Below are 444766 nucleotides of genomic sequence, written 5' to 3'. Positions count from 1 at the left end.
GTTGTAGGTGATCTTCTTGTCGTCGTAGGGGTTGTCGCCCTCCCAGATGATGGCGGTCTGGTTGCCGCGCTTCTTGAGGTGGCGGTCGATGCAATTGTAGGAGACGTTGGTCAGCCCGTCCTCGAACCACTTTATCGAAACCTTGCCGTCGAAGGAGGTGTTCTTGACCTTGGTGTAGGGCTTGAACCAGTCGATGCGCTTGCCGTGCTTGCCCCAGAACTTGTCGGGGTTCTTGATGCTGTCACCATACCATTTCAGGTAAGTGTCATTGTCGATGAGCGCATTGTTCTTCCACGCCGGCTGGACACGGTGGACACGGACTTCGGACATTTCTTTCCCTTCCTCCCGGAAACGATCCGGCGGCTCCTGATGGCCGGCGGACGGCGACTCTGGGCCGCACGTTGGCGCGCATTATTATCAATTTGCAGTGCGCCACAATATTAGACATTGGATTTGCCTCGCATCCTTGCATAGCGGCACATCGCTGCCGCTGTAAGACGATTAGCAATGATGGCAAGCGGCTGCTAAAGTGCTGATATCTTGGAACTTTCGCATTCGGATTTCGTTGTTTTTAGCAGACGGTTAACCATCGCGGCGCAGACTCATGCCCGAGGGACCGTTCGACACGGAAGGCTTGCGATGCGCGACGCTTCTGAACTGGAACTGATGCTCAAGGGCTATGGCCTGACCACAGCCGAGATCTTCTACCATATGCCCGACCACCCTCATGTGCTGCAGACTTTCATCTGGCAGGACTACGATCTGGCGCCCAAATTCCCGATCCTGTTTGGCTTTATCGAATTCTGGCGGGCCAAGCTCGATGGCCCGCTGCATTCGGTGCACTACACCCACCGCAAGCTGATCGCGCCGAACGAATGGCGCAAGGTCGACGGCGAGTTCGTTCTGCATTAGCTCGACCGATAGCTCTTCTTACCATCGATGACGCACAAACAAGGATGCGTGTTGGGCAGTCCATGTTAGTATAATCCGACAAAATGGCTCTTCTCAGCGAGAATTGACATGCCTGAGTCAGGGGATGCTTGGGTTCTGATCTTTTCCGATGGAACCGGTCAACGCGGCGTCCGCGCCGATCAGGTCGAAGAAGTCGAGGGCCAGCGGATCAAGAACACCAATGTGTTTCAGATGTACTCGGCCGTCGATGGCCGGCCAGGCTTCCGCGCCTTCTACGATGCCGGGCTGGGCGCGCCGGAACAAGGCACGTGGGATTGGACGCGTACGCTGCGCAATCTCTGGAGCAAGGCGACCGGCTGGGGCATCACGGCGAACATCGTCGATTGCTACGAAGCACTGATGATCGCATGGGAACCGGGCATGAAGGTCGGATTCTTCGGCTTCAGCCGTGGCGCCTACACCGTTCGCTGCCTAGGTGGCGTGCTGGCAACCTGCGGCATAGCTCGGGCGGACAAGGGTGTTCCTATCTCCAGGGACAAGGAGGGGGCTGGCGCCAAAAGGCGCCGTGCCATCGCCCAAGAGGCGGTCGCAGCCTACAAGATCAAGGAACAGGCCGAGCGGCGAAAGGCGGGCGCCTATTTCAGCATCAAATATGCTGCTGCGCCGGTGATGCCGACGGTAATAGGCGTGTTCGACACTGTGCGTGCGCTCGGCCTGCCGGGCATCATGAATGTGGTCAACCCCTACAAGCAGGAGTTCCACGACACCGAGTTGTCAATACGGGTGCCGGTCGGCCTGCACGCGCTTTCGATTGACGAGAACCGCAAGACATTTGCTCCGGTGCGATGGGACGACGTCGATGCCCGGGGCAAGGCAGCGGGCCAGGTGGTCGAAGAATGCTGGTTTCCAGGCGTGCATTCTGACATTGGCGGCGGATATGACGACGACGACAATCTCGCCGCGCTCAGCCTGGGCTGGATGCTGGACAGGCTGCGCAATCTGGCGGGTCTCGACTTTCCGATGACGGTCGACCTCGACGGAAAGGTGCTCGGTCTGGTGCATGACGAACGCACAGGCCTAGGGATATTCTGGTTGCCGGGGGAGCGTTCGATACGGGCAAAGGCGGTCGATGTCGACCTGCTTTGCCCCGACATCGAGGCGCGCTTCGACAATTACAGGCCTCTTTATCGGCCGCCACCCCTCAGTGAGCATCCGCGCGTGAAACGCTATTATTGACGCCCGACTGCGTGTCGCGAGATGCGCTGGCACAACCAAATGCGGGCTCCAAGAAGGCTGGGCCGATTGCAGGTCGGGTTCAGGACGGGTATTCCGCAATCAGAACTTTCCGCCAACCCCTTCACGATTGGCGAGTTAGAGGGAGAGAAAAATGAACATGAAAACCTTTGCGGGCGCGCTTGCCGCATCGCTTGCGTTTGCTTCCGTGGCGCATGCCGACATCACCATCGGCCTTGTCGCACCGCTGACCGGCCCGGTCGCTGCCTATGGCGACCAGGTCAAGAACGGCGCCCAGGCTGCCGTCGATGCCATCAACGAAAAAGGCGGCATCCTCGGCGAAAAGATCGTGCTGAAGCTTGCTGACGACGCCGGCGATCCAAAGCAGGGCGTTTCGGCTGCCAACCTGCTGGTTGGCGAAGGCGTGAAGTATGTCGTGGGCCCGGTCACTTCGGGTGTCGCGATCCCGGCTTCCGACGTCTTTGCCGAAAACGGCATCCTGATGGTGACGCCGACGGCGACCGCCCCTGACCTCACTGCACGCGGCCTGACCAATGTCCTCAGGACCTGCGGCCGCGACGACCAGCAGGCTGAAGTCGCTGCTGCCTATGTCCTCAAGACCATGAAGGACAAGCGCGTTGCCGTGATCCACGACAAGGGCACCTATGGCAAAGGCCTGGCCGATGCCTTCAAGGCGGCCATCAATGCAGGCGGCCTGCAGGAAGTGCAGTACAATTCGCTGACGCCTGGCGAAAAGGACCTGTCCGCGCTCGTCACTCGCATCAAGGCTGACAATGTCGACGTCATCTATTTCGGCGGCTACCACCCGGAAGGCGGCCTTTTGGCGCGCCAGCTCCATGACGGCGGCGTCAAGGCGCTGATCATCGGCGGCGAGGGCCTGTCCAACACCGAATTCTGGGCGATCGCCAATGATGCCGGTGCGGGCACGCTGTTTACCAATGCTTCGGATGCGCTGAAGAATCCGGCCTCGGCCGATGCCGTCAAGGTTCTGAAGGACAAGGGCATCCCGCCGGAAGCCTTCACGCTGAACGCCTATGCCGCGGTCGAAGTGCTCAAGGCTGGCATCGAAAAGGCCGGCAAGGCCGACGATACCGCAGCCGTCACCGCAGCCCTGAAGTCGGGCGAGCCGATCGCGACTGCCATCGGCAACCTGACCTATGGCGAAAACGGCGACCTGACCTCGCCGAGCTTCTCGCTGTTCAAGTGGGACGGCGGCAAGATCGTCGCCGCGGAATAGGGCAACGCGGTTTTTTTGAAAGGGCCGGGGCGAAAGCTCCGGCCCTTCTTCTTTGCGCGAGCTTCCAGCGAACGGTCAGTGAGCGGCGGAGCCGGCCAGTTGGGCTATAGCTTCCAGGGGTTCAGCAGCGGAATGCCTATATCTTCGAAATCGGCGACGTTGCGCGTCACGAGAACCAGATCGTGAACGAGCGATGTGGCGGCGATGAGCGTGTCGGCGCTGCCTCTCGTTCTGCCGGCCGTCAGCCGGCCCCAAGCCAGCGCGATCTCTTCGGTTATGGGAAGAATTCGATCCGCGTTCTCGTGGCGCAGCTCGCGTAGCCAAAACTCCAGTCGCTTAGCCCGCTCGGCGTCCTCACGCCGCAGTTTGATGATGCCGCGTTCAATCTCGCCTATGGTGATCACGCTCAAGCTGACCGAAAACGGATCGATCGAGGCAAGCCAAGCCGTGGGCTTGGGCAGGCGTCGCTGTATGTCGGAGACGACATTCGTATCGAGCAGGTACATTTCAAAGCTCGATATCGCGGATCATCGTGTCCGAGCGACGCTCAACCTCTGCTGCAAACTCTTCATCCCAAGCCGGGCCCGAGAGCAGGTACTCTGCGATTGATTTCCGCTTGCCAACCAGCTTCTCGTACTCTTCAGTCGAAAGCACCACCACTGCCGGCTCGCCGCGCACGGTGACGGTCTGCGGCCCTTCGCTGCGGGCGCGCTGGACGAGCTTCGAAAAATTGTTCTTTGCGTCTTGGAGATGCCAGTTCATTTTAGCACCTAGCTAGCTTGGCTAGGTTGAATGTAGGGCGGCACGCCCCGCAACTCAAGTGACGGGTGGATCGACGGCCATCCTGATCTGTTTTCAGCGCGTCCCGAAGATCGCCGAGCCGACACGAACGCTGGTGGCGCCGAAGGCGACCGCAAGTTCATAGTCGCTCGACATGCCCATCGATAGTTTTTCGACGCCGGCCTCACGCGCCAGCTTTTCCAGCAGGGCGAAATGGGGGCCGGGGTTTTCATCGGCCGGCGGGATGCACATCAGGCCTTCGATGGCGAGGCCGTGGATATCGCGGCAGCGCTTGACGAAGTCGACAGCCTCGCGCGGCTCGATGCCGGCCTTCTGCGGCTCTAAGCCGGTATTGACCTGGACGTAGAGTTTTGGCGCACGGCCCTGGCGTTCGATTTCCTTGGCGAGTTCGGCTGCGATCTTTTGGCGGTCGACCGTCTCGATGACGTCGAACAGCGCCACCGCCTCCTTGGCCTTGTTGGACTGCAGCGGCCCGATGAGATGCAGTTCGATGTCGGGGAATTCGGCCTTCAGCTCGGGCCATTTGCCCTGCGCTTCCTGGACGCGGTTTTCGCCGAAGATACGCTGGCCGGCCTCGATGACCGGGCGGATATGCTCGGCATCGAAGGTCTTGGACACGGCAACGAGCGTTGCGGCGCCTGCGGGACGGTTGGCCTCGCGCTCGGCCGTACCTATCTTATGCTTCACCAGCGCGAGCTGTTCGACCGAGCTTTCCATACTTTGGCCCTGCTGCTTTTTGCCCGCCCCTGGCCTGCCGGAGTTGACGGGTCCGGGAATCCATGGTGAACACCCGTAACGATTTCCTGAACCGCGGGTTTTCGCCCCGGTCCATGCACGCTTTTAAGTGAAAAACATCCTATGGCAACCGAACGATACAATCCGCGCGCGTCCGAACCCAAATGGCAGAAAGCCTGGGGCGAGGCAAAGCTCTTCGAGACGCAGAACGAAGATCCCCGGCCGAAATACTACGTGCTGGAGATGTTCCCCTATCCATCGGGGCGCATCCATGTCGGCCATGTCCGCAACTACGCGATGGGCGATGTGGTTGCCCGGTTCCGCCGGGCCATGGGCTACAATGTCCTGCATCCGATGGGCTGGGACGCGTTTGGCATGCCGGCGGAAAACGCCGCGATGAAAAACAAGGTCCATCCCAAGGACTGGACCTATCAGAACATCGCCACCATGCGCACGCAGCTCAAGTCGATGGGCCTGTCGCTCGACTGGAGCCGCGAGTTCGCGACCTGCGACGTCGACTATTATCATCGCCAGCAGATGCTGTTCATCGACTTCGTCGAAAAGGGCCTGGTGACGCGCAAGTCCTCCAAGGTTAACTGGGACCCGGAGGACATGACCGTGCTCGCCAACGAGCAGGTCATCGACGGGCGCGGCTGGCGCTCGGGCGCGCTGGTCGAACAGCGCGAGCTGACGCAGTGGTTCTTCAAGATCACCGATTTCGCGCAGGACCTGTCGGATGCGCTGGAAGGCCTCGACGAGTGGCCCGAAAAGGTCAAGCTGATGCAGCGCAACTGGATCGGCCGCTCGGAAGGGCTGCTGATCCGTTGGCCGCTGGCAGCCGGCACCGCACCTGCGGGCGAGAACGAGCTCGAAGTCTACACGACACGGCCCGACACGATCTTCGGCGCCTCGTTCATGGCGATTTCGGCCGATCATCCGCTGGCCAGGAAGGCCGCCGAAAACAAGCCCGAGCTCGCCGCCTTCATGGACGACGTGCGTCGCATGGGCACGTCGGTGGCAGCGCTTGAGACCGCCGAAAAGAAGGGCATGGACACCGGCATCCGCGTCGTTCATCCGTTCGATCCGAGCTGGACGCTGCCGGTCTATGTCGCGAATTTCGTGCTGATGGACTACGGCACCGGCGCCATCTTCGGCTGCCCGTCGGGCGACCAGCGCGACCTCGATTTCGCCAACAAATATGGCCTGCCGGTCGTGCCGGTGGTGATGCCGGAAGGTGGCGACGCCAAGACCTTCCAGGTCACCGAAGAGGCCTATACCGACGACGGCGTGATGATCAATTCGCGCTTCCTCGACGGCATGAAACCGGATGAGGCGTTCAACGACGTCGCCAACCGCCTCGAGCAGATCTCGATCGGCAACCGGCCCATGGGCGAACGCAAGGTGCAGTTCCGCCTGCGCGACTGGGGCATTTCGCGCCAGCGCTACTGGGGCTGCCCGATCCCGATGATCCACTGCGACGATTGCGGCGTGGTGGCGGTGCATAAGGCCGACCTGCCGGTCAAGCTGCCCGACGATGTCGAGTTCGACCGTCCGGGCAATCCGCTCGACCGTCACCCGACCTGGCGTCACGTCAATTGCCCGCAATGCGGCAAGGCGGCGCGTCGCGAAACCGACACGATGGACACGTTCGTCGATTCGTCGTGGTATTTCGCGCGCTTCACCGCACCTTGGGAAAACGAGCCGACCGATCCGAAGGCCGCGAACTCGTGGCTGCCCGTCGACCAGTATATCGGCGGCATCGAGCATGCGATCCTGCACCTGCTCTATTCGCGCTTCTTCACCCGCGCGATGAGCAAGGCAGGGCACCTCGACCTGTCCGAGCCGTTCAAGGGCTTGTTCACGCAAGGCATGGTCGTGCACGAGACCTATCGTCTCGGCAGCGGCGCTTCGGCCGAATGGGTTTCGCCGAACGAGGTGAAGATCGAAGACATCGACGGCAAACGCCGCGCCACGTTGCTGTCGTCCGGCGCACCCGTCGAGATCGGCTCGATCGAAAAGATGTCGAAGTCGAAGAAGAACGTGGTCGACCCCGACGATATCATCGCCAGCTACGGCGCCGACACCGCGCGCTGGTTCGTGCTCAGCGATTCGCCACCCGAGCGCGATGTCGTGTGGACCGAGGCCGGCGTCGAAGGCGCGCACCGTTTCGTGCAGCGCGTGTGGCGGCTGATCTCCGAATCGGCCGAGGCGCTGGCGAAGGCCGAAGGCAAGCCAGCAGCCGAAGGCGATGCCGCTTTGGTGTCGAAGGCGGCGCACAAGGCGTTGAAGGCGGTTGGCGAAGATATCGGCAAGTTGGCCTTCAACAAGGCTGTCGCGCGCATCTACGAGTTGACCAATGCGTTGCAGGCCCCGCTCGCCGATGCGGCCGCTGGCAAGGCATCAGGAGAGATGATTTCGGCATTGCGCGAGGCGGTCGATATCCTGCTCGTCATGATCGCGCCGATGATGCCGCATCTGGCCGAGGAGTGCTGGGCAGCACTCAATGGCGAAGGCATGGTGGCCGATCGAGCGTGGCCGAAATTCGATCCGGCACTCATCGTCGACAACGAAATCACCTACCCGGTACAGGTCAACGGCAAGAAGCGAGGGGATTTGACAATCGCCCGCGACGCAGATCAATTGACCGTCGAAAAAGCGGCGCTGGCGCTTGAAACAGTGCAGAAGGCGCTGGATGGAAAGCCCCCGCGCAAGGTCATCGTTGTGCCGCAGAGGATCGTCAATGTCGTTGCCTGAGGCGCGGAAATCTCCCAGTTCGTGGCGTGTTGCTGCACGTTTGGCGCTGTTTGCTTCACTTGCACTGGCTTCGGCCTGCACGGTGCGTCCGCTCTACTCGGACGCACCGGTGACGTCCGGTGCCACGACAGGCACGACGACACAGCTTGCATCGATCAATATCAAGCCGGTCAACACCCGTTACGGCCAGGAAGTCCGCAACCATCTGATCTTCATGTTCAATGGCGGGACCGGCCAGCAGGCCTCGGCACCCTACACCATGGATCTTGCGGTCGGGGCATTGAATGAATCGGCACTTCTTGCCCAGGTCACCAGCAAGGACGATGAGCCGACGGCCGGCACGATGACGCTGACAGGCAGCTATGTGATCACCGACATCAAGACCGGCAAGCGGGTCGCCGGCGGCAAACGTAGCGTGTCGGCATCCTACGATCGTCCACGCCAGGAGTTTGCCAACGTGCGGGCGGAACGCGACGCGCAAAACCGTGCGGCGCGCGAGCTGGCCGAATTGCTCAGGTTGGCCATCGCACAGGACATGTCCAAGAGCTAAGTGACGAGGGGCTCGATCGCTCGATGCGGCTGATATCCTTTTCTGCCGCAGGCTACCGATCCCTAAGGTCGATCAGGCTGGACATCGGCCAGGCCTCGGTCTTTGTCGGCGAAAACGGCGCCGGCAAGTCCAACCTCTATCGTGCGCTGCAACTGATCAAGGCTTCGGCCGAAGGCTCGCTCGCCCGCGAAATCGCTGGCGAAGGCGGCATGAGTTCGGCGCTGTGGTCGGGCAAGCGCCGTGCTGGCCAGCCTGTGCGCGTGATCATCGATGCCGAGTTCGTGGACGACGAAACTGCGGCCAAATACACTTACAAGGTCGAGATCGGCCTGCCACCGCCGGCAGCGGCAGGCTTTGCCTTCGAGCCGCATGTCAAGGAAGAGACGCTTGTTGTCGAGGCCGGGCTGCGCCCGGTCGAGATGATGACCCGCAAGGGACCTGCGGTGTTCGCTCGCGACGGCGAGGGCCGCCGGGTCGAGCATCCCGAGCGCATCCTCAATTCCGAAACCGCGTTGGCGCTTCTGGGTGCTGCAGGGCGTTATCCGGAAGTCGGCGATCTGCGCGCTGCCGTTGCCGGCTGGCGCTTCTATCACGGCTTTCGCACCGATACCGATTCGCCGGTGCGCAAGCCCGCCTTGGCGACGACGTCGCCGATGCTCGATGAGGACGGCGCCAACCTGGCCGCCGTGTTTGCCACGCTGCGGCATATCAGGGGCGATACCGCCGACCTCGATGCCAGCATCGCCGAAGCCATGGGCGGCGCGCAGCTCGACGTGCCAGTGCCGGGCGAGAGAGCGACCTTTGGCTTGATGCTGCCGGAGTTTCCGCAGCGACTGTTTCGCCCGCAAGAGCTGTCCGACGGACAGATCCGATTCCTGGCGCTGGCAGGCGCGCTGATGTCGTATCGCCTGCCGCGGCTGATCGCGCTCAACGAGCCGGAGGCGAGCCTGCATCCGCGCATGCTGCCGTCGCTTGCCGACATGATCGCGCGTGCCGCCGAACGAACGCAACTGTGGGTGGTGACCCATTCGCGCGAGCTTGCCGATCTTGTACGCGACCGGACAGGGTCAAGGGCGCTGACCGTTGTGCGCCTCGAAGGCGCGACGATGATCGAAGGCATGCGCGCGACCGGGCTGATGCCGGACGACGATTGACGTTTCAGGCGCGGACGGCGCGTGGTTTCATGAGGGACCAGCCGAGCGTCATGCCGGCGGCGGCAATCAAGATGGCGGCAGCACCGACAAGCTGCAATGGCTGGAGACGATGGCCGAAGGCCAGGAAGTCGGCCAGGATCGCGACAACCGGATAGATGAAGGACAGTGCGCCGACGAGGTTGGTCGGCAGCTTCTGGATCGCGCCGTAGAGCAGGATGTACATGACACCGGTATGAATGACGCCCACGGCGACGAGCAGTGACCAGGTGTATGCGTCCGTGGGAAGCTGCGCGAAGTTGGCGAAGGGCGCGAGCATCGCGATGCCAACCGTAACTTGTATCAGCGCGATCAGGTGCGGCGGCACGCCCTTGAGCTTCTTGGTGATGATCGCGGCAATCGCGTAGAAGAACGCGGCGCCGAGCGCCAAAAGAATGCCGCCGAGATAGTCGGTTCCGACAGAACCGGTGTCGGGCTTGGCCTGGACGATCATCAGCATGCCGCCGAAGGCGATGCCGAGCCATGTCAGCTTGTTCAGCGTCAGGCGCTCGCCAAAAAATAGCGCGCCCAGCGCCACGAGCATGAAGGGTTGCGTGTTGTAGACGGCGGTTGCGATCGAGATCGAAGCGCGCGGGAAGGCGGCAAACAGCAGGATCCAGTTGGAGACGATGGCGATCCCGCCGATGGCGGCATAGACGATCTGGCGGCGCGACATGATGTCGGCCCGAAACAGGCCCAACGCAGCGCAGACGATCAGCAAGGTGATGGCACCAAAGGCGCAGCGCCAGAACACGACATCCATCACCGGCTGGCCCGACAGGACGACAAACAGCCCGATCGTTCCCGAGATCACCATTGCAGCGGTCATTTCGACCGTGCCGCGCAGCTTGTCCGACATTTTTCAGGCCCTTTGTTCAGGGCCGCATTGTTACGCGCGTGGCTGGCAGGAATATATGAGTTTGCAAAGGCGTTTGTGATGTTGATCCTAATTCTGTAAGGTCACAGGCCGAAAATGCCTAAGAGGCCCATATGCTGGACGATCTGGACAGGCGCATTGTTGAAATCCTTGTCGACGATGCCCGGATTTCGCTCAAGGAGCTGGCGCAGCGGGTGAACCTGTCGTCGCCCAGCACGTCGGAGCGGCTGCGGCGGCTGGAGGAACGCGGCGTCATTCGCGCCTTCACCGTCGACATCGACCCTCACGCGCTCGGCTACACCCTGCAGGCCATCGTGCGCATCCGGCCGCTGCCCGGCAAGCTGCATGCGGTCCAAAAACTGATCGAGGACATTCCGCAGTTCTCGGAATGCGACAAGGTGACCGGCGACGATTGTTTCATCGCCCGTCTGCATATCCGCTCGATCGACGAGCTCGACAAGATCCTCGACCAGATCACCGACAAGGCCGAGACCAACAGCTCGATCGTCAAGGCACAGCCGGTGAAGCGGCGCTTGCCGCCGCTGGCTTGAGGTGCTGTGAGGCACAAAAAAGCCGGCGCATGGGCTGCGCCGGCTTTGATGTTCGAATGAAAGAAATCAGCCGATCTTCTGGCCGGTCTTGGCCCAGTCGGCCAAAAACATCTCGAGGCCCTTGTCGGTCAGCGGGTGCTTGACCAGTGCCTTGAGCGTTGCCGGCGGGATGGTGGCGACATCGGCGCCGATCATTGCGGCACGCTTGACGTGATCGACGGTGCGGATCGAGGCGGCGAGGATTTCGGTGTCGAAGCCGTAATTGTCATAGATGTGGCGGATCTCGGCGATCAGCTCCATGCCGTCGACGCCCATGTCGTCGAGACGGCCGATGAACGGCGAAATGAAGGTGGCACCGGCCTTTGCGGCGAGCAGGGCCTGGTTGGCGGAGAAGCACAAAGTGACATTGACCATGCGGCCTTCCGAGGTCAGCGCGCGGCAGGCGCGGAGACCGTCGAGGGTGAGCGGCACCTTGATGCAGATGTTGTCAGCGATCTTCGACAGAACCGCTGCTTCCTTCATCATCTCGGAAAATTCGGTCGCAGCGACTTCCGCCGAGACCGGGCCTTCGACGATGTCGCAGATTTCCTTGGTCACTTCGGCGATGTTGCGGCCGGACTTGAGGATCAGCGAGGGGTTGGTGGTGACGCCGTCGAGAAGGCCGAGCTCGTTGAGCTCACGGATGTCCTTCACGTCGGCCGTGTCGACGAAAAACTTCATAACTGTCTCCTTGGCAATGGAAGGGTGCCTCTGGGGCACCGCACGTGTCGGCCTTTGCTCTAAACCAAGTTCGGGGCAAGGTCACGCGTCATGACCGCCGATTCGCCAAGAACAAGAGCCGCACCCGTGCTGGTGCCGATGCCGGCCGAGCGCGCCTATTCCTATGCAGTGCCCGACGGCATGCAGGTGGTGCCCGGCTCGATCGTGCGTGTGCCGCTGGGGCCGCGCGAGGTGGCGGGCATCGTCTGGGACGGGCCGGTCGAAGCTGTCGACCCCAAGAAGCTCCGCCCCATAGCCCATGTCTTCGATTGTCCGCCTGTTACCGAGCACATGCGGCGGCTGGTCGACTGGATTGCGCAGTACACCTTGTCGCCGCCCGGCATGGTGGCGCGGATGATCTTGCGCGCGCCCGAAGCCTTCGACCCGGAGCCGTGGACGGAAGGCATCAAGCGCAGTGACGGCGAGCCCGACCGGATGACGGCGGCGCGCGCGCGGGTGCTCGAAATGGCCAATGACGGCATGGCCTGGACGCGCTCGGGACTGGCGCATGCCGCCGGCGTCTCCTCGACCGTCATCGACGGGCTGAGGGCGCAGGGCGTGTTCGAGACGGTGATGATCCCGCCGCGTCCGGTGGTGGCCCCGCCCGACACGTCTTATGGCAACGCCGGGTTGACGGTCGACCAGGAAGCGGTGGCCGTTGGCCTTCGGGCCCAGGTCGAGGCCGACCGATTCGGCGTCACCCTGATCGATGGCGTCACCGGCTCGGGCAAGACGGAGGTCTATTTCGAGGCCGTGGCGGCCGCACTCGACAAGGGCAAGCAGGTGCTGATCCTGTTGCCTGAAATTGCCTTGACCCAAGCCTTTCTCGAACGCTTCCAGAACCGTTTTGGCGCCAAGCCGGCCGAGTGGCATTCGGACCTGCCACCCCGGATGCGCGAGCGCGTCTGGCGCCAGGTGGCGGAGGGCGGCGTGCGTGTGGTCGCAGGCGCCCGCTCGGCGCTTTTTCTGCCGTTCAACAATCTTGGCCTGATCGTTGTCGACGAGGAGCACGACCCAGCCTACAAGCAGGAGGACCGCGTCTTCTACAATGCCCGCGATATGGCCGTGGTGCGTGCCCATATCGGCGGCTTTCCGGTGGTGCTGGCTTCCGCCACGCCTTCTGTCGAAAGCCGGGTCAATGCCGAGCAGGGCAAATACGCGCGGGCCGTCTTGTCGGCCCGATTCGCGGAAGCCGCACTGCCCAAGCTTGCCACCATCGACATGCGGCGCTCGCCGCCGGCGCGCGGCGGCTTCCTGTCGCCGGTGCTGCTCGGCAAGATGCGCGAGACGCTTGGCCGCCAGGAGCAGTCGCTGCTGTTTCTCAACCGTCGCGGCTACGCGCCACTGACGCTGTGCCGGGTGTGCGGCCACCGCTTCGGTTGCCCTGTCTGCTCGGCCTGGCTGGTCGAGCATCGCTTTCGCGGCCAGCTCGTCTGCCACCATTGCGGCCACAACGAAAAGCGCCCCGAGGCGTGCCCGGAATGCGGTACCTTCGATCATCTCGTTGCCTGCGGGCCAGGCGTCGAGCGCATCGCCGAGGAGGTCGTTTCGCATTTCCCGGACGCGCGAACCATCGTGCTGTCGTCGGATATGCTGGGTGGGGTGAAACGGCTCAGGCTTGAGCTGGAGGCGATCGCCAATGGCGACGCCGACATCGTCATTGGCACCCAGCTTGTCGCCAAGGGCCACAACTTTCCCAACATGACATTGGTTGGCGTGGTCGACGCCGATTTGGGCCTCGCAAATGGCGATCCGCGCGCCGCCGAGCGCACCTATCAATTGCTGTCGCAGGTAACGGGTCGGGCAGGGCGCACCGGCAAGAAGAGCCTTGGCCTGCTTCAGACCTTCCAACCCGACCATCCTGTCATGCGGGCGATCGTCTCAGGCGATTCGGAGGCGTTCTACGACCGCGAGATTTCCGAACGCGAAAAGGCAGCATTGCCGCCTTTCGGCAGGCTCGCCGGCATCATCGTGAGTGCTGCGACGCGCCCCGAAGCGGAGAGCCATGCGCGCGGACTGCGGCGTGCGGCGCAAGTGGCGCAAGATGTCCACGTGCTTGGCCCTGCCGAAGCGCCGCTGGCCTTGATCGGCGGGCGCCACCGCTTCCGGCTCCTGGTTCAAGCCGACCGCAAGGCGGACATCCAGGGCTACATCCGCGCGCTGCTGGCTGCTGGGCCGAAGGTGCGCGGTTCGGTGCGCGTGCAGGTGGACATCGACCCGCAGAGCTTCTTGTAACCTACGTCGAGGGACTTGCGACGATGCCGAGCAGCGGCGGTTGCAGGCTTGGGCCGTTCAGGGTCTTCTCCAGCGTATAACCTGCTGCAGCCAGGCGCACTGCAACAGCATGTTCGATGGTCGGAAGCTGGTCAGCATTTGGCGGTTCGAAAAACAGGAACAGCCGGCCCTCTGATGCCAGCAGGGAGTGGATCAGCTTGAGTTCGCGCGCGGCTTCCAGCCAGAACAGATTGACGTTGATGGCGAAGATCTTGTCGAACGGGGCGCCCACACCCTTCCAGTCCGCGAGAGCGCCTTGGACGACGGCCGCCTTGCCTGATGTAATCGCGGCGCGGTTCCTGTCTTCAGCCGAACTCACCGCGCTGTCGGATCGGTCAAGACCGGTGATGTGGCCGTCGATCAGCAGCGGCGTGATCTCGGCCATGGCGACGCCGCGGCCGCAGCCGATCTCAAGCAGCCGGTCGCTTGGCCTGATGCCGAGGTGGCCGATCGCCCAGGCAATTCGTTCCGGTATCGCCATGGTCCTCTCCAGCGGGTCTGACGGCGCAACATAACTGTTTGAGTCGGTCCCGCCAGCTGCGCTCTGGCGCTCGGCCGGGCGTCGGCTATGATCACCGCGGATTCGCAGTGTAAGGGCGTCCTTTGCGCCTGCGAATCGACGCGCGGCGCTCTGATCGGAGGGGGATAGATGGAGTTCGCATTTCCGTGGCCGATGAGCCAGGGCGAGTGGTTGGCGTGGAGCTCGGCGGCGGTGACGCTGCTGTTCGGCGTCATCTTGTTTTTCGCCCCGAGAATCGCCTTTCGCCTGCTCAGGTTGCAGCCTCGTCCCGACAATCCCGAAGCCATCGCGCAAGGGCGCGCCACCATGGCTGGTTTTTTCCTTGGCGTCGGCTTGTGTGCGATTCTGCTCGCCCAGCCGTGGCTGTACATGGCTCTGGGCGTTTCCTGGCTGTTCACGGCCTTCGGCCGGATCGTTGCCATGATGTCGGACGCTGCCAACACGCCCTACAACTGGGTCGCCATCATTATCGAACTGACCCTGGCCGCGCTTCCGTTGGGGTTTGTTTTCGGCTTCTGGCCGTGAATCGGCAGCAAGCCCCTGCTCCAAGGCGCAAGATGCGACAATAGTGCCTCAAATGGCTGTTAGAGGACGTGTTGCGGTCCTCAAAAGCCTGTGCTAGACGGCAATCGACTTTCGGCCGGGGGGATGCGGCTGACGCGAGCTCCGGGGTCAAAAAACGCAGTAAGGTCAAAGATTTAGCTAGAGTCTAACGCTCGCGCCAACAATCTTGCGGCCTGTCAGACAAGAGAAAAGACGGTCCGTGGCCCAATCTTCCTCGCCAATCTCCGGTGTCGCTGAGCGCTATGCGGGGTCGTTGTTCGATCTCGCGCTCGAAGCAGGCGCTGTTGCAAAGGTAGAAGCCGACCTTGGTCGATTCGCTGTGCTGCTCGACGGCAATGCCGATCTCGACCGCCTGATCAAAAGCCCGGTCTTCTCCGGCGAAGAGCAGGAAAAGGCCATTGCGGCGATCGCCGACAAGGCCAAGATCACTGGTCTGGCCGGCAATTTCCTTCGCCTCGTGGCGCGCAATCGCCGCCTGTTTGCCCTTCCCGGTATGATCAAGGCGTTCCGCCAGATCGCTGCCGAGCATCGGGGCGAGACTTCAGCCGAAGTGACTTCGGCGCATGCGCTGACGGCGGCTCAGGAATCGGAACTCAAGACGGCGCTGAAGAGCGTTGCTGGCAAGGACGTGGCGATTGCTGTCGCCGTTGATCCTTCGCTGCTCGGCGGCCTGATCGTGAAGATGGGCTCGCGCCAGGTCGATACGTCGCTCAAAACCAAACTCAATTCGCTCAAGCTTGCACTGAAAGAGGTCGGCTGATGGACATCCGTGCCGCGGAAATTTCCGCAATTCTGAAAGACCAGATCAAGAATTTCGGCAAGGAAGCCGAAGTCTCCGAAGTCGGCCAGGTTCTGTCGGTGGGTGACGGTATCGCCCGCGTGTACGGTCTCGACAACGTCCAGGCGGGCGAAATGGTCGAGTTCCCGGGCGGCATTCGCGGCATGGCGCTGAACCTTGAAAGCGACAACGTCGGCGTCGTCATCTTCGGTGCCGACCGCGACATCAAGGAAGGCGACACCGTCAAGCGTACCGGTTCGATCGTCGACGTTCCCGTCGGTCCCGGCCTGCTCGGCCGCGTCGTAGACGCGCTCGGCAATCCGATCGACGGCAAGGGCCCGATCAAGGCAGTCGAACGCCGCCGCGTCGACGTCAAGGCACCCGGCATCATCCCCCGCAAGTCGGTCAACGAGCCGATGTCGACCGGCCTCAAGGCCATCGACGCTCTGATCCCGGTCGGCCGCGGCCAGCGCGAGCTGGTCATCGGTGACCGTCAGACCGGCAAGACCGCCATCATTCTCGACACCATCCTGAACCAGAAGGCGATCCACCAGTCCGGTCCGGAGAAGGAAAAGCTTTTCTGCGTCTACGTCGCCGTCGGCCAGAAGCGCTCGACCGTCGCGCAGTTTGTGAAGGTGCTCGAAGAGCGCGGCGCGCTCGAATACTCGATCATCATTGCTGCCACGGCTTCCGATCCGGCTCCGATGCAGTTCCTGGCGCCGTTCGCCGGCTGTGCCATGGGCGAATATTTCCGCGACAACGGCATGCATGCGCTGATCTCGTATGACGATCTGTCCAAGCAGGCCGTCGCATATCGCCAGATGTCGCTGCTGTTGCGCCGTCCGCCCGGCCGTGAAGCCTATCCGGGCGACGTGTTCTACCTGCACTCGCGTCTTCTCGAGCGCGCTGCAAAGCTCAACGACGACAATGGCAGCGGCTCGCTGACGGCTCTACCGGTCATCGAAACCCAGGCCAACGACGTGTCGGCCTACATCCCGACCAACGTGATCTCGATCACCGACGGCCAGATCTTCCTCGAAACCAACCTGTTCTTCCAGGGCATCCGTCCTGCGGTGAACGTCGGTCTGTCAGTTTCGCGCGTCGGTTCGTCGGCGCAGATCAAGGCGATGAAGCAGGTCGCCGGCTCGATCAAGGGTGAGCTCGCTCAGTACCGCGAAATGGCGGCCTTTGCGCAGTTCGGCTCCGATCTCGACGCCGCCACGCAGCGCCTGCTCAACCGCGGCGCACGCCTGACTGAGCTTCTGAAGCAGCCGCAGTTCTCGCCGCTGAAGACTGAAGAGCAGGTTGCGGTGATCTTCGCTGGCGTCAACGGCTACCTCGACAAGCTGGCGATCAACCAGGTCGGCCGCTTCGAGCAGGGTCTGCTTGCGCATATGCGTTCGGACGGCAAGGACGTTCTCGACGCGATCCGTATCGAAAAGGCGCTGAGCGACGACGTTCGCGGCAAGCTCAAGGCCCATATCGACGCGTTCGCGAAAAACTTCGCCTGACACTGACGGGTAAGGCATGGCTTCGTTAAAAGACCTCCGCAACCGTATCGCCTCGGTCAAGGCGACGCAGAAGATCACCAAGGCGATGCAGATGGTCGCCGCGGCGAAGCTGCGCCGTGCGCAGGAAGCTGCGGAAGCCGCGCGTCCCTATTCGCAGCGCATGGGCGCCGTTCTGGCCAACATCGCTGGAGCAGTGGCCGGTGGCAGCGATGCCCCGGCGCTGATGACCGGCACCGGCAAGGACGACGTGCATCTGCTCGTCGTCTGCACGGCCGAGCGTGGCCTGTGCGGCGGCTTCAATTCGCAGATCGCGCGTTTTGCGCGCGATCACGTCCGCAAGCTTCTGGCTTCGGGCAAGACGGTGAAAATCATCTGCGTCGGCAAGAAGGGTTTCGACATCCTGCGCCGCGACTACGCGTCGTTGATCATCGAGCGTGTCGATCTGCGCGAAGCCAAGCAAGTCGGCTTCGTTCATGCCGATGGCATCGCCAAGAAGGTGACGTCGCTGTTCAACGACGGCGCGTTCGACGTCTGCACGCTGTTTTATTCGGAATTCAAGTCGGTGATCGCACAAATCCCGACGATGCAGCAGATCATCCCCGCCGCTGCCCCGACCGATGGCGCTGATGCGGATGCCGCGGGCGGTGCTGTCTATGAATACGAGCCCGAGCCGGGCGAGATCCTGAGCGACCTCATTCCGCGCAACATCTCCGTGCAGGTTTTCCGGGCGTTGCTCGAAAACGCGGCCGGCGAGATGGGCGCCAAGATGAGCGCGATGGACAATGCGACGCGCAATGCCGGCGACATGATCAACAAGCTGACGATGTCCTACAACCGCCAGCGTCAGGCTCAGATCACCAAAGAACTGATCGAAATCATTTCGGGCGCGGAAGCGCTCTAATCGACCAAAGAGGTTAACACCATGGCTAAAGCAGCTACTCCGAAAGCGGCTCCGGCGGCGGCAAAAGCCCCGGCAGCAAAGAAGGCGGCGCCCGCCAAGGCAGCAGCCGTGAAGGCTTCGGCTCCTGTATTGTCGGCCAAGGGCGTGGCTGGCCGCGTCTCCCAGGTCATCGGCGCCGTTGTCGACGTTTCCTTCGACGGCGGTAACCTGCCCAAGATCCTGAACGCACTCGAGACGATGAACGGCTCCAACCGCCTCATTCTCGAAGTGGCGCAGCATCTCGGCGAAAACACCGTTCGCTGCATCGCCATGGACATTTCGGAAGGTCTCGTTCGCGGCCAGGCCGTGTATGACACGGGCGAGCCGATCACGGTTCCGGTTGGCGACGAAACGCTCGGCCGCATCATGAACGTCATCGGCGAGCCGGTCGACGAAGCTGGTCCGGTCAAGACCAAGCTGAAGCGCGCCATCCACCAGGAAGCGCCGGCTTATGTCGACCAGTCGACGGAAGCGCAGATCCTCGTCACCGGCATCAAGGTCGTCGACCTGCTGGCACCTTATGCCCGCGGCGGCAAGATCGGCCTGTTCGGCGGCGCTGGCGTTGGCAAGACCGTTCTGATCCAGGAGCTGATCAACAACGTCGCCAAGGCGCACGGTGGTTATTCGGTGTTCGCCGGTGTTGGCGAGCGCACCCGCGAAGGCAACGATCTCTATCACGAAATGATCGAGTCGGGCGTTAACAAGGACCCGCACGAGAACAACGGCTCGACCGAAGGTTCCAAGTGCGCCCTGGTGTTCGGCCAGATGAACGAGCCGCCAGGTGCGCGCGCTCGCGTCGCCCTGTCGGGCCTGACCATCGCCGAGCATTTCCGCGACCAGGGCCAGGACGTGCTGTTCTTCGTCGACAACATCTTCCGCTTCACCCAGGCGGGTTCGGAAGTGTCGGCTCTGCTTGGCCGTATTCCTTCGGCCGTGGGCTATCAGCCGACGCTGTCGACCGACATGGGCCAGATGCAGGAACGCATCACCACCACCCACAAGGGCTCGATCACCTCGGTGCAGGCGATTTACGTCCCCGCCGACGACTTGACCGATCCGGCGCCGGCAACCTCGTTCGCGCATCTTGACGCGACGACCGTTCTCAACCGCGCGATCTCGGAAAAGGGTATCTACCCGGCCGTGGATCCGCTCGACTCGACCTCGCGCATGCTCGATCCGCTGATCGTCGGCGAAGAGCACTACTCGGTCGCCCGTCGCGTTCAGGAAATCCTCCAGCGCTACAAGTCGCTGCAGGACATCATCGCCATCCTGGGCATGGACGAACTGTCGGAAGAGGACAAGGTCACCGTCGCCCGCGCCCGCAAGATCGAGCGCTTCTTGTCGCAGCCGTTCTTCGTCGCTGAAGTGTTCACCGGTTCGCCCGGCCAGCTGGTTCCGCTCGAAGACACGATCAAGAGCTTCAAGGGCCTGGTCAACGGCGAATACGATCATCTTCCGGAAGCTGCCTTCTACATGGTCGGCGGCATCGACATGGCGATCGAAAAGGCCCAGCGCCTGGCTGCGGAAGCGGCATAATCATACTAGCCGCAGCGCGGGCCTCGTGGTCCGCGCTGTCGCCCGATCACTGTCCTGTTACGGGCAGGTCTGCTCGGAACTCCGACCAAGCATTTGTGAGACACCATGGCTGAAGCTTTCAAATTCGAACTGGTCTCGCCCGAGCGTCTGCTCGTTTCGGAGCAGGTCGAGTCCGTCGTCATTCCCGGTGCGGAAGGCGAAATGACTGTCATGGCCAACCACGCGCCGGTCATGACCACGATCAAGCCTGGTGTTGTGACGGTGAAGACCGTTGCTGGCAAGGAAGAGCGCTACGTCGTATTCGGCGGTTTCGCCGACATCGTTCCGGCTGGCTGCACGCTGCTCGCCGAATCGGCGACGTCGGTTAAGGATATCGACCGCGCCGAATTGCTGCGCCGTATCCAGGAAGCGCGCGAGGATCTCTCCGACGCCAAGGAAGATCAGGCCCGCACCAAGGCGGAAGCCTATCTGAACCATCTTTCGACGCTGGAAGCCGCGATCTAAGGCTTTATGCCGGCTGCGGCCCACCAGAATAGCTTCGAGCCGTCGGTCATTCCGGCGGCTTTTTGCTTTTCTGGAATTGCGGGCTCGGCGGTTAGGAACGTGGGTCCAAGCGTAACGGACGGGTGGAGTTGTCCAGTCCGACTGGATAAGGCAGCGGGCAGCGGCGGCCGGTAAGTCCCAGCAACATTATCGCGCTCCGGCGGCCACCAGGATCTTCTCTATCTCGGAGAAGCCGAGCTTGCGCGCATTCTGTAGCGGCGTCACCCCATCGCCGTCGGCAAGATTGATGTCGGCGCCTGCGTCTACCAGCAGCTTGACGATCGCGACATGGCGCGGGCCGCCATCAGCCAGCACAATCGCCTCCAGCAGGGCCGTCCAGTTGAGCTTGTTGACATGGTCGACATCGACGCCGGCCTCGATCAGCGTGCGCACGGTGTCGACATGGCCGCGTTCGGCTGCCGGGATGAGGGCCGTGCCGCCATAACGGTTGGTGCTCTTGAGGTCAGCGCCGTGCGTGAGCGTCATGCGCAGGATTTCCAGATGCCCGCGCGCGCCGGCATAGAGATAGGGGCTGTCGCTGATGGCGTCCTTGGCGTTGACGTCGGCACCGGCCTCGATCAGCACTTTCGCCGCCTCTACCTGATTGGCATGCGTGGCGATCAGAAGCGCTGTGCGTCCGCTTTGGTCGCGGGCGTCGATACTGGCGCCTTTGGCCAAGAGTCCCCGGATAGCGGGCGCGTCGCCCTTCGCCGCCATAGCGTGCAATTCGTGTTCGAACATGTCGTCTCCTGCAGCAGGTGAAATCCACGCCACGGCGGCGAGGAATAGAGCATAAGCAATGGCCGGCAAAGCCTGGGTCATTTTGGTACCTTTCAATGCGTGGGGCCAGTCCAGGGTCGGAAGCGGACCAATGCGCCCCAAGTATTACTTCATGAACCGCAATCTGCACGTGATTGTGGCTGGGCTACGTGGTGTCTTGTTTGCGGTGGCTATACGGTCTATTGCGAAAGTCAGCCGGACGGGGGTCGAGGCAACGATATCGGGAATCCACTGTGAAGGGCATCATACTAGCCGGTGGTAGCGGCACGCGACTCTACCCAGCCACGCTAGCGGTTTCGAAGCAGATCTTGCCGATCTATGACAAGCCGATGATCTATTATCCGCTAGGCGTTCTGATGCTGGCGGGGATCCGCGACATCCTGATCATTTCGACGCCGCGCGACCTGCCGCAGTTCCAGCAGTTGCTCGGCGACGGATCGGCTTTTGGCGTGTCGTTTTCTTATGCCGAGCAGCCCTCGCCCAACGGGCTGGCCGAGGCCTTCATCATCGGGCGCGAGTTCGTCGGCACAAGCCCGGTGGCGCTGATCCTCGGCGACAACATCTTCTACGGCGATGGGCTTTCCGAGCGCTGCCGCACGGCGGTGGGCCGCGAAAGCGGTGCATCGGTGTTTGCCTATCAGGTCGAGGATCCGCAGCGCTACGGTGTGGTGAGTTTCGACAAGGCGACCCAGCAGGCGTTGACGATCGAGGAAAAGCCGGTTGAGCCGAAGTCGAACTGGGCGGTCACCGGGCTTTATTTCTACGACAATTCGGTCGTCGACATCGCCGCGTCGATCAAGCCGTCGCCGCGTGGCGAGCTTGAGATCACCGACGTCAACCGCACCTATCTCGACCAGGGCAAGCTGCACGTCGTTCGATTGGGCCGCGGTTATGCCTGGCTCGACACCGGCACCCATGACAGCCTGCACGACGCCTCGTCCTTCGTGCGCACGATCGAACATCGCCAGGGCATCAAGATCATGTGTCCCGAAGAGATCGGCTTTGAACTGGGCTGGCTGACCGACGAAGAGGTGCTGCGCCGCGCCGCCTCGCTCGGCAAGACCGAGTATGCGCGTTATCTCGAACGGCGGGTCAGGGAAATCAGCCATGGTTGAAGTGCGCAAACTTGGCCTGGACGGTGTCTTGGAGATCCGGCCAGCCAAATTCGAAGACGAACGCGGCTTCTTTTCCGAGACATGGAACGCCGAGAAACTGGCGTCGGCTGGCATCCATGTCGATTTCGTGCAGGACAACCAGTCGTTTTCACGCGCGCGCGGGGTGATGCGCGGGCTGCATTTCCAGACGCCGCCCTTCGCCCAGGACAAGCTGGTGCGGGTGCTGCGCGGCGCGATCTTCGATGTCGCCGTCGATATCCGCAAAGGCTCGCCCAGCTATGGCGAATGGGTCGGGCTGACGCTGTCCGACAAGCTGTGGAACCAGATCCTGGTGCCCAAGGGCTTCGCGCATGGCTTCGTTACGCTCGAGCCCGACACCGAGGTGGTCTACAAGGTATCAGCACCTTATTCGCAGCCGCATGACCGGTCGATCCGCTTCGATGATCCCGACATCGCCATTGACTGGCCGGTGCCAACAGCTGAAATGATCCTGTCGGCGAAGGATGCTGCGGCGCCCTTCTTGTCTGAAGTCGAAACCGGATTTGTCCATTCGTGAAGCAAGCTCTCCAAACTGTTCTGGTCACCGGCGGTGCCGGTTTCATCGGCTCGGCCGTCTGCCGCCATCTGGTTGGCACCGGCAACTACCGCGTCGTCAATCTCGACAAGCTGACCTATGCCGGCAACCTGACGTCGCTGCGCGATCTTGAAGGCAATCCCAATTACGCCTTTTACCACGCCGACATCTGCGACACCGACACGGTGCGCCAGATCCTGGCCGACGAGAAGGTCGATCTGGTGATGCATCTGGCGGCCGAAAGCCATGTCGACCGCTCGATTGACGGACCGATGGCGTTTGTCACCACCAATGTCGTTGGCACCGCAAGCCTGCTGTCGGCCGTACTCGACCATTGGCGCGGCCTTGGTGAGGAGGCGCGCACGCGCTTCCGCTTCCACCATGTTTCGACAGACGAGGTTTTTGGCGACCTGCCTTTCGATTCCGGCGTCTTCACCGAGGAATCGCCCTACAAGCCGTCATCGCCCTATTCGGCGTCGAAGGCGGCTTCCGATCATTTCGTTCGCGCCTGGCATGAGACCTACGGGCTGCCGGTGGTGCTGTCCAACTGCTCCAACAATTACGGGCCCTATCATTTCCCCGAAAAGCTGATCCCGCTGGTCATTGCCAATGCGCTCGATGAGCAGCCGCTGCCGGTCTACGGCAAGGGCGCCAATGTGCGCGACTGGCTGTTTGTCGAAGACCACGCCAGGGCGCTGGAAGCGGTGATGACCAGGGGCCGGGTCGGCGAGAGCTACAATATCGGCGGCCGCGCCGAGCGCACCAATCTCGAAGTGGTGCAGACCATCTGCGCCTTGCTCGACGCCCGCCGGCCAAGGGCGGGCGGTCAGTCGCATCTCGACCTCATCGCTTACGTCACCGACCGCCCGGGCCACGACCGGCGCTATGCCATCGACCCGACCAAGAGCGAGCACGAGCTCGGCTGGACGCCTGAGGAAACATTCGAGACCGGGCTTGCCCGGACCATCGATTGGTATCTCGCCAATGGCTGGTGGTGGCGGCCGATACGCGAACAGCGTTTCGACGGCTCCCGCCAGGGACTGGTCGGCGCCAAGTGAAGATCCTGGTCACAGGCACGTCGGGCCAGCTGGCCCGCTCGCTTGCGGAGCAGGCAAAGGGCCAGGCTGAGATCGTACTTGTCGGACGGCCCGATCTCGACCTCGAGAACCCGGCGACCTTCGCTCCGGTGCTGAACGCGGTCGCACCCGACATGGTGATCAATGCCGCGGCACATACCGGCGTCGACCAGCAGGAAGACGAGCCCGAGCGCGCCTTTCGCATCAACGCCGAGGCCCCTGCCGAACTGGCACGGCTGACCAGGCTCGCCGGCATTCCGATCGTCCATGTTTCCACCGACTACGTCTTTGACGGCCGCTCTCCGCGCCCCTATGTCGAGACCGACAGACCCAATCCGCAGACGGTCTATGGCCGCAGCAAGCTCGCAGGCGAAGACGCGGTGCGTGCCGGCAATCCGGATCACCTGGTTGTCCGCACCGCCTGGGTGGTCAGCCGCTATGGCCGCAATTTCGTCAAGACGATGTTGTCATTGGCCACGACGCGCGATCACCTTAAGGTCGTGGCCGACCAGTTCGGCAACCCGACCGAAGCCCATGACCTTGCCGATGGCCTGTTGGCCGCAGCTGGTGTCCGGCGCCGCGAAGGCGGCTTTCCCAGCGGCCTTTACCATCTCGCTGGCCAAGGCCGGGCGAGCTGGTACGACCTGGCGAGCCATGTCTTTGCGGTGAGTGCTTCGCTTGGCGGGCGTTCGGCTGCGGTCGAGCCGGTCGGCAGTGACCAGTGGCCGGCCAAGGCGGCGCGTCCGGCAAATTCGGAACTCAACTCGGACGCCTTCGCCAGCGACTTCGGCTATCGCGCCGGTGAGTGGAAGGACAGGGTTCGGGCATTGGTGGGAGAGCTGGCGGCAGGCACCAAAGATTGACAATGTTGGTTTCCCGGACAATTTGGGAGTGACCTCGCCTGAGGCATTGGTCTATCGGTCGTCGACCTCGGTGCATGTGGAGCGAAGCTGAACATCATATGAAGATAGATGTCGATCTGGTTGTCGTCACCCACAACAGCGGGCGTGTCATGGAGGCTTTTACAAAAAGCGTTCCAGACTGCGTGAATGTTATTGTTGCCGACAACGCCAGTTCTGACAATTCAACTGCAATCGCGTCCGCCAGTGGGGCGACGGTGGTCGAAATCGGCAACAATGTTGGTTACGGCGGCGCCTGTAATGTTGGGGCTTCTGCCGGGACCGCGACGTTCCTGCTCTTTGTCAATCCCGACCTCAGGATCGAGGCCGGTGCTGTCGAAGCGCTTGTCGCCGCTGCCAACGCCTATCCCAATGCGGCGTTCAATCCGCGGTTTTTTTCAGGCGCGCGGCGAAGGTTCAAGCGCTGGTCGAGGCTGCTGCCGCAATCGGAGTCCTGGCGCGGCGCGCCACCTGAAGACGATTGCATCATTCCGGTCTTGCACGGCGCCTGTATTTTCGTCCGCCGCAAGCATTTCGAACAGATCGGCGGGTTCGACCGAGAAATCTTCCTGTTTCATGAGGACGATGACCTCAGTCTGCGGCTGCGGCAGGCAGGCATCGAATTGCGACTTGCTGCGAAAGCCGTCGTCGATCATGCGGAGGGGAACTCCAGCGCGCGGTCGATCGAGTCGGGCCGCATCAAGGGCGAGGCCATGGGGCGCTCGCTGGTCTATGTCATGAACAAGCACAAACGGCCGCTGGATTTGCCGGCAGAGCGCTACCGCACCCGGCTGAAATTGCTGTTGCCACATGTGCTGTTCAACAGCGCGCGTCGTGCCAAACTCTTGGGCTTTGTGCGGGGATTGGACGGCGGCCCGGTCGACAATGTCGGAAAACACTTATGAATGCCCAGTCCGGCGCGCCATGGCGCGAAAATCCCTCAGCGCTACGCAGGCTGTGGACGGCACTTCGCCGCGCTGTGAAGTCCGTGACCGCTAGCCGGCCGGCTGCAAGCAATCTCTACGACTGTTATGTCGGTAACGCGCAAGCGAACTACCCATCATCGGATTACGTGCCGATTGCCACCAAGGGGCCGTCGCCTGTCGATATCAGGCTGATCGCCTATTACCTGCCCCAGTTCCATCCAATCCCGGAAAACGACGATTGGTGGGGCAAGGGATTTACCGAGTGGCGCAATGTCGCGCGCGCGTTTCCAGTTTTTGAAGGACACTATCAGCCGCGTTTGCCGGGCGAACTAGGTTATTATGACCTTCGTGTGCCTGAGATCATGCAGCGACAGGTAGAGCTTGCCAAGCTGTATGGGATCTCGGCATTCTGCTTCCATTTCTATTGGTTCGGCGGCAAGCGCCTGCTTGAAGGCCCGCTCGATCACTACCTGAAAACGGCTGATCTTGATCTGCCATTTAGCCTGTGCTGGGCCAACGAGCCCTGGTCGCGGCGCTGGTCAGGCCGCGAGCAGGACGTACTTCTGGCCCAGACACATTCGGCGGAGGACGATCTCGCGGTCATTCGCGGCCTCGACAAATATTTCCGCGATCCGCGTTATCTGAAGATCGACGGCAAGCCGGTCCTCACAATCTATCGCGCGAGCCTTTTTCCCGACCTCAAGGCGACGGTCGCGCGCTGGCGCGGCGAGATGGAGCGGCTGGGCTATCCTGGGATCTATCTCATCGCGACCAACGCCTTCGACTTCGCTGATCATGCGGAATACGGCTTCGATGCCTTGTCGGAGTTCCCCCCGCACGGTGTTCGCACCCCGAATATCGAAAGCAGCCTGGCGGTTTCGCCAGTCAAGAAAGGCGGGCGAATCCGTCGCTATCCGGACGTCGTGGCGGCTGACAAGGCCAAGCCATCCACTGCAGGGGTGGTTCACCCCGGTGTCATGCCAACCTGGGACAACAGCGCCCGTCGGCCAACCTCCGCGCAAATCTACCATGGATCGACGCCAGCATTATTTCAGGACTGGCTTGGAAATGCGATGCAACGAGCCAGAGCCAACCCCGCATCCGAGCGGATGGTCTTCATCAACGCCTGGAATGAGTGGGGTGAAGGTGCCTATCTCGAGCCCGATCTGAGATACGGCTATGCTTATCTCGAAGCCTGTGCGTCCGCAGTCCGAGGGCATGCTGCTCAAATGGACGACGACACAAAATCCAGCTGAGCTTCGCCCACAATGATGTGCGCTGCACAACATTTGGAGTTGCACCTTAGCTGTCGCGAAAATAGGCTCAGCCGTCCCTCAGCGTGCCCCTTTGGCGCCAGGGCGTCAAACAACAGAGGCTTTCCATGACACGACTTCACATCCTTCTCGCGGCTGGCGTTGCTGGCCTCGCGACGACGCTCGTCGCCGCACCGGCATTTGCCCAGGGCAAGACGCTGACCATCTCCTGGTGGGGCTTCAACGGCGACAAGCTCGACGAGTACATCATCAAGCCGTTCAAGGAAAAATGCGGCTGCGAGATCGTGTTCGAGACCGGTAACAACGCCGACCGGCTCAACAAGATCAAGATCCGCAACGGCGAAGGCGTCGACGTGGCCTACTTCACCGACGCCTACTCGCAGATCGGCATCAAGGAAGGCCTGTTCCAGCCGATCGACAAGTCCAAGGTGCCGAACCTCGAAGGCCTCTACGATCTCGCCAAGGCACCGCAGGGCGAATTCGGTCCGGCCTACACCATCGGCCGCGTCGGCGTGATCTACGACACAGCCAAGGTCAAGGCGCCGATCACCTCCTGGAACGACCTCTGGAAGGAAGATTTCAAGGCTTCGCTGTCGCTGCCGGGCATCACCACCACCGCCGGCCCGATGGCCGTGATGATCGCTGCTGCGCATGCCGGCGTTGATCCGTTTGCCGATACCGACGGCGCGTTCAAGGCCATCGAGTCGCTCAAGCCCAACGTCGTCAAGAACTACAACACCGGCTCCGAACTGGTGAACCTGTTCTCGACCGGCGAGATCAGCGCTGCCGTTGCCCAGGACTTCACGCTCGCCCAGATCCAGGCCGCCGTTCCGACCGCTGCCTGGGCCGACCTCTCCGACGGCGCGATCGCCACGCTCAACACCATCAACATCCCCAAGGGCGCTGCGAACGTCGAACTGGCGCACGAGTTCATCAACTTCGTGCTGTCCAAGGAAGTGCAGCAGAAGACCGGCGAGAACGGCGTTGATGCGCCTGTCGTCAAGGCAGTCGAACTGACGCCCGAACAGGCCAAGCTCTGGACCTACGGCGCCGACATGATCGCGTCGCTGAAGCAGGTCGACTACGAGAAGCTCAATACGGCCAAGACCGACTGGGTCGACCGCTGGAACGAAGTGTTCGGCATGTAAAACCAACAGATGAGGAAGGGCGTCAGCCCTTCCTCATTCTTGTGTACATCGCACAAGAATCTACCCTTTTTGCCCGCTGCACCGCCCTTTGCGGCATTCTGCGCCTTTCGCTATCGCGCAATGAAGGTTAGCAAGCCTCGCAAGCGAGGCTCCCCAGGCGGAGCGCGCCAGGGTAAACTGGAAGAGATCGGGACTTCATGCTGAAACGCTTTGCCGGATGGTGGCTCGCCGGGCCTGCGACGCTGGCGGTTCTGGTCTTCCTTGTGCTGCCGGTCGCCGCCACCATCGCCACGACCTTTGGCGAAGATGGCGGCATCTTCGCGCCCTACGTCGCCTTTTTCAGCAGCGGCTTCCGTCGCACAGTTTTGTGGCGCACCATCGAGATATCGCTGGCAACGACCGCCATCTCGCTGGTCGTCGGTTTCCTGACTGCCTATGTGGTGTCGAAGTCCCCGGGCAAGCTGAAGAGCCTTTTGATCATCGCTGCCGTTTTCCCGCTGCTGACCGGTGTCGTCGTGCGTTCCTTCGCCTGGCTGATCATCCTCGGCAAGAACGGCATCCTCAACAATTTCCTTGTCGGCATCGGCATCACCTCGGAGCCGCTGTCGATGCTCTACACCCAAGGATCGGTCATCGTTGCGATGGTCTATCTGTTCGTGCCGCTGATGATCCTGACGCTGGTTGGCGTGCTTGAAAACATCCCCGACGACGTCGTCCAGGCGTCGGCTTCGCTGGGCGCCACGCCCGCCGGGACGTTCCGCCAGGTGATCCTGCCACTGGCGGTACCTGGCCTGATCGTTGGCGCTGTGCTCGTCTTTACCGGTTCGTTCACCGCCTATGCCACGCCGCAGTTGCTTGGCGGCGAGCGCCAGATGGTGATGGGAACGCTGATGTACCAGCGCGCCATGGTGTCGTTCGACTGGGTCGGCGCGTCCACAATCGCAGCAATCATGGTGGTGATCACAGTCGCCGTCGTACTTGCCATGAGCCGCGTTGCGCGGCGCCTCAACCCGATGGCGACATGATGACCAGCCGTATCAATCCCCTGCTGATCCTGTTCACCGTCCTGGTCTACATCTTCTTGATGGGGCCGCTGATCATCGTGCTCGGCGCCTCGGTCAGCGACACCACCTACCTGACCTTTCCGCCCCAAGGCCTGACGCTGCGCTGGTTCGAAAACATCTTCGCCATCAGCGCCTTCAAGCGCACCATCGTGACCTCCCTTGAGCTTGCCTTCCTCGCGACAGGTCTGGCGCTGCTGATCGGCATTCCCGCGGCCTATGCGCTCAATCGCTACCGCATCAAGCTGCCGTCCTGGCTGTCGACTGTTTTCGTGCTGCCGATCCTGGTGCCCGAGATCGTGCTTGGCTTTTCGCTGCTGAAATCGGTGGCGGTGGGCATGGACACGCCGATCTTCCTGACGCTGCTAGTCGGCCACATGCTGCTGGTGCTGCCCTATTGCGTGCGGGTCGTTTCGGCGAGCCTTGCCTCGTTCGACTTCTCGATCGAAGAGGCGGCCGTCAGCCTTGGCAGCCCGCCGGTGAAGACCTTCTTCACCATCGTGCTGCCCAACGTCCGCTCCGGCGTGATTGCGGCCTTCATCCTGGCCTTCATCACCTCGATCAACGACGTGTCGACGTCGCTGTTCTTGACCGGTCCCGGCATCTCGACGCTGCCGATCCAGATCCTCGCCCATGTCGAGCAGTTCTTCGACCCGACGATTGCGTCGGTGTCGGTGCTGCTGATGCTGCTGACAGTCGCAGTCATGGCCATCGTCGAGCGCACGCTCGGCCTCACCTTCCTTGCGAAGTAGACCCATATGACCCAGGCACTAACAGTCCAGAATCTCACCGCCCACTACGGCGCCACCAAGGTGCTGGAGGACCTGTCGCTGTCGGTCGGCAAGGGCGAGCTCGTCTCGTTGCTCGGCGCCTCGGGCTGCGGCAAGACAACCACCTTGCGCCTTATCGCGGGCTTCCTCGAGCCGACCTCCGGCTCGATCCGCCTCGGCGACAAGGACCTCACTCGCCTGCCGGCCTACAAGCGTGACATCGGCCTGGTGTTCCAGAACTACGCGCTGTTTCCGCATCTCTCCGTGCTCGACAATGTCGGCTTCGGCCTCAAGCAGCGCGGCGTATCTGCCGCCGAGCGCGAGAAGCGCGCCAAGGCGATGCTGGAGCGTGTCGGGCTGTCGCAGCTCGCCGACCGCCTGCCGGGCGCCTTGTCGGGCGGCCAGAAGCAGCGCGTGGCGCTTGCCCGCGCACTCGTCATCGAGCCGCCGCTCTTGATGTTCGACGAGCCGCTATCCAACCTCGATGCCAAGCTGCGCGTCGACATGCGCGTCGAAATCCGCCAGCTGCAGCGCGCCAACGGCACGACCTCGGTCTATGTCACTCACGATCAGGAGGAGGCGTTCTCGATCTCCGACCGCGTGGCCATCATGAATGCCGGCCGCATCATGCAGTTCGACACGCCCGAGACGCTGTACCAGCGCCCGGCCAACGCATTTGTTGCGCGTTTCGTCGGCTTCGAGAACCTGGTGCCGATGAAGGTTTCGGCGCGCGACGGTGCAACCGTGACCGCAACGACGCCCGACGGCTCACAGCTCAAGCTGTCGCAGGACCGCTTTGGCGCGATCCCTGATGCATTCGTGCTTGCCGCCCGTGCCGACGGCCTGGCCGTTTCCACCGATCCCAAGGCCGAGGGCATTCCGGCGACGCTGGGGCTCAGGACCTATCTCGGCCGCGCCTATCAATACCAGAGCGATACGGCGGCGGGCATGTTGATCGCCAATGGCGCGTTGTCGACCCCGCTTGAGCTCGGCAGCAAGGCCAAGCTCGTGCCTGTTGCCGATCAGTGCTGCGTGCTGAAGCCGGAATAGAACGTGCTTCCTTGGCTGGTCACCCCCACCCCTAACCCCTCCCCACAAGGGGGAGGGGGATTCTGTGGCGCTTTCGCCCAGATCCGACCTTCAACAGTTTTGGTGGCAACGGCGGTGACGTCGTTCCCCTCCCCCTTGTGGGGAGGGGTTAGGGGTGGGGGTGTTGTCTCTCCAAGCCCGCAATTGGAGGCTGGCAGATGTCGGTAATCATCACCAATGCCACTGTTCTTCCCTGCACCGTGGACATGCCGGTCATCGCCAATGGCTATGTCCATATCGATGGGGACACGATCAAGGCGGTGGGTGCCGGGCCTGCGCCCGAGATATCAGGCGCTGACGCGATCGACGCCGGCGGCGATCTGGTCATGCCGGGAATGGTCAATCCGCATTGCCACATGGCGATGACTTTGTTCCGTGGCTTGGGCGAAGACGTCGACGATCGGCTCTATCGTTACATCCTGCCGCTTGAACGCAAGTTCGTGCGGCCCGAGGCGGTGCGTGCCGGCACGGCATTGGCCGCACTCGAACTGATCGAGGGCGGCGTTACCACGGTCGCCGATATGTATTATTTCGAGACCGAGGTTGCCCGCGTCGTCGCCCAAGCGGGCCTTCGCGGCGTGCTTGGCCAGACCATCGCCGACTTCGATCCGCCTGATCACAAGAACGTCGACGAGGGTTTCGCGCTGACCGAACAGCTGGTGGCGGAATTCTCGGGGCACGACCGGGTCATCCCGTCGATCGCGCCGCATGCGCCATACTCGACCGGCATGGCCGTCATGGAGCGCATCGCGCGCTGGTCCCAAGATCATCCTGACGTGCCTGTGCAGATGCATCTCGCCGAAAGCGATGCCGAGATGGCGTGGGCTGAAAAGACTCACGGCATGCGCCCTGTCGAGGTTGTCGAAAAGGCCGGCCTGCTACGCAAGGGGTTGATCTGCGCCCATTGCCTGCATGTCGATGAAACCGACATCGAGCGGATGGCCCATGCTCAGGTTTGCGTCGCCCACAATGCCCGTTCCAACGGCAAGGCGGGCAGGGGCATTGCGCCTGTCGAAGCTATGCGCGCGGCGGGCATTCCTGTCGGTATCTCCACCGATGGCGCGATGAGCGGCAACACGCTCGATCTGTTTTCGCAGTTCGCGCCGGTGTCGATGTTCCAGAAGCTTTTGGGCCGCAGCCGCAAGCCGATGCCGTCGATGGAAGTCGTGCGCATGGCGACCATCGAAGGTGCGCGCGTGCTGGGGCTGGACCGCAAGGTCGGCTCGCTGGAGCCGGGCAAGAAGGCCGACCTGATCCGCGTAGACCTGTCGTCGCCGCGGCAGCAGCCGATCTACGACATCTATTCGACGCTGGTGTTCGCCACCATGCCGAGCGACGTGCGCGACGTGATGGTGGCGGGCCAATGGCTGATGCGCGGCCGCGAGGTTTTGAGCCTCGAACGCAAGAAGGTGCTGCGCGACGCGCTGCAGGTGGCACAGAGCTTTAAGGCCGAGATGGCCCGCATCGACGCCGCCAGCTGAAGAGGGAAGAAGGACGATACCTATGAACCGGACCGAAGCCTCGGAACACCTCGACAAGGTGCTGCAAAATGTCGACGCCAACATCGACGCCAGCCTTGAGCGGCTTTTCGACCTGATCCGCATTCCCTCTGTTTCGACCGATCCGGCCCATGCCGCCGATTGCCGCCGCGCCGCCGACTGGCTGACCAAGGAGCTTTCAGCGCTTGGCTTTGACGCTTCTGTGCGTCCGACCGCGCGTCATCCGATGGTCGTCGGTCACGATCGTTCGGGCGAGGGGCCGCATGTCCTGTTTTACGGTCACTACGACGTCCAGCCGGTCGACCCGCTGGCGCTGTGGCACTCTGATCCGTTCGAGCCCAAGCTTGTGCCGCAACCCGATGGCGATACCCATATCGTCGCGCGCGGCGCCTCCGACGACAAAGGCCAGTTGCTGACCTTCGTTGAAGCCTGCCGCGCCTGGAAAGCTGTGACCGGCAGCCTGCCGATCCAGGTTTCGGTGCTGTTTGAGGGCGAAGAAGAGATTTCGAGCCCGAGCCTTGCACCCTTCCTCGAAAAGACCGGCGCAGAACTCAAGGCAGACGTCGTGCTGGTCTGCGACACCGACATGTGGGACGCCGAGACGCCTGCGGTCACCACCATGCTGCGCGGCGTGCTGAAAGAAGAGATCGAAATCTCCTGCGCCGACCGCGACCTGCATTCAGGCATTTACGGCAATGCGGCGCGCAACCCGCTGCAGGTGATGTCGGACGTGCTGTCGAGCCTGCGGACGCCGGATGGCGGCGTGGCTGTCGAAGGCTTTTATGATGGTGTCCAGGAGCTGCCCGAAGCGGTGAAGGCTCAGTGGCAGCGCCTGCCTTTCAATGAAAAGGGTTTTCTCGGCGACATCGGTCTCAGCATCCCCGCCGGCGAAGCGGGGCGCTCGGTGCTGGAGCAGGTCTGGGCGCGGCCGAGCTGCGAAATCCACGGCGTCATTGGCGGTTACACTGACGACGGCTTCAAGACCGTCATCCCGGCCAAGGCAAAGGCGAAAGTCTCGTTCCGCCTTGTCGCTGGCCAGGACCCCGAGACGATCCGCGCCGCGTTCCGCGCCCATGTCCGGGCGCGTGTGCCGGCGGATTCTTCAGTCGAATTCATCGACCATGGCGCCAGTGCCGCAACGGTCATGCCGGTCGATGGCGTGTTCCTGCAGAAGGCTCTCGGCGCGCTGACCGAGGAATGGCAGCGCGAGGCGGCCGTCGCCGGCACAGGCGGATCGATCCCGATCCTCAGCGCGTTCAAGGACAAGCTCGGCATGGACTCGCTGCTTGTCGGCTTCGCCCGTTTCGACAACCGCATCCACAGCCCGAACGAGAAATACGACCTCAGTAGCTTCCGCAAGGGCATCAGGTCGTGGGCGCGGATTCTGGCGGCGTTTGCCAAAGACAAGGGCTGAGGGGCGCCCACTTCGTCACCCCGGAAGTCGGAGCGAAGCGAAGGCTATCCGGGGTCCATGGCCCGAACAGCGTCGAGCACGGCCGGGTCCTCGTCCGGCTGTAATTTTCAGCACTTCCTGACTGTATTGCCTGGATGAGAGCCCGGCCGCGCTGATCAATAGGTTCCGGGTCTCGCTGCGCTCGCCCGGGATGACGGCAACCGCATTGCCCTCACCACACTACCGGATGGCTCTCGCCCGTCTGCACATTCACGAAACCCTGCGGCACCGCATCGGTCGGTGCCACCAGCACCCAGCGCCACGGCGCGCAGGTCAGTGTTGCGAATTGCAGCCGCTCAGGAAAGCCGGGGAACCAACGCGGCGAAAACGTCGGCTCATACAGCCATTCGATCTTGTTGGCCTCGGCGTAGAGCTTGTCCATCTCGGCATCAAGCGCTTCGGCCGGCCGATTGGTCATCAGGCCGCCGACCTCGTAATGCACGTCGGCGACCACCTTGCCATCCGTCACCAGCGCCCAGCCGCCCTGGTTGTCCACGATGCGGTTGACCACTTCGGCCATGGCCGCGTCGGACGAGCCGACGACCCAGATGTTGTGCTTGTCATGCGCCACTGTGCAGCCGACGGCCGTGTCAGGCGTTTTCGGCCCGCAACCGAGCCAGAACATCTTCGCCACCTTGCCTTTGCCCGAGAAGCGGTCGACGACGGCGAATTTGGTGATGTTGCGTTCTGTGTCGCGCTGGACCTGGCCGTCTACCACCGGCAATTCCGTGGTGATGAAATTGTCGTCCCAATGGAAGGGGCGAAGCAACGCTGCCTGCATCGTTTCGCGGGTCCCTTCCGCCGGAATGGCGAAATCGTCGGCGCTGAGCTTGCGCCCGATGTTCACGGTCTTGGTCGCCCAGTCGGGCCAGTCGATGCGCGGCAGATGGCCGGTGAAGGTCTTGTGCTCCGACACCTGCTCGCCGTCGGCCCAGACCTCGGCGATCGAAACGGTCGCCGCCTTGTCGAGCATCACCAGATCGGCGAAACGGCCAGGCGCGATGGAGCCGACAAACGGCGTCAGCCGCATGTGCCGCGCCGGGTTGATCGACACGCACTGATAAGCGATCTCGGGGGCAAGCCCGCTTTCGATGGCGAGGCGGACATTGTAGTCGGTCGCCCCCATCTTGAGGGTATCCGAAGCGCTGCGGTCGTCGGTGGCGAAGGCCACCTGGCTCCAGTCGCGCAGGCCGCGTTCAAGCAGGCCCTTGATGATGTCGGGCATCGAATGCGGGCGGATCTCGATGAAGATGCCGCGCCTGAGCTTGTCCCAAGCTTCTTCAGGCGTCCAGGCTTCGTGATCGGACGACAGGCCGGCTGCGGCAAAGGCGTTGATCGAAGCCATGTCGCGCAGTCCTGAACCATGGCCCTCGACGACGCCACGCTTTTCGAAGGTCGCCTGGATCATGCCCCACAGCCGCCCGTAGGAAGGGTTTTCGGGGTTCCACACGGCCGGCCAGTCCATCACCTCGTCGAGACCGGCGACCATCGCGCTTTCGGCAAGGAAGGCCGCCTGCTCGTCATAGCCGAAATGGCCACCGCCCCATTCATAGGCGGTGGGCGGCACGGCCGAGCCGGGCAATGGAAAAATCTTCATCGGCGAGCCGGCGCGCCGCGCGGTCAGCCAGAATTGCAGATTGTGCGGGCCGTTGACGTTGGAGAATTCGTGACTCGCCTCGCAGGTCCAGGTGTTGCCGCGCGGCATGACCAGCGCTGCCTCGTGCTCGGGCGTCAGGTGCGAGCTTTCGATATGCTTGTGCACCTCGCCGAAGCCGGGCACCGCCGACAGATGCGTGCGATCGATGGTCTCACGGGCTGTGCCGGGATACGTACCGGCAGGGCCCACATAGGCGATGCGCCGGCCGCTTGTCGCGACTTCGCAATCATCCATCCAGGTGCCGGTGTGCACGTCGAGCACCCGGCCGAGCTGCACGAGGCGGTCGGCATCACGCTTGCCCAGCGCTACAAGGACGAGGTGCTGGCGGATGCGGATTTCGTCAGCGGCGTCGATCAGCAGGTCGTCGGGCAAGGTGTCAGTCAATTCAGTTACTCGTGTCGATGTCTGGGACAAGCATTTCAGCTTGATTCACCTGACCTGAAAATGGGAAGCGAAGCCAGACTTGATTTGAGGCTGAAACGAAAGGTCGCGCGATGCAGCAGAACCCCACCCGCACGGTTGTCATCGACACCGATCCCGGCATCGACGACGCGGTGGCGATCCTGCTCGCATTGAAGTCGGCCGAGTTCGACGTCAAGGGCATCACGACGGTTGCCGGCAACATCGGCATCGCCACCACGACGCGCAATGCCGGCCGCATCCTGGCGCTCGAAGGACGTATCGACGTGCCTGTTGTCGCGGGTGCTGCAGGGCCGCTGTCGCGAAAAGGTTTCGACACCGCCGACATCCACGGCAATGACGGGCTGGGCGGCGTGGCCTTCCCCGACCCGCTGGCATCTCCCATCGGCAACGATGCCGTTGCCTGGTTGCGCGACACACTGGACGCGGCTGATGCTGGCGCCATCGACATACTGGCCCTTGGCCCGCTCACCAATATCGCCCGGCTCGTCCAGGACCATCCCGCATCGGCCAAGCGCATCGGCCGGGTCATCGCCATGGGTGGTGCGGTCTATGAGCCTGGGAACATCGGGCCACGCGCGGAGTTCAACATCGCCGCCGACCCGGAAGCCGCCGAGATCGTCTTCGGTGCGGGGCTGAAAGTGACGCTCATTCCGCTCGATGTGACCAGAAAAGTCCGTGCCACGCGCGACGATACTGCGATGCTGCAGCAGACCGGCGTGCCGGCAGCGGTAGCATCGGGTGCGCTGATCGACGCTTATTTCCAGTCGACAACGGGCGGCGAGAGCCGGCCGCTGCACGACCCATGCGTCATGCTTCTGGCGCTCGACGAAGCCCTGTTCGGTTGCGAGACGCTGAAGCTCACGGTCGACACCGGCACAACGCGTGACGCGGGCGCTTTGACAGTTTCGGAAGACGGCGCGCCGGTTTCGGTGGCCCTCAAGGTTGAAAGTGCTGCGGTGCTGAAGCTGCTCTATGACAGGCTTTCGGCGGAGTGAGTGGCTCGTCATCCCGGAAGCCGAAGCAAAGCGTAGGCTATCCGGGACCTATTGATCGGCGCGGCCGGGATCTGGGTTCGCGAGAACATTCACGACTTGCGACAAGGCGAGTACCCGGCCGCGCTGCACGATGTCCTGACCAATGGGTCCCGGGTCTCGCTACGCTCGCCCGGGATGACGGTCTCTTCAGGCCAAGGCCAGTTCCTGCTCGACCAAAGTCGTCCAGAACTTCACGCCAGTTGCGATTGCCGCGTCGTTGAAATCGTAGCGGCTGTTGTGGTGCAGTGCGCCGTCGACGGCGGGGCCGTTGCCGAGCCAGACATAGGCGCCGGGCACCTCCTGGCTGAACATGGCGAAATCGTCGCCGGCGGTCGACGGCGGGAACTCGGTCATCACCTTGTCTGTGCCCAATGCCGCCTGGGCCGCTGCCAGCGCTCGCCGGGTCGCGTCGCGGTCGTTGACCACTGGGGGCATCTGCCTGAAATAGCGGTACTCCGCCTCGATGCCGTAGAGCCGTGCCGAACCCTCGGCCAATGCGCCGATTTCTTCTTCCAACTGGTCGCGCACGGCGGCTGAATAGGCGCGCGACGTGCCGCCGATCTTGACGAGGTCGGGGATGACGTTGAGTGCCTCGAAGCTGCCGGCCTCCATGGCGCAGGCGCTGACGACGGCCGGCTGGAGAGGGTCGACCCGACGCGCGACGATGGTGTGGAGTGCTGTCAGGAATTGGCCGGCTGCCGTCATCGCGTCGCGGCCGAGATGCGGCTTGGCGCCATGGGTGCCGATGCCCTTGAAGGTGACGGTCCAGCGGTCGGAGGAGGCGAGTTGCGGGCCGGCAACGACCGCCATGCTGTCGGGCGCGATGCCCGGCATGTTGTGCAGGCCATAGACCGCATCGACGGAGAATTGCTTGAAGAAGCCGTCGGCGATCATCGCCTTGGCGCCGCCACGGCCCTCTTCGGCGGGCTGGAAGATGAAATGCACAGTGCCGGAGAAATTGCGGCTGCGCGCCAGCTCGCGGGCAGCACCCAGCAGCATTACCGTGTGGCCGTCATGGCCGCAGGCGTGCATCTTGCCTTCGACGGTTGACTTGTAGGCGCGGTCTTCGGCCATTTCGGGCATGGCGAGCGCGTCCATGTCGGCGCGCAGGGCGATGCGGCGCGAGCCGTCGCCAAGCCTGAGCGTGCCGACAACGCCGGTCTTGCCCAGGCCCGCATGGATCTCGATGCCGGCATCCGCCAGCATCTTCTGGACGATGCCACCGGTGCGGATTTCTTCGAAACCGAGCTCGGGATGGGCGTGGATGTCGCGGCGCAAGGCCGCCAGCATCTCGATTTCCGCCTTGTCGTTGCCGCTGCTCGATGTCATCACGCTAAACTCCGTCCGGCCTGTCTCGTTAGTCGCACAGCGCAGGGTCGTCCGCGCCGCGCCTCCTTTTGCAACAGAAAGCTCCGTAGTGCCACTCGCTCCGCATGAATTCTGGCAGACCGTCTATCCCGCAGGCACGTTCGATGCTGCACCGGCCGACGGGTTCACCGAGCTCTATCCGGCGGCGCTCGCCGACGGACGCCAGATCGCCTTGCCGATCCGCATCCTGCCCGGTGGCGACGATAAGGCCGTGGCGTCGCTGATCGTCAACCAGGCGAGCTTTGCCGTCGAGGATGCACTGACGGATGCCATGACGGCACTCGCTTCGGCTCATGATCCCGAAGTCGTCATCGGCGTGCCGACGCTTGGGCTGCCGCTCGCCAACGGCGTAGCGCGGCGGATCGGCCATTCCAGGATGGTGGCGCTCGGGACGTCGCGAAAGTTCTGGTACAGCGAGGAGCTGTCGCAGCCTATGAGTTCGATCACCAGCCCGACGCATGCCAAGCGCCTCTATCTCGATCCGCGCATGTTGCCGCTGCTTCAGGGCAAGCGGGTGGTCGTGGTCGATGACGTCATCAGTTCAGGCACCTCGATGCTGGCTGTGCTTCGGCTTTTGCGCAGCGCAGGCATCGAGCCAGTGGCGGCTATTTTCGCCATGCTGCAGGGCGACAACTGGGGCGCGGCCATCGGCGAATACGACGCGTCGTTCGTTTCGCGTATCCACGGTGCGATCCAGTCGCCGCGCTTAAGGCGCACCGCCGATGGCAGGTGGCAGGAAACAGTCTCGACATATTGACATAAAGATGTCTTTATGTGACCTGACGGCTTTGTCGCCGAAAGGATGAAAAGTGTCGCAAAACGCCACCTCGCTCGACGCCCTGTTTGGGTCGGTTGCCGCCAAGCCTGATGGCTCGGAGGTGCTTGGCGCGCTGAAAGCCGCGGCGCGCGAGCGCATCCTGATCCTCGACGGTGCGATGGGCACCCAGATCCAGGGCCTCGGCTTCAACGAGGACCATTTTCGCGGCGACAAGTTCACCGGCTGCGCCTGCCACCAGCAAGGCAATAACGATCTGCTGATCCTGTCGCAGCCCAAGGCGATCGAGGAGATCCACTACAAATACGCCATCGCCGGCGCCGACATCATCGAGACCAATACGTTTTCGTCGACCTCCATCGCCCAGGCCGACTACGGCATGGAAGACATGGTCTATGAGCTCAATCGCGATGGCGCGCGGCTGGTTCGTCGCGCCGCGATCCGCGCGCAGCAGGAAGACGGCAAGCGCCGTTTCGTTGCTGGCGCGCTTGGGCCGACCAACCGCACCGCATCGATCTCGCCCGACGTCAACAATCCCGGCTATCGCGCCGTCACCTTCGACGATTTGCGCATCGCTTATGGCGAACAGCTGCGCGGCCTGATCGACGGCGGTGCCGACATCATCCTGATCGAGACCATCTTCGATACGCTCAACGCCAAGGCGGCGATCTTTGCCTGCGACGAGATCTTCATCGAAAAGGGCGTGCGCCTGCCGGTGATGATTTCGGGCACCATCACCGACCTGTCCGGCCGCACGCTTTCCGGCCAGACGCCGACTGCCTTCTGGAATTCGATCCGCCATGCCGACCCGTTCACGGTCGGGCTCAACTGCGCGCTCGGTGCCGCCGCAATGCGCCCGCATCTGGCCGAGCTGTCCGATGTCGCCGAGACCTTCATCTGCGCCTATCCCAATGCCGGCCTGCCCAACGCTTTCGGCCAGTATGACGAAAGCCCCGAATTCATGGCCGCCCAGGTCGAGGAGTTTGCGCGCGAAGGCTTCATCAACATCGTCGGCGGCTGCTGCGGCTCGACGCCGGAGCACATCCGCGCCATATCGGAAGCCGTGGCAAAGCATCCGCCGCGCCAAATTCCGGAACTCAAGCCGCAGATGCGTTTGTCGGGTCTTGAGCCGTTCACGCTCACCGACGAGATTCCCTTCGTCAATGTCGGCGAACGCACCAACGTCACCGGCTCGGCCAAGTTCCGCAAACTGGTGACCGCTGGCGACTACGCCGCCGCCCTTGAGGTCGCCCGCGACCAGGTCGCCAATGGCGCGCAGATCATCGACATCAATATGGATGAGGGCCTGATCGACTCGAAAAGGGCGATGGTCGAGTATCTCAACCTGATCGCCGCCGAGCCCGACATCGCGCGCGTGCCGGTCATGATCGACAGCTCCAAATGGGAGGTGATCGAAGCCGGGCTGAAATGCGTCCAGGGCAAGCCGATCGTCAATTCGATCTCGATGAAGGAAGGCGAAGAGGCTTTCCTGCATCATGCCAGGCTTTGCCGTGCCTATGGTGCTGCCGTCGTCGTCATGGCTTTCGACGAGCAGGGCCAGGCCGATACCAAGGCACGCAAGGTCGAGATCTGCACCCGCGCCTATAAGCTTTTGACCGAGCAGGCCGGCTTCGCGCCGGAAGACATCATCTTCGATCCCAACATCTTCGCGGTCGCCACCGGCATCGAGGAGCACGACAATTATGGCGTCGACTTCATCGAGGCGACGCGGGAAATCACGGCGACCCTGCCGCATGTTCATATCTCGGGCGGCGTGTCGAACCTGTCCTTCTCCTTCCGTGGCAACGAGCCGGTGCGCGAGGCCATGCACGCCGTGTTCCTCTACCACTGCATCCAGGTTGGCATGGACATGGGCATCGTCAATGCCGGACAGCTTGCCGTCTATGAATCGATCGACCCGGAGCTGCGCGAAGCCTGCGAGGACGTCGTGCTCAACCGCGCGCCCAAGGCAGGCGGCACGGCGACTGAGCGGCTGCTGGAACTGGCGGAACGCTACAAGGGCACGGCTGGCAAGGAGGCCAAGGAGCGCGATCTCGCCTGGCGCGACTGGCCGGTAGAGCAGCGTATTTCGCATGCGCTGGTCAATGGCATCACCGAGTTCATCGATGCCGACACCGACGAGGCGCGGCTGAAGGCGGAGCGGCCGCTGCATGTCATCGAAGGCCCGCTGATGGCTGGCATGAATGTGGTTGGCGACCTGTTCGGCGCCGGCAAGATGTTCCTGCCGCAGGTGGTCAAGTCGGCTCGCGTCATGAAGCAGGCGGTGGCCGGCCTCCTGCCGCACATGGAGGCGGAAAAGGCAGCTAACGCTGCCAAGGGCATCGACAATGGCGAGCGCCAGACTGCTGGCAAGATCCTGATGGCGACGGTCAAGGGCGACGTCCACGACATCGGCAAGAACATCGTCGGCGTCGTGCTCGCCTGCAACAATTACGAGATCATCGACCTTGGCGTCATGGTGCCGGCAACCAAGATCCTGCAGGTAGCAAAAGACGAGAAGGTCGATATCATCGGGCTGTCCGGCCTGATCACGCCGTCGCTCGACGAGATGGCGCATGTCGCCGCCGAAATGGAGCGCGAAGGCTTCGACATTCCGCTCCTGATCGGTGGTGCCACCACCAGCCGCGTTCATACGGCGGTGAAGATCCACCCGCGCTACGTCAGCGGCCAGACGGTCTACGTCAACGACGCCAGCCGCGCGGTCGGCGTCGTGTCCAACCTGTTGTCCATGGATGCCAAGAGCGGCTACGTCGAGACCATTCAGGCCGAATACAAGAAGGTCGCCGACGCCCATGCCCGCTCGGAGGCCGACAAGCAGCGCCTGCCGCTGGCCAAGGCGCGGGCCAATGCGCACAAGGTCGACTGGACGTCCTACGATCCGCCGAAGCCGTCCTTCCTCGGCACCAGGGTGTTCGAGAACTGGGATCTTGCCGAACTCGCTCGCTACATCGACTGGACGCCGTTCTTCCAGACCTGGGAGATGAAAGGGCGCTATCCGAAGATCCTCGAGGATGAGGCGCAAGGGCCTGCGGCGCGCCAGCTGTTCGAGGACGCGCAGGCGATGCTGAAGAAGATCATCGACGAGAAATGGTTCGCGCCCAAGGCCGTCATCGGCTTTTGGCCGGCCAATGCGGTCGGCGACGATGTCAGGCTGTTCAACGACGAGGCGCGCTCCGATGCGTTGGCAACCTTCTTCACCCTGCGCCAGCAACTGACCAAGCGCGACGGCAAGGCCAATATGGCGCTGTCCGACTTCATTGCCCCGCTCGACAGCGGCAAGGCAGACTATCTCGGCGGCTTCGTTGTCACGGCCGGCATCGAGGAAGTAGCGATCGCCCAGCGCTTCGAGCGCGCCAATGACGACTACTCCTCGATCATGGTCAAGGCGCTGGCCGACCGTTTCGCCGAGGCCTTCGCTGAGCGCATGCACGAAAAGGTACGCAAGGAGTTCTGGGGTTACGCGCCGGACGAAAACCTGGCGCCGGATGATCTGATCGGCGAGCCATATCGCGGCATCCGGCCCGCACCCGGCTATCCCGCACAGCCCGACCATACCGAGAAGGTGACTCTATTCCGCCTGCTCGACGCGGAGAAGAATTCCGGCGTCAGTCTCACCGAAAGCATGGCGATGTGGCCTGGCTCGTCGGTCTCCGGCATCTACCTCGCACACCCCGAGAGCTATTATTTCGGTGTCGCCAAGGTCGAGCGCGACCAGGTCGAGGACTATGCGCAGCGCAAGGGCATGACCATTGCCGAGGTCGAGCGCTGGCTGGGGCCGATCCTCAACTACGTGCCCGCGTCCTACGCGCAAGCGGCGGAATGAGGCGCCCGCTCCTGACGATGCGGTGATCGACGCTTGCGTTTTCGGGAACCCTGATAGGGCGTGCCAGTCCTGCGTTCATTGAGAACGTTTCGGAGTGGCACGCCCATGGCGCGCGGCCTGAGTTGCCGGCGGCGTGGACCGTCCACGTCACCTCTTGCGAGCCACGATGTAAGGAAGGTTGTCGTTGCCCTTCGTTGCGTGACTTTCAGCGGCAAGAATGTCGAAGCCTGCGGCTCTGATTTGCTGGCTCAACTCCACCACCCGAAAGACGCCTGCATAGGGGGCTTTGCCGATCGCGCGGAGGCGAAGGCGTGCCCGCTCAAGCCTTGCTGAAGCTCGCATGCTATCGGCGCTGATTGGGCAGTTGTCTCGCAGAATACCGCGTTATCGGCGGCAAGTGGCGGAGAGGGAGGGATTCGAACCCCCGATGGGCTTGCACCCATGCCGCATTTCGAGTGCGGTGCATTCGACCACTCTGCCACCTCTCCGCGGTCGTGATCGGCCGTTGCCGGCGCGGCGCAGTAAATAACGGCTCATGGCCTATCGCACAAGGCCAAATGTGGTCGAGACCAGGTATCTTTTCAGCCGGCGCGGAAATAGGCGCAAGACGCTGCGTCAGCTGTGCTGCCGCCATGTCCTTTTCGCTCCCTTTTGGCTCGAATGCTTCGGACCTTGCAGGTGCGGAGTGCCCGCAGGGCGTTTCCGGTCGGTGGGCTGCGGCCAACAGAGGCGGCGGGCTGCGAGCGACCGCACGGGCGGTCTTTGCTCGTGATAAGGCTCATTGGGGTGAGGCCGGGTCTGCGCGATTGCCGGTTCTGGCGCAGCCGTGTATCCGATGGCTCCCCTCCATGACCTGATGGCAGGAGGGAAGGCCGGGCGCCTGCGAAACCGCGGTTTGCCGGCGTGTTCGCCTTGACTCGATGGCAACCTTCGGTTACGGGACCCCTGCATTCGGCGTGGAGGGTTCTCTGCGCCGTTTGTCATGAACCCGTACGACTGACAAAAAGACGACCCGGACCGCTCAGGTGGTTCAACAAGGTCGACCGAACAGCGAAAGGCATAAAATGTTCGCAGTCATCAAAACGGGCGGCAAGCAGTATCGCGTTGCCGCCAATGATGTGATCAAGATCGAAAAGCTCGTCGGCGCAGCCGGCGACACCGTTGAATTCGTTGAAGTGCTCGCCGTTGGCGAAGGCGACAACGCCGAGATCGGCGCGCCCTTCGTGGTCGGTGCTGTGGTGACGGCGGAAGTCGTCCAGCACGGCCGCGCCAAGACCGTCATCGCCTTCAAGAAGCGTCGTCGCCAGAATTCGCGTCGTGCGCGCGGTCACCGCCAGCACCACACCACTGTCCGGATCTCCGAGATCCTGACCGGCGGTGCGAAGCCTTCGAAGAAGGCGGCAGTGCAGGCCGAAGCCGCAGCTGACGTGGCTGCAGAAAAGCCCGCGAAGAAGGCCGCGCCGAAAAAGGCTGCAGCCGTCGCGGAATCAGAGTAATCAGAGCGACTGAAGGAGAACATCCATGGCACATAAAAAAGCTGGCGGTTCGTCGCGCAACGGTCGCGATTCAGAGTCCAAGCGCCTTGGCGTCAAGAAGTTCGGCAGCGAATCCGTGATTCCTGGCAACATTATCGTTCGTCAACGCGGCACCACCTGGCATCCCGGCGTCAACGTCGGCATGGGCAAGGATCATACGCTTTTTGCGCTCGAAGCAGGCGCCGTGACCTTCAATAAAAAAGCCAATGGCCGAACCTACGTATCGGTTAATCCGATTCTCAAGGCCGCGGAGTAGCCGGTTCCGCACTACAACACCGGCGCCCCATCTCGGGAACCGGTGTCTGGCCAAGCCAGGAAAAGGATCAGGGGAGATGGGTTTCCATCTCCCCTTTTTCATTTTCCTGGAGGATTTTTAACATGGTTGCCGAGAAGGAAGACAGCGAAGACGAAAGGCTGTCCGTTGATTGCCCGATATTGCTGACCGAGCGGCTGGTCCTGCGTCCGCCGCATGAAGACGACATTGCCGAGCTGGTGGAGCTCGCCGACAACCGCCACATCGCCGAGATGCTATCGCGCATGCCGCACCCCTACGGCGAGGGCGAGGCGCGGGCCTTTCTTTCGATGGCGCGGGCCCAGCGCGGCGGCGTGGTCTACGCGATCACCGTTGCAGACACCGGTGCCTTTGTCGGCTCGGCCGGGCTCAACGTCACCGATCGTGGGCTTGAGCTCGGCTACTGGATCGGCGAGCCCTATTGGAAGTCCGGTTATGCCACCGAAGCCGCGCACGCATTGGTCGATCTCGCCTTCCGCGCGACCAACGTCAATGTGCTCAACGTCTCGTGCCGGGTCATCAACCCGGCGTCGCGGCGGGTGATCCACAAGTGCGGCTTCCAGTATGCCGGACAGGGCATGCTGAACTCGATCGTTGCCGGTCAGGTGCCGGTCGAGCGCTATCGGCTCGACCGCAAGACCTGGGCGAGCCTGAGGTCGTGGGCGCGCAGCTAAGGCGGCTCAGGCCAGCTCAAGCCAGACCGGCTGGTGGTCGGAGCCGTTCGCTTCGCTATCGATGCGGACGGATTTGACCTTGGCAGCAAGGCTGGCCTGGACGAATGCGTAGTCGATGAGGCGGGTCTTTTCCGGATGGGTAGTGTCAGTCCAGGTGACCGATCCGCTGGCAATGCCCCCGAGCGCATAGGCGTCCACCGGGTGGTGGGCGACGATCTGGGGGCCTTCGAAAGGGTCGGGCGCGCCGGTCATCTCAAGATGTTCGGGTGAGCCAGGTACCATGTTGAAGTCGCCCAAAAGCACGAATTCTTCGGGGCAGGGGAGCTCGGGGAATCCGTATTCGGCAGCGCCTGATATGGCGCCGCCTTCCATCGGATAGGCGTAGACCCGTTGCTTGAGATGACGGATCTGCGCCATCCTTTCTTCTGGATTGACGTGATCGAGATGCACCGAATACACGCGCAGCGGACCGGATGGCGCCATGATCAGCGCCTCGAGTGCAGCGCGTTGCAAATTGCCGCGATTGAGGCGCCGTGTGCGCGGCAAGAGCATGCAGCGCGACGCAACGATCGGCCAGCGCGACAGCACCATGTTGCCGAATTGCAGGCGCTTGTTGGCCGGTTTCCCGTCTTCGAGCAGTCCGAAGTCGATATCCATGGCGACGCCGTAGACGTGGAAGTAGTCGGGCATCAGTTCGGCAAGTCCAGCGACCATGTCTGCGCCGTTGTTGCGCATGAAATTGCGGGTCACCTCCTGCAGGGCGATGATGTCGGCACCTTCGACGCTAGCTGCGATACGCTGAAGGTCGTAGCGGCCGTCACGGCCGATGCCGTACTGGGTGTTGTAGGTGACCAGCTTCACTGTCGAAATCTCCCGTCATCTCAGGCGGCTTTCAATCCGCGCTCGCCCTTCGCCGCGCCTTGCGCTATGGCAGGTTCGCTGAAACAACCAAATAACAGCAAGAGACGAACAGTCCGATGAAATTTCTCGATCAAGCCAAGGTATACATCCGCTCCGGCAATGGCGGTGCGGGCGCGGTGTCGTTCCGGCGCGAAAAGTTCATCGAGTTCGGCGGGCCGGACGGCGGCGATGGCGGGCGTGGCGGCGACGTCTGGCTGGAAGTCGTCGACGGGCTCAACACGCTGATCGATTATCGCTACCAGCAGCATTTCAAGGCGCAGACCGGCGTGCACGGCATGGGCCGCAACATGACCGGTGCCAAGGGCTCCGACATCATCCTGAAAGTGCCTGTAGGCACGCAGGTCTATGAAGAAGACAACGAAACGCTGATCTGCGACCTGACCCAGGTCGGCCAACGCTTCCTGCTCGCCAAGGGCGGCAATGGCGGCTTTGGCAACCAGCATTTCAAGACCTCGACCAACCAGGCGCCGCGCCGTGCCAACCCTGGCCTGGACGGCCAGGAGATGTGGGTCTGGCTCAGGCTCAAGCTCATCGCCGACGCGGGGCTCGTTGGCCTGCCCAATGCCGGCAAGTCGACCTTCCTTGCCTCCGTCACGGCGGCCAAGCCGAAGATCGCAGACTATCCCTTCACCACGCTGCATCCGGGCCTCGGCGTCGCACGCATCGACGCGCGCGAGTTCGTCATCGCCGACATTCCCGGCCTGATCGAAGGCGCCCATGAGGGCGTTGGCATCGGCGACCGTTTCCTTGGCCACGTCGAGCGCACCCGCGTGCTTCTGCATCTCGTTTCGGCTCAGGAAGAAAACCCCGGCAAGGCTTACAAGATCGTGCGAGGCGAGCTTGAGGCCTATGGCCACGGGCTGACCGACAAGATCGAGATCGTGGCACTTTCCCAGGTCGATACGCTCGACCCGGACGAGCGCAAGAAGAAGGTGGCTTCGCTGAAGCGCGCTGCCGGGCGTGCGCCGATCCTGCTTTCTGCTGTCACCCGCGAGGGCGTCGAAGAGACGTTGCGCGCGCTGATGAGCGTGGTCGAGGAAGCACGGCAGGCAAGCGGCGAAGTGGCACCCTCCGACGCACGCTGGACGAAGTAGGCAACCTGCCATGACGATCCCTTCGCTCAGGACCTACAAGCGCATTACCGTCAAGATCGGCTCGGCGCTGCTGGTCGATAGGACAACCGGGCTGAAGCGGGAATGGCTCGCCTCGATGGCCGACGACATCGCGACGCTGGCGGAGGCTGGCGCCGATGTGCTGGTCGTCTCATCAGGGGCAATTGCGCTCGGCCGCACCATCCTTGGCCTCGGCAAGCGCGCGCTGAAGCTCGAAGAAAGCCAGGCGGCGGCCGCCGTCGGCCAGATCGCGCTTTCGGGCGCATGGGCGGAAGAACTCGGCCGCAAGGGGCTGAAGTCGGGCCAGATCCTGGTGACGCTCGGCGACACCGAGGAACGCAGGCGTTATCTCAATGCGCGCGCCACCATCTCGACGCTGCTCAAGATGAACGCCGTGCCCGTCATCAACGAAAACGACACGGTGGCGACGAGCGAAATCCGCTACGGCGACAATGATCGCCTGGCGGCGCGTGTTGCAACAATGATGGGCTCGGACCTGCTGGTGCTGTTGTCCGACATCGACGGGCTCTACACTGCGCCACCGGCACGCGACCCCGACGCGAAGTTCATCCCCGTCGTCGACCGCATCACGCCTGACATCGAAGCAATGGCTGGAGACGCAGCCTCCGAACTGTCGCGCGGCGGCATGCGCACCAAGCTCGACGCCGGCAAGATCGCCACCGCCGCCGGCACTGCGATGATCATCACCGCCGGCACGCGGTTGTCGCCGCTGATGGCCATCGAGCGCGGCGAGCGCTCAACCTATTTCCGCCCGAGCGGCAATCCGGTGAAGGGCTACAAGACCTGGATCGCCGGCCAGTTGGAGCCTGCGGGCCGGTTGACTGTCGATGCGGGTGCTGTTGGTGCGCTACTTTCTGGCAAGTCGCTGCTGCCGGCCGGTGTGAAGCTGGTCAGCGGCAATTTCTCGCGCGGTGACACGGTGGCGATCCTGTCGCCCGAGGGTCGCGAGATCGCGCGCGGACTGGTTGCCTATGACGCTGCGGATGCCGTAAGGATCGCTGGGCTGAAGACGACGGAAATCGAGACCGTTCTCGGCTATGAGGCGCGCTCGGCGATGATCCATCGCGACGACCTCGTGGTCAGCCACACGGACAAGGTTGCGGTGCAAGCGGAAGGGTAGGACATGCTGAAGGCGCATGAGAAGTCCCACGAGGATACAGCGTCCCTGATGGCCGAGATCGGCCGCAAGGCTCGTGCCGCCGCCCGTCCACTCGCCATCGCTTCCGCCGAACGCAAGCATGCCGCGCTGATCGGCATGGCCGAAGCCATCCTGCGCCGCGAGGATGAAATCCTCGACGCCAACGCCATCGACGTGAAGAACGGCGAGGAAGCCGGCTTGAGCGGTTCGTTCATGGATCGGCTCAAGCTGACGACGGGCCGCATCCGCGACATGGCCAACGGTATCAGGGCGATTGCCGAACTGAGGGATCCCGTCGGCGAAGTGATTGCCGAATGGGAACGGCCCAACGGCCTGCATATCGAGCGCGTGCGCACGCCGCTTGGCGTCATTGGCGTGATTTATGAAAGCCGCCCGAACGTGACGGCGGATGCGGGAGCGCTTTGCCTCAAGGCCGGCAATCCGGTGATCCTGCGCGGCGGCTCGGATTCGCTCAATTCGTCGCTGGCGATCCATGCCTGCCTGGTCGAGGGGCTGAAGTCGGCGAAGCTGCCCGAGGATGCGATCCAGCTTGTTCCGGTGGCTGACCGCGCTGCCGTTGGCGAGATGCTCAAAGGGCTGTCCGGCAATCTCGACGTCATCATTCCGCGCGGCGGCCGCAGCCTGGTCGAGCGTGTGCAAAACGATGCGCGCGTGCCGGTCTTCGCCCATCTCGAGGGCATCTGCCATCTCTATATCGACAAGTCGGCCAAGCTCGACATGGCGGTTGGCATCGCCGTCAACGCCAAGATGCGCCGCACCGGCATCTGCGGTGCTGCCGAAACTCTGCTGGTCGACCGCGCCGTGGCTTCCACCCATCTGGTGCCGGTGCTTGAGGCACTGCGCAAGGCGGGTTGCGAGATCCATGCCGACGAAGACGTGCTCGCCGCCTTCACGGATGCCAAGCCCGCGACCGACGCCGACTGGGTGACCGAATATCTCGACGCCATCATCTCGGTGAAGTTGGTCGACGACGTTTCAGGCGCCATCGAGCATATCGAGACGTTTTCCTCGCACCACACCGAGGCGATCGTCGCCGAGGATGCCAAGGCCGTCGAACGCTTCTTCAACGAGATAGACTCGGCCATCCTGCTGCACAACGCCTCGACGCAGTTCGCCGATGGCGGCGAGTTCGGCATGGGTGCCGAGATCGGCATTGCCACCGGCAAGATGCATGCGCGCGGGCCCGTCGGCGTCGAGCAGCTGACGTCGTTCAAGTACCGCGTGCGCGGCAACGGCCAGCTCAGGCCGTGACGGGAAGCATAGGCCTGATGTGACGGCTGAGGGGGCCTAAAGTTGCTGTTGCCGTCAGAGCCGCCAGTTTCCCAGAAGTACCTGCGCATGCCGCATGCGATGAAGGGCATGCAGATCGGGCTGTTTGGCGGGTCGTTCAATCCACCGCATGCCGGCCATGGCCTTGTCGCCGAAATCGCCATGCGCAGGCTCCAGCTCGATCAGCTGTGGTGGATCGTCACCCCGGGAAATCCGTTGAAAAGCACGCGCGAGCTGGCCCCGCTTGCCAAGCGCATCGAGCTGTCGGAGGCAATCGCCGAGGACCCGCGTATCAAGGTGACCGCCTTCGAAGCGACCCACAATGTGCGCTACACCGCCGACACGCTGGCCTTGATCAAGGCGCGAAACCCCGGCGTTGATTTCGTCTGGATCATGGGTGCCGACAATCTGCGCGACTTCCACCACTGGCAGCGCTGGCGGCAGATCGTCATGACCTTCCCCATCGCCGTCATCGACCGTCCGGGGGCGACGCTGTCGTTCTTGTCGTCGGTGGTCGCCAAGACCTTCGACTACGCACGCGTCGATGAGGGCGATGCGTCGCGCCTGGCGCGGATGAAGGCCCCGGCATGGACCTTCATCCACGGACCGCGCTCGCTGCTGTCGTCGACGGCATTGCGCAACGGCACCGCCAAGTAGACGCAGCCGAAGTTCGCCGCGTGACAGCTGCGTGTAGAGCGGAAAATTGGCGCCGAAGCGGTGCTCCCAGCCGTTCGTCAGGCAAACAACTGAGCAATTTCCCCGGTTCAAACCAGAACAAAACAGAGACGCTTCTGGCCTTTCTGCCCCGAATCACTACATTCGGGGCAAATGTCAGACTTTCCGGACGACATGCCCTTTTTTGACGAGCCCGGCGCAATGCCGTCCCGGCCCGCTGGCACGCCTGCGCCCAGCGGTATAGCGGCGCGTGCCATGGCTGCACGCCAGGCGCCTGCCGCGCCCGACTATCTCAAGGGCCTGAACCCCGAGCAGCGCCTCGCCGTCGAAACCACCGAAGGACCGGTTCTGGTGCTTGCCGGTGCCGGCACCGGCAAGACGCGCGTGCTCACCACCCGCATCGCCCATATCCTGAGCCAGGGCCGCGCCTACCCCAGCCAGATCCTCGCCGTGACCTTCACCAACAAGGCCGCGCGCGAGATGAAGCAGCGTATCGGCCTGCTTGTCGGCGAAGCCGTCGAGGGCATGCCTTGGCTCGGCACCTTCCACTCCATCGGCGTCAAGATGCTGCGCCGCCATGCCGAGCTTGCCGGCCTGCGCTCCGACTTCACCATTTTGGACACCGACGACGTCATCCGTCTGATCAAGCAGCTGATCCAGGCCGAGGGCCTCGACGACAAGCGCTGGCCGGCGCGCCAGTTCGCGATGATGATCGACGGCTGGAAGAACAAGGGCCTGGGCCCCGCCGAGATCCCCGAGGGCGACGCCCGCGCCTTTGCCAATGGCAAGGGCCGCGAGCTCTACAAGGCCTATCAGGACCGGCTGAAGACGCTGAACGCCTGCGACTTCGGCGACCTCTTGTGCCACCCGATCCGCATCTTCCGCGCCTATCCGGACGTGCTCAAGGAATACCACAAGCGCTTCAAATACATCCTCGTCGACGAGTACCAGGACACCAACACCGCCCAGTACATGTGGCTGCGGCTGCTCGCCCAGGAAACCGGCGCGCCGGGCCAGAAGAATGTCTGCTGCGTCGGCGACGACGACCAGTCGATCTATGGCTGGCGCGGGGCCGAGGTTGACAACATCCTGCGCTTCGACAAGGATTTTCCCGGCGCCGTCGTCATCCGGCTGGAGCGCAACTACCGCTCCACCGCCCATATCCTGGGTGCCGCCTCCCATCTCATCGCCCACAATGAGGGCCGCTTCGGCAAGACGCTGTTCACCGATCGCAACGACCCCGAGGACGGCAAGGTCAATGTGCATGCGGCCTGGGATTCGGAAGAAGAAGCCCGCGCCGTCGGCGAGACCATCGAGCAGCTGCAGCGCCAGCAGCACAATCTCAACGACATGGCGATCCTGGTCCGTGCCTCGTTCCAGATGCGCGAGTTCGAAGACCGCTTCGTCACCCTTGGCCTCAATTACCGCGTCGTCGGCGGCCCGCGCTTTTACGAGCGCCAGGAAATCCGCGATGCCATGGCCTATTTCCGGGTTGTCGCCCAAGGTGCCGACGACCTTGCCTTCGAGCGCATCGTCAACATCCCCAAGCGCGGCCTTGGCGAAGCCGCCATCCGCCAGGTCCACGACACATCCCGCGCGCTCGGCGTGCCGATGCTTGAAGCGGCCCGCAACCTCGCCGAAAGCGACGAGCTGAAGCCCAAGCCGCGCGCCGCACTGCGCGAGGTCGCCGCCAATTTCGAGCGCTGGCAAAAGGCGCTCGACAACACACCGCACACCGAACTCGCCGAGACCATTCTCGAAGAGAGCGGCTACACCGACATGTGGAAGAACGACCGCTCGGCCGAAGCGCCGGGCCGGCTCGAGAACCTGAAAGAACTCATACGCTCGATGGAGGAGTACGAGTCGCTGCGCTCGTTCCTCGAGCATGTCGCGCTCGTCATGGACGCCGACAAGAACGAGGATCTCGACGCGGTCAACATCATGACGCTGCACTCGGCCAAGGGCCTGGAATTCGAGACCGTCTTCTTGCCCGGCTGGGAGGAAGGCCTGTTCCCGCACCAGCGCGCGCTCGACGAGGGCGGCCGCTCGGGCCTGGAGGAAGAGCGCCGCCTCGCTTATGTCGGCCTCACCCGCGCCAAGAAGAACCTGCATCTGTGGTTCGTATCCAACCGCCGCATCCACGGCTTGTGGCAGTCGACCATCCCTTCGCGCTTCCTCGACGAATTGCCCGAGGCCCATGTCGAGGTCGCCGACGCCGGCAATTCCTATGGCGGCTACGGCTCGGGCGGCGGCCGCCAGAACCCCTATGGCGCCTCGCGCTTCGACAGTGTCGGCGAAAAGTCCTTCTCCAACACCTACGCCACGCCGGGCTGGCAGCGCGCGCAGCAAAACCGCACCGAGGCTACCGACCGCAACTGGGGCTCGCGCTCCGGCCATTCGGTCGAGCGCATCGGCTATGGCGAGACCGATTCAGGCTTTGGTGCCGGCCGCGGCTCGGTCAAGGGCCGCATGATCGAGGGCGAGCTGGTGGCGAAGTCCGTCGCGACCGAACCCTCGCGCTTCAATGTCGGTGACCGCGTCTTCCACCAGAAATTCGGCAACGGCAACGTTTCGGTCGTCGACGGCAACAAGCTGACCATCGACTTCGACAAGGCCGGCCAGAAGAAGGTGCTGGACGGGTTTGTGAACGCGGTGTGATGCAATCGCATTGCGCTGGCGCGCCCTATCTCCCATCGCTCTTATGAGTTGCCGCTGCCCGCTTGCGGGATTAATATTAGCGGTTTCTCATATAAAGTCGCTGGGAGGCGAAGACGATGCGCCAATATATCGATTGCCGTGAGTTCCCGAGCGAAATGAAGTGCACCGTGGCTATCGCGGCCGACACCGAAAAAGAACTCATTGATGCGGCCGTCCAGCACGCTGTGTCAGTTCATGGCGAAAAGGACTCGCCGTCTTTCCGTGCGGAGATCAAGAAGGTCATCCATTCCGGCACGCCGCCGGCCTGACCGTATCACGGGCGCCGGTATCCAGACGGTGCCCGTCATCGCCACATGCGGCGTCAACCGCGCGGCAAAACCGTGATCGCGGAAGCGAAGCTGCGAGCTTGGACCAAATCGAGTTCTATTGCCGGCGCGCGTTGCCGCTGCTGCGCATAGCCTTCAGCCGTTCCGCAGCAGAAGCCGCCAAGTCGGCATAGCGATCTTCCAGCTTCTCGGCGGCGACCAGCACTTCGGGCTCGAAGTCGTTGGCCTCCAGCACCTGGCGCAGTTTTTCGACGAATTCGGCTTGCTGTTCGAGCGCGGCAAACAGCTTTTTCACCTGATCCCGGCTGATGTCGGGATTGGCGAGCGTGACAGGCACCTCGCGCGCCATGACCGCGCCGGTTTCGGCCTGCTCCTTGAGTATGTCCAACCAATCAGTCACGCCACGCCATACCCATCCCGCAACGACTTTGTGCCCGACACCGCAAATCGTCAACCTTTGCGGAAGCCGAACTTCGGCTACCCCTTTGCTTTTGCCTTCGCCCAGCCTAGCTCTTGATCGGCATCCAGATCTCATAGCCGCCATTGCCCGTCACCGGGTCGAAGCTTTCGGGATAAAGCTCGAAATGCGGGGCATCGGCGGCCTCGTGGCCAGAGCTTGGAAACCACTTGCTCCACACGGTGTTGGTGATGCGCCGGATCGCCGAGATGTGCTCGGTGGTGGCGAACACGACATAACGCTGCGGCGAGATACGCAGGCGGCTGAACTCCGATGTCAGGCCGGAGAAGTCGGTGACCTCGACGCCGGAGATGTATTCGAAGGTGTCGTCATCGAAATTGCAGCAGACGCCATAGCCGACCATGCCCTTTTGGCCCGGAACGCTGCCGAAATGCGGCCCGAAGCGCTGCCATAGCGACGGGATGGCGATGCTGGTCTCGCAGGTGTAGCGCTCGCCGAAGCCGGCGATGAGCAGTGGGCCGCCATCGACAAAACGCGGCGGGGCCAGGTTTTCGACAAAGGTTTCGTCCATCTTGAGGTGCTCCACACAATCGGGTTGGAAAACAGCGCCCTTCGCACGCACCGCCTCGGGCGTGAGCCCGAAGCGGTCGCGAAAGGCCCTGGTGAATGCCTCATGCGAGCCGTAGCCGGCGTCGAGCGCGACCTCCAGGATGTCGGGCGCGCCTTTGGCCAGCGAGAACGCCGCGTCGGTGAGGCGGCGGGCTCTGATATAACCCATGAGCGAATGGCCGGTGGCGGCACCAAAAGCGCGGGACATGTGGAAACGCGAGACACCGCCAATGGCGGCGATCTCGTCTAGTCCGATATCCCTGGAATAGTGGCTTTCGATGAACCAGATGGCTTTTTGAACCGGGGTCATTGGTCTTTCCTGCATGAGAACGCACCCGGTATGCCCCTTGTCGGCGCGGCTCGTTTGATTGTGGTTGCTGCCACGACGTTTTTTGCACGAAATGTCGATGGGCCAAAACGCGCGCCCTTTCACTTTGATCCAGGATGGGCAATTGGCGGAGCCAGCGTGCCGATGTCGCTTTTGCAACTACGCACGCAGCAACGGCAGGCGAAATTGGCGGCATGGAACAAAAGCACGCGACAGGCCAGGACGATGAACCGCCCGCACCGGTGATTGCGGTTGCCGGCGTCATCGTGGCGATGGCGCTGGTGGCGGTCGGCAACGGCCTGATGTTTGGCTACATCCCGGTCAGCCTGGGTGCTGCCGGCTATGCACCGACCTGGGCCGGCACTATTCTCACCGGCCTTTCCGCCGGCGGCCTTGCCGGTTGCCTGCTCACCGGTGCGCTGGTGCGCCGGGTCGGCCATGCACGCGCCTATATGGTGTTTTCAGCCCTGGTCGTGCTGTCCAACGTGGCCATAGGCGCCGGAACCTTCCCTGTTGTGTGGATCGCCGCGCGGGTGCTCTACGGCTTTGCCATATGCGGGCTTTTCATCGTCGCCCAGAGCTGGCTCAACGATGCCGTCGGCAATGAAATCCGTGGCCGCGTCATGGCGATCTTCTATGTCTCATATGTCGTCGGCCTGGGCGTCGGCTCGTTCCTGCTCGGCTTCGTCGATATCGCGACCGCGCAGGCGCCGCTCATTGGCATCGCCTTCAATGCCGTCTCGATCCTGCCGGTGGGGCTCACCCGCCTGCGTCAGCCGCCACCGCCAAAGGCTGCTTCGGTGGCGTTGGCACGCGCCTGGCGTATCTCGCCGGTCGGGGTCGCTGGCATGTTGGCCGTCGGCGGCGTGTCGATGCTGGCACCGGCTTCGCGCCGATCCACGCCACGGCCAGCGGCTTCAGCCAGCAACAGGTGGCGACGCTGTTGTTTGCCATGCCGCTCGGCACGCTGTTGTTCCAGATCCCGTTCGGCTGGATTTCCGACCGTACCGATCGGCGCTACGTGCTCGTTGCCGCCGGCCTTCTGGTGGTGATCGCCGGGCTTGCCGCCAGCCGCTTCGACGGCAGCGCGTTGCCGATCATGGTTGCGATCTATGTCGTGTGGAGCGGGGCAAGCGAGTCGATCTATTCGCTGTCCAGCGCGCATGCCTCCGACCGCGCCAGCAAGGACGACCTGGTTGCCCTGTCGAGCAGCATGCTGTTTGCCTGGTCGCTGTCGGGTTTCATCGTGCCGGGCCTTGGCACCGTGCTGACCGCTGTCTACGGCACCTATGCCTTCATGTATGTGGCGATTGCCATCGGCGCGATCTTCACGGCCTTTGTCTTGTGGCGGCTGTGCATGACGGGTGCGGTTCCGGCAAATGAAGCCGGCAGTTTCTCGCCGATGTCGGCGCAATTGCCGCCGCCGGTCGATCCGTAGCATGTCAAGAAAGATGGGTGCTAACGGCTTGTTGTCAGGTGTTTGCACGGGCTTGTCTTGAAACTGTAGCCCAACTCTGCCTATCTAAATGGTGTCGCCCACGTTCAGGGTGATTTGGTTGTTCCTGTCGGAAAGGAAAGACACTGAGAACAGCACTTCGGAAGAGGGCGGAAATCCTGCCTTCGCCGGCCGGGATAGGCGAATACGACGCTGTTGCCCGCGCCATCAAGACAGTCCTTGCCAGTCTGGAAGACTCCAAGGCCGAAAACATTGTCTCCATCGACATCCAGGGGAAATCGAGCCTAGGCGACTATATGGTCATCGCCTCGGGTCGGTCGCACCGTCACGTCGCGGCACTTGCCGATCATCTCCTCAAAGCGCTGAAGGATGCCGATCTCGGCACTGCCCGCGTCGAGGGGTTGTCGGGTGCCGACTGGGTGCTCATCGATTCAGGCGATATCATCGTCCATATCTTCCGGCCCGAGATCCGCGAATTCTACAATCTCGAAAAGATGTGGCAGGCGCCGGATCTAGAGGAAGAAACGGTTCACTGAACCGTTAGACAGGGATGAAGGTAGCGATACATGCCGTGGGCCGGATGAAAGCCGGCCCCGAGAAGGAACTTGCCGACCGCTATCTCGACAGGTTCTCGAAAAGCGGTGGGCCGCTCGGCTTCGACTTTTCCGGGGTCACCGAGATCGCCGAAAGCCGCGCACAAAATGTCGACGAACGGCGCCGCGAGGAAGCCGACAGGCTACGTGCCCAGATGGCGCCCGGAGCCGCGCTGATCCTGCTCGACGAGCGTGGCAAGAATCTCTCTTCACAACAGTTTGCCGACAAGATCGCCTCGCTGCGCGATGGCGGCCAGCGTGGGTTGATGATCGCCATTGGCGGCCCTGACGGCCATGACGAAGCACTTCGCAACGAAGCACAGCTGCTGATTTCCTTCGGTGCCGCGACCTGGCCGCACCAGATGGTGCGCATCATGCTCGGCGAGCAGCTCTACCGGGCGGCGACCATTTTGTCGGGACATCCCTATCATCGCGCGTGAACGCCCGGAATTCGACAAAATGGCCGGGCAAATGTTCGCTCGCGGTCGTGCCCGGCAAACATGGTTGATGGTTCGTTAACGATGCCGCCACTAAGGTCGCAGACATACAACCGGATCATCGCATGGCGCGGAACTCTCCTCTGAAGGCGTGGCTATCGCCGTGCCGCGGCATTGTCGCGGCGGGCCTGATGACGCTTGCCTGCGGAGCAGCTTCCTCTCAGGTGGGACCGCCGCTGCCAAACCCCGACCAGACGCGGTCCGTATACGAAAGTGTCGCGCGCGACATCGAGCTGTCGGCCGAGCGCCGCGAAAAGCTGGCGGCCGAAATCGCGCAGGTGAAGAAGGACCACGCCTCGATCACCGCGGCCCTGATCCAGTCGGCCAAGACCGAACGCAAGCTCGGCCAAGACATCGAAGACATTGCCGGCAAGCTCGAAGGGCTCAAGGAGCAGGAAGCGGGCATCCGCACCTCGCTCAACATGCGCCGCGGCGTGCTGGCCGAAGTGCTGGGCGCGCTGCAGCGCATGGGTCTCAATCCGCCGCCGGCTATCCTGGTCAAGCCGGAGGATGCGCTGTCGTCGATCCGCAGCGCGATCCTGTTGGGTGCGGTGGTGCCCGAGTTGCGCTCGGAGACCGACATATTGATGGCCGATCTCAAGGAGCTGTCGCGGGTGGTTGCCTCGATCGAGGCCGAGCGCGACCGCTTGACCACGGCGATGACGGCCCAGGCGGGCGAGAAGGCGCGACTCGATCTGCTGCTCGAAGCCAAGAGCCGTCTACGCGGCGAATCCGAGACGGCTTTGGCCGAAGAAACAAAAAAATCTGCCGAACTGGCGGCGCGGGCCGACAGTCTCAAAGAATTGATCGCAGCGCTCGACGCACAGGCGGCGAAGAAGACAGCCGATGCGGAGGCCGCGCGAGTGGCTGCAGAGGCGGCCGCCAAGGCGGCAAACGAACCTGTCGTTCCGGTGGTGCCGGAAGCCAACCAACTTATTGCTTCCGCACCGTTTTCCCTGCTGCAGGGGCAGGTGGCGCTGCCGGTCACCGGGCGCATTAAACGCCACTTTGGCGCTGCTGACGGCATAGGCGGAACCATGCTTGGGGACATGGTTGCGACACAATCGGGCGCCATCGTCACCGCTCCGGCGGATGGAAGTGTTCTTTATGCGGGGCCTTTCCGCTCCTATGGTCAACTCTTGATCCTCAATGCCGGCGACGGCTATCATGTCGTCTTGGCGGGGATGAGCAGAATCAGCGTCGCGCCGGGTCAGTCCGTACTAGCAGGCGAGCCGATCGGTGCGATGGGTGAGGCGAGGGTGGCGAGCACCTCAGCTTCGGAAAATGCGAATGCGACGCCGGAACTCTATGTCGAGTTCCGCAAGGATGGAAAACCCGTCGATCCGACCCCATGGTGGGCGGACCGCACCTCTGGAAGGACATAAATGATGCGTAAACTGTCGCTTCTGCTTGCCGGGGCGTTGATGGGAGCCTCAGCGATGAGCCTGGTGTATGGTGCACCCGGCTCAACAGCGAACGCGGCGGGCTCAGAGACCTACCGCCAGCTTGCTATCTTCGGCGATATCTTCGAACGCGTGCGGGGCCAGTATGTGACCCCGCCGGACGAGAAGTCGCTGATCGAAAACGCCATCAACGGCATGCTGACCTCGCTCGATCCGCATTCGTCATATCTCAACGCTGAAGCCGCCAAGGACATGCGCGTCCAGACCAAGGGCGAATTCGGCGGCCTCGGCATCGAGGTGACGATGGAAAACGAACTGGTCAAGGTCATCACCCCGATTGATGACACGCCCGCCGCCAAGGCCGGCGTTCTGGCCGGCGACTACATCTCCAAGATCGACGGCGAGGAAGTTCGCGGCCTGACGCTGAACGACGCGGTCGAAAAGATGCGCGGCCTGATCAACACGCCGATCAAGCTGACGATCCTGCGCCAGGGCGCCGACAAGCCGATCGAGCTTTCGATCATGCGCGACGTCATCAAGGTCAAGGCGGTCAAGTTCCGCGTCGACAACGATGTCGGCTACATGAAGATCACCTCGTTCACCGAGAAGACCTTCGATGACCTGCAAAATGCGATCGCCGAGATCAAGAAGCAGATCCCCGAAGACAAGCTCAAGGGCTACGTGCTCGACCTGCGCCTGAACCCGGGTGGCTTGCTCGACCAGGCGGTCAGTGTCTCCGACACCTTCCTTGACCGTGGCGAGATCGTTTCGACGCGTGGCCGCGACCCCAAGGACATCACCCGCTTCGACGCCCGTCCAGGCGACGACATCGACGGCAAGCCGCTGGTCGTGTTGATCAATGGCGGCTCGGCGAGTGCGTCGGAAATCGTCGCCGGTGCGCTGCAGGATCTGCGCCGCGCAACGGTGGTGGGTACGCAGTCCTTCGGCAAGGGCTCGGTGCAGACCATCATCCCGCTGGCCGAGAACGGTGCGCTCAGGCTGACGACGGCGCTCTATTACACGCCGTCGGGCAAATCGATCCAGGGCAAGGGCATCACGCCGGACATCAAGGTCGACCAGCCGCTGCCGGCCGACCTGCAGGGCCGCGACGTCACGCGTGGCGAATCCGAGCTCAAGGGCCACATCAAGGGCGTGGAAGAGAGCGACAAGGGTTCGGGTTCTGCGGCTTATGTGCCGCCGGAGCCGAAGGACGACCTGCAGCTCAACTATGCGCTTGAGCTGCTGCGCGGGCAGAAGACCGACCCGTCGTTCCCGCCCAATCCTGACAAGGCTGTGATGAACCAGCAGTAAAACCGTTCGGCGCCGGCCCATGGGGCTGGTTGCTTGATCGAGGCAATGCAAAGCTGCCGGGGCCGCAAGGTTTCGGCAGTTTGATTCGGGGTGCTGGCTGAGAGCGCGGAGTGGTGCAGATCGAAAAAGAAATCGACCGTCCGCTTGGGCAGGCTGCACGCCGCCCCGCTGGCAAGCGGTTTGCCCAGCTGCGCAAGGGACCATTGATCGCTGGCCTGTGCGCTGCGGCGGTTGTCGCTGTGTCGGCGTCGATTGCGCTTCGCCAAAAGCCGTTTCGTACGCCCGAAATCGTTGCGGTTGCAACGCCGGAGACCGTTGCTGCGCCCACTCAGCCTGCGGACAAGCCAAAGCCTGCGACAGCACCAACCGCAGGTGGCCCCGCGATCATTCGTGTCAATCCGCCGGTGGGCGAGGACGGGGTCGTTGTCATCCGCGATCCGTCCGCTGTCGGACAAAATGTGCGCATCGCCCATCTTCCTGAAAAAACGCTGATCGAAGACAGCGCGAGCGGGCCGTTGCCGATACGGTCGGCCGACGGGCGACGTCCGTTCGACGTCTATGCTCGGGCCTGGTCGGGTGCGCGGGGCGCGCGGGTGGCGATCGTCATCGGCGGGCTCGGCCTGTCGCAGACGGGAACGCAACAGGCGATCGGCAAGCTGCCGCCGGAGATCACGCTTGGCTTCGCCCCCCAGGGCAACAGCCTTGGCCGCTGGATGCAGGCCGCACGGCGCGAGGGCCATGAGATCGTCATGCAGGTGCCGCTCGAGCCGTTCGATTTTCCCAACGTCAATCCCGGGCGCAATACGCTGACGGTCGAGGCAAGTGCTGACGAAAACCTCAAGAACCTGCGCTGGACGCTGTCGCGGACGACCAACTACACCGCCGTCATGAACTATATGGGCGCGCGGTTTTCGACGAGCCCGGAGGCAATGGGCGCGATGATGGCCGAACTGGGCAAGCGCGGCATCGGCTATGTGGATGACGGTTCGTCGGCGCGCAGCCTGGCGCCCGAGCAGGCGCTGAAGAACGGCGTGCCGTTCGCCGCTGGTGATACCATCATCGATGCGGTCCAGGATCGCGGCGCGATCCTCAACAAGCTCGACGAACTGGAGCGGACCGCGCGCGCCAAGGGTTTTGCCATCGGCACCGGCAACGCATTCGACGTCACGGTGGATGCCGTGACCTCATGGGCAAGCGAGGCGCGCAAGCGCGGCATCGAGATCGTGCCGATCTCGGCTGTCGCGAGCGACCCCGAACGAGGATAGTGACTGATGTCGAAGACCAAGATTGCGCCCCAAGACCTGCCTTACCGGCCTTGCGTCGGCATCATGGTGCTGAACACCAAAGGGCTGGTCTGGGCAGGGCGGCGGATCGCGGAACCGGACAGCGAATTGTCTGATACCGACCAGCTGTGGCAGATGCCGCAAGGCGGCATCGACAAGGGCGAGGAGCCCTATCCGGCTGCCATGCGCGAGCTCTACGAGGAAACCGGCATGCGCAGCGTCACGCTGCTGGCCGAGGCGCCTGCCTGGATCAACTACGACCTGCCGCCGCATCTCTTGGGCGTCGCCTTCAAGGGCAAATATCGGGGCCAGACGCAAAAATGGTTCGCATTCCGCTTCGAGGGCGAGGAGAACGAGATCGCCATCGACCCGCCTCCCGGCGGCCATTCTGCCGAGTTCGACCGCTGGGCCTGGAAGCCGATGGTCGAGTTGCCCGAGCTGATCGTGCCGTTCAAACGCCGGGTCTATGACGAGGTCGTCGCTGCGTTCAGGCACCTGGCCGGCTAGCGCATGACCCCGGCAATCGGAACCGATTGTCGGAAAGGATCATGCGCCAATTCAAGTGTTGCAGCGTCCTTTGCGCGTCCAAGAGGAGGCGCGGCGCTGTAGCCTTGCGGCTGCTGCCCTTGACAAGCAAGGCAGGGTCGGCGACTCTTCGGCCATGTGCACCATCGCTCATATCGGCAGCTTTGCCCTATTTCGGGTCTGCCCCATCGCGGGATACTAGCCCCGGCTCGGTCGCTATGCGACTTCCGAGCCCTTGGGGCCGATTTTTTTCAACGCATGAAATCATGAGCACCGGAGCCGCGTAGCGGTTCGGGCTGAGCATTTGGGCACGTCCGTTCCACGGACGGACCGGTCGCGCGCCTTTTTGATGCGCCGGCCGGACGACAATCTATGAGGCTTCCATTGCGCCAGAACATCAAGCAGCGCCGCGAACACGAGATCGTGGTGAGCGAAAACGACTATGCCAGGCTGACCGGCTTGGCCGAATCCAGTCTCGAACGCCTGCCGGGCATTGCCGAGGAACTGCTTTCCGAAATGGAGCGGGCCAAGATCAAGCCGCTCAGCCGCATCCCGGCCAACGTGATCCGCATGGGCTCGACCGTGACGTTCCGCAGCGGCGACGGCGAGGTCAAGACGGTGACGCTTGTCTATCCAGGCAAGGCCGACATCGCCGAAGGCAAGGTCTCGATCCTGACGCCGGTGGGCGCTGCACTGATCGGCCTTCGTGAAGGCCAGTCGGTCGCCTGGACCTCGCGTGACGGCCGTCGTCTCGAACTCGAGATCATCACGGTCGAAGTGCCGCGCGAAGACGCCAATTGACGAGCGCGAGCTTCAACAGCAGCCCGATTTTCGAACCATGCCAGTGCCGGGCAAAGCCCAGCACTTGTGGAGCTATGCCATGTCCAAATGTCAGCTGACGACCAAGGATTTCGCCATCGTCAAGACGATGCTTGACCGCCTGGCCTGGTCGGGTGGCCCCCTTGTCGCCCTTTTGCGCCGCAAGCTCGCTTCGGCGCATGTCGTGTTTTCAAACGAAGCCGATGCCGACGTGGTCACGCTGAACAGCCGCGTGACTTTCAGCGTCGATGATGGTGCACCCCATACCCGGATTGTCTCGCATGGTCCGATGGACGGCATGGTCGGCCAGATCATCCCGATCACCGTGCCACGCGGCCTGGCTTTGCTCGGCCTGCGCAAAGGCCAGTCGATCGTGGTCGACTGCGGTCGAGGCTCCACCGAAACCATTTGTGTCCAAGAGATCCACTATCAGCCCGAGGCGGCGCGTCCCGGAATCACCACGCCGGCAAGCGATACCGAGACAACCGGCCGCCGCTTCCCGGTACTGGTATTCAGTTCCGATGAGCCACAATCCCTTGGCGTGCCAAGAAAAATCCGGCACACCTCCAGAAACGGCGATGACCCTGGCCCTTCGGCGGCCTGACGGGCGCCGCCTATGAGTTTGTGCGTGCCCCCTTTCGGGGTCGCGCACTTGGGGGCGCAATGAAGGTCATAGTCGTCGGCGGCGGCGTTATCGGAGTGACGACCGCCTATTATCTTGCCGAAGCAGGTCATGAGGTGGTCGTCTACGACCGCCAGAAGGGGCCGTCCCAAGAGACCAGCTATGCCAATTCGGGCGAGATTTCGTCAGGCTATGCCTCGCCAATGGCGGCACCTGGCATGCCGCTCAAGGCGCTGAAATGGCTCGCGATGAAGGATGGGCCACTTTCCTTCCGGCCGAAATTCGATCCCAAGATGTGGATGTGGCTGGCCAGAATGCTGCGCAACTGCACGGCAGAACGTTATCAGGCGAACAAGGCGCTGATGATGGCGCTCGCTGAATACAGTCGCGATATGTTGCGCGTGCTACGCGAAGGCACCGACATTTCCTACGACGAACTCAGCCATGGCACGCTGCAGCTGTTTCGCACCCAGGAGCAACTCGACGGCATCGGTTCCGACGCCTCCGTGCTCGACAAGTTCGAGGTACCCTACGAGATCCTCGATGCTTCTGGCTGTATCGCGGCCGAGCCAGGCCTTGCCGGTGCACGCCAGGACATAGTTGGCGGCCTGCGAATGCCGGATGACGAAACCGGCGACTGCCGGCTCTTCACCGAACGTCTGGTCGAACTGTGCAGCGAACGCGGCGTGATCTTCCGGTTCGGCAAGCGTGTCTACTCGCTGGAGCATTCAGGCGGGCGCCTTCATCAGGTCGTTTCGGACGATGGCATTGCCAATGCCGACGCCTTTGTGCTCGCGGCCGGCAGCTATTCCGAACGCTTCATGCGCAAGCTGCACCAGCGCGTGCCGGTGTATCCGCTCAAGGGCTATTCGCTGACCATGCCGATCGCCGATGCCGACCGCGCGCCGGTTTCCACTGTCATCGACGAAACCTACAAGGTCGCCATCACTCGGCTAGGCGACCGTATCCGGGTCGGCGGCACGATGGAGATGTCGGGTTTCGATCTGACCTTGGATGAATCGCGCCGTGCGCCGCTCGAACGGTCGCTGCGAGAGCTGTTTGCCGGTGCGGGCAACTTGCGCGACGCGCATTTCTGGTGCGGCCTGCAGCCGATGACACCTGACGGTCCGCCGATCTTGGGCAGGACGAAGTTGTCGAACCTGTTCATCAACACCGGCCACGGCATGCTCGGCTGGACCATGGCCTGCGGCTCGGGGAAAATCCTCGCCGACATGATCTCCGGCCGCGAGCCGGAGATCGACGCCAGCGGGCTTGGCCCCGATCGCTATTGGGCATGACCCGTTTAGGCAGCCTTCAGCGACCGCGGCGCTTCGGCCGACTGGTACATTGAAATCGTGTGGCCGTCAGGATCGGCGAATTCGGACGACCAGCCGCCTGGCGCATGACTCACCGGAGTGACGATGGTCACGCCCTTGCCGGCGAGTGACGAGACGACGTCGTCGATGCCACCGTCGGCGATCTCGAACACGATGATGGGGGAGTTGCCGGGCCGCGATTCCATCTCGAAGAAGATCAGGTCGACGCCGTTTGCGGTGCTTGCGATCAGCCAATCGCCTTCACCCTCGCCGCCGCCGTCCATGCGCTGGACATCCAGTCCCATGACATCGCGGTAGAAGGTCTCGGTCTTGTCGATATCCGAGACGTAGTAGCAGATGTTGCCGAGTTTGCATTTGCCGAACATTTGGTCACTCCGTGATTTCAGTTGCACGTCTGTTGAGTTGCCGTGCGACAGGGTTTTGTGAGGTGCCGATCACAAAAAGATGCCCGTCGGGGTCGTGGCTTGCGAGCAGGGCGCCAGGCTGCCTTGTCATGGCGAGCAAGGAGCGCCTGATGCTGCCGAAGGCGAGCGCGCCGGTGAGGCCAGGAATTTCCGCTACCGGATCGCCGCCAAAGGCCAGCCAGCGCTTGCGGATTTCGGCGATGCGCTGGCGAAGCGCCGGGTCGGCAAGGCGTTGCAGCCAGGCGATCTCCTGTCGCGTGTGACCAGTCAGGGCGAGAAGCGTCGTCGTACGCAGACGGGGCGGCAAGGTCGCGACAAAGCGGACAGGCACGATTTCGCGTTCAGTTGGCTCGCAACTGCCGACAGCGAATGGCGCCTCGCGCTTCCTGCGCCGTACGGCCGAACGCGCGTCGAAAGCGGCGCGCCGCCGCAGCGCGCCTTCCAGCCAACGCCGGTTCTCGATCTTCGACAGGTCGGTGCGCCCGGCTTCGACCGCCGCGACGAGGACAGTTTGCAGCAGATCCTCGGCTTCGTCGGCGCGTCGTGTCGCGCGCCGGGCCTTGCGCAACAATTCCGCGTAGGGGCGGGGCAGCAAATCGGTTTCCTCGCTTGAAACGCGTGCATGACCCCGAAAATCGGAATCGATTTTCGGAAAGGATCATGCACATTTCAAAGTGCTACAGCGTCCTTTGCGCGTCCAATTGGACGCGCGGCGCTGTAGTGTTAGCGGATGCGTGAGATTGTCGGAAGGGGTCAGATAAACAGGGCCCGTTCGCGCTCCACCGACTTGGTGATGAAGCCGGCTACCGTCTGGATGCGGCGCAGCGGGCGGACGGACTCGTGATAGACCAGCCAGTAGGCGCGGCGGATCGGCGCGATCGCGGTCACCGGCACGATTTCTGAAATGGTGCGGGCGATGAAGGTGTGCAGGATGCCGATGCCGGCGCCCGAACGCACGGCCTCTACTTGTCCGAGTGCGGATGAAATCGAAAAGGCGGATTCCCACGAAGGGCTGAACTCGGCGGCATAGTCGAGCGATGGGCTGACGACGAGATCGGGCACGTAACCAATCAGGCGATGGGCTGAAAGTTCGCTGCGCGAAGAGGGCAGGCCATGTTCTTCGGCATAGGCGCGCGAGGCGAACAGGCCGAGCGAATAATCGACGAGTTTTGCCGCCACCAGCCGGCCTTCGCTCGGCCGCTCGGTGGTGATGGCGATGTCGGCCTCGCGCCGCGACAATGAAAACGTCCTCGGAACCGGGACCAGCTGAATGCGCAGGTCGGCATGCTGTGCGGTCAGCGTGCCCAGGCGCTGCGCCAGGAAGGCAACGCCAAAGCCGTCGGGCGCCCCGATGCGTACCGTGCCCGACACCTCATCGCCTTCGCCGGAGATTTCGGCGCGGGCGGTCAGCATGTCGGCTTCCATGCGCTCGGCGACTTCGAGGAAGCGCTCGCCTGTCGGCGTTAGCTCGCTGCCGGTGGTCAGCCGCCGGAAAAGTTTGGTCTTCAACGCCTCTTCCAGTGCCGCCACGCGCCGCGAAACCGTTGCGTGATTGAGCTCAAGGCGGCGCGCCGCGCCGAGAATCTGTCCGGTGCGCGCGACAGCGAGGAAGATGCGGACGTCATCCCAGTTCATTGGCGGTTCTATCCTTTGTAAGCGCGGCGGCTCGTGCACCCTACTATGCATGAAATCGCATTCAAGCTCTCGTCGGTCGTTATTTTACGCACAACGGTTGCGTTCACGCTCGCGTTGCAAAGGCGCGCGTTAGGCGGGACAATGGGCCATCAACAAAGAATTGGGAGTGAAGCAATGGTCGACTACGGTCATTTCATCGGCGGCAAGCATGTCGCCGGCACCAGCGGACGCAAGCAGGACGTTCTGCAGCCGATGGACGGCTCGGTGCGCGCCACCGTGGCACTTGCCTCGGCGCAGGAACTGCGCGCCGCCGTCGAAAACGCCAAGGCAGCGCAGATCGGCTGGGCCGCCACCAATCCGCAGCGCCGCGTGCGCGTGCTGATGCGCTTCCTCGAACTGGTCAACAAGGAATACGACTCGCTGGCCGAGCTTCTGGCGCGCGAACACGGCAAGACCATCGCCGACGCCAAGGGCGACATCCAGCGCGGCCTTGAAGTCGTCGAAGTCTGCATCGGTGCTCCGCACATGATGAAGGGCGAGTTCACCGACGGCGCAGGTCCCGGCATCGACGTCTATTCGATGCGCCAGGCGCTTGGCGTGGTCGCTGGCATCACCCCGTTCAATTTCCCCGCGATGATCCCGCTGTGGAAGATCGCCCCTGCGATCGCTTGCGGCAACGCCTTCATCCTGAAGCCATCCGAGCGCGATCCGGGCGTGCCGATGCGTATCGCCGAACTGTTCCTCGAAGCGGGTCTGCCCGCAGGCATCCTCAACGTCGTCAATGGCGACAAGACGGTGGTCGACGCGATCCTCGACGATCCTGACATCAAGGCTGTCGGCTTCGTCGGCTCGACGCCGATCGCGCAGTACATCTACAGCCGTGGTTGCGCCAACGGTAAGCGCGTGCAGTGCTTCGGCGGTGCCAAGAACCACATGATCATCATGCCCGACGCCGACATGGATCAGACCGTCGACGCGCTGATCGGCGCCGGCTACGGCTCGGCCGGTGAGCGCTGCATGGCGATCTCGGTTGCCGTTCCCGTCGGCCACGACACGGCCGAGCGGCTGATGGAAAAGCTCATCCCGCGCGTCGAAAGCCTGAAGGTAGGCCCATCGACCGACTCCTCGGCCGATTTCGGTCCGGTTGTCACGCGTGAGGCGCTCGAGCGCATCAAGGGTTACGTCGACATCGGCGTCAAGGAAGGCGCCAAGCTCGTCGTCGACGGCCGCGGCTTCAAGATGCAGGGCTATGAAAACGGCTTCTACATGGGCGGCTGCCTGTTCGACAATGTCACCGCCGACATGCGCATCTACAAGGAAGAGATTTTTGGGCCGGTCCTGTCGGTGGTGCGTGCACCGACCTATGAGAACGCCATCAAGCTCGCCAACGACCACGAGATGGGCAATGGCGTCGCCATCTTCACCCGTGACGGCGATGCGGCTCGCGACTTCGCATCCCGCGTCCAGGTCGGCATGGTCGGTATCAACGTGCCGATCCCGGTGCCGATTGCCTACTACACCTTCGGCGGCTGGAAGGCTTCGTCCTTCGGCGACTTGAACCAGCATGGTCCGGATGCATTCCGCTTCTACACCAAGACCAAGACGGTGACCTCGCGCTGGCCGTCGGGCGTCAAGGATGGTGCCGAGTTCGTCATCCCGACGATGAACTGATCCATCTTCCGAGATTGAAAATCAGACGGGCGCCCTTGGGCGCCCGTTTTGCGTTTTTGGCACGGCCAAGCCGAACTACTTGGCGTCGAAACGCGATCTCCCCTTTGGAAGAAGCTGGGGCAGGTGGCGCCTGTTCTCCTGGGCCACACATAGCGTTTCGTGCTAAAATGGGACGTTACCTTTCCGCTCAGATGCGGCGGCAAGGAGGTGCCGAATGGCGCTGCTCGCACATCGCAGATATGGGCTGGGAGCGCTCAGCCTTACGATGCTGCTGTCGGCCACTCCAGCCTTCGCGCAGCTGTTTTGCAGCGACCATGATGCAATCATCGCAGGCCTGATGGACAATTTTCAGGAGCAACGTCTTGGTTATGGCGTCGCCAGCGATGATGCCATCATTGAAATCTACACCTCGGACAATGGCACCTGGACGGTCCTCATGACCGATGTCAGAGGGCGCAGTTGCGTGCTTGCGGCCGGCGACGGCTGGGAAGCCTCGATAGATGTCGTTCGCAAATTCGAACCCAGGCATTGATCGCCAGCATGCCGCCTAACGTGTCGCTGCTGCCTCGGCCTGGCTGCGCAGCATTGTTATCAATCGCTCCGCCTCTTGGGCAGCGCCATCCTCGTCGTGTTCGAGGATCGAGCGGATCAGCGCGACGTGATGTTCGGCTGATGCTGCAAGCCCGGTGTCGCGCTGATAGCGGAACCAGAAGCGGCGGCTGTGGGTCTGCAGTGGCGCTGCGAGACGGGCGGCGAAGTCGTTGTCGGCGGCGAGTGCGAGGGCTTCATTGACCGCCTTGTCGGCTTCGAGAAAGCCAAGCACGTCGGTAGCGATCACTGCTTTTTGCATTGCAAGAGCTGCGGCATGAAACCGGTTGGCCGCGTCGCGGGTGACGAAGCGGGCCGCCGACCGTGCCAGCACGACCTCGATGCCACGGCGCGCGTCGAGCACGCGCAGCCAATCGCCGGGATGCAGCGGCGCGATTGCCAGGCCGGCGCGCGGCCTGATCTCGATGAGCCCTTCCCATGCCAGACGCTGGATCGCCTCGCGCACCGGGGTGCGGCCGAGACCGAGCAGATCGATCAGTCCGCCTTCGGTAGCGACGCTTCCAGGGGCGAGTTCGAGGGTCACGATCAGCCGTTCAAGCTCAAGATAGGCCCGTATCGCAGCCGGTTCCAGTTTCTCAGCTTGCATGACCGAATCTCTTGAAAGCGCAATGATATATATTTGATATATCAGGCGCGACGGCGAATCGGCAACTTGATTGCTTCGTCATATATGGTTGATATATCAGTGGAGGGGTGCAGCATGTGGCCGGAGGTCGCCACCGCAATGCTCGATCTCGACGTCTCGACCTGCCTGGTCCGCAAACATCATGCTTGCGGAGGTTTTTGAAATCGGCACCAATGATCGGGTGGGGATGCGGCGCCAGTCTCTGTCGGGAGCGCGCTGCAACGCGGTCGGGGAGGGGCGTCCTGGGGAGGAGCAAGGCATGAGCGCGGCGGTCGAGGAGATCGACATCGCCATCATTGGTGCCGGCATCGTCGGCATCGCGGCGGCTGCCTATCTCGTCGATGCCGGCCGCAAGGTGACGGTCTTGGACCGTACAGGCGTCTGCGAGGAAACGAGTTCCGGCAATGCGGGTGCTTTCGCCTTCTCCGACGTGCTGCCGCTTGCTCACAAGGGCATGATGCGCAACGTGCCGAAGTGGCTGGCCGACCCGCTTGGCCCGCTCAGCATTCCGCCCGCCTATTTGCCCCAGCTCGCGCCGTGGCTCTATCGCTTCTGGCAGGCCGGGTCACCTGCCAACTACGAGGCGAGCCTCACAGCGCAAGCCGGGCTGATGAAACTCGCCGAGCAGGAATGGGCGTCGCTGATGGCACGCTCCAGTACCGGCTCGATGCTGGGCGAAGATGGGTCGCTGGAGCTCTATGAGAGCGAGGCAGAATTCAAGACCGCACTACCGAGTTGGGCGGCGCGCGACCGTTTCGGCATAGCCTACAGACATCTCGAAAAGAGCGAGCTTGCCGGCTACCAGCCCGGGCTCGCCGACCGCTTCACGCGCGGTACCTTCGTGCCCGGCTGGAAGACGGTGTCCGACCCGAAAGATCTCGGCAAGGCGATCTGGCGCTATGCCGAAACCAAAGGTGCGGTCTTCATCAAGGGCGATGTCGGTCTTGTCAGGCAGGCTGGCGACCGCATCCTGATCCAGCTCAAGCAGGGCCGCACGCTGTTTGCCCGCCAGGTGCTGATCGCAGCCGGGGCCTGGTCACATCTGCTGGCGCGCCAGCTCGGCGATGTCATCCCGCTCGAAACCGAGCGCGGCTACAACACCACGCTTCCGACCGGCGCCTTCGACGTGAAGCGTCAGCTGATCTTTTCCGGTCATGGCTTTGTCATCACTCCGCTTGCCACCGGCCTGCGTGTTGGCGGGGCGGTCGAGCTCGGCGGTCTTGCGCGTCCACCGAACTACGCCCGGTCAAAGGCGATGCTCGAAAAGGCAAGACGATACCTGCCCGGGCTCGACCCCTCGGGTGGGCGCGAATGGATGGGTTTCCGTCCGTCTCTACCCGACTCGCTGCCGGTCATCGGCGGCTCGCGCAGCCATCCCAACGTGCACTACGCCTTCGGCCACGGCCATCTCGGGCTGACCCAGGCGGCGGCGACCGGCCGGCTGGTTCGCGACCGCATGCTCGGCCAAAAGCCGGCGCTTGATCTCAGACCCTTTTCGGCCCAACGTTTCTGACGCAAGGTATCACCCATCATGGCGCGCCATTCCTCCTTCAGTATCGACGGCCACAGCTGCCGCAGCGGCACATCGGCTCCGGCAAAAAAAAGCCACCATTCCCTCAATCGGCGGGCGGGCGCGGATGATCGGATTGAACACGATCATCATCGACGACCGTGATCCGTTCGCACATGGGTTCGTAGTCAAATAGTCGTATGGCAGGGAGGTGGAACAGCCAATATGTCTAGACAATCTTAGAAGGGAGATCAGCGGTAAGACGCAAGAAACTGTTGCCGTGGGCTTATAGAGCGCTACATTCTTCGATCTTGGCGCGCAAAATCACCGGAATCGGCAAAGACATTGCGTTGAGCCAATGATAGGTTTCGCAATGGTCCAGGGCCTGGACAACATAAAAACAGAGACGGCTTCAAATGCCGTCCGGCAGGCGGCAACGGGTGTAAGAATCACGTTGCAATCCAGGCTCGAAACATTAGGACTAGGGGAAATATCAAAAAGGAATGCGCGCATTGCGCGACATTCCAGGGGAGCCGCATACATATGCAGTACTTCGTCCAGCAGATGGTCAACGGGCTGACTCTGGGGTCCATCTATGGCCTCATCGCAATCGGCTATACGATGGTCTACGGCATCATCGGCATGATCAATTTCGCCCATGGCGACATTTTCATGCTCGGGGCTTTTGTCGCGCTGATCGTGTTCCTGATCCTGAGCAGCATCTTCGTCTCGGTCAATGTCGTGCTGTTCCTGCTCGTCATGATGGTCGTGGCGATGCTGATGACCAGCCTGTACAACTGGACGATCGAAAAGGTTGCCTACCGGCCGCTGCGCGGCTCGTTCAGGCTCGCGCCGCTGATCACGGCAATCGGCATGTCGATTGCGCTGTCGAACTTCGTCCAGGTGACGCAAGGTCCGCGCAACAAGCCGATCCCGCCGATGGTCTCGACGGTCTACAATGTCGGTGGCATCTCGATCTCGCTGAAGCAGATCATCATCGTCGTCGTCACGGTGCTGCTGCTGGCGCTGTTCTGGTACCTGGTCAACAAGACCTCGCTTGGCCGCGCCCAAAGGGCGTGCGAGCAGGATCGCAAGATGGCCGCACTGCTCGGCATCGACGTCGACCGTACCATCTCCATCACCTTCATCATGGGCGCGGCCCTTGCTGCCGTCGCTGGCACGCTGTTTTTGATGTATTACGGTGTCGTTGCCTTCTCCGACGGCTTTGTTCCAGGCGTCAAAGCCTTCACCGCAGCCGTGCTTGGCGGCATCGGCTCGCTGCCGGGCGCCATGCTGGGCGGCCTGATGATCGGCTTTATCGAGAGCATGTGGTCGGCTTACTTCTCGATCGACTACAAGGATGTCGCGGCGTTCTCGATCCTCGCCATCGTGCTCATCTTCCTGCCCTCCGGCATCCTCGGCCGGCCCGAAGTCGAGAAGGTCTGAGACAATGGCCAATATCGCACAAGCTCTCCGCGAAGAGACCGCAACGCCGTTTCAACGCGGCATCAAGGAGGCGCTCTATGCGGGCGCCATCTCCTTCGGCCTGTTTTTCCTGTTCATCGGCCTCAGGACCGACCAGAACATCCGCAACGAGCTGATCCTCGTCCCGCGCTGGGGCCTGCTCGCCATCATTGTCGGCCTGGTGATGGTCGGACGCTTTGTCTATGTCGCCTACGGTCAGCCGTTCCTGGCGCGGCAGAAGATCGTCAACGTTGCCAGCGGCCTGCTGCCGGACAGTGTGGCGACGCGGTTCTTCCGGCTGCCTTTTTTCATCGCGGCCCTCGTGATCGCCGCGCTGCTGTTGGTCTTCGCTGGTTCGCTTGACGGGATATTCGGGCCAACACTCGCCGGTTATGTGCGTTTCTTGCGTGCGCTGACCATCATCTACGCCTTGGCGTCGGTGCTGTTTTATTTCCGTACCTTCATCCATGCGCATTTCTCGGCGCTGGGTATCGGCGTTCTGGTGATCTACCCGATCTTTGTCGTGGTAACGCTGACGCTGATCTCGGGGTCGATGGCGTCCGGTTTCCAGGGCTCGCTCAAATGGGTCGACAATTTCGGCATCCAGATCCTGATCTATGTCATGCTCGCCTGGGGCCTGAACATCGTGGTCGGTCTCGCTGGCCTGCTCGACCTTGGTTATGTCGCCTTCTACGCCGTCGGCGCCTATGCCTATGCACTGCTGGCGACGCATCTCGGCTGGTCGTTCTGGATCCTGCTGCCGGTGGCTGGCTGCATGGCCGCCTTCTGGGGCGTCATGCTTGGTTTCCCGGTACTGCGGCTGCGAGGGGATTATCTGGCGATCGTGACACTGGCCTTCGGTGAGATCATTCGCCTGGTGCTGATCAACTGGCGCGAAGTGACCAATGGCGCGGCCGGCATCTCCGGCATTCCCAAAGTCAGCTTCTTTGGACTGATGTCGTTTAACGTTTCCGACCCCAACTACATCGCCAAGGTGCTCAACATCGCCCAATCCGGTGCCTACTACAAAATCTTCCTTTACTACCTCATCCTGGCCCTGGCGCTGCTGACCGCTTTCGTCACCATCCGGCTTCGCCGCATGCCGGTCGGACGGGCCTGGGAAGCGCTGCGCGAGGATGAAATCGCCTGCCGCTCGCTCGGCATCAATACGACGACGACCAAGCTGACGGCCTTTGCCACAGGTGCCATGTTCGGCGGTTTCGCCGGCTCGTTCTTCGCTGCCCGCCAGGGCTTTGTTTCGCCCGAATCCTTCGTGTTCCTGGAATCGGCGATCATCCTTGCCATCGTTGTGCTCGGCGGCATGGGCTCGCTGGTCGGCATCGCGGTTGCGGCCGCGGTGATGATCGGCGGCACCGAAATCCTGCGCGAAATGGAGTTCCTGAAGGTCGTCTTCGGGTCCGATTTCACGCCGGAGCTCTACCGCATGCTGCTGTTCGGCATGGCCATGGTCATCGTGATGCTGTGGAAGCCGCGAGGTTTCGTCGGCAGTCGAGAACCCACTGCCTTCCTGCATGAGCGAAAAGCCATCTCCAGTTCCTTCACCAAGGAAGGACACGGCTGATGAACGTTTCAATGAACAAGCCGATCTTGCAGGTCGAGCATCTGTCGATGAAGTTCGGCGGCCTGGTTGCCATCGGCGACCTGTCGTTTGAAGCCAAGCGCGGCGAAATCACCGCGCTGATCGGCCCGAACGGCGCTGGCAAAACCACGGTCTTCAACTGCATCACCGGCTTCTACAAGCCGACCGAGGGCATGATCCGCTTCACCGGACGTGAGGGCGGAGAATTCCTGCTCGAGCGCATGCCCGACTTCCAGATCACGGCCAAGGCCAAGGTGGCGCGTACCTTCCAGAACATCCGGCTGTTTTCGGGCATGACGCTGCTCGAAAATCTGCTGGTGGCGCAGCACAACAAGTTGATGAAGGCTTCTGGCTATACGGTCATGGGCCTGCTCGGGCTCGGCGGCTATCGCAAGGCTTCGGCCGAATCTGTCGATATCGCCAAGCACTGGCTCGAAAAATGCGAGTTGATCGACCGCGCCGACGATCCGGCGGGCGATCTGCCTTATGGTGCGCAGCGGCGGCTCGAGATCGCGCGTGCCATGTGTACCGAGCCGGAACTGCTGTGCCTCGACGAGCCGGCCGCAGGTCTCAATCCGAAGGAATCGTTGGCGCTCAACACGCTGCTCATCGACATCAAGGAAAATACCGGCACGTCGATCCTGCTCATCGAGCACGATATGTCGGTGGTCATGCAGATCTCCGACCACGTGGTGGTGCTCGAATACGGCCGCAAGATTTCCGACGGCGACCCGACGTCGGTCAGGACCGATCCGAAGGTCATCGCCGCCTATCTCGGCGTCGACGACGAGGAAGTCACCACCGTCCTGGTCGAGGTCGGCGACGAGCAGGTGATCGAGGAACTCGAGGGCGTGCCCGATCCGGCGCATGGTCCAAGCGCGTCATCGTCAATGATGGCCGGTCCGGTCAGCGACACGATCAGCCACAGCGATGGCGACGGTGAGATCGTGACTGTCTCCAAGGGCGCGTCGAAGGCGGCGCAGGTCGAAGCCCGGGATGCCAGGATTGCTGCCGAGCCAGCTACCAAGGCTGCTGCGGCCAAGGCGAAGGCGCCGAAGGCAAAGTCAGCCGCCGCACCTGCCGCCGGACTGATGGCTTCGCCCAAGCCGGTAAAGGCTGCGCCTGCAGCAAAGGCACCGAGAGCACCGGCCAAAACTGCTGCTTCGGCCGCACCGGTTGCCAAAGTTCCTGTAACGGTCAAGCCGGCCGTGGCGAAGGCCGACTCATCGAAAGCGGTTGCAAAGCCGGCCAAGGCTCCGGCTGCGAAACCAGCAGCCAAGGCGGCGGCAAAACCTGCTACGGCTGCACCGAAGGCAGCGACCACAAAGGCTGCGTCGGCGAAAGCCACCAAGGCAGCGCCGGCTCCAAAAGCAGCGTCAAAACCTGCGGCGCCAAAAGCTGACAAGCCGGTGCTGAAAGCGGCGGTGGTCAAAGCCCCGGTGAAGGTAGTGTCCGCGCCCAAGGCTCCAGCAAAATCGGCCAAGCCGGCTGCCGCACCAAAGGTCGCGGCGTCTGCCAAGCCTGGAACCAAGGTATCGGCCAAGCCGGCCAAGGCACCAACGGCCAAGGCTACCGTCACCAAAGCCCCCACTGCCAAAGCGCCTGTCGCCACGGCTGCGCCGGCCAAGGCACCGGTCGCCAAGACCATTGCCAATGTGCTTGCCGCACCGCGTGGCGGTGTGGCGGACCGGCTGATCCTGATCAAGGGCATTGGACCGGTCAACGAGAAGAAGCTCAACGACCACGGCATCTTTCATTTCGACCAGGTGGCGGGGTGGAAGAAGTCCGATATCGCGGCGGCGGAAGCCTACCTCGCCTTCGACGGACGGATTGAGCGCGAAGATTGGGTAGGGCAGGCCAAGGCGCTGGCGCGTGAAGCGGCCAAGCCGGCGAAAGCCAAGCGCGGAGGTGGCAAGTGACGGCTAAGACCTTGCTCGACATCAGGGGTGTCGAGACCTATTACGGCAACATCCGCGCGCTCAGCGGCGTCGATGTCTCGGTCAACGAAGGCGAGATCGTCGCCCTTATCGGCGCCAACGGTGCCGGCAAGTCGACGCTGATGATGACAATCTTCGGCACGCCCAGGGCGCGCCGCGGCACCATCACCTTCGCTGGTACCGACATCACCGACCTGCCGACGCATGAGATCGCCAGGCTGCGCATCGCGCAGTCGCCGGAGGGGCGGCGCATCTTCCCGCGCATGACGGTGATGGAAAACCTGCAGATGGGCGCAAGCCTCGACAACCTCAAATATTACGATGAGGACGTCGAGAAGGTGTTCACCCTGTTTCCCAGGCTCAAGGAGCGTATCGCCCAGCGCGGCGGCACGCTTTCAGGCGGCGAGCAGCAGATGCTGTCCATCGGCCGTGCGCTGATGGCGCGGCCCAAGCTGCTTTTGCTCGATGAGCCGTCGCTTGGTCTCGCACCGCTGATCGTCAAGCAGATCTTCGACGCCATCCGCGAGCTTAATCGGACCCAGGGCCTGACCGTGTTCCTTGTCGAGCAGAACGCCTTTGGCGCGCTGAAACTCGCCACGCGCGGCTATGTCATGGTCAATGGGCTGGTCACGATGAGTGGCTCGGGCAAGGACCTTCTCGCCAATCCAGAGGTTCGCGCGGCCTATCTCGAAGGCGGCCGCCACTAGGAGGATCCATCATGCACGGCATTCTCTACGAGGAAGCCTCGATCTGGCAGTTCTTTTTCGTCACCTGCGTCTTGGGTGGATGGGCGGCCTGGATGACCGGTCGCGCCTGCGCGCAGACATGGCGAAGCTACGCCAAACTGGTGCTCTACATACTAGGGCTAGGTATCGCTATACGCTTCATCCATCATGCGTTGTTCGACGGCACGATGTTTACGCTGCAATTCTATATCGTCGACACTATCGTGCTTATGGCGTTTGCACTGACTGGTTATAAATACACACGAACAAACCAGATGGTCACGCAATACAATTGGCTTTATGAAAAGGTTTCGCCTCTTTCTTGGAGATCGAAGTCCTGAGGGGCAAAGGCCAAATATCGGCGCCGATTCGCCAATGAATCGGCGTGACAACTGCCGGAAAATCGGCAAACTCACCTTTCTGCGATATGGGTGGGCATCGCAAGAAAGAAACTCCACGCCCACTCAATTAATGGGAGTGTTTCAATGAAAAAGTCACTTTTGTCGGCTGTTGCACTGACCGCGCTCGTAGCGTTCAGCGGCAGCGCATGGGCCGATGTCATCGTCGGCGTCGCCGGCCCGATCACCGGCCCCAATGCTGCCTTCGGCGCGCAGCTTCAAAAGGGCGCCGAGCAGGCTGTTGCTGACATCAACGCAGCCGGCGGCATCAATGGCGAGCAGATCAAGCTTGTGGTCGGCGACGACGTCTCCGATCCTAAGCAGGGCATTTCGGTCGCCAACAAGTTCGTCGCTGACGGCGTCAAGTTTGTTGTCGGTCACTTCAACTCGGGCGTCTCGATCCCGGCGTCGGAAGTCTATGCCGAAAACGGCATCCTCGAAGTCACCCCGGCTGCGACCAATCCGAAGTTCACCGAGCGCGGCCTGTGGAACGTGTTCCGCACTTGCGGTCGTGACGATGCGCAGGGCGGTATTGCCGGTGCTTATCTCGCGTCGAAGTTCAAGGACGCCAAGATCGCCGTCATCCACGACAAGACGCCTTACGGCCAGGGCCTTGCCGACGAAACCAAGAAGGCGATGAACGCCGCCGGCGTGACGGAAGTCATGTATGAAGGCGTCAACATCGGCGACAAGGATTTCTCGGCACTCATCGCCAAGATGAAGGAAGCCGGCGTTTCGATCGTCTATTGGGGCGGTCTTCACACCGAAGCCGGCCTGATCATCCGCCAGTCGGCTGACCAGGGCCTCAAGGCAACGCTCGTTTCGGGCGACGGCATCGTCTCCAACGAACTCGCCTCGATCGCCGGCGACGCCGTTGCCGGTACGCTCAACACCTTCGGTCCGGACCCGCGCCTGATCCCCGAGAACAAGGGCCTGGTCGAGAAGTTCCGTGCCGCCGGCTTCGAGCCGGAAGCCTACACGCTCTACTCATATGCCGCGATGCAGGCGATCGCTGAAGCTGCCAAGGCTGCCGGCTCGACCGACACCCAGGCTGTAGCCAAGGCACTCAAGGAGAAGGGCCCGTTCAAGACGGCGCTCGGCGACATCTCCTTTGACGAAAAGGGCGATCCGAAGCTGCCAGGCTACGTCATGTATGAGTGGCAGAAGGGCGCCGACGGCAAGTACACCTACGTGCAGCAGAAGTAATTCTGCGAGCACCATCGACCAAGAAATGCCCGGCGCTCCGCGCCGGGCATTTTTTTGTGCCGCGGAAAATATAGCATTCTGACGCTACGGAAATTAAATCGATTTAAGGAGCCGGGTTTTCGGTTGCACCGCAGCATTTTCCCGCTAATCATTCGCCGCCTCTTAAATATCCAGCGTCTGGAGCGTTTTCGTGCCGATCAGCAAGATCCTCGTCGCCAACCGATCCGAAATCGCCATCCGCGTCTTCCGCGCGGCCAATGAGCTGGGGCTCAAAACCGTGGCGATATGGGCGGAAGAGGACAAATATTCGCTCCATCGCTTCAAGGCCGACGAATCCTACCAGGTCGGCCGTGGTCCCTGGCTCGCCAAGGACATGGGGCCGATCGAGAGCTATCTTTCGATCGAAGAGATCATTCGCGTCGCCAAGCTGTCCGGCGCTGACGCGATCCATCCCGGCTACGGCCTGTTGTCGGAGAGCCCGGAATTCGCCGAGGCCTGTGTCGAGAGCGGCATCATCTTCATCGGCCCCAGGCCTGACACGATGCGCCGGCTCGGCAACAAGGTTGCGGCACGCAACCTCGCCATCGAAGTCGGTGTGCCGGTGATCCCGGCGACCGACCCGTTGCCCGACGACATGGACGAGGTGAAGAAACTCGCCGCCAAGATCGGCTATCCGGTCATGCTCAAGGCCTCATGGGGCGGCGGCGGTCGTGGCATGCGCGCCATCCGCAGCGAAGCCGATCTCGCCCGCGAGGTGGTGGAAGGCAAGCGCGAGGCCAAGGCGGCGTTCGGCAAGGACGAAGTCTATCTCGAAAAACTGATCGAGCGCGCCCGCCACGTCGAAGTGCAGGTGCTGGGCGATACCCACGGCAACGCCGTGCATCTGTTCGAACGCGACTGCTCGATCCAGCGCCGTAACCAGAAGGTCGTCGAACGCGCGCCAGCACCCTATCTCGGAATGGCCGAGCGCAACGAGTTGTGCGAGCACGCCCTCAAGCTTGCCCGCGAAACCGCCTATGTCGGCGCGGGCACCGTCGAATTCCTGCAAGACGCCAACAGCGGCAAATTCTACTTCATCGAAGTCAATCCGCGCATCCAGGTCGAGCACACGGTCACCGAGCAGGTGACCGGCATCGACATCGTCAAGGCGCAGATCCACATTCTCGATGGCTTCGCCATCGGCACGCCGGAATCGGGTGTGCCCGATCAGGCCGACATCCGCCTCAACGGTCACGCTCTGCAGTGCCGTATCACGACTGAAGATCCCGAGCAGAACTTCATTCCCGACTATGGCCGCATCACCGCCTATCGTGGGGCCACCGGCTTCGGCATCCGCCTCGATGGCGGCACCGCCTATTCGGGCGCGGTCATCACGCGTTTCTACGACCCGCTGCTCGAGAAGGTGACCGCCTGGGCGCCGACGCCCGACGAGGCGATTGCGCGCATGCACCGCGCGCTGCGCGAGTTCCGTATTCGCGGTGTGGCGACAAACCTGACCTTCCTTGAAGCGATCATCACGCACCCGGCCTTCCACGACAACTCCTACACCACCAAGTTCATCGACTCGACGCCGGAGCTGTTTGCCCAGGTCAAGCGCCAGGACCGCGCTACCAAGCTGCTCAACTATCTGGCCGATGTCACCGTCAACGGCCATCCCGAGACACGCAGCCGTGCCGCGCCCAACCCGGAAGCTGCCGCACCGGTCGTGCCATGGTTCACCGGCCCGATCCCCGATGGCACCAGGCAGAAGCTCGACCAACTGGGCCCGGAGAAATTCGCTGCCTGGATGCGGGCGCAGAAGCAGGTGCTGATCACTGACACGACAATGCGCGACGGTCACCAGTCGCTGCTGGCAACCCGCGTCCGCACCCATGACATCGCCAAGATCGCCGGCACCTACGCGCGCGCTCTGCCGCAGCTTCTGTCGCTTGAATGCTGGGGCGGGGCGACCTTCGATGTCGCCATGCGCTTCCTGACCGAGGACCCTTGGGAGCGCCTCGACAAGGTGCGCCAGGCTGCACCCAACATCTTGTTGCAGATGCTTCTGCGCGGCGCCAACGGCGTCGGCTACACCAATTATCCCGACAATGTCGTCCAGCATTTCGTACGCCAGGCTGCTGCCGGCGGCGTCGATCTGTTCCGCGTCTTCGACTGCCTCAACTGGGTCGAGAACATGCGCGTGTCGATGGACGCGGTGGGGGCAGAGGGCAAGCTCTGCGAGGCGGCGATCTGTTACACCGGCGATCTGCTCGACCCGAACCGCGCCAAATACGACCTGAAATATTATGTCGGGCTGGCCAAGGAGCTGGAAGCTGCCGGCGCCCACATCATTGCCGTCAAGGACATGGCCGGCCTGCTCAAGCCAGGTGCTGCGCGGGCTCTGTTCAAGGCGCTGCGCGATGCGACCGACCTGCCGATCCATTTCCACACGCATGACACGTCGGGTCTTTCGGCGGCAACGGTGCTGGCGGCGGTCGAAAGTGGCGTCGATGCCATCGATGCGGCGATGGATGCGTTTTCCGGCAACACTTCGCAGCCTTGCCTGGGCTCGATCGTCGAGGCCCTGCGCGGTTCGGATCGCGATCCGGGGCTTGCGCCCGAATGGATCCGCCGCATCTCGTTCTACTGGGAGGCGGTGCGCAACCAGTATGCCGCCTTCGAAAGCGACCTGAAGGGGCCGGCCTCGGAGGTCTATCTGCATGAGATGCCTGGCGGCCAGTTCACCAACCTCAAGGAGCAGGCGCGCTCGCTCGGGCTTGAAACCCGCTGGCACGAGGTGGCGCAGGCCTATCACGACGTCAATCTGATGTTCGGCGACATCGTCAAGGTGACGCCGTCGTCGAAGGTGGTGGGCGACATGGCGCTGATGATGGTGAGCCAGGAACTGACCGTCGCAGATGTCGAAAACCCGGCCAAGGACATCGCTTTCCCGGATTCGGTCGTGTCGATGCTGCGCGGCGATCTCGGCCAGTCGCCGGGCGGTTGGCCGGCAGCGTTGCAGAAGAAGGTACTGAAGGGCGAAAAGCCGATCACCGCGCGCCCCGGCTCGCTGCTCAAGGCAGCCGACCTCACGGCGAACCGCAAGGACGTCGAGACCAAGCTTGGCCGCAAGCTTTCGGAAAACGAGTTCGCTTCGTCGCTGATGTATCCGAAGGTGTTTTCGGACTTCGTCCACGCGCAGGAGACCTACGGGCCGGTCAGCGTCTTGCCGACGCCGGTTTATTTCTACGGCATGGAGCCTGAGGACGAAGTCTTCGTCGACATCGAGAAGGGCAAGACGCTGGTCATCCGCTGCCTTGCCGTCGGCGACGTCGATGACAAGGGCATGGTGACGGTGTTCTTCGAGCTCAACGGCCAGCCGCGCCGCGTCAAGGTGCCGGACCGCGCGCATGGCGCATTGGCTTCCAAGGTCCGGCGCAAGGCCGAAGCCGGCAACGAGGCCCATGTCGGCGCGCCGATGCCGGGCGTGGTCTCGACGCTTGCCGTCTCGGCCGGCCAGCCGGTCAAGGCGGGCGACGTGCTGCTGTCGATCGAAGCCATGAAGATGGAGACTGCCCTTCACGCCGAGCGCGACGGAACGATCGCCGAAGTGCTGGTGCGCACCGGCGACCAGATCGATGCCAAAGACCTGTTGGTCGTCTATGGCTGATCCTTGTCCGGCCAGTGGTTTAGAACAGCCCTTGGCCCGCCTTTGCTTCTTCCGCCGCGCTGCGGCGGATGAGGCTTTTGAACATGTAGCCGCGCTGGCCTTTGTAGACGACCGTGCACCAGTTGCAGTCGGTTTCGGCGTCGATGGCGGCGTTTGCCGGCACGACCAGGATCACCTTGGACTCGTCGGCGGGACCATCGCGCAAATTGCCCCATTTGGCGGCCTTTGCCGGGCGCAGGTCGGGCAGGGGGCCGTCGAGCAGGCTGGTGCTGGCCTGGGTGGCGCTTGCATCGACCATGCCGGTTGACGCTTCCAGCATCGCTACCTCGGCGTCGGTCTCGGCGACCTGTACATCCAGCGAGCCGCGCAGGCCGTGGGGGGCAATCGATGCCGTGTCGGAGTTATCCCTGATCTCGCCTATTGGTACGGCGGGCGCCTGTCCTGAAGCGCTTGCTTGGCGTTCGTCCGGCCCCGCCGCGTTGGCCTGTACCTTACTCGCACCGGCCTGCGATGCACTGGCCTGGCCCCAGCGCGAATTGTCGGCGGCTGGCGGAGAGCGTTCCAGCGTTGGCGTGGCAGGCTGCCGCGCTTGCTTGGCTGCTGGGTCTCCTTGCGAAGCCGCGGACAAGCCTCCGAGACCGGTAGTCTGAGGCTGCGTCACCTGCGGCGGCACCGCGGCCGTCTGCGTCGGGTCGGGTGCTGACGCGCTTGCAATCAGCACGACAGCCAAGGCGACCACCGCTGCACAGGAACCAAGCAGGGCAATGCTCGATGGCGACAGCTTGCGCGACCTGAGATCTTGGCCGGCTTGTTGCAGATGCGCGTTTACCTGGCTCGAAATTCCGGCGAGCCGGAACGGTGGGTTATTCATGGTACAAGACTCCACAACGGTGCGACGCGGCAAACAGCCGGCATCGACCCCCAACCCGTATTGGCATGCAAAAGGCGGAAATGATCTGCAAGCGGTTGGTGTTGCCTGTTCCGCTGCAGTCTTCACCATCCGGCTACATCCGCTATTGGACGGAAATCGGGCGAAGCCGTGTCAGGACGGCGGTTCTGGCCCAATGACTGCTCGGAATAGGGGCTTGATCGCAATCTAAATCGATTTAGTCTATGTTGACGCGGGCGCTGCGCTGCGCGTGTTTGCCAAGTGCACTGGTGCGGTAACTTTTTGAATCTGCCGATCACGGCTGCCTGAAATCGATTTCAGCTGTCAGGCTCATATGCTAGGAGTCGCGTTCGATGAACGCCACAAACACAACTGATCTCGCTGCAAAGGCTATTGCAGCACGCGCCCGCTGGGCCGTGGCCGCTGCCTTTTTCATCAATGGTTTTGTCACCGGGAGCTGGGCGACGCAGATCCCGCTGCTTTTGACTCGCTTGCATATCAGTGAGTTTGTGCTCGGCCTGCTGATCCTGGTGTTTGGCCTTGGCGCGCTTACGGCGATGCCGTTTTCCGGCTACCTGATGACCAAGCGCGGCTCGCGGCCCGTGGTGATCGGCTTTGCCTGGATCGTGGTCTTTGCGCTGCTGTTGGTCGCCCTTGCACCCAATGTCTGGCTTGCTGCGGTGACGATGTTCATCTTCGGCGGCTCGATCGGCGCGATGGATGTCGCCATGAACGCCAATGCCGTCGCCGTGGAAAAACGGCTGTCGCGGGCGATCATGTCGTCGTCGCATGGCTTCTGGAGCCTTGGTGGCTTTGCCGGCGGTGCACTAGGCGGCATCATCATCCAGAATTTCGGCCACCTGCCGCATGCGATTTTTGTAACCGTGGTAGCCGCTGCCATGACGGCCTTTGCGTTGCGACATCTGATCGGCGAGGACAGGCCGGTGACGCATGAGCACCGGCATTTCCGCCTGCCGCGCCTCCCCACCATCTATCTGGTCGGCATCATGGCGCTGTTTTCGATGATCCCGGAAGGCGCGGTGCTTGATTGGGCGGCACTTTACCTCAAGCAGGAACTCGGCGCCGACATCGCCACCGCTGGCTTTGCCTTCGCTGCCTTCTCCGGCATCATGGCGCTGATGCGCTTCCTTGGCGATGGCGTGCGCAACCGCTTCGGCGCGGTCAACACGCTGCGCTGTTCGGCACTGCTTGCGGCGGGCGGCATGCTCGCTGCCGGTCTCGCACCCAATCCATGGATTGCGATCGCCGCCTTTGCCATGTGCGGCCTTGGCGTCGCCAACATGGTGCCGATCGCCTTTTCCGCCGCCGGAAACCAGCCGGGCGTCGTGCCGAATATCGGCATGAGCGTCGTCACCACCATGGGCTATTCAGGCATCCTGGTGGCACCCTCGGCCATCGGCTTCGTTGCCGGGCATACCGGCTTCGCGCCGATCTTTGTCGCCCTGTCCGGCTTCCTGGTGGTTGTCAGCCTGATGGCTGGCCTTGCCCGCCATGCCGACTTCAGGGCCGTGCCTCAGGCGACGCCTGCCGAATAACGCTTCAGCTCCTCGTGCAGGAAATCAGCGACACGGCGGATACGCACGCTTGCGCGCACGTCGCGGTGCATGGCGAGCCATACCGGCAGCATTGGCAGTGTCAGTTCAGGCAGGACGATTTCGAGGTGCGGCTCGCGCCGAACGAGCTGCTCTTGCGCGATGCCGATGCCGTTGCCAGCCCGTACCGCTTCCCAGAGAACAATGTGATTGTCGCTGCGCAGCCGAAAGTCTTGCCGGGTGATGCCCGGCAAGAAGTGTTCGAAGCCGCGGATCATCTCGTCGCTGCGGTCGAAGCCGATCAGGTCGTGGTCGCGCAAATCGTCCGGCGCAGACGGGCGGCCACGCCGGTCGAGATAGGCTGACGTAGCGCACATGCTAAGCGCAATGTCGGTGACCTTGTGCGCCACCAGCTCGTTCTGGGCGGGGCGCACCATGCGGATGGCAATGTCGGCGTCGCGCCGAAGCAGGTTCTCGACCTGGTTGGAGGCGACGATCTCGACCTCGATGCCAGGTTCTTCGAGGCCGAGCCGGGCGAGCATGGCCGGCAGCACATGGGCTGCCACCATCTCGCTTGCGGCGATGCGAACGGTGCCTGCGATCGCCTCGACAGATCCCAGCGCGAGCCTGGCGAAGGCTGTGGCCTCCTCGCTGACCGCCCGGCCTCGTTCGAACAGCAGGCTTCCGGCCTCGGTCAGCACATAGCCATTGCGGCCGCGCCGGAACAGCGTGACGTCAAGCGCTTGTTCGAGTTCGGCGATGTGGCGCCCAAGCGTCGGCTGGCTCGATGCCAGGCTGCGCGCGGCGGCCGACAGGCTGCCGGTCTCGGCAACCGCGACAAAACTCCGGATCAGGTTCCAGTCTATCTCAGGCATTTATTCAAAATTGAATATCAAGTCGCCATTTTGAGTCAATTCATTTCCGTCTGTGAATGAACGAAAACGGGTCACCACAAACGCAGGAGTGACCGACATGACCAAGATCGCAATTCTGGGTGCCCGTGGCCGGCTCGGCCGCGCCGTTGCCAAGGCCTTCCTCGACGCCGGATATGAGGTGCGGGCCATCACCCGCGACGGCAAGCTGCCAGCGGAGCTGGCAGGGGCCGAAGCCATAGCCGCCGACGCGCTCGACCGGCAGTCGCTGATTGATGCCACCAGAGGCGTCGACATCATCTTCAACGGCCTGAGCCCGGTCTATTCCGACTGGAGCACGGTCCTGCCGATGGCCGAAAATGTCATGGCGGCGTGCCATTCCAATGGGGCGCTGCACATGGTTGCGGGTACCGTCTACAATTTCGGCTCGCCGATGCCCGCCGTCATCACCGAAGATACCCCGCAGCACCCAACGACCGAGAAGGGCCGTATCAGGGCCGCCACCGAAGAGCTGTTTCGCCGCGAAGCCGAGGCCCGTCGCGTTCGTACCGTTTTGCTGAGGGCGGGCGATTTCTTCGGCGGCAAGGGTACCGGTTCGTGGTTCGATCTGGTGGTCACCTCGAAGCTCGCCAAGGGCATCTACACTGCACCGGGGCCAGCCGACCTCATGCATGAATGGGCATATCTGCCCGATTTCGCCGCGGCCTTCGTGGCCCTTGCCGACAACCACGACAAGCTCGGTGTTTACGAAAACCTCAATCTGCCGGGCCATGCGGTTACCGACCTGGAGATCAAGGCGTCGATCGAGCGCGCGCTTGGCCGCAAGCTCAAGCTATCATCGATGCCCTGGTGGGTGTTGCGCGCTGGGGCCCCGTTCGTGCCGATGTGGAAGGCGATCGTGTCGATGTCGTACCTGCGTTTCGAGCAGCATCGGCTGGTGTCGCAGCGCCTCGAGCCCATCATCGGCCACATTCCCCATACGCCGCTCGACGAGGCGGTAGCAGGCGCACTCGCCGATCTCAGCTTGCTGCCTCAGGCAAAGGCCGCCTGATCTAGTGCAAAAGAAAACGCCCGGACTCTTCCGGGCGTTTTGCCGTTCAGCTGGCTTCAGGCAGTCAGACGCGGCCCATCAGCATCAGCACGAGAAGGATGACAAGGAGCACGCCGACGATGCCGGAAGGTCCGTAGCCCCATCCGCGCGAATGCGGCCAGGCTGGCACCGCTCCAAGCAGGATCAGGATCAGGATGATGATAAGCAGCGTCGAAATTGTCATTGTTCATGCCTCGTAATCTTACGCTTTGTCGAGGCAGGAACGCAAAAGGCCGCCCGGTTGTTCCGGGCGGCCTTTTGCGTGCGCGCAGTGTGTTGGTCTATTCCGCGGCCTTGGGGAAGGCGATAGCGGGTTCGTCGTCCACGGGCGGAGGCGGCGTCGGGGTGGCAGAGCCCTTGCCGAAACGCGCCTTGAACCACTGAACCAGCCTGCCAAACCAGCCGCGCTGGCCTGGCTTGCGCTTGTCGCGGGTGAACACCATCAGCATCGCCGGCGTCACCACCAAGGTGAGGACGGTGGCGAAAGACAGGCCGAAGACGATGGCGCTCGACAAGGCGATCCACCACTGGGTCGACGGCGCGTTGATGGTCGTCTCATGATGGAAGATCTCGAGGCCGAGACCAAACGCGATCGGCGCCACGCCCAAGATGGCTGACAAGGCGGTCAGCACCACTGGGCGGGCACGCTCGCGGCAGGTCTGCAGCACCGCGTCCATCTTGTTCCAGCCTTCTTCGCGCAGCCGGTCATAGGTGTCGATCAACACGATGTTGTTGTTCACCACAACGCCCGCCAGCGCGATCATGCCGATGCCGGACATGACGATGACAAAGGCTTGGCCGGTCAACAGCATGCCGAGCAGGGCGCCGACCGTCGCCATGACCACGCAGGACAGCACCAGAACCACGCTGGTGAACTTGTTGAACTGCGCCAGAAGCACGATGAAGATCAGGAAGATCGCAGCCCCGAAGGCATTGCCCAGGAACGCGCTTGCTTCGGCGCTGTCTTCGTTGGAGCCGGCGAGTTTCCAGTCGATGCCTGGCTGCGCCATCTCGCCGACGACCTTGCTCACTTCAGCCTGGACCGACGCGACCTGGTAGCCGGATGCGACGTTGCCCTGGATGGTGATCGTGCGCTTGCTGTCGATACGGTTCAAAATGCCGACGGTCAGCTCTGGCTTGCGCGCAACGAAGTTCGAGATCGGCACCGAGCCTTGCGGGGTCTCGATGCGCAACTGGTCGAGCGCTGCGAGCGTCCGGCGGTCCTCCGGCAGACGCAGCCTTATGTCGACAGCATCATCGGCACCGGCAGGACGATAGTCGGTGAGCTTCAAGCCTGTCGTCACCAGCTGGACGACGGTGCCGACCGCGGTCGGGCTGACGCCGTACTGGGCAGCCTTGGAGCGGTCGACGTCGAGCGCCCAGTCGATACCGGGAGGCGGCAAGCCGTCGGAGATGTCGATGACACCGGGCACCTTGGCGACCGCTGCCGCGACCTTCTTGGCATATTCGTTCAGCCCTGCCGGATCGACGGCGGACAGCTGCACCTGGATAGCCTTGCCGCTCGGCGGACCTGCGTCCGGCACGCGCACTTCGACATCGACGCCGGGAATGCCGGCCATCGTGGCCCGCAATTCGTCAAGGATGACATGCGCCGACTTGCGCTCACGCCAGTCGACGAACTCATACTGGATCACGCCGACGACATCTTCGGGGATGTCCTGGCCGCCGCGGGTCTTGCCGGAGCGCGTGTATACCGACTTGATGCCTGGCCAGCCGAGAATCCGGTTTTCGGCCTCGCGGGTTGCGGCATCCATTTCTTCAAGCGAGAGGTTGCCGCGTGCATGGACGTAGAGCAGGCCGTAATCGGGCTCGACGGTCGGGAAGAATTCCACGCCATTGCCAAACTTGACATAGGAGTAGAACCCGCCGGCAAGTAGCGCGAGCGTCAGTACCAGGGCCGTGATCGGATAGTGGACTGCCTTCTTGACGACCGCCATGTAGACGCCGTCCTTGTGCTCCTCTTCCGCATGGGCGGGCGCCTTGGCGAAGAGGGCCCCGAGCGTCGGCGCAAATATGAGCGCGTAGGCCATCGACGCCGCAAGCGTGACGATCAGCGTGATCGGCAGATACTTCATGAAGTCGCCGATGATGCCGGGCCAGAACAGCAGCGGAGAGAAGGCCGCGATGCGCGTCATGGTCGCGGCAATCACCGGGCCGGCCATGCGCTTGGCGGCCAGCTCGAAGGCTTGTTCCTTGGGCATGCCTTCCGACATGCGCCGCTCGGCAAATTCGGTCACGATAATGGCGTCGTCGACAAGCATGCCGACCGCCAGGATCAAGCTGAACAGCACGATCATGTTGATCGTGTAGCCCATCAGCGCGAGCGCCAGGATACCCATCAGGAACGATGACGGGATGGCGAGACCGATGAGCAGCGAGGCTCGGCCTGACAGCGCGTACAAGATGACGATGAACACCAGGATCACGGCGATGAGCACGTGGTTCTGGAGGTCGTTCAGCAACTGGTTGACGAAGACCGACTTGTCCTGGGTGTAGGTGACCTCCATGCCTTCCGGCGCGGTCTTGACGAAAGCATCGGCGACTTTCTTGGCGCCATCGATCGTCTCGACGATGTTGGCACCGATGCGCTTCTTGACCTCGATCGCGATCGCCGGCTTGCCGTCCAGGCGTGTGATCGTCTCGGCGTCCTTGAAGGTCGCCCGCACCGTGGCGATGTCTTGTACGCGCACAACCGCGTCGGGCGTCGCCACCACAGGCAGGCGCGCCACATCCTCAGGCGTTTCGATCAGCGCCGGCACCTTGACGGCATATTTGCCTTCCGAACCCTCGATGGTGCCGGCGGCGACAAGGCTGTTGGACTGGCCGATACCCTGGATCAGCTGGTTGAGCTGCAGCCCGTAGGACGACAGCTTGACCGGATCGATGATCGCCTCAACCAGCTCGTCGCGCGAGCCTTGAAGCGTGCCTTCCAGCACGCCGGGCACTTCTTCGATCTGGTCGCGCAGCTTCTTGGCAGCGGCTGTCAGCGCCCGTTCGGGCACATCGCCCGACAGCGTGACGACCAGGACCGGAAACTCCGACAGGTTGACTTCGTTGACGGTCGGTTCCTCGACGCCGGCAGGCAGGTCGCGCTTGGCGTCCTGCACCTTGTTGCGGGTGTCGATCAGCGCGTCGCCGAGGTTTGTGGAGGGGTCGAATTCAACGATGACATTGGCGCCGCCCTGAAAGGCGTTGGAGCGCATCTCTTTCAAACCCTTGAGGTTCTTGAGCTGCGATTCAACAGGCCTCAGAAGCAGCCGCTCGGCGTCCTCCGGCGAGATGCCTTGATAGACAAGGCTGACATACATGATCGGGATGGCGACGTCCGGTTCGGCTTCCTTCGGCACGGCGCGGTACGAAAGCGTACCCGCTATGACGAGGAAAAGCAGAATCGATAGGGTCAGCCGCGCATTGCGGATCGCAAGCTTGACGATGTCCATTGTTTACTGCGTCCCGGTCGCATCTTCGATGAGCTTCTTGACCATCGCCTCGTCGGCGAGCTGGGCCTTGACCTCGTCGCCATCTTTGACCAGGTCCTGGCCACGGATGATGATCTTGGCGTCGGCGGGAATGCCGCCGAGCACGAGGCCGTTCTGGGTGTCGTCGACAAGGTCGATCGGGTAAAATACCACCTTGGACGAGGCATCGACGGCGCGAATGCCGAGATCGCCATTCTCGTTCAGCGTCACCACCGAGCGCGGCAGCATCACGGCGTCGACAGGCTTGGCGCGCACGGTGATCTCAGCCGTCATGCCGGCGGGAATGGCGCCGTCAGCGTTGGGAATGGCGATTTCGACCGGGAAGGTGCGGGTCTGGGACGTCGCGTCGCGGCTGATGTAACGCAGCTTTCCCATCACCACCTCGCCATTGACCAGCTTCACCTCGGCTTCATCGCCGATCTTGATGTAGCGCAGGTCGCGTTCGCTGATCTCGCCTTTGCCAAGGATCGGATCGAGGTTGAGGATGGTGGCGATTTCCGCGCCCTGCAGCACCGAGCTGCCGATCTCGACGCTGACCTTGTCAACGAGTCCGTCGAAAGGCGCCTTGACCTGGTTGCGCGAAAGTTCGGCTTCGGCGGCCTGGATGAGAGAAAGTGCGGTCGCATAGGCGGACCAGGCACTGTCGGCCTGAAGCTTGGTCCTGGTACCAGCGACCACGAGCTTCTGCGCCGCTTCCCACTCGGCCTTGCGCTGGGCAAGCACAGCCTTCGCCGTATCGAGGGCGGCGGTCTTTTCCTCGGCATCGAGCATCATCACCAGGTCACCCTGCTTGACGCGATCCCCTTGCTTGACGGGAAGCTGCAAGATGACACCGTTAACCCGGCTGGCGAGCGTGGCCCGCTTGTCGGCCTCGGTTTTGCCTGACACGCGGATAGCGCGGGCGTGATCGAAGCGCGGCGGCACGACAACCATCACGGTGCGCAGCGGTGCCTTGGGTTGTTCGGCCTGGGCAGGTTTTGCTTCGGGGTCGGGCTGGGCGCTGCCCACAGAAGAGAATTCGCCTGTGCCCATCCACGCCGCAAATCCGACGAGCACGACCAAGGCTGCAAGCTTGTGGAACCTAATCTTCGACATTGTCGTTATCCGTTGAGGACGGTTGCGGCCACCGCCGTCTTGCCTGGCGCGTCGCCCCGATATGGTGGCGCGCAATACCGCATTCAAATCCGCCAAGGGGGCAATGTGGCGGGGAGGGCGTCTTCTACATCAAATACAGATCGCAAAATAGTGATAAAAAATAATGGAAACATCATCCTGACAAAACTGGCAGGAGGTGTCAGCACGCTGCGGTTGCCGAGCCAAAATGGCGGCTTTTCGCGGCTTAGTTGTGCTGGCGAGCGGCAGCCGGCTTGCTTCTTGTGGCCAAAAACTCGCGCACGCGCGGCCCTGCGGCGGGTCCGTGCAACGGCCTGAAGCCATCGTCCAGTTGCCCGGATAGGTCGAGCGTGGCCTGCTTGCCTACCGAATCAAAGTTGTCTTCGAGCCAGTCGCTGGCCGCCGTGCGGCCAAGGTCGCGCAAGTATTCGAGGAACGCCCATTCTGCGTTGACCTTGGACGATGCCGAAAGATCCTTGAAGGCTTCATCGGCGTCGATGCGATGCATGCGGATGTCGTGGAACTCGCCATGCGGCAACCGGCCTGCGGCGATCAGTTCCTTGATGAAGGCGATCGCGCGGAATTCGCGCAGCAGCCCGGCGTTGAAGGTGATCTCGTCGATGCGGTTCTGGATTTCGTTGGCGGTCTTTGGCGTCTGTTCGCGGATCACCGGGTTGATCTGGACGAGCAGGACGTCGTCAGTGTCGTTGGCCTTGAAGAACGGGTAGATCGCCGGATTGCCGCCGTAACCGCCGTCCCAATAGGGCACGCCCTTGATATCGACGGCCTGGAAGATCTGCGGCAGGCAGGCCGAGGCCATCACCGTGTCGAGGTCGATCTCGCCGTCGCTGAAGACGCGCAGCTGGCCGGTCTCGACATTGGTCGCCGAGATGAACAGGTCGATGTCCTTGCAGGCGCGAACATTGGCGAAGTCGATCTCTTCGGCGACCACGTCGCGTAGCGGGTTGAGGTTCAAGGGGTTGGCGACATAGGGCGAAAACACGCGCGACATCGTGTCGAACCAGATGTAGCCGGGCGTGTTTTCGATGGACCAGTTGCCCCACAACATGTCCCAGGGCGAACGCTGCACCGGGCTGAAGCGGCCTTTGCGCGCCACCGCGCGCCAAAAATCCTCAAGCTTGGCGCGTGCGCCTTCCGCACCGCCACGCATCCAGCCGTCGGCCAGCGCCACGGCGTTCATCGCGCCGGCACTGGTGCCCGATACCGCCTTGATGTCGAGCCGGCCATCTTCCAGCAGGCGATCAAGCACGCCCCAGGAAAAGGCTCCGTGCGAGCCTCCGCCCTGAAGTGCGATGTTGATGGGCTTCTTCTCTTCCGCCTTGCCGTTTCCAGCCATGGCGATTTTTTCCTTTGAGACCGTCACTGAGCGGTCCAGCCGCCGTCCACCGAAACATGCGTGCCGTTGATCTGGGCCGCAGCCGGGGAGGCGAGAAACACAGCCGTTGCCGCAACCTGTTCGACGGTGACGAATTCCTTGGTCGGCTGGCGGTCGAGCATGACCTCGCGAATGACGGTATCGCGGTCCATGTTGTGCGCCTTCATCTGGTCGGGGATCTGCGCTTCAACCAGCGGGGTCAGCACATAGCCGGGGCAGATGGCGTTGCAGGTGATCTTGTCGAGGGCGACTTCCAGCGCCACCGTCTTGGTCAGGCCCAAAATGCCATGCTTGGCCGCGACATAGGCCGACTTGTAGGCCGAGGCGACGAGGCCGTGCGCCGAGGCGATGTTGACGATGCGGCCGCCGCCGGCCTTCTTCATCAATGGGATCGCGGCAGCAGTGGTGTGAAACGCCGAGGTCAGGTTGATGGCGATGATGGCATCCCACTTCTCGACCGGGAAGTCCTCGACGGGAGCGACATACTGGATGCCGGCATTGTTGACGAGGATGTCGACCGAACCGAATCTTGCGGCGGCCTTGGCAACCAGCGCGCGGCAGTCCGCTGCCTTCGACATGTCCGCCTGGATATAGACGGCGGCAACCTTGTATTGCCCGGAGATCTTCTCGGCGATGGCGTGATCGGCCGGTGTGTCGGAGAACGAATTGACGACGATATTGCAGCGCTCGGCCGCGAATGCCTCAGCAATGGCGAGGCCGATACCGGAAGTCGAGCCGGTAACGATGGCGGTTCTTGTCGCGGTCATGGCAGGAAAATCCTTCGGGAATGCCTATGTTGCAATGCAGCATATACGCGCTGTGTGGCGCAATAGAAGCACGACTGGCGCACAGTTTCGTGAAATTATGGTGGAAACGGCCTGTCTGGCTGGGATGCGCCCCACTCTTGGCGGGCGCGTCCACCTGCGATATTGACATGGCGCGCCGCGCGCGCCACCTCAGACGCGGATACCTCGAGCTTAAAAAGGCCGTCCGATGACCGGCTACTTCTCCTCCCCATTTCCTCGCCGCAAGTCGGTCGGCGTTAGCGTCGGCGGCGTGATCGTCGGCGGTGAAGCGCCAGTCGTGGTGCAGTCGATGACCAACACCGACACGGCCGACATCGACAAGACTGTGGCCCAGGTTGCAGCACTCCATCGTGCCGGTTCGGAAATCGTGCGCATCACCGTCGACCGCGACGAGAGTGCCGCTGCGGTTCCTCATATCCGCGACCGGCTTGCCCGGCTCGGCGTCAACGTGCCGCTGGTCGGCGACTTCCACTATATCGGCCACAAGCTTTTGGCAGACCATCCGGCCTGTGCCGAGGCACTGGCGAAATATCGCATCAATCCGGGCAATGTCGGCTTCAAGGAAAAGAAGGACAAACAGTTCGCCGACATCGTCGAGATGGCGATCCGCCACGACAAGCCGGTGCGCATCGGCGTCAACTGGGGTTCGCTCGACCAGGACCTGTTGACCCGGCTGATGGACGAGAACCAGAAAAACGGTTCGCCGCTCACCGCCAACCAGGTGATGCACGAGGCGATCGTGCAGTCGGCGCTGATTTCGGCCGACCTTGCCGAAGAGATTGGCCTGCCGCGCGAAAAGATCATCCTGTCGGCCAAGGTCAGCGGCGTGCAGGACCTGATCGCCGTCTACACCATGCTTGCCACCCGCTCCAACCATGCGCTGCATCTCGGCCTGACCGAGGCTGGCATGGGCTCGAAGGGCATCGTTGCTTCGTCCGCCGCCATGGGCATCCTGCTGCAGCAGGGCATCGGCGACACCATCCGCATCTCGCTGACGCCGGAGCCCAATGGCGACCGCACTCGCGAAGTCCAGGTGTCGCAGGAATTGCTGCAGACCATGGGCTTCCGCCAGTTCGTGCCGATCGTGGCGGCTTGCCCCGGCTGCGGCCGCACGACCTCGACGGTGTTCCAGGAGCTGGCCCAGAATATCCAGGACGATCTTCGCAAGAACATGCCGGTTTGGCGCGAGAAATATCCCGGCGTCGAAGTGCTGAAGGTCGCGGTGATGGGTTGCATCGTCAACGGCCCAGGCGAATCCAAGCATGCCGATATCGGCATCTCCTTGCCCGGCACTGGCGAGACGCCCACGGCCCCCGTCTTCATCGACGGCAAGAAGGCAGCCACGCTGCGCGGACCGGCCATCGCTGCGGATTTTGAGAAAATGGTCGCCGACTATATCGAGCAGCGCTTCGGTCAAGGCGGCAGGGCGGCAGCCGAATAGCGATGCGGAACCTGGCGAGGACAGCGCTGGCTTTCCTCGTTTCTCTGGTCTTTTGCGTATCGGCGCTCGCCGATCCGCCTCGCTCGGCTGAGAAAATCCATGTCGCGCGTGTCTGCGACCTGATCGACACCCATGCCCGCCGCCATGGCCTGCCGAGCGAGTTCTTTGCCCGCCTGATCTGGAAGGAAAGCCGCTTCGATCCGAACGCGGTAAGCCCCGCGGGTGCCGAAGGCATCGCCCAGTTTATGCCGGGAACGGCTGCCATGCGCGGCCTTGCCGATCCCTTCGACATGGAACAGGCGATCCCGGCTTCGGCGCGCTATCTCGGCGAACTCAAGACCGGTTTCGGCAATCTGGGCCTGGCAGCCGCTGCCTACAATGCTGGCGAAAACCGCGTCTCGCGCTGGCTGTCGTCGGGCGGTTTCCTGCCACTCGAAACCGAGGACTACGTGCTCGACATCATGGGGGAGCCGGCCGACAATTTTTCCGACAAGGCCTATGCCGGCACCAATCGGCCGCTCGATCCGAAGCTGTCTTTTGCGGTTGCCTGTCAAAACCTGCGGGTCATCATGTCGGCGACGGTCGCCATGGCCAGCATCAATATCAAGCCTTGGGGCATTCAGGTCGCCGGCAATTTCCGCCGCTCGGCGGCGATCAAGCAGTGGCAGCGCCTCGAGGGGCGTTTTCCCAAATTGCTTTCATCGCATGAACCGGTCGTCAGCCGTGTTCGCACGCCGATGGGGCGGCGCGGCATCTATGCCGTGCGTATCGGCGCTGACGACCGCAGCGAGGCCGGTCTCATCTGCCAGAGCCTGCACAGCGTCGGCGGCTCCTGTATCGTGGTCAGGAATCGCTGAAGCCTAAGTTTGTTCAGGCTACGGCCGTCTTGGCGGCTGATGGATGGTCGAAGCTGAGCATGCGATGGAAGCTCTTTGCGTCCTCGGCCTTGCGCAGCCGCGCGACGGTGCCAGGGTCGCGCAGGAAACGGGCGATCTTGGCCAGCACGTTGAGGTGTTTCAGCGGCGAGATCTCGGGCAACAGCAGCAGCACGACAAGATCGACATCCTGATCGTCGACGGCTTCAAACGGGCAAGGTGTCTTGAGCCGCACAAACGCGCCAAACGGCTCTTGCAGCCCGCGCAGCTTGGCATGTGGGATCGCCACCCCCTGGCCAAGGCCGGTCGAACCAAGCTTCTCCCGCGCCGAAAGCACCGAGACGATCTCGGCAGCCGGGCAGCCCGTGCGCCTGGCTACGTGCAACGCGAGCTCCTTGAGCAGCCGCGTCTTGCCATCAGGCTTGAGGTCGAGGATCACGTCCTCGACCGAGATCACCTCGCGGATATCCATCTTCAGCTTGAAAGCATCGTGGCAAGTGCCAAGCCACCCAGCAGCAGGCCGGTGACGAAAAACAGGCGCGTGAACATGAAGGGCTCGGTCTGGCCTTTGACCGGGCGGTGGTCGTTTGCGGGCACGCGTTTCGCGGTCTCGACGGTTTGCGCGCTGACGAACCTGTCGGGCATCTGAGTGCGAAGCATCGAAGTCTTCCTTTTTTGTTCGCGCCGGAGCGGCAAAAATTGCCGTTATCCAGTCGCGGTCAGGAAGGTAAAAGCTCCAACATCAGTATTCGAGAGAGGCAAACGCACCAAGAAATAAGAAAGTCATAGGTATCATCAAAGGTATCTTGGGCAGCTTTACGCCGACTGAACCAGCTCGGCGCTCTCGCTCAACCACGTGCCTATCTTGGCGCCAAGCTTGTCTGGCGACACCGGCTTGGGCAGATAGTCGTCCATGCCCGAATCTATGCACTTCTCGCGGTCTCCCTTGAGCGCATGCGCGGTGACGCCGATGATCGGCGTGCGGCTGCCATTGGCTGCTTCTTCAGCGCGTATGGCGCGGGTCGCCTCGTAGCCGTTCATCTCCGGCATCGAAACGTCCATCAAGATCAGCTTGGGCTTGAAGGTGCGATACATCTCCACCGCCGTCCGGCCATTGCCGGCGATACGATGGCTGAGGCCGAGCCCAGACAGGATCTGGCCGAAGACGAGCTGGTTGACCTCGTTGTCCTCGGCCACCAGCACGTCGAGCCCACCGCCATGCAAGGGCGTTGGCTCGGGGTGGGCAAGCGGGGCTTGAACCGGGCCGCGGATGACGGTGAAGGCAGGTGGCGAATGATGGATCGGCTCTCGGACGAATTCCATCCGGCCAGCCTGCGAACGGGCTTTTTGCACCGAGGCGATCACCGTGCCGAGCAACACCGCCGAACGTGCCGGCTTGGTCAGATGCGCGGAGATACCGAAATCGAGCACCATGCGAGAGAAATCGACCTGGTCGACCGAGGTCAGGAGCACGACCGGGATCGACGAGATGCGGCTGTCGGCGGCAATCGCCTTGGCGACATCAGCACCGTTCATGCCCGGCATCTGGTAATCGAGGATGACGCAGTCGACACTGGCGCCGAGCTGGGCTGCGCGGTCGAGGAAGGCGAGGCCGATGGCGCCGCTTTCGGCAGCGGCACAGTCGAAGCCCCAGCTTTTCAGCTGCTCGAGCAGGATCTCGCGGTTGACCGGGTTGTCGTCGATGACCAGCACGCGCGCGCCGGTGACGTCGACCGGCACAATGCCGCTTGTCTGCTGCGCTTCATACTTGGGCAGCATGGCGGTGAACCAAAACACCGAGCCCTTGCCGAGTTCGCTTTCGACGCCGATATGGCCGTTCATCAAGTCGACGAGGCGGGCAGCGATGGCAAGCCCAAGGCCTGTGCCCTCGTGGCGGCGGGTCGAACTGCCGTCGACCTGGGCGAATTTTTCGAACACGCTCTGCAGCTTGTCTGCGGGGATGCCAATGCCAGTGTCTTCGACGCGGACCTTGAGGGCCACGGTGTCGTCGATCATTTCTCCCGTCACGTCGACCAGCACATGGCCGCGTTCGGTGAACTTCACCGCATTGCCGAGCATGTTGGTGATGATCTGGCGGAAGCGGCCGACATCGCCAACGACATGGCTCGGCAGGCGCGGATCGATGCGGACGATGAGCTCCAGGTTCTTTTCGGCAACACGTGCTGAGATCAGGGTCGCGACATCTTCGACCGCCTCGCCGAGATGGAAAGGAGCAGGATCGAGCGTCAGCTGGCCGGCATTGATCTTGGAGAAATCGAGAACGTCGTTGATGATGGTCAAAAGCGCGTTGCCCGACTTCACGATGACGTCGGTAAACGTCTTCTGGCGCGGCGTGAGGTCAGTTCGCGCCAAAAGCTCCGCCATGCCGAGCACGCCGTTCATCGGCGTGCGGATTTCATGGCTCATATTGGCGAGAAATTCCGACTTGGCGCGGTCGGCGGCCTCGGCCTTGGACAGCGACTCTGCACTTTCGGCAAAGGCGCGGCGGATGGCATGTTCCATCGGGCGGAACACCCACACGGCGACCCCCCCGATCACCAGCATGAGCAAGGCGCTTGCCATCATCAGCAGCCGGTCGCTGCGCGCCTCGGCGTATCGGCGCTCGCTCGCCATGGCGCTGCTTGCGCGGAGCAGCATCGGCTGGGCGAACAGGTCGTTCTGGTTGCGGATTTCGCGAGAACTCCATTCGTCGGGCGATTGAGCCGTGGCGAGCGCACCCAGGTTGCGGGCGATGTCACGCGCCGACCAGAACAAGTCGCCATTGACGGACGCGCTGTCGAGTTCGCGCAACGACTTTTCCGACAGCTGCGGGCGCACCGAATTGATCGTGTCGGTCAGGGCCTCGATGCCGGCCTCTAGCCGTGCCGCGTGGTTGCGGCCCGCAATCGCGAGTGCCTCCCGCGTTTCAGGACGCCAGGCAGTGGGCGTGGTTTCGGCGAAGTTGGTGGCGTTGCGCAGGTCGCGAGCAAAGGACGAAAGCTCGGACGCGATGGTGTCGACATTGCGCCGGTAGGAATTGCCCTGGCTGAAGGCAACCATCACCGCCATGGAAGAAAGCGCGAAGATCAACAGACCCGACAGGTATCTGATCCGTATCGAGCCGATGAAGGACGAGTGCTCCGGCATGCGCAACCCCAAACACATACGCACAATTTTACAGAGCCGGAATAGACACCATTAACATTAAGAGTTTCTGACGCCGCTAAACTGCCTGCTACAGCAGCGTCGGCCGACCCGTCGCCGGATCAGCTATTGCGTTCGGCGACGAAACTTGCGGCCGCCTTGAGCATGATTGCGCGCTCACCGAAGGGTTCGAGCAGGTCGTGGGCTTGGGCGACCAGACCGGTGAGCTGGGTGCGGGCCCAGTCGGCGCCATGCAGCGAAACCAGCGTTGCCTTGCCGGCGGCGGCGTCCTTGCCTGTCGCCTTGCCCATCGTTTCGGCGTCGGCGGTGAGGTCGAGAAGGTCGTCGGCTAGCTGGAATGCAAGGCCGATCGCCGAGCCGAATTCGGCAAGCCGCTCGCGGTGGTCTGCGGAAGCGCCTGCGAGCATCGCCCCGGCCTCGCAGGCGAAGCGGATCAGCGCGCCGGTCTTCATCGCCTGCAGGCGGATGATGCCGGCTTCGTCAGGCTTGTTGCGTTCGGCGTCGAGGTCGAGCGCCTGGCCACCGACCATGCCGCCGGGTCCGGCCGCGCGTGCCAGCGCCAGCACCAGGGCCACCCTGCGCTCCGCCGGCAACGGTGTCGCCTCGTCCGCGATGATGTCGAAGGCGTGGGTCAAAAGTCCGTCACCGGCCAGGATCGCTGTCGCCTCGTCGAATGCCTTGTGCACGGTCGGCTGGCCACGACGCAGGTCATCGTCGTCCATCGCCGGCAAGTCGTCATGGATCAGCGAATAGCAGTGCACGCATTCGAGGGCCGTGGCGACGCGAAGCGCTGCTTCGCTGTCGGCGTCGAACAATGCCGCGCTCTCCAGCACCAGAAATGGCCTGAGTCGCTTGCCGCCATTGAGCGCGCCATGGCGCATCGCCGCCATCAGATGCTCGGGGCGGGCGATTTCGCCCGGCAGGATGCGCTCGCCGAGCAATTGCCTGAGCTCGGCCTCAACGGCATCCGCGCGCATGCGAAGGGCGGTTTCGAACATGATATCGCTGTCGATCGTCATGGCGGCGAGCGGTAGCCGACAGTCAGACGTTGCGCAAGAAGCCAAGCGCCTTTATGCCGAAAGGCTGACAGACAAGGGCGGACGGGTTGGCCGAACCGATCATAGAGCCGGAAACCGAAGGGCTGGAGATGGCAGCAGCACGGCGCGGGAGCTTCTCGCGTGGCGGCCTGCGCCGCTGGGTGCGGCTCGGTGCGCTGATTGTCGCGGCCATGGCAGCGCTGCCGGTCGTGCTGACCATCTTGTACCTGCCGCCCTTTGTTCGTCCGATCTCGACGCTGATGATCAAGGACCTCGTCACCCTGCAGGGCTATGACCGGCAATGGGTGCCGCTCGACGATATCGCACCCGTCATGGCGCATTCCGTCATCATGTCCGAAGACGGGCAGTTCTGCTTCCACAAGGGAGTTGACCTCGGCGAGTTGAGGGGCGTCATCAGTGACGCGCTGGAAGGCGAGCCGACCCGCGGCGCCTCCACCATTCCGATGCAGACGGTAAAGAACCTTTATCTGTGGAATGGCCGTTCTTTCCTGCGCAAGGTGGTCGAGCTGCCGCTGGCGGTCTATTTCGATGCGCTGATGCCCAAGCGGCGGATTATGGAGATCTACCTCAACATCGCCGAATGGGGCCCCAACATCTATGGCATCGAGGCGGCCTCCCAGCACTATTTCGGCAAGCCGGCGAGCCAGCTTTCGGGGCGCCAGGCAGCACTTCTCGCCGTCTCCTTGCCCAACCCGGCGGCGCGCAATCCGGCAAAGCCTGGGCCCGGGCTCAAGCGGCTCGCCTCGGTCATCGAACGCCGTGCCGGCAAGGCCGGTGCCTATGTGCAGTGCCTGGACTAATTTGACTCCCCTGCGACCGAAAAAAGAGTCGCTTCGGGCTGGTCAAGCTACCTCTCGCCGTGTATAGGCTCGCCAACTTTCTCAGTTTCCGGCCCTGAATGCGGCCCTTTCACGAGGGCGGTCAGGGTCATTTGACCGATTGGTGGAGTATATCCATGGCTGTTCCTAAACGAAAAACCTCCCCGTCCAAGCGCGGTATGCGCCGCTCGGCCGACGCGCTCAAGGCCCCGACCTATGTCGAGGACAAGAATTCCGGCGAAATGCGCCGCCCGCACCACATCGACCTGAAGACCGGCATGTACCGCGGTCGCCAGGTTCTGACGCCGAAGGAAAGCTAAGCAGCTTTTCCAAGGGAAGCTACATAGCTTCTCCTCAGCGAGCGTATCGAGAAAGGACCGGCCTGCCGGTCCTTTCTTTTTGCGTGTCTGGGGGCGCCTGGTCGTTGGACTTTTGATTCCGGGGCGGAGCGCATCCAACGGACGCGCCAGCGATGCTGTCATTCAGCGCATGGCGGCCTTGCGAAAATCGATTCCGATCCTGGGATCGATGCGTTAGAAGACGCCGGCGCAACACGGAGACCAATCCATGCTCGCGGGCATTCCCCTACTGATCATCCCCTTCATCCTGTTCAACATCGGCCTGGCAGGATTGTTCGGCAGCGGACCTGCGGGCGACGTGTGGGTGACCGAAATCCTGTCGCTCAACATGATGTCGGGCGGCGTTTTCGCGCTGACGCTTGGCGACCTGTTGATCGTCGTCGCCTTGCTGCTGCTGTTTGTCGAGATCGTGAAGTCGACGCGCACCAGCAACGCGTCCGTGGTCGATCATCTGTTGTCGACCTTCGTCTTCGTCGCTTTCATGGTCGAATTCCTGTTGGTGCGCGGGGCCGTGCACTCGGTTTTCTTCACGCTGATGGTCGTGGCTTTGATCGACGTTCTGGCTGGCTTTTCGGTTTCGCTCCGCTCCGCCAGCCGCGACGTCATGTTCGACCGCGAATAGCTTTGCGCATCCATTGGATGCGCAAAAGCTTAGACTTTCGCGACGAAACCGGCGGCTTCGATGCCGGCCATGGCGGCCAGCTCGTCATTGTCTGACGTATCGCCCGAAATGCCGACCGCGCCCAGCACGTCGCCATTCTTGTTGCGGATCAGCACGCCGCCCGGCACCGGCACGATCTTGCCGCCCGATACAGCCGAAAGCCCCTGGAAGAAATGCGGACGCTCGACGGCGGCAACGCCAAGTGCGCGCGAGCTCGAGCCGACGGCAAGTGCGCCATAGGCCTTGCCGGAGGCGACTTCGGCGCGGATGAAGGGCGAGCCGTCCTGGCGCTGGAAAGCGAGCAGATGGCCGCCCGCGTCAAGTACCGCCACGCCGAGCGGCTTGAAGGTCTTTTCGGCACCCAGCGCAAGTGCGGTGGCGATGATGGTGTTGGCCTTGGCCAAAGTCAGTTCGCTCATGGTTGGTTCTCCTGTTGTCGCGCGCATAGCAAACACGCTTGGGATGCCGGGCAAAACCCTGCATCCGGTTGAAACTGCCTTACCTGAATGGGTGGGAGAGGGGCTGTTACGACAGCCCTAGATATTGAAGCCTCGCTTCATTTCAGGATTGGGACGGTTCTCCGGCCCTTCGCTGTCGCTCCGGGCGTTCGACGCTCGGAAAGCCAAGCAGTTGGCTTCCCGTCGGCCTTTGGCCGACTGCGTCTCACCCCATGGAATCAATCTTCCGCTGCATCGCAGCGAGCTGTTCCTTGAGCTCCTTGAGCTCGTTTGGCTTCTCCGAAGCGTCGCTTTTGGCCGGCTCGGCGGGTGCAGCGCCCGCGCCGGGCATCGGGAAGGGGGTGAACATGCGCATCGCGTTCTGGAACATTTCCATGTTGCGGCGTGTCTGTTCCTCCAGCGCCTTGATCGGGGTTGTGCCCTTCATCATGTCCATCGGCGCCTTGCCGAAGGCCGACTTCATCTGCTCGCGGAAACGCTCGTGCTCCTTGGAGAAGGCGAGCATCGACTGCTCGAGGAAGCTCGGCACGACCATCTGCATCTGATCGCCGTAATACGATATCAACTGTCTGAGGAACGGGATCGGCAGCATGTTCTGGCCGTCCTTGTTCTCCAGCTCGAAGATGATCTGGGTCAGCACCGGATGGGTGATGTCTTCGCCGGTCTTGGCATCCTGCACGGTAAACTCTTCGCCCTTCTTGACCATCTCGGCCAGGTCCTCGAGCGTGACGTAAGTACTCGTGCCGGTATTGTAGAGTCGGCGGTTGGCGTATTTCTTGATTACGATCGGCGTGTCTTTAGCAGCCATCAGCATCCTCCCCCGGAAGACCGGAATGCCATGTAAGCAGCCGGTAACATTTCGCCGGTCCAGAGGATAAGCGCAAAGCAATCGCAAATCCAAGCGGTTTGTGCACTGCAAGAACGCAAGCCAGGGCGATGCCGGCAAAAAAATGCTGCGCAGCATTGCTGCACTGCGGCTGCAGCATCGGACATCAGGCGATTTTCCGGTTTGACTCGGGTCCTGGAACGGGCAAGAAAAGTCATGAGCGCCAACGTCTTCGACGCGCAACAAACATTCGTCTCACGAAGTCTGGAGAGAAACATGCCCGCCTCGTCCTCCATCGTCGTCGCCAGCGCCGCCCGCACGCCGGTCGGCTCTTTCAATGGCGCCTTCGCCAACACGCCGGCACATGAACTGGGCGCCATCGCCGTCCGGGAGGTGCTGGCACGCGCTGGCGTCGATCCCAAGGAAGTCGATGAGGTCATCCTCGGCCAGATCCTCACCGCTGGTGCCGGACAGAACCCCGCCCGGCAGGCTGCGATGGCCGCAGGTGTTCCGCAGGAGGCAACGGCATGGGGCCTCAACCAGCTTTGCGGCTCGGGCCTGCGCACCATTGCCATCGGCATGCAGCAGATCGCTACGGGCGACGCCAAGATCATCGTCGCCGGTGGCCAGGAATCGATGTCGATGGCCCCGCACTGCCAGCATCTGCGCGGCGGCGTGAAGATGGGCGACTTCAAGATGATCGATACGATGATCAAGGACGGCCTGACCGATGCCTTTTACGGCTACCACATGGGCAACACCGCCGAAAACGTCGCCCGCCAGTGGCAGCTTACCCGCGACGAGCAGGACCAGTTCGCGGTTGCTTCGCAAAACAAGGCCGAAGCCGCGCAAAAGGCCGGCCGCTTCGCTGACGAAATCGTCTCCGTCACCATCAAGGGGCGCAAGGGCGACACCATCGTCGACCAGGACGAATATATCCGCCACGGCGCAACGCTCGACTCGCTTGCCAAGCTGAAGCCCGCCTTCGACAAGGAAGGCACTGTCACCGCCGGCAACGCTTCGGGCATCAATGATGGCGCTGCCGCTGTCGTTTTGATGAGCGAAGCCGAAGCTGTGCGTCGCGGCCTCACCCCGCTCGTCCGCATCGTTTCGTGGGCAACGGCAGGCGTCGACCCGCAGATCATGGGCACCGGCCCGATCCCGGCTTCGCGCAAGGCGCTCGAAAAGGCTGGCTGGTCGGTCAACGACCTCGATCTCGTCGAGGCCAACGAGGCTTTTGCCGCGCAGGCCTGCGCGGTCAACAAGGACATGGGCTGGGATCCGGCGATCGTCAACGTCAATGGCGGGGCGATTGCCATCGGTCATCCGGTCGGCGCTTCGGGCGCGCGCGTCTTCAACACGCTGGTCTACGAGATGCGGCGCCGCAGTGCGAAAAAGGGTCTAGCGACCCTGTGCATCGGCGGCGGCATGGGCGTCGCAATGTGTGTCGAGGCGATGTGACCGGAATACCCACCGGTGCATATTATCGCTTGGCAGGCCCCGGATTACTAAAGATATTCGGGGCCGCACTTCTGCTTGCTCCATTGCCATTTCAACATTTTATCCTGCCAAGAACTGTAGAGCTAAGGAAAAGCATCGAGCGCTTCGACGCTGATATTAAGAGCACTGTGGAGCGTGGCTTGCGAACTAAATTGGAATGGCAAAGCAACACCCATAAGCTTCGCGAGGTTGTTGGAGATGGAAAAAACTCTCGATCTCCTGATTACGATGTTGGGCAGATAAACTCTCTATTTTTAGAACTTAGTAAAACTGGGAAAGAGATACTTGATATCGAGGGTGGCATATCCGAAGCTTACGATGGCAACATAGAGGCGAAGGCTGAACTGTCCAAGATAGAGAACGCTGTTGCCAGGATGCTGTTTTGGGTGTCACTCTCTGGGGGTGTTTTGGCGCTTGTCGGTCTATTGTGGGAGACCCACCGCAAGGCCATCAAGGATTTTGGGGAGGAAACTTGAATGCCAAAAGTTGCACTCGTCACCGGCGGATCGCGCGGCATTGGTGCTGCGATTTCGATCGCGCTGAAGAACGCAGGCTATTCGGTCGCCGCCAACTATGCCGGCAATGACGAAGCGGCGCAGAAGTTCAAGGCCGAGACGGGCATCCCGGTCTACAAATGGTCGGTCGCCGACTATGACGCCTGCGAAGCCGGCATCAAGCAGGTCGAGGCCGACCTCGGCCCGGTTGCGGTGCTGGTCAACAATGCCGGCATCACGCGCGACTCGATGTTTCACAAGATGACGCGCGAACAATGGAAGGAGGTCATCGACACCAATCTGCACGGTGTCTTCAACATGACCCATCCGCTGTGGAGCGGCATGCGCGACCGCAAGTTCGGCCGCGTCGTCACCATCTCCTCGATCAACGGCCAGAAAGGCCAGGCCGGCCAGGCCAACTACTCGGCGTCCAAGGCCGGCGACATCGGCTTCACCAAGGCGCTTGCTCAAGAGGGCGCGCGCGCGGGCATCACCGTCAATGTCATTTGCCCGGGCTATATCGGGACCGACATGGTCATGGCGGTCCCGGAAAAGGTGCGCGAGGCGATCATCGCCCAGATCCCCGTCGGCCGCCTCGGCGAGCCGGAGGAGATCGCGCGCTGCGTGGTGTTCTTGGCCTCCGAAGAGTCAGGCTTCATCACCGGTGCCACGCTGACCGCCAATGGCGGGCAGTATTTCGCCGGATAAGCTGCAAGCTGCTGGACAAAAAACGGCGCCGCAAGGCGCCGTTTTCGTATCTACCGTTGGAAATCTCAGTCTCTTTCGAACATCGTCTTGTGAACGATGCCGGCGAGCGCCGCACCGATGATCGGGGCGACCCAGAATAGCCACAGCTGCTGCAAGGCGACACCGCCGACAAACAGCGCCGGGCCGGTCGAGCGGGCCGGATTGACCGAGGTATTGGTCACCGGGATCGAGATCAGATGGATCAGCGTCAGTGCGAGGCCGATGGCCAGGGGCGCAAAACCTGCCGGCACGCGGCCATGGGTCGAGCCCAGGATGATCATCAGGAACAGGAAGGTAAGCACGATCTCGATGATCAGTGCCGAAGTCAGGCCGAACTTGCCCGGCGAAGCATCGCCGTAGCCATTGGTTGCGAAGCCGCCGATGCCGGCAAAGTCGGCCTTGCCACTGACGATGAGGTAAAGCAGCGTCGATGCGAGGATGGCGCCGACCAACTGGGCGATGACATAAGGCATCAGGTTCTTTGCTTCAAAGCGCCCGGCCACCAACAGGCCGACCGAGACCGCCGGGTTGAAGTGACCACCGGAAATGCCGCCCACCGCATAGGCCATGGTCAGAACGGTGAGGCCGAACGCCAACGCAACACCGGCAAAACCGATGCCGAGTTCGGGAAATGCGGCCGCAAGCACGGCACTGCCGCAGCCGCCGAAGACGAGCCAGAATGTGCCGAGAAATTCGGCGAATAGACGTTTGGTCATGATATTCCCTCCGTGCCAGCGTGGTGCGCCGCATTTTCCAGAGGCCCCCGCCTGGGCAACCCCCGCCGCGCAGACTCAACGTTAGGATGGAGGCATGGCTCGATCTCGCGCGCAACGGGTGTAGTTGCCTTATGGGAATGCAATCACAGATATTTTGGCTGAGCTGCCGCTGTGCCGGGATGGCACGCAAAGGTTAATGCGCCGGCAGCGACGCAATGCATATCCCTGTGCATGACCAGTGGATAATCGGTGGAGATGAGGGCTTGGACACAACATCTAGCGGTGAACAAATCAGGAAACTTATCCTATCAGTGATTCGTAGCCTGTTCGTTCCGCATTTGGTTCAAATCTTAACTAATTGTCCGCAGGAGCCACCCATCCGGTTAACTTGCCGATAGGAAACATCAACAAAATCATTATTTTGCACTGAGGCGGCCGAGGCATTCCACTGCCTGGCCGGCAAAGGTTAACGGCAGTGCACTAACGCATGAAACGGGCCACTTTAGAGAATCTGCATGTGGTGCGGCTTGCCAGCCCAAAATCTACATGTTGGGGTGAACAAAACCTGAATCATCCGGAGTCAGTGATTCGTCGCTGATTCGTTCTAGACTCGTTCCAACACTTAAATCTGGAACATTCCGCTTTCGCTTCGCCGCGCAAATCCCTATGTGTCCAGTCGTCGCGACAGGCGACGCAACGCCGGTTTGGCCCGGCGCCGAGGGCGGTTCCTGAGAATGAATGTCCACTCCACGCAGAACGACCCCCTGATCCTGTCAGGCCGCGATGTCACTGCGGTTCTGGGTCCGACCAATACCGGCAAGACCCATCTCGCCATCGAGCGCATGGTGGCCCACGAAAGTGGCATCATCGGCCTGCCGCTCAGGCTGCTTGCGCGCGAGGTCTATGGCCGGGTTTGCGAAAAGGTCGGCGCCCACAAGGTGGCCCTGGTCACCGGCGAGGAGAAGATCCTGCCGGCGGGCGCGAAATATTCAGTCTGCACCGTCGAAGCAATGCCACGCCAGACCGACGCCGCCTTTGTCGCCATCGACGAGGTTCAGCTCGCGGGCGATCTCGAGCGCGGCCATATCTTCACCGACCGCATCCTGCATTTGCGCGGCAAGCAAGAGACGCTGCTGCTCGGCGCTGCCACCATGCACGGCATCCTGCAGCGCCTGTTGAAGGGCGTTTCTGTGGTCACCCGGCCGCGCCTGTCGCATCTCGCTTATGCCGGCTCAAAGAAGCTGACGCGTCTGCCGCGCCGTTCGGCCATCGTCGCTTTTTCGGCCGACGAGGTTTATGGCATCGCCGAGTTGATCCGGCGCCAGCAAGGCGGTGCTGCCGTAGTGCTTGGCGCGCTCAGCCCGCGCACCCGCAACGCCCAGGTCGCGCTCTACCAGTCCGGCGATGTCGACTATCTGATTGCCACCGACGCCATCGGCATGGGGCTCAACCTCGATGTCGACCATGTTGCCTTTGCCCAGAACCGCAAGTTCGACGGCTACCAGTATCGCCAGCTGACCGCCGCCGAGCTCGGCCAGATCGCCGGCCGCGCCGGCCGCCACCTGCGCGACGGCACTTTTGGCGTCACCGGCCAGGTCGACCCGTTCGACGAGGAGCTGATCGAAAAGATCGAGGGCCATGATTTCGATCCGGTGAAGGTTTTGCAGTGGCGCACGGCTGCATTCGATTTCGCCAGCCTCGACGCACTCAAGCGCTCGATCGACACGGTGGCGCCCGTCGAGGGCCTGACGCGTGCGCTACCGGCGGTCGACGCCCAGGCGCTCGAACATCTGTCGCGCGACGAAAACATCCGTTCGCTTGCCACCAACCGCGAGCGCGTTGCCCTGTTGTGGGAAACCTGCGCGCTGCCGGATTATCGCCGTATCGCGCCCGCCCAGCACGCTGACCTTATCGCCTCGATGTATGATGATCTCGCCCGGCGCGGCCACGTCGACGAGAATTACATGGCCGAGCAGGTGCGCCGCGCCGATTCCACCGAAGGCGACATTGACACGCTTTCACACCGGATCGCACAGATCAGAACTTGGACTTTTGTCTCAAATCGCCCTGGCTGGCTTGCCGATCAGGCACACTGGCAAGAAAAAACGCGCGACATCGAAGACAGATTGTCGGATGCGCTGCATGAGCGGTTGACGAAACGCTTTGTAGACCGCAGGACTTCCGTCCTCATGCGCCGCCTTAGAGAAAACACCATGCTTGAAGCCGAAATCAGCCCGTCCGGAACCGTCCTCGTCGAGGGCCACCATGTCGGTGAACTGCAAGGGTTCCGTTTCACCGCCGACCAGAGCGCGGGCGGAGAAGACGCCAAGGCAGTGCGAACGGCGGCCCAAAAGGCGCTCGCCACCGAATTCGAATCGCGCGCCGAGCGTTTTTCGGCGGCGCCCAATGGCGACATCGCGCTTGGCTCCGACGGCGTGCTGCGCTGGATTGGCGCGCCGATCGGCACGCTGGTCGAAGGCGAAGACTCGCTCAAGCCGCGCGTTATCCTGCTTGCCGACGAGCAGCTGACGGGTCCGGCCCGCGACAAGGTTGCCGCGCGCGCCGAACGTTTTGTCAATTTCCAGGTCGAGTCGCTGCTCAAGCCGCTCGTCGATCTCAAGGCCGCCGAACAGCTTTCCGGCATCGGCCGTGGCATCGCTTTCCAGCTGGTCGAGAATTTCGGCCTGATCAATCGCCGCGACATCGCCGAAGAGGTGAAGTCGCTCGACCAGGAAGGTCGCGCGGCACTGCGCAGGCTCGGCGTGCGCTTCGGCGCCTATCATGTCTTCGTGCCCGCGCTGATCAAGCCTGCTCCGTCGGGCCTGGTCACGCTGCTGTGGGCGCTGAAGAATGACGGCAAGGACAAGCCAGGCTTTGGCGATGTCGTGCACGCGCTCGCCGCTGGCCGCACCTCGGTCGTTATCGATCCGACCTTCGACAAGACCTTCTACAAGCTCGCCGGCTTCCGCAATCTCGGCCGTCGCGCCGTGCGTGTCGACATTCTGGAGCGTCTTGCCGACCTCATTCGTCCCGCGCTTGCCTGGAAGCAGGGCACGGGCGCGCGTCCGGATGGCGCTTATGACGGCAGCTCTTTCATCGTCACGCCACAGATGATGTCGATCCTCGGCGCCACCGGCGACGACATGGAAGAGATACTCAAGGGCCTTGGCTATCGCGCCGAGCCTAAGCCGGCCGTCGAAGTCAAGGAAAAGCTCGAAACGATCGACACGGTTGCCCGCGAGGCTGTCGCTCGGGCACTTGCTGCAAAGGCGGCTGCTGCCGCTGCCAGCAGCGAAGAGGTCTCCGCCGAACCCTCCGGCGAGACGGCCGAAACCCCTGAGCAGGCTGTTGCCGACAACAGCGAACAGGCGTCCGAGATCGAACAGGTCGAGCCGGCATCCGAGGTGGCCGTCGAGCAGGTCGAGGCAATTGGCGAAGCTGCGGCTGAAGTCGCAGCCGAGCCTGAAGCTGCGTCCGAGCCAGAAGTGGCCGCGGTTGTCGCTGAAGCTCCCGCTGCTGAAGCAGCTCCGGCGGAAGCTGCAGTAGCAGAAGCCTCCGAGGCTGCAGAAGAGCCCAAGCCCATCTTGCTGTGGCGCCAAGGGCGTTTCGAACAGCGTCCGCGTCATCGCCAGGACAACCGTCCGCGTGGCGGCCAGCGTGAGCCGCGTGCTGCTGGTGCCGCAGGCGCTCCCGCCGCTCGTCAGGGCGAAGCCAATCGCAGCCGTGAAGGCGGCGAAGGCGGTCGTGACAACGGCCGTCCGCGCTTTGATCGCAAGCCCGGCGGCAAGCCGCAGGGCGAGGGCGGTCGTCCCGAAAACCGTGGCCGTGGCGAACGGCCGCAAGGCGAGAAGCATGGCGGTGATCGCGGTGGCTTCAAGGGCAAGCCAGCCTTCCAGCCGAAGCCGCGCGAAGAGCGTCCGGTGCGCATCGATCCCGATTCGCCCTTCGCCAAGCTCGCCGCGCTGCGCGACCAGCTCAAGAAGTAAACGCCTTGGCCGGCGAGGGAAGACAGCGCATCGACAAGTGGCTGTTCTTCTCGCGCGCGGTCAAGTCGCGCTCGCTTGGCGCCAAGCTTGCCCAGTCAGGCGGTGTCAGGAGCAACGGCCAGAAGCTCGGCCAGGCCTCCGACATCATCAAGACAGGCGATGTCCTGACCATCACGCTCGACCGCCGCATCCTGGTCTACAAGGTGTTGCTGCCGGGCGAGCGGCGCGGGCCGGCCGAAGAAGCGCGCAAGCTCTACGAAGATATATCGCCTGTTCCGACGCCCAAGGACCAGGCACCGCCCGACGCCAGGCCACCGCTGCGCGAGGCTGGAAGCGGCCGTCCGACAAAAAAGGAAAGGCGCGCCACCGACCGCCTGCGCAATGAGTGACGCAAAGGCTTTGGAGTCGTCGCACTCAAGTTGAGAAATCCGTTCCGCCAACTGCCTTCTGCGCGCAATGGCCGCCCTTGCAACGGGTCTTTAAAGGGGCTACCTCACCGACAAAGATACAAAATTACGGGAAGTCCCGGAGCCTGCCATGACCTATGTCGTCACCGACAACTGCATCAAATGCAAATACATGGATTGCATCGAGGTTTGTCCGGTCGACTGCTTCTATGAAGGCGAAAATATGCTCGTCATTCATCCCGACGAGTGCATCGACTGCGGCGTGTGCGAACCGGAATGCCCGGCAGATGCGATCAAGCCCGACACCGAGCCGAGCCTCGACAAATGGCTGCAGATCAACACCGAATATGCCGACAAATGGCCCAACATCACGGCCAAGAAAGAGCCGCCTGCCGACGCCAAGGCGTTTGATGGCATCGAAGGCAAGTTCGAGAAGTACTTTTCGCCGGAGCCTGGCGAAGGCAACTGAGAGCTGTACCGCCCTAAAAGGCGGTAGATCGTTGGATTGAGCGCCACCGCCGACTCTTGACGCGGCAGATTTTCGCGTATCCACCAAAATCTTGATTCTTCCGACTTTTTGTGTTAGAGCTACGCCAACATGCCGATGACACAACGTCGATCTATGGCGCGAAGCCTTAATCACTGAAAGGTGACAACCCCAATTCGGACCAGAGTAATCTGGACCCGGAGGCCGCTGCTTTAGCGGTTTACCGGTCCAAGCTCTCCGGTTGGGGGTCGATTGTCGTGCGGCACAAGGTCACGTGAGTGACATCCTCGTTCAGCCGGCCTCGGCGGGCCGGTGTTACAAGAAGGAGTTCAGGGCGTATGGCAACTTCCATCCCGCAGAAGAAATCCGCAGCACGTCACGGTTTCAAGACCGGCGAGTATATCGTCTACCCGGCGCATGGCGTTGGCCAGATCGTTTCCATCGACGAGCAGGAAGTGGCGGGACACAAGCTCGAGCTTTTCGTGATCGATTTCCAGAAAGACAAGATGCGCCTCAAGGTGCCGGTCGCCAAGGCGACCACCATTGGCATGCGCAAGCTTTCCGAGACCGACTATGTCGAGCGTGCCTTGAAGGTCGTGCAGGGCCGCGCCCGCGTCAAGCGCACCATGTGGTCGCGCCGCGCGCAGGAATATGATGCGAAGATCAATTCCGGCGACCTGATCTCGATTGCTGAAGTTGTGCGCGACCTCTACCGCGCCGACAATCAGCCGGAGCAGTCCTATTCCGAGCGCCAGCTTTATGAAGCAGCGCTCGACCGCATGGCGCGCGAACTCGCAGCCGTCAACCGTCTGTCGGAAACCGAGGCTGTCCGTCTTATCGAGACCAACCTCAACAAGGGTCCGAAGCGCGGCACCAAGGCCGACAATGAAGAAGCCGACGCAGAACAGGAAGTTGCTGCCTGATTTGGCTATTCGCTGAAATTACGAACAACCCGGCCAATGGCCGGGTTTTTTGTTTGTGGCGTGAGGGGCTGTGTGGCGCAACTGAAGTGCTGTGCGTCGGTGGGTGCGCCTGGGGTGCGTAGAACGTTCTGCTACGCGCGTGGGCACTTGGTCTGTTGCACGCCGCAGCGTTCGTTGGGTGCCACAGCCTCCGTTGGAGCGATGCCGGCATGTCCGGATCGTCGCCACAATGGAGTCCGATCACGGCATGGATCCCCGGGTCTGCGCAGTTCGCTGCGCTCCTGCTTGCCCGAGGATGACGAAGGCATAACGGGCTCGCGGCCAATCGCGGACGTCGGAGATTGGCAACCAGCGTCGATGGTCCTTGCTCGGTTGCCAGTTTGACCGCCGGTCGTCTTGCGCCGGTGGTTATGCCCGCCCGTCGTCCTACCGACCGTCATCTTGCCCGGCTATCGCCAGAAGTTTCTGCTAAGCGCCAATCTTGGAGATTAGCTGAAGGTCAAAGTGTCTTCGTCATCCTCGGGCAAGCAGGAGCGCAGCGAACTGCGCAGACCCGGGGATCCATGCCGTGACCGGGCCACAGTGACGACGGTCCAGAAGGTGAGCCATGCCGTGACGTTGCAACCGTGGCGACGGGTCCAGAAGGTGAGCTTCGCCCACCGGGCGGTTTGTTGCGGATGCCTCTACTGAGCCGAGCCGTTTTGCTGTATCCGAGGCTAAACATGGCCGCTTCGGGACAGACAGCAGATGAGTGCAGCGCTTCTTATCATCGACGTGCAGAATGCGATCCTGAGGGGCAAGGGCACCCTGGATCGGCAGCCGCTGCTGGAGGCTGTGCTCGACGATACGATAGGCAGATTGCGCGACCTCCAGGACAAGGCGCGTTCGGCAGGCGTGCCGGTTGTCGTCATCCAGCATGACGGTCCCGCCGGGCACCGGCTGGCCGTCGGCACAGAAGGTTGGGCAGTCCGGCCGGAGCTGGCCCCTAGGGACGGTGACGTTCTCGTTCACAAGGCGAGCTCGGACTCGTTTCACGAGACGGACCTCGGTGCCCGCCTCGACGAACTGGGTATCTCGCACCTCGTCGTCGGCGGCTGCATGACCCAGTTCTGCGTCGACACGACGGTGCGTCGCGCCGTTTCGCTCGGCTACGATGTCACGCTTGTTGCTGACGGTCACACGACCGCCGACACGGCAAATCTTGCCCATGCCGACATCATCGCCCACCACAATGAAACGCTCGACGGTTTTGGCGCCGGCGATGCCGTGGTGGATGTCCGCCTGGCGGCGGAGATCTCGTTCTGACCATCGCCTGGCGCGGCGAGTCCTAGCCTTCGCCGCCTTTGCCGTGCTCGTGTTGATGCGTGATGGTCGCGATGAAGCGCTTGGTGCGCTCGTGCTTGGGGTTGCCGAAGACCTCGCTCGCCGGGCCTTTTTCAACGACCATGCCTGCCTCGAGGAAAACCACCTCATGAGCGATCTTGGACGCCAGGCGCAGATCGTGCGTGGCGATCACCATGGTCGTGCCCTCCCGCGCGAGCTGGCCGAGCACATCGACCACCTCCTGGGCGAGTTCGGGGTCGAGTGCTGACGTCGGCTCGTCGCACAAAAGCACCTTCGGTTGCGGCGCCAGCGCACGTGCGATTGCCACGCGCTGCTGTTGGCCGCCTGACAGCGTCGCTGGCCACGCATCGACCTTGTGGGCCATGCCGACCTTTTCGAGCAGAGCCAGTGCACGTTCCCGCGCCTTCGCTTCCGGCCATTTCAGTACGGTCACCAGGCCTTCCATGACGTTTTCGATCGCCGTGCGATGGGGGAACAGCTGGAAGTTCTGGAACACCATGCCGGTCTGGCGGCGAAGCTGCTGGATCGCCTTGGTCGCAACCTTGATATCGGGGCGGAACTCAATCGTGTCGTCGCCGATGCGCACAGTACCTGATGTCGGGATCTCCAACAGGTTGATGCAACGCAAAAGCGTGCTCTTGCCACCGCCCGAGGGGCCGACAAGGGCAGTCACGCTGCCTTCCCTGATGTCGACCGAAACGTCCTTCAGGACCTCATTGTCACCGAAGCGTTTGACGATGTGGGACAGGCCAATCATGTCCGCGCCTCCAGGAAGCCACCATAGCGGTTGAGGCGCTTTTCGAGCCTGACCTGCAGCGACGACAGCACCGAGCTCATCGCCAGATACAGTATGGCGGCTTCGACATACAGGATCAGCGGCTCATAGGTCGTGGCGACGATGCGCTGCGCTGCCTGAAACATTTCCGGCACGGTGATGGCGGCGGCAAGCGACGTGTCCTTGACCAGCGAGATGAAGGTGTTGGACAGCGGCGGCACTGCCACGCGTGCCGCTTGCGGCAGGATCGTCCGGCGCATCGCCTGGGACCAGGTCATGCCGATCGAATAGGCCGCCTCCCATTGCCCCTTGGCCACCGAGCTTATGGCGGCGCGGATGATTTCAGAGGAATAAGCGCCGACGTTGAGGGTGAAGCCGATCAGGGCGGCCGGGAAGGCGTCGAGCACGATGCCGACGCTCGGCAGGCCGTAGAAGATCAAAAATAGCTGCACCAGAAGCGGCGTGCCGCGGATGATCCAGACATAAAAGCGCACAATCGCCGACAGCCACCACGGGCCAAACAGGCGCGCAAGTGCTGCACCTAGCCCGACAGTCAGGCCGAAGGCGAAGGAGAGAAGTGTCAGGGGTGCTGTGAAGACGAGTGCTGCCCACAACAGGGGGCCAAGCGACTCCAGCATCAATTGCAGCCAATGTGGCAAGATGAATGCTCCCTCCCCATAACAAACTTGCCCGGAAAATCGCAGATTTTCCGGGCAAGTTCATGGGAAAAATGAGAGGTGGAAAAATGAGCGCCTTTCAGGCGGGTTGGCGCCGTCTGGTCAGCGTCGGCTACTGCGAGACATCCGTGCCGAAATAGGCTTCGGAAATCTTCTTGTAGGTGCCGTCGGCCTTGATCTCGGCCAGCGCCTTGTTGATCGCCTCGACGAGCTCGGGCTCACCCTTGCGCACGATCACGCCGGAGTAATCGGCCTTGGCCTCTTCGGCGACGATCTTCACGTCGGCATCGGGCTTGTGCTTCTTGAAGTCGAAGAACGACAGGGAGTCGTTGATGGTCGCGTCAGCACGGCCGTTGAGCACCAGCTGGATCGACTGGTCGAAGCCGTCGGTGCCGACCAGCGTAGCGCCATTGGCCTCGGCGATCTTGCCGAAATTGCTGGTCAGCGACTGGGCCGACTTCTTGCCCTTGAGATCGGCGAAACCCTTGATGTCCGCGTTCTTGCCGCTGACGATCAGCACAGCTTTCGAAGCGATGTAGGGCTCGGAGAAGTCGTACTTTGCCTTGCGAGCCTCGGTGATGCCGACCTGGTTGATCACAGCGTCGTAGCGCTTGGCGTCGATGCCGGCGATCAGGCCGTCCCACTTGCCTTCGAGGAACTCGGCCTTGACGCCGAGGCGCTTGGCGATCTCGCGGCCGATCTCGACGTCGAAGCCGACCAGCGCGCCCGAGGCGTCGTGATAGGTGAAGGGCGCATAGGTGCCTTCGGTGCCGATCTTGAACACGCCGGCGGCCTTGATCTCATTGAGGTTTTCACCGGCATGGCCAGCACCTACAGCGGCGATCTGGAGCGTTGCGGCAACGGCCAGCGATTTCAACCAGTTCATTTTACATGATCCCGAATTTGAGCCGGCCAAAGGCCGGGTGCGTTGTGATTGGATGCAATCTCGCAGAAGCGGACGTTGAAGATAAGGAATGAGATTTCAAGTATATGGCAATCGTAGAATTTGAATCTACAGGTAAGGCCTCGACCTGAGCCCCGGGAACATTCGCCAGAATTCCGCGTTGATAGCCTTGCGGGGCAGCGCCGCTAAACGCCGCCCGGCTGCTGCTCACGAGACAAGGGGCGAAGCATGTATATGGACCGGGCGGGTTTGGCCGGCGAGCAGATGATGCTGAGGGCAGCATCGCGTGCACCTTATCTGGAGCGCGGGGAAGAACTCGAACTGGCGATCCGCTGGAAAGAACAGCACGACCAGGACGCACTCAACCGCATCACCACGGCCCATATGCGCCTGGTCATCGCCATGGCTGTCAAATTCAGGCGCTATGGCCTGCCGATGGGCGACCTCATCCAGGAAGGGCATGTCGGCCTGCTGGAGGCTGCCGCGCGTTTCGATCCCCAGCGCGAAGTGCGCTTTTCAACCTATGCCACCTGGTGGATCAGGGCATCGATGCAGGACTACATCCTGCGCAACTGGTCGATCGTCAGGGGCGGCACCAGTTCGGCCCAGAAGTCGCTGTTCTTCAACCTGCGACGCATGCGCGCCCGCCTTGCCCAGGGTGGCGGCCCGCTCGGCAATACGTCTGCCTATCAGGAAATCTCGGTAGCGCTTGGCGTATCGGAAGCCGATGTCGCGATGATGGACATGCGCCTGTCGGTGCCCGATAGCTCGCTCAACGCGCCGCTCAACGATGACGGCGATTCTGGCGAGCGGATGGACTTGCTGGTGTCGGACGATCCCTTGCCCGACGAACTCGTCGGCGAAGCAATCGACATCGAGCGGCGTTCGGGCTGGCTGCATGACGCGCTTGGCGTTCTCAACGCCCGCGAGCTGCAGATCATCGAGGAGCGCCGGCTGACGGAAGAAGGTGCTACGCTCGAACAGCTCGGCACCTCGCTTGGCATCTCCAAGGAGCGGGTGCGCCAGATCGAGACCCGCGCGATGGAGAAATTGAAATCGGCCCTGGTCCGGCAGAACTCGGCGTTCCTGCCGGCCTGAATCCGTTACCGGTCGGTGACGATCTTGACCTTGTCGCCGGCCGACACCGTAGCGCCCGGCGCCATCGCGTTCAGCACCCTGAACAGATCGAGCTTGCGGTCGACGCCGATCATGCTGGCGGCGAGCGATCCCATCGTCTGGCCCGGCTGGACGGTGACGACGCGGATGCGCAGCGGCTTGAGCGCGGCTTTTTCCGCAGCGGTCATCACGTGGAAGCTGGAGCTGACCGAACGGGCGACCGTTTCGAGCGTGGTGCTGGCGGTCGGCGCTGCCGTCAGCAGGCGGTAGACCTGCGCGCCGTTGCGGATCACCACGATGTCGAACTTCCAGCCTTCAGCGCTGGCGCGCGCGAACGCGGCCTCATTGCCGTTGATGTTTTCGGCGCGCACGCTTGCCGGATCGAGCCCCGCCACCCAGCCGCTCTTGATATAGTCGGACAGTGACAGCTTGGCGTCGATGGTCACACCGTCGAAACGGATGGCGGTGTTATCAGGGCCTGTCGCGGTGACGGCGGCTGCGGTGTTGTCGATGATGAATCCCTGCGGCACCGAAAACGAGATGCCGAGCTTCGGATGCAGGAAGGTCGTGCCGCGGACGTAGCCTTCGTCAGGCGTGTCGCCGAACAACAGCCCATCTATTCCCGCCAGGAAAGAATCGCGGTCGCGGGTGCCAATGCCTGGCGCGCCGAACTGGCGGGCGTGGCGCTGGGCGAGGTCGATGCGCTGCGGCGCGTTGGGATGGCTTGCCAGGAAGTCGAGGCTGGCGTCAGTGGCGCCACTGACCGCGCGCAGGTCGGCGTAGGCGGCCATCGACTGCAGGAACCGGCCGGCGGCAAATGGGTCGTAGCCGGCCTGGCCGCTCATCTTGATGCCGATGCCGTCGGCTTCCAGTTCCTGGTTGCGCGAGAACTGTGCGAGCCTGAGCTTGCCGCGGATCAGCGCCGCCTTGGCGGTCGGGCTTTCGCCGAGCACGTCGGTGACGACCTTGGTCGCCAGCACTTCCTCGGCTTCCTTCTGCTGGCGCTGGATGCCGTGATTGGCGGTGACGTGGCCCATCTCATGCGCGATGACCGCTGCCAGTTCGGCCGAATCATTGGCCAGTGCCAGTAGCCCGCGCGTTACGTAGAGATAGCCGCCGGGCAGGGCGAAGGCGTTGACGTTGGGCGAATTGAGGATGGTGATGCGATAGGTCTGGTTCGGGTTGCTGGAAACCGTCGTCAGGGAGCCGACCACCTTGGCGACCATGCGCTCCAGCTTGGGATCGGAATACTCGCCGCCATAGGTCGCCAGGATGCGCGGATGCTGGGCCTTGGCGATCTCGGCGAGCTTGTCGTTGCGGGTGACGTTGTCGACCGTCACCGGATTGTTGGACGGCTGGAACCCGGATTCGCGAATGTCGGAGGTGTTGAGCATCTGGCAGCCGGAGACAAACGCCGACAGCGCCACAGCGATGGCTAGTCGCGTGTAGCGGGGCATTTTCGTCTCGATCAGTCCGTCGCGGCAGATGGGCAGAGCTCGCGTCCTTTCAGTTTCCTTCGGCGGCAGGCGAAGCAGATGCCGGCCCGCGTCCCAAGGACGTAGCCAGACTCAGCGAACCAACACAATAAGGCCATTACCGCCAATATGGCGATTTGGCTGTAAATTATGTCCGCTTCCGGGCAACTCGGCGTGATCGTGTCATCGCCGTTCACTACCGATATAGTGTCGGAACGCCTCAGGTCCAGAATTGGCAAAGAAATCCGCAGTCTTTCCCGTCGCAGCCACCGTCCCAAACTCCACGAAAACCATGTTTTCGGCGAGTTTCCGCGCATCTTCGGGCTGGTGTGTCACGAAAAGCACGGTCATGCTGCGTTCTGATTGGACGCTTGCCACAAGGTCGAGCATATCGTCGCGCAACGCTGGTCCAAGCGAGGCAAAGGGTTCATCCAGCAGGAGAATCGGGCGATCGCGCACCAGGACACGGGCAAGCGCAACACGTTGGCGTTCGCCGCCGGACAGCTCTCGCGGCAGGCGGTTTTCCATGCCGGCAAGGCCGACGCGCGCGAGCGCTGTCACAATATCCTGCCTGTCAGTGGCGCTCAGCCGAAGCGCCGGCGAACGCCCCAGGCCGACATTCTTGGCAACGTCGAGATGGGCGAACAGATTGTTTTCCTGAAACACCATCGACACCGGCCGCTCGGCTGGCGGCGCCGGGGTCAGATCCGCACCGCCAATCAGCACGCGGCCCTCACGCGGGGTCTCGAAGCCAGCAACGAGATTGAGCAGTGTCGATTTGCCGGCACCGCTCGGTCCCATGATCGCGGTGATCTCGCCGGGCGCGAAGTCGACGTCAAAGCGCACCATGGTGTCGCTGTAGCTGAACACCACCTGGTCGAGGCGCACCGCCGCACGTGTCGAGGTCATTTCGAAGTCTCCCTGCCGAGGCGGTCGGCGAGCATCATCAAGGCAAGGCACAACAGCCCAAGCATCAGCGCCAGCCCAGCCGCATCGTCGGTGCGGTAGCTGCCCATGCGGGCGAGCAGAAGATAGGGCAAGGTCTGCACCGCGTCGCTGCCGAACAGGGCAATGACGCCGAGATCGCCGAGCGACAGTGCCATGGCAAAAGCGAAGGCGGTGGCTAGCGGGCGACGCAGCACGGGCCAGTCGATCAGCCGCAGCCTGCTCCAGCCTGATATGCCGAGTTGGGCGCATAGCCGTTCGTGGCGTTCGCTCGCCGCGTCGTAAGCGGGGCGGATAGCGCGGACTGCAAAAGGCATCGCCATCACCGCGTTGACGGTGACGACCATGAACGGCGCCAGCGCAAACACATCGACCGACTGCCGCACGAGCACGAACCAGCCGGCACCGATGACGATCGGCGGCACCACCAGCACGAAACCAGCGCCGGTGTCGGTGAACCGTTCGAGCAGCGTTTTCTTGTCGCTCAACCGGCCGCCGGCCAGTGCCCGGCGCGCCATGACCAGCGACAGCGCAAGTACGGCGGCAAGTGTCGCCGACAGCGTGGCCAGCACGATGCTGGTCAGCGTCGCGCGCTGGACCGAGGCCTCGCCGGCGAGACGGCCAAGATCGGCCTTGAGCCCGGAAGCGACGGTCGCCAGCATGGGGCCACCGACGAAGACGAGGGCCATGAGGATCACCGCGACGTTGAGCGCTTTTTCGCCCGCCTTGGCCTGGATGTAGTTGCGCCGTGCGACGGGAAGGTTGGTGTCGCCGGTGGTGTTGGCGCCGAGCCGCATCAGTGCGATGACCACGACGGCAGTCAGCGCGATCTGCAGCAAGGTGAGGGCTACCGCACGTGCGGGATCGAAGTCGAAGCGCAGCGCTTGGTAGATCGCCACCTCCAGCGTCGTTGCGGCTGGTCCGCCGCCCAGCGTGAGCACGATGGTGAAGGATGTGATGCACAGCATGAAGACTAGCCCGGCGATGCCGGGCAGGGCCGCGCGTATTGCCGGCCATTCGATCAGGCGGAAGCTTGCGCGCGAGCCCATGCCGAGCTGGCTCGCCAGCCGCCACTGGTCGGTCGGCACCGTGTGCAGCGCTTCGAGGATCAGCCGTGTCGCAAGCGGCAGGTTGAAGAAGACATGGGCAACGAGGATGCCTGACAAACCGTAGATGCCGGGCCATGTCGCGCCGGTCAGCGCCGCGAGCGGTTCGGCGAAATAGCCGGCGCGGCCATAGAGCGACAGGATGCCGAGAGCTGCAACGATCGCCGGCAGTGCCAGCGGCACGGCGAACAGGCGCAGGATCAGTCCACGGCCGGGAAATTGCGGGTGCCGTGACAAAGCGCGTGCGACGAGGATCGCAGGCACGACCGAAAGCAGCGTCGACAACAGCGCTTGCCACAGCGTGAAGCGGGCGACACGGAATAGATAACCGTCGAACGCGGCCGCGGCACCTTCAGGGTTGCGCACGGCTTCGATGCCAAGACCGGCAAACGCCCCGCCGATCAGCACGCCGATAGCGACGAGCGCTGCGATGCCGGCGATGATGCGGGGGTCGGAGGTGGATCTGGTCAAGGCCGCGCTGCCCCTCACCCTTACCCTCTCCCCGTAAACGGGGCGAGGGGGGCGCGGGCGTTGCCGCTTGTGCCTTCTCCCCGTTCACGGGGAGAAGGTGCCGGCAGGCGGATGAGGGGCGGCATAGCCATCTCGGACGACCGTCTTACTTGCTCATCACGCCGAGCCATTCATCAACCCAGGCCTTGCGGTTGGCAGCGACTTCGTCGGCGCTGAACAGCAGCGTCTTGGCCGGCTTCACCAGCCTGTCGAAGGCCGGGTCGAGCGGCTTTTCGGTCTTGCCGGCCGGCAGCATCCAGTTGGTCTCGGGCACCACGTCCTGGAAACCTGGGCTCGTCATGAAGGCCATGAACTTTTCCGACAGCGGGTTCTTGGCGCCTGTCGTGGTGATGCCGGCGACTTCGATCTGGAGATAGTGGCCTTCCTCGAAGGATGCCGCCTGGTAGCGCTCGGACTTGTCCGCGACCATGTGGTAGGCCGGCGAGGTCGTGTAGGACAGCACCATCGGCGCCTCGCCCTTGGTGAACAGGCCGTAGGCCTCGCTCCAGCCCGGCGTCACGGTCAACACGCGGCCCTTGAGCTTGGCCCAGGCTTCCGGTGCCTTGTCGCCATAGACCGACTTGACCCACAACAGCAGGCCGAGGCCCGGCGTCGAGGTGCGCGGGTCCTGGATGGCGATCTTCTGTTCGGGATCGCCCTCGACCAGTTCCTTCAGGCTCTTGGGTGGGTTCTTCAGCTTCTCGGTGTCGTAGACCACGGCGAAGTAGCCATAGTCGTAGGGCACGAAAGTGTCGTCCTTCCAGTCGCCAGGAACCTTGACGTTTTCGCCGACAGCGCCGTGCGGGGTAAACAGGCCGGTCGCCTTGGCTTCGGCGGTAAGGTTGGTGTCGAGGCCGAGAACGATGTCGGCCTTGGTCGAAGCGCCTTCGAGTTTCACGCGGTTGAGCAGTGCGACGCCATCGGCCACCGAGACGAAGTCGACCTCGCAGCCGCATTCGGCCTCGAAGGCCTTCTTGACCTGCGGGCCGGGACCCCACTCCGACGTGAAGCTTTCATAGGTGTAGACGGTGAGCTTGCCTTCGGCGCTTGCGGGAAGGGCAGCGGCGGCAAGCGCCAGGGCCGAGGTCAAGGACAGCAAGATCGTGCGCATCGGCGCCTCCTTCATTGGTGTTGAAAGGGAATTTGAAGCGCCGGGCGTCCGAAGCATCTAATCCCTCCGCCGGTACAAACCGGATCAGGTTCAGCGGGTTGGCTGGATTTCCCCATGCCTCTCAGCCAGCGCGTGTGAACGCGTCGGGCACCCCGTTAGAGCGGTTCCACAAATAGGGCCGTGCCGCAGGCCACGCAAGCGGTAGTTTGCCGGCCCAGCACCATGTCTCGGCCTTCCGTTTCCGTTGCTGGACTGGTAATGCGCTTGCCATGACCCGGTTCACCATACTCCTTGGCGGCGAGCTTTTCCGCACCCCGCTCGTCGACCGTCAGGTCGCGGGCAGCCGTGTCATCGCGGCCGATGCCGGAATTCGCCACGCCGCCACCTTGGAACTGATGCCGGAGCTGTGGCTTGGCGACTTCGATTCCGTGCCTAGCGAGGTCGATCCGCGCTTTGTCGACCTGCCCCGCGAGACCTTTCCTCAAGACAAAGACAAGACCGACGGCGAGCTTGCTATCGCGGCGGCGCTCAAGCGTGGTGCGACGTCGCTGGTGCTGGTCGGTGCCTTTGGCGGCCCGCGTGCCGACCATGCTTTCCTCCATCTGGCTCTCGCGCTGAGGCTTGCCGAGGCAGGCACCGAAGTGATCCTGACCAGCGGGCGCCAGGAGGCGCATCCGCTTTTGCCGGGAACGATGAGCTTCGACTATGCCAGCGGCACGCTGTTTTCCCTGCTCGCCTTCTCCGCGCTGTCCGGCCTCTCCGAAGAGGGCGCCAAATGGCCGCTCGACCGTGTTGATGTGCCGTTCGGCTCGTCGCTGACGCTATCCAACGAAGTGCGGGGCACCTTGCGTGTCTCGCTCGGCAGCGGCCGCGCGCTGCTTTTCGCCCATCCCTTTCCTGCTTCGGAATTCTGAACATGGCGCCACCGCTTCTCAATCTTGACGGCATCCGTCTGACTTTCGGTGGCACGCCGCTGCTTGACGGTGCATCGCTGTCGGCAGCTTCGGGCGACAAGATCGCTCTGGTCGGGCGCAACGGGTCGGGCAAGTCGACGCTGCTCAAGATCGCTGCCGGGCTGGTCGAACCGCAGGATGGCGAGGTGTTCCGCCAGCCGTCGGCGACGATCCGCTACCTGCCGCAGATGCCCGACATGGACGGCTTCGCCTCGGTGCGCGCCTATGTCGAGGCCGGTCTAGGGCCCGCGGATGATCCGCACCGCGCCACCTATCTGCTCGACCATCTTGGCCTCACCGGCGAAGAGTCTCCGGCCGACCTGTCGGGTGGCGAGGCGCGGCGTGCCGCCCTTGCCCGCGTCATGGCGCCTGAACCCGACATCATGCTGCTCGACGAGCCGACCAACCATCTCGACCTTGCCGTCATCGAATGGCTGGAAGAGGAGTTGATCCGCACCTCGTCTGCGCTGATCGTCATTTCGCACGACAGGCGTTTCCTCGAACGCGTCAGCCGCAATACGGTATGGCTCGATCGCGGTCAGACGCGCCGGCTTGACCGTGGCTTTGCCCATTTCGAGGAATGGCGCGACCAGATCCTGGAGGAAGAAGAGCGCGAGCAGCACAAGCTCGGCCGCCAGATCGTGCGCGAAGAGCACTGGCTGCGCTATGGCGTGACCGCGCGGCGCAAGCGCAACATGCGCCGGCTCGGCGAATTGCAGACGATGCGCCAGAGTTTCCGCGGCCATCGGGGGGCTGAGGGCGTGGCGACGATGCTGGCGAGTGAGGCGGCCGAATCCGGCAAGCTGATCATCGAGGCCAAGAACATCGACAAGGCTTTCGGCGACCTCGTCGTCGTCAAGGACTTCTCCACCCGAATCCAGCGCGGCGACCGTGTCGGCCTGGTTGGGCCAAATGGTGCCGGCAAGACGACGCTGCTCAAGATGCTGACCGGCGAGCTTGAGCCCGACGCCGGCACGATCCGGCTTGGCGTCAATCTTGAGATTGCGACCCTCGACCAAAAGCGCGAGGCTGTCGATCCGCACGAGACGCTGTCGAGCTACCTGACCGACGGGCGTGGCGAAAACCTTGTCATCAATGGCGAGCAGCGCCACGTCGTTTCCTACATGAAGGACTTCCTGTTCAAGCCCGAGCAGGCGCGCACGCCGGTGCGCGAGCTCTCCGGGGGCGAACGCGCCCGGCTGATCCTGGCGCGCGTGCTGGCACGCCCGGCCAATCTACTTGTGCTCGACGAGCCGACCAACGATCTCGACATGGAGACGCTGGAACTTTTGCAGGAGCTGGTAGCTGGTTTTGCCGGCACCGTCATCCTTGTCAGCCACGACCGCGACTTCCTCGACCGCACCGTGACCAGCATCATCGCGCCCGACGGCGAAGGCCGCTGGATCGAATATGCCGGTGGTTATGCCGACATGCTGGCCCAGCGCGGCGGCACCAAGCTCGACGACCGAAAATCGCGCAAGGCCGCCAACGGCCAGGCGTCGGGCGGTCGCGGCGACCCCGAGACGCCTAAGGCGGCGCCGAAAAAGCTGTCGTTCAAGCAGAAATTCGCGCTCGAAAACCTGCCCAAGAAGATGGAAGCGGTGACCGCGTCGATCTCGCGTCTGGAAAACCAGATCGCCGACCCGGCCTTTTACGAGCGTGACCCGCATGGCTTCCAAAAGACCATCGCTGCCCTCGACAAGGAGCGCGAGACGCTGACCGCGCTCGAGGAAGAATGGTTCGAGCTGGAGATGCTGCGCGAGGAACTCGAGGGGTAGCGTCAGTTGCCTTCATAAAGATCATGCGCATACTATATGTGCATGATCGAAGGAGGGCTTCATGCTGCAGAAAGCACCCAAACCTACGCGTAAGCCCACGAATGTGTCCCTCGATTCCAGGTTGGTCGAGGAGGCCAAGGCGTTGGGTTTGAACATGTCTCAGCTCGCCGAAGAGGCCCTTGCGAAGGCTATCTCCGAAGAGAAATCGCGGCGCTGGAAGTTGGAAAACCAGGCAGCCTTGGATGCCTGGAACGACTATGTCGACAAGAATGGGCTGCCTTTGGCTAAATATCGGCTGTTTTGATGGCCAGATATGATGTGTTTGCCGGCCCGTTTGAAGGCAGTTATCTGCTGGATGTGCAGTCAGATCTGCTGGATCATCTGAAATCTCGGGTGGTCATCCCTCTTCTGCCAGCAGAAGAGGTGCCGCCGCCCGTGCGGAAGCTCAATCCGCTATTCGAAGTCGATGACCGTAAAGTCGTGATGGCTACGCACCTCATAAGCGCCGTTGCCGTAGCCGACTTGGGAAACCGTCGAACCAACCTGGGCAACCATCACGATCAGATTGTCTCCGCCCTGGACATACTGTTCCAGGGTTCCTGACGCGAACAGTGGTCCGCGTCAGTCAGATTGCATTCGCGAGCAAGCGAGAGACTTATCCCGCAGCCTTGGCCTGCCAGGCCTTCATCGCTTCTTCGAACACCTTGTCGCCCGGAATACCCTTTTCCAGGGTGAACAGCGCGCGGCGACCGGATTTGTAGACCACCGGAACGTCGATCCAGCCTTGGCGACGCAAAAGATTCAGGTTGGCGTCGACTTCGGCCTTGTTGTCGTTGAGCGCGACGAGGAAGAAGCCGTCGGCGATCTTGGCCGGAATGCCAAGCAACGAATTGCCGGCGTCCTGCTCAGAGCTCTTCATCGCCACCCGCAGGATGTTTTCGATGCCGCCGCCCTCGAAGCCGTCAGGCGTCAGGAAGATCATCTCGAGGATATGGCTCGCCGGCAGCGTCTTGTCGGCGTTGCGGCGGATCGTCATGCGCAGCTGGATGTCCTTGCCGGGAATGGTCGCCTCGGCACGGATCGCTGGTTCCGGCGGCAGGTCGCCGCCTGGCGATTCCTGCACCACTGTCCAGACCACGGAGCCCGATTCAGCCGAGCCTTGCGCCACATTGGTGCGCTCTTCGTAGAAGATCGCTTTCTGGCCGACGGCTACCTGTGCGTTTGCAGCAGGCGGTGTCGTCGGCGCCGTACCACCCTCGGCAGATGCTGCCGGGGTCGTCGCTGGTGCGGGTTCGGGCGTGGCCGGCGGTGTCGCGGGGGGCGGCTGGGTCAGGGCGGCGACGGAGGTGCCTTCGCCGACACCGTTGGTGCCGCTTGCCGGACCTGGATCGACTTCCTTGCCATCGGCCGTCATGCGCTGGGTGAACTTGCCCGGCTCGCCATTGGCCGGCGCCTGGGCTGCCTGGCCGCCATTGGCGGGCGGCGGCGTTGCAGCTTCATTTGCTGGCGGTGCAGTCTCGGCAGGCTTGTCGGCGCTGGAACCCGAAAAGGCGGCGCGGTTCACCCACAGGCCATAGCCGCCGGCACCGACAACCGCAACCGCAAGGGCAGCGGCGATGAGGCCACCGCTGATGCGCTTGCGTGGGCGCTGCCGGGTGTTCTGGAACGGATCGACATCATCGCCGGCAGTGTCTGCCGCACGGTCGTCGTCGCCAGCTACCGGTACGTCTTCGTCCTGGTCATGGCTTGTTGCCGAGAAGTCAGGCAGCGGCTCACGCGCTTGTGGTACGTAGGCCGGCGCAGAGGCGGCCGCAGGCGGTGGCGCGACAGGGGTCACCGGCGAGCGGCGCACTTCCGGCTCGGGTGCGGGCCGGCTATAGGTCGGCTGGTCCTTGTTGCGGGCGATCGACGTAAAGACGTTTTCCAGCTCGGCCAGCGGATCGTCTTCCACCGGCTTTGCGTTGTATTCCGCCTCGACGGTCGCGATGGCGTCCTCGAGCGATTTCGTCTGGCGTTCGGCGACAGCTGCGGGCGGCTGCGGATTTAGGGCGGCGAGCTTGGCCGCGATGGTGCTGCGGGCCTTGTCGTAAACCCGCGCGCGCATCGCCGGCGTGGTGTCGCCCATGCCATCCAGCGTCTTCTTCAGAACCGCTACGAAGTCTGCCATTCTCTCGTCGACCTATCTCTTCTTCTGGGCCGCGCCGCGTCCGGCGGCAAATCAGCCGCCGGGAAGGAGCCAAAACTAGTCTTCAAACGGGTCGGTCACAAGTATGGTGTCGTCCCGCTCGGGGCTGGTGGAAAGCATGGCCACCGGCGCACCGATCAGTTCTTCGATGTAGCGCACATACTTGACTGCCTGGGCAGGCAAATCATTCCAGCTGCGGGCGCCGGCTGTGGTGCCCTTCCAGCCTTCGAGCGTCACGTAGATCGGCTCGACACGGGCCTGTGCGCCCTGGCTCGCCGGCAAATAGTCGATCAGCTCGCCGTCGAGCATATAGCCGGTGCAGACCTTGATCTCGTCGAGGCCGTCGAGCACGTCGAGCTTGGTCAGCGCAATGCCCTTGATGCCGTTGACGGCAACAGCCTGGCGCACCAGCACGGCGTCAAACCAGCCGCAGCGGCGCTTGCGCCCGGTCACCACGCCGAACTCATGGCCGCGGTTTCCGAGGAACTCGCCGACTTCATTCTGCTGCTCGGTCGGGAACGGACCTTCGCCGACGCGGGTCGTGTAGGCCTTGGTGATGCCGAGCACGTAGTTGATTGCGCCCGGACCGACGCCCGAACCGGCGGCAGCCTGGCCGGCAACCGTGTTGGACGAGGTCACGAAGGGATAGGTGCCGTGGTCGATGTCGAGCAACGTGCCCTGCGCGCCTTCAAACAGGATGCGTTCGCCGGCACGGCGCTTGTCGTCCAGTACCTTCCAGACGCGGTCCATGTAAGGCAGGATCTCGCCGGCAACCGATGTCAGCTCGGTCATGATGGCTTCGTGCGTCACCTCAGGGTGGCCGAGCCCGCGACGCATCGCGTTGTGATGCGTCAGCAACCGGTCGACCTTCTGGGGCAGGGTATCCAAATCCGCCAAATCCATCACCCGAACCGCACGGCGGCCCACCTTGTCTTCATAGGCGGGGCCGATGCCGCGACGAGTCGTGCCAATCTTCGTCCCCGAATTGGAGGCGGCGTCCTCGCGGAAACCATCCAGCTCACGGTGCAGCGACAGGATAAGCGCTGTGTTTTCGGCTATTTTCAGGCGATCCGGGCCGATTTCGACGCCCTGGGCGCGGATTTTGGCCAGTTCAGCGACAAAGGCATGCGGGTCGAAGACCACGCCATTGCCGATGATCGACAGCTTGCCTTCGCGCACAACGCCGGAGGGCAGCAGCGACAGCTTGTAGACCACACCGTCGACCACCAGCGTGTGACCGGCATTGTGCCCGCCCTGGAACCGCACCACCACATCGGCGCGCTCCGACAGCCAGTCGACGATCTTGCCCTTGCCTTCATCGCCCCACTGGGAACCGACGACCACCACATTGGCCATGATATTTTCCTTCCGACATCGCGGGCCGGGCCGCGAACAGTGCAAAATGACAGGCCTCTATAACGCCAAGCAATTGGATGTGCGACCTTTCTTTGCCGTCCGAGGCACAACAAATTCCACCTTTCGGCGCATTTACTTGTCTGGACCCAGCACCTAGGCCGGCATGTCACCTGTCGCCAGCGAAAGTCCGGTCGTATGAATCGAAAAGCCTATGTCCTGCTGTTGCTGACCACCCTGTTTTGGGGCGGCAACGCGGTGGCGGGCAAGCTTGCTGTCGGCCATGCTTCGCCGATGTTGCTGACGTCGTTGCGCTGGGCGATCGCCGCCGCGATCCTCGGCGCTATCGGCTGGCCTCGGTTGCGGAATGACTGGCCGGTCGTGCGCAAGCATATCTGGTTGCTGGTCGCTTTGGGCGGCTTCGGCTTCACGGCGTTCAACGCGGCACTTTATTCGGCGCTGAACTTCACCTCGGCGATCAACGCCAGCATCGAGCAGGCGGGCATGCCGATGGTCATCTTCGCAGCCAATTTCCTCCTCTTTCGCATGCGGGTCACTTTTGGCCAGATCATCGGCTTCTTGCTGTCGCTCACCGGTATCGCGCTTACGGCCAGCCATGGCGACCTGAGGACGCTGGTGGCGCTCGACATGAATTTCGGCGACGCGCTGATGCTGATCGCGGTGCTGGTCTATAGCGCCTACACGGTGGCGCTGCGCTTCAAACCCGACATCCATTGGCTGAGCCTGATGATCGTGATGACTTCAGCCGCCTTCGTCACCTCGATCCCGTTTGTCGTTTGGGAAATCGGCACAGGCCGCGTGATCGTGCCCGACGCCCTGGGTTGGGCGATCACCGTCTACATGGTGTTGTTTCCGTCGATCCTGGCGCAGGTCTTCTACATCAGGGGCGTCGAGCTGATCGGTGCAAACCGCGCGGGCCTGTTCATCAACATGGTGCCGATCTTCGGCACGCTGCTGTCGGTGATGATTATCGGCGAGGCGTTCCAGGCCTATCATGCAGTGGCCATCGTCCTTGTGCTCGGCGGCATCTGGCTTGCCGAACACAGTGGGCGCAAGATGGCGCAACCTTGACGGGAACGCGAGGCAGGCACCAAACGTTTTAATAGGCCGCCGCTGCAAGGGCGTTGGCGGCGGGTGCGAATATGGGCGAGGCGCACATGCGAGGTTTGCGAACGGGGCTGTTGCATGCAAGGCCGCGTGTTCTCTTCGGCGCCTTGCAGGGCTGGAGCCGAGCAGATCTTGGCGGCGACATGGCCGCGGGATTGACGCTCGCCGCCATCGCCATACCCGAGCAGATGGCGACCGCGCGACTTGGCGAATTCTCGCCCGAGATCGGCTTTTTCGCCTTCATCACCGGCGCTGTGGCATTCGCCGCTTTCGGTGCCAGCCGCTACCTCTCGGCGGGCGCGGACTCCACCATCACGCCGATCTTCGCCGGCGGACTGGCGCTGGTCGCAACGTCAGGCTCGCCGCAATATGCCAGCCTTGCCGCCATGCTGGCGCTGATGGTTGGGGCGATTGTCATTGCCGGCGGATTGCTGCGGCTCGGCTGGATAGCCGACCTGTTGTCCGTGCCGGTCACCGCCGGCTTCCTGGCCGGCATCTCGATCCACATCATCATTTCGCAACTGCCCGAATTGCTCGGCCTGCCAGCGGGCAGCGGCGATGTCTTTCACAGGCTGGCAGCGGTCTACGCCGATCTCGGCCAAGTCAATCTGCTCAGCCTGGCGCTTGGTGTCGGTGTGTTCCTTGTGGTGTTTGTCGGCGAGCGCGTCAGTCCCCGCATCCCGGGCGCGCTGATCGCGCTGGCACTGGCGACTATGGCCGTGACCGTGTTTGGCCTTCAGCAACATGGTGTTGCCGTTTTGGGCGTTTTGCCCGACGCCCTGCCCAAGCTTGTGATACCTAGCGTGGCACTTGAGGATATGCGCACTCTGGTGCCGATGGCTCTGCTGATCTCACTGGTCGTCATGGTGCAGACGGCCGCCACCACGCGTTCATTCGCCGGCAGGGAGGGTGTGGGGCCTGATGTGAACCGCGATTTCGTCGGCATCGGCGCCGGCAGTCTGGTGGCCGGCCTGTTTGGTGCTTTTCCTGTCAATTCCAGCCCCCCACGTACCGCCATCGTTGCCGAAACCGGCGGACGCTCGCAACTGGCCGGTCTGTTTGCCGCTGCCATCGTCTTGCTGTTGCTGTTGTTTGGCACAAAATTGCTCGCCAACGTGCCCCAGGCGGCACTGGCCGGTATCCTGATGTTCATCGCGCTGCGCATCCTGCGGTGGCCAACCTTCATCTCGACCTTCCGCCAGGCGCCGGTGGAATTCGCGCTCATCGTCATCACCGCTCTCGCTATCGTTGCCTTGCCCATCGAGATTGGCGTTGCCACCGGCATCGGCCTGTCGCTGCTCCACGGCCTATGGGGCATGACCCAGGCTCGGGCGATCGAATTCGAGCGTGTGCCCGGTACTTCGATCTGGTGGCCGCCGGCGGATGGCAGCGAGGGCGAGCGCATCGACGGCGTGCTGGTCGTTGCCTTCCAGGCGCCGCTGTCCTTCGTCAATGCCGAACGTTTCAAACGTGGCATCGAGGCGATGGTCTCGACGCGACCCGGGTCGCTGGAGCATGTCGTGCTGGAAGCAAACAACGTTACCGACATCGATTACACTGCGGCAGCCGCACTGTCCGACGTGATCGCTTTTTGCCACGATGCCGGCCTGACTTTCTCCATCGCTCGGCTGGAATCAGTGCGGGCGCAATCCGCGCTCGCGCGTTTCGGCATAACCGCAGCTTTGGGTCCGAACCGGATTTTCCGTAGCGTCGACAATGCGATTGCAGCACTCGGCACGGAGGCCGCACCGGACAAAGGGAGCAACTGACATGGCAAACGAAACCAAACCGACGCTACAACCGGTTCTGGTCGAGGATCTGCGCCCCACCCAGATGACGGTCGGTCTGCGCGAAGTGGCGGTGAAGCGAGCCGCATTGCGCGCGCTGCCAGCAGCCAAGGCTGGTGCCTTCCTCGGCCATCACTTCATTCCCGTCGTTTTCGGACCGAAAGGTCGCTACCACATCGTCGACCACCATCATCTTGCGCGTGCCTTGTACGAGGAGGGACTGCGGGAGGTTTTCGTCAACGTCATCAGCGACCTCTCGCGACTCGACAAGGAGGCGTTTCTGGTCGTGCTCGACAACCGCGCCTGGATGCATCCCTTCGATGCATCGGGCAAAAGGCGGGCTTATGCCGATATCCCGAAGTCCGTCGACAAGCTCATCGACGACCCTTATCGCAGCCTCGCCGGCGAGGTCAGGCGGCTCGGCGGCTACGCCAAGGACACCACGCCTTTCGCAGAGTTCCTGTGGGCCGACTTCTTCCGCCGCCGGGTTCCAGTGGCGCTTCTCAACGACAATTTCGACAAGGCATCGCGGCAGGCCCTGCAACTGGGCAGGCAAACGGAGGCAAGCTACCTGCCGGGCTGGAGCGGACCGGACGACTGAAAGAGTGTTCTCCAAAAGAAAAAGGCGCGGAACAAGTCCGCGCCTTTCAGCCTTGGGAGGCGGTTCTTAGAACCCGTTGATGTCGAACTGCAGGCGCCTGGCCGAGTCGATGGACTTGTGACCGCGTACCTTGGCGAGCACGTCTTCGGGGAAGGGCGCGTCGAGATAAAGCAGTGCGATGGCATCGCCGCCCGGCCGGTCGCGACCGAGCTGGAAGTTGGCGATGTTGACGCCGTTTTCGCCGCACACCGTGCCGAGCAGGCCGATGATGCCCGGCGCGTCGGCATTGGTTGTGTAGAGCATGTGCTGGCCGACCTCGGCGTCGAGATTGATGCCCTTGATCTGGATGAAGCGCGGCTTGCCGTCGGAGAAGCAGGTACCGGCGATCGAGCGCGTCATGTGCTCGGTCTTGACCGTCAACTTGATGTAGCCGTCAAAGACACCCGACTTGTCGCGCTTGACTTCGGCGACAATGATGCCGCGCTCCTTCACCATGATCGGCGCCGACACCATGTTGACGTCGGAGACCTGCGGCCGGATCAGGCCGGCAAGGGCAGCACTGATCAGCGCCCTGGTGTTCATCTGCGCGATCTGGCCGTCGAACAGGATCTCGACCTCGGTGATCGGGTCTTCCGTCACCTGGCCGACAAAGGCGCCGAGCACTTCGGCGAGTTTGACGAACGGCTTGAGCCGCGGCGCTTCCTCGGCTGTGATCGAGGGCATGTTGATGGCGTTGGAAACAGCGCCCTTGACCAGATAGTCGGCCATCTGCTCGGCGACCTGAAGGGCGACGTTTTCTTGCGCTTCCGAAGTAGAAGCACCGAGATGCGGCGTGCACACGACGTTGTCCATCCCGAACAGCTCGTTGTTTTCGGCCGGCTCGACCTCGAACACGTCGATGCCGGCACCGGCCACCTTACCGCTCTTCAAGCCGGCGATGAGGTCCTTCTCGACGATGAGACCGCCTCGGGCGCAGTTGATGATGCGCACGCCTGATTTCATCTTGGCGATGGCCTCGGCGTTGATGATGTTGCGGGTCTTGTCGGTCAGCGGCGTGTGCAGGGTGATGAAGTCGGCACGCGCGAACAGCTCGTCGAGCTCGACCTTCTCGACGCCCAGTTCCTCGGCGCGATGCTCGGAGAGGAACGGATCGAAAGCAACGACATGCATCTTGAGGCCGACCGCGCGGGTGGCGACGATCGAACCGATGTTGCCGCAGCCGATCAGGCCAAGCGTCTTGCCGGTGATCTCTACACCCATGAAGCGGTTCTTTTCCCACTTGCCGGCATGCGTCGAGGCGTTGGCCTCGGGAAGCTGGCGGGCAACGGCGAACATCAGCGCAATCGCGTGCTCGGCAGTAGTGATCGAATTGCCGAAGGGCGTGTTCATGACGATGATACCGCGCCGCGAGGCGGCGGGGATATCGACATTGTCGACGCCGATGCCGGCGCGGCCGATGACCTTGAGGTTGGTCGCCGCAGCGATCAGCTTTTCGGTGACCTTGGTCGCCGAGCGGATGGCAAGGCCGTCATACTGGCCGATGACTTCGAGCAGCTTTTCCTTGTCCTTGCCGAGGTCGGGCAGATAGTCGACTTCGACGCCACGATCCTTGAAGATCTGGACGGCGGTGGTGGAGAGTTTGTCGGATACGAGAACGCGGGGCGCCATAGCTGCCTCCTTGAAGAGTGATCAAACTGTTCGGGGAAAGGGCGGCCCGGAGGCCGCCGCAGGTCTGGTCAGGCCGCAGCCTTGAGCGCTGCCTTCTGATTGGCGAAGGCCCAGTCGAGCCATGGCATCAGAGCAACGAGGTCGGAGGTCTCGACCGTGGCACCGGCCCAGATGCGCAGACCGGGAGGCGCGTCGCGGTAAGCGCCGATGTCGAAGGCAACGCCTTCTTTTTCGAGTGCTGAAACCATGCCCTTTGCGAATGCCGCCTGACCGTCCTTGTCGAGGCCAACGACATCAGGATCGACGATCGACAGGCAGACCGAGGTGTTGGAGCGCGTTTCCGGCACGACGGCCAGATGGCCGAGCCAGTCGGACTTCTGCACGAAACCGTCGATGGCGGCGAAATTGGCGTCCGCGCGGGCAACCAGCGCGTCGAGCCCGCCGAGGCCCTTGGCCCATTTCAGCGCATCGAGATAATCCTCGACGCACAGCATCGACGGCGTGTTGATGGTCTCGCCCTTGAAGATGCCTTCGATCAGCTTGCCGCCCGAGGTCATGCGGAAGATCTTTGGCAGCGGCCAGGCCGGCTTGTAGGTCTCGAGGCGCTCGACAGCGCGGGGGCTGAGGATCAGCATGCCGTGCGCGCCTTCACCGCCAAGCACCTTCTGCCAGGAGAAGGTGACGACATCGAGCTTGGCATAGTCCATGCGCTGGGCGAAGGCCGAGGACGTGGCGTCGCAGATGGTCAGGCCCTTGCGGTCGGCCGGAATGAAATCGCCGTTTGCAACACGCACGCCCGAGGTCGTGCCATTCCAGGTGAAGACCACGTCGCGGTCGAAATCGACTTTTGTCAGGTCAGGCAGCTCGCCATAGGCGGCTTCGAATTTGCGCACGTCTTCGAGCTTGAGCTGCTTGACCACGTCGGTGATCCAGCCTGCGCCGAAGCTTTCCCAGGCGACCATGTCGACGCCGCGCTCGCCGAGAAGCGACCACAGCGCCATCTCGACAGCGCCCGTGTCGGAAGCCGGAACAATGCCGATGCGGTAATCGGCGGGAACCTGGAGAATCTCACGCGTCAGCTCGATCGCCTGTTCGAGCTTGGTCTTGCCGATCTTGGCGCGGTGCGAGCGGCCAAGCGGCGCGTCGGCGAGACCCTGGAGCGACCAGCCGGGACGTTTTGCGCAGGGACCTGAGGAGAAATTGGGGTTTGCCGGACGGAGTCCGGGCTTGGTGACGATCGTCATCGTGGTTCTATCCTTCCAGATAGTTGGCCCCTCGTTGGGGAGGGGTGGCCCACGGGCGGAAATATAGAAATGCGGGGGAAACCGCAAGAGGGAACAGCATGGACGTTTTAGGATCTCGCAAGACTGCGCCAGGCCGCCTCGAGGTCTCACCCCTGATTGAACTCGGCTCTTGTCTAGCGCATTCTGGCCGGAAGCGTCGTCCTGACTCCAGCCTTCATGGGGATGAGAGACTTGGCGTCCGCGCTGCGGGTTGATCCCCCCGGTATCCGTCTGTAGGACGGCACCCAGGCATCGACGGAGCGGAAATTTGGCTATCAGCAGGCGTTCAGGCTTGTCTTTCTGGAAGACTTCATCAGAGGCAACCAGGGAGGCCGCGCGCGGCAGGCTTTCTGCGATCGTGCGCCAGAATATCGACGGGCTGGTGGCCAGGTTCTACGAGAACTTCCTCCGCGACGAGGAGGCATCGGCCTTCTTGAGCCATTCGGTCGTGCATGAGCGCCTAAGCCATTCGTTGCGCAAATGGCTGCTCGACCTCATCGAAGCGGACCCTCATTTAGGCCTCGATGCCTTTGACGCGCGCCAGATCAAGATCGGCGAGATCCACGCCCGGCTGAAAATCCCCAACCACCTGGTCATGGAGGGCATGGGCCTTCTCAAGACGGAGATCGCTTGCAAGGTCGCCGAACTCGATCTGGAGTCGACATCGACCGCCCACACCTTGATCCTGCTGGACGAGATCATCGACTACGCCATGAGGTTGATGAGTGCCGCCTATGTGTCCGACACCAAGCGTCGGGTACAGACCGACGAGGCTTTTCGCCTGCTCTCCTTGGGACAGGACATCAATCTCGAGCGTGAAACCCAGCGCGCCACGCTCATGGAATGGAGCCAGTCCGTTCTCTTCAACCTGCTTGGTCACGGCAGCAATTCAGCGCCGGGCTACCTCGCAGCGTCTCCATTCGGTCTTTGGGTTCGGCATCGGGGAGCACTTCTTTTCCAGGGCTCGCTCATCCTCGAGAGCATCGAGAAGCTGATCAGTGAAATCGATGGCGAAGCCTTGCGCTCGATCGATGGCAATCAGCCGGCATCGGTAGCCGAGTTCCAGCGCCGTATCGAGGAGATCAAGTTCCTCCTCAACGATCTCTTTCAAGCTGCGGCCAGTGTCGAGAATGGTCGGGATCCCCTGACGCGGGCACTCAATCGACGCTTTCTTCCCTCGGTCCTGGGGCGTGAAATCACCCTCGCCAAGAACGCGAAGACCCCACTCAGCGTTCTCATGCTGGACGTCGATCACTTCAAGGCGATCAACGACAGATATGGTCACGCCGTCGGCGATATTGTTCTAAGACATACCGCAGAGCTTCTTTTGAACGCCGTCAGGCCCAGCGATTTCGTCTTCCGCTACGGCGGCGAGGAGTTCCTGATCGTTTTGGTGGAAACCGATCGGACCGAGGCTTGCGCGATTGCAGAGCGCATCCGCCAACAGCTGGCAGATCAAGAAGTCTCGGTGCGGGATCGGGACGTATTGTCGGTCACTGCGTCCATTGGCGTTGCGACCTATGAAGGCCATCCAGACTACGAGTATCTCGTCGATGCCGCCGACAAGGCTCTTTATCGCGCCAAGAAGGAAGGCCGCAACCGCGTGGTCATGGGTGTGGCCAGCTGATACGTCAGGAGCGGCTGGGCCGCTTCTTTCCCCCGGCCGGGACCTCGCTCGGTGGCCGTGGTTGACAATGCCGGCGTGGTGGCCGACATAACCGCCATGCTTACAGTTTCCTTTGCCCACATTGTCATCTGCAAAGGCAGCCTCCTCATAGGCTGATTGCCTGGTGCCACTACCTGCGAGAGCAAGAGCGGCACCAGGATAGCGAGATCCATCACCCAATAATTGCATATGCGCCGGCTACGCGAGTTGCTGCGCTCGTAATTGCGCGCGCTCGCTAACGCCCGGACGCCATCATTTGGACTGATCCGAAATGACCTTCAAATACAGCTTCACGTTCCCCATCAGTGGCGGGAACAAATTGCCTCGCTTCAAGAATTGGGCTGCCGTTCACGCACCGGAAATCGAGGTCAGCCTCCCGCCCCAGGTTCCGGTCAAGAGCGAGGCCTTGACGATCCGCCTCAAGTCCGCCGATGACCGGCAAAAGCTCCTGACCAAACTGGCTGGTGTGGAGTTGTAGTCTCAAATGGCGGTGGCGGGCTACGCTCGCCACCGCCGGGCATCGCCCTGCGAGCCGCCCCCTGATGAGCGGGCTCCGACCACATCTTTGGTGAAGAAACGAAAACGGCGGGCCTTCGCCCGCCGTCATTTTATACTGTCGGATCAAGTATTTACCAAAGGTCGTAGCGCAGGCCGACCTTGACCTGATGGAAATCGACGCCCTTCTTGGCTTCCACTGCCGGCACGTCGGCATATTCAAGATCTGGTGCGGCGAGATACTGGTAACCGACGTCGATCGACGTGTTCTGGCTGACCTTGTAGCTGACGCCGGCGTTGAGCGAATAGGCCAGTGCGTATTGCGTGTCGCGAAGGTGCCAGTCCGGCGTCAGTGAGGTGTCGTCCACCCGTTGACTGGAGTAGATGAGACCGATGCCGGCGCCGAGATAAGGCGTAAAGCCGGCAACAGTGCCGAGGTCGACATAGGCGTTGGCCATGCCGGTCCACATGTTGTTTTCAGCTTCGATGGTGACAAAGCCATCGGTCGCAGCGTAGCGGTCGCGTGCCAGGAACCCCAGGTTGAGATCGCCACGGAAGTAGTCGGTGAAGTGATAGCCGGCGCCGATGCTGCCCGTGACGCGGGTGCTGCTCGATTCGACGTCGAACAAGGTGAAGTCATAGGGTGACTTGTTGAAATTGTAGCCGATATCCCCGCGCAGGTACCAGCCGGAGCCGACTTCCACCGGCACATATTCCGGCGCCTCCTCAACGACAACAGGCGGTTCATAGTCGGCAGCGATTGCTGCCAGCGGCCAAAGCATGGTCGCAGCCAGCGCCAGCGCCATGCGAGACGTCAATGTCATGATCGCATTCTCCCGAGATGGCGCCGGGGTGTTGCCTGAGAATCCAGCCGCCTTTCATGTCATCATTAACCATAGAGGTTAAGTCGCAGTTAAGGATAACAGATGGTTAGGCGGGCGTTTGTGCGAGCAGGCCGGGCAAAGAAAAACCGCCCGGTGAACCGGGCGGTTTGATGTATTGGCAGGGCCGAACTGGTCGCTTAGTTCAGCGAATAGCGCACGCCGAGCTTGAGATCGTGCGAGGTGATGTTGTTGAACTTGAAGCCTTCGGCCCCTGCTACAGCGGGGTCGTCGTTGTAGAATGTGCCAGTGCGCGCATCGCCCAGATTGACGAAGCTATAGCCAAGGTCGATCGTCATGCGTTCGGTGGCCTTGACGCCGAGACCGGCATGAAGCGCCCATGCAAAGTTCCACTGGGAAGCGTCGCCGGCGTAGCCAGCGCCGCTGCGCTCGACATTGACGTCCCGGAAGCCTGAAATCGTGTTGCGCGACGCGCCGATGCCCGCGCCTACATAGGGCGTAATGCCGTAGAAGGTGCCGACATCCGCGTAGGCATTGGCCAACATCAGCCATTCCGTCTTCTTGGCGCTATAGTCGTTGGTGTAGAAATTGTTGGGACCGCCATACCTGACGAAGTCGGTCGCATTGAAGTCCGATGCGCCGCGATATTCCACGGAGATGTCACCACGCAGGAAGTCGTTGAACTGATAGCCGATGCCGCCACCGAAGATCGGCGCAGACGCGAATTTCCCCTCGTGAGGCCACGAGTGTTCCAAAATGGCGGGGTTTTCGAACAATACCGAATTCAGATCGCCGAGCTGCTGGTTGCTCATGCCGATATGGCCGCGCAGATACCAGCCGCCATAGACCACAGGTATCGGGTCTACGATCACCGGATCCGGCAAATCTGCTGCGAATGCCGGCGCGGTAACGCCGGCGAGCAGCGCGGCGATAAACGCTTTCCTTCCAAAATCAAACATGCTGAAAAATCCCATACGTGCGGACCCGCTACGCGCCCGATCTGACTAACCCGCGTGGATAATGCTTGGTATAGGTTAAGGTGTACTTAACCGTGTCGGTTAACTACGAATGCTTGCGACAACTGTTTTTCGCCAAGATGAACTGGCTTTCGTGCGCACAAAAAAGCCCGCTTGAAGCGGGCTTTTCCGATCTGTGAAGTAATCCGATGTCAGGCGGCCGTACGGGTTTCCGAAATGACGCCGACAATGTCGTTGACCACTGTCTCGACCAGCTGCGGGTCGTCGCCTTCGGCCATGACGCGGATCAAAGGCTCGGTACCCGAGGGGCGGATCACCAGGCGGCCGGTCTTGCCAAGCCGGTTGCGGCCGTCTTCGATCGCAGCTTTGACCAGGGCTTCCTCAAGCGGCTTGCCGCCGGAAAAGCGCACATTCTTGAGAAGCTGTGGCACCGGTTCGAAGGTACGGCTCAGCTCGCTCATCGGCTTGTTGGAGCGCTTGATGCAGGCCAGCACTTGCAATGCCGCCACCAGGCCATCGCCGGTGGTCGAATAGTCAGTCAAAACGATGTGCCCCGACTGCTCGCCGCCGATGTTGAGGCCATGCGCGCGCATGTGCTCGACGACGTAACGGTCGCCGACCTTGGTGCGGTGCAGCTCGAGATTGATGTCGCCCAGGAAGCGTTCGAGGCCGAGGTTCGACATGACCGTCGCCACCACGCCGCCGCCGGCAAGGCGGCCGCTTTGCTGCCAGGATTGGGCGATCAGCGCCATGATCTGGTCGCCGTCGACGACGGTGCCGTTCTCGTCGACGATAACGACGCGGTCGGCGTCGCCGTCGAGTGCGATACCGATGTCGGCGCGCACTTCATGCACCTTCTTCTGCAGGCCGGCAGGATGGGTCGAGCCGCACTCGTCGTTGATGTTGAAGCCGTTGGGCTCGACATTGATGGCGATAACCTCGGCGCCGAGTTCCCACAGCGCGGCAGGGGCCACCTTGTAGGCCGCGCCATTGGCGCAGTCGACCACGATGCGCAGGCCCGACAGCGACATCGAACGGGGCAGGGTGCGCTTGGCGAATTCGATGTAGCGGTCATGCACGCCATCGACGCGCTTGGCCCGGCCAAGTCCGTCGGAATCGGCAAGCATCGCTTCGACATCCTGGTCGAGCATCGCTTCGATGCGTTCCTCGATCTCGTCCGACAGCTTGTAGCCGTCGGGTCCGAACAGCTTGATGCCGTTGTCGTGGTATGGGTTGTGCGAGGCCGAGATCATCACGCCGATGTCGGCGCGCAGCGAGCGCACCAGCATTGCGACCGCGGGCGTCGGGATCGGGCCGAGCAGGAACACGTCCATGCCGGCGGCGCACAGGCCCGCCACAAGCGCGTTCTCGATCATGTAGCCCGACAGGCGCGTGTCCTTGCCGAGCACGACGCGGTGACGATGGCTACCGCGCTGGAACGACAGGCCAGCGGCCATGCCGACCTTCATCGCGATCTCAGCCGTCATCGGAAATTTGTTGGCCCGTCCGCGAATGCCGTCGGTGCCGAAATAGCGTCCAGCCATGTTTAGCCTGTCCCCGTGGAGTCCACCCGCGATTGCTTTGCCACAACCTGAGGCGACCAACGCATCACATTTGGTGAGTTTATGTCACAAAACCTTAGAAAAGGGTTGGGTTTTTGGGGGTGCATGCGCCAAAGGTCAAGACGGCATATTGACTATAGGAATTATTTCCTGCAACGTATGGGTGTAGTATCGAGTTGTCGAGCTTGGGGAAAGTCTAGATGCTAGTGTCTGAAATTTCCGAACAAGACTTAGGTAGATTGGCAAGAAGCATCACAGTTCTACAAGCCGAGATAAAGCTGCTCGCGCTGCATCTGCGATTGAAGGCGGGATTTCGACCCGATCAACCACGTGTGCCTGCCGGCAATCCAGATGGCGGGCAGTGGGCTGATGGGGGTGGCGCCGTATCTCGTATTTCCGGTCGGCGTGGCACGGGCGCAAGCGGCACTCGTGGTAGTGTGCGCTGGCCGAACGCATCTCCTGGGCAAGTGACTAGGCTTGAGATTAGTCATTCACAAATGCAGGCGTTGCGTCAGCAATTAGGTCGTCTTGATCCCAAATGGCGACCGAGCCCTCAAGCGTATGAGACGGTCGAAGGGCAAATTTCAGCAAATTTGGCAACGGCGCGCGAGGCGCAAGGTCGGCTCGACCAATTGCGAGGATACGGACTTGGCGTAGGGCCTTTTGCTGGCGAATCCATTGTGGCGCGCAATAGCGGTCGAAACTTTACGCGAGCGGAAAGGGCAGAGATCAATCGAATTGGACGCACGACTGGTTGCCATACTTGTGGCACTAAGAATCCGGGAACGCCCCTCGGCAATTTTGTGCTTGATCACCAGCTGCCAAGCGCTCTGAGTAGGTCTCCTGCAAGACAGAGCTTGTACCCACATTGCCTACAATGCAGCCAGATTCAGGGTGGTTGGACCCTGTATCTTCTGAGGAGAAGATAGGGATGTACCTTTCGAAAAAGCAGGCCCCTGTGAACTCTCTCGTGTTCATCTCAGATGTCGAGGGTGGAGAGCCACCACTGCCGGTTCGCGGTAGCAACATCTTGTCGACGTCCTCTTGCATCTCGGTAGTCACCTATCCCGAAAATGAAGGAGCAACCGAGTTCATTCTGGGGCCGATTGCGGATGTCGACCCTGCAACCGCTCCGGATTTCTCAGGGTCAATCGAGACGCCCACAAGGCATTTGCGAATATCGACGGTTGAAGACCAACCGATCCTAAAAATCCCGGTGCCCAATACCTTGACGCAGGTTTGTGTTTGGCTCAGCCACTCGACGTGGCCCGATAAGATTATCGTTGGTTGGAGCTGAATACAAAAACGCCGCTGAGTTTCCTCAGCGGCGTTTTTCATTCGTTCAGCGTTCGCGGGCCTCAGCTTGACGGCTGGGGTTCCATGCCGCCTTCGGGCTCCGAGCCCTTCTTCTTGCCGCGGGTCGAGCCGGCCTTGGGCACGGCCGAGCCGCGCGAGGGCGGGGTGTCGTCGCCCATGTCGCGGGAGGGCTTGTTGCCGGCGATCAGCTGCTTGATCTCTTCGCCAGACAGGGTCTCGTATTCGAGCAGGCCTTCGGCCAGCGCGATCCAGTCCTTTTTCTTCTTGGTCAGGATCGTCTTGGCGGTCGAATAGGCCTCGTCGATCAGGCGGCGCACTTCGGCGTCGATGATCTGCGCGGTCTCTTCCGAGACGTTCTGCGTCCGTGCGACCGAATGGCCAAGGAACACCTCTTCCTGGTTGTCGCCATATGCGACATGGCCAAGCTTGTCGGAGAAGCCCCAGCGCGTGACCATGGCGCGCGCCAGCTTGGTCGCCTGCTCGATGTCGGAAGACGCACCCGATGTGATGTTTTCCTTGCCGAACTTGAACTCTTCGGCAACGCGGCCACCCATCATGATCGCCAGACGCGAGATCATGTATTTGTAGCTCATCGAGTAGCGGTCGCCTTCAGGCAGCTGCATGACCATGCCGAGCGCACGGCCGCGCGGGATGATCGTCGCCTTGTGCAGCGGATCGGCCGACGGCACGTTGAGCGCGAGGATGGCGTGGCCGGCCTCGTGATAGGCAGTCAGCGCCTTTTCGGCCTGGGTCATGGCCGAGGAGCGGCGCTCTGCGCCCATCATGATCTTGTCCTTGGCGTCTTCGAATTCCTGCATGGTGACGAGGCGCTTGTTGCGGCGCGCCGCCATCAGTGCGGATTCGTTGACGAGGTTCATCAGGTCAGCACCCGAGAAGCCCGGCGTGCCGCGTGCGATGACCTTGAGGTCGACATTTGGCGCCAGCGGAACGTTGCGGACATGGACCTTGAGGATCTTTTCGCGGCCGACGATGTCGGGGTTCGGCACGACGACCTGACGGTCGAAACGGCCCGGACGCAGCAGCGCGGGATCAAGAACGTCGGGACGGTTGGTCGCCGCGATCAGGATGACGCTCTCATTGGCCTCGAAGCCGTCCATCTCGACCAGCAGCTGGTTCAGCGTCTGCTCGCGTTCGTCATTGCCACCACCGAGGCCAGCGCCGCGATGGCGGCCGACGGCGTCGATTTCGTCGATGAAGATGATGCAGGGTGCGTTCTTCTTAGCCTGCTCGAACATGTCGCGGACGCGGCTTGCACCGACGCCGACGAACATTTCGACGAAGTCCGAACCGGAGATGGTGAAGAAGGGCACATTGGCTTCGCCGGCGACCGAACGGGCAAGCAAGGTCTTGCCGGTGCCGGGAGGGCCGACAAGCAGCACGCCGCGCGGGATCTTGCCGCCCAGGCGCTGGAATTTCTGCGGCTCGCGCAGGAATTCGACGATCTCTTCGAGGTCCGCCTTGGCTTCGTCGACGCCGGCGACATCACCAAAGGTGACGCGGCCATGCGCTTCGGTGAGAAGCTTGGCCTTGGACTTGCCGAAGCCCATGGCGCGGCCGGAACCGGACTGCATCTGGCGCATGAAGAAGATCCACACGCCAAGGATCAGGATCATCGGCAGCCAGGACAGCAGCACGGAGAAGATCGAGCCGGAACCGTCATTTTCAGGACGGGCGTTGATGGTGACGTTCTTCTGCTCAAGCCGCGACACCAGCGTCGGGTCGCCGGGCGAGTAGGTCTGGAAGCCGGTCGAGTTGTCGATATAGGTGCCGCTGATGCGGTCACCGGCAATCGTCACCGTCTTGACGCGACCGGAGTTCAGATCCTGCAGGAACTGCGAATAGGCCACTTCGCTCGACGCGCCGCGGGTCTGCGGGGTCTGGAACAGATTGAACAGGGCGATGAGCAGAACGGCTATGATCGCCCACAGCGCGAAGTTGCGATAGTTCGGATTCATCGAATATCCCGTTGGCGTTCGTGGGGAACGCGGATGGTGAGAGTAAGCTTGTCCCTAACATAGGCACCGGCTCCCACATTGCCAAGCACGTCCCTAAGTCTGGGTTAAGGTCAAACACCAATGTGACTATGGCATGGCGAGACCGGGATTGGGTCGGAACCGATCAACTTTTGGAGAGACGCAGCTACGGCGAGATCGAAAGCCGGCAAGAAGCGCGCCCAAGGCGCGGCGAGTGCGACTGCATTTGTTAGAACTGCCAAGCCGACCAATGTTTCCTGGCGCCAAAGTGCTGGCTCGGCCGCAAGTGCCGCCCTGACAAGACTTTGCGGTGCATTAGCTTGCGATGACGTTGCCTTCGCGGCGGAAAAACCTAGCGGCGCCACGGTCAATTCTGTTGTGTCTTCGGTTGGCGAAAGCCTGTAGCGGCCGTCCCAGATGCCAGCCGCCAGCGGCATTGTCTGGGGCAATCCGCGTCCTTCGCGCAGCAGGAAAATTCCACTGCCGCGCGCATCGATGAGTGCGCGCGACAATGTGGCGCGGGCCGGTTTTGCTTGCTTCGAATTGCTGGCCAGGCGCACCAGAAGGTTCTGCACCCGCGCCTCGTCGGGCAAATGCGCCATGCCCCCGGCCACGGAAATGAGGATGCGCAGCGCGTAAGCCGCCGCATCGTTATCGGGCGCTTGCGTAAGTGCCGGGTCGAGGCGCAGCAGGCCTGGTGCCGCGCGGCTCGCGTGTTCGGCGATCAGGCTTGCTGCGCGCGCGCCAAGGTCGGTTCGCGCGGCACCCGACCTCCGTGCCTCGATCAGCGTGTTTTCAATACGCTGATCGCTGCTCTCGCTCAGCGACAGCCGCATGCGCGGCCGCTCATAAGCCTCGTTGGTGTTGGTCGGGTCGTCGAGCCAGCCTGTGCCGCGTGCCCTGAGCACCTCACGCAGTCTTTCTCGGCGCTGACCAAGTAGGGGGCGGACGATCCAGACGTCGCCGCAAAACAAAGTCGCGGGTGCCATGCCGGCACTGCCACGACCGGTCCCGCGCGCGCCGCGCATCAGTACTGTTTCGGCCTGGTCGTCGGCGGTGTGGCCGGTGACGACGATTGATGCACCCGCCTCGCGGGCGGCCTGAGCCAGCAGATCGTAGCGCGCGTCTCGCGCCGCAGCCGGGATGCCGGTCGACGGCTTGTCGCCGGTCCAGCGCATCGTCCGGTGGCTGACACCGTGGCGTGCGCAGAGCTGCGCCACCTGATCGGCCTCGGCGTCCGAACCGGGCCGCAGCGCGTGGTCGACGGTCACCGCCAAAAGCCGCGTCGAGGGCGCGTGCCGCTCGAGATGGGATTTGAGAAGAAGAAGGAGGGCTGTCGAGTCGCTACCGCCGGAAACCGCTGCGACGACTATTTTGTGCGAGGCAAAATCGAACTCGGAAAAGTCTTGAAAAAAATCGGCGTCGATCGGCTGCGTCAGCACGCGGCGAGAGCCCGTTCCTGCTTGACCCGCTCCTTGATCGCTCCGGAGGCGTCGGGATAACGCTTGCCGATCTCGCTGAAGGTGGCGCAAGCGACGTCGCGCTGCTTCAGGCCGGCCAGGGAAACGCCGAGCTTGAGCATCATTTCAGGGGCCTTCTTGGACTTTGGATATGCCTTGCTGGCGGCGAGGAAGATTTCGGCCGCATCGCGATACTTCTTTTGTCCAAGCAGCGACTCGCCGAGCCAGAAACGGGCGTCGGCCGTCTTGGGATCGTTGGGGAAGCGCGAGATATGGTCGCGAAAACCCTGCTCGGCGGTGGTGTAGTCGCCCGAAAGCACGAACTGGTAGGAGTTGCGGTAAAGCTCGTTGGGGTCGTTGGTGTCAGGCAATGCGGCAACGGCGGTGCCATTGGCCTTTGGCTGTGCCGGCTGTGCTGCGACAGGTGCCTTCGGCTGCGCTGATGCTGCGGCCTGAGGGTTGGAGGAGTCAGACACCACGTTGCCATTGGCATCGACCGTGATGGTGCCGAAGGTCGTCGGTGGCGTGCCCGTGCCACCGGCACCTGGCTCGCCGGTACCGGATTCAACGATCACGTCTTCGACGGAGTGCCCGCCGGCGGCAGGCGCTGAGGCCGTGGCAGCCTGCGTCCCGCCGGGTTGAGGCGCCGTGGGCGCCTCAACGATCGAGCTGTTGGTCTTGCCGGAAGCGTCGGACTTCTTTTGTCCGCCACCTTCGAGCTCCTGGAAGCGGAACTCGTTGTCTTCCTGCATTTTCCGCAGCTGCTCCTGCATCTGCAGGATCTGGAAGTTCAGTTCCTCGATGCTGCCATTGAGCTTGCGGATTTGCTCTTCGAGTGCCGCGACGCGCGGGTCGCCGGCCTGGGCAAGCTGGATCGTGCCCTCATTGCTCTGGGTCTTGCTGCCGAATACGCCCGGCAGGCCGATCTTTGGGAAGTCGATGCCGAAACCGTCACGCGCATGCGCTGTGGCCCCGGACAAAAGGAAGATGGCAAGCGTGCCACTCAGGATTGATCGAAAATGCATTAGCCTCTCGCCGTGGAAGAGAATGGGTTGCTTTGCGCCGATGCGCTCTCGTCATTTATCAGGACGCGAGACTTCGGCCAAATTTTGTTTCGAGCTTGCAGATAAGCAAAAGGCGGCCCGAAGACCGCCTTTCGTTCAACTCTGTGGCTTTTAAGCTACTTAGCTGCCGGCGCCGGAGAGCGTCGTCACAGCACGACGGTTCTGCGACCAGCAGGAAATGTCGTCGCAAACGGCGACCGGACGTTCCTTGCCGTAGGAGATCGTCTTGAGGCGCTTGGCGGGAACGCCCTGCGAGATCAGGTAGTCGCGGGCAGCTGCGGCACGACGAGCGCCGAGTGCAAGGTTGTATTCGCGGGTGCCGCGTTCGTCGGCATGGCCTTCGACAACGACAGCGTACTGGCTGTACTTGGCGAGCCACTGGGCCTGACGGGCGAGAATGCCCTGCGCGTCGGCGCGAACCGACGAGGAGTCGGTATCGAAGAAGATGCGGTCGCCGACATTGACGGTGAAGTCCTGCGCCGAACCCGGGGTCGCCGCGCCGGCGCCACCGAGGCCGAGATCGGCCGCGCTGTTAGGGGTTTTCTTCGAGGCGCAGCCAGCAATCGCCAGCGAGGCTATCAGGGCCACGACCACGGGGTTGGTTGCAAATTTCGCGATCTGGCGCATCCCGCCTCTCCTTCGCATTCGAGTGATTTCGTTGAACATCCAGTAACCACGTTGCGGTTAACCGGCATTCAAGAAACGTGGTTAAAATTTCGTTGCCACTTGCCTGTCGCGTCCCCGCAATATGGCAATCGTCCAACATGTACTTCGCCGCGCACCGTAGGCGGAAATACGGCGGAAAGGCGGCATCATTGGGCAAATGACGCCGCCTGGCCGATTGGTCGCGCCTTTCGGGGGAAGGTTAATGGCCATGGTTGCAAAAACGCCGCGCGTCGTTTCCGACGCGCGGCGTTTCATCCAGTTCCCGAAAGCCGATCTGGGTTTTTAGGCCGATGCGTTAATCCAGCAGCGGCGACCAGGCCGGGTCCGAGGCGAAGCCCGCAGTCGGGATTGCCTGCTCGTTGCGGCCGGTGAGATCCACCGAATAGAGCTTGGGACCACCACCGCCGGGCTGATCGCGGAAGAACATGACGACACGGCCGTTGGGCGCCCAGGTCGGGCCTTCCTGCTGGTAGCCGGTCGACAGAATGCGCTCGCCCGAGCCGTCGGTCTTCATCACGCCGATCTGGAACTGGCCGCCGGACTGCTTGGTGAAGGCGATCAGGTCGCCGCGCGGCGACCACACGGGGGTCGAATAGGTACCGTCACCGAAGGAGACGCGGGTCTGGCCCGAGCCGTCCGCACCCATGACGTAGATCTGGGCACGACCGCCGCGGTCGGAGGTGAACACCACCTTGGAACCGTCAGGCGAATAGGAGGGCGAGGTGTCGATGGCGCTTGAGTTGGTCAGGCGCGTGGTGGTGCGGCTGCGCAGGTCCATCGAGAAGATGTTGGAATTGCCGTCATCGCGCAGCAGGCTCATGATCACCTTCTGGCCATCGGGCGAGAAGCGCGGGGCGAAGGTCATGCCGGGGAAGTTGCCGACGAGTTCGCGCTGGCCGGTCTCGATCTGCAGGAGATAGACCTGCGGCTGGCCGCTCTCATAGGACATGTAGGTGATTTCCTGACGCGTCGGCGAGAAGCGCGGCGTCATCGCCATCGAGCGGCCGTCGGAGAGGTAACGCACATTGGCGCCGTCCTGGTCCATGATGGCGAGGCGCTTCTTGCGCGCCGTCTTGGCGCCCGACTCGTCGATGAACACGACGCGGGTGTCGAAATAGCCCTTTTCGCCGGTCAGACGCTCATAGATGGCGTCGGCGATGATGTGGGCGATACGGCGGGAATTGGTCTTGTTGGCGAAGAACTGCTCGCCAGCGAGCTGCTGGCCGGCAAAGGTGTCCCACAGCCGGAACTCGGCCTTGAGCCTGCCGTCTGCTTCCTGGCTGACGCGGCCGGTCACCAGCGCCTGGGCGTTGATGACCTTCCAGTCCTCGAAGCGCGGCGCGACATCGGGGTTGGAAATCTTTTCGATGAAGGCGCCCTTGTTGATCGGCGCAAACAGGCCCGAGCGCTGCAGGTCAGCGGCAACGATGCCGGCGATCTCGGCGCCCATCGCATCGCCCGACAGGAAGTCGGTGATGGCGATCGGCAGCGGCTCGACATTGCCCTTGTTGACGTCGATCTCGACCAGCGCGCGTGCGGGCAAGGTTGCAAAGGCGGTCATGCCGCTCGCCATGGCGCTGATCAAAAAGATCGCTCTGATTACATGCTTCATTAGATAGGCCTCTTAGTTCCGGATGAGCGGGGGCGCTCAGAACATCTCGCTCGGGTCGAAATTGACGATGACTTGATCCCAGCCGCCCGCATATTTGTCAGCGGGCAGGTTGTAGGGCGCGCATTGAAGCACGGCGCGGCGCGCCGATTCAGCAGCTGCGCGCTCGATACCGGCCGAACCGCCGCCGGAAATAATCTCCGGCCGTCCCTCGATCTCGCCGGTGGGGGTCAGTTTGAACTGTACGGAAACCTTGAGGCCGCCGCCATCCATGGCGCCCGCCGGCACGTTCCAGCAGCGCTGGACCTGGCCGCGAAGCGCGTCCATTTCGCTCTGGCTCAGCTTGTTGCCGCCGGTGTCCTTCTTGCCGCCCAGCGCGGCCTGATCGGTCGAGCGCTTGGCGCCGCCACCCGAAGGCTTCTGCTTGTTGAGCAAGGCTGCGACCTCGTCGGCGTTGAATTCCTTCTCTTCCGACTTGGGCTTGGACGACGCCTGCTGGGTTTGCTTGTCGTCCTGCTTGCGGTCTGGGGTCTTGGCCGTCTGCGCCTGGGGCGGCTGCGGCTTTGCCTCGGGCGAGGGTGCGTTTTCGGGCAGCTTGACGGCTTCGGCCTCGGCCTGGTCGGAGACGATCGTCTCGGCCACCGGGTCGGGCTTGACCTCCTGCTTGGGCTGCGGCTGCGGCGTCACCTCGGTTGCCGGAACGGGCACAGGCTTGGGCTCGGCCTGCTTGGCGGGCTCTGGCTTGGGCTGCTCGACCGGCGTCGGTTTCGGCTCAGGCTTGGGCGAGGGCGGCGGGGCCGCCGCAACGTCGATTTCCTTCTGCGTCGGTTCGGGCGTCGGCGGCTTGTCGCTGTCGGTCTTGTTGTCGCCGACGTTCTGGGCGTTGGGCACGATGTCGGGTCGGCTCGTCGGCTTCGGCGCCGGCTTTTCACTCGCCGGGGCCTTCTTGTCGCCCTTCTGGATCTGGGTGATCGATTCCACCGGCACGATGTCGACCGGGAACGCCTCGACGTCGGCGACTTCGAGGGCGCTCGGCGCCGACAGGGTGAACAGGCCAAAGCCCAGCACCGCTGCATGCAAAACCACAGATGTCGTGAGGCCGGCCTTCATCTTCATTTGGGGACTACTGGCTCTGTTCCTGAAGGGTGACGAGGCCGATCTTGTTGTAACCGGCAGCCTGGATGCGGGCCATGACCTTCATCACCGTGCCGTAGTCGGCGGTCTTGTCGCCGCGCACATAGATGCGTTCCTCGTAGCCGGCCTTGGCAATGGCGCCGAGCTTGGCAACCACTTCCTCAAGCGGGATTTCGGTTTCCTGGATATGGATCTGGCCGGCCTCGTTGATGGAAATGGTGATCGGCTGCGTTTCCGAATTCAGCGCCTTGGCCTGGGTTTCGGGCAGATCGATGGGCACGCCCACCGTCATCAGCGGGGCCGCCACCATGAAGATGATGAGCAGCACCAGCATGACGTCGACGAAGGGCGTGACGTTGATTTCGGACATCAGGCCGTGATGGCGGCCGCGCCGCCGGTGGCCGCGTGAACCGCGGCCGGAGCCGCCCGCGCTGACTGACATACCCATGGTCTACTCCTCAGGCCCGCTGCGCGACTTTTTCATCGATTTGGCGCGACAGTATGGCGGAGAACTCGTCGGCGAATCCTTCCATCCGGACGGCGATCTTGCCGGCGTCGGATGACAGCTTGTTGTAGGCGATGACGGCCGGGATGGCGGCGAGCAGGCCGATGGCCGTTGCCAGAAGCGCCTCGGCGATGCCGGGGGCGACGACCGCGAGGTTGGTCGACTTCGAGCCGGCGATGGCCTGGAACGAGGTCATGATGCCGACGACGGTGCCGAACAGGCCGATGAAGGGTGCTGCCGAACCGATGGTGGCGAGGAAGCCGAGCCGGCCTTCCAGCCGCTCCATTTCGCGCGTCAGCGCCAGGTCCATTGCCTTGTCGATGCGGGTCTGCAGCGCCAGAGGCGACTTGGCGCCCTTCTCGAAGCTCTTTTTCCATTCCTTCATGGCGGCGACGAAGATCGCGCTCATGCCGGTGGTCTTTCGGTCGGAAAGGTTGCGGTAGAGTTCTTCCAGCGACTGGCCCGACCAGAAAATCTGTTCAAAGCGCGTCAGGGCTGCGCGCATGCGGTTGTAGGCAACCAGCTTGTCGACGATGATCGCCCAGGTCCACACTGAAGCGCCGAGCAGGCCTAGCATCACCAGCTTGACCACCCAGCCTGCCTGCCAGAACAGCGCCCAAATCGACAATTCCGCGCCGGCATGGGCGAGAGGTAGAGTTTCCATCTTGTAACAGTCCTTAAGATTTCCGGGCCTGGCTTGTGGCTAGCCCTTGCGCATCATCCCATCGTGGTCCGTTCGCGCGATGCTTCCGGAAGTGCCCCAAAATGCGCCTTTTCGGCCTTTTCGGGGCGAAATTTGGTGAAAGGAAGGCCGCTCGGAATCCTTACGACTTTCACTGCTCCCTTAATGGGCCGTTATGGTTAAGGATGGGTTAGGAAGTGAGGCACCGCGCGTTGCCGCAACGTTGGGTTTGCTCGCTTGAGGGATCTGGTAACGCGACTGTGTTCACGCTTTCGGCATGAAGGCGTCGATCCACTCCTTGGGAAAGCGCCTCGGGCGCCCGTTCTCGCCGATGATCGCGGCTTCCACGCGCGCTTCCACCAGCACGTCTTCGCCGCGCTTGAGCTGCTGCGCCATGGTGATCCGGGCGCCTGATATCTCGACCGTGCGGGTTTCGATGGTTAGCACATCGTCGATCTTGGCCGAGCCGCGGAAATCGATCTCCATGCGGCGCACAATCCAGACGATCTTTTCGCCATGCTTGCCGTCGGCGAGTTCGGTGTGATGGACACCGGCGAGCCTAAGGAAGTCCGAGCGGCCGCGCTCGAAGAATTCGAGATAACGCGCATGGTAGACGACGCCGGAAAAATCGGTGTCTGCATAATAGACCCGCGCCATCAGCCGGTGGCCGAACGGCGTCAATGCGCCGGCAAGGCCGGCAGCCAGCGCGTCGAATTCACCATGATCGGCCATGGGGCTTTCCTTTTTCCGGGCTTTTGGGCACCAGTCTTGTCCGTAGCGAACCGGATGGCAGCAATAATGGCGATGATCAAGACCTGTCTGACGGCGCTGCTGATGCTGGTCCTGCCGGTTGCCTCAGTCAGTGCCGCCAGCTTTTCGATGAAACGCGGCATCAATCTCGACATCTGGGAGACCTGGCCCGGCCAAGACAAGTGGGGCAACCCAGACGTGATCCTGCCATTTCCCGAATGGCGCAAGCGGCTCGGCGAAAGCGACCTGAAGGCGCTCAAGGACACAGGCTTCGACGTCGTGCGCATTCCCGTCGACCCCTCGGTGTTCCTGTCCGACAAGACCACGGCGCTGCGCGGCCAGTTGCTGGAAAGCGTTCTTCAGTCGGCCCGGCTCGTCAATGCCGCCGGGCTCAAGGCGGTTGTCGACCTTCATCTCATTTCGGCTGCTGGCAACGGCCAGATCGGCATGGCGGAGGTGATGGACGATCCGGCAAATTTTGATCGCTATGTCGAACTGGTCCGCCAGATGGCGCTCACTTTGTCGAAGGAAGACCCGACCCAGGTGGCGTTCGAATTGATGAACGAGCCGGTGGTCGATTGCGAGCCGACCGAGCCAAAACTCTGGTCGGAGCATCTCAAGCGCCTTTATGCCGCCGCGCGCGCCTCGGCGACCCGGCTGACCTTGATCCTCTCAGGCAGTTGCTGGGGCAGCTCCGAGGGACTCGCCGCGCTCGACCCCAGGGATATTCCGGACGACAATGTCATCTGGACCTTCCATTCCTACCAGCCTTTCCTGCTCACCCATCAGGGCGCCACCTGGGCCGGCGATTTCATTCCCTACGTCACTGGGCTGCCTTATCCGCCTTATGCCGTGCCGCGCGCCGAACTCGACGCGGCCCTCGACAAGGTGAGGGCGAAGATCAAGGCCGAAGCGCCTCTGCTGCGCCGTCCCGGCATGCTCGCTTATCTCGACGAGCAGGTGGCGCTCATCGACAGCAAGGAAAAACTCGAAGCCGAGCTCGACGCGCCGTTCAGGCGGGTCGCCGACTGGGCCAGGAAAAACGGTATTTCGCCCGAAAACATCTATCTCGGCGAGTTCGGCATGATCCGGCAGGAATACAACAACCCCAAGATCATGCCGGGTGCCTGGCGTGCGGCCTATGTCGCCGACATGATCGGACGCGCGGAAGCGCACGGCTTTGCCTGGTCGATCTGGGGCTATGGCGGCGCCTTCGGCATCGTCGACGAATTCGAGGGGCGCAAGGCCGAGCCAGATGTGCTGGAGGTGGTCAGGGGGCTGAGGTAACCGACCACAATTAGGCTAGCTCAGCCTCCAGCCACAACCGCAGAGTTGCCCAAAACGATGCATTTTGGGAAACGAGTGCAGATCGTTTCGAAAACGAAAACAGAACAAAGTCCTGTGAATAACGGGGGTGAGGCGATGGAAGGGTTGCATTTCACGCGGTGGTTGCAGTCCAATGTTAACGGCGGCGAATCGCAAGTTCGCCGCCGCTACCGCAACCTAGCCACAGGACGGCTCGGCGCATGAAGAACATGATCACCCTAATTCGATGGCTGGTCCCGTCAAGCGTGCTGTGGGCTTGAATACAGGAACTTTCTTAGATGGCAGCTACTCATCAAATTAAGTGCATAAACAAATGGGACCGCGACAACGCTTGGGAACGAATAACCGACGTTGGCGGCGCAAATGCAGACGGAACACGTTGGAAGCTTACGCAAGTAGATGCAATCAACGGTATCGAAAACGGTACGTGGCGCTTCTACGTCAGTCGTCCGGCAGGTGATACTGTGTGGGTAATCGTCGCCACTAGTCGCTTTGGCAACAAGTATCTTAAGACTGAAGCGGATGGAGATCAGCCAAACAATCTCCTGAGCTTGCCTGAGTGTCCATGAACATCGCCTAGGATCACTCAATGCCGCTCGGCCTATCGTCATTCCACGGCTTGCTGAGCGGCATGTTGCTCGCATCGCCCGCCAGCTCGCCACGTGGGAAGCGATGCGCATAGCCAAGCTGCCGAAGGGTTTTGCCAAGATCTGGCAGCCGACGCCATTTCCTGTGGAGACAGGCCCCTAGGGTGCCGCATGATCCTGAGGCGCCGTTGGTGCGTCGGGGATCTTCCTGCGATTGATCTACAAGGTTTGGGCAGCGAGGTGAGGCCATACGAATGACCGCGTCCGAGTTGATCAAGCGTCATCTGCAGCCGCTGCTCGCGCGCCACTCCGACATGGAGGTGATCGGCCGCTGGCTGGTGATGAAGCCGATACGCCACGTGCTGCGCGGTATCGTCATACTGAGCCGCAACCACGATACCTACTTCGTTCCCCAATGGGCCGTGACCCATTTTTGCGAGCCTGTTGGGCACTTCCCCCTCAACTGGGGCGATCGTATCTTTAGCGACAGCCCCGGCCTGTGGCGGTGGGACGACCCAGCCATGCCGGAATACTTCATTGAGCAGATCGAGCGTGACATCCTCCCGCTTTTTCGCAGCATCGTAACGCTCGACGATATGGTTGCCTATCTCGCCACCAAGCCCATTCCCCATCGTGATTTCGAGATCGACGAGTTGCGCGGTGTGTCATTGCATGCTGCGCGCGGCGATCTCGAAACCGCCCGCGCCAAGCTTGACGATCTCAGGCATGGCCGTTCGTTGTGGTGCATTCCGGGTTTCGCCGAGGCTGAAGTCGCCTCGGTGGTGGAGCCGCTGGGGCCACTACTGGATAGAGGCGACCGTGCCGGCATCGCCCGCCAGCTCGCCGCCTGGGAGGCAATGCGGATCGCCATGCTGCCCAAGGGATTTGCCAAGATCTGGCAGCCGACGCCGTTTCCAGTGGAGCAAGCGCCGTAGGTTCTCGTCGGTCCTGTGCTAAGAGGCTGGACGTCAGCTTATCGAGCCCTGTGGCGCTCGAAACGTTGCTCGCGGACGCCGCCGGACCACTGGTCGCGTTCTTCTTCCGCGACGAGCGCGAATCCGAAAGACTCATAGAGGTGGCGGGCGGGTTTCAGCCCGTCGAATGTCGTGAGATAGACGCCCGGAAAGCCTTTTGCATCGGCATGCTCGATCGCCGCACCCGTCAGCCGGCGGCCAAGCCCCGTGCCGCGCGCTTTGTCGCTGGTGATGAACCAGCGCAGATGTGCAAGCGGCTCTGCCGGGGTCGGCGCCTCCAGGCTGATCGTGCCCAAAAGTGCACCGCTTGCGTCGTCCTGGGCAGCGAAGAAGTCGAGACCGGGCCTGAAAGCGGCCATGAAGGCTGACAATTCGCCAGCGACCTTTGCCTCGAAAGGCAGGCCGAAACCCCACTCGCGTGCATAATAGTCGGCGTGCAGCCGAATGATGTCGGCGATCAGTCCGGGTCGATAGCCAGGTGGGCTCATTCTTCTTCCTGGAACAGGTTGATCTGCTGAACGGCGAGGTCGCGGGGGATTTCGAGCCCGAGATGTTTCCAGGCGTTCGCCGTCAACACGCGGCCGCGCGGGGTGCGCTGGATGAACCCTTGCTGGATCAGATAGGGCTCGATGATGTCTTCGATGGCATCGCGCGGTTCGGACAGGCCAGCGGCGATGGTTTCGATGCCGACCGGGCCGCCGCCGAAATTCATCGCGATCATCGAGAGATAGCGCCGGTCGAGCGAATCGAGGCCGAGCGAATCGACCTCCAGCCGCGACAGCGCCTCGTCGGCGATGCGTCGTGTCACCGGGCCGGAATCGGCCACCGATGCGAAGTCGCGCACGCGCCTGAGCAAACGGCCGGCGATGCGCGGGGTGCCGCGGGCGCGCCGCGCGATCTCGATGGCGCCGTCGTCGGCCAGTGGCATGCCCAAGATGCGGGCACCACGGCGCACGATCAGCTCCAGTTCTTCGACGGTGTAGAAATTGAGCCTGACCGGGATGCCGAAGCGGTCGCGCAGCGGGTTGGTCAAAAGGCCAAGCCGAGTGGTCGCGGCCACAAGCGTGAATTTCGCCAAGTCGATCTTCACCGAGCGCGCCGCTGGGCCTTCGCCGATGATCAGGTCGAGCTGATAGTCCTCCATCGCCGGATAGAGAATTTCTTCGACCGCCGGGCTCAGCCGGTGGATCTCGTCGATGAACAGCACGTCGCGCTCTTCGAGATTGGTGAGCAGAGCGGCGAGGTCGCCCGCCTTGGCGATGACCGGGCCTGAGGTCGAGCGGAAATTGACACCGAGTTCGCGCGCCATGATCTGGGCAAGCGTGGTCTTGCCCAAGCCGGGCGGGCCGACGAACAGCACATGGTCGAGTGCTTCGCCACGGCCCTTGGCCGCCTCGATGAAGATCTTGAGATTGGCCCGCGCCGCCGCCTGGCCAACGAAGTCGTCGAGCGTCTGCGGGCGCAGGCTGGTATCGGCGTCCTCGCCGCGCTTGTCGGGGGAAATGATGCGGTCGGGCGAGTTCACGTAAGCAGTTCCATGGATGGAATGGATTTGGCGGCGCGTTGGTCGAAGGTAACGGTATGCGAGCAGCCTAGCTGGAGATTGTGTTCGGCAATCAACGCGTCGGAGAAATCAACCTGTGCGGAGTTAGAGCGCTCAATAGCACGTACTATGGCATCGAAATCTTCAAACATCAGGGATTTGACGTTGAGCAGTCTTTGGATCGTAACCAGCACCTGCTGCTTCGACTGCTGGTAGCGCGAACTCAACGACCATGCGAACTCGATGAGGACGATCAGGCTGACACATCCGGGGTTTTGTTCGCTGAGGCCGGTACCGAAAGCCAGAGCTTTCGCGCGCTGATCCGCATCGTCGTTCAGTACCATGCGCAGCAATATATTGGTGTCGATGCCGATCTGCGTCACGCCGCATCCTCACGACCATCGTGGCCGTTGTGATCGCTGGTCACATGGCGACCGACCGCGCTTCTGACGGCGGCGTCGATTTCTTCGAGTGTTGCTGGTCCGCCGGGCGGGTTGCCCAGGAACCCTGCGAGATCGGCAAACTCGATATTGCGCGGCGTGCCTATCAGATGGCCGTCAACGACGGTCCAGGCAATCGTATCGCCCGGCTTCAACGTCAACGCGTCCCGCACATCCTTTGGAATGGTGAGCTGACCTTTCGAGGTCAGGGTGGCGTATCCGCCCATTTTCCTACTCCTCGGTAAAATTCTTACAATTCTAATGTAGTAAGAATACGTACCCCGAGCAAGGCGCTCACCGCGCCAGCTCCTTCAGGCCGAAGCGGATCAGCTTGGAGGAGTCGGCGTCGTCGCCGACGCTCTTCATGGCAGCGGCAATGGCATTGGCGGCGATGTCGCGGGAATAGCCGAGATTGACCAGTGCGGAGACCGCGTCGGCGATCGGGGCAGGCGCTACGCCCTCGCCAAGTTCCTGCTTGAGCCCGATGGTGCCCGAGGCCTCGCCGGCAAAGGCCGGGGCCTTGTTCTTGAGCTCGGTGACGATGCGCTCGGCGACCTTCTTGCCGACGCCCGGCGCCCTGGAGACCATGGCGATGTCGCGCAGCGCGATCGCATTGGCGAGATCGGAGGGCGCAAGCGTTGACAGGATCGCCAGCGCCACCTTGGCGCCGACGCCCTGGACATTGGCCAGCAGCAACTTGAACCATTCGCGCTCCAGCTCCGACTTGAAGCCGTAGAGCCGGATCATGTCCTCGCGGACATAGGTCTCGATGAACAGGACCGCCGCTTCGCCAGCGCCGGGCAGGGCGGCCAGCGTGCGCGCAGAACAAAAAGCGACGTAGCCGACGCCATGCACGTCGAGCACGCAGAAATCCTCGCCGACCTCATCGACGGTGCCCTTCAACTTGCCAATCATGTTTTTAGCCTCGTCATGGATGAGTATCGGGAGCGATGATTTCGAGGTTGGGAAAATAGGTGCGGTAGCGTGAGGCGTCGCGGGTCAGCAAGCGGTGTCCGGAGACCATGGCGTGTGCACCGATCAGGAAGTCCGGCAAGGTGCGCTCTCGTCGACCGCCGCGCAGCCGGTATTCGCGGTGCGCCCAACCGGCAGCCAGCGCCGCCTTGAAAGGTATGTCCTCGAAGGTCCACAGCGCGGAGACGAAAACGCCTTGATAGCGCTCGGCCGAAACGAACTCATGCGAGACTTCGGCTGCGACGACGACATTGAATATCAGGTCGCCATAACGCCGGGCTTCTCGAATCTGCTGCCTGGACCACGTGGCCCACTGCGAGTCAGGCTCGACGACATCAATGATGATGTTGGAATCAATGATCGTCGCGGACATCACGATCCCTGGTCATGGCCATGATGTCATCGGCAGTCAGATTGCTATCGCCCGTGCCTTCGATGCGCCGGAACCAATCCTCCAGACTGCGGTCAAGCGCCTTTGCCCGCATATCTGGCTCTGGACCACGCACCAGCTCGACCGCGCCATCGGCGCGTTCAACAAAATCCACCTCCGAGCCCGCCTCGATGCCGAGCCGGTCGCGAATTTCTTTCGGGATGGTCACTTGGCCTTTGGTGGTGACGCGCATGGTAATACCTCTGCGGTATTACCTACTGCTCCGATGAGAACAAGTCAAGAACATCAGGCGTGAGCGGCTGCCATCGCCGCCAGCCGGTATGCCGGGCTCTGGCGGTGGTGGGCGTGGCAGATGGCAATCGCCAGTGCGTCGGCGGCGTCGGCGGTGTCGAACACGGCCTTCGGCATCAGCACCTTGACCATCATGGCGATCTGCTTCTTGTCGCCATGGCCAACGCCAATCACCGCTTTCTTGACGGCGTTGGGCGAATATTCGGCGACCACCAGCCCGGCGCGGGCGGGCACCAGCATGGCGATGCCGCGCGCCTGGCCGAGCTTCAGCGTGGCCGTGGCATCCTTGTTGACGAAGGTCGCTTCGACAGCAGCCTCATGCGGCATCTCGCGGTGCAGCACGTCGGCAAGGCCGTCATGCAATTGGCACAGGCGGCTGGCGAGAGCTGCCTTGTTGTCGGAACGGACTGTGCCGGCGGCGACGAAACGCAGTGAATTGCCAAGGCTCTCGATGATGCCCCAGCCAGTGCGTTGAAGCCCGGGGTCGATGCCAATGATACGAATCATCTCTCTCATTCCGCGAACTCTATCTCCACGGAAGCAAGACGCCAGAAAAATGTGAACAAAACAGAAACAATCCCTGCTTCGGCGCAGGGATCATCTCGCCGTTAGTTGCGGGCGAAGGCCGTGTTGAGCAGGGAAATCTGGTCGGACACCGGATTGCTGCGGCGCATCGCCTGTACCGGAACCACGGTCGTGCCGTTGCCGTAGATCTCCTCGTCCATGCGGCGCACATGCGCCTGCAGGCGGAGCGAACGGCGCACGAGGTCGACAAAATCGCCCGGCAGTTCGTTCCAGCCGGCGGCATCGTCATGGGCGGAAGCGGTATCGAGCCGCACCTTGGATTTTTCCGACGCGACCTGATCGCGTGTCATCTCGCCGGAATTTGCGGCGCGCTGCAAAAGCAGCCACGAGGCGATCTGCATCAGGCGCGTGGTCAGCCGCATCGATTCGGCGGCGTAAAGCGTGGCGGCGAGCCGCGACAGCTTCTTGGCCTCGACACGTCCGGCGCCGTCGAGATATTCGGCCGCCTGTTCGACCAGCCCCATGCCCTCATTGTAGAGGGGTTTGAAGGACGGCGAAAACACCCGCCTTTCGGCGAGCTTGATCGTTTTTCCGCTTTCCCTCGAAGGCTCGTTCATCATCACTACCCTGAAAACCCTATCCGCGTTCTGCCCGTCTTTGGCGACGGATTCTGCGCGGCCCGCTCCTATACGCTAAGCCCGATGAAAATGCGCTTCCGTCGATCTGAACGCAAGCGCATGTTTAACAAAGGGTTAACGCACCGGATTGGACCGCTTTTGGAGGGCGTTCCAGGGCTTAGCGCGCGAAAAAAAAGAGCCGCGGAAAAGCGCGGCTCTCAAGAGTTTAACAGGGAGGCGTCAAACAAAGTGGCTCCAACCACTCGGTAAGAATCCAGATGACTGGATATGCACAGTAAACAACGGGAATGCTTAATGGGCGCTTAAGGACGCTGCCGATTTCGCTATTCGTCAGTTTCGACTGTGCCGTCACGGCACAGCGATGAAGCTTGAAACGCCCCGCTGATGTTGTGCCGACTCACGACTTCCAGACCACCGGAAGTGCGATGAGGGCGAACAGAAATATCGCCGCGTAAAAGCCCATCGACGAAATTGCCACCACCGGTTCGATCGCCGCATTGCCGCCGAGCAGGAAGAACAGGCCGACCAGAAGGCCGATGCCGCTCACCGCCGTCAGCCAGAAATGGATCTTGGCCAGCATCTTGTCTCGGGCGACCGGAAACAGATGGTAGAAGAAGGCGAACACCGCCGACATCAGCCAGCCCGCAACCATCGTGTGGGCGTGGACCGGCATCTGGTCGTGGTTCTGGCTGATCGACATGTGCAGCCCAAGTGCCATGCCGGCCAGCGCGTAGACGATGGCGAGCGTGAAGAAATTCCGTGCTACCCCTTGCATAGTTCTCTCCGAATGCCTTTTCCCCGCAGGGAATGGGTTGATCTCAGACCATCAAGCCTTGGTGCCAGCGCGGTTCGCATCCGCGTGCCAAAATCACTGCCGATCTCAAGGCAGGGGCACTAGCACCAGCAGTGTTTCCACCGCATGCCGCGCGGCCAGGCCGCGCGCGTGCAGGGCAGTTACATTGGAAGTTCACCAGGAAGCCGTGCCGGCCGTTCGCCTCCCCCGAGACCGGTCGTCGACATGCGCCGTCCCCACGGCGTGTGCGAAAATTATCATATGTCAGCCCATGCTGATATGCCCGCCGAAACATCCGCCTCTTCTCGCCGACACAATGCCGAAACAGCGCCGATGCTATTTGCCGGCGCTGAAAATCAGCGGCGGCTAAATCAGCTGAAGCATTTTCGGAAAACCGGATTGGAAAGGGTTCGGAGATGGATTGGTACTCTCTCGTCAAGTTTCTGCACGTCATAGCCGCCGTCATCTGGGTCGGTGGCGGTTTCGCGCTCATGCTGCTTGCCGTTCGCGCCGACCGTGCCGGCGATACCGGGGGGATGCTGCAGGCGATGCGTTCGGTTGGCGAACTCGGCAACAGGCTGTTTGCACCGGCGTCGCTGGTAACTTTGGCACTTGGCCTTGTCATGTGCTGGTTCTGGGTCGGCTTCGGCGATCTCTGGATCATGATCGGTCTGGCCGGATATGTGACGACCTTCCTGATCGGCACGCTGGTGTTCAAGCCCACGGCCGACCGCATGGCCGCAATGATCGCCCGCGATGGTGTAACGCCAGCCGCCCTCGATCAGGGCCGGCGCATCCTCAAGGTCGCGCGCTTCGACTATGCCATGATGCTGATCATCGTTGCCGACATGGTGCTGAAGCCGATGCCTTCGGACCTGCCCATTCTGTTGGCGATGGCAGCCGTCTTCGTCGTCGGTCTCTGGGCCGCCTTCGACGGCTTGCGTCCCTCGATGGCCGCCGCTGTCTAACGATCCAAGGCGGCGTTCAACAGGGTGCCGCCCTCGACCCTCTAGCCTTTGGCCATGTCGCGCAGGCGGAATTTCTGGATCTTGCCGGTCGAGGTCTTGGGGATCTCGGCGAAGATCACCGCCTTCGGCACCTTGAAGCGGGCAAGCAGGCCGCGGCAGTGCTCGATGATCTCGGCTTCGGTCGCCATCTTGCCGGGCTTGAGCTCGACATAAGCGACAGGCACCTCGCCCCATTTGTCGTCGGACTTCGCCACGACCCCGCACGAGGCAACGGCAGGGTGCTTGTAGAGCGCGTCCTCGACCTCGATCGACGAGATGTTTTCGCCGCCAGAAATGATGATGTCCTTGGAGCGGTCCTTGATCTGGATGTAGCCGTCGGGATGCATCACGCCGAGATCGCCCGAGTGGAACCAGCCGCCGGCGAAGGCTTCGTCGGTGGCCTTCTTGTTCTTGAGGTAACCCTTCATGACGATGTTGCCGCGGAACATCACCTCGCCAATGGTCTCGCCATCTTCAGGTGTCTTTTCCATCGTTTCCGGGTCCATCACGGTCAAGTCTTCAAGCGCTGCATAGCGCACGCCCTGCCTGGCCTTCTTTGCCGTACGCGGCCCCCTTTCCAGTCCGTCCCATTCGCCGTGCCATTCGTTGACGACGGCAGGTCCATAGGTTTCGGTCAGGCCATATAGATGGGTGACGGCAAAGCCGGCATCGGCCATGCCCGCGAGCACCGCCTCGGGCGGTGGGGCAGCGGCGGTGTTGAAGGTGACCAGCTGCGGAAACTCCCGTTTCTCCTCGTCGCGGGCGTTGATCAGCACCGACATCACGATCGGCGCGCCGCACAGATGCGTGACGCCAAGGTCGGCGATGGCATCGTAAATCGGCTTGGCGCGCACCCAGCGCAGGCAGACATGGGTGCCGGCCTGCACGGCCAGAGTCCACGGAAAGCACCAGCCATTGCAGTGGAACATCGGCAGCGTCCACAAATAGACCGCGTGCTTGGCCATGCCGGCATGGATGGTGTTGGTGTAGGCCATCAGCGCGGCACCGCGATGATGGTAGACCACACCTTTGGGATTGCCCGTCGTTCCCGAGGTATAGTTGAGCGAGATCGCGTCCCATTCGTCGTCGGGCATCGACCAGGCGAAGCTCTCGTCACCCGATGCGACGAAGTCCTCATAGTCGATGGCGCCGATGCGTTCGCCCTTGGGGTAGGGGGCGTCCTCGGGATAACAGGGGTCGTCATAGTCGATGACCAGCGGCTTCACCGTGGCCAGCGCCAGCGCCTGCTTGACCACGGAGGAGAATTCGCGATCGACGATCAGAAGCCTGGTTTCGGCATGGTCGAGCTGGAAGGCGATGATCGCCGCGTCGAGCCGCGTGTTGAGGCAGTGAAGCACGCCCTTGGTCATTGGCACGCCGAAATGCGCTTCCAACATCGGCGGCGTGTTGGACAGCATCACCGTCACCGTGTCGCCCTTGCCGATGCCGTTTTTTGCCAATGCGGAGGCAAGCTTCAGCGAACGCTGCCACCATTGCAGATAGCTTGTGCGCTGGTCGCCGTGGATGATGGCCAATTGCTCGGGAAAGGTCTTGGCCGCGCGTTCGAGAAAGCTCAGCGGCGTCAGCGGCTGGTGATTGGCGAGGTTCTTGTCGAGGTTTTCCGCGTATTTTCCCATGACGTTTTCTCCCTTGTCGCCGCAAAGCTAATTTAGCGATTGGGCCGGGTCATCCTCACATAAAGTCGACCACACCATCGTACAGCAATTTCAGCGCCACGATCGCCACCGTGGCGTAGGTGAAGGGGTAGAAGATCTCCGGCCGCATCCGCCTGACGAGCCAGGCTCCGGCGAGTGTCGCCAAGGGCGCGAGCGGCATCAGCGCCAGCGAGGCGGCGAGGTTGGCTGTGCCGAACTGTCCAAGCGCGAAGTAGGGAACCAGCTTGATGGCGTTTGTCACAGCAAAGAAGATGACGCTTGTGCCGGTGAGCACCTTTGGGTCCATCCGCAGCGGCAGCGTGTAGACCTGGAAGGGTGGGCCGCCAACATGCGCGACGAAGCTGGTGAAGCCGGCGATCGAGCCCCAGAAGGCGGCAGCGATGCGGTTCGGCTCGGCCTTGTGGTCGGCGCCGTGGCGGATGCTGGTGTAGAGCCAGCGCGCCACGAACGCGAATGCAATGGCGCCGACGATGAAACGTACATTGTCGGCTGTCACTACCGATGCCGTTAGCCAGCCGATGCCGATGCCGATGATCGACCCCGGCAACATCTGCCAGAGAATCGTACGGTCAAAGACGCCGCGCCAGGTCCACAGCGACACCGCGTCCATCAAGATGAGAATCGGCAGCAGGATGGCGGCCGCCTGCACCGGCGAGATCACCAGCGCCATCAGCGGTACGCCGACAAACCCGACCGCACCGCCAAAGCCGCCCTTCGACAGGCCGACGAGAATCACCGCCGGCACGGCGGCGGCGTAAAACCATGGATCAAGCAGAAGCGAAGTCATGGGCGGCCTTTCTCCCCGGAGATAGCTGGATCGCTGGATGTTGGCGAGTGCCGCGCCAATCTTTTGATATGCTTGAGCAGTGCCGCGCGTCCTGTTCAACGGCGGCACTTTGTTCTATGCCCCAATGCAAACATGATCGCCTTGCATAGGCGTCAAGCACCCGGATCGAAGAACATGAACGCAAACAAGCCGCCCAAACGCTGCCGCATCGTGCTGATCGCGCCGCCTACGGTTTCGCCAGGGGATGTCGAGGCGGCTTTGTCCGGCGGCGACGTCGCTTCACTCATCCTTCCGGGCGAGGGCGTCGATGAAGGCTCGTTCCAGAGCTTTGCCGAAAAGGTTGCGGCCGCCGCACGCGCGGCCGGCGTGGCTGTGGTTGTTGCCGGTGACACCCGCGTTGCCGGGCGTGTCCAGGCCGACGGCATTCACATCGAAGGCAAGAAGGCGGAGCTGGCCGAAGCCGTCGAAAATTACCAGGAGCGCATGATGGTCGGCGTCGGCGGTGCCAAGACGCGCGACGATGCGCTCGAACTCGGCGAGGAGCGGCCCGACTACATCTTCTTTGGTCGCTTCGGTTACGACAACAAGCCCGAGCCGCATTCGCGCAACCTTTCGCTTGGCCAGTGGTGGGCCGAGATGATCGAGATCCCCTGCATCGTCATGGCCGGCTCCGACATCGCCTCAGTGCAGGCGGTTGCGGAAACAGGCGTCGAGTTTGTCGCCCTATCGTCGGCGGTGTTCGGCGAAGGCATCGACCCGCGCGAGGCGGTGGCCCGCGCCAATGCGCTGCTCGACGAAACCGCGCCGCGCTTCGAGGAGTAGCCATCAATGAATCGTTCGCGCTTTCTCGCCGCTTTGCTGTGCCTGGGCTTTGGGCTCGAGCCCGCGATGGCTGTCGAGAGCGCACCGATTCCGCCGTCCGACCATGGTGCGGTTCCTTCGCTCGGCAAGGTGATCGACCCCATCGATCCCAACCGCTTCGGCCCAGCACCCATGCCGTTGGACAGGACGCCCGCGCCGCTGCCAGCGCCTGTTGCAGCTCCGGCGCCGGCGGGGGCACCCGATCTCGGTGCCAATCCGGCAGTCAAGGCGCCTGATGGCATCGACCCCAATCGTTTTGGCGGCAAGCCTTCCGATGAGGCATATGGCGCGTTCCAGCGTGGCCTCTACATGACGGCCTACAATCTGGCGCTGCCGCGCGCCGAGGCTGGCGATGCTGCCGCGCAGACGCTGGTGGCCGAAATCCTGTCGCGGGGCCTGGGCGTGGCGCGCAATGATGGCGAAGCGGCCAAATGGTACCAGCGCGCCGCCGAGCAAGGCGTTGCCGAAGCGCAATTCCAGTATGCGTTGCTGCTGCTCGACGGGCGTTATGTCACCCGTGATGACAAGGCTGCCAGCGCCCTGATGCAGTCGGCGGCCGAAGCCGGCAACCGCCTCGCCCAGTTCAACTACGCCCAGATGCTGGTGCAGCGCGAGCCGGGGGGCAAGGGCCTGGAAAAAGCAGTTCCCTATTATGAGCGGGCGGCGGCGACAGGGCTTGCGGATGCGCAATATGCCATGGCCGAGATCTATGCCAACGGCGTTGGCGGCAAGCGCCGCGACGACAAGCAGGCGCGCATGCTGCTCGTGCGCGCCGCAAGGCAGAACTATGACTCGGCCCAGTTCGATCTCGGGCTTTGGATGGCCGACGGGCGCGGCGGCGATCGTGATCTGAAGTCGGCTTTCGGCTGGATGAAGCTTGCGGCCGATGGCGGCAACGTCGCTGCCCAGAACCGTCTCGCCAAATTTTACATGGGCGGCATCGGCGTCGATCCCGATTCCATTCTCGCTGCGGCCTGGTACATCAATGCCCGCCGCGCCGGGCTCAATGATCCGGAGATGGACGACTTCTTGCGCGGCCTGACCGATGTCGAGATGAAACAGGCGCTGGAGCGCGCAAACCGCATTCGCTGATATCGCGAAAATCGCGACTTCTCTTGCCTAAAAAGCCGTTTTGTGGTCTTGGAGGCGCCGATAGCGCCCCTTCTGGCGCAAACCTCTCTTCCGGAACCCAACCATGGCCAAGATCAACGGCAACGAAATCCGTCCCGGCAACGTCATCGAGCATGACGGCGGCCTCTGGGTGGCGGTCAGGACCAATCACGTCAAGCCCGGCAAGGGCGGTGCATACAATCAGGTCGAACTGAAGAACCTCATCAACGGCACCAAGCTCAACGAGCGTTTCCGCTCGGCCGAGACGGTCGAAAAGGTCCGCCTCGAGCAGAAGGACTTCTCGTTCCTCTACGAGCAGGGCGATGCGCTGGTGTTCATGGACACCGCCAGCTACGAACAGCTCGAGCTGCTCAAGGATTTCGTCGGCGACCGCGCCGCGTTCCTTCAAGATGGCATGATGGTCACGGTTGAGCTTTATGACGAGCGCCCGATCGGCATCGCGCTGCCCGACCAGGTGACGCTGACGATCAGCGAAGCCGACCCGGTGGTGAAGGGCCAGACGGCTGCTTCGTCCTACAAGCCGGCAGTTTTGGAAAACGGCGTCCGCGTGCTTGTGCCGCCCTTTATTTCTTCGGGCGAGCGCATCATTGTCGACACCAACGAGCTCACCTACGTCCGCCGCGCGGACTGAGCACGGCAACGGAAAGTTCTAGATCATGGCGCGTTCAGCGATCCTAAATGTTATGGTGCAGGCCGCAATGAAGGCCGGCCGCTCGCTGTCTCGCGACTTCGGCGAAGTGCAAAACCTGCAAGTCTCGCTGAAGGGCCCGGGCGACTATGTCAGCCAGGCCGACCGCAAGGCCGAGGACATTTTGTTTGCCGAGCTGTCAAAGGGGCGCGCCGGCTACGGCTTCCTGATGGAAGAGCGCGGCGTTGTCCCGGGCGAAGACGACCAGCACCGCTGGATCGTCGATCCGCTCGACGGCACCACCAACTTCCTGCACGGCATTCCGGTGTTTTCAATCTCGATCGCGCTGGAACGTCAGGGCCAGATCGTCGCCGCGGTCATCTACAACCCGGCGATGGACGAGCTCTACACCGCCGAGCGCGGTGGTGGCGCCTTCCTCAATGATCGCCGCCTGCGCGTTTCCGGCCGCACCAAGCTGTCGGATGCGGTGATAGGTTGCGGCGTGCCGCATCTCGGCCGCGGCCACCACGGCAACTTCCTGCTCGAACTGCGCAACGTCATGGGCGAAGTGGCGGGCGTGCGCCGTCTCGGCTCGGCCGCACTCGATCTTGCTTACGTCGCTGCCGGACGCATGGACGGTTTCTGGGAAACCGCGCTGTCGCCTTGGGACGTTGCTGCCGGCATCCTTCTTGTGCGTGAAGCCGGCGGCTTTGTCTCCGACGACAAGGGCGGCCAGGACATGCTCGATGGCGGTTCGATCGTCGCGGGCAACGAAACCATCCACCGCGCGCTCATCAAGACGCTGAAGCGGCCGGTTACGCCGCGCTAATCCGCCGCGTCGCAGCCTTCTTGCGTTCATTCCCTGCTGCTGCCCATATTAAGGGCCGCGCAGGGACGGATCATGACGGACAATCACCGCAAGCCTGAGATTGCTGTGCCCTTTGTCGGGCGCTTCACCCATTCGCGCGCCGAACTCATTGCCGACGGCATCGTCCATGCAATCGGCATCGTGCTTGCTGTTGCTGCCGGTTCAGTGCTGCTGGCGATCTCCGCCTCCCACACCGCCACCGGTGAATATCTCGCCGCCGTGGTCTTCGTGGTGGCGCTGCTCACTGTGCTGTCGGTGTCGTGCGTCTACAATCTCTGGCCGATCTCGCCGGCAAAATGGGTGCTGCGCCGCTTCGACCATGCCGGCATCTACCTGCTGATCGCCGCCACCTACACGCCATTCCTCGTCCAGCTCGACGATCGTGTCACGGCAAGCTTGATGGCCGGTATCGTCTGGTCGGCGGCGATCGCCGGCATGGCGATCAAGCTCTTTTTGCCCGGACGGCTCGACCGGCTGGCGATCGCCTTTTATCTCGCCATGGGCTGGAGCGGGGTCGTCATCCTGCGCCCGCTGATCGCTACCTTGCCCTCCGCCACGCTATGGCTGCTGTTTTCCGGCGGCATAGTCTATTCCTGCGGCGTCATCTTCTACACCTGGCAGCGGCTGCGCTTCCAAAGTGCTGTCTGGCATAGCTTCGTCATCACCGGCGCTGGGTTGCATGTGGCGGCGATGATCGACCTTCTTGTGGTGGCGCGGCTCTGATTGCAACGCGACCCGAGGGACGGGCGCGCAAGCGTCTTTCATTTTCGTCACATTTCCGCTTACAGTCGTAGTCCACTAACGCATCGCGCCGAAACTTCCCAAAAGTGCGGTGCGTAGACTTCAAAGCGATGGAACCACCCAAGCGCGTCCGAACGGATACGCGGACTCCAATCGCAGGGAACTAGAACCGGGGCGCCGATGGCATTGTTGAAATCTCTCGGGGTGGGCAAAGGCTCCGATGTGCTGAACTACGATCCGCACCGCCTGTCCTCTCCGCAGGTGTTCCTGCTGACGATGATCATCTTTCTGGCGATCGTTGCCTTTATCGTGGCGATCCTGACGCGCCAGATTTCGCATGCGTTCGTCACCAATCCCGGGCTCAATGGTCTGATCATCGGCGTGCTGGTGGTCGGTATCGGCCTTGCCTTTGTCCAGGTCGGCCGCTTGTTCCGCGAAGTGCGCTGGGTCAACTCGTTCCGCGCCGGCTCCGAAGCCACGCACCCGGTGCTGCTCGCGCCGATGAAGGCGATGCTTGGCCGTTCTTCGGCGATGGCGTTGTCGACCAACTCGATGCGGACGATGCTCGATTCCATCGCCACCCGTCTCGACGAAAGTCGCGATGTCTCGCGTTACCTTGTTGGCCTGCTGGTCTTCCTTGGCCTGCTTGGCACCTTCTGGGGCCTGCTGGGCACCATCGGTTCGATCGGCGAAACCATCCAGTCGCTCGATCCCGGCACGGGCGACGCCTCAGCCGTGCTCGAATCGCTGAAGGCTGGCCTTGCAGCACCATTGCAAGGCATGGGCACAGCGTTCTCGTCGTCGCTGTTTGGCCTCTCCGGCTCGCTTGTGCTCGGCTTCCTTGACCTCCAGGCCGGGCGCGCCCAGACGCGTTTTTACACCGAACTGGAAAACTGGCTCTCCAGCGTCACCGACCTATCCTCCGACATGGTCGTCGCCGATGCCAAGAACGACTCTTCCGACGAAATCCGCGTGCTGTCCGAGCGCCTGCGCAACATGCAGGAGCACGGCGGGTCGAACCCGCGCGTTGCCGCTGCCATGGCCAATCTCGCTGATGGCATCTCTGGCCTGGTCAAGAACATGCGCAGCGAGCAGCAGATCATGCGCGACTGGGTCGAGGCGCAGTCGGACGAACAAAAGGCGATGCGCATTACGCTCGAAAAAATCGCCGACGCCCTGAAGAAGGAAGGGGTGCACTAAGGTGGCATTGGCGCGCGGGCGGCGCGGCGACCGCCGCATCGACTATTGGCCGGGCTTCGTCGACGCTTTGTCGACGCTGCTTTTGGCCATCATGTTCCTTCTCTCGGTCTTCGTGCTGGCACAGTTTCTGCTCAGCCGCGAAATCTCGGGCAAGGACCAGGTGTTGACCCGGCTCAATTCGCAGATCAACGAGTTGACCCAGCTTTTGGCGCTCGAACGCTCCAACACCCAGGACACCGAGGATGCGCTCGCCAATCTGCAGGCGTCCCTGTCGGCTGCTGAGAGCGAGAAGAGCCGGCTTGAGCAATTGCTCTCCCAAGGCTCTGGCGCCGGTGCCGAGGCCAACGCGCGCATCGGCTCGCTGACTGGAGAACTTGAAGGCGAGCGCCAGATCAGCCAGCGCGCACTCAGTCAGGTCGAGTTGCTCAACCAGCAGATCTCGGCCCTGCGCCGGCAGATCGGTGCGCTCGAAGACGCACTCAACGCTTCAGAGACTCGCGACAAGGAATCCAATACCAAGATCGCCGATCTCGGGCGCCGCCTGAACGTCGCGCTGGCCCAGCGCGTGCAGGAACTCAACCGCTATCGTTCCGACTTCTTCGGCCGCTTGCGCGAGATCCTGTCCGACCGCGAAAACATCCGCATCGTCGGCGATCGTTTCGTGTTTCAGTCCGAGGTGCTGTTTCCGACCGGCTCCGAGCAGATCAACGAGGCCGGCAAGGGCGAGATGAAGAAGCTCGCCGACGCCATCCTCGAACTGCAGAAGGAAATCCCCCCGGAGATCAACTGGGTGCTGCGTGTCGATGGTCACACCGATAACATCCCGCTGTCCGGCACCGGCCGCTATCGCGACAATTGGGAGCTGTCTTCGGCGCGCTCGACCTCGGTGGTCAAGTTCCTGATCGAAAACGGCGTGCCGGCCAACCGCCTGGTCGCTGCTGGCTTTGGCGAGTTCCAGCCGCTTGACGAAAGCGACACCGCCGAGGCACGTTCCAAGAACCGCCGCATCGAACTCAAGCTCACGGAACGGTGAATCAAGATTTCGTGAACGAATTGGCCATTTGTACATAGGGCATCGGCTTGATGTTTCCAGCCCTGACTGGGGCGGATTGAGTAAACTCCAAAATTACTTTTTCTTAATTTTGCTCTGGCCTCGGCCAGATCTATAGTCCCGGTTCAAGTCCGGGAAACGCCGATGACGGCCTCCCACCACGACTCGACGCTTCTTGACGGACAGCTAGCGCTGTGGCGGTTCGCCGCCCGGCATTTTCAGGAGTCGCAACAATGCGCTCTATGGCATTTACAGCGATTTTAGCTGCAGTCCTCGTTTCCGCTCCTATGGCCGCCGCATTCGCGCGCGGTGGACACGATCACGGCGGTGGTGGTCACGAACGGTCGCATTCGCGTGAAGCATCACAGAGCCTGGGCGAAAACGACAATTCGGGGTCGCAACTGCCGATCTCCGGCCAGCCGCGCTCGGCTTGCATGCCGGGGCATGCTGCCTGGTATTGTGCGCCGACGTCGCGTTGATCTTCCGGGTTTCGGCCTGCGCCGAAACCCGCAACAACAAGGTGCTGATCAACAGCTGTATCTGAACCAATTGGAGGGGGCTGCCATCGTGGCAGTCTCCTCTTTGTCGTTCAGGTACTTGATGTCGTTGCCTGGAGGTTTCCAGGGCAGCACTGGTCACTCGCGCCAACAACCGCCGCATCGAAATCAAGCTCACTTCACGCCAGATCAAGATTTCGTGTGAAACGCGCCTGCCCCATATGTGGCTAGTTTGTGGCCAGTGTGCCGCAATCGTGGTCCTTGCGGCGGATCCAATAATTATTTTTTCTTAATTATGCTTCGCTGGGAGCGTGACCTAGACTCCAGATGCAGTCCGAGAAGCGCCGGCGATGGCCTCCCACCGTGACTCGACGTTTCTAGACGGATCGCAATGCTGGGGCGAAAGCCGCCCCACAGTTCTAGGAGACGCAAGACATGCGCTCTATGATGTTCAAGGCGGCGCTTGCCGCACTCCTCATCTCCGCTCCGATGGCCTCCGCCCTTGCAAGGGACCATCACGAAAACCATGAGATGGGCCCCCAGACTCAAGGTTCCCCTAGTGGCGGTGATGTCACGGGATCGCAATTGCCAATTTCCGGACAGCCACAGGTCCACCCGGTTGGCGTTATCCTCACCGAACTGCGCAATGACGACGCCCGCATTGCCAATGATCGGCACATGAAGCGGATCAGCACAGCCGAGGCGCGCCAACTCAGGGGCGAGGACGCAGCAATACGCCGAACTGCCGTGAGCGATGCCGGCTATGGCGGCATGTTGTCGGCAGGTACCTACAGCCAGCTTCAGTCGGAGGTCTCCAGCCTCGATGGCCAGATCACCCACGACGCCGGCCGCTGACGATCAGTGAATTTCCAAGCCTTGCGCCCTCGGAGCAATCCGGGGGCGTTCTTTTTTGCGTCGGCTACCAGCCAGGCCAAAGTGCGCGACACGCGGTTTGCCGTCCCAGCAAGGGCTGGTCCATTCGAACGGTCTTGCGATTGTGACCGGTTTGGTATCCTCTCGCCGCGATTTTGAGACAGAGGAGTCACCATGTCCTTCGCAAAGCTCGACGAACTCGGCCGCAAGCTCGAAGCGCTGGAACACGCGCTAGCCATTTTGGGTGCCGACGAGGCGACGCACATGGCCGTTGGAGGTGGCGCCAAGCGCGCGGAGGCGCTTTCGGCACTCGCCGGCATGCACCACCGCCAGGCCACCGCACCCCAGATCGCCGACTGGATCGCTGCCGCCGAGACGGAGGCACTGAACGAAGAACAGGTTTTCGCCCTGCGCGAATTTCGCCGCCAATACACCAACATGACCTGCCTGCCGTCGGAGTTCGTCGAACGCCAGACCTCAGCCCGGCTTCGCTCGGAACAGCTGTGGCGCGACCTGCGCGCCAAGAACGACTGGGCTGGTTTCCAGCCGGCACTCGAAGGCATCGTGGCGCTTGTCCGCGAGGAGGCGGCCCTGCGTTCCGAAGCGCTTGGCCTCGCCCCTTACGACGCGCTGATGGAGCAATATGATCCGGGCAACCGCACTGCGGATATCACGCCTGTTTTTACCGACCTCAAGGCCTTCCTGAAGGACTTCGTGCCCGAAGCATTGGCCGTCCAGGCTGAGCGTCAGGCGAAAACCCCAGTGCGCGCCTTGTCGGGCATCTACGCTATCGAGCGTCAGCGCGAGCTTGGGCTCGCCATGATGGGTGCTGTGGGTTTCGACCTGACGCGCGGCAGCCTGTCGGTGTCGCACCACCCGTTCTGCGGCGGCGTGCCGTCCGACGTGCGCATCACCACGCGCTACAAGACATCCGATTTCTTGTCCGCGCTGATGGGGGTGCTGCACGAGACCGGCCATGCGCTTTACGAGCAGAACCTGCCGGAGGCCTGGTCGCACTGGCCGCTTGGCAAGGCGCGCGGCATGGCCGTGCATGAGAGCCAGAGCCTGTTCGTCGAAAAGCAGCTCGGCCGCAATCCGTCCTTCTGGCGCTGGGCGCTGCCCCTGGTCGAGCAGCACCTTGGCGAGCGCTGGTCGATGGACGAAATCCTGCCGCATGTTCACCATGTCGAGCGCGGCCTGATCCGCGTCGACGCCGACGAGGTCACCTATCCGCTGCATGTCATCCTGCGCTACGAACTGGAGCAGGAGCTTGTCTCGGGCCGCCTGTCGGTGTCGGACCTGCCCGAGGCATGGGATGCCAAGATGCGCGAATATCTTGGCCTGTCGACCATCGCCAATCCGGCCGACGGCCCGATGCAGGACGTGCACTGGCCAAGTGCCGCCTTTGGCTATTTCCCGTCCTATACGCTGGGCGCGATGATGGCTGCACAGCAATGGGCAACACTGAGCAAGGCGCATCCTTCGGTCGACGATGAGATCGCGCGCGGCCACTTCGAGACGGTCAACAACTGGCGCCGCGACAACATCTGGTCGCAGGCCTCGCTGTGGTCGACGCCCGAACTGCTCGAACGCGCCACCGGCGAAAAGCTCAATGCGGTGCATTTCACCAGCCACCTCAAGAAGCGCTACGGGGCGTAAACCCTCGGCCTCAACTTCGCCACCTCTCCCGCCTGGGAGAGGCTCTCCACGCGGCGCTCGCCTCGGCCGCAGCCGTCCCTTGGCGAACCGACGTTTGGATTGCCGCCATGTCGAAATACGTCATCTGCCGTATTTTTCCTGCTCCAGGGACGCGGTACCCCTGCTGACTGGCTGGGCAGTCGCGGAGTGTGGCTGCTTGTGTCGTTGTCCCCCGCGGGCGATGGCTGCAACCGGACGCTTGGCGGCGAAGCAAGTGTCCGGTCCTGGTGATGCAGAATTCCGCCTGATGGGACCGACATGCCGACAAGACATCATGCAAGACACGCCTTTTCCGGCGTGTCCCTGATTGCCCTTTCGGCTTTCGCGCCGCCGGCACTTGCCGCCACCTTCACCGTCACCAACGAAACTGAGCTTGCTGCTGCGATCAGCACCGCAAACAGCAATGGCGATGCGTCGAACACCATCAATGTCAGTGCCAACATTACCCTGACCGCACCGCTGCCGCCGCTCGGCCTGCGCGATGCCGCCGGCGCGCCGCAGGCCACCAAGCCACTCACCGTCAACGGCAACGGCAACACTATCAGCGGTGGCAACACCCAGCGCATCTTCTTCGCCAATTCAGGCGAGATCGCCATCAACGACGTCACCCTCGCCGATGGCCGTGCCAAGGGCGGCGATGGCGGCACTGGTAACGTCGGCGAGTCCGGCGGCGGTGGCCTCGGGGCGGGCGGCGCGCTGTTTGTGCGCGGCGCCGACGCTGGCGCCGGCACCGGCGCTTCTGTCACACTTTCCGGCGTTTCTTTTGACGGCAACCGGGCGGTTGGCGGCAATGGTGGAGCAGACAACGTGCAGGGCATAGCCAGCGGCATAACGGGCGGCGGCGGCGGTCTGGGGGGGAGTGGTGGCAGTACATCTGCCTTCTCACCAGGCAGTGGCGGCGGCGGCGGCGCGTTCGCGGATCAGCACGGCAATTCAGCTGGTGTTGGTGGCGGCATCAATGGTGGTTCTTCGGGAACGCCGGGCAGTCTCCCGGGCACGCCGGGGGGCGATTTGTCGGGCGGCGGCGGCGGCGGAAATGACGGCGCTAGTGGCGGCTATCGCGGCGGTAGTGGCGGCGGTGGCGGCTATGGCGGCGGTGGCGGCGGGAGCGGCGGTCGCGCTGATGGTGGCGGCTTCGGCGGCTTCGGCGGTGGCGGCGGCGGCGGCTTTGGCGACAGCGACAGCGGCGGCAGCGGCGGCTATGGCGGCGGCGGCGGCGCGGGCCTAACCAGTGGCGGCAACGGAGGCTTCGCTGCTGGCAATGGCGGTTCTGGCCACGGTCGCTCGGCAGGCGGCGGCGGCGGCGCGCTTGGCGGCGGGCTGTTCGTTGCCGACGGTGCTTCGCTGACAATCGTCAGCGGTGCGATTTCAGGTGGAGGTGTCACCGCCGGTGTTGCCGGTGCCGTGAGTGGTTCCGACGGTGCCTTGCCGACCTCCGGCCAGGCGGCCGGTTCCGGCATGTTCCTGAAAGGTAGCGGTACGGTCACTTTTTCGCCCACAGCCGGTAAAGCGGTGACTATTTCGGACGTGATCTCTGACGAACAGGGCTTCCTCGCCGCAAATTCCGGCTATGCCGCGCCGTCGGGGTTCACCGCCGGGGCATGGGGCATGAAGAAGACCGGCGCCGGCACACTCACGCTTTCGGGCGCCAGCACCTACAGCGGTGGCACCACCTTGTCCCAGGGCACGCTCAGTCTTGGCCACAACAAGGCACTGGGCAGCGGCGCAGTTGTCGCCGCCAACGGCACGATCACCGACATCCAGAATGGCGTCGACATCTCGAATGCGCTGACCATCGACCGGAATCACGCCATCAACGTGGGTACCGGCGCCGGCACCTATTCGGGGGTGATCTCCGAAGCCAGCTCGGCCTCCGTGTTGCGCAAGATTGGCGCCGGCACGCTCACGCTGTCGGGCACCAACACCTACACCGGCGGCACCTGGATCGAAGCCGGCACGCTTGCCATTGCCAATGCCTCGGCTCTGGGGTCGGGAAGTGTCGGCATCGACGGCGGCAAGCTGTTGGGCACTGTCGATATGGTGCTTACCGGCATCTCCATTGGCAAGACCGGCACGATCGCCGCCGCTGCCGGCACGACATTGACCCTGGCGGACGGCTTCGCTTTCTACGATGCGACCGTGACATTTGGCAGCCCTACCGATAGCGGCACCATCTTGTATGGGGGTCCCCATATGGTATCGACCGGCATCAAATCGGTTGTGGTTGCCGGCGGCACCCTCAAGGCCGAGGGCAACAGCAACCTTGGTGCTCTGACCCTGTCCGCGGCCTCGACGACGGTGCAGTCTGGTGCCACCCTCGACTTCAACGGGGTCAGATTGGGCGGCAATCCAATCAACAATCTGCTAGGCGCAGGCATCGTTACTGACAGCGCCGATATCAGCATCTTCAGCGGCGATTTCGGCGGTGCGATCACCGGTGCGGCGGGCCTGGTCAAGAAGACCTCGGGCACCCTCACCCTGTCAGGCACCAGCACCTACACCGGCGGTACCAGCGTCGACGCCGGAACGCTGATCGTCGGCGTTGGCGGTGTCGGCTCGATCCTCGGCCCGGTCGAGGTCATGTCGGGCGCGCGGCTTGGCGGCAGCGGCACGATCGGCGGCAATGTCACGGTGCTGGCCGGCGCCACCCACGGCGCCGGCAATTCGGTCGGCACCCAGACCATCAACGGCAACTACGCCAACCATGGCATCCTCGAGGTCGAGGCGACGCCGACCGGTGCCGACAAGCTGATCGTCAATGGCACCGTGGACATCTCGGGTGCGACGCTCAACCTTTTGCTGTCGCCGCCGGCCAATGCAGCCTGGGGTCCCCTCAATGGGCCTTTCACTCTCATCGCCAATGACGGTGGCGATGCGGTGACCGGCACTTTTGCCTCCGTCGGCGACCTCAACAGGCTGATCTTTCTCCGTCATCTCATCGGTTATACCGGCGGCGACGGCAACGACGTGACGCTGACGCTCACGCGCAACGATTTGACGCTTGCCAATGTCGGGCAAACCCGCAACCAGATTGCGACCGGCGCCGCTGTCGATGGCATGGCCGCCGACGCTCCGGTAGCGACAGCTTTGCTTATGTCGACCAATGAAGACGGGGTACGCGGGGCTCTCGATCAGCTTTCCGGCGAGGTTCATGCCTCGCTTTCAGGCGGCTTCACCGAAGCCAGCGGCCAGTTGCGCGACGCAGCCTCCAACCGCATCCGCTCGGCCTTCGGCGATGTCGCTGCACCCGACCTGCCGGTCATGTCCTATGGCGAAGGTGGGCTTGAACTGGTCGCGGCGGACAGCGACCGCTTCGTCGTCTGGGGCCAGGCGCTGGGCAATTGGGGCTCGGTTGACGGCGACAGCAATGCCGGCGGCTTCGACCATTCGAGCGGCGGTCTGGTTGCTGGCGGCGATACCATCGTCGGCCGCGACTGGCGGCTTGGCCTGCTTGCCGGCTACAGCAGCACCAGCTTTGATACCGACGATGGGGCTTCCTCCGGCAACAGCGACAATTTCCATGTCGGTGTCTATGGCGGCCGCCATTTCGGCGCCGTTGGCCTGCGCGCCGGTGCTGCCTATACCAGGCATTCGATCGACACGACCCGTACAGTGTCGTTCCCCGGCCTGAATGAAACGCTGAAGGCCGACTACGACGCGGGCACCGCACAGGTCTTCGTCGAGGCCGGCTACCGGACCGACAAGGGCCGCGTTGCCTTCGAGCCTTTCGCTGGCCTCGCCTATGTCTCGACCTCGACCGACGGCTTCACCGAAACCGGCGGTTCGGCCGCACTGACCAGTGCTGACCAGAGCTTCGACAGCACGACGACAACGCTTGGCCTGCGCGCCGCAACCGACTTCAACCTCGGCGACGCCAAGGCGACGGCGCGCGCTGGCCTGGGCTGGCGGCATGCCTTCGGCGATGTCACGCCCGCTTCCGCGGTGGCCTTTGCCGGTGGCGACAGCTTCACCGTCTATGGCGCGCCGATCGCCCGCGACGCGATGTTGGTCGAAGCCGGCCTCGACTTCGCCATCGCGCCCAAGGCCAATCTCGGCCTAAGCTACACCGGCCAGATCGCCAACGGCGCCCGTGACCACGGCGTCAAGGCAAGCCTCGGCGTCAAGTTCTAAGACAGGGGGAGGCGGAAGCGCCCGTTCCGCCTCCGTCGCCTTCGCCGGCGCAATTTCATGCCATCGCGTTTGTCATCGAGTTGCAATGGCGAGTCTATCCGGCGGTTGCATCAGTTGTCCCAGGTTGAGTTTTCCACCGCTAATATTTTGTATTGCTGCATAAGCTTGGCTGTTCTAATGAAAAGCTATTGTTAAGTTTTGGGTAGGGATTGGGGTCCCTGCGCAGTGCTTTTGCCCGTTAGGGTGCGCGTATCAGTGGTGGGGACATAATGCATTTTTTTGGCCGCAGCTTTGCTGCGCGGACTCGTTTTGACGTTTCTCTGGCAACCAATCCATCTTCTACCTTGAACCGACCAATCGCCCGTCTCACAGCCTTGCGAGCTGGCACAGCGCTGGTGACGCTCGGCGCTCTGGCGGTGGTCCTGAGCGCCGCGTCGCCTTCGCTTGCGGCCGATCAGTACTGGGATGGAGGGCAGGCTGGTTCTGCCAACAACCAGGTGGATGGCGGCGCTGGCACTTGGGGCGGCAGCCGCTCCAACTGGACCAACGTGACCGGCACCAATAGTCAGACGTGGGTTTCCGGAAATACGGCAAACTTCGGCGGCGTGGGGGGACACGTCGGAGTCGAAGGGCACCAGAATTTCGACACCCTTCGTTTCACAGCCAACGGTTATAGGCTTACGGCTACAGCTTCCGACTCGCTCACTCTGGCGCCGGCAGGCGGGACGGCGACGATCAATGTGGGCACTGGCGTTGCCACCGAGATCGGAATGATCGTGAAAGGCTCGGCTGGACTCAACATCGGCGGCGGCGGCACGTTGAAGTTCAGCGATTGGACAAACACATATACGGGTGCGACCACGATCGGTGCTAACACCACTCTCCAGTTGGTCCGCAACAGCACCATCAGCGCCTCAAGCGGCCTGACTGTCCATGGTATTTTCGACATTTCGACGACAGCTGGCGGCGCGAGCATCAAGGCTCTGGGCGGAGCCGGTGAGGTTGTGCTTGGGGGCAAGCCTTTGTCGATCACGGCGGCCAATGGGATCTTCTCGGGAGGGATCTCAGGCAGCGGCGGTATCAACGTCGCTGGTGGGACACAGATTTTCACCGGGAACAACACCTTCACCGGAAACACCGGCATCTTCAGCGGCGCGACGCTGCAGCTGGGAGCTGGTGCCACGACAGGTTCGGTTGGCGGCGCGATCAACAACTACGGCACAGTGATCTTCGATCGGTCCGATGACGTTACCTTTGCTGGCCAAATCAACAGTGCTGGCTCGTTCCAGCATGTCGGCGGCGGCAAGTTGACCCTTATCGGCGCTGGCAATAGCGGCAGCGGCACGGCCACTGTGCTGATCTCTAACGGCGGTACGCTCCAGTTTGGCGACGGCGGGGCAAGCGGTTGGCTGGGTGGGGGTGATGGCAAGATCACCATCGAAGCTGGTAGCAAGCTGATTTCCAACATGTCCAATGGCCTGGGCAACCTGCCGCAGAAGGTTAAGCTCGCCGGTGCGGGTCAGTTCTTCAAGCAGGGATCGGGCACAATCACTCTGAGGGGCGACAGCTCCGCATTTGCCGGCGAAACCTTCGTGAATGCCGGCATGCTGAATGTCGGTTACAAGGGCATCGGCACGCTGGCTGGGCCAGTCTCTGTTGACTCTGGCGCGAAGTTTGGCGGCAGCGGCACGGTTGTTGGCAATGTGACAATTGCTGCTGGTGCGACGCATCGTGTTGGTGACACGGTGCCTGTTACTCCGGTGGCGGGGCTTGTCCAGACCCAGACCATCAACGGCAACTACGTCAATCACGGCACTCTCGAAATTGAGGCAACGCCTGGCGGTGCCGACAAGCTCACGGTCAATGGCACGGTCAACATATCGGGCGCCAAGCTCAACCTGCTGATGTCGCCGCCGACCAACACGAGCTGGAACCCGACAAGCGGTCCGTTCACACTGATCCAGAATGACGGTTCGGATGCGGTAACGGGCACTTTCGCCTCGGTCGGCAATCTCAACAACCTTCTCTTCCTCGATCATTCCATCAGCTACGCTGGCGGCGATGGCGGCAACGATGTGACGCTGACGCTGACGCGCAACGACGCGTCGCTTGGCAGCGTCGCGCAGTCGCCCAACCAGGGTTCCGTCGCCGCTGCTATCGGCAGCCTGCCGGAGAACAATCCCGTCCGCGCCGCCTTCACCATGTCGACCAATGAAGACGAAGCCCGCGACGCGCTCAACCAGCTCTCTGGCGATGTGCATGCCTCGGCCAGCGGCGGTTCGACGCAAACGAGCCAGTTCCTCGGCGAGTTCGCCAATGACCGGGTGCGCTCGGCCTTCGGCGATGTCGCCGCACCCGACCTGCCGGTCATGGCCTATGGCGATGGTGGGCCCGAATTCGTCGCCGCCGATAGCGACCGCTTCGTCGTCTGGGGTCAGGCGCTCGGCAATTGGGGCTCGGTCGACGGCAACAGCAATGCCGCCGGTTTCGACCATTCGAGCGGTGGTCTGGTTGCCGGCGGCGATACCATCGTCGGCGGCGACTGGCGACTTGGCCTGCTTGCCGGCTACAGCCGCACCAGCTTTGATACCGACGATGGGGCTTCCTCCGGCAACAGCGACAATTTCCATGTCGGTGTCTATGGCGGCCGCCACTTCGGCGCCGTTGGCCTGCGCGCCGGTGCTGCCTATACCAGGCACTCGATCGACACGACCCGCACAGTGTCGTTCCCCGGCCTGAATGAAACGCTGAAAGCCGACTACGACGCAGGCACCGCACAGGTCTTCGTCGAGGCCGGCTACCGGACCGACAAGGGCCGCGTTGCCTTCGAGCCTTTCGCCGGCCTCGCCTATGTCTCGACCTCGACCGATGGCTTCACCGAAACCGGCGGTTCGGCCGCACTTACCAGTGCCGACCAGAGCTTCGACAGCACGACAACAACGCTTGGCCTGCGCGCCGCAACCGACTTCAACCTCGGCGACGCCAAGGCGACGGCGCGCGCTGGCCTTGGCTGGCGGCATGCCTTCGGCGACGTCACGCCTGCTTCCGCGGTGGCCTTTGCCGGCGGCGACAGCTTCACCGTCTACGGCGCGCCGATCGCCCGCGACGCGATGTTGGTCGAAGCCGGCCTCGACTTCGCCATCGCGCCCAAGGCCAATCTCGGCCTAAGCTACACCGGCCAGATCGCCAACGGCGCCCGCGACCACGGCGTCAAGGCAAGCCTCGGCGTGAAGTTCTAAGCTCGTCGGCGGCTTTATCTTTTCTGGGCGGCAGGCAGGCATGTGGCGAGCTAGTCAGCCCGACCGCTCTGATGTCGAGCGACGGCCTCGCGGACGTTGCCCTGCCAAAGTAATTGTTTTTGATTAGCACCCAATAATAGCGCGGGCCTCGACCTTCACAGTCAAGCAGTTGTCGTTTAGGTGTCGTTTATTCATTTCATGTGCTTGCGTCAGGGGTTGACGGCGGCGGGGAGCAGATAGTGCCTACCATTTTGTCCACGACGCGCGCCCTGTCGGGCGTGTCGCTCCTTGTCTTGTGCGTTTTTCTGCAGCCTGCATGGGCCGATCCGGTGGTTCTCCTGGACGGCCAAAATATCACCACTGACCTTCCCTTCGATCCGTTTCAGGAATTCGTCGTCGGCGCCGGTGCCACCGGCACCTATTCGGGCAAGATCTACGAATCTGGCGAAACCGGCTACATCCGAAAGACCGGCGCTGGCACGCTCGTCGTCACCGAGAACAGCAATAGCTTCAGCTCCGGTGCCACCATCAGTGCCGGCACCATCCGCGTGACTGGCAATTCGGTTCTCGGCATGGGAACCATCACGCTCGACGGCGGCACGCTGCAGGCCGGTGCCGCTGGGCTTAGCCTCGTCAATCACACCATCCAGTTCACATCGGCAGGCGGGGCGATCGATACCGGCGCCTTCGATCTGACGACCCACGCCCAGATGATCGACGGCGATGTCCCGATGGGTACCTTCACCAAGCTTGGCAGCGGCGCGCTGATCCTCACTAACGAGTACGGCTTCAGCAATTACGCCACCGCGACGAACATCGCGCAGGGTAAGATCGTCGCCGGCAAGACGAACGTCTTCAGCGCCAACAGCGGCTACACCGTGGCGAACGGCGCCTCCTTGGTGCTGAGCAACTACAACCAGGCGATCGGCTCTCTGGCCGGTGCGGGTACGGTTGAGCTTGGCAGTGCGACGTTGACAACCGGCGCCGACAACAAGACCACCGCCTTTTCCGGCGAAATCTCGGGAACCGGCAAGCTGGTCAAGACTGGCAGCGGAACCCAGACGCTGACCGGAACGAACACCTATAGCGGTGGCACCACGATCAATGGTGGCACGATCGCCATCGGCAATGGCTCGGCCTTGGGGGCAGGATTGGTCAGGCTCAGCGGCGGCGCTCTTCTGAGTACAGCCGATATGTCATTGAACAACGCCGTCAGCATCGAAATTGGCCAGACCGGCACTGTCGCCGCTGCTGGCGGTACTACGTTGACCCTGACGGCCACTCTGGTTGCGAATTCCAACGCAAATTTGGTCTTCGGCAGCCCAACCGATACCGGCACTATCTTGATGTCAGTTTCTCCGGGTTTTGCGCCCGCCGCTCCGGGCGCGATGCTGGTCGCGGGGGGCACGCTCAAGGCGAGCAACACTAGTCTTGGTGTGCTGACCGGAAACATGACTTCAACGACTGTGGCATCAGGCGCCACACTCGACTTCAACGGTCAAACCGGTCTTGGCGCCACCATCCGAAATCTGCAGGGCAGCGGAATCGTCACAAACAGCTCTGAGCTTACGGTGTCCCGCGGCAACTTCGGCGGCATGATCACCGGTGCAGCCGGCTTGATCAAGAACACTGCTGACACGCTCACGCTGACCGGGACCAACACCTACACTGGCGGCACGGCGATCGCCGGCGGTACACTCTCGGTGTCGGCCGATAGAAATCTCGGCAATGCCGCCGGCGCATTGAGCTTCAACGGCGGCATATTGCAGGTGACCGGCACTGGCTTTGCCGGCACGAGCCGCGCCATCAGCTTGGGTGCTGATGGCGGCAGCTTTGATATCGTTGATGCGGCCAACACGTTCGCTGTGAGCCAGGCGATCAGCGGCCCCAGCGGAAAGCTGGTCAAGGCCGGCGCCGGTACGTTGAAGCTGACCGGTGCCAACACTTACACTGGCGGCACGACAGTTGATGCCGGTACGCTGATCGTCGGTGTCGGCGGTTCGGGCTCGATCCTGGGCCCGGTCGAGGTGAAGTCAGGCGCGCGGCTTGGTGGCACCGGTACGATCGGCGGCAATGTCACCGTGCTGGCCGGCGGCGTCCATGGCGCCGGCAACTCGATTGGCACCCAGACGATCAACGGCAACTACGTCAACCACGGAACTTTGGAGGTCGAGGCGACGCCGGCTGGTGCCGACAAGCTGGTTGTCAATGGCACCGTTGATATTGCGGGCGCCAAGCTCAACCTGCTTATGTCGCCGCCGACCAACACGAGCTGGAACCCGACAAGCGGTCCGTTCACACTGATCCAGAATGACGGTGCGGATGCGGTCACGGGCACTTTCGCCTCGGTCGGCAATCTCAACAACCTTCTCTTCCTCGATCATTCTATCAGCTATGCTGGCGGCGATGGTGGCAACGATGTGACGCTGACGCTGACGCGCAACGACGCGTCGCTTGGCAGCGTCGCGCAGTCGCCCAACCAGGGTTCCGTCGCCGCAGCTATCGGCAGCCTGCCGGAGAACAATGCCGTCCGCGCCGCCTTCACGATGTCGACCAATGAAGACGAAGCCCGCGACGCTCTCGACCAGCTCTCTGGCGATGTGCATGCCTCAGCCAGCGGCGGTTCGACGCAAACGAGCCAGTTCCTCGGCGAGTTCGCCAATGACCGGGTGCGCTCGGCCTTCGGCGATGTCGCCGCACCCGCTTTGCCAGTCATGGCCTATGGCGATGGTGGGCCCGAATTCGTCGCCGCCGATAGCGACCGCTTCGTTGTCTGGGGCCAGGCGCTCGGCAATTGGGGCTCAGTCGACGGCGATAGCAATGCCGCCGGCTTCGACCATTCGAGCGGCGGTCTGGTTGCCGGCGGCGACACGATCGTCGGCGGCGACTGGCGGCTTGGCCTGCTTGCCGGCTACAGCCGCACCAGCTTTGATACCGACGATGGGGCTTCCTCCGGCAACAGCGACAATTTCCATGTCGGTGTCTATGGCGGCCGCCACTTCGGCGCCGTTGGCCTGCGCGCCGGTGCCGCCTATACCAGGCATTCGATCGACACGAGCCGCACAGTGTCGTTCCCCGGACTGAATGAAACGCTGAAAGCCGACTACGACGCGGGCACCGCACAGGTCTTCGTCGAGGCCGGCTACCGGCTCGACAAGGGTCGCGTTGCCTTCGAGCCTTTCGCTGGCCTCGCCTACGTCTCGACCTCGACCGACGGCTTCACTGAAACCGGCGGTTCGGCCGCACTGACCAGTGCCGACCAGAGCTTCGACAGCACGACAACAACGCTTGGCCTGCGCGCCGCAACCGACTTCAACCTCGGCGACGCCATGGCGACGGCGCGCGCTGGCCTGGGCTGGCGCCATGCCTTCGGCGAGGTCACGCCCGCTTCCGCGGTGGCCTTTGCCGGCGGCGACAGCTTCACCGTCTACGGCGCACCGATCGCCCGCGACGCGCTGTTGGTCGAAGCCGGTCTCGACTTCGCCATCGCGCCCAAGGCCAATCTCGGCCTGAGCTACACCGGCCAGATCGCCAACGGCGCCCGTGACCACGGCGTCAAGGCAAGCCTCGGCGTGAAGTTCTAGGACATGAATCGCCAGGCGGGCACTCAAAGCCCGCCTGGCGTTCAATTCATCTAGAGGTCTTCTGGTTTTCAGCACTCGCGTCGGTGATTGACGGTGCCGGCTATTTTGTCGAATGTCGGCGCTTGCTGCCTTTAGTCACTCTCGCTGCGAGTTGCTTCGATGAATGCTCCCGTTGCTCAATACCGCACCGTTCCGCTGCCCGATTACAAGGAAATACCGGTCGAGGAGATGCGGGCCGGGGCTCAGTCGTTCTACGACGAGATCAGGACGCGCCATACGGTGCGCGATTTCTCGACACGGCCGGTGCCGCGCGACATCATCGAGACCTGCATTCTCGCGGCTGGCACCGCACCCAACGGCGCAAACCACCAGCCCTGGCATTTCGCCGTCATCGGCAACGCCGACATCAAGCGCCAGATCCGCGAGGCGGCGGAGATCGAAGAGCGTGCCTTCTACGAGGGTCGCGCCGGCGAGGAGTGGCTCAAAGCCCTGGCGCCGCTCGGCACCGATGCTTCAAAACCGTTCCTGGAAGAGGCGCCGTGGCTGATCTGCGTCTTCGGCGAGCGCAAGAGCCGCTCGGCCGATGGTGTGACGCGCAAGAACTATTACGTGCCCGAATCGGTCAGCATCGCCACCGGTTTCCTGATCGCGGCACTGCATCGCGCTGGCCTGGCGACGCTCACGCACACGCCCAACCCGATGAGCTTCCTCAACGAGATCTGCGGCCGCGACCCGCACGACAAGCCCTACATCCTGATGGTCGTGGGCTATCCCAAGGAAGACGCCACGATCCCCGTGCACGCCATGGCAAAGCGCCCGCTGTCGGAGATCGCAACGTTCCTGTGAGTCTGGTTAGCCAGCCTATTCGGCAGCGCCCTTGAAGGCGTCGGCGCCGGTGTCGAACTGCAGCTTGGCCAGGCGCGCATAGATCCCGCCCTTGGCGACAAGGCTTGCGTGCGTGCCTTCCTCGACGATCGCGCCGCCATCCATGACCAGGATGCGGTCGGCCTTGAGAACCGTCGCCAGACGGTGCGCGATGACGATGGTGGTGCGGCCCTGCATCAGGTGCTCGAGCGCGATCTGCACCTGTCTTTCGCTGTCGGCGTCGAGCGCCGAGGTCGCTTCGTCGAGCAGCAGGATCGGTGAGTCGCGCAGAATGGCGCGCGCGATGGCCACGCGCTGGCGCTGGCCGCCGGACAGCGTCACGCCGCGTTCGCCGACTTGCGTCTCATAGCCGTCCTGCAGTTTTTCGATGAAGCCATCGGCAAGGGCAGCCTTGGCTGCGGCCTCGATCTTGGCGCGTGATGCGCCGGGCCGGCCAAAGCCGATGTTTTCCGCCGCCGTGCTGGCGAATATGGTGACGTCTTGCGGCACGATCGCGATGCGGTCGCGCACGGCTTGCGGATCGGCCTTCTGGAGGTCGACGCCGTCGATCAGTACCGCGCCAGCCTCGGGATCGTAAAACCGCAGCAGCAGCGAAAAGACGGTGCTCTTGCCCGCGCCTGACGGCCCGACGATGGCGACCGTCTCGCCAGGCTTAACCGTGAAGCTCAGACCGTGCACCGCGGCCCGGTCGGGCCGGACAGGGTAGGAGAAGGTCACGTCGCGGAATTCGATCGCGCCGCTGCTCTTGGCGGGCAGGGCGACCGGCGAGGCGGGGGCTGCGACGGTCGGCTTTTCAGCCAGGATCTCGGTGATGCGCTCGGCGGCACCGGCAGCGGAACTCAAATCGCCCCAGACCTCCGACAGGCTGCCCATGGCACCGGCTGCAAACACCGAATAGAGCAGGAACTGGCCGAGCGTGCCTGGCGACAATGTGCCATCGAGCACGTCGCGCGAGCCGAACCACAGCACCGCCACGACCGAAGCGAAAATGATGAAGATCGCAAAAAAGGTCAGCACCGCGCGCGCCAGCACCGAGGAGCGGGCAGCGGCGAAGGCCGTCTCGACAGCGGCGGCAAACTTGCCCGTGACCAGTCTTTCATTGGTGAAGGCCTGAAGCGTGCGGATCGCTCCGATCTGCTCGCTGGCGAAGGCTGTGGCGTCGGCAAGCGTATCCTGCGCTGCGCGCGACTTGCGCCGCACCGAGCGCCCGAAGGCGACCAGGGGCACCACGACCAGCGGGATGGCCGCAATGACAAGGCTGGACAGTTTGGGGCTCGTTACCACCATCATGGTCAGCGCGCCCAGGCACAATATGAGGTTGCGCAGCGCAACTGATGCCGTGGCACCTACGGCCGACTTGATCTGGGTGGTGTCGGCGGTGAGCCGCGAGACGATCTCGCCCGACATCGCCGTGTCGAAGAAGGCGGGAGACAGCGAGGTGACATGGGAAAAGACGTCGCGGCGGATGTCGGAGACGACGCGCTCGCCCAGCGTGATGACGAAATAGTAGCGGCAGGCCGAGGCGAGTGCGAGCAAGGCTGCAATCCCCACCAGCATGGCGAAATATTTGGCGATGAAGTTCGAATCGGCGCTGGAGAAGCCGTGGTCGATCATACGGCGCACGGCGATCGGCAGCGTCAGCGTGGTGACGGCGGCTGCCACCAGCGAAATGATGGCGCCAATCACCAGCCTGGGATAGCGGTAGACATAGGGCGAGAGCCGGCTCAGCGGGCGCAACGAACGCCGGCGCTCTTCGTTTGCGGCCGTTGTGGTGTTCGCCATCGTGTTTCCTTCTCGGTCGCGGCCCATTTGCCGGCTGCGCGGCCTTGTGATTCGAAATCGGCTGATGTATAGGCACGCCGACCGTTTCTGAAGCCGTGGCCTATCTAGCCGTGGCTTCGAATTTTCGAAAGAGGCGCATCGCCGCAGGATACCTGCGCAAGCCGCGCCATGACAGCAGGAACAGAGCGATGAAAGCCGATATCCATCCCGACTACCACGCCATCAAGATCGTCATGACCGATGGCACCGACTACATGACCCGCTCCACCTGGGGCAAGGAAGGCGATACGATGAACCTCGATATCGATCCGTCCACGCACCCGGCCTGGACCGGCGGTCACCACAACCTGCTCGATCGCGGCGGCCGTCTGTCGAAGTTCAAGAAGCGCTACGAAGGCCTCGGCATCTAAGCCGACCCGTTTCGCTCGTTATCGAAAACCCGCCCTTGTGGCGGGTTTTTTGTTGCTGGCGGAGCCGAACAACTCGCGTCGGTTTATGCTGCCCCTCACCCTTACCCTCTCCCCGCGCGCGGGGCGAGGGAGGCGTCGACGTTGCGGCCAGCCTCCTTCTCCCCGTCCTTACGGGGAGAAGGTCCGGCAGGGGATGAGGGGCGGTGCAAAGCTGACCGGAAAGCGCGCCCTAAGCGAGCGCCTCGATCTCCCGCAGCGCCATCGCCTTGTAATCGGCCACGAGCAGATCGCCTTCGGCGCGCTCGACTGAAATGGCCAGCCGCATGGTCGCTTCGCCCAGCGACATGATCAGGAAGGCTTTGCGCTCAACCTCCGTCGCATCCGCCTCTGGTTCTACGCGTAGCCATGCCTCGGCCAACAGCGCACCGTTGGCGCGGCTGTCGCGGAGGTCGATGTCGCGCAGTGCCTTGTCGGCCTGGGTGCCCGACCAGATGTCGCGCATGACAGGCTCGGCGAGGAAGATGCCGTAATAGGTATCGATCAGTTCGCCGAAGGCGGCGATGAGCCCCAGCGTGTCGTGGATGCCAGCAAGGCCGTCGGCGATGCAGGCGCGGCCTTCGGCATTGTAGCGCTCGGCCAAGGTGCGGATGATCGCGCCCTTGTCGGGAAAATACTGGTAGAGCGAGCCGATCGACACGCCGGCGCGTTCGGCCACTTCCCCCATCCGCATCGCATCGCTGCCGCCCTGCGAGATCAGCGCGCGCGCCGCGTCGAGCATGCGTTCGACGCGTTCCTGGCTGCGCTTCTGGCTCGGCGCGCGGCGCAGGGCTTTGTTCTCTTCCACAATTTCCACGGCATCCGGCCCGAAACGATTCTGCTTGACGGTCATAATATGAGGGTTTATCACATTTGCAAATGTGAGGAATACTCACGTTTATGAAGGAGGCCAAAGTGAACGTTACCGAACACACCACGAAGCCCATTCTCATCCTTGGCGGAACCGGCAAGACCGGCCGCCGCATAGCCGAGCGCCTCGCGGCACGGGGGCACCCCGTCCGTATCGGCTCGCGTGGCAACACCCCCTCCTTCGACTGGGAAGACCGCGCCACCTGGGCGCCGGCGCTCGATGGCGTCAACGCCGCCTATATCTCCTACTTTCCAGATCTCGCTGCACCGGGTGCCGCCGAGGTCGTAGGCGCATTCGCCGATCTTGCGGTCGACATGGGTGCGAGCCGTCTCGTTCTGCTGTCAGGTCGTGGCGAGGCCGAGGCCCAGCAGGCGGAGGAGATGGTGAAACAATCCGGCGCCGACTGGACCATCCTGCGCTGCAGCTGGTTCGTCCAGAATTTCAGCGAGGGTTTCCTGCTCGACGCAGTGCTGGCAGGCGAAGTGGCGTTGCCGGTGGGCGCTGTCGGCGAGCCCTTCATCGATGCCGACGACATCGCCGATGTCGCGGTGGCAGCATTCACCAACGATCGCCACATCGGCCAGCTCTACGAGCTCACCGGCCCGCGCCTGCTGACCTTCGCGGAGGCGACCACCGAAATCGCCAAGGCGAGTGGCCGCGACATCCGCTTTATCAAGGTGACGCCTGAGCAGTTCGCGGCAAACCTTGCCGACCAGCAGCTGCCGCCTGATCTCATCGCCTTGCTGATGATGCTGTTTATTGAGGTGTTGGACGGCCGCAACGCGCATCTGTCTGAGGGTGTTCAGCAGGCACTGGGGCGGCCCGCGCGCGACTTCAGCGACTATGCCAAGGCAGTCGCCGCGTCAGGCGTGTGGGGAGGCGCACAATGATCGCGCTGTTGTTCACCGCACTCGTCTTTGTCGCAGCACTTGGCAGTGGCATCGCGGCTGGCCTGTTTTTCATCTTCTCCAACACCATCATGGCGTCCTTTGCCCGGCTGCCCGCCGCCCAAGGCATCGCCGCCATGCAGCAGATCAACGTCACCATCATCAACCCGCTGTTCATGGCGGTGTTCATGGGTATGGCGGTCCTGTCGCTGGTGCTTGCCGCCAAGGCGATCTTCGGCTGGAGCGAGGCGGGTGCGGCCTGGCTGCTCGCCGGCAGCGTCGCCTATCTCCTGAGCTGCTTCCTGGTGACGGTGGTGTTCAACGTGCCGCTCAACGATGCGCTCGCCGCGGTCGATCCCGCAAGCGCCGAAGGTGCTGCGATGTGGGCGCGCTATCTCAAGGAGTGGCTGCCGTGGAACCATGTCCGTGCGGTCGCCTGCCTCGTGTCGCTGGCGTCGTTCGTCATGGCCTTCCGCGCCGTATAGACAAAAGGCCGGGATGACCCGGCCTTTCCTGTCTCAAGCCTGGCGCTTCCAGCGCGCCACGGCATGTTCGATCAGCTTCCCGACGAGATCGGGATAGGACACGCCGGAGGCCGCCATCGTCTTTGGATACATGCTGATGTTGGTGAAGCCGGGGATGGTGTTGACCTCGTTGACCAGTGCGGCGCCATCCGCCTTCACGAAGAAGTCGACGCGCGCCATGCTCTCGCAGCCGAGCGCCAGGAAAGCAGCGCGGGCGACCTCCTGCAGCTTGGCCGTGGCCGCCTCGGGTAGTTCCGCCGGGATGCGCAGGGCAGCTCCATCGGCATCGATGTACTTGGCCTCGTAGGTGTAGAAGCCGTGGCTCGCCGCCGGCGCGATCTCGCCCGGTACGGAAACGGAGAGCTGGCCGTCGGGCGCCTCGAGCACGGCGAACTCGACCTCGCGGCCGGCAACGAACTCCTCGATCAGCACCTTGCGGTCATACTTGAAGGCCTCGGCCAGCGCCTTGTCCAGCTGCTCCGCAGTCTCCGCCTTGCTGACGCCGACAGATGAGCCTTGCCGCGCAGGCTTGACGAAAACCGGTAGCCCGAGCTCGGCCTTGATGACGTCGAAAGAGGGGAGGTCGCCGAAATGCACGGTCACGCCACGCGCCACCGGCACCCCGGCTTGGTTCATCAGCCGCTTGGCCACGTCCTTGTCCATGGCGTTGGCCGAGCCGAGCACGCCGGAGCCGACATAAGGAATGTCGGCCACCTCGGCGAGACCTTGCACCGCGCCATCCTCGCCGAACGGGCCATGCAGCACCGGAAACAGCACATCGACCTTTGGCAGTTCGAACGGCGTTTTGCCGGCGGGCAGGGCGACCAGCCGTCCCTTGCCGCCCGGCACCAGCGCCACCTCGGAGCCATCGGTGGGCACGGCCCTGGGTAGCGCGCCGTCGTTGTCGAGTTCGGCCAGGAACCAGCGCCCGTCGCGGGATATGCCGATGGGCACCACCTCGTATCTGGAGGCGTCGATCGCCTTGACGACGTTGCTTGCCGACATGAGCGAGACGTCGTGCTCGGAGGAGCGTCCGCCGAAAAGAACTGCGATGCGTGGTCTTGTTGTCATGGATGCTTTCCGCTCTGTGCCCCCTGCGACCGAGCCGTCCCACGGCGCGAGTCAATGTCCTGATTGCGCAGCAAATCGATCTTATCTGTGGCGCGGTTTTGCGACTCAGCCCGGGTCCTTGGACTTGTGGCCCTTGCGGTCGGAATGGCCGAGATCGCGCTCGGGGTCGATCACATCGCGCACCAGCTGCTTGAGTTGGGCGGCGTCTGGAAAGCCGCCATCGCGCTTGCGGTCCCAGATCAGCTTGTCGTTGCAGGTCACCGTGAAGATGCCGCCGGTGCCGGGCACAAGCGCCACCTCGCCAAGCTCGGTCCCGAAGGTCGACAACAGCTCCTGCGCCATCCAGCCGGCGCGCAGAAGCCACTTGCACTGGGTGCAGTAGGTGATGCGGATCTGGGGGAGGGTCATCCTGTCCTCAATACGCTCGTTCCAGCGATGCGGTCATAGATCGGATCGCGCTTCTTGGAAACCGAAACGATGATCCAGATGAACCATGCGATCTCGATCAGCAAGGCAACGGCGAATGCAAGCCAGAAGCCGCTGCCTGACATCGCGTTGAGCGGATCGTCGCTGAGAAACAGGACCTTGATCATCACGAGGAATGCCGGGATCGTGCCAATCCACATCGCCAATTGCCTGGTGATGGCCTTGCGCAACGGGATGCCAATTTGAGAGGGCGCGGCGGTGTCGACCGTTCTCATCCCAAGGAGACGTTTGCCGACCGTTGCGCCGCGCCGCCATTCCATCGAAATCACGTAGACCAGCAGCGCCAGCATGGCCACCCAGGTCATATCGAACGGGGACGTTGGATTGCCATCCGCATCAAGCGCGTAGGTCAGGAACCGGCCGGTCGTCGTATTGCCCTGTTCGACAACCGTGCCGACCGACAGCGTGCGCGACGTCTCGAAGCCGAAAAGGCTGCCGCGGCATTCGGTGATCGAATTGATGCTTGCCGGGGGCGGCGGCTGCAAGCCCTCGGGCAGATGGTCGATCGTCGCGCAGATCCTCGTGGTGATGCCGAAGTTGCTCTGGACCGCGCCATTGGTCTGCGCGAACAAGATCGCCACCAGGATTTGCAAGGGGAGCAATATGATGATCGAGTCGATCAGCAACGCGCCGACGCGCCGCCAAAAACCCGCCCGCACTGGAGCGCTCTCGGTACTTGTCATCTGGATAGTCCCCCTCACCGAAAATGAGGCTTAACCATCCATTTTGGAAATGCAATTGGCGCCCCTCGGCAATCTCCGAAAGGCGCCAATCAGATTACGAACAAGATGTTGGTTACGCCGCGCTGAGCTTGGCCAGCGTTGCTTCGTCGACTTCGAAGTTGGCATAGACGTTCTGCACGTCGTCGTCGTCTTCGAGCGTGCCGACCAGCTTCATCAGCGACTGGGCGCGCTCTTCGTCGACTGGGATGTTGTTCTGCGGCTTCCAGATGATCTTCACCGACTCGGCATCGCCGAGCGAGCTTTCCAGCGCCTTGGAGACTTCGCCGAGGTTTTCGAAAGCGCAGGTGATGGTGTGGCCGTCTTCGTCCGACTGTACGTCATCGGCACCGGCTTCGATGGCGGCGTCCATGACCTTGTCGGCGTTTCCGGCCTTGGCGGCATAGACGATCTCGCCGACGCGGTCCCACATGAACGATACCGAGCCGGTTTCGCCCATCGCACCGCCGGCCTTGGTGAAGGCGGCGCGCACGTTGGAGGCGGTGCGGTTGCGGTTGTCGGTCAGTGCTTCGACGATCAGGGCGACACCACCGGGGCCATAACCTTCGTAGCGCACTTCTTCATAATTCTCGGCGTCGCCCATCGAGGCCTTGGAGATGGCGCGCGCGATGTTGTCCTTGGGCATCGACACGGCCTTGGCGTTCTGGACGGCCAGGCGCAAGCGCGGGTTCATCGTCGGGTCGGGCACGCCGGTCTTTGCGGCAACGGTGATTTCGCGCGCGAGCTTTGAGAACATCTTGGACCGCACCGCGTCCTGGCGGCCCTTGCGGTGCATGATGTTCTTGAACTGTGAATGGCCGGCCATGGGACCCCTGTTTGTCGCTTCGGCAGTGTTGGAATGGGCCGCGTTATAGATAAATCGGCTCAATACGTCCAGCGTTTGGCCTTTGCCGAATGCGCGAAAACGTGACTCTACCCTGCTGCGCCCATCAAGAACCCTCCCGCAACGACCGCTGCGGGAGGGCAAGACGTTATGCGGCGATGCGCGGCGTAAGCTCGTCGATGCTCGCATGCCCATGAAAGCCACCAGTCGAGGTCGCCGGCGTCTCGTCTTCGATGGCGTGGGCGAAGATCACAGCCGGGTCGGCTTCGAGCTTAGCCATATGCTGGTGCAGGCGTGGATACTCCTTGGCGAGATCGAACAGGCCAAGGTCCTCGCCCCAGCGCGCGATGCCGATGAAATAGGCGTCGGCTACGGTCTTGTGGTCGCCGACCAGCCATTCGCGACCTTCGAGCACGGATTGCAGATAGGCATAGTCGCTGGCGGCCTTTTCACGCGCCATCTTGCGCAGCAGTTCGCGGCCGGCCTCGTCGTTCTTGTCGAGCTTGAAGGCATTCCAGGCATAGCCGAGATCGGAGTGGAACGAGGTGTGCAAGTAAGCCAGCATCCAGTTCAGCTCGTCGAACTCCTTGCTGCCCTGGGCGAAGCCAAGCCCCTTGTCGAGGCCGCGGGCGGCGATGTTGTGCAGGATCGCCAGGCTTTCAGTCAGAGGCCTGCCGTCTGTCGTGATCATTGCCGGCGTCTGGCCGAGCGGGCTGATCTTCTCGAAGCCGGGCGAGTCTTCCAGCATGTCGATGCGGTGCAGGCGGTAGGGCTGGCCGAGCCATTCGAGCGCCACGATAGAGCCGAACGAGCAGCCATGCGGCACGCCGTAAAAGAGTACAGGTTCCATGTCTTGTCCTTTTGATATCGGACCGCGAAATATTCGCGGCATGGCACGAAACCTATGCATTGCATTCGCGCTAACAAGTACATACAATTTTGTAAGGTACTGACTTCAAAGTAAGAATTGAGGATTTTATGGCGAAGACGCAGCCAGAAAGTTGCGGCCTCGGTCCGGCCTTCCAGGTCATTGGTGGCAAATGGAAGGCGCTGATCCTGTGGTTGGTCCACACTGAGCCGCGCCGCTTCGGCGAGCTGAAGCGGCTTGTGCCCGACATCAGCGAAAAGATGCTGATCCAGCAGCTGCGCGAGATGGAGGCCGACGGGCTGGTTCATCGCGAGGTGTTCCCCCAGGTGCCGCCGCGGGTCGAATATTCGGCCACCGAACTCGGCATCTCGCTCGACAATGCGCTCGGCCCGCTCGCCAATTGGGGCAAGGAGCACGGCGCTGCCATCGAGGCACGCAAGGCGAGTGCTGCCTGACTTAGCGCGCCCCTGGTGGCGCGCCAGCGTCGTCAGCCCTCGAGTTCGCGCTTCAGCCGGTCGAGAATGCTCATCGCATGAGTGGCGTATTCGCTGATCCAGCGGTCGTGGACCTGCTTGATCGGCAGTGAATTGAGATGGTTCCAGCGTTCGCGGCCTTCGCGCCTGGCGACCACCAGATCGGCTTCCTCCAGAACCTTCAAATGCTGCATCACCGTGCAGCGGTCCATGTCGGGAAATGCGTCGCACAGCATGCCTGTGGTCTGCGGCGCGTCTTTCATGCGGTCGAGCAATTCGCGCCTGCGCTGGTGGGCGAGGGCCTTGAAAACACGGTCGTCTTTCGCTTCGCTTGACATGTTATAAAAATATAACATATGTTTCGATCATGCAAGCAGGAGGATCAAAAATGTCTGTTGGATTCAGGGTTTCCGGCCGCATCGGCAAGCCGGTGGCCGAGGTTTTCGACGCGGTGGTCAATCCCACCAAGCTCAGCGGCTATTTCACCACGTTGGGCGGGGCCAGCGCGCCATTGGTCGCTGGTACGACCGTCACCTGGTGGGGCTCGGTGCCGGTCGAAGTCGACGAGGTCGTGCCCGAGCGTCGCATCGTCTTGCGCTGGGACGGCAGCGGCCCGACCGTCAAGCCGGCCTACAAGACCCGCATCGAAATGAATTTCGAGCCGCTCGACGACGGCGGCACCTTCGTCACCATCGCCGAGGAGGGCTGGCGCGAGGACGTTGCCGGGCGAAAGTCGTCCTATGGCAATTGTGAGGGCTGGTCGCAGATGCTGTCGGCCATGAAGGCCTATGTCGAATACGGCATCAATCTTCGCGAAGGTTTTTATCCCAGCGAAATGCGCGGCGAACTGCCGACGTCGGACTGCAAGTGAATTCGGGACTTTTCAGGAGGAAGATATGACAGTGCAGATCAAGGGCGGCATCAACATCGCGATGAAAGTGCCCAGCCATCAATATGAGGCAACTATCGCCTTCTATCGCGACACGGTCGGCTTGACGCCCATCACTGAAAAGGCGCCGGCGGTCGGCTTCAAGCTCGGTCCCAACCAGCTCTGGATCGATGAGGCACCAACCATGAGCCAGGCCGAGGTCTGGCTGGAGCTGTTCACGCCTGATTTCGCCGGCACACTCAAGCAGCTCGGCGATGCCGGGGCGGTGCGGTGCGACCCGATCGAGCCGCTCGGCGACGACTTCCGTGGCGGCTGGATCATGAACCCGGCCAACATCGTCCACATGGTGCGCGAACCCGACGCCTGGTGAGCAGGGGCGTCTCTAGAAATTGCATCCGGCGGCGAGATGATGCGCTGCCGGATTTCTTCGAAGATCAGTCCTTTTGGCCTCCTGCTGCCTGCGCCGCTTGTGCTGCGGCATGTTCAGGCCTTCGACGACGGCGGAAAAGCCCATCGCCGCGTGGAGGTAGCTCCTTCGGTCACCTGTCGGATGTTCGCAATGTGGCGTAGCATCCGACGTGGTCACCCGAGGGATTGGGGGGCATTCATGGGCGTGGAGCGGTTTCGTACCACGACAGGGGGCGGCCCAGCAGTGCTGGCGACGGCTCGCCCGCTGGCCATGCTCGCCGCCTTGACACCGCTTTGGGCTTCACCGTCACGCGCCGCCGAAGTTGACACCGCGATCGTGTTCGCGGTCGATGTCTCCGCATCCATCGATCCCGCCACCGCCGACCTGCAACGCGAGGGCCATGCCGCGGCAATCTCCGCACCCGAGGTCATCGCAGCCATCGCCCGCACCTCTACCGGCTGCATAGCGGTCACCTATGTCGAATGGTCGAGCCGCGGACAAATGCGCTCAGTGGTGCCGTGGACTAGCATATGCGGATCCGATGATGCCCAGGCGGTGGCATTTGTCATCCGCAAGGAGGGCGATAGGGGCTACGGATGTAATTCCTACTGCGCGACTTCCATTTCCTTTGCCATCGACTTGGGCGACCTGCTGTTCGACAGATACGGTGGAAATGCCTCCAGCAAGATCATCGACATCTCGGCCAATGGCACCAACAATGACGGCTTGCCCGTTGAAGTGAGCCGACTGAGGGCAATCGCCAAAGGATGCACGATCAACGCTATCGCTCTGCCGGAATTGGTTCGTGGCATTCCGCATGATCTCACGTAATATTTCGCCGACAACGTGATTGGTGGTCCAAACGCGTTCGTCACTCCCCTCACGACCTCCAACGACTACACCGTGGCGCTTCGGTGGAAGCTGGTGAAGGAGATAAGCCTGTCCACCAAGCTGTCAGGCAAGGACATGCTCGCCCATCGTTGATCTCGGCCGTGAGTGGGATGCGTGGTGATCGAGCAAGGTCGCAAAGTGCCGGCGACGGACGCAATGCCCGCCGCCGGCCATTCAAGCCTAGTGCTTGTCGGCGTCCAGCTGCCTGCGGCGGTTGCGCTGCAGCATGTTGAGGCCTTCGACCAGGGCCGAGAAGCCCATGGCCGCGTAGATGTAGCCCTTGGGCACATGGTAGCCGAAGCCGTCGGCGATCAGCGTCATGCCGATCATCAAGAGGAAGCCCAGCGCCAGCATGACGATGGTCGGGTTCTTCTCGATGAATTTGGCAAGCGGAGCGGCTGCCAGCATCATCACGGTCACTGCGACGATGACGGCGATGTACATGATGCCGATCTCGTCGGTCATGCCAACGGCGGTGATGATCGAGTCGACCGAGAACACCAGGTCGAGCAGCAGGATCTGGAAGATCGCCGCGCCCATGGAAAGCTGCAGCGTGCGCGACACGATCTCGTCCTTGTGGTCCTCGGGATCGACCGAGTGGTGGATTTCCTTGGTCGCCTTCCACACCAGGAACAGGCCGCCGGCGATCAGGATCAGGTCGCGCCAGGAAAAGCCGTGGCCGAAAGCGGTGAAGATCGGTTCCTTGAGGGCGACGATGAAGGAGATGGTGGCCAGCAGCAGCAGCCGCATGATCAGCGCGGCCGAGATGCCGAGACGCCGTGCCTTGGCGCGCTGGGCCTCAGGCAGCTTGTTGGTCAGGATCGAGATGAAGATCAGGTTGTCGATGCCGAGCACGACCTCGAGTGCAATCAGGGTCAACAGCGCCACCCAGGCGGTCGGGTCGTTGACGAAGCTGAAATACGGCGCCAGGAATTCGATCATCTATGGGTCCCCGTTGTTCTTCTAGACAGCAATCGAGCGGCCGCGAGGCCGCTCTTGCAAAAATCGCAGTGCCCAAGCGTCACGCCTCAAAGGGGAGGCGCAGCGCTCTAACATTTGCTGACGTGTCGCGGGCAAGTAGGTATCCACTTGCCCCTCGTCAATGTCAGGACCAGAAGGAGGGTACGGTTTCTTCGAGCCGGGGGCCGCGACGCAATGGCGCAACGCGTTCGGCAAGGCCGGTGCGGTCGGAGATGTCGACGCCGACACCACAGATCGTCGCCGGCCCGTTGGCCGCCTCGAAGCGGCCTTTCGGCACCTTGGACAAGAAGCGGTTGAGCGGCTCTTCCTTGTCCATGCCGAGAGAGGAATCATAGTCGCCGCACATGCCGGCATCGGTCAGATAGGCGGTGCCGCCATTGAGGATCTGATGGTCGGCTGTGGGCTGGTGGGTATGGGTGCCGACAACGAGGCTGGCGCGACCGTCGACGAAATGCGCAAAGCACATCTTCTCGCTTGTCGCCTCGGCGTGGAAGTCGATCACCACCGCATCGGCCTGTTCGCCAAGCGGGCAGGCGGACAGTTCGCGCTCGCCGGCCTGGAACGGGTCGTCGAGCTCGGGATGCATGAACACCCGGCCCATGATGTTGGACACCAGAACGCGCGCGCCGTTCTTGGCGATGAACAGCCCCGAGCCGCGGCCCGGCGTGCCCTTGGGAAAATTCGCCGGGCGCAAGAAACGCTCCTCGCGCGGCGCGAAGGCCAGTGCCTCGCGCTGGTCCCAGACGTGATTGCCAGTGGTCACCACGTCGGCGCCGGCATTCAACGTCTCGCGAAAGATCTCTTCGGTGATGCCAAAGCCGCCGGCGGCGTTTTCGCCGTTGACGATGACAAAATCGAGCCGGAAATCCGAAATCAGCCCAGGCAGCTGGTTCCACACCGCAGTGCGTCCAGCCTTGCCCACCATGTCGCCTAGAAAAAGAAGTCTCATGAAATCATCTACAATTCAGGGGCGAAGCTGCGCAACCCGCTTTCGGTCAGTATTTCGGGGATGATCACGTCGTGGTTCTCGTCGGGCACGCGCTCGACCTCCTGGCAATCGAAGGCGATGCCGATCAGCCTGGGGGGCTTGCCGGCATCTTGCAGCTTGGCGATCGCGCGGTCGTAATAGCCCGCGCCGTAGCCGATGCGGTGGCCGCGCGCGTCGAAGGCGGCAAGCGGCACCAGCATGACATCGGGGTCGAGCACCTCGGCTTCTTCATGCGGGCCGACAGTGCCAAAACCCATGTCGACCATCGGTGCGCCACGCACCAGTTCGCGAAATACGATGGTGTGCTTGTCGAGGATCGCCGGCAGGCAAAGCCTCGCGCCATGCTCGCGCAGCGCAAACATCATCGGCCTGACGTCGACCTCCGAGCGCATCGGCCAGAAGCCGGAAACGATGGTACCGGGTTCGATTGGAACGTTGTCGCGCGCGGTCTCGGCCATCTCCAGCGAGGCCTCGATGCGCCAGAACTGGTCGAGCGCGTCGCGTCGGGCCAGTGCTTCCTTGCGCAGTTGCTTCTTGATCTCGCGATGGGAAGTCATGCGTGCCCCGCTGTCGTGTCGTCGACAGTGTTTGGCACATCAGCCGTCTCGGCGGCAACCAGGCATGTTGCGCGTTGCTCGGCCAGGGCCAACAGAACGAATTTTTGGGGTGAAAGTGACGATCCACGCAACCGGTGAAGAAGTCGATCCCGGAGACCTACAAAGTAGGTGGGCGCCGTGTGAAAAGACCCACGGGTCTTCCCAGGGACAGCTCCCTAAGGATCGTTAAGGCCCCGGGGAAAATGCTCTCCTGCCGCGAGGCGCAGACCGTCACAGCCAATATAGGCGCTATGTCTGCGATGCGCCATGGCGATACGGCCGTTCGCGCAACGATATTTCGTAAGACGTTTGCGATCGGGCGAAGCGTCGATGAAGGCGTGATCTCCCTCCTTGTGGGGGAGATGCCCGGCAGGGCAGAGGGAGGTGCGAAGGATCGCGACCTTTCAGGCAGCCTTCTCGCGCTTGCCCCATTGCCCAGACCTCCCTACTGTCCCCGCGACGAATTTTGGAGTTACGCATGCGTTTTGAAGGAACGTCGGCCTATGTCGCCGACAAGGATCTGATGGTGGCGGTCAACGCTTCGATCGCGCTCGAACGCCCGCTTCTGGTCAAGGGTGAGCCAGGCACCGGCAAGACCGAGCTGGCGCGCCAGGTCGCATCCGGCCTCGGCCTCGAGATGATCGAATGGAACGTCAAATCCACCACTAAGGCGCAGCAGGGACTCTACGAATATGACGCGGTGTCGCGCCTGCGCGACAGCCAGCTTGGCGACGGGCGCTTCAACGACATCAAGAACTACATCAAGCGCGGCAAGCTGTGGGACGCCTTCGCCGCAGGCAAAAAGGTCGTGCTTCTGATCGACGAGATCGACAAGGCCGACATCGAGTTCCCCAACGACCTGTTGCAGGAACTCGATCGTATGGAGTTCTTCGTCTATGAGACCGGCGAGACGATCCGCGCCGAGGTGCGCCCGATCGTCATCATCACCTCCAACAATGAAAAGGAGCTTCCCGACGCCTTTTTGCGCCGCTGCTTCTTCCACTACATCCGCTTTCCCGACGTCGACACGCTGCACAAGATCGTCGAGGTCCATTATCCCGGCATCAAACAGAGCCTGGTGCGCGCCGCACTCACCCAGTTCTACGAGATCCGCGAAGTGCCCGGCCTCAAGAAAAAACCCTCGACCTCGGAGGCGCTCGACTGGATCCGCCTGCTCGTCGCCGACGACGTGGCACCCGAAGACCTGCGTGCCGACCCGAAAAATGCGCTGCCCAAGCTGCATGGCGCGCTGCTCAAGAACGAGCAGGACGTCCATCTGTTCGAACGCTTGGCATTCATGGCCAGAAGGCAGGGGTGAGGAGCGATCCGCGCAGCGGACGAAAAGCCAACGATTTGGCTGTTCGAGCGACGAACGCCCGAGGCCATAGCGAAGGGCCGGGCAACTGCCGCGCGGCGGTCAGGTGACGAGACGCAGCAAGCCGGACAATGATTTTCCACGCTGTGGCCCGTTGGCCGCATGGCAATGCTGAGGCAGGTTCCGAGCAACCGACGCAGTTATGAAAGCAACGCCCGATGACCGACATCACCATCCGCCCGCTTGAGCTTGCCGACCACGAGGATTGGCGCCGGTTGTGGACCGCCTATCTCGATTTCTACAACACCGTGCTGCCCGAAAACATCTACGAACTCGCCTGGAAGCGGCTGTTCACCGACGGCGAATTTGAGCCCAAGGGCCTGATTGCCATCGTCGACGGCAAGGCGGTCGGGCTGACCCATTATCTCTACCACCGTTCGGGCTGGTCCGAGGCCAACAACTGCTACCTACAGGATTTGTTCGCCGATCCGGCAGCGCGCGGCAAGGGCGTTGGTGCTGCCCTCATTGCGGCAGTGAAGGCGGAGGCGGGCAAGCTCGGCGTCTCCAACGTCTACTGGATGACGCATGAGACCAACGCCACGGCGCGCAAGCTCTACGACCGCGTTGCCCGCCGTACCGGCTTCATCGAATACGACCTGCTTTAGGCCTGACGTAAGAGCAGCGCGGGCCGCTCAGCCCGCGCTGTTCGCCACCCACTTGTGCCACTGGGCAGCGTTGCCACGGAAGACGTTGAGATCGATCTTGCCGTCGACGCCGTGCGACAGGCCCGAACCCGAATACTGCCAGAACACCCAGTTGCGGCCGGGATAGACCTTGGACGGCGGCTCGGCCACGGCGCGCAGCCAGAACGGGTAGTTCTGGAAGTGGCCGCGCAGGTTGTCGCGGTAGAAGTCGGGCGCGGTGTAGATGACCGGGCGCTGGCCGTAATGACGCTCCAGCATGTCCATGAAGACCTGCATCTTTTCGCGGATCTTCTCCGGGGAGTGGCGCCGCTTGCAGCTCGACTCGCCATTATATTCAACATCGATGACAGGCGGCAGGGCGCCGGCGACCTTGGGCACGTTGCGGATGAACCAGTTGGCCTGCTCGCCGGCGGTGCGGCACCAGTAGAAGAAGTGATAGGCGCCGCGGCGCAGGCCGGCGGCGTCCGCTGCGCGCCAGTTCTTCTTGAACATCGGGTCGAGGTGGTCGCCGCCGTCGGTGGCCTTGATGTAGGCGAAGTTCGCGCCTTGGGTGCGCAGCTTCGGCCAGTCGATTTCGCCCTGCCAGCGCGACACGTCGACGCCGTGGACGGCGAAGTTCTTGGGCGACATCGCCTTGCCGAAATTGATCGGCTTGGCGTCGCCGAAACGGCGGCCATAGATTTGCCCCGGCGCGAACGGCGTGGCCTTCATCGGGTTCGAAGGGGCGACCAACGCGTTCGGCTTTGCCGCCGGCAATGGCATGTCTTCGAGTTCGATCGCTGGCGCCGTCGGTGCAGCGGGCATTGGCGTCGGCATGGCCATCGCCACCTGTACCGGCGGCGCGACCAGTGTCATCGGTGGCGGTGCGGCCATCGCCTGTTGCGGCATTGGCTGTTGTACTGCGGCAGGCGCCACATCGGCTGATGGGATCGGACTCGCCGGTCTTGCAACCGAACTCGTCGTCTCCGCCGAGGTCTGCGCCATGAGGTCGCCCAGCCCTGAGCTGGAGGTGCAGCCGGCCAGGGCCATGCTGGCGAGAAGGATCGCTGACGCAGCTGAAAAACGCATTGTTACCCGTACGCAAAACGAGACCGCCGACGGCGAGACTCAGGCCCCCGAACTCCACTGATTTGAATTGCTAACGGGAAATTACCAAAAAAGACTGAATCTTATTTTTACCTTTGAGTGTGGCATCGAAGCGACCCGACACCGGCACCACAGGCTTGCTTGCTGCGACGATGCGAAGCAAAGTGCCGCCCATGTTCATACCGTTCTTTCTCGAACTCAAGGCGGCCAAGGTTCCGGTCTCGCTGCGGGAATATCTGGCGCTGCTCGAGGCACTCGATGCCGATCTCGTCACCTATGACGTCGAGGGCTTCTATTACCTCGCCCGTGCAACGCTGGTGAAGGACGAGCGCCATATCGACCGCTTCGACCAGGTCTTTTCGCACTACTTCAAAGGCGTCGAGGCGGTTGCGGGCGAGAGTGCTGTCAATGTCGCCGACATTCCCGAGGAATGGCTGCGCCGGCTTGCCGAAAAAACGCTCAGCGACGAGGAAAAAAAGCTGGTCGAGGCACTCGGCGGCTTCGAAAAGCTGATGGAGACGCTGAAGCAGCGGCTGGAAGAGCAAAAGGGCCGCCACCAGGGCGGCTCGAAGTGGATCGGCACCGCCGGCACCTCGCCCTTTGGCGCCTATGGCTACAATCCCGAGGGCGTGCGCATAGGCCAGCACGAGAGCCGGCATAGGCGTGCGGTAAAAGTCTGGGACAAGCGCGAGTTCAGGAATTTCGACGATTCGGTCGAACTTGGCACGCGCAACATTAAGGTGGCGCTCAAGCGCCTGCGCCGCTGGGTGCGCGAGGGCGCGGACGAAGAGCTCGACCTGCCGGGCACCATCCATGCCACTGCCGACCATGGCTATCTCGACGTCAAAACGCGGCCCGAGCGGCGCAACGCGGTCAAGCTTTTGATGTTCTTCGACGTCGGTGGCTCGATGGACGACCATATCAAGGTCGTGGAGGAGCTGTTTTCAGCGGCGCGGGTCGAGTTCCGCCAGCTCGAATATTTCTACTTCCACAATTGCCTCTACGAGGGTGTCTGGAAGGACAATCGCCGCCGTCATTCCGAAGTGATCCCGACGCTCGACGTGCTCCACAAATACGGCCACGACTACAAGGTGATCTTTGTCGGCGACGCTTCGATGAGCCCATATGAGATCGCCTATGCCGGCGGTTCGGTCGAGCACTGGAACCCCGAACCTGGGGCCGTGTGGCTGCGTCGCGTGCTCGAACAATGGCCCAACGCCGTCTGGCTCAACCCGACGCGGGAAAAGCACTGGGGCTATACAAGCTCGATCAAGATGGTCAGCGAGATTTTCTCCAGCCGCATGTATCCGCTGACGCTGGCCGGGCTTGAAGCCGCGACCAAACAGCTTTCACGAAAACACTGAACCGCCTCACCATGAAGTGATGCCCTGTCAGGTTGGGCGCTTCGTAACTATCTGTGCGAAGAATGCGAACAAGAAGAACAAGTCCGGGAGACCCTAGCATGGACACCAAGACCTATCCCGTCACCCGCACCGATGCCGAATGGCGCGCGCTGCTGACGCCCGAGCAGTACCAGGTGATGCGCAACCACGGCACCGAACGGCCGGGAAGCTGCGCGCTGCTTTATGAAAAGCGCGCCGGCACCTTTACCTGCGCCGGCTGTGACCAGCCCTTGTTTGAATCCAAGCTGAAGTTCGAAAGCGGCACCGGCTGGCCGAGCTTCAACGATCCGGTCGAAGGCTCGGTCGAAAACACCGTCGACCGCAGCCATGGCATGGTGCGCACGGAATGCCATTGCGCGCGCTGCGGCAGCCATCTTGGCCATGTCTTTCCCGATGGCCCGCCGCCGAGCGGCCTGCGCTATTGCATCAACGGCGTGGCGCTGAACTTCGAGGCGGCGAGCTGAGTCTCAAAGCAGGCTGGCGAGGATGATCCACAAGGTGGCGCCGAGCTTTATCGTGCCGGCATTGGGCGTGCCTGCCATGTCGGCGGTGCGCAGCACGCTGCCATAAAGGAACAGATTGTAAGGCAGCGGGATCAGGTGGACGGCGACCGCAAGCAATGCCGACATCTTGGCCGCCAGGATCAGCAGTGCTGCGATCGTGGTGGCGACATTGATCAGGCTGCCGACCGTGACCATGTCACGCCAGAACAGCTGGCCAAGTGGAACTTCGCCGTTCCAGCGCCGTGAGAAGAAAGCCGGCAGGCCGCTCGGCCCGGCCAGCGGGTTGTCGGAAGGATGGAAGCGCCCGGTCTCTGTCATCGTCTGTGACCCCGTGCCATTGTCGCTCTTGCGACAGCCAACCCTCAAATAGGGCATCATATCCGGCGCGTTTACAAGTGTGGCGAGCGTATCCTTCGCCGTCATGGTGAACAGCCGCGGGTCGCTGCGACGCGTGACCCTATGTCGGAAGCCAAATTCTCAGCCTGGTCGCCGATGCTCCAGGCACCTCAAGCCTCCGCGTGCCGCTTCGGACGCGCGGAGGCCCGTGGTTGGCCTCACACCATGCCAAGTGCTGCCTTGTACAGGTCGAGGATCGCCTCGGCCTCGTCGCGCTCGGCCTGGTCCTGCTTGCGCAGGCGGATCAGTGTGCGGAGCGCCTTGGTGTCAAAACCGGTGCCCTTGGCTTCGGCATAGACGTCCTTGATGTCGTCGGAGATGGTCTTCTTTTCTTCTTCAAGCCGCTCGATGCGCTCGATGAAGGCGCGCAACTGGCCGGCGGCAACGGTCTGGCTGGTGTCTGTAATTTCGTCGGCCATGGGGCACTCCGCAATCTGACTGGGGCAAAGGTGAATGGGAAAGCGCGACTCGGCGCGCCAAGGGCATTTCGGCCGGTTCGATGCCTCATGATGGCAGGAGGGTCAAGGGGACGTGGCGGCGCAGCTGACACGCCGCCACAGATTCTGCGTCAATGATCCTTGGGCCGGCTGGCCTCGAAGGCTGCCTTCTGCGCGTCGGTCGCCTCCAGCTGGTTCTTGGCCTGCCATTCGGCATAAGGCATGCCGTAGACGATCTCGCGCGAGGCTTCCTTGGACAGCTCGACACCGGCCTCGGAGGCCGCGTCGCGATACCAGTTGGAAAGGCAATTTCGGCAGAAACCGGTGAGGTTCATCATGTCGATGTTCTGCACGTCGCTGCGCTCGCGCAGATGCTCCAGCAAGCGTCGGAAGGCGGCGGCCTCGAAATCGCGCTGCTGGGTTTCGCTGAGTTGGGCCATCGTCGTCTCCATCACAACGGCCCGGTGCGCGAGCCGAATTGCTTGACCTCATGTATATCGGCACGGCGGTTGATCGCGTCAACGATGGGGGCGAGGCGATTGGCCCAATCGGTGGTTCCCTTGTCGTCGCCGATCAGGTCCTGCCTGATTTCGATCAACGCATGGGCAAAGCCGTTGACGATGGCATGGCGAAACATGGTGTCGCCGCGCAATGCGCCGTCATAAGGCTCGTTGTCGCCGACAACGATCCCCTTGTCTTCGGCCAGCATCTCGATCAGCGGCCAGGCGGCGCGGTGGTCCATGTCCCACAACACGCCCGCGTGCCAGGGTCTGGCGCGGCCCTGCATGACGGGAGTGAAGGAATGTACAGACAGGATGAAGGGTGCGGTCCCGGTCTGATTGTGAACCGAAGCAACCATGGCGCCGACCGCGTCGTGATAGGGCCGGTAGAAAGTGTCGAGGCGCCGCTCGCGCTCTTCTGCTGACATCGGATAATTGCCCGGAATGACCGAGCCGTCATAGAGCTGGCGGATCAGGGTCGGGTCATCTTCGCTGCGATTGGGGTCGATCAGCAGCCGCGAAAAATTGGCCAAAACCGCCGGCGCACCGATGATCTCAGCGAGCTTGCGGGTGACCTGCTCGGCGCCGATGTCGTAGGCGATGTGGCGGTCGAACTCCTCGGGCGCCAGGCCGAGATCGCCATATTCCTCGGGCAGGTCGCGGCGGGCGTGGTCGCACAAAAGCACCAAGCCCCTGTTGCGGTTGCCTTCGATGATCTCGAAAGGGGCAAAGATTGCGGTTCGCGTCATCGGCGGCAATTTGTCCTTCGGCAGGGCTTGGGTGTAGTTTCGTGGCCGTCCCTGATGTGGGGATATGTGCTAACGCCGTTGTTTTGCCAACCTTTTTTCGAATATGCCAGATGAGGCAGCAAATCATGCCGGCCAAGCGCATCTAAATCGATTGGATAAGCGCGCAGCCATGCGTTGACATGCGCCTGATCATTGCCGAAAAGGGCACCAGAAAATGCAGAATTCGTCGAAGAGGGGCTTTGGGATGGAATTTGCCGGAGGGCCGCGCGCACGCTCAGCCTTCGCAATGCTTTTCCTTTTCCTGGCCATCCCGCTGTTTACATCAGTCGCAGCGACCCCGGCACATGCCGATTTCAGGGTCTGCAACGCGACCCAGAGCCTTGTCGGTGTCGGCATAGGCTACCGCGCCAAGGCCGGCTGGATCACCGAAGGCTGGTGGCACATTGAAGGTTCCACCTGCAAGACGCTGATCGAAGGCCCGCTGTCATCGAGGTTTTATTATCTCTATGCAGAAGATGCCGAGCGCGGCGGACGCTGGGATGGCCCCATCAACATGTGCGTGGCTGAAAAAGAGTTCAAAGTCGCGGGCGTCACCGACTGCGTAGCGCGCGGTTTCCAGCGTGCCGGATTCCAGGAATACGACACGGGCGAACAGGCGAACTGGATGGTCCAGCTCACCGACGAGCCCGCAACGGGCGCCAATGCGGCCGCCTCGGGAACGAACGCTCAATGAGACGTAGCCGCAAGGTCAAGATACTCGCAACTCTCGGTCCTGCCTCCTCCGACGAGGTCATGATCCGCAAGCTCTTCGACGCGGGCGCCGACGTCTTCCGCATCAATATGAGCCATACCGACCACGATTCGATGCGCACGCTTGTCGCCCGCATCCGCAAGGTCGAAGAAGAGGCGGGCCGTCCGATTGGCATCCTCGCCGACCTGCAGGGCCCCAAGCTGCGTGTCGGCAAGTTTGCCAATGGCAAGGAAGAGCTGACCGTCGGCCAGACCTTCACGCTCGACGACAATCCCGAACTCGGCACAGCGGCCCGCGTCCACCTGCCGCATCCCGAGATCCTCAAGTCGGTGCAGGAAGGCCATCGCCTGCTGATCGACGACGGCAAGCTCGAACTGAGGGCCGTGAAGACCAACGGCAAGTCGATCGTCTGCACGGTCGTTGCCGGCAACAAGATTTCCGACAAGAAGGGCGTCAGCCTGCCTGACACCGACCTGCCGGTCGGCGCGCTGACCGAGAAGGACCGCAGGGACCTCGACGCGGTGCTCGAGACCGGTGTCGACTGGGTCGCGCTGTCGTTCATCCAGCGCCCCGAGGATCTCGCCGAAGCGCGCAAGATCGCCCAAGGGCGTGCGCTGCTGATGTCCAAGATCGAAAAGCCGCAGGCTGTGGCGCGTCTGGCCGAGATCATCGAGCTGTCCGATGCCTTGATGGTCGCCCGTGGCGACCTCGGCGTTGAAATGCCGATCGAATCGGTGCCCGGAATCCAAAAGCAGATCACTCGTGCCGCCCGTCGCGCCGGCAAGCCGGTGGTGGTCGCCACCCAGATGCTCGAATCGATGATCACAGCACCTGTGCCGACCCGCGCCGAGGTCTCCGACGTGGCAACCGCGGTGTTCGAAGGTGCCGATGCGATCATGCTGTCGGCCGAGTCGGCAGCGGGGCAATATCCGGTCGAGTCGGTGGCGACGATGGACCGCATCGCTCATCAGGTCGAAAAGGATCCGACCTATCCCGGCATCATCAACGCCCAGCGTTCCCAGCCGGAAGCAACGGGTGCTGACGCCATTTCGCTCGCAGCGCGCGAAATCGCCGAGACGCTGAAGCTTGCGGCGATCGTCACCTATACCGCTTCGGGCACCACCGGCCTGCGCGCCGCGCGCGAGCGGCCACGGGTGCCGATCATCGCGCTGTCGCCGATCCTCGACACGGCGCGCCGCCTGTCGCTGTTGTGGGGCACGCACTGCGTCGTCTCGCCTGATGCGGTCAATCTCGACGACATGGTCGAACGCGCCTGCAACGTCGCCTTCAACGAAGGTTTCGCCGCCGCCGGCGACCGCGTCATCATCACCGCCGGCGTGCCGCTGAGGACGCCGGGCTCGACCAACATGCTGCGCATTGCCTATGTCGGGCCGGACGGCAAGGGAAGCAGGTAAGAGACGGGATTAGGGCAGTAAGGCAGTACGGCAGTAGCCGCCTTTATTGCCCTACTGCCTTACTGCCCTATTCCCCCTACTTTCTCGTTCACGCAAATGTCGGTGCCGTACGCGTCATCGGCGATCCTCGCCTCGACAACCCGCGCAACCGCCTGCAGGTCGCGCGGCTGACCGGCGATTTTTTCCACGGCCGCCTCGACAAGATCGGGCGCCACCCAGTCGGGCTTGTGGCCGAGGTTCTTCACCCAGACCAGCTCGGCGCCCGGAATGTCGCGGGCAAGGCCGATCGAATGGATCTCTTCATAAACGACAGTGTCGTGATCACCTGAGATCACCACCGTCGGCGTCTTGATCGTGGGGTAGCGCGGCGCGGTTGCCAAAACGTGGCGGTACAGCCCCTCGACATCGATGGCGTTGGCGCGGAAAGCCTTTGGCCGCAGCACCAGCTTGATCGAGGCCTTGTCGACATAGCCATCCGGCACCTTGTTGGGTGAAAAGACGCAGGTTGTCGCCGCATCGATGCGCATCAGCCCGGCAGGATTGGCGACCGTTTCGGCAAAAAGCCGTCCCACCACCTGCTTGGCGCTGACACTGTAGTACCAGGACGTGCCGCCGCCTGGCCAGGGATGCGTTGCCGCCGACAGAAACAGCAGCCCGCGCATATGGTCGGGATGCTCGAGCGCAAAGGTCGCTGCCACAGCGCCGCCGAACGAATGGCCGATGATGATCGCATCCTTGATGCCGAGCCTGTCCATCAGCGCTGCGATCGTCGCCGACTGTTCGGTCGGGTTCTCGTTGTTGCCGCGTTCCGACCAGCCGTGACCGGGCCGGTCGAAGAACAGCATTTCGGCGCGGCCTTCAAACAGCTGCCTCAGTGGCAGCATCTGGTCCTTCAGATTGGCGCTCGCGCCATGAATGAAGACGAGTGGCGGCAGGTCAGCGCCAGCGGATGCCGGCACGTGGACATAGTGGAGGCGGGCGCCATTTATGTCGACGAAACTGCCCACCGGCGGATTGCGCCGCTCGATCAGCCAGGATGTCACGCGGGTAAAGCCTGCAAGCGCGAGAACCAGCGCAACAAGCAGGACCAGGATTGTGGCGAGGATGTTCATGCGGCTCTGGGGGAGGAAGTGAAGTAAGGGAGTAAGGGAGTAGGGCAATAGGGTAATAGGGCAATAGGGCAATAGGGCAGTAGGTAAGGCATCGAGAGGGGCGCAGACACATACTGCCATACTGCCGTATTGCCCTACTCCCTTACTCCCCTATTCCCTTCAAATGCCTTCGCCGGCAAGCTCTTCCGACAGCCGCGACACCTCGCTTTGGGCATTGCGCAGCATCGGGTAGACGACGAGCACGCGTTGCCAGGCTTGCAGCGCCAGTTCGTTGCGGCCGGTGGCGGCCATGATTTGCGCCATGCCCGCTAAGGCGCCGAAATGGCGCGGCTCAAGCTCCAGCGTCCGTTCGATGTCGGCCATCGACTTGCGATAGTTGCGTGTCAGGAAATGCACGGTGGCGCGCCGGTTCCAGCCTTCGGCATATTGAGGCTGCAGCGTCACCACCTGGTCGAGGAAATCAAGCGCGACGTCGAATTTCTGGGCTTTGATCGCCTGCTCGGACCAGAGCATCATCAGGTCGACGGAGGCGCTTCCCGACTTGTTCCACGCTTCCGTGATGCGGCTGGCGATGCGCTCGGCCGCCTTTTCGTTGCGCTCGCGCTTCAGTTCGGCAAACAGCGAATCAAGCTGATTGTCGGGCTTGGCGACAACGGGGCTGTCTGTGGTTTGGGCAAACGCCAGCTGCGGCGGGAACGTTGCCGCCATGGCCAGGGCGAAAAAGGCAAAAACGTTCCGCATGCGGAAACTTTAGACCCCCGCATGGGAACGTCAAACTGAAATTGCCGTGATGCGTCGGCCGCGAGCGGCCGAGCCTACATCAGCCCTGGCGAGCCTTGTAGCGCGGGGCGGTCTTGTTGATGATGTAGATGCGGCCCTTGCGACGAACCAGCTGGCAGTCACGGTGGCGGCCCTTGAGTGCCTTGAGCGAATTCTTGATCTTCATGTCACTAACCCGTCGGATGGGGCCCATCACCGGGCCGAAACTAAAAGCGCGCCAAAAGAGCGCGCCCAATTTGTGTGAAAGGCTCATAGACGAGGAGTCTCAGCCAGTCAACCGCAGGCAGCGCCAAGCCTGCGGATTGATTCATCTATCCGGCCCCGAGGCGTCCTGCGCCGCTCCGAAACAGTCGTGCGGATGCGTACCCGCTGGCGATTCAATGTCGGTCGAAACAATGTCGGTCGAAAAAAGGACAACCGTCCCGTATCGTACTAGGCGTATTCCGCCTTGTTCTGAGCCTCGCAGGGAAGGCCGAATTCAGCGCCCCAGCGGCACAGCGAGTCTGCTGCTGCATTGAGCGCTGCGCCGCGTTCGGTGAGCGAATAGACCACCTTGGCCGGCGTCTCCGAATAGACTTTCCGGTCGACAAGCCCGTCGGCCTCCAGTTCGCGCAATTGCTGCGCCAGCATCTTTTCGCTGATCCCGGGAATCGACTGCTTCAGGCGGCCGAACCGGCGCGATGCCGTTCCGAGCTGGCAAAGAATGTCTATCTTCCATTTGCCTTCGGTCATCCTGACAGCCGCGGCAAAGCCATTGTCCGCCGTCTTGTCCATTGTGTCCTCCTTACCTTCAGGTGACCACTTACGCCCAGGTTCGTATTGTGCGCCGCCCATATCACCATACCTCCACCACGTCGCGACAGAAGTCGCATCGTTATGCCGCCACTGGATATGGAGAGTTGGAATGAAGCGTTCAATCGCCGTTGTTGGAACCGGTCGCATGGGCTCGGCACTTGCCCGCGCCCTGCTTGCTAAGGGTCATCGCACGACGGTCTGGAACCGGACAAAAGACAAGGCCGAACCGTTGGCCTTGCTCGGCGCAACCGTAGCACCTTCGGTGCTGGAAGCTGTGACTTCAGCTGAAATCATCATGGTGAATGTCAGCGACTATGCAGCGACTGCAGAAATCCTGCATGATGATGCGGTCGCTTCGGCAATCCGCGGCAAGCTGATCGTCGAACTCACGTCAGGTACACCGCATGGCGCACGCGAAGTCGCCGAATGGTGCGCTGCGCACGGCGCCAGCTATCTCGATGGCGCGATCATGGCGACGCCGGATTTCATCGGCACGGATGCGGGTACGATCCTGGTCTCAGGGCAAAGCCAGGCCTTTCGGGAAAACGAGGCCGTCTTTCGCGCATTGGGCGGTAACGTCCAGCATGTCGGACAAGGCCCTGGACGTGCCAATGCGCTTGATAGCGCTTTGCTGGCACTGATGTGGGGCGCATTGTTCGGAGCGCTCCATGCGATCGCCGTGAGCCAGGCCGAAGACATCGATCTGGGCGAACTGGGTCGGCAGTGGACGGCGACGGCGCCGGTTGTCGAAGGGCTTGTCGCTGATCTCATCAAGCGCACCAACGCCGGCCGGCTTGACAGCGACGAGGAGACGCTTTCGTCGATCGCCATACATCACAGTTCATTCCAGCACCTTTTGGAACTAATGGATGCCCGTCGAATCGACCGCTCCGTGGTTGACGGTTACGACACTATCTTCCGGCGGGCGATTGCGGCCGGCCAGCTGCACGCAGACTTCGCGGCGTTGTCGCAATTTATGGGAAAGCCCGCATAAGAGCAGCGGCAAACAAGGACTGAGGCTGGCCGGGTTGTCGTCCAGCCTCGCGCCCACAATTCATATGAAGGAAATGGAATGTCTCTGACACTTCTCATCGACACATATTGCGCCGCCTGGTCTACGGAGAGTGCCGAGCAGCGGCGGGCCTTGCTGTTGCCAGTCTGGGGCGACGGCGCAACGTATACGGACCCTTCAGTCCATGCCGCAGGCGCGGAAGCGCTGCTCGCTCACATCGCAGGAATTCAGGCCAAGCATCCTGGCGCCCGCATCCTGCGCACAAGTGACGTGGATGTTCATCATGGGGTCGCGCGCTTCGCCTGGAAGTTCGTGATGCCTGATGGGGCATCCCTGCCTGAAGGCCTGGACATTGCCTTTATTGACCCCGACCAGCAGCGAATAACGCGCATCATCGGTTTCTTCGGCTCGCTGAAACGGTCCCCGGCATGATCTCGCTCGCAACATGAGCAAGTTCGGGAGCTGCCGCAGTCCACCCAGCGCAGACTAAACGTCGATCAGCTTGAGAAAGCCTCCGGCTATCAGCCGCCGTCCTTCAAACAGCATTTTCTCGCCCTCTTTCGGCTGGATGCGCGGGTCGGCCAGCGCCTTGGCGAGGCCCAGGTCGCGCGCTTCCTTGCTTGGCCACTCGGTCCAGGAAAGAATGACGGTCTCGCCGCTCAGGGCTGCCGCCGCCGTTTCAAAATCACGAAGCGGCACCTCGTCGGTGTCGAGATCGTCGCGTGCTTGTTCTGCGTGAAAATCGGCATCGTTGGCGACGGTGCGATCCAGCTGGCAATCCACGACCCGCAGGGCGCCATATTCGCGATAGACCTCCGCCACATGCCTTGAAAAGCGCTCGTATTCCTCAAGCTTGGAGGTCTCCAAGGGAATGAGGTAGCCATCAATGTAGGACATAGGCGAACCCAATAGCCATTGTTGACGTCGGATGCTCGCAGCTAGCGTAGCACGCAAACGCCAGCCATCTACCCTTAGCGGCGCGGTGTAAGCCGGGTGAAGTGGCCCCCACAATTTTCCCGCAAACCCCTCGTGCCAGTTCCCCGACAATTGATCTATGGTGTCACATCGCCTGCAGCACGGGAGCAGATCATGAAGAACTGGCTTGTAACTATCAGTACCGCGGCAATGCTTGCTGCCGGCACCGTTTACATTGCCGCCGCGCAAGAAACGGCGACGAGCAGTTCGGCGCAGCTTTCTGAGCAGAAGGTCCAGGAAATCGCGCGGGAGGTGTACCAATACGCCTATCCCATTGTGCTGATGGACGCGACGATGCGGCAGGCGACGGCCGTGCCGGACGCTACCTCCGTCCATGGCCGCGCGCCGATCAACCAGTTCGCCTATTTCCGCACCTATCCGGCTGCCGACGCAAAGGATGTCGTCCGCTTCAACTTCGACACTCTGTATTCCTTCGCCTGGGCCGACCTCAGCAAGGGGCCGGTGATCATGTCGGTGCCCGACACCGGCGGGCGCTTCTATCTCGTGCCTTCCCTTGACATGTGGACGGACGTTTTCGCCTCGGTCGGCTCACGGACGACCGGCACGGCTGCTGGCAATTTTGCCTACGTAGCGCCCGGCTGGCAGGGCGAACTTCCCGAAGGCGTGCAGCGCATCGACGCGCCAACGTCGATGATCTGGATCATGGGGCGTATCCAGACCAACGGTCCGTCCGACTACGACAATGTTCACAAGGTTCAGGACGGCCTGAAGCTGACGCCGCTCGACCAGTGGGGCAAGTCCTCTGCGCCGCCCGCAACTTCTCCGGTCGATGCAAGCGTCGACACCAAGACGCCGCCGCTGGTTCAGGTGGAAAATATGACGGGTGTCGAGTTCTTCACCCGCTTCGCCGAATTGCTGAAGAAATATCCGCCGCACGCCAACGACTATCCGATCCTGTTCCGTATGCGCGCGCTGGGACTCGAGCCCGGCAAGAGCTGGGATGCCGGCAAGCTCGATGCGAAGACAACCGCGCTCATCAACAGCGCTTCGAAAGAGGCCCTGAGTGACGTCGTCGCGTTTCTCAAGCGAGGTGGAGAAGGTACGCACGTCAACGGCTGGAACATTGCAACGGATAACATGGGGACCTACGGCACGTCTTACCTGCAGCGCGCCATGGTCGCGCTAGCTGGTCTGGGAGCCAATCTGCCTGCGGATGCTGTCTATCCGGCGGCGTTCGTCGACAGCGAGGGCAAGCCCCTGGACGGTGCGAACAAATACGTCCTGCACTTCACCAGGGACCAGTTGCCGCCAGTCGACGCCTTCTGGTCGCTGACCATGTATGACGAGCAGGGCTTCCAGGTGCCGAATCCTATCAATCGCTTCGCGATCGGCGATCGCGACAAGCTCAAGTTCAATGCCGATGGCTCGCTGGACATCTACATCCAGGCGCAATCGCCGGGAGCGGAGAAGGAAGCCAACTGGCTGCCATCGCCGGCCTCAGGGGCGATCCAGCCGACCCTGCGCCTGTATTCGCCGCGCGCTTCCGTCATGAACGGCACATGGGTGCCACCCGGCATCAAAGCGATGTGATCGGTGACGGCTGCTTTCCGCCAAGCAGCCCTTGAACAACGTCACAAGACGCGCTTCTGCCCGTCAGCTGCGCGGTGTGAGCCGCGTGAAATGGCCCATCTTGCGGCCGGGGCGCGCTTCCGCCTTGCCGTAGAGGTGAACGGCGACATCGGGTTCGGCCAGCAAGGCCGGCACCTTGGCGATGTCGTCGCCGATCAGGTTTTCCATGACGCAGTCGGAATGGCGGTTGGCGTCGCCGAGCGGCAGGCCGGCAACCGCGCGGATATGCTGCTCGAACTGGGAGACGACGCAGGCCGCCTCGGTCCAGTGGCCGGAATTGTGTACCCGCGGTGCCATCTCGTTGACCAAAAGCGCGCCGTCGGCGAGGACGAAAAACTCGACGCCGATGACGCCGACATAGTCGAGGGCGGCGAGGATTTTGCGCGCGGCTTCGCGTGCGGCCTCGGCGGTCTCGATGCCGATCGCTGCCGGCAAGGTCGAACTGGCAAGAATGCCATTGCTGTGCACGTTTTCGGCCGGGTCGAAGGCTGCGATGCTGCCATCGGTCCCGCGCGCGGCGATGATTGAAATTTCACGCTCGAAAGCGACAAAGGATTCGAGGATCAGCGGCACATTGCCGAGCGAGGCGCAAGCGCCATCAAAACCGCCAGAGGTGACATTGCGGAACACCAACTGGCCCTTGCCGTCATAACCCATGCGGCAAGTCTTCAGCACGCCGCTGCCAGAAAAGGCCTGCAGGGCCGAGGCCAGATCCTGGTCGTTTTCCACAGGAATGAAGTCGGCTGTGGATATCCCGATGCCGTTCAGAAAGGTTTTTTCGACCAGGCGATCCTGGGCGACTTCCAGCGCACGTGCTGGCGGGTAGACGGGGACGGTACGAGCGAGTTGCTCGGCAGCCAGAACCGGCACGTTTTCGAATTCATAGGTGACGACGGCACTGGCGCGCGCCAGTTCGTCAAGACCGGCCGGATCGTCATAGGCGGCGACGATCTGCCGGTTGGCGACCTGGGCCGCCGGGCAATCTGCCTGGGGTTCAAGGACAACGGTCTGATAGCCGAGACGGGCTGCAGCCATGGCCAGCATGCGGCCAAGCTGGCCACCGCCGATGATGCCGATGGTGGCGCCGAGAGGCAGCGGCGCGCTCACGCGTCGTCCGTCGGGTGTTCGGCGACCCTTGCGGTCTGGGCGGCGCGCCATTCGTCGAGCCTTGTGGCGAGCGCGTCGTCAAAAAGGGCAAGCACGGCTGCGGCAAGCAGCGCTGCGTTGGCGGCACCGGCCTTGCCGATGGCAAGCGTGCCGACTGGGATGCCGGCCGGCATCTGAACAATGGAAAGTAGCGAATCCTGGCCCGACAGGGCCTTTGATTCGACCGGCACGCCGAACACCGGCAAGGGGGTCATGGCCGCCGTCATGCCGGGAAGGTGGGCAGCGCCACCAGCGCCCGCGATGATGACGCGGAAGCCGGCAGCCTTGGCGCCCTTGGCGAATTCATAAAGCCGGTCGGGGGTGCGGTGGGCCGAGACGATGCGCGCCTCATAGGCAATGCCGAGCACGTCGAGCAATTCGGCGGCATGGCGCATGGTCGCCCAGTCTGACTGGCTCCCCATGATGATGGCGACGTCGACCTTGTCCTTGCTCACGCGCGGCACCCCTGCTTGACAAGCCTGCGCATAACCGAAATGCGCTGCCACCGCAACCAAAGGCCGGCTGCAAATGGCGGTTTCTCAGGCAATGATGTCGGGGATGATCCGGTCTTCGATCTGGCTGATCTTGTCCTTGAGGACCAGTTTCTTTTTCTTCATCCGCTGGATCTGCAACGTATCGCAGCCCATCGCGATCATCGCGTTGATCGCGGCGTCGAAATCGGCATGGTCCTGCTTCAAGCGTGCAAACTCGAGACGAATCTCGGCCTGTTCCTGTTCCGACATGTCTACCGTCTGCAAACTCACTGGCGCACCCGGGGCGCTCCTAAGGCGGGTCGGCGACTCCTTGTCACCGGCCGCGAAGCCCTTATCACATTTCAAGCTGTCAGGAAATGCTACCACACGTTATTCGACATCGCCGACCGGGGGTGGCAGACTGTCATGGTTCCGTCACAGAGCACTGTCTGCGGTGGGCAGGGCTGTGCTCGGGACTTCGAGGAAACCATGAAAGGGAGAACCAATCATGTCTCTTGCTTCCCATCTTGAAGAGCTTCAGCGGAAACACGGCGACATCGAGCGTCAACTCGGTGAAGCGATGAATCATCCCTCGGTGGATGATTTGCAACTCGTCATGCTGAAGCGTCGCAAGCTGGCTCTCAAGGACGAGATTGAAAAGCTGAAAGGGGACCCGACCCAGCACTAAGGCCACGCTCTCGGTCTCCCCTTAGGGCCTGCCACCTTCCGCGCGGGCCAGATAGCCGGCGGCGACAACATCGCCGCCGGGACAGGGTGATGTGTTTTACAAACCTAAGTGGGTGCGAATTCTCCGAGCTTGCCGCCAAGGCGACTTCCCCATCGCGTCTCAAGCATCCCAGAACTGATCCAGCCAGATATTGAGCTTCCTGAACCCGGTAACGCTCACCGCGTAGACGCGGCGCGTTCCCTCGGCGCGCGCGCTGACCAGCCCTGCATCCAGAAGCACCTTGAGGTGCTGCGACACTGCGGGCCGTGACACCGGCAAGCCGGCCGCCAGTTCACCCACGGTCTTTGGGCCGCGCCGCAACTCTTCCAGCAGATGGCGCCGGTTGGCATCCGATATGGCCACAAAGGAGTCGTCAGCTGTCATGGCTGCCTTTGTGCCGCAACGGGTTCCAAATCTCAACCATGAGTCGCAAGGCTCGCCACGTTGTCTCGCGACGTGGGTCCGGCTGCTGTCAGATGTCTGTCTCTGCCGGTTGCCTCGGGTCGAGACGCAGCGATTCCGGTGTCGAGCTGCGGTCGGCCGGCTGGGTCTGGAACGCCTCGCGATCCTCGATGGGAACCGGCGCGCGGCGCCTGATGCGCAAGGCGGTGTAGCCAGCCAACGTGAAATGTGCGGCAGCCGTGGCAAGGAACAGTGCCTCCGGCCGCAAGTGGTCCATGAGGCCAGCGCCAAGCAGCGGGCCGACCATGGTGCCAAAGCCGTAGAGCAGCAGCAGGCCGCCCGAAACCTTGACGAAATCCTCGGGGTTGGCGTGGTCGTTGGCATGCGCCACCGCCAGCGAATAAAGCGTGTAGGCAAAAGCGCCATAGCTCGCCGTCATCGCAATCACGAACAGTCCCGAGCGTGGCGCCACCAGGAAGATCAGGACCGCCGCAATCGCCGAGGCGAGTGACGCGCCGATCAGCACATAACGCCGGTCGGTCCTGTCGGAGACCTTGCCGACCGGGATTTGCAACGCCGCGCCCGCGACCACCACTAGGCTCATCATCAGTGCGATCTGAGGCGTCGAGATGCCGACGCGCGCGCCATAGACCGCGCCCAGCGTGCCCCAGCCGCCATTGGCGACGCCGATGAGGAAACAGGCGACCGAGGCGACCGGCGAATTGGCGTAGAGCCCCTTGATGTCGAGCGAGACGTCCTGCAGCGGCTTGGGGTGGGCGGCACTCGAAACGGCGGTCGGGATCAGCGACAGGCAAAACAGGATGCCGGTGACCATGAACAGCGCGTCGCTTCTGACATCGCCGCCAGCGACCATCATCTGGCCGGCCATGATCGAGGCGTAAGTGACCATCATGTAGAGGCCGAAGACCGTGCCGCGGTTTTCGTTGGTGGCGCGCTCGTTGAGCCAGCTTTCGATGACCATGAAGGCACCGGCCATGAAAAAGCCAGTGAAGGCGCGGAGCAGAATCCAGACATATTCGTTGACGATCAGCCCGGTGAGCAGCGCGATGATCGCAGCGGAAGCCGCGAAGGTGCCAAAGGCGCGGACGTGGCCGGCTCGGCGGACGACGCGCGGGGCAAAATAACAGCCGGCAACGAAACCGCCGGCCCAGGCAGTGCCCATCAGGCCGAGCGCTGTGGTCGAAAACCCCTCTTCCTGGCCGCGCAGCGGAAGCAAAAGGCCGTGCAGGCCCGAGGCGGCCAGGAGGAAGGCGGTGCCGCGAAGCAACGACAGGATCGGCCGGTAGGTTGCGAGCATCTGGTGTCCCACCACGAATCAATTAGGCACTGCAACCTGATGATAGCCCGTTTGGGGCATATCGGTGGCGGGCGAATATCAGCCGCGCTTGAACAGCGCCTCGGCCGCCGATTTGGTCGAGCCTTTCACCGCAAGCTCCGCCTCAAGCCGCGTTATCTCGGCGCGCAAAGCTAAGATGCGCTCGTTGAGGTCGCCGACCGACAGCAGCGACAGGTCCTGGCCGATCTCGTGGACGGGTTTTTTCTTCTTCGGCTCGTCGTCGAACAGCGCCATCTCGCTCTCCTTGATGTCAGACAGGCGTTTGCCTGATTTGCCAATCAGAATACATAGTGCGGTCAATGACATGTAAAGTCCGGAACCCACCGGACCAACGGAGAACAAAAAGACATGGCCAACGCAGCCGAACTTCCCGACAAGATGCTTGCGGTGGCGATCACGCAACCTGGCGGGCCACGCGTGCTCAAGGCGGAAAAGCGCGACCTGCCGGAACTGGGCCAAGGCGAGATCCTGATCAGGGTGCATGCGGCGGGCGTCAACCGGCCCGACGTGCAGCAGCGCAAGGGTGCCTATCCGCCACCGCCCGGCGCGTCCGACCTGCCCGGGCTCGAAGTGTCGGGCGAGGTGGCGGCACTGGGCGCGGGTGCCACGCGGTGGCGCATCGGCGACGCGGTCTGCGCGCTGACGCCGGGCGGCGGCTATGCCGAATACGCCAAGGTGCACGAAACCAACGCGCTGCCGGTGCCCAAGGGCTTCACCTTCACCGAAGCTGCCGCCGTGCCCGAAACCTTCTTCACCGTCTGGCACAATGTGTTCGAGCGCGGCGCGCTCAAGGCGGGCGAAACGCTTCTGGTGCATGGCGGCTCGTCGGGCATCGGCACGACGGCGATCCAGCTCGCCTCGGCTTTTGGCGCCTATGTGATCGCCACCGCAGGCTCGGAGGAGAAGTGCGCCGCCTGCCTGAAGCTCGGGGCCGATCGCGCAATCAATTACAAAACGGAAGAATTCGTCCAGGCGGTGAAGGACGCCACCGACGGCAAGGGCGCCAATGTCATCCTCGACATGGTCGGCGGCGACTATGTCGGGCGCAATTATCATGCGGCCGCCGTCGATGGGCGCATCGTGCAGATCGCGACGCAAGGGGGCGCGGTGGCGAGTGCCGATTTCTCACGGCTGATGGTCAAACGGCTGACCCATACCGGCTCGACGCTTCGGCCGCGCACCACCGAGTTCAAGGGCGCAATCGCTGCAGCACTCGAAGCCCAGGTGTGGCCGCTGCTGGCCGTCCGCCGCGTCGCACCCGTCATGGACATGATTTTTCCGCTCCGGGAAGCCTGGCGGGCGCATGAGCGCATGGAAGAGGGCGAGCACATCGGCAAGATCGTGCTGGATGTAGGGTGAGGTTTTTTCTCCCTCCCCCTTGTGGGGAGGGCCGGGGTGGGGGTTTTTTTCCCCCGGCGCAAACAAGGGTACCCCCACCCTTTATCCCTCCCCACAAGGGGGAGGGAATTGCCCCCTCTCCGCCTCGCTGCGCTCGGCACCTCTCCCCCAGAGGGGGCGAGGAACCCAGGTCCTGAAAGGTCACCGCCAGCCATTGGCGAGCTGGGTGGCGAACAGGAACATGCCTTCGATGCGGCGGTCGGCGTCGCGGCCCAGCGGCACCGGGCAGAAGCCGGCGCGGCCGAATTCGGTCGGTGAGGCACGGCAGCGGCCGAAATTGCGGCATTCGCGGCGCTGGCATTTTTGGTGCGCGCCTTCCATGGTGGCGGCGATGCTGACGGCGAGCACGAGCGCGTTGTGCATGGAATAGGGCAGGTGGCCGTAGCCCGGCAGCGGCGGGTCGATGATTTCGGTCTCTTGCTTGCGTTTCCTCGACATGACGATGTCTCCGGTTGACGGCCCGCGTGGGTCTTTTCGGGCGCGGGCAGGGTGGTTGGGGAAAATTTGGGCGCACAAAAGTGTCCCGCGCTGTTGAAGCCGGGATTGGGAACCGGACGCATGGCCTTGCGTCTCTGTGATGCTAGTGCGTGACGCGCAGCCATGCGTCCGCCAGCGCTCTTGCCCCGCTCAGACGCCTCGGCTTTCACCGTCAGCCGCCGCAAGGCCCGGACTTGGGGGCTCATCACCCAGCAGGGGCACCGTATCCCCTGCCAGCCCGGACGCCGTCACCCTCCCCAGGCATCCGGTTCATGACCCGGGTTCCCTGAGGGCGATGGGTGGATTATCGCTGAGGTGCGAAGGGGTGTGGAAAAGAAAATTTTCAAACTGAGGCGGTGGCGGTCGAAAGCCTCTGGGAAAGTCAGCTATTTCAATACGTTGGGATGGTCAGCCGAAATACTATGGCGCCAAAACGCGGAAAATCTATCCACGGTGATTAGGGAACAACGCCCCGGCAGGCCCAGGCCACGTTTGCGAACGACCTCGGACCGTCGGGCTGGCCGGCCTCATAAGCGCTGCGCACGGCGGCTTCGGTTGCCGCCTGCTGTGCGGCGTCGAGTGCCGCCACATATTTGCCCAATGGCCCTTCGCCTGATGCGATCGGCGCCCAGTAATCGTCGAACGACTGGTAGTCCATGCGGATCAAAAGCGAGGTTTCCGCCACGTCCTTCAGCCCATTTTCGATGAAGCTGTGCTTCATTTCGCCAGGCCGCATCATCGGCTGGAAACAATAGCGATTGCGCAGCTGGCGCCCGCCTTCGCTCAGCGCCGCCATGGTGTCGATCATCATGCGCATGCCGGGCATGCCGCCGAGATGATCCCAGACGGCGGCCGCGACCACACCGCCAGGGCGCACGACGCGACGCATTTCAGCGATCGCCTTGCCGGCCTCGGGCACGAAGTGGAGGACCAGCAGCGACAGCGCGATCGAAATAGCCGTCTTCGAATGGCAGCGCGCAGGCGTCCGCCTGCTGGATTGTGATGCGCGGATCACTGTTGCGCCGGATCGCTTCCTCGACAAAGATGGGCGAGTAGTCGATCGCGGCGATCTCACTGAGATTGGCGGCCCTGGGCAGCGCAAAGGTCACACTGCCGGTGCCGCAGCCAACGTCGACAATCTTTTCGCCATCGGCGAGGCCGGCGAAGTCGATCAGCAGAGGCGCGAGCTTCTGGCTCCAGCGCCCCATGAGTTGCTCATAACCAGCCGCGCTTTGGACGTTGAAGCTTGATGTCATCGGAGCATCCCCGCTGAGGGCATGGTAATCCGAAGTGGGGGGCGTTGCCAAGGCGGCGTAGGCCACCCCACTCAGTCGCCTTAGTGCTTCCGTACCGTCAGTCGTCTTCTACGCGATATTAGGAAGCGGCGTAGGTGTAGGGATTTCTCTGAGCTGACGATAGGCGGCCTTTGCCCGATCAAGCCGTCCATCGCTGGCCTTCTCGGGCTTACGACGGGCCGTCTCTTCCCAGGGGTCATCTTCGTTTCCGTTGCCGACGCCTTCTACTTCGAAAAGAAATGCGGCGGTTGCAGCTAATTCAAGTTCAATGGCGCCAACTTTAGCTGCGGCAGAAACAAATGCTACCCGATCTGGATTTGGGACCCTTTCCTGTGGGAGGGCCGTAAAAACAGAGTACCAGCCGCCCCAATCTGTTCGCCGTTCTTCCTCCCTCACCAATCTTAAGCCGGTTGCCAACTTCATGGCGTCCGCAAGATCTTCGCTAAATGGGCCATAGTGCCGGTATTCAAATTCAAATTCATCAGAGAGGCCAGCTAAGTGAGTTAGAAAAACTACCTTCTGAAGACGAGTACGCCCGACCAATTCTCCGCCAGCATCCAAGACAAAGGAGGCCGCCCTTTCATGGAGGTCATAGGCTGACATTTATCTTTCTCCTTCTGATGTCTGTAGAATCTTTGTAATCATCATTCGAGCTTCGGTGTCATCGTCGTCTATATAGACACGGTTCACTTCAAATGAATCAGCACCCGAAACTACTGATGAGAGATGGGCCATGTCCTCTATAGAATCTAATCTTCTTATAAGTATTTGATTTAAAGGTGTTTGAGAGTCTTGGAATTTTTTGTACGGAGATCTTTTATATTGATCTACGAGAATCTCTTTTTTGCCTTTATTCTCTCTGGCAGCCGCAGTTTCTTCAATCTCTTTTATTGCTGATTTAACCTTAATGGTGATTTTTGCTTCGCGCTCGCGTCGATCATCGGCAGTCATTCCGCGCTTTATCGGAGTTTTCCCTTCGATCGCTTGTCGAATGTCTATGCACTTAAGAAGATTTCTATTCTGAAGTCGTCTTGCGTACTCCGAAACTGTTTTGTCTTCTGACTCGCACAGAAAATGTAGGCTACCCCAAAAAACGGCGTCGTCTAATTGAAGAGCCTTCTCAAGGTTATCTGGGTCTGAAAGGAAAGCAATTATTGGATGGTTATTAGGAAGTCCGCTTGACGTCGAATTCTCCGATTTAACAAGTTTATGTATTCTTAGGATAAGAGCAGACAATATTTTTTCTGCTCCACGAGTTGTTTTATGTAGATAAACATTTGGGTAAAGTTGAAATAGAGAGAGTATATAATGTTCGGCTGCATGGAACGCTTTTGGGCCGAGAACGAGTGTCTTAACGTCACCCGCGGCTTCTTCGTCTGCGTTTGTCGGGACGGTGCCCACTTCGAGGTTTGCGAGAATCCAAGTGGAGTCTACGCCGCTTCCTTGAACGCCGGTCATTAGCCGGTCTCGTTGCATATAATCCAGTCGATCTGCATCGAACTGGCTTGAAACAACCGAGTCGAACAGATTGCCAGGATTTTTGTTGCGAATTACGTCTGCTACTTCATCTGAAAAGCTGCGACCAAGTTCGCTATTAAATACTTCGCTGACCTCCGAGTTGCGGATTAGGGCGTCGCTTACGTTTTCGTGCATCGCCATGGATAGGCCAAGCTTTTTCCCGACATCTTCAAACGCGTGGCTGAACATTCCGTGTCCCAAATCATGGACAAGCGCGGCTGCCAAAGCCACGTGGGACTGATGAGTACGTTTGGTCGGGTCGCTTTCGATTATAGCCATCAATGCACGTGCTATGTGAAAAACGCCGACTGAGTGTGCGAAACGAGTATGCGTTGCGCCTGGGAATACAAACTCAGAGAAGCCAAGCTGACGAATTCGCCGAAGACGCTGGAACGGGCGAGTTTGAAGGACGCGCCACATCGTCTGCTCGAATTGTCCGATGTCGAATTCGATCAAATTATGGAGTGGGTCACGAATCCGTTGAGGTTTCGCTCTGCCAACTGTTCCTAAAGGCATCTGCCCATCCCTAAGCGAATCATGATCGCTTGTGCAGCTTGCAATAGGAGATGCTAGACGTGAATGCATTGAAAATCTCACGTGATATTTATCGTTGCAAGGTAGCATGGCATGAACGAAAAGGGAACAAATCTCTCATGTTAGCTGTCATTGCCAGCCCACTGCCCAGCTGTCCAAGGCTTGGCCTGGATGAACTGTTGCTTCGCAGTGCTGATCTCGCGTGACAAAAAACCTGACAAGAACCTGGCTCTTCGGCCTCGCGCTCTGGCTCGCGGCACTTTTGGCGTTTGCGCTCTATTCGGTGGAGACGTCCAGGGCGCGGCTGGCGGGGGAGTTGGAGGTCACCGGGCGGACGTTGCACCGGCTGATTTCGCAACGCGCAGCACAGCATGATGCGCATATGACCAGCCTGATCGCGCTGACCAGCGGGGCGGAGCCAGCACCTTTGGGCGCCGTGCGGCAGGTGATGGAGAGCATATCAAGGTTTTATCCGCGCATCGCCTGGATCGCGCTGGTTTCGCTCGATGGCGGTGGCGGCAGCACCGGCCCGGGGGCGGCGGCTGGGGCAAGCCTCGGTGCGGGGGGCGGGGTCAGGATGCTGGTCGAGGTGCCCGAAGGCGGGGGCGAGAATCTTGCGCCTTTGCGCGGGGCGATAAGCGAACAGCTGCGCGGCAAGATATCAGTGCATGCGAGTGGGAACGGGCGCTATCTGCTGGCCAAGCGGGCGCCGGCACCTTCCGATGCGGTGCTGGTGTTCGGCATCGACGCAGCACTTCTGCTGGAGCCGGAGGAGCGGCCTGATTGGGCGCATCTGAGGCTCACGCTTGACGGGCAGGCGCTGCTCGACCTGCCTGCGGAGGATGCTTTGGGCGCGGGCGCTTCGTTTGTGGCCGCACCGCATTTCGAAAAGGTGATCGACGGCGAGGGGCAGAAGATCCTGCTTTCGCTCGACCGGGCCTTGCCGCTCGACGCGCTTTTGCCGTGGCGGTCGTTGCTTGGGTTTGCCGTCTTGGCCGGGTTGGCGTCGTTTGCGCTGATGTTTGCGCTCAGGCAGCGGGCGGCGGCGCAAAGATCGCAACAAGTGGCACGGCAGGCGGAGGCGCGGGCGCTTTTGCAGGAGCGGGAAACGCTTCTGGCGCATGCCTCGCGCGTCAACGCCATGGGGGAGCTGGCGTCGGGGATCGCGCATGAGCTGACCCAGCCGCTGACGGCGGTGCTGAGCCGCAGCCAGGCGGCACTCAGGCTTGCGGGTGCCGAAAAACCCGATCTCGGGCTGATTTCTGAGGCGCTTGACGTCAATGTGCGCGAGGCCAAGCGCGCCGGCGAGATGCTGAAGCGGATGCGCGACTATGCCTCCAACAAGGCGCCGGAGCCAAAGCCAAGCGCACTCAACGGGATCGTGAGCGAGATAGTGGCGCTGACGGCTGCCGATCTCGAACGGCGCGGGATCAGGCTGGAGCTGGAGCTTGCGGCGGAGGCGCCGGAGGCGGTGGTCGACGCAATCGAGATGGAGCAGGTGCTGCACAATCTGATCCGCAACGCGGCCGATGCGCTGGAAGGGGCCGGGATTTTGGACGCGCGGATTTCGATCGCGACGAAGGTCGTGGGTGCAGACGTAAAGATCGAGGTGGCGGATAATGGGCCAGGCATCGCGGCAGAGGTGCTGCCAAAGCTGTTTGTGCCGTTCTTCACCACCAAGGCCGACGGGATGGGGCTGGGGCTGTCCTTGTGCCGGACGCTGGTGGAGCGGGTCGACGGGCGGATCGAGGCGGAAAATGGCGCGGGTGGCGGAGTGCGGTTCGTGATTACATTGCCGAGGGTCGAGGCATGAGCAGGTATCAGGTCTATCTGATCGACGATGACGAGGCGGTGCGCGAGGCGATCGCGTTTTTGCTCGGCACCTATGGGATTTCGGTCGAGAGCTTTGGCGACCCCAAGACGTTTCTGGCGCATGTCGACGAGGGCAGGCCGGGCGTGCTGGTGGTCGATTTGCGCATGCCCGAGGTTTCCGGCCTTCAGCTGTACCAGAAGCTTGGCGAGCGCGGCATCGACTGGCCGACTGTCATGATCACCGGCCATGGCGACGTCGCCGCCTGCAGGCGCGCCTTCAAGGCCGGCATCCAGGATTTTCTGACCAAGCCGGTCGATGGCGAGGTGCTGGTCGAAGCGCTGCAGCAGGGGTTTGCGAGCCTCGACGCGCGGCTGGAAAAGCGCGAGGCGCGCGCGCTTCTGGCGAAGCTCACGGAGCGCGAGCGCGAGGTGCTCGACATGGTGGCCAGGGGTTGGGCGAGCAAGGAGGTGGCGCAAGCACTCGACGTGTCGGTGCGCACCATCGACGCGCACCGGGCGAAGATCGCGGAGAAGCTGGGCACGAGCTCGGTGGCGGAGTTCGTGCGGCTGAGCCTAGTGGAGAAGTAGGTAGTATTACCTAGGGCAGGTGGTGGCATCGCGGATTCTGCCGTGTGGGCGGTTTGGCTAGTTCTGGCCTCGGACAAGCGAAACGCTTTTTCCGAACAAAGGACCCGAACCATGATCAAGTGCATCCTCCTCGCCGCTTCCGCCCTCGTTGCCGTTTCCGGTGCCGCTTCCGCCCAGGTGCTGACCGAGAAGAACATCTCGTCGAGCCTCGCCGTCGAGATCGCCCAGAACGCCGTCGCCGCCTGCGCCGCCGACAAGTACAATGTGACTGCCGCCGTGGTCGACCGCGCCGGCGTGCTGCGCGCGCTGGTCCGCGCCGACAATGCCGGCACGCATACGGTCGAAGCCGCGCGCGCCAAGGCGTTCACCTCCTCGTCGTCGCGCACGCCGACCTCGAAGATGGCCGAAAACGTCGCCAAGAACCCGGCCGCTGCTGAGCTGGTCAACATCGAGGGCTTTCTGGTTCTGGCCGGCGGCGTGCCGATCAAGTCAGGGGATGCTGTGATCGGCGCTGTCGGTGTCGGTGGCGCACCTGGCGGCAATTTCGACGAGGCTTGCGCTGTCGCGGCACTTGAAAAGGTCGCCGACCAGCTGAAGTAAGCTGTTGGTTTGACGACCAGCCCCGCTCCCGGTTTGATCGGGAGCGGGGCTTTTTTGCGTGTCGCAGCCGGCGAAGAGGCCTGTTTGGCGGCAGTTCCAAAATCGTTGCGGTGGCCGGCGAATACGTCTATATACGGGCCGAATTTCCCATTTTCTGGTGGTCTTGATCCACCGCCCGCGTGAGGGACGCGGGCGAGCGAAGAGGATATATCGCATGGCCAATACGCTGCTTATGCCCAAGGCGACCGCTGTCTGGCTGGTCGACAATACCGGGCTGTCGTTCGACCAGATCGCGCAGTTCTGCTCGCTGCACCCGCTCGAGGTGAAGGCGATCGCCGACGGCGAATCGGCCCAGGGCATCAAGGGCATGGACCCGATCATGACCGGCCAGCTGACGCGCGCCGAGATCGCCAAGGGCGAAGGCGACATCAACCACCGCCTGAAGCTGTCGGAGCCCAAGGTTCGCGTGCCCGAGACCAAGCGCAAGGGGCCGCGCTACACGCCGCTGTCCAAGCGCCAGGATCGCCCGAACGCCATCTACTGGCTGGTCAAGAACCATCCCGAGCTCAAGGACGCGCAGATTTCGCGCCTGGTCGGCACGACCAAGGCGACGATCGAGCAGATCCGCGAGCGCAAGCACTGGAACATGGCGACGCTGTCGCCGCTCGATCCGGTGGCGCTTGGCCTGTGCTCGCAGATCGACCTCGACATCGAAGTGCAGCGCGCCTCGCGCGGCCGCGAAGCTGCGGCACCGACCGGCGATACGCTGCTGCCAGCATCGCTGACCGAGCGCCTGACGCCGGAGCAGGCCGCCCCCAAGGACGAAGACAGGGAGCTCGACGCCAACGCGGTGTTCGCCAAGCTCACCGCGCTTCGGTCGAAGACGCCAGACGAAGACGAAGACGACAAGTTCTGAGCTCTTCGCTCATAGCATCAAAAAGGGCCCCGTTTCGACGGGGCTTTTTTGTTTCGCTCTACCGTTGGTCCGGGATCAGTCCGACAGGCGCGGTGCCGGCATATCGCGGCCGAACCGGTGCAGGATGAGGCTGGGCGATTGACCCGCTGCGGGGCGCGCGAAGGTGATCGCGGCGTCCACCTCCTTGGTGAAGAAGCGATGGTTGCCTTCTGAATACAGACGCAGCCTGGGCTGGCCGGTGAACTGGCCAAATAGCCTGTCTTCGTCGCGCATGATGGTGAGCACCACGTCGGGCGCGAGCAGGTAGCGGCCGGCATAATTGTCGAAGAGCTTGGGATAGATAGCCGCCTCGGTGGGGCGGGGCTTTGGTTTGGCCAGCGGGATCTCGGGATTGAGCAGATGCAGGCCGATGTCGCTGACGCCGGTGTTGGCATTGGACAAGACAACGACACCTGTCTTCATGCCGGGGTGGATGCCGATGAAGGCGCTGTAGCCGCCGGTGCCGCCATCGTGCCAGGCGATCTCGCCATTGCTGCTTTTGGTGACGACCCAGCCGAGAGCTGCCGAGGTCTCCTGCTCGCCAATCGCCCGCCGTGTGGCCAGCGTGTCGGCAAGGGCGATCGACAGCGGCGTCTTGTCCGAGCTGAGCGCCATGGCGAGGAAGGCCAGAAGGTCGTTGGCCGTCGAGCGCAATGCGCCGGCGCCGGAAAATGCCGGCAGGTCCCAGTTGGGCGCGATTTCTAGCATCTCGTTGTGGCCGGTCGCCATGCGTCCACTCAGGCGCGGCGTGAGGCTGATCGTCGTGCTGTGCATGGCGAGCGGGCCGGTGATGCGCTCGCGGACCAGGGCTTCATAATCCTTGCCGGCACGCCCGGCGAGCGCCTGGCCGAGCAGGCCGGCGCCGAGGTTCGAGTATTCATATTCCGAGCCGATGTCGCGGGGCAGCTGGTAGGCCGACACGAAGGCATACATCTGTTCGGTCGTGTAGTCGGCATAGGGGTTGGTTTCGTTGGTAGGCTCGAAATTGTCGGGCATGCGTGGCAGGCCTGACATGTGCGTGGCGAGATCCGCAAGCGTGATCATCTTGCCGTCGCGCTCGGGAACGGCGACGTTCATGGGCAGGTATTTGGCGACCGGGTCGTTGAGCGCAACTTCGCTGCGCTGCGCCATTTCGGCAAGCAACAGGCCGGTAAACACCTTGGTGACCGAGCCGATTTCGTAGACCGTGTCGCCGTCGATCGGGCGCGGATCGATGCCGCCGAAGCTGCCATGGGCGATGATGCTGCGCCCGCTTGGGCCGATGGTGCCAACGACGATACCTACGCTTTGCTTTTGGACGTCGATCCTGTCGGCGAGGATGCGGCCGATCTCCGCATCGGTGGGAAGCTGAGCAGTCGAGGCGCTGGAAGGCGCTGCCGCGATAAAAGGCCGTCCCATCTTGCGGTCGAGATAGAGCAGGCCGCCTGCGAAGGCAGCGACAGTGAAAATCGAGGCGGCGGCTACGATGGCGCCCGACAGGGCAGAGGCTTGTCTTTTCATTTTGTGGAGCTGTCTCTGGGTGGCGGCGCGGGAGTGCCGGCGTTGAATCTGTGAGCAGGCATGCGAGTTTGGCGCTTGCAGATTGCAAGAGCATTGCGAGCGTTGAGGCGCATGCGGGTTGTCGGGACGGTGGTCCGGGCGCATGATTGTGGGACGTGCAAGAAGGTCGATCTCATGCCCGGAGGTGGCAGTGATGAGCGGATCCGATGCATTCGACGCCTGGAGCGCCGGCAAGAGCTACGAACATTATATGGGCCGGTGGAGCCGGCTGGTGGCGGCGGAGTTCGTTGCCTGGCTGGCACCGCCGCGAGCGGCCGATTGGCTTGAAGTCGGTTGCGGCACCGGTGCGCTGACCTCAGCCATATTGGCCGGGGCTGCGCCACGTTCGATCCTGTCGATCGACCAGTCGGCGGGCTTCATTGCGCATGCCCGCGAAGCGATCAAGGATGGCCGCGCGAGGTTCGAGGTGGCGGATGCGCTCAAGCTTCCGGCTGAAGCCGGAAGCATTGATGTCGTTGCGTCAGCACTGGTGTTCAACTTCATTCCCGACAGGCCGTCAGCACTGGCCGAGATGCAAAGGGTGCTCAAGCCTGACGGGCTGCTGTCGTTTTATGTCTGGGACTATCCCGGCGGCGGCATCGGTTTCATCAACCAGTTCTGGAAGGCTGCCATGGACATCGACCCGAACGTGGAAACGCTCAGTGAGGGCAAGCGGTTTCCGTTTTGCACCAAAGACGGTTTGGTGGGTCTCGTCCAGCAAGCCGGATTGCGCGAAATTGTTATCGCGCCGATCGAGATCGAAACGCGGTTTGAGGATTTCGAGGCGTTCTGGCAGCCGTTCACGCTCGGCTCAGGCCCAGCCCCCGGCTATTGCATGAGCCTGACCGAAGAAGATAGGGCGAAGCTCAAGGCGCGGCTTGCCGAGCGCCTTGGATCGACCGGGCCGATCAGCCTGGTCGCGCGGGCCTGGGCTGTGAAGGCAAGCAGGCAACGCTGAGCGGCAGGATATGTCCGGCCGCTGGCGCCGCGTTACAACCAGCCTATTCGCTGGCGATGAATTTCAGCGTGCCGGCGATTCCTGACCCGGTAGCGCCGCCCTTCTGATCGGATGGGTGGTTGATGCCGTCCATGACGGGGATCTCGGTGAAGTCGAACGGGCTGATGCCCTCAAGGCAAGCTGCATTGACGCCGTATTGGTTCTGGTTCGAACGCCGCTGGTGATGGGTGTAGATGCCGCATTTCGAGCAGAAGTAATGCTTCGCCGCCATCGTGTTGAACTGGTAGATGGTCAGTGCATCTGCGCCCTCAACGACGTCGACGCCGCCAAGATCGGCGGAGACGGCGACAGCGCCCTTCATGCGGCAGTAGGAACAGGTGCAGCGGCGGGCCGTTCTGAGACCGTCGCTCAATCGCACGCGCAGACGGACGGTCCCGCAGTGGCAAGCGCCGTTGATCTCACTGATGTCCATTTCCATGCACGATACCCCTCTGGTCATGTGTCCTGCTCACTGACCGCGAAGTCATTCAATTTCAAGGCCTTGTTTCGTGTGATGATTGGGTCAGCAGAAAAAAGGCCCGGCTTTGGGCCGGGCCAGCTCAGCGGGACTGACGATGGGAGGATGCGTCAGCCGCGGAAATTGCGATCAGGGTTGCCGAAGGATTCGCTGCGTTCGACACTGCGGTAATAGTCGACCAAAAGCTTGCCGCGCTCGGGCTTGAAGGTGCGGCTGGCCAGGGCGACCGAAGAAATGCGGTCGATGCGGAAGGCGCGGAAATCGTTGCGCATTTCGCACCAGGCGATCAGCGTCCAGACCTTGCCCCAGAACCACAGGCCGAGCGGGCGCACTTCGCGCGCCGAACCGCTGCCGGCTTCGTCGCTGTAATCGAGCTTGAGCACCTGGCGCTTTTCGACGGCGCGCTCGATGAGGTCGATCGCCTCGCGGTCGGCATCGGAGACCACCCACATCGGCGCGTGGATTTCGGTACGGGCGATGCGGTCCTTTTCCGAATCGGGCAGCACCGCGCCGATCTTGACCAGCGCCTCGTCGGCGGCACGCGCCATGGCGGCACCGCCAAAGGCGCGGACCATGCGAGCGCCGGCAACCAAAGCTACGATTTCATCTCGTGTGAACATCAGCGGCGGAAGGTCGAAACCCTCCCTCATCATATAGCCCACGCCAGCCTCGCCATCGATCGGCACACCCGTCGATTGCAGGTCGGCGATGTCGCGATAGATCGTGCGCTCGGAAACCTCGAGCCACGCGCCCAACTTATGCGCGGTGACCAGCCGGCCACCGCGGAGATGCTGTACGATCTGGAACAGCCTGTCGGCGCGTCTCATCGAAAACCCCTCAAAGTCTCGCGCTGTTCTTAGCCAAGTGGGGGCGCTTGGCGTCGGTGACAATGCGCAAAGTCAAAAAGCTAGTCGGGAAGGCCTTCGCGCCGGCGCTGGGTGGCGCCGAAATCCTGGCCAAATGAAAGCTTGCCCGTGGTGGGCGTCGTCTTGTCGAGCACACGCCAGAAAGGCGTGATGGCGGTCATCGGCGCACCGCGCGCGATGTCTTCGTTGGCAGCTTCCGCCACCGTTCGCAGATGGTAGCCGATGGTCACCGGACAGGTGACCTCGGCCCCATGGTGGCGCGCCAGCTCCCGGCGTAGCGTGCGCACATCGAGATGCACCCCCTCGGGGATGGTGCGGATGAAGTCGTCGACCTGCCGCGCGGTGGGCACAAGCATCGACTGGCCTTCAACGATATCCGAAAAGCTGCGCGGCGACGGCTTGATGCCGTTGCTGCCTGGCGTGTTGAGCTTGTCCGTCCAGCTTTTCATGCCACATCCTCAAGGGCGCAACGCGGAACTGTTCATCCTATCATTGCATAGGGCTCCTGACAGCGTATTGTCAGGAGGCGTCACCATGCTCGCGCGCGACCATGGCATGCTCGCGAGCGAACATGGCGCGCATCTCGCCGATCTGGTCGCCCTGCTCTGGATATAGCGTTTGAAGGAAGGCCGTCGCGAAAGTGCCCGGCGCCGAGCCTGGTGCGGAGACGATCTTCTTGTCGGCAACGGCGTGCGGCACATCCTGGTAATTCGCAGCACCGGCATAGATCGGCTCGTGGCGAAGGATCCAGTCGCGACCGTTGCTGGTGTGGCTGACGCCTTCGAACAGGCCAGCGCGGGCGAGCGCCAGCGTGCCGGCACAGATGCCACCGACCACGCCGCCACGCCCGGCGACCGCCTTGAGCAGTGGCGAGACGTCGGGGGCGCCTTTGTCGGCCCAACCATCCGAACCGATGACCGCGACAGCGTCGAGATCCTGGTTTTCCGCCGGATTGGCGCTGCGCTTGGCGGTGAGGCTGAAGCCGGCGATCGAGGTCAGCGGCGAGGCATGAGGCGAAATCGCGACAGCACGGGCGCCGAACCATTCGACCGCCGATGCGGCAAGCAGGCCGTATTCCCAGTCGGCATAACCTTCGATGAACAAGACGCCGATGGTTTTGGAGGCGGTCATGGAGTGTCCTCGTGTCAGGCTTTGGGGTCAGTTGCGGTCGCTGCCGCGCGACATGAAGCGGTCGGGCCAGCCGATGTCCTTGCGGATATCGTTGGGCAGCGCGTTCATAAAGCGTTGGGTGCGGATCTCATTGTGCATGGTCCTGACCTTGCCAGCATAGTGCCTGATGGCGCGAAAAATGTCAGGCGTGAAGGTGTTCATGACGGCTCCTCCTTATCTTGAATGGGAGGAGTATCGCACAGCCCTCCTGACAGCAGTCTGTCAGGAGCTGGCCGGTGTCTTGCGATTCAGGTGAGGCCGGCCTGCAAATGGCAGCTTCCTGCGCTTCCGGTGCTCACGTACCCGGATGTACGCTCCGTTCCGGTTCTCGGCCCCCGCCATTTTCGGCTCGGCCTGACCTGAATTTCAATGCACCTTGCCACCTTGGTCAGCCTTTGACGGGAACCGTGTAGTTGAGCGCGAGCCGGCCGCCATCGGCGAAAATGGTCTGGCCGGTGATGTAGCTGGCGTCGTCGGAGGCGAGGAAAGCGGCAATGGCGGCGATCTCCTCGGGCTCGCCGATGCGTCCGAGCGGGGTGCGCGAAAGCATGCGGGCTTTCGCCGCCGGGTCGGCCTTGGCGCGGGCCAGCATGTCGGTGGAGATCGAGCCGGGGCCGATGGCATTGACGCGGATGCCATAGGGCGCAAGCCCCAGCGCCATGACCGTTGTCAGCTGGGTTATGCCGCCCTTGGACACGGCATAAGGCACCTGGTCGGCGATGGCGACGACGGCATTGATCGAAGACATGTTGATGATGGCGCCGGGCGCGCCGCCCGACTTGACCTTGTCGACCATGAAACGCGCCACCGCCTGACCCGCGAGGAAGGCGCCCTTGAGGTTGACGCGCAGCACGTGATCGAAGTCGTCTTCGGTGACATCGAGGAAGTCCGCCTGATGGGTGATGCCGGCATTGTTGACCAGGATGTCGACGTCGCCGAAGGCATCGATGGTGGAGGCGACAAGGTTGTGGACGTCGAGGCGCTTGCCGACGTCGGCGCGGACGAAACGCGCCTGGCCGAGCTTTGCGAGGTCGCGCTCGGCGGCAACACCTTGCTCCTGCTCGATGTCGGCGATGACCACGCGCGCGCCTTCGTTGAGGAAGCGCTCGGCAATGGCATAGCCGATGCCCCTGGCACCGCCCGTGATGATCGCCGTCTTGCCGTCGAGCTTCATGGAGCGCTCCTGCCATTTTTGCCGAATCCAGTCGCGACAGTGGCGGGAAGGGGCGGTGGGGTCAACGGGCGGGCGCTTTGCCCCTCCCCCTTGTGGGGAGGGGTTAGGGGTGGGGCTGATGCCAGCTTCGGTGCTTCTCGTTTTACCCCCACCCTCGATCCCTCCCCACAAGGGGGAGGGAGGACCGCTACGCCACGTCATTGCAAACGCGGTTTCGAAGATATAGGGTACCCCCCTATATTATAGGAGCCGGCGATGTCGCATGTCATCAAGGAAAAGGCCAAGCTTTTGGCGCGGGTGCGACGCATCAAGGGCCAGGTCGAGGCGGTCGAACGCGCGCTCGAGGCTGAGCTTGGCTGTGCCGACGTGCTGCAGCTGGTGGCGTCCGTGCGCGGTGCTGTCGGTGGGCTGACGGCGGAGCTGATGGAAGATCATATGCGCGACCACGTGCTCGAACCGGCCGACCCAAGGGAACGCCAGCGCGGCGGCGAAGAGCTGATCGATGTCATCAGGACCTATTTGAAATGACCCACGCCCATCCACATCCGCACGGGCATGACCACCATGACCACCATGATCATCCGCACGCTACGTTCGCCGCGGCGCATGAACACGTCTTTTTGGGCGACCGCCACGACCGCAACGCGCGACGCACGATGTTCGTCATCGCGCTGGCGACAACGATGATGGTGGTGGAGATCGTGGCCGGCACGATCTACGGCTCGATGGCGCTGGTGGCCGATGGCTGGCACATGTCGACGCACGCGGCAGCGATGCTGATCGCAGCCCTTGCCTATGTCTTTGCGCGCCGGCAGGCGCATAATCCGCGTTTTACCTTCGGCACCGGCAAGATCGGCGACCTCGCGGCTTTTGCCAGTGCGGTGATCCTGGCGATCGTGGCGATCCTGATCGGCTGGGAAAGCGTTGGCCGGCTGTTTGCCCCGGTGCATATCAATTTCCGCGAGGCGATCATGATTGCGGTGGCTGGGCTTGCGGTGAACCTTGCCAGCGCTTGGCTGCTGCATGACGGCGACCATGGCCATCAGCATGACCATGGTCACAGCCATGGCGGGCACGACAACAATCTGCGCGCCGCTTATGTGCATGTGCTGGCCGACGCGCTGACCTCGGTGCTGGCGATCGGCGCGTTGATCGCGGGGGCGATCTATGGCTGGCTGTGGCTCGACCCGCTGATCGGCATCGTGGGAGCGCTTGTCATCGCGCGCTGGTCGTGGACGCTGATCCGCGACGCCGGTCGCGTGCTTGTCGATTACACACCGGTGGGCGAGGACCTGCCGGCGGAGATCCGCGAGGCGGTGCAGTCGGACAAGGACGTGATCACCGACCTGCATGTCTGGCAGGTGGGGCCCGGCCATCACGCCGCGATCGTGTCGCTCAAGTCGAGCGCGCCGGCGACGCCAGATGCCTACAAGTCGAGGCTGGCCCATATCCACGACCTGTCGCATGTGACGATCGAGGTGCAGCCGGCGTAGCGTTCGCGCCGCCGCATGCGGCCAGCAGGCCCTGGATTTGCCAAGGCTGCCGTACCAGCTCATTTCAACAACAGCTTCGAAAGTAGTAGCGCGCAGCGAAGCATGTCCAAAAAGGTCAGCTTCCAATACCCGACCCCATGATGCGAGGGTCACCATTCAGGTGGGACTCATGCTGCACTCGCAACGAAGCGCTGGGGTTTTGAGATGCGGATCGCTTTCGTACATGAGTGGCTCGTAACCTATGCCGGTTCCGAGAAAGTACTCTCTGAGATGCTCAAGGATTTCCCGGAAGCGGACTTGTTCTGCTTGGTGGATTTCAGCGAGGGGCGGTACAAGTCGCACTTTATGGGAAAGGCTTTTCGGACAAGCTTTCTACAAAGGTTCAAGGCGTTATCCCGCATATACAGGTATTTCTTTCCTTTGATGTCGATTGCCGTCGAGCAATTCGATTTGTCAGGCTATGATATTGTTGTTTCAAACAGCCATGCTGTTGCCAAAGGGGTGATCACTGGTCCGGATCAACTCCATATCTGCTACTGCTACACGCCGATGCGATATGCTTGGGATCTGCAGCATCAATACCTCAGGGAACAACATTTCGATGGCAGGCCTCGGGGTGTCATAGCCAGGGCGGTGCTGCACAAGGCCCGGATCTGGGACACCCGGACCGCAAATGGCGTCGACCATTTCATTGCCTGTTCGCAATATATCGGGCGTCGTATCTGGAAGGCTTACCGGAGAAACTCGGACGTTATTTATCCCGGCGTGGATACGAAGTATTTCCAGATCGGCGACACGAAGGGCGACTATTATTTCACCTCTTCACGCATGGTGCCCTACAAGAAGATTCCGCTGATCATCGAGGCCTTCCGGCAGATGCCGGACAAGAAGCTGGTCGTGATCGGCGATGGGCCGCAATACAAGGACGCCTTGAGAAAGGCCGGCCCCAATGTCTCCGTCCTCGGCTATCAGCCCGACAGCGTCCTGCTCAAGCATATGCAGGAGGCGAAGGCCTTCATTTTCATGGCGGAGGAAGATTTCGGCATCACCCCGCTGGAAGCCCAGGCCTGTGGCACGCCTGTGCTTGCGTTCGGACGCGGGGGCGCTTCGGAGACCGTCATTGACGGCGTGACCGGCCTGCATTTCTGGGAGCAAAGCACTCAGGCCGTATGCGATGTGGTCGCCAAGTTCGAAAGCTCCACGATCACGTTCGATCCGGCGACCATTCGTCGGCATGCCGAGCGATTTTCCATTGCTCGCTTCCGGAGCGAATTCAAGGATCTGGTCATGGCCAAATGGCAGGCACATAGCCGCGCAAATGAAGGCGTGAAGGAAAGGGCGGACAATGAAGCGTGCCTTCGTGACAGGTATAACGGGACAGGACGGAGCCTATCTCACCAAGCATCTGCTCAATAAGGGCTACCGGGTCTTCGGTGGGCACCGCAGAACGAGCACGCATAACTTCTGGCGTCTTATTGAACTCAAGGTAGCCGACCACGAGAACTTCTCCTTCGTCGAGCACGATCTGACGGATCTCGGCTCGAACATCCGCGCGCTCACGGCCACCGAACCCGACGAAGTCTACAATCTGGCAGGCCAGAGCCACGTGGCCGTATCCTTCAAGGAGCCGACGCTGACGGCGCAGATATCCGCCGTAGGCGCCTTGCAGCTCCTGGAAGCAGTGCGCACCGTCAATCCGAAGATCAGGGTCTACCAGGCTTCGTCCGCCGAGATGTTCGGCAAGGTCCAGGCGGTCCCCCAAACTGAAGAGACGCCCTTCTACCCCAGGAGTCCCTATGGCGTGGCCAAGCTGTTCGGCCACTGGTCCGCGGTGAATTACCGGGAGTCCTATGGCATCTTTGCGAGCTCCGGCATCCTGTTCAATCACGAGTCGCCGTTGCGGGGTCAGGAATTCGTGACACGCAAGATCAGTGTTGGCGCCGCCCGTATCCGCCTTGGCCTGCAATCCAGCATGACGCTGGGCAATCTCGACTCCAAGCGCGACTGGGGATTTGCCGGCGAGTTCGTCGACGGCATGTGGCGCATGCTCCAGGCGGAGGAGCCCAATACCTTCATTCTCGCAACGGGTGTCACCACGACCGTGCGGGATTTTGCCACCCAATCCTTTGCGGCGGCTGGGATCGATCTTGATTGGGTTGGGACCGGGGACAATGAAGTGGGCCGATGCTCCGAGACCAAGCGCCAGCTTGTCCATATCGATCCGGCATTCCGCCGGCCTTCGGAGGTCGATCTCCTGCTCGGCAGCCCTGAAAAGGCAGGGCGGATACTGGACTGGAAGCCCGCTACAACGGTAGCGCAACTCTCGCAGATGATGGTTTCGGCCGACCTCGTTCGTGAAAAGGCAAGCTCTCGATTGGCCCATTGAGCAATGGCGGCTGTTGGATCGGATCGCCTCACATTTTTTCGCCAGGCAGTGCACTTGCCTGTTTGACCCAATCGGCGAATTGCCGCTCGTCGAACGGGCGGTCTTCGTAGATGTCGAGATAGCGCACGTCGGCCTGCTTCGAGGTTCCAGGCGGTAGCGGCGAGAGGGATGCGCCCTTGAAGAACGCGACCTTGACGTATTTGGTCAGGCAGTGGAAGCCGAGGAACCAGATGCCTTCCTGCACGCCGTAAAAAGGCGAGTTCCACTTTACCGCCTTGGCGACACCGGGAACCGCTTCGGAGATCAGCGCGTCGAGGCGGCGGCCTACGTCGCTCTTCCAGCCTGGCATGGCGGCGATATAGGCCTGGACGACGGCGTCGCCGTAGCCCATCGCGATCTGCGGGTTGCCGCCTGACAGCAGCTTGGGTGCCGCATCCTTGGCCATCAGGCGTGGCCCTTTGCAGTCGGCAAAGCGTCCTGCCGGCCGCCGACATAGGGCAGGAAGAACATGTAGATGCCGGTCGGGATCAGTACGGCGAGCGGCGGCAGAGGCAGGTAGTAGAACCACTCGGGCAGGGTGGTGAGGGCCATGCCGGCAAAGATCGATGCGACGATCAGGCTGAAGACGAGCGAGGTCCAGCGATGGACGGTGCGGATCACTGAGTTCATTGCAATGTTCCCGGAGTTCGATTGACGGTGCGGTTGAGGCGACGGTCACTCCAGTTTTGCTACGACGTCACCCAGCGCGGCGATGAAGCGCGGCCAGCCGACGGTTGCGCCCTGGAAGTAGGACTTCTGGGCGGTGGTAAAACCGCGCTGCTCCATGCGCAGGCTGGTGCCTGATGCCGTGGGGGCGAGCGTCCAGGTGACGATGCTGCGCAAGTCCTTGGTGTCCCAGCGATAGGCGAGCGAGCGGTTCGGCTCGACAGTCTCGACCTCGCAATCGACCTGTCCCCAGTCGGCAGACAAGGTGAAGCGGCGGCCGGCCTCGGGCGCGAAATCGTTGTTCATCAGCCATTCGGCGATGAGATGGGGTTGGGTGAGCGCGCGCCAGAGCTTTTCCGGCGGGTGGGGGAATTCGCGCTCGACCACGACTGAGCGTGTCGTTTCCATCGTTTCGGTCATTGGTCCATCCTCTTGAGCAGATTGTCGAGATCGTCGAAGCGGTCGTTCCAGAAACCGGACATCTCGGTCGTCCAGTCGATCAGCGTCCTGAGCGCGCCACGTTCGGCGCTGTAGTAGGTGTAGCGGCCTTCGTGCCGGTCGCGCACAAGCCCGGCTGCCTTCAGGACCTTGAGATGCTTGGAAACCACCGGCTGCGAGACGCCTGCCTCGCTCAGCAGTCCCACGACCGATGTGTCTCCCTCGCGGCAGAGATGCTCGAACAGCCCGCGGCGCGTGGGATCGGAAAGTGCGCGGAACACGGCGTCCTGAAGCTGAGACATGACACATACCCGATTGACTATGAATGACTCATAGCCAATTGGGTATGAGTTCGTCAATGGGTGTGGTGTAATGTCAGGACTGATGGCGTCGGCGCTCGACCCAGCCCTGATGCTGCTATAGCCTTTCAGCCATTGCGAAACCGGGCGGGAATGGCTTCAAAAACGGGAGGACGAGCAATGGCAGTTGCCAAGAACACGATCTGTCTCTGGTACGACAAGGACGCCGAGGCTGCGGCCCGCTTCTATGCCGAGACCTTTCCGAACAGTTCGGTCAGTGCCGTTCACCGCGCTCCCGGCGACTACCCGTCCGGCAAGACGGGCGACGTGCTGACTGTCGACTTCACGGTCGCCGGCATTCCCTGTCTTGGCCTCAATGGCGGGCCGATGTTCAAACACAACGAAGCCTTCTCGTTCCAGATCGCCACCGACGACCAGCAAGAGACCGACCGCTACTGGAACGCCATCGTCGGCAATGGCGGCCAGGAAAGCGACTGCGGCTGGTGCAAGGACAAATGGGGCATCTCCTGGCAAATCACCCCGCGCGTGCTGACCGAGGCGCTGGCTGTCGGTGGTGACGAAGCAAAACGCGCCTTTGCTGCGATGATGGAGATGAGGAAGATCGACGTCGCCGCGATCGAGGCCGCGCGGCGCGGCTGACGGTTCTGTTGCCGCCTATGGCGTCGGGTCGCAGGCGGCAACGAAGCGATGGGGCGCGCGCAATCGTGCTCAAGACGTCACAGGCGCAGTCGTGACTGACAGCGCCTGCTCTCGACCCCATCCACGATGGACATCGGTTGCGCAACTGCTTCTACTTGGTCGCCGCCGCAATATGATAGCCACCATCCCAATGCCAAATCTGCTTGGCATCCACCGTTACGTTCAAGATGGCCTGAAAGCCCGCTAGGGTTCCACTTCCAGCGGAGAATGCGCAATGTCCGGTGGGTGGGCTCGCGGTATCGTATACAATGCAGTGTCCGACGGCCGAATCGCCAGGCCCCACCGCGAGTACGACGGAGCTGCTGGAAAATAGCGGGCTATTGATTACCGGTCCATAGTACAAAACTTTTGTACCGGCTGGTATTTCTTTGAAATCAGATTCTACTATCGTGCAGAAGCTTGGTGTTTCGCCGGAGTATTTGCTACACTCTTTGGAAATCTTGATCGGCAGGAGCTTTGGTGACTCCTGTGCCATCGAGGGCATATTGATTGTGAGGCAAACAAAGAAAGTGGTGGCCAGAAAAGTGTTGGTAGCAGACATTTTCGGCTCCTGGGTTCGTTCATCTCCGTGTTCACGACAAATGAACGATGTGCCCGTCAGGCGTCATAGTCGATATAATTCGCCGTCAATTGGGTTTGCGCCCAATCTAGGCTGTCGCTCGCTATAGGGCGTTTCGGGCGGCGGCTTCGCGCCAAGCCGTTGAAGGTCGTGCATCGACGCCAATGATGTGAGTCGCAATCGTGGCTCACAGCGGTTGCCCCTCATGCCGGTTCAAGCCTGCCTGACGATGCGTCCGATCGCATTGACGAGAAGGCGCGCAGCTGTGAGCGCCGTGATGCCGCCGATATCAGTGTGCGTTTGGAATTCAATGAGGTCGAAGCCGGCAAGGTGTCCGCGCTGGCTCACCCCCTCGATCAGCCCGATCGCCTGCTGATAGGTCAGCCCGCCTGGTGCGCGGCCGGCGACGCCCGGCATCACGCTGGGATCGAGCCCGTCGCAGTCGAGGGTCATGAGCACGCGCGCGCCAGCAGGTATATGTCTGAGGGCGGCTTCGATGCCCTCGGCGTGGATTTCCCGCGCCGTGACAAGGTGCGCGCCCCAGCGCCTGGCGGTCTCGACCTCCAAGGGCCGGGCGCTGCCAGGGCCTCTGATACCCACCTGTACGATGCCGGCGACATGTGGCATCTCGCTCGCCCGGCGCATGGTGCTGGAATAGCCCAAGGGCTCGCCATAACGCTCGTCGCGCCAGTCGATGTGGGCGTCGATCTGCAAGATCCAGATTGGCCCATGATCGGCAAAGCCGGCGATGAAGGGGATGGGCACGGAATCATCTCCGCCGATCATCAGCGGAACGGCTCCGGCCGCGAGGATGGCGCGCGTTTTCTCTTCGATCAGCCTGCGATTTCCGGCATTATCAAAGACCGATGTCGGCAGGTTGCCGGCATCGACGCAGCATGGCTCGCGGCCCTCGAAGAGGGGGCCGCCAAGATCGAAGTCCCAGCTGTCGAGGAATTGCGCATCGTCTTGGCTGGCGGCGCGGATGGCGGCGGCGGCGCCGGCGAAACCTGAAGGATCGGCGCCGGGATAGGTGCTGCCATGCGGCGCGCCGAACAGCACGATGCGCGGTTGCACGCCACCGGGCAGATGTGCGGGAAAATCGAGAAAGCTGGTATCCGCAGACATGTCGGAGGTCGTTGTCGCAGAGACCGGACGGCTGTGCAAGCGTGGGCCGCACTGTTGCTCGACCGCCGCAATAAGCCGTCGAAAACCAGAGCTGCTCGACAGTCATTTCGTCGAGGTCTACGCTCGCTTTCCACTCATTGCCGCAACCGCTGCCCTTGCGAAATGCCGGGGCGCTGTTGCAAAACGGGGCATGTCCAAGACCACGCCCGCCACGCTGATGCTCGCCAAGTCAGGTGTCCCCTTCGCAGTGGCCACCTATGACTATGATGCCGGTGCCGACCGCGTCGGGCTGCAGGCGGCCGAGGCGATGGGGGTGCCCGCCTCCATTGTGCTCAAGACGCTGATGGTCGAGGTCGACGGCAAGCCGGCCTGCGTGGTGGTGCCCTCCGACCAGGAGGTCAACATGAAGAAGGTCGCGGCAGTCTTCGGCGCCAAGTCGGCGCAGATGATGAAGCCCGTCGATGCCGAGCGGCTGACCGGTTACAAGGTCGGCGGTATCAGTCCCTTCGGCCAGCGCAAGCAGGTGCCAACGGCGGTCGAGGAGATGGCGACGCTGGAGGACGAGGTCTACCTCAATGGCGGCCAAAGGGGGCTGCAGATCCGCATGCGTCCGGACGATCTGGTCCAGGCGCTGGGTGCCAAGGTGGCGGACCTCATCCGCTGACGTATTGAAAAGCGGTCACTTTCGCTTGTCGATGAAATGCTGCTTCAGCCTGGCGATATCGTCCGGCGACCAGCCCTGGATGTCGGCGACCTGCATCCAGGCGTCGATATAGTGCTCGGCGGCATAGACGTGGCCGTAGCCCATCGGGGCGGTGGTTGCCATGGCGATGTCGAGCGTCAGCTGCAAGAAGGTGACGACCGGATACCACCGCAGTTCGGGCGACACGTCAGGGCCGCGGGGCGTCTTCATCCAGTCCGGTTCGCGATAGAGCGAGTGGGTCTCGTAGAAGGTGATCGGGTCGGAGGCATATTGCAGGTAGACAAGTCTGAGCGGTCCCCACTCGGCCCCTGGAATGTCGAGCGCGTTCTTCTGGGCGGTGAAGCGGACATAAGAGCCGTCGCGGAACTCAGGCAGCCATTCGGGCGTGCCGGGATTGCGCCCGTCGGTGATCGAACGCCAGATGCGGCTGGCAAAAGGCGGGCCGCTCAGCAGCGCGCCCTGATAGGGGTCGCCCAGCACCTCGAACAGCTCGTTGGAAAGCTCGGTGCTCAAGGCGCCTAAGCTGAGACCGAAGAGATAGAGTTTCGGCCGCGTCTGCTTGGGCAGGGTGCGCCAATAGCCATAGATCTCGGTGAAGAGCGCGCGCGACTGCTCGGCGCCATAGCCTGGCTCGACCAGCAGCGACATCCAGCTGGCGAGGTAGGAATATTGGGTGGCGACGCTGGCGACGTCGCCATTGTGCAGGAATTCGATCGGATCGATGGCCTGCTCGTCGACCCAGCCGGTGCCGGTGGGGGTGATGATGACAAGCGTCGAGCGCTCGAAGCCGCCGGCGCGCTTGAGTTCCTCCAGGGCGAGCTTGGCGCGCTCCTGGGCTGTCTCGGCGGATTGCAGCCCGACATAAACGCGTACGGGTTGCTTGGCCGGTTTGCCGGTGAGGCTGCCGATGTCGGCGCCGGTGGGGCCTGACGCAATGTAGGAGCGGCCCATGCGACCGAGATCCTGCCAGCGCACCAGCGAGGCTGCGCTGCCGGTCTTTTCTGGATCGGAAGGCTGCTTGGTGTCGGGCGGCATCAGCGCATCGAGACGCTGGAACGAGCTGTCCATGACACGCAGGCCGTAGCGGAAGATGATGCCGTCGGCAGCCGACCAGAACAGCAGCACGACGAGGGTGGTGCCGATGACGTAGGAGACGCGTGTCGGCACGAAGCGGCGCAGCTTGCCGGAGACGTAGTGCAACGTCACGTTGAACAGGCGGGCCAGCGCGATCAGGACGATGAAGGTGATCAGGGCGATCGCGCCGACCTCGAGCGGGTGGCCGGTGTCGACGGGGGCGAGCTTCATCAGGCTGCGGATCGAATTCTGCCACTCGGCGGCGCGCCACAGGAAGGCCAGGCCGATCATGCCGCAGGCGATGGCCCCGACAAGCTTGGAAACCCGCAAGACGCGGGACTTGAGCTCGGGCAGTTCGAGATAACGCCAAAGCCAGCGCAGGAAGAAACCGACGCCGTAGCCGGCGGCTGCCGAAAAGCCTGAGAGCGCGCCCTGGGTGACGTAGTTGCGCGGGATCAAGGTTGGCGTCAGCGACGCGGCAAAAAACAGCGTGCCCAACAACAAGCCGGTCATCGAGAATGAATACCAGTACCTGATGACCCAGTTTCGCATGCAACAACCCCCGTATGCCCGTTCGCGGGCAAAGTGCCCTGCGCGTCGCTGCGGCGCAATACCGAAGCGGACGATGCAGGCTGTAATAGCACGCACGTCTCATCGGAAGCGCGGTCCGGCCGTGTGGGGGCGGCGGGTTTAGTTGCCATTTGACATGCAGGTATTTACCTGCATATTATGGCCTCACACAGAGTGAGACTGATGGACGATGACAAGGTTTTCAAAGCGCTGGGCGACGCGACACGCAGAAGGCTGCTTGATCTTCTTTGCGAAAAGAACGGGCAGACGCTCGGTCAGCTTTGCGAAAACCTCGATATGGCCCGGCAATCCGCCACGCAGCACCTCGAAATCCTGGAGGCCGCCAATCTGGTGAGCACGGTCAGGCGTGGCCGCGAAAAGCTGCATTTCATCAATCCCGTGCCGCTGCACGAGGTCTACGAACGGTGGGTACGGAAATTCGAACGTCAGCGGCTCAGCCTGCTGCACGATCTGAAAAAGGAACTCGAAGGAGAATAGCGATGACACAGGACAAGACCAGCTTTGTTTACGTGACATATATTTTCTCGACGCCCGCAAAGGTGTTTGAGGCCATCACCAAACCTGACGTCGCAAGGCGCTACTGGGGTCATGAGAACGTCTCTGACTGGCGTCCTGGCTCGAGTTGGGAACATGTCCAGGCCAATGATGAGCGGGCGGTCAAAATTGTCGGCAAGGTCGTCGAGATCGCGCCGCCCCGCAGCCTCGTCATCACCTGGGCAGACCCGTCCGAGGCCGCTGACCCTGCCAGCTACAGCCGGGTGACGTTCGACATCGAGGAATACGACGACACCATGGTCCGGCTGACTGTCACGCATGACGAACTCCAAGCCGGCAGCGGCATGGCAAAGGGCATCAGCAAAGGCTGGCCAATCGTACTGTCCAGCCTGAAATCCTTCCTGGAAACCGGGCGCCCCATCGACCTTTTCGCCAAGCCGAAATCGGCCTGATCCGTTTCTGGGCCGATCAGGACTTGCGGGAGAATGTTATGACCAAACGCTATAGCGGCGGATGCGCCTGCGGGGCGATCCGTTATGAAACGAGCAGCGAACCCATCTTCGAAAACCACTGCCAATGCCGTGATTGCCAGAAACGCAGCGGTACGGGGCATGGGTCCTATCTGACCTTCGCCCAGCGCGCCGATGTGACAATTACCGGTGAAGCGAACAGCTGGCGGGTCGCGGGCGACAGCGGCAACGAAAAGATCCACGCCTTTTGCCCGACCTGCGGAACGCCTGTCTACCTGACGTTTGTCGCCATGCCGGACGTGGTCGCAGTCCACGCGACCAGCCTTGACGACCCTGGCCAATTCAACCCGCAGGTGGTCACATACACCATCCACGGCCATGCCTGGGATAGGACGGATCCCGCGTTGCAGACATTCGAGAAAATGCCGCCCGGATAGTCGCACCAGGGGGTGGCAGGATTGGCGGCGTCTGAGTTCAGACCCCGATGCCTCTTGCCTTCAGCGCTTCGGTGATTTCGTCGAGGATGGCTGGATCATCGATGGTGGCCGGCATCTTCCAGTCCTCGCGGTCGGCGATTTTCTGCATGGTGCCGCGCAGGATCTTGCCCGAGCGCGTCTTCGGCAGGCGCTTGATGGTGACCACCATCTTGAAGGCGGCGACCGGGCCGATGCGGTCGCGTACGAGGCCGACGACCTCCTTTTCGATGGTTCCGGCGTCGCGGTCGACGCCGGAGTTGAGCACGATGAAGCCGCAAGGGATCTGCCCCTTCATCGCGTCGGCGATGCCGATCACGGCGCATTCGGCGACATCTGGATGTTCGGCAACGACCTCTTCCATGCCACCCGTCGACAGGCGGTGGCCGGCGACGTTGATGATGTCATCGGTGCGGGCCATGATGAAGAGGTAGCCTTCATCGTCGATGTAGCCGGCGTCAGCCGTCTTGTAGTAGCCGGGGAACTCGGCGAGGTAGGCGTTGAAGAAGCGCTCGTCGGCGTGCCACAGCGTCGGCAGGCAGCCGGGCGGCAAGGGCAGCTTGATCACGACATTGCCGAGCGTGCCGGGTGGCACTTCATGGCCTGCGTCGTCGAGCACGCGCACGTCGTAGCCGGGCATCGGCACGCAGGGCGAGCCGTATTTGACCGGCAATAGCCCAAGCCCGACCGGGTTCTGGCTGATCGGATAGCCGGTTTCAGTCTGCCACCAATGGTCGATGACCGGCACGTTGAGCTTGTGCTCGGCCCATTTGATGGTTTCGGGATCGGCGCGCTCGCCGGCGAGGAACAGCGTGCGGAATTTCGACAAATCATATTGCGGAACGAAGGTACCTTGCGGGTCTTCCTTCTTGATGGCGCGGAAAGCGGTGGGCGCGGTGAAGAGTGCTACGACCCCGTGTTCCGAAATGACACGCCAGAATGTGCCAGCATCGGGCGTGCCGACTGGCTTGCCCTCAAACAGGATGGTGGTGGCGCCATGCAGCAGCGGGCCATACACGATGTAGGAATGGCCGACGACCCAACCGACATCGGACGCCGCCCAAAAGACCTCGCCCGGCTTGACGCCGAATTCGTTTTCCATCGACCATTTGAGCGCGACCATGTGGCCGCCATTGTCGCGGACAACGCCTTTGGGCTGGCCGGTGGTGCCGGAGGTGTAGAGCACGTAGAGCGGATCGGTGGCGGCAACGGAGACGCAGTCGACCGTGCGTCCGGCTGCCTTGGCCGCGCCTATGGCCTCTGCATAGTCGATGTCGCGCCCGGCAACGAGATCGCAGGTGAGCTGCGGGCGCTGTACGATCACGCAGCTTGCGGGTTTATGGGCTGAGAGCGCAATGGCGCCGTCAAGCAGCGGCTTGTAGGCGACGACGCGGCCGGGCTCGATGCCTGAGGAGGCCGAGATGATCAGCTTGGGCGTGGCATCGTCGATGCGGGTGGCGAGTTCCTTGGCGGCAAAGCCGCCGAATACCACCGAATGGATGGCGCCGAGACGGGCGCAGGCAAGCATGGCAAAAGCTGCTTCCGGCACCATCGGCATGTAGATGATGACGCGGTCGCCTTTTTGCACGCCCTGGTCCTGGAGCACGGCGGCCAGCGCGTTCACCTCGGCGAGCAGTCCGGCATAGGTGAATTTCTTCTGGGTGCCGGTGATCGGGCTGTCGTGGATCAGCGCTACCTGCTCGGCGCGGCCGGAAGCGACATGGCGGTCGAGCGCGTTGTAGCAGGTGTTGCACTCGGCCCCGGTGAACCACTGGCCATAGACACCGCCTTCGGCATCGAAAACCTTGTCCCAGGGCTTGAACCAGTCGATCGCCCTTGCCGCCTCGGCCCAGAAGCCCTCGGGATCGCGAACCCAACCGTCATAGACCTCGTGATAGCGAGATGGCATGGCGTTTCCTTCCCAGGATCTTGGCCCTTGAGGGCGTCTTTGTTGGTACATCTGTACCCGCCTGGCCTGCGGGGCGTCCATTTGACCTTGGTTTAAGAGGCTGGCTGCGAGCCCCGATTTGCCTGACATTCCGACATGGTTTTGCGCACGTCCGCTGTTCGCCAGATCACGCGCAGCCTTTGGCGGGAATGCCAAGGGCCGGTTGCAACGATAGCAGATTGGCGCTCGCACTTTGACAGGCGCGCGCGAAGTTGATCAAAGACGGCATGTCGAAAGCGCTGTCGCTCGTAATCCTGGCCATCATGGCGATCCAGCTGATCAAGCCGCTCGGCTTGCCGGGCCTCAGGCAACGGCGCGATTTCTGGAAGCTTGCGGTGCTGGCGCTGGCGGCGATTTCGGTGACGGCGCTGCTGGGGCATTGATAGGCGGAGCGGGCGTCGATTGCTTGAAAGAGCCGGAGCCCGCCGGGGGAAAACCCCATCCCCACCCCCGGCGAGCCTAACCCTGATTTGCGACAACCAGGGTCCGGCTACCGCCGGCAATCAGTTCGAAGCATGGAACGTGCCAGCCGGCTTTGTACCGGAATGGGACATCGCTGGAAGGTGTGCCGGCCGCTCATTTGCGCGCTTGCCTCGACATGGGACTGTTGTGGTGGTTTGCTGGCGCCTTAACAGGGGGCTGATCCATGGCAAGATTGACGAACACGGCGCCGAACCGGGTGTTGGCCGTCGATGCGACGGTGGTTAACGAAGAGCCGCTTCTGGCGCTGCTGAATCTCGAGACCGACGACGGGGCAATCGAGCTTGCCCTCAATCGGACGGTGGCCGAACTGCTTGTCGACCAGCTCCTGACCCTGCTCGGCTATGACGAGGAAGACTGAGAAGGACGGGTTGGGCCAAGCGCCCTCCGTCCACGTGCGTCAACTTGCGCACTTGGCCTGACGTCACCAATCAGCGCCTTGGTCTGCCCAGGAGGGCGCGATGAACAATACCTATCTGACATACTGGCTGTCCGACACGACATCGGCGATTGGCTTGGTGATAGCCGTCGTCGGCCTGTTTCTTGCCGCAGCCGGCTATTCCAGGGCCAGCAAGGCGCTCGTTGGCGTGCTCGACAATCCTGGCAATCAAGAGCTCAGGCTTCGTGTGGCGAAGGCGTCAAAATGGGCGAGCCTTGGCCTGTGGATCGTATTTTTCGGCGTCGGCATTCAGGCGGTGGCGGCGCTGTTTGGGCTGCTCGTCTACTGATCAGGCGGTGACGCTGGGGGTCGGCGGCCCTGCCTCAACTCTTTTGTTGCCGTGCCCCATGCCTGGGCGCATCGATTGTCTTCAGATGCGCGGCAGATCGAGCAGGCATCGAGAGCGCGCATGAAAATCCTTGTCTTCCAGCATCTGAGGGTCGAGCACAGCGGTGTGTTCGGAGAGTTCTGGCGCAAGGCCGGGCACAGCGAACACATTGTCGAACTGGATGAGGGCGAGGCGATCCCAGCGCTCGACGGCTTCGACATGCTGGCGGTGATGGGCGGGCCGATGGATGTCTGGCAGGAAGAGGCCCATCCCTGGCTCAAGCCGGAGAAAGCGGCGATCAAGCATTGGGTGCGCGATCTCAAGCGGCCATATCTCGGCATCTGCCTGGGGCATCAGTTGCTCGCCGATGCGCTGGGCGGCAAGGTTGGCTTGATGAAGCAGCCCGAGGTCGGCCTTGCCACAGTCGAGCTGACGAAAGCCGGGCGCGCCGACCGGTTGTTTGACGGTGTCGATCCGGCGATCAAAACGCTGCAATGGCATGGCGCGGAGGTTTCGGCGCTGCCGCAGGGCGGTGAAATTCTGGCCGGCAATGCCGCCTGCGCCACTCAAGCGATGCGTGTCGGCCAAAACGCCTATGGCTTCCAGTATCACATGGAGATCACAGAACGGACGGTCGGTGACTGGGCGAAGATTCCCGAATATGCCGCGAGCCTGAAGCAGGCATTGGGCGCGGAGGAGGCAGGGCGACTGGCGCAGACGGTCGCGCCCAATCTGCCTGCGTTCCGCAACACCGCCGGCCGCATCAACGACAATTTCTTTGCCGCAATCGGCTGCTAAGGCCAGTCCTGCGCTCACCTTGTCAGGGGCGTGCGCCGACATGGCTTGTTGTGTTCGGCGCCGTATCGCCCTAGAGCCTGTTTCAACCCCGATCGAAATCGGGACAGGGCTCTAGCTTCTGCATGAGCATGATCTTTTCCGAAAACCGGTTTCCACTTTTCGGGATCATGCTCTACGCAGGCATGAACCAGAAAAGGACACTGCATGGCCAGACCGACAAACTACAATCAGGAACGCAGGGACCGTGACCGGGCCAAGGCGATGAAGAAGGCCGACAAGCTTGCGGCCAAGGCCGAAGCCAAGGAACGCAGCAGCAAGCCTGCCGAAGAGGTCGCAGCGACCCCTGAGGCAGAAACCGAACTTTAAGGGAATTTGGGCCCCGACCGGGCGCTCAAGACTATCCCTGAACCCGCGCGTCGAGCCATGAGGAACATTCTTCGGGCCGGCGCGCCGGGTCAGTCCTTGTCGTTGATATAGACATTGACCTCGCGCGCCGCCGCGATGAAGGCGCGTCGTGCGGCCATGACCGGCTTTTCACCTGACATAGCGTCCGAGCATGCCTGAAGGGCTGCGCGATGCTTGGGGCTGCGCTTGCCGGGCCAGCTGTTGAGCAGGAAGGCGGAGGCCTCTTTGGCCGTTCGCAGGATAAGCGGTGTGCCGGCCGGATCGGCCTTCACGGTGATGGGGGTTTCGAACCTGATGTTTTCCATGGCCGCTCATACGCCATACCGGGCAGGGAAGCGAGCAGCATAACGCCGCGCGGCCAAGCAGGGGAAGTGGCTTGTGCGGTGGCGGCTCGACAGGCGGCTCAGGCGGTGGTTTTCTGGCGGCGGGCGAAGGGGGACGAATGATGAGAACGGCTGGCGTGGCAAAGGCTTCGTTCGGAACCGAAACACTTGGCGCCATGGTCGTGGCGCTGGTCGTCTACGTGTTCGTCTCGATCTTCGTCGTGCTTGCGGTGACGATCACCGCCGGTGCCTTCGCTTTCGTTGTCGACTGGCTGCTTCGGGGCGATCGACCCAATCTCATTCAGCTCATAGCTGTGGTTCTCGGCGCGGTTGCAGGCATTTGGGCCGCACGGCTGGTCTGCGACTTGGCATTCCCGGCCTATCAGCCGCGTTTTGTCTTCTGGATGTTCGCGGTCGTGTTGACCATGATCACGATCAACAAGATTTCCATGACGTTCACGACGGCTGAGATCATCCTGGGCGCGCAATATCTGGTCGCGCTGGCTGCCGCATTTTACTATTTCTGGCGCGAGCGCTCGCCGATCACCATCATGACCGGGCCGATACGCCCGGATTGAGACCGCGGGGCAGGTGCTCGACCTTGTGGAGCGGCATCTTGCGTGACAGAAGGCAGCGCTGGCAGCGACTAGGCCGTCGCCGCTCGGGGAAGCGAGCGCACATCGCCGCAATGGGGGAAGAATGACAATCAAGAAGATAGTGCCGGCCATGCTTGGCCTGCTGGTTGCGGCGGCACCCGCATATGCCGAGGGCGATGTCTACAAAGCCTACAGCACGACCGCCGAAAGCATCACCGGCGACATTTCCATGGATGATTTCTCCATCACCTTCGCAAACGGCGAATCGCTGTCGTTCTCGGCCTTGCTCGGTGACCATTTCGTCGTCGACGGAGAGCGGGTGAACGCTTCCGTCTACAGCGTCGCAAACCCGTCCGACCCCGAATTGGAAAACGGCAACAAATTGTGCGGCTCGGGCGACGTTTCTTATCTCGCCAACTGGGCCGGCGGCGACGGACTGACGATCGTTGCGGTGTTCACCGGCGACGAACCGCCGGAAAGCAGCGCGGAGATGTGCGCGTCGTATACGTATATGGATTGAGCCCTGAGGGGCGCCAAATGCGCTCTCCGTTGGGCCGGTGCTCGACAAGCGCTGCCTGCGATGATTTGTTGAGCAGTCAGAACTTATTCCCGCTTCGTCTAATGGTAGGACACCGCCCTTTGAAGGCGTGAATCGTGGTTCGAGCCCATGAGCGGGAACCAAACTTACCGCCTGTCGAAAAAAAGCCCCGGATCGCTCCGGGGCTTTTCGTTTTCTTGCCTGAAGGCTTGGCTTACGCGGCCTTTTCCAGCGCGGACTTCCACTGGCCAAGTGCTGCCAGGTGGTTCATGTGGGCGCGGTGGGTGAAGGCGGCTTGGCCGGCACCCAGGTTCTCGACCTTGCCCGACCATGCCTTTTGCGGTGCTGCCTGCAGCGCGCGGCCGTAGGAGAAGGTCAGCTTCCACGGATGCGGGCCGATGGCGTTGATGGCGTTGAGGTTGGCGGTTGCCTCCTCGTCCGACTGGCCGCCCGACAGGAAGGCGATGCCCGGAACCGCAGCCGGAACCGTCTCGCGGAACAGCTTGATGGTCTTTTCTGCGATCTCTTCGGGGCTGTTTTTCTTGCCCGACTTCTTGCCTGCGATGACCATGTTGGGCTTCAAGATGGTGCCTTCGAGCACGACGCGGGCGGCGTAGAGCTCGTCATAAAGCTTGACCAGCGTCGCCTTGGTGACGTCGTAGCAGGTGTCGATGTCGTGGGCGCCGTCCATCAGCACTTCGGGCTCGACGATCGGCACGATGCCGGCTTCCTGGCACAGTGCTGCATAGCGGGCGAGCGCATGGGTGTTGGCGGCGATCGAGTATGCCGAAGGCACGCTCTTGGTGGTGTCGATGTCGATGACGCCGCGCCATTTGGCGAAACGCGCGCCGAGCTTGTAGTACTCGGCCAGACGCTCGCGCAGGCCATCGAGGCCTTCGGTGATGGTGTCGCCGGGGAAATTGACGATGCCCTTGGCGCCGGCATCGACCTTGATGCCTGGAATGGAGCCGGCTGCCTTGATGAGGTCGACCAGCGGGGTGCCGTCGGCAGCAGTCTGGCGAATGGTCTCGTCGTAGAGGATGACGCCGGAGATGTACTTGGTCATCGCCTCCTTGGTGCGGAACATCATTTCGCGATAGTCGCGGCGGCTATCGGCCGTCGACTCGACGCCGATGACGTCGAAACGCTTCTTGATGGTGCCGGAGCTTTCATCCGCAGCCAGAATGCCCTTGCCACCGGCCACCATGGCGGCAGCAATGTCTTCGAGACGTTCGCTCATACAAATACCTCCTGAACAGATGCTCCGGGCGCATAGCAGATGGTTTTCCGGAACGGAATGCCGGCGGGAAGCCTATAACCGATTGAAATTATTTCAATCGTTTTAGTGCTGCCGCTCTCAACAGCACGGCCGCCTGCTTACCACTTATATTTGCAAGTGCTAATGTAAAAACCGTCCGCGTGCATTCACGTGTGTGACTGTTATGGGAGGTTGCCATGGCCGACGGCGGAATGAACGTCTCGAAATTTGAGTTCAAGTCGCATGACAGCCCGGATGAAGTTCGGGCGCCCGACAAGACACGTGTCGAGGTGGTTCGGCTGCCCGGTTTCACGCTCGGCCGGCTCAACATGGAGCCGGGATGGAGATGGTCCGAATGCATCAAGCCGGTCGTCAAGACCGATAGCTGCCAGGTGTCGCATGTCGGCTACGTCGTCTCTGGCGCCCTGACCGTCAGGCTGAATGACGGGACGCAGAAGACGTTGAAGAAAGGTGCGTCCTACACGATTCCGCCCGGCCACGATGCCTGGGTCGAAGGCAACGAACGCTTCGTATGCATCGAGGTGATGAGCGCCGAACAGTATGCCAAGCCGGTATAGGTGCCGGCCTTTGACAGGCCAAGGCACCTCTCCCCCATCTGGGTGAGGGAGAGGAAGCGCTTGCCGTTGGTCAGGCCTTGAGCACCTCGACGCCGGGCAGGTCCTTGCCTTCCATCCATTCGAGGAAGGCGCCGCCGGCGGTCGAGACATAGGTGAAGTCGTCGGCGACACCGGCATGGTTGAGGGCTGCGACCGTGTCGCCACCACCGGCGACCGAGACCAGCTTGCCGGCCTTGGTGCGGGCGGCCGCGTGCTGGGCTGCGGAAACCGTCGCCTTGTCGAAAGGCTCGATCTCGAAGGCGCCGAGCGGACCGTTCCAGACCAGCGTTGTGGCGCGGTCGATCCAGTCGTTGATGGTGGCGACGGTCTTTTCGCCGACATCGAGGATCATGGCGTCGTCGGGCACGTTTTCGATGGCGACGGTTTCGTTGGCAGCACCTGCCTTGAACTCGCGGGCGATGACGCCGTCAGACGGCAGGATGATGGCGCAGCCCGCACCCGCGGCCTCGATCATGATCTGGCGCGCGGTCTGGGCGAGGTCGTGCTCGCACAGCGACTTGCCGACTTTGGTGCCGCGCGCGGCCAGGAAGGTGTTGGCCATGCCGCCGCCGATGACCAGCGCGTCGACGCGCTTGACCAGGTTCATCAAGAGGTCGAGCTTGGTCGAGATCTTGGCGCCGCCGACGATGGCAACGACAGGGCGGACCGGGTTGCCGAGGCCTTTTTCCAGCGCTTCGAGCTCTGCCTGCATGGTGCGCCCGGCATAGGCCGGCAAGCGGTGGGCCAAGCCCTCGGTCGAGGCGTGCGCGCGGTGGGCGGCGGAGAAGGCGTCGTTGACGAAGATATCGCCATTGGCGGCGAGCTGTTCGGTGAAGACAGGATCGTTCTTCTCTTCGCCCTTGTAAAAGCGGGTGTTTTCCAAAAGGAGGACGTCGCCGTCCTTCATGGCGGAGACGGCGGCAGCCGCCTTTTCGCCGATGCAGTCGGCGGCGAACGCCACCGGGTGGCCGATGACTTCAGCTGTGGCGGTCGCGATGGGTGCCAGCGACAGCGCCGGATCGGGGCCTTCCTTGGGGCGGCCGAAATGCGCCAGCAGGATCACCTTGGCGCCCTTGCCGGAAAGCTCGGTGATGGTGGGAGCCACGCGCTCGATGCGGGTGGCATCGGAAACCTTGCCGTCGGCCATGGGCACGTTGAGGTCGACGCGGACGAGAACCCGCTTGCCGGCGACATTGCCGATGTTGTCGAGGGTCTTGAAGGCGGCCATGGGGTTTCCCTTTCCCTTTGGAGATCGCGCGGACCATAGCCAGCGCCGAGGCGGATGCAAGGTTTGTGGCGGGTAGTGGGTGGAAAATAGTGCTAGGTCGGCGGAAGACTTTCGCTGTTGGAAAGGTTGCCCCCTTACCCTCTCCCCGTAATGACGGGGAGAGGGGGCGTCGGCGTTGCCGCTTCGTCCTTCTCCCCGTTCTCCACGGGGAGAAGGTGCCGGCGGGCGGATGAGGGGCAAGCTTAGCATATCCAATGTCGCTCAAGCGTCCTCGTGAAGCCCTTCGGAGGTGGTTGCGGGTGCTTCGGGCTTGGCCTTGTTGGAGCGGCGGGCGAAGAAGCGCCTGAGACGGTCGCTGATTTCGCCGGCGCTGAGGAAGACTGGCACTGGTGGCGGGGGCGGGGCCGGTTCGATGGACAGGCCGACAGCAACGATGCGGCCTTTTTCGTCGACGTCGCGCACGATCAGGTCGATCAGGCCGAGCGCAACGCGGTCGGCATATTCGACGCGGCCGCCCAGGCGCTGCTTGATCAGATCGCCGATGGTCAACTTCAGCTCTTCTTCCTTTACCGATGCGCCATAGATGGCGACGAGTTCGCCGGCGAGGTGGTTCTGGTCGACGGTGAAGGCGCCAAAGAAATCCTCGTCTTCGGCATGGACCTCGGCACGGCTGGCGAAGAGCCGGTCGAGTAGGCGCGGATAGCGGTCGGGCACGAAGATGTAGACGTTGTCGCCCGCCTGGAGGCGGCCCATGTCCTGGAAGCGCATCGAGCGGCCATCGCGGACAACTAGGGAAGGCCTGGCCCAGCGCGGGATGCGCTGACCCTTGGCGACCGGCGAGCCCGGCACGACGCGGTAGGCGAGCAGTTCGTGGTGGGCCGAGCCAGGCAGTTCGAGCTCGACCTTGTCGAGCGGGCCGAAGCGCTGCGGCACGATCAGGCCGAGGCGGCGGGCAAGGGGGCCGACGGTCCAGCCCTGCACGACCAGCGAGGACAACACGATGATGAAAGCGATGTTGAAGATGGCGCGGCCGTTTTCGAGCCCGCCGAGCAGTGGCGTGATGGCGAGCAGGATGGAGACGGCGCCGCGCAGGCCGACCCAGGAGATGAAGGCGGTTTCCTGGCGCGGGAACTTGAACGGGATCAGGCACAGCCACACCGCGATGGGCCGGGCGACGAACATGAGGAAGAAGCCGAGCAGCAGCGCGGACAGAAGGATCGCCGGAAACTGCGAAGGAGTGGCAAACAGGCCAAGCACCAAAAACATGATGATCTGGGCGAGCCAGGACATGCCGTCCTGGAAGCGCTTGAGCGTCGAGACCGCACGGATGTCGGAATTGCCGGCGACCAGACCTGCGAGATAGACGGCGAGGAAGCCCGAGCCGCCGACCGCGCCAGCCGCTGCGAAGACCAGCAGCGAGAGCGTCAGAACGAAGATCGGCAACAGCCCGCGGTCGAGGTTGAGGCGCTCGACCAGCTTGACGATGAGGAAGCCGCCGAGCAGGCCGATGGCGGCACCAAGCGTCATCTGGACGAAGAAGCCGATGACGAGGTCGACCAGCAGCAGTTCAGTGTCTGGCTTGGCGCCAAGCGCGATGATCTCGACCAGCGTGATGGTCAGGAAAATGGCGATGGGGTCGTTGGTGCCGGACTCGATTTCGAGCGTCGAGCGGACGCGCTCGCGCAGATTGATGTTGCCGGCGCGCAAAAGGAAGAACACGGCAGCGGCATCGGTGGAGGCGACGGCGGCTCCGAGCAGGAAGGATTCGAGCCAGGTGAAGCCGGTGAGGTAGTAGGCGGCGATGCCGAAGATGACCGTTGTGATGCCCACGCCAATCGTTGCGAGCGCGAGCGCGGGCATGCCAGCCTGGCGCAGGACGCCAACCGGCGTGCCGAAGCCGGAATCAAACAGGATGACGGCTAGCGCTATGGCGCCGACGAAATAGGCGAGGTGGGCGTTGTCGAAGACGATGCCGAGGCCGTCGACGCCGCTGGCAAGGCCGATGCCGAGGAAGAGCAGCAGAAGCGGAGCGCCGAAACGGAAGGCGATCAGGCTCGAAAACGCCGCGGCCACCACCAAGGCGGTGCCCACCAGCGTGATTAGATATACCGCCTGTTCCATCCCGACCCGTCCGCGAAGCAGTCAGTGCCTGTTCCAATCCGATTTGATCGGAATGGGGCCCTATATTCTTGCTGGAGCATGATGTTTTCCGAAAACCGAATCCCACCTTTCGGGATCATGCTCAAAGCTGCGTCGGTTGAGAGTGCGGCGAAGAAAAGGCCGGGTGCAAGCAAGAATGGATTTTTGCCGGCTTGGGCCAAAGATTTTCTTGCGCTGCAGCAAAAACGAAAACGCCCGGCCAAAGCCGGGCGTTGCCGCAATGCGAAAGTGTTCAGATCAGGCGATGGTCTTGCCCATGACGACGGCGGTGTCGGCCATGCGGTTGGAGAAGCCCCACTCGTTGTCGTACCAGGACATGACACGCACCAGGTTGCCGTCGATGACCTTGGTCTGGTCGAGCGCGAAGGTCGACGAGGCCGGGTTGTGGTTGAGGTCGATCGAAACCAGCGGCTCGTTGGTGAAGGCCAAGATGCCCTTTAGCGGGCCGTTGGCGGCGGCGACGAGCGCTGCGTTGACCTCTTCGACGGTGACGTTTTTCTTCGACACGAACTTGAAGTCGATGCACGAAACGTTCGGGGTCGGCACGCGGATCGAAACGCCGTCGAGCTTGCCCTTGAGTTCCGGCAGCACCAGGCCAACGGCCTTGGCAGCACCGGTCGAGGTCGGGATCATCGACATGGCCGCTGCACGGGCGCGGTAGAGGTCCTTGTGCATGGTGTCGAGGGTCGGCTGGTCGCCGGTATAGGCATGGATCGTGGTCATGAAGCCCTTATCAATGCCGAAGGCATTGTTGAGGACCATGGCGACGGGTGCCAGGCAGTTGGTGGTGCAGGACGCATTCGAAATGACGATATGGTCCTTGGTGATCTGGTCGTGGTTGACGCCGTAGACCACCGTCAGGTCGGCACCGTCGGCAGGCGCCGAGACGATGACGCGCTTGGCGCCGGCTGTCAGATGCGCCGAAGCCTTGTCCTTGGAGGTGAAGATGCCGGTGCATTCGAGCGCGATGTCGACGCCGAGTTCTTTCCACGGCAGCTGCGAGGGGTCCTTGATCGCGGTGACCTTGAACTTGTCGGTGCCGATGTTGATGAAATCGCCTTCGACCTTCACTTCGTGGGGGAAGCGGCCATGCACGCTGTCATAACGCAGCAGGTGGGCGTTGGTCTCGACCGGGCCGAGATCGTTGACGGCGACGACCTGGATGTCCTTGCGGCCCGACTCATAGATGGCACGCACGATGTTGCGGCCGATGCGGCCGAAACCATTGATGGCAACTCTAATTGTCATGTCTGATCCTCCTGGGGAACGTCTTAAGACTGAAGCCGAGCCTTGGCAGCCTGGGCGGCTGCCTCGGCGGTGATGCCGAAATGCTTGTAGAGGTCTTCGATCGGAGCGCTGGCGCCGAAGCCATGCATGCCGATGAAGATGCCGTCGGTGCCGATGAAGCTATCCCAGCCCATGCGGATGCCGGCCTCGATGGCGATCTTGACCTTGGCGTTGCCGATCATCGCCTTGCGGTATTCGGGGCTCTGCTTTTCGAACAGTTCGAAAGCAGGCACCGAAACGACGCGGGTCGGATGGCCAGCATCCTGCAGCAGCTTGCGGGCGTCGAGTGCGATCTCGATCTCGGAGCCGGTGGCGAAGATGGTGACTTCGGCATCGCCTTCCGCGGTAGCCAGTTCGTAAGCGCCGTAGCCGCAGAGGTTTTCCTCGACGTATTCGGTGCGCACTGCCGGCAGGTTCTGGCGGGTGAGCGCCAGCGTCGACGGCGTCGTGCGGTTTTCAAGCGTCAGCTGCCAGCACTCGGCGGCCTCGGTCGCGTCGGCAGGGCGGAAGACGATGTGGTTGGGGATGGCGCGCAGTGCGGCCAGATGCTCGACCGGCTGGTGGGTCGGGCCGTCTTCGCCGAGACCGATGGAATCATGGGTCATGACGAAGCCGACGCGGATGCCCATCAAGGAGGCAAGGCGCATGGCCGGGCGGGCATAGTCGGAGAAGCACAAGAAGGTGCCGGAGTAGGGGATGACGCCGCCATGCAGCGCCATGCCGTTCATCGCAGCCGACATGCCGTGCTCGCGGATGCCGTAGTGAACGAAGCGCTGGCCGTAGTCGCCGGCAGCGATGTTCTGGGTCTGGCTGGTCTTGGTGTTGTTGGAGCCGGTGAGATCGGCCGAACCGCCAATGGTCTCGGGCACCACGCCGTTGATGACCTCAAGGGCCATTTCCGACGATTTGCGGGTGGCAACCTTCGGCTTGTCGGCGGCGAGCTTCTTTTTGTAGTCGGCGATGGTGGCGTCGAAATTGGCCGGCAGGTCGCCGCGCATGCGGCGCTCGAACTCGGCGCGAACTTCGGTCTCAGCCTCGGCAAGACGCTTTTCCCATTCGTTGCGCTTCTTGGCCGAGTTGAGGCCGGCGAGGCGCCACGCGTCGAGGATATCGGAAGGGATCTCGAAAGGCGGGTAGTCCCAGCCAAGCGCCTTGCGGGTGGCTTCGACTTCGGCGGCACCGAGCGGCGAGCCGTGGACCTTGTTGGTGCCGGCCTTGTTGGGCGAACCAAAACCGATGGTGGTCTTGGCGGCGATCAGGGTCGGGCGGTCCGAACGCTTGGCGGCCTCGATGGCGCCGGCGATCGCCTCTGGGTCATGGCCGTCGATGGCGATGGTGTTCCAGCCGGAAGCTTCGAAGCGGGCAAGCTGGTCGGTCGAGTCGGCGAGCGAGATCGGGCCGTCGATGGAGATGTTGTTGTGGTCCCAGATGACGATCAGCTTGTTGAGCTTGAGGTGACCGGCAAAAGACAGGGCTTCCTGCGAGATGCCTTCCATCAGGCAGCCGTCGCCGACGAGCGCGTAGGTGTAGTGGTCGACAAGCTTGTCGCCGAACTGGGCATTCATGATGCGTTCGGCGAGCGCCATGCCAACGGCGTTGGCGAGGCCCTGGCCAAGCGGGCCGGTGGTCGTCTCGATGCCGGCGGCATGGCCGTATTCGGGATGGCCGGCGGTCTTGGAGCCGAGCTGGCGGAAACGCTTGATCTGATCGATGGTGATGTCTTCGTAGCCCGAGAGATAGAGCACCGAATAGAGCAGCATCGAGCCGTGGCCGGCCGACAGCACGAAGCGGTCGCGGTCGTGCCAATGCGGATTGGCCGGATCATGCTTGAGAAAGCGGGTGTAGAGCACGGTTGCGACATCGGCGGCGCCCATCGGCAGGCCGGGATGGCCGGAATTGGCCTTCTCCACGGCATCAATGGACAGAAAGCGGATCGCATTGGCCATCCGGTCGTGTTTTTCGCGCGAGGACATCGTCCCTCCCATAAGCCGTGGAAAGCGGGGCGACGGGAGCCCCGGAAAAGTGCGCGACACATAGCAGGCACAGGGCTTGAGTCAATAAATCGGTGCGTTTTCACAGCCTCATTGCGGCGCCAAGTCACGCCTTTGCCGCTTTCTCTGGTCGCGGCCGATGCTGTTAGCGGGGGAAAGACAAAACAGCTTTGTTGACGCCTCGTTCAACCGGTGCCTAATGTTTCAGACATAACGCGTTCTGAAACGTGCGCGATTCGGTGATGGGCGAGGGTCTACGGGAGCCATGACCGGGGATACGACACTCAGGGAAGTCATTGGCCGGCTAGGCAAGGCGATCGATACGCTGGAAGGCGCTGTCGCCGTACGGCTGGAGCATGAGCAGGATTACGGCGAAGCAGAAGCCGAGGTCCAGCGCATGAATGCCGACCGCGCCCGCCTTGCGCAGGAGCTCGACAATTCCGAAGCCCGCGCCGAACGGCTGGAAGAAGCCAACAAGGAAGTCTCGCGACGGCTCGTGACCGCCATGGAGACGATCCGCGCCGTGCTGGACAGGTAGGATGGAGATGGCGCAAGTCACTGTTACCATCGACGGCAAACAGTACCGCATGGCCTGCGACGAGGGGCAGGAAGAGCACCTCATCGACCTCGCCAACCGCTTCGATCGCTATGTGCTGCACCTCAAGGATTCATTCGGCGAGATCGGCGACCAGCGGCTGACGGTCATGGCCGGCATCATGGTGATGGACGAGCTGTCGGAGCTGCAGAAGCGCGTCAAGGGCATGGAGACTGAGGTCCAGACGCTGCGCAAGACGCGCGACGACGCGCTGACCAAGGCCGACAAGAACGATGCCGCGCTGACCGGCGCGCTGGGCTCGCTGGCCGAGCGCATGGAGCAGCTGGCGCTGAGCCTGACGAAGAAGGTTTAGGGACGGGCCTTCCACCCTCGGGGTGGAGACCAAAAAAAACGCGCCGGTTTTGCCGGCGCGTTTTTTTGTTCGTTGAAGCTGTCGGGCTCAGGCGTCGATGGTGCGGAGCGCCTGGGCTTGCTTCTTGGCTGCGGCCTTGACCGCGTCCTGGACCTTTTCGAAAGCGCGCACCTCGATCTGGCGGACGCGCTCGCGGGAGATGTCGAACTCGGCCGAAAGCTCTTCCAGCGTCAGCGGCTCGTCGGAAAGACGGCGCGCCTCGAAGATCCGCTTTTCGCGGTCGTTGAGCACCGACATGGCGCTCGCCAGCATGCCGCGGCGGTTGTCGAGCTCGTCCTGCTCGATGAGCATGGTTTCCTGGCTGTCATGGTCGTCGACAAGCCAGTCCTGCCACTCGCCCGACTCGCCTTCGCTGGCGCGGATCGGCGCGTTGAGCGAGGCGTCGCCCGACAGGCGGCGGTTCATCGACACCACCTCGGCCTCGGAGACATTGAGGCGGGTTGCGATCTCGGTGATGTGCTCGGGCTTCAGGTCGCCGTCATCGAGCGCCTGGATCTTGCCCTTGACCTTGCGCAGGTTGAAGAACAGCCGCTTCTGGTTGGCGGTGGTGCCCATCTTGACCAGGGACCACGAGCGCAGGATGTACTCCTGGATCGAGGCCTTGATCCACCACATGGCATAGGTGGCGAGACGGAAACCACGCTCCGGCTCGAATTTCTTGACGGCCTGCATCAGGCCGACATTGCCTTCCGAGATCACCTCGCCGATGGGCAGGCCATAGCCACGGTAGCCCATGGCGATCTTGGCCACGAGACGCAGATGGCTGGTGACCAGCTTGTGCGCAGCAGAAGTGTCTTCATGCTCGTTATACCGCTTGGCGAGCATGTACTCTTCCTGCGGCTGGAGCATCGGAAAGCGGCGGATTTCTTCCAGGTAGCGGCTGAGGCCGCCTTCGCCGGAGACGATACTAGGTAGTGACTGGGCCATAAAGCGCCCTCCCTCTTCACGAGAAATGCTCCCTGATCCTGGCGAGCATGTGGCGCGGCTGCCGAATGCACTGTCGCGCCATGGGTCTTATACAGGAACAAAACCAGAAAAGACACGATTTGTTCAACGCGAAACAGAGTGTCACGCCTAAGTGAACAATACGAGTCAGGTTTTCTGATCGACGGTTCAGAGATTCCGAAAGCCGTCGACCAATTCCCCCATGTCGCGAGGCAAGGGAGCCTCGAACCGCATGATTAGATGGGAAGTGGGGTGGCGAAATGCAAGTAGCCTGGCGTGCAATGCCTGGCGCGGAAACGCCTTGACGGCCGATTTCAGCGACTCTGGCAGACGGTTCGACTTGGTGCGGAAGGCCTGGCCATAGTCGGGGTCGCCAAGGACGGGATGGCCGATATGGGCCATGTGGACGCGGATCTGGTGGGTGCGGCCGGTTTCCAGCCGGCATTCGACCAGGCTGGCGGTGGCGAACTCCGCCTGCTCGGAACCAAAACGCTCCAGCACGGTGAAGTGGGTGATGGCGTGGCGGGCATCGTCGCGGTGCTCAGGCACAACGGCGCGGCGGACGCGGTCTGAATGGCGGCCGAGCGGAGCGTCGATGGTGCCGGTCATGCGCTGGGGGAAGCCCCAGACGAGTGCGTGATAGGCGCGTTCGAGGTCGCCGGTGCGGCCATGGTCTGCGAAGGCCTCGGACAGCGATTTGTGGGCGCGGTCGGTCTTGGCCACGACCATGACGCCTGACGTTTCCTTGTCGAGGCGATGGACGATGCCGGGCCGCTTGACCCCGCCGATGCCTGAAAGGCTGTCGCCGCAATGGTGGATCAGCGCATTGACCAGCGTGCCGGTCCAGTTTCCGGCACCTGGGTGGACGACGAGGCCGGCCGGCTTGTTGATGACGATCAGCTCGTCGTCTTCGTAAAGGATGTCGAGCGCGATCGCCTCGCCCTCCGGTGCAGCCGGTTCGGGCTCGGGCATGTCGATGGAAACCTGTTCGCCTGAGGCGAGCTTGCGCTTGGCTTCGTTGACGACATTGCCGGCAACGCGCACCGCGCCTTGCTTGATCAGCGCCTGGACCCGGCTGCGCGACAGATCGGGTGCAAGGCGACCGGCCAGCCACTGATCGAGCCGCAGACCTGCGGCATCGGAGTCGGCCTCGAGCACTATCAAAGTGCCTGTCGCTTCGCTATCTGATGCGCTCATCACAATTGTTCCGGAAGTTTTGCCATGTCTCGGCCCGCTATTGAAGAAGAAGACAAGCCGCTCGACCCGTCGGTTGAGCGCGTCCGCAGGAAACTCGTCCGCTTCTTCATCATCAATTTAGGGCTGTTGTTGGTCGCCCTTATGGCTGTCATTGGCGGCATTGTCTACAAATCGCGAACGGCTGAGCCTGCTGCCGCTGTTGTGGGCGGTGAAATTCCCGTGGCCGCGGGCAGCCAATTGAGCGGCGACATCGTCTTGCCCGCAGGCGCAAAGATCGCGTCGCAGTCGCTTTCCGGCAACCGCATCTCGATCGACGCGGAACTCGCCGACGGCAGCCACACGATCTATGTCTACGACATCGTCCAGCGTCGGCTGATCGGCCAGTTCGCAGTCAAAGCGCAGTGAGCGGGTTCCCTGCCTCAGGGCGCAAGGTCGCCACGGTTTCGGTTGTCGTCGCCGACTACGACCAGGCGATCGCTTGGTATGTCGAAAGGCTTGGTTTCGTCCTCGCCGAAGACGTCGATCTCGGCGGCGGCAAGCGCTGGGTGACGGTCGAGCCGGGCGGTGGGCAAGGTGCGAGGCTTTTGCTCGCCAAGGCGGACGGCGCAGCGCAAGCGGCTGCCGTCGGCAACCAGACGGGGGGCCGCGTGTTTCTCTTCCTTGAGACCGACGATTTTGCTCGGGACCATGCGTTGATGCTTGCCAAGGGGGTCGAATTCCGCGAAGCGCCGCGCCATGAAGCCTATGGCACGGTCGCCGTATTCGCCGATCTCTGCGGTAATCTGTGGGATCTGCTCGAACCCAAGAAGTAATTGGCGCATTGCAATAATATCACGGCCGAGGCTGTTGCTTTTTCGAAAACGCCAGCCTATATCGCCGATCTCGGCTGCGCCCATCGTCTAGCGGTCAGGACACCGCCCTCTCACGGCGGGAACAGGGGTTCGATTCCCCTTGGGCGTACCAAGCAAATCAAGCGCATAGCCGCGCCGCTGCAAAATCCATCAATAACGGTCGTTCTGTATGCTGCCTGGCGGGTCGCTAGACTGGCGGCTTGACGTACTACCAAGCCCCACGTTCAATCGCCGACAGACCGGCCGGGGGATGCGGCTATGGCGGTATCAGACAAAGCCAGTAGGTCTGCCGTCGTGGAAGAGAAACACGCCTCGACAAACGCAATGAATGACGCGAGGCGATCTTGAGGGGCTTGGGGATGAAGAAGGAAGGGCTGCTGGCCGCCATGGTCATGCTCGCGGTCGCTGGGTGTACGACACCGCCCGCCGAGTATGCAGCCACGCTCTCGACCCAAGACGCAAAATGGCGGTCGCCGGAGTGTGAACAAAGCCGCGCCGCGGCATTGAACTACGAGGCGGGAGAAAAGAAGACATTGAGCATACCGGCCAGTCTGTTGCTTGGCCCGTATGGGCTTGGCATCGCGCTGGCTGGAAAAGAGCATCAAGAAAAAAAACGAAAGCTACTCGCCCGCGATATGCATATGCGATGCTCAAGCCTGCCTATTCCGAAAAGTCTACAAATCAATCCGGATATGTAGGGGTTGTGTCTCGGGGAACATGGAATGCAGCCAGCTTTTGGCCGCATCCGCGCGGTGGCGGCCATGCGGCTCCCAGGCTGACAGCGTGTCTTGCAGTCGGTTTCACCGCAGGCGGCTCAGATCCGCCGCACGATTGTCGACGATGGCTTCCATCGAGAAGAAGCCGGTTACCGTCGCCAGGTCGAAATTGGTGATGAGCTTCTGGTAGAAGGCGTCGTAGCCCGACATGCCCTTGGTCACCACCTTGATCAGATAGTCCCAGTCGCCGCCGATGCGGTAGAAGTCGATCACTTCGGGCAGGCGCTCGACATGCTTGCGGAAATTGTCGGCCCACTCCTTTGAGTGATGGCGGGTGCGGATCATGACGAAGACCGTCAGATCATAGCCGAGCGCCGACAAATCGATGTCTGCATGCGTCCCGCGGATGAGGCCGCTGGTGTTGAGCCGCTGCAGGCGGCGCCAGCAGGCGTTCTGCGACAGCCCGACACGCTCGGCCAGATCGCGCTGCGAAATTGCGCCGTCCTTTTGCAGGCACGACAGGATCTTGAGATCTATCTCGTCTATTTTTTCCATATTGGCGATCATATGACCCAAGTTTGCGCTAAAGTCGCGTGAAAACGATGAAGTTTCAACTGTAGCATCGGACTAAAATCACCCTTGGTACGTTCCCGGGAGAGATTCGATGGAAACCAAGTGCTCCGACAAGCCAGCTGGCTTGCTGCAAAAATTCAGCCAGGACCTGTCTGTCGGCGATGTGGTTGCGGAACTCCGGAATGGCTTGGTCGGCAAGGGCGCTAGAGTTGACGGGCCGTTCGGCCCCAAGGCTCTGGTCTATGCGGATTATGTAGCCTCAGGGCGGGCGCTGATGCAGATCGAGCGCTTCATTCTCGAAGAGGTTCTGCCCTACTACGCCAACAGCCATACCGAGGCGTCTTATTGCGGCGGCATGATGACCCGCCTGCGCCGCGAAGCGCGCGCTGCGATTGCCGATTGCTGTGGCGCCAGCGAAAAGCATGCGGTCATCTTCGCCGGCTCGGGCGCTACCGCCGGCATCAACCGGCTGGTCAAGCTTCTTGGTGTCACTGATGCAGTTGCTTCGGGCAAGCGCGTGCGTGTCGTCATCGGCCCTTACGAGCACCATTCGAACATCCTGCCCTGGCGCGAAAGCGGCGCAGACGTCATCGAGATCGCAGAATGTGCCAAGGGCGGGCCTGATCTCCAAGCACTCGGCGACGTGCTGCAAAATGCGGCCGACCTCACGGTCTGCGCGTTTTCGGCAGCCTCCAACGTCACCGGCATCATCACCGATGTCGCAGCCGTCACCAGGCAAGTGAAGGCGGCGGGCGCGAAGATGGTCTGGGACTATGCCGGTGCCGGGCCCTACATGCCGATCGCGATGTCGCCCGAAAGTGACGCCGACATCGACGCGATAGTCATCTCGCCGCACAAGTTTCTGGGCGGTCCGGGCGCCTCGGGCGTGCTGATCGTGCGCCGCGATGCGGTTGCGACGGACAAGCCGTCCTGGCCTGGTGGCGGCACAGTCAAGTTCGTCTCGCCGACCAGTCACGACTACAGCACCTCCCTGGAAGCGCGCGAGGAAGCGGGTACCCCCAACGTCGTCGGCGACATCCGCGCGGCCCTTGCTTTCCTGGTCAAGGATGCGCTCGGCGCGGAGGCGATGCAGGCCCGCAACGCCGAATTGACCCAGTGCGCCATGGCCGCATGGGAGGGCGTTGAAAACATCGAATTGCTTGGCGCGCTGTCGCCGCAACGGTTGCCGATCTTTTCGTTCCGCGTGAAGGACGGCAAGGGCGGCTATGTCCACCAGCAGCTCGTCACCCGCATGCTGAGCGACCGCTTCGGCATTCAGGCACGCGGCGGCTGCGCTTGTGCCGGACCTTATGTGCATCGGCTCTTGTCGATCGGCGAAGCGGAATCGCAGCGCATGCGCGAAGCTATCCTTGCCGGTAACGAGATCAGCAAGCCTGGCTTCATCAGGCTCAATTTCAGCGTGCTGTTGCCGGAGGAGAAAGTGCAGTTCATCCTTGATGCGGTGAGGCAGTTGGCGGGGGACGCGATGCAGTACCAATCACGCTATGATTTCGACGCCAGCCGCGCGATCTTTTACCCGCGCAATGTCGAAATGGCGGAGGCTTGAGAGATGGCTAGACCCGATATCGCCGCCTTCTTCGATCCGCGCACCTGGTCGGTGCAATATGTCGTTTCCGACCCGCGAACCAGGCAATGCGCAATCATCGATCCGGTTCTCGATTTCGATGAGAAGTCGGGTGCGACGGCGACGACCAATGCCGACCGGCTGCTCGATTTCGTTCGCGCGCAGGACCTCGAAGTGCAGTGGATTCTCGACACGCACCCGCATGCCGACCATTTCTCGGCTGCATCTTACCTGAAGGCCAAGACCGGTGCGCCGACGGCGATCGGAGCGCGCATCGTCGATGTGCAGAAGCTGTGGGCCGGTATCTACAACTGGCCGAGCCTGCGCACCGACGGCTCGCAATGGGATCGCCTGTTCGACAAGGGCGATACGTTCGAGATCGGGGGCATCAAGGCAGGCGTGATGTTTTCGCCCGGCCATACGCTGGCTTCGGTGACTTATGTCGTGGGTGATGCCGCCTTCGTGCACGACACCGTCTTCATGCCTGACAGTGGCACGGCGCGCACGGATTTCCCCGGCGGCAGCGCCAATGCGCTGTGGGCGACGATCCAGGACATTGTGGCGCTGCCGGACGACACGCGCATTTTCGTCGGCCATGACTACCAGCCGGGTGGCCGCGAGCCGCTCTGGGAAAGCACCGTTGCCGCCCAGAAAAACCACAACATCCACCTGACGCGCTATGAACGGGAAGAGGACTTCGTGGCGTTCCGCAACGAGCGCGACAGCACCTTGCCGATGCCCAAGCTGATCCTGCATGCGCTGCAGATCAACATCAATGGCGGCAGGTTTCCCGAACCGGAAGCCAACGGCAAGCGCTATCTGAAGTTCCCGCTGGATGCGCTGAACGGAGCTGCCTGGGGTTAGCTCTGTGTCGGCGATGGCGACAGATCGTCCATCGCCGGGGCATGCTCTTGAACCGGTGATCCCCCTTTCGTAGCTTCGCCGGACTCATGCCCGCGTTGCCGCAAGGCCTTTCGCGCTGGCGGTTGGATTTGGAGATGCTGCTCATGATGACCGGACCGATCTGCAAGGCTGCGCGCGCGATTGTTGAAATCACGCGGGCGAAACTGGCGACCGCGTCGAATGTGGACGAGCTGGTCATCGAGGCGTTTGAAAGACAGATCTCGATTCCCGCCGACGATACCATCCTTGCGCTGCAATCGGCGCTGGAGCGGCTTGGAGCTGTGTTCATTCCCGAGGAAGGCGCCAATGGCGCGGGCGTCCGGCTCAAGTTCAGCCGTTCGGTAACACGACGCCTGTCGACGCTGGAAGGCGAAGGCGGCCCTGTGGCGAGCGACGACGTTCCCTGACGGCAGCGCGCGCCATTAATCAGCGGCGCTTGGGCTTGGCTGCCCTTGCCTTTTGCTCTTCGGCAACTTCCTCGGCGCGGAGCCTGGTCACGCGTTCGATCAGTTTCACCGGCACGGGTTCGGCGAGCGGAAACCGCAGCGTGCCCTTGCCGGCGACATAAGGCATGATCTCGTCCTTGAGCGTTGCGACGAGATGAGCGGAGGCGGGGTGGAGCGAATAGTGCTCTTTCCAGCCGGAGAAATAGATCACCTGGGCCCCATCCAGCTTGTAGGCAGGGATCTGGTAGGAGATGACCTCCTTGGCGGCTGGCAGGATGTCGCGGATGATGGCGCGGACTTTTTCCAGTGTGTCTCTTGAGGCTTCCGGTTGGGCTGCGATGTATTCGTCGACGGAACTGAAGTCGGACTTGGCCATGGCGTCCCCTCAGGGATTTGTCGCCGCCGGCAGAGCCCGTGAAAACTCGACGCCGTCGATGATGAACAGTTGAGGAGCGGGAGCGGCGGCGACGCGTTCGATGCCGTCATCACACGAAAACACCGGCCAGCCGGTGTCCGTGCACAAGATGTCGACGAACCAGTTGCCGAGCTGGTTGGTCATGCTGATCCGCAAGGCGCCGTCGCGCAAGCGGCGGACATGCGAGCCGTTCGCCGCCGTCCAGGTCCAGGGTCCGCCAAGTGGCGGTCGGGCAAGCAGGATGAAGGGATAGACCTGCTGGGGCAGGCCCTCATACTCCGCAGCGTTGCGATAGCGCATCATCGCGGTGGCGTAGTTGGCGGCAATAGCGGGCCAAGGTGCATAGAGCGCGGCCAAGCCATGTTGATGCGGATCGGTGAGCAACTGACGGCCATGAGTCGCTTCGCCCCGGGCCGCCGATGACGCGGCGAGGATGACGATTATCGTGGCAACCAGCGTAGCGAGACGTTGCGTCATATGCCCGGATTGGATGGACCTGCCGGGTGACATTGTCGTCGCTCAACAGCGCAGGATCAATGGGCGGATGAAAATCCGCATGCCTGATCGCAGAAAAAGTCGGAGATGTAGGCCAAAACACCACATTCGGGCGTCAGAGGCGTTTGGAAATCAGGGAAAATCCAGGTGAAACGCACGATGCACACCCGAAAGCGCCGCGCTTTCGGGTGTTTGTGTGCCATCGCACTTTGCCTGAGGTTCTGGCAGCCTGAAATTCAGGCTGCGTTTCTCGTCCGAAGCCGCGGTATGCTCGCCAGCAGCAGATCCTTGTCGCGCACGCCGCTACGGTAGAGCTTGAGAAGAGTCCTCGCTATTTCGCTTGCCCACACCGAGCTGGGGTCTTCGCCGCGTTCGAGGCAAATCTGGTCGAACACACGCTGAAGAAGCGCGAGATCCTTGGGATAAATCGGGGAGTTCGGCTGGGTGAAAAGTACGTGCTCCATAGTCTTCTCCCATATGGGGCTTGTCTTTTGTGTTCTTGCTGCTGAGTTTTTGCCTGCTGGTTGTCGTGGTCAGCCAAGCTGACCGAAGTGGATGCTTAAACCCTGACTATGCCTGCCGACATAGAATGGGGATAGAGTTCAGCATCGTTAGAAGTACCTGGCGCAGGCGATAGCATCGACATGCCTCCTCGAGGCAAAGATTGCATGCTGGCGTGGTTCATTTCAGGGCGGAAATTTTGCTCTACAACCCACGTCATGTCGAGTCACCCTGGGTTGTATCGGAGTTGCGAGGCGACCCTGCCAGGTTCGACGAAAAAACCCGCCGCGAGGGGCTGCGGCGGGTCTTTCCGGAGCGTGGCTGAAAGGAAAAGACCACACTCATTTGCGCGTTAACGCCTGAAACTGAACTCGCAAACAGGGTCGCGGTTCCATCCTGGCGAACGATGGGCGCTGCCGTCGCGATCACGAATTATGAAAGGCGGGAACCGATCCGTGGCGGGGGCATTGAGCGACGTTGCCGTCATTTGCGGCCAAAGGAGGCCACGTTCAAAGGAGGAAAGTATGTCACACAAGCTCATGACAACTTTGATTCTGTCGATAGGTCTTTCCACTGCGGCATTGGCACAGACAACAGGTTCGATCCAAAGGGCGCCTGACCGGGCAGCCCAGTCGATCGGAGAGGCTCAATATCCTGGCAATGTAGCTGGCACTATGAACTTCGGCGCTGAGATGAGGGCTCATTGGCAGTCGCTTAGCCCTCTGCAGCAGGCGCAAGTGAAGAACGATTGCGCATCGCAGACGTCTGGAGGAACAGACGGGAACCAGCGGCTCAATCTGGCAGCACCCTTGGCCGGAACGTCCCGCATGTGCTCCTGGGTCAACACCCTATAAGCACGACTGTTGCGGTGATTGACGCAAATCGGCTCCGCTCATGCATATCGGAGCGGAGCTTGTGCTGGTGACGCTTGGTGGAATTGCGCTGTGATGATTGTCACGCGCCTTTACCAATTGTTCACCAAACGACCGCACCATTGACATGCGCAATGTATCGAGTGCGCGTCTTTGGCAACGCCCGGCGGGCTGCACACCCTTCTGCCCGCCGGTGTCTGCCGGACTATCCCGGCCTTTCCAACAACTCCGGCATGACTTAGCCTGACGCGACCGTCCGGGCTGAGGCGGCTGAATGGCGGCCGTCAGGCCACAGATCGCAAGAAGGGCATGAACGCTTGGCTGAAATGACCATCATCGTCGAGTTCGAGACACTGGAAGGGGCGGAGGAGCAGTTCCTCGACCTGATCTCGGAACATGCGCGCGCGACCTTGCAGGAGGAGCCGGGCTGCCTGCGCTTCGAAGTGATCAAGCCGGTGGAGCGCGACGGCAGCGCGATTGCCAACAAGGTGATGGTCAACGAGCTTTATGCCGATGAAGCGGCCGTTGCAGCGCACGAGCGCAACCCGCGCATGTCGGACGTGCAGGCGGCACTTTCGCCCTTGCTCAAGTCGCGCCGGCTGATCCTGGCCAAGTCGCTTGGCCTGGTGGATCCCAATGGCGGCATGCGCCCCGAAGAACTCAATGCCGCCAACGACGACTAGCAGCCGCGTACGTACTGACGTGCGGCGTTAAGGTTAGTCAGTCGTTAATGCTTCTGCGGCAAGGTTGGCGGCGGCGGTCTGCGGGGGAGCAGCATCGCCCTTGCATGCAGGGCTGACGGATGCGGAAAATTCTGGGGTCGTCGGACGTCAACGATCCGACCGGCGAGCCGGCCAATGGCCAGGCGATGACGATCGAGGCTCGCAACAATCGGGCCTTGGACGACGTAAATTTGCCTTATGCCGATCTCGAACGGACGATCGATTCGATGAATATGGGCGTGGTGCTGGTCGACGCCGGGCTCAGCGTGCTGTTCCTCAACCAGGCTTTCTACGAGATATGGAAGGTCACCGTCGATCAGGTCGCCGCCGGCTGCCCGTTCAGGACGCTGATGGACGTCAACCGCCACAACGGCGTCTACGCCATCGCCGACGACAAGTGGGAAGGCTACGTCGCCTCACGCGAGGCTGAGATCCTGGCCGGCGACGTTGCGCCGCGCGAGTTCCGCCGCGCTGACGGCTGCACCATCATCTATTCGGTGACGGCCCTTTCGGGCGGCAAGCGGCTGGTTTCTTATTACGACGTCAGCGAGATGAAACAGCGTGAGGTCGAAGCGGTCGAGGCGCGCCACCGCTTGGCGGAAGTGCTCGAATCGCTGCCGGCGGGCGTCGTCATCTACGACCGCGACGACCGTTTCGTGCTCGCCAACCGCAAGCTCAAGAATGCGCTGCCGGCGCTCGGCGATGTCATGACCGAAGGCAGCTCGCTGCGCGACAGCCTGGTTGTGGCACAGCGCTCCGGCTACTACCGCGACACCGGCGACGCCGAGCTCGATGCCCTTTACGATGCCGATCCGGAAGCCTGGGTCGAGGGCATGATCGGGCACTATCACACCAACCAGGCGGTGCGCGAGCGGCGCAATCCCGACGGACGCTGGTATCAGGTGTTCGACCAGCGGCTCGCCGACGGCACTTTCATCGGCGTACGTGTCGATATCACCGAGCTGAAGCTGCGTGAACGCGCGCTGCAGGAAAGCATGCGCGAAAACGAGGTTTTCCGCAGCCTCATCGACAATGTGCCGGTGTCGATCTACGCCAAGCATGACGATCTCAGGCTGATGTATGTCAACCAGGGCTGGTGCGAGCTGACCGGCTATTCCAAGCAGGAAGCGATCGGCAAGACCGACCTGGAGATCTTCGGCCCCGAAGGCGAGCCATTCATGGAGGCCGACCGCGAGGTCATGCGGCGCGGCACGACCGTGGAGATCGAAGAGACGGCGACATGTGCCGACGGCATTGTGCGTCACCAGTTCGCCCGAAAGGGCGCCATGGTAGCGTCGGACGGCTCGCTCTACCTGATCGGTTCGACGACCAACATCACCGAACTGAAACAGCGCGAGGCCGAGCTTGAGGAGGCGCAGCGCCGGGCGGTGCTGGCAGACCGGGCCAAGTCGGAATTCCTCGCCAATATGAGCCACGAAATCCGCACGCCGATGAATGGCGTGCTGGGGATGGCCGAGCTTCTGGCGAAGTCCGATCTCGACCCCAAGCAAAAGACCTTCACCGACATCATCGTCAAATCGGGCAATGCGCTTTTGACGATCATCAACGACATCCTGGATTTCTCGAAGATCGATGCCGGTCAGCTGGTACTCGATCCGATCCCGTTCAACCTGTCGGAGGCGATCGAGGACGTCGCCACGCTGATGTCGACCCGGGCCAAGGAGAAGGATCTCGAGCTGATCGTGCGCATGCAGCCCGATCTCCGGCACCTCTATGTAGGCGATGTCGGACGCATCAGGCAGATCATCACCAATTTGCTCGGCAATGCGGTGAAGTTCACCGATTCGGGCCATGTGCTTGTCGATGTGACGGGCCGCAGCGACGGCGAAGAGACCAAGCTGCATGTCGCTGTGACCGACACCGGCATCGGCATTCCCGAAGCCAAGCTCAAGCTGGTGTTCGAAAAGTTCAGCCAGGTCGATGCGTCGTCGACCCGCCGTCACGAAGGCACCGGCCTTGGGCTCGCCATTACTTCGCGGCTCGTCGACATGATGGGCGGCGAGATCGGGGTGGAGAGCGGCGAGGGCGCAGGCTCGACCTTCTGGTTCACGCTGAAATTGCCCAATGCCGGACGGCTGGAGACAAGGCCGGCGGCGCTGATCGATGTGACCGGCGCGCGCGTGCTGATCGTCGACGACAATGCCGTCAACCGCACGATCCTGACCGAGCAGATGCTGTCATGGGGGTTTGATTCCTGCGCTGCGCAAAGCGGTGCGGAAGGACTTCGGGTGTTGACCGCTGCGCATGCGCTGGGGGTCAAGGTCGACTGCGTCGTGCTCGACTATCAGATGCCGGGCATGACCGGTGCCGAGATGGCGCGGCTGGTGCGCCAGACACCAGGCTTGGCCGAGACACCGATCGTCATGCTGACCTCGGTCGACCAGTCGCTGTCGGGTCCCGGATATCGCGACCTTGCCATCGATGCCCAGCTGATCAAGCCGGCGCGCTCGTCAGCTCTACTTGAGGCGCTGGTCGCGACGATCCAGCGGCGGCGCACGCCCAACCTCACGCCGGTTCAGGCAGCCGAGGCGATAATGCCGGCTAAGAATGCGCATAGCCCGGCGCCCAATGTCACGCGCTTGCGAGGCGGGCAGCGGCCGGCAGGCGAACGTGGGCTCGACATTCTCGTTGCCGAAGACAACGAAGTGAACCAGATGGTTTTCAGCCAGATACTGGCCGAGACCGAACTGAGCTTCGAGATTGTCGGCAACGGCCGGCGCGCGGTCGCCGCATATAACGAACGTCGGCCGCGGATGATCCTGATGGATGTGTCGATGCCCGAGATGAATGGGCTCGAAGCAACGGGCGAAATCCGCAAGCTGGAACGTGGCACGGGCACGCGCGTGCCGATCATCGGCGTCACCGCGCATGCGCTCAAGGGCGACAAGGACCGCTGCCTCGAAGCTGGCATGGACGACTACCTGCCCAAGCCGATCAGCCCGCGCGCCTTGCTCGAAAAGATCGAGCGCTGGTCGTGGCATGATGACGGGCGCCGCGACGCGATCTAGAATCAGGCGATGCCGGCCTGACTGAATCTTCCACACGCGCCAGGCCAGCGTTCGAAGACTGTGGAAATGTGACAAGCCAATGTGACAAAGGCCAGCCTGCCGTAGGGGTAGGCGGGTTGCTTTCGCGTCTCGTCTGTTGTTTGCCTCGCGCCGGCAAAGGATCGAGGAAACGACCCCTTGGCCGCTCTGCACAGCGACCGTTACAGGGGTGACACGAAACTGTCATCTAACTGTAATAGAGGGGGGCTATTGGCTCACCGGGCGCCGATGAAAGGCGTCATGCGAGATACTCCACAGGAGCAGGCCCCAATGAAAAAAGCTCTTCTCACTGCGTCGGCTGCTGCCTTCGCGATCGCTGCCTCGGTAGGCTATGCCTCGGCGCGCGACCAGGTCCAGGTTGCCGGTTCCTCGACCGTTCTGCCTTATGCAAAGATCGTTGCCGAGCACTTCGGTGAAACCTTCACCAACTTCAAGACCCCGGTGGTCGAGTCCGGCGGCAGCGGCGCCGGCATCAAGGAATTCTGCAAGGGCGTCGGCGAAAACACCATCGACATCGCCAACTCCTCGCGCCCGATCAAGAAGGACGAAATCCAGTCCTGCGTCGACGCTGGCGTCAAGGACATCCAGGAAGTGAAGATCGGCTATGACGGCATCGTCTTTGCAACCGACGTCAAGGGCCCTGACTGGGCGCTGACCCCTGAAGACGTCTACAAGGCGCTCGCCGCCAAGGTTGTCGTGGACGGCAAGCTGGTTGCCAATCCGAACACCAAGTGGAACCAGGTCAACCCGAACCTGCCGGCCTGGGACATCGCGGCCTACATTCCGGGCGAAAAGCACGGCACCCGCGAAGTGTTCGAAGAAAAGCTTTTGATCGCCGGCTGCAAGAAGCTCGGCGGCGTTGAAGCCGGCAAGGCTTCGGGCCTCGACGACAAGGCCGCCGAAGCAGCCTGCAAGGCCGTGCGCAAGGACGGCAAGGCCATCGACATCGATGGCGACTACTCCGAGACGCTTGCCCGCATCGATAGCAACAAGACCGGCGTCGGCGTGTTCGGCCTCGCCTTCTACGAAAACAACGCCGACAAGCTGAAGGTCGCTACCGTTGGTGGCATTGTGCCTTCGGTGGAGACCATCTCCTCTGGCGAGTATCCGGTGTCGCGTCCGCTGTTCTTCTACGTCAAGAAGGCACATCTCGGCGTCATTCCGGGCCTGAAGGAATATGTCGAGTTCTTCCTCGACGACCAGATGGTCGGACCGGAAAGCCCGCTCGCCGACTACGGCCTGGTTGCCGCTCCTGACGCAGAGCGCGCTGCCCAGCGCGAAGCCTTCGGCGCCGGCAAGACCATGTAATTTTCGAACTGCCACGGGGCGGCGGAATTATATCCGCCGCCCCGTGGAATATTCCGCCGACTGTTCCGTTCGGCACAGAGAACTGAATTCACCGAGGCCGGCCCATGTCTTTCCTGCTCGTCTTCGCCATCGTACTCGCAATAGGATTGGTGGCCTTCGTGGTCGGCCGACAAAGGGCGCGTGCGCAAGATGACGGCACGGTCAAGCCGCACTCGCGTGCGCACTACCACGGCTGGTGGGCGTTCCTGACGGGCGTGGTTCCGGCCGTATTGTTTCTCGCAGCCTGGGATACCGGCGCGAGCGCTTATCTCAACAGTCATATCCACGCGGCCCTGCCGGCCGAAGTCGCCGACGGCACCGTCGCGCATGAAGATCTCGCCGCCGGCCTGGTCAAGAGCCTAGCCAATGGCCTGCGCAGGCTCGATAGCCAAACGCTTGCCGCCCTGCCGTCGAGCTTTGCCGAACTGCAGCCGCTGCTCGCCGTAAAGGGCGTGGCGCTGGCGCCCGACACGCAAGACTACATGATCCCGATCGCGACCGAGGCCAACCGCGTCTCCGACCGCCTCGACATGATCGCGGCCGTCGTTTCGATCGGCCTTGCTCTGTTCGGTGCCGGTTTTGGGCTCAGTCGCGTCAGCCCGCGTGCCCAGGCGCGCAACAATGTCGAGAAGGTGATGCTGTGGAGCCTGCTTGGCGCCTCGACCCTCGCCATCCTGACGACCATCGGCATCGTTTTGTCGATGCTGTTCCAGACCATCGCCTTCTTCGAAAAGATCCCGCTGACCAACTTCTTTTTCGGCACTGTGTGGGACCCGCGTTTTGCTGCTGCCGGTTCGGGCGGCGCCGAGGGCCAGTTCGGCCTGATCCCGCTTCTGGCAGGCACGCTCTACATCGCCTTCGTCGCCCTGCTGGTGGCCGTGCCGGTAGGCCTGATGTCGGCGGTCTACATGTCGGAATATGCGGCCCCCAAGGTGCGCGCGGTGGTCAAGCCGGCGCTCGAACTGCTCGCCGGTATCCCGACCATCGTCTACGGTATCTTCGCGCTCGTTACGCTCGGGCCTTTCCTGCGCGACATCAGCGCAGCACTGACCGGCGGCACACCGTTCATCCAGGCGCAGAGCATCCTGACCGCCGGCCTGGTGATGGGTGTGATGCTGATCCCCGTCGTCTCTTCGCTTTCCGACGACATCATCACCGCCGTGCCGCGCTCCATGCGTGACGGTTCGCTCGGGCTTGGCGCGACGCGCTCTGAAACCATCAAGCGCGTCGTCCTCCCAGCCGCCTTGCCCGGCATCGTCGGTGCCATCCTGCTCACCGCATCGCGCGCCATCGGCGAAACGATGATCGTGGTGCTGGCGGCAGGTGTGGCCGCCAACCTGACGCTCAATCCGTTCGAGGCGATGACCACCATCACCGTCAAGATCGTCAACCAGCTGACCGGCGACCTTGAGTTCAACACGCCGCAGACGCTTGTGGCCTTCGCGCTCGGCATCACGCTCTTCGCGCTGACCTTGGTGATGAACATCGTCGCGCTTTACATCGTCCGGAAGTACCGGGAGCAATACGAATGACCGATATTTCGCTCGACACGCCGACCGCGTCGGTAGCCCGTCCGCGCCGCGACATCGGCATCAAGAAACGCTACGCCGCCGAGCGCCGGTTCCGCCTTTATGGCGTGCTCGCCATTGCCGTCGGCCTGGCGTTCCTGGGGATCATGTTGACCTCGATCGTCTCCAAGGGCTACACCGCCTTCTGGCAGACGACGGTGACGTTGCCGATCCATTTCGACGAAAAGATCATCGACCCGAGCAACAAGCGGGCGACCGATCCGAACGTGCTGATCATGGCGAACTATCCCAAGCTCGCCGAGGCAGCACTGATCGAAAAGCTCGGCATCGACCCGAACGACAAGGCCGAGGTCCGCAAGCTCAAGGGCTTCTTGTCCGATAGCTCGCGTGTCCAGCTCAGGGCCATTGTTGCGGCGGACCCGTCGGTCATCGGCACCACGCGCAATGTCGATATCCTTGCCGCAGCCAATCTCGACTCGGCCTTCAAGGGCCAGATCGATCTCGACGTGCCGGAAAGCCGCCGCAAGGTGTCGGACCAGCAGGTCGAGTGGATGAACAAGCTCAAGGCCGAAGGCGTGATGGCCGAACACTTCAACACCGGGCTGTTCAGCTATGGCGCGTCGAGCCGGCCGGAAACGTCAGGCGTCGGCGTCGCACTCATCGGCTCGTTCTACATGATGGGGATCGTGCTGCTGCTGGCGTTGCCGATCGGTGTTGCCGCCTCGATCTATCTCGAGGAGTTCGCCAAGAAGAGCCGCTTCACCGACATCATCGAGGTCAACATCAACAACCTAGCCGCCGTGCCGTCGATCGTCTTCGGCCTGCTTGGTCTTGCGGTGTTCATCAATTTCCTCGGCCTGCCACGATCGGCATCCTTCGTTGGCGGCCTGGTGCTGACGCTGATGACGCTGCCGACGATCATCATCGCGACGCGTGCGGCACTCGCCGCAGTGCCGCCGTCGATCCGTTCGGCGGCGCTGGGCCTTGGTGCTTCGAAGATGCAGATGGTGTTCCATCACATCCTGCCGCTGGCAGCCCCCGGCATCCTGACCGGCACGATCATTGGGCTCGCACGCGCGCTCGGCGAGACGGCGCCGCTTCTGCTGATTGGCATGGTCGCTTTCGTCGCCGACTATCCCACGACGCCATTCGATCCGGCGACGGCCTTGCCGGTGCAGATCTACATGTGGGCGAACGAGGCTGAACGCGCCTTTGTCGAGCGCATGTCGGGCGCCATCATCATCCTTTTGATCTTCCTCATGGCCATGAACATCGTCGCCATCGTCCTGCGCCGCCGCTTCGAGCGCCGCTGGTAGGGCATGGACAAGGAGTATCCTGCTATGAACATCATGACCGAGAAAAAACTCGAAGACGCGGTAAATGCCGAGATGAACAGACCCAACGAAATCATCAAGATGCGCGGCGACCAGGTCACCGTGCACTATGGCGACAAGCAGGCGCTGTTCGGTGTCAATCTGGACGTCCGACAGAACCAGGTGACAGCGCTGATCGGCCCTTCGGGCTGTGGCAAGTCGACCTTCCTGCGTTGCCTCAACCGCATGAACGACACCATCGACGCAGCTCGTGTCGGCGGCAAGATCACGCTCGACAACGAGGATATCTACGATCCCAAGATCGACGTGGTCGAACTGCGCGCGCGTGTCGGCATGGTGTTCCAGAAGCCGAACCCGTTCCCCAAGTCGATCTACGAAAACGTCGCCTATGGCCCACGTATCCACGGCCTTGCCAAGAACAAGGCCGAGCTCGACGTGATCGTCGAGAAGAGCCTGCAGAAGGCGGCCCTGTGGAACGAAGCCAAGGACCGTCTCAACGAGCCGGGCACCGGCCTGTCGGGTGGCCAGCAGCAGCGCCTGTGCATCGCGCGCGCCATTGCGGTGTCGCCTGAGGTGATCCTGATGGACGAGCCGTGCTCGGCACTCGATCCGATCGCCACCGCGAAGGTGGAGGAGCTGATCGACGAGCTGCGCGAGAACTACACGATCGTGATCGTGACGCACTCGATGCAGCAGGCGGCACGCGTGTCGCAGCGCACCGCGATGTTCCACCTCGGCTATCTCGTCGAGGAAGGCGCTACCGACAAGATGTTCACCAACCCCGACGACAAGCGGACGCAGGACTACATCACCGGCCGCTTCGGCTGAGTGGACGTTTTCGCCGCGGTATACGAGACGAGGAATAAATCATGGGCGAACATACAGTCCGGTCCTTCGACGAAGAACTCCAGCATGTCGACCAGCTCATCCGTGACATGGGCGATCTTGGCAGCTCGATGGTTGCCGGTGCCATCCGTGCGCTGTTGTCGTCCGACCAGGCGCTGGCGCAAAGCGTTGTCGCCGACGACACGATCATGGACGCCAAGCAGCGCGAACTCGACAACAGCGCCATCACGCTGATCGCCAAGCGCCAGCCGATGGCCCAGGATCTGCGCGCCGTGGTCGGCGCCATCCGCATGGCGGGCGATCTCGAACGCATCGGCGATCTTGCCAAGAACATCGCCAAGCGCGTTGGCGCCGTCGGCCAATCGCCGACGCCACGCAATCTTTCGCATTCGATCGATGCCATGGCACAGCTGGTGCTCGACCAGGTGCGGGGCGTGGTTGATCTCTATGTCGCGCGTCAGGCCGAGGGCCTGAAGAACTTGCGCGCCGACGACCAGAAGATCGACATCCAGTACAACGCCGTGTTCCGCGAGCTCCTGACCTACATGATGGAAGATCCGCGCAACATCACTGCCTGCACGCATCTTTTGTTCTGCGCCAAAAACCTGGAGCGCATTGGCGACCATGTCACCAACATCGCCGAGAACGCGTATTTCGTGGTGACCGGCACGCAGCTGCCGCTCCACCGGCCGAAGGTTGAAGAAACCACGTCGCCGGTTTCGGCCACCTGAACTCCAACATAGAGGACAGCCGATGATCGCCCCCAAGATCATGGTCGTCGAGGATGAAGAGCCGCTGGGCGTGCTGCTTCGCTACAACCTCGAGTCCGAAGGCTACCAGGTCGAAGTCGTCACGCGTGGCGACGAGGCCGAAATACGGCTTCAGGAAAACGTGCCCGACCTTTTGGTGCTCGACTGGATGGTGCCGGCACTCTCCGGCATCGAGCTGTGCCGCAGGCTTCGGATGCGGCCCGACACCGAACGCCTGCCGATCATCATGCTGACGGCGCGTGGCGAAGAAAGCGACCGCGTGCGCGGGCTTTCGACCGGTGCCGATGACTATCTGGTCAAGCCGTTCTCGACGCCTGAGTTCATGGCGCGGGTGAAGGCGTTGCTGCGCCGGGCCAAGCCCGAAGTGCTTTCTTCGATCCTCAAGGTCGGCGACATCATGCTCGATCGCGAGTCGCACCGGGTCTACCGCAAGAAGAGCGAGATCAAGCTCGGGCCAACCGAGTTCCGGCTGCTTGAGTTCATGATGCGGCATCCCGGCCGGGTGTTTTCGCGCAGCCAGTTGCTCGATAATGTCTGGGGCGAGACGATCTACATCGACGAACGCACCGTCGACGTCCATGTCGGGCGCCTGCGCAAGGCGGTCAACACCGGGCGCATGCCCGACGTGATCCGCACCATCCGCGGCGCCGGCTACGCTATCCGCGAGGATTAGGCGACCGTTCGGCGGGACAACGACGTTTGGCCCGCCGCACGCTTGACGGACACGACCAGGCGCTTTGTCGCCAAAGTGCGATCAGCGCCATCCGCCGTTCGGCAGCCGCCCATGATAAGGTGTGTTGCGGCAATGACCGTAGGGGCCGTGCCAATAGCCCGGAGGGCAGCCGTTGCCGTAGCGCGGCGCAACCCGCCTATATTCGCCATAGCGGCATCCGCCATACGGCCCGCGCCAGCCGCCGACGCCGCAGCCCTGTACAATGGGAATGACCATCGCCGAAGCTTCAGGGGCAAGCGGTGCGGGGATCGGGGATGCTGACGCAGAAAACGATGAAGCACACAAAAGGCCGATGCCGGCCAGGATGTTACGCAGCAGACTGGTCATCGCGGGTTCTCCGAAACTGGAAGACAAGTCGGTTCCAGGTTTGGTTCCACTCGCGGTTCCCTTGCCGAGGCCTGGAGCCTGCTTCAAGGGGCGGACGCGGACTGTCATCCAGGGTGCCAGTATGGTCGCGACCGTCGTTGTAATTGCGACAGCCGAAATCAAATGTCCTTGAGCGGTATGTCAGCCCCTGTGCTGCGCGGGGGCTGGGCCTGCGGCGAAGATCTCCTGATCGACATAGAGCAAGGCGCGCATCAGGCAGCCCAGGCGGATGAGGGGGACTTCGTTCGGTTCGGTGTCGAAGGAGATCGCCTTCGAGTGCAGCCCGCCGGCCGTCTTGGCGATGGCCGCGCGGACATGCGGCTCCATCAAGTCGAAGGCGGTAGCACCCACGCCAACAAAGGCGAGCGGTGCCGGATCGATCAGCGCAAACATCGATCCCAGGCCGAAGCCGATGGCCTCGCCCGCCTTGCGGAACGCCTCGCGCTCGGGGCCGTCATGGTCGCGGGCGGCGTCGGCGAGGGCGGTGATGTCCTCGTCGGAGAGATCGGCGAGCGGCTCGGCATTCTCGTCGCCGAGACGTGCATTGCGCCATATGGCGTAGTTGCCGGCATAGGCTTCGACGCAGCCGCGCCGGCCACAGCGGCAAAGCGCGCCCTCGGGCCGGTGGATCATGTGGCCGAACTCGCCCCCTGACGAATGCGTGCCGGTGAAGAGCTCGCCCTTCAATACCAGTCCCATGCCGATGCCATGCGAAAGCAGGATGGCGATGAAATCGTCGCGGTAGCGGACTGGGTCGCGCCAGCGCAGGGCCTCGGCGATCATGTTGCAGTCGTTTTCGACCGTCACCGGCACGCCGAATTCCTGTTCGAGCCGGTCGGCGAAGGGAATGTCGTCATGCGGGGTGATCGGCGACCACAACAGCTTGCGCGAGCCCGAATCGGTGATGCCCTGGACGGCGAGCGCGATGCGCAGCACCGGGCCGTATGTCGTTTCGATGCGATCCATCAGGCCCCGGATCATGGTGACGCATTCGTCGATCAAGGCATGCGCCGGCATGCGCTGGGTGACGAGACGGCGGTTGTCTTCGACGATGGTGTTGCCGGCATAGTCGATGATGGCGGCCGACAGGCTGTTGAGGGAAAGCACGACAGCAACGATCGACGCAGCCTTTGGATCGACCGCAAGGGCGACCTGCGGCCGGCCGCGCTTCATTGCGACTTGTTCATTGCCCTTGGCTTCGGCGAGGATGCCCTCGGCGATGAGGTCGGAGGATATCGTCGATATGGTGGAGTGGCTGAGGCCGGTCGTTGCGGCAATTTCGGTGCGCGAAGGCTGGCTGGCGCGACGAACGGCTGATATGACCATGGCGCGGTTGCGCCGTCTCAGATCGTCGTGACGTATGCCGACCGACATGTGCTCGTCTTCCTCCCGGCGAAGCGCTGCCCTTCTGATGCGGCAGTCCCTAGCGCCAACTAATTGTGACAGAGCCGAAGCCAAAAGTCTTTATTTATTTCGAGTCCCGAAAAAATTAGGAAGGCCTTGCGAAACCATGTTGACAGCGGCTGGCCGTTGAGTCACTATTTTTTCGAGGCTCGAAAAAAAGAGCTTCTCCAAGGGCTATCGCGAAGTAGGCGCGCCCATTGGGCGCAGGGAGGAAACCATGAAAAAGTTTACCACCGCCATCCTGGCGGGTGTTGCCATGACTCTGTCGCTTTCGGCAGTGGCTTCGGCAAAGGACAAGGTCATCGGCGTGTCGTGGTCGAACTTCCAGGAAGAACGCTGGAAGACCGACGAAGCTGCGATGAAGGCCGCCATTGAGGCTGCTGGCGACAAGTACATTTCGGCTGACGCACAGTCGTCGCCCGCAAAGCAGCTGACCGACGTTGAAAGCCTGATCTCGCAGGGCGCCAACGCCCTGATCATCCTGGCGCAGGACGCATCGGCTATCGGGCCGGCTGTCGACAAGGCGGTTGCGGAAGGCATTCCGGTCGTCGGCTATGACCGTCTGATCGAAAACAAGGACGCCTTCTACCTGACCTTCGACAACAAGGAAGTCGGTCGCATGCAGGCCAAGGGCGTGTTCGCCGCAAAGCCTGAAGGCAACTATGTCTTCATCAAAGGCTCGGGTGCCGATCCGAACGCTGATTTCCTGTTTGCGGGCCAGATGGAAGTGCTCAAGGAAGCTGTCGACGCCGGCAAGATCAAGAATGTCGGCGAGGCCTACACTGACGGCTGGCTGCCCGCCAACGCTCAGAAGAACATGGAGCAGTTCCTGACCGCCAACGACAACAAGATCGATGCGGTCGTGGCTTCCAACGATGGCACCGCTGGCGGTGCGATCGCCGCACTCCAGGCGCAGGGCCTTGCCGGCTCGGTGCCGGTATCGGGCCAGGACGGCGACCATGCCGCGCTGAACCGCATCGCGCTTGGCACGCAGACGGTTTCCGTCTGGAAGGACGCGCGCGAACTCGGCAAGAACGCGGCTGAAATCGCCTCGCAGCTCGCCGACGGCAAGAAGATGGAAGAGATCGCCAACGTCACCAAGTTCAAGACGCCGGGCGGCCTGGAGCTGAACTCCGTCTTCCTGACCCCGGTTCCGATCACCAAGGACAACCTCAACCTCGTCATCGACGCCGGTTGGGTTGGCAAGGACGTGGTCTGCCAGGGTGTGGCTGCCGGTTCAGTTGCTGCTTGCAACTAAGACCGGATCGATCCGATCGGGAAACGCCGCGGCTTGTCCGCGGCGTTTTTCAAAAGCGCCCGCTTCATGACATGGTGGATTGCTCCTATCATGCGCACACCGGCTGCCGCGAAGACGGCCATCCGGTTGGGAGGTAACAATGGCAGATACGACTTCCAACGCGCCGGCTGACCGAGCGCGAACGACCGAGCTCAGCCCAATCGGGCGTTTCCTCAAGGCAACCGAGATCGATACGCGAATGCTCGGCATGGTCGGCGCGCTGCTGCTGATCTGGGTCGGACTGCAGGTGATTTCGAGCCTGCGCCTCGGCGTCAACCCGTTCGATTTCGATAGCCGCACCTTCCTGACCGCCCGCAACCTGTGGAACCTGTCGGTGCAGGCGTCCGCCGTGGCGATCATGGCGACCGGCATGGTGCTGGTCATCGTCATGCGCAACATCGACCTGTCCGTCGGCTCGGCCGAAGGCCTGATCGGCATGGTGATGGGCTTCGCCCAGGTGCATTTCCTGATCAAGGCCGTCGGCCTGGAACTCGGCAATCCATGGATCTGGGCCCTGGCGCTCGCCATAGGCATCGCACTCGGCCTGATGATCGGCGCGTTGCAAGGTTTCGTCATCGCCTACATGGAGGTTCCCGCCTTCATCGTGACGCTGGGCGGATTGCTGATCTGGCGTGGGGCAGCTTGGTGGGTCACGTCAGGCCAGACGATCGCGCCGCTCGATGCGACCTTCCAGCTCATGGGCGGTGGTCCGCAGGGCGCCATTGGAGCAACGTGGAGCTGGATCGTCGGCCTTGTCGCATGCCTGGCCGTGGTGTTCCTGCTGCTGCGTGGCCGCCAGCAACGCAAGCGCTTCAAGTTTCCGCTGCGGCCGGTCTGGGCCGAGGCATTTCTTGGCACTGTCACTTGCGGGGTCATCCTTGGTGCCATCTGGATCGCCAATTCCTACCCCTGGCCGATCGGCATCGTGCGTCGCTACGCCGAGGCCAACGGCATCACCATCCCCGAAGGCGGGCTGTTCATCGCCCATGGCATTGCCATTCCCGTCCTGATCGCGGTGGCGGTGGGCATCGTCATGACCTTTGTCACCAACCGCACACGCTTCGGCCGCTATGTCTTCGCCATCGGCGGCAACCCCGAAGCAGCCAGCCTTGCCGGTATCAACACGCGCTGGATCACCATGAAGGTGTTCATGATCATGGGCGTGCTGGCGGCGATCAGCGCGGCAGTCTCCAGTGCCCGCCTGAACTCGGCAACCAACTCGCTCGGCACGCTGGACGAGCTTCTTGTCATCGCTGCAGCGGTCATCGGCGGCACCTCGCTTGCCGGTGGTGCCGGCACGGTTGCGGGTGCCATGTTGGGCGCTCTCCTGATGCAGTCGTTGCAGTCGGGCATGGTGCTGCTCAACGTCGACACGCCGCTGCAGAACATCGTCGTCGGTTTGGTGCTGGTCGTGGCCGTCTGGCTCGACACGCTCTACCGCAAGCGCGTCTAACGAAATCCGGGAGGCAAGATCATGGAACAGACCCGTATCCCGCTCGTCGACCTCAAGAACATCTCCATCGCCTTCGGCGGCATCCGCGCCGTCGACGATGCCTCGGTCGATCTTTATCCCGGCGAAGTGGTGGCACTCCTTGGCCACAATGGTGCTGGCAAGTCTACGCTGATCAAGATCCTGTCGGGTGCCTACAAGCGTGACAGCGGCACGATCTTCGTCAATGGCTCCGAGGCGCAGATCGCCAACCCGCGCGATGCCAAGAAGTACGGCATCGAGACGATCTACCAGACGCTGGCCTTGGCCGACAATGTCGATGCCGCGGCGAACCTTTTCCTCGGGCGCGAGATCATGACCGCATATGGCACGCTCGATGACGTCGCCATGGAGGCCGAGGCGCGCAAGGTGATGGGGCGGCTCAATCCGCGCTTCCAGCGTTTCAAGGAGCCGGTCAGCAAGCTGTCGGGCGGCCAGCGCCAGTCGGTGGCGATCGCGCGCGCCATCTTGTTCAACGCGCGCATCCTGATCATGGACGAGCCGACGGCGGCCCTTGGGCCGCAGGAGACGGCGCAGGTCGGCGAACTGGTCAAGCAGCTCAAGGCCGACGGCATCGGCATCTTTTTGATCAGCCACGATATCCACGACGTGTTCGATCTCGCCGATCGTGTCTGCGTGATGAAGAACGGCCAGGTGGTAGGCACCGCGCGCACCCAGGAAGTGACCAAGGACGAGGTGCTCGGCATGATCATTCTTGGCAAATGCCCGCCCGGAGCTGTCCCAGGACCTGGAGCGATGCAGATCGCGGCCTGACCCGGCTTTGCCGGCTTATGAAACTGGCTTAGAGATGATCGCGAAAAGCTGTTCCCACTTTTCGCGATCATGCGTTAATGGGTAAAGGGTGACGCGAGCCAGCCAGAATTGAGAAAGTACTTCCCCAGTCTGATTTTTGTTGCCGTCACGCTCGTCAGCCTGACGATGGCGGCACTCGTCTATCTGGCGACAGTCGAGGCGGCACGCATCAAGTTCCAGTCGGTGGCCGACGATGCGCTCAACCGGATCGAAGGCAGGGTGGAGTTCGACCTTGCCCTGCTGCACGCGACTCAGGCCATGTTTGCGGCCCAGAAGGGCGACATCTCGCGCGACCAGTTTCGCGACTATTTCGCTTCGCTGGATGCCGAACGGAAATTTCCGAGCTTGCGAGGTGTTGGTTTCCTTCGGCTGATCGACAGCGACCAAAGCGAGGCCGTTACGCGCGAGCTGAAGGACGGCTACGGCATCGACCGATCGCCGTTTCCGGAAACCGACCTCAAGTGGCGGACGCCGATCGTGCTGTTCGAGCCAATGAGCAAGGCCAGCCTCGATGCGATGGGCTTCGACATGGCGACCGATCCAGCACGCCGCACCGCGATCGAATCGGCGATGGCAGCACAGGGCGAGCCCAGGGCGACGGGCAGGGTGTTGCTGGGCCAAGGTGACAATGAACGGCAGCCCGGGATCTTGGTGTTTTCGCGCGTCGACCGCCCTGCCGCCGAGGGGCCTGCGCCGGCCGGCTTCCTCTATGTCGCGTTCCGCACTGGCGAGCTGTTCCAGGCAGCGCTCGGCAAGGGGCCGCTCTTGCCGGTTTCGGTCGAAGTATTCGATGGAACGGCAGGCGACGACACGCTGCTGTTCCGCTCCCAGGTGCCGCCCGACCCTAGCTATGGCGACAATTTTTCGGTGACGCGCGAGGCCAATGTCGCCGGCCGCAAATGGACTGTCAATTTCCGGCCAAGCACGGCTTTCGTAGCGCCATCGCCTCGTGCGGCGCCGTTGATGCTGGGGGTTTTCGGGCTGGTGCTTGCAGGCTCCATCGCGCTGGTCGCGCGCTATCAGCAGCGCGCCTATGAGGCAGCCAGCCTGCTTCACGAGACGACCGAAAAGAGCCTTCTCGAAAAGGATCTGATGCTTCAGGAAATGAAGCATCGCATCAAGAACCTTATCGCGCGCGTCCTGGCGATGGCACGACAGACGGCTGCCGGCTCGAAGGATGTCGACGAGTTCTCCGCTTCGTTTTCAGCGCGCCTGCAGGCGATGGCCTCCTCGCAGGACATGCTGACACGGTCGCGCTGGCAAAAGGCCGATCTCAGTGAGCTGCTGCGTATCGAACTCGGCCAGGTGTTCGGAAAAGAACTGCCCGAGGGCATGACAACCGGTCCCACGGTCGAACTCGACGAAACGACCACACAGGCGCTCGGCTTGACCTTCCACGAACTGGCGACCAACGCGCTGAAATATGGCGATGGCGACAACTCCGTCGGCGGGCTTAAGGTGAATTGGCACCTGAATGGTCAGGGCAAGGGGCGTCGGCTGGTGCTCAACTGGGCGGAGCGCAATGGCAAGGGCGTTTCAGAGCCGGAGAAGATCGGCTTTGGCACCAAGCTGATCGACATGAACATCACCCGCGAACTGGAAGGCCGGATTGCCCGGCACTATGCGGATGACGGGCTCAGGGTCGAGATCGACATACCCTATCGCGGCTGACGGGTCTTCCGTTGCCGGACAAACAAAACCCGGCGCCGACATTGTCGACGCCGGGTTTTCAAGCAACTCGCGTTTAGCGGCAGCGTGCGGTGTAGAGCTGTCCGCGGCTGTTGCGATACTCGCAGTAGCCGTTGCGCAGGTTGCGCACGAGAAGGCCGGATGCAGCGCCGACGGCACCGCCAATCAATGCACCCTTGCCGCCGCCGATCAGGCCGCCAGCCACAGCACCTACACCCGTGCCGACGGCGAGGTCGCGCTCGGTGGTCGTGCAGCCCGAAATCGCAACCACCGCTGCAAGGGCAATAAGTAGTTTCTTCATGTGGTCAGTCCTCTCGCTTTCAGATCGTCCCTTCCGACACTTAGCGCATCGGCCCAAAAATCGGAATCGTTTTTCGGATCGCAGCACCTATTCAACTGGTCCCGCGTATCCGCCACGTGCCGGTTCCTCGGTGTGACAGGATTTGCCGGATACAAATCCGACACTAATGAACATAGGCTGCCTTGGGGCGTGCCTGACCGGACGCAACAACGACGTTGGAGATCGAAAGAGACGCCTCGAGCGTTCCGTTCGGCAAGACGTTCCAGGTCAACTGATCGTAATCGTCCTCAAGTGCCGGGTCGACCTCCAGGCACTTGGCAAAGACGCGCGGATGCTGTGGAGCCAGCACGCGCAAGGTCTTGGGCAATGTCGCCTGGCAGTCCTCGAAGGCTTCAAAAACGGCGGTGGGGGGACGAACCTCCCGGCAACCAGACAAATCCTGCGAGCAGGAAACGACCAACAGAAGTGCTGCGATGTGTTCCATGGCAAACCACCTTGCCCAAGAAACGACGATGCCCGGCTAAAAGTTCCGTGCTCTCAGCGACTCATTTTTCTGAAATGCGTTGGCGTTTGATTCTTCGACGCTTGAACGTGAAGGAGCCGGGTGCCGACTTCTACTCCATCGCGAAATTGGCCTTGGGCATGACGAGCCTGTACTCCAGCGTCGTGGTGCCGATATCGAGCTCCGCGGAGCCGTTGAGCGCAGTCGGCACCACGCGCTCCAGCGCCACGCTGCCAAAACGCTTCTTGCGCATCGTGCTGTCTGTCACTGGGCCTATCGCCTCGGACCAGTGCACGGTCATATGCTCTTCGCCGTCGGGTCCAGCCATAATTCTGGCGGCCGCGACCTCGACATAACCGTCGGCGCGGGAAAGCGCGCCGTAGCTCACCGAATTGACCGCTAGCTCATGGACAGCAAGGCCGATATGCAGGGCGGCGTTGGGGTTAAGGTAGGGATCGTCGCCGGAAAAGCGCACGGTGTGTTTCGTGTCGATGCTGTAGCGGCTCACCTGGCCAACGACCAGTTCCCGGAACCCGGCGCCGCGCCAGTTGGAGGAGGTTACGAGGTCCTGCGACGAGGCGATGGACTGGAGCCGACCGCGGAACCGCTCGAGAAAGCCGTCGATGGAGCCGGAATAGTGCCCGGTCTGGCTGGCGATACTCTGGATGATGGCAAGCAGGTTTTTGGAGCGGTGGCTGACCTCGCGCAAAAGCGCCTTCAGCGTCTGCTCGCGCCGCTTCTGCTCGGTGGTTTCCATGACGGTAACGACCACGCCCTGAACCTGGCCGCGATCGGAGACGTCGGCATCGATACAGACTTCGAACCAGCGCATGCCGGCGGCGTTGTCGGCAACGCTGATCTCGAGTCCGTCGGAATTGCCGGTTGCGATGACATTTTTCTTGGCGGCTACCAGGCGGTCGGCCTGCTGATGCGGCAGAAGATTGCCGTCGCCGGCCTGATCCTCAAGCAGTTCAGCCCAAGGCGGCTGCAGATTGTGCGACCACATCGTGCGTAGCTTGCGGTCCTGGTAGAGCACGGCGATGCCGGCATTGCGGGAAGCATGCAGGAGTGCCGCGTCCACCCGTGAACTCTGTCCCGTTGGGGGAGTGGGGTTGGCCATGCGACAAGTGCCTGCCTTTGCCCTGCTGAGCGAATTCTTCGATGCTTGCCGGAGACACCGGCCGGTACCGAAATGGGACCGCCGGGTAACGCTTCAGATTAGTAGCGCTACCCGGCGGCGCTGGACTCCGACTGAGGGGGCCGGCTTCCAGTCTGGGTTTCGTTCTTCATTTTCCTGTCTGATCACGCGCGCCTGAAAAGGCCCGCGATCAACGAAATGACCAGGAATGCCAAGAAGATGAAGAACAGGATCTGCGCGATGCCAGCGGATGTTCCGGCGATACCACCGAAGCCGAGGGCGCCGGCGATGATCGCGACGACGAGGAATACGAGCGCCCAATAAAGCATGGTCTATCTCCTTCAAATGACGAATGAAAAACGTACCGCCCCAAGGTTGGTTCCCTGAGGTGGTGCTAAAAAAGGCCTATGCAGCAGCTTTCGCCTGCCTGTCAAAGAACAAAGCTTGACTTATCAGCGCCTTGACCATTTCGGGGTTGAACGGCTTGGTGACCAGGAACGCCGGCTCCGGCCGCTCGCCGGTCAGAAGGCGCTCGGGGAAGGCGGTGATGAAGATCACCGGCAGCGGGGCAGAAGACAGCATCTCGTTGACGGCCTCGATGCCTGAGCTGCCGTCGGCGAGCTGGATATCGGCCAGGATCATTTTGGGCCGTGTCTTCTTGAACATGGCTGTCGCTTCCGCATGGGTGCGTGCCGTGCCGACCACGCGATGGCCGAGGCTTTCCACCATTTCTTCGATATCCATGGCAATCAGCGGTTCGTCCTCGATGATCAGGATATCGGTTGCGACCTGGCGCGATATGTCGCCGCTTGCTTCCTGGAGCAGCTGGGCAAATTCGTCCTGGTCGGCATCGAGCACCTCAGCGGCTTCGACGTCATTGAACCCTTCGACGGCGACCAGCAGGAAGGCCTGACGCGGGCGTGGAGACAGTGCTGCGAGATTGGCTGCGGCGCGCTTTTCCCAGGCCAGCGAAGACGATTCCTGCGGTACGCGGAACGAAACCGATGTGAACAGGCGGGCAAATACCTTGTAAAGTGCAATGCGGTCGTTGGATGCGGACGGGAATACATCGATGTCGTCGATAAGCGCTTCGAGCATCGCGGCCACCAGTGCATCGCCGCTTTCCTGAGAACCCGACACCGCGCGCGAGAAACGGCGGAGATAGGGCAGGTGCGGGGCGATTCTCGTGGATAGAGTCATAGTCGACGTCTCCCTCATGTGACGGTGTCAAAACTGCTTTGAAGCGAGCACACAACGCATTGTCTGTGCAAAAGTTCCTCTTTTGTGGAACCTATCCGCATTTGGGGAGTTTGTTGCAAAATTCGGGAAACCGATAAGGGTTGTTGCGCGCCGTCATTTCGGGGGCGGGACGTTTGACATTGCACAAGGGCAAAGCAAGCATATGACTAAGCAGACAAGTGGTGCAGGCAACGCCGCGCCGAATCGTCGCCGGGATGGCGAGCCTCTTGGAGCAAACTCCGAAATCGGCCGAAAACTGAAACAATATTACGATGAACTGGTGTCCGACGAGGTGCCGGATCGTTTCGCCCAGTTGCTCAGCCAACTGGAAGAAGCCGAACCCGCGCAGCAGAAGGACTGACCACTCATGGCAGCTTCCCTCGGTTTCAAGGGCGACTTGCTCGCGGCGATCCCTGGCCTGCGCGCTTTCGCCATGTCGCTCTCCCAAAATGCGGATAGAGCCGACGACCTGGTCCAGGAAACGCTGGTCAAGGCGTGGGACAAGCAGACGAGCTTTCAGCCGGGCACCAATTTGAAGGCCTGGCTGTTCACCATCCTGCGCAACGAATTCTATTCGCAGATGCGCAAGCGCGGACGCGAGGTGCAAGACAGCGACGGCCTTTTGACCGCGCGCCTGGCCGTGCATCCGAGCCAGCCCGGTAGGCTTGATCTCGACGATTTCCGCAAGGCGCTCGAGCAGCTTCCCGAAGACCAGCGCGAGGCGATCGTCCTGATCGGCGCATCCGGCTTTTCTTATGAAGAGGCAGCCGAAATCTGCGGTTGCGCGGTCGGCACCATCAAGAGCCGCGTCAGTCGCGCCCGCAACAGGCTGCAGGAGATACTCGATATCTCGGGCGAGGCCGATTATGGCCCCGACGCGATCGCGGCCCAGGTCATGGGATCAACGGTCGGCTGAGCGGGTCTTTCGGATGCTTTCGGCAACCGCCTCGACGAGATCATCCCCCGCATAGGGCTTGCTTACCAAGGCAACGTCCGGGAAGCCGGTGAAGATTTCGTCCAGCTGGTCGTAGCCCGAGGCGAAGATGAACGGTACGCCTGCAGCTGCAAGGCCGCGGGCGAAGTCGAGCGTCGGCTCGCCATTCAGCATGATATCGATGATGGCCGCGTCATAAGGTTTCGCGGCTTCCTGAGCCTCGCGCAGACTGCTGGCGATGACGACATCCCCGGCACCATGGTCCTTGCAAAGCTGCTCGACGTCGAGCGCGATCAAGGCCTCGTCTTCAAGCACAAGGATACGCAATCCTGAAAGCGGGGTTGGCACGTCGAGGGGCACTCCATGAAATTGAAACTGAACATGGCGGTAGTCGCGTCCGCTGTCATTTAAAAAAGACATGCCAGACAAGGAAGCGGCCGTCGACCCCGATGCGGCGAGGAACTTTTGCTGGCCTGACCGCGTTGCCGATCACATTCCTTGGAGAATAGCATGAGCGGGCAGAGCATTTCGACGGAGATGGCGCGGCAGGTTTCGTGCGAAAAGTGTCCGCTGCGGTCATTGCCGACTTTCAGGGCTTTCGACAATGAAGAACTGGCTTTCGTCAGCGGCTTCAAGCGCGGAGAACTTTCCGTCGACAAGGGTGCGACATTGCTTTCGGAAGGCAGCAACAGCGCACATCTGTTTACCGTGTTTGCGGGATGGGGCTTTCGTTACAAGCTGCTGGAGGATGGTCGCCGCCAGATCCTGAACTACGTTCTGCCGGGCGACATGATCGGATTGCAGGGCAGCCTGATGGGCGAGATGCAGCACTCGGTCGAGGCGTTGTCGCCGATGCTCTTGTGCATGTTCGAGCGCGACCGGCTGATGGAACTCTATCGCGGCTACCCTGGCCTCGGCTACGACATCACATGGATTGCGGCGCGCGAAGAACGGATGCTCGACGAGAATTTGTTGAGCGTCGGACGCCGTTCAGCGCTTGAGCGCGCAGCCTACCTGCTGGCTTTCGTTGCCAGCCGGGCGCGCAAGGTCGGCATGAATGGCGCAGGCGACGTCGAGATTCCGATCACCCAGCAGCATCTTGCCGACACGCTCGGACTTTCGCTTGTCCATACCAACAAGACGATCAGGAAACTGATGGACCGCAAGCTCGTGCAGTGGCGCGATGGTGGCTGCAAGGTGCTCGACATCGAAGGGCTGATGTCGCTCGCTGACTGGAGCGGCCTTGACGAAAGCGTGCGTCCTCTCTTGTGAGCGCCTATCGGCTGTATCGCCGATCAAGCACGTCGACGCCCCAGTTCACACCGGGCACCACGTTGCGGATGATCGCGTAGCCGACCAGCAGGGCAGGGATGGCGACAAAGCCCCCGACCGCGCCCCACAGCCAGATCCAGAAAGCCAGTGCCAGCAAAACAACAAAGGGATTGAGTGTCATCGTCTTGCCGATGACGAACGGGGTGATGAACTGGCCCTCGATCGTGTTGACGCCGAGATAAACGATGACAGGAAGCAGGCTTGTGCCCAACGTGTCGAACGAGGTCAGTCCGACGGCAAACAGGATTGCGACCATGACCAACGGTCCGACGAAAGGCACGAAGTTGGTGACGATCGCCAGCGCGCCCCAAAGCGGCGCGGAAGGTACGCCCAGAAGGTAGAGGCCGATGCCGACGGTGAGACCCTCGGCGACGTTGATGATGGTGATCGACAGCAGATATTGCGAGACCAGCTGTTCGACGTCGCGGAAGATATGGGCGACGCGCCAGCGCAGGCGGCGGTTGAAGCATAGCTTGAGGATGGCGGTTCTTGTCTGAGAACGCGTCGCGACAAAGAAATAGAGACTGGCGAAGAACAAAAGCACCTGGGCAACGACCGCCGGAGCAAGTGTCGCCATCGTTTCGACACCGGTGCCTTCGTCGACCGAGACCGACAGGCCTTCGCCGCCGGTCACCTGGCGCAACTGGTCGCGCATGCTCTTGAACGTATCGAGCGGGCCCTTGAGGTCGGAGAGCTGCGAAGCGAGCTGCGCCCAGATCTGGGGCAGGCGCTGAAGCCAGAAGCTGAGCGGCGATGCGATCAGCAGCGCAAAGATACCGACCGAGACAATGAACAGCAAAACGACGATGGCCGCCGAGAGCGCAGGGGGCAGGTTGAAACGCTCAAGGCGCGAGGCAAGCGGACCAAGCATCAGGCCGATGACGACGCCAAGGCCGATGGGTGTGAGAATGAATTCGCCGGCATGGAGCGCAAAGACGGTGGCAATGACGCCCACGAAGATCATCGACACCTGCGCGCCGCGCACGAGCAGAAGCTCGAAGTTGGATTTTGGCGGCAGGCGCACGGTTGGCGCCTTCGTCATGGTGCGGTTGGGCATCGACAGTTTCCAGCGAATTCAGGCTGGCAAAACGTCCGGCGGTCGGCGATGGTTCCTCCGATGAGGGAACCGACCGGGCGTATGAGGCGTTTCGGCCCCATCAAACGCAAGGAGTAGTGACATGGCGACAGCTGCAGGAAAGACCGGAAACGGCACCAAGACCGTGCCGGACCTCGAGGCCGACATCAAGCTATTGAAGGCCGATATCGAAGCGCTCGCCAAGCAATTGGCCTCAACGGGCGAGCATGGCTATGGCGCGGCCCGCCGGGCGGCGGCACAAGGAGCGGGCCAGTTGAAGGCGCAAAGCGACGCTGCCGTTGAATCCTTGCGCGCCAATGCCAGGGACATCGAGGAACAGTTCATGGCGACCGTGCGGGAAAAGCCCGTCACTTCGCTTGCCATCGCTGCCGGTGTCGGCTTCCTCATCGCGCTTCTGGCGCGGCGCTAGCGATCGGCCGGGGGACTTATGCTGGCATCACTGATTGCGAGTTTCGCCACTGGCGAGACGACACTTGCGCTGAGGCGCACCCGCCGCGCGGCAGTGGCCTATCTGGCCGCTGCAATCGCAGGGCTCTGCGGGGTAGGGTTCCTGGTGGGCGCTGCCTATGTCTGGGCGGCGCAAAGATTTGGGCACATCGAGGCATCCCTTGGCTTTGGCCTCGGCTTTCTGGTGGTTGCCGGGCTGATCTTGCTGTTTCACCGGCTGATGGCTGGTTCGCGCGCTCGAAATGAGCAGAGGCGTCGACGCGCCGACATCGCGGCGCTTGGCACGACAGCAGCTATGGCCCTGTTGCCGACATTGCTGCGCAGCAAGGGCGGCATCGGGGCGCTGCTGGGGCCGGTGGTCGCACTTGCCGCCTATGCGATCATTCGCGAAAACAACAAAACGGACGATAGTGACGGGGTGGCGGGGGAATAGTTCCCCTTGTGCCCTAGGGGGTGGTCTCGGCCGGTTCGCCCAGCGGCATTGAGATCTGCGCCCGCACGCCGTCCGGCAGATATTCGTGGCTCACCTCGCTTGAGATCACTTTCGCCAAGCTGCGGCGAATGAGGATCGAGCCAAAGCCATGATGGGCGGGCGGCGTGACTTTGGGCCCGCCGCTTTCGATCCATTCGAGCTGCAACCGTTTCTCGCCCTTGCGGCCTGTGACAGTCCACGAAAGCGCGACTTGGCCCGCTGGCACCGAAAGCGCTCCATATTTGAGCGCGTTGCTGGCGAGCTCGTGGAGGATAAGCGCCAGGCCGAGCGCCTGGTCGGGCGTCAACAAGGCATCCTGACCGACAATCGAGATGCGCGGTGTCTCGGTGTCGTCGAAAGGGCTGAGTTCTGTTTTGGCAAGGTCGCGGATGCCGATGCCGCGCCATTCATATTCCGACAACAGGCCATGGGCGAGCCCGAGCGCGCGCAGGCGCTGGCTGAAAGCTTCGAGGAACTCGCGCGGTTCACGCGCATGGCGCACGGTCTGGGTGGCGAGCGCCTGGACGGTCGCAAGCGTATTCTTGACCCGATGGTTGATCTCGCGCAGCAAAAAGCGCTGGCGTTCTTCAACGGTACGGCGCTCGGTGATGTCGTAGTTGACCCCGAAGACCAGTGTTGGCCTGCCATCGGCGTCGCGCTCGACGACGCGGCCGCGAGCGGCCAGCCATCGCGGTGGATCAAAACCCCTGATGCGGTACTCGCCGGAGTAATCGTTGCTGCCTTCGAGCGCTTCCCGGAACATCTTGCGCGTTTTGCCGATGTCGCGCCTGTCGATGGCAACGACGATGTCGCGCGCCCGCATTTTCGTCGCTGGCGGCATATTGAAGAGTTCGGGCAAAAGCGTGTCGCATTCAACGACGCCGGTGCGCGGATACCAGACCCAGCTGGCAAGGGCTGCGGCTTCGAGTGCTACCGCGCGACGGGTTTCGGCATGGACCAATGCCGCCTCGGCCCGTGCACCGGCCCGGGAGCGGTCGCGCAACATGACCAGGCTCGCGGCCAGCGATGCCAGCTCTTCCATCTGTTTGAGCCTTGCCGGGTGTGGCCTTGGTCGTTCCTCTCGGTCAAGCACCAGCAGGACACCCACCGGGGAGCCTAGGGCGATGATCGGTACGCCGGCGTGGAACAGATATGCGCCGGCTTGGATGGATGCGTCGCCGGCGAGGATGCAATTGGCCAAACGGAGCGCCCCCGCAGCTTGTGCGAGGTCGATGCCAAAATGCGACTGTACGACCTGTTGCCCCTTGGCATTGGCCAGGGTGAGCAAGGCGGCGGGCGTTTGCATGAGCGCTGCCGCAAGGCTTGTCAGGCGATCGAAATCCGCATCGGCAGGGACGTTCGATGCCGAACCGGTGTCGCCGCCGTCGGCGCTTTCCGTGTCGATGATTTTGTTGTCCTGCACCCGACCATCCCTTTGGCTCCGAGGAAACTAGACGGGCAATGCCAGATTGAAAAGCCTTTGCGGGACCCATGGAACCATGCCGTGAAACCCTCGTTAGCCTCCTGAAGCCATATGGGAGACTACAGATGACCAAGATCATTCCAGCCCACAAAGCACGGCAGGGAACGCGCGGCCGCCACCTGTTGATCGTGCTGGCGGCAGGCTTGCTGCTGGCACTGGCCGCATGGGGCGGGGCGGAGTTTTATGGCGAGATGATCGGCAAAAACGTCAACCAGACCATCTCGGCTCCAGGCTAAGTGCCCTTGCGGAAAGACAATTTTGAAATGCTTGCGAAAATGCGAGGGACGGTTCCGGGCTCGACACATATTGAAATTAGCCGGGCAAAATTTCGGAACCATGGCCGGCTCACGACGTTGTGAACCCGTGAAGAGGCCGCGCCGGACCCTTCCCGCAAAAGACTGGTCGAGGCGCGGCATGCATGATGAGAACACGCACGAGGAGAGAATATCATGATCCGCAACCTTTTGGCCACGACCGCCTTTGCAACGCTTATCGCCACCGGCGCTTATGCTCAGGACACCACCGCGCCGACACCCGCGCCCGCACCGTCCCAGGCAGCTCCCGCGGCACCTGCGGTGATCCCGCATGCCGACGGATTCCTCGCAGCCAACGTCATCGGTGCGAAGGTCTATAACGGCACCGCTGCCGACGCCGAGAACATCGGCAAGGTTCACGACATCGTCATGACCGCTGACGGCAAGGCCGATCAACTGGTGATCGGTGTCGGCGGCTTCCTTGGCATCGGCGAAAAGAACGTCGCCGTCAGCTTCGACAAGTTCGACTGGGCCGAGAAGAATGGTGATCGCTGGCTGGTGATGGCTACGACCAAGGAACAGCTGCAGGCGCTGCCCGATTTCGACCGCCGTGCATATGAACCGACGCCCGCGCCAGTAGCGGCTACCGATCCGGCGTCTCCAGCAGTTGACCAGACCGCGCAGGCGCCCGTTGCTCCGGCTACGCCAGATGCGTCAATGGCTGACGAGACCAAGACCGCGGCGATCGACAAGTCGACACTGAAGGAGCTGCCGAGTGCCGATCTGCGGGCCGAAGAACTGATGGGCACCACCGTCTATGGTGGTGACGACGCCAATATCGGCGAGATTGGCGATATCCTGATGACGGCGGACGGCAAGATCGACGCCTATGTCATCGATGTCGGCGGCTTCCTTGGCATGGGTGAGAAGAAGGTTGCCGTGGGTAGCGACAATCTTGCCTTCATGGTCGATACCGAAGGCAAGAAGTATCTCTACACGACCTTCACCAAGCAGCAGCTCGAAGCTCAGCCGGCTTATGACGCTGGCAGCTGGGCCGCCAAGCGCGACGAGCAGCGTCTGATCATCGTTCAGTAGATGCGGCGGCACCAGAGCAGAAAAGCCCGCGCTTCGGCGCGGGCTTTTTGTTTGGGCTGTCAGGGCAGACGTGCGAAGTGGCCTGTGGCCCCGCCGTCCGCCAGTTCTGATAGTGCGAGCGACTGATCGAGATGCCGCGCGCGCCATGCCAGCAGCCTTTCGGCGAATTCTAGCCGCACCGGCAGCCACGCCGGGTCGTTGGCGAGATTGCGCGTTTCACCGGGATCGTTGACGAGGTCATAGAGCAGCGGCGGCAGGCCGCCGCCGAAATGCACGTATTTGACCGCCTCGGTGCGGATGACCGACAAGTTCAGCGCGCGCGAGCCGGTGCCGAAATAGGCTTCGGTCGTGCCGTCGGCAACCGAGCGGAAATCGTATTCCCAATGGGCCGCGTCGCGCCAGGCAGCAGGTTCGTCGCCGTCGAGGAACGGCTTCAGCGACTGGCCGTCGAGATGCGGTAGTGGTTCGCCGCCGATGAGTTCGAGCAAGGTCGGCATGATGTCGACGGCGGCGGTGAAGCGGTTGACGGTGGTGCCGGCGGACTGTTGGTGGCGCGGGTCGCGTAAAATCAGCGGGATGTGGTAGCTGCCGTCGAACCAGCCGCCTTTGCCCAGCATGAAATGGTCGCCCATCATCTCGGCGTGGTCGGAGGTCAAGATGACGATGGTATCGTCCCAGCTGCCGGCAGCCTTGATGCCTTGCCAGATGCGGCCGAGCTGGGAATCGACTTCCGAGATCATGCCGTAATAAAGCGCGCGGATCTTGCGGAACTCGTCTTCGCTCCAGTCGCCGACATTGCCGGATGCGCCAGGAATGAAGCTCGACTTCTTTTGATGGTGGGCGAGGTGGTAGGCGAGGAACGGATGGCTTGCTGCTTCCGCCTGCCTGTTTTCCGCGCGGGCATAGGCCGGCCCCTCAGCCGGGTCATACATGGTGTTGAAGGGTTCGGGCACGATGAAGGGCGGATGCGGGCTGAGGAACGAGACGTGCGCGAACCAAGGCTCACCCTCGTCTTGCTCGCTCAGCCAGCGCAGGAATTCGCCGGTGAGAAAGGCGGCCGGCGTCTCATCCTTCGAATAGGCTGGTACAGCTGAGCTGATCTCTGGCGCGGATTTGTCCGCCGGGCGGTGGATGTCGGGAAAGCCGGGGCTCGAATCGATGCCGCGCGCCGCGAGCCAGGACAGCCACGCTTTCTGGTGCTCGGGCAAAAGCTGCCTGGTGGTGAAGCCGGGCAAGACGCCCTCATAGGTTCGTAGGAACGGATCGCCGGGCGCGCGGTTGCGCGGGTCGGGCGAAACATCGGTGTAGCCGAAAAGCGTGGGGTCGTAGCCGACGCGGCGGGCAGCGCGGGCAATGTTGTCGTGGCGATCGTCGAGCGGCGTGCCATTGCGGCAGACGCGGTTGTTCATCTGGTAAAGGCCGGTGTAGAGGCATGCCCGCGCCGGCGAGCAAGGTGCGGCCCCGGCATAATGTCGCTTGAACAGGACACCCTCGCGGGCAAGCGCATCGCTGTTGGGCGTTTTCACCACGGGATGGCCGACGCCCGACAGGGAGTCGCCGCGCCACTGGTCGCAGGTGATGAGTAGGATGTTCTGCCGTCTGCCGGTGTCTGCCAAGCTAGCCCCCAAATTCAATTGCGGCCAAGGAAGCCGGATTCATTTGCGGGTGCAAGCGCCATTGTGCCCGTACGGCTCGTGCCAGAATCTGTGAACGTTGATGCTGGTGTCGTTCACAAATTGGCGACAGTCCATTCTTTGCCCGCCCACTTTGCCGCGTCCTCGGATGCGCCCATATTCCTCCCAACGCGGCAGGGGCCGCAGCGACAAGGGAGCAAAGCCATGCTCGACCAGATCAAGGGTCTGCATCACGTCACCTCGATGGCCAAGGATGCGGCACAGAATAACCAGTTCTTCACCCACAAGCTCGGCCTGCGCCGGGTCAAGAAGACGGTCAATTTCGACGCGCCTGACGTCTACCACCTCTATTATGCCGACGAGCTGGGTACGCCTGGTTCGGTGATGACCTATTTTCCGTTCCCCAATATCGGCCGGGGCCGGCCGGGTGTCGGCGAGGTTGGTACCACGGTGTTTTCGGTTCCCGAAGGCACGCTACCTTTCTGGGAAAAGCGTTTCGCCGACCAGGGTGTGAGCGGGCTCGTCCGTGACGAGAAGTTCGGCGAAAAGCGCCTCGGCTTTGCCGGTCCTGATGGCGATGGTTTCGCGCTTGTCGAGGCCAAGGGCGACAAACGCGCGCCCTGGGTCAAGGGCGGCGTTGCTGCCGACGAGGCGATCCGCGGCTTCCATTCGGCGACGCTCCGGCTGCGCGACGGTGGCGCAACCGAGGAGCTGTTGAAGTTCATGGGTTATGAGGAGGTTGACACCTCAGGCAACATCAAGCGGCTTGCGGTGAAGAACGGCAATGGCGCCGATTTCATCGACATCGAGACGCTGCCGGGTGCATCCTTTGCCGGTCTTGGCGCAGGTTCGGTGCATCACATCGCCTTTGCGGTGGAAGACAGGGCCAAGCAGCTCGAAGTGCGCAAGGCGCTGATGGACACGGGCTACCAGGTGACGCCGGTGATCGACCGCGACTATTTTTGGGCGATCTATTTCCGCACGCCAGGCGGCGTGCTGTTCGAGGTGGCGACCAACGAGCCCGGCTTTGACCGCGACGAGGACACCGCCCATCTCGGTGAGGCGCTGAAGCTGCCGACACAACATGCGCATCTGCGCGATTATCTGGAAAAGAACCTGCAGCCGCTGGGCGACTGAGGAGGAATATGATGAGCAAGGACAGCTACATACACAAGGTGCTGCCGGGAGAAGCTGATGGCCCTCTGGTCTTCGCCTTTCATGGCACCGGCGGCGACGAAAACCAGCTTCTGGGCTTTGCCCGCGAGTTGGTGCCCGGCGCGACGATCGTTTCGCCACGCGGCGACGTCTCCGAAATGGGGGCGGCGCGTTTCTTCCGCCGCACCGGCGAGGGCGTCTACGACATGGATGATCTCGATCGTGCGACAGGCAGGATGGCGGGCTTCGTCAAAGCCCATGTCGAGGCGGTAAAACCCTCGCGGGTTTTGGCGCTCGGCTATTCCAATGGCGCCAACATCCTGGCCTCGGTGCTGTTTGCCGAACCTGGATTGTTCGACGCGGTAGCGCTGATGCACCCGCTGATCCCGTTCGAACCCGACGTGAAAGGCAGCCTCGGTGGCAGGCACGTTCTGATTACCGCAGGCCGGCGCGATCCGATCTGCCCGCCCGAGATCACTGGACGGCTCGATGCCTATTTGCGCGCAGCCGGGGCGGATGTCCGGCTTGAATGGCACGAGGGCGGCCATGAGGTGCGGCCCAATGAAATCGAAGCGGTGAAAAGTCTTTTCGCCACGGCAACCAAGGAGCGGGAACAATGAGCGAGGAACTGGCGGCGATCGAGCTTGAGGATCGTGGCACCAAAGGGCGCTACGTCATCCGCGGTGCTGGCGGTGCCGAGGCCGAAATGACTTTCACCACAGTCAGCGAGCATCTGTTCATCATCGACCATACCGAGGTGCCCGATGCTTTCCGCGGCCAAGGTGCGGGCTTGAGGCTGGTGACACGGGCGGTGGAAGATGCGCGCGCGGCGGGCAAGAAGATCATTCCGCTCTGCCCGTTTGCCGCAGCACAGTTCCGCCGTCACCCGGAATGGGCCGACGTCCTGAACAGCTGACTTCAAATCGCGCATGACCGACTGAGGCGGCGCGTTCAAACCAACTCGCAAACCAACTTGAAGGGCCGATGCAGGCGACTGCGTCGGCCCTTTCGTTATTTTCGTATTTTTGCCCACAAAGGGGCAGGCTGTTACAAAGCCGGGCTCGGCCGCTTGCGGGATAGGTACAGCATTTCAACGGAAATGACTGATTTCTGAGCGTATTGCGCCCGATATGGCAGAAGTACTGACTGTTTATGAGGCTTTCAGATTGTTTCATTAGATGTAGCTGATCGGCATCGGTGAGATACAAAGCGCGATTACATTCACATCTATAGGGGAATGAAATTTACCGAAAAGGTAATCCAATGTCCGGTTCCAAGCAGGTTTACGAATTCGATCGCCAGTTCCAGCCGCGCTCGCGTATCTATCGCCGTCCGCGCCTCGCCATTCGCCAGCGTGCCAATGAGCACCCTATGGCCATGTTTTCGGTTCTGGTGATTGCATCGCTGTCGTCGATGGCATTGGCGCCAACAAGCGGACCGGCCTTTGCCTCGATGGGGCCGTCACGGTCGATCGATGGCGCGCACACCACCGCCAAGACCGATCGGCTGATGCTGTCGCAGACAGAGATTGCATGCCGTGGGCAGGCCTGGGGCGCGGAGAGCGAGGTCTGTGTCGAGACCATCGCCAGGGAGACCGGTGCGCGCAAGGTGCGCCTGATCGCCAGCGCCGAACCCGTTCGTACCACCCCCAATATCTTCTAGGCGTGGGGCCTGCCGCGCTCTCACATCCTCCAGCGCGTACCTCCCCCGCGGCTTCGGCTGCGGGGGCCTTTTTTTGTTCTGCCGGTGATAGTCCCTCAGGACGATGACGACGTGTCCGTCATCGCGCGACGGTGACCCCCTCAAGCAGGAGGGTCAGCGATGGGCCGCGTCGAGGGAAAAATTGCGATCGTCACCGGTGCCGCTTCGGGGATGGGTGAGGCGACAGCGCGGCTTCTGGCGCGCGAAGGTGCGGCCGTCGTGGTCGCCGACCTCCAGGCGGAAAGGGGCCGGCAGGTCGCGGAGGCAATCCGGTTGGCGGGCGGGCACAGCCGCCATGTCGAACTTGACGTCACTTCGGAAGACTCGTGGAAAGCCGCGGTTGCCTTGACGCTCGAGACATTCGGTGGGCTCCACATCCTGGTCAACAATGCGGGCGTTGGCGCGCCTTTTGGCAGCGTGGAGGATCTGAGCCTCGACGACTGGCGTAAGGTGATGGCGGTCAACATGGAAGGTGTGTTCCTCGGCACCAAGTACGGCATCGAGGCGATGCGAAAGACCGGCCACGGCGGGTCCATCGTCAATTTCTCCTCGACCATGGGGATCGTTGGCAGTCCTTCGACGGCAGCCTATGTGGCAAGCAAGGGCGGGGTGCGGCTGTTCACCAAGTCGGCAGCGCTGCATTGTGCCAAGGAGCGCTACGAAATCCGCGTCAACTCGGTGCATCCGGGCTGGATCCGCACGCCGATGTCAGCGGCAGCACTCGACAAGCTGGCGGAGAGCGGGGCCGGCAACAAGGCGCTCGAACTTACGCCGCTCGGCCGGGTCGGGGAGCCTGACGATGTCGCTTATGGCGTGCTTTATCTGGCCTCCGACGAATCCAGCTTCGTGACCGGCACCGAGCTTGTCATTGACGGTGGCTACACGGCGCAATGAGGACGTTCAGGCGCTGTCGGCGACCTGATCGCTGACCGCGCTCAGGGCACTGCGCACGTCGAAGGTGCTGAACGGCTTTTCCAGAATGTGTGGCTTGAGATTCGGCGGCAGCTGTTCGAGCTCGGCCTTGGCGCCGATCAGGTCGCCGGTAACCAGCACGAAGCGCTGGGCCATGTCGGGCTGTGTCGCCACGATCTCGCGGAAGATGGAGATGCCGCTTCGGTCGGGCATGCGCAGGTCGGAAAAGATGATGTCGGGCTGGTCGGCCAGCGCTTCGGCAACTGAGTCCCAGGTCGAAACAATGCGCGACTTGACCCCCATCAGTTCGAGAATGTCGGACAGCGACCCCGCGACATCGGGTTCGTCGTCGATGATGACGGCATGGCGCAACCCGCTCGATTTGGGAATGGTTTCCAGCACCGCGCTGTGGCCGATACCCATCGGAGGCAGCTCGACGACGAAGCGGGCACCGGTTGGCGCGACCGGTTCGAACCAGACCTTGCCGTTGTGGCGGTCGACGATGGCCTTCGAGATCGACAGGCCGATGCCGGTGCCGACGCCGACCGGCTTGGTGGTGAAATAGGATTCGAAGATGCGGTTGCGGATCGCCTCGGCGATGCCGGGGCCTGAGTCTTCGACCGAAAAGCCGGCGCTGCCATCGGCGTTGCGGAACGTCTTGACGCGAATGGTGCGCTCGCCGGAGGCGGCGGCAAGCGCGTGCTGGCTGTTGACCAGGAAGTTGGCCGCCACCTGGGTCATGTGGTCGGCGTCTGCCATCACGCTCAGCGTGCCCTCGGCAAGATCGGTGTCGATGCTGATGCCGCTCGATCGCGCACCGTAGGCCGTGACTTCGAGCGCTGCGCGGATCACCTGGTTGAGATCGGTCTCGGCCCGCGAGGTCGGATGCAGGCGGACCATGCCGAGGAAGCTCTTGACGATGCGACCGCAACGTTCGGCGGCGGCACGCACCTTTTCTGCGCGTATCTTGGTCTGGGGGTCGGGCGCGAATTCGTGCAGCAAGGTCGATTGGGCGACGACAACGGCAAGCGGATTGTTGAGCTCGTGCGAAACACCGGCGAGCAGCGATCCCATCGCTGCCATCTTCTCGTTTTGGTGCAGCTTTTCACGCTGGCGGTTGATCTCTTCTTCGGCGCGATGTTTTTCGCGCAGATCGCGGATCGACCCGAAGATCAGGCGGCGATCGGCCAGCCGCATCTCGTTGGCGGTAAGCTCGATGGGGATGATCTCGCCGGCGGCGTTCTGGGTCACCGTCTCCATGCGCTGTCCGACCATCGGGGCGCCGCGGCCGGCCAAATATTCGGCGCCGTTGTTGAAGCCCTTGCGGTAGTAGGCCGGGATGACGGTGTCGAGCAGGTCCTTGCCGAGGATCTCGTCGCGGGTCCAGCCGAACATCTTCTCCGCCGCCGGGTTGAACTCGATGATCGAGCCGGTCTCGTCGACCACCATGATGGCGTCGAGCGACGACTGCAGCATCGTTCGGCGGATGATTTCGCTGACGTGATATTCCGACAGCGAGCGTTCGATCGCGTCGCCAAGGGCTGCGGCAATGATTTCGAGCGCGGCGATCTCATCGTCGGTCCAGTTGCGCTCGACGATGCAATCGTTGATGGCGAGCGTGCCCCAGAGATGGCCGTGGGCCGAAACCGATACCGACAGGAACGACTTGATGTGCTGTTGTTCGAAATCGGTGCGCAGGAAGCCGGTCAGGTCGCGGGTCAGTCCGACGAAGATCTTGCCTTGGCGGACTTCTTCGGCGAGGCGTTCGAGCAAAGGGTCGGAGTCGACCAGCGCCTGATTGATCGTTGTCGGCGGCGCGGCGAAGGCGTCGATCTGCGGATCGACCCAAAAGGCAGCGATCGACTGCGCGAAGCCCTGGCCGGGCAGGTCGCGCAGTCGAAACAGGATGGTGCGATGGCCCCTGAAGCCGTGCGCAAAGCTTGCCAGGATATTGTCGATCTCGATCTGCCAATCCTGAGCCTGGCGCAGCCGGCGCACGATCTGCCCCGCCACCACGGTGGGGCTCGGCGTACCCGACGAATTGTCGGTGCGTGAGAGGGTCAACAGGGTCATCGCGGTTCCTGGCGGGGCCGGAGGCTTCAGCAGCCGTCGCTGCCGGGCAGGGAGAAGATATAGCCTTCCCCACGCACGGTGCGCAGAAATTTAGGGCTAGCCGGGTCGTCCTCGATCTTCTTCCTGAGCCGCATGATGCGGATGTCGACGGCGCGCGAGGATTCGGGGTCTTCGGCAAAGCCGATGGCCTCCGAGATGGTGGCGCGGCTGAGCAGCCGGTTCGGCCTGGTCAAAAAGACCTCGAGCAGGTCGAACTCACTCTTGGCCAGGTCGATGATGGCGCCGCTGTTTCCGGTGACAAGCCGGCCGTCGAGGTCGGCCTGGAAGGGGCCGAAGGCGATGGTGCGGCGCGGCGGCTGGGCGGCAAGCAATGACCGCATGAAGCTTTCGGGCTGCGGCACACGGCGGATGACGCTGCGCACGCGCGCCAGAAGTTCGCGCAACTCGTAAGGCTTGACCATGTAGTCGTCGGCGCCGATCTCGAGGCCGACGATGCGGTCGAGCGCTGTGCCCGCCGCTGTGGCGTAGATGATGCCGATCGGCATCCTGGAGCGCAGCCAGCGGCCGAGCGACAGTCCGTCTTCGCCGGGCATGGCGATGTCGAGAATGGCAAGTTGGAACTGTTCGGTTTCGATCAAAGCGCGCAGGGCAGCGGCGCTCTCAAGCGCGGTCACATCGAAGCCGTTCGCGCCGAGATATTCGGCGACGGCGTCCCTCAGGTCGGGCTCATCTTCGACGATGACAATCCGAGCGCGCAGTTTAGTCTCGCCTCCGCTACCGGCGGAAAGTAGATTGGGTATAAACATGATGTCCAGTGATCATTTGGCGTGGGCAGTTGCTAACGGTACTGTGCCTCGTTAGGGGCGAAAGAGGCTTCGGGCAGCTTGGACTGGGGACCCATCCCCGGCCAAGTGCGTCTCGCGGCATCTTCTTGCCTCTGTAGGCGCCGACGCGTCCGCCGCGGCAGGCAATGATCGCGATGAGACTGATGTTGCGGGGTGAAACGTGGCTGGAAGATCGGTCGTAGCACTTGTCGCCATAGCGGAGGTCATCGCCTCCGACCTGACCGATCATCTCGACAGGCGCGGCCATGACGTGCGCACCGCCAAGCGACTGTGGGAGGCCGAGTCGCTGCTGGCCGCCAAAGGCATAGACGTTGTTGTGGTGGGCGACGCGATTTCGCCGGCCGATGGGCGCGAACTGTTGCGCCGCTTTGGCGGCGAGGGCGGACCGGACTTCGTGTTGATCTGCCGGCCGGGCGAACTGGTCGACAAGGTGCTGGCGCTGGAACTTGGCGCCGCCGACGTCGTGGAGAGCCCGCTCAATGTGCGGGAACTCGCCGCGCGCATCGGCGGCCTCCTGGCGCGCCGGGGACGCGGCACGCAAGAATTGGTGGTGCTGGAGAATTCGACGGTCGACCTGCGCTCGGCGCTGGTCATGCATCGATCGGGCGAGGAAGAGCAGCTTTCGCCAGGCCAGATCGCCTTGCTCAAGCTGTTCTTGTCGAAGCCTCGACGGGTGCTGACGCGCGACGACATCATCGCCGCTGCGCCAGCCGAAAGTTCCGACGCCTTCGACCGTTCGATCGACTCGCGCATCGTGCGCCTGCGCCGCAAGCTCGACACCGAAAGTATCACGACCATCCGCGGATCGGGCTACCGCTTCGACCCGCCGACCAAAGCAGCCGGCCAGGAGGCCGGCACTGCTCCAACCGAAAACCAGAACTGATCTCGCTTGCGCGACCAAGATTTCAGCGCGCCGAAGCGGCTGCGGCCGGCGTGACCGTTTCGACGATGGACACTGTTTCGGCATGTGCCCTGTCCTTGAGCAGCACGCTTGCGAGGCCCGCGAAGCCGAGCAGCCCCTGGGCATAGAGCAGTGCTGAAAGCACTGACGCTGCGAATTGTCTGTTCATGGCCGTGGGCCCCGTTTCTGTTCCTGGGGTTCATTCAAGCCGACTACCGAGATACCCGCGCCGCCTGACCTGCCGTGGACGGCGCGGGCACTCTGTCCTCGCAGCGAAAGACGCGCGAGGTTTCTGTTCACCGCCGCCTGGCACGAAGCCAGGCACCCACGCCCATGGACCCGGCGGATGCGCAGAGTTTCGATGAACAATGCTGCTGCAAAGAAGGTGATGGCGTGAGTTGCCGGGGGCATGTCCTGCACCGACAAGAATTCCGCGGCCATGGCGTTGCCCGGGTCTGCAATCATGCCGATTCCCGACAGGATCGCCGTGGCGACTCCCACCTTCAGGAACCATCTTGCTGCCAACCGTTTCGCGCCCATCCAACTTTCGCAACATTCGTTTCGTCGAGGCTGAATGTGGAGGCCCGCTGTATCGGGAAGATGCCGCCAAGCGCGCTTTAGTGCTTCCAAATGTTTCAGGTTTGTTGCGTAGCCGCGCGCTCCGAAGTGTCCTCGCATGTGCCGACTGCGAGCGTGAAATGGGCCACAGCAGAAACGAACATGAAACATAAAGAATACTTAAACGAAATCATTTCGAAACAGGAGAAGGGCAAAAGGCGTTCCATTCCGAAACGCATTTTCGCCGGCGTGGCCGGCTGAGGGGACGCTATGAAGACCGAGTTCAACAGAAAGCTGATCAATGTCGCTGCCACCGCCATGACCGGCGCGGCACTGTTGCTGGCCGCCGGCCAAGGCAACGCCGATGCAGCGAGCAAGATCGTCGCCAAGGTGTCGATCAGCCAGCAGCGCATGCAGGTGCTGATCGACGGTCGCTCGACCTTCGTGTGGAAGGTGTCCACGGGCCGAAGGGGGTATGTCACGCCGAAGGGCTCGTACAAGCCGACGCGCATGCACGAGATGTGGTACTCGAAGAAATACGACAACGCGCCAATGCCGCATTCAGTGTTCTTCAACGGCGGCTATGCGGTGCATGCCACCAACCAGGTCAGTCGGCTGGGCCGGCCGGCGTCGCACGGCTGCGTTCGCCTGCACCCGGACAATGCGGCCGACTTCTACGAGTTGGTCCAGGTCTACGGCCCCAAGAACACCAGCATCCAGATTGTCAAATAGGCGCCTGCGCCGACACCCAGTTTTTTCGTCCCTTACGCGTGCCTGTCCAGAAACAGCGAAGGCTGATTTTGGGCGGCTACATGCGTTTTCGCGCCTCTCCAATGACGCCGCGACCTGTCCGGCTGGGCACTTCTTGGAGCGTTGCACGGCAGTGCACAAATTTCTCTCCCTCCCTTCAGCCGTAGCGGTAATGCCAGCAAAACGGCCAAAGATATGGCGATTTCCCACATTTTGCACGCCTGTGCAAATTTATGCGGAATCCGGATTGACATGAACGTACCGGCAATGGAATGAATATGCCAACAGGCACGGGAATGTGCCGCACCGCCTGGAGGTGGCGGTGGCGTCGGAAGCAGGGATGGCGAGGAGTGTCGTGCGGCAGCGTTCGCGTCGACACAAGTTCCGCTTCAAGGCGCCCCAGGGAGGAGAGTTCATGTTCGTGCCATTGCATGAAAACCGTGCCGCGCGTCTGCCTGAGATGGGCGTACGTGGTCAGTTCGCAAGCAGGGTCGAAAGGCACGTGCGGGGCTGTGCCTCGTGACCGATTCATCCCAGACATCCGTCAAGGCAGTGGTGGCGCGGCCGCTCAAGGCCTCCATTGCTGCCCCGACCCGTGGTCAGCGCCTGCGCTACCGGCTCAAGGTTGCGCTCAGGGAGCCGACAACGACGATCGGTTTCCTTGCCGCGGCGTTGTTCACCTATCTCATCGTCGTGCCGATCATCTCGATGCTGTCGGACGCCGCGCATGTCCAGTTCGGCGACGAACGCCGCATCAAGCAGGATGTCGGCGAACTGACCTGGTACTACATCGAGCGTGTGTTCACCTCGCGGGTCTCGCATGACCTGTTCTGGGAGCCGCTGGTCAACACGCTGAGCGTGGCGGTCGGCGCGATCGCGCTCTCCATGCTTGTCGGCGGCACGCTTGCCTGGCTGCTCAGCCGTACAGACATGTTCGGCCGGCGCTGGTTTTCGACCGCGCTGATCGTGCCTTACATGCTGCCGGCTTGGACCTTCGCGCTGGCCTGGACGACGCTTTTCAAGAACCGCACGGTCGGGGGCCAGCCGGGCTGGATGGAGTCGCTCGGCTTTTCGCCACCCGACTGGCTGTCTTATGGCCAGCTGCCGGTGACCATCATCCTGGCGCTGCATTATTCGCCTTTCGTCATCCTGCTGTTCGGCAATGCGCTGCGTCGCTTTGACTCGCAGCTTGAGGATTCGGCGCGCATTCTCGGGGCGAGCCGCCTGACCGTTGCCCGCAAGATCATCATGCCGCTGATGCGCCCGTCGCTGATCTCGGCGATGGTGCTGATCTTTGCCAAATGCCTCGGCGAGTTCGGCGTGCCATACGTGCTTGGCCTTCCGGTCAATTTCGACGTGCTGGCGACATCGCTCTATCAGAACATAGCTTCTCGCCAGGTCGGCGTGGGTGCTGTGCTTGCCGGCTCGATCATGCTGATCGGCATCATCACCATCACCATCGACGCCAAGCTGATGAAAGAAGCGCGCCGCTTCGTCACCATCGGCTCCAAGGGCTCGATGAACAGGCTGAGCCCGCTCGGCATCATGCGCCTGCCGGCAACCGGCTTTGCCGTCCTCATGTTCCTGCTCAGCGTCGGCCTGCCGATCGCGACGCTGTTCCTGTCGACGATCATGCGGGTGCCGGCGCAGTTCAATCTCGACAATTTCACGCTCGACTACTGGATCGGCACCAACCTCAACACGGTGGCGCTGCAGACCGGCATCCTGCTCAGCCCCGACCTTTGGAATGCTGCCTGGAACAGCTTGCGCATTGTCGGCGTCGCATCGGTTACCTCCGGCATCCTCGGCTTGCTGGTCGGCTATGTCGTGGTGCGCACGCCGGTCAAGCCGCTCGGCACCTTCCTGCGCCAGGTGACGTTCCTGCCATATCTCGTCCCGGGCATTGCCTTCGCCGCGGCCTATCTGTCGCTGTTTGCCGTGCCGCGCGGGCCGATCCCCGCACTCTACGGCACCACGCTGATCCTGATGCTGGCGCTGATCGCCGATCAGATGCCCTATGCCTCGCGCGCCGGTATCGCCGCCATGATGCAGCTCGGCAAGGATCCTGAAGAGGCAGCGCAAATCGCCGGTGCCGGCTGGTTCCGGCGCATGACGTCGATCGTCATCCCGATCCAGAAAGGCTCGCTGACGACCGGCATCCTGTTGCCCTTCATCTCCGGCATCAAGGGGCTGAGCCTGTTCGTTGTGCTGGCAGTACCTTCGACCGACGTGCTGACCACCTATTCGCTGCGGCTCGTCGACTACCACTACACCCAGGCCGCCAACGCGGTGGTACTGATCATCGCCGGTCTCGCCTATTTCGGCGCGCTACTCGGCCAGAAGCTGACCAAGACCAATCTCGCCCAAGGACTGGGGAACTGACATGCCGAAAATCAATCTGCGCGGCGTCGAGAAGAACTATGGGGCCAATGCCGCCAATGCGGTCGCCGATCTCGACCTTGAAATCGGCGACGGCGAATTCATGTGCCTGCTCGGTCCGTCGGGCTGCGGCAAGACAACGACTTTGCGCATGATAGCAGGACTGGAACACCTGACCGCCGGCGAGATCAGGGTCGGACCACGCGTCGTAGACTCGGTCGTCGAGGGTGTGTTTATCCCGCCGGAAAAGCGCGAGATGGGGCTGGTGTTCCAGAGCTATGCGCTGTGGCCGCATCTGACCATCGAGCGCAACACCGACTTCGGTCTCAGGCTGCGCAAGATGCCCAAGGCCGAGCGCGAGGAACGCGTCGACCGTGTGATGAAGACGCTCGGCATCGAAAAGTACCGCGACCGCTACCCTTCGCAGCTGTCGGGCGGGCAGCAGCAGCGCGTGGCGCTGGCCCGCATGCTGGCGGTCAATCCAGAAGTGCTGCTGCTCGACGAGCCACTGTCGAACCTCGACGCAGCCCTTCGGCTTGAGATGCGCGCCGAGCTCAAACGCCTGCACGCCGAGTTCAAGACGACGATCGTGTTCGTCACCCACGACCAGTGGGAGGCAATGACCTTGGCGACCACGATCGCGGTGATGAGCGAAGGACAGCTGCAGCAGGTCGGCACGCCCAACGACATCTACGACCGGCCGGCCAACCGCTTCGTGGCGCAGTTCGTCGGCAACCCGCCGATCAACATCGTCGAGCTTGGCAATGCGAAGTCAGAGGTTTCTGCCAGAGCCAACAAATTCCTCGGCGAACGTTATGCCGAACTGCGCGACGCTGGCTCCATCGGCATCCGGCCGGAGTCGATCCGGCTGGCAAGCGAAGCGGGCGAGGTGCCCGAGGGCGCATTCTCCGGCCAGGCGCAAGTGACCGGCATCCTACCGACCGGCGGCAGCTGGATCATCGAGCTGACCTCGTCGGGCGAAAAGCTGTTTTTGACGACGCATCAGTCGCCCGAGATCGAGGTCGGCGAGAAGGCGATTTTCTGGGTGAAGCCCAAGACGCTGCATGTGTTCGACGCGGCGGGCGACCGGCTCGAGGCTGCCGACCGGCTGCTTCGTCCCGCGAAGGTTCACTGAGAAGAAGACGGCGCGTGGCTGGAGGAGCCATGGGCTGGAAGTGCAGGTACGAGACCGGAAACCAATGGGCCGTGGGATGCAACGCGGTTCAACAGAGGGAGGAAAACATGAGCAGATTTTTCACTACCAGGGCAAAGAGGCTTTTGTCGGCGTCCGTGCTTGCGGTCGCTGCCGGAACGCTCGCAACGGCGGTGCAGGCCGAAGAAAAATTCGACCTCAACGCGCTGATCGAAGCCGCGAAGAAAGAGCCGCCGATTAACGTCTATTCGAGCACCGGCAAGATCGTGAAGCAGGCCGAGAACTTCACCAAGAAGTACGGCGTGCAGGCGACAGGCACCAAGGCAAATGCGGCAGCGCAGCTCGAAATGGTGATCCGCGAGGGCCAGGCCAAGAATGTGCAGGGCGACGTGATCCAGATCTCCGACGTGCCGGCCGGCGTGGCACAGCTCGTGCCGCAGGGCTTCGTCGACAGCTGGCTGCCGCCGGATCTCGCCGACAAGATCCCGGCGCAGTATCAGAACCCGCTGACCGTCTCCAACGAGGCCAACGTCTTTGCCTACAACACACAGCTCAACGAAAGCTGCCCGGTCAAGAATATCTGGGAGCTGACGGAGGCCAAGTGGAAGGGCAAGCTCGCCATGCAGGACCCGCTCAACAAGGCGTCCTATGTCGACTGGTTCAACCAGATGGCGACCAATGCCGACGACAAGGTGGCTGCGGCCTACAAGGAGTATTACGGCAAGGACCTGGTGACCGACGAGTCTGGTGCCACCGCCGCGTGGGTGAAGGCGCTGGCCGCCAACGGCCCGCTGTTGACCGACGCTGACGAAGGAGCCGCACAGGCTGTCGGCGCACCGGATCAGAAGGAGCAGTTCGTCGGGCTTGTCAGCTCGGCCAAGTTCCGTAACAATCAGGATGTCGGTTCCAAGCTCGGCCTGTGCACCGGCCTCAAGCCTTTCGCCGGCTGGATGTATCCGAGCCTCGGCTTCATCGCCAAGGGCACCGACAGCCCGAACGCGTCCAAGCTGTTCATCCACTACCTGATGACCGAAGAGGGCATCGCCCCGCAGGCAGCCGACGGCAAGATGTCGACCAACAGCGACGCCAAGCTGCCTGACGACGAGCCTTCGGGCATCGGCAAGGCGCTCGACGAGATCTTCCCCTACGATTCAGCGACGGCCCAGAGCGACTGGGATGCGCGCCAGGATTGGCAGGACCTCTGGCGCGTCAACTACCAGAAATAGACTGACGCAACTGCGGCGCCCGGCATGATGCCGGGCGCGTCTGGCCGGATTTAAACGGGAGGAAACCATGAAACCGGCGTTTGACATGAGCAGCAACACAAACAGGGCTTTGGCGTCGACCGCGCTTGCAGGGATGCTTGCAGCCGCAATGTTCGGTGCGGCTCCGGCGCGGGCCGAGACCTTCGATCTCAATGCGCTGGTGGAGGCGGCGAAGAAGGAAGCGCCGATCAACATCTATGATAGCACCGGCAAGATCGTCGAAATGGCCGAGAACTTCACCAAGAAGTACGGCGTGCAGGCGACGGGCGTCAAAGTATCGGCGAATGCCCAACTGGAGATGATCATCCGCGAGGGGCAGGCCAAGAACGTCAAGGGCGACGTCGTGCTGATCACCGACGCGCCGGCAGGCCTGGCACAGTTGCTGCCGCAGAAATTTGTCGAGAGCTATCTGCCGCCTGATATGGCCGACAAGATCCCGGCCAAGTTCCAAAATCCGCTCGCCATCACCACAAATGCCGCTGTCTGGGCCTACAACACCGAGGCTTACGACGCCTGCCCGGTGAAGAACATCTGGGAGCTGACCGACGCGAAATGGAAGGGCAAGGTCGCCTTCTACGACCCGCTGTCGAAAGGCACCTACCCGGACTGGTTCAACCAGACCGCAACCCATGACGATGACAAGATGAAGGCTGCCTACAAGGCGCATTTCGGCAAGGACATCGATGTTGGCGAAGACAGCGCCACTGCAGCCTGGGTCAAGGGCTTTGCCGGCAATTCGCCGCTGCTTGCGGACGCCGACGACGCGATCTCGGAAGCCGTGGGCGCACCGGGCCAGAAGGAGCCGTTCTTCGGCCTGATGAGCTCGGCCAAGTTCCGTGACAATGCCGACAAGGGCTTCAAGCTCGGGCTTTGCCAGGGCCTCGATCCCTGGCCGGGCTGGACCTATGTCAAGCTCGGGCTGATCGCCACCGGCACCAAGAGCCCGAACGCGGCAAAACTGTTCATCCACTACATCCTGACCGAAGAGGGCATCGCGCCGCAGGTGAAGGATGGCAAGCTGCCAACCAACCCTGACATCGGTCTTCCCGCCGACGAGCCCTCGGGTATCGGCAAGGTGCTCGACAAGCTGCAGCAATACGACGCCTCGACGGCGCTCGAAGATTGGGATGCGCGCCAGGATTGGCAGGACCTCTGGCGCGTCGCCTACAAGAAATAGCTTTCCGGTGGACTGGGACGGAGCCCTTCTCCTTCGGCTCCGTCCACTTTTTTCCACCGGGCGACATGGAGATTTTTGAATGACCGGAACCTCGGCGAGGAAACTCGCGGCTCCCAAAGCACTGCTGCTCGATTTCGGCGGCGTCATCGTGTCGACGGCGCATCTGCCTGGTTGGCAGGCGAAGCTGGCCGGGCATGTTCGCGGCCTGCTCGACAGGGCCGGCGTGGCGGCACCAGAGCTTTCGGTCGACCAGATCACCGACGACATCAAGGCTGCCGGTATCGCCGACTCGCATTGGAAAGATGCGATGTCGCGGCCCTTCGCACCGCGCGAATTGCGGCACGAGGAATTCTGGGGCGACTTCGTCGCCGGAGACTGGCCGAAGGTTGCAAACGAAGTGGTCGTGGCTGAGGCCTTCGATCTCTGCCGCAAGATGGGCAACTGGAAGAGCGAACGCGTCCTGCGCAACGGCATGCTCGACCTGCTCGATGCGGCCGACGCCGCTGGTGTTCCTGTCGCCATCGTCTCCAATGCGCTGTGCGGCCGGGTTCATCTCGACTTTCTCGACGCGCACGGGCTGACCGACCGCTTCGCCGTGGCGATCCACAGCGACGAGGTGAAGGTCAGAAAGCCAAACCCCGAGATGATCTTCCTGGCAACGCGAGCGCTTGGCGTCGAACCGTCCGAGGCCTGGTATGTCGGCGACAATTTCGACCGCGATGTTTTGTGCGGCAAGCGAGCCGGCATCGGCGGCAACATCCTGATGGAAGCCAAGGGCACCTATGATCTGCCCTATGAGCTGAAGCTCAAGCCCGACGCCATCGTTGCCGATCCGGTTGGCCTGCTCGGTCTCTTCCATGAAGCCACGCGCGGGATTGCAGCATGACGAGCATCGATGAGTCCAAGCGCTTGCGCGTGATCGCCGAGCAGGCGTCGCAGCTGATGCGCGAGCAGCTTCTGGCGGCGTTCCGCTCGAACATGGATGTCGACTACAAGGTCGATCTGCATGACGTGGTAACCAAGCACGATAAGGACTCGGAAGTGGCGATCCGCGCCTTCATCCTTGGCGAGGTGCCCGATTCAACCGTGCTTGGCGAGGAAGACGGGGCCAGCGGCGAGGGCCGGGTGAAATGGTATGTCGATCCGATCGACGGCACATCGAACTTCGCCCGCGGTTTTGCGTTCTGGTGCGTGTCGGTAGGGGCGGTGATCGACGGCGAGATCGTCGCCGGCGCCGTCTACGACCCTGTCGCCAGGATGCTGTTTTCCGCCGACCTGACCGGCGCCTGGCTCAATGGCGAGGCGCTGCACTCACGTGCTATTCCCGACGAGCGGCACGCGACGCTGATCACAGGCTATCCTGTGGCCCGCGACCTGCGCCTCGACGGACGGGAACAGGCGCTCGAAAACTTCGGCGAGTTGGCCGAGACCTTTTCGACGTTGCGCCGGCCCGGCAGCGGCGCACTCAGCCTCTGCCACGTCGCGGCGGGCTGGGTCGATGCCTCCGCAGGCTTCGGCTCCAATCCTTGGGATGTTGCAGCGGCGGTTCTCATCCTCAAGCAGGCCGGGGGCAGCTACCATCCATTGACCCTTGGCAAGGCTAGTGCGGACACCCCCGGCTTCATGTGTCCGGGCTACGTGGCATTGGGCGAGGGGGTCGACTATCCGACGCTGATGCGGGTGGCGCGACGTATCTCCGACGGCCGCGACGCGGCCCGCGCACGGAATGCGGCATGATGGAACGCGTGTGCATCGGCACAAAGTCACTGGATGTGACGGGTTCGCTGAAATGCAGAAACATTATTCAACTTAAGACGTTGACGATTTTGCACGCCTGTGCAATTTGAGGTCAACAACGACCCACGGGCGGCATTGAAATGACAGTTCACGCAACGGCCACCGAAGCGACAATCGAGACCGGCCTCGACCGGCGCGCTGCCTTTTGCCGCGACATTGCGCGTTCGGCGGGCGCTGTGGCGCTCGACGGTTTCACCAATCGCGTCACCGGCTTCGGCATGAAGGGCCCGCAGGACTTCCTGACCGAGACGGACGCCGCCGTGGAGCGGCATCTCAAGGCGCGCATCGCCGAAGAATTTCCCGAGGACGGTTTCCTCGGCGAGGAAGGCGGCGGGGCGATCAAATCGGATATCTGGGTCGTCGATCCGATCGACGGCACGGCGAATTTCGCTCGCGACATTCCGCATTTCTGCATCTCGATCGCTTTCGTCAGCAATGGCGAGACCGAGATCGGCGCGATCTACAATCCAGTACTGGATGAGCTGTATTTCGCTCGGCGCGGGCAAGGTGGATCCCGCAACGCCAAGGCATTGTCGGTCGCCAAGACAGAAGATTTCGATGCCGCCTGCGTCGAGTTCGGCTGGTCGAACCGCAAGACCAACAAGCGCTATCTGGAAGTCCTGTCCAACATCCTCGAACGCGGCGCCAATGTGCGGCGTGGCGCTTCGGGCGCGCTCGGCCTCGCCTACGTCGCCGACGGTCGCTCCGATGCTTATGCCGAGTTGCACATGCACGCCTGGGACTGCCTGGCTGGGCTTTTGATGGTCAAGGAGGCCGGTGGCGTTGTCGCTCCCTTCCTTTCCCTCGGCGGTCTGACCAAGGGCGGCGCGGTGCTGGCGGCAGCGCCTGGCGTAGCGTTGGGCATGAGCGAGGCGACCGGTATCGCGCTCGAAGCCAGCAGCTGAATTCTTCCAGACATCAACAAGCATCAAGGCCTAATTCCCATGGACACCAATAGCCCGCGATATGAGCGTCCGGCGCTCAGCCTGATCGAGCGCGACATCGCCGGCTACGGCGTCGACATCTATGTCGGCGGCATGGACGGCGCGGGCGACCTCGAACTGCTCAAGGAAAAGAACATCACCACGGTGGTGAACTGCGCGGTCAATCTCGACTTCAACTACGCGACCGAGCCGTTTGGCGAGGGCGAGGCGGCTGACGCCATCTACGGGGTCGGTGCCGTGCGCTACTACAAGCTCGGTCTGATCGACGGGCATGGCAATCCCGAGACCATGATGCTGTCGGGCTTTTATCTGCTGCGTGGTGCACTGAGCCAGGTGCTGCCTGAAAAGGCGACCTATCGCCGGCGTGAGAAAGGCAATGTGCTGGTCAACTGCCGTGGCGGGCGCAGCCGTTCGGTGTCGCTGGTCGCACTCTTCCTGCATGTCGAGATGCCCGAAAAATTCCCGACACTGGACGATGCGCTCGACCATGTGCGCACCAAGCGCGAGCTGCGCCGCGACGAATGGCACGAGGCGCCCAAGCCGATGCTGGTCGCCGCCGCGCGCAAGGCACGGCAATGGATTGGGATGATCGACCAGGGTCCGCCGGAGCTGCCGGCCGGTCGCGCGGCAGGCGTTCTTGCCGCCGCTGATTGACCAGTGAGAATGTAATGAAGATAGCCGTCATCGCCGACCCGCATTTCCACGATATCACCTACCGGCAAAGTGTGGGTGTCAGCGAGGGGGCGGCGATCCGCACGCTCGCCGATACGGCGGCGTCGACGCGCGTCTTCAACGAGAGCTTCCACGCCACCAGGGCGCTGCTCGACGACATCGTCCGGCGTGGCATTTCGCTGGTGGTGGTTGCCGGCGACCTGACCGACGACGGCCAGCAATCGACGATGGCGGCAGCCACGGCGCTGCTCGACGACTACTCCAGGCGCTTCGGCCTGCGTTTTGTCGCGACCGCAGGTAATCACGATCTCTACGCCATCCACGGCCGGCACCAGAGCAAGCGCTTCCTCAACGCCGACGGTTCACACACGTTGGTGACAAGCGATCCCGCCATGGAACAGGGCGACTCCGTCGAACGCATCGTTTCGGAAGAGATGTATTGCGGCGGCTATGGCACAGCCATTCCTGCGATGGGTGCCTACGGCTTTTTCAAGCGCGAAGGTGATCTTCATTGGGAGTGCCCGTTCGGGACCGACGACAGGCTGGAGGAGCGGACCTTCGAGATTGCCTCGGCCGACGGCCTGACCATGCGTCGGATGATCGATGCCTCGTTCCTGGTCGAGCCGGTCGACGGTCTTTGGCTGCTGTCGATCGACGCCAACGTGTTCGAGCCGCGCAATGGCGATCTCGATCCGGCGCTGGAGAAAAGCTACCTCGACAGCACCGACGCCGGCTGGAACTCGATGCTTCGCAACAAGCCCTTCGTCCTCGCGTGGATGAAGGATGTTGCAGCGCGGGCCAAGGCTGCGGGCAAACAGCTGATCGCCTTTTCGCACTATCCGATCATCGATCCGCTCAACGGTACCTCGGCTGACGAAGGCAAGCTTCTGAACGACACGAGCTTTCTCAGGCGCACGCCGGGTGCGGAGGTTTCTCGCGCCGCAGCATCAACGGGCATCAAGGTTCATTTCAGCGGCCACCTGCACATCAATGACACGGCTGTGTTTCGCGATGGCGAGCATTTCCTTGTCAATATCGCGGTGCCCTCGATGGTCGGCTTTCCGCCGGCCTACAAGATCGTGGACGTTGATGGCGAGCGCCTCGATGTCGAGACGGTCACAATCGCCGACGTGCCGGGCTATGACACGGCGTTTCCGTATTATCGCATCGAGGCGGCAAAGGAGGGGCTTTTGGCTGCGGTGACGGAAGCGGAAAACCACGCCGATTTTCTCAGCCGTCATCTCGCCGAGATGGTGCGCCACCGCTATCTGCCCAAGGAGTGGCCGCAGGACCTGGCTGGCCTCGTGCCGCAGCTAACCCTCAGCGACCTCGACGCGCTCGCCGGTATCCGCGAGCCGCTTGCGGTCGGCGACGCGCCTTCGGCGTTGGATGCCACGCGCAAGGCCGAGACCGGCAAGCATGCTTGGCGCGCGCTGCCGTTTTTCGAGATGATCGTCGACTGGTATCGGCTGCGCAAGGGCAGGGAGATCGCGCTCGATTTCATCGATGCCGAGCGCATCGCAGCCTATCGCCAATTGGCGCAGCGATATGCCATTGGGTCGTGGCCGCAGAGCAGCCTGCAGGACCGGATTGCCGCGTTCATGCGCATGATGATGGACTGGCTCGACAGTCAGCCATCGCGTGATTTTTCCGTCGACCTCGCCACCGGCCAGGTCGAGCGCAACGGTCACTTGGGGCGCACGGTACGGCGCCAGACCGGGGCGGCGTGAAAGCATACGCGGCCGCCGCTTCGAGCGCCTGGGTCGTCGCTTTCCAGAAGCGTGGTGATGTGTTCGGCGATCTGGGCGATCGGCTGGCGAAACGTCGTTAGCTGATAGGACGCCCAGCCGGCCTGCTCGATGTCGTCGAAGCCGACGACACAGAGGTCCGCTGGAACGTTCATGCCGAACTCGACGCGCGCCGCATCCATGAAACCGCAGGCGAGAAGGTCGGTGACGCAGAACGCCGCTTCCGGCCTTTCCGAGCCGCTGAGAAGCAGGCGCCCGGCTTCGAAGCCGGCGCCGTAGCCGGTCGGGCCGGCGCGGGTGACGGTGACATCGAGGCCAGCCTCGTTGGCGGCTTGTTGGAAACCGCGTTCGCGAGCAACAAGGCTTGGCGTGCCGGCTTGCGAGGAGACGACCGCGATGCGGCTGCAGCCGGCGCGATGCAGCATGTGGAAGGCTTCGCGCGCTGCCACTGCGTTGTCGACCGTGATGCTTTCGGGACCATCGAGATGGTCGTCGCGGTTGATCAGGATGACGTGCTGGCCGCTGTTAATGCAGGTGTTGATCAGCGATGCCGGCGGCGTGCCCGACAGCACCACGGTGGCATTGGCACGGTAGTTCAGCGTCTGACGCAGGGCCGCCTCGACGCTGTCGCTGTCGCCCGAGGTGTTGATGATCATGGCGACCCGGTTGATCGCCTGCAGGCGCCTGGTGATCGCGTCGAGCAGGCGCGAATGATAGGGCGTGTTGATGTCGGCGCCGATGAGACAGACGATGCCGCTGTTTTCGTGGATCAGGCTGCGGGCGAGGTGGTTGACGTGGTAACCGAGCTGTTCGGCCGCCTCGAGCACCTTCTTGCGCGTCGTCTCGGAAACGCTCGCCCCATCGGTGAAGGTGCGCGATACCGCCGAGCGCGAAACGCCGGCCAGTTCAGCGACTTGCTGTGCGCTGACGAATGACCTGCCCGGCTTCAGTTCGGACATTGCACAGCTCCAGTTTGGCCACGCGGTGGACCGCTTCTCAAGCGTTGCACAAATGTGCAACGCGCCATTCCTGATACAATCGGATTGCCGCGTCTGCAATGCTGAAGCTGCGATCTTGCAAAGGACAGCTATTGCTTGGAAAACCTGTCAGGCGGCAGCTTCGACCGGTGCGGCGATGTCGGCAATCGACAGGTTGCGAATGAGCGTTGCGAGCTCGGGCTCGTCGATCAATATCGCCGCATCGGCGGGCGCCAGCCATGCGCGCTGCCGCGCGCTGGCCTCCTGCCAATCCTGCATTTCCTCTGATACCTCGATCAGGTAGGCGGTGACCACGACATTGACGAAGCTGGTCGACAGCCGTTTCCAGTAGCAATAGCTGCCCGCCGGCTTTTTCAGCGCCTTTCCGCGCACGCCCGCTTCTTCGCGGGCCTCGACAAGAGCTGCCTGGCGCGCACTTTTGCCCTTCATCGGCCAACCCTTGGGCACGATGAAGCGGCGGGTGCCGCGCGAGGTGACAAGCATGACCTCAAGTTCGCCGCTCCCGTTCAGTCGAAACGGAATGGCAGCAACCTGGGCGATGACCTCACCCTTGGTCGCCTTGCGCAGGGTCTTCTTGTCCTTCGGCATTTTCGCCCAATCATTCCTTTCGATGCGACCATTCCAGGTGCTGTAGCACCGTGGCGGGTTCAGCTTCATGACACCTAAGATAGTGTGATGAACACGATTGCAAAATGCGTAAAAAGCACTCACTCTGCAACAGGCTAAAACGACATCAGATCGTTAGACGGCGAAAAATAAATCGGAGGGAACAAAAACATGAAATCTGCCTATTTGCGTTCGGCTGCTTTGGCCGCCGTTCTTGTCGCCGGTGGTACGGCCGCACAGGCTGAAAGCCTGACACTCTATTGTGCCGCAGATGAGGCCTTGTGCCAGCAGATCAAGACCGGTTTCGAGGAAAAGACCGGCATCACCGTCGACATGACGCGCAAGAGCTCGGGCGAAACCTATGCCCAGCTACGCGCGGAAGCCGGCAATCCCAAGGGCGATGTCTGGTGGGGCGGTACCGGCGACCCGCATCTGCAAGCGGCTCAGGAAGACCTTACTGAAGCATATATGTCGCCGATGCGCGGCGAGTTGCAGGACTGGGCGATCAAGCAGGCGGAAGCCGCCGGCAACAAGACCATCGGCGTCTATTCAGGCGCACTGGGCTTTGGCTACAACAAGGATCTTCTGGCCAAGAACGGCCTGGCTGAGCCGAAGTGCTGGGAAGACCTGACCAAGGCCGAATACAAGGGCCAGATCCAGATCGCCAATCCGAACTCGTCGGGTACCGCCTACACGACCCTGGCGACGATGGTGCAGCTGTTTGGCGAGGACAAGGGCTTCGATTACATGAAGGCCCTGCACAAGAACATCAACCAGTACACCAAGTCGGGCTCGGCGCCGATCAAGGCCGCAGGTCTTGGCGAGACGACCATCGGCATCGTGTTCATGCATGACGCGGTGGCGCAGACTGCAGCTGGTTTCCCGATCGTGACTGTCGCGCCATGCGAAGGCACCGGCTACGAGATCGGCTCGATGTCGATCATCAAGGGCGCGCGCAATCCTGAGGCGGCAAAGAAGTTCTACGACTGGGCGCTTACGGCCGAAATGCAAGGCAAGGCCAAGGACGTGAAGTCGTTCCAGCTGCCGTCAAACAAGTCGGCGGCGGTGTCGGAGCTGACGCCCGACCTCTCGACGATCAAGCTGATCGACTACGACTTCGCCAAGTACGGCTCGAGCGACGAGCGCAAGCGGCTGCTGTCGAAATGGGACACCGAGGTCTCGACCCTGCCGCAGTAACAAGCCATGCGCTCCCGCGATTTCAGCGGCAGCCTGCATCCGGCCGTCATCTTGTGGATGGCGGTCGGGTGGCTAGGTTTTGCCGTGCTCCCCTGGTTCGGTGTCGAAGACGGATTCTTCGGCTTTTCCTGGCTGTTCGAGGGCTATCCGCTCGACAGCGAGTTCGCGCCCGCGCTGATCCTCAATCTCAAGGGCGAGAAGCTGTGGCTGGCGCCGATTGGCATGGCCCTGGCAGCACCGCTGCTGCTGTGGGGGCGCAAGAAATCCGACCCGCTGTTCGGCAAATTGTTGATCGCTGTCGGCGCCGCTGGATTTGCCTGGATGATGTTCCAGGGCTTTGCCATCGGCCTGCGCGGCTGGCAATTCGGCTGGCTGCAAAGCTTGTTTGGTGATCTCGGCGATCGCCAGTTCGGCATGGGCTACGGTGCTCTTCTTGTAGGCCTCGCCATCCTGTTCTTGTTTTCGCTCGGGCTTGCGGCGCGTGGCGCGGTTGGCGGCGACGTGTTCGTGGTCTCGACCATTGCCTTCGTGGTTGCGGCGGTCGGGCTGTTCATCTTCATGCCGATCCTGCAGATGCTGGCCAATGCGCTGATCACGGATGAAGGCACGTATTCGTTCAGCATGTTCCTCGGCAAGCTGTTCAGCGCCCGGCTGTGGGGCCTCGATTGCCTCGCCGGTGGCAGCCGTTGCGGCGTTGCCTGGAATTCGCTGTTCCTGGCTATTCTCGTCGGCGTTCTGACCACGGTTCTCGGGCTTGTCTTCGCGCTGGTGGTGACCCGCACCGGCTTTCGTTATGGCAAGCTGCTGCGCGCACTCACGGTGCTACCCATCATCACGCCGCCCTTCGTCATCGGCCTCGCCATTATTCTTCTGTTTGGCCTGTCCGGCGTGATCAACCAGTCGGTTGCCGAGGTGCTCGGCATCCAGCCGACGCGCTGGGTCTACGGCCTGCCGGGCCTGCTCATCGCCCAGCTCTTGGCCTTCACCCCCATCGCATTTCTGGTGCTGATCGGTGTCGTCGAGGGTGTCAGCCCGTCGATGGAGGAGGCGGCGCAGACGCTGCGCGCCAATCGCTGGCAGACCTTCTGGACGGTGTCGCTGCCGTTGATGCGGCCGGGCCTCGCCAATGCCTTCTTGCTCGGCTTCATCGAAAGCATGGCCGATTTCGGCAATCCGCTGGTTCTGGGCGGCAATTTCGACGTGCTGTCGACCGAGATTTTCTTCGCCATCGTTGGTGCGCAGAATGACGAGGCGCAAGCCGCGATCCTGGCAATGGTGCTGCTCGCCTTCACCCTGGTCGCCTTTTATGCGCAGCGCTTCTGGCTCGGCAAGAAGTCCTACACCACGCTGTCGGGCAAGGGCGATTCCGGCGTGCATCCGCAATTGCCGACCGGGCTCAGGCGCACCGTCTATGGCGTTGCCGGCTTCTGGGCGATCTTCACCATCGTCATCTATGGGACGATCTTCTACGGCAGCTTCGTCAAGCTCTGGGGTGTCGATCACAGCTTGACCTTCGCCCACTACGTCAAGGCATTCGCCGTCGGCTGGAACGAGTTCGGCATCCACTGGAAGGGCTCGGCCTGGAGCTCGTTCTGGACGACGATGATGATCGCGCTGATTTCAGCTCCGCTGACCGCCGCCATCGGCCTGCTCACCGCCTATCTTCTGGTGCGGCAGAATTTTGCCGGCAAGAACGCTTTCGAGTTCGGCACCATGCTGTCCTTCGCCATCCCAGGCACGGTGATCGGCGTGAGTTACGTAATCGCCTTCAACGTGCCGCCGATCGAACTGACGGGCACCGGCATCATCCTGGTGCTGGCCTTCATCTTCCGCAACATGCCGGTGGGCGTGCGGGCAGGGGTGGCGTCGATGTCGCAGATCGACAAGAGCCTGGACGAGTCGTCGCTGACGCTGGGCGCCAATTCCTGGCAGACCTTCCGCAAGGTGGTGCTGCCGCTGCTGCGGCCGGCGATCCTTGCAGCCTTGGTCTATTCCTTCGTCCGCGCCATGACGGCAATCAGCGCCATCATCTTCCTTGTCAGCGCCCGCTACGACATGTCGACGAGCTACATCGTCGGTCGCGTCGAAAACAACGAATACGGCATCGCGATCGCCTATTCGGCGGTGCTGATCGGCGTGATGCTGGCGGTTGTCGGGCTGATGCAGCTGTTGGTCGGGCGGCGCAATATCGGCCGACGCGGGCATGAATTATCGCAGTCGCGTACGAATGTGAGCCAACCGGCATTTTCAGGAGGCGGCTGATGGCCGAGATCAAGAGCAACGCCGCTTCGGTGGAGTTCCGCGAGGTCACCAAGATCTATGGCAAGAGCCCGACAGCGGCGGTCAACAATGTGTCGCTGTTCGTCGAGGCGGGCAAGCTGGTGACGTTGCTTGGTCCCTCGGGCTGCGGCAAGACCACCACACTGCGCATGATCGCCGGCCTCGAAATGGCGACGCGTGGAAAAATCCTGATCGGCGGGGCGGACGTGTCGACGTTGCCGGCGACGGATCGCGACGTGTCGATGGTGTTCCAGTCCTATGCGCTGTTTCCGCATATGAGCGTCAACGAGAACGTCGAATACGGGCTGAAATTCTCCGGCTTTGCCAAGAAGGAGATCGGCGAGCGCGCGCGTGCCGGGCTCGAATTGGTCGGTCTCTCCGGCTATGGCAACCGGCTGCCAAGCGAGCTTTCGGGCGGGCAGCAGCAGCGTGTCGCGGTGGCTCGCGCCTTGGTGCTCGAACCGCAGGTGCTGTTGTTCGACGAGCCGCTGTCCAATCTTGACGCCAAGCTGAGGCGGCGAGTGCGCGAGGAAATCCGTGACATCCAGACCAAGCTTGGGCTGACGGTGGTCTATGTCACGCATGACCAGGAGGAGGCACTTGCGGTTTCCGACCGCATCATCGTCATGAATAATGCTGTCATCGCGCAGGACGGTACGCCGCGCGAACTCTATGACGCGCCGGCGGATGCCTTCGTCGCCGACTTCATCGGCGAGGCCAACATCTTCGATTGCGAGATCGCATCGGTCGATGGTGGGCTGGCGAGCGTAAGGCTGGGTAGCCTTGAGACAAAGCTCGACGCGCGTGGCATGAAGCCAGGGGCGGCAAAGCTCGCCGTGCGGCCGAGCCGCATCGAGATCCATCCAGTTGGGAGCCCACGTACCATTCCGGGCCGGCTCGACAAGGTGACCTATGTCGGCAGTGACTTGGAGTTCATGGTCGGTACCGAGTTCGGCGAGGTGTTCGCCGTGTCACCTGATGTCGATGCGCCGTTCAGGCCTGGACAGGAGGTCGGCATTGGTTTTGCCGCGCGTGGGCCGGTGCTGATCCGGGGTTAGGATTCACATGAAACTCTGCGCCGCAGCCGCCACCGCAAGATAACGCACCAGCTTGGCCGAGCCGACGAGCGCCAGAAAGCTCCACAGAGGCTCCTTCATCGTGCCTGCAATGAGCGTCAGCGGGTCGCCGATGATGGGCACCCATGACAGCAGCAGGCTCCAGCGGCCGTAGCGGCGATACCAGCCTTCAGCGCGCGCCAGGGCGGCGGGGCTCGCCGGAAACCAGCGACGGTCCTTGAAGCGGTCGACCTGGCGCCCGATCAACCAGTTGACCCATGAGCCCAATACGTTGCCGAGCGTGGCGACGATGATGAGCAGGGCAAGCGAATAGCCGCCATTGAGGATCAATCCTGCAAGCAGGGCTTCTGATTGTGCCGGCAAAAGCGTCGCGGCGGCGAAGGCCGCGACGAAGAGGCCGCCATAGGCGGTAAGGCCGGTCACTGCGATTTCACGCGGGCTATTGCGCCCGGCCGGAAAGGCCGTCGATGATCGGGCAGTCGGGACGGCTGTCGCCATGGCAATTGTGGACGAGATGGCGCAGCGTATTGCGCAGTTCCGTCAGCTCCGCAAGCTTGCGGTCGATCTCGACCAGCTTGGTCTCGGCGAGTGCCTTGACGTCGGCACTTTCGCGCTCCTTGTCGCCGTAGAGCGACAGAAGCTGGCGGCATTCCTCGACCGAGAAGCCAAGGCTGCGCGAGCGCTGCAAGAAGCGCAGGCGGTGTACGTCGGACATGGAATAGTCGCGGTAGCCATTGTCGGCCCGGTCGGGACGCAACAGGCCGATGTCTTCGTAATAGCGGATGGTCTTGGCCGGCAGGCCTGACTTCTCCGATGCTGTACCAATGTTCATGGCCACTCCTTGAGCATCGGCCCGAAAATCGGAATCGATTTTCGGAAAAGCACGATGCGCAGATTCAAATACTTAGCCTCATATAAAGCTTCCAGTTACTGGAAGTTCAAGGGGCTGGCGAAATCGTGATGCAGGCCGGCGCGAGAGCGCCGGCCTGTCGTTGTCAGGTCAGGCGTCGTAGGCCATCGAGGTCATCATGCCGCCGGCCATGTGATAGAGATGGTGGCAGTGCAGCGCCCATTTGCCGGCATTGTCGGCGTCGAAGGCGATGGTCACCATGCCCATATTGGCCGGCACCAGCACCGTGTCGCGCATGGCACCGGCAAAACGCTTGCCGTTGACCGCGACCACCTGGAAATGGTGGCCGTGCAGGTGCATCGGGTGCGACATGGTGGTGTGGTTCATGAAGGTGAGTTCGAAGCGGTCGCCGCTCGTCACCGCCAGCGGCTTGTCCTCACCATGCATGGCGCCATCGAGCGTCCAGACATAATTCGGTCCTTCGCCCAGCATCATCATGTGCTCGCGCGTGGCCGCCTTTTCAGCCAGCGGCTTTGTGGCGCGGAGCCGCTGTTCCAGTTCAGCGCCGACAGCGGGGAAGTCCGTATCCGCCATGTCGGCGAATTTGGCGACAGTGGCGCCCTTCGCCGCAAGGACCGCACCGGAGCGCATGCGCCCGCCTTCCTGCACGGCGAAGATTGGCCAGGCCGAAGCTTCTTTCGGCAACTCGATGATGATGTCGAGACGCTGCGCCACGGCGAACTCGAAGCGCGAACCCTCGATCGGCTCGATCGGCATGGCGTCGACTGCGATCAGCTTGCCCGAGAGTTGGCCGAGGTCGATCCACATATTGGTGCTGGCGGCACCATTGATCAGGCGAAGGCGCACCCGCCCGCCTGTTTCAACGGCAAAGACTTCGGGGTCGTCGAGCGTGCGGTCATTGGCAAGCAGGGCATCGTATTGAACGTCCTGCAGGTGAGACATTGCACCCCCACCCATCTGCATGCCGCCCATGTTCATCGAGCCATGGTCCATGCCGCCCATTTGTCCGCCACCCATCGCCATGCCCGGCATGTTGTGACCTTCATGCCCCCCAGCTGCAGGCGCCGGTGCAGGTGCCATCGCGCTCATGTCGTGGCCGCCGGCCTTGAGTTCGGCGAGGATCTCCTGGGGATCGCGGAAGGTGAAGTCGTGGAACAGCACCACCACCTCCTGCACGTCCTGGCCGGCCTCGGCCGGGTCGCGCACGATCAGCGGCGCGGCAAGCATCAGCTGCTCCTGCAGACCGAAATGCGAGTGCATCCAGAAGGTGCCCGGACGGGCGACTGGGAAGTCATAGTCGTAGCTGCCGCCGTCGGGGATCGGCTCCTGGGAGATACCGGCAACGCCGTCCTGCTGCCACGGCGGCGTGAGGCCGTGCCAGTGGATGACGGTGGGCTCGCCGATGAGGTTCTTCAGCTGGACCCGGAAGTTCTCGCCGGCATTCATGACGAGGCCCGACGTACCGTCAGCCTGGTTGAGGCCGAAGACATTGGCGGCCTTGCCCTTGACCTCGATGACGCGCTTGGCGGCGGTGATGACCTTGTGGCCGTCAGCACGTGCCGGGCGCACCGGGAGCAGGAGTGAGGGAACCGCTGCGATGGAAAGCGTGGCGGCGGATGCCGCGAGGAAACCGCGGCGTGAAAGGGTATTCATTTTCATTGTCTCCAAAACTGATTGTCTCCCGGCACGGAACAGGCCGGGGCGTGCGCGTCGATGCGCTTCAGCTCAGGAGAATGATGGTGGTCGAAGATGGGGCGACATGATCGATCCGTAAAGCGGCTCGGTCTTCGCGGGAACAGGCGAGATGCCTGTCAGATTGAGAAAGGCACTCGGCAGCGGAAGCGGTGCGCAGTAGCTGCACGAGGCAAGACATTGCGCCAGGCAGGCCCGGCTGTCCTCATCCTGTGACAGGTCGCCGCAGCAAGCCATGTCTGTCTTGGCGTGATGCGAGACAGTTTGAGTGGCATGCGCTTGATGCTGGCTGCCGGCCTGATGGGCGGAGGCCGCCTGGCCGAGCGCGAGAAAGAAGAGGAGCAGCAACGGCAGCATCAGGCGCAGGGTCCTCAACGCCGTGGACCTGCCCTCGGCCATCACGGCAACGCGCCCACCAGCCTGCCCGCGCCCGATTGCGCGGAGCGGATGGGTCGTGGCTGAGATGTGCCGCATCGAATGCATATCCTATCAATGGGTACTGGATCCGTTGTGGTCAAGCGGCGTTGTTGTCGCTTCCCTCAGCTGTGAAGAAGACGTCGGCATGAATGTCGCTGGTCGGCACCCCACGCGCGCCGAGAATAGCCATTGCCGCGTCGACCATGGCCGGGGGGCCGGCAACATAGGCTTTGGCACCGGCAAGGTCGCGATGGTCTTCGCCAAGCGCGTCGGAAACGTAGCCGCTGCGCCTGCCATCCGTGGCGGTGAGCGACAGCACGGGCACGAAGGTCAGGTTGGAAAATCTCCGCTCCAGCGCGCGGAAATGCTCGACCAGATAGAGGTCGTGCTCGGCGCGGGCACCGAAATAGACATGGATCGGTTGATCCATACCGGCATGGAGTGCTGTCTCGACGATCGACTTGATCGGTGCGAGGCCGCTGCCGCCGGCAAGTGCGACGATCGGGCCGGTGTGGGCTTCGCGCAGATGGGCCGCGCCTGCCGGGCCTTCGATGTGGACAGTGTCGCCTGGCTTCAGCGCGGCATGGATCCGGCCGCTTGTCTTCCCGTCGGGGACCGCCCGCACATGCAGTTCGATGAGCTCTTCCTTGGGGCGATTGGCCATTGAATATTGCCGCGGCGGGGCTCCCGGGACGGTCAGCGTCAAATACTGCCCGGCAGCGAAGCGGAAGGCTGCGCGATCGGAAAGCCGCAGGCGCAGAGCGATGATGTCGTGGGTCATGCGCTCAATGGCGGTGACCTCGGCGTCCTGGGTGACAGCGAGCCTGGCGACATAGGCTTCGTCCAGCCATTCCACGGTCACGTCGTTTGTCGGCACCGACCGGCAGGCGAGAATGAGGCCAGCGGCCCGATCTTCATCGGTAAGGGCGAAAGGCGAGTGCTTGCCGAGTTCGACATCGCCACTGATCAGGCGCGACTTGCAGGAACCGCAGCGGCCGGAACGGCATCCATGCGGATAGGCAACACCGGCTTCGAGAGCGGCTTGCAGGATGGTCTGCTCGGCAGAAATGGGGATGCGGCGTCCAAGTTGGGGCAGGGTGATATGGGGCATGGTGTTGCTCACGTGGCCTTGGTCAGGTCGAGCAGCGCCTCGATCTCGGCGCGCTGCACGGCAAAGGTACCGAAAAAGATGTGCTTGTCGTCGATGATGGTGATGGGCGCGACGCGAACGCCGGTGCGGCGCTTGGCTTCCTCGGCGATCTCGGGGTCGCGCAGGTCGCGCTCGACGAAAGGCAGGCGCTGTGCGTTCAGCCAACGCTTGAGAGCGAGGCAATCCGGGCAGGTCGGCGTGGTGAATATCTCGATCCAAGGTGCGACTGTGGTCGACATGTGCCTAGCCTTTGAAATGAGGAGGGGACGGCCCGCCTGGATGGCGGGCCGAAAATGTTACGCGGCTTGCGCGAATGCTGGGGTGCCTGATGTAGCCGTCGCCCGCACCGGCGCCTGGAAGCGCTTGAGCCGCATGGCGTTGCCGAGCACAAACACGCTCGACATCGCCATCGCACCGGCAGCGAGCATAGGCGACAACAGCGTGCCGCTGACCGGATAGAGTACGCCCGCCGCAACCGGGATGAGGGCGGCATTGTAGGCGAAGGCCCAGAACAGGTTCTGGCGGATGTTAGCGATGGTCGCCTTCGACAGGGCGATCGCATTGGTCACGCCGAGCAGGTCGCCCGACATCAGCACGACGTCAGCACTTTCGATGGCAACGTCAGTGCCTGTGCCGATCGCGATGCCGACATCGGCCTCGGCCAATGCCGGTGCGTCGTTGATGCCATCGCCGACGAAGGTCACGGCCCGGCCGCCCGCCCGCAGGCGCTTGATCGCGTCGACCTTGCCGTCAGGCAGCACCTCGGCCACCACCTCGTCGATGCCAAGCTGGGCAGCGATGGCTTCGGCCGTGCGGCGATTGTCGCCGGTGATCATCGCCACCTTCAGCCCCATGTCGTGCAGCGCGCGGATTGCCTGCGGTGTCGTCGGCTTGATCGGATCGGACACCGCGATGATGGCGGCGAGTTTGCCGTCGATGGCCGCATAGAGCGGGGTCTTGGCCTTGTAGCCCATGCGGACCGCGGCTTCCGCGAAGTCCTGAACGGAGATACCGAGCTTGGCCATGTAGCGGTCGGCACCTACATCGACGCGGCTCTTGCCGACGCTGGCGCTGACGCCGAAGCCGGGAATAGCCTCGAATGCGCTGGTTTCACCTGGCGTCAGCCCCTCTTCCTTGGCGGCAGCGACGATTGCCGAGGCCACGGGATGCTCGGACTGGGCCTCGACAGTCGCGACCAGCGACAGAACCTTGGCGCGTTCAAAACCCCTGGCGACTTCGAGGTCGGTCATGACGGGCTTGCCTGCGGTCAGCGTACCGGTCTTGTCGAGTGCCACGACCTGGGTCGACTTGAGCAACTGCAGCGCTTCGCCATTGCGAAACAGCACGCCGAGTTCTGCGGCACGGCCGGTTCCGACCATGATCGAGGTCGGCGTGGCAAGGCCCATTGCACAGGGGCAAGCAATGATCAGCACCGCGACCGCATTGACGAGCGCGAAGCTGACGGCCGGCTCGGGGCCGAAAAACAGCCATACGGCAAAGGTCAGTGCGGCGGCAACCATGACGGCAGGCACGAACCAGGAGGTGACCTTGTCGACCATCGCCTGGATCGGCAGCTTCGAGCCTTGCGCGGTTTCGACCATGCGGATGATCTGGGACAGCAGGGTGTCGGCGCCGACCTTGGTGGCACGGTAGGTGAAGCTGCCGGTCTTGTTGATGGTGCCGCCAACGACTTCCGCGCCTTCGCCCTTGCTGACCGGAATTGGCTCGCCCGAGATCATGGATTCGTCGATGTAGGACGAGCCGGAAAGGACGATGCCATCGACCGGCACCTTGTCGCCCGGACGCACCTGGATGACGTCGCCGGCAGCGACATCTTCAAGCGCGACGTCGACGAACTCGCCATTGCGCTGGACGCGCGCCGACTTCGCCTGCAGGCCCATCAGGCGTTTGATCGCTTCGCTGGTGCGGCCCTTGGCCTTGGCCTCGAGCACGCGGCCGAGCAGGATCAGCGTGATGATCACCGCCGAGGCTTCGAAATAGACATTGGCGGTGCCGGCCGGCAGCACGCCTGATGCAAAGGTGGCGACCACCGAATAGGCCCAGGCGGCGGTCGAGCCGAGCACGACCAGCGAGTTCATGTCAGGCGCCAGGCGCAGCAAGGCCGGCACGCCCTTCTTGTAAAAGCGCAGGCCGGGGCCGAACTGGACGATGGTGGCGAGCACGAAAAAGGCGATGTAGAGCTTTTGCTGGCTGACATTCATCATCAGCCAGTGGTGCAGCGCCGGGATGGCATGCGAGCCCATTTCAAGCACGAAGATCGGCAGCGTGAGTGTGGCTGCGATAGCGAAGTCGCGCTTGAGGTTGGAGAATTCACGGTTGCGGGCGTCCTCACGGCTGTCGCCCTCGATGCTCGCACCGTCGCTGCGGCGCGGCTCGTAGCCGGCCTTGCGGATGGCGGCATCGATGGCGGCACGAGGAGCCACACCAGCGAAGGTCTCGATGGTGGCGCGTTCGGTGGCGAGATTGACGGAAGCCTTGAGCACGCCCGGCACAGCGGCGATCGCCAGCTCCACACGACGAACGCAGGAGGCGCAGGTCATGCCCTCGATCTCGATCTCCGACTTTTCGACCGGAACCTCATAGCCGGCAGTGTTGATGGCCGCGATGACAGCGGCGGCATCCACCGCGCGGTCGAAGGCGACATCAGCGCTTTCCGTTGCAAGGTTGACGGCGGCAGCCGTCACGCCCGGAACCTTCGTAATGGCAATCTCGACGCGGCGCACGCAGGAAGCGCAGGTCATGCCTTCGATCGGAAAGTTTTGGCGGATGGTGCCGGTTGCCAAGGCCGGCGGGTTCAAGGGAGCATTCATGGTCATGGACCTCTATTTCATCGATTTCGAACCGAGGTCTAAGGCTTCCAGTATTGGGAAGGTCAACAGGGTTTTTGCAAGTTTTTTGGAATGGATTTAACTTACTGAAAACACGTGATAATTTGACGGCATGGCTCTTTTGCCTTGTGTCGGCGACCGCGCGAAGCATCGGTAACAAACCCGTGATCGAAAACCGTTTGACCTTCCAGTTGCTGGAAGCACCACATTACAGACACGGCGCGTTGCCGGCCCGAAAGAGGATTTGAAATGCTGAAGATGAATGTTCCCGACATGACCTGCGGCCATTGCGCTGGCATGGTGACCAAGGCTGTGCAGAGCGTTGACGCTGGCGCGCGCATCGACATCGATCTGAAGTCGCAGACCGTTTCGGTCGAAACCAGCGCCGATGCCGCCAAGGTTGCCCAGGCGCTCGACGCTGCCGGTTATCCGGCGCAGGCCGTCTGATCAGTCAAGCTGGCGTCAAGGGCGGTGCGGACGGAGCAATCCGGCGCGCCGCCCTTTGGCGTTTAACTTGGCTGCCAAGAAGATAGGCCGGTTGTGGAAGAGTTTCCGCTGCCACATTAGCCCTTGCAAATATGACGCGGTCGCACGCTACCTTCCTCCCCTAGTATTTCCGCGCCAAATCAAGCTATGATGCGGCTGGCCTTCCTCAGGGGATTGTGTCCCTCGGAATGCCGGGAGGAACAGAGGATGGCCATTGCGCTCGTACTCGTTCTGATTGTCGTCGGCTCGGTGCTCTTCCATGTGCTGAGCCCTTGGTGGTGGACGCCGATAGCCTCCAACTGGGGCTACATCGACAGCACTCTCGTCATGACTTTCTGGATCACCGGCGCGGTGTTTTCCGCCGTCGTTCTGTTCATGGCCTATTGCATCTTCCGTTTCCGCCACAAGGAAGGGCAGAAGGCGGCCTACGAGCCGGAGAGCAGGAAGCTCGAATCCTGGCTGACGGTGGTAACGGCAGTCGGCGTGGCGGCGATGCTGGCGCCTGGCCTGTTCGTGTGGAGCCAGTTCATCACCGTTCCCAAGGATGCGACCGAGGTCGAGGTCGTTGCCCAGCAATGGCAGTGGAGCTTCCGCCTGCCAGGCGCCGACGGCAAGCTTGGCACGTCGAACGCCCGGCTGATCACCGCGGACAATCCGCTCGGCATCAACCCCGACGATCCCAACAGCAAGGACGATGTCGTCGTCCAGGCCGCAGACCTGCATCTGCCGATCGACAAGCCGGTCAAGATGGTGCTGCGCTCGATCGATGTGCTGCATGATTTCTACGCGCCGGAGTTCCGCGCCAAGATGGACATGGTGCCGGGCATGATCACTTATTTCTGGTTCACCCCGACGCGGACCGGAACCTTCGAGGTTCTGTGCGCCGAGCTTTGCGGCGTTGGCCACGCCTTCATGCGCGGTACGGTGCTGGTCGACACCCAGCAGGACTACCAGACCTGGCTGCAGCAGCAGTCGACCTTCGCCCAGCTGTCCCAGCCGGCGAAGGTGGGCGCGCTCGTTGCGCCGGCAACAAGCAAGGCGAAGGTGGAATAGGGCAGCATGAGGCGGGATCGCCGCAACGGCGACCTTGCCAGCAAAACAGGAACGACAGACGCGAAGAGGTACCGATGGTCGATGTCACGCCACATGGAACCGACTTCATTCCGCCCGCCGAGGTCGCGGAGGCCGAACTTTACCATCCGCACAGCTGGTGGACGAAATACGTCTTTTCGCAAGACGCCAAGGTCATCGCCATCCAGTATGCCGGAACGGCCATTGGCATCGGGCTCGTTGCTCTGGTGCTGTCCTGGTTGATGCGGCTGAAGCTCGCCTTCCCCGACACCTTCTCCTTCATCACGCCCGACGCCTATTACCAGTTCATGACCATGCACGGCATGATCATGGTCATCTACCTGCTCACCGCCTTGTTCCTCGGCGGCTTCGGCAATTACCTGATCCCGCTGATGGTCGGCGCGCGCGACATGGTGTTTCCCTATGTCAACATGCTGAGCTACTGGATCTACTTGCTTGCCGTTTTGGTGCTGGTCGGCAGCTTCTTTGCACCAGGGGGCCCGACTGGGGCGGGGTGGACGCTTTATCCGCCGCAGGCGATCTTGTCGGGCACGCCAGGCGGGCAGGATTGGGGCATCATTCTGATGCTGGCGTCGCTGATCCTGTTCATCATCGGCTTCACCATGGGCGGGCTGAACTATGTGGTGACCGTGCTGCAGGGCCGCACGCGCGGCATGACGCTGATGCGCCTGCCGCTGACCGTGTGGGGCATCTTCACCGCAACCGTCATGGCGCTGCTGGCCTTCCCCGCACTGTTCGTCGCCTGCGTGATGATGCTGTTCGACCGCGTCATCGGCTCCAGCTTCTTCATGCCGGCGATCGTTGAGATGGGCGAGCAGCTGCCGCACAATGGCGGCAGCCCTATCATGTTCCAGCACCTGTTCTGGTTCTTCGGCCACCCCGAGGTCTACATCGTGGCGTTGCCCGCATTCGGCATCGTGTCCGACCTGATCAGCACCCATGCGCGCAAGAACATCTTCGGCTATCGCATGATGGTGTGGGCGATCATCGGCATCGGCGCGCTGTCCTTCGTGGTCTGGGCGCACCACATGTACGTCTCGGGGATGCATCCGTATTTCGGCTTCTTCTTCGCCACCACCACGCTGATCATCGCCGTTCCCACCGCGCTAAAGGTCTACAATTGGGTGCTGACCCTGTGGCGCGGCGACATTCACCTGACGATCCCGATGCTGTTTGCGCTCGCCTTCATCGTCACCTTCGTCAATGGCGGGTTGACCGGCCTGTTCCTTGGCAATGTGGTGGTGGACGTGCCACTATCGGACACGATGTTCGTGGTCGCCCATTTCCACATGGTGATGGGCGTGGCGCCGATCCTGGTCGTCTTCGGGGCGATCTACCACTGGTATCCCAAGATCACCGGCCGCATGCTCAATGAGTGGCTCGGCCGTTTCCACTTCTGGGTCACCTTTGTCGGCGCCTATCTGATTTTCTTCCCGATGCATTATATCGGGCTGATCGGTGTGCCCCGGCGCTATCCCGAGCTCGGCGAAACCGCCTTCATCCCCCCGTCCGTGCATACTCTGAACGAGTTCATCACCATCGCGGCACTCACCGTCGGCTTCGCCCAGATGGTGTTTCTGTTCAATCTCATCTGGAGCATTCGCCACGGCAGGCATGCCGGCGACAATCCATGGCGGGCAACTACACTGGAATGGCAGACCGCCGGCACCCCGCCGCCGCACGGCAATTTCGGCAAGGACCTGCCGGTGGTCTATCGCTGGGCCTATGATTATTCGGTGCCCGGCGCGCCGGAAGACTTCATTCCGCAGAACGATCCCGGCCCGCTGACGCGAGGTGGGCCCGCATGAGCGCCATCCTGATCTTCCTTGCCCTGATCACCGGCATTGCCGGCTGGTGGCTGGCGCGGCAACGGCTGATGTCCAAGCCGTGGCTGGAAGTGGGGCCGGTCAATGCCTATCCCGAGACCGAAGCGCCGCTCATGCATCCGGCAAAGATCGGGCTCGGCGTGTTTCTCGCGGTGGTGGGCACGCTGTTTGCGCTGTTTATCAGCGCCTACTTCATGCGCATGGTCTATGACGACTGGCAGGCGCCGCCGATGCCGAGGGTACTCTGGCTCAATACCGGCATGCTGGTTCTGGCGAGCATAGCGCTGCAATGCGCTGTGGTTGCCGCGCACAAGGGCCAGTTCGACAATCTGCGGCTTGCCTTGCTGACCGGCACCCTGACTTCGGTGGCATTCCTTGGCGGGCAGTTGCTGGCCTGGCGGGATTTGGCGCAAGAGGGCTATTTCGCAACCGAAAACCCGGCCGTCAGCTTCTTTTACCTGATCACCGCGATGCATGGGCTGCACGTCATCGGCGGTTTGATAGCGCTCGGCAGGACCAATGTGCGGGTGTGGCGAGGTGACAGATCGCCAAAGCTCGTCCTGTCGACCGAGCTGTGCGCGATGTACTGGCATGTCCTGCTGATCGTGTGGCTGGTGCTGTTTGCCGTGTTGACGGGCTGGGCCGCCGATTTCATCGACATCTGCCGCCGGTTGCTGACCTAGGAGATACGGGGATGGCCGAAACCACGCTGGGACATGCCGATCATACCGCACCGCGGCCATCTGGCCTGCGCGGCATCGTCGCCGACGTGTCATCCGACCAGAGGGCGTTCAAGAACGTCTCCTGGGGGAAGGCCATGATGTGGATCTTCCTGCTCAGCGATACCTTCGTCTTCGGCTGTTTCCTGCTGTCCTACATGACCGCGCGCATGTCGACGACGGTGCCATGGCCGAACCCGAGCGAGGTGTTTGCGCTGCATCTGTTCGGCCGCGACATTCCGCTGATCCTGATCGCGATCATGACGTTCGTTTTGATCTCGTCCTCCGGCACGATGGCGATGGCGGTCAACTTCGGCTACCGCCGCGACCGCAAGAAGACCGCGATCCTGATGCTGCTGACCGCAGCCCTTGGCGCGACCTTCGTTGGCATGCAGGCGTTCGAATGGACCAAGCTGATCACCGAGGGCGTTAGGCCTTGGGGCAACCCCTGGGGCGCGGCCCAGTTCGGCTCGTCCTTCTTCATGATCACCGGCTTCCACGGCACCCATGTAACCATCGGGGTGATCTTTTTGTTGATCGTCGCGCGCAAGGTGTGGCGCGGCGACTACGAGACCGGCGCGCGCGGTTTCTTCACCAGCAGGCGAGGCCAGTATGAGAGCGTAGAGATCATGGGTCTCTACTGGCACTTCGTCGATCTGGTGTGGGTTTTCATCTTCGCGTTCTTCTATCTTTGGTGAGGTGGAGCGATGGCACAAGTCGAAGTGCAGGATCACGGGCTTCATGGACACGTCGCTGCCGCCCATACGGTTGCGCATGCGAAGGGCCAGCAGCATCCGATCAAGCTTTATCTCGTGGTCTGGGGGTGGCTGTTCATTCTCAGCGCCTGCTCCTATGCGGTCGATTATTTCGCCTTGCAGGGCTATCTCAGATGGGGCCTGATCCTGACCTTCATGATGCTCAAGGCCGGCCTGATCGTTGCCGTGTTCATGCACATGGCCTGGGAGCGACTGGCCCTAGCCTATGCGATCATCGTGCCGCCGCTGGCACTCCTCGTCTTCGTAGGGATCATGGTGCTTGAATCTCGCTATACCGAGATCACCCGCGTCCTATCATTTGGTGCGGGCTAGGTAGCGGCAACGCTCTACGCAAAGCCCGCGACAGCGTTCTTCGTTGACAGGGAAAAAGATGGGAGGAGAATGAGTTTTCTCGTTCTCCGACGCGTCGCCCCCTCGAACAGAAGGACGCCCACGATGACGATCGCAAGGAAACTTCAGGACTACATGGCCGGCAAGGGCATCCACTACGATACCGTTGCCCATCACCGAACCTCGACCAGCAGCCAGACGGCGCAGGCGGCCCATGTTCCAGGCCGCAGGCTCGCCAAATCGGTGCTGCTCCACCACGAAATGGGCTACGCCCTGGCGGTGGTTCCGAGCAGCCACCGCGTCGAACTCAACACGTTGCAGGACGTGATCGACAAGCGTCTCGGCTTGGCCTCCGAAGACGAGGTCGGCCAGCTGTTCAACGACTGCGACATCGGCGCGGTGCCGCCGGCGGGGGCAGCCTATAACGTGCCGGTCATCCTCGACGAAAGCTTCGGCGCGGAGGGCGATGTCTATTTCGAGGCTGGCGACCACAAGACACTAGTGCATGTCACGGGCGGCGACTTCCGCAACCTGCTGCAAGATGCGCGCGTAGCACGTTTCAGCCATCCGGCATGATCGAAACAAACATCCGGGTTTGATGGAAAAGCCGACGGCTGGATGCCGCCGGCTTGAACGAAGTCAGGTCGTGCGCTTGCGCGACTTTTTGACAGGCGCTGGGGCTGGGGCTGGCTCGATCAGCTTGCGATAGAGGTGCCAGGTCGAGTGGCCGAGCACTGGCAGGACGATCGCCAGGCCAACGAGAAGCGGCATCGACCCGACAACGAGGGCTGCAGCCACGATCAGGCCCCAGAGCAGCATCGGAACCGGGTTGGCCATGATCGCCCGCGCCGAGGTTTCGACCGCCGCATAGGCGCCGATGTCGCGATCAAGCAGCAGCGGGAACGCGATGACCGTCGTGCTCAACGCGATAAGGGCAAAGACAAGGCCGATGAGGTTGCCGAGGATGATCAGCGTCCAGCCGCGGCTGGTGGTCAGCACGTCGTTGACGAAGCCGGTGAAGGTTGCGGGCACGGTGTCGCCATAGAGCCAGGCATAAAGCGCATGCGCGGTCAAAAGCCAGGCCACAAACAGGACCATCAGCATGATGCCGAGGACGGCGATGGCCGGCATGGCGGGCGATTGCCTGACCTCGAAAGCATGCTTCCACGAGGTGTCGAGGTTTTTTTCGCGCCTCCTGCTGATCTCATAAAGGCCGATTGCCGCGAATGGTCCAAGCAGCGCAAAACCGGTCACCAGCGGGTAGATCAGCTGCAGCGCGTCGCCGCCTGAGGTCCAGGTGATGAGGAACACGCCTACGACCGGATAGATCAGGCACAAAAAGACATAGTGCGAGGGTTTGTCCCAAAAATCTTCAAATCCCCGTCGGAGTGCGTCAAAGACATCCGAGACGCCAATGCGGCGTATGGCGGGATGTTCGACGTTGCTGCCAGTGCCTGCTGCGTAGACGTGGAAATTTGCCATCAACCATTCCTCCGGGATCGGGTCCGGTTCGGGTCGCGGCTCGCGGTGCTGCCGTCCAGCGTGTCTGGTCACGCGAAACCGCGACCTGCACCGTCAAGGATCATACTATTCATCTCAGGGTTTGTCGCCCCTACGGCGCCGCGCATGCTTTGACAGCGCGCGGCGAGGGCGCACTTTGGATACCTCCTTTAGATGTCCTTGAGATGTGCTGGCTCCAGATGCCGCAGCGGAATGGCGCATGGCGCGTTTGTTTGCGCAGCGCTAATATCGTTCGCGTCGACGGGAAGCGCCGGCCAGAGTGAGGAGATAGCCATGAGACTGACCGCATGGGGCGCACAAGCCCTTCTCGTAGCTTCGGTTCTAGCCACAAATCCGGTTCATGCGGCGGGCGACGCGGCCGCCGGCAAAAAGGTCTTCACCAAATGCATGGCCTGCCATGAGGCGGCGGTCGAAAAAGACAAGGTCGGCCCATCGCTGCATGGCGTCATCGGCCGCACCGCAGGCACGCTGCCGAGCTTCCAGGCGAAATATTCCGACGCCATGAAAAAAGCCGGTGCTGGCGGTCTCGTCTGGGATGAGACGAACATCGCTGCCTATATGAAAGCTCCGAAAGACAAAGTGCCCGGCAACAAGATGGCCTTTCCCGGGCTCAAGGACGATACAGACATCGCCAATGTGATTGCCTATATCGAAGAGGTGTCGAAGTAGCGAAGCGGCACAAGCCGCCACATTTGTCTCCGGACTGGATGATCGCTTGCCAGGTCACCATGTGGCCGGAAGAGCTTTTGCCGATTTGCCGATGATAGCGCGCCCCTAATCAGGGATGAGCGTCACGCATCGTGCCCGCAAGATGCAAGTTTAGATGCTTGCCGCGAAAATTTTAACTTGCTAACATTGTATGAAATCGGTATCGCTTTGTTATACTGCATACACTGGTTTTAATTCACCTAGTTATCACTGCCTTCTCTTGGAGGGGAAACTGCGGCTTGCTTGGGGGGGCTAAGCAGCCGCATCATTTCCTTTGGCGGTTTTCTCTCAGTCCGGCGCGTCGAAATCGGGCGTCACAGCTGCGATGTTGTAGCCTTCAAGGCGTGCAACCGGCGCATCCGCAGCATCGAAACTCAGGATCGTTGCAGTCCCTGGCGTCACAGGAACGACACGTGAAGGCGGCAGGCCGAGGAAGGCGTGGCAGGCCGCGCGGATGACGCCGCCATGGACGATGGCAAGCGTGTCGCCATTGCACTTCCTCAAACAATCCCTCAATCCTTCAACGATACGGGCGCAGAAATCCGCCCAAGGCTCGCCCCTGTCGGGCGTAAACGTGCCGGCGCGCCAGGCCAGATATTCGTGCGGCCGTTCCGCCTCGAGTTCATGCTTGATGCGCCCAGTCCAGTTGCCCATGTCGATCTCGCGCAGGCGCGGATCGAGCGGGGCGTCGCCATAGCCGAGCAGGTGTGCCGTCTGGCGCGTACGGCCAAGGTCGGAGACGACGACCTGGTCAGGCGCCATGGCCTTGGCGAAAGTGGCGAAACGCTGGACCTGCTTGATGCCGCGTGGCGACAAGGGCGCGTTGTCGTGGCCCTGGAGCCTGTGTTCGGCATTCCAGGTGGTCTCGCCATGGCGCACCATTACCAATCTCATCAGCTAATCCTTTCACCAGTCATTGCAAAAACCGCGCTCGGCTCGCCCAGGAAACTGAGGCGTATCTGATCGCCGATCGCGGCTCGGAAATATCCATCGGCCATGGCGGTAAGCCGCCGCCCGCCAGAAAAGGCCGTCACCATCGTGCGCCCGGCGATCGGCGCCGCCTCTTCAAAGCGTGCTGTGATCGAGGGCCGTCCGGGGACTTCGCCCACCATCAGGTCGTGAGCGCGGTAGAGAAGCTGGACACCGTCGCGTGCTTCGGCTCGCTTGGCATCCGCCAAGCGCAGCCCTTCATAAATGAGGCCATCGCCGCTGTTTAAAACTTCGATCAAATTGGCCGGTGGCGTGCCAAGGAAGGTCGCGACAAAGGTGGTGCGCGGGTTTTCCAAAAGCTCCAGCGGTGCGCCGAACTGCTCGACCTTGCCGTTGTTGAGCACCGCCACGTGGCTGGCCATGGTCATCGCCTCGACCTGGTCGTGGGTGACATAGACCGAGGTCGCGCCGGTGGCACGGTGGATGCGCATCAGTTCGCTACGCATTTCGATGCGCAGCTTGGCGTCGAGATTGGACAGCGGTTCGTCGAACAACAGGATGCTCGGCTTGGGGCCGATGGTACGGGCGATCGCCACGCGTTGTTGCTGGCCACCAGATATCTCGGCGGGGTAGCGCTCCTTGAGCGCGGAGATGCCGAGCAGGCCAAGCACCTCGTCGACGCGCGCGGCGCGATCGGCCTTGTTCCAGCGCGCGACCTTGAGCGGCCACTCGATGTTGCCGGCAACAGTCATGTGCGGCCACAGTGCGTAGCTCTGGAAGACGAGACCGGCGTCGCGCGCTCCGGCATCGGCTACCAGGCCGCGTGCGCCGTCCGAGACGGTGCGACCCATGAAGGCCATTTCGCCTTCGCTCGGCGTCTCGAGCCCCGCCAGCATGCGCAGCAAGGTGGACTTGCCGCAGCCGGAAGGGCCGACAAGCACCAGGAACGCGCCCTGCGGCACCGAGATATCGACGTTGTCGACGGCGGTGAAACCACCGAAACGCTTGGTGATGTTGCGGATCGCAATCGCTGGTGCGGATGTGGAGATTGTCTTGCTCATGCGGATTTCCACTTCTGGACGCGGTTCTGCAGGCGGTGCGCCAAAAGCGTGGCGACGACGCAAAGGACGAGGATCACCATGGTGATGGCGTTGGCGAACTGCATGAAACCTTCGGCGGCGTAGCGGTAGGCGAGCATGCTGAGTACGGGTGATGTCGAGGTGAAGAGCAGCACCACCAGCGACAGGTCGCGAACGATCTTGACGAAGACCAGCAGGGCACCTGCAAGCAGGCCGCGAATGGCGAGCGGCATGATGATTGCGCCCATGCGGCGGAAGAAACCGGCGCCGGTGAGGCGCGCGCTTTCCTCGATGTCGGCCGAGATCTGGCCGAGCACCGAGCGACCCGACTGCACCGCGTAAGGCAGCAGATGGGCGGACGCCGCGAGCACCAGGAGCATGAAGGTGCCGTAGAGCGACGGCAGCGGCCCGATGGGCGCGCCGAACAGCGCGATATAGGCGGCGGCAAAGGCGATGGAGGGGATCAGTATCGGCGTGAACGACACCTGACCGAGTAGGGTCGCCAGCACGCTGCCCTTGTTGCGGGCGATGGTGTGGGCAAGCGCAAGGCCGAGCGCCATGGTGGTGATCGCCACGGTGACGGCGAGCTTCAGCGTCATCCACAAGGCCTCGATCAGCACCGGGTTGCGGAAGATGCCGGCCTGGCCCTGGGCCATGTCGGTGCCGCCTTCGCCGATCCAGAAATGCGTCGTCCAGTTGGAAAACAGCGAGCCATTCTGCAGCGCGAAGCTGGAAGCGGTGAGGATCAGCGCCGGCAGGAAGGTGGTGAGCAGGCAAAGCAAGACGGCGAGCGCGAAGAGCGGCCAGCGCCATTTGCCGAGCGCAAAGCGCTTGGTGCGGCCACCCTTTCCGGTGACGGTGACGAAGTTCTTGCGGCCGGCGACCAGTCTTTCGCCGAGCCAGAGGAAGGAGGCGGAGACGACGATCAGCAGCAGCGCGATAACGAAGCCTCGCTCGGTCTGGCCGGTTTCGATCATGCCGAACAGGCGGGTCGACAATGTCTGCATCCTGACCGGCAAGCCGAGCAGGGCAGGGGCGGCGAAATTGGAAACAGCGCCAGCGAAGGTCAGCGAAGCCGCAGCGACCAGCGCGGGTGTCACCACAGGCAAGATGATGCCGAAGAAGATGCGCGCGCGCTTAGCGCCCGCCACTTGGGCTGCTTCGACAAGGTCTGCGCCGATGGAACTCAATGCAGCGGAAATGACGGTGAAGGCGAGCGAGTAGTAGTGCGCGATGAGCACGATCAGCGTTGGAACAAGGCCCCAGGCGAGCCAGTCCGGCACGATGTAACCATTGGCTTCGAAGAAGCCGACCGAGCCGCCAAGCCTGCTGTTGCGAAACAGCGCGCCCCAGGCCAAGGCCGCGGCAAAGCTTGGGATCATGAACGGCATGGTGGCGAGCAGGCCGAGGGTTCTGGGTGCTGGCACGTCGGTGAGCATCACCAGCCAGGCGAGGAAGCCGCCCATCAGGACGCAGCCAGCGGCGACGCCAATGCCGAGCAGAACGGTGTTCCAAAGCGGACGCCACCACAGGTTCTCGGACATTTTGGAGGCGAGCACCGCCTGCCAGGCATCGCGGCCTTCGACGGTCAGCGTGGACAGGACGATCTTGACCAGCGGTGCGATGACGAGGACCGAAACGATTAGGATCAGAACAATGGGCACGAGCGTTTCGGAGCGCAAAAAGCCTCTCCGGGACAACACGGATGTTGCGACGGCGGACATGACAAACTTTCTCACGGGTCAAGAGAGTGGTGACCTGCCGCTTCGCCATGTGGCGATACGACAGGCCATGGGAACGGAGCGGCGCGCCTCCCTTCGGCTCGCCGCGACCACTCTCAGTTATTGCAGCGTGAGAACCAGATCGGCGATGCGCTTGCGCGCAGCCGCGGTCTTGACCGGATCAATGCGCCAGGCCTTGAGGTCCTTCAGCGGCACCGAATCCGCATTGTCCTTGACGGTCGGACGTACGGCGTAATCGCCGGCGACGTTGAACGGTTCGAAAGCCGGTCCGCCAGTGGCCGAATTGTCGCCCATCATGAAGTCGATCAGCAGTCTTGCTGCGGCGGGGCTCGGCGCCTTGTCGACCAGTGCCAGGACTGCGGGGAACAAGATGCCATTGGTCGGCTCGACATCATTGGCGACCTGCAGCGCCCAGCCTTCCTTCTCATTGTCGCGGCGATCGGAATAGGTGGCGAAGCCGACAGGCGGATTGGTCGACGTCTTGTCGCCGATGGCCTTGTTGATGGCGTCGGAGTTGGGCACCAGCACCAGGTCATTTGCAAACAGGTCGCGGATGAACTGCTCGCCGGCACCTTGCAGGTCGCTGTCGACTGATATCGGCTTGCCGAACTGCGCCTCGTAGGCCTTGGCCATCTCGTCGGGCCGAAGCGAGAATTCGACTAGCAGGTCAAGCAATTCGCCGCGCTGCATCGGGTCGACCATCAGGACGCGGCCCTTCCATTCGGGCGTGGTCAGCTGCCAGAGGTTCTTGACCGGCGCGCCGTTGGGATTGGCGGCTTCGTTGTACATAAGCACCTTGGTCGACAGGCGCTGGGTAAGGAGCGGGGCCTTGTATTCGCCGGCAAGCTCGCCGGCGACGCGCGGCGGCACGTAAGGAACGACGCGGTTGGTCTTGACCAGGTCCTCATAAACCACAGGGGTGTCGGCGATGTAGAGCACGTCGACAGCGTTGACGCCGGCGGTCTGCTCGGCAACGACACGCGCGATCTGCTTGACCGAGCTCATGTCGATGCCAACCAGGTCGATGCCCGGATAGGCTTCCTCGAAGGCCTTTTCGACCTTGGCGATACGGCTCGACAGCGAAAAGACCGTGACCTTGCCTTCCTTCTGTGCGAGCGGCAGCAGTTCGGCCGTGCTCATGGTGTCGAGCTCGGCGGCGCTGGCTGCCAGAGGCAGCATGGCGACGGCGGCGAAAAGCGTCAGTTTCATCGACTTGAGCATGTTTTCCCTCCCAGGTTTTTCTCAATCGAATTCGTCGAACAGGCCCGACAGGCGCTCGAGCGCGCCCATGACGCGCGTCTGGTGCCTGCCGGCAATGGTCAGCAGGATGGCGTTGACGATGGCGAACGGCACCGTCGGTGTCTGGAACTCGCTGCCCGAGCGGCCACGCGGCGCTGCCAGCACCAGGTCGGCTTCGGGCTGCATCATGGTGCCGGCCAGATCGGTGACGAGAACGGCCTTGGCGCCCTGGGCATGGCAATGTTCGACAAGCGGCGCGTAGCTGGTCGGCTGCTTGCGGAAGGTGAGCGCCAGCACCAGGTCGCCCTTGCGCATGCCGACCACGCGCTCGGCGATATCGCGGCCGCGGCCTTCGAGCACGATGGTGGTCATTCCGAAGCGATCGAGCCGGCGGCGCAGGAACTGGGTGATCGACTGGGCGTGGCCCTGGCCGAACAGGAAGATGCGCTCAGCGTCGACGATCATGTCGGCGGCGCGGTTGATGCTTTCCTGCGAAACGGCGAGGCGGAGATGTTCGAGTGCGGCGATCTCGCTGCCGATCAGGTCGAGCAGGAAATCGCCATGCTCGACCTTGGCGACCGAGCGGCGCATTCGCTCGGCGGCATCCTGGCTCTCGACCAGCTCGCGCTGCAGCTGCGAGCGCAGTTCGGGATAGCCCTTGAAACCGAGCTTTTGGGCCAGCCGGGTCGTCGCGGCCTCATGGACGTTGGCGCGTTCGGCAAGCCGTGCGCTTGAGAGAAAGGCAGCTTCGGCGGCGTTTTCGAGCAGGGCCGAGACGAGCCGCTGGTCGGCCTCGGTGAGGCGGGTCGAATGGCTCTTGATGCGATCCAGCAATGTCACGATCTTGCACCCATGTTGCATTCGACTCATAATGTGCAAGGTATCTTGCAGTCAAGTGCAAACGTGTGCAAGATTGACTTTTCTGTCTTGCAGGCAGGGTGGCTGCGGGCATGAAAAAGGCGCCCGAGAGGCGCCTTTGCGTTGGCTATGATGCCAGACGTGCGAAGAGACTCACTTGTATTTCATGTATCCGACGAAGCCGGTGATCTTCCAGCGGTCACCGGCCTTCCTGCAGAAATAGAGCGTCTGCCAGTTCAGCCGGTCGTCGGTTCCGTCGGCGCGCTTGATGGTGCCGTCGAACTTCTTGCGTGCGACGGCCACATCGCCTGATATGTCGATCTCGGCCAGCCGCGTCGCGCGGTGGATGCCCGCCGACAATGTCTCGGCATAGGCGGTTGCGGCCGACTCGGCTGCCTGGCGCAGCCACTCGTCGCGATAGACCGAAAGGGCCGGAAAGGCTGCGTCCCAGTCGTCGGGATTGGTGGAGTTGTGGGCATGGATGCCGAGGAAGCGCTGCTCGTCGAAATCGCCTGAAACCATGCCCCAATCCTGAGTCACGAAGGCCTCGATGTCACGGCGCACCAGCATCTCCCAGATGGCGGCGCGGTCGGCGTCGTTGGCAAACGGATTTTCGGCAAGGGTCATGTCAATCACCTAGAGGCAGCCTGGGGTCGTCGACCTTCAGCGTGTTGAGGCTTTGCTTGATGCGGCGCAGGCCTTCGAGAACCTTGGTTTCGCGGGTCTCGGCGGTGGCCAATGCGATCATGTCGAGTATGGCGAGGAGCGCGAAGCGCGACGAAGTCGGCTTGTAGATGTTGCCGTCTTCGATCGGCTGGAACGGGATCATCGTGTCGGCCACTTTCGCCAGCGCTGAGCCGGGAGCGGTGATCGCTACCGTGCGGGCACCATATTGCCGGGCGACCTGAACGGCATCGATCACTGAGCGGGCATGGCCGGATACGGAGAATGCGACGACCGTGGTCTCGGGCGTAGCGACCGCCGCATACATGCGCTGCAACTGGCCGTCGACCTGGGCGACGACAGACAGGCCGAGGCGGAAAAGCCGGTTCTGAAGTTCGGTCGCCATCATCGACGAGATGCCGCCGGAACCCAGGCAAAGGATGTTCTGCGACGCAGATAGCCGCTCTGCGACCGCAATCAACGTTGCCACGTCGAGATTGTCTGAGGCGCGCTGGATTGCGGCGATGGCCGCTTCGGTGACGGCGGAGGCCACGCGCTGCTCGCGGATGTCGCGATTGAGCGGCTCGGGCTTCAGATACTGACCGCCGATGGCGATCGCCTGGGCGAGGAAGAACTTGAAGTCGCGTACGCCATCGCAGCCGAGGTTGCGGCAGAAACGGGTCACCGTCGGTTCGCTGACGCCGACGCGGGCGGCGATCTCGGAGATGGTGGCCTTGGAGGCAAAGTCGAGATCCGACAGCACCAGGCTCGCCAGGCGCCTGTCGGACTTGGAGCCGTCCTGCGCGGTGAACTGAAGCCGGGTGATGATGTCGGCGATGTTGCTCATACGGGCAGGCCGGTCGCCTTGTCGAACAGGTGGATGTTCTTGGGATCGGCCGTAACCGGCATAGTGTCGCCGGGGCGCACTGAAACCCGGTCGCGGAATACAGCCCGCACCTGCTCGCCGCCGATGGAGCCGTAGATATGTGTTTCCGAGCCCGTCGGTTCGATGACGTCGACCTTGAACTGGAGCGCGTCGGCACCATTGCCGATGATGAAATGTTCAGGCCGGATGCCTGCCTCGACAGGGCCGCCGAAGGAAGAGGCCCGGCCGCCATTTAGCGACAGCTTTTCGCCCGAAGCGGTCGCAAAATGTGTGCCCGATCCTGAACTGCCAAGGCTGCCCGAGACAAAACTCATCGATGGCGAGCCGATGAAGCTCGCGACGAACTTGGTTGCCGGCCTGTCATAGAGTTCGAGCGGCGCACCCACCTGCAAGATCTTTCCCTGGTTCATGACAACGATGCGGTCGGCCATGGTCATGGCCTCGATCTGGTCGTGTGTCACGTAAACAACCGTCGATTTCAAGCGCTGATGCAGCGCCTTGATCTCGGTGCGCATTTGAACACGCAACTGGGCGTCGAGATTGCTCAGCGGCTCGTCGAACAGGAACACCTGAGGATCGCGCACAAGCGCACGGCCCATGGCGACGCGCTGGCGCTGGCCGCCGGAAAGCTGGCGGGGATAGCGGTCGAGATAGGCGTGAAGGTTGAGGATCGCGGCGGCGTCCTTGATCTTCTTGTCGATGGCAGCTGCCGACTCGCCCCGGATTTTCGGGCCAAAGCCGATGTTTTCCGATGCGGTGAGATGCGGAAACAGCGCATAGGACTGGAAGACCATGGCGATGTTGCGCTTCTGCGGCGGCAGGTCGTTGGCGCGCACGCCGCCGATCAAAAGGTCGCCGTGGCTAATTGGCTCTAGCCCCGCCAGCATGCGCAAAAGCGTGGACTTGCCGCAGCCGGAGGGGCCGACAAGCACCACGAACTCGCCGCTGTCGATGTCGAGATTGATGTCTTCGAGCACCTTGTGCTGGCCGAATGACTTGGAGAGGTTGCGGAAGGCAACGCCGGTCATCGTCTCACGCTCCCAGAATGTCGTCGATGAAAGGCAGGCAGCCGGCTGTCAGTCCCGCATCGACGGGCAGCACGGCACCGGTGATGCCCGATGCCCGCTCGGAGGCGAGGAAGGCCACTGCTTCGGCCACTTCGCGCGTGTCGACGATGCGGCCAAGCGGATAAAGGCGCTGCAGCTTGCCGAGGATGGCAGCGTCCTTGGCGAGGCGATGGTCCCAGGCGGGTGTGCGGATCGAGCCGGGGCAGACGACGTTTGAGCGGATGCCCTGGCGGCCATGCTCCACAGCGATCGCACGGGCAAAGGCGTTGATGCCTGCTTTCGCCGCCGCATAGGCCGGGTTGCCGAAATGCGAAAGCGCGTTGACCGAGGAGATGAAGACGAAGGATCCGGAGCCGCGCGCGACCATCGGCTTGAGCAAGGCGTTGGCAACGCTGGTGACGCCGGTCAGATTGAGGTCGATCTCGGATTCGATGCTGTCCTGGGTTAGCGCGGGCATGGACTCGGCGCGTGTCCAGCCGGCATTGTTGATGACGATGTCGGGGATGCCCTCGGCTTCGATCAAGGCGCGCATCGCAGGCCCGATGCTCGTCCTGTCCAGCAGGTCGAAGGCGTGGCGCGCGGCGAGATCGAGCCCGTTTATCGCCTCGATGGTCTGGTCGCAGCCGATGATGCGGGCGCCACGTGCGGCGAAAATTTCGACCAGTGCCCGCCCGACGCCACCGCCCGCGCCGGTGATCAATACGGATTTCCCGTTGAATTCGCTGTCTCGCGTCACTGGTAGGCTCCCAAGCGATCTTGGCCGCTTTCATGCTTCAGGATTATGGTCGAAAATGTAATTAAGCAACAGCAAAAGAGACTTGATATGGCTTGAATGCCGGATAATGTAAGAAAGTCACTTATCAAATGGCGCGCAAAAGCGCCGAGGGAACGGGCGTTGACCCGTGGGAGCAAGGGAACACTGAAATGGCGATTGCAACGTGGAAAACCGGCCTACTGGCCGGACTGAGCGTACTGGCGCTGGCGGCGCATGCCCATGCCGGCGAGGTGCGTGTGACGGTTGCCGAATACAGCTCGAAGACCGGCCCCTATTTCCAGGAGGTGGAAAAGGCATTTGAGGCGGCCAATCCGGGCATCGACGTCAAGTTCGAGGTCGTGCCGTGGGATGTGCTGCTGCAGAAACTGACCACCGACATCACCGCCGGCACCAATGCGGACCTGTCGATCATTGGCACGCGCTGGCTGATCGATTTTGTCCAGCAAGGTATCGCCGAGCCGCTCGACGGCTACATAAATGACGAGTTCAAGGGCCGCTTCATCGACACCTTCATGTCGCCCTCGGTGATGGACGGCAAGACCTACGGCCTGCCGATCGCAGCCTCCGCGCGGGCGATGTACTACAACAAGGAATTGCTGGAGAAGGCCGGTGTGGCCAATCCGCCGGCGACCTGGGCCGAACTCAAGGACGCCGCCGCCAAGATCAAGGCGCTGGGCGGCGAGAACTACGGTTTCGGCCTGCAGGGCAAGGAGATCGAGACCGACGTCTATTATTATTATGGCATGTGGTCGCAAGGTTCCGAGATCCTCAACAAGGATGGCACGTCGGGCCTCGACAGCCCCGGTGCCATCGAAGCGGCGAAACTCTACAAGTCGATGATCGACGAAGGGCTGACCCAGCCCGGCGTCACCTCTTATGCGCGTGAGGACGTCCAGAACCTGTTCAAGCAGGGCAAGGTCGGCATGATGATCACCGCACCCTTCCTGTCCAACCAGATCAAGGAAGAAGCGCCGAACCTGAAATACGGCGTCGCTGCCATTCCGGCCGGCCCGACCGGTGCGCGCGGCACTTACGGTGTCACCGACTCGATTGTCATGTTCTCCAATTCGAAGAACAAGGACGAGGCCTGGAAGCTGCTCGACTTCCTGTTCCAGACCGACTGGCGCGCCAAATTTACCCAGGGCGAAGGCTTCCTTCCGGTCAACAAGGAAGAGGCCAAGATGGATTATTACGTGAACAACGCCGACCTGGCTGCGTTCACGGCTCTCTTGCCCGACGCGCGCTTTGCGCCGGTCATTCCCGGCTGGGAAGAGGTGGCGCAGATCACCTCGGATGCGGTCCAGAAGGTCTATCTCGGTGAGGGCGATCCCGAGGCCATCCTCAAGGAAGCAGCGGCCAAGGCCAACGGCATCCTGAAGAAGTAGCTTCGCTTGCGGTGACGGCGGCGCGTCGATGACTTCGATGCGCCGCCGCTTTCCGACGCCGACCTCGCGTTCCTGGCCAGGGCTTTCATGCACAATCGCGCACTGCCATATCTGCTGACGCTGCCGAGCCTGATCCTGGCAGCGGTGGTGATCTTCTGGCCGGTCCTCGACCTGATCCAGATCGCGACGCATGACGTCAGCCGTTTCGGCCAGCTGCGCGATTTCAGCGGAGCGGAGAATTTCCGTTCTCTGCTTGCCGATCCGGATTTCATCAAGGCGCTGCTGCGCACCGGCGTCTGGACCGTCGCGGTGGTCAGTGGAGCGCTGCTGGTGTCGATCCCGGTTGCCATCATCCTCAATGCGGATTTCTACGGCCGCTCAGTGGCGCGCGTCATCGTCATGCTGCCCTGGGCAGTGTCGCTGACCATGACGGCCATCGTCTGGCGCTGGGCCCTGAACGGCGAAAGCGGCATGCTCAATTCGGCCCTGCGCGGGCTTGGTCTTGTCGACCAGAATATCCAGTGGCTGGCGAGTGCGGCGACTGCCTTTCCGATGCAGATCATGATCGGTATCCTGGTGACGGTGCCGTTCACCACCACCATTTTCCTCGGCGGATTATCATCGATCCCCGACGATCTTTATGAGGCGGCGGCACTGGAGGGGGCGGGGCCGGCGCAGCAGTTCAGGCGCATCACGCTTCCCTTGCTCAAGCCCTTCGTCAACATCGCGATCGTGCTCAACACGATCTACGTCTTCAACTCATTCCCCATCATCTGGGTGATGACGCAAGGCGGACCGGCCAATTCGACCGACATTCTCGTCACCCATCTCTACAAGCTCGCCTTCCGCATCGGCAAGCTGGGCGAGGCCTCGGCCGTGTCGCTGGTCATGCTGGCGATCCTGCTCGTCTTTACCGCGATCTACATTCGACTTGCCATGCGGGGAGACCGGGCATGATGTCTCCCAAGCTCAAGCGCACTTTCATCGCCTGGCTGCTTCTGGCGCCGCTTGTCGTCGTCACGCTGTTTCCGTTCGCGGTGATGTTTTTAACCGCCGTCAAGCCGGCTCAGGAAGTGCTGACGCCGAACTGGTGGCCGAGCGAGTTCCGCTGGCGCAATTTTTCGGAGATGTGGGTGGCTGCAGGCTTCGGTCGGGCGCTGTTCAACTCGCTCCAAGTCTCGCTCATCGCCACCATCGGCGCGATCCTTGTTTCGATTCCGGCGGCCTATGCGATGTCGCGCTTTCGCTTCGCCGGCCACGGTGCCTTCCGGCACTTCCTGCTCATCTCGCAGATGATCTCGCCGATCGTTCTGGTGCTCGGCCTGTTTCGCCTGCTCGCTTCCTTCGGCCTGGTCGAAAGCCTGAACGCCGTCGGCGGCGTCTACATGGCCTTCAACGTCGCTTTCACCGTGTGGATGCTGCAGAGCTATTTCGACACCATTCCGCGAGACCTTGAAGAGGCCTCATGGATGGAGGGCGGCAGCCGCTGGCTCACCTTGCGCAAGGTGTTCTTGCCGCTGTGCGTGCCGGCCATCGCCGTCACCGCCATCTTCACCTTCATCAACGCGTGGAACGAATTCGTCGTGGCGCTGACCATGCTGCGCAGCCAGGAAAGCTACACGCTGCCGATCCAGGTATTCTCGCTGGTCGCAGGCCGCTACACGGTCGAATGGCACTACGTCATGGCAGCCACGCTCGTCGCCACCGTACCGGTCGCCATACTTTTCGTCTGGCTCCAACGCTATCTCGTCCGTGGGCTTGCGCTCGGGGCGGTCAAATGAACGGAGCAGGGCAACAAGCCTGCTTCGCACAACCATAAAGAAACGAACTGATCATGCGCATCTTCACCGCCTCGCTGGCGACCGAAACCAATACGTTCTCGCCGGTGCCAACCGACCGCGCCTCGTTCGAGATGGCGTTTTATGCTGGCCCCGGCCAGCATCCTGAGACGCCGACCCTATGCTCGTCGCCGATGGTCGTGCTGCGCAAGCGTGCGGCCGCCGAAGGGCTGACGGTGATCGAAGGTACCGCGACCTGGGCCGAACCGGGCGGGCTGGTGCAGCGGCAGACCTTCGAGGCGCTGCGCGATGAGATCCTCGATCAGCTCAGGGCTGCCATGCCTGTCGATGCCGTCATCCTCGGCCTGCACGGGGCGATGGTGGCGCAAGGTTATGACGACTGCGAAGGCGACCTGCTCGCCCGCGTCCGCGAGATCGTCGGCCCCGACGTCGTGGTCGCGTCGGAGTTCGACCCACACAGCCACCTGACGCCGAAACGCGTCGCCGCCTGCAACGTGCTTGCGGCCTTCCTCGAGTTTCCGCACACCGATTTCTACGAGCGCGGCGAGCACGTCGTCGAGCTTGGGCTTGCCGCTGCACGCGGCGAGATCAAGCCAATCATCTCGACCTTCGACTGCCGCATGATCACCGTGCTGCCGACCAGCCGCGAGCCAATGCGCTCCTTCGTCGACCGCATCAAGGCGCTGCACGGCAAGGATGGCATCCTGTCGGTGTCGGTGATCCACGGCTTCATGGGCTCCGACGTGCCGGAGATGGGCTCGCGCATCGTCGTCGTCACCGACAATGACAAGGCCAAGGGCGATGCGCTCGCCGAACAGCTCGGCCGCGAGCTCTATGCCATGCGCGAGAAGACGGCGATGGACATGGTCGACACCGATGCCGGCATCGACCAGGCGCTTGCCGCGCACGCGGCCAATCCGGCCAAGCCCGCAGTCATTGCCGACGTCTGGGACAATCCCGGCGGTGGGGTCGCCGGCGACGGTACCTACGTTCTGCGCCGGATGCTCGAGCGCGGCCTCGACAAGGTCGGGGTGGCGACCATCTGGGACCCGATCGCGGTGACCTTCTGCCATGCCGCGGGCGAAGGTGCTGTGATCGACCTTCGTTTCGGCGGCAAGGCTGGACCTCAGGCCGGCGAGCCGATCGACGCCAGGGTTCAGGTGCTTAAGGCAGTCGAGGAAGGCTGGCAGAGCTTTGGACCGAGCCGCGTCACACTCGGGCTGACAGCTCTCGTCCGCATTCTGGGCACCGAGGTCGACGTCATCCTCAACACCAACCGGACGCAGACCTTCGAGCCCGATATCTTTTCCAATCTCGGAATCGATCTGGCCAGCAAGGACATTCTGCTGGTCAAATCGACCAACCATTTCTACGCCGGCTTCGCGCCGGTGGCAGCCGAGATCATCTATGTCGACGCGCCGAGTTCATACCCGAGCAATCCGCGCGTGACCAACTACACCAAGTTGGCCCGCCCGGTCTGGCCGCGGGTCAGCGATCCCTGGGCGTAAGAGGCAAGGCCTCGCGGTCTCGCCTAACCTGTCACGTCGCGGGCCGGAAGGGCTTGGCCAGCGAGGCCGGGAAATGCAGCGCCAGCATCTGGCGGTTCTGCGAGATGATGACCAGCACGATGATCGTCGCCAGATAGGGCAGGGCGGAGAGCAGTTCCGAGGGCACCGCGATGCCGAGCGCCTGGCCCTGCAGCTGCAGGATGGTCATGCCGCCGAACAGCCAGGCGCCGAGCAGCACGCGCAGCGGCCGCCAGGTGGCGAAGACAACCAGCGCCAGCGAAATCCAGCCCTTGCCGGCGGTCATGTTCTCGACCCACAGCGGCGTATAGGCGACCGACAGATAGGCACCGGCAAGACCGGCCATCAGCCCCCCGAACAGCACGGCGAGATAGCGGATCCTGATTACCTTGTAGCCGATGGCATGCGCGGTCTCAGGTGACTCGCCGATGGTGCGCAGCACCAGCCCGCCCTTGGTGCGGTACAAGAACCAGCTGATGACGAAGAACATGAGAATGGCGAAATAGACCATCGGATCGAAGCGGAAGAACATCGGCCCGATCACCGGGATGTCCGAGAGATAGGGAATGGACATCTTGTTCAGCGCGTCGATGGGTGCCGAGCCGAAATTGCGGCCGAGGAAGGCCGAAACGCCGGAGCCGAAGATGGCGAGCGCCAGGCCGGCGGCATACTGGTTGGTCAGGAAGGTCAGCGCCAATACGCCAAACAGCAGTGATGCCGCGGCCCCGCCCAAGGCGCCGGCGAGGATGGCGACAGGCATCGGCAGCCCGGCGATCACCGCCCAGAAGGCGAAGGCGGCTCCCATCAGCATCATGCCTTCGATGCCGAGATTGAGAACACCTGATTTTTCCACGACAAGTTCGCCGAGGGCAGCGAAGATAAGCGGTGTTGCGGCAATGATGGTGCCGGTGAAAATGGCGATGAACAAATCCATCAGGCGTGCTCCGGAATGCGGCGAAGCCGGTAGAAAATGAAAAAGTCAGCGGCAAGTAAAAAGAAAAGCAATATGCCTTGGAAGATGCGGGTTAGCGCAGCCGATAGGCCAAGATTCATTTGCACTGCTTCGCCGCCCAAGAAAAGCAGCGACATCAACAATCCACCGAGCACGATGCCGAAGGCGTTGAGCCGGCCAATGAAAGCAACGATGATCGCCGCAAAGCCGTAGCCCGGCGAAATCTGCGGGGATAATTGCCCAAGCGGTCCTGCGACCTCGGCCATGCCGGCGATGCCGGCAGCGGCACCACCTGCAAGCAGGCCAATCCAGACGGCTGAGGATTCGCGGAAGCCGGCGTAACGTGCCGCCAGGGGAGCCGCACCGCTGACCGACATCTTGTAGCCGAGGAAGCTGCGATCGGTGAACAGCCACATCAGGAATACCGCGACCACGGTGATGAAGATCGAGGCATTGAGGCGGTAGGCATAATCGAACGGCGTAAACATCGCCGCGGCCGACAGAAGTGCCGTCTGCGGATAGTTGAAGCCGGCTGGATCACGCCACGGCCCATGCACCAGCCACGACAACACGAGTGCTGCGATGTAGGTCAGCATCAGCGTGACCAGGATCTCGTTGGTGTTCATACGCGCCCTGAGGAACGCTGGAATGGCGGCCCAGGCCATGCCACCGGCTGCGCCGGCCACAAACATCAGCGGCAAAAGCAGCGGGCTGTCGGGATTGGGATAAAACAGGCCGACGCCGCAGGCGGCAATCGCGCCGATCACCAACTGCCCCTCGGCACCGATGTTCCAAACATTGGCGCGGAAGCCGACAGCGAGGCCGCAAGCGATGAGGATCAGCGGCGAAGCCTTGAGCAGCAACTCGGAAATGCCGTTCAGCGAGTTGAGCGGGGCGATGAAGAAGGCTTGCAGTGTCGCCAGCGGATCGTAGCCAAGTGCTGCGAACAGCAGCGAGCCAACGAGCAGTGTGAGGCCAGTCGCGATGACCGGTGCAGCCACCCGCATTCTGGCGGATGGCTCCGGTCTTTGTTCAATCCTGAATCGCAACTTCGCCCCTCCCGTTGGTGCCGTTGCCACGGTCTGTCCTGGTCATCAGCAGGCCGATCTCCTCGCGGTTGGTCTTGGTTCGGATCAGCGGCGGGGAAACCTGGCCTTGGCAGATGACGAGCAGCCGATCGCAAATCTCAAACAGCTCGTCGAGTTCTTCTGAGATCACCAGAACGGCTGCGCCCGACCTGCTCAGATCGACCAGCGTCTGGCGGATGAAGGCGGCTGCACCGACATCGACACCCCAGGTCGGCTGGGCGACCAGAAACAGCTTGGGTTCGAGCGCGATCTCACGGCCGACGATGAATTTTTGCAGATTTCCGCCCGACAGGCTCTGCGCGCTCGACTGTGGGCCATTGGCCTTGACCTTGAAGCGCTCGATGATCCTTGCCGCGAAGCTGTTTGCTCTGCCGCGATCGACGAGGCCGTTGCGCACCAGGCCTGCGCCATGGGCGGTCAGGACGGCATTTTCCCACAGGGCATGCGGTGGAACCGCCCCGCGTCCCAGGCGCTCCTCGGGCACGAAGGCCATGCCGAGCTTGCGGCGTTCGCTGGCGTTAAGATGGGCGGCGGCCTTGCCGCCGATCTGGATAGACAGTGCGTTGCCGTGTGTACGCTCGCCGCTGAGCAGCGAGATCAGCTCGGCCTGGCCGTTGCCCGAGACACCGGCAAGGCCAACGATTTCACCACCGTGGACCTCGAACGAAACGTTCTTGAGCTCAACGCCATATTTGTCGCGGGCAGGGGCGGTAAGCCCGCGCACTTCAAGCACCGGCTTTTCGCTCGGTATAGAAGGGCTGACATGCATCTCGGGCAGCTCCGCGCCGACCATCATGCGAGCGAGTTCAAGCGAGGTGCTTTCCTTGGGTCTTGCGGTGCCCGTCACCTTGCCGTTGCGCAGCACGGTCGCGGTGTCGCAAAGCTCCTGCACCTCATCGAGCTTGTGGCTGATGTAGACGATCGAGCAGCCTTCGCTCGCAAGCTGGCGCAAGGTTTCGAACAGCTTGACCACGGCTTGGGGCGTCAAAACGGAGGTCGGCTCGTCGAGGATCAGCAGCTTCGGCGCCTGCAGCAGGCAGCGCACGATCTCGACGCGCTGGCGTTCGCCGACAGAGAGGTCGTGGACGCGCCGGTGCGGGTCGATCGGCATGCCGTAGCGCGCCGAAAGTTCGGTGATCTGGCGGGCAAGCGCGTCGAGGTCGAAATTGTTCGACACGGCAAGCGCGATGTTTTCGACCACGGTGACGGATTCAAACAGCGCAAAATGCTGGTAGACCATCTCGATGCCGAGCGCGCGCGAGGTGGCCGGCGTGTGCGCGGCGATCGGCTCGCCATCGCAAATGATCTCGCCGGAATCGGCCTGCGCCGCACCGTAGATGATCTTCATCAATGTCGATTTGCCAGCGCCATTCTCGCCGAGCACGGCGTGGATTTCGCCGGGCATGATCGACATCGAGATGTCGTCATTGGCAATGATGCCGGGATAGCTCTTGGTGATATTGCGCAGTTCGAGGCGCGGGGTCATGGGCCGGTCCTGCCATGTGGGTTGGACGACGCGCAGCCATAGACCACCGGAGCGACGCTTGCGCCCCGGTAGCCTTGCTTGCGATAGGGGAAGATCAGCCGAGCTTGCCGATCATCCCCTTGACGAACCAGTTCATGCCGCGAATGTCGGCATCGGCCAACACGGTGCCGGCCGCGACCTTGACGTTGCCATCCTGATCCTTCAGCTCGCCGGCATAAGGGTGAACCTTGCCCGAGCCGATGTCGGCCTCGAGCTGCTTGAGCTTGGCAATGACGTCTGCCGGGATCGCCTCGTTGTAGGGCGCCATCTTGACCACGCCGCCGGCCAGGCCGTCCCAGCGCGCCTCGGGCTTCCAGGTGCCGGCAGCCACAGCCTTGGCGGCGCCGACATAGTCGCTCGACCAGTCGAGCGTGAAGGCGGTGAGCTGCTTGCCCGAGCCGAACTTGGCCATGTCGCTGGCGTAGCCGATCGACCATGCGCCGCCTTCACCCGCAACCTGCACGCCGGTGGCGGTATCTGTCATCGAGCAGATGACGTCGCAGCCCTGCGAGATCAGCGTGTTGGCGGCTTCCTTTTCCTTGCCCGGATCGAACCAGGAGTTGAGGAAGATGGCATTGCAGGTGGCTTCGGGATTGACGCTCTGCGCACCAAGCAGAAGCGCATTCGCCGGGCCAACGATGTCGGGGATCGGGAAGCCGCCGATGAAGCCGATCTTGCCGGCCTTGCTCATATGTGCGCCGGCGGCACCGGCAACGAAGGTGCCTTCGTAATATTTGGCCTCGAAGGTGCCGAGATTGGCGAGGTGCACGATGCCGGAGCAATGCTCGAAGGCGATCTTGGGGAAACGTGGTGCCACCTTCTGCATCGGGGTCCCGTGCGAGAAGCTGGTGCCGAATATCAGCTGGTTGCCGGAAGCAGCGAGTTCGCGGAAGACGCGTTCGGCATCCTGCGGCATGAAGATATTGTCGATGACGGTGATGGCGACCTTGTCGCCGAATTCACTCTTGATCGCGTCGACGCCGAGGCTGTGCTGCTTTGTCCAGCCGATGTCGGCGATTGGTGAAACGTAGACGACGCCTATCTTGAGCGGCTCCTGGGCGCTGGCAAGGCCGGCCCATCCACTGGTGCCGAGTGCCGCGCCCGCCGCACCTGAATATTGCAGGAACTGTCGTCTGGTCAGATTGAACATGCTGGTAACCCTCTGTTGGTTTGATAGCCGCCCGGCTTTTCGTCGGGTCTATTTAGAGGCGTGGACGTGGGTGTGCGCCCCCGTTTTGTCGTTATCTCCCGCCTTTTTTCGTGGCGCCGGTTTAGGAGCTGCGCCGGTCTTGCCGTCGAGATAAGGTTCGAGCGCTTCGCGCGGCGAAAGCTCGGGAAATACCTGCCGGTCCATGATGTAGCCGCGCACGACAGACCGGTGATGCGTATCGATCAGTTCCATCGCCTGCTTGAGCCGACCCTTTTCGAGCAGGTCGATCACGCGCGCATGGTCGTCGAGCAGATTGCAATAGTCGAAGTCGGCAGTGATCAGCGAGCGCAGCAGCGTCGTGCGGCGCACCAGCTGGGCATGGATCTCCTGCATTACCTTGTTGCGGCTGAGGCGGACGAAAGCTGTATGGAATTCCTGGCCGAGCACGTCGGCAAGCGCGTCGTTGCCCGCTGTCACCGCCTGGCGCTGGCGCTCGACATGCTGGCGCAGTTCGGCCCAACCGGCGGGCCCGAGGCGGTCGCTGAGCTGGGCGGCCACGCCCTGCTCGACCAGCGTCAGTGCGTCGTAGATTTCCAGCGCTTCTTGCGTGCTGGGCCGGGCGACGAAGGCGCCGCGGTTGCGCTCGATCTGGGCGAGCCCATCATCGGCGAGACGGATCAGCGCCTGGCGCACGACGATGCGGCTGACGTCGAAAATCTCGGCCAGTTCGCGTTCGCCGAGCTTGCAGCCGGGCACCAGCCGGTGATCGATGATCGCCCGGGTCAATATGTCGGCAATGGCCTGCGAGCGACTGCTCATGGCAATTTCCTCCCCCGCCAGCGCCTTTGGCTTGCTCAGCGTTCACATCAGGCGTTGGCAGCACCGAATGTGCCGCATATCCCGAGTTGCGAATGCCATATCGGTAGTCAATCGAATCAAGCTGTCAATCAAGAATCGGTCTTTGACATGCAATTTTCCATTGATTGATATCCAATCCTGTGGTTCCAATAATGGCATAACAGAGCTAGGTTCACGGGGAAGTGCTAGCCAGGGAGGGTGCGATGAGCATAACTGCCCTTTGTAGCGACAGAGTCCTTCTCAACGATTGGCACGTGATTGCCGACCTGACGAATCTGGCGGCGGACGAACCGTTCCAGACACGGCTTCTTGGCGTCGATCTCACTGTCCATTGCCGCGCCGACAACGAAGTGGTGCGCAACGACACTGGTGCTGTCGTCAACTCGACCAGGCGCTATGGCTTTCTGTGGGCATGCCTCGGCAAACCCGAACGTGAGATGGTCTTTGTGCCGGAGGCTGAAGAAGCCGACCGCTATCTCGTCACCGGCGGGTCGATCGCGGTCAAGGTTTCGGGCTTGCGTGCCGTCGAGAACTTCCTCGACATGGGGCACTTTCCTTTCGTCCATACCGGTTGGCTCGGCGATGAGCCGCACACGGAAGTGGTGCCCTACAAGGTCGATATCACCGACGCAGACGAAGTGCTGGCGACAGAGTGCAAGTTCTACCAGCCGGTGGCTTCGCCGACGGCCAAGGAAGGTTTCGTCGTCGACTATATCTACAAGGTGATCCGCCCCTATACGGTCGCGCTCTACAAGAGCAATCCGGTTGATAAGGAGCGGCTCGACGTCATCACCTTGTTCGTCCAGCCGGTCGACGAGGAAAATTGCGTCGCCCATCCCTTCCTCTGCTACCTCCGGGAAGGCATAGAAGAAGCGTCGATCCGCAGCTTCATGCAGCTGATCTTCGCCCAGGACAAGCCGATCCTGGAGAACCAGCTGCCCAAGCGGCTGCCGCTCGATCCGCGCGCCGAAACGCCGATCCGCGCCGACGCGGTATCGGTCTATTACCGGCGCTGGCTGCGCGACCGCGCGGTTTCATACGGCGCGATCCCGGCGCGGCTCTGACGCTTGGCAGCCGCGCCAGTCACGAAGGAAGAACGAGAATATGACCCAGACGAGATGCACGGATCAGGTGATCCTCGACCTTTGGCACCCGCTTGCCGCACTCGTCGAGGTACCGGTGGGTGTGGTGGTCGACACCGTCCTGCTTGAAGAACGTCTCAGCCTGGCAGCTGACAGCGACGGCAACGCCGCTGCGTGGCGCTCGCGTCCGGAATTGGCAGCAGATGGCCCAGTCGACATCGCAAAGCTCGGCGGCACGCTGCCGGTCAAGATCGCCTATGGCTACATCTGGACCTCGCTGGGCAACCCGCCGGCAGACATTTTCCCGATCCCCGAATATGCCGAACCCGATCGCCGCAAGCTCAACGCGGCAACGCTTGGAGTCAACGTGTCGGCGCCGCGCGCCATCGAAAACTTCCTCGACATGGGGCATTTTCCCTATGTCCACACCGACATTCTCGGGGCCGAGCCGCATACGGAAGTGAAGGAATACGACGTCGAGATCTCCGTCGATCGTGACGAGATTCTGGCGACCCGCTGCCGCTTTTACCAGCCGATGGCCTCGACCGCCTCGGATGGTGGGGCCGATGTCGACTACATCTATCGCGTGCCGCACCCCTATTGTTCGGTGCTCTACAAGTCGAGCCCGCTCGACGAAAACCGGCTCGACGTGATCGCAATGTTTCTGCAGCCGATCGATCAGGAGCACGTCCGCGCGCACATGATGCTGTGCGTGCTGGACGAGGACAATGAAGACAAGGTGATCAAGCGCTTCCAGCAGACCATCTTCGGCCAGGACAAGCCGATCCTGGAGAACCAGTTTCCCAAGCGCCTGCCGCTCGACCCACGCGCCGAGACACCGATCCGTGCCGATAAGTCGGCCATCGCCTACCGCCGTTGGCTGAGTCAGAAGGGCGTGACCTACGGGGTCATCCCGGCCGCCACCTGAGCACCGAGACAAGACAAGAATTCGCGAGGAACATATGCTCGACCTAGCCAAAACCAGATGGCATCCCATTGCCGCGGCGCATGACCTGCCGTTTCGTCATGTCTTCCACGGCCAATTGCTCGGTCGCGAATTCGCCGTGTGGCGTGCGGACGACGGCTACGTCAACATCTGGGAGAACCGCTGCCTGCATCGCGGCGTACGGCTCTCGATCGGCATCAATGATGGCCGCGAGCTCAAGTGCCAGTATCATGGCTGGCGCTATTCGAACCGCACCGCCGGCTGCACCTATATCCCGGCGCACCCGGCCGATGCGCCGGCGCGCACCATCACCAATCGCACCTTTGCCGCCGTCGAACGCTACGGCCTGGTCTGGTCGGCTGAAGAGGCGCAAGGCGAGGTGCCAGAGGTGGCAGGGCTCGCCGAAGGCAGGCTTTTGGCGCTGCGCGGCATTCCGGTCAACGCGCCGGCCGATGTGGTCGCAGCCAAGCTGAAGGGCTACCGTTTCCAGCCGAGTGCTGCACTTGGCGGCTCGACGGCCAAGGTCGCGGTCGAGGCTTCGAACGTGTTTTCGGTGGCGCTACGGGCCAGCGAGGGTGATGCCAGCACGCTTGCCGTGTTCTTCGTCCAACCGGTCGATTCGAACCGCTCGGTGATCCGCGGCGTGCTCGACAGTCAGCTTGAAGGTGCTCAGCGTCTTGCAGTGCTGCGCCATCACAACGAACTTCTTTCAGGGCTGCGTGTGGCAGTAGAGACCGACGCGGCGCGGCAGCCTGCGCCGGCGCCGCTGGAGCCGATCATCGAGCGTGTCTCGCCTGAACTGGCCGAGATGCCCGAAGAGACCAAGCACGGCCGCAAGGCAACGATCCGAGTCGAGGTGACGAGAAAGTGGCGGGCGGCCGACGGCATAGCCGCCTTCGAGCTCCGGCCGATCAAGGGGCTCCTGCCGACCTTTCAGCCCGGCGCCCATATCGACGTGCATCTGCCCAACGGCCTGATCCGGCAATATTCGATCACCAACGGCCCTGGCGAGAGCGACAGTTATGTCATCGGCGTCAAGCTCGAGCGCGACTCCAAGGGCGGTTCGACCTGCCTGCACGAGACGGTGCGCGAAGGCGACGTGCTGGCGATCTCTGAACCGCGCAACAACTTCCCGCTGCGCCGCGACGCCATCCAGACGCTGTTCATTGCAGGCGGCATCGGCATCACGCCGCTTCTCGCCATGGCACAGGCGCTCAACAACCAGAGCCTTGGCCACGAGCTGCACTACTTTGCCCAGAACGAAGCGCAGCTCGCCTTCCCCGAAAAGACCAGCACGCTCGGCGCATCGCTCAAGCCGCATCTTGGTCTTTCGCCCGAGCAGACGGGTGCCAAGCTGCGCGAGATCCTGACCGGCTACCGCCCGGACAAGCATGTCTATCTCTGCGGTCCCGGCCCGATGTTGGAGGCGGCACGCCATATCGCTGCCGAGATGGGGTGGCCCGAGACGGCGGTGCATTTCGAATACTTCAAGAACACCAATGTCATCGACGACAGCTCAAGCTTCGAAGTCGCACTTGCTCGCTCCTGCATGACGCTGACCGTGCCTGCCGGCAAGACGATCCTGGAAGTGATGCGCGACGCCGGCATCGACATGCCGTCGTCCTGCGAGCAGGGCGCTTGCGGCACCTGCCTTGCCACCGTCATCGAAGGCGAGCCCGATCATCAGGACGTCTATCTCAACGATGCCGAGCGCAAGTCCGGCACCAAGATCATGACCTGCGTGTCGCGTGCCAAGTCGGCGCGGCTTGTCCTCGATCTCTAGGAGTTCCCCGATGATTTCGCTCTATGACTACGAACTGTCGGGCAACTGCTACAAGCTGCGCCTGCTGATGGGCATGCTCGGCGTCGACTACAAGACGGTGCCGATCGACTTCTATCCCGGCCGCGAGCACAAGTCGGAATGGTTCCTCAAGATCAATCCGCTCGGTCAGTTGCCGGTTATCGATGACGAGGGCCTCATCCTGCGCGACGCCCAGGCGATCCTTGTCTACCTCGCCTCGAAATATGACGCTGCGGGCACATGGTACGCGCGCGACAATCCGGCGCTTCTCGGCGAGATCAGCCAGTGGCTGGCCTTTGCCGACGGCATCACCTCGACATCGTCTGCCGCGCGCCTGCATGACGCGCTGTTTTACGACTTCGATATTGACGCGGCACGGGCCGGCGCGCATCGGCTGTTCCGCATCCTCGATGAGCATTTGTGGTTCGGCGAACAGGAGGGGCGCGACTGGATCTGCTCGGCAAAACAGCCGACGATCGCCGACATTGCCTGCTTCCCCTACATCATGCTGTCGGAAGAAGGCGGTATATCAAGACAGGACTATCCGGCGATCCGACGCTGGTGTGATCGTGTCAAACGCATCAAGGGTTTTACCGTCATGTCGGGGATATTCCCGGCAGGGCCTGCCAAGGCGGCTTGAATAGCCGCCGACACCTTTCGTTTGGTCCTAGGTTGCGAGTGCCATGCCCGACCGCTATGCCCGGGGCGAGATTGTTTGACGAGAAGGCAGAGCTGATGAAGACCATTTCCACGTCCAAGTCGCATGGCGGTGTCCAGGGCGTTTATTCGCATGCTTCCGAGGCCTGCGCCTGCGACATGACCTTTGCCGTCTTCGTGCCGCCACAGGCCAAGGATGGCCCGGTGCCGGTGCTGTGGTATCTCTCGGGTCTGACCTGCACCCATGCCAATGTCATGGACAAGGGCGAGTACCGCCGCCTCGCGGCTGAACTCGGCCTGATGATCGTCTGCCCCGACACAAGCCCGCGCGGCGAAGGCGTGGCGGACGAAAAGGACAATTGGCAATTCGGCTCGGGCGCCGGCTTTTATGTCGACGCCACGCAGGAGCCCTTCGCCAAGAACTACCGCATGTATTCCTATGTCACCGAGGAGCTGCCGGCATTGATCGCGGCGAACTTCCCCGCCGACATGTCGCGCCAGGCGATCTTTGGCCATTCGATGGGCGGCCATGGTGCGCTGACCATCGCCCTGAAGAACCCAGAGCGCTTCAAGAGCTGCTCGGCCTTCGCACCCATCGCCCAGCCCTCGACCGCTGGCTGGTCGAAGCCGGCGCTGGAGAAGTATCTTGGCTCGGACGAAGCTGCGTGGCGCGCATATGACACGACACTGCTGATTGAAGATGGCAAGCGTTTCCCGGAATTCCTGGTCGACCAGGGTTCGGCCGACAGCTTCCTGCAGGAAGGCCTGCGGCCATGGCTGCTCGATGAAGCTTGCAAGAAGGCCGGCATCGGGCTCACCCTGCGCATGCAGGACGGTTACGACCACTCCTACAACTTCATCTCGACCTTCATGGACCATCATCTGAGGTGGCACGCTGCACGGCTTGGCTGAGCACCGAAAGTTGCTCTCACGGCTTTGACGCAAGCAGCTTGGCGAAGACATGGCGCTTCGCCTTGCTGACGCTGATCTCCAGCGTTTCATATTGTGCCAGATGTGCCGCTATCGCGCTTGCGAGCATGCAGCCGGTGCCGCGCATAGCGACCGCGATGCGCGACGCGTCAAAGCGGACGGGTTCGCGGTCCGGCTGGAGCAGCAGGTCCGTCGCAGTCGCTCCCGTTGCGTGGCCGCCCTTGACGAGAATGGCGGGTACGCCCGCGTCGAACAGTTTTTCGGCCTGCCTGACGACGTCGCTTTCACCCGTGGCTAGGGAAAGGCCGCTGAGCAGCGCCAGTTCGGGCAGGTTGGGTGTAACCAGCGTGCAAAGCGGAAACAGTTTGCGCTTGAGCGTGTCGATAGCGTCTTCGTCGAGCAACTGACGGCCCGAGGTCGAGGCCAGCACAGGGTCGAGCACGACGGGCACCGGCAGGCTGCTCGCCAGTACCGAGGCGACGGTATCTATCGTTGCCGCCGTTCCCAGCATGCCGATCTTGACCGCCGCGACGGGGTTCGCAGCGAAGGCTGAGCGCATCTGGTCGGCCACGAGGTCGGGCGGCATCTGTTCGACCCGTTCGACGCGCTGATGCGTCTGGACCGTCACTGCCGTTATGGCGACACAGCTACCCAGGCCAAAGGCCGATACGGTCTCGACATCGCGGACGATACCCGCACCACCGCTCGAATCCGAGCCGGCAACGATGAGCACATGCGGGATCATCGCCATGCGGCCGTCGCGGCCAGCCATTCGCGCGTCCGCGCTTCGGGATCGGCATTGAGCGTTATGTCTGTGACGACTGCAGCGCTGTCGGCGCCCTGCGCGAAGACACCTGGGATGCGCTCGATGTTGAGGCCGCCGATGGCGACCAGCGGCACGTCGCCAACGCGGCGCTTCCACTCGGCAATGCGGTCGAGGCCCTGCGGGTCCCATTTCATGGCCTTGAGGATGGTCGGATAGATCGGCCCGAGCGCGACATAGTCGGGTTTGGCGGCGAGCGCTGTTTCGAGCTCGGCGGGATCGTGCGTGCTGAGGCCGAGCTTCAGTCCGGCCTTGCGGATCGCCTTGAGGTCGGCGTCGGCAAGGTCCTCCTGGCCGAGATGGACGAAATCACAAGCTTCCTCGATGGCCGTTTCCCAGTAGTCGTTGACGATCAACCGGCAGCCATGGCGCTCGCAGACAGCTTTCGAGGCGCGGATTTCGCGGCGCAGTTCGGGCGCGCCCATATCCTTGATGCGCAACTGAACGAGCTTGACGCCTGATGGCACCAGCCGCTCGATCCAGGCGGCGGAGTCGACGATGAGATAGAACGGGTCGAGCTTCATGAGAATGCTGCCATGCCGATGACGGGGGTGGAAGGAACGGCCATGTCGCGCGGTTCGAGCGGGCCTGCGAGATATGCCTCACGGCCAGCTTCGACCGCCTTGCCAAAGGCTGCGGCCATGGCGACGGGATCGCCTGACTTGGCGACGGCGGTGTTGAGCAGCACGGCGTCGTAGCCCAGCTCCATGACGGCTGCCGCATGTGACGGTCGGCCGATGCCGGCGTCCACGATCAGCGGCACGTTGGGAAAGTGTCCGCGCAGGCTGCGCAGCGCATCAGGGTTTTGCGGGCCACGCGCGGAGCCGATCGGCGCGCACCATGGCATCAAAAGCTTGCAGCCGGTGTCGAGTAGGCGTTCGGCGACGACCAGGTCGTCTGTCGTGTAGGGGAAGATTTCGAAGCCATCCGACGCCAGAATCTTCGCTGCTTCAACGAGGCCGAACACGTCTGGCTGCAGCGTGTCGTGGTTGCCGATGACCTCGAGCTTGATCCAGTTGGTGGCGAACACTTCGCGCGCCATTCTGGCCGTCGTCACCGCTTCCTTGACCGAATGACAGCCGGCGGTGTTGGGCAGCACGCGAACGCCGAGCGACTGGATCAGCGACCAGAATTTCTGGCCCGTCCGTCCGCCCGAAGTCTCGCGACGCAGCGAAACGGTCACAATGTCGGTTCGTGAGCCTTTCACTGCATCGGCCATGACAGCGGGCGAGGGGTAGAGTGCCGTGCCGAGCAAGAGGCGCGACGAGACTTCGGTGTCGTAGAGCTTCAGCATGATCACCCACCCTTCATCGGAGAGAGAATTTCGATGCGGTCGCCTTCGGAGAGTTCGCAGCCGTTGCGCTCTTGTGCGGGTACGACCTCGCCGTTGAGCGCGGTGGCAAGCCAGCCGCCCTCGTAGTCGAGTTCGGCCAACAGCGCGGCGAGGGTTGCAGCGGCCACCTCGTGGTTTTCGCCGTTAATGATGAGCTTCATCGACAAGCTCCTTGCTGTCTTGGTGACCGAGCATGAGGTCGGCCGCTTGCATGGCCATGGCAGGCGCGAGCAGGAAGCCATGGCGATAGAGGCCGTTGATGCAGAGCCTGTTGCCGTCATGCTCAATGCGCGGAAGATTGTCCGGATATGCCGGACGAACACCGACACCCGCCTCGACGATCTCGGCTTCGCCGAAGGCCGGGTGCAGCGCATAGGCGGCGTTGAGCAGTTCCATCATCGAACGTGCGGTGATCGGGCCGCTGGCATCGCTTTCGATCATTGTTGCGCCGACCATGAAATGATTGTTGGCGCGCGGCACGATGTAGACCGGGATGCGGGGATGCAGCAGCCGCACCGGCCGGGACACCGAGACCTCCAATGTGCGCAGCAACAGCATTTCGCCGCGCACGCCGCGAAGGTCTGGGCGCTTCGCCGTCATGCCGGTACAATCGACCTCGAGGTCCACGGTGCCAGGCGTCTGCGTCGCACCGTAGCCGAACGCGAAATGCGCGCCCATCTCGATCAGCTTTTCCTTGAGGCCGAGCAATGCCTGGCGCGGATCGAGATGCGCCTCCTCGGCAAAAAGCAGCCCGCGCGAAAACCGACCTGCCAAGTCTGGTTCGAGCGCAGCGATGGCATCGCCGTCGACCAAGACATGGCCAGAGGTTCGACTGCTGAAACGGTCGAGCTCGGCGGTGTCACGCGCCGGCGCCAGCACCAGCGTACCGTTGCGCACGACATGGCCAGGCAGGGCGGCGTCCCACCAATCCGCCGCCTGCCTGCCCAAGGTCAGTACCGTTGCTTCAGCACTCTCGCGCTCGCACCATGGGGCCAGCATGCCGCCGGCTTGCCATGAGGCATTGCCGGCGATCTGACGTCGCTGCTCGACGACCGTGACGCTTGCACCGCGCGATACCAGCTCATGGGCGAGCGTCAGACCGGTGACGCCCGCGCCCCTGACCAGGACCCTCATGACTGGCCAGCTGCCTCCGTTCCTTCGACCGCCATATAGAGGTCGCCGCCATCGCGGAATTTCTCCGCCATCGCCGCCATGCCGGCCGCGCGCGCCTCGTTGCGGATGTCGTGCGAAATCCGCATCGAGCAGAATTTCGGCCCGCACATCGAGCAGAAATGCGCGACCTTGTGCGCTTCCTTGGGCAAGGTCGCGTCATGGAAGGATCGGGCGGTGTCGGGGTCGAGCGACAGGTTGAACTGGTCCTCCCAGCGGAACTCGAAGCGTGCCCGCGACAGCGCGTCGTCCCTGACCTTGGAGGCGGGATGACCCTTGGCGAGATCGGCGGCATGGGCCGCGATCTTGTAGGTGATGACGCCCACCTTGACGTCGTCGCGGTCGGGCAGGCCGAGATGCTCCTTAGGCGTGACGTAGCAAAGCATCGCCGTGCCGAACCAGCCGATCATTGCGGCACCAATGCCCGAGGTGATGTGGTCGTAGCCGGGCGCAATGTCGGTGGTCAAAGGCCCGAGTGTGTAGAAGGGCGCCTCGCCGCAGACCTCCAGCTGCTTGTCCATGTTTTCCTTGATCTTGTGCATCGGCACATGGCCGGGACCCTCGATCATCACCTGGCAGTCCTTGGCCCAGGCGATCTGGGTCAGCTCGCCCAGTGTCTCCAGTTCGGCGAACTGGGCTGCGTCGTTGGCGTCGGCGATCGAGCCGGGGCGCAGGCCGTCGCCGAGTGAGAAGGCGACGTCATAGGTGCGGCAGATGTCGCAGATTTCCTCGAAATGTTCGTAGAGGAAGCTCTCCTTGTGGTGATGCAGGCACCACTTTGCCATGATCGAGCCGCCGCGCGAGACGATGCCGGTGACCCGGTCGACGGTCAGATGGATGTAGGGCAGGCGAACGCCGGCATGGATGGTGAAATAGTCCACACCTTGCTCGGCTTGCTCGATCAGCGTGTCGCGGTAGATCTCCCAGGTCAGGTCCTCGGCAACGCCGCTCACCTTTTCCAGCGCCTGGTAGAGCGGCACGGTACCGATCGGCACCGGCGAATTGCGGATGATCCAGTCACGGATGTTATGGATGTTGCGGCCCGTCGACAGGTCCATCACCGTGTCGGCGCCCCAGCGGATCGACCACACCATCTTTTCGACCTCTTCGGCCATCGACGAGGTCACGGCCGAGTTGCCGATATTGGCGTTGATCTTGACCAGGAAGTTGCGGCCGATGATCATCGGCTCGCTCTCGGGATGGTTGATGTTGGAGGGGATGATCGCCCTGCCACGCGCAACCTCGTCGCGGACGAATTCGGGCGTGACGAAGTCTGGGATGGCGGCACCGAAGCTCTCGCCGTCGCGCTTCATCTTCTCGCGCAGCTGCTGGCGGCCGAGATTCTCGCGGATGGCGACGAACTCCATCTCCGGGGTGATGACGCCGGCACGGGCATAACCGAGCTGGGTGACGGCGCGACCGCCGGTGGCGCGCAGCGGCTTGTTGCGGACGGGGAATTCCGGCGTCAGCCTTTCGCCCGAGACAAAGCCGTTGTCTTCGGCTTTCACGGTGCGGCCGTCGTAACGTTCGACGTCACCGCGGGCGAAGACCCACTCTTCACGCAGCCTGACAAGGCCACCTTCAATGTCGGTCTTCACGTTTGCGTCGGTGTAGGGACCGGACGAATCATAGACGGTGACCGGCGGCTCCATGGCGCTTGGATGCACCGAGATTTCGCGCATCGGCACGCGAATGCCGGGATGGATGAGACCCGGTTTATGGACTTTTTTCGAGGCTGGCAGCGCGCCTGTTGTGACGGTCGGGGTCAGGGCATTCATGGTGAGCCTCCTTGCTCTGATGCAATGGAGACCCAGTTCGTGCGATGAGGAGGAGGTGAGACCTTGCTTAAGGGACTTCGAGCGTTTGCTCGAATGCCGATGCCGGAAGAAGCCGACCCGCGAAGCCTCGCACCGTCCCTACGCCAGTGTGAACTGGATCAGGTTCAACGGGTCACTGCGCTGCGCGAGCTAGCAGTATCTCAGCCCCTTGTCGGGACCCCCCTGGTGAGCCTTAAGGATGAGCGCGGAACGGGCCTTCTGTCAACCGGGCTTTCGATATTGTCGCGACAATGCCAAACTCGCCCCGGACGGCCATTGCGGTTTTCAAAGCGATCGGATAATAGGTCAGCGTTACTGACATAAATTGTCTGCCGCGCAGGGAGGACCAGTTGGCCTGCGCGCGAGACAGGAGGAACATCCGTGACGGACAATCCCTCGCCACTCAAGTTCCACGTGCCCGAGCCCGAGGTTCGGCCGGGCGGGACGCCCGACTTTTCCAATGTGCCCATTCCCAAGGCCGGATCGGTCATGCGGCCGGAGGTCGACGTCGACCCGCGCAACATCCGTGATCTCGCTTATTCGATCATCCGCGTGCTCAACCGCGAGGGCGACGCGGTGGGCCCCTGGGCCGGCACGCTGACCGACGAGGAACAGCTTGAAGGCCTTCGCCACATGGTGACGCTGCGCACTTTCGATGCGCGCATGCAGATGGCGCAGCGCCAGGGCAAGACCTCGTTTTACATGCAGCATATGGGCGAGGAGGCGGTGAGCTGCGCTTTCCGCAAGGCGCTCAATCCCGGCGACATGAATTTCCCGACCTACCGCCAGGCCGGCCTGCTGATCGCGGGCGGCTATCCGATGGTCGAAATGATGAACCAGATCTATTCCAACGAGCGTGACCCGCTGAAGGGCCGTCAGCTGCCGGTGATGTACGCCTCAAAGGAGCACGGCTTCTTTTCGATCTCAGGCAATTTGACGACGCAGTACATCCAGGCTGTCGGCTGGGCGATGGCGTCGGCGATCAAGGGGGACACCAAGATCGCCGTTGGCTGGGTCGGCGACGGTGCGACCGCGGAAAGCGATTTCCACGCAGCGCTTGTCTTCGCCTCGACCTACAAGGCACCCGTCGTCCTGAACATCGTCAATAACCAGTGGGCGATCTCGACCTTCCAGGGCATCGCCCGCGGCGGCTCAGGCACCTTCGCCGCGCGCGGTCTCGGCTTCGGCATTCCGGCTTTGCGTGTCGACGGCAACGACTATCTCGCCGTCCATGCGGTCGCCAAATGGGCGACCGAGCGCGCGCGCCGCAATCTCGGCCCGACGCTGGTCGAATACGTCACCTACCGCGTCGGCGCGCATTCGACCTCCGACGATCCCTCTGCCTATCGACCCAAGACCGAGTCCGACGCCTGGCCGCTGGGCGATCCGGTGATCAGGCTCAAGAACCACCTGATCAAGCGTGGGCTGTGGTCGGACGAGCGCCACAAGCAGGCCGAGGCCGAAATACTCGAAACCGTCATCGCCGCGCAGAAGGAAGCCGAAAGCCACGGCACCCTGCATGCCGGCGGCAAGCCGTCGACACGCGACATGTTCGAGGGTGTCTATGCCGAGATGCCGCCGCATCTCAGGCGCCAGCGCCAGAAGGCGGGGGTATAGCGATGCCGCGCATGACCATGATCGAAGCCATCCGCAGCGCCATGGACGTCGCCATGGGGCGTGATGACGATGTCGTCGTCTTCGGCGAGGACGTCGGCTATTTCGGCGGCGTATTCCGCTGCACGCAAGGCCTCCAGCAGAAGTACGGCCGTTCGCGTTGTTTCGACGCCCCGATCAGCGAACTCGGCATCGTTGGTGCCGCCATCGGCATGGCGGCCTACGGGCTCAAGCCATGTGTCGAGGTGCAGTTCGCCGACTACGTCTATCCAGCATATGACCAGATCGTTTCGGAAGCGGCACGATTGCGTTACCGATCCAATGGCGAATTCACTTGTCCGATCGTCGTGCGCATGCCGACAGGCGGTGGCATCTTTGGCGGCCAGACCCACAGCCAGAGCCCGGAGGCGTTGTTTACCCACGTTTCCGGCCTCAAGGTGGTGGTGCCGTCCAACCCGCTCGACGCCAAAGGCCTGCTGATTGCTTCGATCGAGGACCCAGATCCGGTGATCTTTCTGGAGCCGAAACGATTGTACAACGGCCCCTTCGACGGCCATCACGACCGCCCGGTCACAGCATGGTCGAAGCACGAGCTCGGCGAGGTGCCCGAGGGGCATTACACCACACCGCTCGGCAAAGCGGAGATCCGCCGGCCGGGGTCGGCGGTGACCGTTCTCGCTTATGGCACCATGGTCTATGTCGCCCAGGCGGCAGCCGAGGAGACCGGCATCGACGCCGAGGTGATCGATCTGCGCACGCTGTTGCCGCTCGATCTCGACACCATCGTCGCCTCGGTCAAGAAGACCCGCCGCTGCGTCATCGTCCACGAGGCGACACTGACTTCGGGCTTTGGCGCCGAGCTTGCGGCACTTGTGCAGGAGCACTGCTTCTACCACCTCGAAGCGCCTGTCGCCCGCGTCGCCGGTTGGGACACGCCCTATCCGCATGCGCAAGAATGGGACTATTTCCCCGGCCCGAAGCGGGTCGGCGAAGCCCTGATCGAAACGATGGAGGCCTGAGCATGGGCGAACATGTCATCAAGCTTCCCGACGTAGGCGAAGGCGTGGCCGAGGCCGAACTGGTCGAGTGGCACGTCAAGGTCGGCGACCTCGTCCGCGAGGACGCCGTGCTTGCCGCTGTCATGACCGACAAGGCGACGGTCGAGATACCGTCCCCGGTCGATGGCGAGATCAGCTGGCTCGGTGCCGAAATCGGCGACACTGTCGCTGTCGGCTCGCCGATCGTGCGGATCAAGGTGGCTGGTGATGCGCCAGTTGAGACGGCGCCTGCCGAAGAACCCGCTCCGGCCAAGAGCGAGGGCAAAGACGCTGCGGCAACTGTCGCCGCGGAAACAACTTCTGAGCCGGCTAAGAAAATCGAATCAGCACCCGCTGTGAAGGCTCCCGCGCCGGCCGCTGCACTCAAGACGGCGCCGCACGCGACCGTTGGCTTGCCGCGACCGGAAGGCGAACGCCCCATTGCTTCGCCCGCTGTCCGCCTACGCGCCAAGGAAGCCGGCATCGATCTGCGTCAGGTCCCAGGCACTGGCCCCGCTGGCCGCGTCACGCATGAAGACCTCGACGCTTTTGCCTCGCGCGGGGCACAGCCGGCAGCAACTAGCCTGCAGGCCAAGACCGGGGTCGAGGAGATCAAGATCGTCGGCCTGCGCCGCCGCATCGCCGAGAAAATGTCGCTGGCCAAGTCGCGCATTCCCCACATCACCTATGTCGAAGAAATCGACGTCACGGCACTGGAGGAACTGCGCGCCAAGCTCAACGCTTCGAAAAAGCCGGACAGGCCGAAGCTGACGCTGCTGCCATTCCTGATGCGGGCGCTGGTCAAGGCGGTTGCCGAGCAGCCGCAGCTCAATGCGCTATTCGACGACGATGCCGGTATCGTCATGCGCCATGCCGGCGTTCATATCGGCATGGCCGCGCAGACGCCGGGCGGGCTCGTTGTTCCCGTGATCAAGCATGCCGAGGCGCGCGACCTGTGGGACTGCGCCGCCGAGGTCAATCGCCTCGCAGATGCCGCCAAGGCAGGCACGGCGACGCGAGAGGAACTGACCGGATCGACCATCACCATCACCTCGCTGGGCGCGATGGGCGGCGTGGCCACCACGCCCGTTATCAACTACCCAGAGGTGGCGATCGTCGGCGTCAACAAGATCATGGTGCGGCCGATGTGGGACGGCACCCAGTTCGTGCCCCGCAAGATGATGAACATCTCCTCCAGCTTCGACCATCGCGTCATCGACGGATGGGACGCGGCGGTCTTCGTCCAGCGCATCAAGGCGCTGCTCGAAGCGCCGGCAATGATCTTCATGGAAGGCTGAGGCGATGAAGGAAATTTCCTGCAAGCTTCTCATCATCGGCGCCGGTCCCGGCGGCTATATCTGCGCCATTCGCGCCGGACAGCTCGGCATCGACACGGTGATCGTCGAAGCGGCCAAGCCCGGAGGCACCTGCCTCAATGTCGGCTGCATCCCCTCCAAGGCGATGATCCATGCAGCGGATGAGTATCTCAAGGTCTCCGAGATGGCTGGAGGCACCAGTCCGTTCGGCATCAGCGTATCGGCGCCGGTGCTCGACCTTGCCAAGACCGTCGCCTGGAAGGATCGTATCGTTGGCCGCCTGACCAGTGGCGTGGCTGGGTTGCTCAAGAAGGCCAAGGTCAAGTCGGTGCAGGGCTGGGCGCGCTTTCGCGACGGCAAGACCGTCGAAGTCGACACCGAGACCGGCTTGCAGGTGATCCGCGCTGAAATCATCGTGATTGCCACGGGTTCCGCGCCGGTCGAACTGCCGTTTCTGCCCTTCGGTGGGCAGGTGATTTCGTCAACCGAAGCTCTGGCGCTCAAGCAGGTGCCGGCTGCGCTTGCCGTTGTTGGCGGCGGCTATATCGGGCTCGAGCTTGGCACCACTTTCGCCAAGCTTGGCTCGCACGTCACAGTGGTCGAAGCCTTGCCGCGTATCCTGCCGCAATATGACGCCGAACTGACGCGGCCTGTGGCCAAGCGTCTGGAAGCTCTCGGCGTCAAGGTGATGACGGGTGCAAAGGCCAAGGGAATGAGCGCCAAGGGCGATGGGCTTCTGGTCGAGGCCGCCGATGGCAGCGAGCAGAAGATCGCGGCCGACAAGGTGCTTGTCACCGTGGGCCGCAAGCCGCTTGTCGAAGGCTGGGGGCTGGAAGCGATCGACCTCGATCGCGACGGCCGTTTCATCCGCATCGACGAACAGTGTCGCACCTCGATGCGCGGCATCTACGCTATCGGCGACGTCACCGGCGAGCCAATGCTGGCGCACCGCGCCATGGCGCAGGGCGAAATGGTCGCCGAGATCGTCGCTGGCCACAAAAGAAGCTGGGACAAGCGCTCGATCCCCGCTGTCTGCTTCACCGATCCGGAGATAGTCACGGCAGGGCTTTCGCCCGACGAAGCCAAGAATCTCGGCATCGAGATCAAGTCGGCGCAGTTCCCGTTCTCGGCCAATGGCCGGGCGATGACACTGGCGAGCGAGGACGGCTTCGTCCGCATCGTTGCGCGTGCTGACAACCATCTGGTGCTCGGCATCCAGGCGGTCGGCGCTGGCGTTTCGGAGCTGTCGGCGGCCTTCAGCCTGGCCATCGAGATGGGCGCACGGCTGGAGGATATTGCCGGCACCATCCATGCCCATCCGACCCAGAGCGAGGCTTTCCTCGAGGCCGCGTTGCGCACGCTGGGCCACGCGCTGCATATCTAATCTGTGACGCGGCCCTGCGCCGCGTCACCTCGTACCTTGCCGTGGCGTGCCGCTTACGCTAACAAGCCCACGCACTGGACGACCAGTGCCTTGAACGCTCGGGGACGGCCCCATCCAAAAGATGGCGCCAATAATTGCTACCTCGACCGAATCTCATCTCAAAAATCGCGAAAAAGTTGCGGAACCGCTTTTGGCGGGCCGTAGGCACGCTTGGTCAATTTTGGCTTCCGGATATGGCTCCGGTGCGCGCGCTTTCGCATCACCAATCGAACCGACCGGAGAGGCACTGTGGCCGGACCAATAGAACAATTTGAAATCAAGCCGATTTTCACCCTCTTCGAGTTTGCGGGGCAGGAATTCGCTTTCACCAACTCTGCCGCTTACATGGTGGGGGCCGTGGTGTTCGGCGGGTTGTTCCTCATGCTTTCGACGAGCGGCCGAGCGCTGGTGCCCTCCCGCCTGCAGTCGATCACCGAACTGATCTACGAGTTCGTGTCAAAGACGCTGCGCGACAATGCGGGCGAGAGCGGCATGAAGTTCTTTCCGCTCGTCTTTTCGCTGTTTGTCTTCATCCTGATCGCCAATCTCGCGGGCTTGTTCCCTTACGCGTTCACGGTCACCAGCCACATCATTGTGACCTTCGCTTTCGCTATGCTGGTATTCGGTACGGTCACGATCTACGGCATCTGGAAGAACGGCCTCGGCTTCTTCCGCCTGTTCATGCCCTCCGGTGTGCCGCTGCTCTTGTCGCCGATCATCGTGCCTATCGAGATCGTCTCCTACATCTCGCGCCCGATCAGCCATTCGGTGCGTCTGTTCGCCGTCATGCTCGCCGGCCACATCACGCTCAAGGTCTTCGCCGGCTTCGTGGTCAGTCTCGGCAGCATGGGAACCCTCGGCATCTTCGCAGCCATCCTGCCGCTGACGATGACGGTCGCGCTCACCGGGCTCGAACTTCTGATGGCGGTGATCCAGGCCTATATCTTCACCATGCTGACCTGCATGTATCTGAACGACGCGCTGCATCCCGGCCATTGATCAGGGCGCAAGTCACTTGAAAACAAAAACCCCGGCGCAAAGCCGGGGTTGATGGAATGAGGGCTATATCAGCCGGTCTCAGTCGCGCGGCGGCCAGATCTTGTCGCTCATGCCCATCTTGGGTTCGCCCAGCAGCGGCGTCTTCAGTGCATAGACGCCGTTGATGGCAAACAGCCAGATGATGTTGCGGTCATATTCGGTGAACACCGCAAAAGTCGCATTGTCGTAGGTGTATTCCGGCATCTCCTTGTCTGTCGGGAAACGCGGAACGAAATAGCCGGCGATCTTGGGATCGGCGGGGTCCTTCACGTCGAAGAGTTGCAGACCAGCATTGTAGAAGGCATATGGCACGAGCCCGTCGCGGCCATGGCCTGGCTGGTGCGTCGTGCCCGAGCGCTTCGGCCCGAAACTGCCCTTGCGCTGGCAGAAATCGGTGAACTTCGCGTCCTTGGGCGGTGTCGGGCGCGGCAGGGTTGCCACGATTTCCGGCTTGGCCGGATCCTTGGCGTCGATCACCAGCACATCCTTGTAGGGCTCGTAGCAGTTCGAGTTCATCGGATAGCCGTTGGCGAAGACATAACCGGTGCGCGCGTACTGGGAGGTGTCGACATTGTCGAATTCGGTGCCGGCAAAGCTAGGCGCGATGCCGACATGCCCCTGCATCTCAGGCTTGTCGGGGTTGGAGAGGTCGAAAGTGTAGAGCCCGAGACCGCCCATCGCGCCGAAGGCGATCTTGCCGCCCTTCTCAACCGGTGTCGGCAGGAATGGCGGCATGCGCGAACCCATCCACGAGGTGCGGTTTCCGGCGCGCGGGTTCATCAGATAGGCGTTCTCGCTCGCCTTGTTGCCGACCACCTGGCCCGGCACCTTGACCTGGCTGACGAAGACCGGGTTGGCCGGGTCCGACATGTCCCACACCTGATAGCCGGGCGAGTGCAGATAGTCTGGATATTCGGTCAGCGCGTAGGAATCATCTGGTGCGGCCGACAGGTACATGTATTTGCCGCCGAACCATGCCGGCGCATCGAGCGAGCCCGACCCCTGTTGCTGGCCGATTGGCGCGTTTGGATTCTTGGTGTCGGTGGTGCGCGTGGCGATCAGCTTCCAGTCGCTGGGCAGCGGCCCGTTCATCTCATAGACCTTGAAGCCCTTGAGCGAATTGTATTTGCGCAGCGATTCCACGATATCGGGCTGGGTCCGCTTGTTGTCCAAAATGCCGAAGCGGCCAATCTCGTAGGAGGCGACGACGACGTTCTTCTGGAGCTTCTCGCTCCAGGCGATGGTGATGCCGCCGAAATAGTCCTGGACGGTCTTTGCGTCCCAATCCTCGCTGGAGCCTTCCGGCCCCCACACCCCGCCCTTGGAATAGACGACAGTGGCCTTGGCCGGGTCGGTGATGTCGAGCACGCGCATGTAGTCCCGATCGTGCACGTACATGTAGCGCTTGCCGTTAAAGTCGGCGACATCGGGCCAGGCGTGCCAGGGCGAGCTGACATGCGGATAGAACGCGATCTCTTCGACATTCTGGCTGTAGGTCTTGTCGTCCCAGTTATCCAGTTGGCCGGGGAAATTGGGCGCTTCGCCCAAGGGCGTGGCGCGGGGTGCCACGAACGTGCCGGTGGCCGCGTCCATGCCATAATCCTTGCCAGGCACGGGCGCCGGCGGCGCCTTGTCGTAGGTCAGGTCATGCCACTGCTTGAGATAGGGGTCGGTGATGTTGATCTCGGTCGGCACCTTGGATTCCCAGTCTTCGGCGGCAGCCACGCTGACCGTCAGCGCCAGGAATGAGCAGCTGATTGCAATCATCTTAGGTGTCATGAGGTCTTCCCCTCCCGATTGACTCTATTTGGCTGCCGGCCCGCGTTCCTCGCATCGGGCCGATGGCAGCTTGGTCAGTTGAGGGAAGTTCGGTCAGTCAGAGAAGTGAATTCTTCGCATCCTGATATGATGACCTGGCATAGCAGGTGGCGTTGGCATGGCACCGCCCGTCATGCATCCGATGCCGCAACCAGATGGCCGCCGCCGACATCCTCGAGCACAAGCTTCCTTGGCTCGTCGCTGAGTTTGCGAACCGGGCTTGGGATTTCCCTGTCCATGCGTGCGAAACGGGCACGGCGCTGCACCGGGTCGGGAACCGGCACGGCCTCGATCAGCCGCTTGGTATAGGGATGGCGCGGATTGGCAAAAATCTGGTCGCGCGTGCCCATCTCGACGATCTGGCCGAGATACATCACCGCGACTCGGTCGGAGATGTTTTCCACTACCGCCATGTCATGCGAGATGAACAAATAGGCGACGCCGAATTCGCGCTGCAGTTCCTTCAGCAATTCCAGCACGTGCGCCTGCACCGACACGTCGAGCGCCGAGACGCTCTCGTCGGCGATGATCAGCTTCGGCCGCAGCGCCAAGGCGCGGGCGATGCAGATGCGCTGGCGCTGGCCGCCGGAAAATTCGTGCGGATAGCGTTCCATCTGATCAGCCGACAGGCCGACACGCTCGAACAGGGCGGCGACACGCTCGGTGCGCTCCTTTGGCAGGCCGATGTCGTGGATCAGAAGCGGCTCGGCCACCAGATCGCCGACGCGCATGCGCGGATCGAGCGAGGCGTAAGGGTCCTGGAAGATCATCTGGACGTCGCGGCGCACCGCCTTGCGCTCATGTCGGCCAAGGCCGGACAGATTGCGCCCGCCGATCGATAGCTCGCCGCTGTAGGGCACCAGGCCGGCAAGGGCCTTGGCCGTTGTTGACTTGCCGCAGCCGGATTCGCCGACCAGCGACAGCGTTTCGTTGGGCGCGATGGAAAAGCTTACGCCTTCGACGGCGTGGACGCGGCGGTTGACCCGGCCGAAGAAGCCGCCATGTAGGTCGAAGCGTACATGCAGATCGCGCGCCACGGCGACCGCCGCCGGCTTTGTTTGCTCGGTCTTGTCGCGTGAGCCGTGGCGCGCGGCGCCAGTGCCCATGCGTGGCACGGCGGCGAGAAGGTCGCGCGTATAGTCGACTTGGGGACGCTTGAAGATGTCGGCGACCGCGCTCTGCTCAACCATGCGCCCGTTGCGCATGATGATGACGCGGTCCGCCATTTCGGCAACGACGCCCATGTCATGGGTGATCAGAATGACGCTGGTGCCGTGCTGGCGCTGCAGGTCGCGCAAAAGTTCGAGCACCTCGCCCTGCACCGTGACGTCGAGTGCGGTGGTCGGTTCGTCGGCGATCAGCACGTCTGGCTTCAGCGCCAGTGCCATGGCGATCATGACGCGTTGGCGCATGCCGCCGGAAAGCTCGTGCGGATATTGCTTGAGGCGGCTCTCCGCTTCGGGAATGCGCACGGCCGTCAGTGCTTCGATGGCAAGCTTGCGCGACTGAGCGCGCGAAACACCGGTATGGGCCTCCATCGCTTCTACCAGCTGCCGGCCGATCGAAAGCACCGGGTTGAGCGAGGTCATCGGCTCTTGGAAGATCATGGCGATGCGGTTGCCGCGGATGCGGCGCATATGCCCCTCATCGAGGGTCGCGAGATCGGTGTCGCCGAGCCGGATCGAACCGGCAGAAATCCGCGCCGCCGGCTGCGGCAGCAGCGCCATGATGGCCAGCGAGGTCATCGACTTGCCGGAGCCGGATTCGCCGGCGATGCAAAGGGTTTCGCCGCGCGCCAGCGAGAATGTGAGGTCGGAGACGACCGGCCGCTCGCCGTCTTCGCCGCGCACGGAAACAGTCAGCCCAGTGACGTCGAGCACCGGCTTGTCTGACATCGGGGCAGGGGCCCCGACGTCGCGTTTTGCGTCTGCCGCAACGCTCATTCGAACACGCAGCGCGGGAAGTAGAACGACACCACCCAGTTTGGCATGTCGACGATCTCGCTGATGCGGAGATCGCCGCACACCGACACCAGCATGTAGGCGTCGACCGGATCCAGCTTGTAGCGGGCGGAGAGCAGGTCGACCATCTGAGCTACGGCTTCCTTGGCGCCCGTCATCAGGTCGGGCCCGATGCCGGTGGTCACCTCGTAACCCTTGGCGTCGAGGTGGCGTGTCACGGGGCCTGGCGTGGTGAAGCGCGGCATTTTCAGCCGCGCGTCCTTGACCAGGTCGAGCGTCAGAACGACGTTCATCGGGCTTTCGATTGCCGTGCCGCAGACCTCGCCGTCGCCTTGGGCGGCATGGGTGTCGCCGACCGAGAACAGCGCGCCTGCGACTTCCACAGGCAGGTAGAGCACGGTGCCGGCCGCCAGATCGCGGATGTCGAGATTACCGCCGACACGCCGTGGCGGCACCACACTGTGGTGCCCCATTTCCGCCGGCGCATTGCCGATGGTGCCGGCGAACGGCTTGAGCGGCACGCGGCCGTTCTTGCCGAATAGGGCCGGCTCGAGCGACGTTGCGTCGTACTTCCAGATGTTCAGCGCCGGCTCCTTGAAGTCGTCGGCGAGCAGGCCGAAGCCGGGAATGTTCGCCGTCCAGCCGAAGCCGGACGGTTTGAACGCATCGATCGTCACCTTGAGCGCATCGCCCGGCTCGGCGCCTTCGACATAGATCGGACCCGTCACCGGGTTGATCTGGCCGAAGTCGAGCTTGGCGATGTCGCCGACGGTGCTGTCAGCCTTGAGCTGACCACCCGACGAATCCAGACATTCGAATTCGATCGTCGAGCCGGGCGCCACCCGCTCGGCTGGGGCAAACGAGTTGTCCCAGCCGAAGTGATGGTGGCGTCCGTGGATGGTGTAGTTGCAGTTATTGCACATCGTTTACATACACATAGTCATAGTTGATCGGGATATGGACCGGGTCGACATAGAGCTTGTCGTCGCCGCCCATGCGTGGCGACTTCATGGTGAAGCGCTGCTCGTTGAACACCGGCGCCCAAGGCGCGTCCGCCATGACCTTGGCGTAGATGTCGCTCCACATCTTGTTACGCTCTTCGGTCTTGGCCGGATCGACGATCGAGTCGGCGGCAGCCGCCTTTTCGTCGAGGTCCTTGTTGCAGTACCACGACCAGTTCCAGCCGCCCTGTACCGCGCCACCGCAGCCAAGGATCGGACCGTAGAAGTTGGACGGATCGGGGAAGTCGGCGATCCAGGCCATGCCGCCAGACCAGATCATCGGAGCGCCGTCCTTTTCGCCGCCGGCGGCAATCACGTTTGCCTGGGCGAGCGACTGGATCGAGGCCTTGATGCCGATCGCCGACAGATCCTGCTGGATCGCCTGGGCGATGCGCGGGTTGGGATCGGTGTTCATGACGAACAATTCGGTCTCGAAGCCGTCGGGATGGCCGGCTTCGCCGAGCAGCGCCTTGGCCTTCTCGATGTCAAAGGCGTAGCCCTTGAAGTCCTTGTCGTAGCCCGGCATCGACGGCGGCAGCGGCTGGTTGGCCGGCACGGCGCGGTTGTTGATCAGCTTGACGATGCGATCCTTGTTGATCGCCATGTTGACCGCCTGACGAACCTTGACGTTGTCGAACGGCGCGATCTGCGTGTTCATGGTGACATAGCCGGTCTGCAACTGGCCGCCTTCGACGACGCGGGCCTTCTGCTCGGGATCGGCCATCACCTCCTGGAACTTCGCCGGCGGAATGCCGTCGCCGGGAACGTCGACCTCGCCGTTTTGCAGGCGCAGCAGGGCCACGATCGGCTCCTGGCCGATCTCGAAGGTGATCTTGTCGATATAGGGCAGGCCCTTGTGCCAGTAGTCGGCATTGCGCTCGAAGACGAGGCGCTGGCCGAGCGTCCATTCGGCCATCTTGTAGGCGCCGGTACCGACGGGGTGCTTGCCGAAGTCGGCGCCGTATTTCTCGACCTCTTCCTTCGGCACGACGTGGGAGAAGTTGATCGCCATGACATGCAGGAAGGTGGCGTCGGGCCGCGACAGCTCGATCTTGACGGTCGAGGGGTCGACCACGGTTACGCCCGAAAGGCTTTCCGACTTGCCGCCAGCGACATCTTCATAGCCGTTGATCGAAGCGAAGAAGCCGGCGCCCGGGCTCTGGGTCTTCGGGTTGGTGACGCGGTCGAGCGAGTACTTCACGTCCTCGGCCGTCATCTCGCGGCCGTTGTGGAATTTCACGCCCTTGCGCAGCTTGAAGGTGAAGGTCTTGCCGTCGGGCGAGATCTCGTAGCTCTCGGCGAGCTCGGGACGGAGCTTGGTCGTGCCCGGCTCATAGTCCATCAGCCCGTCGAACAGGCTCTTGATCATCGACCAGTTCTGCCAGTCATAGCCGATTGCCGGATCGAGCGTCGCGACATCGTCCTTGTAGGTGATGGTGATGGCGCCGCCTTGCTTGGCCTTGGGGTCGAGCGTTTCCTGCGCTGTGGCCGAAGCCATGCCGAGCGCCAGCACGAGCGCTGACGCGGCGACTGTCGTAGTGAGCCAATGTTTCATGCGTGGTTCCCTTCTCCTTTTGGTTGCAGTCTTTTGATCTGGCTTGAATCACCGCAGCTTGATGCGCGGATCGATGAACGGAGCGACGATGTCGGCGAGCAGGTTGCCCAGAACGATGGCGCAGGCGGACACCAGCGTGACGCCCATGATGATCGGGATATCGACGCGCTGGATCGCCTGCCAGGCGAGCTGGCCGATGCCTGGCCAGCCGAACACGCTTTCGACCACCACGATGCCGCCCATGAACAGGCCGATGTCGATGCCGATCATGGCGACGACGGGCAGAATGGCGTTGGGCAGGGCGTGGCCGAACAGCACGGCGCGCTGGGCGAGGCCCTTGGCACGCGCGGTGCGGATGTAGTCCTGGCGCAGCACGTCGATCATCGACGAGCGCATCATGCGCGAATACCAGCCAGCACCCAGGATGCCGAGCGTCAGCGACGGCAGCACCATATGCCGCCAGGTGCCGTAGCCGCCGATCGGAAACCAGCCGAGCTTGACGGCAAAGACGTAGAGCAAGAGCAGGCCGACGACGAATTGCGGTGCCGACACGCCGATGAACGAGCCGACCATCAGCGCCTGGTCGGTGGCCGTGCCGCGCTTGACCGCAGCGACAAGGCCCATGGTCAGTCCGATGAGCAGCTCGCACAAGATGGCGCCGACCATCAAAAGCAGGCTGGCCGGCAGGCGCGCGACGATCAGCTCGCTGACTTGTGAGCGCTGGATGTAGGAGCGCCCGAGATCGCCACTCAGCAGGTTGGTCAGATAGCGCCAGTATTGAATGGCGAAAGGCTGGTCGAGACCGAGCTGCTGGCGGATGCTCTCGACAGTCTGCGGTGTCGCGCTGCGGCCGGCGATCTGGCGCACCGGATCGGCGGGCAACAGATAGAGCAAGGCAAAGGTGATCAGCGACACGCCAAGCAGGATGAGCGCTGCCTGGATGAGGCGGCGGGTGAGGTAAGCAATCATGCCCGGCCCCTTTGGGTGGGGTCGAGAATATCGCGCAGCGCGTCGCCGACCAGGTTGAAGGCAAGCGCCAGCGCCAGGATCGCCGCACCAGGGAAGAACACCAGCCAAGGTGCGGCCTGGAAATAGGTCTGGTTTTCGAAGATGATGTTGCCCCACGACGCGGCGGGCGGCTGCACGCCGATGCCGAGATAAGACAGCGTCGCCTCCAAAAGCACCGTGGTCGAAATGCCGAGCGTGCCCCAGACAATGATCGTCGGCAAAAGATGCGGCAGGATGTGGCGAAACAGGATGCGCGGCGTGCTCGCGCCGATCGTGCGCTCGGCGTCGATGAATTCCCGTTCGGCGAGCGAGCTCGTTTCGGTGAAGATGATACGCGCGGTCTGAACCCAGTTGACGAGCGCGATCACCATGGCGACGATCCACAGGCTGGGCTGGAACACCGCGGCAAGGCAGATGGCGAGCAACAGGGCTGGAAACGCCATCATCAGGTCAGTGAAGCGCATCAGTGCCGCCCCGATGAAACCACGGAAATAGCCGGCGGTGATGCCGACGAGCGTGCCGATCAGCAGTGCTGCGCCATTGGCGACGATGCCGATGATGAGCGAGGTGCGCGCGCCGTAAAGCACACGGGTGAGCAGATCGCGGCCGAGAAGATCCGTTCCCAGCCAGAAGGTGGCGCTGGGTGGCAGCGGCGCGCCCTCGAGCGTCAGCCCGTCGAAAAGCTGTTCGTTGGGGTCATAGCCGGTGAGATAGGGCGCAAACAGCGCGCCCAAGACGGTGATGGCGATGATCACCAGGCCGGTCATGGCCAATGGCCTCTTGACGAGGCGGCGCCAGACACCGGCGCGGCGTTTCGCCGGCAACTCGATTGCGGACATCTCAGGCGCGATGGGACTGGTCAACGCCGCCCTCCTTTTCCGTCATGGCGACGACGCGCCGGGCGGCTTCTTCGAGGCTGACCTGCCAGTTCATGGCGAGCGAGCGCAATTGCGCATAAGCGCGTTCGTCATCGGCTCCCTGGCTGATCAACGCGGTGACCGCGCGCACGATGGTCTGGCGCTCGGCAACGCGCGATTGCAGCGTCGCGATCTCGTCGGCCAGTTGCCGGCGGGCGGCAAAACTTTGGCGGGCAATGAGCAGGGCGCTGTAGACGCCCGAATTGCCGACCGGCTTCAGCAATTGCGCATCGGCCTTGTGCGACAGCGCCCATTCGATGCGGCCCGGTGCTTCCGAGCCGATCAGCGCGATGGTCGGCATGGGGGCTGCGCCGCGCGGCCATGGAAATTGCTGGTCAAAGCCAAGGTCGACGTCGAAAAACACGAAATCCGCAGCCAGCGCGTCAGCCGGCAGCTCGGGCCAGCAATCGATGGCCTGGAGGCCGATGGCTATGAGCTGTCGTGTGATTGCGCTGACGGTCACATGCGGCCGATGCAGCACGAATGCCTTTGCGCCGCCGAGATTGGGGATATGCGCGTTTCGGCTCATGACACGACCTTGAGCCGCGGGCGGCCGAATGTTTCGGTCCGGTCGTAGCGCGAAAGATAAGGGTCCGGCGCCATGCGTTCGGCGTGGCTGACACGCTCGAAGCCCAAGCCTGCGATACGGCCGATCTCGACCGGCAGCGTTGCATGCTGGGTCTGCGGGTCGATGGCGATCTCGCCGAACGGCGTCTGATAGCGGTTCTTTGCAAACAGGGCCGGCAATTCTGCGAAGCTGGCATCCGGCTTGGCCGAAAGGACCTTCGCCAGCACCTGGACCGAGGCATAGGCCGACGCTTCGAATGAGGACACTGGCGCGTCGACGGGAGCTGTCGCTTCGTTGCGGAAATATGGGCCGACCGAAAGATGACCACGGCCTGCCTCGCCGATCGCCGGCAGCTCGCATTCGGTGAGGTTGCACGACAGGATCGGGCAGCTTTCCGGCCCGAAACTTGCGTCGCTGCGCGCCAGCTCGGCATAGGCCGCAAAGAAGGCGTAGGACGAGGTTCCGATCAGATTGTTGAGGATGAAGCCCGGCCGCGTCGCCTTGATCTCTTCGATCAGCCGCGCGACATCGGTTTCACCGATGGGCAAATAGCGCTCACCGAGCACCTTGCCACCGGCGTCTGCGATGAGGTCGCGGGCGACGCGGTTGGTTTCCCAACCCCAGATGTAGTTGGAACCAAGCAGGAAGCCGTCGGCGCCGAAGCGCGGCACGATATGCGCAAGCAGCGGTACCAGATGCTGGTTCGGGCATGCATGCATGTAGATCACATGCTCATTTGCCTCAAAACCCTCGTAAGGACAGGCGTACCACAGCGCGCCGCCGGCTTTCTCCAGCACGGGGATGACCTCCTTGCGGCTCCAGGAGGTGATGCAGCCCATGACGTGGCGCGCGCTGCTGTGGCGCAGGATCTCATCGCAAAGCGGAGCATAGCGGTCGATGTTGCCGCCTGGGTCGCGCTCGACGGCAGCAAGTTCGATGGCGCTTGTGGGATCGGCATTGATGTCGGCGATGGCGCGCATGACACCGGCATAACAAGCGTCGGCGACCAGCCGGTAGCTGCCCGAACGCGAATACAGCACGCCAATTTCGATGCGCGACTTCAAAGAATTCCCCCCAAAAGCAAAAAATGCCCCGCAGCCGCCGCCGCAAGGGCGAGGCACACGAGGCATGTTTGCCGTCCGGCTATCGAGACCGGTATTTCCCTCAGGGTAACCTGAACTGCTGGGCAGTCAAGGGTGAAAGAAATTTGTTGGTGATCCCGACAGGAATCGAACCTGTGACCTACAGATTAGGAATCTGCCGCTCTATCCTACTGAGCTACGGGACCACTCCGTTGCACACATAACGGCTTCCAGCGGATTCGCCAATGATTTTTGGCGGGCAATTTCGGGATCGGCCAAGGGCTGGCCGACCCCGCTAAATTGCCTCAGGCAGCCAGTGCCGTCTCGGCCAGGCGCACCCAGTAGCTCACGCCATGCGGGATGACTTCGTCGTTGAAGTCGTAGGCCGGGTGATGGAGATTGGCGCTGTCGCCATTGCCGATGAAGATGAAGGCGCCGGGGCGGGCTTCCAGCATGTAGGAAAAATCCTCGCCTCCCATCAGCGGCTGGATTGCCCGGTGCACCTGGGGTTCGCCAGCGACCGTCGCGGCGACATCGCCGGCAAATACCGTTTCTTCCGGATGGTTGACGGTGACGGGGTAGTTGGAGTCGTAGTCGAACTCGATCTCCGTGCCGGTCGCTTCCGATATGCCGCGGCAGATAGCAGCCATGCGCTCCTGGGCAAGCTTGGCGACTTCCTTTTTCAGTGTGCGCACGGTGCCGGCGATCACGGCGTGTTCGGGGATGACGTTATAGGCCGAACCGGCAATGAACTTGGTCACCGAAACGACGATCGCCTCGGCCGGGTCGGTGCTGCGCGAGGCGATCGTCTGCAACGCAGTCACCAACTGGCTGCCGGCGACGATCGGATCGATGGCGCGGTGCGGCATGGCGGCATGGCCGCCCTTGCCCTTGATGGTGATGGTGAATTCGGCGGTCGCCGCCATGATCGCACCTGGACGGATGGCGAACTGGCCGACCGGCAGGCTCGGCATGTTGTGCATGCCGAACACCTTCTGGATCGCGAAGCGCTCCATCATGCCGTCCTTGACCATCTCGTTGCCGCCGCCACCGCCTTCTTCGGCCGGCTGGAAGATGACGGCGACGGAGCCTGCGAAATTGCGCGTTTCGGCGAGATATTTCGCGGCTCCCAGCAGCATCGCCGTATGGCCGTCATGGCCGCAGGCATGCATCTTGCCTGATACGCTCGAGGCATAGGGCTTGCCGGTGATCTCCTCGATCGGCAGCGCGTCCATATCGGCACGCAGTCCGACCACGCCGCCGGCACCCAGGCTGCCCTTGATGATGCCGACCACACCGGTCTGGCCGATGCCGGTGACGACCTCGTCGCAGCCAAATTCCTTGAGTTTGCTTGTGACAAAATCGGCGGTTTCGAAGACGTCGAAATTGAGCTCGGGATTTTGATGCAGGTGGCGGCGCCAGCCGGCGATCTCTTCCTGCATTTCGGCGGCTCGGTTCAGGATCGGCATGTTTTGTCTCGACTTCCTGTTTGTTGGACCAGGGGTCCCGATTCGCATTTGTGATCGCGCAAGCTCTGCCATCTTGGCGTCACATAGGCTATTTAGCAGCGGCGGCGACGCCGTGGCCATGGGTTGTTTTGCCGGCCAGCGCGTTGCCATCCCGGTTTACGGAAATCTTATGAACGGCCGGCCATGATCGGCAAGAGGCGATTTCGGATTTGATGATGAAGATGCAGTTCGTCAAAAGCATGCTCCTTGGCCTTGCGGCCGCAACAGCACTTGGCGCAGTTCCCGCGAGCGCCAATCCAGAGCTGGTGTTCGACGCCAAGAGCGGTCAGATCCTGGCGCATGAGGACGCCTTCCAGCGCTGGTATCCCGCGTCGTTGACCAAGCTGATGACGGCTTATGTCACTTTCCGCGCGATCCAGGCGGGCGAAGTCGAGCTGAACTCGCCGGTCAAGGTCTCCAAGAATGCGGCCAGCGAACAGCCGGCCAAGATGGGCTTCAAGCCCGGCTCGGTGATGACCCTCGACAATGCGCTGAAGATGATGCTGGTGCGCTCCGCCAACGACATCGCCATGGCCATCGGCGAAAACGTCGGTGGGACGGAAGACGCATTCGTCGGGCGCATGAATCTCGAGGCAGCCCGGCTCGGCATGACCAGCTCGCATTTCTCCAATCCGAACGGCTTGCACAATCCGGAGCAATACGTCACCGCGCGCGATCTCGCTTTGCTGGTGCTGGCCATCCGCAACGAGTATCCGCAATACATGTCCTATTTCTCGATCGAAGGCCTGCAGGCAGGCAAGAAGAAGCTCGGCAACTTCAATCTCCTGGTCGGCCGCTACACCGGCGCTGACGGCATGAAGACCGGCTTCATCTGCCCATCGGGCTTCAACATGATCGGTTCGGCGACACGCAACGGCCGTACGGTTGTCGCTGTGGTGCTGGGCGAGAAGTCGGCCGAAAAGCGTGCCGAAGCGGCTGCCGCCTTGCTCGACAAGGGTTTTGCCAATGTGAATTCCGGCGGGCAAGCTATTGCCGCGCTTGCACCCTATGGCGAGGGTATCGGGCAGGTGCGCGACATGCGCGACGAGATCTGCCCGAAGCCGGTGAAGGGCCAAAAGGCCGAACAGCCGAGCGAACAGGCCTCAGCCAAGGCCAAGTCGCCCTATCTGGAAAAGCTCGACCATCCGCCGAAGCTGGTGGCCGTTGGCCTGGGCGGCGCGACAGGCAAGGTGCCGCAGGCCTTCGCCGACGCTGTCGCTGCCGGAAAGGTCCCCGAGATCGGCGGCGTTCCGATCCCGACGCCGCGCCCTGACTACGCGGCCGCTGCGACCACCCCCGAACTCGTGCCCGACGAACGCCCGGTCAAGGCCTCGCGGGCCGGAAGCTAGGCGCGACATGTCTGTATTTCCGATCCCCGTATCGGTGCTGACCGGCTTTCTTGGCGCGGGCAAGACAACGCTGCTCAACGGCTTGTTGAAGGATCCGGCACTCGTTGACACCGCCGTCATCATCAATGAATTCGGTGATGTCGCCATCGATCATCTGTTGGTCGAAAAAGCCTCCGACGGTGTCATCGAGCTGTCCGACGGCTGTCTGTGCTGCACCGTGCGCGGCGAACTGGTCGACACGCTGGCAGATCTGGTCGACCGCCTGCAAACCGGCCGCATCGAGCGGCTGGCGCGCGTGGTGATCGAGACCACGGGCCTCGCCGATCCGGTGCCGGTTTTGCAGTCGATCATGGGCCATCCGGCACTGATCCATGCCTTCCGGCTCGATGGTGTCATCACGGTAGTCGACGCCGTCAACGGCTCTGCCACGCTCGACGCCCATGTCGAGGCGGTCAAGCAGGTGGCGGTTGCCGATAGGATCGTTTTGACCAAGGCCGACCTTGTCGACGATGCGGAATGGCTCGACGCGCTGAAGGCGCGGCTTGCCCGGATCAATCCGGGTGCCGAAATCCGCGCGGTCGAGGGTGCTGCGGTCGCAAAGCTTCTGCAATGCGGGCTCTATGATCCGGCGACCAAGACCGCCGACGTGCGCCGCTGGCTGGGGGAAGCGGGCGATCACGCGCATCATCACCGTCACCATGACCACGACCATGGCGATCACCACCACCACGATCACGCGCCTGCCCACGATGCCCGGATTGGTTCGTTTTCGCTGACCCATGCGGGCGCGCTGCCGTTTTCGACCATCGAGATGTTTCTCGATCTTTTGCTTTCGACCCAGGGTGACAAGCTGTTGCGCATCAAGGGCATCGTCGAGCTGATGGAAGATCCGGCGCGGCCGCTGGTCATCCACGGCGTGCAGAAGATGCTGCACCCGCCGGCGCGCCTGCCGGCGTGGCCGGATGCTGTTCGTGGTACGCGGCTGGTGCTGATCGGCATCGATCTGCCGCAGGACTATGTCCAGCGGCTGTTTTCGGCCTTTGTCAACAAGCCGGCCATCGATACGCCCGACCGTGAGGCGATGGAAAACAACCCGCTGGCGATTATCGGGCGATAATTCTCACTGTCCTGAAATTCACGAGCCGCGCTCGATCAGGAACCTGTGACCGCCCTCGACAGGCTTGGTCTCGACCAGCCTGTGGCCGGCCTCCTGGCAAAAAGCGGGGATGTCGATCACGGCGAGCGGGTCAGTGGTTTCGAGCCACAACAGGTCGCCAGGGGCCATATCGGCCAAGCGGCGCTTGGCCTTGAGCACGGGCAGGGGGCAGTTGAGCCCCCTGAGGTCGTATATGTCTGTGGCTTCGCTCACGCGGATCAGCTGCCAAACAGCCCGAGCAGCTTGTTCTTGAGCTTGGTTGCGGTGCCGGCCTGTTCGACGGGGGCTGCGTCAGCTGCCTGGGCTGGCGCTTCGGTGACCACCGGCGACGGCGAAGGCACGGTCGCGGTGACAATCGGCTGCGCGGCGGCTGCCTTGGCGGCCTTTGCAGCGGCAATGGCGGCGGCCTTTTCTTCGGCAGCTTTCTTTTTGGCGGCCTCTGCGGCGTCGAGTGCCGCCATGCGGCGACCAGCTTCCGAATCGATGCGCCCCATGCGCTCGGTGACAGTCACCGTGCCATCGTGGTTCAAGGACGGCGGCTCGATCGGCACGCGCTCGCCGCGCGCCCGCTTCTTGGTCCACTCTGAGACGATGGCTGCTTCCTTGATGCCGGCGATCGTCGGCTTGGGTGCATCGACGTCGCCCTTCGAGGCGCTGGCGAAAGCGGCGTCATACTTGCCCTGATAGGCCTGATAGGCGGTCTGCAGGCCCTGCGGCTGGGTGAAGGCCGGGCAGGCGCCGGTAGGATTGAACGCGCCGGTACCTTCGGGAACGCCGTTGAAGATGTAGCGCTTTTCGCAGACGTCGACCTTCGGCGGCACCTTGGTGATCTCGAAGTGGTCGTAGCCTTCCTTCAGCATCGCCCAGAACTGGTAGTTCGGATCGTTGCGATAGCGCGCCATGTTGGCCGCCGTCATGCGGAACGGAAACGACTGTACCTGGAACTCGGTCTGGCCGCCCTTGAACGCATCGCGGGCGAAGGCATAGATCTCCTCGATCTGCGCATCGGTCATCGAAAAGCAGCCGGACGACGAACAGGCGCCGTGAACCATCAGGTTCGAGCCCGTGCGGCCGTTGGCGCGGTCATAGGTGTTGGGGTAGCCGATGTTGAAGGCGAGGTGATAGCTGGAGTTCGGGTTCATCTGCCCCGGACGCACGGTGTAGAACCCCTCCGGCGACTGGCGGTCGCCCTCGGTGAATTTTGGCCCGAGCTTGCCGGACATCTTGCAGATATTGTAGCTGGCGATCAGGTCGTAGCGGCCGTTGGTCTTCTGTTTCCAGACTTCCAGCTTGCCCTCTTCCTTGAACACGCGCGCCAGCACCGGCGAGGTGCGCGTCATGCCCTTGGCTTGCATTTCCTGGACAATCTTGGCCGGCAGCTGCTTGTTGGCGTACTGCGGCACAAAATCATCTACGGCAGATTCCGAACAGCCGGCCACCGCGAGAGCGGCCATGAGCAATCCAGCGCGTGCGATATTGGCGATCATCGAAAATGTCGTCTTCTTCATAGGCGACAGCGTAAGCACGCCGTCGACCGGCCCGTCCTGATACTGCCTCGACCCTAAGGCCGTTAACCTTGAAAAATCCTTACCGCAAGTTCTCAGCCCGTCCCAAATGCGCAAAAATCACGGCAAGTTCATTGAACGCGGCGAGGCGGCAATTTTGTGGCGGAAACGTGCTGTGGCCCATCTGGGCCACCGTTTGCGCAATCAGAGGCTGCGGCCGATGGCCAGATATTTTTCGCGGCGCTGCTCGCGGAAGTCGATATTCGAGCCGGCAAATTCGCTGAACGTCTTGGCGATCAGGTCGCCGGTGGCCGAAATCACCGCTTCGGCGTTGCGGTGCGCGCCGCCGAGCGGCTCGGTGATGATCTGGTCGATGATCTTGAGGCCGAGCAGATCCTGGGCGGTGATCTTCATGTTCGTCGCCGCGTCCTTGGAGCGCGTCGTGTCGCGCCACAGGATGGAGGCAGCACCTTCCGGCGAAATCACCGAATAGATCGCATGTTCGAGCATGAAGACACGGTTGGCAGCAGCGATGGCAATCGCGCCGCCCGAACCGCCTTCGCCGATGACGATGGCGATCGAAGGCACTTTGAGGCCAAGGCTGGTCGAGGTCGATCGTGCGATGGCTTCGGCCTGGCCGCGCTCTTCGGCGCCCACGCCGGGATAGGCGCCAGCGGTGTCGACCAGCATCACGACCGGGATCTTGAAGCGGTCGGCCATCTCCATCAGACGCACCGCCTTGCGGTAGCCTTCAGGACGCACCGAGCCGAAATTATGCTTGAGGCGGCTCTTGGTGTCGGAGCCCTTTTCCTGGCCGAGCACCAGAACCGGTTCGCCGCGGAAGCGGGCAAAGCCGCCAATCATGGCGTTGTCTTCGCCGAAATTGCGGTCGCCGGCGAGCAAGGTGAAATCGGTGAACAGGCCGTTGATGTAGTCGAGGCAATGCGGGCGGTCGGGGTGGCGGGCCACCTGAACCTTCTGCCACGGCGTCAGCGCCTTGTAGGCGTCGCGCAGCGCATCGCGCGAGCGCTTCTCCAGCCGCTTGATCTCGTCGCCGACATCGACGGCTTCGCCGTTCTCGGCGAGCTTCTTGAGCTCGAGGATTTTGCCTTCAAGGTCGGCAACGGGCTTTTCGAAATCGAGGTAATTGTACATTGGCGAGCGGGCTACCACGCTGAATAGGGAGGCACTGGGAGCACAAAAACTGCGGTGCCGCGCCAGTGGAACTTGGCACTCACATAACGATATGGACCTTAATCGGCAAGCGGGTGATGTTCGTTGACCAGTTTCAGCAGCCTTTCTTGAAGCACATGGGTGTAGATTTGGGTGGTTGAAATGTCGGAATGACCAAGCAATTGCTGTACCGCGCGCAGGTCGGCACCGTTTTGCAGAAGGTGGCTGGCAAAGGCGTGGCGCAGCACGTGTGGCGAGATTTTCGCAGATGCGATGCCTGTACGAGCGGCAAGCCCCTTGAGGTCGCGGGCAAAAACCTGGCGGGGAAGGTGCCCGCTTTCCGATGCCGAGGGAAACAGGAACGTGCTCTCAGCCTGCTTTGGGTCATGGTTACGTTCGCTGAGCCAGCGCCGCATGGCAGCACGCGCCTTGGCCGACAGCGGCACCATGCGGTCCTTGTCGCCCTTGCCGCGCACAACGAAGAAACGCTCGTCACGCAGAGCCACGGTTAGCGGCAGGCTGACCAGCTCTGAAACGCGTAAGCCCGTGGCGTAGAGCACTTCGACAAGCGCATGCATCCTGGTCGTAGCAAAGCTGTCGCCGGCAGAATCAGCGGCCTCCATCGCGGCACGGTCGAGCAGCCGGCCCGTTTCCGCCTCGCTCATCGTCTTGGGCAGCGGCCGGTTTTTCCTGGGGCTGTCCAGGATGCCGGTCGGATCGTCGCCACGCAGTCCTTCGGCATAGAGGAAACGGAAGAACTGCCGGATCGCAGAGAGCTTGCGCGCTTGCGAGGTGGTGGCGAAGCCGCGGCCTGCGATGTCGTCGAGATAGTTGCGAATGCCGGCGGAATCGGCGTCGGCAAGGCGGCCGCCGAGAAATTCCGAGGCGTCTTCAAGGTCGCGGCGATAGCTTGAAAGCGTGTTGTTGGCAGCGCCGCGTTCGGCGCTCATCATTTCGAGGAAGGCCTCGATGCGTGCGCCGCTTTTCATTTCTTGGGCGCAAGCTTTTCCGGCGGAATGCGCACGGTGATTTCGGCCTTCTTGGGCTCAACGAACATCACCAGCGCGAACATGGCACCGTAAGCGATGCCCGCCAGAACTGCGAGCGTGACAAGGAACCGGAAAAGTGTCGGCATCGATGTGTTTGCCCGTCCGTACTATCCTGTGCCCTTATGGGACGCCGTTACAGGCAATTCAAGGGTACGTTTGGCGCCATGCGCTTGACGCAACGGGGCTTTTCATGTCGATACGCCGGCGAAAGGGCCGCCATGACACCCGACGTGCAGACTCCATTTCCCGAAGGCTCGGTTGCTGCCTTGCTCGAACGGCTCGGCACGCGATCGATTGTCTTTGTTGGTTTGATGGGAGCAGGCAAGACTGCCATCGGCCGCAAGGTCGCGCAGGCGCTGGGTCTCGGCTTCATCGACAGCGACCACGAGATCGAAAGCGTTTCGCGGATGACCATCCCCGAGCTGTTCGAGCGCTACGGCGAAGTCGAATTCCGCGCGCTTGAACAACGCGTCATCGGCCGGGTGCTGGAAAGCGGCCCGCAGGTGCTGTCGACCGGTGGCGGTGCCTTCATGAACGCGCAAACCCGGTCGGCCATATCAGTCCATGGCGTCTCCGTGTGGCTCGAGGCCGATCTCGACCTGTTGATGGAGCGCGTCTCCAAGAAGCAAAACCGGCCGCTGCTGCAGAACGCCGATCCGCGCGCTGTCCTCGCCAAGCTGATGGAAGAGCGTTACCCGATCTATGGGCTTGCCGATCTCACGGTGGCAACGCGCGACGATCGCAAGGAAGCGATCGCCAGCGAGGTCATCGAAGCACTTTGCAATCATCTCGGCGTGCCCGGCAGAATTCACGTTTCGGAAGCCTCGGAGGATCACGAATGAGCGTCGTCACCGTCGAAGTCGGACTTGGCGACCGCGCCTACGACATCCTGATCGGCCCGGGCCTGATCGCGCGTGGCGGCGAGCTGATCCAGCAGCGCCTGCCCAAGGCACGGGCGGCGATCGTCACCGACGAGAACGTCGCCGCTGCCCATCTTGAGCCGCTTGTCGCAAGCCTCACCGCTGCCGGCAATGCGCCGGCGGTGATCAAGCTTCCCGCCGGCGAAAAGACCAAAAGCTTCGATTCGCTGGAAACCGTCGTCGACCAGATCATCGCTGCCCGCCTCGAACGCGGCGATGCGGTGATCGCGCTCGGCGGTGGCGTCATCGGCGATCTCACCGGCTTTGCCGCCGGCATCGTTCGGCGCGGCATGAATTTCGTGCAGATGCCGACGTCGCTGCTGGCCCAGGTCGATTCGTCTGTCGGCGGCAAGACCGGCATAAACAGCCCGCGCGGCAAGAATTTGATAGGCGTCTTCCACCAGCCGAAGCTGGTTCTGGCCGATACCGCGGCACTCGACACGCTGCCGCTGCGCGAATTCCGCGCCGGCTATGCCGAGGTCGCCAAATACGGCCTGATCGACCGGCCCGAGTTCTTTACCTGGCTGGAGAACAACTGGCGCGAGGTTTTCGAAGGTGGTCCGGCTCGCATCGAGGCCATCGCGCAATCCTGCCGCGCCAAGGCCGATGTCGTTGCGCGTGACGAATTCGAGACCGGCGACCGCGCCCTGCTCAATCTTGGCCACACCTTTGGCCACGCGCTTGAAGCCGCCACCGCCTATGACGGTTCGCGACTTGTCCATGGCGAGGGCGTCGCCATCGGCATGGCGCTGGCGCATCGCTTCTCGGCCCGGCTCAACCTGGCAAGCCCTGACGATGCGGCGCGGGTCGAGGCGCATTTGCGTGACGTTGGCCTGCCTTGGCGCATGGCCGACATTGCCGGCAGCCTGCCCGACGCCGAGGCGCTGTTCAATTACATCACCCAGGACAAGAAGGTTTCGCGCGGCGCGCTGACCTTCATCCTGACGCGCGGCATCGGCCAGTCGTTCATCGCCAAGGACGTGCCGGCCTCTGAAGTGATCTCCTTCCTCAAGGAGAATCACCCGGGATGAGCGGCTGGATCGTTGCGGGCGTTCTGATGGGGCTGATCCTTGTGGTCCTGGCCTTCCGCGACCGTTTGCTCGCCTCCCTCGGCTACGAGTTGATTGCACTGACGCCACAGCGCTCCGCCCATGACGAGCTGCGTGGAGCGGTCGACGAGTTCCACCGCGACGGCCATGTGGTCAAGCAGGACCGCGACCAGGTTGGCGGCCTGCTCGACCTGCACGAGCTCGAAGTGTCCGATGTCATGGTCCACCGCACCGCGATGCGCTCGGTCAATGCCGACATCGCCTCCGAAGCGCTGGTCCGCGAGATATTGCAGAGCCCCTATACGCGCATGCCCTTGTGGCGTGGTTCGATCGACAACATCGTTGGCGTCATCCACGCCAAGGACCTGCTGCGTGCGCTCAACGATGTCGAGGGCGAGTATTCCAGGGTCGACGTTCTCAAGGTGGCGTCCAAGCCGTGGTTCGTGCCCGATACCACCACACTTCAGGAGCAGCTCAACGCCTTTTTGCGCCGCAAGGCCCATTTCGCCATCGTCGTCGACGAATATGGCGAGGTCGAAGGGCTGGTCACGCTCGAAGACATCATCGAGGAGATCGTCGGCGAGATCGCCGACGAGCACGACATCGACGTCCAGGGCGTCAAGCAGGAGGCTGACGGCTCGGTGGTGGTCGACGGCACCGTGCCGATCCGCGACCTCAACCGCGCGCTTGACTGGCACCTGCCCGACGACGAGGCAACGACGATTGCTGGCCTCGTCATCCACGAGACCCAGTCGATCCCCGAGGAAAAGCAGGCCTTCACCTTCCACGGCAAGCGCTTCATCGTCATGAAACGCGACAAGAATCGCCTGGCGCGAATCAGGATCAGGCCAGCGGTGGCGGAGCCGCAGCCGGCCGCGGCGCGGCCGTCGAAGTAGGAATCCGTAGGGTTGAGCGGCGATCGCTTACCAGCGCGTCTTTTCGCCGGGAGCGGCGGGTTCGATCGCCAGAGCGTGCAGACCGGCCTTGAGTTCGGCGGCGAGCGCATCGTTGACCGCGCGGTGGCGGTCGATGCGACTCATGCCGGCAAAGGCAGGCGCGACGATGCGAATGCGAAAATGCGTTTCGCCGGAGCCGTCGAACACTGCCTCATGGCCGCCATCGACGTGATGATGGCCGGCGTGCAGGTGGCTTTCGTTGAGGACGGCAAGCCGTTCTGGCGAAAATGCCATGTTCAGCTTGTCTTCGATGGTTGCCTGTATGGACATCGGTCTCACCTTTCACCACATGTGTCGCCGCGAACAATCGTGCTATCAGGCGCAATTGAGCCGCAAATCAGGCGTTAGGGCCAACATCCTTGAAATGTCAATTCTTGTTTCGCCGCGCCAAGAGGCGGTAAATACGATCCGATGAAGCCGTATCCAAAATATTTCGACAAGATCCGCGTCCGGCCCGATCCGGAAGCGGAGGTGAAGACGCACGCGCCGATCTGCCAGTGGGACGGCTGCAAGCAACCGGGAACGCACAAGGCACCAGTCGGTCGCATGAAGGAAGGCGAGTACTTCCAGTTCTGCTTTGACCATGTGCGCGAGTACAACAAGGGCTTCAATTATTTCTCCGGTCTCGCCGAGGGCGAAATCGCACGCTTCCAGAAGGAGGCGATGACCGGGCACAGGCCAACCTGGACCATCGGCTCCAACGCTGCGGCCAGTTCCGGTGGCACGGCGCGTTCGGCGCCGGATTTTGCCCAGCAGCGCTCGGGCCGTGCCGGCTACTACAACCGCATGCGCGACCCCAACACCATATTTGGCGGGCATGGCACGCCGCGCCAGCGCAAGGCCAAGCCGCTCGAAGCCAAGGCGCTGGAGACGCTCGGGCTTGATACGAGAGCCACCGGGACGGACATCAAGACCCGCTACAAGGAACTGGTAAAACGCCATCACCCCGACGCCAATGGCGGCGATAGGGGTTCTGAGGACCGCTTCAGGGATGTGCTCCAGGCATATCGTGTGCTCAAGCAAGCGGGATTGTGTTGAGCCAGCCCGCGGTCGTGGCCTTTTCCAACTTTCATCTGGTCGGAAAAGGCTTTAAGACCGCCCCCGAAGAAATTTCGATTGCCGGCGTGGTCTGAAGCCATGCGCGTGGAGACGCTATGAACAAGGTCGATCGCGACATCACCAACCTGCCAGACACGACAGTGTCGGTGAAAGACACGTTTGGCTTCGACTCGAAGATGGTCGTTCCGGCCTATTCGGCCTCGTCGGAGCACGTGCCCGACATCGATCCGGACTATCTGTTCGACAAGGCCACCACGATGGCGATCCTGGCAGGCTTTGCCTACAACCGCCGCGTCATGGTGTCGGGCTATCACGGCACCGGCAAGTCGACCCATATCGAGCAGGTCGCCGCCCGCCTCAACTGGCCAATGGTGCGCGTCAATCTCGACAGCCATGTCAGCCGTATCGATCTCGTCGGCAAGGACGCGATCGTGGTCAAGGAAGGCATGCAGATCACCGAATTCAAGGACGGTATCCTGCCCTGGGCCTACCAGCACAATGTCGCGCTGTGCTTCGATGAATACGATGCCGGCCGCCCTGATGTGATGTTCGTCATCCAGCGCGTGCTTGAATCCTCGGGCCGCCTGACCCTGCTCGACCAGAGCCGCGTCATCCGTCCGCATCCGGCTTTCCGCCTGTTCGCCACTGCCAACACCGTCGGCCTCGGCGACACCACCGGCCTCTATCACGGCACCCAGCAGATCAACCAGGCCCAGATGGACCGCTGGTCGATCGTGACCACGCTGAACTACCTGCCGCACGACAACGAGGTGGCGATCGTCATTGCCAAGGCCAAGCACTACCGCGACGCCAAGGGCAAGGAGATCGTCAACAAGATGGTCCGTGTCGCCGACATGACGCGTTCGGCCTTCATCAATGGCGACCTGTCGACCGTGATGAGCCCGCGTACCGTCATCACCTGGGCCGAAAATGCCGAGATATTCGGCGATGTCGGCATGGCGTTCCGCCTGACCTTCCTCAACAAGTGCGACGAACTCGAGCGCTCTGTCGTGGCCGAGTTCTATCAGCGCGCCTTTGGCGAGGACCTGCCCGAATCAGCCGCCAACGTCGTGCTGGGATAAGAACAGGCTCAGATGGCGGGGCCGGGCGACAACACACGCAACAAGTCAAAGACGGGCTCGGAAGCCGACGGCTTCAAGCGCGCCGTGACCGTCTGCATGCGTGCCATTTCGGGTGACAACGGCCTTGAAGTGGCCTTTGCCAAAGAGCGGCCGGCACTTGCCGGCAACCGCGCCCGCCTGCCTGAACTGCCCAAGAAGGCCACGGCCGGCGACATCGCCGTTACCCGCGGCCTTGGCGATTCCATGGCGCTCAAGCGCGCCTGCCATGACAGCCGCATCCACACTCGCCTTGCGCCCGAGGGCAAGCATGCGCGCGCCGTCTTCGACGCCGTCGAGCAGGCTCGCGTCGAGGCGATAGGCAGCCGCGCCATGGCCGGCGTTGCCCAAAACATTACCTCGATGCTCGAGGACAAATACACCAAGGCCAATCTCGCCGACGTCACCGAACAGTCCGAAGCGCCGCTCGAAGAAGCGCTGGCGCTGATGGTGCGCGAGAAACTGACCGGCCAGCCTATTCCCAAGAGCGGCCAGCGCATGGTCGATCTCTGGCGCGAGTGGGTGGAAAGCAAGGCCGTCGGCGATCTCGACGGGCTGCTTGGCAGCCTTGAAGACCAGCAGGCTTTCGCCCGTGTCGTTCGCCACATGCTCGCTTCCCTGGAGATGGCCGAGGAATACGGCGACGACCAGGAAACCGAAGACAACGAGGACCAGGACGACCAGCCGCAGGGCGAGGAGCAGAGCGAAGAGGGCGGTGAGGACGATGCTGGTTCCGACCAGTCGCAGTCCGAAGAAGCCGAATCTTCCGCCGAAGAGGAACAGACCGGCGAGATGGAGGCGTCTGACGCCACCTCTGACGAGATGTCCGACGACGACGATGTCGATTCGGAGACGCCGGGCGAGGCACGCCGCCAGGATAATCCTTTCGCCAATCTGCCCAGGGAAATCGACTACAAGGTCTATACCACCGCCTTCGATGAGACTGTCGGGGCCGAGGAGCTGTGCGACGAGGACGAACTCGACCGCCTGCGCGCCTTCCTCGACAAGCAGCTTGCCAATCTGTCGGGCGTCGTCGGTCGCCTTGCCAACCGCCTGCAGCGCCGCTTGATGGCGCAGCAGAGCCGCTCGTGGGACTTCGACTTGGAAGAGGGCTATCTCGACCCGGCGCGCCTCGTACGCGTCGTCATCGACCCGATGCAGCCGCTGTCGTTCAAGCAGGAACGCGACACCAAGTTCCGCGACACAGTGGTCACGCTGGTGCTCGACAATTCCGGCTCGATGCGCGGCCGCCCGATCACCGTTGCCGCCACCTGCGCCGATATTCTGGCCCGTACGCTGGAGCGTTGCGGCGTCTCGGTTGAAATTCTTGGCTTCACGACACGCGCCTGGAAGGGCGGTCAGTCGCGTGAGAAGTGGCTGAAGGACGGCAAGCCGCCGAATCCAGGCCGCCTCAATGACCTGCGCCATATCATCTACAAGAGTGCTGATGCGCCGTGGCGGCGTTCGCGGCGCAACCTTGGCCTGATGATGCGCGAAGGCCTGCTCAAGGAAAACATCGACGGCGAAGCGCTGCTTTGGGCGCACCAGCGCCTGATGGCGCGGCCCGAACAGCGCAAGATCCTGATGATGATTTCGGATGGCGCGCCGGTCGATGATTCGACGCTCTCGGTCAATCCGGGCAACTATCTCGAGCGCCATCTGCGCGCGGTCATCGACCTGATCGAAACGCGCTCGCCGGTCGAGCTTCTGGCCATCGGCATCGGCCATGACGTCACGCGCTATTATCGCCGTGCCGTCACCATCGTCGACGCTGAAGAACTGGCTGGAGCCATGACCGAGCAGCTGGCCTCGCTGTTTGGCGAAGAGAGTGCACGCGAGACCCGCCGTGGCGGCTTCCGGCGCGCCGGATGATCTTTTCCGCAGCCCGATTGCGGCGGTTGGCGTACGCTGCAACGGCAGCGCTTGCTTTTTCGACATCGCTCACCGCCTCTTCGCGGGCCGAGCAACCGGCCATCGAACGTATCGAGGTTTCCACCCGGCCCATCTCGCAGTTCCAGATCGGCCTCGACCAAAAGATGTTCGGACCGCTCGAATTCGTCGGCGGCCTCGAACTGACATCGTCGTCGCGTAATCTCGGCGCGCTTTCCGCTTTCCGCTTTTTGAAGCCGGGCAGCGATTTCATCGGCGTCGCCGACACTGGGTTCTGGTTCTTCGGGAGCATTGCGCGCGATTCGGCCTTGCGGCCGAGCGGCGTCGAGAATTTCCGCATGGTCCAGATGGTCGACGCGTCAGGCAACGCGATCGAAAAGAAGTGGCTGGCCGACGCCGAGGGCCTCGCCGTCAAGGACGGCATAGCTACCGTCGGTTTCGAGCGCATGCATCGCGTGGCCCAGTACCAGATCGACCCGGACAACATGAAACCGGCGCTGCGAGAGCTCGACTTCGTGGTGCCGCGCAATGAGCTGCGCCAGAACAGGGGCTTCGAGACCGTTGCCTATTCCGCCGAGAAGGGCGGACTTGTGGTGGTGTCTGAAAAGAGCCTCGATGCGGCCGGCAATATCTTCGCCGCGATCATCGAGGGGCCGAACAAGGGCGTCTTCACCGTCAAGCGCCACGGCGAGTTCGACATCACCGACGGCGCCTTCCTGCCGGACGGCGACCTGCTGTTGCTCGAGCGCAGCTTCTCGATGGCATCGGGCGTGAAGATGCGGATGAGGCGTATTGCGTCAGAAAGCATCGTCCAAGGCCAGGTTGCCGACGGCCCGGTGCTGTTCGAGGCCAATATGGGCTACCAGATCGACAATATGGAAGGGCTCGACGTCTGGCAACGCAGCGATGGCGCGCTGATGGTGTCGCTGATCTCCGACGACAACCACTCGATCCTGCAGCGCAATCTCTATCTGGAATTCATCCTGCACGGCGATTGAGCAGCGCAACCCTCAACCCTAGTCGGGAAGGCCGATCCGCAAAGCGGAGCAGGGGGGTGTCGAGAGCGCTATCCCGTCCCTTACTGAACACACGCCAGCGCAAAAAAAAAAGCGAGAGGCCCCCCAGCCCCTCGCTGCCCTTAACTCTGGGCCTCAGTGGAAGTTCAGGCCGCCAGATGTGTTGCGCGTGCCTGGGCGTAGTTTTGGCCGAAGCGGTTGGCGAGGAAGGCGTCGAGCGAGATGTCTTCCTGGCGGATGAAGCCCTGCTGCGGCAGCGCGCCGGAAGCCAGCATGTCGAGCACCGAGCAGATGCCGGATGCGGTGGTGATCTGGATGGCGCTGCGCGTGATCTTGCCCATCTGGCGGCTGTAGATCTTGTTGGCGTAGCTTTCCTGCATCAGGCGCCCGTTCTTGTGGCCGCTGACGGTGACGAAGATCACCACAACGTCCTGCATTGTCGCGGGCAGGGCGTTCTCCAGAATGTCCTTCAGCACCTCGCGACGATGGCGCAGGCCGAGATCGTTGAGCAGCGCCTTCATGATCGCGGCATGGCCGGGATAGCGGATGGTGCGGTAGTTCAAGGTGCGCACCTGGCCCTTGTAGGTCTCGCACAGCGTGCCGAGGCCGCCAGAGGTGTTGAACGCCTCATAGGTGATACCGTCGAGCGAGAATTCTTCGCGCTCCTCGAGCGGCGGCACTTCGACCAGCGAACCTTCGACGATCGCCTCGCAGGGCTCGCAATATTCGTTGATGACGCCGTCGGTGCTCCAGGTCAGGTTATAGTTCAGCGCGTTCGAGGGGTACTGCGGCAGCGCGCCGACGCGCATGCGCACGCTTTCCAGCGAGTCGAAGCGCTTGGCGAGGTCATTGGCAACGATCGAGATGAAGCCGGGCGCCAGGCCACACTGCGGGATGAAGGCGCTCTTGGCGGTTGCGGCGAGCTCCCTCACGATGCGGGTGGAAGCGACGTCCTCGGTCAGGTCGAGATAATGCACGCCAGCCTTGGCTGCGGCTTCGGCGATGCGCGTGGTGAGGTGGAAGGGGGCTGCGGAGAGCACGGCGAACTTGCCGGCGAGAACCGCGTCCAGTGCGCCGGCTTCAGCGATCTCGACCTTCAGCGTGTCGACGCGATTGCCGGTTTCGAGTGCGTCGAGCTGGGCCTGCGAACGGTCGACCACGGTGACGTGATAATCGCCTGTTTCGGCCAGCATGTCGGCGATGGTCGAGCCGATCTTGCCTGCGCCTACGACTACGATCTGTTTCATGGTCTGTCCCCTTCGAATGATTTCGCGCGGATTCTAAGCGCGCGTCCCGTCGAAAGGCAGTATCGATTACGCCGAAAAGACGGTATCTTCTTGGCAGATCGACGAAGAGTATTGACGAAATGACGACCGATCCTGACCGGGCCCTGTTGAGCCTCTTGCGCGAGAATGCGCGTGCCTCGACCGCCGAGCTGGCGCGCAAGCTTGGTGTCTCAAGGACGACGGTACAAAGCCGCATCGAGCGGCTGGAACAGCGCGGCGTGATCTCGGGCTACAGCGTCAAGCTGTCGTCCGACTATGAGAGGAATCTCGTTCGGGCGCATATATTGGTGACGGCGCTGCCCAAGGTTTCAGCGGCGGTCGAGGCCGTGCTGCGTCGCATCCCGGAAGTACGCACGCTGCATTCGGTCAGTGGCAATTTCGATATGATCGTGGTGGTCGAGGCACCTTCGGTGCGCGATCTCGACGCTCTTATCGACCGAATCGGCGCGCTCGAAGGCGTCGAGCGCACCTTGTCGTCGATCATCCTGTCGACGCGAATCGATAGGTAGAGTTCAACAGGCGGGAACATTGCGGCGCAGGATGATCTCGCCGCCGATGATCTGGCCGGTCTCGCGGAAGCCGAGGCTACGATAGAGCCCGATTGCCGCGTCATTTTCGGGCAGCACTCCGAGCGTCACATGGCTGCAGCCGGGCAGCTGCGACATCACTTTCAGCAATTCGATCAGCGCCGCGCGGCCATAGCCGAGCCTCTGGTAGCGCTGGTCGATCATCAGCCGGTAGATCCAGTAGTTGCCGTCGTCGGGATCGAGCGCATACATGGCGAAGCCGACCGGCACATCGGCGTCATAAATGGCCAGCGGCACGCAGTGGTCGCCGTCCTCCGCCTCTTCGATCGAATCGGCGTTGCTGGCTACAAACGCCTGCTGTGAGCTGCGAACCTCGAGTTCAACGACTGCGTCCCGCTCGGCGGTGCCAAGCGGCTTCAGAACGATTTGCATATGCGACCTCGGTGGATTGGGCCGCAGCAACTATCGCAAAAAGATTACGCGAGCATGGCGCCGTATCGGTGCCTGCGTTAGGCCACCGCCGGCTGGCTCCAGCGCGCGACGATCAGCCGGTAGGGGATGAGCGCGAAGATGGCGATCATCAGCTTCACCGTCAGGTCGCCCAGCGCCCAGGAGACCCAGCGAGGCGCTTCGGTCGACAGCATGCCGAGAAGCGGTGCTGCTTCGACCGCAAAGGCGTCTTCCGGGCCAATGAAGGCGAAGGCGGCCGAGAAGGCGATGCCGAAGAAGATCGCCGTGTCGAACACCGAGCCGACGAGCGTGCCGAAGATCGGCGCGCGCCACCAGCTCTGCCGGCGCAGCCAGTTGAACACGGTGACGTCGAGCAGCTGGGCGGTCAGGAAGGCGGCACCCGAGGCGACCGCAATGCGCGCCAATCGGTCTGCTGCGGTGTCGAATGGAATGAGGCCGTAGCGGAACAGCAGCGGCGGCGCGACAATCGAGCAGACGACCGCCGTCATGAAGCCGACAAAGACGATTCGCCGCGCCATCTTCGGCCCGTAGCGGCGATTGGCGAGGTCGGTGACCAAAAAGGAGAAGGGGTAGGTGAAAGCGCCCCAGGTCAGGACATCGGCAAGCGCCAGAGATCCGACCTGCCCCTGCATCGGGAACTGGACGAGGATGTTGGAAGCCACCACGACAAGCGCCATGGCCGCCACAAAAGGCAGATAACGTGAACCGGAGTTCATTTTTTTATCCTGGGTAATGGAACCAGCTTTACGGGCAGTGCCCGGGCGGATTGGGCGGAGCCTCTATCGTCCTTGCGGCCGTCAGAGGCTCCAGGCGGTCGTCCCCCGCCCCGATTCGACTAGATTAGGCTGCGACCTGCTCGGCGGTCTTCTTGGCGATCTGCTTCTTGAGCAGACGAGCACGCTGCGACAGCTCTTCAGCGTCGGCCTTGGTCAGGAAGGCGTCGAGGCCACCGCGATGCTCGACCGTACGCAGAGCGTTGGCCGAAATGCGCAGGCGCACGTTCTGGTTCAGCGTCTCGGAGATGAGCGTGACGTTGACCAGGTTCGGCAGGAAGCGACGACGGGTCTTGTTGTTGGCGTGGCTCACATTGTTGCCGGTCATGACGGCTTTGCCGGTGAGTTCGCAAGCGCGGGACATGTTACTTACCTTCAGTTCTGGCGGACCAAGCGACGAAAACGCACCAATTAAGCGATGGCGCGCGGTCTCAGTCAGGCGGCCTCATGGAAAAAGTTGGCGTTCCATAGGTGTATTTGGCTGGCACGTCAAGCGTCCCGGTCGTTTCCAGGCGTTGTCCCCAACTCCACAGAATGGCCGGATTTGCTTCTATAACCGATTGCAAGGGATGCGAACAGCCGGAAGCCAGCTTCCGCTGACGAAGAGGTGTTGCTAGCAATGCTCCGCTCTAGACCGGCCCTGTTCGCATTGGCCATCGCTCTTCTGCCGTCGCAGGCTCCTGCCGCCAACAAATCCTTTCGTGGCGACTATTCGCTGTCTTTCCTGGGCATTCCTGTTGCCAAGGCAAGTTTCGAAAGCAGCTATGACGGCAATTCCTATGCGGTGAACGGCACCGTAACCAGTGCCGGGCTGGCCGCCTTCTTCGACGACACGCGCGGCACGATCTCGACGCGCGGCAGCCTGGGTGACGGTCGCCTGCAACCGCGCGCCTTCCGCGCCGACTATGTCTCCGGCAAAAAGGCGTCGCTGGTCGATATCCAATTTTCCGGCGACCGCGTCACCAGCAGTGAGGTCGTGCCGGCGCCCAAGAAGCGTGGCAAGACCTGGATCCCGCTGGGCGCCGGCGATCTTCGCGGCGTCGCCGATCCGATCGCCGCCACCATCATCCGGGCGCCCAGCCTCGACAAGGTCTGTGGCCGCACGGTGAAGATGTATGATGGCGAGTTGCGCGCCGATCTGAAGCTCACGGCCGTCTCGACACGCGAAATGTCGGTTCCTGGCTTCAAGGGCCAGACAGTCACCTGCCGCATGGCCTTCCAGCCGGTGTCGGGTTATCGCACAGACAAGCGCGCGCTGACCTATCTCAGGGACCGCAGCCGTATCATGGTGACGTTTGCGCCGGTTGGCGAAACCGGGGTATACGCGCCTATTCACGCCACCATCAGTACCGAGATCGGAACGATCACTGTCAGGGCCAGGCGTTTCGAAGCGGTCAATTAGGGCGCGTTGCGCCGGGAGGGGTGCGTGGGGCGGGCGACTTTGATCGGGTTTTCGGCGGTTGCCATGTGGGCGCTGCTGGCGCTGCTCACCGACGCGTCGGGCTCGGTGCCGCCGTTCCTGATGTCGGCCATCACTTTCGCCATCGGCACCTGTGTCGGGCTGGTTGCCCGACTGTTCATGCCCAAGCCCGACAAGCCCGCAAAAATCCCGCCACAGGTCTGGGTCATCGGCATCGCCGGCCTGTTTGGCTACCATTTTTTCTATTTCACCGCTCTGCGTAATGCTCCGGCGGTCGAGGCCAGCCTGATCGCCTATCTCTGGCCGCTGTTCATCGTGCTGGGCTCCGCCCTGATGCCGGGCGAGCGGCTGCGCTGGAACCACATCGCAGGTGCGTTGCTGGGTCTTGCCGGCACCTTCCTGATCGTTACCAAGGGCGGCGGGCTGGCTTTCGATCCGCGTTATGCATTCGGCTACGCCATGGCCTTCGTCTGCGCCTTCTTGTGGTCGGGCTATTCGCTTTTGTCGCGCCGGTTTCCATCGGTGCCGACGTCAATCGTCACTTGGTTCTGCCTGGCGACGTCGATTCTCTCGCTCGTTTGCCATCTGGCGCTCGAACAGACCGTGCTGCCGGCAAACACCGGCCAATGGCTCGCCGTGCTCGGCCTTGGGCTGATGCCGGTGGGTGCGGCCTTTTATGCCTGGGACATCGGCGTCAAGCGCGGCAACATCCAGGTGCTGGGGGCAGCGAGCTATGCCGCACCGCTGCTGTCGACACTGGTGCTGATCGTTGCCGGTTTTGCCGAACCGAGCCTGCGCATCCTCGCGGCCTGCGTGCTCATCACTGGCGGGGCTGTGCTTGCAGCAAAGTCGCTGATCTTTGGCGAGCGCAACGACAAAAATCCGGCCACCGATGGGGCAGGGGCTTAAGACTGCTTCGGTTCCCAGCCCGGTTCTGCCAGTTCGAACCGGTCGAATTCGAAGCCGGGCGACACCGTGCAGCCGACTAGCGTCCAGTCGCCCAGGCTGCGCGCTGTCTGCCACCAGCCTGCGGGAACCACGCATTGCGGCTGCTCGCCCGCTGCGAGATTGACGCCGAGCGTGTAGGCGATGACGCCGCCACCTTCCTGGTGCAGCTTGAGTTCGATCGGGGCGCCGGCATGGAAGTGCCAGACTTCTGAGGCGTCCCTGACGCGGTGCCAGTGCGACACGTCGCTATGCTCGAGCAGGAAGTAGATCGCCGTCGAGTTGCCGCGGGCGCCGTGCGGGCCGCCATAGGGGTTGTCGCGAAAGGTCTCTGTGTACCAGCCGCCTTCGGGGTGGCGGCGCATTCCGAGCATGGCAATGATTTCAGCAGCGTACATGTCAGAAATTATCCTTGCGCTTGCGGATTTCGGCGAACACTTCGGTATCGGTGGCCTTTTCCATGCCAAGATGCTTCCTGATGTCAGGGTCCGCCCAGCGCAGGAACGGGTTGGTGGCCAGCTCCTCGCCGATCGTGGTCGGCAGCGTTGGCTTGCCTTCCGCCCGGAGTGCTTCGATCTTTTCGGTGCGGGCGCGCAAGGCCGCGTTGTCAGGATCGATGGTCAGCGCAAAGCGCGCATTGGACAGGGTGTATTCGTGCCCGCAATAGATCGCCGTCTCAGCGGGCAGGGCAGCGAGTTTCTTCAGCGATTCGAACATCACCGGTGCCGGGCGCTCGAACAGCCGGCCGCAACCAAGCGCAAACAGCGTGTCGGCGGTGAACGCGACCTTCGATTTCGGCAGGTGGTAGCAGACATGTCCGGCGGTGTGGCCGGGCGTCGAAATCACCTCGATGGACTCGTTGCCGAAGGGGATCACCGAGCCTTCCTCGACGGTGTCGTCGATGCCGGGGATCTTGTCGCGTTCGGCTTCAGGCCCGACGATGCGCAGCTTGAAACGCTGCTTGAGCGCCAGATTGGCCTCGACGTGGTCGGTATGGTGGTGCGTCGTCAGGATCATCGACGGCGTCCAGCCGCTATGTTCGATGGCCGACAGGATCGGCGCTTCCTCGGGAGCATCGATGATGGCCGTCTCGCCGGTTTCGCGGTCGTGCAGCAGCGCGCCGAAATTGTCGGTGCGGCACATGAAAAGCTTGATCTCGACTGGCATCGCAGAACTCCATTCCGTCACAGGACGATACGGCGCGCTTTGTTCGCTGTCACCTCAGTTGGCCTCAGTCGTTGAAGTCGTCGTTGCGGGCGTCTACCTTCAAGCCATGAATTCCGACATCGTCGACCTTCGCTCGTTTTATTCGACACCGCTGGGCCGCCTGGCCGAGCATTCGATCGCCATGGGGCTGTCGTCGGTGTGGGCCGGCCTGCCCAAGGAGCGGCTGGTCGGCCTTGGCTATGCCCTGCCTTGGCTCGACCGCTTCGGGTCTGACGCCGAGCGGGTCTTTGCCTTCATGCCGGCGACGCAAGGTGCGGTCGTGTGGCCGATGCAAGGGCCCTCGGCGACAGCTCTTGTCTTCGACGAGGAGTTGCCGCTTGTCGATTCCTCCATCGACCGGGTGCTGCTTGTCCATTCGCTCGAACATGCCGAGAGCCCCCGCGAGACGCTGAAGGAGATCTGGCGCGTGCTTTCGCCCGCCGGGCGCATCGTCATCGTCGTGCCCAACCGGCGGGGTGTATGGGCGCGTTTCGAACACACGCCGTTCGGCACCGGCAGGCCATTTTCGAGCGGCCAGCTCAACGAGTTGCTGCGTGAGGCCAATTTCACCGTCTCGGCATGGTCGGACGCGCTGCATTTTCCCCCGTCGCGGCGCAAATGGATGATGCGCTTTGACCATCTGTTCGAGCGTGCAGGTCGACGCCTGTGGCCGATCTTCTCCGGCGTTATCGTGGTCGAGGCGCAAAAGCGCGTCTACCAGGGCATACCGGTGGCGCAGCGCGCCTCGCGCCGCGTCTTCATGCCGGTACTCACGCCAAGCGGTGCCACGCGCGGGTTTCCAGCGTTGCGGCGTGACGATGAACGCGGTGTTTGAGAAACACGTCGCGAAGGGGTGAAACGTCGCCAGACAGGCGGATCTATTCCGATCCGTGTTTCCCGGAACTCGGGAGGTAGCAGGTTTTCGGCGCGATTGCGGGAAGGGCTGTATCGGAATATCGTCGTTGGCTAATGTATTCTGCGCAAGAGGCTTTCTTTCTATTGAAAGGTTGTTGTCATGCAGGGGGATTCCGTTGGGCGCCTGCTGCGCCAGGCCGCCGAACACGCCATACGATACAGGACAGGACTGGCATCGAGGCCGCAGCGTCCGCTGCATGGCTATCCGGACGCGCTGACGGCCTTCGATGGACCGCTGCCGGAAATGGGAGACACCTCAGACACGGTGATCGATGACTTGGCAGCACGGGCTGAGCCGGGGCTGAATGCCACGACAGGCTCTCGCTTCTTCGGCTGGGTCATTGGCGGTTCGCATGAGGTCGGCGTAGCGGCCGACTGGCTAACCAGCGCGTGGGGGCAGAACGCTGGCAATCACCATGCCATGCCCTCGGCCGCTGCAGCTGAAACGGTTGCCGCGCGCTGGCTGCTCGAATTGCTCGATTTGCCCCGCGAAAGCTCTGTTGGTTTCGTGACCGGAGCCACTGTCGCAAATTTTGTCTGCCTGGCCGCAGCGCGTGGTGAGGTGCTGCGGCGCGCGGGCTGGGACGTCGAGGCCAATGGGCTTTTCGGGGCGCCGCCGATTTCCGTGCTCATTGGCGACGACGCTCATACGACGGTCTTTTCGGCGCTGCAGTTCCTTGGACTCGGCCATGATCGGGTGATCCGCGTCGCCACCGACAGCCAGGGGCAGATCCTGGCCGATGATTTCGAACGACGGGCTGCGGAGGTGCGCGGGCCGGCCATCGTCATCCTTCAGGCCGGCCAGATCAATACTGGTGGCTTTGATGCTTTCGCAGACCTCGTACCGAGCGCTCGCCGGATCGGCGCATGGGTTCATGTCGATGGCGCCTTTGGCTGCTGGGCGCGGGCTTCCACTTTGTTGCGCCATTTTACCGAAGGCCTCGATGCCTGCGATTCTTGGGCGACGGACGGTCACAAATGGCTTCAGACGCCATATGACTGTGGCTACGCGATCGTGCGCGACAGCGAGGCGCAACGCCGCGCCATGACGATCGCGGCGAGCTATCTTCCTTCAGCCGTGGAAGGCGAGCGCGACCCCAGCCATTTCGTCCCCGAGCTGTCGCGGCGGGCGCGGGGCTTCGCTACCTGGGCGATCATCCGCCATCTCGGTCGCCAGGGAATTGCCGCAATGGTCGAGCGGCATTGCCGTGTGGCCCAGCTGATAGCCGACCAGCTTCGCAGCGAAAATGCCATCGCGGTGCTGAACGACGTCACGCTCAACCAGGTACTCGTGCGGTTTGGTGCCAACGAGCCCGCTGATCGTGGCGACGAGCTGACCAGGGCGACGATCGCCCGGATCCAACGAGACGGCACTGTCTTCGCCGGCGGTGCGAAATGGCGCGGTCGCGAGGTGATGCGTATTTCCGTCATCTCCTGGCTGACTGATGAAGCTGCGGGGAAGGCGGCGGCAGAGGCCATCGTTGCCAGCTGGCGGGCAGTTCAAAAAGGCTCCTAGCCCCGGTTCTATAGTACTTTTGGCGCCGATCACTTTCGGTTGTCCGGAGCCTTATTCCGTCTGCGGTCTTCAAATCTCCAACAACGCATCTTAAATGGCACCGGCAGGGACGCGATCCGCTTCCTCGACAACAACAGGGATTCTTCACCTGACCGACGTCATCCACCAAAAACGCGCTGTCCAGCACACGACAGGCAAGCGCGCGATGCTGATCGTCAATCCGCGCGCCCGCCGTGGTGGCGGGTCGATCGATGTCGCCAGGCAGGTGCTTGTCGATGCCGGGCTCGAGATCGAAGAGATGGCAACCAGCAAGGATGAGAACGCCTCCGAGCTGATCTCGCGCCATGCCGATCATTTCGACATAGCGATCGTCGGTGGCGGTGACGGAACGCTCAACAACGCGGCAGCCGGCCTTGCCCATACGGGTTTGACGCTTGGCGTCTTGCCGCTGGGCACCGCCAATGATTTCGCCCGAACCATGGGCATCTCGCCGGATCCGGTCAAAGCCGCCGAGATCATCGCTGCCGGTCACCAGACCACCGTCGATCTCGGCGAGGTCAACGGCCATCTGTTCTTCAATGTCGCCAGCATAGGTTTCAGTGCCGAACTGGCGGGCGAGCTTACCGAACACGCCAAGAAGCGCTGGGGCACACTCGGCTACGGCATCGTTGCAGCACGGCTTTTGATGCGCTCGCGCCTCTTCACGGCCTATGTCGATCACGATGGCACGACCGAAGAAATCCACACCATGCAGGTCTCCGTCGGCAATGGCCGCCACTATGGCGGCGGCATGACTGTCGAGGAGACAGCCACGGCCGATGATGGCTGGCTCGATTTCTACAGCCTGGAGGTCGATCACTGGTGGCGGCTGCTTCGGCTGTTGCCCAGCCTGCGCAAGGGCACGCAAGGTCAGTGGGACGACGTCCGCGCCTTCAAGACCACCGAAGTGACCATCCGCACCAAGCGGCCGCGTCCGGTCAACACCGATGGCGAACTGGTGACCTGGACGCCGGCGCATTTCCGCATTCGGCCGAAGTCGGTGCGCGTGTTCGCGCCGAAAGCCTGACACTACGCCTGGCCGTTTGGCCGCGACTTCGATCACGACCTTGTTCCGCGAACGTGGCAATACGTAGCCGTCGTTGAATGGCACAATGGACGCCTCGATTCGAGCGAAGCGGGCCAGTCGGAGCAAGCGCATGCCAGGCCAATCCTTTACCCAAACCAATCGCGAGCCTTTGGCGCCTGATTTCGACGGCGGGTTTTTAAGTCACCTGAAGATGGCACGGCAGGCGCTGGCTTCTTCGCCGGTGCGCAAGACGCTGACCTGGCTCTGCCTTTCGATCTTCGCCATCATTGTCGCCACCTCGGCTGGGCAGATCATTCTCAACCGCTGGAACAAGCCGTTCTACGACGCGTTGGAAAGGCGCGATCTGACCGCCTTCCTGGACCAGTTGATGGTCTTTGCGGTGATCGCAACCTGCCTTCTGGTGCTGAACGTCGGCCAGCAATGGCTCAACCAGATGATCAGGCTCAAGCTGCGCGAGGGCCTGACACTCGACCTGATCACCGAGTGGCTGCGTCCCGGACGCGCCTTCCGCCTTGCCAATGCGGGGGCCGTCGGGGTCAATCCGGACCAGCGCATGCAGCAGGATGCCGGCCACCTTGCCGACCTCACGACCGACCTTGGCATCGGCCTGTTGCAGGCCTCGATCCTTCTGGTCTCCTTCGTCGGCGTTTTGTGGAGCCTGTCATCAGGTTTCGTCTTTCATGTCGGGGGAAGCTCGTTCAGCATTCCCGGCTACATGGTCTGGGCCGCCATCATCTATGCCGGCTCAGCCTCTTTCCTGAGCTGGCTCGTCGGCCGGCCGCTGATCACCCAGAACTCCGATCGCTATTCGCGCGAGGCGGAGCTGCGTTTTTCCATGGTCCGCATCAACCAGAATATCGATGCGATATCGCTGGCCCGCGGCGAAGCCGATGAAAAGCGGCGGCTGGAGCTGGACCTCGCAAGTGTCCTGACAGCGCTGCGGCGCATCTTCACCACCCAGATCGCCCTTGCCTGGGTGACCGACGGCTATGGCTGGTTCACCGTTGTCGCGCCCATTCTGGTGGCGGCACCGGTCTATTTTGCTGGCGACATCAGCTTCGGTGGGCTGATGATGGCGGTCAGCGCCTTCAACCAGGTACACGCCTCGCTGCGCTGGTTCATCAACAATGTCGGTGCCATCGCCGACTGGCGGGCAACCTTGATGCGCGTCGGCGTGATCCGCAGCGTGTTGGTGGCCGCTGACGTGCTGCATGACAAGGAGGATCGCATCGACTTGGGCGAAAGCCGTGACGGCAGCCTCGCCTTCGATAACCTCGAAATCATTTCGCCGAGCGGCTGCACCAGGCTTTCGGAGCCGCATCTCAGGGTCAAGCCAGGCGAGCGCGTGCTCGTCGTTGGCGAAGCGGGTGCCGGCAAGACCTTACTGTTTCGTGCCCTGGCGGGACTATGGCCCTGGGGGAAGGGCCGCATCGAGCTTCCGGGGGGCAAGCAGGTCGCCTTCCTGCCGCGCTCGTCCTACGTGCCGCCCGGCACGCTGCGTGATGTGTTGTGCTATCCCTCCGCCGACCGGACATTTACCGAGGCAGAATTCACAGCGGCACTCCGCGCCGTCGGGCTGGAGCGCCTGACGGGGTCGCTCGACCGCGTCGCATCGTGGAGCGAGGAGTTGAACACCGATGAGTTGCGGCTTGTCGCTTTCGCACGGCTCAGCCTGCATCGACCCGACTGGGTGATCATCGACGAGGCCTTCGATACGATCGATGCCGCAGCGCACGAGCGCGTAAGAGCCATGTTCGAAGGCGAATTGGCCAATACCGGCGTCGTCTATTTCGGTCCGGCTCGGCAGAGTGGCAGCCTGTTCGACAGGACCGTCCATCTCGCCAAGGACAAGCGCGGGCCAGCCCTCAAGAAGATCCGCCTCGAAGGGAAGGCCCGGGCCGCGGCCGATGCTTGACGCGGCCCAGACCATGGCATTTAGGTTGCCGACGCTTCCGGACAGTCTTCGGAAGTTCTGGTTGTCTTGCTCGGCCCAAAGATCGCGAAGCTGATCGCAGCCAGGATCCAGACGCCGATGCCGCCATACAGTGCCACCCAGCCAAAGCCGTTGACCAGTGCTGCGTGAGCGACGGACGCAGGCACGTCCAGGGCGTATTGCGCGCTTCTTTCTGGCGAAACGGCGCCGCCGGCAGCGATGCGCTCCGCTAGCGACCGCAGCTGCGCGGCGTCGGACACTTCGGGAAGCGCGTCCCTCAACGTAGAAAGAATGCCTTCGACAAGGACAAAACCCATCACCGCGATATTCACCGCGAGGCTGATCAGCCGCGCGCTGGCGTCGATGCCCGAGGCCATGCCGGCGCGGCTTGCCGGCACAGACCCGGTCGTCATGTTGGTGGCTGGCGTGGTCGTCAGGCCAAGTCCGATGCCTGAGATCAAGGCGCCGGCCAGAACCGTCGGGCCGCTTGCCTGCTCAAGGCCACTGCCGAACCACATCGCGATGAAGCCGAGCCCGATGGCGAACAGGCCGAGCGGGATGATGGTGCGTGCATTGGTGCGCAGCAGCAGATATTGGGCGATCGGCGGCATCACTAGGAAGGGCACCGTATAGGCAAGCAGCGCCAGCCCGGTTGTCGTGCTGTCATAGCCAAGACCTACGGTGAAATAGATCGGCAGATAGATCATCAGCGGCCAGTAGCTGAAGTTCATGCCGATGCAGCCGATGATGGCGCCTGAAAAATCGCGGATCCTGAACACCGAGAAGTCGAACATCGGGTGAGCATGAAAGCGCTCGACCAGGATGAAGGCGACGGAGCCGATGATGGTGGCTGCGGCAATGGCGAGGGCCGTCGGGCTGAGGAAGCCGAGGTCGGCACCTTGGGTGATGTAAAAAGTCAGTCCGAAGACCGCAGCACTCAGGGTGACGATGCCGAGGATATCAAGCTTCTTCGCCTGCGGGTCGCTCGATTCCTCAACGCCGGCATAGGTCAGCGCCAGGCACAGCACGGCTAGCGGCGCGTGGACCAGGAACACCCATTCCCAAGTGGACAGAGCGACGATCAAACCACCTATGATCGGTCCAAAACCCAGACCGATGCCGGTGACCACGCCCCATATGGCAAAGGCCTTGCCGCGCGCCTTCGCGTCCTGAAACTGATGCGACAGAATGGCGATGGAGCAGATGAACAGCGCTCCGCCGGCCATGCCTTGCAGAAACCGGCCGACGATCAGCACCTGCGTGTTCGGCGCAAGTCCGCAGATCAGCGACGTGATGCCAAAGGCGCCGGCGGTGATGGCAAAGACGCGCTTGCGCCCGAAGCGGTCGGCAAGTGTTCCCGTCGCCATCAGCACCGTCGTGCAGGCGATGGTGTAGGCGTTCATGATCCACTGCATGTCCTTGAAATCGGCATGCAGTACGTGTTCGAGCGTCGGCAGGATCACCGGCACGCTGGAGATCTCAAGTCCGAACATCAACGCGGCGAGGCAGATGGCGGCGAGCGCCAGGACGTTTCTGCTTGATTGGTTCATCTGGCACCTCTGGCTGCCGGCAGGAGCGATCGTCTTGCCGTCATGTTGCTTTGAGAGCCCCAGATAAGCGACGCTTGAACATAAAAAAATGCTATGCAATTCTATTTCAGTGATAACAAATCGGAATGGACGCGATGCTGTGGCTCGACCCAGAGGCGGTGCGGAACTTTGTCATGGTGGCGGAGCTGCAAAGTTTCACCCGAGCCGCCGATGCGATGGGCACGACGCAAGCGGCGGTCAGCGTCAAGCTCAAGCGGCTCGAGGAGCGGGTTGGCCGCAAGCTGATCGAACGCACGCCGCGCCGCGTGCGGCTGTCCGCCGAAGGCGCGATTTTCATCGATTCCGCGCGCGCCTTCCTGGTCGCGCATGACAATGCGGTTGCCGGCCTGTCATGCGGTACGCGGCGTTTTGCGCTCGGCATCGCCGGACATGTTGCCGGGCCGGAGGTGACGACCTTGCTTGCGCGGCTCAACCAGCACGATCCGGCGCTGACGATAGAGGTTCAGGTCGACAATTCGAGCAACCTGCTCGACGCCTTCGATCGCGGCAAGCTGGATGCCGCGATTGTCAGGCGCGAGGATGACCGCCGCGATGGGGAGGTGCTGGGGCCCGAGCATTTCGGCTGGTTTGCGACCCCCGACTTCCATCATCGCCAGGGCGAGCCGATTCGCCTAGCTGCGCTGTCGCGGGCCTGCGGCGTCCGCGATCTCGCCACCCGCACGCTCGACGATGCCGGTATCCCTTGGGTCGAGGTGTTTCTCGGCGGTGGGTCGTCGGTGGTGACGGCCGCCGTTTCAGCCGGCCTTGCCACGGCCGTCTTCTCCAGCCGGCTTTCGCCGCCCGGCACAATCGAGATCAGCCGCAAGTTCGGCCTGCCTCAGGTGCCGTCATCGGAAATCGTTTTGCATTCGACGCTGACCGACCGCCGCTCGCGCGAAGCGCTGCGCATCCTGGCCTGCGCCTTCCGCGAGCACGGCGCGTCGGCGGGATAGAGCACCCTTGCCGGTAAAAAAAGTCCTGATGACCGCGCTCAGCTTCGAGCGCGGTCCTGAGTGAGCTGGCTACCGGTTTTTGCCGATGTTCTCCACATCGTACGCGGTGGTCTGGTAGACTCGGTTGATCCAGTTGCCGAAGAGCAGGTGGGCATGCGAGCGCCAGCGGTTGAGCGGCCGGCGTTGCGGGTCGTCATCGGGGTAATATTCGTGCGGCACCGCGATGGTCACGCCTGCAGCCACATCGCGGTCGTACTCTTCCTTGAGCGAGGTCGAGTCGTATTCGATGTGGTTGAACATGTAGAGCCGGTTGCCGGCTTCTTCGGCCAGCAGACTCGGGCCGGTCTCTTCCGATTCCATCAGCAGTTCCAGACCGGAGCCCTCGGGAATGTCTTGGGCACGGACCTCCGTCCAGCGTGACACCGGAATGGCGAAATCGTCCGAGAAACCGGCCAAATAGGGGGAGGCAGGCGCGTTGTTGTTGTGACGGAAGACGCCGAAGGCCTTTTCCTCCAGCGTGTGTTTCGGAACGCGGTGGAAATGCCATGCGGCCGCCATCGCGCCCCAGCAGATGAAGAACGGCGAATGGACGTTGGTCGTCGTCCAATCCATGATCTGCTTGAGTTCGTCCCAGTAAGTCACCTCCTCGAAGGGCAGCAACTCCACCGGCGCGCCGGTGATGATGAAGCCGTCGAATTTGCGGTCCTTCACCTCTTCCCAGGTCTGGTAGAAGGCGATGAGATGGTCTTCGGACGTGTTCCTGGCCTTGTGGGTACCGATACGCACCAGCGTCAGCTCCACCTGCAGCGGGCTGGCACCGATCAGGCGGGCGATCTGCGTCTCCGTCCGCACCTTGTTGGGCATGAGGTTGAGCAGGCCGATCTGCAGCGGGCGGATGTCCTGGCGGAGCGCTGTCTGCTCGTCCATGACGGAGACGCCCTCTTTCACCAGCACTTCGCGGGCGGGGAGCTGATCAGGGATCTTGATTGGCACTGTGCGAACTCCAAAAAACAAAAACCGGCATTGCTGTCGCAAAGCCGGTTTACGGATCGCAAACGGCCCTTTAGCGACTTGTTTAACGTGGCTGCAAGCCGACCGGCCAAATCACCACGGATCCATCATTGCTATTACGCCCGGTCGCCGATTGCGTCAACTGCGACCCAAATGGGGCGCCAGAGCCGCCACAATAGCCGGTTTTCCTCGACATTATGTGCCTCGGGCGGTATTCCCGCTGCGACCTCCGCCCGGAGGCGCCAATCCAGGATTTTCGACATGAGCAAGGCACCTGAACAGATTCGCCCCGAACCCCGCGCGGGCATCATGGAAATCGCAGCCTATGTGCCCGGCAAGAGCACTGCGGGCGCAGGTGTGACCAAGGTGCATAAGCTCTCGTCGAACGAAAATCCGCTTGGTGCCTCGCCCCATGCGACCGAGGCTGTCCAGAAACTGGCGCATAAGATGGAGTATTATCCCGACGGGTCGTCGTCACGCCTGAGGCAGGCGATCGCGGCGACCCATGGGCTCAACCCGGCCAACATCCTGTGCTCCAACGGCTCGGACGAACTGATCGGCCTGCTTGCGCAGAGCTATCTCTCGCCGGGCGACGAGGCCGTGTACACAGAGCACGGCTTCATGGTCTACAAGATCTACACGCAGGCCGCTGGCGCGACCCCGGTCGTTGCCAAGGAGACTGGCGAGAAGGCCGACGTCGACAAGATCATCGCTGCGGTAACGCCCAAGACCAAGATCGTTTTCCTGGCCAATCCGAACAATCCCACCGGCACCTACCTGCCGTTCGAGGAAGTGCGCCGCCTGCATGCGGCGCTGCCCAGGAATGTGCTCCTGGTGCTCGACGGCGCATATGCCGAATATGTCCGCCGCAACGACTACGAGTCGGGCGTGGAACTGGTCGGGGGCAACGAGAACGTCGTCATGACGCGCACTTTCTCCAAGATCCATGGCCTCGGCGGCATGCGCATCGGCTGGATCTATGCGCCAGCGCACGTTATCGACGTGCTGGAGCGCATGCGCGGGCCGTTCAACGTCAATGCGGCGGCGATCGAGGCCGGCGTCGCGGCCATGGAAGACCGTAGCCATGTCGAGCGCACCGTGGCGCATAACGCCCAGTGGGCGGAATGGCTGGTCGCCGAGTTCGAAAAGCTTGGCCTTCGCGTCACGCCGAGCGTCGGCAACTTCCTGCTTATCCACTTCCCCGACGATGCCGGGCATGGCGCCGATTTGGCCGACGAATATCTCAGCGCGCGTGGCTATATCCTGCGCAGGGTCGCCGGCTACGGCTTCCCCAATGCGCTGCGCATGACCATCGGCACCGAAGAGGCCAATCGCGGCGTGATCGCCGCACTCACCGAATTTCTGAAAAGTTGAACCATGTCCGATCCCCTTTTTGAAAAGATCGCCCTCATCGGCATCGGCCTGATCGGCTCCTCGCTCGCCCGGGTCATCCGACGCGAGGGCCTGGCCCGCCACATCGCCATCTCGACGCGCAGTGCGCAAACGCTCGCGCGCGCCGAAGAACTCGGCCTCGGCGATAGCTACTCGACCGACGCCAAGCTTGCGGTCAAGGACGCCGACCTCATCATCGTTTCGGTGCCGGTCGGCTCGTCCGGCGCGGTTGCCCGCGACATCGCTTCGGCGCTCAAGCCGGGCGCTATCCTCACCGATGTCGGATCGACCAAGGCCTCGGTCATCGCGCAGATGCAACCCTACATTCCGGAAGGCGTCCATTTCATCCCCGGCCACCCGCTCGCCGGTACTGAAAAGTCAGGCCCAGACGCTGGTTTCGCCGACCTATTCGAAAACCGCTGGTGCATTTTCACGCCGCTGCCTGATACCGACCTGGTGGCATTGGAAAAGCTGTCGGAGTTCTGGCGCCGCTGCGGCTCCAACATCGACACGATGGACCCCGAACATCACGACATGACGCTCGCGATCGTGTCGCACCTGCCGCACATCATCGCCTACAACATCGTTGGAACCGCCGACGATCTCGAAGCGGTGACCAAGTCCGAAGTGATCAAGTATTCGGCATCCGGTTTCCGCGATTTCACCCGACTGGCGGCTTCCGATCCGACGATGTGGCGCGACGTGTGCCTGCACAACAAGGATGCGATCCTCGAAATGCTGGCACGTTTTTCGGAGGACTTGGCTTCGCTGCAGCGGGCGATCCGCTGGGGCGATGGCGACAAGCTGTTCGAGATGTTCACCCGCACCCGCGCCATCCGCCGTTCGATCATCGAGGCCGGCCAGGAAGTCGATGCGCCGAACTTCGGCCGTGAGGCGATCGAGCATCCGGCGAAAAGTTAGGGGAATGGGGCAGTAGGGGAGTAGGGCAGTACGCTCAAGCGAAGCGCGCGCCACATACTGCCCTACTGCCTTAATCCCATACTCCCCTGCTACTTCACCGCCGGTATCATGCCTAGCGGAATGAAGCCGAGCGTGGCGCGGCCCTTGACGATGCGCAGGGGCAGGGTCGGCGCGTCTCCAAGCAAGGCAAGCCCGGAAAACACCGAACCTATCTGCTGGCGTTGCTCGGGGATAACGTCCGACAGGATGCGCGACAGGTCGCGCGGGTTCTGGATGATCACCTTCAGCTCGGCGTCGACCAGCCCGTCGGCATCGATCGACCATGGCCCGCTGAGTGCCACACCCGCACTGCCGCCTGATGTCAGCGTCATCGAACGGATCATGCCTGATTGACCGCGCAAGACAGGCTGCCTGCTCGTCACAAGGGCAACGCCATCGTTCAGCGTCGTGTCGGCGCTGCCGTCGAGCTTGGGCAGCGTGCGGCCATCGATCGCCTGCGGGTCGACCAAGAGCCCGGTGAAGGTTCCTGCAAGGTCGATGTTTGTGCCGTTCGGACGCAGGTGCGTCTGGGTTTCCTCGGCGGTGAACAGCGGTGTCTGTGGGCCGTCGCTGAACGCGGCCTGGCTGGTGAGCTTGCGCGTTTCCACCGAAATCCGCTCGGGCAAGGGATTGGCGATGCGGGCGCTGGCGTGCAGGAGGTCCCAGTTGAACTGAAGCTGGGGCAGGTCAGGCGCGGTGATGCGCAGTGGCCCGTCCAGCTCGATCACTGTGCGCGTCGGCTGGTAGATCTGGGCTGCGGTGCGCAGGCTGCCGGCGCTGGCGGAAATCCTGCGGGCGGAATCCTCATAGTCCAGCCTGTCGCAGAACAGTCCGATGCGGAACGGAAAGCCCTTGATCGTAGGGCTCGCGCACTCGACCGACACGCCATTTTTGCTCAAGCCGGCGATCGCGCTGCGGACCTGGTTTTCGGCCTTTCCGGCAAACCAGAACCAACCGGCGCTGTAGCCTCCGAACAAAAGCACGATGAAAAGTCCGAGCCACAGGAAGCGGCGGCTGTAGTTCGGTTTTGGTTCTTGGCTTGACGTCATGCTCGGGCTCTCGCTAGTGCATGACCCCGAAAATCGGACTGACTTTCGGAAAGGATCATGCACAGATTCAAAGTGTTACAGCGTCCTTTGTGCGTCCGAGGACGCGCAGCGCTGTAAGCGGGAAACCCGCGAAACACCAACAGGCTTGGCGATATGGGCGATTTTTGGGTTTTTGGCTATGGCTCGCTGATGTGGCGGCCAGGTTTTGCGCATATCGAGACGCGCCGCGCTCGGCTGATGGGCTTTCGCCGCTCGCTGTGCATCCGCTCTTTTGTGCATCGTGGCACCGAGCAACGGCCGGGCCTGGTGCTCGGCCTCGACCGTGGCGGCTCCTGCGTCGGGCTCGCCTTCCGCGTGCCTGGCGACCTGCGCGACGAGGTGCTCGCCTATCTGCGCGAGCGCGAGCTTGTCACCAGCGTCTATCTCGAGCGCCAGCTGCCGATCCAACTCGATCAGGGCGAGAAGGTAGAGGCCGTCGGCTACATCGCCGACCGTAACCACCACCAATATGCCGGCAAGCTCGACGCGGCGCATGCCGCCGGGATCGTCATTGGCGCGGTCGGCCAATCCGGCCGCAACGAGGATTATGTCGCAAGCACAGTCGAGCATCTGCGTGCGCTCGGTATTCGCGACCACTGGCTGGAAGAGGTGGCGCGGCTGGTTGGCAAATGACGGCGCGCTGTCAGCAGCGAAAAATACATGCACGATTTTCGGCGGCGAGGAGGGCGGACTCGCGCTAAGGAATCGCCATGCTTTTCCAACGTCCATCCGACGATACGCTCTACGACGCCCTTCTCGCGCGCGACGCGGGTTACGACGGCTTTGCCTATGTCGGGGTGAGAACGACAGGCATCTTCTGCCAGCTTACCTGCTCAGCACGAAAGCCCAAGCGCGAGAACGTGCAATTCTTCGACACCACGGCCGAATGCCTGCATGCTGGCTTTCGCCCCTGTCAGCGCTGCCGGCCGATGATGGGCACCGGAGAACCCGAACCGCTTGTCGCAACGCTCGTCGATGCGCTTGAGCGCGAGCCGGAACGGCGATGGCTGGAAACCGACGTCACCGCCATGGGCTTCGATGCCTCGACGGTGCGGCGCGCTTTCAAGCGCCGATTCGGCATGAGTTTCCTCGAAATGGCACGGCTGCGGCGCCTCGGCCAGGCTGCCGAACGACTGACCTCCGGCGATAGCGTCATCGACACGCAGATCGATGCAGGCTTTGATTCAGGCAGCGGTTTTCGCGCCGCCATCACCCGGATGCTCGGCGAATCACCGGCCAAGCTGCGCGGCAAGACCATGCTCAAGGCGGACTGGGTCGAAACGCCGATCGGCCCGATGATTGCGATTGCCGACGCGCATGCGCTGCACATCCTCGAATTTCTGGAACGCAAGGCGTTGCCTGCCGAAGTGGCCAAGCTGCAAGCCGCTACAGGTTCGGCCATCGTCTTCGGCCGGGCAACGCCCATCGATCAGATATCAGCCGAGCTCGCCGCCTATTTCGCGGGAAAATCGTCCGGCTTCGCGACCCGGCTTGCGCCGCAGGGCTCGGCATTCGAGCGCCAGGTATGGGACGGGTTGCGGCAGATCCCTGTTGGCACAACGGCGACCTATTCAGGCCTCGCGGTCGAGATCGGCAATCCGCCTGCGGTGCGCGCGGTCGGCCGCGCCAATGGCGCCAACCCGATCGCCATCGTCATTCCCTGCCATCGGGTTGTCGGTGTCAGCGGCGACCTCACCGGTTATGGCGGTGGCCTCTGGCGCAAGCGCTGGCTGCTCGAACATGAGCGGCGGATGGCTAGCCTACGGTAACGCCCAGCTCCTTGAGCCGCTTTGCTGCGGCAGGCGGCATCGGCGGCGGGTTTTTCGACCTTGCCGCCTCGATCAGGAATTCGTCGCAGGCAGCCTCGGTCTCGGCGATCAGGCGCTTCATGAATTCGTCCTTGTCCAGGCCAGCCGGGATAGGCGGCAGGAAGCGTGCCTTGATGGTGCCGGGAAAGCGCAGGAACTTGCGTCGCGGCCAGTACAGACCAGCGACATGGGCGACCGGAACAACCGGCAGGTCGAGCGCCGAATAGAGCTCGGCGATACCCCATTTGTAGGCCGGCTCGGCACCTGGCGCGCGGCGGGTGCCTTCGGGATAGATGATCAGCTGGCGGTCGTTCTGCATTTCCTTGCGGGTCGCAACAACGACAGCCTTCAGCGCCACCGAGCGCTTGCCGCGATTGACCGGGATCATCTTCATCTTGGCGATGTACCAGCCGAAGAATGGGATCCACATCAGCTCGCGCTTGAGGATGTAGAGCGGGTCGCGCAGATAGGGAAAGAAGGCGATGGCATCCCAGAACGATTGGTGCTTGGGCGCCAGGATGAACGAGCCCTCGGGCAGGTTCTCCATGCCGGTTACTTCACTCTTGGTGCCGGCAATCTTTTCCTGCAGCCACAGGCTGGTGCGGGCCCAGAATTTCGGCACGAACCAGGCGCGATGGCGCGGCGACAGGAAATAATAGGGCGTCCACAGAATCATCTGGGCGACCAGGCTGACATAAAAGACGAAGTTGAATGCCAGCGAGCGGATATAGAGCATTGTGAGGAGCGCCTGAGGACGGATTTTGCCGTTGGTTACACCAAGCCGTCCGAAAAGGAAAACGGCGCCTAACGGCTGCTGGCGTCTTTAGGACGGAGGTGGTCCCTCGGCCTGCACCACAACCACGCCGTCCGCCGACGGCTTGACCGGCACGATGCCGCGGGCCAGCGCCAGAAGGTACTTGTTGTATTCGGTGAACAGCACGCGCAGCGCCTCTGGTTTGGTCAGCCAGCTGCCGTCGTCGAGCTTGGAGTTGACGACCGGGTAGGGCTCCAGACTGGCATGGCGCAGCAGGCGCCCCATCTCCAGCAGGCTGCGCGGCATGTGATAATTGTTGGTCACCAAAATGACGCGCTCATAGTCGTGGCCCTCGACCCATTTGGCGCTTTCCTCGGCATTGCCGATGGTGTCGAGCGCGGCGCGGTCGATGTCGACACAGCAATTGAAGAGCGCCTTGTCGCCACGGTTGGCGAGCTGCAACTGGCGCCGGGTTGCCGAAGGATGGACGCCGCTGATCAGCAGGCGCTGGCCCTTGCCGGCCTTGAGCAGGCCAAGGGCAGCGTCGATTCGCGATTGGCCACCGGTCAGAACGATGATGGCGTCGGCCTTGGCCGGATCGGTGGGTGTGGTCAAGCCGCTGACGTGAGTCGCAAAAAGGGCGAAGCCCCCCGTGAAGATAAAGGCGGCTGCGACGAGGATAAACAGTATGCGGCGCAAAAAAACCATTCTCCGGCGCGGCTTGAGCCTGGCCGGGTAGAATTTCGTTCCTGAAACCGTCCCCGATGCGGCGAGCCCGTTCTGTCCCATCACGAAACCATGGTTAAGCCGGGAATGCGGCTTTTGCAGAGCCTAATTATACACATTAGGTGACGATAAGACATCATCCGTGATTACAGCCCGTCCGGTTGATGCGTGTCGATGTCGCCGAGGTAGCTGACTACGGTGAAATGCGAGGTTGCGGCGGTCAGAGCCCCGATCACCGCGACGATCACGGCAACGCCGAGATAGCCGTTGGCACCGATGGCGAAATTGCCGAACAAAGCGGTTGCCTGGTCGGCTTCCGGCGTCGCCAGGTTGCGCGACGACCACCAGGAAAAGACGATGAAGACGATCACCGCGGCAACGCCGCCGGCGGCAGCCCCCTTCATTCCCGTCAACAGGAAGTGGCGTCGGAACTCGCTGGCGATGAAACCGGCTTCGGCGCCGACGAAATGCAGCACCTCGATGATATGGCCGTTGCCGGCCATGGCGCCACGCGTCGCAAACACCACCGACAAAACGGTCGCGGCCAGCATCAGCACCAGAACGCCTGTGCCGATGGTCACGGTGGTACGTGCCATCGCCACCAGCCGGTCGACCCATGTGCGGTGGTCGTCCAACGTTGCGGTCGGCACTTTCGGCGTAATTGCCTGGCGCATCGCGGCAAAATCGGGCGGGTTGTTTTCGTCGATGGTCACGATCACCAGACGCGGCACCGGCAGTTCGTCGATGTTGAGGCCCGAGCCGAGCCAGGGCTCGAGCAGGCGGGCGGTGGCCGCGCGGTCGACGATCTTGGTAGCGCTGACACCTGCGAACTCGCCGGCGATACGGGCGGCGGTCTCCAGCGCCGCCTCCATGTCGAGCCCCTCGGCGGGCTTGATCTGGATCGTCGCCTCACGCGAAATCTGGTTTTCCCACACCGAAGCCGTGTCGCGCACCAGCGTCACTGCTCCGAGCGTCAGGCATGACAGGAAGGTCATGATGGCGATGACCAGCACCAGCGCACGGCCGGCGACGTTCTGCGACGGCACGATCGGGGCTGTCTTGCGCTGTGCCCGTGGCGGTGACTGCTGCAGCGGCGCATCTTCGAATTCGTCTTCGAACTCTTCGTCGTGAGCACGGTTGTCGGCGGGGGCTTCAGTCATAGATGTCGAGCCTTCCGCCGGCGAGAATCATGCGCCGGGCGTCGACCTGGTCCATCAGCCCGAGGTCGTGGGTGGCGATGACCACGGCGGTGCCGAGCCGGTTGAGCTCGATGAACAAACGCAGCAGGCGCCGCGCCAGCGGCGGATCGACGTTGCCGGTCGGCTCGTCGGCCAAAAGGATCTCGGGTTGTTCGATCAGCGCGCGGGCAATCGCGGCGCGCTGCTTTTCGCCGCCTGACAAGACAGGCGGCAGCACATGCATGCGCTCGCCCAGCCCGACCCATTTCAGCAGTTCGGTGACATCGGTGCGGTAGCTCGCTTCCTCGCGGCCACGCACGCGCAGCGGCAGCGACACGTTCTCGTAGGTGGTCATGTGGTCGAGCAGGCGAAAATCCTGGAACACCACGCCGATGCGCCGACGCATCAAAGGCAGCTCGGCGCGGGTAATGCGCGAGCGGTCCTTGCCAAAAACGCTGATCAGCCCACGCGTCGGCTTGAGCGACAGGAACAGCAGACGCAGCAAGGTGGTCTTGCCCGCGCCGGAAGGTCCGCTCAGGAACTGGAACGAGCGCTCGGGAATGTGGAAGGAGATATCACGCAGGATCTCCGGTCCCATCCCGTATCTGAGGCCGACATTCTCGAAGCGGATCACGTGCTGCAGACCTTGAACTTGCGAATCCACGGAGATTCATCGGGACCCTGGCTGCCCGTTTCTACGAAACGACCATGGGTCCGCATGGTTAACGGACGGTTAAGTTTCCGTCCGGGCTGGGGCTCGAAGGCCCCGAGGTGGCGAAGCATTAACCATTTCCGTTTACCCCCTCTCAGCAAAATGTCGAAGGGGTCTGATGGCTGAGGAGCGGAAAGCACGCCCGGTTTCCGGCGAAATCATGACCGCGGAAGGCCGCGACACATTCGCCCAGCCGTCGCGCGTCGATCCGACCGACATTATCGATGCCGATTTCGAGGTCGTGACGCCGTCGCATCGCCCTAACGAATCATCTGCCGACCAGCCCGTTTTTGCCAACCAGGCGGCGCGTGTGGGCGGGATGGAGATGCTGCGGTCCGCTCACAAGCCTCCGGATGTGAGCCCTAGGCATAGCGGGCCGGTCTTCTGGATAGCCGGTATCTCCTTGGCGGCAATGGCATTCTGGGTCTCTGGCGGGCATGCCGTCGTGCGTGCGGCAGCGTTTCCGATTTCCTGGCAATCGCCGTCACTGCGCATCGGCGAGGTCAATTCTCGCATCGACAGCTCTGGCCGCAAGCCGGTGCTGCTTGTCGATGGTGCAGCCTTCAACGACGGCAAAAGCCCCGCATCCTTGCCGCCGATCGACATCGCAGTGGCCGGAAATGACGGCAAGATCCTGCGCTACAGGCTGGGGACAGGGGCCATTGCGGTGGCTCCCGGCGCAAGATGGGCCTTTTCGAGCCGGCTCGACGTGCCTATGAACGGGATAAAGACCGTCACGGTCGCTTTCTCGGAATAGGATGCTGTCATGCCAGTTGTGCGCGACAAGGAAATCGAAGTGCTGTTCTCCGCCTCGGCGATCGCACGGCGCAATCTCGAACTCGCCAAGGACATCGCGGCGCACGACTACACCGACCTTCTGGTCATCTCGGTGCTCAAGGGCTCGTTCATCTTCGCCGCCGACCTGATCCGCGCGATGCACGACGTCGGCCTGTCGCCGGAAGTCGAGTTCATTTTCATCTCCAGCTACGGCGCCGGCACCACCAGCGGCGAGGTCCGTGTTCTGCGCGACATCGACAACGAGGTCGCCGGCCGCGACGTGCTGTTGATCGACGACATTCTCGAATCGGGCAAGACGCTGAAGTTCACACGCGAACTGATGATGTCGCGCGGCGCCAAGAGCTGCTCGATCGCCGTGCTGCTCGACAAGCGCATGCGCCGCAAGACCGATCTTGATGCCGACTATGTCGGTTTTGATTGCCCGGACTATTTCGTCGTCGGCTACGGCATGGACGTGGCGCACGCCTTCCGCGAGCTGCCTTTTGTCGGCGTGGTCAAAGGCGAAGACTGACCTAGAGCGCCGTGCGTCCAATTGGACGCACGGCGCTCTAAGTATTTGAATCTACGCATCGTGCTTTCCGAAAATCGATCCCGATTTTCGGGCCGATGCTGTAGCGACAGGCATAAACTTTCCCGGCCTTCAGAAATCGTCAACGAGTCGCGGCAAATATCGCCGTCATGGCAAAACTTCTGATCGTTGAGGACGACGAGTCCGTCCGCACTCTCGCAGCCCGCGCGCTCGAACGCGCTGGCCATAATGTCGATGTCGCCTGCGACGGTGCGCAGGGGCTCGACTGCATCCATGCCGAACTCGGCATTTACGATCTTGTGGTCTCCGACATCCGCATGCCGGAGATGGACGGCATCGAGATGGCGCAGCTGGCCGCCCGTTCCTATCCTGGCCTGCCGATCCTTTTGATGACCGGCTATGCCGACCAGCGCGAGCGCGCCGAAGAACTCGACGCCATCATCATCGATGTCGTGCAAAAGCCTTTCACGCTTGCCGATATCCGCGACCGCGTTTCGCTGGCGCTTGCGCGGACGAATCAGTCGGTAGCGCTCGCCGGCGCTGCCTGAGTCGCACCTCCGCCGGCATTCAGTGCGAAGATGCCGGCGCCGACGATCAAAAGCGCCCCGATCACAGTGCCGCTGCCGGGAATCTCGGCGAAGAACAAGAAGCCCCACAGCGGTGCCCACAACAGGCCGGTATATTCGAACGTCGCCGCCTTGTTGGCTGGCGTGAGCCTGTAGGCCTGTCCGAGCAGCACCATGCCGACCGCGGCAATGATCCCGCAGGCGCCCATCATCAGGAAGTCGCGCAGGCTCGGCCAGAGCCATGGGCGCATCAGGAAATCGAGACTTGGGTGGCCGGTCTTGTGGAAGCCGGTGGCCGAGAAGATCGCTGTAATCACCAGCGCGCCGATGAGATAGGCGGCGTTCTGGTAGAAGGCCATGGTGGTGGCGCTTTCGGTGACGCCGATCTTGCGCGCCATCAATTGCGAGAATCCGTAGAGGAACGCCGAGATCAGCGACAGCAGTGCCGCCCATTCGAAAACGCCCGAGCCCGGATTGACCATGACGATGACGCCGAGCAGGCCGACAGCGCCCGCGGCAAGGCTCTGCCACGGCACCCGTTCGCCGAGATAGGGGCCGGCCATCGTCATGATCAGCAAAGGTGCGAGGAAAAACAGTGCTGCCGCGTCGGCGATCGGCAGGGCCGGTATCGCCAGATAGTAGGCACAGTAGGAAATGAACAAGATCGATGAGCGCGTGGCGAGGAAACGCCAGTTGGGCGAGGCGAGTGCCGCCAGGCCGACATCGCGATGGACCATCAAAAGCAGGATGGGCAGTGCCACCACGGCGCGGATCAGCAGCGCTTCGCTCACTGGATAAGTGCCGGCAACGGCCTTAATCAGCGCGTCCTGGATCGAAAACACCAGCACGCCCAGGCAAAGGCACAGGATGCCGAGAAGCGTTCTATTCTGCATGAGGTCTGCGTGGCCTGTCGTATGAGGTCGTCTTGTTTATCTATCTTGTGGCGGGCAGTGGCGAGAGCGCTTGCCGGCGCCTCCTGTTGGGCCAGCGGTCTACCGCGCCGCGCGTGCATGGCCAAAAAAATACCCGCCGTGAAAGTCGCGGCGGGTGAAAGTGAGGACGGTACTTACCAGTCCGTAGCCGCATCTAACGGCCACCTTCCAATGGGTAACCGAACTATTCATCGGCTTTTGACGCGATGCAAGCGAATTGAAATCATGGCAGTCATACAACTGCCGCGGCTGACCGAGGCGGGGGGCTTGGCCAGATTGATGCAACAAGCGTGGTGTTCCATCTCCAAGCGCCAAAAGCCAAGCCGTCGAGGTCGTGGCCAATCTGCGATATTCTCTGTCAGCGCTACTGATCGCTGGCCCAATCGAATATCTTGCCATTGCTCCTGACAAAGGGCTGTCAGGAAGGCCGTGCTAGGAACGAAAGGTCAAAAGAGGAGAGAAAACGATGATCACCTTCTACCATGCTCCCTGGTCGCGTTCGTCGACGATCCTGTGGCTGCTGGAGGAGCTCGGCGTGCCCTACCAGATCGAGAAGGTGAACATTCGCGCGCCGGGCGGCGTGCCCGAGGACTACCGTTCGATCCAGCCCAACAAGAAGGTGCCGGCGATCATCCATGACGGCGTGGTGGTCACCGAGCGCGCTGCGATCTGCAACTATCTCTGCGATGCCTTCCCGGAGGCCGGCCTCGCGCCTGCCATAAGCGACAGGACGCGAGGACCGTATCTCACCTGGCTCGCTTATGCCGATGGGGTGTTCGATCCGGTTCTGGCCGCCAAGGCGCACGGTCACGAATTCATGGGTGGCGGCTATTCCTACGGGTCGTTTGCAGAAATGGTCGCCAATCTCGAACGCACGTTGTCGTCACGGCCCTACATCGCCGGCGACCGTTTTACGGCGGCTGACACGCAGATCGGCGGCGGTATCAACTATGGTATCCGCGTGATGAAAGTCCTGCCTGAAAAGCCGGTATTTCTGGAGTATTTCGACAGGCTTGCCGCAAGGCCCGCCTTCCAGCGCTCCAGCCAAAGGGACTTCGAACTGGCGCGTGAGGCCGGCATGGCCGGAGCGGTGTGAGGGCAACGAACGGGCGCACTGCCCCTGACGCCTACTTCAGCTCGAGCAGCCGCTCCAGATAGCTGCGCTCCAGTTCGGGGCTGAGCGCGTTGCCGAGGCGCTTGCGGATCGCCTCGAGGATCTGGCGGGCGCGCTGTACGTCGATCTCGTCGGGCACCTTCACTGATTCGCCAGTGTCAGGACCTGAGGTGGCGCTCGGTCGGCCAAGCGGATCACGGCCAGCATTCCTTTGGCGCCCGCCTTCGCCGGTAGTCCCCTGGTCGCCCTGCATGGCCTGCATCTGCTGCATCATGTCCTGGGCGCCCTTGCGCAGCGCTTCCAGTGCCCGGCCCTGATGGCCGACAGCGCGGTCTCCTTCGCCCTTGCCGAGCGCGCCTTCGGCCTGCTTCATCGATTGGCCCGCCTCGCCAAAACCCTGTCCTGGCTTGATGCCCAGCCCCTCAAGGCCCTTCATCAGCGCTTCGAGGTCCTTTTCGAGCTGACCCTGGCCCTCCTGCAACTGCTTGAGCGCGTCGGCGAATTCCTGCGGGGTCATCGGCTTGCCCTGCTGGCCCTGGCCCTGCTGGTCTTGCCCCTGCTGCCCCGAGGGGTCTTGCTGGCCGGGGTCGCGATTGTCGCCGAACGGATCGGATTGCTGGTCGCCGGGCTGCTGCCCACGCTGCATCTGATCCATGCGGAAGGTCTCGTTCATCGTCTCCTGCTGGCGCCGCATGAGTTCGCCCAGCTTGTCCATCTGCTGGCGCATCTCGGAATTCTGCTCGCCCTGTTGGCCATTCTGCTGCCGGCCGGCCTGCAGATTGTTCATCATGTCCTGAAGCTGGGACAGCAGCTCCTTGGCCTGGTCGCGGTTGCCCGACTTGGCCAGGTTCTCGATCTGGTCGAGCATGCGCTGCAGGTCGCTCTGGCGCAGCTCCTGGGATTGCTGCGATTGCGCCGACTTCTGGTTCTGCTGGGCGCGTTGGGCGAACTCGCGCAGGAAGGAGTCCATGGCCGAGCGCAGTTCGGCCATCAGCTTGTCGATCTCTTCGTCGCTGGCGCCCCGCTCAAGCGCGTCCTGCAGGGCCTGCTGGGCCTGGCGCAGGCGCTTTTCCGCGGCCGACAGATTGCCGTCCTCGATGCCGAGCGCGACCTGCCAGAGATAGCTGACCACCTCGCGCAGCTGGTCGTCGGAACCGGCCATCTTGAGCCGGGTTCGGGCGCTCATCAGCGCGAGATAATGCGAAAGATTGTCGATCGTGTCTTCCGGGCGCAACGTGATCGCATCCATCAGATCGAGCACGCGCGGCTTGGCGTTGGCATCGAGCGCCAACAGGCGACGCTGTTCGATCACCGCCCGCGCAAGCGGGTTGGTGAACGGCTTTTCAGGCAGGATGAACGTCTTGGTCTCGCTTTTGGCTTCCTGGCCGGCATCGTCGACCGCCTGCAGCGTCAGCTTCACCGGCGTGCCGGCCCAGACATGTTCGGTCAGGTCGCGCGTCGCCTTGACCGGCTTCTTGGCCGCACCGCGACGGGGCAGGGCCAGCGGCATTTCGGGCGCGCTATAAAGCGGGCGTGCGGTCGGCGACTGTGCTTCATCAAGGGCGAACTCGGCCTTGGCCGATGCCGCGCCATAGTCGTCCTCGATATTGTAGGTCAGTTCCAGAGTGCCGTTGACGGCGCGCTTGGGCTCGCCGGCGAAGCTGATCGTCGGCGGGTTGTCTGGAATGACGGTAAAGCCCCAGCTGTCGAGCTCGTCGCCGCCAGATTTGAGTGTCAACTTGCCTTCGGCGACCAGCTTGTCGGTAAACTGGCTGACGGTGGCGACCGGACCGGTTGCGACGGGCTTGGCTGCATCGGCGTTCTGGCCCATCGGGGCGATGTCGCGCAAGGTGCCATTTGCATCGGTGAACGCAAGTGTTTCATCGCCGGAGCCGCCGGTCACGCGTAGTGACAACTCGCTGCCCTTTGGCACGTTGATGACCGGCATCTCATCGTTGGCACCGGTGGTCAGGAAGATCGGCGCCTTGCCGGTATATGTCGGTGGCGTCACCCAGGCGTCGATGCGCGGGGCAACAGCGTCGCGTGCCGCATGCACTCTGAACGCGTCGCCGAGACGGCCCCCCATCGGGCCAAATGAAAAGGCAAAGGCGCAGACAAATAGCAGTGCCGCTGCCGCACGCAGCGCCCAGGGGTCGCGTTCAGGCACACGGGTCTGCGGCAGGTCGCCGCCAAGCGTGCTGAGCCGCTCGGCCATGCGCTTTTGGTGTTCGCGCCACAGCGCGTCGGCAAAATGGTCAGGTTTGCCCGAGGGCCGGTCGCTCTGGACCTGAACCGGCGTGTGCAGCAGGTCGTTGGCGCGTTCGACGCGGCTGTCGATCTCGGTCCATGAAGGCAGGCTAAAGAAGCGAAGCGGATAAAGCGACGCCAGCCCGGCGAACGCGAAGGCAACAGTCAGCGCCAGCCGCGCCATGTCGGGCATCACCCGGAACAGGCCGAGCCATGACAAGGAGACAAACAGGCTTGCGACAACGATCAGCGGCAGCACCAGCGGCCAGCCGCGCTCGACGATCATGGTCGCGCCGATGGCAAGGCGCGTCCTGCCCAAAGAGGCGTTGATGTCGCGATGCAGCTCTGATCTGGTCCGTTCCGTCATCGGCCCTTCCGCTTGGGTGGCGCGGGATGCGGCCCACTTGCCTATGGCAGAATACCATCAATCACGGCGAAGGCGAGGCGGCCAACGCAATCGTGAAGCGCAGTAACAGTGCTGTACATCCTGGTGGATGCGCAAGGAACGCTGGATCTGCGTGTTCTCAGGCCAGCCAGTCCGGCACGGAGTCGAGCCCGATCAGCTCCTCATAGGTCTGGCGCTTGCGCACGACATGGAAGCGGTCGCCGTCGACAAGCACTTCAGGCACCAGCAAACGGGTGTTGTAGGTGCCCGCCTGGACCGCGCCATAGGCACCAGCGGTGCTGACTGCGATCAGGTCGCCCGACTTGAGCTTAGGCAAGTCGCGGTCGAGGCCGAGATAATCGCCGGTCTCGCAGACCGGGCCGACGATATCGACCATCATGCGCGGCGCATTGGCGGGGGGCTGCACCACCGGGCGGATGTCGTGGAAGGCATCGTACAGCGTCGGGCGGATCAGGTCGTTCATCGCCGCATCGACGATCAGGAAGTTCTTGGCGTCGCCTTCCTTGACGAAGATCACTTCGGATACCAGCACGCCGGCATTGCCGACGATCAGCCGGCCCGGCTCGAACATCACCTTGAGCCCGAGCTTGCCGACATGCTTGTGCACGATAGCGGCATAGGCATCGGGCAAAGGGGGAGGCGAATTGTCGGTCTTGTAGGGAATGCCGAGCCCGCCGCCGAGGTCGACATGCTCGATGGCATGGCCGTCGGCCTTGAGCGTGGCGACCAGCTCCACCAACAGCGCAAAGGCGTCGTCGAAAGGCTGTAGTTCGGTGATCTGGCTGCCGATATGCATGTCGATGCCGGCAACCTTGAGGCCGGGCAGGGCGGCTGCGCGGGCATAGACTTCGCGCGCGCGCTGGCGGGGAATGCCGAACTTGTTTTCCGCGAGACCCGTCGAGATCTTCTTGTGCGTCTTGGCGTCGACATCGGGGTTGATGCGCAGCGACACCGGGGCCGTCTTGCCGTTGGCGACAGCCCGGGCCGAAAGCAGCTCAAGCTCGGGTTCGGATTCGACGTTGAAGCACAAGATGCCGGCCTGTAGCGCGAAGTCCATTTCGCGCGCCGTCTTGCCGACGCCGGAGAACAGGATCTTCTTCGCCGGAATGCCGGCGGCAAGCGCGCGCCGCATCTCGCCTTCCGACACCACGTCAGCGCCGGCGCCAAGCCTGGCCAGCGTCTTCAGCACGGCCTGGTTGGAATTCGCCTTCATGGCGTAGCAGACCAGCGCGTCGAGATCGGCGAAGGCCTTGGAAAAGACGTTGAAATGGCGCGTCAGGGTCGCGGTCGAATAGCAGTAGAACGGTGTGCCGACCGCTTGCGCAATGTCGGTCAGCGCCACGTCTTCGGCGTGCAGGACGCCGTCACGATAGTCGAAATGGTTCACGGCAACAGGCTTTCGAAAATGAGCGGCCGCTCAGAGCAGTGGGTCGAGGATGAAAGGCTTGTCCGCGACCGGTTTCTGCGGCTCGGGGCCGACAGGCTGGCCGGCCTTTTGCGCATCCTTTTGGGCTTGCACGGCGGCCTCATAAGGCGTGTCGAGACCGGCTTTGCGCCCACAGGCCGAAACCAGGCCGACCGCAGCGATTAGCCCGAGCGTCATCACAATCTTGCCAGCGGTCATCGATCCATCCGTCCGAGAATTTTTCCCCGCCGCTTGTAGCGGAGATTTTTGGTCATTGCACCCCGGCTCGATCAAGCTTTCGCGAGACGTTTTTTCCAATAGCGGATCTGTTTCTTCACCTCGGCAGGTGCCGTGCCGCCAAAGGAGGTGCGGCTCTTCACCGAGTTCTGAACCGACAGCACCGAAAAGATGTCCGCGGTGATGCCGGGATGGATCGATTGCAGGTCTTCGAGCGCGAGTTTTTCCAGTCCGAGCTTCTTTTGTTCGGCCAATGCCACGGCGCGGCCGGTGACATGGTGCGCCTCACGGAAGGGCAGGCCGAGCGTCCGCACCAGCCAGTCGGCGAGGTCGGTCGCCGTCGAATAGCCCGAGCCCGCGGCCTTCTTCATCGCCTGGTCGTTGATCGTCATGTCGGCGACCATGCCCGACATCGCAGCCAGCATCAGGTCGAGCGTCTCGGCGGCGTCGAACACCGCTTCCTTGTCTTCCTGCATGTCCTTGGAATAGGTCAGCGGCAGGCCCTTCATGACGGTCAAGAGGCCGATCAGATGGCCGTTGACGCGGCCGGTCTTGGCGCGCACCAACTCGGCGGCGTCGGGGTTCTTCTTCTGCGGCATGATCGACGAGCCGGTCGAATAGCCGTCCGACAGGCGCACGAAGCCGAATTGCGGCGTCGACCAGATGACGATCTCTTCGGCCAGCCGCGACAGATGCGTGGCGCAGATGGCGGCGATCGACAGGAATTCGAGCGCGTAGTCGCGGTCCGACACGGAGTCGAGCGAGTTGCGGGTCGGCTCGCGGAAGCCGAGTGCTGTTGCTGTCTTGTGCCTGTCGATGGGGAAGCCCGTGCCGGCGAGGGCCGCCGCACCCAGCGGGCTCTCGTCCATGCGCTCGATGGCGTCGCGGACGCGGGAAAGGTCGCGGGCAAACATCTCGACATAGGCCATGCAGTGATGGCCAAAGGTGACCGGCTGCGCCGTTTGCAGATGGGTGAAGCCCGGCATGACGGTCGCGGCATGCTGCTCGGCGCGTTCAAGGAAGGCAGCGATCAGCCCCTTCAGCGCTTCGGCGACGCGGTGGAACTCGTCCTTGACCCAGAGCCGGAAGTCGACCGCCACCTGGTCGTTGCGCGAGCGTGCGGTGTGAAGGCGTCCCGCTGCCGGGCCGATCAGCTCGGCCAGGCGCGACTCGATGTTCATGTGGATGTCTTCAAGACGGGTCGAGAAGGCAAACTTGCCGTCTTCGATTTCTCGCAGGATCGTGTTCAGCCCGTGAGCGATTTTCTGTTGATCCTGAGAAGAAATAATGCCCGTTTCCGCCAGCATTTCAGAATGGGCAACGGAACCCCGGATGTCTTGGGCGTAGAGCTTCTTGTCGAAGCCGATCGAGGCGTTGATCGCCTCCATGATCGCGGCCGGGCCCGAGGCAAAACGTCCGCCCCACATCTGGTTGCTGGCCTTCTTGTCGCTCATCGTGATACCCGGGCTCCGGAGAAAATTGGTTAGATGTCGGACCGCAAAAAAATGTTTCCAGCCCCACGCCATATCCTGCTTGCCGCCGTTGCGGGCGTGATCGCCGGCGCGGTCGCGGTATATGTCAGCACCACCCTTCCTGGCAACAAGACGCCGTCACCGACAGTGGCAGCCGACACGAGCGTGCAAGCCAGCGCCGACGACAAGCTTTGTGCGGCCAAGGCCGATACCGCCAAGGCGATTGGCGCTGCGGCCACCGGCCATGTGGCAGCGATGCTGCCCGCGGATCCGCCGCAGTCGCTCAAGACGCTTGCCTTCAACGACCCCCAGGGCAAGCCGATGACGGTCGCCGACCATGCCGGCCGCACGCTTCTGGTCAATCTGTGGGCGACATGGTGCGCGCCGTGCCGCGCTGAAATGCCGGCACTCGATGCGCTGGAGCGCGAGATGGGCGGCGAGAATTTCGAGGTCGTGGCCATCAATGTCGACACCGGCGATGATACCAAGCCCAAGAAGTTCCTCGAAGAAATCAATGTCTCTTCGCTGGGCTACTACCGCGACAACACGCTTGGGGTTTTCAACGATCTCAAGAAGCGCGGTCTGGCGCTCGGCCTGCCGGTCACGCTGTTGATCGACGGCGAAGGCTGCCTGCTCGCGAACATGAACGGCCCCGCGGAATGGGCGAGCCCCGACGCCAAGAAGCTGATCGAGGCCGCACTCGCCAAATAAAGCGAGGTGTGTCCACACACGCTCGTTTTTGCGAGATGCAATTTTAGATTGAACAAGCGACCCGAAGCCTTTCGCCCATTCCAGGCGCGAAAGGCTTTTCGCTGCATGCCCCAAGTGATTTCAGCCTTTTGTTAGCCGGCATTGCTGGTTGTTCAGATGAGTCTAATTGTCGGCAAATCGCTTTCGTTATTTGCAAAAGCGAAAATCGATCTTCCGGTTGCATAGCAAGTGAAAACGAAGCGCGCCAAATGCGACCTTCATACGATCACTACAAAACTGTTGTAGCGCTGTCATATTCCGACAATACTGCTCCTCGCGGAACTAAACATTTCGCCAACCAGAACGGGAGCGAGACATGAAGACCTTAGGCTTCGCGGCCGGAGTTGCCGCCACTATGACGCTGTTGTCCAGCACCTCCGCCTTCGCGGTCACCGAGATTTCATGGTGGCACGCCATGACCGGCGCGAACAACGAGGTCGTCGAGAAGCTTTCCAAGGAGTTCAACGAAAGCCAGGCCGATTACAAGATCGTGCCGGTTTTCAAGGGCACCTATCCCGAGACGCTGAATGCCGGCATCGCCGCTTTCCGCGCCAAGCAGCCGCCGACGATCATGCAGGTCTTCGATGCGGGCACAGGCACGATGATGGGTGCTGAGGGCGCCATCAAGCCGGTCGCCGAGATCCTGTCGATGGACGGCAAGGCTTTCGACAAGAGCCAGTACCTGCCGGGCATCGTCTCTTATTATTCGAAGCCGGACGGCACCATGCTGTCGTTCCCCTATAATTCATCCTCGCCGATCCTCTATTACAACAAGGACATCTTCCAGAAGGCTGGCCTCAACGTCGACAATCCGCCCAAGACCTGGACCGAAGTCTGGGATGCCGCCAAGAAGATCAAGTCGAGCGGTGCCGCGCCCTGCGGCTTCACCTCGACCTGGCTGACCTGGATCCACACCGAGAATTTCGCCGCCTGGAACAATGTCTCCTACGGCACCAATGAAAACGGCATCGGCGGCACCGACGTCGAGCTCAAGATCAACGCTCCCGCCTTCGTCAAGCACTTCCAGGAACTCGCCGATCTGGCCAAGGACGGCACGTTCAAATATGGCGGCCGCACGTCCGAGGCCAAGCAGATCTTCCTTGCCGGCGAATGCGGCATGTTCACCGAATCCTCGGGCGGCCTTGGCGACGTGATCAAGTCGGGCATGAACTATGGCACCGGCCAGCTGCCTTACGAGGCCGACGCTGCGGGTGCTCCGCAAAACACCATCCCGGGCGGTGCGTCGCTTTGGGTCTTCGCCGGTCTGCCGGACGACCAGTACAAGGGAGTAGCCGCCTTCTTCAACTTCCTGTCGCAGACGCCGATCCAGGCGCGCCTGCATCAGGTATCGGGCTACCTGCCGGTCACGCTCGCAGCCTATGAGGAAACCAAGAAGTCGGGCTTCTACGACAAGAACCCGGCCCGCGAGATCCCGATCAAGCAGATGATGGGCAAGGCGCCGACCGAAAACTCGAAGGGCGTTCGCCTCGTCAACCTGCCGCAGGTCCGCGACATCGAAAACGAAGAACTCGAAAAGATGCTCGCCGGCCAGCAGACCGCCCAGCAGGCGCTCGACAACACTGTCGCGCGCGGCAACAAGGCGATCCAGGAAGCGATCGGCAACTGAGCCGGACGCCAGAATTGCCCCTCACCCTTACCCTCTCCCCGTAAAAAACGGGGAGAGGGGGGCATCCACGTTCCCGCTTGTCCCTTCTCCCCGTCCTTCACGGGGAGAAGGTGCCGGCAGGCGGATGAGGGGCGGCATTGACGTTCGACGTTCGTCACGAGGATCCCATTGTCCCCACGCGTCGTCTTTCCCAACAAGATCCTGCCTTACCTGCTGGTCGCCCCGCAGCTGGCGATCACGCTGATCTTCTTTTACTGGCCCGCCAGCCAGGCGCTGCGCCAGTCGATGCTGCGCGAGGATCCCTTTGGCCTGTCGTCGAAATTCGTCTGGTTCGCGAATTTCAAGAAAGTGCTGTCGGACCCCTATTACCTCAACTCGATCCAGGTCACGGCGGTGTTTTCGATCGCCACCGCGGCCGTCGCCATGGGCACGGCACTGCTGCTCGCCGTCATGGCCGAAAAGGTGATCCGCGGGCGCGGCATCTACCGTACGCTGATGATCTGGCCCTATGCCGTTGCCCCGGCAATCGCTGGCATGCTGTGGCTGTTTTTGTTCAATCCATCGATCGGCTCGCTCGCCTATGGCTTACGCTGGCTCGGCATCAACTGGGACCCGCTTCTCGACGGCGAGCAGGCGATGGCGCTGGTCGTCGCCGCCGCATCGTGGAAGCAGATCAGTTACAATTTCCTGTTTTTTGTTGCCGGCCTGCAGGCGATCCCCAAGACGCTGATCGAAGCGGCAGCCATCGACGGCGCCAAGCCGTTCAAACGCTTCTGGACGATTGTCTTTCCGCTGCTGGCGCCAACCACCTTCTTCCTCTTGGTGGTCAACACCGTCTACGCCTTCTTCGACACATTCGGCATCATCCACGCCGTCACCGGCGGCGGACCGGGCAAGGCGACCGAGACGCTGGTCTACAAGGTCTACAATGACGGCTTCGTCAATCTGATCCTCGGCGACTCGGCGGCGCAGTCGGTGATCCTGATGGTCATCGTCATCGCGCTCACCGCCGTCCAGTTCCGCTATGTCGAAAAGAAGGTGCATTATGGGTGAGATGTTTTTGCCTTCTCCCCGTTCACGGGGAGAAGGTCCCGGCAGGGGGATGAGGGGCGGAGTTGGCGCACCAACGTTTTGCGCGACGGTCCAACTCCATCGCTGCCCCTCATCCGACTTCGCTTCGCTCAGCCACCTTCTCCCCGTGAACGGGGCGAAGGAAGGGAGCTGCAGCCATGATCGATAAATCGCCTATCCGCACCTTTGTCGCGCATGCCGTGCTGATCCTCGGCATCCTGATCGTGGCGTTCCCGATCTACTACACCTTCGTCGCTTCGACCCATTCGCTGCAGACCATCCTGCGTCCGCCGCTGCCGCTCTGGCCTGGCGACCGCTTTTTTGAGAACTATTACGAAGCGCTGTTTGGCGGTGTCGGTCGAATCGGCGGCGTCAGCGTGGCGACGCTTCTGTTCAACACCACCGTGGTGGCGCTCGGCATAGCCATCGGCAAGATCATCATCTCGCTCCTGTCGGCCTATGCCATCGTCTTCTTCCGCTTTCCGCTCAGGATGACGTTCTTCTGGCTGATCTTCATCACGCTGATGCTGCCGGTGGAGGTACGCATCCTGCCGACCTACAAGGTGATGGTCGATTTCGGCCTGATCGACACCTATACCGGGCTGATCGTGCCGCTGATCGCCTCGGCGACGGCAACATTGCTGTTCCGCCAGTTCTTCCTCACCATTCCGGGCGAACTGGTCGAGGCTGCACGCGTCGATGGTGCAGGCCCCTGGCGTTTCTTCTGGGATATCCTTTTGCCCCTGTCGCGCACCAATATCGCGGCCCTGTTCGTCATTCTGTTCATCTATGGCTGGACGCAATATCTCTGGCCGCTGCTCGTCACCAACCGCAACGACATGAACACCATCGTCATTGCGCTCAGGAAGATGATCTCGTTTGCCGATGCCGACACTGAATGGCATCTGGTGATGGTCACTTCCATGCTGGCCATCGTGCCGCCGATCCTGGTCGTTGTGCTGATGCAACGCTGGTTCGTGCGCGGCCTCGTCGATACGGAGAAATAATGGCAACCGTCGATCTCAAGGACGTCAAGAAGGTCTATCCCGGCGGAGTCGAGGCGGTGAAGGGCGTGTCCATCGCCATTCCCGACAAGGCGCTGTGCGTGCTCGTCGGTCCGTCCGGCTGCGGCAAGTCGACCTTGCTCAGGATGGTCGCAGGCCTCGAAACCATCTCGGCCGGCACCTGCTCCATCGACGGCAAAGTGGTCAACGCCATCGGCCCGACCGAGCGCGACATCGCCATGGTGTTCCAGAATTATGCGCTCTATCCGCATATGAAGGTCTACGACAACATGGCCTATGGCCTGCGCAATCGCGGCACGCCCAAGGACGAGGTCGACAAGCGCGTGCGCGCCACGGCCGAGACGCTGGAACTCGCCCACCTGCTTGAGCGTCGCCCGCGCGAGCTTTCCGGCGGCCAGCGCCAGCGCGTCGCCATGGGCCGCGCCATCGTGCGCAACCCCAAGGTCTTTTTGTTCGACGAGCCTCTGTCCAATCTTGACGCCAAGCTGCGCGGGCAGATGCGCGTCGAGATCAAGAACCTGCAGCGCAAGCTCGGCGTCACCTCGGTCTATGTCACCCATGACCAGCTAGAGGCGATGACGCTGGCCGATGTTCTGGTGGTGATGAATGCCGGGCTTGTCGAACAGCACGGCGCCCCGCTCGACATTTACGAAAAGCCGGCCTCAACTTTTGTCGCGAGCTTCATCGGCGCGCCGCCAATGAACCTTTTGTCGCTCGCCGACAGTGGCATCGCTGAAGCCGGTCACCTGCCCACGGCGGTGCCGGTGAAGGCCGCAACGCTCGGTTTCCGGCCGGAGGATTGTGACGTGGTGACTAACGGTGCAGCACCAAGCGACGCGCTTGAACTGCCGGCCGTCGTCGAAGCGGTCGAACCGGTGGGCGCTGAGAGTTTCCTCTATTGCGCCACGGTTGGTGTCCGCATTGTCGTCAGGGTGTCCGGCCGTTCCGTGGCTCATCCCGGCGACAGACTGCGTGTCGTGGCCAGGCGCGAAAAGCTGCATTTCTTCGACGCCGCCGGCAAGCGGGTGGAGTGACCGCGCCCGCGCCGTTTGGAATTGAGCCCAGATCTCAGCGCGTCGGAACGGGGTGTTCGCCGCGATAGTCGTAGAAGCCACGTCCGGTCTTGCGGCCGAGCCAGCCGGCTTCGACATACTTCACCAGAAGCGGGCAGGGGCGATACTTCGAGTCCGACAGGCCATCATGCAGCACCTGCATGATCGACAGGCAGGTATCGAGGCCGATGAAGTCGGCAAGCTGCAGCGGACCCATCGGGTGGTTGGCACCGAGCTTCATGGCTGTGTCGATGGCTTCGACCGTGCCGACGCCCTCATAGAGCGTGTAGATCGCCTCGTTGATCATCGGCAGCAGGATGCGGTTGACGATGAAGGCGGGGAAATCCTCCGACACCGTCACCGTCTTGTCGAGGTTGCTGACAAAGGCCTTGGCCGTCTCGAAGGTCTTGTTTTCGGTGGCGATGCCGCGCACCAGCTCGACAAGCTTCATCAACGGCACCGGGTTCATGAAGTGGATGCCGATGAAACGCTCGGGGCGGTCGGTCTGGGCTGCAAGCCGCGTGATAGAGATCGACGAGGTGTTGGTGGCCAGGATCGCCTCGGGATTGAGCTGCGGGCAAAGCTGCGCATAGATCTTGCGCTTGATCGTCTCGTCTTCGGTCGCCGCTTCGATCACCAGATCAGCACTGGCGAGGTCAGCCATCGCTGGGGCCGACGAGATGCGGGCCATGGCGTCCTTGCGGGCCTGGTCCTCGAGCTTGCCGGACGCAACCTGGCGCGCCAGGTTGCCGTTGATCGTGGCGATACCCTTTTCGATGCGGTCTGGGGAAATGTCGTAAAGCAGTACGCTGTAACCGGCCAGCGCCGAGACATGCGCAATTCCGCCGCCCATCTGGCCAGCGCCGACAATGCCGATCGTCTCGATCTTACCCGTCATCACACCTATCCCGTCAAAGGCTTTTTATTAGATTTTGTGCAATGCAAACTAAATGGCCGGAGTAGCACTCGTCTACCCCGGCCACGATATTTAATACGGTAGTCGCTGAAGCGTCAAAGCGCCTTTTCGAGTTCCGGTAGGACGACGAAGAGGTCACCGACGATGCCGTAGTCGGCAACCTGGAAGATCGGGGCTTCTTCGTCCTTGTTGATGGCGACGATGACCTTTGAGTCCTTCATGCCGGCGAGGTGCTGGATCGCACCCGAGATACCGCAGGCGATGTAGAGGTCAGGGGCCACCACCTTGCCGGTCTGGCCGACCTGCCAGTCATTGGGAGCGTAGCCGGCGTCGACAGCAGCACGCGAAGCGCCAACGGCGGCACCGAGCTTGTCGGCAACCGGCAGGATGACTTCCTGGAACTTCTCCGACGAACCAAGCGCGCGGCCACCCGAGATGATGATCTTGGCCGAGGTCAGCTCCGGACGATCGTTCTCCGACAGCTTGTTTTCGACAAAGGTCGACAGGCCTGGATTGGCCGCAGCCGCAACCGTTTCGACCGCTGCCGAACCACCTTCAGGCGCTGCCTGGAAGGAAGCCGTGCGCACGGTGATGACTTTCTTCGCGTCCGTTGCCTGCACCGTCTGGATGGCGTTGCCGGCATAGATCGGGCGCTTGAAGGTGTCGGGGGAGATCACTTCGACAATCTCGGAGACCTGGGCAACGTCGAGCAGCGCTGCAACGCGCGGGGCGACGTTCTTGCCGGTCGAGGTCGCGGCAGCCACGATGGTGTCGTAGTTGGGCGCGAGCGAAACGACCAGTGCGGCCATCGGCTCGGCCAGGCGCTCGGTCAGTTCGTCGCTTTCGGCGAGCAGCACCTTACGAACACCCTTGAGCTTCGATGCCGCGTCTGCGGCTGCCTTGGCGCCCTTGCCGGCAACCAGGACGTCGATGTCGGAACCGACCTTGAGGGCTGCCGACAGCGCCTTGGCGGTCTGGTCGGAGAGCGAAGCGTTGTCATGTTCGGCGATGAGGAGAATTGCCATGTTTTTGATCCCTTTCCGCTTCGCTTACAAAACGCCGGCTTCGTTGCGCAGCTTGTCGACCAACTCAGCCACCGTCTTGACCTTGACGCCAGCCTTGCGGCCGCTCGGCTCTTCGGTCTTCAGCACCTTGAGGCGCGGGGCGACGTCGGCGCCGAAATCGGCAGCCGACTTCTCGTCCAGCGGCTTCTTCTTGGCCTTCATGATGTTGGGCAGCGAGGCATAGCGCGGCTGGTTGAGGCGCAGGTCGACAGTCACGATCGCCGGCATCTTGAGCTCGACCGTCTGCAGGCCGCCATCGACTTCGCGCGTCACATTGGCCTTGTCGCCAGCGAGTTCGATCTTCGAAGCAAACGTGCCCTGGGCCCAGCCCAGAAGGGCTGCCAGCATCTGGCCGGTCTGATTGCTGTCGTCGTCGATCGCCTGCTTGCCGAGCAGCACCAGGCCGGGCTTTTCTGCCTCGACCACACCCTTCAGCACCTTGGCGACGCCGAGCGGCTCGACAGCTTCGTCGACCTTGACCAGGATCGCGCGGTCAGCACCCATGGCGAGCGCGGTGCGAAGTGTTTCTTGCGCCTGCGCGGGTCCGATCGAAACCACGACGATCTCTTCGACCTTGCCGGCTTCCTTGAGGCGGATCGCTTCTTCGACTGCGATCTCGTCGAACGGGTTCATCGCCATCTTGACGTTGGCAAGCTCAACACCCGAGCCGTCGCTCTTCACGCGCACCTTCACGTTCGCATCGACAACCCGCTTGACCGGGACGAGAACTTTCATGGGCTGGTACCTCTCTGAACAGCGATATTGTGCGCGCTATAGCAGCGCTCGGGCCCACGCAATTGTCGATT

Annotated in this window: 439 protein-coding genes, 4 tRNA genes, 1 other RNA gene, 6 pseudogenes and 3 riboswitches (1 of these 453 only partly in view); of the genes and pseudogenes, 241 read left to right on the top strand and 209 right to left on the bottom strand. The window is 62.4% G+C overall.

What is annotated here, in order from left to right; all coding sequences use genetic code 11:
* Positions 1–330: the start of an acetate--CoA ligase gene (gene acs, locus AC1DLV_RS11760; protein ID WP_476800224.1), read on the bottom strand. It extends 1626 nt beyond the left edge of the window; the window shows 330 of its 1956 coding nt (coding positions 1–330); its start codon is at positions 328–330; its stop codon lies beyond the left edge, outside the window.
* A gap of 309 nt (positions 331–639) precedes the next feature.
* Here acs and AC1DLV_RS11755 point away from each other — a divergent pair, with 309 nt between their 5' ends.
* The 3 genes from AC1DLV_RS11755 to AC1DLV_RS11745 all read left to right on the top strand — a co-directional run bounded on the left by AC1DLV_RS11755 (position 640) and on the right by AC1DLV_RS11745 (position 3403).
* A complete protein-coding gene (locus AC1DLV_RS11755) occupies positions 640–912 on the top strand; it encodes an usg protein (protein WP_476800223.1) in 273 nt (90 codons plus the stop codon).
* A 108-nt stretch (positions 913–1020) separates the two neighbouring features.
* Positions 1021–2148 (top strand): phospholipase effector Tle1 domain-containing protein, encoded by a 1128-nt coding sequence (locus AC1DLV_RS11750; protein WP_476800222.1) that lies wholly within the window; start codon positions 1021–1023, stop codon positions 2146–2148.
* A gap of 151 nt (positions 2149–2299) precedes the next feature.
* Positions 2300–3403 carry a branched-chain amino acid ABC transporter substrate-binding protein gene (locus AC1DLV_RS11745; RefSeq protein ID WP_476800221.1) on the top strand — a complete coding sequence of 368 codons (1104 nt, stop codon included), beginning with the start codon at positions 2300–2302 and terminating at the stop codon, positions 3401–3403.
* A 104-nt stretch (positions 3404–3507) separates the two neighbouring features.
* Here the strand turns inward: AC1DLV_RS11745 and AC1DLV_RS11740 are convergent, their stop codons facing one another.
* The 3 genes from AC1DLV_RS11740 to AC1DLV_RS11730 form a co-directional block, all read right to left on the bottom strand.
* Positions 3508–3909, bottom strand: coding sequence for a PIN domain-containing protein (locus tag AC1DLV_RS11740; protein ID WP_476800220.1), 402 nt, complete (start codon positions 3907–3909; stop codon positions 3508–3510).
* 1 nt (position 3910) lies between these two features.
* A complete protein-coding gene (locus tag AC1DLV_RS11735) occupies positions 3911–4165 on the bottom strand; it encodes a type II toxin-antitoxin system Phd/YefM family antitoxin (protein WP_476800219.1) in 255 nt (84 codons plus the stop codon).
* A gap of 93 nt (positions 4166–4258) precedes the next feature.
* Positions 4259–4921 (bottom strand): YggS family pyridoxal phosphate-dependent enzyme, encoded by a 663-nt coding sequence (locus AC1DLV_RS11730; RefSeq protein ID WP_476800218.1) that lies wholly within the window; start codon positions 4919–4921, stop codon positions 4259–4261.
* Positions 4922–5062: 141 nt separating this feature from the next.
* Between AC1DLV_RS11730 and leuS the strand changes: the two genes are divergently transcribed.
* The 3 genes from leuS to AC1DLV_RS11715 are packed head-to-tail and all read left to right on the top strand — an operon-like array spanning position 5063 to position 9397.
* Complete coding sequence (leuS, locus tag AC1DLV_RS11725) at positions 5063–7693, top strand: leucine--tRNA ligase (RefSeq protein WP_476800217.1); 2631 nt, start codon at positions 5063–5065, stop codon at positions 7691–7693.
* Positions 7680–8243: an LPS assembly lipoprotein LptE gene (gene lptE, locus AC1DLV_RS11720; protein ID WP_476800216.1), complete on the top strand. Its 564-nt coding sequence runs from the start codon at positions 7680–7682 to the stop codon at positions 8241–8243. The genes leuS and lptE overlap by 14 nt, the downstream gene beginning before the upstream one ends.
* A 23-nt stretch (positions 8244–8266) precedes the next feature.
* On the top strand, positions 8267–9397 hold the full coding sequence (locus AC1DLV_RS11715; protein ID WP_476800215.1) for an AAA family ATPase: 1131 nt from the start codon (positions 8267–8269) through the stop codon (positions 9395–9397).
* Between the two features lie 4 nt (positions 9398–9401).
* On the opposite strand, the gene AC1DLV_RS11710 is transcribed toward AC1DLV_RS11715, so the two are convergent.
* The gene (locus AC1DLV_RS11710) at positions 9402–10292 is read right to left on the bottom strand and encodes a DMT family transporter (protein ID WP_476800214.1); all 891 of its coding nucleotides are present in this window, start codon (positions 10290–10292) and stop codon (positions 9402–9404) included.
* A gap of 131 nt (positions 10293–10423) precedes the next feature.
* Here AC1DLV_RS11710 and AC1DLV_RS11705 point away from each other — a divergent pair, with 131 nt between their 5' ends.
* The gene (locus tag AC1DLV_RS11705; RefSeq protein WP_476800213.1) at positions 10424–10861 is read left to right on the top strand and encodes an Lrp/AsnC family transcriptional regulator; all 438 of its coding nucleotides are present in this window, start codon (positions 10424–10426) and stop codon (positions 10859–10861) included.
* A 66-nt stretch (positions 10862–10927) separates the two neighbouring features.
* On the opposite strand, the gene fsa is transcribed toward AC1DLV_RS11705, so the two are convergent.
* The gene (gene fsa / locus AC1DLV_RS11700) at positions 10928–11581 is read right to left on the bottom strand and encodes a fructose-6-phosphate aldolase (RefSeq protein WP_476800212.1); all 654 of its coding nucleotides are present in this window, start codon (positions 11579–11581) and stop codon (positions 10928–10930) included.
* 90 nt (positions 11582–11671) lie between these two features.
* Between fsa and AC1DLV_RS11695 the strand changes: the two genes are divergently transcribed.
* Positions 11672–13855 (top strand): primosomal protein N', encoded by a 2184-nt coding sequence (locus AC1DLV_RS11695; RefSeq protein ID WP_476800211.1) that lies wholly within the window; start codon positions 11672–11674, stop codon positions 13853–13855.
* 1 nt (position 13856) lies between these two features.
* On the opposite strand, the gene AC1DLV_RS11690 is transcribed toward AC1DLV_RS11695, so the two are convergent.
* Entirely contained in the window at positions 13857–14375 is a 519-nt protein-coding gene (locus AC1DLV_RS11690) for an SAM-dependent methyltransferase (protein ID WP_476800210.1), read from the bottom strand.
* A 168-nt stretch (positions 14376–14543) separates the two neighbouring features.
* On the opposite strand from AC1DLV_RS11690, the gene AC1DLV_RS11685 reads away from it, so the two are divergent.
* From AC1DLV_RS11685 to AC1DLV_RS11660, 6 genes are all read left to right on the top strand, one after another.
* Positions 14544–14939: an AGROH133_08824 family phage infection protein gene (locus tag AC1DLV_RS11685; RefSeq protein WP_476782643.1), complete on the top strand. Its 396-nt coding sequence runs from the start codon at positions 14544–14546 to the stop codon at positions 14937–14939.
* A gap of 238 nt (positions 14940–15177) precedes the next feature.
* Positions 15178–15738, top strand: a complete 561-nt coding sequence (locus AC1DLV_RS11680; RefSeq protein WP_476800209.1) for a F0F1 ATP synthase subunit delta — start codon at positions 15178–15180, stop codon at positions 15736–15738.
* Positions 15738–17267: a F0F1 ATP synthase subunit alpha gene (gene atpA / locus AC1DLV_RS11675; protein WP_476800208.1), complete on the top strand. Its 1530-nt coding sequence runs from the start codon at positions 15738–15740 to the stop codon at positions 17265–17267. The genes AC1DLV_RS11680 and atpA overlap by 1 nt, the downstream gene beginning before the upstream one ends.
* 16 nt (positions 17268–17283) lie before the next feature.
* Positions 17284–18168 carry a F0F1 ATP synthase subunit gamma gene (locus AC1DLV_RS11670; protein WP_476800207.1) on the top strand — a complete coding sequence of 295 codons (885 nt, stop codon included), beginning with the start codon at positions 17284–17286 and terminating at the stop codon, positions 18166–18168.
* A gap of 21 nt (positions 18169–18189) precedes the next feature.
* Positions 18190–19743 carry a F0F1 ATP synthase subunit beta gene (gene atpD, locus AC1DLV_RS11665; protein ID WP_476800206.1) on the top strand — a complete coding sequence of 518 codons (1554 nt, stop codon included), beginning with the start codon at positions 18190–18192 and terminating at the stop codon, positions 19741–19743.
* Positions 19744–19848: 105 nt separating this feature from the next.
* Positions 19849–20247, top strand: a complete 399-nt coding sequence (locus tag AC1DLV_RS11660; RefSeq protein WP_476782648.1) for a F0F1 ATP synthase subunit epsilon — start codon at positions 19849–19851, stop codon at positions 20245–20247.
* A 186-nt stretch (positions 20248–20433) separates the two neighbouring features.
* On the opposite strand, the gene AC1DLV_RS11655 is transcribed toward AC1DLV_RS11660, so the two are convergent.
* Positions 20434–21027, bottom strand: coding sequence for an ankyrin repeat domain-containing protein (locus AC1DLV_RS11655; RefSeq protein WP_476800323.1), 594 nt, complete (start codon positions 21025–21027; stop codon positions 20434–20436).
* Between the two features lie 272 nt (positions 21028–21299).
* Between AC1DLV_RS11655 and rfbA the strand changes: the two genes are divergently transcribed.
* From rfbA to AC1DLV_RS11595, 12 genes are all read left to right on the top strand, one after another.
* Positions 21300–22181, top strand: coding sequence for a glucose-1-phosphate thymidylyltransferase RfbA (gene rfbA / locus AC1DLV_RS11650; RefSeq protein ID WP_476800205.1), 882 nt, complete (start codon positions 21300–21302; stop codon positions 22179–22181).
* Positions 22174–22737, top strand: a complete 564-nt coding sequence (rfbC, locus tag AC1DLV_RS11645) for a dTDP-4-dehydrorhamnose 3,5-epimerase (protein ID WP_476800204.1) — start codon at positions 22174–22176, stop codon at positions 22735–22737. The genes rfbA and rfbC overlap by 8 nt, the downstream gene beginning before the upstream one ends.
* Positions 22734–23813, top strand: a complete 1080-nt coding sequence (rfbB, locus tag AC1DLV_RS11640) for a dTDP-glucose 4,6-dehydratase (RefSeq protein WP_476800203.1) — start codon at positions 22734–22736, stop codon at positions 23811–23813. The genes rfbC and rfbB overlap by 4 nt, the downstream gene beginning before the upstream one ends.
* Positions 23810–24694: a dTDP-4-dehydrorhamnose reductase gene (gene rfbD, locus AC1DLV_RS11635; protein WP_476800202.1), complete on the top strand. Its 885-nt coding sequence runs from the start codon at positions 23810–23812 to the stop codon at positions 24692–24694. The genes rfbB and rfbD overlap by 4 nt, the downstream gene beginning before the upstream one ends.
* Before the next feature lie 98 nt (positions 24695–24792).
* Complete coding sequence (locus AC1DLV_RS11630) at positions 24793–25635, top strand: glycosyltransferase family 2 protein (protein ID WP_476800201.1); 843 nt, start codon at positions 24793–24795, stop codon at positions 25633–25635.
* A complete protein-coding gene (locus tag AC1DLV_RS11625; RefSeq protein WP_476800200.1) occupies positions 25632–26912 on the top strand; it encodes a glycosyltransferase WbsX family protein in 1281 nt (426 codons plus the stop codon). The genes AC1DLV_RS11630 and AC1DLV_RS11625 overlap by 4 nt, the downstream gene beginning before the upstream one ends.
* 125 nt (positions 26913–27037) lie before the next feature.
* On the top strand, positions 27038–28078 hold the full coding sequence (locus AC1DLV_RS11620; protein WP_476800199.1) for an ABC transporter substrate-binding protein: 1041 nt from the start codon (positions 27038–27040) through the stop codon (positions 28076–28078).
* 200 nt (positions 28079–28278) lie between these two features.
* A complete protein-coding gene (locus AC1DLV_RS11615; RefSeq protein ID WP_476800322.1) occupies positions 28279–29103 on the top strand; it encodes an ABC transporter permease in 825 nt (274 codons plus the stop codon).
* Positions 29103–29891, top strand: a complete 789-nt coding sequence (locus AC1DLV_RS11610) for an ABC transporter permease (protein WP_476785728.1) — start codon at positions 29103–29105, stop codon at positions 29889–29891. Before AC1DLV_RS11615 ends, AC1DLV_RS11610 begins: the two co-directional genes overlap by 1 nt.
* Before the next feature lie 6 nt (positions 29892–29897).
* On the top strand, positions 29898–30959 hold the full coding sequence (locus AC1DLV_RS11605) for an ABC transporter ATP-binding protein (protein ID WP_476800198.1): 1062 nt from the start codon (positions 29898–29900) through the stop codon (positions 30957–30959).
* A gap of 197 nt (positions 30960–31156) precedes the next feature.
* Positions 31157–32479: an amidohydrolase family protein gene (locus AC1DLV_RS11600; RefSeq protein ID WP_476800197.1), complete on the top strand. Its 1323-nt coding sequence runs from the start codon at positions 31157–31159 to the stop codon at positions 32477–32479.
* Positions 32480–32501: 22 nt separating this feature from the next.
* The gene (locus AC1DLV_RS11595) at positions 32502–33911 is read left to right on the top strand and encodes a M20/M25/M40 family metallo-hydrolase (RefSeq protein ID WP_476800196.1); all 1410 of its coding nucleotides are present in this window, start codon (positions 32502–32504) and stop codon (positions 33909–33911) included.
* A 211-nt stretch (positions 33912–34122) separates the two neighbouring features.
* On the opposite strand, the gene AC1DLV_RS11590 is transcribed toward AC1DLV_RS11595, so the two are convergent.
* On the bottom strand, positions 34123–35991 hold the full coding sequence (locus AC1DLV_RS11590; RefSeq protein ID WP_476800195.1) for an adenine deaminase: 1869 nt from the start codon (positions 35989–35991) through the stop codon (positions 34123–34125).
* A gap of 110 nt (positions 35992–36101) precedes the next feature.
* Here AC1DLV_RS11590 and AC1DLV_RS11585 point away from each other — a divergent pair, with 110 nt between their 5' ends.
* The gene (locus AC1DLV_RS11585) at positions 36102–37025 is read left to right on the top strand and encodes a nucleoside hydrolase (RefSeq protein WP_476800194.1); all 924 of its coding nucleotides are present in this window, start codon (positions 36102–36104) and stop codon (positions 37023–37025) included.
* A gap of 186 nt (positions 37026–37211) precedes the next feature.
* On the opposite strand, the gene AC1DLV_RS11580 is transcribed toward AC1DLV_RS11585, so the two are convergent.
* A complete protein-coding gene (locus tag AC1DLV_RS11580) occupies positions 37212–38393 on the bottom strand; it encodes a M20 aminoacylase family protein (RefSeq protein ID WP_476800193.1) in 1182 nt (393 codons plus the stop codon).
* Positions 38394–38481: 88 nt separating this feature from the next.
* On the opposite strand from AC1DLV_RS11580, the gene AC1DLV_RS11575 reads away from it, so the two are divergent.
* Both AC1DLV_RS11575 and metH read left to right on the top strand, forming a co-directional pair.
* On the top strand, positions 38482–39189 hold the full coding sequence (locus tag AC1DLV_RS11575) for a phosphoribosyltransferase (protein ID WP_476800192.1): 708 nt from the start codon (positions 38482–38484) through the stop codon (positions 39187–39189).
* A 52-nt stretch (positions 39190–39241) separates the two neighbouring features.
* On the top strand, positions 39242–43051 hold the full coding sequence (metH, locus tag AC1DLV_RS11570) for a methionine synthase (protein WP_476800191.1): 3810 nt from the start codon (positions 39242–39244) through the stop codon (positions 43049–43051).
* Between the two features lie 147 nt (positions 43052–43198).
* On the opposite strand, the pseudogene AC1DLV_RS11565 reads toward metH, so the two are convergent.
* Positions 43199–43354, bottom strand: a pseudogene (locus AC1DLV_RS11565) (SAM-dependent methyltransferase); the annotation flags it as partial.
* Between the two features lie 95 nt (positions 43355–43449).
* Positions 43450–43539: transfer RNA gene (locus AC1DLV_RS11560), tRNA-Ser, on the bottom strand.
* 576 nt (positions 43540–44115) lie between these two features.
* Here AC1DLV_RS11560 and rplU point away from each other — a divergent pair.
* From rplU to AC1DLV_RS11545, 3 genes are all read left to right on the top strand, one after another.
* Positions 44116–44547, top strand: a complete 432-nt coding sequence (gene rplU / locus AC1DLV_RS11555) for a 50S ribosomal protein L21 (RefSeq protein ID WP_476787793.1) — start codon at positions 44116–44118, stop codon at positions 44545–44547.
* Positions 44548–44572: 25 nt separating this feature from the next.
* Complete coding sequence (gene rpmA, locus AC1DLV_RS11550; RefSeq protein ID WP_055974797.1) at positions 44573–44842, top strand: 50S ribosomal protein L27; 270 nt, start codon at positions 44573–44575, stop codon at positions 44840–44842.
* Between the two features lie 122 nt (positions 44843–44964).
* Positions 44965–45552 (top strand): GNAT family N-acetyltransferase, encoded by a 588-nt coding sequence (locus tag AC1DLV_RS11545; RefSeq protein WP_476800189.1) that lies wholly within the window; start codon positions 44965–44967, stop codon positions 45550–45552.
* A 6-nt stretch (positions 45553–45558) separates the two neighbouring features.
* Here AC1DLV_RS11545 and AC1DLV_RS11540 read toward each other — a convergent pair whose 3' ends face one another.
* Positions 45559–46413 (bottom strand): endonuclease/exonuclease/phosphatase family protein, encoded by an 855-nt coding sequence (locus AC1DLV_RS11540; protein WP_476800188.1) that lies wholly within the window; start codon positions 46411–46413, stop codon positions 45559–45561.
* A 116-nt stretch (positions 46414–46529) separates the two neighbouring features.
* Between AC1DLV_RS11540 and obgE the strand changes: the two genes are divergently transcribed.
* The 6 genes from obgE to AC1DLV_RS11510 all read left to right on the top strand — a co-directional run bounded on the left by obgE (position 46530) and on the right by AC1DLV_RS11510 (position 53675).
* A complete protein-coding gene (gene obgE, locus AC1DLV_RS11535; RefSeq protein ID WP_476800187.1) occupies positions 46530–47567 on the top strand; it encodes a GTPase ObgE in 1038 nt (345 codons plus the stop codon).
* 16 nt (positions 47568–47583) lie between these two features.
* Entirely contained in the window at positions 47584–48726 is a 1143-nt protein-coding gene (proB, locus tag AC1DLV_RS11530) for a glutamate 5-kinase (RefSeq protein WP_476800321.1), read from the top strand.
* Positions 48727–48729: 3 nt separating this feature from the next.
* On the top strand, positions 48730–50016 hold the full coding sequence (locus AC1DLV_RS11525) for a glutamate-5-semialdehyde dehydrogenase (RefSeq protein WP_476800186.1): 1287 nt from the start codon (positions 48730–48732) through the stop codon (positions 50014–50016).
* 87 nt (positions 50017–50103) lie between these two features.
* Positions 50104–50691, top strand: a complete 588-nt coding sequence (locus tag AC1DLV_RS11520) for a nicotinate-nucleotide adenylyltransferase (protein WP_476784730.1) — start codon at positions 50104–50106, stop codon at positions 50689–50691.
* Between the two features lie 171 nt (positions 50692–50862).
* Complete coding sequence (locus AC1DLV_RS11515; protein ID WP_476800185.1) at positions 50863–53367, top strand: ATP-dependent helicase; 2505 nt, start codon at positions 50863–50865, stop codon at positions 53365–53367.
* A gap of 116 nt (positions 53368–53483) precedes the next feature.
* The gene (locus AC1DLV_RS11510) at positions 53484–53675 is read left to right on the top strand and encodes a DUF1059 domain-containing protein (protein WP_476783998.1); all 192 of its coding nucleotides are present in this window, start codon (positions 53484–53486) and stop codon (positions 53673–53675) included.
* A 115-nt stretch (positions 53676–53790) separates the two neighbouring features.
* Here AC1DLV_RS11510 and AC1DLV_RS11505 read toward each other — a convergent pair whose 3' ends face one another.
* Together AC1DLV_RS11505 and AC1DLV_RS11500 are read right to left on the bottom strand one after the other, a co-directional pair.
* Positions 53791–54093, bottom strand: a complete 303-nt coding sequence (locus AC1DLV_RS11505; RefSeq protein ID WP_476800184.1) for a hypothetical protein — start codon at positions 54091–54093, stop codon at positions 53791–53793.
* A gap of 106 nt (positions 54094–54199) precedes the next feature.
* Complete coding sequence (locus AC1DLV_RS11500) at positions 54200–55030, bottom strand: AraC family transcriptional regulator (protein ID WP_476800183.1); 831 nt, start codon at positions 55028–55030, stop codon at positions 54200–54202.
* A 212-nt stretch (positions 55031–55242) separates the two neighbouring features.
* On the opposite strand from AC1DLV_RS11500, the pseudogene AC1DLV_RS11495 reads away from it, so the two are divergent.
* The 10 genes and pseudogenes from AC1DLV_RS11495 (at position 55243) to AC1DLV_RS11450 (ending at position 64855) form a co-directional block, all read left to right on the top strand.
* Positions 55243–56486: pseudogene (locus AC1DLV_RS11495) on the top strand (MFS transporter).
* 176 nt (positions 56487–56662) lie between these two features.
* Complete coding sequence (gene rsfS, locus AC1DLV_RS11490) at positions 56663–57040, top strand: ribosome silencing factor (protein ID WP_476784008.1); 378 nt, start codon at positions 56663–56665, stop codon at positions 57038–57040.
* Positions 57041–57054: 14 nt separating this feature from the next.
* On the top strand, positions 57055–57537 hold the full coding sequence (gene rlmH, locus AC1DLV_RS11485) for a 23S rRNA (pseudouridine(1915)-N(3))-methyltransferase RlmH (protein ID WP_476800182.1): 483 nt from the start codon (positions 57055–57057) through the stop codon (positions 57535–57537).
* 122 nt (positions 57538–57659) lie between these two features.
* Positions 57660–58979 (top strand): murein hydrolase activator EnvC family protein, encoded by a 1320-nt coding sequence (locus AC1DLV_RS11480; RefSeq protein WP_476800181.1) that lies wholly within the window; start codon positions 57660–57662, stop codon positions 58977–58979.
* Positions 58980–60308 carry a S41 family peptidase gene (locus AC1DLV_RS11475; protein WP_476800180.1) on the top strand — a complete coding sequence of 443 codons (1329 nt, stop codon included), beginning with the start codon at positions 58980–58982 and terminating at the stop codon, positions 60306–60308. It abuts the gene before it with no gap.
* Between the two features lie 110 nt (positions 60309–60418).
* Positions 60419–61573: a divergent polysaccharide deacetylase family protein gene (locus tag AC1DLV_RS11470; RefSeq protein ID WP_476800179.1), complete on the top strand. Its 1155-nt coding sequence runs from the start codon at positions 60419–60421 to the stop codon at positions 61571–61573.
* 6 nt (positions 61574–61579) lie between these two features.
* Positions 61580–62098, top strand: coding sequence for an RNA pyrophosphohydrolase (locus AC1DLV_RS11465; protein WP_476800178.1), 519 nt, complete (start codon positions 61580–61582; stop codon positions 62096–62098).
* Positions 62099–62488: 390 nt separating this feature from the next.
* Positions 62489–62917 (top strand): nucleoside diphosphate kinase regulator, encoded by a 429-nt coding sequence (gene rnk, locus AC1DLV_RS11460; RefSeq protein ID WP_476785448.1) that lies wholly within the window; start codon positions 62489–62491, stop codon positions 62915–62917.
* 79 nt (positions 62918–62996) lie between these two features.
* Positions 62997–63539, top strand: a complete 543-nt coding sequence (locus AC1DLV_RS11455) for a GreA/GreB family elongation factor (RefSeq protein ID WP_476800177.1) — start codon at positions 62997–62999, stop codon at positions 63537–63539.
* Between the two features lie 59 nt (positions 63540–63598).
* Positions 63599–64855, top strand: a complete 1257-nt coding sequence (locus AC1DLV_RS11450) for a D-amino acid dehydrogenase (RefSeq protein ID WP_476800176.1) — start codon at positions 63599–63601, stop codon at positions 64853–64855.
* Between the two features lie 5 nt (positions 64856–64860).
* Here AC1DLV_RS11450 and AC1DLV_RS11445 read toward each other — a convergent pair whose 3' ends face one another.
* The 3 genes from AC1DLV_RS11445 to AC1DLV_RS11435 all read right to left on the bottom strand — a co-directional run bounded on the left by AC1DLV_RS11445 (position 64861) and on the right by AC1DLV_RS11435 (position 66933).
* Positions 64861–65259, bottom strand: coding sequence for a VOC family protein (locus AC1DLV_RS11445; RefSeq protein ID WP_476800175.1), 399 nt, complete (start codon positions 65257–65259; stop codon positions 64861–64863).
* Between the two features lie 4 nt (positions 65260–65263).
* Complete coding sequence (locus AC1DLV_RS11440) at positions 65264–65893, bottom strand: transcriptional regulator (RefSeq protein ID WP_476800174.1); 630 nt, start codon at positions 65891–65893, stop codon at positions 65264–65266.
* A gap of 158 nt (positions 65894–66051) precedes the next feature.
* Positions 66052–66933: a LysR family transcriptional regulator gene (locus tag AC1DLV_RS11435; RefSeq protein WP_476800173.1), complete on the bottom strand. Its 882-nt coding sequence runs from the start codon at positions 66931–66933 to the stop codon at positions 66052–66054.
* Between the two features lie 174 nt (positions 66934–67107).
* On the opposite strand from AC1DLV_RS11435, the gene AC1DLV_RS11430 reads away from it, so the two are divergent.
* Both AC1DLV_RS11430 and AC1DLV_RS11425 read left to right on the top strand, forming a co-directional pair.
* On the top strand, positions 67108–68604 hold the full coding sequence (locus AC1DLV_RS11430; protein ID WP_476800172.1) for a CoA-acylating methylmalonate-semialdehyde dehydrogenase: 1497 nt from the start codon (positions 67108–67110) through the stop codon (positions 68602–68604).
* Between the two features lie 214 nt (positions 68605–68818).
* Positions 68819–69136, top strand: coding sequence for a hypothetical protein (locus tag AC1DLV_RS11425; RefSeq protein ID WP_476800171.1), 318 nt, complete (start codon positions 68819–68821; stop codon positions 69134–69136).
* A gap of 15 nt (positions 69137–69151) precedes the next feature.
* On the opposite strand, the gene AC1DLV_RS11420 is transcribed toward AC1DLV_RS11425, so the two are convergent.
* On the bottom strand, positions 69152–69799 hold the full coding sequence (locus AC1DLV_RS11420) for a GntR family transcriptional regulator (RefSeq protein WP_476800170.1): 648 nt from the start codon (positions 69797–69799) through the stop codon (positions 69152–69154).
* Between the two features lie 298 nt (positions 69800–70097).
* On the opposite strand from AC1DLV_RS11420, the gene AC1DLV_RS11415 reads away from it, so the two are divergent.
* From AC1DLV_RS11415 to pyc, 9 genes and pseudogenes are all read left to right on the top strand, one after another.
* Entirely contained in the window at positions 70098–71351 is a 1254-nt protein-coding gene (locus AC1DLV_RS11415; RefSeq protein ID WP_476800169.1) for an NAD(P)/FAD-dependent oxidoreductase, read from the top strand.
* Positions 71317–71544, top strand: coding sequence for a proline racemase family protein (locus tag AC1DLV_RS11410; RefSeq protein WP_476800168.1), 228 nt, complete (start codon positions 71317–71319; stop codon positions 71542–71544). The genes AC1DLV_RS11415 and AC1DLV_RS11410 overlap by 35 nt, the downstream gene beginning before the upstream one ends.
* 347 nt (positions 71545–71891) lie before the next feature.
* Positions 71892–72794 (top strand): branched-chain amino acid ABC transporter permease, encoded by a 903-nt coding sequence (locus AC1DLV_RS11405; RefSeq protein ID WP_476800167.1) that lies wholly within the window; start codon positions 71892–71894, stop codon positions 72792–72794.
* Positions 72795–72798: 4 nt separating this feature from the next.
* The gene (gene livM / locus AC1DLV_RS11400) at positions 72799–74394 is read left to right on the top strand and encodes a high-affinity branched-chain amino acid ABC transporter permease LivM (protein ID WP_476800166.1); all 1596 of its coding nucleotides are present in this window, start codon (positions 72799–72801) and stop codon (positions 74392–74394) included.
* Positions 74394–75278, top strand: a pseudogene (locus AC1DLV_RS11395) (ABC transporter ATP-binding protein); the annotation flags it as partial. The gene livM and the pseudogene AC1DLV_RS11395, both read left to right, overlap by 1 nt.
* A 1049-nt stretch (positions 75279–76327) precedes the next feature.
* A complete protein-coding gene (locus AC1DLV_RS11390) occupies positions 76328–77056 on the top strand; it encodes an ABC transporter ATP-binding protein (RefSeq protein WP_476800165.1) in 729 nt (242 codons plus the stop codon).
* Positions 77057–77067: 11 nt separating this feature from the next.
* On the top strand, positions 77068–77415 hold the full coding sequence (locus AC1DLV_RS11385) for a DUF6867 family protein (RefSeq protein ID WP_476800164.1): 348 nt from the start codon (positions 77068–77070) through the stop codon (positions 77413–77415).
* A gap of 144 nt (positions 77416–77559) precedes the next feature.
* Positions 77560–78678 carry a branched-chain amino acid ABC transporter substrate-binding protein gene (locus tag AC1DLV_RS11380; protein WP_476800163.1) on the top strand — a complete coding sequence of 373 codons (1119 nt, stop codon included), beginning with the start codon at positions 77560–77562 and terminating at the stop codon, positions 78676–78678.
* A gap of 190 nt (positions 78679–78868) precedes the next feature.
* Positions 78869–82327, top strand: a complete 3459-nt coding sequence (gene pyc / locus AC1DLV_RS11375; protein ID WP_476836164.1) for a pyruvate carboxylase — start codon at positions 78869–78871, stop codon at positions 82325–82327.
* 19 nt (positions 82328–82346) lie between these two features.
* Here the strand turns inward: pyc and AC1DLV_RS11370 are convergent, their stop codons facing one another.
* Positions 82347–83198, bottom strand: a complete 852-nt coding sequence (locus tag AC1DLV_RS11370) for an SH3 domain-containing protein (protein ID WP_476800161.1) — start codon at positions 83196–83198, stop codon at positions 82347–82349.
* Positions 83199–83569: 371 nt separating this feature from the next.
* Here AC1DLV_RS11370 and AC1DLV_RS11365 point away from each other — a divergent pair, with 371 nt between their 5' ends.
* The gene (locus AC1DLV_RS11365) at positions 83570–84772 is read left to right on the top strand and encodes an MFS transporter (protein ID WP_476800160.1); all 1203 of its coding nucleotides are present in this window, start codon (positions 83570–83572) and stop codon (positions 84770–84772) included.
* Here AC1DLV_RS11365 and AC1DLV_RS11360 read toward each other — a convergent pair.
* Positions 84751–85644 (bottom strand): LysR family transcriptional regulator, encoded by an 894-nt coding sequence (locus AC1DLV_RS11360; RefSeq protein ID WP_476800159.1) that lies wholly within the window; start codon positions 85642–85644, stop codon positions 84751–84753. The genes AC1DLV_RS11365 and AC1DLV_RS11360 overlap by 22 nt on opposite strands.
* Before the next feature lie 97 nt (positions 85645–85741).
* On the opposite strand from AC1DLV_RS11360, the gene AC1DLV_RS11355 reads away from it, so the two are divergent.
* Positions 85742–86692, top strand: a complete 951-nt coding sequence (locus AC1DLV_RS11355) for an NAD-dependent epimerase/dehydratase family protein (RefSeq protein WP_476800158.1) — start codon at positions 85742–85744, stop codon at positions 86690–86692.
* A gap of 64 nt (positions 86693–86756) precedes the next feature.
* Here the strand turns inward: AC1DLV_RS11355 and AC1DLV_RS11350 are convergent, their stop codons facing one another.
* The 5 genes from AC1DLV_RS11350 to AC1DLV_RS11330 form a co-directional block, all read right to left on the bottom strand.
* Positions 86757–86915: a DUF3309 family protein gene (locus AC1DLV_RS11350; protein WP_476800157.1), complete on the bottom strand. Its 159-nt coding sequence runs from the start codon at positions 86913–86915 to the stop codon at positions 86757–86759.
* Between the two features lie 97 nt (positions 86916–87012).
* Positions 87013–90192 (bottom strand): efflux RND transporter permease subunit, encoded by a 3180-nt coding sequence (locus AC1DLV_RS11345; protein ID WP_476800156.1) that lies wholly within the window; start codon positions 90190–90192, stop codon positions 87013–87015.
* Positions 90193–90195: 3 nt separating this feature from the next.
* Positions 90196–91326, bottom strand: a complete 1131-nt coding sequence (locus tag AC1DLV_RS11340) for an efflux RND transporter periplasmic adaptor subunit (protein ID WP_476800155.1) — start codon at positions 91324–91326, stop codon at positions 90196–90198.
* A 244-nt stretch (positions 91327–91570) separates the two neighbouring features.
* The gene (locus AC1DLV_RS11335) at positions 91571–92701 is read right to left on the bottom strand and encodes a patatin-like phospholipase family protein (RefSeq protein WP_476800154.1); all 1131 of its coding nucleotides are present in this window, start codon (positions 92699–92701) and stop codon (positions 91571–91573) included.
* Between the two features lie 23 nt (positions 92702–92724).
* A complete protein-coding gene (locus tag AC1DLV_RS11330; protein WP_476800153.1) occupies positions 92725–93507 on the bottom strand; it encodes a 3-hydroxybutyrate dehydrogenase in 783 nt (260 codons plus the stop codon).
* Between the two features lie 226 nt (positions 93508–93733).
* On the opposite strand from AC1DLV_RS11330, the gene ispG reads away from it, so the two are divergent.
* Both ispG and AC1DLV_RS11320 read left to right on the top strand, forming a co-directional pair.
* Complete coding sequence (gene ispG / locus AC1DLV_RS11325) at positions 93734–94987, top strand: flavodoxin-dependent (E)-4-hydroxy-3-methylbut-2-enyl-diphosphate synthase (RefSeq protein WP_476800152.1); 1254 nt, start codon at positions 93734–93736, stop codon at positions 94985–94987.
* Positions 94988–94989: 2 nt separating this feature from the next.
* Positions 94990–95844 carry a lytic transglycosylase domain-containing protein gene (locus tag AC1DLV_RS11320; protein WP_476800151.1) on the top strand — a complete coding sequence of 285 codons (855 nt, stop codon included), beginning with the start codon at positions 94990–94992 and terminating at the stop codon, positions 95842–95844.
* A gap of 13 nt (positions 95845–95857) precedes the next feature.
* Here the strand turns inward: AC1DLV_RS11320 and AC1DLV_RS11315 are convergent, their stop codons facing one another.
* From AC1DLV_RS11315 to AC1DLV_RS11300, 4 genes are all read right to left on the bottom strand, one after another.
* Positions 95858–96334 carry a PTS sugar transporter subunit IIA gene (locus tag AC1DLV_RS11315; RefSeq protein ID WP_476800150.1) on the bottom strand — a complete coding sequence of 159 codons (477 nt, stop codon included), beginning with the start codon at positions 96332–96334 and terminating at the stop codon, positions 95858–95860.
* Positions 96335–96336: 2 nt separating this feature from the next.
* Positions 96337–96522 (bottom strand): hypothetical protein, encoded by a 186-nt coding sequence (locus tag AC1DLV_RS11310; protein WP_476800149.1) that lies wholly within the window; start codon positions 96520–96522, stop codon positions 96337–96339.
* A 156-nt stretch (positions 96523–96678) separates the two neighbouring features.
* Complete coding sequence (locus AC1DLV_RS11305; protein ID WP_476800148.1) at positions 96679–99009, bottom strand: response regulator; 2331 nt, start codon at positions 99007–99009, stop codon at positions 96679–96681.
* A 119-nt stretch (positions 99010–99128) separates the two neighbouring features.
* Positions 99129–100046, bottom strand: coding sequence for a polyprenyl synthetase family protein (locus AC1DLV_RS11300; RefSeq protein ID WP_476800147.1), 918 nt, complete (start codon positions 100044–100046; stop codon positions 99129–99131).
* Positions 100047–100174: 128 nt separating this feature from the next.
* On the opposite strand from AC1DLV_RS11300, the gene AC1DLV_RS11295 reads away from it, so the two are divergent.
* The 3 genes from AC1DLV_RS11295 to AC1DLV_RS11285 all read left to right on the top strand — a co-directional run bounded on the left by AC1DLV_RS11295 (position 100175) and on the right by AC1DLV_RS11285 (position 101884).
* Entirely contained in the window at positions 100175–100885 is a 711-nt protein-coding gene (locus tag AC1DLV_RS11295; protein ID WP_476800320.1) for a biosynthetic peptidoglycan transglycosylase, read from the top strand.
* A 155-nt stretch (positions 100886–101040) separates the two neighbouring features.
* Complete coding sequence (gene rpmF, locus AC1DLV_RS11290; protein ID WP_008834724.1) at positions 101041–101223, top strand: 50S ribosomal protein L32; 183 nt, start codon at positions 101041–101043, stop codon at positions 101221–101223.
* 247 nt (positions 101224–101470) lie between these two features.
* Positions 101471–101884, top strand: coding sequence for a hypothetical protein (locus tag AC1DLV_RS11285; protein WP_476800146.1), 414 nt, complete (start codon positions 101471–101473; stop codon positions 101882–101884).
* A 29-nt stretch (positions 101885–101913) separates the two neighbouring features.
* Here AC1DLV_RS11285 and AC1DLV_RS11280 read toward each other — a convergent pair whose 3' ends face one another.
* On the bottom strand, positions 101914–102342 hold the full coding sequence (locus AC1DLV_RS11280; protein ID WP_476782421.1) for a GlcG/HbpS family heme-binding protein: 429 nt from the start codon (positions 102340–102342) through the stop codon (positions 101914–101916).
* A 244-nt stretch (positions 102343–102586) separates the two neighbouring features.
* The gene (phaR, locus tag AC1DLV_RS11275; protein WP_476800145.1) at positions 102587–103189 is read right to left on the bottom strand and encodes a polyhydroxyalkanoate synthesis repressor PhaR; all 603 of its coding nucleotides are present in this window, start codon (positions 103187–103189) and stop codon (positions 102587–102589) included.
* A gap of 294 nt (positions 103190–103483) precedes the next feature.
* On the opposite strand from phaR, the gene AC1DLV_RS11270 reads away from it, so the two are divergent.
* The 3 genes from AC1DLV_RS11270 to phbB are packed head-to-tail and all read left to right on the top strand — an operon-like array spanning position 103484 to position 105909.
* Complete coding sequence (locus AC1DLV_RS11270) at positions 103484–104668, top strand: acetyl-CoA C-acetyltransferase (RefSeq protein ID WP_476800144.1); 1185 nt, start codon at positions 103484–103486, stop codon at positions 104666–104668.
* Entirely contained in the window at positions 104665–105183 is a 519-nt protein-coding gene (locus AC1DLV_RS11265; protein ID WP_476800143.1) for a hypothetical protein, read from the top strand. Before AC1DLV_RS11270 ends, AC1DLV_RS11265 begins: the two co-directional genes overlap by 4 nt.
* Complete coding sequence (gene phbB, locus AC1DLV_RS11260; RefSeq protein ID WP_476800142.1) at positions 105184–105909, top strand: acetoacetyl-CoA reductase; 726 nt, start codon at positions 105184–105186, stop codon at positions 105907–105909.
* A 65-nt stretch (positions 105910–105974) separates the two neighbouring features.
* On the opposite strand, the gene aqpZ is transcribed toward phbB, so the two are convergent.
* Positions 105975–106664, bottom strand: a complete 690-nt coding sequence (aqpZ, locus tag AC1DLV_RS11255; RefSeq protein ID WP_476800141.1) for an aquaporin Z — start codon at positions 106662–106664, stop codon at positions 105975–105977.
* Between the two features lie 734 nt (positions 106665–107398).
* Between aqpZ and AC1DLV_RS11250 the strand changes: the two genes are divergently transcribed.
* From AC1DLV_RS11250 to AC1DLV_RS11230, 5 genes are all read left to right on the top strand, one after another.
* Positions 107399–110650: a helicase-related protein gene (locus AC1DLV_RS11250; protein WP_476800140.1), complete on the top strand. Its 3252-nt coding sequence runs from the start codon at positions 107399–107401 to the stop codon at positions 110648–110650.
* A 5-nt stretch (positions 110651–110655) separates the two neighbouring features.
* Positions 110656–111039 (top strand): RNA-binding S4 domain-containing protein, encoded by a 384-nt coding sequence (locus tag AC1DLV_RS11245; protein WP_476800139.1) that lies wholly within the window; start codon positions 110656–110658, stop codon positions 111037–111039.
* Positions 111040–111187: 148 nt separating this feature from the next.
* Positions 111188–111526 carry a ferredoxin FdxA gene (gene fdxA / locus AC1DLV_RS11240; RefSeq protein WP_476800138.1) on the top strand — a complete coding sequence of 113 codons (339 nt, stop codon included), beginning with the start codon at positions 111188–111190 and terminating at the stop codon, positions 111524–111526.
* Positions 111527–111882: 356 nt separating this feature from the next.
* Positions 111883–112467, top strand: coding sequence for a CarD family transcriptional regulator (locus AC1DLV_RS11235; protein WP_476800137.1), 585 nt, complete (start codon positions 111883–111885; stop codon positions 112465–112467).
* Between the two features lie 747 nt (positions 112468–113214).
* Positions 113215–113772, top strand: a complete 558-nt coding sequence (locus tag AC1DLV_RS11230) for a cysteine hydrolase family protein (protein WP_476800136.1) — start codon at positions 113215–113217, stop codon at positions 113770–113772.
* 22 nt (positions 113773–113794) lie between these two features.
* Here AC1DLV_RS11230 and AC1DLV_RS11225 read toward each other — a convergent pair whose 3' ends face one another.
* From AC1DLV_RS11225 to AC1DLV_RS11215, 3 genes are all read right to left on the bottom strand, one after another.
* On the bottom strand, positions 113795–114568 hold the full coding sequence (locus AC1DLV_RS11225) for an amino acid ABC transporter ATP-binding protein (protein ID WP_476800135.1): 774 nt from the start codon (positions 114566–114568) through the stop codon (positions 113795–113797).
* On the bottom strand, positions 114565–115245 hold the full coding sequence (locus AC1DLV_RS11220) for an amino acid ABC transporter permease (RefSeq protein WP_476800134.1): 681 nt from the start codon (positions 115243–115245) through the stop codon (positions 114565–114567). Before AC1DLV_RS11220 ends, AC1DLV_RS11225 begins: the two co-directional genes overlap by 4 nt.
* Positions 115246–115375: 130 nt before the next feature.
* Entirely contained in the window at positions 115376–116149 is a 774-nt protein-coding gene (locus tag AC1DLV_RS11215) for an amino acid ABC transporter substrate-binding protein (protein WP_476800133.1), read from the bottom strand.
* A 246-nt stretch (positions 116150–116395) separates the two neighbouring features.
* Here AC1DLV_RS11215 and AC1DLV_RS11210 point away from each other — a divergent pair, with 246 nt between their 5' ends.
* Positions 116396–117265 (top strand): RNA polymerase factor sigma-32, encoded by an 870-nt coding sequence (locus tag AC1DLV_RS11210; RefSeq protein ID WP_476782409.1) that lies wholly within the window; start codon positions 116396–116398, stop codon positions 117263–117265.
* Between the two features lie 5 nt (positions 117266–117270).
* Here AC1DLV_RS11210 and AC1DLV_RS11205 read toward each other — a convergent pair whose 3' ends face one another.
* The 4 genes from AC1DLV_RS11205 to thiB form a co-directional block, all read right to left on the bottom strand.
* Positions 117271–118740, bottom strand: a complete 1470-nt coding sequence (locus AC1DLV_RS11205) for a M48 family metalloprotease (RefSeq protein WP_476800132.1) — start codon at positions 118738–118740, stop codon at positions 117271–117273.
* Positions 118741–118941: 201 nt separating this feature from the next.
* Positions 118942–119667: a thiamine ABC transporter ATP-binding protein gene (gene thiQ / locus AC1DLV_RS11200; protein ID WP_476800131.1), complete on the bottom strand. Its 726-nt coding sequence runs from the start codon at positions 119665–119667 to the stop codon at positions 118942–118944.
* Positions 119664–121280 (bottom strand): thiamine/thiamine pyrophosphate ABC transporter permease, encoded by a 1617-nt coding sequence (thiP, locus tag AC1DLV_RS11195; protein ID WP_476800130.1) that lies wholly within the window; start codon positions 121278–121280, stop codon positions 119664–119666. Before thiP ends, thiQ begins: the two co-directional genes overlap by 4 nt.
* Positions 121281–121425: 145 nt before the next feature.
* On the bottom strand, positions 121426–122430 hold the full coding sequence (gene thiB, locus AC1DLV_RS11190) for a thiamine ABC transporter substrate binding subunit (RefSeq protein ID WP_476800129.1): 1005 nt from the start codon (positions 122428–122430) through the stop codon (positions 121426–121428).
* A 44-nt stretch (positions 122431–122474) separates the two neighbouring features.
* Positions 122475–122595, bottom strand: a riboswitch (TPP riboswitch).
* A 104-nt stretch (positions 122596–122699) separates the two neighbouring features.
* Between thiB and AC1DLV_RS11185 the strand changes: the two genes are divergently transcribed.
* The 4 genes from AC1DLV_RS11185 (at position 122700) to AC1DLV_RS11170 (ending at position 125764) form a co-directional block, all read left to right on the top strand.
* A complete protein-coding gene (locus tag AC1DLV_RS11185; RefSeq protein WP_476800128.1) occupies positions 122700–123344 on the top strand; it encodes a thiamine diphosphokinase in 645 nt (214 codons plus the stop codon).
* A gap of 2 nt (positions 123345–123346) precedes the next feature.
* Positions 123347–125161: an ABC-F family ATP-binding cassette domain-containing protein gene (locus AC1DLV_RS11180; protein ID WP_476800127.1), complete on the top strand. Its 1815-nt coding sequence runs from the start codon at positions 123347–123349 to the stop codon at positions 125159–125161.
* A gap of 61 nt (positions 125162–125222) precedes the next feature.
* Positions 125223–125465, top strand: coding sequence for a type II toxin-antitoxin system CcdA family antitoxin (locus AC1DLV_RS11175; RefSeq protein WP_476800126.1), 243 nt, complete (start codon positions 125223–125225; stop codon positions 125463–125465).
* Positions 125465–125764 carry a CcdB family protein gene (locus AC1DLV_RS11170; RefSeq protein WP_476800125.1) on the top strand — a complete coding sequence of 100 codons (300 nt, stop codon included), beginning with the start codon at positions 125465–125467 and terminating at the stop codon, positions 125762–125764. Before AC1DLV_RS11175 ends, AC1DLV_RS11170 begins: the two co-directional genes overlap by 1 nt.
* Positions 125765–125816: 52 nt before the next feature.
* On the opposite strand, the gene AC1DLV_RS11165 is transcribed toward AC1DLV_RS11170, so the two are convergent.
* A complete protein-coding gene (locus tag AC1DLV_RS11165) occupies positions 125817–127328 on the bottom strand; it encodes a hypothetical protein (protein ID WP_476800124.1) in 1512 nt (503 codons plus the stop codon).
* Positions 127329–127403: 75 nt separating this feature from the next.
* On the bottom strand, positions 127404–128702 hold the full coding sequence (locus tag AC1DLV_RS11160) for an adenylosuccinate synthase (protein WP_476800123.1): 1299 nt from the start codon (positions 128700–128702) through the stop codon (positions 127404–127406).
* A gap of 195 nt (positions 128703–128897) precedes the next feature.
* Here AC1DLV_RS11160 and AC1DLV_RS11155 point away from each other — a divergent pair, with 195 nt between their 5' ends.
* The 3 genes from AC1DLV_RS11155 (at position 128898) to AC1DLV_RS11145 (ending at position 132215) form a co-directional block, all read left to right on the top strand.
* On the top strand, positions 128898–129791 hold the full coding sequence (locus AC1DLV_RS11155; protein WP_476800122.1) for a DMT family transporter: 894 nt from the start codon (positions 128898–128900) through the stop codon (positions 129789–129791).
* Between the two features lie 86 nt (positions 129792–129877).
* Positions 129878–131596 (top strand): SulP family inorganic anion transporter, encoded by a 1719-nt coding sequence (locus AC1DLV_RS11150; RefSeq protein ID WP_476800121.1) that lies wholly within the window; start codon positions 129878–129880, stop codon positions 131594–131596.
* Between the two features lies 1 nt (position 131597).
* The gene (locus AC1DLV_RS11145) at positions 131598–132215 is read left to right on the top strand and encodes a ParB-like protein (RefSeq protein WP_476800120.1); all 618 of its coding nucleotides are present in this window, start codon (positions 131598–131600) and stop codon (positions 132213–132215) included.
* A 66-nt stretch (positions 132216–132281) separates the two neighbouring features.
* On the opposite strand, the gene serA is transcribed toward AC1DLV_RS11145, so the two are convergent.
* Together serA and AC1DLV_RS11135 are read right to left on the bottom strand one after the other, a co-directional pair.
* Positions 132282–133883, bottom strand: coding sequence for a phosphoglycerate dehydrogenase (serA, locus tag AC1DLV_RS11140; protein ID WP_476800119.1), 1602 nt, complete (start codon positions 133881–133883; stop codon positions 132282–132284).
* A 68-nt stretch (positions 133884–133951) separates the two neighbouring features.
* Positions 133952–135127, bottom strand: a complete 1176-nt coding sequence (locus tag AC1DLV_RS11135; RefSeq protein ID WP_476800118.1) for a phosphoserine transaminase — start codon at positions 135125–135127, stop codon at positions 133952–133954.
* A 331-nt stretch (positions 135128–135458) separates the two neighbouring features.
* Between AC1DLV_RS11135 and AC1DLV_RS11130 the strand changes: the two genes are divergently transcribed.
* The gene (locus AC1DLV_RS11130) at positions 135459–136793 is read left to right on the top strand and encodes a GGDEF domain-containing protein (RefSeq protein WP_476800117.1); all 1335 of its coding nucleotides are present in this window, start codon (positions 135459–135461) and stop codon (positions 136791–136793) included.
* Between the two features lie 310 nt (positions 136794–137103).
* Positions 137104–137310 carry a hypothetical protein gene (locus tag AC1DLV_RS11125; protein ID WP_476800116.1) on the top strand — a complete coding sequence of 69 codons (207 nt, stop codon included), beginning with the start codon at positions 137104–137106 and terminating at the stop codon, positions 137308–137310.
* A gap of 151 nt (positions 137311–137461) precedes the next feature.
* Here the strand turns inward: AC1DLV_RS11125 and AC1DLV_RS11120 are convergent, their stop codons facing one another.
* The 12 genes from AC1DLV_RS11120 to ybgC form a co-directional block, all read right to left on the bottom strand.
* A complete protein-coding gene (locus tag AC1DLV_RS11120) occupies positions 137462–138151 on the bottom strand; it encodes an outer membrane protein (RefSeq protein ID WP_476800115.1) in 690 nt (229 codons plus the stop codon).
* A 197-nt stretch (positions 138152–138348) separates the two neighbouring features.
* Entirely contained in the window at positions 138349–139128 is a 780-nt protein-coding gene (locus AC1DLV_RS11115) for an outer membrane protein (RefSeq protein ID WP_476800114.1), read from the bottom strand.
* A gap of 209 nt (positions 139129–139337) precedes the next feature.
* The gene (gene glmM / locus AC1DLV_RS11110; protein ID WP_476800113.1) at positions 139338–140690 is read right to left on the bottom strand and encodes a phosphoglucosamine mutase; all 1353 of its coding nucleotides are present in this window, start codon (positions 140688–140690) and stop codon (positions 139338–139340) included.
* Between the two features lie 1376 nt (positions 140691–142066).
* Positions 142067–144001: an ATP-dependent zinc metalloprotease FtsH gene (gene ftsH / locus AC1DLV_RS11105; RefSeq protein ID WP_476800112.1), complete on the bottom strand. Its 1935-nt coding sequence runs from the start codon at positions 143999–144001 to the stop codon at positions 142067–142069.
* A 110-nt stretch (positions 144002–144111) separates the two neighbouring features.
* A complete protein-coding gene (gene tilS / locus AC1DLV_RS11100; RefSeq protein ID WP_476800111.1) occupies positions 144112–145461 on the bottom strand; it encodes a tRNA lysidine(34) synthetase TilS in 1350 nt (449 codons plus the stop codon).
* The gene (gene ybgF / locus AC1DLV_RS11095) at positions 145455–146504 is read right to left on the bottom strand and encodes a tol-pal system protein YbgF (RefSeq protein ID WP_476800110.1); all 1050 of its coding nucleotides are present in this window, start codon (positions 146502–146504) and stop codon (positions 145455–145457) included. Before ybgF ends, tilS begins: the two co-directional genes overlap by 7 nt.
* Before the next feature lie 159 nt (positions 146505–146663).
* Entirely contained in the window at positions 146664–147170 is a 507-nt protein-coding gene (gene pal, locus AC1DLV_RS11090; RefSeq protein WP_476800109.1) for a peptidoglycan-associated lipoprotein Pal, read from the bottom strand.
* 334 nt (positions 147171–147504) lie between these two features.
* The gene (gene tolB, locus AC1DLV_RS11085; protein ID WP_476800108.1) at positions 147505–148821 is read right to left on the bottom strand and encodes a Tol-Pal system beta propeller repeat protein TolB; all 1317 of its coding nucleotides are present in this window, start codon (positions 148819–148821) and stop codon (positions 147505–147507) included.
* A gap of 36 nt (positions 148822–148857) precedes the next feature.
* Positions 148858–149928 carry a hypothetical protein gene (locus tag AC1DLV_RS11080; RefSeq protein WP_476800319.1) on the bottom strand — a complete coding sequence of 357 codons (1071 nt, stop codon included), beginning with the start codon at positions 149926–149928 and terminating at the stop codon, positions 148858–148860.
* A 13-nt stretch (positions 149929–149941) separates the two neighbouring features.
* Positions 149942–150394: a protein TolR gene (tolR, locus tag AC1DLV_RS11075; RefSeq protein ID WP_476782369.1), complete on the bottom strand. Its 453-nt coding sequence runs from the start codon at positions 150392–150394 to the stop codon at positions 149942–149944.
* A 16-nt stretch (positions 150395–150410) separates the two neighbouring features.
* Complete coding sequence (gene tolQ, locus AC1DLV_RS11070; protein ID WP_476782351.1) at positions 150411–151121, bottom strand: protein TolQ; 711 nt, start codon at positions 151119–151121, stop codon at positions 150411–150413.
* Between the two features lie 282 nt (positions 151122–151403).
* Positions 151404–151871 carry a tol-pal system-associated acyl-CoA thioesterase gene (gene ybgC, locus AC1DLV_RS11065; RefSeq protein WP_476782352.1) on the bottom strand — a complete coding sequence of 156 codons (468 nt, stop codon included), beginning with the start codon at positions 151869–151871 and terminating at the stop codon, positions 151404–151406.
* 54 nt (positions 151872–151925) lie between these two features.
* Between ybgC and AC1DLV_RS11060 the strand changes: the two genes are divergently transcribed.
* From AC1DLV_RS11060 to AC1DLV_RS11050, 3 genes are all read left to right on the top strand, one after another.
* A complete protein-coding gene (locus AC1DLV_RS11060) occupies positions 151926–153176 on the top strand; it encodes a glycoside hydrolase family 5 protein (protein WP_476800107.1) in 1251 nt (416 codons plus the stop codon).
* 317 nt (positions 153177–153493) lie between these two features.
* Complete coding sequence (locus tag AC1DLV_RS11055) at positions 153494–153784, top strand: DUF3892 domain-containing protein (RefSeq protein WP_476800106.1); 291 nt, start codon at positions 153494–153496, stop codon at positions 153782–153784.
* Between the two features lie 272 nt (positions 153785–154056).
* The gene (locus AC1DLV_RS11050) at positions 154057–154737 is read left to right on the top strand and encodes a hypothetical protein (RefSeq protein WP_476800105.1); all 681 of its coding nucleotides are present in this window, start codon (positions 154057–154059) and stop codon (positions 154735–154737) included.
* Between the two features lie 38 nt (positions 154738–154775).
* On the opposite strand, the gene AC1DLV_RS11045 is transcribed toward AC1DLV_RS11050, so the two are convergent.
* The 10 genes from AC1DLV_RS11045 to AC1DLV_RS11000 all read right to left on the bottom strand — a co-directional run bounded on the left by AC1DLV_RS11045 (position 154776) and on the right by AC1DLV_RS11000 (position 160351).
* The gene (locus AC1DLV_RS11045; protein ID WP_476800104.1) at positions 154776–155264 is read right to left on the bottom strand and encodes a GNAT family N-acetyltransferase; all 489 of its coding nucleotides are present in this window, start codon (positions 155262–155264) and stop codon (positions 154776–154778) included.
* Positions 155261–156301, bottom strand: a complete 1041-nt coding sequence (gene ruvB, locus AC1DLV_RS11040; protein ID WP_476800103.1) for a Holliday junction branch migration DNA helicase RuvB — start codon at positions 156299–156301, stop codon at positions 155261–155263. Before ruvB ends, AC1DLV_RS11045 begins: the two co-directional genes overlap by 4 nt.
* The gene (locus tag AC1DLV_RS11035) at positions 156298–156702 is read right to left on the bottom strand and encodes a PIN domain-containing protein (protein WP_476800102.1); all 405 of its coding nucleotides are present in this window, start codon (positions 156700–156702) and stop codon (positions 156298–156300) included. The genes ruvB and AC1DLV_RS11035 overlap by 4 nt, the downstream gene beginning before the upstream one ends.
* Positions 156699–156986 (bottom strand): AbrB/MazE/SpoVT family DNA-binding domain-containing protein, encoded by a 288-nt coding sequence (locus tag AC1DLV_RS11030; protein WP_476800101.1) that lies wholly within the window; start codon positions 156984–156986, stop codon positions 156699–156701. Before AC1DLV_RS11030 ends, AC1DLV_RS11035 begins: the two co-directional genes overlap by 4 nt.
* A gap of 67 nt (positions 156987–157053) precedes the next feature.
* Positions 157054–157674 carry a Holliday junction branch migration protein RuvA gene (gene ruvA, locus AC1DLV_RS11025; RefSeq protein WP_476800100.1) on the bottom strand — a complete coding sequence of 207 codons (621 nt, stop codon included), beginning with the start codon at positions 157672–157674 and terminating at the stop codon, positions 157054–157056.
* Positions 157675–157687: 13 nt separating this feature from the next.
* Positions 157688–158104: a type II toxin-antitoxin system VapC family toxin gene (locus AC1DLV_RS11020; RefSeq protein WP_476800099.1), complete on the bottom strand. Its 417-nt coding sequence runs from the start codon at positions 158102–158104 to the stop codon at positions 157688–157690.
* The gene (locus AC1DLV_RS11015) at positions 158085–158354 is read right to left on the bottom strand and encodes an AbrB/MazE/SpoVT family DNA-binding domain-containing protein (RefSeq protein WP_476800098.1); all 270 of its coding nucleotides are present in this window, start codon (positions 158352–158354) and stop codon (positions 158085–158087) included. Before AC1DLV_RS11015 ends, AC1DLV_RS11020 begins: the two co-directional genes overlap by 20 nt.
* Before the next feature lie 53 nt (positions 158355–158407).
* The gene (gene ruvC, locus AC1DLV_RS11010) at positions 158408–158929 is read right to left on the bottom strand and encodes a crossover junction endodeoxyribonuclease RuvC (protein ID WP_476800097.1); all 522 of its coding nucleotides are present in this window, start codon (positions 158927–158929) and stop codon (positions 158408–158410) included.
* A gap of 92 nt (positions 158930–159021) precedes the next feature.
* Complete coding sequence (gene rcdA / locus AC1DLV_RS11005) at positions 159022–159555, bottom strand: protease adaptor protein RcdA (RefSeq protein ID WP_476782364.1); 534 nt, start codon at positions 159553–159555, stop codon at positions 159022–159024.
* Positions 159556–159973: 418 nt separating this feature from the next.
* Positions 159974–160351, bottom strand: a complete 378-nt coding sequence (locus tag AC1DLV_RS11000) for a hypothetical protein (protein ID WP_476800096.1) — start codon at positions 160349–160351, stop codon at positions 159974–159976.
* A 434-nt stretch (positions 160352–160785) separates the two neighbouring features.
* On the opposite strand from AC1DLV_RS11000, the gene AC1DLV_RS10995 reads away from it, so the two are divergent.
* On the top strand, positions 160786–161337 hold the full coding sequence (locus tag AC1DLV_RS10995; protein WP_476800095.1) for a DUF2269 family protein: 552 nt from the start codon (positions 160786–160788) through the stop codon (positions 161335–161337).
* A 41-nt stretch (positions 161338–161378) separates the two neighbouring features.
* Here AC1DLV_RS10995 and AC1DLV_RS10990 read toward each other — a convergent pair whose 3' ends face one another.
* A complete protein-coding gene (locus tag AC1DLV_RS10990; protein ID WP_476800094.1) occupies positions 161379–163013 on the bottom strand; it encodes an acyl-CoA synthetase in 1635 nt (544 codons plus the stop codon).
* 55 nt (positions 163014–163068) lie between these two features.
* Entirely contained in the window at positions 163069–163839 is a 771-nt protein-coding gene (locus AC1DLV_RS10985; protein WP_476800093.1) for a sulfite exporter TauE/SafE family protein, read from the bottom strand.
* Positions 163840–164013: 174 nt separating this feature from the next.
* Here AC1DLV_RS10985 and AC1DLV_RS10980 point away from each other — a divergent pair, with 174 nt between their 5' ends.
* From AC1DLV_RS10980 to AC1DLV_RS10920, 13 genes are all read left to right on the top strand, one after another.
* Positions 164014–164661: a thiamine phosphate synthase gene (locus AC1DLV_RS10980; RefSeq protein ID WP_476800092.1), complete on the top strand. Its 648-nt coding sequence runs from the start codon at positions 164014–164016 to the stop codon at positions 164659–164661.
* Positions 164662–164667: 6 nt separating this feature from the next.
* Complete coding sequence (locus AC1DLV_RS10975) at positions 164668–165792, top strand: tetratricopeptide repeat protein (protein WP_476800091.1); 1125 nt, start codon at positions 164668–164670, stop codon at positions 165790–165792.
* 103 nt (positions 165793–165895) lie between these two features.
* Entirely contained in the window at positions 165896–166462 is a 567-nt protein-coding gene (gene efp, locus AC1DLV_RS10970; protein ID WP_476788178.1) for an elongation factor P, read from the top strand.
* A gap of 25 nt (positions 166463–166487) precedes the next feature.
* The gene (locus AC1DLV_RS10965) at positions 166488–167288 is read left to right on the top strand and encodes an inositol monophosphatase family protein (protein WP_476800090.1); all 801 of its coding nucleotides are present in this window, start codon (positions 166488–166490) and stop codon (positions 167286–167288) included.
* 72 nt (positions 167289–167360) lie between these two features.
* Positions 167361–168050, top strand: a complete 690-nt coding sequence (gene trhA / locus AC1DLV_RS10960) for a PAQR family membrane homeostasis protein TrhA (RefSeq protein WP_476800089.1) — start codon at positions 167361–167363, stop codon at positions 168048–168050.
* Between the two features lie 198 nt (positions 168051–168248).
* On the top strand, positions 168249–169268 hold the full coding sequence (locus tag AC1DLV_RS10955; RefSeq protein ID WP_476800088.1) for a MotA/TolQ/ExbB proton channel family protein: 1020 nt from the start codon (positions 168249–168251) through the stop codon (positions 169266–169268).
* A gap of 1 nt (position 169269) precedes the next feature.
* Positions 169270–170301: a peptidoglycan -binding protein gene (locus AC1DLV_RS10950; protein WP_476781910.1), complete on the top strand. Its 1032-nt coding sequence runs from the start codon at positions 169270–169272 to the stop codon at positions 170299–170301.
* A 950-nt stretch (positions 170302–171251) separates the two neighbouring features.
* Complete coding sequence (locus AC1DLV_RS10945) at positions 171252–171671, top strand: hypothetical protein (RefSeq protein ID WP_476800087.1); 420 nt, start codon at positions 171252–171254, stop codon at positions 171669–171671.
* Positions 171672–171863: 192 nt separating this feature from the next.
* A complete protein-coding gene (locus AC1DLV_RS10940; protein WP_476800086.1) occupies positions 171864–173348 on the top strand; it encodes a carboxypeptidase M32 in 1485 nt (494 codons plus the stop codon).
* Between the two features lie 297 nt (positions 173349–173645).
* Positions 173646–177518, top strand: a complete 3873-nt coding sequence (locus AC1DLV_RS10935; protein ID WP_476800085.1) for an autotransporter domain-containing protein — start codon at positions 173646–173648, stop codon at positions 177516–177518.
* A 344-nt stretch (positions 177519–177862) separates the two neighbouring features.
* On the top strand, positions 177863–180757 hold the full coding sequence (locus AC1DLV_RS10930) for an autotransporter outer membrane beta-barrel domain-containing protein (protein ID WP_476836163.1): 2895 nt from the start codon (positions 177863–177865) through the stop codon (positions 180755–180757).
* A 239-nt stretch (positions 180758–180996) separates the two neighbouring features.
* The gene (locus AC1DLV_RS10925) at positions 180997–184341 is read left to right on the top strand and encodes an autotransporter outer membrane beta-barrel domain-containing protein (RefSeq protein WP_476799540.1); all 3345 of its coding nucleotides are present in this window, start codon (positions 180997–180999) and stop codon (positions 184339–184341) included.
* Between the two features lie 159 nt (positions 184342–184500).
* A complete protein-coding gene (locus AC1DLV_RS10920) occupies positions 184501–185187 on the top strand; it encodes a nitroreductase family protein (RefSeq protein WP_476799539.1) in 687 nt (228 codons plus the stop codon).
* A gap of 15 nt (positions 185188–185202) precedes the next feature.
* Here AC1DLV_RS10920 and AC1DLV_RS10915 read toward each other — a convergent pair whose 3' ends face one another.
* A complete protein-coding gene (locus tag AC1DLV_RS10915; RefSeq protein ID WP_476836162.1) occupies positions 185203–187008 on the bottom strand; it encodes an ABC transporter transmembrane domain-containing protein in 1806 nt (601 codons plus the stop codon).
* A gap of 188 nt (positions 187009–187196) precedes the next feature.
* Here AC1DLV_RS10915 and rpmE point away from each other — a divergent pair, with 188 nt between their 5' ends.
* Positions 187197–187418, top strand: a complete 222-nt coding sequence (rpmE, locus tag AC1DLV_RS10910; protein ID WP_476799537.1) for a 50S ribosomal protein L31 — start codon at positions 187197–187199, stop codon at positions 187416–187418.
* A 229-nt stretch (positions 187419–187647) separates the two neighbouring features.
* Here rpmE and AC1DLV_RS10905 read toward each other — a convergent pair whose 3' ends face one another.
* Positions 187648–188262, bottom strand: coding sequence for a TetR/AcrR family transcriptional regulator (locus AC1DLV_RS10905; RefSeq protein WP_476799536.1), 615 nt, complete (start codon positions 188260–188262; stop codon positions 187648–187650).
* Between the two features lie 92 nt (positions 188263–188354).
* Here AC1DLV_RS10905 and AC1DLV_RS10900 point away from each other — a divergent pair, with 92 nt between their 5' ends.
* A complete protein-coding gene (locus tag AC1DLV_RS10900; RefSeq protein WP_476799535.1) occupies positions 188355–189215 on the top strand; it encodes an NAD(P)H-binding protein in 861 nt (286 codons plus the stop codon).
* The gene (locus AC1DLV_RS10895; RefSeq protein WP_476799534.1) at positions 189212–189697 is read left to right on the top strand and encodes an anthrone oxygenase family protein; all 486 of its coding nucleotides are present in this window, start codon (positions 189212–189214) and stop codon (positions 189695–189697) included. Before AC1DLV_RS10900 ends, AC1DLV_RS10895 begins: the two co-directional genes overlap by 4 nt.
* Before the next feature lie 33 nt (positions 189698–189730).
* On the opposite strand, the gene AC1DLV_RS10890 is transcribed toward AC1DLV_RS10895, so the two are convergent.
* The 5 genes from AC1DLV_RS10890 to AC1DLV_RS10870 all read right to left on the bottom strand — a co-directional run bounded on the left by AC1DLV_RS10890 (position 189731) and on the right by AC1DLV_RS10870 (position 193706).
* Positions 189731–190807, bottom strand: coding sequence for a D-alanine--D-alanine ligase family protein (locus AC1DLV_RS10890; RefSeq protein ID WP_476799533.1), 1077 nt, complete (start codon positions 190805–190807; stop codon positions 189731–189733).
* Positions 190808–190912: 105 nt separating this feature from the next.
* Positions 190913–191215 (bottom strand): Rdx family protein, encoded by a 303-nt coding sequence (locus AC1DLV_RS10885; RefSeq protein WP_476799532.1) that lies wholly within the window; start codon positions 191213–191215, stop codon positions 190913–190915.
* Complete coding sequence (locus AC1DLV_RS10880) at positions 191212–191976, bottom strand: RDD family protein (RefSeq protein ID WP_476799531.1); 765 nt, start codon at positions 191974–191976, stop codon at positions 191212–191214. Before AC1DLV_RS10880 ends, AC1DLV_RS10885 begins: the two co-directional genes overlap by 4 nt.
* Positions 191977–192088: 112 nt before the next feature.
* Complete coding sequence (locus AC1DLV_RS10875) at positions 192089–192838, bottom strand: YebC/PmpR family DNA-binding transcriptional regulator (RefSeq protein WP_476799530.1); 750 nt, start codon at positions 192836–192838, stop codon at positions 192089–192091.
* Positions 192839–193004: 166 nt separating this feature from the next.
* Positions 193005–193706: a glutathione S-transferase family protein gene (locus AC1DLV_RS10870; RefSeq protein WP_476799529.1), complete on the bottom strand. Its 702-nt coding sequence runs from the start codon at positions 193704–193706 to the stop codon at positions 193005–193007.
* Between the two features lie 128 nt (positions 193707–193834).
* On the opposite strand from AC1DLV_RS10870, the gene AC1DLV_RS10865 reads away from it, so the two are divergent.
* The gene (locus AC1DLV_RS10865; RefSeq protein WP_476781924.1) at positions 193835–194179 is read left to right on the top strand and encodes a winged helix-turn-helix transcriptional regulator; all 345 of its coding nucleotides are present in this window, start codon (positions 193835–193837) and stop codon (positions 194177–194179) included.
* A 32-nt stretch (positions 194180–194211) separates the two neighbouring features.
* Here the strand turns inward: AC1DLV_RS10865 and AC1DLV_RS10860 are convergent, their stop codons facing one another.
* Entirely contained in the window at positions 194212–194535 is a 324-nt protein-coding gene (locus AC1DLV_RS10860) for an ArsR/SmtB family transcription factor (RefSeq protein ID WP_476799553.1), read from the bottom strand.
* A gap of 50 nt (positions 194536–194585) precedes the next feature.
* Between AC1DLV_RS10860 and AC1DLV_RS10855 the strand changes: the two genes are divergently transcribed.
* The 3 genes and pseudogenes from AC1DLV_RS10855 to AC1DLV_RS10845 all read left to right on the top strand — a co-directional run bounded on the left by AC1DLV_RS10855 (position 194586) and on the right by AC1DLV_RS10845 (position 196479).
* Entirely contained in the window at positions 194586–195068 is a 483-nt protein-coding gene (locus tag AC1DLV_RS10855) for an SRPBCC domain-containing protein (protein WP_476799528.1), read from the top strand.
* A 25-nt stretch (positions 195069–195093) separates the two neighbouring features.
* Positions 195094–195456 carry a VOC family protein gene (locus AC1DLV_RS10850; protein ID WP_476799527.1) on the top strand — a complete coding sequence of 121 codons (363 nt, stop codon included), beginning with the start codon at positions 195094–195096 and terminating at the stop codon, positions 195454–195456.
* A 36-nt stretch (positions 195457–195492) separates the two neighbouring features.
* Positions 195493–196479, top strand: a pseudogene (locus AC1DLV_RS10845) (DUF1194 domain-containing protein).
* 87 nt (positions 196480–196566) lie between these two features.
* On the opposite strand, the gene AC1DLV_RS10840 reads toward AC1DLV_RS10845, so the two are convergent.
* The 4 genes from AC1DLV_RS10840 to ssrS form a co-directional block, all read right to left on the bottom strand.
* Positions 196567–197328: a TerC family protein gene (locus AC1DLV_RS10840; protein ID WP_476799526.1), complete on the bottom strand. Its 762-nt coding sequence runs from the start codon at positions 197326–197328 to the stop codon at positions 196567–196569.
* A gap of 163 nt (positions 197329–197491) precedes the next feature.
* Positions 197492–198316: a TIGR00282 family metallophosphoesterase gene (locus tag AC1DLV_RS10835; protein ID WP_476799525.1), complete on the bottom strand. Its 825-nt coding sequence runs from the start codon at positions 198314–198316 to the stop codon at positions 197492–197494.
* Positions 198317–198324: 8 nt separating this feature from the next.
* The gene (locus AC1DLV_RS10830) at positions 198325–198912 is read right to left on the bottom strand and encodes a 5-formyltetrahydrofolate cyclo-ligase (protein ID WP_476799524.1); all 588 of its coding nucleotides are present in this window, start codon (positions 198910–198912) and stop codon (positions 198325–198327) included.
* Positions 198913–199028: 116 nt separating this feature from the next.
* Positions 199029–199184, bottom strand: a non-coding RNA gene (gene ssrS, locus AC1DLV_RS10825) — 6S RNA.
* Positions 199185–199429: 245 nt separating this feature from the next.
* Here ssrS and AC1DLV_RS10820 point away from each other — a divergent pair.
* Positions 199430–200269, top strand: a complete 840-nt coding sequence (locus AC1DLV_RS10820; protein WP_476799523.1) for an AAA family ATPase — start codon at positions 199430–199432, stop codon at positions 200267–200269.
* Between the two features lie 215 nt (positions 200270–200484).
* Positions 200485–200931, top strand: a complete 447-nt coding sequence (locus tag AC1DLV_RS10815; protein ID WP_476799522.1) for an N-acetyltransferase family protein — start codon at positions 200485–200487, stop codon at positions 200929–200931.
* A 27-nt stretch (positions 200932–200958) separates the two neighbouring features.
* Here the strand turns inward: AC1DLV_RS10815 and AC1DLV_RS10810 are convergent, their stop codons facing one another.
* Positions 200959–202038, bottom strand: a complete 1080-nt coding sequence (locus AC1DLV_RS10810) for a glycoside hydrolase family 25 protein (RefSeq protein ID WP_476799521.1) — start codon at positions 202036–202038, stop codon at positions 200959–200961.
* Positions 202039–202229: 191 nt separating this feature from the next.
* On the opposite strand from AC1DLV_RS10810, the gene AC1DLV_RS10805 reads away from it, so the two are divergent.
* Together AC1DLV_RS10805 and msrB are read left to right on the top strand one after the other, a co-directional pair.
* A complete protein-coding gene (locus AC1DLV_RS10805; RefSeq protein WP_476799520.1) occupies positions 202230–203420 on the top strand; it encodes a vWA domain-containing protein in 1191 nt (396 codons plus the stop codon).
* Positions 203421–203518: 98 nt separating this feature from the next.
* A complete protein-coding gene (msrB, locus tag AC1DLV_RS10800; protein WP_476799519.1) occupies positions 203519–203923 on the top strand; it encodes a peptide-methionine (R)-S-oxide reductase MsrB in 405 nt (134 codons plus the stop codon).
* A gap of 3 nt (positions 203924–203926) precedes the next feature.
* Here msrB and AC1DLV_RS10795 read toward each other — a convergent pair whose 3' ends face one another.
* The 4 genes from AC1DLV_RS10795 to AC1DLV_RS10780 all read right to left on the bottom strand — a co-directional run bounded on the left by AC1DLV_RS10795 (position 203927) and on the right by AC1DLV_RS10780 (position 206044).
* Positions 203927–204280 carry a hypothetical protein gene (locus tag AC1DLV_RS10795; protein ID WP_476799518.1) on the bottom strand — a complete coding sequence of 118 codons (354 nt, stop codon included), beginning with the start codon at positions 204278–204280 and terminating at the stop codon, positions 203927–203929.
* A gap of 236 nt (positions 204281–204516) precedes the next feature.
* Positions 204517–204777: a DUF2312 domain-containing protein gene (locus AC1DLV_RS10790; RefSeq protein WP_476784372.1), complete on the bottom strand. Its 261-nt coding sequence runs from the start codon at positions 204775–204777 to the stop codon at positions 204517–204519.
* Between the two features lie 149 nt (positions 204778–204926).
* Positions 204927–205235 (bottom strand): DUF1244 domain-containing protein, encoded by a 309-nt coding sequence (locus AC1DLV_RS10785; protein ID WP_476799517.1) that lies wholly within the window; start codon positions 205233–205235, stop codon positions 204927–204929.
* Positions 205236–205246: 11 nt separating this feature from the next.
* Positions 205247–206044, bottom strand: a complete 798-nt coding sequence (locus AC1DLV_RS10780) for an N-formylglutamate amidohydrolase (RefSeq protein ID WP_476799516.1) — start codon at positions 206042–206044, stop codon at positions 205247–205249.
* A gap of 244 nt (positions 206045–206288) precedes the next feature.
* On the opposite strand from AC1DLV_RS10780, the gene AC1DLV_RS10775 reads away from it, so the two are divergent.
* Positions 206289–206777, top strand: a complete 489-nt coding sequence (locus tag AC1DLV_RS10775; protein ID WP_476799515.1) for a DUF1036 domain-containing protein — start codon at positions 206289–206291, stop codon at positions 206775–206777.
* Positions 206774–208210 carry a pyruvate kinase gene (pyk, locus tag AC1DLV_RS10770; RefSeq protein ID WP_476799514.1) on the top strand — a complete coding sequence of 479 codons (1437 nt, stop codon included), beginning with the start codon at positions 206774–206776 and terminating at the stop codon, positions 208208–208210. Before AC1DLV_RS10775 ends, pyk begins: the two co-directional genes overlap by 4 nt.
* A 59-nt stretch (positions 208211–208269) precedes the next feature.
* Here pyk and AC1DLV_RS10765 read toward each other — a convergent pair whose 3' ends face one another.
* From AC1DLV_RS10765 to AC1DLV_RS10750, 4 genes are all read right to left on the bottom strand, one after another.
* Complete coding sequence (locus AC1DLV_RS10765) at positions 208270–209322, bottom strand: alpha/beta fold hydrolase (RefSeq protein WP_476799513.1); 1053 nt, start codon at positions 209320–209322, stop codon at positions 208270–208272.
* A 159-nt stretch (positions 209323–209481) separates the two neighbouring features.
* Positions 209482–210063, bottom strand: coding sequence for a tetratricopeptide repeat protein (locus tag AC1DLV_RS10760; RefSeq protein ID WP_476799512.1), 582 nt, complete (start codon positions 210061–210063; stop codon positions 209482–209484).
* A gap of 79 nt (positions 210064–210142) precedes the next feature.
* Positions 210143–210268, bottom strand: coding sequence for a type B 50S ribosomal protein L36 (gene ykgO, locus AC1DLV_RS10755; RefSeq protein ID WP_018429929.1), 126 nt, complete (start codon positions 210266–210268; stop codon positions 210143–210145).
* Positions 210269–210534: 266 nt separating this feature from the next.
* On the bottom strand, positions 210535–210876 hold the full coding sequence (locus AC1DLV_RS10750) for a winged helix-turn-helix transcriptional regulator (protein ID WP_476799511.1): 342 nt from the start codon (positions 210874–210876) through the stop codon (positions 210535–210537).
* A gap of 130 nt (positions 210877–211006) precedes the next feature.
* On the opposite strand from AC1DLV_RS10750, the gene AC1DLV_RS10745 reads away from it, so the two are divergent.
* Positions 211007–211891 carry an NAD(P)-dependent oxidoreductase gene (locus AC1DLV_RS10745; RefSeq protein WP_476799510.1) on the top strand — a complete coding sequence of 295 codons (885 nt, stop codon included), beginning with the start codon at positions 211007–211009 and terminating at the stop codon, positions 211889–211891.
* Positions 211892–212041: 150 nt separating this feature from the next.
* The gene (locus AC1DLV_RS10740; RefSeq protein WP_476799509.1) at positions 212042–212341 is read left to right on the top strand and encodes a hypothetical protein; all 300 of its coding nucleotides are present in this window, start codon (positions 212042–212044) and stop codon (positions 212339–212341) included.
* A 54-nt stretch (positions 212342–212395) separates the two neighbouring features.
* Here AC1DLV_RS10740 and AC1DLV_RS10735 read toward each other — a convergent pair whose 3' ends face one another.
* Entirely contained in the window at positions 212396–212806 is a 411-nt protein-coding gene (locus tag AC1DLV_RS10735; protein WP_476799508.1) for a DUF1428 domain-containing protein, read from the bottom strand.
* Between the two features lie 228 nt (positions 212807–213034).
* Here AC1DLV_RS10735 and AC1DLV_RS10730 point away from each other — a divergent pair, with 228 nt between their 5' ends.
* Complete coding sequence (locus AC1DLV_RS10730; RefSeq protein ID WP_476799507.1) at positions 213035–214435, top strand: DUF1254 domain-containing protein; 1401 nt, start codon at positions 213035–213037, stop codon at positions 214433–214435.
* A gap of 63 nt (positions 214436–214498) precedes the next feature.
* Here the strand turns inward: AC1DLV_RS10730 and AC1DLV_RS10725 are convergent, their stop codons facing one another.
* From AC1DLV_RS10725 to AC1DLV_RS10715, 3 genes are all read right to left on the bottom strand, one after another.
* Positions 214499–215581, bottom strand: coding sequence for a 5-(carboxyamino)imidazole ribonucleotide synthase (locus AC1DLV_RS10725; protein WP_476799506.1), 1083 nt, complete (start codon positions 215579–215581; stop codon positions 214499–214501).
* On the bottom strand, positions 215578–216042 hold the full coding sequence (purE, locus tag AC1DLV_RS10720) for a 5-(carboxyamino)imidazole ribonucleotide mutase (RefSeq protein WP_476799552.1): 465 nt from the start codon (positions 216040–216042) through the stop codon (positions 215578–215580). Before purE ends, AC1DLV_RS10725 begins: the two co-directional genes overlap by 4 nt.
* 117 nt (positions 216043–216159) lie before the next feature.
* The gene (locus AC1DLV_RS10715; protein ID WP_067956996.1) at positions 216160–216363 is read right to left on the bottom strand and encodes a YdcH family protein; all 204 of its coding nucleotides are present in this window, start codon (positions 216361–216363) and stop codon (positions 216160–216162) included.
* Between the two features lie 238 nt (positions 216364–216601).
* On the opposite strand from AC1DLV_RS10715, the gene AC1DLV_RS10710 reads away from it, so the two are divergent.
* Positions 216602–216781: a YdcH family protein gene (locus AC1DLV_RS10710; protein ID WP_476786053.1), complete on the top strand. Its 180-nt coding sequence runs from the start codon at positions 216602–216604 to the stop codon at positions 216779–216781.
* A gap of 159 nt (positions 216782–216940) precedes the next feature.
* Here AC1DLV_RS10710 and AC1DLV_RS10705 read toward each other — a convergent pair whose 3' ends face one another.
* The 3 genes from AC1DLV_RS10705 to AC1DLV_RS10695 all read right to left on the bottom strand — a co-directional run bounded on the left by AC1DLV_RS10705 (position 216941) and on the right by AC1DLV_RS10695 (position 218813).
* Positions 216941–217204, bottom strand: coding sequence for an ArsR/SmtB family transcription factor (locus AC1DLV_RS10705; protein ID WP_476799505.1), 264 nt, complete (start codon positions 217202–217204; stop codon positions 216941–216943).
* Positions 217205–217292: 88 nt separating this feature from the next.
* Entirely contained in the window at positions 217293–218540 is a 1248-nt protein-coding gene (locus tag AC1DLV_RS10700; RefSeq protein ID WP_476799504.1) for an MFS transporter, read from the bottom strand.
* A gap of 78 nt (positions 218541–218618) precedes the next feature.
* Positions 218619–218813, bottom strand: a complete 195-nt coding sequence (locus AC1DLV_RS10695) for a DUF1192 domain-containing protein (protein WP_476799503.1) — start codon at positions 218811–218813, stop codon at positions 218619–218621.
* A gap of 114 nt (positions 218814–218927) precedes the next feature.
* On the opposite strand from AC1DLV_RS10695, the gene AC1DLV_RS10690 reads away from it, so the two are divergent.
* Positions 218928–219938, top strand: coding sequence for an NAD(P)H-quinone oxidoreductase (locus AC1DLV_RS10690; protein WP_476799502.1), 1011 nt, complete (start codon positions 218928–218930; stop codon positions 219936–219938).
* A 180-nt stretch (positions 219939–220118) separates the two neighbouring features.
* Here the strand turns inward: AC1DLV_RS10690 and AC1DLV_RS10685 are convergent, their stop codons facing one another.
* The 4 genes and pseudogenes from AC1DLV_RS10685 to AC1DLV_RS10670 all read right to left on the bottom strand — a co-directional run bounded on the left by AC1DLV_RS10685 (position 220119) and on the right by AC1DLV_RS10670 (position 223783).
* Positions 220119–220415, bottom strand: a complete 297-nt coding sequence (locus AC1DLV_RS10685) for a hypothetical protein (RefSeq protein WP_476799501.1) — start codon at positions 220413–220415, stop codon at positions 220119–220121.
* 496 nt (positions 220416–220911) lie between these two features.
* A pseudogene (locus tag AC1DLV_RS10680) lies at positions 220912–221710 on the bottom strand (class I SAM-dependent methyltransferase).
* A 108-nt stretch (positions 221711–221818) separates the two neighbouring features.
* Entirely contained in the window at positions 221819–222352 is a 534-nt protein-coding gene (locus AC1DLV_RS10675) for a hypothetical protein (RefSeq protein ID WP_476799500.1), read from the bottom strand.
* On the bottom strand, positions 222353–223783 hold the full coding sequence (locus tag AC1DLV_RS10670) for an HD domain-containing protein (RefSeq protein WP_476799499.1): 1431 nt from the start codon (positions 223781–223783) through the stop codon (positions 222353–222355).
* A gap of 220 nt (positions 223784–224003) precedes the next feature.
* Here AC1DLV_RS10670 and AC1DLV_RS10665 point away from each other — a divergent pair, with 220 nt between their 5' ends.
* The 4 genes from AC1DLV_RS10665 to AC1DLV_RS10650 all read left to right on the top strand — a co-directional run bounded on the left by AC1DLV_RS10665 (position 224004) and on the right by AC1DLV_RS10650 (position 227717).
* Positions 224004–225614, top strand: a complete 1611-nt coding sequence (locus AC1DLV_RS10665) for a sensor histidine kinase (protein ID WP_476799498.1) — start codon at positions 224004–224006, stop codon at positions 225612–225614.
* Complete coding sequence (locus AC1DLV_RS10660) at positions 225611–226201, top strand: response regulator transcription factor (RefSeq protein WP_476799497.1); 591 nt, start codon at positions 225611–225613, stop codon at positions 226199–226201. Before AC1DLV_RS10665 ends, AC1DLV_RS10660 begins: the two co-directional genes overlap by 4 nt.
* Before the next feature lie 111 nt (positions 226202–226312).
* Positions 226313–226801, top strand: coding sequence for a GlcG/HbpS family heme-binding protein (locus tag AC1DLV_RS10655; RefSeq protein WP_476799496.1), 489 nt, complete (start codon positions 226313–226315; stop codon positions 226799–226801).
* Positions 226802–227015: 214 nt separating this feature from the next.
* Positions 227016–227717 carry a DUF1013 domain-containing protein gene (locus AC1DLV_RS10650; RefSeq protein WP_476799495.1) on the top strand — a complete coding sequence of 234 codons (702 nt, stop codon included), beginning with the start codon at positions 227016–227018 and terminating at the stop codon, positions 227715–227717.
* 75 nt (positions 227718–227792) lie between these two features.
* On the opposite strand, the gene AC1DLV_RS10645 is transcribed toward AC1DLV_RS10650, so the two are convergent.
* A complete protein-coding gene (locus AC1DLV_RS10645; RefSeq protein WP_476799494.1) occupies positions 227793–229256 on the bottom strand; it encodes a serine hydrolase in 1464 nt (487 codons plus the stop codon).
* A 193-nt stretch (positions 229257–229449) separates the two neighbouring features.
* Between AC1DLV_RS10645 and AC1DLV_RS10640 the strand changes: the two genes are divergently transcribed.
* Positions 229450–230253, top strand: a complete 804-nt coding sequence (locus AC1DLV_RS10640) for a class I SAM-dependent methyltransferase (protein WP_476799493.1) — start codon at positions 229450–229452, stop codon at positions 230251–230253.
* Between the two features lie 43 nt (positions 230254–230296).
* On the opposite strand, the gene AC1DLV_RS10635 is transcribed toward AC1DLV_RS10640, so the two are convergent.
* From AC1DLV_RS10635 to AC1DLV_RS10610, 6 genes are all read right to left on the bottom strand, one after another.
* Entirely contained in the window at positions 230297–230731 is a 435-nt protein-coding gene (locus AC1DLV_RS10635) for a GFA family protein (protein ID WP_476799492.1), read from the bottom strand.
* A gap of 149 nt (positions 230732–230880) precedes the next feature.
* Complete coding sequence (locus AC1DLV_RS10630) at positions 230881–231597, bottom strand: helix-turn-helix transcriptional regulator (RefSeq protein ID WP_476799491.1); 717 nt, start codon at positions 231595–231597, stop codon at positions 230881–230883.
* Between the two features lie 80 nt (positions 231598–231677).
* Entirely contained in the window at positions 231678–232085 is a 408-nt protein-coding gene (locus AC1DLV_RS10625; RefSeq protein WP_476799490.1) for a hypothetical protein, read from the bottom strand.
* Positions 232086–232155: 70 nt separating this feature from the next.
* Positions 232156–232767: a DJ-1/PfpI family protein gene (locus tag AC1DLV_RS10620; protein ID WP_476799489.1), complete on the bottom strand. Its 612-nt coding sequence runs from the start codon at positions 232765–232767 to the stop codon at positions 232156–232158.
* A 27-nt stretch (positions 232768–232794) separates the two neighbouring features.
* Complete coding sequence (locus tag AC1DLV_RS10615; RefSeq protein ID WP_476787250.1) at positions 232795–232968, bottom strand: hypothetical protein; 174 nt, start codon at positions 232966–232968, stop codon at positions 232795–232797.
* A 226-nt stretch (positions 232969–233194) separates the two neighbouring features.
* A complete protein-coding gene (locus AC1DLV_RS10610) occupies positions 233195–233980 on the bottom strand; it encodes an SDR family NAD(P)-dependent oxidoreductase (protein ID WP_476799488.1) in 786 nt (261 codons plus the stop codon).
* Between the two features lie 255 nt (positions 233981–234235).
* Between AC1DLV_RS10610 and AC1DLV_RS10605 the strand changes: the two genes are divergently transcribed.
* The 4 genes from AC1DLV_RS10605 (at position 234236) to gmd (ending at position 237859) form a co-directional block, all read left to right on the top strand.
* Complete coding sequence (locus AC1DLV_RS10605) at positions 234236–234508, top strand: metal/formaldehyde-sensitive transcriptional repressor (RefSeq protein ID WP_476799487.1); 273 nt, start codon at positions 234236–234238, stop codon at positions 234506–234508.
* Entirely contained in the window at positions 234505–235473 is a 969-nt protein-coding gene (gene dmeF / locus AC1DLV_RS10600; RefSeq protein WP_476799486.1) for a CDF family Co(II)/Ni(II) efflux transporter DmeF, read from the top strand. Before AC1DLV_RS10605 ends, dmeF begins: the two co-directional genes overlap by 4 nt.
* A 204-nt stretch (positions 235474–235677) precedes the next feature.
* Entirely contained in the window at positions 235678–236889 is a 1212-nt protein-coding gene (locus AC1DLV_RS10595; protein WP_476799485.1) for a glycosyltransferase family 4 protein, read from the top strand.
* Complete coding sequence (gmd, locus tag AC1DLV_RS10590) at positions 236819–237859, top strand: GDP-mannose 4,6-dehydratase (RefSeq protein WP_476799484.1); 1041 nt, start codon at positions 236819–236821, stop codon at positions 237857–237859. Before AC1DLV_RS10595 ends, gmd begins: the two co-directional genes overlap by 71 nt.
* A gap of 28 nt (positions 237860–237887) precedes the next feature.
* On the opposite strand, the gene AC1DLV_RS10585 is transcribed toward gmd, so the two are convergent.
* Genes AC1DLV_RS10585 through AC1DLV_RS10570 form a run of 4 tightly spaced genes read right to left on the bottom strand, consistent with a single transcriptional unit; the run spans position 237888 to position 239304 of the window.
* Complete coding sequence (locus tag AC1DLV_RS10585; RefSeq protein ID WP_476799483.1) at positions 237888–238304, bottom strand: DUF1801 domain-containing protein; 417 nt, start codon at positions 238302–238304, stop codon at positions 237888–237890.
* On the bottom strand, positions 238304–238528 hold the full coding sequence (locus AC1DLV_RS10580; protein WP_476836161.1) for a hypothetical protein: 225 nt from the start codon (positions 238526–238528) through the stop codon (positions 238304–238306). The genes AC1DLV_RS10585 and AC1DLV_RS10580 overlap by 1 nt, the downstream gene beginning before the upstream one ends.
* Positions 238529–238573: 45 nt before the next feature.
* Positions 238574–238984 carry an SRPBCC family protein gene (locus AC1DLV_RS10575; RefSeq protein WP_476799481.1) on the bottom strand — a complete coding sequence of 137 codons (411 nt, stop codon included), beginning with the start codon at positions 238982–238984 and terminating at the stop codon, positions 238574–238576.
* Positions 238981–239304, bottom strand: a complete 324-nt coding sequence (locus AC1DLV_RS10570; RefSeq protein WP_476799480.1) for an ArsR/SmtB family transcription factor — start codon at positions 239302–239304, stop codon at positions 238981–238983. Before AC1DLV_RS10570 ends, AC1DLV_RS10575 begins: the two co-directional genes overlap by 4 nt.
* Positions 239305–239481: 177 nt before the next feature.
* Here AC1DLV_RS10570 and AC1DLV_RS10565 point away from each other — a divergent pair, with 177 nt between their 5' ends.
* A complete protein-coding gene (locus AC1DLV_RS10565; RefSeq protein ID WP_476799479.1) occupies positions 239482–239961 on the top strand; it encodes a VOC family protein in 480 nt (159 codons plus the stop codon).
* 151 nt (positions 239962–240112) lie between these two features.
* Here AC1DLV_RS10565 and AC1DLV_RS10560 read toward each other — a convergent pair whose 3' ends face one another.
* Both AC1DLV_RS10560 and AC1DLV_RS10555 read right to left on the bottom strand, forming a co-directional pair.
* Complete coding sequence (locus AC1DLV_RS10560) at positions 240113–240562, bottom strand: hypothetical protein (RefSeq protein ID WP_476799478.1); 450 nt, start codon at positions 240560–240562, stop codon at positions 240113–240115.
* 231 nt (positions 240563–240793) lie between these two features.
* Positions 240794–241705, bottom strand: a complete 912-nt coding sequence (locus tag AC1DLV_RS10555; protein WP_476799477.1) for an arginase family protein — start codon at positions 241703–241705, stop codon at positions 240794–240796.
* Positions 241706–241895: 190 nt separating this feature from the next.
* On the opposite strand from AC1DLV_RS10555, the gene ybaK reads away from it, so the two are divergent.
* Positions 241896–242369, top strand: coding sequence for a Cys-tRNA(Pro) deacylase (gene ybaK / locus AC1DLV_RS10550; protein WP_476799476.1), 474 nt, complete (start codon positions 241896–241898; stop codon positions 242367–242369).
* A 15-nt stretch (positions 242370–242384) separates the two neighbouring features.
* Here ybaK and AC1DLV_RS10545 read toward each other — a convergent pair whose 3' ends face one another.
* Positions 242385–244034, bottom strand: coding sequence for an alpha/beta hydrolase (locus AC1DLV_RS10545; protein ID WP_476799475.1), 1650 nt, complete (start codon positions 244032–244034; stop codon positions 242385–242387).
* 201 nt (positions 244035–244235) lie between these two features.
* Here AC1DLV_RS10545 and AC1DLV_RS10540 point away from each other — a divergent pair, with 201 nt between their 5' ends.
* Genes AC1DLV_RS10540 through AC1DLV_RS10530 form a run of 3 tightly spaced genes read left to right on the top strand, consistent with a single transcriptional unit; the run spans position 244236 to position 245475 of the window.
* Positions 244236–244550, top strand: coding sequence for an ArsR/SmtB family transcription factor (locus AC1DLV_RS10540; RefSeq protein WP_476785690.1), 315 nt, complete (start codon positions 244236–244238; stop codon positions 244548–244550).
* Positions 244551–244552: 2 nt separating this feature from the next.
* Positions 244553–245020 (top strand): SRPBCC family protein, encoded by a 468-nt coding sequence (locus AC1DLV_RS10535; RefSeq protein ID WP_476799474.1) that lies wholly within the window; start codon positions 244553–244555, stop codon positions 245018–245020.
* A gap of 38 nt (positions 245021–245058) precedes the next feature.
* Complete coding sequence (locus AC1DLV_RS10530; protein WP_476799473.1) at positions 245059–245475, top strand: GFA family protein; 417 nt, start codon at positions 245059–245061, stop codon at positions 245473–245475.
* Positions 245476–245512: 37 nt separating this feature from the next.
* Here AC1DLV_RS10530 and AC1DLV_RS10525 read toward each other — a convergent pair whose 3' ends face one another.
* On the bottom strand, positions 245513–247420 hold the full coding sequence (locus tag AC1DLV_RS10525) for a propionyl-CoA synthetase (RefSeq protein ID WP_476799472.1): 1908 nt from the start codon (positions 247418–247420) through the stop codon (positions 245513–245515).
* 266 nt (positions 247421–247686) lie between these two features.
* Here AC1DLV_RS10525 and AC1DLV_RS10520 point away from each other — a divergent pair, with 266 nt between their 5' ends.
* From AC1DLV_RS10520 to AC1DLV_RS10500, 5 genes are all read left to right on the top strand, one after another.
* On the top strand, positions 247687–247842 hold the full coding sequence (locus AC1DLV_RS10520; protein ID WP_476788357.1) for a hypothetical protein: 156 nt from the start codon (positions 247687–247689) through the stop codon (positions 247840–247842).
* Positions 247843–248105: 263 nt separating this feature from the next.
* Positions 248106–248300, top strand: coding sequence for a hypothetical protein (locus AC1DLV_RS10515; protein WP_476785694.1), 195 nt, complete (start codon positions 248106–248108; stop codon positions 248298–248300).
* Between the two features lie 100 nt (positions 248301–248400).
* On the top strand, positions 248401–248667 hold the full coding sequence (locus AC1DLV_RS10510; RefSeq protein WP_476799471.1) for a hypothetical protein: 267 nt from the start codon (positions 248401–248403) through the stop codon (positions 248665–248667).
* Positions 248668–248787: 120 nt separating this feature from the next.
* Entirely contained in the window at positions 248788–249504 is a 717-nt protein-coding gene (locus tag AC1DLV_RS10505; protein ID WP_476799470.1) for a type 1 glutamine amidotransferase, read from the top strand.
* A 204-nt stretch (positions 249505–249708) separates the two neighbouring features.
* Positions 249709–249870: a hypothetical protein gene (locus AC1DLV_RS10500; RefSeq protein WP_476799469.1), complete on the top strand. Its 162-nt coding sequence runs from the start codon at positions 249709–249711 to the stop codon at positions 249868–249870.
* A gap of 89 nt (positions 249871–249959) precedes the next feature.
* On the opposite strand, the gene AC1DLV_RS10495 is transcribed toward AC1DLV_RS10500, so the two are convergent.
* Entirely contained in the window at positions 249960–250214 is a 255-nt protein-coding gene (locus AC1DLV_RS10495) for a DUF982 domain-containing protein (protein WP_476785260.1), read from the bottom strand.
* Positions 250215–250351: 137 nt separating this feature from the next.
* Here AC1DLV_RS10495 and AC1DLV_RS10490 point away from each other — a divergent pair, with 137 nt between their 5' ends.
* The 3 genes from AC1DLV_RS10490 to AC1DLV_RS10480 all read left to right on the top strand — a co-directional run bounded on the left by AC1DLV_RS10490 (position 250352) and on the right by AC1DLV_RS10480 (position 251509).
* A complete protein-coding gene (locus tag AC1DLV_RS10490; protein WP_476799468.1) occupies positions 250352–250810 on the top strand; it encodes a hypothetical protein in 459 nt (152 codons plus the stop codon).
* Between the two features lie 121 nt (positions 250811–250931).
* A complete protein-coding gene (locus tag AC1DLV_RS10485) occupies positions 250932–251348 on the top strand; it encodes a hypothetical protein (RefSeq protein ID WP_476799467.1) in 417 nt (138 codons plus the stop codon).
* Between the two features lie 87 nt (positions 251349–251435).
* Positions 251436–251509 (top strand) — tRNA-Gln (locus AC1DLV_RS10480).
* A gap of 71 nt (positions 251510–251580) precedes the next feature.
* On the opposite strand, the gene AC1DLV_RS10475 is transcribed toward AC1DLV_RS10480, so the two are convergent.
* Positions 251581–252606 (bottom strand): class I fructose-bisphosphate aldolase, encoded by a 1026-nt coding sequence (locus AC1DLV_RS10475; protein WP_476799466.1) that lies wholly within the window; start codon positions 252604–252606, stop codon positions 251581–251583.
* Positions 252607–252821: 215 nt separating this feature from the next.
* Here AC1DLV_RS10475 and AC1DLV_RS10470 point away from each other — a divergent pair, with 215 nt between their 5' ends.
* The gene (locus AC1DLV_RS10470; protein ID WP_476799465.1) at positions 252822–253202 is read left to right on the top strand and encodes a cupin domain-containing protein; all 381 of its coding nucleotides are present in this window, start codon (positions 252822–252824) and stop codon (positions 253200–253202) included.
* Positions 253203–253272: 70 nt separating this feature from the next.
* Here the strand turns inward: AC1DLV_RS10470 and AC1DLV_RS10465 are convergent, their stop codons facing one another.
* The 4 genes from AC1DLV_RS10465 to tkt form a co-directional block, all read right to left on the bottom strand.
* Positions 253273–254469 (bottom strand): phosphoglycerate kinase, encoded by a 1197-nt coding sequence (locus AC1DLV_RS10465; protein ID WP_476799464.1) that lies wholly within the window; start codon positions 254467–254469, stop codon positions 253273–253275.
* Positions 254470–254730: 261 nt separating this feature from the next.
* Positions 254731–256590, bottom strand: coding sequence for a potassium/proton antiporter (locus AC1DLV_RS10460; protein WP_476799463.1), 1860 nt, complete (start codon positions 256588–256590; stop codon positions 254731–254733).
* Positions 256591–256866: 276 nt separating this feature from the next.
* Positions 256867–257877 (bottom strand): type I glyceraldehyde-3-phosphate dehydrogenase, encoded by a 1011-nt coding sequence (gene gap, locus AC1DLV_RS10455; RefSeq protein WP_476799462.1) that lies wholly within the window; start codon positions 257875–257877, stop codon positions 256867–256869.
* A gap of 23 nt (positions 257878–257900) precedes the next feature.
* Positions 257901–259889, bottom strand: coding sequence for a transketolase (gene tkt, locus AC1DLV_RS10450; RefSeq protein ID WP_476799461.1), 1989 nt, complete (start codon positions 259887–259889; stop codon positions 257901–257903).
* A gap of 283 nt (positions 259890–260172) precedes the next feature.
* On the opposite strand from tkt, the gene AC1DLV_RS10445 reads away from it, so the two are divergent.
* Together AC1DLV_RS10445 and AC1DLV_RS10440 are read left to right on the top strand one after the other, a co-directional pair.
* On the top strand, positions 260173–260445 hold the full coding sequence (locus tag AC1DLV_RS10445) for a DUF4164 domain-containing protein (RefSeq protein WP_476783050.1): 273 nt from the start codon (positions 260173–260175) through the stop codon (positions 260443–260445).
* 7 nt (positions 260446–260452) lie between these two features.
* On the top strand, positions 260453–260815 hold the full coding sequence (locus AC1DLV_RS10440; RefSeq protein WP_476799460.1) for a cell division protein ZapA: 363 nt from the start codon (positions 260453–260455) through the stop codon (positions 260813–260815).
* An 87-nt stretch (positions 260816–260902) separates the two neighbouring features.
* Here AC1DLV_RS10440 and rpoH read toward each other — a convergent pair whose 3' ends face one another.
* Complete coding sequence (gene rpoH / locus AC1DLV_RS10435) at positions 260903–261802, bottom strand: RNA polymerase sigma factor RpoH (RefSeq protein ID WP_115730533.1); 900 nt, start codon at positions 261800–261802, stop codon at positions 260903–260905.
* Between the two features lie 186 nt (positions 261803–261988).
* Entirely contained in the window at positions 261989–263017 is a 1029-nt protein-coding gene (locus tag AC1DLV_RS10430; protein WP_476799459.1) for an RluA family pseudouridine synthase, read from the bottom strand.
* Between the two features lie 24 nt (positions 263018–263041).
* Between AC1DLV_RS10430 and AC1DLV_RS10425 the strand changes: the two genes are divergently transcribed.
* The 4 genes from AC1DLV_RS10425 (at position 263042) to AC1DLV_RS10410 (ending at position 264566) form a co-directional block, all read left to right on the top strand.
* Positions 263042–263422, top strand: a complete 381-nt coding sequence (locus tag AC1DLV_RS10425) for a fimbrial protein (protein WP_476799458.1) — start codon at positions 263042–263044, stop codon at positions 263420–263422.
* Entirely contained in the window at positions 263419–263829 is a 411-nt protein-coding gene (locus tag AC1DLV_RS10420) for a VOC family protein (protein WP_476799457.1), read from the top strand. Before AC1DLV_RS10425 ends, AC1DLV_RS10420 begins: the two co-directional genes overlap by 4 nt.
* Before the next feature lie 76 nt (positions 263830–263905).
* Positions 263906–263980, top strand: a tRNA-Glu gene (locus tag AC1DLV_RS10415).
* Between the two features lie 247 nt (positions 263981–264227).
* The gene (locus AC1DLV_RS10410) at positions 264228–264566 is read left to right on the top strand and encodes a hypothetical protein (protein WP_476799456.1); all 339 of its coding nucleotides are present in this window, start codon (positions 264228–264230) and stop codon (positions 264564–264566) included.
* A gap of 102 nt (positions 264567–264668) precedes the next feature.
* Here AC1DLV_RS10410 and AC1DLV_RS10405 read toward each other — a convergent pair whose 3' ends face one another.
* On the bottom strand, positions 264669–265139 hold the full coding sequence (locus AC1DLV_RS10405) for an Lrp/AsnC family transcriptional regulator (protein WP_476799455.1): 471 nt from the start codon (positions 265137–265139) through the stop codon (positions 264669–264671).
* Positions 265140–265248: 109 nt separating this feature from the next.
* On the opposite strand from AC1DLV_RS10405, the gene AC1DLV_RS10400 reads away from it, so the two are divergent.
* From AC1DLV_RS10400 to AC1DLV_RS10390, 3 genes and pseudogenes are all read left to right on the top strand, one after another.
* Entirely contained in the window at positions 265249–266724 is a 1476-nt protein-coding gene (locus AC1DLV_RS10400; protein WP_476799454.1) for an aminotransferase class V-fold PLP-dependent enzyme, read from the top strand.
* A gap of 9 nt (positions 266725–266733) precedes the next feature.
* Positions 266734–267606 (top strand): annotated as a pseudogene (locus tag AC1DLV_RS10395) (MBL fold metallo-hydrolase); the annotation flags it as partial.
* Between the two features lie 86 nt (positions 267607–267692).
* On the top strand, positions 267693–268052 hold the full coding sequence (locus AC1DLV_RS10390; protein ID WP_476799453.1) for an XRE family transcriptional regulator: 360 nt from the start codon (positions 267693–267695) through the stop codon (positions 268050–268052).
* A 19-nt stretch (positions 268053–268071) separates the two neighbouring features.
* On the opposite strand, the gene AC1DLV_RS10385 is transcribed toward AC1DLV_RS10390, so the two are convergent.
* From AC1DLV_RS10385 to AC1DLV_RS10375, 3 genes are all read right to left on the bottom strand, one after another.
* Complete coding sequence (locus AC1DLV_RS10385; protein WP_476799452.1) at positions 268072–268467, bottom strand: iron chaperone; 396 nt, start codon at positions 268465–268467, stop codon at positions 268072–268074.
* Between the two features lie 9 nt (positions 268468–268476).
* Positions 268477–268983: a hypothetical protein gene (locus AC1DLV_RS10380; RefSeq protein ID WP_476799451.1), complete on the bottom strand. Its 507-nt coding sequence runs from the start codon at positions 268981–268983 to the stop codon at positions 268477–268479.
* A 254-nt stretch (positions 268984–269237) separates the two neighbouring features.
* The gene (locus tag AC1DLV_RS10375; protein WP_476799450.1) at positions 269238–269465 is read right to left on the bottom strand and encodes a hypothetical protein; all 228 of its coding nucleotides are present in this window, start codon (positions 269463–269465) and stop codon (positions 269238–269240) included.
* Between the two features lie 1235 nt (positions 269466–270700).
* Between AC1DLV_RS10375 and AC1DLV_RS10370 the strand changes: the two genes are divergently transcribed.
* The 8 genes from AC1DLV_RS10370 (at position 270701) to phoB (ending at position 280663) form a co-directional block, all read left to right on the top strand.
* Complete coding sequence (locus tag AC1DLV_RS10370; RefSeq protein ID WP_476799551.1) at positions 270701–271057, top strand: putative quinol monooxygenase; 357 nt, start codon at positions 270701–270703, stop codon at positions 271055–271057.
* Positions 271058–271176: 119 nt separating this feature from the next.
* Positions 271177–274125 (top strand): response regulator, encoded by a 2949-nt coding sequence (locus AC1DLV_RS10365; protein ID WP_476799449.1) that lies wholly within the window; start codon positions 271177–271179, stop codon positions 274123–274125.
* Between the two features lie 309 nt (positions 274126–274434).
* Positions 274435–275472, top strand: coding sequence for a substrate-binding domain-containing protein (locus AC1DLV_RS10360; protein ID WP_476799448.1), 1038 nt, complete (start codon positions 274435–274437; stop codon positions 275470–275472).
* Positions 275473–275576: 104 nt separating this feature from the next.
* On the top strand, positions 275577–277043 hold the full coding sequence (gene pstC, locus AC1DLV_RS10355; RefSeq protein WP_476799447.1) for a phosphate ABC transporter permease subunit PstC: 1467 nt from the start codon (positions 275577–275579) through the stop codon (positions 277041–277043).
* A complete protein-coding gene (pstA, locus tag AC1DLV_RS10350; protein WP_476799446.1) occupies positions 277040–278356 on the top strand; it encodes a phosphate ABC transporter permease PstA in 1317 nt (438 codons plus the stop codon). Before pstC ends, pstA begins: the two co-directional genes overlap by 4 nt.
* Before the next feature lie 24 nt (positions 278357–278380).
* Positions 278381–279202 carry a phosphate ABC transporter ATP-binding protein PstB gene (gene pstB / locus AC1DLV_RS10345; RefSeq protein WP_476783091.1) on the top strand — a complete coding sequence of 274 codons (822 nt, stop codon included), beginning with the start codon at positions 278381–278383 and terminating at the stop codon, positions 279200–279202.
* A 41-nt stretch (positions 279203–279243) separates the two neighbouring features.
* The gene (phoU, locus tag AC1DLV_RS10340; RefSeq protein ID WP_476799445.1) at positions 279244–279951 is read left to right on the top strand and encodes a phosphate signaling complex protein PhoU; all 708 of its coding nucleotides are present in this window, start codon (positions 279244–279246) and stop codon (positions 279949–279951) included.
* A 22-nt stretch (positions 279952–279973) separates the two neighbouring features.
* Positions 279974–280663 (top strand): phosphate regulon transcriptional regulator PhoB, encoded by a 690-nt coding sequence (gene phoB, locus AC1DLV_RS10335; RefSeq protein WP_476783089.1) that lies wholly within the window; start codon positions 279974–279976, stop codon positions 280661–280663.
* 81 nt (positions 280664–280744) lie between these two features.
* Here the strand turns inward: phoB and AC1DLV_RS10330 are convergent, their stop codons facing one another.
* Both AC1DLV_RS10330 and AC1DLV_RS10325 read right to left on the bottom strand, forming a co-directional pair.
* Complete coding sequence (locus AC1DLV_RS10330; RefSeq protein ID WP_476799444.1) at positions 280745–281050, bottom strand: GCG_CRPN prefix-to-repeats domain-containing protein; 306 nt, start codon at positions 281048–281050, stop codon at positions 280745–280747.
* Positions 281051–281230: 180 nt separating this feature from the next.
* The gene (locus AC1DLV_RS10325) at positions 281231–282463 is read right to left on the bottom strand and encodes an ROK family protein (RefSeq protein ID WP_476799443.1); all 1233 of its coding nucleotides are present in this window, start codon (positions 282461–282463) and stop codon (positions 281231–281233) included.
* A gap of 247 nt (positions 282464–282710) precedes the next feature.
* On the opposite strand from AC1DLV_RS10325, the gene xylF reads away from it, so the two are divergent.
* The 4 genes from xylF to AC1DLV_RS10305 all read left to right on the top strand — a co-directional run bounded on the left by xylF (position 282711) and on the right by AC1DLV_RS10305 (position 287763).
* Complete coding sequence (gene xylF, locus AC1DLV_RS10320; RefSeq protein WP_476799442.1) at positions 282711–283751, top strand: D-xylose ABC transporter substrate-binding protein; 1041 nt, start codon at positions 282711–282713, stop codon at positions 283749–283751.
* Positions 283752–283890: 139 nt separating this feature from the next.
* Positions 283891–285243: a sugar ABC transporter permease gene (locus AC1DLV_RS10315; protein WP_476799441.1), complete on the top strand. Its 1353-nt coding sequence runs from the start codon at positions 283891–283893 to the stop codon at positions 285241–285243.
* Between the two features lie 21 nt (positions 285244–285264).
* On the top strand, positions 285265–286053 hold the full coding sequence (locus AC1DLV_RS10310) for an ATP-binding cassette domain-containing protein (RefSeq protein WP_476799440.1): 789 nt from the start codon (positions 285265–285267) through the stop codon (positions 286051–286053).
* A 108-nt stretch (positions 286054–286161) separates the two neighbouring features.
* Positions 286162–287763 (top strand): CHASE domain-containing protein, encoded by a 1602-nt coding sequence (locus AC1DLV_RS10305; RefSeq protein WP_476799439.1) that lies wholly within the window; start codon positions 286162–286164, stop codon positions 287761–287763.
* A gap of 73 nt (positions 287764–287836) precedes the next feature.
* Here AC1DLV_RS10305 and AC1DLV_RS10300 read toward each other — a convergent pair whose 3' ends face one another.
* The 5 genes from AC1DLV_RS10300 to AC1DLV_RS10280 form a co-directional block, all read right to left on the bottom strand.
* On the bottom strand, positions 287837–288082 hold the full coding sequence (locus tag AC1DLV_RS10300) for a YMGG-like glycine zipper-containing protein (protein WP_476799438.1): 246 nt from the start codon (positions 288080–288082) through the stop codon (positions 287837–287839).
* 163 nt (positions 288083–288245) lie between these two features.
* Positions 288246–288566 carry a hypothetical protein gene (locus AC1DLV_RS10295; RefSeq protein WP_476799437.1) on the bottom strand — a complete coding sequence of 107 codons (321 nt, stop codon included), beginning with the start codon at positions 288564–288566 and terminating at the stop codon, positions 288246–288248.
* A gap of 130 nt (positions 288567–288696) precedes the next feature.
* Positions 288697–289665 carry a sensor histidine kinase gene (locus tag AC1DLV_RS10290; protein ID WP_476799436.1) on the bottom strand — a complete coding sequence of 323 codons (969 nt, stop codon included), beginning with the start codon at positions 289663–289665 and terminating at the stop codon, positions 288697–288699.
* A 221-nt stretch (positions 289666–289886) separates the two neighbouring features.
* On the bottom strand, positions 289887–290051 hold the full coding sequence (locus tag AC1DLV_RS10285) for a DUF1328 domain-containing protein (protein WP_018429836.1): 165 nt from the start codon (positions 290049–290051) through the stop codon (positions 289887–289889).
* A gap of 76 nt (positions 290052–290127) precedes the next feature.
* Complete coding sequence (locus AC1DLV_RS10280) at positions 290128–290922, bottom strand: response regulator (RefSeq protein ID WP_476799435.1); 795 nt, start codon at positions 290920–290922, stop codon at positions 290128–290130.
* Positions 290923–291124: 202 nt separating this feature from the next.
* Here AC1DLV_RS10280 and AC1DLV_RS10275 point away from each other — a divergent pair, with 202 nt between their 5' ends.
* Positions 291125–291322 (top strand): NepR family anti-sigma factor, encoded by a 198-nt coding sequence (locus tag AC1DLV_RS10275; protein ID WP_476799434.1) that lies wholly within the window; start codon positions 291125–291127, stop codon positions 291320–291322.
* A gap of 6 nt (positions 291323–291328) precedes the next feature.
* Entirely contained in the window at positions 291329–291877 is a 549-nt protein-coding gene (locus AC1DLV_RS10270) for a sigma-70 family RNA polymerase sigma factor (RefSeq protein WP_476799433.1), read from the top strand.
* Here the strand turns inward: AC1DLV_RS10270 and AC1DLV_RS10265 are convergent.
* Positions 291863–292243 (bottom strand): response regulator, encoded by a 381-nt coding sequence (locus tag AC1DLV_RS10265; protein ID WP_476799432.1) that lies wholly within the window; start codon positions 292241–292243, stop codon positions 291863–291865. The two genes, AC1DLV_RS10270 and AC1DLV_RS10265, sit on opposite strands and share 15 nt — an antisense overlap.
* Positions 292244–292405: 162 nt before the next feature.
* On the opposite strand from AC1DLV_RS10265, the gene AC1DLV_RS10260 reads away from it, so the two are divergent.
* Entirely contained in the window at positions 292406–293167 is a 762-nt protein-coding gene (locus AC1DLV_RS10260) for a Crp/Fnr family transcriptional regulator (protein WP_476799431.1), read from the top strand.
* Between the two features lie 4 nt (positions 293168–293171).
* Here the strand turns inward: AC1DLV_RS10260 and AC1DLV_RS10255 are convergent, their stop codons facing one another.
* On the bottom strand, positions 293172–294284 hold the full coding sequence (locus tag AC1DLV_RS10255; protein ID WP_476799430.1) for an AI-2E family transporter: 1113 nt from the start codon (positions 294282–294284) through the stop codon (positions 293172–293174).
* Positions 294285–294405: 121 nt separating this feature from the next.
* On the opposite strand from AC1DLV_RS10255, the gene AC1DLV_RS10250 reads away from it, so the two are divergent.
* Together AC1DLV_RS10250 and AC1DLV_RS10245 are read left to right on the top strand one after the other, a co-directional pair.
* Entirely contained in the window at positions 294406–294732 is a 327-nt protein-coding gene (locus tag AC1DLV_RS10250; protein ID WP_476799429.1) for an ElaB/YgaM/YqjD family protein, read from the top strand.
* An 18-nt stretch (positions 294733–294750) separates the two neighbouring features.
* Complete coding sequence (locus AC1DLV_RS10245) at positions 294751–295203, top strand: hypothetical protein (RefSeq protein WP_476799428.1); 453 nt, start codon at positions 294751–294753, stop codon at positions 295201–295203.
* Positions 295204–295216: 13 nt separating this feature from the next.
* On the opposite strand, the gene AC1DLV_RS10240 is transcribed toward AC1DLV_RS10245, so the two are convergent.
* The gene (locus tag AC1DLV_RS10240; protein WP_476799427.1) at positions 295217–296665 is read right to left on the bottom strand and encodes a sensor histidine kinase; all 1449 of its coding nucleotides are present in this window, start codon (positions 296663–296665) and stop codon (positions 295217–295219) included.
* Positions 296666–296790: 125 nt separating this feature from the next.
* Here AC1DLV_RS10240 and AC1DLV_RS10235 point away from each other — a divergent pair, with 125 nt between their 5' ends.
* Together AC1DLV_RS10235 and AC1DLV_RS10230 are read left to right on the top strand one after the other, a co-directional pair.
* The gene (locus tag AC1DLV_RS10235; protein WP_476799426.1) at positions 296791–296961 is read left to right on the top strand and encodes a hypothetical protein; all 171 of its coding nucleotides are present in this window, start codon (positions 296791–296793) and stop codon (positions 296959–296961) included.
* Positions 296962–297174: 213 nt separating this feature from the next.
* The gene (locus AC1DLV_RS10230; RefSeq protein WP_476799425.1) at positions 297175–298074 is read left to right on the top strand and encodes a PRC-barrel domain-containing protein; all 900 of its coding nucleotides are present in this window, start codon (positions 297175–297177) and stop codon (positions 298072–298074) included.
* 59 nt (positions 298075–298133) lie between these two features.
* Here the strand turns inward: AC1DLV_RS10230 and AC1DLV_RS10225 are convergent, their stop codons facing one another.
* Positions 298134–299690, bottom strand: a complete 1557-nt coding sequence (locus AC1DLV_RS10225) for an alkaline phosphatase family protein (protein WP_476799424.1) — start codon at positions 299688–299690, stop codon at positions 298134–298136.
* 222 nt (positions 299691–299912) lie between these two features.
* On the opposite strand from AC1DLV_RS10225, the gene AC1DLV_RS10220 reads away from it, so the two are divergent.
* The 5 genes from AC1DLV_RS10220 (at position 299913) to AC1DLV_RS10200 (ending at position 303458) form a co-directional block, all read left to right on the top strand.
* Entirely contained in the window at positions 299913–300845 is a 933-nt protein-coding gene (locus tag AC1DLV_RS10220) for a VOC family protein (RefSeq protein ID WP_476799423.1), read from the top strand.
* An 11-nt stretch (positions 300846–300856) separates the two neighbouring features.
* Positions 300857–301483 (top strand): alpha/beta hydrolase, encoded by a 627-nt coding sequence (locus AC1DLV_RS10215; RefSeq protein WP_476799422.1) that lies wholly within the window; start codon positions 300857–300859, stop codon positions 301481–301483.
* Positions 301480–301779, top strand: a complete 300-nt coding sequence (locus AC1DLV_RS10210) for a GNAT family N-acetyltransferase (RefSeq protein ID WP_476782680.1) — start codon at positions 301480–301482, stop codon at positions 301777–301779. The genes AC1DLV_RS10215 and AC1DLV_RS10210 overlap by 4 nt, the downstream gene beginning before the upstream one ends.
* Positions 301780–302126: 347 nt before the next feature.
* A complete protein-coding gene (locus tag AC1DLV_RS10205) occupies positions 302127–302525 on the top strand; it encodes a hypothetical protein (protein WP_476799421.1) in 399 nt (132 codons plus the stop codon).
* Positions 302526–302684: 159 nt separating this feature from the next.
* Positions 302685–303458, top strand: coding sequence for a glucose 1-dehydrogenase (locus AC1DLV_RS10200; RefSeq protein WP_476799420.1), 774 nt, complete (start codon positions 302685–302687; stop codon positions 303456–303458).
* Positions 303459–303464: 6 nt separating this feature from the next.
* On the opposite strand, the gene AC1DLV_RS10195 is transcribed toward AC1DLV_RS10200, so the two are convergent.
* Together AC1DLV_RS10195 and AC1DLV_RS10190 are read right to left on the bottom strand one after the other, a co-directional pair.
* Complete coding sequence (locus tag AC1DLV_RS10195; RefSeq protein WP_476799419.1) at positions 303465–305549, bottom strand: PAS domain-containing sensor histidine kinase; 2085 nt, start codon at positions 305547–305549, stop codon at positions 303465–303467.
* A 26-nt stretch (positions 305550–305575) separates the two neighbouring features.
* Positions 305576–306355, bottom strand: coding sequence for a response regulator transcription factor (locus AC1DLV_RS10190; protein WP_476782683.1), 780 nt, complete (start codon positions 306353–306355; stop codon positions 305576–305578).
* 199 nt (positions 306356–306554) lie between these two features.
* Here AC1DLV_RS10190 and AC1DLV_RS10185 point away from each other — a divergent pair, with 199 nt between their 5' ends.
* Positions 306555–307277: a response regulator transcription factor gene (locus AC1DLV_RS10185; protein ID WP_476799418.1), complete on the top strand. Its 723-nt coding sequence runs from the start codon at positions 306555–306557 to the stop codon at positions 307275–307277.
* Positions 307278–307299: 22 nt separating this feature from the next.
* Here AC1DLV_RS10185 and AC1DLV_RS10180 read toward each other — a convergent pair whose 3' ends face one another.
* Positions 307300–307464 (bottom strand): hypothetical protein, encoded by a 165-nt coding sequence (locus tag AC1DLV_RS10180; RefSeq protein ID WP_476799417.1) that lies wholly within the window; start codon positions 307462–307464, stop codon positions 307300–307302.
* The gene (locus tag AC1DLV_RS10175; RefSeq protein ID WP_476799416.1) at positions 307461–307835 is read right to left on the bottom strand and encodes a hypothetical protein; all 375 of its coding nucleotides are present in this window, start codon (positions 307833–307835) and stop codon (positions 307461–307463) included. The genes AC1DLV_RS10180 and AC1DLV_RS10175 overlap by 4 nt, the downstream gene beginning before the upstream one ends.
* Positions 307836–308123: 288 nt before the next feature.
* On the opposite strand from AC1DLV_RS10175, the gene AC1DLV_RS10170 reads away from it, so the two are divergent.
* The 10 genes from AC1DLV_RS10170 to AC1DLV_RS10125 all read left to right on the top strand — a co-directional run bounded on the left by AC1DLV_RS10170 (position 308124) and on the right by AC1DLV_RS10125 (position 319720).
* Positions 308124–308585, top strand: a complete 462-nt coding sequence (locus AC1DLV_RS10170; RefSeq protein ID WP_476799415.1) for a L,D-transpeptidase — start codon at positions 308124–308126, stop codon at positions 308583–308585.
* A gap of 570 nt (positions 308586–309155) precedes the next feature.
* A complete protein-coding gene (locus tag AC1DLV_RS10165; protein WP_476799550.1) occupies positions 309156–310985 on the top strand; it encodes an ABC transporter permease in 1830 nt (609 codons plus the stop codon).
* Position 310986: 1 nt separating this feature from the next.
* Complete coding sequence (locus AC1DLV_RS10160; protein WP_476836160.1) at positions 310987–312117, top strand: ABC transporter ATP-binding protein; 1131 nt, start codon at positions 310987–310989, stop codon at positions 312115–312117.
* 107 nt (positions 312118–312224) lie between these two features.
* Positions 312225–313361, top strand: a complete 1137-nt coding sequence (locus AC1DLV_RS10155; protein WP_476799413.1) for an ABC transporter substrate-binding protein — start codon at positions 312225–312227, stop codon at positions 313359–313361.
* An 85-nt stretch (positions 313362–313446) separates the two neighbouring features.
* Positions 313447–314577, top strand: coding sequence for an ABC transporter substrate-binding protein (locus AC1DLV_RS10150; RefSeq protein ID WP_476799412.1), 1131 nt, complete (start codon positions 313447–313449; stop codon positions 314575–314577).
* 79 nt (positions 314578–314656) lie between these two features.
* Positions 314657–315463: an HAD family hydrolase gene (locus AC1DLV_RS10145; protein WP_476799411.1), complete on the top strand. Its 807-nt coding sequence runs from the start codon at positions 314657–314659 to the stop codon at positions 315461–315463.
* Positions 315460–316314: an inositol monophosphatase family protein gene (locus tag AC1DLV_RS10140; protein WP_476799410.1), complete on the top strand. Its 855-nt coding sequence runs from the start codon at positions 315460–315462 to the stop codon at positions 316312–316314. Before AC1DLV_RS10145 ends, AC1DLV_RS10140 begins: the two co-directional genes overlap by 4 nt.
* 140 nt (positions 316315–316454) lie before the next feature.
* Entirely contained in the window at positions 316455–317279 is an 825-nt protein-coding gene (locus tag AC1DLV_RS10135; protein ID WP_476799409.1) for an inositol monophosphatase family protein, read from the top strand.
* 39 nt (positions 317280–317318) lie between these two features.
* Positions 317319–317972: a dual specificity protein phosphatase family protein gene (locus AC1DLV_RS10130; protein WP_476799408.1), complete on the top strand. Its 654-nt coding sequence runs from the start codon at positions 317319–317321 to the stop codon at positions 317970–317972.
* Positions 317973–317986: 14 nt separating this feature from the next.
* Entirely contained in the window at positions 317987–319720 is a 1734-nt protein-coding gene (locus tag AC1DLV_RS10125; protein WP_476799407.1) for a metallophosphoesterase family protein, read from the top strand.
* Here AC1DLV_RS10125 and AC1DLV_RS10120 read toward each other — a convergent pair.
* Together AC1DLV_RS10120 and AC1DLV_RS10115 are read right to left on the bottom strand one after the other, a co-directional pair.
* The gene (locus tag AC1DLV_RS10120; protein WP_476799406.1) at positions 319678–320697 is read right to left on the bottom strand and encodes a LacI family DNA-binding transcriptional regulator; all 1020 of its coding nucleotides are present in this window, start codon (positions 320695–320697) and stop codon (positions 319678–319680) included. The two genes, AC1DLV_RS10125 and AC1DLV_RS10120, sit on opposite strands and share 43 nt — an antisense overlap.
* 147 nt (positions 320698–320844) lie before the next feature.
* Positions 320845–321324: an NUDIX hydrolase gene (locus tag AC1DLV_RS10115; RefSeq protein WP_476799405.1), complete on the bottom strand. Its 480-nt coding sequence runs from the start codon at positions 321322–321324 to the stop codon at positions 320845–320847.
* Between the two features lie 189 nt (positions 321325–321513).
* Here AC1DLV_RS10115 and AC1DLV_RS10110 point away from each other — a divergent pair, with 189 nt between their 5' ends.
* From AC1DLV_RS10110 to AC1DLV_RS10100, 3 genes are read left to right on the top strand one after another with little or no spacing between them, the layout of a single operon-like run.
* Entirely contained in the window at positions 321514–322539 is a 1026-nt protein-coding gene (locus AC1DLV_RS10110; RefSeq protein ID WP_476799404.1) for an ABC transporter substrate-binding protein, read from the top strand.
* A gap of 6 nt (positions 322540–322545) precedes the next feature.
* Positions 322546–324801, top strand: coding sequence for an ABC transporter permease (locus tag AC1DLV_RS10105; protein WP_476799403.1), 2256 nt, complete (start codon positions 322546–322548; stop codon positions 324799–324801).
* On the top strand, positions 324801–325877 hold the full coding sequence (locus tag AC1DLV_RS10100; RefSeq protein ID WP_476799402.1) for an ABC transporter ATP-binding protein: 1077 nt from the start codon (positions 324801–324803) through the stop codon (positions 325875–325877). Before AC1DLV_RS10105 ends, AC1DLV_RS10100 begins: the two co-directional genes overlap by 1 nt.
* A 3-nt stretch (positions 325878–325880) precedes the next feature.
* Here the strand turns inward: AC1DLV_RS10100 and AC1DLV_RS10095 are convergent, their stop codons facing one another.
* The 7 genes from AC1DLV_RS10095 to AC1DLV_RS10065 form a co-directional block, all read right to left on the bottom strand.
* Positions 325881–326318, bottom strand: a complete 438-nt coding sequence (locus AC1DLV_RS10095; protein WP_476799401.1) for a YqaA family protein — start codon at positions 326316–326318, stop codon at positions 325881–325883.
* Positions 326319–326334: 16 nt separating this feature from the next.
* Positions 326335–326727 carry a Cu(I)-responsive transcriptional regulator gene (cueR, locus tag AC1DLV_RS10090; protein ID WP_476799400.1) on the bottom strand — a complete coding sequence of 131 codons (393 nt, stop codon included), beginning with the start codon at positions 326725–326727 and terminating at the stop codon, positions 326335–326337.
* Positions 326728–326895: 168 nt separating this feature from the next.
* Positions 326896–328419 (bottom strand): multicopper oxidase family protein, encoded by a 1524-nt coding sequence (locus tag AC1DLV_RS10085; protein ID WP_476799399.1) that lies wholly within the window; start codon positions 328417–328419, stop codon positions 326896–326898.
* Between the two features lie 72 nt (positions 328420–328491).
* Positions 328492–328857, bottom strand: coding sequence for a hypothetical protein (locus tag AC1DLV_RS10080; RefSeq protein WP_476836159.1), 366 nt, complete (start codon positions 328855–328857; stop codon positions 328492–328494).
* Positions 328858–328972: 115 nt separating this feature from the next.
* Positions 328973–329986, bottom strand: a complete 1014-nt coding sequence (locus tag AC1DLV_RS10075) for a 2Fe-2S iron-sulfur cluster-binding protein (RefSeq protein WP_476799397.1) — start codon at positions 329984–329986, stop codon at positions 328973–328975.
* Positions 329987–329994: 8 nt separating this feature from the next.
* A complete protein-coding gene (locus tag AC1DLV_RS10070; protein WP_476799396.1) occupies positions 329995–330264 on the bottom strand; it encodes a glutaredoxin family protein in 270 nt (89 codons plus the stop codon).
* A 57-nt stretch (positions 330265–330321) separates the two neighbouring features.
* Entirely contained in the window at positions 330322–332856 is a 2535-nt protein-coding gene (locus AC1DLV_RS10065; protein ID WP_476799549.1) for a heavy metal translocating P-type ATPase, read from the bottom strand.
* Positions 332857–333123: 267 nt separating this feature from the next.
* Here AC1DLV_RS10065 and AC1DLV_RS10060 point away from each other — a divergent pair, with 267 nt between their 5' ends.
* From AC1DLV_RS10060 to AC1DLV_RS10030, 7 genes are all read left to right on the top strand, one after another.
* On the top strand, positions 333124–333321 hold the full coding sequence (locus AC1DLV_RS10060) for a heavy-metal-associated domain-containing protein (RefSeq protein ID WP_476799395.1): 198 nt from the start codon (positions 333124–333126) through the stop codon (positions 333319–333321).
* A 246-nt stretch (positions 333322–333567) separates the two neighbouring features.
* Positions 333568–334413, top strand: a complete 846-nt coding sequence (locus tag AC1DLV_RS10055; RefSeq protein WP_476799394.1) for a cytochrome c oxidase subunit II — start codon at positions 333568–333570, stop codon at positions 334411–334413.
* Between the two features lie 74 nt (positions 334414–334487).
* Positions 334488–336260: a cbb3-type cytochrome c oxidase subunit I gene (locus AC1DLV_RS10050; protein ID WP_476799393.1), complete on the top strand. Its 1773-nt coding sequence runs from the start codon at positions 334488–334490 to the stop codon at positions 336258–336260.
* Positions 336257–336961 (top strand): cytochrome c oxidase subunit 3, encoded by a 705-nt coding sequence (locus AC1DLV_RS10045; RefSeq protein ID WP_476799392.1) that lies wholly within the window; start codon positions 336257–336259, stop codon positions 336959–336961. The genes AC1DLV_RS10050 and AC1DLV_RS10045 overlap by 4 nt, the downstream gene beginning before the upstream one ends.
* Before the next feature lie 11 nt (positions 336962–336972).
* Positions 336973–337695 (top strand): heme-copper oxidase subunit III family protein, encoded by a 723-nt coding sequence (locus AC1DLV_RS10040; protein ID WP_476799391.1) that lies wholly within the window; start codon positions 336973–336975, stop codon positions 337693–337695.
* A gap of 9 nt (positions 337696–337704) precedes the next feature.
* The gene (locus tag AC1DLV_RS10035; protein WP_476799390.1) at positions 337705–338085 is read left to right on the top strand and encodes a cytochrome C oxidase subunit IV family protein; all 381 of its coding nucleotides are present in this window, start codon (positions 337705–337707) and stop codon (positions 338083–338085) included.
* Between the two features lie 123 nt (positions 338086–338208).
* Entirely contained in the window at positions 338209–338679 is a 471-nt protein-coding gene (locus AC1DLV_RS10030) for an aminoacyl-tRNA deacylase (protein WP_476799389.1), read from the top strand.
* 63 nt (positions 338680–338742) lie between these two features.
* On the opposite strand, the gene AC1DLV_RS10025 is transcribed toward AC1DLV_RS10030, so the two are convergent.
* Complete coding sequence (locus AC1DLV_RS10025) at positions 338743–339585, bottom strand: DUF2189 domain-containing protein (protein ID WP_476799388.1); 843 nt, start codon at positions 339583–339585, stop codon at positions 338743–338745.
* Positions 339586–339897: 312 nt separating this feature from the next.
* Between AC1DLV_RS10025 and AC1DLV_RS10020 the strand changes: the two genes are divergently transcribed.
* Positions 339898–340293, top strand: coding sequence for a c-type cytochrome (locus AC1DLV_RS10020; protein ID WP_476799387.1), 396 nt, complete (start codon positions 339898–339900; stop codon positions 340291–340293).
* A 327-nt stretch (positions 340294–340620) separates the two neighbouring features.
* Here the strand turns inward: AC1DLV_RS10020 and AC1DLV_RS10015 are convergent, their stop codons facing one another.
* The 9 genes from AC1DLV_RS10015 to AC1DLV_RS09975 form a co-directional block, all read right to left on the bottom strand.
* Positions 340621–341226, bottom strand: a complete 606-nt coding sequence (locus AC1DLV_RS10015; protein WP_476799386.1) for a histidine phosphatase family protein — start codon at positions 341224–341226, stop codon at positions 340621–340623.
* Positions 341226–342323, bottom strand: coding sequence for an ABC transporter ATP-binding protein (locus tag AC1DLV_RS10010; protein ID WP_476799385.1), 1098 nt, complete (start codon positions 342321–342323; stop codon positions 341226–341228). Before AC1DLV_RS10010 ends, AC1DLV_RS10015 begins: the two co-directional genes overlap by 1 nt.
* On the bottom strand, positions 342320–344065 hold the full coding sequence (locus AC1DLV_RS10005; protein WP_476799384.1) for an ABC transporter permease: 1746 nt from the start codon (positions 344063–344065) through the stop codon (positions 342320–342322). Before AC1DLV_RS10005 ends, AC1DLV_RS10010 begins: the two co-directional genes overlap by 4 nt.
* 117 nt (positions 344066–344182) lie before the next feature.
* Positions 344183–345304, bottom strand: a complete 1122-nt coding sequence (locus AC1DLV_RS10000) for an ABC transporter substrate-binding protein (RefSeq protein ID WP_476799383.1) — start codon at positions 345302–345304, stop codon at positions 344183–344185.
* A 21-nt stretch (positions 345305–345325) separates the two neighbouring features.
* Positions 345326–346162 (bottom strand): MurR/RpiR family transcriptional regulator, encoded by an 837-nt coding sequence (locus AC1DLV_RS09995; protein WP_476799382.1) that lies wholly within the window; start codon positions 346160–346162, stop codon positions 345326–345328.
* Between the two features lie 171 nt (positions 346163–346333).
* Positions 346334–346807, bottom strand: coding sequence for a hypothetical protein (locus AC1DLV_RS09990; RefSeq protein WP_476799381.1), 474 nt, complete (start codon positions 346805–346807; stop codon positions 346334–346336).
* Between the two features lies 1 nt (position 346808).
* Positions 346809–347690, bottom strand: a complete 882-nt coding sequence (locus tag AC1DLV_RS09985; protein ID WP_476784450.1) for a MurR/RpiR family transcriptional regulator — start codon at positions 347688–347690, stop codon at positions 346809–346811.
* The gene (locus AC1DLV_RS09980; protein ID WP_476799380.1) at positions 347687–348757 is read right to left on the bottom strand and encodes an ABC transporter ATP-binding protein; all 1071 of its coding nucleotides are present in this window, start codon (positions 348755–348757) and stop codon (positions 347687–347689) included. The genes AC1DLV_RS09985 and AC1DLV_RS09980 overlap by 4 nt, the downstream gene beginning before the upstream one ends.
* Before the next feature lie 4 nt (positions 348758–348761).
* Entirely contained in the window at positions 348762–349532 is a 771-nt protein-coding gene (locus AC1DLV_RS09975; protein WP_476799379.1) for an SDR family oxidoreductase, read from the bottom strand.
* A gap of 188 nt (positions 349533–349720) precedes the next feature.
* Between AC1DLV_RS09975 and AC1DLV_RS09970 the strand changes: the two genes are divergently transcribed.
* The 4 genes from AC1DLV_RS09970 (at position 349721) to AC1DLV_RS09955 (ending at position 354263) form a co-directional block, all read left to right on the top strand.
* Positions 349721–350956, top strand: coding sequence for an ABC transporter substrate-binding protein (locus tag AC1DLV_RS09970; RefSeq protein WP_476799378.1), 1236 nt, complete (start codon positions 349721–349723; stop codon positions 350954–350956).
* An 87-nt stretch (positions 350957–351043) separates the two neighbouring features.
* Positions 351044–351913: a carbohydrate ABC transporter permease gene (locus AC1DLV_RS09965; protein ID WP_476799377.1), complete on the top strand. Its 870-nt coding sequence runs from the start codon at positions 351044–351046 to the stop codon at positions 351911–351913.
* Entirely contained in the window at positions 351910–352737 is an 828-nt protein-coding gene (locus tag AC1DLV_RS09960) for a carbohydrate ABC transporter permease (protein ID WP_476799376.1), read from the top strand. The genes AC1DLV_RS09965 and AC1DLV_RS09960 overlap by 4 nt, the downstream gene beginning before the upstream one ends.
* A gap of 53 nt (positions 352738–352790) precedes the next feature.
* On the top strand, positions 352791–354263 hold the full coding sequence (locus tag AC1DLV_RS09955; protein ID WP_476799375.1) for a M81 family metallopeptidase: 1473 nt from the start codon (positions 352791–352793) through the stop codon (positions 354261–354263).
* Positions 354264–354294: 31 nt separating this feature from the next.
* Here AC1DLV_RS09955 and AC1DLV_RS09950 read toward each other — a convergent pair whose 3' ends face one another.
* From AC1DLV_RS09950 to AC1DLV_RS09930, 5 genes are all read right to left on the bottom strand, one after another.
* Positions 354295–355215: an ABC transporter permease gene (locus AC1DLV_RS09950; protein ID WP_476799374.1), complete on the bottom strand. Its 921-nt coding sequence runs from the start codon at positions 355213–355215 to the stop codon at positions 354295–354297.
* The gene (locus AC1DLV_RS09945; RefSeq protein ID WP_476799373.1) at positions 355215–356282 is read right to left on the bottom strand and encodes an ABC transporter permease; all 1068 of its coding nucleotides are present in this window, start codon (positions 356280–356282) and stop codon (positions 355215–355217) included. Before AC1DLV_RS09945 ends, AC1DLV_RS09950 begins: the two co-directional genes overlap by 1 nt.
* On the bottom strand, positions 356266–357807 hold the full coding sequence (locus AC1DLV_RS09940) for an ABC transporter ATP-binding protein (RefSeq protein ID WP_476799372.1): 1542 nt from the start codon (positions 357805–357807) through the stop codon (positions 356266–356268). Before AC1DLV_RS09940 ends, AC1DLV_RS09945 begins: the two co-directional genes overlap by 17 nt.
* A gap of 94 nt (positions 357808–357901) precedes the next feature.
* Positions 357902–358996, bottom strand: a complete 1095-nt coding sequence (locus tag AC1DLV_RS09935; protein ID WP_476836158.1) for a BMP family ABC transporter substrate-binding protein — start codon at positions 358994–358996, stop codon at positions 357902–357904.
* A gap of 48 nt (positions 358997–359044) precedes the next feature.
* A complete protein-coding gene (locus AC1DLV_RS09930; protein WP_476799370.1) occupies positions 359045–359815 on the bottom strand; it encodes a GntR family transcriptional regulator in 771 nt (256 codons plus the stop codon).
* Between the two features lie 242 nt (positions 359816–360057).
* Here AC1DLV_RS09930 and AC1DLV_RS09925 point away from each other — a divergent pair, with 242 nt between their 5' ends.
* The 5 genes from AC1DLV_RS09925 to fghA all read left to right on the top strand — a co-directional run bounded on the left by AC1DLV_RS09925 (position 360058) and on the right by fghA (position 365252).
* Complete coding sequence (locus tag AC1DLV_RS09925) at positions 360058–360918, top strand: aromatic ring-hydroxylating dioxygenase subunit alpha (RefSeq protein WP_476799369.1); 861 nt, start codon at positions 360058–360060, stop codon at positions 360916–360918.
* 40 nt (positions 360919–360958) lie between these two features.
* A complete protein-coding gene (locus AC1DLV_RS09920; RefSeq protein WP_476799368.1) occupies positions 360959–361864 on the top strand; it encodes an aromatic ring-hydroxylating dioxygenase subunit alpha in 906 nt (301 codons plus the stop codon).
* A gap of 34 nt (positions 361865–361898) precedes the next feature.
* Positions 361899–363665 carry a Rieske 2Fe-2S domain-containing protein gene (locus AC1DLV_RS09915; RefSeq protein WP_476799367.1) on the top strand — a complete coding sequence of 589 codons (1767 nt, stop codon included), beginning with the start codon at positions 361899–361901 and terminating at the stop codon, positions 363663–363665.
* 10 nt (positions 363666–363675) lie between these two features.
* Entirely contained in the window at positions 363676–364323 is a 648-nt protein-coding gene (locus AC1DLV_RS09910; protein WP_476799366.1) for a glutathione S-transferase family protein, read from the top strand.
* Between the two features lie 95 nt (positions 364324–364418).
* On the top strand, positions 364419–365252 hold the full coding sequence (fghA, locus tag AC1DLV_RS09905; RefSeq protein ID WP_476799365.1) for an S-formylglutathione hydrolase: 834 nt from the start codon (positions 364419–364421) through the stop codon (positions 365250–365252).
* A gap of 16 nt (positions 365253–365268) precedes the next feature.
* Here the strand turns inward: fghA and thiD are convergent, their stop codons facing one another.
* Genes thiD through thiC form a run of 6 tightly spaced genes read right to left on the bottom strand, consistent with a single transcriptional unit; the run spans position 365269 to position 370374 of the window.
* Entirely contained in the window at positions 365269–366042 is a 774-nt protein-coding gene (gene thiD, locus AC1DLV_RS09900) for a bifunctional hydroxymethylpyrimidine kinase/phosphomethylpyrimidine kinase (protein ID WP_476799364.1), read from the bottom strand.
* The gene (locus AC1DLV_RS09895; RefSeq protein WP_476799363.1) at positions 366012–366617 is read right to left on the bottom strand and encodes a thiamine phosphate synthase; all 606 of its coding nucleotides are present in this window, start codon (positions 366615–366617) and stop codon (positions 366012–366014) included. Before AC1DLV_RS09895 ends, thiD begins: the two co-directional genes overlap by 31 nt.
* Entirely contained in the window at positions 366614–367387 is a 774-nt protein-coding gene (locus AC1DLV_RS09890; protein ID WP_476799362.1) for a thiazole synthase, read from the bottom strand. The genes AC1DLV_RS09895 and AC1DLV_RS09890 overlap by 4 nt, the downstream gene beginning before the upstream one ends.
* A gap of 2 nt (positions 367388–367389) precedes the next feature.
* Positions 367390–367587 carry a sulfur carrier protein ThiS gene (gene thiS / locus AC1DLV_RS09885; RefSeq protein ID WP_476799361.1) on the bottom strand — a complete coding sequence of 66 codons (198 nt, stop codon included), beginning with the start codon at positions 367585–367587 and terminating at the stop codon, positions 367390–367392.
* Positions 367571–368560 (bottom strand): glycine oxidase ThiO, encoded by a 990-nt coding sequence (gene thiO, locus AC1DLV_RS09880; RefSeq protein ID WP_476799360.1) that lies wholly within the window; start codon positions 368558–368560, stop codon positions 367571–367573. The genes thiS and thiO overlap by 17 nt, the downstream gene beginning before the upstream one ends.
* Positions 368557–370374: a phosphomethylpyrimidine synthase ThiC gene (thiC, locus tag AC1DLV_RS09875; protein ID WP_476836157.1), complete on the bottom strand. Its 1818-nt coding sequence runs from the start codon at positions 370372–370374 to the stop codon at positions 368557–368559. The genes thiO and thiC overlap by 4 nt, the downstream gene beginning before the upstream one ends.
* 117 nt (positions 370375–370491) lie before the next feature.
* A riboswitch (TPP riboswitch) is annotated at positions 370492–370608 on the bottom strand.
* A gap of 186 nt (positions 370609–370794) precedes the next feature.
* On the opposite strand from thiC, the gene AC1DLV_RS09870 reads away from it, so the two are divergent.
* The 5 genes from AC1DLV_RS09870 to AC1DLV_RS09850 all read left to right on the top strand — a co-directional run bounded on the left by AC1DLV_RS09870 (position 370795) and on the right by AC1DLV_RS09850 (position 376802).
* Positions 370795–372030, top strand: coding sequence for a thiamine pyrophosphate-dependent enzyme (locus AC1DLV_RS09870; protein WP_476799358.1), 1236 nt, complete (start codon positions 370795–370797; stop codon positions 372028–372030).
* Positions 372031–372032: 2 nt separating this feature from the next.
* Entirely contained in the window at positions 372033–373046 is a 1014-nt protein-coding gene (locus AC1DLV_RS09865; RefSeq protein WP_476799357.1) for an alpha-ketoacid dehydrogenase subunit beta, read from the top strand.
* A 2-nt stretch (positions 373047–373048) separates the two neighbouring features.
* Positions 373049–374362, top strand: a complete 1314-nt coding sequence (locus AC1DLV_RS09860; RefSeq protein ID WP_476799356.1) for a dihydrolipoamide acetyltransferase family protein — start codon at positions 373049–373051, stop codon at positions 374360–374362.
* Positions 374363–374366: 4 nt separating this feature from the next.
* Positions 374367–375764 (top strand): dihydrolipoyl dehydrogenase, encoded by a 1398-nt coding sequence (lpdA, locus tag AC1DLV_RS09855; RefSeq protein WP_476799355.1) that lies wholly within the window; start codon positions 374367–374369, stop codon positions 375762–375764.
* 288 nt (positions 375765–376052) lie between these two features.
* Positions 376053–376802: a F0F1 ATP synthase subunit A gene (locus tag AC1DLV_RS09850; RefSeq protein WP_476782007.1), complete on the top strand. Its 750-nt coding sequence runs from the start codon at positions 376053–376055 to the stop codon at positions 376800–376802.
* Between the two features lie 78 nt (positions 376803–376880).
* Here AC1DLV_RS09850 and AC1DLV_RS09845 read toward each other — a convergent pair whose 3' ends face one another.
* The 10 genes from AC1DLV_RS09845 to AC1DLV_RS09800 form a co-directional block, all read right to left on the bottom strand.
* Positions 376881–378620 (bottom strand): LVIVD repeat-containing protein, encoded by a 1740-nt coding sequence (locus tag AC1DLV_RS09845; RefSeq protein WP_476799354.1) that lies wholly within the window; start codon positions 378618–378620, stop codon positions 376881–376883.
* 170 nt (positions 378621–378790) lie between these two features.
* Positions 378791–380554 (bottom strand): ABC transporter ATP-binding protein, encoded by a 1764-nt coding sequence (locus tag AC1DLV_RS09840; RefSeq protein ID WP_476799353.1) that lies wholly within the window; start codon positions 380552–380554, stop codon positions 378791–378793.
* Between the two features lie 44 nt (positions 380555–380598).
* The gene (locus tag AC1DLV_RS09835; protein WP_476799352.1) at positions 380599–381543 is read right to left on the bottom strand and encodes an acetamidase/formamidase family protein; all 945 of its coding nucleotides are present in this window, start codon (positions 381541–381543) and stop codon (positions 380599–380601) included.
* The gene (locus tag AC1DLV_RS09830; protein ID WP_476799351.1) at positions 381533–383176 is read right to left on the bottom strand and encodes an ABC transporter substrate-binding protein; all 1644 of its coding nucleotides are present in this window, start codon (positions 383174–383176) and stop codon (positions 381533–381535) included. Before AC1DLV_RS09830 ends, AC1DLV_RS09835 begins: the two co-directional genes overlap by 11 nt.
* 48 nt (positions 383177–383224) lie before the next feature.
* Positions 383225–384145, bottom strand: coding sequence for an ABC transporter permease (locus AC1DLV_RS09825; RefSeq protein WP_476799350.1), 921 nt, complete (start codon positions 384143–384145; stop codon positions 383225–383227).
* A complete protein-coding gene (locus AC1DLV_RS09820) occupies positions 384142–385023 on the bottom strand; it encodes an ABC transporter permease (protein ID WP_476799548.1) in 882 nt (293 codons plus the stop codon). Before AC1DLV_RS09820 ends, AC1DLV_RS09825 begins: the two co-directional genes overlap by 4 nt.
* Before the next feature lies 1 nt (position 385024).
* The gene (locus AC1DLV_RS09815) at positions 385025–385630 is read right to left on the bottom strand and encodes an ANTAR domain-containing response regulator (protein WP_476799349.1); all 606 of its coding nucleotides are present in this window, start codon (positions 385628–385630) and stop codon (positions 385025–385027) included.
* Positions 385627–386733, bottom strand: coding sequence for a transporter substrate-binding protein (locus AC1DLV_RS09810; RefSeq protein WP_476799348.1), 1107 nt, complete (start codon positions 386731–386733; stop codon positions 385627–385629). Before AC1DLV_RS09810 ends, AC1DLV_RS09815 begins: the two co-directional genes overlap by 4 nt.
* A 147-nt stretch (positions 386734–386880) precedes the next feature.
* A tRNA-Arg gene (locus tag AC1DLV_RS09805) sits at positions 386881–386957 on the bottom strand.
* Positions 386958–387056: 99 nt separating this feature from the next.
* Positions 387057–388220 (bottom strand): M20 aminoacylase family protein, encoded by a 1164-nt coding sequence (locus tag AC1DLV_RS09800; RefSeq protein ID WP_476799347.1) that lies wholly within the window; start codon positions 388218–388220, stop codon positions 387057–387059.
* A gap of 212 nt (positions 388221–388432) precedes the next feature.
* Between AC1DLV_RS09800 and AC1DLV_RS09795 the strand changes: the two genes are divergently transcribed.
* Complete coding sequence (locus tag AC1DLV_RS09795) at positions 388433–389608, top strand: D-alanyl-D-alanine carboxypeptidase family protein (protein ID WP_476799346.1); 1176 nt, start codon at positions 388433–388435, stop codon at positions 389606–389608.
* Positions 389609–389615: 7 nt separating this feature from the next.
* Complete coding sequence (locus AC1DLV_RS09790; RefSeq protein WP_476799345.1) at positions 389616–390725, top strand: CobW family GTP-binding protein; 1110 nt, start codon at positions 389616–389618, stop codon at positions 390723–390725.
* An 18-nt stretch (positions 390726–390743) separates the two neighbouring features.
* On the opposite strand, the gene AC1DLV_RS09785 is transcribed toward AC1DLV_RS09790, so the two are convergent.
* From AC1DLV_RS09785 to AC1DLV_RS09765, 5 genes are all read right to left on the bottom strand, one after another.
* Entirely contained in the window at positions 390744–390977 is a 234-nt protein-coding gene (locus AC1DLV_RS09785) for a sulfurtransferase TusA family protein (RefSeq protein ID WP_476799344.1), read from the bottom strand.
* A gap of 5 nt (positions 390978–390982) precedes the next feature.
* Complete coding sequence (locus AC1DLV_RS09780; RefSeq protein WP_476799547.1) at positions 390983–392251, bottom strand: L,D-transpeptidase family protein; 1269 nt, start codon at positions 392249–392251, stop codon at positions 390983–390985.
* Positions 392252–392473: 222 nt separating this feature from the next.
* Positions 392474–393424, bottom strand: coding sequence for an acetyl-CoA carboxylase carboxyltransferase subunit alpha (locus AC1DLV_RS09775; protein WP_476799343.1), 951 nt, complete (start codon positions 393422–393424; stop codon positions 392474–392476).
* A gap of 98 nt (positions 393425–393522) precedes the next feature.
* Positions 393523–394431 carry a site-specific tyrosine recombinase XerD gene (locus AC1DLV_RS09770; protein ID WP_476799342.1) on the bottom strand — a complete coding sequence of 303 codons (909 nt, stop codon included), beginning with the start codon at positions 394429–394431 and terminating at the stop codon, positions 393523–393525.
* Positions 394428–394577 carry a histidine kinase gene (locus tag AC1DLV_RS09765; protein ID WP_115730645.1) on the bottom strand — a complete coding sequence of 50 codons (150 nt, stop codon included), beginning with the start codon at positions 394575–394577 and terminating at the stop codon, positions 394428–394430. The genes AC1DLV_RS09770 and AC1DLV_RS09765 overlap by 4 nt, the downstream gene beginning before the upstream one ends.
* A 132-nt stretch (positions 394578–394709) precedes the next feature.
* On the opposite strand from AC1DLV_RS09765, the gene AC1DLV_RS09760 reads away from it, so the two are divergent.
* From AC1DLV_RS09760 to AC1DLV_RS09750, 3 genes are read left to right on the top strand one after another with little or no spacing between them, the layout of a single operon-like run.
* Positions 394710–395333 carry a shikimate kinase gene (locus AC1DLV_RS09760; protein ID WP_476782249.1) on the top strand — a complete coding sequence of 208 codons (624 nt, stop codon included), beginning with the start codon at positions 394710–394712 and terminating at the stop codon, positions 395331–395333.
* Entirely contained in the window at positions 395330–396442 is a 1113-nt protein-coding gene (aroB, locus tag AC1DLV_RS09755) for a 3-dehydroquinate synthase (RefSeq protein WP_476799341.1), read from the top strand. The genes AC1DLV_RS09760 and aroB overlap by 4 nt, the downstream gene beginning before the upstream one ends.
* Positions 396439–397356, top strand: a complete 918-nt coding sequence (locus tag AC1DLV_RS09750; RefSeq protein WP_476799340.1) for an HlyC/CorC family transporter — start codon at positions 396439–396441, stop codon at positions 397354–397356. The genes aroB and AC1DLV_RS09750 overlap by 4 nt, the downstream gene beginning before the upstream one ends.
* Before the next feature lie 27 nt (positions 397357–397383).
* Here the strand turns inward: AC1DLV_RS09750 and AC1DLV_RS09745 are convergent, their stop codons facing one another.
* Entirely contained in the window at positions 397384–397686 is a 303-nt protein-coding gene (locus tag AC1DLV_RS09745) for a BolA family protein (RefSeq protein ID WP_476799339.1), read from the bottom strand.
* A 141-nt stretch (positions 397687–397827) separates the two neighbouring features.
* Between AC1DLV_RS09745 and AC1DLV_RS09740 the strand changes: the two genes are divergently transcribed.
* From AC1DLV_RS09740 to AC1DLV_RS09725, 4 genes are all read left to right on the top strand, one after another.
* Positions 397828–398454, top strand: coding sequence for a J domain-containing protein (locus AC1DLV_RS09740; protein WP_476799338.1), 627 nt, complete (start codon positions 397828–397830; stop codon positions 398452–398454).
* Positions 398455–398570: 116 nt separating this feature from the next.
* Entirely contained in the window at positions 398571–399557 is a 987-nt protein-coding gene (cobS, locus tag AC1DLV_RS09735; protein WP_476782241.1) for a cobaltochelatase subunit CobS, read from the top strand.
* Positions 399558–399569: 12 nt separating this feature from the next.
* Positions 399570–401465, top strand: coding sequence for a cobaltochelatase subunit CobT (gene cobT / locus AC1DLV_RS09730; RefSeq protein WP_476799337.1), 1896 nt, complete (start codon positions 399570–399572; stop codon positions 401463–401465).
* On the top strand, positions 401462–402481 hold the full coding sequence (locus tag AC1DLV_RS09725) for an esterase-like activity of phytase family protein (RefSeq protein WP_476799336.1): 1020 nt from the start codon (positions 401462–401464) through the stop codon (positions 402479–402481). Before cobT ends, AC1DLV_RS09725 begins: the two co-directional genes overlap by 4 nt.
* A gap of 164 nt (positions 402482–402645) precedes the next feature.
* Here AC1DLV_RS09725 and AC1DLV_RS09720 read toward each other — a convergent pair whose 3' ends face one another.
* Complete coding sequence (locus tag AC1DLV_RS09720; protein WP_476799335.1) at positions 402646–403746, bottom strand: saccharopine dehydrogenase family protein; 1101 nt, start codon at positions 403744–403746, stop codon at positions 402646–402648.
* Positions 403747–403865: 119 nt separating this feature from the next.
* Between AC1DLV_RS09720 and AC1DLV_RS09715 the strand changes: the two genes are divergently transcribed.
* Positions 403866–404294, top strand: a complete 429-nt coding sequence (locus AC1DLV_RS09715) for an Lrp/AsnC family transcriptional regulator (protein ID WP_476782237.1) — start codon at positions 403866–403868, stop codon at positions 404292–404294.
* 3 nt (positions 404295–404297) lie between these two features.
* Here AC1DLV_RS09715 and AC1DLV_RS09710 read toward each other — a convergent pair whose 3' ends face one another.
* The 3 genes from AC1DLV_RS09710 to rpmB all read right to left on the bottom strand — a co-directional run bounded on the left by AC1DLV_RS09710 (position 404298) and on the right by rpmB (position 405920).
* Complete coding sequence (locus AC1DLV_RS09710) at positions 404298–404744, bottom strand: GNAT family N-acetyltransferase (RefSeq protein ID WP_476799334.1); 447 nt, start codon at positions 404742–404744, stop codon at positions 404298–404300.
* A 77-nt stretch (positions 404745–404821) separates the two neighbouring features.
* Positions 404822–405499: a queuosine precursor transporter gene (locus AC1DLV_RS09705; protein ID WP_476799333.1), complete on the bottom strand. Its 678-nt coding sequence runs from the start codon at positions 405497–405499 to the stop codon at positions 404822–404824.
* A gap of 124 nt (positions 405500–405623) precedes the next feature.
* Positions 405624–405920: a 50S ribosomal protein L28 gene (rpmB, locus tag AC1DLV_RS09700; protein WP_476782235.1), complete on the bottom strand. Its 297-nt coding sequence runs from the start codon at positions 405918–405920 to the stop codon at positions 405624–405626.
* A 255-nt stretch (positions 405921–406175) separates the two neighbouring features.
* Between rpmB and AC1DLV_RS09695 the strand changes: the two genes are divergently transcribed.
* Positions 406176–406958 carry a DUF3108 domain-containing protein gene (locus AC1DLV_RS09695; RefSeq protein WP_476799332.1) on the top strand — a complete coding sequence of 261 codons (783 nt, stop codon included), beginning with the start codon at positions 406176–406178 and terminating at the stop codon, positions 406956–406958.
* Positions 406959–406982: 24 nt separating this feature from the next.
* Complete coding sequence (yddG, locus tag AC1DLV_RS09690; RefSeq protein WP_476799331.1) at positions 406983–407885, top strand: aromatic amino acid exporter YddG; 903 nt, start codon at positions 406983–406985, stop codon at positions 407883–407885.
* Here yddG and AC1DLV_RS09685 read toward each other — a convergent pair.
* Both AC1DLV_RS09685 and gloB read right to left on the bottom strand, forming a co-directional pair.
* A complete protein-coding gene (locus tag AC1DLV_RS09685) occupies positions 407882–408319 on the bottom strand; it encodes a cupin domain-containing protein (protein ID WP_476799330.1) in 438 nt (145 codons plus the stop codon). The genes yddG and AC1DLV_RS09685 overlap by 4 nt on opposite strands.
* Before the next feature lies 1 nt (position 408320).
* A complete protein-coding gene (gene gloB, locus AC1DLV_RS09680; RefSeq protein ID WP_476799329.1) occupies positions 408321–409088 on the bottom strand; it encodes a hydroxyacylglutathione hydrolase in 768 nt (255 codons plus the stop codon).
* A gap of 106 nt (positions 409089–409194) precedes the next feature.
* Between gloB and AC1DLV_RS09675 the strand changes: the two genes are divergently transcribed.
* From AC1DLV_RS09675 to AC1DLV_RS09660, 4 genes are all read left to right on the top strand, one after another.
* Positions 409195–409962 (top strand): class I SAM-dependent methyltransferase, encoded by a 768-nt coding sequence (locus AC1DLV_RS09675; protein WP_476799546.1) that lies wholly within the window; start codon positions 409195–409197, stop codon positions 409960–409962.
* 180 nt (positions 409963–410142) lie between these two features.
* A complete protein-coding gene (locus AC1DLV_RS09670; protein WP_476799328.1) occupies positions 410143–411558 on the top strand; it encodes a pyridoxal phosphate-dependent decarboxylase family protein in 1416 nt (471 codons plus the stop codon).
* A 205-nt stretch (positions 411559–411763) separates the two neighbouring features.
* Positions 411764–412624, top strand: coding sequence for a lipid kinase (locus AC1DLV_RS09665; protein WP_476799545.1), 861 nt, complete (start codon positions 411764–411766; stop codon positions 412622–412624).
* Positions 412625–412754: 130 nt separating this feature from the next.
* Complete coding sequence (locus AC1DLV_RS09660; protein WP_476799327.1) at positions 412755–414560, top strand: ABC transporter ATP-binding protein/permease; 1806 nt, start codon at positions 412755–412757, stop codon at positions 414558–414560.
* Positions 414561–414580: 20 nt separating this feature from the next.
* On the opposite strand, the gene AC1DLV_RS09655 is transcribed toward AC1DLV_RS09660, so the two are convergent.
* Positions 414581–416128 (bottom strand): MFS transporter, encoded by a 1548-nt coding sequence (locus AC1DLV_RS09655; RefSeq protein WP_476799326.1) that lies wholly within the window; start codon positions 416126–416128, stop codon positions 414581–414583.
* Positions 416129–416262: 134 nt separating this feature from the next.
* On the opposite strand from AC1DLV_RS09655, the gene AC1DLV_RS09650 reads away from it, so the two are divergent.
* Complete coding sequence (locus tag AC1DLV_RS09650; RefSeq protein ID WP_476799544.1) at positions 416263–417120, top strand: LysR family transcriptional regulator; 858 nt, start codon at positions 416263–416265, stop codon at positions 417118–417120.
* A 69-nt stretch (positions 417121–417189) separates the two neighbouring features.
* Here AC1DLV_RS09650 and metA read toward each other — a convergent pair whose 3' ends face one another.
* Positions 417190–418113 (bottom strand): homoserine O-acetyltransferase MetA, encoded by a 924-nt coding sequence (gene metA, locus AC1DLV_RS09645; RefSeq protein WP_476799325.1) that lies wholly within the window; start codon positions 418111–418113, stop codon positions 417190–417192.
* 50 nt (positions 418114–418163) lie between these two features.
* Positions 418164–418241, bottom strand: a riboswitch (SAM riboswitch).
* A gap of 151 nt (positions 418242–418392) precedes the next feature.
* On the opposite strand from metA, the gene hisC reads away from it, so the two are divergent.
* Positions 418393–419505: a histidinol-phosphate transaminase gene (hisC, locus tag AC1DLV_RS09640; RefSeq protein ID WP_476799324.1), complete on the top strand. Its 1113-nt coding sequence runs from the start codon at positions 418393–418395 to the stop codon at positions 419503–419505.
* 3 nt (positions 419506–419508) lie between these two features.
* A complete protein-coding gene (locus AC1DLV_RS09635; RefSeq protein WP_476799323.1) occupies positions 419509–420444 on the top strand; it encodes a prephenate/arogenate dehydrogenase family protein in 936 nt (311 codons plus the stop codon).
* Positions 420445–420533: 89 nt separating this feature from the next.
* Here the strand turns inward: AC1DLV_RS09635 and AC1DLV_RS09630 are convergent, their stop codons facing one another.
* Positions 420534–421532: a DUF2125 domain-containing protein gene (locus tag AC1DLV_RS09630; protein WP_476799322.1), complete on the bottom strand. Its 999-nt coding sequence runs from the start codon at positions 421530–421532 to the stop codon at positions 420534–420536.
* 153 nt (positions 421533–421685) lie between these two features.
* On the opposite strand from AC1DLV_RS09630, the gene AC1DLV_RS09625 reads away from it, so the two are divergent.
* On the top strand, positions 421686–422204 hold the full coding sequence (locus AC1DLV_RS09625) for a gamma-glutamylcyclotransferase (protein ID WP_476799321.1): 519 nt from the start codon (positions 421686–421688) through the stop codon (positions 422202–422204).
* 77 nt (positions 422205–422281) lie between these two features.
* On the top strand, positions 422282–423340 hold the full coding sequence (locus AC1DLV_RS09620) for a bifunctional transcriptional activator/DNA repair enzyme AdaA (protein ID WP_476799320.1): 1059 nt from the start codon (positions 422282–422284) through the stop codon (positions 423338–423340).
* On the opposite strand, the gene AC1DLV_RS09615 is transcribed toward AC1DLV_RS09620, so the two are convergent.
* The 4 genes from AC1DLV_RS09615 to ftsE form a co-directional block, all read right to left on the bottom strand.
* Positions 423327–424115, bottom strand: coding sequence for a lysophospholipid acyltransferase family protein (locus AC1DLV_RS09615; RefSeq protein ID WP_476799319.1), 789 nt, complete (start codon positions 424113–424115; stop codon positions 423327–423329). The genes AC1DLV_RS09620 and AC1DLV_RS09615 overlap by 14 nt on opposite strands.
* 87 nt (positions 424116–424202) lie before the next feature.
* Positions 424203–424841 (bottom strand): YdcF family protein, encoded by a 639-nt coding sequence (locus tag AC1DLV_RS09610; RefSeq protein ID WP_476799318.1) that lies wholly within the window; start codon positions 424839–424841, stop codon positions 424203–424205.
* A gap of 164 nt (positions 424842–425005) precedes the next feature.
* On the bottom strand, positions 425006–426019 hold the full coding sequence (locus AC1DLV_RS09605) for a cell division protein FtsX (protein WP_476799317.1): 1014 nt from the start codon (positions 426017–426019) through the stop codon (positions 425006–425008).
* On the bottom strand, positions 426012–426671 hold the full coding sequence (ftsE, locus tag AC1DLV_RS09600) for a cell division ATP-binding protein FtsE (protein WP_476782113.1): 660 nt from the start codon (positions 426669–426671) through the stop codon (positions 426012–426014). Before ftsE ends, AC1DLV_RS09605 begins: the two co-directional genes overlap by 8 nt.
* Positions 426672–426867: 196 nt before the next feature.
* Between ftsE and AC1DLV_RS09595 the strand changes: the two genes are divergently transcribed.
* The 3 genes from AC1DLV_RS09595 (at position 426868) to AC1DLV_RS09585 (ending at position 428624) form a co-directional block, all read left to right on the top strand.
* On the top strand, positions 426868–427506 hold the full coding sequence (locus AC1DLV_RS09595; protein ID WP_476799316.1) for a hypothetical protein: 639 nt from the start codon (positions 426868–426870) through the stop codon (positions 427504–427506).
* Between the two features lie 9 nt (positions 427507–427515).
* Positions 427516–428058 carry a hypoxanthine phosphoribosyltransferase gene (gene hpt / locus AC1DLV_RS09590; protein ID WP_476782106.1) on the top strand — a complete coding sequence of 181 codons (543 nt, stop codon included), beginning with the start codon at positions 427516–427518 and terminating at the stop codon, positions 428056–428058.
* A 167-nt stretch (positions 428059–428225) separates the two neighbouring features.
* The gene (locus AC1DLV_RS09585) at positions 428226–428624 is read left to right on the top strand and encodes a response regulator (protein WP_476799315.1); all 399 of its coding nucleotides are present in this window, start codon (positions 428226–428228) and stop codon (positions 428622–428624) included.
* Here the strand turns inward: AC1DLV_RS09585 and AC1DLV_RS09580 are convergent.
* Positions 428594–429535 carry a DMT family transporter gene (locus AC1DLV_RS09580; RefSeq protein WP_476799314.1) on the bottom strand — a complete coding sequence of 314 codons (942 nt, stop codon included), beginning with the start codon at positions 429533–429535 and terminating at the stop codon, positions 428594–428596. The two genes, AC1DLV_RS09585 and AC1DLV_RS09580, sit on opposite strands and share 31 nt — an antisense overlap.
* 505 nt (positions 429536–430040) lie before the next feature.
* Here AC1DLV_RS09580 and AC1DLV_RS09575 point away from each other — a divergent pair.
* Complete coding sequence (locus AC1DLV_RS09575) at positions 430041–430670, top strand: glutathione S-transferase family protein (RefSeq protein WP_476799313.1); 630 nt, start codon at positions 430041–430043, stop codon at positions 430668–430670.
* 31 nt (positions 430671–430701) lie between these two features.
* Here the strand turns inward: AC1DLV_RS09575 and AC1DLV_RS09570 are convergent, their stop codons facing one another.
* The 4 genes from AC1DLV_RS09570 to argH form a co-directional block, all read right to left on the bottom strand.
* Complete coding sequence (locus AC1DLV_RS09570) at positions 430702–433302, bottom strand: TIGR02302 family protein (RefSeq protein ID WP_476799312.1); 2601 nt, start codon at positions 433300–433302, stop codon at positions 430702–430704.
* Positions 433303–433459: 157 nt separating this feature from the next.
* Positions 433460–434728 carry a diaminopimelate decarboxylase gene (lysA, locus tag AC1DLV_RS09565; RefSeq protein ID WP_476785225.1) on the bottom strand — a complete coding sequence of 423 codons (1269 nt, stop codon included), beginning with the start codon at positions 434726–434728 and terminating at the stop codon, positions 433460–433462.
* A gap of 30 nt (positions 434729–434758) precedes the next feature.
* A complete protein-coding gene (locus AC1DLV_RS09560; protein ID WP_476799311.1) occupies positions 434759–434965 on the bottom strand; it encodes a hypothetical protein in 207 nt (68 codons plus the stop codon).
* Between the two features lie 71 nt (positions 434966–435036).
* Positions 435037–436437, bottom strand: coding sequence for an argininosuccinate lyase (gene argH, locus AC1DLV_RS09555; protein ID WP_476799310.1), 1401 nt, complete (start codon positions 436435–436437; stop codon positions 435037–435039).
* 33 nt (positions 436438–436470) lie between these two features.
* On the opposite strand from argH, the gene tlpA reads away from it, so the two are divergent.
* From tlpA to ugpC, 5 genes are all read left to right on the top strand, one after another.
* Positions 436471–437166, top strand: a complete 696-nt coding sequence (tlpA, locus tag AC1DLV_RS09550; RefSeq protein ID WP_476799309.1) for a thiol:disulfide interchange protein TlpA — start codon at positions 436471–436473, stop codon at positions 437164–437166.
* A gap of 355 nt (positions 437167–437521) precedes the next feature.
* Complete coding sequence (gene ugpB / locus AC1DLV_RS09545; RefSeq protein ID WP_476799308.1) at positions 437522–438832, top strand: sn-glycerol-3-phosphate ABC transporter substrate-binding protein UgpB; 1311 nt, start codon at positions 437522–437524, stop codon at positions 438830–438832.
* A gap of 168 nt (positions 438833–439000) precedes the next feature.
* On the top strand, positions 439001–439885 hold the full coding sequence (ugpA, locus tag AC1DLV_RS09540) for a sn-glycerol-3-phosphate ABC transporter permease UgpA (protein ID WP_476799307.1): 885 nt from the start codon (positions 439001–439003) through the stop codon (positions 439883–439885).
* Positions 439886–440061: 176 nt separating this feature from the next.
* Positions 440062–440910, top strand: a complete 849-nt coding sequence (gene ugpE, locus AC1DLV_RS09535; RefSeq protein WP_476799306.1) for a sn-glycerol-3-phosphate ABC transporter permease UgpE — start codon at positions 440062–440064, stop codon at positions 440908–440910.
* A complete protein-coding gene (gene ugpC, locus AC1DLV_RS09530) occupies positions 440910–441962 on the top strand; it encodes a sn-glycerol-3-phosphate ABC transporter ATP-binding protein UgpC (RefSeq protein ID WP_476799305.1) in 1053 nt (350 codons plus the stop codon). The genes ugpE and ugpC overlap by 1 nt, the downstream gene beginning before the upstream one ends.
* Positions 441963–441996: 34 nt before the next feature.
* Here the strand turns inward: ugpC and AC1DLV_RS09525 are convergent, their stop codons facing one another.
* The 3 genes from AC1DLV_RS09525 to AC1DLV_RS09515 form a co-directional block, all read right to left on the bottom strand.
* A complete protein-coding gene (locus AC1DLV_RS09525) occupies positions 441997–442878 on the bottom strand; it encodes a 3-hydroxybutyryl-CoA dehydrogenase (RefSeq protein ID WP_476785321.1) in 882 nt (293 codons plus the stop codon).
* 113 nt (positions 442879–442991) lie between these two features.
* On the bottom strand, positions 442992–443921 hold the full coding sequence (locus AC1DLV_RS09520; protein WP_476799304.1) for an electron transfer flavoprotein subunit alpha/FixB family protein: 930 nt from the start codon (positions 443919–443921) through the stop codon (positions 442992–442994).
* 24 nt (positions 443922–443945) lie between these two features.
* Positions 443946–444695, bottom strand: coding sequence for an electron transfer flavoprotein subunit beta/FixA family protein (locus AC1DLV_RS09515; RefSeq protein ID WP_476799303.1), 750 nt, complete (start codon positions 444693–444695; stop codon positions 443946–443948).
* Positions 444696–444766 lie beyond the last annotated feature (71 nt).

This window comes from Aminobacter sp. 01T433, assembly GCF_056398585.1.
This window is presented reverse-complemented; position numbering and strand designations above follow the sequence as displayed.

Excerpts from the sequence above, each read along its gene's own strand:
- AC1DLV_RS10660 (WP_476799497.1), top strand. The coding sequence starts at position 225,611 with ATGAGCAGGTATCAGGTCTATCTGATCGACGATGACGAGGCGGTGCGC.
- lpdA (WP_476799355.1), top strand. The coding sequence starts at position 374,367 with ATGAAGGAAATTTCCTGCAAGCTTCTCATCATCGGCGCCGGTCCCGGC.
- AC1DLV_RS11730 (WP_476800218.1), bottom strand. The coding sequence starts at position 4,921 with ATGGAAAGCTCGGTCGAACAGCTCGCGCTGGTGAAGCATAAGATAGGT.
- AC1DLV_RS09895 (WP_476799363.1), bottom strand. The coding sequence starts at position 366,617 with ATGAAGCTCGACCCGTTCTATCTCATCGTCGACTCCGCCGCCTGGATC.
- AC1DLV_RS10065 (WP_476799549.1), bottom strand. The coding sequence starts at position 332,856 with ATGAATGCTCCCTTGAACCCGCCGGCCTTGGCAACCGGCACCATCCGC.
- AC1DLV_RS10180 (WP_476799417.1), bottom strand. The coding sequence starts at position 307,464 with ATGAACAGACAATTCGCAGCGTCAGTGCTTTCAGCACTGCTCTATGCC.
- AC1DLV_RS11000 (WP_476800096.1), bottom strand. The coding sequence starts at position 160,351 with ATGCAAGGGGTAGCACGGAATTTCTTCACGCTCGCCATCGTCTACGCG.
- AC1DLV_RS09795 (WP_476799346.1), top strand. The coding sequence starts at position 388,433 with ATGATGAAGATGCAGTTCGTCAAAAGCATGCTCCTTGGCCTTGCGGCC.
- AC1DLV_RS10855 (WP_476799528.1), top strand. The coding sequence starts at position 194,586 with ATGTCTGTTGGATTCAGGGTTTCCGGCCGCATCGGCAAGCCGGTGGCC.
- AC1DLV_RS10155 (WP_476799413.1), top strand. The coding sequence starts at position 312,225 with ATGAGCAGATTTTTCACTACCAGGGCAAAGAGGCTTTTGTCGGCGTCC.
- AC1DLV_RS10015 (WP_476799386.1), bottom strand. The coding sequence starts at position 341,226 with ATGAGATTGGTAATGGTGCGCCATGGCGAGACCACCTGGAATGCCGAA.
- AC1DLV_RS10255 (WP_476799430.1), bottom strand. The coding sequence starts at position 294,284 with ATGCCCAACCGCACCATGACGAAGGCGCCAACCGTGCGCCTGCCGCCA.
- AC1DLV_RS09675 (WP_476799546.1), top strand. The coding sequence starts at position 409,195 with ATGAATTCCGACATCGTCGACCTTCGCTCGTTTTATTCGACACCGCTG.
- AC1DLV_RS09770 (WP_476799342.1), bottom strand. The coding sequence starts at position 394,431 with ATGAAAAGCGGCGCACGCATCGAGGCCTTCCTCGAAATGATGAGCGCC.
- AC1DLV_RS11225 (WP_476800135.1), bottom strand. The coding sequence starts at position 114,568 with ATGATTGGCCTGTCCCACATCGTCAAACGCTTCGGTGACAATGAGGTC.
- AC1DLV_RS09925 (WP_476799369.1), top strand. The coding sequence starts at position 360,058 with ATGAGCATAACTGCCCTTTGTAGCGACAGAGTCCTTCTCAACGATTGG.
- AC1DLV_RS11745 (WP_476800221.1), top strand. The coding sequence starts at position 2,300 with ATGAACATGAAAACCTTTGCGGGCGCGCTTGCCGCATCGCTTGCGTTT.
- ugpE (WP_476799306.1), top strand. The coding sequence starts at position 440,062 with ATGATCGATAAATCGCCTATCCGCACCTTTGTCGCGCATGCCGTGCTG.
- AC1DLV_RS09665 (WP_476799545.1), top strand. The coding sequence starts at position 411,764 with ATGCTGATCGTCAATCCGCGCGCCCGCCGTGGTGGCGGGTCGATCGAT.
- AC1DLV_RS09815 (WP_476799349.1), bottom strand. The coding sequence starts at position 385,630 with ATGAGCCGAAACGCGCATATCCCCAATCTCGGCGGCGCAAAGGCATTC.
- AC1DLV_RS11475 (WP_476800180.1), top strand. The coding sequence starts at position 58,980 with ATGATGCGTAAACTGTCGCTTCTGCTTGCCGGGGCGTTGATGGGAGCC.
- AC1DLV_RS10625 (WP_476799490.1), bottom strand. The coding sequence starts at position 232,085 with ATGAAAAGCTGGACGGACAAGCTCAACACGCCAGGCAGCAACGGCATC.
- AC1DLV_RS10655 (WP_476799496.1), top strand. The coding sequence starts at position 226,313 with ATGATCAAGTGCATCCTCCTCGCCGCTTCCGCCCTCGTTGCCGTTTCC.
- argH (WP_476799310.1), bottom strand. The coding sequence starts at position 436,437 with ATGAGCGACAAGAAGGCCAGCAACCAGATGTGGGGCGGACGTTTTGCC.
- AC1DLV_RS10520 (WP_476788357.1), top strand. The coding sequence starts at position 247,687 with ATGTCGAAAGCGCTGTCGCTCGTAATCCTGGCCATCATGGCGATCCAG.
- AC1DLV_RS11420 (WP_476800170.1), bottom strand. The coding sequence starts at position 69,799 with ATGCAAGCTGAGAAACTGGAACCGGCTGCGATACGGGCCTATCTTGAG.
- AC1DLV_RS11175 (WP_476800126.1), top strand. The coding sequence starts at position 125,223 with ATGCTGCAGAAAGCACCCAAACCTACGCGTAAGCCCACGAATGTGTCC.
- AC1DLV_RS11500 (WP_476800183.1), bottom strand. The coding sequence starts at position 55,030 with ATGACCCCGGTTCAAAAAGCCATCTGGTTCATCGAAAGCCACTATTCC.
- ruvC (WP_476800097.1), bottom strand. The coding sequence starts at position 158,929 with ATGAGAGAGATGATTCGTATCATTGGCATCGACCCCGGGCTTCAACGC.
- rpmA (WP_055974797.1), top strand. The coding sequence starts at position 44,573 with ATGGCACATAAAAAAGCTGGCGGTTCGTCGCGCAACGGTCGCGATTCA.
- AC1DLV_RS11450 (WP_476800176.1), top strand. The coding sequence starts at position 63,599 with ATGAAGGTCATAGTCGTCGGCGGCGGCGTTATCGGAGTGACGACCGCC.
- AC1DLV_RS11515 (WP_476800185.1), top strand. The coding sequence starts at position 50,863 with ATGTCAGACTTTCCGGACGACATGCCCTTTTTTGACGAGCCCGGCGCA.
- tolQ (WP_476782351.1), bottom strand. The coding sequence starts at position 151,121 with ATGGAAACTCTACCTCTCGCCCATGCCGGCGCGGAATTGTCGATTTGG.
- AC1DLV_RS11360 (WP_476800159.1), bottom strand. The coding sequence starts at position 85,644 with ATGCCTGAGATAGACTGGAACCTGATCCGGAGTTTTGTCGCGGTTGCC.
- AC1DLV_RS11320 (WP_476800151.1), top strand. The coding sequence starts at position 94,990 with ATGCGGAACCTGGCGAGGACAGCGCTGGCTTTCCTCGTTTCTCTGGTC.
- AC1DLV_RS10070 (WP_476799396.1), bottom strand. The coding sequence starts at position 330,264 with ATGTCGACCACAGTCGCACCTTGGATCGAGATATTCACCACGCCGACC.
- AC1DLV_RS10130 (WP_476799408.1), top strand. The coding sequence starts at position 317,319 with ATGGACACCAATAGCCCGCGATATGAGCGTCCGGCGCTCAGCCTGATC.
- AC1DLV_RS09990 (WP_476799381.1), bottom strand. The coding sequence starts at position 346,807 with ATGACCCTTGCCGAAAATCCGTTTGCCAACGACGCCGACCGCGCCGCC.
- AC1DLV_RS10765 (WP_476799513.1), bottom strand. The coding sequence starts at position 209,322 with ATGAACATCCTCGCCACAATCCTGGTCCTGCTTGTTGCGCTGGTTCTC.
- ybgC (WP_476782352.1), bottom strand. The coding sequence starts at position 151,871 with ATGGCCGATCATGGTGAATTCGACGCGCTGGCTGCCGGCCTTGCCGGC.
- AC1DLV_RS10220 (WP_476799423.1), top strand. The coding sequence starts at position 299,913 with ATGCTCGACCAGATCAAGGGTCTGCATCACGTCACCTCGATGGCCAAG.
- AC1DLV_RS09745 (WP_476799339.1), bottom strand. The coding sequence starts at position 397,686 with ATGTCCATACAGGCAACCATCGAAGACAAGCTGAACATGGCATTTTCG.
- phoB (WP_476783089.1), top strand. The coding sequence starts at position 279,974 with ATGATCGCCCCCAAGATCATGGTCGTCGAGGATGAAGAGCCGCTGGGC.
- AC1DLV_RS10980 (WP_476800092.1), top strand. The coding sequence starts at position 164,014 with ATGAACGCAAACAAGCCGCCCAAACGCTGCCGCATCGTGCTGATCGCG.
- AC1DLV_RS11365 (WP_476800160.1), top strand. The coding sequence starts at position 83,570 with ATGAACGCCACAAACACAACTGATCTCGCTGCAAAGGCTATTGCAGCA.
- AC1DLV_RS10270 (WP_476799433.1), top strand. The coding sequence starts at position 291,329 with ATGGCAGCTTCCCTCGGTTTCAAGGGCGACTTGCTCGCGGCGATCCCT.
- thiB (WP_476800129.1), bottom strand. The coding sequence starts at position 122,430 with ATGCGCACGATCTTGCTGTCCTTGACCTCGGCCCTGGCGCTTGCCGCC.
- AC1DLV_RS11430 (WP_476800172.1), top strand. The coding sequence starts at position 67,108 with ATGGTCGACTACGGTCATTTCATCGGCGGCAAGCATGTCGCCGGCACC.
- AC1DLV_RS09820 (WP_476799548.1), bottom strand. The coding sequence starts at position 385,023 with ATGTCCGCAATCGAGTTGCCGGCGAAACGCCGCGCCGGTGTCTGGCGC.
- AC1DLV_RS11300 (WP_476800147.1), bottom strand. The coding sequence starts at position 100,046 with ATGACGATCGACAGCGATATCATGTTCGAAACCGCCCTTCGCATGCGC.
- AC1DLV_RS09705 (WP_476799333.1), bottom strand. The coding sequence starts at position 405,499 with ATGAACTCCGGTTCACGTTATCTGCCTTTTGTGGCGGCCATGGCGCTT.
- AC1DLV_RS11735 (WP_476800219.1), bottom strand. The coding sequence starts at position 4,165 with ATGAACTGGCATCTCCAAGACGCAAAGAACAATTTTTCGAAGCTCGTC.
- fghA (WP_476799365.1), top strand. The coding sequence starts at position 364,419 with ATGAAGACCATTTCCACGTCCAAGTCGCATGGCGGTGTCCAGGGCGTT.
- AC1DLV_RS09695 (WP_476799332.1), top strand. The coding sequence starts at position 406,176 with ATGCTCCGCTCTAGACCGGCCCTGTTCGCATTGGCCATCGCTCTTCTG.
- AC1DLV_RS10215 (WP_476799422.1), top strand. The coding sequence starts at position 300,857 with ATGAGCAAGGACAGCTACATACACAAGGTGCTGCCGGGAGAAGCTGAT.
- AC1DLV_RS11380 (WP_476800163.1), top strand. The coding sequence starts at position 77,560 with ATGAAAAAGTCACTTTTGTCGGCTGTTGCACTGACCGCGCTCGTAGCG.
- AC1DLV_RS09520 (WP_476799304.1), bottom strand. The coding sequence starts at position 443,921 with ATGGCAATTCTCCTCATCGCCGAACATGACAACGCTTCGCTCTCCGAC.
- thiC (WP_476836157.1), bottom strand. The coding sequence starts at position 370,374 with ATGAATGCCCTGACCCCGACCGTCACAACAGGCGCGCTGCCAGCCTCG.
- AC1DLV_RS10430 (WP_476799459.1), bottom strand. The coding sequence starts at position 263,017 with ATGAGCGCATCAGATAGCGAAGCGACAGGCACTTTGATAGTGCTCGAG.
- AC1DLV_RS11165 (WP_476800124.1), bottom strand. The coding sequence starts at position 127,328 with ATGGCAGACTTCGTAGCGGTTCTGAAGAAGACGCTGGATGGCATGGGC.
- AC1DLV_RS10135 (WP_476799409.1), top strand. The coding sequence starts at position 316,455 with ATGACAGTTCACGCAACGGCCACCGAAGCGACAATCGAGACCGGCCTC.
- AC1DLV_RS11050 (WP_476800105.1), top strand. The coding sequence starts at position 154,057 with ATGACCGCGTCCGAGTTGATCAAGCGTCATCTGCAGCCGCTGCTCGCG.
- AC1DLV_RS10935 (WP_476800085.1), top strand. The coding sequence starts at position 173,646 with ATGCCGACAAGACATCATGCAAGACACGCCTTTTCCGGCGTGTCCCTG.
- AC1DLV_RS10525 (WP_476799472.1), bottom strand. The coding sequence starts at position 247,420 with ATGCCATCTCGCTATCACGAGGTCTATGACGGTTGGGTTCGCGATCCC.
- rfbC (WP_476800204.1), top strand. The coding sequence starts at position 22,174 with ATGGTTGAAGTGCGCAAACTTGGCCTGGACGGTGTCTTGGAGATCCGG.
- thiD (WP_476799364.1), bottom strand. The coding sequence starts at position 366,042 with ATGGCTGGCCGCGACGGCCGCATGGCGATGATCCCGCATGTGCTCATC.
- rplU (WP_476787793.1), top strand. The coding sequence starts at position 44,116 with ATGTTCGCAGTCATCAAAACGGGCGGCAAGCAGTATCGCGTTGCCGCC.
- AC1DLV_RS11180 (WP_476800127.1), top strand. The coding sequence starts at position 123,347 with ATGGCGCCACCGCTTCTCAATCTTGACGGCATCCGTCTGACTTTCGGT.
- AC1DLV_RS09915 (WP_476799367.1), top strand. The coding sequence starts at position 361,899 with ATGCTCGACCTAGCCAAAACCAGATGGCATCCCATTGCCGCGGCGCAT.
- AC1DLV_RS11150 (WP_476800121.1), top strand. The coding sequence starts at position 129,878 with ATGCGAGGTTTGCGAACGGGGCTGTTGCATGCAAGGCCGCGTGTTCTC.
- trhA (WP_476800089.1), top strand. The coding sequence starts at position 167,361 with ATGACGGACAATCACCGCAAGCCTGAGATTGCTGTGCCCTTTGTCGGG.
- AC1DLV_RS10210 (WP_476782680.1), top strand. The coding sequence starts at position 301,480 with ATGAGCGAGGAACTGGCGGCGATCGAGCTTGAGGATCGTGGCACCAAA.
- AC1DLV_RS11305 (WP_476800148.1), bottom strand. The coding sequence starts at position 99,009 with ATGCCGGAGCACTCGTCCTTCATCGGCTCGATACGGATCAGATACCTG.
- AC1DLV_RS10630 (WP_476799491.1), bottom strand. The coding sequence starts at position 231,597 with ATGAGACGCGCCGACAGGCTGTTCCAGATCGTACAGCATCTCCGCGGT.
- AC1DLV_RS10030 (WP_476799389.1), top strand. The coding sequence starts at position 338,209 with ATGACGATCGCAAGGAAACTTCAGGACTACATGGCCGGCAAGGGCATC.
- rpmB (WP_476782235.1), bottom strand. The coding sequence starts at position 405,920 with ATGTCCCGCGCTTGCGAACTCACCGGCAAAGCCGTCATGACCGGCAAC.
- AC1DLV_RS11285 (WP_476800146.1), top strand. The coding sequence starts at position 101,471 with ATGCTCGCGGGCATTCCCCTACTGATCATCCCCTTCATCCTGTTCAAC.
- AC1DLV_RS09655 (WP_476799326.1), bottom strand. The coding sequence starts at position 416,128 with ATGAACCAATCAAGCAGAAACGTCCTGGCGCTCGCCGCCATCTGCCTC.
- AC1DLV_RS11525 (WP_476800186.1), top strand. The coding sequence starts at position 48,730 with ATGCTGAAGGCGCATGAGAAGTCCCACGAGGATACAGCGTCCCTGATG.
- AC1DLV_RS10560 (WP_476799478.1), bottom strand. The coding sequence starts at position 240,562 with ATGTCTGCTACCAACACTTTTCTGGCCACCACTTTCTTTGTTTGCCTC.
- AC1DLV_RS10010 (WP_476799385.1), bottom strand. The coding sequence starts at position 342,323 with ATGAGCAAGACAATCTCCACATCCGCACCAGCGATTGCGATCCGCAAC.
- gloB (WP_476799329.1), bottom strand. The coding sequence starts at position 409,088 with ATGCCAGTCGAGATCAAGCTTTTCATGTGCCGCACCGACAATTTCGGC.
- AC1DLV_RS09740 (WP_476799338.1), top strand. The coding sequence starts at position 397,828 with ATGAAGCCGTATCCAAAATATTTCGACAAGATCCGCGTCCGGCCCGAT.
- AC1DLV_RS10120 (WP_476799406.1), bottom strand. The coding sequence starts at position 320,697 with ATGTCCGAACTGAAGCCGGGCAGGTCATTCGTCAGCGCACAGCAAGTC.
- AC1DLV_RS10170 (WP_476799415.1), top strand. The coding sequence starts at position 308,124 with ATGAAGACCGAGTTCAACAGAAAGCTGATCAATGTCGCTGCCACCGCC.
- AC1DLV_RS10990 (WP_476800094.1), bottom strand. The coding sequence starts at position 163,013 with ATGGGAAAATACGCGGAAAACCTCGACAAGAACCTCGCCAATCACCAG.
- AC1DLV_RS09625 (WP_476799321.1), top strand. The coding sequence starts at position 421,686 with ATGGGCGATTTTTGGGTTTTTGGCTATGGCTCGCTGATGTGGCGGCCA.
- AC1DLV_RS10400 (WP_476799454.1), top strand. The coding sequence starts at position 265,249 with ATGGAAACCAAGTGCTCCGACAAGCCAGCTGGCTTGCTGCAAAAATTC.
- atpA (WP_476800208.1), top strand. The coding sequence starts at position 15,738 with ATGGACATCCGTGCCGCGGAAATTTCCGCAATTCTGAAAGACCAGATC.
- AC1DLV_RS10940 (WP_476800086.1), top strand. The coding sequence starts at position 171,864 with ATGTCCTTCGCAAAGCTCGACGAACTCGGCCGCAAGCTCGAAGCGCTG.
- AC1DLV_RS10865 (WP_476781924.1), top strand. The coding sequence starts at position 193,835 with ATGGCGAAGACGCAGCCAGAAAGTTGCGGCCTCGGTCCGGCCTTCCAG.
- AC1DLV_RS11595 (WP_476800196.1), top strand. The coding sequence starts at position 32,502 with ATGAACCGGACCGAAGCCTCGGAACACCTCGACAAGGTGCTGCAAAAT.
- AC1DLV_RS10715 (WP_067956996.1), bottom strand. The coding sequence starts at position 216,363 with ATGTCGGAACAGGAACAGGCCGAGATTCGTCTCGAGTTTGCACGCTTG.
- AC1DLV_RS10310 (WP_476799440.1), top strand. The coding sequence starts at position 285,265 with ATGGAACAGACCCGTATCCCGCTCGTCGACCTCAAGAACATCTCCATC.
- AC1DLV_RS11415 (WP_476800169.1), top strand. The coding sequence starts at position 70,098 with ATGAGCGCGGCGGTCGAGGAGATCGACATCGCCATCATTGGTGCCGGC.
- AC1DLV_RS10050 (WP_476799393.1), top strand. The coding sequence starts at position 334,488 with ATGGTCGATGTCACGCCACATGGAACCGACTTCATTCCGCCCGCCGAG.
- AC1DLV_RS11125 (WP_476800116.1), top strand. The coding sequence starts at position 137,104 with ATGACCTTCAAATACAGCTTCACGTTCCCCATCAGTGGCGGGAACAAA.
- AC1DLV_RS11520 (WP_476784730.1), top strand. The coding sequence starts at position 50,104 with ATGCCGCATGCGATGAAGGGCATGCAGATCGGGCTGTTTGGCGGGTCG.
- pstB (WP_476783091.1), top strand. The coding sequence starts at position 278,381 with ATGAACATCATGACCGAGAAAAAACTCGAAGACGCGGTAAATGCCGAG.
- AC1DLV_RS09660 (WP_476799327.1), top strand. The coding sequence starts at position 412,755 with ATGCCAGGCCAATCCTTTACCCAAACCAATCGCGAGCCTTTGGCGCCT.
- purE (WP_476799552.1), bottom strand. The coding sequence starts at position 216,042 with ATGGGGAGCCAGTCAGACTGGGCGACCATGCGCCATGCCGCCGAATTG.
- ispG (WP_476800152.1), top strand. The coding sequence starts at position 93,734 with ATGACCGGCTACTTCTCCTCCCCATTTCCTCGCCGCAAGTCGGTCGGC.
- AC1DLV_RS10445 (WP_476783050.1), top strand. The coding sequence starts at position 260,173 with ATGACCGGGGATACGACACTCAGGGAAGTCATTGGCCGGCTAGGCAAG.
- AC1DLV_RS11120 (WP_476800115.1), bottom strand. The coding sequence starts at position 138,151 with ATGACATTGACGTCTCGCATGGCGCTGGCGCTGGCTGCGACCATGCTT.
- AC1DLV_RS10085 (WP_476799399.1), bottom strand. The coding sequence starts at position 328,419 with ATGAATACCCTTTCACGCCGCGGTTTCCTCGCGGCATCCGCCGCCACG.
- AC1DLV_RS10330 (WP_476799444.1), bottom strand. The coding sequence starts at position 281,050 with ATGACCAGTCTGCTGCGTAACATCCTGGCCGGCATCGGCCTTTTGTGT.
- AC1DLV_RS10060 (WP_476799395.1), top strand. The coding sequence starts at position 333,124 with ATGCTGAAGATGAATGTTCCCGACATGACCTGCGGCCATTGCGCTGGC.
- AC1DLV_RS10685 (WP_476799501.1), bottom strand. The coding sequence starts at position 220,415 with ATGTCGAGGAAACGCAAGCAAGAGACCGAAATCATCGACCCGCCGCTG.
- AC1DLV_RS10035 (WP_476799390.1), top strand. The coding sequence starts at position 337,705 with ATGGCACAAGTCGAAGTGCAGGATCACGGGCTTCATGGACACGTCGCT.
- AC1DLV_RS10375 (WP_476799450.1), bottom strand. The coding sequence starts at position 269,465 with ATGGAGCACGTACTTTTCACCCAGCCGAACTCCCCGATTTATCCCAAG.
- fsa (WP_476800212.1), bottom strand. The coding sequence starts at position 11,581 with ATGAAGTTTTTCGTCGACACGGCCGACGTGAAGGACATCCGTGAGCTC.
- AC1DLV_RS09980 (WP_476799380.1), bottom strand. The coding sequence starts at position 348,757 with ATGACCGGCGTTGCCTTCCGCAACCTCTCCAAGTCATTCGGCCAGCAC.
- AC1DLV_RS09845 (WP_476799354.1), bottom strand. The coding sequence starts at position 378,620 with ATGACACCTAAGATGATTGCAATCAGCTGCTCATTCCTGGCGCTGACG.
- AC1DLV_RS11405 (WP_476800167.1), top strand. The coding sequence starts at position 71,892 with ATGCAGTACTTCGTCCAGCAGATGGTCAACGGGCTGACTCTGGGGTCC.
- AC1DLV_RS10570 (WP_476799480.1), bottom strand. The coding sequence starts at position 239,304 with ATGTCTCAGCTTCAGGACGCCGTGTTCCGCGCACTTTCCGATCCCACG.
- AC1DLV_RS10365 (WP_476799449.1), top strand. The coding sequence starts at position 271,177 with ATGCGGAAAATTCTGGGGTCGTCGGACGTCAACGATCCGACCGGCGAG.
- pal (WP_476800109.1), bottom strand. The coding sequence starts at position 147,170 with ATGCGCCAGATCGCGAAATTTGCAACCAACCCCGTGGTCGTGGCCCTG.
- AC1DLV_RS10460 (WP_476799463.1), bottom strand. The coding sequence starts at position 256,590 with ATGGAACAGGCGGTATATCTAATCACGCTGGTGGGCACCGCCTTGGTG.
- AC1DLV_RS10410 (WP_476799456.1), top strand. The coding sequence starts at position 264,228 with ATGAAGAAGGAAGGGCTGCTGGCCGCCATGGTCATGCTCGCGGTCGCT.
- AC1DLV_RS11510 (WP_476783998.1), top strand. The coding sequence starts at position 53,484 with ATGCGCCAATATATCGATTGCCGTGAGTTCCCGAGCGAAATGAAGTGC.
- AC1DLV_RS09835 (WP_476799352.1), bottom strand. The coding sequence starts at position 381,543 with ATGTGCAATAACTGCAACTACACCATCCACGGACGCCACCATCACTTC.
- AC1DLV_RS11710 (WP_476800214.1), bottom strand. The coding sequence starts at position 10,292 with ATGTCGGACAAGCTGCGCGGCACGGTCGAAATGACCGCTGCAATGGTG.
- AC1DLV_RS09920 (WP_476799368.1), top strand. The coding sequence starts at position 360,959 with ATGACCCAGACGAGATGCACGGATCAGGTGATCCTCGACCTTTGGCAC.
- AC1DLV_RS10385 (WP_476799452.1), bottom strand. The coding sequence starts at position 268,467 with ATGGCCAAGTCCGACTTCAGTTCCGTCGACGAATACATCGCAGCCCAA.
- AC1DLV_RS09575 (WP_476799313.1), top strand. The coding sequence starts at position 430,041 with ATGATCACCTTCTACCATGCTCCCTGGTCGCGTTCGTCGACGATCCTG.
- AC1DLV_RS10495 (WP_476785260.1), bottom strand. The coding sequence starts at position 250,214 with ATGGAAAACATCAGGTTCGAAACCCCCATCACCGTGAAGGCCGATCCG.
- ugpB (WP_476799308.1), top strand. The coding sequence starts at position 437,522 with ATGAAGACCTTAGGCTTCGCGGCCGGAGTTGCCGCCACTATGACGCTG.
- AC1DLV_RS10505 (WP_476799470.1), top strand. The coding sequence starts at position 248,788 with ATGAAAATCCTTGTCTTCCAGCATCTGAGGGTCGAGCACAGCGGTGTG.
- AC1DLV_RS10260 (WP_476799431.1), top strand. The coding sequence starts at position 292,406 with ATGAGCGGGCAGAGCATTTCGACGGAGATGGCGCGGCAGGTTTCGTGC.
- serA (WP_476800119.1), bottom strand. The coding sequence starts at position 133,883 with ATGGCGCCCCGCGTTCTCGTATCCGACAAACTCTCCACCACCGCCGTC.
- rpoH (WP_115730533.1), bottom strand. The coding sequence starts at position 261,802 with ATGGCCCAGTCACTACCTAGTATCGTCTCCGGCGAAGGCGGCCTCAGC.
- AC1DLV_RS09890 (WP_476799362.1), bottom strand. The coding sequence starts at position 367,387 with ATGCTGAAGCTCTACGACACCGAAGTCTCGTCGCGCCTCTTGCTCGGC.
- AC1DLV_RS10585 (WP_476799483.1), bottom strand. The coding sequence starts at position 238,304 with ATGGCCAAGGATGCGGCACCCAAGCTGCTGTCAGGCGGCAACCCGCAG.
- aqpZ (WP_476800141.1), bottom strand. The coding sequence starts at position 106,664 with ATGACCAAACGTCTATTCGCCGAATTTCTCGGCACATTCTGGCTCGTC.
- thiS (WP_476799361.1), bottom strand. The coding sequence starts at position 367,587 with ATGAAGCTCATCATTAACGGCGAAAACCACGAGGTGGCCGCTGCAACC.
- AC1DLV_RS09595 (WP_476799316.1), top strand. The coding sequence starts at position 426,868 with ATGGCTGAGGAGCGGAAAGCACGCCCGGTTTCCGGCGAAATCATGACC.
- AC1DLV_RS09650 (WP_476799544.1), top strand. The coding sequence starts at position 416,263 with ATGCTGTGGCTCGACCCAGAGGCGGTGCGGAACTTTGTCATGGTGGCG.
- AC1DLV_RS10390 (WP_476799453.1), top strand. The coding sequence starts at position 267,693 with ATGCCCGCGTTGCCGCAAGGCCTTTCGCGCTGGCGGTTGGATTTGGAG.
- AC1DLV_RS10620 (WP_476799489.1), bottom strand. The coding sequence starts at position 232,767 with ATGACCGCCTCCAAAACCATCGGCGTCTTGTTCATCGAAGGTTATGCC.
- AC1DLV_RS11185 (WP_476800128.1), top strand. The coding sequence starts at position 122,700 with ATGACCCGGTTCACCATACTCCTTGGCGGCGAGCTTTTCCGCACCCCG.
- AC1DLV_RS10555 (WP_476799477.1), bottom strand. The coding sequence starts at position 241,705 with ATGTCTGCGGATACCAGCTTTCTCGATTTTCCCGCACATCTGCCCGGT.
- AC1DLV_RS09630 (WP_476799322.1), bottom strand. The coding sequence starts at position 421,532 with ATGACGTCAAGCCAAGAACCAAAACCGAACTACAGCCGCCGCTTCCTG.
- AC1DLV_RS11755 (WP_476800223.1), top strand. The coding sequence starts at position 640 with ATGCGCGACGCTTCTGAACTGGAACTGATGCTCAAGGGCTATGGCCTG.
- AC1DLV_RS10470 (WP_476799465.1), top strand. The coding sequence starts at position 252,822 with ATGGCCGACGGCGGAATGAACGTCTCGAAATTTGAGTTCAAGTCGCAT.
- tkt (WP_476799461.1), bottom strand. The coding sequence starts at position 259,889 with ATGTCCTCGCGCGAAAAACACGACCGGATGGCCAATGCGATCCGCTTT.
- AC1DLV_RS10575 (WP_476799481.1), bottom strand. The coding sequence starts at position 238,984 with ATGACCGAAACGATGGAAACGACACGCTCAGTCGTGGTCGAGCGCGAA.
- AC1DLV_RS11335 (WP_476800154.1), bottom strand. The coding sequence starts at position 92,701 with ATGGCTGGAAACGGCAAGGCGGAAGAGAAGAAGCCCATCAACATCGCA.
- AC1DLV_RS10110 (WP_476799404.1), top strand. The coding sequence starts at position 321,514 with ATGAAATCTGCCTATTTGCGTTCGGCTGCTTTGGCCGCCGTTCTTGTC.
- phoU (WP_476799445.1), top strand. The coding sequence starts at position 279,244 with ATGGGCGAACATACAGTCCGGTCCTTCGACGAAGAACTCCAGCATGTC.
- AC1DLV_RS10025 (WP_476799388.1), bottom strand. The coding sequence starts at position 339,585 with ATGGCAAATTTCCACGTCTACGCAGCAGGCACTGGCAGCAACGTCGAA.
- gap (WP_476799462.1), bottom strand. The coding sequence starts at position 257,877 with ATGACAATTAGAGTTGCCATCAATGGTTTCGGCCGCATCGGCCGCAAC.
- AC1DLV_RS09515 (WP_476799303.1), bottom strand. The coding sequence starts at position 444,695 with ATGAAAGTTCTCGTCCCGGTCAAGCGGGTTGTCGATGCGAACGTGAAG.
- AC1DLV_RS10710 (WP_476786053.1), top strand. The coding sequence starts at position 216,602 with ATGTCTCTTGCTTCCCATCTTGAAGAGCTTCAGCGGAAACACGGCGAC.
- pstC (WP_476799447.1), top strand. The coding sequence starts at position 275,577 with ATGTCTTTCCTGCTCGTCTTCGCCATCGTACTCGCAATAGGATTGGTG.
- AC1DLV_RS09525 (WP_476785321.1), bottom strand. The coding sequence starts at position 442,878 with ATGACGGGTAAGATCGAGACGATCGGCATTGTCGGCGCTGGCCAGATG.
- AC1DLV_RS10605 (WP_476799487.1), top strand. The coding sequence starts at position 234,236 with ATGTCGCATGTCATCAAGGAAAAGGCCAAGCTTTTGGCGCGGGTGCGA.
- AC1DLV_RS10280 (WP_476799435.1), bottom strand. The coding sequence starts at position 290,922 with ATGACTCTATCCACGAGAATCGCCCCGCACCTGCCCTATCTCCGCCGT.
- hpt (WP_476782106.1), top strand. The coding sequence starts at position 427,516 with ATGCCAGTTGTGCGCGACAAGGAAATCGAAGTGCTGTTCTCCGCCTCG.
- AC1DLV_RS09760 (WP_476782249.1), top strand. The coding sequence starts at position 394,710 with ATGACACCCGACGTGCAGACTCCATTTCCCGAAGGCTCGGTTGCTGCC.
- phaR (WP_476800145.1), bottom strand. The coding sequence starts at position 103,189 with ATGGCTGCTAAAGACACGCCGATCGTAATCAAGAAATACGCCAACCGC.
- AC1DLV_RS10465 (WP_476799464.1), bottom strand. The coding sequence starts at position 254,469 with ATGGCCGCCTTCAAGACCCTCGACAACATCGGCAATGTCGCCGGCAAG.
- AC1DLV_RS10195 (WP_476799419.1), bottom strand. The coding sequence starts at position 305,549 with ATGACCCTGTTGACCCTCTCACGCACCGACAATTCGTCGGGTACGCCG.
- AC1DLV_RS09560 (WP_476799311.1), bottom strand. The coding sequence starts at position 434,965 with ATGACCGCTGGCAAGATTGTGATGACGCTCGGGCTAATCGCTGCGGTC.
- thiQ (WP_476800131.1), bottom strand. The coding sequence starts at position 119,667 with ATGACCTCGACACGTGCGGCGGTGCGCCTCGACCAGGTGGTGTTCAGC.
- ykgO (WP_018429929.1), bottom strand. The coding sequence starts at position 210,268 with ATGAAGATCAAGAATTCGCTCAAGGCACTCAAGGGCCGCCACCGTGAC.
- AC1DLV_RS10645 (WP_476799494.1), bottom strand. The coding sequence starts at position 229,256 with ATGAAAAGACAAGCCTCTGCCCTGTCGGGCGCCATCGTAGCCGCCGCC.
- AC1DLV_RS10995 (WP_476800095.1), top strand. The coding sequence starts at position 160,786 with ATGGATTGGTACTCTCTCGTCAAGTTTCTGCACGTCATAGCCGCCGTC.
- AC1DLV_RS10205 (WP_476799421.1), top strand. The coding sequence starts at position 302,127 with ATGTCCGGTTCCAAGCAGGTTTACGAATTCGATCGCCAGTTCCAGCCG.
- AC1DLV_RS11345 (WP_476800156.1), bottom strand. The coding sequence starts at position 90,192 with ATGGACATCGTCAAGCTTGCGATCCGCAATGCGCGGCTGACCCTATCG.
- AC1DLV_RS11355 (WP_476800158.1), top strand. The coding sequence starts at position 85,742 with ATGACCAAGATCGCAATTCTGGGTGCCCGTGGCCGGCTCGGCCGCGCC.
- cobS (WP_476782241.1), top strand. The coding sequence starts at position 398,571 with ATGAACAAGGTCGATCGCGACATCACCAACCTGCCAGACACGACAGTG.
- AC1DLV_RS11620 (WP_476800199.1), top strand. The coding sequence starts at position 27,038 with ATGACACGACTTCACATCCTTCTCGCGGCTGGCGTTGCTGGCCTCGCG.
- AC1DLV_RS09930 (WP_476799370.1), bottom strand. The coding sequence starts at position 359,815 with ATGAGCAGTCGCTCGCAGGCCATTGCCGACATATTGACCCGGGCGATC.
- AC1DLV_RS10830 (WP_476799524.1), bottom strand. The coding sequence starts at position 198,912 with ATGACTTCCCATCGCGAGATCAAGAAGCAACTGCGCAAGGAAGCACTG.
- AC1DLV_RS10730 (WP_476799507.1), top strand. The coding sequence starts at position 213,035 with ATGCTTGCTGCCGGCACCGTTTACATTGCCGCCGCGCAAGAAACGGCG.
- AC1DLV_RS09825 (WP_476799350.1), bottom strand. The coding sequence starts at position 384,145 with ATGATTGCTTACCTCACCCGCCGCCTCATCCAGGCAGCGCTCATCCTG.
- AC1DLV_RS11750 (WP_476800222.1), top strand. The coding sequence starts at position 1,021 with ATGCCTGAGTCAGGGGATGCTTGGGTTCTGATCTTTTCCGATGGAACC.
- AC1DLV_RS09685 (WP_476799330.1), bottom strand. The coding sequence starts at position 408,319 with ATGTACGCTGCTGAAATCATTGCCATGCTCGGAATGCGCCGCCACCCC.
- AC1DLV_RS10370 (WP_476799551.1), top strand. The coding sequence starts at position 270,701 with ATGACCATCATCGTCGAGTTCGAGACACTGGAAGGGGCGGAGGAGCAG.
- AC1DLV_RS10115 (WP_476799405.1), bottom strand. The coding sequence starts at position 321,324 with ATGCCGAAGGACAAGAAGACCCTGCGCAAGGCGACCAAGGGTGAGGTC.
- AC1DLV_RS09710 (WP_476799334.1), bottom strand. The coding sequence starts at position 404,744 with ATGCAAATCGTTCTGAAGCCGCTTGGCACCGCCGAGCGGGACGCAGTC.
- AC1DLV_RS10820 (WP_476799523.1), top strand. The coding sequence starts at position 199,430 with ATGCGTTTTGAAGGAACGTCGGCCTATGTCGCCGACAAGGATCTGATG.
- AC1DLV_RS11170 (WP_476800125.1), top strand. The coding sequence starts at position 125,465 with ATGGCCAGATATGATGTGTTTGCCGGCCCGTTTGAAGGCAGTTATCTG.
- AC1DLV_RS10890 (WP_476799533.1), bottom strand. The coding sequence starts at position 190,807 with ATGACAACAAGACCACGCATCGCAGTTCTTTTCGGCGGACGCTCCTCC.
- AC1DLV_RS09935 (WP_476836158.1), bottom strand. The coding sequence starts at position 358,996 with ATGTTCAATCTGACCAGACGACAGTTCCTGCAATATTCAGGTGCGGCG.
- tolB (WP_476800108.1), bottom strand. The coding sequence starts at position 148,821 with ATGAAGCATGTAATCAGAGCGATCTTTTTGATCAGCGCCATGGCGAGC.
- AC1DLV_RS11215 (WP_476800133.1), bottom strand. The coding sequence starts at position 116,149 with ATGAACTGGTTGAAATCGCTGGCCGTTGCCGCAACGCTCCAGATCGCC.
- AC1DLV_RS09570 (WP_476799312.1), bottom strand. The coding sequence starts at position 433,302 with ATGACGGAACGGACCAGATCAGAGCTGCATCGCGACATCAACGCCTCT.
- AC1DLV_RS10810 (WP_476799521.1), bottom strand. The coding sequence starts at position 202,038 with ATGCGTTTTTCAGCTGCGTCAGCGATCCTTCTCGCCAGCATGGCCCTG.
- AC1DLV_RS10140 (WP_476799410.1), top strand. The coding sequence starts at position 315,460 with ATGACGAGCATCGATGAGTCCAAGCGCTTGCGCGTGATCGCCGAGCAG.
- AC1DLV_RS11315 (WP_476800150.1), bottom strand. The coding sequence starts at position 96,334 with ATGGATATCCGCGAGGTGATCTCGGTCGAGGACGTGATCCTCGACCTC.
- AC1DLV_RS09610 (WP_476799318.1), bottom strand. The coding sequence starts at position 424,841 with ATGGTTTTTTTGCGCCGCATACTGTTTATCCTCGTCGCAGCCGCCTTT.
- AC1DLV_RS10895 (WP_476799534.1), top strand. The coding sequence starts at position 189,212 with ATGATCGCGCTGTTGTTCACCGCACTCGTCTTTGTCGCAGCACTTGGC.
- AC1DLV_RS10880 (WP_476799531.1), bottom strand. The coding sequence starts at position 191,976 with ATGACAAGTACCGAGAGCGCTCCAGTGCGGGCGGGTTTTTGGCGGCGC.
- AC1DLV_RS11605 (WP_476800198.1), top strand. The coding sequence starts at position 29,898 with ATGACCCAGGCACTAACAGTCCAGAATCTCACCGCCCACTACGGCGCC.
- AC1DLV_RS10650 (WP_476799495.1), top strand. The coding sequence starts at position 227,016 with ATGGCCAATACGCTGCTTATGCCCAAGGCGACCGCTGTCTGGCTGGTC.
- AC1DLV_RS09615 (WP_476799319.1), bottom strand. The coding sequence starts at position 424,115 with ATGCTCTATATCCGCTCGCTGGCATTCAACTTCGTCTTTTATGTCAGC.
- xylF (WP_476799442.1), top strand. The coding sequence starts at position 282,711 with ATGAAAAAGTTTACCACCGCCATCCTGGCGGGTGTTGCCATGACTCTG.
- AC1DLV_RS10105 (WP_476799403.1), top strand. The coding sequence starts at position 322,546 with ATGCGCTCCCGCGATTTCAGCGGCAGCCTGCATCCGGCCGTCATCTTG.
- AC1DLV_RS10175 (WP_476799416.1), bottom strand. The coding sequence starts at position 307,835 with ATGGGCGCGAAACGGTTGGCAGCAAGATGGTTCCTGAAGGTGGGAGTC.
- fdxA (WP_476800138.1), top strand. The coding sequence starts at position 111,188 with ATGACCTATGTCGTCACCGACAACTGCATCAAATGCAAATACATGGAT.
- AC1DLV_RS11060 (WP_476800107.1), top strand. The coding sequence starts at position 151,926 with ATGGCAGCAATAATGGCGATGATCAAGACCTGTCTGACGGCGCTGCTG.
- AC1DLV_RS11330 (WP_476800153.1), bottom strand. The coding sequence starts at position 93,507 with ATGACCGCGACAAGAACCGCCATCGTTACCGGCTCGACTTCCGGTATC.
- AC1DLV_RS09580 (WP_476799314.1), bottom strand. The coding sequence starts at position 429,535 with ATGCAGAATAGAACGCTTCTCGGCATCCTGTGCCTTTGCCTGGGCGTG.
- AC1DLV_RS09965 (WP_476799377.1), top strand. The coding sequence starts at position 351,044 with ATGCACAATCGCGCACTGCCATATCTGCTGACGCTGCCGAGCCTGATC.
- AC1DLV_RS10965 (WP_476800090.1), top strand. The coding sequence starts at position 166,488 with ATGGCGCGTTCAGCGATCCTAAATGTTATGGTGCAGGCCGCAATGAAG.
- AC1DLV_RS11480 (WP_476800181.1), top strand. The coding sequence starts at position 57,660 with ATGGCGCGGAACTCTCCTCTGAAGGCGTGGCTATCGCCGTGCCGCGGC.
- AC1DLV_RS09780 (WP_476799547.1), bottom strand. The coding sequence starts at position 392,251 with ATGATCGCCAATATCGCACGCGCTGGATTGCTCATGGCCGCTCTCGCG.
- AC1DLV_RS11250 (WP_476800140.1), top strand. The coding sequence starts at position 107,399 with ATGAATGTCCACTCCACGCAGAACGACCCCCTGATCCTGTCAGGCCGC.
- AC1DLV_RS10580 (WP_476836161.1), bottom strand. The coding sequence starts at position 238,528 with ATGAACTCAGTGATCCGCACCGTCCATCGCTGGACCTCGCTCGTCTTC.
- AC1DLV_RS10975 (WP_476800091.1), top strand. The coding sequence starts at position 164,668 with ATGAATCGTTCGCGCTTTCTCGCCGCTTTGCTGTGCCTGGGCTTTGGG.
- AC1DLV_RS11350 (WP_476800157.1), bottom strand. The coding sequence starts at position 86,915 with ATGACAATTTCGACGCTGCTTATCATCATCCTGATCCTGATCCTGCTT.
- AC1DLV_RS10945 (WP_476800087.1), top strand. The coding sequence starts at position 171,252 with ATGCGCTCTATGATGTTCAAGGCGGCGCTTGCCGCACTCCTCATCTCC.
- AC1DLV_RS10610 (WP_476799488.1), bottom strand. The coding sequence starts at position 233,980 with ATGAAGCTCGACGGCAAGACGGCGATCATCACGGGCGGTGCCAGGGGC.
- AC1DLV_RS10595 (WP_476799485.1), top strand. The coding sequence starts at position 235,678 with ATGCGGATCGCTTTCGTACATGAGTGGCTCGTAACCTATGCCGGTTCC.
- AC1DLV_RS10250 (WP_476799429.1), top strand. The coding sequence starts at position 294,406 with ATGGCGACAGCTGCAGGAAAGACCGGAAACGGCACCAAGACCGTGCCG.
- AC1DLV_RS11295 (WP_476800320.1), top strand. The coding sequence starts at position 100,175 with ATGGCAGCAGCACGGCGCGGGAGCTTCTCGCGTGGCGGCCTGCGCCGC.
- AC1DLV_RS10635 (WP_476799492.1), bottom strand. The coding sequence starts at position 230,731 with ATGGAAATGGACATCAGTGAGATCAACGGCGCTTGCCACTGCGGGACC.
- AC1DLV_RS10360 (WP_476799448.1), top strand. The coding sequence starts at position 274,435 with ATGAAAAAAGCTCTTCTCACTGCGTCGGCTGCTGCCTTCGCGATCGCT.
- AC1DLV_RS09775 (WP_476799343.1), bottom strand. The coding sequence starts at position 393,424 with ATGTACAATTACCTCGATTTCGAAAAGCCCGTTGCCGACCTTGAAGGC.
- thiO (WP_476799360.1), bottom strand. The coding sequence starts at position 368,560 with ATGAGGGTCCTGGTCAGGGGCGCGGGCGTCACCGGTCTGACGCTCGCC.
- phbB (WP_476800142.1), top strand. The coding sequence starts at position 105,184 with ATGCCAAAAGTTGCACTCGTCACCGGCGGATCGCGCGGCATTGGTGCT.
- AC1DLV_RS11135 (WP_476800118.1), bottom strand. The coding sequence starts at position 135,127 with ATGACGATCGTCACCAAGCCCGGACTCCGTCCGGCAAACCCCAATTTC.
- AC1DLV_RS10040 (WP_476799391.1), top strand. The coding sequence starts at position 336,973 with ATGGCCGAAACCACGCTGGGACATGCCGATCATACCGCACCGCGGCCA.
- AC1DLV_RS10795 (WP_476799518.1), bottom strand. The coding sequence starts at position 204,280 with ATGACAGAGACCGGGCGCTTCCATCCTTCCGACAACCCGCTGGCCGGG.
- AC1DLV_RS09800 (WP_476799347.1), bottom strand. The coding sequence starts at position 388,220 with ATGCCGATCCTGAACCGAGCCGCCGAAATGCAGGAAGAGATCGCCGGC.
- tlpA (WP_476799309.1), top strand. The coding sequence starts at position 436,471 with ATGTCGGACCGCAAAAAAATGTTTCCAGCCCCACGCCATATCCTGCTT.
- AC1DLV_RS09720 (WP_476799335.1), bottom strand. The coding sequence starts at position 403,746 with ATGAAACAGATCGTAGTCGTAGGCGCAGGCAAGATCGGCTCGACCATC.
- AC1DLV_RS10700 (WP_476799504.1), bottom strand. The coding sequence starts at position 218,540 with ATGCTCGCAACCTACCGGCCGATCCTGTCGTTGCTTCGCGGCACCGCC.
- AC1DLV_RS10565 (WP_476799479.1), top strand. The coding sequence starts at position 239,482 with ATGGCAGTTGCCAAGAACACGATCTGTCTCTGGTACGACAAGGACGCC.
- AC1DLV_RS10295 (WP_476799437.1), bottom strand. The coding sequence starts at position 288,566 with ATGGAACACATCGCAGCACTTCTGTTGGTCGTTTCCTGCTCGCAGGAT.
- AC1DLV_RS11045 (WP_476800104.1), bottom strand. The coding sequence starts at position 155,264 with ATGAGCCCACCTGGCTATCGACCCGGACTGATCGCCGACATCATTCGG.
- AC1DLV_RS10485 (WP_476799467.1), top strand. The coding sequence starts at position 250,932 with ATGACAATCAAGAAGATAGTGCCGGCCATGCTTGGCCTGCTGGTTGCG.
- AC1DLV_RS09635 (WP_476799323.1), top strand. The coding sequence starts at position 419,509 with ATGTCCGATCCCCTTTTTGAAAAGATCGCCCTCATCGGCATCGGCCTG.
- AC1DLV_RS10405 (WP_476799455.1), bottom strand. The coding sequence starts at position 265,139 with ATGGAAAAAATAGACGAGATAGATCTCAAGATCCTGTCGTGCCTGCAA.
- AC1DLV_RS10245 (WP_476799428.1), top strand. The coding sequence starts at position 294,751 with ATGCTGGCATCACTGATTGCGAGTTTCGCCACTGGCGAGACGACACTT.
- ftsH (WP_476800112.1), bottom strand. The coding sequence starts at position 144,001 with ATGAATCCGAACTATCGCAACTTCGCGCTGTGGGCGATCATAGCCGTT.
- AC1DLV_RS11690 (WP_476800210.1), bottom strand. The coding sequence starts at position 14,375 with ATGGCGATACCGGAACGAATTGCCTGGGCGATCGGCCACCTCGGCATC.
- AC1DLV_RS10300 (WP_476799438.1), bottom strand. The coding sequence starts at position 288,082 with ATGAAGAAACTACTTATTGCCCTTGCAGCGGTGGTTGCGATTTCGGGC.
- AC1DLV_RS11705 (WP_476800213.1), top strand. The coding sequence starts at position 10,424 with ATGCTGGACGATCTGGACAGGCGCATTGTTGAAATCCTTGTCGACGAT.
- AC1DLV_RS10535 (WP_476799474.1), top strand. The coding sequence starts at position 244,553 with ATGACACAGGACAAGACCAGCTTTGTTTACGTGACATATATTTTCTCG.
- AC1DLV_RS11465 (WP_476800178.1), top strand. The coding sequence starts at position 61,580 with ATGTCGAAGACCAAGATTGCGCCCCAAGACCTGCCTTACCGGCCTTGC.
- AC1DLV_RS11625 (WP_476800200.1), top strand. The coding sequence starts at position 25,632 with ATGAATGCCCAGTCCGGCGCGCCATGGCGCGAAAATCCCTCAGCGCTA.
- AC1DLV_RS11660 (WP_476782648.1), top strand. The coding sequence starts at position 19,849 with ATGGCTGAAGCTTTCAAATTCGAACTGGTCTCGCCCGAGCGTCTGCTC.
- pstA (WP_476799446.1), top strand. The coding sequence starts at position 277,040 with ATGACCGATATTTCGCTCGACACGCCGACCGCGTCGGTAGCCCGTCCG.
- AC1DLV_RS10150 (WP_476799412.1), top strand. The coding sequence starts at position 313,447 with ATGAGCAGCAACACAAACAGGGCTTTGGCGTCGACCGCGCTTGCAGGG.
- AC1DLV_RS11210 (WP_476782409.1), top strand. The coding sequence starts at position 116,396 with ATGTATATGGACCGGGCGGGTTTGGCCGGCGAGCAGATGATGCTGAGG.
- AC1DLV_RS11630 (WP_476800201.1), top strand. The coding sequence starts at position 24,793 with ATGAAGATAGATGTCGATCTGGTTGTCGTCACCCACAACAGCGGGCGT.
- pyk (WP_476799514.1), top strand. The coding sequence starts at position 206,774 with ATGAGACGTAGCCGCAAGGTCAAGATACTCGCAACTCTCGGTCCTGCC.
- glmM (WP_476800113.1), bottom strand. The coding sequence starts at position 140,690 with ATGGCTGGACGCTATTTCGGCACCGACGGCATTCGCGGACGGGCCAAC.
- AC1DLV_RS10955 (WP_476800088.1), top strand. The coding sequence starts at position 168,249 with ATGGCATTGTTGAAATCTCTCGGGGTGGGCAAAGGCTCCGATGTGCTG.
- AC1DLV_RS11235 (WP_476800137.1), top strand. The coding sequence starts at position 111,883 with ATGGCAACTTCCATCCCGCAGAAGAAATCCGCAGCACGTCACGGTTTC.
- AC1DLV_RS09725 (WP_476799336.1), top strand. The coding sequence starts at position 401,462 with ATGATCTTTTCCGCAGCCCGATTGCGGCGGTTGGCGTACGCTGCAACG.
- AC1DLV_RS11740 (WP_476800220.1), bottom strand. The coding sequence starts at position 3,909 with ATGTACCTGCTCGATACGAATGTCGTCTCCGACATACAGCGACGCCTG.
- AC1DLV_RS10695 (WP_476799503.1), bottom strand. The coding sequence starts at position 218,813 with ATGGCGCTGTTCGACGACGAGCCGAAGAAGAAAAAACCCGTCCACGAG.
- AC1DLV_RS11385 (WP_476800164.1), top strand. The coding sequence starts at position 77,068 with ATGCACGGCATTCTCTACGAGGAAGCCTCGATCTGGCAGTTCTTTTTC.
- AC1DLV_RS10775 (WP_476799515.1), top strand. The coding sequence starts at position 206,289 with ATGGAATTTGCCGGAGGGCCGCGCGCACGCTCAGCCTTCGCAATGCTT.
- AC1DLV_RS10020 (WP_476799387.1), top strand. The coding sequence starts at position 339,898 with ATGAGACTGACCGCATGGGGCGCACAAGCCCTTCTCGTAGCTTCGGTT.
- AC1DLV_RS11610 (WP_476785728.1), top strand. The coding sequence starts at position 29,103 with ATGACCAGCCGTATCAATCCCCTGCTGATCCTGTTCACCGTCCTGGTC.
- AC1DLV_RS10760 (WP_476799512.1), bottom strand. The coding sequence starts at position 210,063 with ATGCGGAACGTTTTTGCCTTTTTCGCCCTGGCCATGGCGGCAACGTTC.
- AC1DLV_RS09585 (WP_476799315.1), top strand. The coding sequence starts at position 428,226 with ATGGCAAAACTTCTGATCGTTGAGGACGACGAGTCCGTCCGCACTCTC.
- gmd (WP_476799484.1), top strand. The coding sequence starts at position 236,819 with ATGAAGCGTGCCTTCGTGACAGGTATAACGGGACAGGACGGAGCCTAT.
- hisC (WP_476799324.1), top strand. The coding sequence starts at position 418,393 with ATGAGCAAGGCACCTGAACAGATTCGCCCCGAACCCCGCGCGGGCATC.
- AC1DLV_RS10790 (WP_476784372.1), bottom strand. The coding sequence starts at position 204,777 with ATGGCCGACGAAATTACAGACACCAGCCAGACCGTTGCCGCCGGCCAG.
- aroB (WP_476799341.1), top strand. The coding sequence starts at position 395,330 with ATGAGCGTCGTCACCGTCGAAGTCGGACTTGGCGACCGCGCCTACGAC.
- efp (WP_476788178.1), top strand. The coding sequence starts at position 165,896 with ATGGCCAAGATCAACGGCAACGAAATCCGTCCCGGCAACGTCATCGAG.
- rcdA (WP_476782364.1), bottom strand. The coding sequence starts at position 159,555 with ATGAACGAGCCTTCGAGGGAAAGCGGAAAAACGATCAAGCTCGCCGAA.
- AC1DLV_RS11015 (WP_476800098.1), bottom strand. The coding sequence starts at position 158,354 with ATGCGCGTCACCACCAAAGGCCAAGTGACCATCCCGAAAGAAATTCGC.
- AC1DLV_RS10785 (WP_476799517.1), bottom strand. The coding sequence starts at position 205,235 with ATGGCCCAACTCAGCGAAACCCAGCAGCGCGATTTCGAGGCCGCCGCC.
- AC1DLV_RS10160 (WP_476836160.1), top strand. The coding sequence starts at position 310,987 with ATGCCGAAAATCAATCTGCGCGGCGTCGAGAAGAACTATGGGGCCAAT.
- AC1DLV_RS09620 (WP_476799320.1), top strand. The coding sequence starts at position 422,282 with ATGCTTTTCCAACGTCCATCCGACGATACGCTCTACGACGCCCTTCTC.
- AC1DLV_RS09950 (WP_476799374.1), bottom strand. The coding sequence starts at position 355,215 with ATGGATTTGTTCATCGCCATTTTCACCGGCACCATCATTGCCGCAACA.
- AC1DLV_RS11310 (WP_476800149.1), bottom strand. The coding sequence starts at position 96,522 with ATGCTTCGCACTCAGATGCCCGACAGGTTCGTCAGCGCGCAAACCGTC.
- AC1DLV_RS10230 (WP_476799425.1), top strand. The coding sequence starts at position 297,175 with ATGATCCGCAACCTTTTGGCCACGACCGCCTTTGCAACGCTTATCGCC.
- AC1DLV_RS09715 (WP_476782237.1), top strand. The coding sequence starts at position 403,866 with ATGACGACCGATCCTGACCGGGCCCTGTTGAGCCTCTTGCGCGAGAAT.
- AC1DLV_RS10875 (WP_476799530.1), bottom strand. The coding sequence starts at position 192,838 with ATGGCCGGCCATTCACAGTTCAAGAACATCATGCACCGCAAGGGCCGC.
- AC1DLV_RS10425 (WP_476799458.1), top strand. The coding sequence starts at position 263,042 with ATGTCTCGGCCCGCTATTGAAGAAGAAGACAAGCCGCTCGACCCGTCG.
- AC1DLV_RS10045 (WP_476799392.1), top strand. The coding sequence starts at position 336,257 with ATGAGCGCCATCCTGATCTTCCTTGCCCTGATCACCGGCATTGCCGGC.
- AC1DLV_RS10440 (WP_476799460.1), top strand. The coding sequence starts at position 260,453 with ATGGCGCAAGTCACTGTTACCATCGACGGCAAACAGTACCGCATGGCC.
- ruvA (WP_476800100.1), bottom strand. The coding sequence starts at position 157,674 with ATGATTGGCAAGTTGAAGGGCACCGTCGATGAGGTCGGCGAGGATTTC.
- AC1DLV_RS09985 (WP_476784450.1), bottom strand. The coding sequence starts at position 347,690 with ATGAGCAACATCGCCGACATCATCACCCGGCTTCAGTTCACCGCGCAG.
- AC1DLV_RS10780 (WP_476799516.1), bottom strand. The coding sequence starts at position 206,044 with ATGACGCGAACCGCAATCTTTGCCCCTTTCGAGATCATCGAAGGCAAC.
- AC1DLV_RS10745 (WP_476799510.1), top strand. The coding sequence starts at position 211,007 with ATGAAGCGTTCAATCGCCGTTGTTGGAACCGGTCGCATGGGCTCGGCA.
- AC1DLV_RS10380 (WP_476799451.1), bottom strand. The coding sequence starts at position 268,983 with ATGACGCAACGTCTCGCTACGCTGGTTGCCACGATAATCGTCATCCTC.
- AC1DLV_RS10815 (WP_476799522.1), top strand. The coding sequence starts at position 200,485 with ATGACCGACATCACCATCCGCCCGCTTGAGCTTGCCGACCACGAGGAT.
- livM (WP_476800166.1), top strand. The coding sequence starts at position 72,799 with ATGGCCAATATCGCACAAGCTCTCCGCGAAGAGACCGCAACGCCGTTT.
- AC1DLV_RS10475 (WP_476799466.1), bottom strand. The coding sequence starts at position 252,606 with ATGAGCGAACGTCTCGAAGACATTGCTGCCGCCATGGTGGCCGGTGGC.
- dmeF (WP_476799486.1), top strand. The coding sequence starts at position 234,505 with ATGACCCACGCCCATCCACATCCGCACGGGCATGACCACCATGACCAC.
- rlmH (WP_476800182.1), top strand. The coding sequence starts at position 57,055 with ATGAAGGTAGCGATACATGCCGTGGGCCGGATGAAAGCCGGCCCCGAG.
- AC1DLV_RS11425 (WP_476800171.1), top strand. The coding sequence starts at position 68,819 with ATGGCGCTGCTCGCACATCGCAGATATGGGCTGGGAGCGCTCAGCCTT.
- AC1DLV_RS11280 (WP_476782421.1), bottom strand. The coding sequence starts at position 102,342 with ATGAGCGAACTGACTTTGGCCAAGGCCAACACCATCATCGCCACCGCA.
- leuS (WP_476800217.1), top strand. The coding sequence starts at position 5,063 with ATGGCAACCGAACGATACAATCCGCGCGCGTCCGAACCCAAATGGCAG.
- AC1DLV_RS11655 (WP_476800323.1), bottom strand. The coding sequence starts at position 21,027 with ATGTTCGAACACGAATTGCACGCTATGGCGGCGAAGGGCGACGCGCCC.
- AC1DLV_RS09955 (WP_476799375.1), top strand. The coding sequence starts at position 352,791 with ATGCGCATCTTCACCGCCTCGCTGGCGACCGAAACCAATACGTTCTCG.
- AC1DLV_RS11695 (WP_476800211.1), top strand. The coding sequence starts at position 11,672 with ATGACCGCCGATTCGCCAAGAACAAGAGCCGCACCCGTGCTGGTGCCG.
- rpmF (WP_008834724.1), top strand. The coding sequence starts at position 101,041 with ATGGCTGTTCCTAAACGAAAAACCTCCCCGTCCAAGCGCGGTATGCGC.
- AC1DLV_RS10805 (WP_476799520.1), top strand. The coding sequence starts at position 202,230 with ATGTTCATACCGTTCTTTCTCGAACTCAAGGCGGCCAAGGTTCCGGTC.
- AC1DLV_RS10200 (WP_476799420.1), top strand. The coding sequence starts at position 302,685 with ATGGGCCGCGTCGAGGGAAAAATTGCGATCGTCACCGGTGCCGCTTCG.
- AC1DLV_RS10055 (WP_476799394.1), top strand. The coding sequence starts at position 333,568 with ATGGCCATTGCGCTCGTACTCGTTCTGATTGTCGTCGGCTCGGTGCTC.
- AC1DLV_RS10275 (WP_476799434.1), top strand. The coding sequence starts at position 291,125 with ATGACTAAGCAGACAAGTGGTGCAGGCAACGCCGCGCCGAATCGTCGC.
- AC1DLV_RS10510 (WP_476799471.1), top strand. The coding sequence starts at position 248,401 with ATGAACAATACCTATCTGACATACTGGCTGTCCGACACGACATCGGCG.
- AC1DLV_RS10000 (WP_476799383.1), bottom strand. The coding sequence starts at position 345,304 with ATGCTCAAGTCGATGAAACTGACGCTTTTCGCCGCCGTCGCCATGCTG.
- AC1DLV_RS11080 (WP_476800319.1), bottom strand. The coding sequence starts at position 149,928 with ATGAAGGCCGGCCTCACGACATCTGTGGTTTTGCATGCAGCGGTGCTG.
- tolR (WP_476782369.1), bottom strand. The coding sequence starts at position 150,394 with ATGTCAGTCAGCGCGGGCGGCTCCGGCCGCGGTTCACGCGGCCACCGG.
- AC1DLV_RS10540 (WP_476785690.1), top strand. The coding sequence starts at position 244,236 with ATGGACGATGACAAGGTTTTCAAAGCGCTGGGCGACGCGACACGCAGA.
- AC1DLV_RS09840 (WP_476799353.1), bottom strand. The coding sequence starts at position 380,554 with ATGTCAGACAAGCCGGTGCTCGACGTCACTGGGCTGACTGTTTCCGTG.
- AC1DLV_RS10315 (WP_476799441.1), top strand. The coding sequence starts at position 283,891 with ATGGCAGATACGACTTCCAACGCGCCGGCTGACCGAGCGCGAACGACC.
- AC1DLV_RS10670 (WP_476799499.1), bottom strand. The coding sequence starts at position 223,783 with ATGCCTTTAGGAACAGTTGGCAGAGCGAAACCTCAACGGATTCGTGAC.
- AC1DLV_RS11340 (WP_476800155.1), bottom strand. The coding sequence starts at position 91,326 with ATGTCGAAGATTAGGTTCCACAAGCTTGCAGCCTTGGTCGTGCTCGTC.
- AC1DLV_RS09970 (WP_476799378.1), top strand. The coding sequence starts at position 349,721 with ATGGCGATTGCAACGTGGAAAACCGGCCTACTGGCCGGACTGAGCGTA.
- AC1DLV_RS09750 (WP_476799340.1), top strand. The coding sequence starts at position 396,439 with ATGAGCGGCTGGATCGTTGCGGGCGTTCTGATGGGGCTGATCCTTGTG.
- AC1DLV_RS11030 (WP_476800101.1), bottom strand. The coding sequence starts at position 156,986 with ATGGGCGGATACGCCACCCTGACCTCGAAAGGTCAGCTCACCATTCCA.
- AC1DLV_RS10840 (WP_476799526.1), bottom strand. The coding sequence starts at position 197,328 with ATGATCGAATTCCTGGCGCCGTATTTCAGCTTCGTCAACGACCCGACC.
- AC1DLV_RS10005 (WP_476799384.1), bottom strand. The coding sequence starts at position 344,065 with ATGTCCGCCGTCGCAACATCCGTGTTGTCCCGGAGAGGCTTTTTGCGC.
- AC1DLV_RS11445 (WP_476800175.1), bottom strand. The coding sequence starts at position 65,259 with ATGTTCGGCAAATGCAAACTCGGCAACATCTGCTACTACGTCTCGGAT.
- AC1DLV_RS09790 (WP_476799345.1), top strand. The coding sequence starts at position 389,616 with ATGTCTGTATTTCCGATCCCCGTATCGGTGCTGACCGGCTTTCTTGGC.
- msrB (WP_476799519.1), top strand. The coding sequence starts at position 203,519 with ATGGACACCAAGACCTATCCCGTCACCCGCACCGATGCCGAATGGCGC.
- AC1DLV_RS11230 (WP_476800136.1), top strand. The coding sequence starts at position 113,215 with ATGAGTGCAGCGCTTCTTATCATCGACGTGCAGAATGCGATCCTGAGG.
- AC1DLV_RS09765 (WP_115730645.1), bottom strand. The coding sequence starts at position 394,577 with ATGCCGACACTTTTCCGGTTCCTTGTCACGCTCGCAGTTCTGGCGGGC.
- AC1DLV_RS11435 (WP_476800173.1), bottom strand. The coding sequence starts at position 66,933 with ATGAACTGGGATGACGTCCGCATCTTCCTCGCTGTCGCGCGCACCGGA.
- AC1DLV_RS10500 (WP_476799469.1), top strand. The coding sequence starts at position 249,709 with ATGGCCAGACCGACAAACTACAATCAGGAACGCAGGGACCGTGACCGG.
- AC1DLV_RS10850 (WP_476799527.1), top strand. The coding sequence starts at position 195,094 with ATGACAGTGCAGATCAAGGGCGGCATCAACATCGCGATGAAAGTGCCC.
- AC1DLV_RS11455 (WP_476800177.1), top strand. The coding sequence starts at position 62,997 with ATGTCCAAATGTCAGCTGACGACCAAGGATTTCGCCATCGTCAAGACG.
- AC1DLV_RS10885 (WP_476799532.1), bottom strand. The coding sequence starts at position 191,215 with ATGACCCTCCCCCAGATCCGCATCACCTACTGCACCCAGTGCAAGTGG.
- AC1DLV_RS10100 (WP_476799402.1), top strand. The coding sequence starts at position 324,801 with ATGGCCGAGATCAAGAGCAACGCCGCTTCGGTGGAGTTCCGCGAGGTC.
- AC1DLV_RS10515 (WP_476785694.1), top strand. The coding sequence starts at position 248,106 with ATGGCAAGATTGACGAACACGGCGCCGAACCGGGTGTTGGCCGTCGAT.
- lptE (WP_476800216.1), top strand. The coding sequence starts at position 7,680 with ATGTCGTTGCCTGAGGCGCGGAAATCTCCCAGTTCGTGGCGTGTTGCT.
- AC1DLV_RS11545 (WP_476800189.1), top strand. The coding sequence starts at position 44,965 with ATGGTTGCCGAGAAGGAAGACAGCGAAGACGAAAGGCTGTCCGTTGAT.
- AC1DLV_RS09670 (WP_476799328.1), top strand. The coding sequence starts at position 410,143 with ATGCAGGGGGATTCCGTTGGGCGCCTGCTGCGCCAGGCCGCCGAACAC.
- AC1DLV_RS10075 (WP_476799397.1), bottom strand. The coding sequence starts at position 329,986 with ATGCCCCATATCACCCTGCCCCAACTTGGACGCCGCATCCCCATTTCT.
- AC1DLV_RS11685 (WP_476782643.1), top strand. The coding sequence starts at position 14,544 with ATGGAGTTCGCATTTCCGTGGCCGATGAGCCAGGGCGAGTGGTTGGCG.
- AC1DLV_RS10690 (WP_476799502.1), top strand. The coding sequence starts at position 218,928 with ATGGCCAACGCAGCCGAACTTCCCGACAAGATGCTTGCGGTGGCGATC.
- AC1DLV_RS10615 (WP_476787250.1), bottom strand. The coding sequence starts at position 232,968 with ATGAACACCTTCACGCCTGACATTTTTCGCGCCATCAGGCACTATGCT.
- AC1DLV_RS11055 (WP_476800106.1), top strand. The coding sequence starts at position 153,494 with ATGGCAGCTACTCATCAAATTAAGTGCATAAACAAATGGGACCGCGAC.
- AC1DLV_RS09910 (WP_476799366.1), top strand. The coding sequence starts at position 363,676 with ATGATTTCGCTCTATGACTACGAACTGTCGGGCAACTGCTACAAGCTG.
- ybaK (WP_476799476.1), top strand. The coding sequence starts at position 241,896 with ATGTCCAAGACCACGCCCGCCACGCTGATGCTCGCCAAGTCAGGTGTC.
- cobT (WP_476799337.1), top strand. The coding sequence starts at position 399,570 with ATGGCGGGGCCGGGCGACAACACACGCAACAAGTCAAAGACGGGCTCG.
- AC1DLV_RS11160 (WP_476800123.1), bottom strand. The coding sequence starts at position 128,702 with ATGGCCAATGTGGTGGTCGTCGGTTCCCAGTGGGGCGATGAAGGCAAG.
- AC1DLV_RS10125 (WP_476799407.1), top strand. The coding sequence starts at position 317,987 with ATGAAGATAGCCGTCATCGCCGACCCGCATTTCCACGATATCACCTAC.
- AC1DLV_RS10640 (WP_476799493.1), top strand. The coding sequence starts at position 229,450 with ATGAGCGGATCCGATGCATTCGACGCCTGGAGCGCCGGCAAGAGCTAC.
- AC1DLV_RS10870 (WP_476799529.1), bottom strand. The coding sequence starts at position 193,706 with ATGGAACCTGTACTCTTTTACGGCGTGCCGCATGGCTGCTCGTTCGGC.
- AC1DLV_RS10920 (WP_476799539.1), top strand. The coding sequence starts at position 184,501 with ATGAATGCTCCCGTTGCTCAATACCGCACCGTTCCGCTGCCCGATTAC.
- AC1DLV_RS11155 (WP_476800122.1), top strand. The coding sequence starts at position 128,898 with ATGAATCGAAAAGCCTATGTCCTGCTGTTGCTGACCACCCTGTTTTGG.
- AC1DLV_RS10675 (WP_476799500.1), bottom strand. The coding sequence starts at position 222,352 with ATGTCAGCCTATGACCTCCATGAAAGGGCGGCCTCCTTTGTCTTGGAT.
- AC1DLV_RS10900 (WP_476799535.1), top strand. The coding sequence starts at position 188,355 with ATGAAGGAGGCCAAAGTGAACGTTACCGAACACACCACGAAGCCCATT.
- AC1DLV_RS10835 (WP_476799525.1), bottom strand. The coding sequence starts at position 198,316 with ATGAGACTTCTTTTTCTAGGCGACATGGTGGGCAAGGCTGGACGCACT.
- AC1DLV_RS11020 (WP_476800099.1), bottom strand. The coding sequence starts at position 158,104 with ATGTCCGCGACGATCATTGATTCCAACATCATCATTGATGTCGTCGAG.
- AC1DLV_RS09865 (WP_476799357.1), top strand. The coding sequence starts at position 372,033 with ATGCCGCGCATGACCATGATCGAAGCCATCCGCAGCGCCATGGACGTC.
- AC1DLV_RS11370 (WP_476800161.1), bottom strand. The coding sequence starts at position 83,198 with ATGAATAACCCACCGTTCCGGCTCGCCGGAATTTCGAGCCAGGTAAAC.
- AC1DLV_RS10750 (WP_476799511.1), bottom strand. The coding sequence starts at position 210,876 with ATGGACAAGACGGCGGACAATGGCTTTGCCGCGGCTGTCAGGATGACC.
- AC1DLV_RS10190 (WP_476782683.1), bottom strand. The coding sequence starts at position 306,355 with ATGTTTATACCCAATCTACTTTCCGCCGGTAGCGGAGGCGAGACTAAA.
- atpD (WP_476800206.1), top strand. The coding sequence starts at position 18,190 with ATGGCTAAAGCAGCTACTCCGAAAGCGGCTCCGGCGGCGGCAAAAGCC.
- AC1DLV_RS11145 (WP_476800120.1), top strand. The coding sequence starts at position 131,598 with ATGGCAAACGAAACCAAACCGACGCTACAACCGGTTCTGGTCGAGGAT.
- AC1DLV_RS09830 (WP_476799351.1), bottom strand. The coding sequence starts at position 383,176 with ATGAAACATTGGCTCACTACGACAGTCGCCGCGTCAGCGCTCGTGCTG.
- AC1DLV_RS10545 (WP_476799475.1), bottom strand. The coding sequence starts at position 244,034 with ATGCGAAACTGGGTCATCAGGTACTGGTATTCATTCTCGATGACCGGC.
- AC1DLV_RS11580 (WP_476800193.1), bottom strand. The coding sequence starts at position 38,393 with ATGACATCGAGCAGCGGCAACGACAAGGCGGAAATCGAGATGCTGGCG.
- AC1DLV_RS09860 (WP_476799356.1), top strand. The coding sequence starts at position 373,049 with ATGGGCGAACATGTCATCAAGCTTCCCGACGTAGGCGAAGGCGTGGCC.
- obgE (WP_476800187.1), top strand. The coding sequence starts at position 46,530 with ATGAAATTTCTCGATCAAGCCAAGGTATACATCCGCTCCGGCAATGGC.
- AC1DLV_RS10915 (WP_476836162.1), bottom strand. The coding sequence starts at position 187,008 with ATGGCGAACACCACAACGGCCGCAAACGAAGAGCGCCGGCGTTCGTTG.
- AC1DLV_RS11600 (WP_476800197.1), top strand. The coding sequence starts at position 31,157 with ATGTCGGTAATCATCACCAATGCCACTGTTCTTCCCTGCACCGTGGAC.
- AC1DLV_RS11115 (WP_476800114.1), bottom strand. The coding sequence starts at position 139,128 with ATGTTTGATTTTGGAAGGAAAGCGTTTATCGCCGCGCTGCTCGCCGGC.
- AC1DLV_RS11670 (WP_476800207.1), top strand. The coding sequence starts at position 17,284 with ATGGCTTCGTTAAAAGACCTCCGCAACCGTATCGCCTCGGTCAAGGCG.
- ybgF (WP_476800110.1), bottom strand. The coding sequence starts at position 146,504 with ATGCATTTTCGATCAATCCTGAGTGGCACGCTTGCCATCTTCCTTTTG.
- AC1DLV_RS10325 (WP_476799443.1), bottom strand. The coding sequence starts at position 282,463 with ATGTCGGTCGGCATACGTCACGACGATCTGAGACGGCGCAACCGCGCC.
- cueR (WP_476799400.1), bottom strand. The coding sequence starts at position 326,727 with ATGAACATTGGTACAGCATCGGAGAAGTCAGGCCTGCCGGCCAAGACC.
- AC1DLV_RS10490 (WP_476799468.1), top strand. The coding sequence starts at position 250,352 with ATGATGAGAACGGCTGGCGTGGCAAAGGCTTCGTTCGGAACCGAAACA.
- AC1DLV_RS10080 (WP_476836159.1), bottom strand. The coding sequence starts at position 328,857 with ATGGCCGAGGGCAGGTCCACGGCGTTGAGGACCCTGCGCCTGATGCTG.
- AC1DLV_RS10860 (WP_476799553.1), bottom strand. The coding sequence starts at position 194,535 with ATGTCAAGCGAAGCGAAAGACGACCGTGTTTTCAAGGCCCTCGCCCAC.
- AC1DLV_RS11205 (WP_476800132.1), bottom strand. The coding sequence starts at position 118,740 with ATGCCCCGCTACACGCGACTAGCCATCGCTGTGGCGCTGTCGGCGTTT.
- AC1DLV_RS11585 (WP_476800194.1), top strand. The coding sequence starts at position 36,102 with ATGCAGCAGAACCCCACCCGCACGGTTGTCATCGACACCGATCCCGGC.
- AC1DLV_RS10985 (WP_476800093.1), bottom strand. The coding sequence starts at position 163,839 with ATGACTTCGCTTCTGCTTGATCCATGGTTTTACGCCGCCGCCGTGCCG.
- AC1DLV_RS10705 (WP_476799505.1), bottom strand. The coding sequence starts at position 217,204 with ATGACAGCTGACGACTCCTTTGTGGCCATATCGGATGCCAACCGGCGC.
- rpmE (WP_476799537.1), top strand. The coding sequence starts at position 187,197 with ATGAAAGCCGATATCCATCCCGACTACCACGCCATCAAGATCGTCATG.
- AC1DLV_RS10285 (WP_018429836.1), bottom strand. The coding sequence starts at position 290,051 with ATGCTTTATTGGGCGCTCGTATTCCTCGTCGTCGCGATCATCGCCGGC.
- AC1DLV_RS10735 (WP_476799508.1), bottom strand. The coding sequence starts at position 212,806 with ATGTCCTACATTGATGGCTACCTCATTCCCTTGGAGACCTCCAAGCTT.
- AC1DLV_RS09940 (WP_476799372.1), bottom strand. The coding sequence starts at position 357,807 with ATGACCCCGCGCCTCGAACTGCGCAATATCACCAAGAGCTATCCCGGC.
- rnk (WP_476785448.1), top strand. The coding sequence starts at position 62,489 with ATGAGGCTTCCATTGCGCCAGAACATCAAGCAGCGCCGCGAACACGAG.
- ugpC (WP_476799305.1), top strand. The coding sequence starts at position 440,910 with ATGGCAACCGTCGATCTCAAGGACGTCAAGAAGGTCTATCCCGGCGGA.
- AC1DLV_RS10530 (WP_476799473.1), top strand. The coding sequence starts at position 245,059 with ATGACCAAACGCTATAGCGGCGGATGCGCCTGCGGGGCGATCCGTTAT.
- AC1DLV_RS10145 (WP_476799411.1), top strand. The coding sequence starts at position 314,657 with ATGACCGGAACCTCGGCGAGGAAACTCGCGGCTCCCAAAGCACTGCTG.
- AC1DLV_RS09960 (WP_476799376.1), top strand. The coding sequence starts at position 351,910 with ATGATGTCTCCCAAGCTCAAGCGCACTTTCATCGCCTGGCTGCTTCTG.
- AC1DLV_RS10235 (WP_476799426.1), top strand. The coding sequence starts at position 296,791 with ATGACCAAGATCATTCCAGCCCACAAAGCACGGCAGGGAACGCGCGGC.
- AC1DLV_RS09605 (WP_476799317.1), bottom strand. The coding sequence starts at position 426,019 with ATGACTGAAGCCCCCGCCGACAACCGTGCTCACGACGAAGAGTTCGAA.
- AC1DLV_RS11715 (WP_476800215.1), top strand. The coding sequence starts at position 8,267 with ATGCGGCTGATATCCTTTTCTGCCGCAGGCTACCGATCCCTAAGGTCG.
- AC1DLV_RS11270 (WP_476800144.1), top strand. The coding sequence starts at position 103,484 with ATGCCCGCCTCGTCCTCCATCGTCGTCGCCAGCGCCGCCCGCACGCCG.